Source organism: Mesorhizobium loti (assembly GCA_014189435.1).
GTDB classification, from domain to species: Bacteria; Pseudomonadota; Alphaproteobacteria; order Rhizobiales; family Rhizobiaceae; genus Mesorhizobium; species Mesorhizobium loti_G.
In genome coordinates this window covers 3,437,421-3,896,185 of record CP050293.1, presented here as the reverse complement: position 1 = coordinate 3,896,185, position 458,765 = coordinate 3,437,421, and the positions used below count along the sequence as shown (strand labels likewise).

At 62.2% G+C, this 458,765-nt stretch carries 428 protein-coding genes, 5 tRNA genes and 17 pseudogenes (2 of these 450 cut by a window edge); 256 read left to right on the top strand and 194 right to left on the bottom strand.

Going from position 1 to position 458,765, the window contains the following annotated elements:
- A protein-coding gene (locus HB777_19100) for a hypothetical protein (protein QND65807.1) crosses the window boundary here: on the bottom strand, positions 1–242 show its start. The gene continues 565 nt to the left of window position 1, outside the view; 242 of the gene's 807 nt are visible here — the first part of the coding sequence; its start codon is at positions 240–242; its stop codon lies off the left edge, out of view.
- Between the two features lie 171 nt (positions 243–413).
- Between HB777_19100 and HB777_19095 the strand changes: the two genes are divergently transcribed.
- Positions 414–1,022 carry a YqgE/AlgH family protein gene (locus HB777_19095; GenBank protein QND65806.1) on the top strand — a complete coding sequence of 203 codons (609 nt, stop codon included), beginning with the start codon at positions 414–416 and terminating at the stop codon, positions 1,020–1,022.
- Between the two features lie 4 nt (positions 1,023–1,026).
- Here the strand turns inward: HB777_19095 and HB777_19090 are convergent, their stop codons facing one another.
- The 4 genes from HB777_19090 to HB777_19075 are packed head-to-tail and all read right to left on the bottom strand — an operon-like array spanning position 1,027 to position 7,235.
- The gene (locus HB777_19090; GenBank protein QND65805.1) at positions 1,027–3,915 is read right to left on the bottom strand and encodes an EAL domain-containing protein; all 2,889 of its coding nucleotides are present in this window, start codon (positions 3,913–3,915) and stop codon (positions 1,027–1,029) included.
- A 3-nt stretch (positions 3,916–3,918) separates the two neighbouring features.
- Complete coding sequence (locus tag HB777_19085) at positions 3,919–4,515, bottom strand: GNAT family N-acetyltransferase (protein QND65804.1); 597 nt, start codon at positions 4,513–4,515, stop codon at positions 3,919–3,921.
- Positions 4,516–4,530: 15 nt separating this feature from the next.
- Positions 4,531–5,823, bottom strand: a complete 1,293-nt coding sequence (locus HB777_19080) for an insulinase family protein (protein QND65803.1) — start codon at positions 5,821–5,823, stop codon at positions 4,531–4,533.
- A 14-nt stretch (positions 5,824–5,837) separates the two neighbouring features.
- A complete protein-coding gene (locus tag HB777_19075; protein ID QND65802.1) occupies positions 5,838–7,235 on the bottom strand; it encodes a threonine synthase in 1,398 nt (465 codons plus the stop codon).
- A gap of 128 nt (positions 7,236–7,363) precedes the next feature.
- Between HB777_19075 and HB777_19070 the strand changes: the two are divergent.
- A pseudogene (locus tag HB777_19070) lies at positions 7,364–8,093 on the top strand (hypothetical protein).
- 42 nt (positions 8,094–8,135) lie between these two features.
- Here HB777_19070 and HB777_19065 read toward each other — a convergent pair.
- Complete coding sequence (locus tag HB777_19065; protein ID QND65801.1) at positions 8,136–8,822, bottom strand: HAD family hydrolase; 687 nt, start codon at positions 8,820–8,822, stop codon at positions 8,136–8,138.
- A 162-nt stretch (positions 8,823–8,984) separates the two neighbouring features.
- Between HB777_19065 and HB777_19060 the strand changes: the two genes are divergently transcribed.
- A complete protein-coding gene (locus tag HB777_19060) occupies positions 8,985–10,118 on the top strand; it encodes a site-specific DNA-methyltransferase (protein ID QND65800.1) in 1,134 nt (377 codons plus the stop codon).
- Between the two features lie 66 nt (positions 10,119–10,184).
- Here HB777_19060 and HB777_19055 read toward each other — a convergent pair whose 3' ends face one another.
- Positions 10,185–10,796, bottom strand: a complete 612-nt coding sequence (locus HB777_19055) for an HAD family phosphatase (GenBank protein QND65799.1) — start codon at positions 10,794–10,796, stop codon at positions 10,185–10,187.
- The gene (mutY, locus tag HB777_19050) at positions 10,789–12,018 is read right to left on the bottom strand and encodes an A/G-specific adenine glycosylase (protein ID QND65798.1); all 1,230 of its coding nucleotides are present in this window, start codon (positions 12,016–12,018) and stop codon (positions 10,789–10,791) included. The genes HB777_19055 and mutY overlap by 8 nt, the downstream gene beginning before the upstream one ends.
- Between mutY and HB777_19045 the strand changes: the two genes are divergently transcribed.
- The 3 genes from HB777_19045 to smc all read left to right on the top strand — a co-directional run bounded on the left by HB777_19045 (position 12,017) and on the right by smc (position 17,009).
- Positions 12,017–12,517, top strand: coding sequence for a DUF721 domain-containing protein (locus tag HB777_19045; protein ID QND65797.1), 501 nt, complete (start codon positions 12,017–12,019; stop codon positions 12,515–12,517). The genes mutY and HB777_19045 overlap by 2 nt on opposite strands.
- A 184-nt stretch (positions 12,518–12,701) precedes the next feature.
- A complete protein-coding gene (locus HB777_19040) occupies positions 12,702–13,445 on the top strand; it encodes a DsbA family protein (protein ID QND65796.1) in 744 nt (247 codons plus the stop codon).
- 105 nt (positions 13,446–13,550) lie between these two features.
- A complete protein-coding gene (gene smc, locus HB777_19035; GenBank protein ID QND65795.1) occupies positions 13,551–17,009 on the top strand; it encodes a chromosome segregation protein SMC in 3,459 nt (1,152 codons plus the stop codon).
- An 86-nt stretch (positions 17,010–17,095) separates the two neighbouring features.
- Here smc and HB777_19030 read toward each other — a convergent pair whose 3' ends face one another.
- Both HB777_19030 and HB777_19025 read right to left on the bottom strand, forming a co-directional pair.
- Positions 17,096–17,464 (bottom strand): hypothetical protein, encoded by a 369-nt coding sequence (locus HB777_19030; protein QND65794.1) that lies wholly within the window; start codon positions 17,462–17,464, stop codon positions 17,096–17,098.
- A 57-nt stretch (positions 17,465–17,521) separates the two neighbouring features.
- The gene (locus tag HB777_19025; protein QND65793.1) at positions 17,522–19,600 is read right to left on the bottom strand and encodes a glycosyl transferase family 2; all 2,079 of its coding nucleotides are present in this window, start codon (positions 19,598–19,600) and stop codon (positions 17,522–17,524) included.
- Between the two features lie 573 nt (positions 19,601–20,173).
- Between HB777_19025 and HB777_19020 the strand changes: the two genes are divergently transcribed.
- On the top strand, positions 20,174–20,662 hold the full coding sequence (locus HB777_19020; protein QND65792.1) for a hypothetical protein: 489 nt from the start codon (positions 20,174–20,176) through the stop codon (positions 20,660–20,662).
- A 27-nt stretch (positions 20,663–20,689) separates the two neighbouring features.
- Here the strand turns inward: HB777_19020 and HB777_19015 are convergent.
- Positions 20,690–20,764 (bottom strand) — tRNA-Gln (locus tag HB777_19015).
- A gap of 129 nt (positions 20,765–20,893) precedes the next feature.
- Complete coding sequence (locus tag HB777_19010) at positions 20,894–21,238, bottom strand: VOC family protein (GenBank protein QND65791.1); 345 nt, start codon at positions 21,236–21,238, stop codon at positions 20,894–20,896.
- 225 nt (positions 21,239–21,463) lie between these two features.
- On the opposite strand from HB777_19010, the gene HB777_19005 reads away from it, so the two are divergent.
- From HB777_19005 to HB777_18995, 3 genes and pseudogenes are all read left to right on the top strand, one after another.
- Positions 21,464–24,142 carry a pyruvate, phosphate dikinase gene (locus tag HB777_19005; protein QND65790.1) on the top strand — a complete coding sequence of 893 codons (2,679 nt, stop codon included), beginning with the start codon at positions 21,464–21,466 and terminating at the stop codon, positions 24,140–24,142.
- 119 nt (positions 24,143–24,261) lie between these two features.
- Positions 24,262–25,364: pseudogene (locus HB777_19000) on the top strand (glycosyltransferase family 9 protein).
- Between the two features lie 170 nt (positions 25,365–25,534).
- Complete coding sequence (locus HB777_18995) at positions 25,535–26,275, top strand: polysaccharide deacetylase family protein (protein QND65789.1); 741 nt, start codon at positions 25,535–25,537, stop codon at positions 26,273–26,275.
- A gap of 278 nt (positions 26,276–26,553) precedes the next feature.
- Here the strand turns inward: HB777_18995 and HB777_18990 are convergent, their stop codons facing one another.
- A complete protein-coding gene (locus tag HB777_18990) occupies positions 26,554–26,943 on the bottom strand; it encodes a DUF427 domain-containing protein (GenBank protein ID QND65788.1) in 390 nt (129 codons plus the stop codon).
- Between the two features lie 147 nt (positions 26,944–27,090).
- Positions 27,091–27,447 carry a hypothetical protein gene (locus HB777_18985; protein QND65787.1) on the bottom strand — a complete coding sequence of 119 codons (357 nt, stop codon included), beginning with the start codon at positions 27,445–27,447 and terminating at the stop codon, positions 27,091–27,093.
- Between the two features lie 195 nt (positions 27,448–27,642).
- Here HB777_18985 and HB777_18980 point away from each other — a divergent pair, with 195 nt between their 5' ends.
- Positions 27,643–29,271, top strand: coding sequence for a fatty-acid--CoA ligase (locus tag HB777_18980; GenBank protein QND65786.1), 1,629 nt, complete (start codon positions 27,643–27,645; stop codon positions 29,269–29,271).
- Between the two features lie 206 nt (positions 29,272–29,477).
- Positions 29,478–30,263 carry a DUF1499 domain-containing protein gene (locus HB777_18975; protein QND65785.1) on the top strand — a complete coding sequence of 262 codons (786 nt, stop codon included), beginning with the start codon at positions 29,478–29,480 and terminating at the stop codon, positions 30,261–30,263.
- A gap of 70 nt (positions 30,264–30,333) precedes the next feature.
- Here HB777_18975 and HB777_18970 read toward each other — a convergent pair whose 3' ends face one another.
- Positions 30,334–31,332 (bottom strand): substrate-binding domain-containing protein, encoded by a 999-nt coding sequence (locus HB777_18970; protein QND65784.1) that lies wholly within the window; start codon positions 31,330–31,332, stop codon positions 30,334–30,336.
- 212 nt (positions 31,333–31,544) lie between these two features.
- Between HB777_18970 and HB777_18965 the strand changes: the two genes are divergently transcribed.
- Genes HB777_18965 through HB777_18945 form a run of 5 tightly spaced genes read left to right on the top strand, consistent with a single transcriptional unit; the run spans position 31,545 to position 36,256 of the window.
- Positions 31,545–32,588, top strand: a complete 1,044-nt coding sequence (locus HB777_18965; GenBank protein ID QND65783.1) for an ABC transporter substrate-binding protein — start codon at positions 31,545–31,547, stop codon at positions 32,586–32,588.
- A 27-nt stretch (positions 32,589–32,615) separates the two neighbouring features.
- Positions 32,616–33,653 carry an ABC transporter ATP-binding protein gene (locus HB777_18960; protein QND68821.1) on the top strand — a complete coding sequence of 346 codons (1,038 nt, stop codon included), beginning with the start codon at positions 32,616–32,618 and terminating at the stop codon, positions 33,651–33,653.
- Positions 33,650–34,537: an ABC transporter permease gene (locus HB777_18955; protein ID QND65782.1), complete on the top strand. Its 888-nt coding sequence runs from the start codon at positions 33,650–33,652 to the stop codon at positions 34,535–34,537. The genes HB777_18960 and HB777_18955 overlap by 4 nt, the downstream gene beginning before the upstream one ends.
- Positions 34,530–35,321 (top strand): ABC transporter permease, encoded by a 792-nt coding sequence (locus HB777_18950; protein QND65781.1) that lies wholly within the window; start codon positions 34,530–34,532, stop codon positions 35,319–35,321. The genes HB777_18955 and HB777_18950 overlap by 8 nt, the downstream gene beginning before the upstream one ends.
- A 14-nt stretch (positions 35,322–35,335) precedes the next feature.
- Positions 35,336–36,256 (top strand): 5'-methylthioadenosine phosphorylase, encoded by a 921-nt coding sequence (locus HB777_18945; protein QND68820.1) that lies wholly within the window; start codon positions 35,336–35,338, stop codon positions 36,254–36,256.
- 23 nt (positions 36,257–36,279) lie between these two features.
- Here the strand turns inward: HB777_18945 and HB777_18940 are convergent, their stop codons facing one another.
- Positions 36,280–37,188, bottom strand: coding sequence for an MBL fold metallo-hydrolase (locus HB777_18940; GenBank protein ID QND65780.1), 909 nt, complete (start codon positions 37,186–37,188; stop codon positions 36,280–36,282).
- A 124-nt stretch (positions 37,189–37,312) separates the two neighbouring features.
- Here HB777_18940 and HB777_18935 point away from each other — a divergent pair, with 124 nt between their 5' ends.
- The 27 genes and pseudogenes from HB777_18935 to HB777_18805 all read left to right on the top strand — a co-directional run bounded on the left by HB777_18935 (position 37,313) and on the right by HB777_18805 (position 66,865).
- Positions 37,313–37,903 (top strand): biotin transporter BioY, encoded by a 591-nt coding sequence (locus HB777_18935; protein QND65779.1) that lies wholly within the window; start codon positions 37,313–37,315, stop codon positions 37,901–37,903.
- Positions 37,904–38,186: 283 nt separating this feature from the next.
- Positions 38,187–39,500, top strand: a complete 1,314-nt coding sequence (locus HB777_18930; protein ID QND68819.1) for a polyprenyl glycosylphosphotransferase — start codon at positions 38,187–38,189, stop codon at positions 39,498–39,500.
- A gap of 43 nt (positions 39,501–39,543) precedes the next feature.
- Positions 39,544–40,818, top strand: a complete 1,275-nt coding sequence (locus tag HB777_18925) for a nucleotide sugar dehydrogenase (protein ID QND65778.1) — start codon at positions 39,544–39,546, stop codon at positions 40,816–40,818.
- Positions 40,818–41,843 (top strand): NAD-dependent epimerase, encoded by a 1,026-nt coding sequence (locus HB777_18920; protein ID QND65777.1) that lies wholly within the window; start codon positions 40,818–40,820, stop codon positions 41,841–41,843. Before HB777_18925 ends, HB777_18920 begins: the two co-directional genes overlap by 1 nt.
- Before the next feature lie 99 nt (positions 41,844–41,942).
- The gene (locus tag HB777_18915) at positions 41,943–42,773 is read left to right on the top strand and encodes a glycosyltransferase (GenBank protein ID QND65776.1); all 831 of its coding nucleotides are present in this window, start codon (positions 41,943–41,945) and stop codon (positions 42,771–42,773) included.
- Positions 42,770–44,038 (top strand): hypothetical protein, encoded by a 1,269-nt coding sequence (locus tag HB777_18910; GenBank protein ID QND65775.1) that lies wholly within the window; start codon positions 42,770–42,772, stop codon positions 44,036–44,038. Before HB777_18915 ends, HB777_18910 begins: the two co-directional genes overlap by 4 nt.
- A 100-nt stretch (positions 44,039–44,138) precedes the next feature.
- Entirely contained in the window at positions 44,139–44,807 is a 669-nt protein-coding gene (locus HB777_18905; protein ID QND65774.1) for a class I SAM-dependent methyltransferase, read from the top strand.
- Positions 44,808–44,902: 95 nt separating this feature from the next.
- Complete coding sequence (locus HB777_18900) at positions 44,903–45,622, top strand: class I SAM-dependent methyltransferase (protein ID QND65773.1); 720 nt, start codon at positions 44,903–44,905, stop codon at positions 45,620–45,622.
- Positions 45,600–46,757, top strand: coding sequence for a glycosyltransferase (locus tag HB777_18895; GenBank protein QND65772.1), 1,158 nt, complete (start codon positions 45,600–45,602; stop codon positions 46,755–46,757). Before HB777_18900 ends, HB777_18895 begins: the two co-directional genes overlap by 23 nt.
- Positions 46,757–47,896: a glycosyltransferase family 4 protein gene (locus HB777_18890; GenBank protein ID QND68818.1), complete on the top strand. Its 1,140-nt coding sequence runs from the start codon at positions 46,757–46,759 to the stop codon at positions 47,894–47,896. The genes HB777_18895 and HB777_18890 overlap by 1 nt, the downstream gene beginning before the upstream one ends.
- Positions 47,897–47,931: 35 nt before the next feature.
- The gene (locus tag HB777_18885) at positions 47,932–48,102 is read left to right on the top strand and encodes a hypothetical protein (protein ID QND65771.1); all 171 of its coding nucleotides are present in this window, start codon (positions 47,932–47,934) and stop codon (positions 48,100–48,102) included.
- 393 nt (positions 48,103–48,495) lie between these two features.
- The gene (locus HB777_18880; protein ID QND65770.1) at positions 48,496–49,554 is read left to right on the top strand and encodes a Fic family protein; all 1,059 of its coding nucleotides are present in this window, start codon (positions 48,496–48,498) and stop codon (positions 49,552–49,554) included.
- Between the two features lie 541 nt (positions 49,555–50,095).
- On the top strand, positions 50,096–50,581 hold the full coding sequence (locus HB777_18875; protein QND65769.1) for a hypothetical protein: 486 nt from the start codon (positions 50,096–50,098) through the stop codon (positions 50,579–50,581).
- 341 nt (positions 50,582–50,922) lie between these two features.
- The gene (locus HB777_18870; protein ID QND65768.1) at positions 50,923–51,243 is read left to right on the top strand and encodes a hypothetical protein; all 321 of its coding nucleotides are present in this window, start codon (positions 50,923–50,925) and stop codon (positions 51,241–51,243) included.
- A 120-nt stretch (positions 51,244–51,363) separates the two neighbouring features.
- Complete coding sequence (locus tag HB777_18865; GenBank protein ID QND65767.1) at positions 51,364–52,173, top strand: capsular biosynthesis protein; 810 nt, start codon at positions 51,364–51,366, stop codon at positions 52,171–52,173.
- The gene (locus tag HB777_18860) at positions 52,173–52,955 is read left to right on the top strand and encodes a polysaccharide export protein (GenBank protein ID QND65766.1); all 783 of its coding nucleotides are present in this window, start codon (positions 52,173–52,175) and stop codon (positions 52,953–52,955) included. The genes HB777_18865 and HB777_18860 overlap by 1 nt, the downstream gene beginning before the upstream one ends.
- Before the next feature lie 28 nt (positions 52,956–52,983).
- Positions 52,984–55,362 carry a polysaccharide biosynthesis tyrosine autokinase gene (locus HB777_18855; GenBank protein QND65765.1) on the top strand — a complete coding sequence of 793 codons (2,379 nt, stop codon included), beginning with the start codon at positions 52,984–52,986 and terminating at the stop codon, positions 55,360–55,362.
- A complete protein-coding gene (locus HB777_18850) occupies positions 55,250–56,509 on the top strand; it encodes a hypothetical protein (GenBank protein QND65764.1) in 1,260 nt (419 codons plus the stop codon). The genes HB777_18855 and HB777_18850 overlap by 113 nt, the downstream gene beginning before the upstream one ends.
- On the top strand, positions 56,506–57,891 hold the full coding sequence (locus HB777_18845) for an O-antigen ligase family protein (GenBank protein ID QND65763.1): 1,386 nt from the start codon (positions 56,506–56,508) through the stop codon (positions 57,889–57,891). Before HB777_18850 ends, HB777_18845 begins: the two co-directional genes overlap by 4 nt.
- Before the next feature lie 99 nt (positions 57,892–57,990).
- Positions 57,991–58,872, top strand: coding sequence for a glucose-1-phosphate thymidylyltransferase RfbA (rfbA, locus tag HB777_18840; GenBank protein ID QND65762.1), 882 nt, complete (start codon positions 57,991–57,993; stop codon positions 58,870–58,872).
- Positions 58,873–59,427: a dTDP-4-dehydrorhamnose 3,5-epimerase gene (rfbC, locus tag HB777_18835; protein ID QND65761.1), complete on the top strand. Its 555-nt coding sequence runs from the start codon at positions 58,873–58,875 to the stop codon at positions 59,425–59,427.
- A 13-nt stretch (positions 59,428–59,440) separates the two neighbouring features.
- Positions 59,441–60,511, top strand: a complete 1,071-nt coding sequence (gene rfbB / locus HB777_18830; protein QND65760.1) for a dTDP-glucose 4,6-dehydratase — start codon at positions 59,441–59,443, stop codon at positions 60,509–60,511.
- On the top strand, positions 60,508–61,416 hold the full coding sequence (gene rfbD, locus HB777_18825) for a dTDP-4-dehydrorhamnose reductase (protein QND65759.1): 909 nt from the start codon (positions 60,508–60,510) through the stop codon (positions 61,414–61,416). Before rfbB ends, rfbD begins: the two co-directional genes overlap by 4 nt.
- Positions 61,413–61,943, top strand: a complete 531-nt coding sequence (locus tag HB777_18820; GenBank protein ID QND65758.1) for a class I SAM-dependent methyltransferase — start codon at positions 61,413–61,415, stop codon at positions 61,941–61,943. The genes rfbD and HB777_18820 overlap by 4 nt, the downstream gene beginning before the upstream one ends.
- A gap of 968 nt (positions 61,944–62,911) precedes the next feature.
- Positions 62,912–64,154: pseudogene (locus HB777_18815) on the top strand (glycosyl transferase family 1).
- Between the two features lie 984 nt (positions 64,155–65,138).
- On the top strand, positions 65,139–66,167 hold the full coding sequence (locus tag HB777_18810; protein ID QND68817.1) for a glycosyltransferase family 2 protein: 1,029 nt from the start codon (positions 65,139–65,141) through the stop codon (positions 66,165–66,167).
- A 188-nt stretch (positions 66,168–66,355) separates the two neighbouring features.
- On the top strand, positions 66,356–66,865 hold the full coding sequence (locus HB777_18805) for a class I SAM-dependent methyltransferase (GenBank protein QND65757.1): 510 nt from the start codon (positions 66,356–66,358) through the stop codon (positions 66,863–66,865).
- 323 nt (positions 66,866–67,188) lie between these two features.
- Here the strand turns inward: HB777_18805 and HB777_18800 are convergent, their stop codons facing one another.
- The 11 genes from HB777_18800 to HB777_18750 form a co-directional block, all read right to left on the bottom strand.
- Positions 67,189–67,941 (bottom strand): class I SAM-dependent methyltransferase, encoded by a 753-nt coding sequence (locus tag HB777_18800; GenBank protein QND65756.1) that lies wholly within the window; start codon positions 67,939–67,941, stop codon positions 67,189–67,191.
- A 397-nt stretch (positions 67,942–68,338) separates the two neighbouring features.
- The gene (locus HB777_18795) at positions 68,339–68,650 is read right to left on the bottom strand and encodes a class I SAM-dependent methyltransferase (GenBank protein QND65755.1); all 312 of its coding nucleotides are present in this window, start codon (positions 68,648–68,650) and stop codon (positions 68,339–68,341) included.
- 469 nt (positions 68,651–69,119) lie between these two features.
- Positions 69,120–69,791 carry a hypothetical protein gene (locus HB777_18790; protein ID QND65754.1) on the bottom strand — a complete coding sequence of 224 codons (672 nt, stop codon included), beginning with the start codon at positions 69,789–69,791 and terminating at the stop codon, positions 69,120–69,122.
- A gap of 251 nt (positions 69,792–70,042) precedes the next feature.
- Positions 70,043–70,522: a class I SAM-dependent methyltransferase gene (locus HB777_18785; GenBank protein QND68816.1), complete on the bottom strand. Its 480-nt coding sequence runs from the start codon at positions 70,520–70,522 to the stop codon at positions 70,043–70,045.
- Between the two features lie 591 nt (positions 70,523–71,113).
- Positions 71,114–72,643, bottom strand: a complete 1,530-nt coding sequence (locus HB777_18780; protein QND65753.1) for a hypothetical protein — start codon at positions 72,641–72,643, stop codon at positions 71,114–71,116.
- On the bottom strand, positions 72,619–72,999 hold the full coding sequence (locus HB777_18775; protein ID QND65752.1) for a hypothetical protein: 381 nt from the start codon (positions 72,997–72,999) through the stop codon (positions 72,619–72,621). Before HB777_18775 ends, HB777_18780 begins: the two co-directional genes overlap by 25 nt.
- The gene (locus HB777_18770) at positions 72,989–73,939 is read right to left on the bottom strand and encodes an isomerase (GenBank protein QND65751.1); all 951 of its coding nucleotides are present in this window, start codon (positions 73,937–73,939) and stop codon (positions 72,989–72,991) included. Before HB777_18770 ends, HB777_18775 begins: the two co-directional genes overlap by 11 nt.
- A complete protein-coding gene (locus HB777_18765; protein QND65750.1) occupies positions 73,936–74,886 on the bottom strand; it encodes a glycosyltransferase family 2 protein in 951 nt (316 codons plus the stop codon). The genes HB777_18770 and HB777_18765 overlap by 4 nt, the downstream gene beginning before the upstream one ends.
- On the bottom strand, positions 74,871–76,001 hold the full coding sequence (locus HB777_18760) for an erythromycin biosynthesis sensory transduction protein eryC1 (protein ID QND65749.1): 1,131 nt from the start codon (positions 75,999–76,001) through the stop codon (positions 74,871–74,873). The genes HB777_18765 and HB777_18760 overlap by 16 nt, the downstream gene beginning before the upstream one ends.
- A 34-nt stretch (positions 76,002–76,035) precedes the next feature.
- On the bottom strand, positions 76,036–76,776 hold the full coding sequence (locus HB777_18755) for an ABC transporter ATP-binding protein (GenBank protein ID QND65748.1): 741 nt from the start codon (positions 76,774–76,776) through the stop codon (positions 76,036–76,038).
- Between the two features lie 7 nt (positions 76,777–76,783).
- Positions 76,784–77,575: an ABC transporter permease gene (locus HB777_18750; protein ID QND65747.1), complete on the bottom strand. Its 792-nt coding sequence runs from the start codon at positions 77,573–77,575 to the stop codon at positions 76,784–76,786.
- Positions 77,576–78,051: 476 nt separating this feature from the next.
- Between HB777_18750 and HB777_18745 the strand changes: the two genes are divergently transcribed.
- From HB777_18745 to HB777_18720, 6 genes are all read left to right on the top strand, one after another.
- Entirely contained in the window at positions 78,052–79,476 is a 1,425-nt protein-coding gene (locus HB777_18745) for a hypothetical protein (GenBank protein ID QND65746.1), read from the top strand.
- An 18-nt stretch (positions 79,477–79,494) separates the two neighbouring features.
- On the top strand, positions 79,495–80,289 hold the full coding sequence (locus HB777_18740) for a sulfotransferase (protein QND65745.1): 795 nt from the start codon (positions 79,495–79,497) through the stop codon (positions 80,287–80,289).
- Positions 80,289–81,656: a sulfatase gene (locus HB777_18735; GenBank protein ID QND65744.1), complete on the top strand. Its 1,368-nt coding sequence runs from the start codon at positions 80,289–80,291 to the stop codon at positions 81,654–81,656. The genes HB777_18740 and HB777_18735 overlap by 1 nt, the downstream gene beginning before the upstream one ends.
- A 179-nt stretch (positions 81,657–81,835) precedes the next feature.
- Entirely contained in the window at positions 81,836–83,824 is a 1,989-nt protein-coding gene (locus tag HB777_18730) for a polysaccharide biosynthesis protein (GenBank protein QND65743.1), read from the top strand.
- A 27-nt stretch (positions 83,825–83,851) separates the two neighbouring features.
- Positions 83,852–84,784, top strand: coding sequence for a glycosyltransferase family 2 protein (locus tag HB777_18725; protein QND65742.1), 933 nt, complete (start codon positions 83,852–83,854; stop codon positions 84,782–84,784).
- Positions 84,785–84,905: 121 nt separating this feature from the next.
- Positions 84,906–85,445 carry a sugar transferase gene (locus tag HB777_18720; GenBank protein ID QND65741.1) on the top strand — a complete coding sequence of 180 codons (540 nt, stop codon included), beginning with the start codon at positions 84,906–84,908 and terminating at the stop codon, positions 85,443–85,445.
- Between the two features lie 25 nt (positions 85,446–85,470).
- Here HB777_18720 and HB777_18715 read toward each other — a convergent pair whose 3' ends face one another.
- Both HB777_18715 and HB777_18710 read right to left on the bottom strand, forming a co-directional pair.
- On the bottom strand, positions 85,471–86,406 hold the full coding sequence (locus HB777_18715; GenBank protein ID QND65740.1) for an NAD-dependent epimerase/dehydratase family protein: 936 nt from the start codon (positions 86,404–86,406) through the stop codon (positions 85,471–85,473).
- Positions 86,403–87,728, bottom strand: coding sequence for an O-antigen ligase family protein (locus tag HB777_18710; GenBank protein QND68815.1), 1,326 nt, complete (start codon positions 87,726–87,728; stop codon positions 86,403–86,405). The genes HB777_18715 and HB777_18710 overlap by 4 nt, the downstream gene beginning before the upstream one ends.
- Positions 87,729–88,216: 488 nt before the next feature.
- Between HB777_18710 and cysD the strand changes: the two genes are divergently transcribed.
- Genes cysD through cysQ form a run of 3 tightly spaced genes read left to right on the top strand, consistent with a single transcriptional unit; the run spans position 88,217 to position 91,864 of the window.
- Positions 88,217–89,122 (top strand): sulfate adenylyltransferase subunit CysD, encoded by a 906-nt coding sequence (cysD, locus tag HB777_18705; protein QND65739.1) that lies wholly within the window; start codon positions 88,217–88,219, stop codon positions 89,120–89,122.
- A gap of 2 nt (positions 89,123–89,124) precedes the next feature.
- The gene (gene cysN / locus HB777_18700; GenBank protein ID QND65738.1) at positions 89,125–91,062 is read left to right on the top strand and encodes a sulfate adenylyltransferase subunit CysN; all 1,938 of its coding nucleotides are present in this window, start codon (positions 89,125–89,127) and stop codon (positions 91,060–91,062) included.
- Between the two features lie 10 nt (positions 91,063–91,072).
- A complete protein-coding gene (cysQ, locus tag HB777_18695; GenBank protein QND68814.1) occupies positions 91,073–91,864 on the top strand; it encodes a 3'(2'),5'-bisphosphate nucleotidase CysQ in 792 nt (263 codons plus the stop codon).
- 14 nt (positions 91,865–91,878) lie between these two features.
- Here the strand turns inward: cysQ and HB777_18690 are convergent, their stop codons facing one another.
- From HB777_18690 to HB777_18675, 4 genes are all read right to left on the bottom strand, one after another.
- Positions 91,879–93,021: a DegT/DnrJ/EryC1/StrS aminotransferase family protein gene (locus tag HB777_18690; GenBank protein ID QND65737.1), complete on the bottom strand. Its 1,143-nt coding sequence runs from the start codon at positions 93,019–93,021 to the stop codon at positions 91,879–91,881.
- Positions 93,022–93,291: 270 nt separating this feature from the next.
- Positions 93,292–94,215: a carbohydrate kinase gene (locus HB777_18685; GenBank protein QND65736.1), complete on the bottom strand. Its 924-nt coding sequence runs from the start codon at positions 94,213–94,215 to the stop codon at positions 93,292–93,294.
- The gene (locus tag HB777_18680) at positions 94,212–94,658 is read right to left on the bottom strand and encodes a transporter (protein ID QND65735.1); all 447 of its coding nucleotides are present in this window, start codon (positions 94,656–94,658) and stop codon (positions 94,212–94,214) included. Before HB777_18680 ends, HB777_18685 begins: the two co-directional genes overlap by 4 nt.
- Positions 94,658–95,884, bottom strand: a complete 1,227-nt coding sequence (locus HB777_18675; GenBank protein ID QND65734.1) for an ROK family protein — start codon at positions 95,882–95,884, stop codon at positions 94,658–94,660. Before HB777_18675 ends, HB777_18680 begins: the two co-directional genes overlap by 1 nt.
- Before the next feature lie 212 nt (positions 95,885–96,096).
- On the opposite strand from HB777_18675, the gene HB777_18670 reads away from it, so the two are divergent.
- From HB777_18670 to HB777_18625, 10 genes and pseudogenes are all read left to right on the top strand, one after another.
- A complete protein-coding gene (locus HB777_18670) occupies positions 96,097–97,128 on the top strand; it encodes a sugar ABC transporter substrate-binding protein (protein ID QND65733.1) in 1,032 nt (343 codons plus the stop codon).
- 97 nt (positions 97,129–97,225) lie between these two features.
- Entirely contained in the window at positions 97,226–98,308 is a 1,083-nt protein-coding gene (locus HB777_18665; protein QND65732.1) for an ABC transporter permease, read from the top strand.
- Entirely contained in the window at positions 98,305–99,093 is a 789-nt protein-coding gene (locus HB777_18660; protein ID QND65731.1) for a sugar ABC transporter ATP-binding protein, read from the top strand. Before HB777_18665 ends, HB777_18660 begins: the two co-directional genes overlap by 4 nt.
- 233 nt (positions 99,094–99,326) lie before the next feature.
- A pseudogene (locus HB777_18655) lies at positions 99,327–101,794 on the top strand (glycogen/starch/alpha-glucan phosphorylase).
- Between the two features lie 108 nt (positions 101,795–101,902).
- Positions 101,903–104,128 carry a 1,4-alpha-glucan branching protein GlgB gene (gene glgB, locus HB777_18650; GenBank protein QND65730.1) on the top strand — a complete coding sequence of 742 codons (2,226 nt, stop codon included), beginning with the start codon at positions 101,903–101,905 and terminating at the stop codon, positions 104,126–104,128.
- Positions 104,129–104,161: 33 nt separating this feature from the next.
- Positions 104,162–105,427 carry a glucose-1-phosphate adenylyltransferase gene (gene glgC / locus HB777_18645; protein ID QND65729.1) on the top strand — a complete coding sequence of 422 codons (1,266 nt, stop codon included), beginning with the start codon at positions 104,162–104,164 and terminating at the stop codon, positions 105,425–105,427.
- 3 nt (positions 105,428–105,430) lie between these two features.
- Complete coding sequence (glgA, locus tag HB777_18640; GenBank protein QND65728.1) at positions 105,431–106,876, top strand: glycogen synthase GlgA; 1,446 nt, start codon at positions 105,431–105,433, stop codon at positions 106,874–106,876.
- Between the two features lie 3 nt (positions 106,877–106,879).
- Complete coding sequence (locus tag HB777_18635) at positions 106,880–108,508, top strand: alpha-D-glucose phosphate-specific phosphoglucomutase (protein QND65727.1); 1,629 nt, start codon at positions 106,880–106,882, stop codon at positions 108,506–108,508.
- A 159-nt stretch (positions 108,509–108,667) separates the two neighbouring features.
- Positions 108,668–110,677, top strand: a complete 2,010-nt coding sequence (glgX, locus tag HB777_18630) for a glycogen debranching protein GlgX (GenBank protein QND65726.1) — start codon at positions 108,668–108,670, stop codon at positions 110,675–110,677.
- The gene (locus HB777_18625; GenBank protein QND65725.1) at positions 110,664–112,289 is read left to right on the top strand and encodes an alpha-glucosidase; all 1,626 of its coding nucleotides are present in this window, start codon (positions 110,664–110,666) and stop codon (positions 112,287–112,289) included. The genes glgX and HB777_18625 overlap by 14 nt, the downstream gene beginning before the upstream one ends.
- Before the next feature lie 114 nt (positions 112,290–112,403).
- On the opposite strand, the gene HB777_18620 is transcribed toward HB777_18625, so the two are convergent.
- Together HB777_18620 and HB777_18615 are read right to left on the bottom strand one after the other, a co-directional pair.
- Positions 112,404–114,170, bottom strand: coding sequence for a hypothetical protein (locus HB777_18620; protein ID QND65724.1), 1,767 nt, complete (start codon positions 114,168–114,170; stop codon positions 112,404–112,406).
- Positions 114,171–114,605, bottom strand: coding sequence for a pilus assembly protein (locus tag HB777_18615; protein ID QND65723.1), 435 nt, complete (start codon positions 114,603–114,605; stop codon positions 114,171–114,173).
- A gap of 393 nt (positions 114,606–114,998) precedes the next feature.
- Here HB777_18615 and HB777_18610 point away from each other — a divergent pair, with 393 nt between their 5' ends.
- The 4 genes from HB777_18610 (at position 114,999) to HB777_18595 (ending at position 120,429) form a co-directional block, all read left to right on the top strand.
- Positions 114,999–116,591 (top strand): peptide ABC transporter substrate-binding protein, encoded by a 1,593-nt coding sequence (locus HB777_18610; GenBank protein QND68813.1) that lies wholly within the window; start codon positions 114,999–115,001, stop codon positions 116,589–116,591.
- A gap of 164 nt (positions 116,592–116,755) precedes the next feature.
- Complete coding sequence (locus HB777_18605) at positions 116,756–117,679, top strand: ABC transporter permease subunit (GenBank protein QND65722.1); 924 nt, start codon at positions 116,756–116,758, stop codon at positions 117,677–117,679.
- Positions 117,672–118,793, top strand: a complete 1,122-nt coding sequence (locus tag HB777_18600) for an ABC transporter permease subunit (protein QND65721.1) — start codon at positions 117,672–117,674, stop codon at positions 118,791–118,793. Before HB777_18605 ends, HB777_18600 begins: the two co-directional genes overlap by 8 nt.
- Positions 118,794–118,809: 16 nt before the next feature.
- The gene (locus HB777_18595) at positions 118,810–120,429 is read left to right on the top strand and encodes an ABC transporter ATP-binding protein (protein QND65720.1); all 1,620 of its coding nucleotides are present in this window, start codon (positions 118,810–118,812) and stop codon (positions 120,427–120,429) included.
- A gap of 28 nt (positions 120,430–120,457) precedes the next feature.
- Here the strand turns inward: HB777_18595 and HB777_18590 are convergent, their stop codons facing one another.
- The 4 genes from HB777_18590 to HB777_18575 all read right to left on the bottom strand — a co-directional run bounded on the left by HB777_18590 (position 120,458) and on the right by HB777_18575 (position 122,701).
- Positions 120,458–120,802, bottom strand: coding sequence for a hypothetical protein (locus tag HB777_18590; GenBank protein ID QND65719.1), 345 nt, complete (start codon positions 120,800–120,802; stop codon positions 120,458–120,460).
- Positions 120,803–121,146: 344 nt separating this feature from the next.
- Positions 121,147–121,593, bottom strand: coding sequence for a hypothetical protein (locus HB777_18585; protein ID QND65718.1), 447 nt, complete (start codon positions 121,591–121,593; stop codon positions 121,147–121,149).
- Between the two features lie 6 nt (positions 121,594–121,599).
- Entirely contained in the window at positions 121,600–121,815 is a 216-nt protein-coding gene (locus tag HB777_18580; protein QND65717.1) for a hypothetical protein, read from the bottom strand.
- Between the two features lie 604 nt (positions 121,816–122,419).
- Positions 122,420–122,701: a hypothetical protein gene (locus tag HB777_18575; protein QND65716.1), complete on the bottom strand. Its 282-nt coding sequence runs from the start codon at positions 122,699–122,701 to the stop codon at positions 122,420–122,422.
- Between the two features lie 454 nt (positions 122,702–123,155).
- Between HB777_18575 and HB777_18570 the strand changes: the two genes are divergently transcribed.
- Complete coding sequence (locus tag HB777_18570; GenBank protein ID QND65715.1) at positions 123,156–123,416, top strand: hypothetical protein; 261 nt, start codon at positions 123,156–123,158, stop codon at positions 123,414–123,416.
- A 182-nt stretch (positions 123,417–123,598) separates the two neighbouring features.
- Here HB777_18570 and HB777_18565 read toward each other — a convergent pair.
- A tRNA-Pro gene (locus tag HB777_18565) sits at positions 123,599–123,675 on the bottom strand.
- A gap of 201 nt (positions 123,676–123,876) precedes the next feature.
- Here HB777_18565 and HB777_18560 point away from each other — a divergent pair.
- Both HB777_18560 and HB777_18555 read left to right on the top strand, forming a co-directional pair.
- Entirely contained in the window at positions 123,877–125,397 is a 1,521-nt protein-coding gene (locus HB777_18560; protein ID QND65714.1) for a phosphomannomutase/phosphoglucomutase, read from the top strand.
- Positions 125,398–125,409: 12 nt separating this feature from the next.
- Positions 125,410–127,650, top strand: coding sequence for a mannose-1-phosphate guanylyltransferase/mannose-6-phosphate isomerase (locus HB777_18555; protein QND65713.1), 2,241 nt, complete (start codon positions 125,410–125,412; stop codon positions 127,648–127,650).
- A 7-nt stretch (positions 127,651–127,657) separates the two neighbouring features.
- Here the strand turns inward: HB777_18555 and betB are convergent, their stop codons facing one another.
- Genes betB through betI (HB777_18530) form a run of 5 tightly spaced genes read right to left on the bottom strand, consistent with a single transcriptional unit; the run spans position 127,658 to position 133,936 of the window.
- Positions 127,658–129,121 (bottom strand): betaine-aldehyde dehydrogenase, encoded by a 1,464-nt coding sequence (betB, locus tag HB777_18550; GenBank protein QND65712.1) that lies wholly within the window; start codon positions 129,119–129,121, stop codon positions 127,658–127,660.
- 52 nt (positions 129,122–129,173) lie between these two features.
- The gene (gene betA, locus HB777_18545) at positions 129,174–130,826 is read right to left on the bottom strand and encodes a choline dehydrogenase (GenBank protein ID QND65711.1); all 1,653 of its coding nucleotides are present in this window, start codon (positions 130,824–130,826) and stop codon (positions 129,174–129,176) included.
- The gene (locus tag HB777_18540) at positions 130,819–131,823 is read right to left on the bottom strand and encodes a threonine/serine dehydratase (protein ID QND65710.1); all 1,005 of its coding nucleotides are present in this window, start codon (positions 131,821–131,823) and stop codon (positions 130,819–130,821) included. Before HB777_18540 ends, betA begins: the two co-directional genes overlap by 8 nt.
- Positions 131,820–133,349: a choline-sulfatase gene (gene betC, locus HB777_18535; protein ID QND65709.1), complete on the bottom strand. Its 1,530-nt coding sequence runs from the start codon at positions 133,347–133,349 to the stop codon at positions 131,820–131,822. The genes HB777_18540 and betC overlap by 4 nt, the downstream gene beginning before the upstream one ends.
- Positions 133,346–133,936 carry a transcriptional regulator BetI gene (gene betI, locus HB777_18530; GenBank protein ID QND65708.1) on the bottom strand — a complete coding sequence of 197 codons (591 nt, stop codon included), beginning with the start codon at positions 133,934–133,936 and terminating at the stop codon, positions 133,346–133,348. Before betI (HB777_18530) ends, betC begins: the two co-directional genes overlap by 4 nt.
- 200 nt (positions 133,937–134,136) lie before the next feature.
- Between betI (HB777_18530) and HB777_18525 the strand changes: the two genes are divergently transcribed.
- Both HB777_18525 and HB777_18520 read left to right on the top strand, forming a co-directional pair.
- Positions 134,137–135,303 carry an acetyl-CoA acetyltransferase gene (locus HB777_18525; GenBank protein QND65707.1) on the top strand — a complete coding sequence of 389 codons (1,167 nt, stop codon included), beginning with the start codon at positions 134,137–134,139 and terminating at the stop codon, positions 135,301–135,303.
- Between the two features lie 25 nt (positions 135,304–135,328).
- Complete coding sequence (locus HB777_18520; GenBank protein QND65706.1) at positions 135,329–136,333, top strand: asparaginase; 1,005 nt, start codon at positions 135,329–135,331, stop codon at positions 136,331–136,333.
- On the opposite strand, the gene HB777_18515 is transcribed toward HB777_18520, so the two are convergent.
- Complete coding sequence (locus HB777_18515; GenBank protein ID QND65705.1) at positions 136,326–137,702, bottom strand: TIGR03808 family TAT-translocated repetitive protein; 1,377 nt, start codon at positions 137,700–137,702, stop codon at positions 136,326–136,328. The genes HB777_18520 and HB777_18515 overlap by 8 nt on opposite strands.
- A gap of 121 nt (positions 137,703–137,823) precedes the next feature.
- Between HB777_18515 and greA the strand changes: the two genes are divergently transcribed.
- Positions 137,824–138,297, top strand: coding sequence for a transcription elongation factor GreA (gene greA, locus HB777_18510; GenBank protein ID QND65704.1), 474 nt, complete (start codon positions 137,824–137,826; stop codon positions 138,295–138,297).
- A 32-nt stretch (positions 138,298–138,329) separates the two neighbouring features.
- On the opposite strand, the gene HB777_18505 is transcribed toward greA, so the two are convergent.
- The 3 genes from HB777_18505 to HB777_18495 form a co-directional block, all read right to left on the bottom strand.
- The gene (locus HB777_18505) at positions 138,330–138,554 is read right to left on the bottom strand and encodes an AbrB/MazE/SpoVT family DNA-binding domain-containing protein (protein ID QND65703.1); all 225 of its coding nucleotides are present in this window, start codon (positions 138,552–138,554) and stop codon (positions 138,330–138,332) included.
- A 61-nt stretch (positions 138,555–138,615) separates the two neighbouring features.
- Positions 138,616–140,739, bottom strand: a complete 2,124-nt coding sequence (gene scpA / locus HB777_18500; protein QND65702.1) for a methylmalonyl-CoA mutase — start codon at positions 140,737–140,739, stop codon at positions 138,616–138,618.
- Complete coding sequence (locus HB777_18495) at positions 140,736–142,178, bottom strand: methylmalonyl-CoA mutase (GenBank protein ID QND65701.1); 1,443 nt, start codon at positions 142,176–142,178, stop codon at positions 140,736–140,738. The genes scpA and HB777_18495 overlap by 4 nt, the downstream gene beginning before the upstream one ends.
- Positions 142,179–142,491: 313 nt before the next feature.
- On the opposite strand from HB777_18495, the gene HB777_18490 reads away from it, so the two are divergent.
- Positions 142,492–144,039: a DUF853 domain-containing protein gene (locus HB777_18490; protein ID QND65700.1), complete on the top strand. Its 1,548-nt coding sequence runs from the start codon at positions 142,492–142,494 to the stop codon at positions 144,037–144,039.
- Positions 144,040–144,075: 36 nt separating this feature from the next.
- Here the strand turns inward: HB777_18490 and HB777_18485 are convergent, their stop codons facing one another.
- Both HB777_18485 and HB777_18480 read right to left on the bottom strand, forming a co-directional pair.
- Positions 144,076–144,903 carry a L,D-transpeptidase gene (locus HB777_18485; GenBank protein ID QND65699.1) on the bottom strand — a complete coding sequence of 276 codons (828 nt, stop codon included), beginning with the start codon at positions 144,901–144,903 and terminating at the stop codon, positions 144,076–144,078.
- 230 nt (positions 144,904–145,133) lie between these two features.
- Positions 145,134–145,796 (bottom strand): haloacid dehalogenase type II, encoded by a 663-nt coding sequence (locus tag HB777_18480; protein ID QND65698.1) that lies wholly within the window; start codon positions 145,794–145,796, stop codon positions 145,134–145,136.
- A 157-nt stretch (positions 145,797–145,953) separates the two neighbouring features.
- Here HB777_18480 and HB777_18475 point away from each other — a divergent pair, with 157 nt between their 5' ends.
- The 4 genes from HB777_18475 (at position 145,954) to HB777_18460 (ending at position 149,100) form a co-directional block, all read left to right on the top strand.
- Entirely contained in the window at positions 145,954–146,832 is an 879-nt protein-coding gene (locus tag HB777_18475; protein QND65697.1) for a branched-chain amino acid aminotransferase, read from the top strand.
- Between the two features lie 107 nt (positions 146,833–146,939).
- The gene (locus HB777_18470) at positions 146,940–147,539 is read left to right on the top strand and encodes a superoxide dismutase (GenBank protein QND65696.1); all 600 of its coding nucleotides are present in this window, start codon (positions 146,940–146,942) and stop codon (positions 147,537–147,539) included.
- A 163-nt stretch (positions 147,540–147,702) separates the two neighbouring features.
- Positions 147,703–148,140: a cytochrome c gene (locus HB777_18465; GenBank protein ID QND65695.1), complete on the top strand. Its 438-nt coding sequence runs from the start codon at positions 147,703–147,705 to the stop codon at positions 148,138–148,140.
- 9 nt (positions 148,141–148,149) lie between these two features.
- Entirely contained in the window at positions 148,150–149,100 is a 951-nt protein-coding gene (locus tag HB777_18460; GenBank protein QND65694.1) for a c-type cytochrome, read from the top strand.
- Here HB777_18460 and HB777_18455 read toward each other — a convergent pair.
- The 3 genes from HB777_18455 to HB777_18445 form a co-directional block, all read right to left on the bottom strand.
- Positions 149,097–149,498 carry an SET domain-containing protein-lysine N-methyltransferase gene (locus tag HB777_18455; protein QND65693.1) on the bottom strand — a complete coding sequence of 134 codons (402 nt, stop codon included), beginning with the start codon at positions 149,496–149,498 and terminating at the stop codon, positions 149,097–149,099. The two genes, HB777_18460 and HB777_18455, sit on opposite strands and share 4 nt — an antisense overlap.
- A 245-nt stretch (positions 149,499–149,743) precedes the next feature.
- Positions 149,744–150,370 (bottom strand): LysE family translocator, encoded by a 627-nt coding sequence (locus tag HB777_18450; protein QND65692.1) that lies wholly within the window; start codon positions 150,368–150,370, stop codon positions 149,744–149,746.
- On the bottom strand, positions 150,367–152,490 hold the full coding sequence (locus HB777_18445) for a S9 family peptidase (GenBank protein ID QND65691.1): 2,124 nt from the start codon (positions 152,488–152,490) through the stop codon (positions 150,367–150,369). Before HB777_18445 ends, HB777_18450 begins: the two co-directional genes overlap by 4 nt.
- A 115-nt stretch (positions 152,491–152,605) precedes the next feature.
- Here HB777_18445 and HB777_18440 point away from each other — a divergent pair, with 115 nt between their 5' ends.
- Both HB777_18440 and HB777_18435 read left to right on the top strand, forming a co-directional pair.
- Positions 152,606–152,974, top strand: coding sequence for an SH3 domain-containing protein (locus HB777_18440; GenBank protein ID QND65690.1), 369 nt, complete (start codon positions 152,606–152,608; stop codon positions 152,972–152,974).
- 443 nt (positions 152,975–153,417) lie between these two features.
- Complete coding sequence (locus HB777_18435; protein QND65689.1) at positions 153,418–153,843, top strand: MucR family transcriptional regulator; 426 nt, start codon at positions 153,418–153,420, stop codon at positions 153,841–153,843.
- A gap of 111 nt (positions 153,844–153,954) precedes the next feature.
- Here HB777_18435 and HB777_18430 read toward each other — a convergent pair whose 3' ends face one another.
- Both HB777_18430 and HB777_18425 read right to left on the bottom strand, forming a co-directional pair.
- A complete protein-coding gene (locus tag HB777_18430; protein QND68812.1) occupies positions 153,955–154,383 on the bottom strand; it encodes a SufE family protein in 429 nt (142 codons plus the stop codon).
- Positions 154,384–154,484: 101 nt separating this feature from the next.
- Entirely contained in the window at positions 154,485–154,838 is a 354-nt protein-coding gene (locus HB777_18425) for a DUF5330 domain-containing protein (protein ID QND65688.1), read from the bottom strand.
- Positions 154,839–155,373: 535 nt separating this feature from the next.
- Here HB777_18425 and HB777_18420 point away from each other — a divergent pair.
- The 3 genes from HB777_18420 to HB777_18410 all read left to right on the top strand — a co-directional run bounded on the left by HB777_18420 (position 155,374) and on the right by HB777_18410 (position 158,359).
- Positions 155,374–157,122: a PAS domain-containing sensor histidine kinase gene (locus HB777_18420; GenBank protein QND65687.1), complete on the top strand. Its 1,749-nt coding sequence runs from the start codon at positions 155,374–155,376 to the stop codon at positions 157,120–157,122.
- Complete coding sequence (locus HB777_18415; GenBank protein QND65686.1) at positions 157,097–157,894, top strand: peptidoglycan-binding protein; 798 nt, start codon at positions 157,097–157,099, stop codon at positions 157,892–157,894. The genes HB777_18420 and HB777_18415 overlap by 26 nt, the downstream gene beginning before the upstream one ends.
- A 117-nt stretch (positions 157,895–158,011) precedes the next feature.
- Positions 158,012–158,359 carry a DUF1491 family protein gene (locus HB777_18410; protein QND65685.1) on the top strand — a complete coding sequence of 116 codons (348 nt, stop codon included), beginning with the start codon at positions 158,012–158,014 and terminating at the stop codon, positions 158,357–158,359.
- Here HB777_18410 and HB777_18405 read toward each other — a convergent pair.
- Positions 158,337–159,374, bottom strand: a complete 1,038-nt coding sequence (locus HB777_18405; GenBank protein QND65684.1) for a hypothetical protein — start codon at positions 159,372–159,374, stop codon at positions 158,337–158,339. The genes HB777_18410 and HB777_18405 overlap by 23 nt on opposite strands.
- Before the next feature lie 151 nt (positions 159,375–159,525).
- Here HB777_18405 and HB777_18400 point away from each other — a divergent pair, with 151 nt between their 5' ends.
- Positions 159,526–159,771, top strand: a complete 246-nt coding sequence (locus tag HB777_18400) for a hypothetical protein (protein ID QND65683.1) — start codon at positions 159,526–159,528, stop codon at positions 159,769–159,771.
- Between the two features lie 37 nt (positions 159,772–159,808).
- On the opposite strand, the gene HB777_18395 is transcribed toward HB777_18400, so the two are convergent.
- The 5 genes and pseudogenes from HB777_18395 to HB777_18375 form a co-directional block, all read right to left on the bottom strand.
- Positions 159,809–160,378 (bottom strand): DUF1254 domain-containing protein, encoded by a 570-nt coding sequence (locus HB777_18395; protein QND65682.1) that lies wholly within the window; start codon positions 160,376–160,378, stop codon positions 159,809–159,811.
- Positions 160,371–160,955, bottom strand: a complete 585-nt coding sequence (locus HB777_18390; protein QND65681.1) for a DUF1214 domain-containing protein — start codon at positions 160,953–160,955, stop codon at positions 160,371–160,373. Before HB777_18390 ends, HB777_18395 begins: the two co-directional genes overlap by 8 nt.
- 103 nt (positions 160,956–161,058) lie before the next feature.
- The gene (locus HB777_18385; GenBank protein QND65680.1) at positions 161,059–163,212 is read right to left on the bottom strand and encodes a penicillin-binding protein 1A; all 2,154 of its coding nucleotides are present in this window, start codon (positions 163,210–163,212) and stop codon (positions 161,059–161,061) included.
- Positions 163,213–163,573: 361 nt separating this feature from the next.
- Complete coding sequence (locus tag HB777_18380; GenBank protein ID QND65679.1) at positions 163,574–165,013, bottom strand: FAD-binding oxidoreductase; 1,440 nt, start codon at positions 165,011–165,013, stop codon at positions 163,574–163,576.
- Between the two features lie 274 nt (positions 165,014–165,287).
- A pseudogene (locus HB777_18375) lies at positions 165,288–165,445 on the bottom strand (amidinotransferase).
- Between the two features lie 128 nt (positions 165,446–165,573).
- Here HB777_18375 and HB777_18370 point away from each other — a divergent pair.
- Positions 165,574–167,076 (top strand): hypothetical protein, encoded by a 1,503-nt coding sequence (locus tag HB777_18370; GenBank protein QND65678.1) that lies wholly within the window; start codon positions 165,574–165,576, stop codon positions 167,074–167,076.
- Positions 167,077–167,118: 42 nt separating this feature from the next.
- On the opposite strand, the gene HB777_18365 is transcribed toward HB777_18370, so the two are convergent.
- From HB777_18365 to HB777_18340, 6 genes are all read right to left on the bottom strand, one after another.
- Positions 167,119–168,117, bottom strand: coding sequence for a S1 family peptidase (locus HB777_18365; GenBank protein QND65677.1), 999 nt, complete (start codon positions 168,115–168,117; stop codon positions 167,119–167,121).
- Between the two features lie 3 nt (positions 168,118–168,120).
- On the bottom strand, positions 168,121–169,449 hold the full coding sequence (locus HB777_18360; protein QND65676.1) for a hypothetical protein: 1,329 nt from the start codon (positions 169,447–169,449) through the stop codon (positions 168,121–168,123).
- Positions 169,449–170,918, bottom strand: coding sequence for a hypothetical protein (locus HB777_18355; protein QND65675.1), 1,470 nt, complete (start codon positions 170,916–170,918; stop codon positions 169,449–169,451). Before HB777_18355 ends, HB777_18360 begins: the two co-directional genes overlap by 1 nt.
- Positions 170,900–171,955 (bottom strand): hypothetical protein, encoded by a 1,056-nt coding sequence (locus HB777_18350; protein ID QND65674.1) that lies wholly within the window; start codon positions 171,953–171,955, stop codon positions 170,900–170,902. The genes HB777_18355 and HB777_18350 overlap by 19 nt, the downstream gene beginning before the upstream one ends.
- 394 nt (positions 171,956–172,349) lie before the next feature.
- Positions 172,350–173,282: an amidinotransferase gene (locus tag HB777_18345; GenBank protein ID QND65673.1), complete on the bottom strand. Its 933-nt coding sequence runs from the start codon at positions 173,280–173,282 to the stop codon at positions 172,350–172,352.
- Entirely contained in the window at positions 173,269–174,891 is a 1,623-nt protein-coding gene (locus HB777_18340) for an amidohydrolase (protein QND65672.1), read from the bottom strand. The genes HB777_18345 and HB777_18340 overlap by 14 nt, the downstream gene beginning before the upstream one ends.
- 84 nt (positions 174,892–174,975) lie before the next feature.
- Between HB777_18340 and HB777_18335 the strand changes: the two genes are divergently transcribed.
- The 6 genes from HB777_18335 (at position 174,976) to HB777_18310 (ending at position 180,985) form a co-directional block, all read left to right on the top strand.
- On the top strand, positions 174,976–175,872 hold the full coding sequence (locus HB777_18335; protein ID QND65671.1) for a LysR family transcriptional regulator: 897 nt from the start codon (positions 174,976–174,978) through the stop codon (positions 175,870–175,872).
- A gap of 120 nt (positions 175,873–175,992) precedes the next feature.
- A complete protein-coding gene (locus HB777_18330; protein ID QND65670.1) occupies positions 175,993–177,087 on the top strand; it encodes an ABC transporter ATP-binding protein in 1,095 nt (364 codons plus the stop codon).
- Between the two features lie 70 nt (positions 177,088–177,157).
- Complete coding sequence (locus tag HB777_18325) at positions 177,158–178,273, top strand: ABC transporter substrate-binding protein (GenBank protein ID QND65669.1); 1,116 nt, start codon at positions 177,158–177,160, stop codon at positions 178,271–178,273.
- Between the two features lie 24 nt (positions 178,274–178,297).
- A complete protein-coding gene (locus HB777_18320; GenBank protein ID QND65668.1) occupies positions 178,298–179,131 on the top strand; it encodes an ABC transporter permease in 834 nt (277 codons plus the stop codon).
- Positions 179,131–179,937 carry an ABC transporter permease gene (locus HB777_18315; protein ID QND65667.1) on the top strand — a complete coding sequence of 269 codons (807 nt, stop codon included), beginning with the start codon at positions 179,131–179,133 and terminating at the stop codon, positions 179,935–179,937. Before HB777_18320 ends, HB777_18315 begins: the two co-directional genes overlap by 1 nt.
- Before the next feature lie 325 nt (positions 179,938–180,262).
- The gene (locus HB777_18310) at positions 180,263–180,985 is read left to right on the top strand and encodes an SDR family oxidoreductase (protein QND68811.1); all 723 of its coding nucleotides are present in this window, start codon (positions 180,263–180,265) and stop codon (positions 180,983–180,985) included.
- 229 nt (positions 180,986–181,214) lie between these two features.
- On the opposite strand, the gene HB777_18305 is transcribed toward HB777_18310, so the two are convergent.
- Genes HB777_18305 through HB777_18285 form a run of 5 tightly spaced genes read right to left on the bottom strand, consistent with a single transcriptional unit; the run spans position 181,215 to position 187,148 of the window.
- Entirely contained in the window at positions 181,215–182,636 is a 1,422-nt protein-coding gene (locus HB777_18305; GenBank protein ID QND68810.1) for an aldehyde dehydrogenase family protein, read from the bottom strand.
- A gap of 41 nt (positions 182,637–182,677) precedes the next feature.
- Positions 182,678–183,667: an ABC transporter permease gene (locus tag HB777_18300; protein ID QND65666.1), complete on the bottom strand. Its 990-nt coding sequence runs from the start codon at positions 183,665–183,667 to the stop codon at positions 182,678–182,680.
- Entirely contained in the window at positions 183,664–185,196 is a 1,533-nt protein-coding gene (locus tag HB777_18295) for a sugar ABC transporter ATP-binding protein (GenBank protein QND65665.1), read from the bottom strand. Before HB777_18295 ends, HB777_18300 begins: the two co-directional genes overlap by 4 nt.
- A 58-nt stretch (positions 185,197–185,254) precedes the next feature.
- Positions 185,255–186,397, bottom strand: coding sequence for a substrate-binding domain-containing protein (locus HB777_18290; protein ID QND65664.1), 1,143 nt, complete (start codon positions 186,395–186,397; stop codon positions 185,255–185,257).
- Between the two features lie 49 nt (positions 186,398–186,446).
- A complete protein-coding gene (locus HB777_18285) occupies positions 186,447–187,148 on the bottom strand; it encodes a GntR family transcriptional regulator (protein QND65663.1) in 702 nt (233 codons plus the stop codon).
- 297 nt (positions 187,149–187,445) lie between these two features.
- Here HB777_18285 and HB777_18280 point away from each other — a divergent pair.
- The 10 genes and pseudogenes from HB777_18280 (at position 187,446) to HB777_18235 (ending at position 196,708) form a co-directional block, all read left to right on the top strand.
- Positions 187,446–188,641, top strand: a pseudogene (locus HB777_18280) (amidase).
- 198 nt (positions 188,642–188,839) lie between these two features.
- Positions 188,840–189,247: a DUF3168 domain-containing protein gene (locus HB777_18275; GenBank protein ID QND65662.1), complete on the top strand. Its 408-nt coding sequence runs from the start codon at positions 188,840–188,842 to the stop codon at positions 189,245–189,247.
- Positions 189,248–189,420: 173 nt separating this feature from the next.
- Positions 189,421–189,720 carry a hypothetical protein gene (locus tag HB777_18270; GenBank protein QND65661.1) on the top strand — a complete coding sequence of 100 codons (300 nt, stop codon included), beginning with the start codon at positions 189,421–189,423 and terminating at the stop codon, positions 189,718–189,720.
- Between the two features lie 107 nt (positions 189,721–189,827).
- Positions 189,828–190,493: a response regulator transcription factor gene (locus tag HB777_18265; GenBank protein QND65660.1), complete on the top strand. Its 666-nt coding sequence runs from the start codon at positions 189,828–189,830 to the stop codon at positions 190,491–190,493.
- Entirely contained in the window at positions 190,477–191,910 is a 1,434-nt protein-coding gene (locus tag HB777_18260; protein ID QND65659.1) for a histidine kinase, read from the top strand. Before HB777_18265 ends, HB777_18260 begins: the two co-directional genes overlap by 17 nt.
- A gap of 164 nt (positions 191,911–192,074) precedes the next feature.
- Positions 192,075–192,513: pseudogene (locus HB777_18255) on the top strand (hypothetical protein).
- Positions 192,514–192,640: 127 nt separating this feature from the next.
- On the top strand, positions 192,641–193,780 hold the full coding sequence (gene ccmI / locus HB777_18250) for a c-type cytochrome biogenesis protein CcmI (GenBank protein ID QND65658.1): 1,140 nt from the start codon (positions 192,641–192,643) through the stop codon (positions 193,778–193,780).
- Positions 193,781–193,788: 8 nt separating this feature from the next.
- The gene (gene ccmE / locus HB777_18245; protein ID QND65657.1) at positions 193,789–194,232 is read left to right on the top strand and encodes a cytochrome c maturation protein CcmE; all 444 of its coding nucleotides are present in this window, start codon (positions 193,789–193,791) and stop codon (positions 194,230–194,232) included.
- 23 nt (positions 194,233–194,255) lie between these two features.
- Positions 194,256–196,247, top strand: a complete 1,992-nt coding sequence (locus HB777_18240) for a heme lyase CcmF/NrfE family subunit (GenBank protein QND65656.1) — start codon at positions 194,256–194,258, stop codon at positions 196,245–196,247.
- Complete coding sequence (locus HB777_18235) at positions 196,244–196,708, top strand: cytochrome c-type biogenesis protein CcmH (protein ID QND65655.1); 465 nt, start codon at positions 196,244–196,246, stop codon at positions 196,706–196,708. Before HB777_18240 ends, HB777_18235 begins: the two co-directional genes overlap by 4 nt.
- Here the strand turns inward: HB777_18235 and HB777_18230 are convergent.
- Positions 196,705–197,013, bottom strand: a complete 309-nt coding sequence (locus HB777_18230; protein QND65654.1) for a type II toxin-antitoxin system RelE/ParE family toxin — start codon at positions 197,011–197,013, stop codon at positions 196,705–196,707. The two genes, HB777_18235 and HB777_18230, sit on opposite strands and share 4 nt — an antisense overlap.
- Complete coding sequence (locus HB777_18225) at positions 197,010–197,279, bottom strand: CopG family transcriptional regulator (protein ID QND65653.1); 270 nt, start codon at positions 197,277–197,279, stop codon at positions 197,010–197,012. Before HB777_18225 ends, HB777_18230 begins: the two co-directional genes overlap by 4 nt.
- A gap of 196 nt (positions 197,280–197,475) precedes the next feature.
- Here HB777_18225 and HB777_18220 point away from each other — a divergent pair, with 196 nt between their 5' ends.
- From HB777_18220 to HB777_18200, 5 genes and pseudogenes are all read left to right on the top strand, one after another.
- Positions 197,476–199,029, top strand: a complete 1,554-nt coding sequence (locus HB777_18220) for a Do family serine endopeptidase (protein ID QND65652.1) — start codon at positions 197,476–197,478, stop codon at positions 199,027–199,029.
- Between the two features lie 316 nt (positions 199,030–199,345).
- On the top strand, positions 199,346–200,017 hold the full coding sequence (locus HB777_18215; protein ID QND65651.1) for a response regulator transcription factor: 672 nt from the start codon (positions 199,346–199,348) through the stop codon (positions 200,015–200,017).
- 7 nt (positions 200,018–200,024) lie between these two features.
- Positions 200,025–201,503, top strand: a complete 1,479-nt coding sequence (locus HB777_18210; GenBank protein QND65650.1) for a HAMP domain-containing histidine kinase — start codon at positions 200,025–200,027, stop codon at positions 201,501–201,503.
- A pseudogene (locus HB777_18205) lies at positions 201,503–204,462 on the top strand (bifunctional [glutamine synthetase] adenylyltransferase/[glutamine synthetase]-adenylyl-L-tyrosine phosphorylase). Before HB777_18210 ends, HB777_18205 begins: the two are co-directional and overlap by 1 nt.
- Positions 204,463–204,514: 52 nt before the next feature.
- Entirely contained in the window at positions 204,515–204,994 is a 480-nt protein-coding gene (locus HB777_18200) for a hypothetical protein (GenBank protein QND65649.1), read from the top strand.
- A 45-nt stretch (positions 204,995–205,039) separates the two neighbouring features.
- Here HB777_18200 and HB777_18195 read toward each other — a convergent pair whose 3' ends face one another.
- Positions 205,040–207,361, bottom strand: a complete 2,322-nt coding sequence (locus tag HB777_18195) for a PAS domain-containing protein (protein ID QND65648.1) — start codon at positions 207,359–207,361, stop codon at positions 205,040–205,042.
- A gap of 266 nt (positions 207,362–207,627) precedes the next feature.
- On the opposite strand from HB777_18195, the gene HB777_18190 reads away from it, so the two are divergent.
- Entirely contained in the window at positions 207,628–207,933 is a 306-nt protein-coding gene (locus HB777_18190) for a putative addiction module antidote protein (GenBank protein ID QND65647.1), read from the top strand.
- 24 nt (positions 207,934–207,957) lie between these two features.
- Here the strand turns inward: HB777_18190 and pepN are convergent, their stop codons facing one another.
- Positions 207,958–210,603, bottom strand: coding sequence for an aminopeptidase N (gene pepN / locus HB777_18185; protein ID QND65646.1), 2,646 nt, complete (start codon positions 210,601–210,603; stop codon positions 207,958–207,960).
- Positions 210,604–210,759: 156 nt separating this feature from the next.
- Between pepN and HB777_18180 the strand changes: the two genes are divergently transcribed.
- Both HB777_18180 and HB777_18175 read left to right on the top strand, forming a co-directional pair.
- Positions 210,760–213,066 (top strand): xanthine dehydrogenase family protein molybdopterin-binding subunit, encoded by a 2,307-nt coding sequence (locus HB777_18180; protein QND65645.1) that lies wholly within the window; start codon positions 210,760–210,762, stop codon positions 213,064–213,066.
- Positions 213,063–214,034, top strand: coding sequence for a DMT family transporter (locus HB777_18175; GenBank protein ID QND65644.1), 972 nt, complete (start codon positions 213,063–213,065; stop codon positions 214,032–214,034). Before HB777_18180 ends, HB777_18175 begins: the two co-directional genes overlap by 4 nt.
- On the opposite strand, the gene HB777_18170 is transcribed toward HB777_18175, so the two are convergent.
- The 3 genes from HB777_18170 to HB777_18160 all read right to left on the bottom strand — a co-directional run bounded on the left by HB777_18170 (position 214,035) and on the right by HB777_18160 (position 216,446).
- Positions 214,035–214,847, bottom strand: a complete 813-nt coding sequence (locus tag HB777_18170; GenBank protein QND65643.1) for a helix-turn-helix transcriptional regulator — start codon at positions 214,845–214,847, stop codon at positions 214,035–214,037.
- A gap of 100 nt (positions 214,848–214,947) precedes the next feature.
- Positions 214,948–215,829: a uracil-DNA glycosylase gene (locus HB777_18165; GenBank protein ID QND65642.1), complete on the bottom strand. Its 882-nt coding sequence runs from the start codon at positions 215,827–215,829 to the stop codon at positions 214,948–214,950.
- Between the two features lie 50 nt (positions 215,830–215,879).
- Positions 215,880–216,446, bottom strand: coding sequence for a hypothetical protein (locus tag HB777_18160; GenBank protein QND65641.1), 567 nt, complete (start codon positions 216,444–216,446; stop codon positions 215,880–215,882).
- Positions 216,447–216,534: 88 nt separating this feature from the next.
- Here HB777_18160 and HB777_18155 point away from each other — a divergent pair, with 88 nt between their 5' ends.
- The 5 genes from HB777_18155 to HB777_18135 all read left to right on the top strand — a co-directional run bounded on the left by HB777_18155 (position 216,535) and on the right by HB777_18135 (position 220,463).
- Positions 216,535–216,681 (top strand): hypothetical protein, encoded by a 147-nt coding sequence (locus HB777_18155; GenBank protein ID QND65640.1) that lies wholly within the window; start codon positions 216,535–216,537, stop codon positions 216,679–216,681.
- A gap of 63 nt (positions 216,682–216,744) precedes the next feature.
- Positions 216,745–218,424: an electron transfer flavoprotein-ubiquinone oxidoreductase gene (locus HB777_18150; GenBank protein QND65639.1), complete on the top strand. Its 1,680-nt coding sequence runs from the start codon at positions 216,745–216,747 to the stop codon at positions 218,422–218,424.
- Between the two features lie 135 nt (positions 218,425–218,559).
- Positions 218,560–219,159, top strand: coding sequence for a DUF922 domain-containing protein (locus HB777_18145; GenBank protein QND65638.1), 600 nt, complete (start codon positions 218,560–218,562; stop codon positions 219,157–219,159).
- A 156-nt stretch (positions 219,160–219,315) separates the two neighbouring features.
- Positions 219,316–219,666 carry a transposase gene (locus HB777_18140; GenBank protein ID QND65637.1) on the top strand — a complete coding sequence of 117 codons (351 nt, stop codon included), beginning with the start codon at positions 219,316–219,318 and terminating at the stop codon, positions 219,664–219,666.
- A complete protein-coding gene (locus HB777_18135) occupies positions 219,615–220,463 on the top strand; it encodes an IS3 family transposase (protein QND68809.1) in 849 nt (282 codons plus the stop codon). Before HB777_18140 ends, HB777_18135 begins: the two co-directional genes overlap by 52 nt.
- Before the next feature lie 57 nt (positions 220,464–220,520).
- Here HB777_18135 and HB777_18130 read toward each other — a convergent pair whose 3' ends face one another.
- The 5 genes from HB777_18130 to HB777_18110 form a co-directional block, all read right to left on the bottom strand.
- Positions 220,521–221,561 carry an AP endonuclease gene (locus HB777_18130; GenBank protein ID QND65636.1) on the bottom strand — a complete coding sequence of 347 codons (1,041 nt, stop codon included), beginning with the start codon at positions 221,559–221,561 and terminating at the stop codon, positions 220,521–220,523.
- Between the two features lie 71 nt (positions 221,562–221,632).
- Complete coding sequence (locus tag HB777_18125; protein QND65635.1) at positions 221,633–223,138, bottom strand: AMP nucleosidase; 1,506 nt, start codon at positions 223,136–223,138, stop codon at positions 221,633–221,635.
- 116 nt (positions 223,139–223,254) lie between these two features.
- Positions 223,255–223,449, bottom strand: coding sequence for a hypothetical protein (locus HB777_18120; GenBank protein ID QND65634.1), 195 nt, complete (start codon positions 223,447–223,449; stop codon positions 223,255–223,257).
- A 40-nt stretch (positions 223,450–223,489) separates the two neighbouring features.
- Positions 223,490–223,648, bottom strand: coding sequence for a hypothetical protein (locus HB777_18115; protein QND65633.1), 159 nt, complete (start codon positions 223,646–223,648; stop codon positions 223,490–223,492).
- A 225-nt stretch (positions 223,649–223,873) separates the two neighbouring features.
- The gene (locus HB777_18110; GenBank protein ID QND65632.1) at positions 223,874–224,215 is read right to left on the bottom strand and encodes a DUF2147 domain-containing protein; all 342 of its coding nucleotides are present in this window, start codon (positions 224,213–224,215) and stop codon (positions 223,874–223,876) included.
- A gap of 449 nt (positions 224,216–224,664) precedes the next feature.
- Between HB777_18110 and HB777_18105 the strand changes: the two genes are divergently transcribed.
- Both HB777_18105 and HB777_18100 read left to right on the top strand, forming a co-directional pair.
- Positions 224,665–224,931, top strand: a complete 267-nt coding sequence (locus HB777_18105; protein ID QND65631.1) for a sel1 repeat family protein — start codon at positions 224,665–224,667, stop codon at positions 224,929–224,931.
- 392 nt (positions 224,932–225,323) lie between these two features.
- The gene (locus tag HB777_18100) at positions 225,324–226,445 is read left to right on the top strand and encodes a branched-chain amino acid ABC transporter substrate-binding protein (GenBank protein ID QND65630.1); all 1,122 of its coding nucleotides are present in this window, start codon (positions 225,324–225,326) and stop codon (positions 226,443–226,445) included.
- 90 nt (positions 226,446–226,535) lie between these two features.
- Here HB777_18100 and HB777_18095 read toward each other — a convergent pair whose 3' ends face one another.
- Positions 226,536–228,518 (bottom strand): acetyl/propionyl/methylcrotonyl-CoA carboxylase subunit alpha, encoded by a 1,983-nt coding sequence (locus tag HB777_18095; GenBank protein QND65629.1) that lies wholly within the window; start codon positions 228,516–228,518, stop codon positions 226,536–226,538.
- Between the two features lie 311 nt (positions 228,519–228,829).
- Positions 228,830–230,437 (bottom strand): methylcrotonoyl-CoA carboxylase, encoded by a 1,608-nt coding sequence (locus HB777_18090; protein ID QND65628.1) that lies wholly within the window; start codon positions 230,435–230,437, stop codon positions 228,830–228,832.
- Between the two features lie 118 nt (positions 230,438–230,555).
- Between HB777_18090 and HB777_18085 the strand changes: the two genes are divergently transcribed.
- Together HB777_18085 and HB777_18080 are read left to right on the top strand one after the other, a co-directional pair.
- Positions 230,556–230,810: a type II toxin-antitoxin system HicA family toxin gene (locus HB777_18085; protein QND68808.1), complete on the top strand. Its 255-nt coding sequence runs from the start codon at positions 230,556–230,558 to the stop codon at positions 230,808–230,810.
- Positions 230,807–231,175: a type II toxin-antitoxin system HicB family antitoxin gene (locus HB777_18080; GenBank protein ID QND65627.1), complete on the top strand. Its 369-nt coding sequence runs from the start codon at positions 230,807–230,809 to the stop codon at positions 231,173–231,175. Before HB777_18085 ends, HB777_18080 begins: the two co-directional genes overlap by 4 nt.
- On the opposite strand, the gene HB777_18075 is transcribed toward HB777_18080, so the two are convergent.
- The 3 genes from HB777_18075 to HB777_18065 form a co-directional block, all read right to left on the bottom strand.
- Positions 231,172–232,335 carry an isovaleryl-CoA dehydrogenase gene (locus tag HB777_18075; GenBank protein ID QND65626.1) on the bottom strand — a complete coding sequence of 388 codons (1,164 nt, stop codon included), beginning with the start codon at positions 232,333–232,335 and terminating at the stop codon, positions 231,172–231,174. The two genes, HB777_18080 and HB777_18075, sit on opposite strands and share 4 nt — an antisense overlap.
- A 65-nt stretch (positions 232,336–232,400) precedes the next feature.
- Positions 232,401–233,051, bottom strand: coding sequence for a TetR/AcrR family transcriptional regulator (locus HB777_18070; GenBank protein ID QND65625.1), 651 nt, complete (start codon positions 233,049–233,051; stop codon positions 232,401–232,403).
- Positions 233,052–233,120: 69 nt separating this feature from the next.
- Positions 233,121–233,405 carry an acylphosphatase gene (locus HB777_18065; GenBank protein ID QND65624.1) on the bottom strand — a complete coding sequence of 95 codons (285 nt, stop codon included), beginning with the start codon at positions 233,403–233,405 and terminating at the stop codon, positions 233,121–233,123.
- Positions 233,406–233,571: 166 nt separating this feature from the next.
- On the opposite strand from HB777_18065, the gene HB777_18060 reads away from it, so the two are divergent.
- A complete protein-coding gene (locus HB777_18060; protein ID QND65623.1) occupies positions 233,572–234,564 on the top strand; it encodes a GNAT family N-acetyltransferase in 993 nt (330 codons plus the stop codon).
- A gap of 36 nt (positions 234,565–234,600) precedes the next feature.
- On the opposite strand, the gene HB777_18055 is transcribed toward HB777_18060, so the two are convergent.
- The gene (locus HB777_18055; protein QND65622.1) at positions 234,601–235,713 is read right to left on the bottom strand and encodes a pyridoxal phosphate-dependent aminotransferase; all 1,113 of its coding nucleotides are present in this window, start codon (positions 235,711–235,713) and stop codon (positions 234,601–234,603) included.
- A gap of 116 nt (positions 235,714–235,829) precedes the next feature.
- Here HB777_18055 and HB777_18050 point away from each other — a divergent pair, with 116 nt between their 5' ends.
- Positions 235,830–237,497, top strand: coding sequence for a tetratricopeptide repeat protein (locus HB777_18050; protein QND65621.1), 1,668 nt, complete (start codon positions 235,830–235,832; stop codon positions 237,495–237,497).
- A gap of 41 nt (positions 237,498–237,538) precedes the next feature.
- Here HB777_18050 and HB777_18045 read toward each other — a convergent pair.
- The 3 genes and pseudogenes from HB777_18045 to HB777_18035 form a co-directional block, all read right to left on the bottom strand.
- A pseudogene (locus HB777_18045) lies at positions 237,539–237,752 on the bottom strand (IS5/IS1182 family transposase).
- A gap of 372 nt (positions 237,753–238,124) precedes the next feature.
- Positions 238,125–239,270, bottom strand: coding sequence for a porin (locus HB777_18040; GenBank protein ID QND65620.1), 1,146 nt, complete (start codon positions 239,268–239,270; stop codon positions 238,125–238,127).
- A 148-nt stretch (positions 239,271–239,418) separates the two neighbouring features.
- Positions 239,419–239,509 (bottom strand) — tRNA-Ser (locus tag HB777_18035).
- A gap of 451 nt (positions 239,510–239,960) precedes the next feature.
- Here HB777_18035 and HB777_18030 point away from each other — a divergent pair.
- A complete protein-coding gene (locus HB777_18030; GenBank protein QND65619.1) occupies positions 239,961–241,091 on the top strand; it encodes a porin in 1,131 nt (376 codons plus the stop codon).
- 238 nt (positions 241,092–241,329) lie between these two features.
- Positions 241,330–242,421, top strand: a complete 1,092-nt coding sequence (locus HB777_18025) for a site-specific integrase (protein ID QND68807.1) — start codon at positions 241,330–241,332, stop codon at positions 242,419–242,421.
- A 59-nt stretch (positions 242,422–242,480) separates the two neighbouring features.
- Here the strand turns inward: HB777_18025 and HB777_18020 are convergent, their stop codons facing one another.
- Positions 242,481–243,380, bottom strand: a complete 900-nt coding sequence (locus tag HB777_18020; GenBank protein QND65618.1) for an alpha/beta hydrolase — start codon at positions 243,378–243,380, stop codon at positions 242,481–242,483.
- 297 nt (positions 243,381–243,677) lie between these two features.
- On the bottom strand, positions 243,678–245,723 hold the full coding sequence (locus tag HB777_18015; GenBank protein ID QND65617.1) for a lytic transglycosylase domain-containing protein: 2,046 nt from the start codon (positions 245,721–245,723) through the stop codon (positions 243,678–243,680).
- Positions 245,724–245,970: 247 nt separating this feature from the next.
- Here HB777_18015 and HB777_18010 point away from each other — a divergent pair, with 247 nt between their 5' ends.
- From HB777_18010 to HB777_18000, 3 genes are all read left to right on the top strand, one after another.
- Entirely contained in the window at positions 245,971–246,852 is an 882-nt protein-coding gene (locus HB777_18010) for a 4-hydroxy-tetrahydrodipicolinate synthase (protein ID QND65616.1), read from the top strand.
- A 25-nt stretch (positions 246,853–246,877) separates the two neighbouring features.
- Positions 246,878–247,357: an SsrA-binding protein SmpB gene (gene smpB / locus HB777_18005; GenBank protein ID QND65615.1), complete on the top strand. Its 480-nt coding sequence runs from the start codon at positions 246,878–246,880 to the stop codon at positions 247,355–247,357.
- Positions 247,358–247,457: 100 nt separating this feature from the next.
- Positions 247,458–248,186, top strand: a complete 729-nt coding sequence (locus HB777_18000) for a glycoside hydrolase family 25 protein (GenBank protein ID QND65614.1) — start codon at positions 247,458–247,460, stop codon at positions 248,184–248,186.
- A gap of 37 nt (positions 248,187–248,223) precedes the next feature.
- On the opposite strand, the gene HB777_17995 is transcribed toward HB777_18000, so the two are convergent.
- Positions 248,224–248,586: a helix-turn-helix transcriptional regulator gene (locus tag HB777_17995; protein QND65613.1), complete on the bottom strand. Its 363-nt coding sequence runs from the start codon at positions 248,584–248,586 to the stop codon at positions 248,224–248,226.
- Between the two features lie 110 nt (positions 248,587–248,696).
- Between HB777_17995 and HB777_17990 the strand changes: the two genes are divergently transcribed.
- Entirely contained in the window at positions 248,697–249,710 is a 1,014-nt protein-coding gene (locus tag HB777_17990; protein QND65612.1) for a zinc-binding alcohol dehydrogenase family protein, read from the top strand.
- 9 nt (positions 249,711–249,719) lie between these two features.
- Here HB777_17990 and HB777_17985 read toward each other — a convergent pair whose 3' ends face one another.
- Positions 249,720–250,376 carry a uracil-DNA glycosylase gene (locus HB777_17985; protein ID QND65611.1) on the bottom strand — a complete coding sequence of 219 codons (657 nt, stop codon included), beginning with the start codon at positions 250,374–250,376 and terminating at the stop codon, positions 249,720–249,722.
- 11 nt (positions 250,377–250,387) lie between these two features.
- A complete protein-coding gene (locus HB777_17980) occupies positions 250,388–250,969 on the bottom strand; it encodes an NYN domain-containing protein (protein QND65610.1) in 582 nt (193 codons plus the stop codon).
- A 327-nt stretch (positions 250,970–251,296) separates the two neighbouring features.
- On the opposite strand from HB777_17980, the gene HB777_17975 reads away from it, so the two are divergent.
- The 15 genes from HB777_17975 to HB777_17905 all read left to right on the top strand — a co-directional run bounded on the left by HB777_17975 (position 251,297) and on the right by HB777_17905 (position 266,334).
- A complete protein-coding gene (locus HB777_17975) occupies positions 251,297–251,698 on the top strand; it encodes a DNA-directed RNA polymerase subunit omega (protein QND65609.1) in 402 nt (133 codons plus the stop codon).
- A 128-nt stretch (positions 251,699–251,826) separates the two neighbouring features.
- Positions 251,827–254,055 (top strand): bifunctional (p)ppGpp synthetase/guanosine-3',5'-bis(diphosphate) 3'-pyrophosphohydrolase, encoded by a 2,229-nt coding sequence (locus tag HB777_17970; protein ID QND65608.1) that lies wholly within the window; start codon positions 251,827–251,829, stop codon positions 254,053–254,055.
- Between the two features lie 65 nt (positions 254,056–254,120).
- Complete coding sequence (locus HB777_17965) at positions 254,121–254,699, top strand: orotate phosphoribosyltransferase (GenBank protein QND65607.1); 579 nt, start codon at positions 254,121–254,123, stop codon at positions 254,697–254,699.
- Positions 254,700–254,726: 27 nt separating this feature from the next.
- The gene (locus tag HB777_17960; GenBank protein ID QND65606.1) at positions 254,727–255,107 is read left to right on the top strand and encodes a VOC family protein; all 381 of its coding nucleotides are present in this window, start codon (positions 254,727–254,729) and stop codon (positions 255,105–255,107) included.
- A gap of 253 nt (positions 255,108–255,360) precedes the next feature.
- A complete protein-coding gene (locus tag HB777_17955; GenBank protein ID QND65605.1) occupies positions 255,361–255,960 on the top strand; it encodes a DUF2062 domain-containing protein in 600 nt (199 codons plus the stop codon).
- Entirely contained in the window at positions 255,957–256,370 is a 414-nt protein-coding gene (locus HB777_17950) for a holo-ACP synthase (GenBank protein ID QND65604.1), read from the top strand. Before HB777_17955 ends, HB777_17950 begins: the two co-directional genes overlap by 4 nt.
- Before the next feature lie 78 nt (positions 256,371–256,448).
- Positions 256,449–257,198, top strand: a complete 750-nt coding sequence (gene lepB, locus HB777_17945) for a signal peptidase I (GenBank protein QND65603.1) — start codon at positions 256,449–256,451, stop codon at positions 257,196–257,198.
- Positions 257,198–257,953, top strand: a complete 756-nt coding sequence (rnc, locus tag HB777_17940) for a ribonuclease III (protein ID QND65602.1) — start codon at positions 257,198–257,200, stop codon at positions 257,951–257,953. Before lepB ends, rnc begins: the two co-directional genes overlap by 1 nt.
- Entirely contained in the window at positions 257,950–258,876 is a 927-nt protein-coding gene (locus HB777_17935; protein QND65601.1) for a GTPase Era, read from the top strand. Before rnc ends, HB777_17935 begins: the two co-directional genes overlap by 4 nt.
- Before the next feature lie 86 nt (positions 258,877–258,962).
- Positions 258,963–259,856 carry an aminoglycoside phosphotransferase family protein gene (locus HB777_17930; GenBank protein ID QND65600.1) on the top strand — a complete coding sequence of 298 codons (894 nt, stop codon included), beginning with the start codon at positions 258,963–258,965 and terminating at the stop codon, positions 259,854–259,856.
- A gap of 46 nt (positions 259,857–259,902) precedes the next feature.
- Positions 259,903–260,277: an ABC transporter ATP-binding protein gene (locus tag HB777_17925; protein ID QND65599.1), complete on the top strand. Its 375-nt coding sequence runs from the start codon at positions 259,903–259,905 to the stop codon at positions 260,275–260,277.
- A gap of 609 nt (positions 260,278–260,886) precedes the next feature.
- Positions 260,887–262,059 carry a porin gene (locus HB777_17920; protein ID QND65598.1) on the top strand — a complete coding sequence of 391 codons (1,173 nt, stop codon included), beginning with the start codon at positions 260,887–260,889 and terminating at the stop codon, positions 262,057–262,059.
- Between the two features lie 137 nt (positions 262,060–262,196).
- The gene (gene recO, locus HB777_17915) at positions 262,197–262,973 is read left to right on the top strand and encodes a DNA repair protein RecO (GenBank protein QND65597.1); all 777 of its coding nucleotides are present in this window, start codon (positions 262,197–262,199) and stop codon (positions 262,971–262,973) included.
- Positions 262,970–263,488, top strand: a complete 519-nt coding sequence (locus tag HB777_17910; GenBank protein QND65596.1) for a PaaI family thioesterase — start codon at positions 262,970–262,972, stop codon at positions 263,486–263,488. The genes recO and HB777_17910 overlap by 4 nt, the downstream gene beginning before the upstream one ends.
- An 83-nt stretch (positions 263,489–263,571) precedes the next feature.
- On the top strand, positions 263,572–266,334 hold the full coding sequence (locus tag HB777_17905) for a DUF2339 domain-containing protein (protein QND65595.1): 2,763 nt from the start codon (positions 263,572–263,574) through the stop codon (positions 266,332–266,334).
- Between the two features lie 51 nt (positions 266,335–266,385).
- Here HB777_17905 and HB777_17900 read toward each other — a convergent pair whose 3' ends face one another.
- Together HB777_17900 and HB777_17895 are read right to left on the bottom strand one after the other, a co-directional pair.
- Positions 266,386–266,781: a hypothetical protein gene (locus HB777_17900; GenBank protein QND65594.1), complete on the bottom strand. Its 396-nt coding sequence runs from the start codon at positions 266,779–266,781 to the stop codon at positions 266,386–266,388.
- Positions 266,774–267,025: a prevent-host-death protein gene (locus HB777_17895; GenBank protein ID QND65593.1), complete on the bottom strand. Its 252-nt coding sequence runs from the start codon at positions 267,023–267,025 to the stop codon at positions 266,774–266,776. The genes HB777_17900 and HB777_17895 overlap by 8 nt, the downstream gene beginning before the upstream one ends.
- 220 nt (positions 267,026–267,245) lie before the next feature.
- Here HB777_17895 and HB777_17890 point away from each other — a divergent pair, with 220 nt between their 5' ends.
- From HB777_17890 to HB777_17870, 5 genes are all read left to right on the top strand, one after another.
- Positions 267,246–267,764, top strand: coding sequence for a sigma-70 family RNA polymerase sigma factor (locus HB777_17890; GenBank protein QND65592.1), 519 nt, complete (start codon positions 267,246–267,248; stop codon positions 267,762–267,764).
- Entirely contained in the window at positions 267,761–268,552 is a 792-nt protein-coding gene (locus tag HB777_17885; GenBank protein QND65591.1) for an anti-sigma factor, read from the top strand. Before HB777_17890 ends, HB777_17885 begins: the two co-directional genes overlap by 4 nt.
- 204 nt (positions 268,553–268,756) lie before the next feature.
- The gene (locus tag HB777_17880; GenBank protein ID QND65590.1) at positions 268,757–269,854 is read left to right on the top strand and encodes a GNAT family N-acetyltransferase; all 1,098 of its coding nucleotides are present in this window, start codon (positions 268,757–268,759) and stop codon (positions 269,852–269,854) included.
- 5 nt (positions 269,855–269,859) lie between these two features.
- Positions 269,860–271,323 (top strand): RimK family alpha-L-glutamate ligase, encoded by a 1,464-nt coding sequence (locus tag HB777_17875; protein ID QND65589.1) that lies wholly within the window; start codon positions 269,860–269,862, stop codon positions 271,321–271,323.
- A gap of 18 nt (positions 271,324–271,341) precedes the next feature.
- Positions 271,342–271,614: a DUF3303 family protein gene (locus HB777_17870; protein QND65588.1), complete on the top strand. Its 273-nt coding sequence runs from the start codon at positions 271,342–271,344 to the stop codon at positions 271,612–271,614.
- Positions 271,615–271,632: 18 nt separating this feature from the next.
- Here HB777_17870 and HB777_17865 read toward each other — a convergent pair whose 3' ends face one another.
- Positions 271,633–272,544: a LysR family transcriptional regulator gene (locus HB777_17865; GenBank protein QND65587.1), complete on the bottom strand. Its 912-nt coding sequence runs from the start codon at positions 272,542–272,544 to the stop codon at positions 271,633–271,635.
- 112 nt (positions 272,545–272,656) lie between these two features.
- Here HB777_17865 and HB777_17860 point away from each other — a divergent pair, with 112 nt between their 5' ends.
- Positions 272,657–273,547, top strand: a complete 891-nt coding sequence (locus HB777_17860; GenBank protein QND65586.1) for a fatty acid desaturase family protein — start codon at positions 272,657–272,659, stop codon at positions 273,545–273,547.
- A 12-nt stretch (positions 273,548–273,559) separates the two neighbouring features.
- Here the strand turns inward: HB777_17860 and HB777_17855 are convergent, their stop codons facing one another.
- The 3 genes from HB777_17855 to HB777_17845 form a co-directional block, all read right to left on the bottom strand.
- Positions 273,560–275,701: an EAL domain-containing protein gene (locus HB777_17855; protein QND65585.1), complete on the bottom strand. Its 2,142-nt coding sequence runs from the start codon at positions 275,699–275,701 to the stop codon at positions 273,560–273,562.
- 63 nt (positions 275,702–275,764) lie between these two features.
- On the bottom strand, positions 275,765–276,400 hold the full coding sequence (locus HB777_17850; GenBank protein ID QND65584.1) for an HD family hydrolase: 636 nt from the start codon (positions 276,398–276,400) through the stop codon (positions 275,765–275,767).
- Positions 276,400–277,260 (bottom strand): folate-binding protein YgfZ, encoded by an 861-nt coding sequence (locus HB777_17845; GenBank protein ID QND65583.1) that lies wholly within the window; start codon positions 277,258–277,260, stop codon positions 276,400–276,402. The genes HB777_17850 and HB777_17845 overlap by 1 nt, the downstream gene beginning before the upstream one ends.
- Before the next feature lie 21 nt (positions 277,261–277,281).
- Here HB777_17845 and HB777_17840 point away from each other — a divergent pair, with 21 nt between their 5' ends.
- Positions 277,282–278,667 carry a dihydroorotase gene (locus HB777_17840; protein ID QND65582.1) on the top strand — a complete coding sequence of 462 codons (1,386 nt, stop codon included), beginning with the start codon at positions 277,282–277,284 and terminating at the stop codon, positions 278,665–278,667.
- Positions 278,668–278,681: 14 nt separating this feature from the next.
- Here HB777_17840 and HB777_17835 read toward each other — a convergent pair whose 3' ends face one another.
- From HB777_17835 to HB777_17820, 4 genes are all read right to left on the bottom strand, one after another.
- Positions 278,682–279,467 carry a hypothetical protein gene (locus HB777_17835; GenBank protein QND65581.1) on the bottom strand — a complete coding sequence of 262 codons (786 nt, stop codon included), beginning with the start codon at positions 279,465–279,467 and terminating at the stop codon, positions 278,682–278,684.
- Positions 279,468–279,537: 70 nt separating this feature from the next.
- Entirely contained in the window at positions 279,538–279,795 is a 258-nt protein-coding gene (locus HB777_17830) for a hypothetical protein (protein ID QND65580.1), read from the bottom strand.
- A 356-nt stretch (positions 279,796–280,151) separates the two neighbouring features.
- Entirely contained in the window at positions 280,152–280,529 is a 378-nt protein-coding gene (locus tag HB777_17825; protein QND65579.1) for a TIGR02301 family protein, read from the bottom strand.
- A gap of 98 nt (positions 280,530–280,627) precedes the next feature.
- Positions 280,628–281,062 carry an NUDIX hydrolase gene (locus HB777_17820; GenBank protein ID QND65578.1) on the bottom strand — a complete coding sequence of 145 codons (435 nt, stop codon included), beginning with the start codon at positions 281,060–281,062 and terminating at the stop codon, positions 280,628–280,630.
- Positions 281,063–281,189: 127 nt separating this feature from the next.
- Here HB777_17820 and HB777_17815 point away from each other — a divergent pair, with 127 nt between their 5' ends.
- Positions 281,190–281,951: an SOS response-associated peptidase gene (locus tag HB777_17815; protein ID QND65577.1), complete on the top strand. Its 762-nt coding sequence runs from the start codon at positions 281,190–281,192 to the stop codon at positions 281,949–281,951.
- A gap of 76 nt (positions 281,952–282,027) precedes the next feature.
- Here the strand turns inward: HB777_17815 and HB777_17810 are convergent, their stop codons facing one another.
- The gene (locus HB777_17810; GenBank protein QND65576.1) at positions 282,028–282,183 is read right to left on the bottom strand and encodes a hypothetical protein; all 156 of its coding nucleotides are present in this window, start codon (positions 282,181–282,183) and stop codon (positions 282,028–282,030) included.
- A gap of 392 nt (positions 282,184–282,575) precedes the next feature.
- Between HB777_17810 and HB777_17805 the strand changes: the two genes are divergently transcribed.
- The 8 genes from HB777_17805 to HB777_17770 all read left to right on the top strand — a co-directional run bounded on the left by HB777_17805 (position 282,576) and on the right by HB777_17770 (position 290,099).
- A complete protein-coding gene (locus HB777_17805; protein ID QND65575.1) occupies positions 282,576–284,012 on the top strand; it encodes a cysteine--tRNA ligase in 1,437 nt (478 codons plus the stop codon).
- 274 nt (positions 284,013–284,286) lie between these two features.
- Entirely contained in the window at positions 284,287–284,673 is a 387-nt protein-coding gene (locus HB777_17800; protein ID QND65574.1) for a VOC family protein, read from the top strand.
- Positions 284,674–284,679: 6 nt separating this feature from the next.
- Positions 284,680–285,171 carry a GFA family protein gene (locus tag HB777_17795; GenBank protein QND65573.1) on the top strand — a complete coding sequence of 164 codons (492 nt, stop codon included), beginning with the start codon at positions 284,680–284,682 and terminating at the stop codon, positions 285,169–285,171.
- Entirely contained in the window at positions 285,147–285,644 is a 498-nt protein-coding gene (locus tag HB777_17790) for a GFA family protein (GenBank protein ID QND65572.1), read from the top strand. The genes HB777_17795 and HB777_17790 overlap by 25 nt, the downstream gene beginning before the upstream one ends.
- A complete protein-coding gene (gene pip, locus HB777_17785; GenBank protein ID QND65571.1) occupies positions 285,641–286,600 on the top strand; it encodes a prolyl aminopeptidase in 960 nt (319 codons plus the stop codon). Before HB777_17790 ends, pip begins: the two co-directional genes overlap by 4 nt.
- Positions 286,601–286,786: 186 nt before the next feature.
- Positions 286,787–288,403 carry a citramalate synthase gene (locus HB777_17780; protein ID QND65570.1) on the top strand — a complete coding sequence of 539 codons (1,617 nt, stop codon included), beginning with the start codon at positions 286,787–286,789 and terminating at the stop codon, positions 288,401–288,403.
- Between the two features lie 83 nt (positions 288,404–288,486).
- Positions 288,487–289,404, top strand: coding sequence for an EamA family transporter RarD (rarD, locus tag HB777_17775; GenBank protein ID QND65569.1), 918 nt, complete (start codon positions 288,487–288,489; stop codon positions 289,402–289,404).
- An 8-nt stretch (positions 289,405–289,412) separates the two neighbouring features.
- Positions 289,413–290,099 (top strand): glutathione S-transferase family protein, encoded by a 687-nt coding sequence (locus HB777_17770; protein QND65568.1) that lies wholly within the window; start codon positions 289,413–289,415, stop codon positions 290,097–290,099.
- 16 nt (positions 290,100–290,115) lie between these two features.
- On the opposite strand, the gene HB777_17765 is transcribed toward HB777_17770, so the two are convergent.
- Positions 290,116–291,114 (bottom strand): transporter, encoded by a 999-nt coding sequence (locus tag HB777_17765; protein QND65567.1) that lies wholly within the window; start codon positions 291,112–291,114, stop codon positions 290,116–290,118.
- A gap of 176 nt (positions 291,115–291,290) precedes the next feature.
- On the bottom strand, positions 291,291–291,581 hold the full coding sequence (locus tag HB777_17760) for a hypothetical protein (protein ID QND65566.1): 291 nt from the start codon (positions 291,579–291,581) through the stop codon (positions 291,291–291,293).
- Positions 291,582–291,690: 109 nt separating this feature from the next.
- On the opposite strand from HB777_17760, the gene HB777_17755 reads away from it, so the two are divergent.
- Complete coding sequence (locus HB777_17755) at positions 291,691–292,590, top strand: LysR family transcriptional regulator (GenBank protein QND65565.1); 900 nt, start codon at positions 291,691–291,693, stop codon at positions 292,588–292,590.
- A 152-nt stretch (positions 292,591–292,742) separates the two neighbouring features.
- Here HB777_17755 and HB777_17750 read toward each other — a convergent pair whose 3' ends face one another.
- Entirely contained in the window at positions 292,743–293,354 is a 612-nt protein-coding gene (locus HB777_17750) for a TIGR00730 family Rossman fold protein (GenBank protein QND65564.1), read from the bottom strand.
- A gap of 143 nt (positions 293,355–293,497) precedes the next feature.
- Between HB777_17750 and HB777_17745 the strand changes: the two genes are divergently transcribed.
- Positions 293,498–295,078: a LysM peptidoglycan-binding domain-containing protein gene (locus tag HB777_17745; protein QND65563.1), complete on the top strand. Its 1,581-nt coding sequence runs from the start codon at positions 293,498–293,500 to the stop codon at positions 295,076–295,078.
- An 89-nt stretch (positions 295,079–295,167) separates the two neighbouring features.
- Here the strand turns inward: HB777_17745 and HB777_17740 are convergent, their stop codons facing one another.
- On the bottom strand, positions 295,168–296,331 hold the full coding sequence (locus tag HB777_17740) for an NADH-dependent flavin oxidoreductase (protein ID QND65562.1): 1,164 nt from the start codon (positions 296,329–296,331) through the stop codon (positions 295,168–295,170).
- Positions 296,332–296,447: 116 nt separating this feature from the next.
- Here HB777_17740 and HB777_17735 point away from each other — a divergent pair, with 116 nt between their 5' ends.
- The 5 genes from HB777_17735 to HB777_17715 all read left to right on the top strand — a co-directional run bounded on the left by HB777_17735 (position 296,448) and on the right by HB777_17715 (position 301,343).
- Positions 296,448–297,341: a LysR family transcriptional regulator gene (locus HB777_17735; GenBank protein ID QND65561.1), complete on the top strand. Its 894-nt coding sequence runs from the start codon at positions 296,448–296,450 to the stop codon at positions 297,339–297,341.
- A 132-nt stretch (positions 297,342–297,473) separates the two neighbouring features.
- Positions 297,474–298,310, top strand: coding sequence for an SDR family NAD(P)-dependent oxidoreductase (locus tag HB777_17730; protein ID QND65560.1), 837 nt, complete (start codon positions 297,474–297,476; stop codon positions 298,308–298,310).
- Positions 298,311–298,395: 85 nt separating this feature from the next.
- A complete protein-coding gene (locus HB777_17725; GenBank protein ID QND65559.1) occupies positions 298,396–298,752 on the top strand; it encodes a helix-turn-helix transcriptional regulator in 357 nt (118 codons plus the stop codon).
- Positions 298,753–298,782: 30 nt separating this feature from the next.
- Positions 298,783–300,663, top strand: coding sequence for an ATP-binding cassette domain-containing protein (locus HB777_17720; protein QND65558.1), 1,881 nt, complete (start codon positions 298,783–298,785; stop codon positions 300,661–300,663).
- A gap of 332 nt (positions 300,664–300,995) precedes the next feature.
- The gene (locus HB777_17715; protein ID QND65557.1) at positions 300,996–301,343 is read left to right on the top strand and encodes an antibiotic biosynthesis monooxygenase; all 348 of its coding nucleotides are present in this window, start codon (positions 300,996–300,998) and stop codon (positions 301,341–301,343) included.
- Positions 301,344–301,351: 8 nt separating this feature from the next.
- Here the strand turns inward: HB777_17715 and HB777_17710 are convergent, their stop codons facing one another.
- Positions 301,352–302,221, bottom strand: coding sequence for an SMP-30/gluconolactonase/LRE family protein (locus tag HB777_17710; GenBank protein ID QND65556.1), 870 nt, complete (start codon positions 302,219–302,221; stop codon positions 301,352–301,354).
- A gap of 394 nt (positions 302,222–302,615) precedes the next feature.
- On the opposite strand from HB777_17710, the gene HB777_17705 reads away from it, so the two are divergent.
- The 3 genes from HB777_17705 to HB777_17695 all read left to right on the top strand — a co-directional run bounded on the left by HB777_17705 (position 302,616) and on the right by HB777_17695 (position 305,493).
- Positions 302,616–303,872, top strand: a complete 1,257-nt coding sequence (locus HB777_17705; protein ID QND65555.1) for a DMP19 family protein — start codon at positions 302,616–302,618, stop codon at positions 303,870–303,872.
- Positions 303,873–303,973: 101 nt separating this feature from the next.
- Positions 303,974–304,672, top strand: coding sequence for a phosphatidylserine decarboxylase (locus HB777_17700; protein QND65554.1), 699 nt, complete (start codon positions 303,974–303,976; stop codon positions 304,670–304,672).
- A gap of 2 nt (positions 304,673–304,674) precedes the next feature.
- Positions 304,675–305,493 carry a phosphatidylcholine/phosphatidylserine synthase gene (locus HB777_17695; GenBank protein ID QND65553.1) on the top strand — a complete coding sequence of 273 codons (819 nt, stop codon included), beginning with the start codon at positions 304,675–304,677 and terminating at the stop codon, positions 305,491–305,493.
- A 27-nt stretch (positions 305,494–305,520) separates the two neighbouring features.
- Here the strand turns inward: HB777_17695 and HB777_17690 are convergent, their stop codons facing one another.
- Both HB777_17690 and HB777_17685 read right to left on the bottom strand, forming a co-directional pair.
- Positions 305,521–307,743, bottom strand: a complete 2,223-nt coding sequence (locus HB777_17690; protein QND65552.1) for an AMP-binding protein — start codon at positions 307,741–307,743, stop codon at positions 305,521–305,523.
- A gap of 142 nt (positions 307,744–307,885) precedes the next feature.
- Positions 307,886–308,293, bottom strand: a complete 408-nt coding sequence (locus HB777_17685) for a 4-oxalocrotonate tautomerase family protein (protein QND65551.1) — start codon at positions 308,291–308,293, stop codon at positions 307,886–307,888.
- Positions 308,294–308,405: 112 nt separating this feature from the next.
- Between HB777_17685 and HB777_17680 the strand changes: the two are divergent.
- A pseudogene (locus HB777_17680) lies at positions 308,406–309,262 on the top strand (LysR family transcriptional regulator).
- Positions 309,263–309,395: 133 nt separating this feature from the next.
- On the opposite strand, the gene HB777_17675 reads toward HB777_17680, so the two are convergent.
- Both HB777_17675 and HB777_17670 read right to left on the bottom strand, forming a co-directional pair.
- Positions 309,396–310,304, bottom strand: a complete 909-nt coding sequence (locus tag HB777_17675) for a DMT family transporter (GenBank protein ID QND65550.1) — start codon at positions 310,302–310,304, stop codon at positions 309,396–309,398.
- Positions 310,305–310,364: 60 nt separating this feature from the next.
- Complete coding sequence (locus HB777_17670) at positions 310,365–311,252, bottom strand: DMT family transporter (protein ID QND65549.1); 888 nt, start codon at positions 311,250–311,252, stop codon at positions 310,365–310,367.
- A 237-nt stretch (positions 311,253–311,489) separates the two neighbouring features.
- Between HB777_17670 and HB777_17665 the strand changes: the two genes are divergently transcribed.
- Positions 311,490–312,245, top strand: a complete 756-nt coding sequence (locus HB777_17665; GenBank protein QND65548.1) for a LuxR family transcriptional regulator — start codon at positions 311,490–311,492, stop codon at positions 312,243–312,245.
- Between the two features lie 16 nt (positions 312,246–312,261).
- Here the strand turns inward: HB777_17665 and HB777_17660 are convergent, their stop codons facing one another.
- Together HB777_17660 and aguA are read right to left on the bottom strand one after the other, a co-directional pair.
- The gene (locus HB777_17660) at positions 312,262–313,365 is read right to left on the bottom strand and encodes a polyamine ABC transporter substrate-binding protein (protein QND65547.1); all 1,104 of its coding nucleotides are present in this window, start codon (positions 313,363–313,365) and stop codon (positions 312,262–312,264) included.
- A 44-nt stretch (positions 313,366–313,409) separates the two neighbouring features.
- A complete protein-coding gene (gene aguA, locus HB777_17655; GenBank protein ID QND65546.1) occupies positions 313,410–314,516 on the bottom strand; it encodes an agmatine deiminase in 1,107 nt (368 codons plus the stop codon).
- Positions 314,517–314,728: 212 nt separating this feature from the next.
- Between aguA and HB777_17650 the strand changes: the two genes are divergently transcribed.
- On the top strand, positions 314,729–315,235 hold the full coding sequence (locus tag HB777_17650) for an OsmC family protein (GenBank protein QND65545.1): 507 nt from the start codon (positions 314,729–314,731) through the stop codon (positions 315,233–315,235).
- A 3-nt stretch (positions 315,236–315,238) separates the two neighbouring features.
- On the opposite strand, the gene HB777_17645 is transcribed toward HB777_17650, so the two are convergent.
- The 17 genes from HB777_17645 to rpsF form a co-directional block, all read right to left on the bottom strand.
- A complete protein-coding gene (locus HB777_17645) occupies positions 315,239–315,460 on the bottom strand; it encodes a hypothetical protein (GenBank protein ID QND65544.1) in 222 nt (73 codons plus the stop codon).
- Positions 315,461–315,625: 165 nt separating this feature from the next.
- Entirely contained in the window at positions 315,626–316,267 is a 642-nt protein-coding gene (locus HB777_17640) for a hypothetical protein (GenBank protein QND65543.1), read from the bottom strand.
- 77 nt (positions 316,268–316,344) lie between these two features.
- On the bottom strand, positions 316,345–317,085 hold the full coding sequence (locus tag HB777_17635; GenBank protein ID QND65542.1) for an SDR family NAD(P)-dependent oxidoreductase: 741 nt from the start codon (positions 317,083–317,085) through the stop codon (positions 316,345–316,347).
- A gap of 48 nt (positions 317,086–317,133) precedes the next feature.
- Complete coding sequence (locus HB777_17630) at positions 317,134–318,603, bottom strand: amidophosphoribosyltransferase (protein QND65541.1); 1,470 nt, start codon at positions 318,601–318,603, stop codon at positions 317,134–317,136.
- A gap of 104 nt (positions 318,604–318,707) precedes the next feature.
- A complete protein-coding gene (locus HB777_17625) occupies positions 318,708–319,376 on the bottom strand; it encodes a CvpA family protein (GenBank protein QND65540.1) in 669 nt (222 codons plus the stop codon).
- A gap of 68 nt (positions 319,377–319,444) precedes the next feature.
- Positions 319,445–320,848, bottom strand: coding sequence for a DNA repair protein RadA (gene radA, locus HB777_17620; protein ID QND65539.1), 1,404 nt, complete (start codon positions 320,846–320,848; stop codon positions 319,445–319,447).
- A 253-nt stretch (positions 320,849–321,101) separates the two neighbouring features.
- Positions 321,102–322,592, bottom strand: coding sequence for a replicative DNA helicase (locus HB777_17615; protein QND65538.1), 1,491 nt, complete (start codon positions 322,590–322,592; stop codon positions 321,102–321,104).
- 298 nt (positions 322,593–322,890) lie between these two features.
- Positions 322,891–323,385, bottom strand: a complete 495-nt coding sequence (locus HB777_17610; GenBank protein QND68806.1) for an ATP-binding protein — start codon at positions 323,383–323,385, stop codon at positions 322,891–322,893.
- Between the two features lie 74 nt (positions 323,386–323,459).
- Positions 323,460–324,689, bottom strand: a complete 1,230-nt coding sequence (locus HB777_17605) for an RNA polymerase sigma factor (protein QND65537.1) — start codon at positions 324,687–324,689, stop codon at positions 323,460–323,462.
- Positions 324,686–325,051, bottom strand: a complete 366-nt coding sequence (locus tag HB777_17600; protein ID QND65536.1) for a YciI family protein — start codon at positions 325,049–325,051, stop codon at positions 324,686–324,688. Before HB777_17600 ends, HB777_17605 begins: the two co-directional genes overlap by 4 nt.
- 45 nt (positions 325,052–325,096) lie before the next feature.
- The gene (locus tag HB777_17595) at positions 325,097–325,810 is read right to left on the bottom strand and encodes a DUF1428 domain-containing protein (protein ID QND65535.1); all 714 of its coding nucleotides are present in this window, start codon (positions 325,808–325,810) and stop codon (positions 325,097–325,099) included.
- A gap of 138 nt (positions 325,811–325,948) precedes the next feature.
- Positions 325,949–326,920: a methyltransferase type 11 gene (locus HB777_17590; protein QND65534.1), complete on the bottom strand. Its 972-nt coding sequence runs from the start codon at positions 326,918–326,920 to the stop codon at positions 325,949–325,951.
- A 1-nt stretch (position 326,921) separates the two neighbouring features.
- On the bottom strand, positions 326,922–327,245 hold the full coding sequence (locus tag HB777_17585; protein ID QND65533.1) for a YnfA family protein: 324 nt from the start codon (positions 327,243–327,245) through the stop codon (positions 326,922–326,924).
- 67 nt (positions 327,246–327,312) lie between these two features.
- Positions 327,313–328,617, bottom strand: a complete 1,305-nt coding sequence (locus HB777_17580) for a class I SAM-dependent methyltransferase (protein QND65532.1) — start codon at positions 328,615–328,617, stop codon at positions 327,313–327,315.
- 323 nt (positions 328,618–328,940) lie between these two features.
- Positions 328,941–329,525, bottom strand: coding sequence for a 50S ribosomal protein L9 (rplI, locus tag HB777_17575; protein QND65531.1), 585 nt, complete (start codon positions 329,523–329,525; stop codon positions 328,941–328,943).
- A gap of 221 nt (positions 329,526–329,746) precedes the next feature.
- On the bottom strand, positions 329,747–329,995 hold the full coding sequence (locus HB777_17570) for a 30S ribosomal protein S18 (GenBank protein ID QND65530.1): 249 nt from the start codon (positions 329,993–329,995) through the stop codon (positions 329,747–329,749).
- Positions 329,995–330,495, bottom strand: a complete 501-nt coding sequence (gene rpsF / locus HB777_17565; GenBank protein ID QND65529.1) for a 30S ribosomal protein S6 — start codon at positions 330,493–330,495, stop codon at positions 329,995–329,997. Before rpsF ends, HB777_17570 begins: the two co-directional genes overlap by 1 nt.
- A 466-nt stretch (positions 330,496–330,961) precedes the next feature.
- Here rpsF and HB777_17560 point away from each other — a divergent pair, with 466 nt between their 5' ends.
- Positions 330,962–332,608 (top strand): hypothetical protein, encoded by a 1,647-nt coding sequence (locus HB777_17560; protein ID QND65528.1) that lies wholly within the window; start codon positions 330,962–330,964, stop codon positions 332,606–332,608.
- A gap of 48 nt (positions 332,609–332,656) precedes the next feature.
- On the opposite strand, the gene HB777_17555 is transcribed toward HB777_17560, so the two are convergent.
- Positions 332,657–334,588 carry an LTA synthase family protein gene (locus HB777_17555; GenBank protein ID QND65527.1) on the bottom strand — a complete coding sequence of 644 codons (1,932 nt, stop codon included), beginning with the start codon at positions 334,586–334,588 and terminating at the stop codon, positions 332,657–332,659.
- Between the two features lie 277 nt (positions 334,589–334,865).
- Between HB777_17555 and fabD the strand changes: the two genes are divergently transcribed.
- From fabD to gmk, 7 genes are all read left to right on the top strand, one after another.
- Entirely contained in the window at positions 334,866–335,807 is a 942-nt protein-coding gene (fabD, locus tag HB777_17550) for an ACP S-malonyltransferase (GenBank protein QND65526.1), read from the top strand.
- A gap of 58 nt (positions 335,808–335,865) precedes the next feature.
- On the top strand, positions 335,866–336,603 hold the full coding sequence (fabG, locus tag HB777_17545) for a 3-oxoacyl-[acyl-carrier-protein] reductase (GenBank protein QND65525.1): 738 nt from the start codon (positions 335,866–335,868) through the stop codon (positions 336,601–336,603).
- 334 nt (positions 336,604–336,937) lie between these two features.
- The gene (locus HB777_17540; protein QND65524.1) at positions 336,938–337,174 is read left to right on the top strand and encodes an acyl carrier protein; all 237 of its coding nucleotides are present in this window, start codon (positions 336,938–336,940) and stop codon (positions 337,172–337,174) included.
- A 34-nt stretch (positions 337,175–337,208) separates the two neighbouring features.
- Positions 337,209–338,471, top strand: coding sequence for a beta-ketoacyl-ACP synthase II (gene fabF, locus HB777_17535; protein ID QND65523.1), 1,263 nt, complete (start codon positions 337,209–337,211; stop codon positions 338,469–338,471).
- 102 nt (positions 338,472–338,573) lie between these two features.
- Positions 338,574–339,833 carry an endolytic transglycosylase MltG gene (gene mltG / locus HB777_17530; GenBank protein QND65522.1) on the top strand — a complete coding sequence of 420 codons (1,260 nt, stop codon included), beginning with the start codon at positions 338,574–338,576 and terminating at the stop codon, positions 339,831–339,833.
- Positions 339,834–339,991: 158 nt separating this feature from the next.
- A complete protein-coding gene (locus HB777_17525) occupies positions 339,992–340,882 on the top strand; it encodes a YicC family protein (GenBank protein ID QND68805.1) in 891 nt (296 codons plus the stop codon).
- Between the two features lie 3 nt (positions 340,883–340,885).
- The gene (gene gmk / locus HB777_17520) at positions 340,886–341,542 is read left to right on the top strand and encodes a guanylate kinase (protein QND65521.1); all 657 of its coding nucleotides are present in this window, start codon (positions 340,886–340,888) and stop codon (positions 341,540–341,542) included.
- 212 nt (positions 341,543–341,754) lie between these two features.
- Here the strand turns inward: gmk and rsmA are convergent, their stop codons facing one another.
- The 6 genes from rsmA to lptF all read right to left on the bottom strand — a co-directional run bounded on the left by rsmA (position 341,755) and on the right by lptF (position 349,391).
- Positions 341,755–342,594 carry a 16S rRNA (adenine(1518)-N(6)/adenine(1519)-N(6))-dimethyltransferase RsmA gene (gene rsmA / locus HB777_17515; GenBank protein ID QND65520.1) on the bottom strand — a complete coding sequence of 280 codons (840 nt, stop codon included), beginning with the start codon at positions 342,592–342,594 and terminating at the stop codon, positions 341,755–341,757.
- A 10-nt stretch (positions 342,595–342,604) separates the two neighbouring features.
- Positions 342,605–343,633 (bottom strand): 4-hydroxythreonine-4-phosphate dehydrogenase PdxA, encoded by a 1,029-nt coding sequence (pdxA, locus tag HB777_17510; GenBank protein ID QND65519.1) that lies wholly within the window; start codon positions 343,631–343,633, stop codon positions 342,605–342,607.
- Between the two features lies 1 nt (position 343,634).
- A complete protein-coding gene (locus HB777_17505) occupies positions 343,635–344,570 on the bottom strand; it encodes a peptidylprolyl isomerase (protein ID QND65518.1) in 936 nt (311 codons plus the stop codon).
- 92 nt (positions 344,571–344,662) lie between these two features.
- A complete protein-coding gene (locus HB777_17500; GenBank protein ID QND65517.1) occupies positions 344,663–347,107 on the bottom strand; it encodes an LPS-assembly protein LptD in 2,445 nt (814 codons plus the stop codon).
- Positions 347,107–348,189, bottom strand: coding sequence for an LPS export ABC transporter permease LptG (gene lptG / locus HB777_17495; GenBank protein QND65516.1), 1,083 nt, complete (start codon positions 348,187–348,189; stop codon positions 347,107–347,109). Before lptG ends, HB777_17500 begins: the two co-directional genes overlap by 1 nt.
- A complete protein-coding gene (gene lptF / locus HB777_17490) occupies positions 348,189–349,391 on the bottom strand; it encodes an LPS export ABC transporter permease LptF (GenBank protein QND65515.1) in 1,203 nt (400 codons plus the stop codon). The genes lptG and lptF overlap by 1 nt, the downstream gene beginning before the upstream one ends.
- Positions 349,392–349,744: 353 nt before the next feature.
- On the opposite strand from lptF, the gene HB777_17485 reads away from it, so the two are divergent.
- Entirely contained in the window at positions 349,745–351,256 is a 1,512-nt protein-coding gene (locus HB777_17485) for a leucyl aminopeptidase (protein ID QND65514.1), read from the top strand.
- A 28-nt stretch (positions 351,257–351,284) separates the two neighbouring features.
- Complete coding sequence (locus HB777_17480; GenBank protein QND65513.1) at positions 351,285–351,734, top strand: DNA polymerase III subunit chi; 450 nt, start codon at positions 351,285–351,287, stop codon at positions 351,732–351,734.
- A 128-nt stretch (positions 351,735–351,862) separates the two neighbouring features.
- Here the strand turns inward: HB777_17480 and HB777_17475 are convergent, their stop codons facing one another.
- Both HB777_17475 and HB777_17470 read right to left on the bottom strand, forming a co-directional pair.
- Positions 351,863–352,381 carry a DUF995 domain-containing protein gene (locus tag HB777_17475; GenBank protein QND65512.1) on the bottom strand — a complete coding sequence of 173 codons (519 nt, stop codon included), beginning with the start codon at positions 352,379–352,381 and terminating at the stop codon, positions 351,863–351,865.
- Positions 352,382–352,518: 137 nt separating this feature from the next.
- Positions 352,519–353,442, bottom strand: a complete 924-nt coding sequence (locus HB777_17470; GenBank protein QND65511.1) for a beta-mannosidase — start codon at positions 353,440–353,442, stop codon at positions 352,519–352,521.
- Positions 353,443–354,058: 616 nt separating this feature from the next.
- On the opposite strand from HB777_17470, the gene HB777_17465 reads away from it, so the two are divergent.
- Both HB777_17465 and HB777_17460 read left to right on the top strand, forming a co-directional pair.
- The gene (locus HB777_17465; GenBank protein QND65510.1) at positions 354,059–355,939 is read left to right on the top strand and encodes a glycosyltransferase; all 1,881 of its coding nucleotides are present in this window, start codon (positions 354,059–354,061) and stop codon (positions 355,937–355,939) included.
- A 305-nt stretch (positions 355,940–356,244) separates the two neighbouring features.
- Positions 356,245–356,652, top strand: a complete 408-nt coding sequence (locus tag HB777_17460; protein ID QND68804.1) for a hypothetical protein — start codon at positions 356,245–356,247, stop codon at positions 356,650–356,652.
- Positions 356,653–356,704: 52 nt separating this feature from the next.
- Here HB777_17460 and HB777_17455 read toward each other — a convergent pair.
- From HB777_17455 to HB777_17440, 4 genes and pseudogenes are all read right to left on the bottom strand, one after another.
- Positions 356,705–356,818: pseudogene (locus tag HB777_17455) on the bottom strand (protein CapI).
- A 60-nt stretch (positions 356,819–356,878) separates the two neighbouring features.
- Positions 356,879–357,928 carry a glycosyltransferase family 2 protein gene (locus HB777_17450; GenBank protein QND65509.1) on the bottom strand — a complete coding sequence of 350 codons (1,050 nt, stop codon included), beginning with the start codon at positions 357,926–357,928 and terminating at the stop codon, positions 356,879–356,881.
- Positions 357,925–358,851 (bottom strand): flippase-like domain-containing protein, encoded by a 927-nt coding sequence (locus tag HB777_17445; protein QND65508.1) that lies wholly within the window; start codon positions 358,849–358,851, stop codon positions 357,925–357,927. Before HB777_17445 ends, HB777_17450 begins: the two co-directional genes overlap by 4 nt.
- A gap of 191 nt (positions 358,852–359,042) precedes the next feature.
- Positions 359,043–360,671, bottom strand: a complete 1,629-nt coding sequence (locus HB777_17440; GenBank protein QND65507.1) for a glycosyl transferase — start codon at positions 360,669–360,671, stop codon at positions 359,043–359,045.
- A 330-nt stretch (positions 360,672–361,001) separates the two neighbouring features.
- On the opposite strand from HB777_17440, the gene HB777_17435 reads away from it, so the two are divergent.
- Positions 361,002–361,505, top strand: a complete 504-nt coding sequence (locus tag HB777_17435) for a DUF995 domain-containing protein (GenBank protein ID QND65506.1) — start codon at positions 361,002–361,004, stop codon at positions 361,503–361,505.
- Positions 361,506–361,810: 305 nt separating this feature from the next.
- Positions 361,811–362,236: a hypothetical protein gene (locus tag HB777_17430; GenBank protein ID QND68803.1), complete on the top strand. Its 426-nt coding sequence runs from the start codon at positions 361,811–361,813 to the stop codon at positions 362,234–362,236.
- Here HB777_17430 and galE read toward each other — a convergent pair.
- From galE to HB777_17415, 3 genes are all read right to left on the bottom strand, one after another.
- Positions 362,190–363,269, bottom strand: coding sequence for a UDP-glucose 4-epimerase GalE (gene galE, locus HB777_17425; GenBank protein QND65505.1), 1,080 nt, complete (start codon positions 363,267–363,269; stop codon positions 362,190–362,192). The genes HB777_17430 and galE overlap by 47 nt on opposite strands.
- Positions 363,266–364,303, bottom strand: coding sequence for an SDR family oxidoreductase (locus HB777_17420; protein QND65504.1), 1,038 nt, complete (start codon positions 364,301–364,303; stop codon positions 363,266–363,268). Before HB777_17420 ends, galE begins: the two co-directional genes overlap by 4 nt.
- A 1,112-nt stretch (positions 364,304–365,415) precedes the next feature.
- On the bottom strand, positions 365,416–365,886 hold the full coding sequence (locus tag HB777_17415) for a carboxymuconolactone decarboxylase family protein (protein QND65503.1): 471 nt from the start codon (positions 365,884–365,886) through the stop codon (positions 365,416–365,418).
- Between the two features lie 136 nt (positions 365,887–366,022).
- On the opposite strand from HB777_17415, the gene HB777_17410 reads away from it, so the two are divergent.
- The 7 genes from HB777_17410 (at position 366,023) to HB777_17380 (ending at position 371,125) form a co-directional block, all read left to right on the top strand.
- Positions 366,023–366,631, top strand: a complete 609-nt coding sequence (locus tag HB777_17410; GenBank protein QND65502.1) for a TetR/AcrR family transcriptional regulator — start codon at positions 366,023–366,025, stop codon at positions 366,629–366,631.
- 33 nt (positions 366,632–366,664) lie between these two features.
- Complete coding sequence (locus HB777_17405; protein QND65501.1) at positions 366,665–367,273, top strand: hypothetical protein; 609 nt, start codon at positions 366,665–366,667, stop codon at positions 367,271–367,273.
- A gap of 62 nt (positions 367,274–367,335) precedes the next feature.
- Positions 367,336–368,190 (top strand): 23S rRNA (adenine(2030)-N(6))-methyltransferase RlmJ, encoded by an 855-nt coding sequence (locus tag HB777_17400; protein QND65500.1) that lies wholly within the window; start codon positions 367,336–367,338, stop codon positions 368,188–368,190.
- 213 nt (positions 368,191–368,403) lie between these two features.
- A complete protein-coding gene (locus tag HB777_17395) occupies positions 368,404–368,856 on the top strand; it encodes a hypothetical protein (GenBank protein ID QND65499.1) in 453 nt (150 codons plus the stop codon).
- Between the two features lie 136 nt (positions 368,857–368,992).
- Entirely contained in the window at positions 368,993–369,574 is a 582-nt protein-coding gene (locus HB777_17390; protein QND65498.1) for a TetR/AcrR family transcriptional regulator, read from the top strand.
- Entirely contained in the window at positions 369,571–370,407 is an 837-nt protein-coding gene (locus tag HB777_17385; protein QND65497.1) for an EamA family transporter, read from the top strand. Before HB777_17390 ends, HB777_17385 begins: the two co-directional genes overlap by 4 nt.
- 103 nt (positions 370,408–370,510) lie before the next feature.
- On the top strand, positions 370,511–371,125 hold the full coding sequence (locus HB777_17380; protein ID QND65496.1) for a LysE family translocator: 615 nt from the start codon (positions 370,511–370,513) through the stop codon (positions 371,123–371,125).
- A gap of 22 nt (positions 371,126–371,147) precedes the next feature.
- Here HB777_17380 and HB777_17375 read toward each other — a convergent pair whose 3' ends face one another.
- Positions 371,148–371,459 carry a helix-turn-helix domain-containing protein gene (locus HB777_17375; GenBank protein ID QND65495.1) on the bottom strand — a complete coding sequence of 104 codons (312 nt, stop codon included), beginning with the start codon at positions 371,457–371,459 and terminating at the stop codon, positions 371,148–371,150.
- Between the two features lie 548 nt (positions 371,460–372,007).
- On the opposite strand from HB777_17375, the gene HB777_17370 reads away from it, so the two are divergent.
- The 3 genes from HB777_17370 (at position 372,008) to HB777_17360 (ending at position 373,932) form a co-directional block, all read left to right on the top strand.
- Positions 372,008–372,469 carry a histone gene (locus tag HB777_17370; GenBank protein QND65494.1) on the top strand — a complete coding sequence of 154 codons (462 nt, stop codon included), beginning with the start codon at positions 372,008–372,010 and terminating at the stop codon, positions 372,467–372,469.
- 296 nt (positions 372,470–372,765) lie between these two features.
- Positions 372,766–373,236, top strand: a complete 471-nt coding sequence (locus HB777_17365; GenBank protein QND68802.1) for a GNAT family N-acetyltransferase — start codon at positions 372,766–372,768, stop codon at positions 373,234–373,236.
- A gap of 99 nt (positions 373,237–373,335) precedes the next feature.
- The gene (locus HB777_17360; protein QND65493.1) at positions 373,336–373,932 is read left to right on the top strand and encodes a glutathione S-transferase family protein; all 597 of its coding nucleotides are present in this window, start codon (positions 373,336–373,338) and stop codon (positions 373,930–373,932) included.
- Positions 373,933–374,039: 107 nt separating this feature from the next.
- Here the strand turns inward: HB777_17360 and HB777_17355 are convergent, their stop codons facing one another.
- Positions 374,040–374,696, bottom strand: coding sequence for a porin family protein (locus HB777_17355; GenBank protein ID QND65492.1), 657 nt, complete (start codon positions 374,694–374,696; stop codon positions 374,040–374,042).
- 413 nt (positions 374,697–375,109) lie between these two features.
- On the opposite strand from HB777_17355, the gene HB777_17350 reads away from it, so the two are divergent.
- The 7 genes from HB777_17350 to HB777_17320 all read left to right on the top strand — a co-directional run bounded on the left by HB777_17350 (position 375,110) and on the right by HB777_17320 (position 380,775).
- On the top strand, positions 375,110–375,874 hold the full coding sequence (locus tag HB777_17350) for an SDR family oxidoreductase (GenBank protein ID QND65491.1): 765 nt from the start codon (positions 375,110–375,112) through the stop codon (positions 375,872–375,874).
- Entirely contained in the window at positions 375,871–377,955 is a 2,085-nt protein-coding gene (gene uvrC / locus HB777_17345) for an excinuclease ABC subunit UvrC (protein QND65490.1), read from the top strand. The genes HB777_17350 and uvrC overlap by 4 nt, the downstream gene beginning before the upstream one ends.
- 157 nt (positions 377,956–378,112) lie before the next feature.
- Positions 378,113–378,709, top strand: a complete 597-nt coding sequence (gene pgsA / locus HB777_17340; protein ID QND65489.1) for a CDP-diacylglycerol--glycerol-3-phosphate 3-phosphatidyltransferase — start codon at positions 378,113–378,115, stop codon at positions 378,707–378,709.
- A 1-nt stretch (position 378,710) separates the two neighbouring features.
- Complete coding sequence (gene moaD / locus HB777_17335; protein ID QND65488.1) at positions 378,711–378,968, top strand: molybdopterin converting factor subunit 1; 258 nt, start codon at positions 378,711–378,713, stop codon at positions 378,966–378,968.
- Between the two features lies 1 nt (position 378,969).
- Entirely contained in the window at positions 378,970–379,446 is a 477-nt protein-coding gene (locus tag HB777_17330) for a molybdenum cofactor biosynthesis protein MoaE (GenBank protein ID QND65487.1), read from the top strand.
- A gap of 127 nt (positions 379,447–379,573) precedes the next feature.
- A complete protein-coding gene (locus HB777_17325) occupies positions 379,574–380,338 on the top strand; it encodes an META domain-containing protein (GenBank protein QND65486.1) in 765 nt (254 codons plus the stop codon).
- Positions 380,339–380,505: 167 nt separating this feature from the next.
- Positions 380,506–380,775, top strand: a complete 270-nt coding sequence (locus tag HB777_17320) for a hypothetical protein (GenBank protein QND65485.1) — start codon at positions 380,506–380,508, stop codon at positions 380,773–380,775.
- Positions 380,776–380,806: 31 nt separating this feature from the next.
- On the opposite strand, the pseudogene HB777_17315 reads toward HB777_17320, so the two are convergent.
- A pseudogene (locus HB777_17315) lies at positions 380,807–380,944 on the bottom strand (methyltransferase).
- On the opposite strand from HB777_17315, the pseudogene HB777_17310 reads away from it, so the two are divergent.
- A pseudogene (locus HB777_17310) lies at positions 380,921–381,421 on the top strand (META domain-containing protein). The pseudogenes HB777_17315 and HB777_17310 sit on opposite strands and share 24 nt — an antisense overlap.
- Positions 381,422–381,588: 167 nt before the next feature.
- Complete coding sequence (locus tag HB777_17305; GenBank protein ID QND65484.1) at positions 381,589–381,858, top strand: hypothetical protein; 270 nt, start codon at positions 381,589–381,591, stop codon at positions 381,856–381,858.
- A 31-nt stretch (positions 381,859–381,889) separates the two neighbouring features.
- Here HB777_17305 and HB777_17300 read toward each other — a convergent pair whose 3' ends face one another.
- Entirely contained in the window at positions 381,890–382,498 is a 609-nt protein-coding gene (locus HB777_17300) for a class I SAM-dependent methyltransferase (protein ID QND65483.1), read from the bottom strand.
- Positions 382,499–382,645: 147 nt separating this feature from the next.
- The gene (gene ndk / locus HB777_17295) at positions 382,646–383,068 is read right to left on the bottom strand and encodes a nucleoside-diphosphate kinase (protein QND65482.1); all 423 of its coding nucleotides are present in this window, start codon (positions 383,066–383,068) and stop codon (positions 382,646–382,648) included.
- A 270-nt stretch (positions 383,069–383,338) separates the two neighbouring features.
- Between ndk and HB777_17290 the strand changes: the two genes are divergently transcribed.
- The gene (locus tag HB777_17290; GenBank protein QND65481.1) at positions 383,339–383,599 is read left to right on the top strand and encodes a DUF2934 domain-containing protein; all 261 of its coding nucleotides are present in this window, start codon (positions 383,339–383,341) and stop codon (positions 383,597–383,599) included.
- 78 nt (positions 383,600–383,677) lie between these two features.
- On the opposite strand, the gene HB777_17285 is transcribed toward HB777_17290, so the two are convergent.
- The gene (locus HB777_17285) at positions 383,678–384,370 is read right to left on the bottom strand and encodes a glutathione S-transferase family protein (GenBank protein ID QND65480.1); all 693 of its coding nucleotides are present in this window, start codon (positions 384,368–384,370) and stop codon (positions 383,678–383,680) included.
- Between the two features lie 60 nt (positions 384,371–384,430).
- On the opposite strand from HB777_17285, the gene HB777_17280 reads away from it, so the two are divergent.
- The gene (locus tag HB777_17280; GenBank protein QND65479.1) at positions 384,431–384,943 is read left to right on the top strand and encodes a damage-inducible protein DinB; all 513 of its coding nucleotides are present in this window, start codon (positions 384,431–384,433) and stop codon (positions 384,941–384,943) included.
- A 51-nt stretch (positions 384,944–384,994) separates the two neighbouring features.
- On the opposite strand, the gene HB777_17275 is transcribed toward HB777_17280, so the two are convergent.
- Together HB777_17275 and HB777_17270 are read right to left on the bottom strand one after the other, a co-directional pair.
- Positions 384,995–385,627 (bottom strand): GNAT family N-acetyltransferase, encoded by a 633-nt coding sequence (locus HB777_17275; protein ID QND65478.1) that lies wholly within the window; start codon positions 385,625–385,627, stop codon positions 384,995–384,997.
- 29 nt (positions 385,628–385,656) lie between these two features.
- Complete coding sequence (locus HB777_17270) at positions 385,657–386,616, bottom strand: LysR family transcriptional regulator (GenBank protein ID QND65477.1); 960 nt, start codon at positions 386,614–386,616, stop codon at positions 385,657–385,659.
- Positions 386,617–386,726: 110 nt separating this feature from the next.
- Between HB777_17270 and HB777_17265 the strand changes: the two genes are divergently transcribed.
- The 6 genes from HB777_17265 (at position 386,727) to HB777_17240 (ending at position 393,673) form a co-directional block, all read left to right on the top strand.
- Entirely contained in the window at positions 386,727–387,560 is an 834-nt protein-coding gene (locus HB777_17265) for a hypothetical protein (GenBank protein QND65476.1), read from the top strand.
- Positions 387,561–387,605: 45 nt separating this feature from the next.
- On the top strand, positions 387,606–388,532 hold the full coding sequence (locus HB777_17260; GenBank protein QND65475.1) for a DMT family transporter: 927 nt from the start codon (positions 387,606–387,608) through the stop codon (positions 388,530–388,532).
- On the top strand, positions 388,525–388,728 hold the full coding sequence (locus HB777_17255) for a hypothetical protein (GenBank protein QND65474.1): 204 nt from the start codon (positions 388,525–388,527) through the stop codon (positions 388,726–388,728). Before HB777_17260 ends, HB777_17255 begins: the two co-directional genes overlap by 8 nt.
- Positions 388,729–388,890: 162 nt before the next feature.
- Positions 388,891–389,340, top strand: a complete 450-nt coding sequence (locus HB777_17250) for a transcriptional regulator (protein ID QND68801.1) — start codon at positions 388,891–388,893, stop codon at positions 389,338–389,340.
- Positions 389,341–389,475: 135 nt separating this feature from the next.
- Complete coding sequence (locus HB777_17245) at positions 389,476–391,353, top strand: ABC-F family ATP-binding cassette domain-containing protein (GenBank protein ID QND65473.1); 1,878 nt, start codon at positions 389,476–389,478, stop codon at positions 391,351–391,353.
- A gap of 211 nt (positions 391,354–391,564) precedes the next feature.
- Positions 391,565–393,673, top strand: a complete 2,109-nt coding sequence (locus tag HB777_17240) for a molybdopterin oxidoreductase family protein (protein QND65472.1) — start codon at positions 391,565–391,567, stop codon at positions 393,671–393,673.
- Between the two features lie 24 nt (positions 393,674–393,697).
- Here the strand turns inward: HB777_17240 and HB777_17235 are convergent, their stop codons facing one another.
- Positions 393,698–394,888, bottom strand: coding sequence for an NAD(P)/FAD-dependent oxidoreductase (locus tag HB777_17235; protein ID QND65471.1), 1,191 nt, complete (start codon positions 394,886–394,888; stop codon positions 393,698–393,700).
- 30 nt (positions 394,889–394,918) lie between these two features.
- Positions 394,919–395,398, bottom strand: coding sequence for an Lrp/AsnC family transcriptional regulator (locus tag HB777_17230; protein QND65470.1), 480 nt, complete (start codon positions 395,396–395,398; stop codon positions 394,919–394,921).
- 243 nt (positions 395,399–395,641) lie between these two features.
- Here HB777_17230 and HB777_17225 point away from each other — a divergent pair, with 243 nt between their 5' ends.
- From HB777_17225 to HB777_17205, 5 genes are all read left to right on the top strand, one after another.
- Positions 395,642–396,850 carry a diaminopropionate ammonia-lyase gene (locus HB777_17225; protein ID QND65469.1) on the top strand — a complete coding sequence of 403 codons (1,209 nt, stop codon included), beginning with the start codon at positions 395,642–395,644 and terminating at the stop codon, positions 396,848–396,850.
- Positions 396,847–398,073 carry a Zn-dependent hydrolase gene (locus HB777_17220; GenBank protein QND65468.1) on the top strand — a complete coding sequence of 409 codons (1,227 nt, stop codon included), beginning with the start codon at positions 396,847–396,849 and terminating at the stop codon, positions 398,071–398,073. Before HB777_17225 ends, HB777_17220 begins: the two co-directional genes overlap by 4 nt.
- A 17-nt stretch (positions 398,074–398,090) precedes the next feature.
- Positions 398,091–399,257: an amidohydrolase gene (locus HB777_17215; GenBank protein ID QND65467.1), complete on the top strand. Its 1,167-nt coding sequence runs from the start codon at positions 398,091–398,093 to the stop codon at positions 399,255–399,257.
- Between the two features lie 106 nt (positions 399,258–399,363).
- A complete protein-coding gene (speB, locus tag HB777_17210; GenBank protein QND65466.1) occupies positions 399,364–400,161 on the top strand; it encodes an agmatinase in 798 nt (265 codons plus the stop codon).
- Between the two features lie 339 nt (positions 400,162–400,500).
- The gene (locus HB777_17205) at positions 400,501–400,674 is read left to right on the top strand and encodes a hypothetical protein (GenBank protein ID QND65465.1); all 174 of its coding nucleotides are present in this window, start codon (positions 400,501–400,503) and stop codon (positions 400,672–400,674) included.
- Positions 400,675–400,680: 6 nt separating this feature from the next.
- On the opposite strand, the pseudogene HB777_17200 reads toward HB777_17205, so the two are convergent.
- Positions 400,681–400,842 (bottom strand): annotated as a pseudogene (locus tag HB777_17200) (IS630 family transposase).
- Positions 400,843–401,089: 247 nt separating this feature from the next.
- Positions 401,090–402,115, bottom strand: coding sequence for an IS110 family transposase (locus HB777_17195; GenBank protein QND65464.1), 1,026 nt, complete (start codon positions 402,113–402,115; stop codon positions 401,090–401,092).
- 202 nt (positions 402,116–402,317) lie between these two features.
- Between HB777_17195 and HB777_17190 the strand changes: the two genes are divergently transcribed.
- Positions 402,318–403,328, top strand: a complete 1,011-nt coding sequence (locus HB777_17190; protein QND65463.1) for an IS110 family transposase — start codon at positions 402,318–402,320, stop codon at positions 403,326–403,328.
- A 246-nt stretch (positions 403,329–403,574) separates the two neighbouring features.
- On the opposite strand, the pseudogene HB777_17185 reads toward HB777_17190, so the two are convergent.
- Positions 403,575–404,360, bottom strand: a pseudogene (locus tag HB777_17185) (IS630 family transposase).
- Between the two features lie 181 nt (positions 404,361–404,541).
- Here HB777_17185 and HB777_17180 point away from each other — a divergent pair.
- From HB777_17180 to HB777_17160, 5 genes are all read left to right on the top strand, one after another.
- The gene (locus HB777_17180) at positions 404,542–406,635 is read left to right on the top strand and encodes an ATP-dependent helicase (GenBank protein QND65462.1); all 2,094 of its coding nucleotides are present in this window, start codon (positions 404,542–404,544) and stop codon (positions 406,633–406,635) included.
- A gap of 16 nt (positions 406,636–406,651) precedes the next feature.
- Complete coding sequence (locus HB777_17175) at positions 406,652–407,446, top strand: 4-hydroxy-tetrahydrodipicolinate reductase (GenBank protein ID QND65461.1); 795 nt, start codon at positions 406,652–406,654, stop codon at positions 407,444–407,446.
- Positions 407,447–407,920: 474 nt separating this feature from the next.
- A complete protein-coding gene (locus HB777_17170) occupies positions 407,921–408,127 on the top strand; it encodes a DUF680 domain-containing protein (GenBank protein QND65460.1) in 207 nt (68 codons plus the stop codon).
- 71 nt (positions 408,128–408,198) lie between these two features.
- Positions 408,199–408,429, top strand: coding sequence for a DUF680 domain-containing protein (locus HB777_17165; GenBank protein ID QND65459.1), 231 nt, complete (start codon positions 408,199–408,201; stop codon positions 408,427–408,429).
- 231 nt (positions 408,430–408,660) lie between these two features.
- On the top strand, positions 408,661–408,885 hold the full coding sequence (locus tag HB777_17160; protein QND65458.1) for a DUF680 domain-containing protein: 225 nt from the start codon (positions 408,661–408,663) through the stop codon (positions 408,883–408,885).
- A 36-nt stretch (positions 408,886–408,921) separates the two neighbouring features.
- Here HB777_17160 and HB777_17155 read toward each other — a convergent pair whose 3' ends face one another.
- The 3 genes and pseudogenes from HB777_17155 to HB777_17145 all read right to left on the bottom strand — a co-directional run bounded on the left by HB777_17155 (position 408,922) and on the right by HB777_17145 (position 411,422).
- Positions 408,922–409,431 (bottom strand): histidine phosphatase family protein, encoded by a 510-nt coding sequence (locus tag HB777_17155; GenBank protein QND65457.1) that lies wholly within the window; start codon positions 409,429–409,431, stop codon positions 408,922–408,924.
- 200 nt (positions 409,432–409,631) lie between these two features.
- Positions 409,632–410,345, bottom strand: coding sequence for a phosphoribosylglycinamide formyltransferase (locus HB777_17150; protein ID QND65456.1), 714 nt, complete (start codon positions 410,343–410,345; stop codon positions 409,632–409,634).
- Positions 410,342–411,422, bottom strand: a pseudogene (locus tag HB777_17145) (phosphoribosylformylglycinamidine cyclo-ligase). Before HB777_17145 ends, HB777_17150 begins: the two are co-directional and overlap by 4 nt.
- Before the next feature lie 242 nt (positions 411,423–411,664).
- Between HB777_17145 and HB777_17140 the strand changes: the two are divergent.
- From HB777_17140 to HB777_17120, 5 genes are all read left to right on the top strand, one after another.
- Positions 411,665–412,222 (top strand): CDP-alcohol phosphatidyltransferase family protein, encoded by a 558-nt coding sequence (locus HB777_17140; GenBank protein QND65455.1) that lies wholly within the window; start codon positions 411,665–411,667, stop codon positions 412,220–412,222.
- Positions 412,194–413,396 carry an AI-2E family transporter gene (locus HB777_17135; GenBank protein ID QND65454.1) on the top strand — a complete coding sequence of 401 codons (1,203 nt, stop codon included), beginning with the start codon at positions 412,194–412,196 and terminating at the stop codon, positions 413,394–413,396. Before HB777_17140 ends, HB777_17135 begins: the two co-directional genes overlap by 29 nt.
- A 1-nt stretch (position 413,397) precedes the next feature.
- Positions 413,398–414,102 carry a hypothetical protein gene (locus tag HB777_17130; GenBank protein ID QND65453.1) on the top strand — a complete coding sequence of 235 codons (705 nt, stop codon included), beginning with the start codon at positions 413,398–413,400 and terminating at the stop codon, positions 414,100–414,102.
- A gap of 150 nt (positions 414,103–414,252) precedes the next feature.
- Entirely contained in the window at positions 414,253–414,510 is a 258-nt protein-coding gene (locus tag HB777_17125; protein QND65452.1) for a type II toxin-antitoxin system prevent-host-death family antitoxin, read from the top strand.
- Complete coding sequence (locus HB777_17120; protein QND65451.1) at positions 414,507–414,890, top strand: type II toxin-antitoxin system VapC family toxin; 384 nt, start codon at positions 414,507–414,509, stop codon at positions 414,888–414,890. The genes HB777_17125 and HB777_17120 overlap by 4 nt, the downstream gene beginning before the upstream one ends.
- A 50-nt stretch (positions 414,891–414,940) precedes the next feature.
- Here the strand turns inward: HB777_17120 and HB777_17115 are convergent, their stop codons facing one another.
- Positions 414,941–415,222: a hypothetical protein gene (locus tag HB777_17115; GenBank protein QND65450.1), complete on the bottom strand. Its 282-nt coding sequence runs from the start codon at positions 415,220–415,222 to the stop codon at positions 414,941–414,943.
- A gap of 145 nt (positions 415,223–415,367) precedes the next feature.
- Positions 415,368–415,444, bottom strand: a tRNA-Pro gene (locus HB777_17110).
- 124 nt (positions 415,445–415,568) lie between these two features.
- On the opposite strand from HB777_17110, the gene HB777_17105 reads away from it, so the two are divergent.
- From HB777_17105 to HB777_17090, 4 genes are all read left to right on the top strand, one after another.
- A complete protein-coding gene (locus tag HB777_17105) occupies positions 415,569–415,874 on the top strand; it encodes an ETC complex I subunit (GenBank protein ID QND65449.1) in 306 nt (101 codons plus the stop codon).
- A gap of 47 nt (positions 415,875–415,921) precedes the next feature.
- A tRNA-Arg gene (locus HB777_17100) sits at positions 415,922–415,998 on the top strand.
- A gap of 267 nt (positions 415,999–416,265) precedes the next feature.
- Positions 416,266–416,487, top strand: a complete 222-nt coding sequence (locus HB777_17095; GenBank protein ID QND65448.1) for a hypothetical protein — start codon at positions 416,266–416,268, stop codon at positions 416,485–416,487.
- Positions 416,488–416,814: 327 nt separating this feature from the next.
- Positions 416,815–417,603 (top strand): GGDEF domain-containing protein, encoded by a 789-nt coding sequence (locus HB777_17090; protein ID QND65447.1) that lies wholly within the window; start codon positions 416,815–416,817, stop codon positions 417,601–417,603.
- A gap of 91 nt (positions 417,604–417,694) precedes the next feature.
- Here the strand turns inward: HB777_17090 and HB777_17085 are convergent, their stop codons facing one another.
- Entirely contained in the window at positions 417,695–418,279 is a 585-nt protein-coding gene (locus tag HB777_17085) for a glycosyltransferase family 25 protein (GenBank protein QND65446.1), read from the bottom strand.
- Between the two features lie 530 nt (positions 418,280–418,809).
- Here HB777_17085 and HB777_17080 point away from each other — a divergent pair.
- On the top strand, positions 418,810–419,772 hold the full coding sequence (locus tag HB777_17080; protein ID QND65445.1) for a glycosyltransferase: 963 nt from the start codon (positions 418,810–418,812) through the stop codon (positions 419,770–419,772).
- Between the two features lie 158 nt (positions 419,773–419,930).
- On the top strand, positions 419,931–421,157 hold the full coding sequence (locus HB777_17075; GenBank protein ID QND68800.1) for an anion transporter: 1,227 nt from the start codon (positions 419,931–419,933) through the stop codon (positions 421,155–421,157).
- Here the strand turns inward: HB777_17075 and HB777_17070 are convergent.
- A complete protein-coding gene (locus HB777_17070; protein ID QND65444.1) occupies positions 421,154–421,741 on the bottom strand; it encodes a TetR/AcrR family transcriptional regulator in 588 nt (195 codons plus the stop codon). The genes HB777_17075 and HB777_17070 overlap by 4 nt on opposite strands.
- 87 nt (positions 421,742–421,828) lie before the next feature.
- Between HB777_17070 and HB777_17065 the strand changes: the two genes are divergently transcribed.
- A complete protein-coding gene (locus HB777_17065; GenBank protein QND65443.1) occupies positions 421,829–422,710 on the top strand; it encodes a crotonase/enoyl-CoA hydratase family protein in 882 nt (293 codons plus the stop codon).
- Here the strand turns inward: HB777_17065 and HB777_17060 are convergent.
- The 4 genes from HB777_17060 to HB777_17045 all read right to left on the bottom strand — a co-directional run bounded on the left by HB777_17060 (position 422,671) and on the right by HB777_17045 (position 425,500).
- A complete protein-coding gene (locus tag HB777_17060; protein QND65442.1) occupies positions 422,671–422,979 on the bottom strand; it encodes a cupredoxin family copper-binding protein in 309 nt (102 codons plus the stop codon). The two genes, HB777_17065 and HB777_17060, sit on opposite strands and share 40 nt — an antisense overlap.
- Positions 422,980–422,990: 11 nt before the next feature.
- Entirely contained in the window at positions 422,991–423,515 is a 525-nt protein-coding gene (locus HB777_17055; GenBank protein ID QND65441.1) for a DUF4142 domain-containing protein, read from the bottom strand.
- 116 nt (positions 423,516–423,631) lie between these two features.
- On the bottom strand, positions 423,632–424,306 hold the full coding sequence (locus tag HB777_17050; protein QND65440.1) for an RNA polymerase sigma factor: 675 nt from the start codon (positions 424,304–424,306) through the stop codon (positions 423,632–423,634).
- Between the two features lie 132 nt (positions 424,307–424,438).
- Complete coding sequence (locus HB777_17045) at positions 424,439–425,500, bottom strand: HPP family protein (protein ID QND65439.1); 1,062 nt, start codon at positions 425,498–425,500, stop codon at positions 424,439–424,441.
- 575 nt (positions 425,501–426,075) lie between these two features.
- On the opposite strand from HB777_17045, the gene HB777_17040 reads away from it, so the two are divergent.
- From HB777_17040 to HB777_17030, 3 genes are all read left to right on the top strand, one after another.
- Positions 426,076–427,038: a tyrosinase family protein gene (locus HB777_17040; protein QND68799.1), complete on the top strand. Its 963-nt coding sequence runs from the start codon at positions 426,076–426,078 to the stop codon at positions 427,036–427,038.
- Positions 427,035–427,784 carry a hypothetical protein gene (locus tag HB777_17035; protein ID QND65438.1) on the top strand — a complete coding sequence of 250 codons (750 nt, stop codon included), beginning with the start codon at positions 427,035–427,037 and terminating at the stop codon, positions 427,782–427,784. The genes HB777_17040 and HB777_17035 overlap by 4 nt, the downstream gene beginning before the upstream one ends.
- Before the next feature lie 77 nt (positions 427,785–427,861).
- A complete protein-coding gene (locus HB777_17030; protein QND65437.1) occupies positions 427,862–428,977 on the top strand; it encodes a hypothetical protein in 1,116 nt (371 codons plus the stop codon).
- Positions 428,978–429,022: 45 nt separating this feature from the next.
- On the opposite strand, the gene HB777_17025 is transcribed toward HB777_17030, so the two are convergent.
- On the bottom strand, positions 429,023–430,207 hold the full coding sequence (locus HB777_17025) for a cystathionine beta-lyase (protein QND65436.1): 1,185 nt from the start codon (positions 430,205–430,207) through the stop codon (positions 429,023–429,025).
- 639 nt (positions 430,208–430,846) lie between these two features.
- Between HB777_17025 and HB777_17020 the strand changes: the two genes are divergently transcribed.
- The 5 genes from HB777_17020 to HB777_17000 all read left to right on the top strand — a co-directional run bounded on the left by HB777_17020 (position 430,847) and on the right by HB777_17000 (position 435,900).
- On the top strand, positions 430,847–431,875 hold the full coding sequence (locus HB777_17020; GenBank protein ID QND65435.1) for an amino acid ABC transporter substrate-binding protein: 1,029 nt from the start codon (positions 430,847–430,849) through the stop codon (positions 431,873–431,875).
- Positions 431,876–431,938: 63 nt separating this feature from the next.
- Positions 431,939–433,126 (top strand): amino acid ABC transporter permease, encoded by a 1,188-nt coding sequence (locus HB777_17015; protein QND65434.1) that lies wholly within the window; start codon positions 431,939–431,941, stop codon positions 433,124–433,126.
- Positions 433,127–433,130: 4 nt separating this feature from the next.
- The gene (locus HB777_17010) at positions 433,131–434,288 is read left to right on the top strand and encodes an amino acid ABC transporter permease (GenBank protein QND65433.1); all 1,158 of its coding nucleotides are present in this window, start codon (positions 433,131–433,133) and stop codon (positions 434,286–434,288) included.
- Between the two features lie 24 nt (positions 434,289–434,312).
- The gene (locus tag HB777_17005; protein QND65432.1) at positions 434,313–435,116 is read left to right on the top strand and encodes an amino acid ABC transporter ATP-binding protein; all 804 of its coding nucleotides are present in this window, start codon (positions 434,313–434,315) and stop codon (positions 435,114–435,116) included.
- Positions 435,117–435,231: 115 nt separating this feature from the next.
- Positions 435,232–435,900 (top strand): TIGR02117 family protein, encoded by a 669-nt coding sequence (locus HB777_17000; GenBank protein ID QND65431.1) that lies wholly within the window; start codon positions 435,232–435,234, stop codon positions 435,898–435,900.
- Positions 435,901–435,918: 18 nt separating this feature from the next.
- On the opposite strand, the gene HB777_16995 is transcribed toward HB777_17000, so the two are convergent.
- The 3 genes from HB777_16995 to HB777_16985 all read right to left on the bottom strand — a co-directional run bounded on the left by HB777_16995 (position 435,919) and on the right by HB777_16985 (position 437,832).
- Positions 435,919–436,098, bottom strand: a complete 180-nt coding sequence (locus tag HB777_16995) for a hypothetical protein (protein ID QND65430.1) — start codon at positions 436,096–436,098, stop codon at positions 435,919–435,921.
- 225 nt (positions 436,099–436,323) lie between these two features.
- On the bottom strand, positions 436,324–437,568 hold the full coding sequence (locus HB777_16990) for an FAD-binding protein (GenBank protein ID QND65429.1): 1,245 nt from the start codon (positions 437,566–437,568) through the stop codon (positions 436,324–436,326).
- 18 nt (positions 437,569–437,586) lie between these two features.
- Positions 437,587–437,832, bottom strand: a complete 246-nt coding sequence (locus HB777_16985; protein QND65428.1) for a zinc-finger domain-containing protein — start codon at positions 437,830–437,832, stop codon at positions 437,587–437,589.
- Positions 437,833–438,080: 248 nt separating this feature from the next.
- On the opposite strand from HB777_16985, the gene HB777_16980 reads away from it, so the two are divergent.
- Both HB777_16980 and ppx read left to right on the top strand, forming a co-directional pair.
- Positions 438,081–440,282, top strand: coding sequence for an RNA degradosome polyphosphate kinase (locus tag HB777_16980; GenBank protein ID QND65427.1), 2,202 nt, complete (start codon positions 438,081–438,083; stop codon positions 440,280–440,282).
- A complete protein-coding gene (gene ppx, locus HB777_16975) occupies positions 440,282–441,817 on the top strand; it encodes an exopolyphosphatase (protein QND65426.1) in 1,536 nt (511 codons plus the stop codon). The genes HB777_16980 and ppx overlap by 1 nt, the downstream gene beginning before the upstream one ends.
- Positions 441,818–442,097: 280 nt before the next feature.
- Here ppx and HB777_16970 read toward each other — a convergent pair whose 3' ends face one another.
- The 6 genes and pseudogenes from HB777_16970 to betI (HB777_16945) form a co-directional block, all read right to left on the bottom strand.
- Positions 442,098–442,502 (bottom strand): DoxX family protein, encoded by a 405-nt coding sequence (locus tag HB777_16970; protein QND65425.1) that lies wholly within the window; start codon positions 442,500–442,502, stop codon positions 442,098–442,100.
- Between the two features lie 161 nt (positions 442,503–442,663).
- Positions 442,664–443,083, bottom strand: a complete 420-nt coding sequence (locus HB777_16965; GenBank protein QND65424.1) for a DoxX family protein — start codon at positions 443,081–443,083, stop codon at positions 442,664–442,666.
- A gap of 177 nt (positions 443,084–443,260) precedes the next feature.
- A pseudogene (gene fumC / locus HB777_16960) lies at positions 443,261–444,657 on the bottom strand (class II fumarate hydratase).
- Between the two features lie 162 nt (positions 444,658–444,819).
- Entirely contained in the window at positions 444,820–445,368 is a 549-nt protein-coding gene (locus tag HB777_16955) for a DUF805 domain-containing protein (protein QND65423.1), read from the bottom strand.
- A gap of 179 nt (positions 445,369–445,547) precedes the next feature.
- Positions 445,548–446,306, bottom strand: a complete 759-nt coding sequence (locus HB777_16950) for a glucose 1-dehydrogenase (protein ID QND65422.1) — start codon at positions 446,304–446,306, stop codon at positions 445,548–445,550.
- 123 nt (positions 446,307–446,429) lie between these two features.
- Positions 446,430–447,068: a transcriptional regulator BetI gene (gene betI, locus HB777_16945; GenBank protein ID QND65421.1), complete on the bottom strand. Its 639-nt coding sequence runs from the start codon at positions 447,066–447,068 to the stop codon at positions 446,430–446,432.
- 83 nt (positions 447,069–447,151) lie between these two features.
- On the opposite strand from betI (HB777_16945), the gene choX reads away from it, so the two are divergent.
- Positions 447,152–448,090 carry a choline ABC transporter substrate-binding protein gene (choX, locus tag HB777_16940; GenBank protein QND65420.1) on the top strand — a complete coding sequence of 313 codons (939 nt, stop codon included), beginning with the start codon at positions 447,152–447,154 and terminating at the stop codon, positions 448,088–448,090.
- An 8-nt stretch (positions 448,091–448,098) separates the two neighbouring features.
- Positions 448,099–448,911, top strand: coding sequence for an alpha/beta hydrolase (locus HB777_16935; protein ID QND65419.1), 813 nt, complete (start codon positions 448,099–448,101; stop codon positions 448,909–448,911).
- Here HB777_16935 and HB777_16930 read toward each other — a convergent pair.
- On the bottom strand, positions 448,908–449,687 hold the full coding sequence (locus tag HB777_16930; protein QND65418.1) for an NIPSNAP family protein: 780 nt from the start codon (positions 449,685–449,687) through the stop codon (positions 448,908–448,910). The two genes, HB777_16935 and HB777_16930, sit on opposite strands and share 4 nt — an antisense overlap.
- 95 nt (positions 449,688–449,782) lie before the next feature.
- Here HB777_16930 and HB777_16925 point away from each other — a divergent pair, with 95 nt between their 5' ends.
- Both HB777_16925 and HB777_16920 read left to right on the top strand, forming a co-directional pair.
- Positions 449,783–450,463, top strand: a complete 681-nt coding sequence (locus tag HB777_16925) for a TetR/AcrR family transcriptional regulator (GenBank protein QND68798.1) — start codon at positions 449,783–449,785, stop codon at positions 450,461–450,463.
- 128 nt (positions 450,464–450,591) lie between these two features.
- Positions 450,592–451,725: a metallophosphoesterase gene (locus tag HB777_16920; protein QND65417.1), complete on the top strand. Its 1,134-nt coding sequence runs from the start codon at positions 450,592–450,594 to the stop codon at positions 451,723–451,725.
- A gap of 56 nt (positions 451,726–451,781) precedes the next feature.
- Here HB777_16920 and HB777_16915 read toward each other — a convergent pair whose 3' ends face one another.
- Complete coding sequence (locus HB777_16915) at positions 451,782–451,970, bottom strand: CsbD family protein (GenBank protein QND65416.1); 189 nt, start codon at positions 451,968–451,970, stop codon at positions 451,782–451,784.
- A 188-nt stretch (positions 451,971–452,158) separates the two neighbouring features.
- On the opposite strand from HB777_16915, the gene HB777_16910 reads away from it, so the two are divergent.
- The 7 genes from HB777_16910 to HB777_16880 all read left to right on the top strand — a co-directional run bounded on the left by HB777_16910 (position 452,159) and on the right by HB777_16880 (position 455,695).
- Complete coding sequence (locus tag HB777_16910; GenBank protein QND65415.1) at positions 452,159–452,920, top strand: glutathione S-transferase family protein; 762 nt, start codon at positions 452,159–452,161, stop codon at positions 452,918–452,920.
- Positions 452,921–453,240: 320 nt separating this feature from the next.
- Complete coding sequence (locus HB777_16905) at positions 453,241–453,450, top strand: cold-shock protein (GenBank protein ID QND65414.1); 210 nt, start codon at positions 453,241–453,243, stop codon at positions 453,448–453,450.
- Positions 453,451–453,796: 346 nt separating this feature from the next.
- Positions 453,797–454,021 carry a hypothetical protein gene (locus HB777_16900; protein QND65413.1) on the top strand — a complete coding sequence of 75 codons (225 nt, stop codon included), beginning with the start codon at positions 453,797–453,799 and terminating at the stop codon, positions 454,019–454,021.
- A complete protein-coding gene (locus HB777_16895; protein QND65412.1) occupies positions 454,021–454,428 on the top strand; it encodes a hypothetical protein in 408 nt (135 codons plus the stop codon). The genes HB777_16900 and HB777_16895 overlap by 1 nt, the downstream gene beginning before the upstream one ends.
- Position 454,429: 1 nt before the next feature.
- On the top strand, positions 454,430–454,597 hold the full coding sequence (locus HB777_16890; protein QND65411.1) for a hypothetical protein: 168 nt from the start codon (positions 454,430–454,432) through the stop codon (positions 454,595–454,597).
- 55 nt (positions 454,598–454,652) lie between these two features.
- Entirely contained in the window at positions 454,653–454,982 is a 330-nt protein-coding gene (locus tag HB777_16885; protein ID QND68797.1) for a YkgJ family cysteine cluster protein, read from the top strand.
- A gap of 101 nt (positions 454,983–455,083) precedes the next feature.
- Complete coding sequence (locus HB777_16880; GenBank protein QND65410.1) at positions 455,084–455,695, top strand: LysE family translocator; 612 nt, start codon at positions 455,084–455,086, stop codon at positions 455,693–455,695.
- Positions 455,696–455,808: 113 nt separating this feature from the next.
- Here the strand turns inward: HB777_16880 and HB777_16875 are convergent, their stop codons facing one another.
- The 4 genes from HB777_16875 to HB777_16860 all read right to left on the bottom strand — a co-directional run bounded on the left by HB777_16875 (position 455,809) and on the right by HB777_16860 (position 458,200).
- Positions 455,809–456,084 carry a hypothetical protein gene (locus tag HB777_16875; protein QND65409.1) on the bottom strand — a complete coding sequence of 92 codons (276 nt, stop codon included), beginning with the start codon at positions 456,082–456,084 and terminating at the stop codon, positions 455,809–455,811.
- 222 nt (positions 456,085–456,306) lie between these two features.
- The gene (locus HB777_16870; GenBank protein QND65408.1) at positions 456,307–456,693 is read right to left on the bottom strand and encodes a nuclear transport factor 2 family protein; all 387 of its coding nucleotides are present in this window, start codon (positions 456,691–456,693) and stop codon (positions 456,307–456,309) included.
- A 16-nt stretch (positions 456,694–456,709) separates the two neighbouring features.
- Complete coding sequence (locus HB777_16865) at positions 456,710–457,156, bottom strand: OsmC family protein (GenBank protein ID QND65407.1); 447 nt, start codon at positions 457,154–457,156, stop codon at positions 456,710–456,712.
- 33 nt (positions 457,157–457,189) lie between these two features.
- Positions 457,190–458,200, bottom strand: coding sequence for an NAD(P)-dependent alcohol dehydrogenase (locus HB777_16860; GenBank protein QND65406.1), 1,011 nt, complete (start codon positions 458,198–458,200; stop codon positions 457,190–457,192).
- Positions 458,201–458,302: 102 nt separating this feature from the next.
- Here HB777_16860 and HB777_16855 point away from each other — a divergent pair, with 102 nt between their 5' ends.
- Positions 458,303–458,765: the 5' portion of a TetR/AcrR family transcriptional regulator gene (locus tag HB777_16855; protein ID QND65405.1), read on the top strand. Its footprint extends 152 nt past the window's final position; only the first 463 of its 615 coding nucleotides appear in the window; the start codon lies at positions 458,303–458,305; the stop codon falls past the right edge of the window.

Sequence of the window (458,765 nt, the reverse complement as noted above, 5' to 3'; positions counted from 1 at the left end):
GAAATGTCGAGCTGCGGCGGCACACCGGCGTCGCCCGGATCGCGCCAGTAGGTCTTCCAGCCGGGCTTCAGCGCTATGTCGAGGACGCCCTGGATGCGGCCGGCATCATCGGCTTTGCCTGATGTCACCAGCCGGACCTTGCCGCCCTCGCTGTTGTACCATGCCGACGAGGAGGCGGCGGCGGGAAGAGCGGTTGCCGATCCGATGGCGGCGCCGAGCAGCAGGATTTTCAAGCTTTGCATGGCGGTGATTTGATCGTCCGTTCGTGGCCGCGCAATGATTTCATGGCCTTGCCGGTATCATATTTGCGTGACCTCGAGGGATAAGAATGGTCGAGCCGGCGGCATAGGCTTTGGTCGAATCCCGCACGGCGCATCTTTTCGGCGCTTTGGAAACGCGTTACGCTCCCTTTCATGGACTTGTTGCGCCACAAGAAGACGGTCGCCAGCCGCGGCTTTCTCGACGATCAGTTCCTGATTGCCATGCCCGGCATGAAGGACGACCGTTTCACGCGCTCCGTCATCTATGTCTGCGCGCACTCGGATGAGGGCGCCATGGGCCTGATCATCAACCAGACACAGCAGATGCTGTTTCCGGACCTGCTCGTGCAATTGGGCATCATGAACGAACAGGAGGCGATCCGCTTGCCGGCGCAGGCGCGCGATTTCGTCGTGCGCAATGGCGGGCCCGTGGATCGCAGCCGGGGCTTTGTCCTGCATTCGGGCGACTACCGGGTGGAATCGTCGCTGACCGTTTCGGACGACATCTGCCTGACCGCGACCGTCGACATCTTGCGCGCCATATCGTCCGGCCGCGGACCGCGTCACGCGCTGATGGCGCTCGGCTATTCCGGCTGGGGCGCCGGCCAGTTGGAGACCGAGATCGCCGAGAATGGCTGGCTGACCTGTCCGGCCAATGCCGAGCTTCTGTTCGACACCGACATCGAACGCAAATACGACCGGATCCTCGCCTCGATCGGCATCGACCTCGCACATCTCAGCCTCGCGGCCGGACACGCCTGAGCCGCTAAGCCTGCGTCAGCGGATACTGCTCTTTCAGCGTCTTCAGCACCTGGTCGCCCGGCATTGGTGCGCCGAACATGAAGCTCTGGACATATTCACAGCCCATCTGGCGCAATTCAAGCGCATCGCTTTCGTCCGAAATGCCCTCGGCGACGACCGACAGGCCGAGCTCATGCGCCATGTTGACCATCGATTTGAGCAGCACCGCGCGCTTGGGCGTGTTGTCGTCGACGAAGCTCTTGTCGATCTTGATGGTGTCGAAGGGGAAGCGCGTCAGATAGGCCAATGACGAATAGCCGGTGCCGAAATCGTCCAGCGACAGGCCGATGCCGAGCTGCTTCAGCTTGGTCAGCACATGGGCGGTCTGCTCGGGATTGTCCATGACAAGCGATTCAGTGAGCTCGAGCCGGAAGCAGCGCGGCTTGAGGTTAGCGCGCGCAATGACGGAGCGGACATCGCTGACCAGATCGCGGCGGATGAGCTGGCGGCTGGACAAATTGACCGAGACCGACAGCGGCGCATCGCCGATCTGCTTTTGCCAGCTGGCCAGGTCTTCCGCCGCCTGCTGCATGGCAAACAAGCCGAGCTGCACGATCAGCCCGCAGCTTTCGGCGACCGGGATGAAATCCGCCGGCGGGATCATGCCGCGGCGCGGATGGTCCCAGCGCAGCAACGCTTCGAAGCCGGCGACGCTGCCGTCCTCGAGCCGCACGATCGGCTGGTAGGCAAGCGTGAATTCGCGCCGTTCGATGGCGCGGCGCAGGTCGGATTCGAACTGCAGCCGATCTGTGCCGACGGTGCGGAAAGCCGGACGGAACGGCTCGATCCTGTCGCCGCCGAAGCGTTTGGCCTGATGCATGGCAAGCTCGGCATCCTTGACCATGTCCTCGGCCGACATCTGCGGCGAGTTCCAGGTGATCAAGCCGATCGACGCGGTCAGCACGATCTCGCGCTTGGCGAAGGTGATCGGGTTGTTGATGGCATGCTTGATGGCATCAGCGACCGCAGCGATGCGGGCCGGGTCCTGTTCGGACAGCAGCATCAGTGCGAACTGGTCGCCGGCAAAGCGTGACAGCGAATCCTTCGGCTTGAGCAGCCGGTGCAGGCGCCGTGCGATGGTCAAAAGGATGGTGTCGCCGGCCGAGATGCCGAGCCCGTCATTGACCTGCTTGAAACGGTCGATGTCGATGACGAAGACGGTTGGGCGCACCTTCTCTTCGGTGCGGGCGATCGAGATGATCGCTTCCAGCCGGTTCATCAACAGTTCGCGGTTCGGCAGGCCGGTCAGATTGTCGTGAACGGCGTCGTGCAGCAGCCTTTCCTCGGACTTCTTCTGCTCGGTGACGTCGACCATGGTGCCGACGCAGCGGATGACCTCGCCGTCCGATCCGATGACCGGTCGCGCGCGCAAGTTGAACCAGTGATAGTGCCCGTCGGCGCCGCGCAGGCGAAAATTCTGCGATACCCGGCCGCGCCGGTGTTCGAGCACGACGTCGAGTGTCGTGCGGAAGGTGTCGCGGTCGTCGGCATGCAGCACCGGGAGCCAGTTGCGCGCCGCACCGCCCAGGCTGTTCGGCGCAAGCCCGAGCTGGATGCTGACATCGGGCTTGGTGACGACGCGGTCGCGCAGCACGTCCCAGTCCCACACCGTGTCGCCCGATCCGGCCACCGCCAGCGCCTGCCGCTCGAGGTCGGAGAACAGGCCCTGGTGCAGCGCGCCGCCGGCAAAGGCATGCTGCATGACGGTGAAGCCGATCAGCAGGATGATCAGGATCAACCCGCCGCCCAGGGCCGGCTGGGCGATATCGTTGTCGAGCATGCCGGTGATCGCCATCCACGATCCGCACAGCCACAACAGCACCATGACCCAACTCGGCACCAGCATGATCGCACGGTCATAACCACGAATCCCGAGGAAGATGATCAGGCCGAGCCCGGTGAGCGCGGTGGCGGCAAACGAGATGCGGGCGATGCCGGCGGCGACCGCCGGATCGACGATGGCGACGCCGGCGATCAGCACCAGTCCGAGGATCCAGACCAGCGCACCGTAGCTGAAATGGCCGTGCCATCGGTTCAGGTTGAGATAGGCGAACAGGAACACCACGAAGGTTCCAGCCAGCGCCACCTCCGTTCCCGCTCGCCACATCTGCTCATTGCCGGGCGATATCTCGATGATTTTGTTGAGGAAGCCGAAATCGACGCAGATATAGGCCAGCACCGCCCAGGCAAGTGCCGCCGTCGCCGGGAACATCGAGGTTCCCTTGACCACGAAAAGGATGGTCAGGAACAGCGCCAGAAGGCCGGCAATGCCGATGACGATGCCGCGAAACAGCGTGTAGGAATTGACCGAGTCCTTGTAGGATTCCGGATCCCAGAGGTAGACCTGCGGCAGCTTCGGCGAGGCCAGTTCGGCGATGAAGGTGATCACCGTGCCGGGGTTCAGCGTCACCCGGAACACGTCGGCGTCCGGGCTGGTCTGGCGGTCGAGCGCGAAGCCCTCGCTGGGCGTGATGGCGGCGATGCGGGTCGAGCCGAGATCCGGCCAGAAGATGCCGGAATTCACCAGGCGGAAATGCGGTGCGACGATCAGCCTGTCGAGCTGCTGGTCCGTGGTGTTGGCGAGCGCGAACACTGCCCAGTCGCCGGTCGAGCGCGCATCGTTGGCCTCGACCTCGATGCGCCGCACGATGCCGTCCGGTCCGGGCGCGGTCGACACCTGGAAATTCTCGCCCTGGTTCCGGTAGATTTCGACGGCGCCTGAAAGGTCGAGAGCGACGTCGTCGCGGGCAATCTTGATCGGTTCGACGGCGAAAGCCGACGATGCCGCGCACAGCGTCAGGATTGTCGCGAGGACAAAGGCGAACAGCGGCCCGTTGCGCAGGAATTTCGTCAAAAATCAGTCCTTCGTTCCAACGCCCGGCGGATCGTCCGCGATCCGGGCGTAGAGGTAGTGGTCCTGCCAGATGCCGTTGATCCTGAGATAGGATCGCAGAAGTCCTTCGCGCCGGAATCCGGCTTTTTCAAGCACGCGGATCGACCTGATATTGTCGGGAATACAGGCCGCTTCGATCCGGTGCAACCGCAGCGTATCGAAGGCGAAGCGGGCCACCACCTTGACCGCGTCGGTCATCAGGCCGCGGCCGCCGAAGCGCTCGCCGATCCAGTAACCGACATGGCCGCTTTGCGAGACCCCATGACGTATGTTGCCGAGCGTGATGCCGCCGGCAAGCTTGCCGCTGCTCCTCTCGAAGATGAAGAAGGCGATCGCGGTCCCTTGCGCATAGTCTTCGCGGTAGCGGCTGATGCGCAGCCGCCATGCGGTGCGGTCGAGTTCATCCGGCGTCCAGCGCGGCTCCCATGGTTCGAGGAAGGCCCGGCTTTCGCCGCGCACCGCCGCCCACTCGCGGTAGTCGTTGGTGAACGGCACGCGTAGCGTGACGCGGTCGCCTTTCAGCGCCGGCAGGTCTCGGCGAAAGAAAGGGAGCGCGAACACGACGCTTTGAGAGGCTTAGACGGCGAGCTTGCGGGCCGTGGTCTGCGTGCCCGCGAGCGATTCGAGGATCGCTTCGTATGGCGCCAGCGTACCCACAGGCCCGACAGCGGTAAGCGTCGGCTTGGTCGAGAACAATCGCGACGACAGATCGGTCAGCCGCTCGATCGTCAGCGCCGACAGCCGTTCCATCAGTTCCTCCTTGGCGATCGGCCGGCCGAACAGAAGCAGTTGCCGTGCAATCTGCGAAGCCCGGCTGGCCGGGCTTTCGGCGGACATGATCAGCCCGGCGCGATATTGGGCGCGAGCGCGGTCGAGTTCCTCCTGCAGGATCTTCTCACCGGCTTTCTGCAGTTCGTCGATGATGACAGGCACCAGTTCGGCGATGTCGCTCTGGCCGGTGGCGGCATGGACGCCGAAGACGCCGGTGTCGGAAAAGCCCCAATGGAAGGCATAGACCGAATAACACAGGCCACGCTTCTCGCGGACCTCCTGGAACAGACGCGACGACATACCACCGCCGAGGATCATCGACAGCACCTGCGAGGCATAGAAATCGCGCACATGATAGGCGCGGCCTTCGAACCCCAGGACGATCTGCGCGTCCATCAGGTCGCGGTCTTCGCGGAAGTCGCCGCCGACATATTGCGCATATTGCGGGATGGTGCTGTCGGCCTTGCTGCGGAAGCCGCCGAGCTGCTTTTCGACCTCGCGCACGAAATTGTCGTGCTTGATGTCGCCGGCGGCGACGATCACCATGCGCTCGGCGCCATATTGCCGCTCGATGAAGTCGTGGAGTTGCTTGGAGGTGAAGGATTTGACCGTTTCGGGCGTGCCGAGAATGGAGCGGCCAATCGTCTGATGGCGATAGGCGGTTTCCGTGAAGCGGTCGAAGACGATGTCGTCGGGCGTGTCGTGCGCGGCGCCGATCTCCTGCAGGATCACATGCTGCTCGCGTTCAAGCTCCTGCGGGTCGAATTCGGATTCCTGCAGGATGTCGGCAAGGATGTCGACGGCCAGCGGCACGTCGTCGGAGAGCACCCTGGCATAGTAGGAGGTGGTCTCGACGCTGGTGGCGGCGTTGATCTCGCCGCCGACATCCTCGATCTCCGAGGCGATTTCGAAGGCGCTCCGCCGTTTCGTGCCCTTGAACGCCATGTGCTCGAGCAGATGGGCCATGCCATGCTCGTCATCGCGTTCATTGCGGGCACCTGATTTGACCCAGGCACCAAGGGCAACCGATTCGATGCTTTGAAGGGTTTCGGTGGCGACTGTCAGGCCGTTCGACAGACGGCTTACCTCAACACCCATATGGCTACTACTCCCTAACGCGCCGCCCGCGCGCGGCGGCCGACGTAATCTTCCACCATTTTCAGGTCGGATGGAAGTACCGTGTATTTTTCCTCCAATGTCATCAACCCACCTAGCCATGCGGGCAGTGCGGGCGAGACGCCGCTGGCGGCTTCGACGGCGGCCGGGAATTTTGCCGGGTGGGCGGTGCCCAACACCACCATCGGCACCGCGCCTGACGCCTTGCCCGCCGCGACATGTACGGCTGCGGCTGTGTGCGGATCGAGCAGATAGTTGCTGGCCGCGAGCGTCGAGCGGATGGTGGCGGCGACCTCGTCCATATCAGCCCGGCCGGCATCGAATTCGGACCGCATCCCTGCGATTTGCTGGGTTTCGATGGTGAAAGCGCCGGACTGCTTCAGGCTGTCCATGTAGCGTCGCACGGTCGCGGCGTCTCGGCCGGAGGCCTCGAACAGCAAGCGTTCGAAATTGGACGACACCTGGATGTCCATCGACGGCGACGTGGTCGCAAAGACGCCCTTGGTGCGGTATTCGCCGGTCGCGAAGGTCCGCGCCAGGATGTCGTTGTCGTTGGTGGCGATGACCAGCCGTTCGATCGGCAGGCCCATCTTCTTGGCCGCGTAGCCGGCGAAGATATCGCCGAAATTGCCGGTCGGCACGGTGAAGGAGACCGGCCTGTCCGGCGCGCCGAGCGACAGGGCCGAGGAGAAATAATAGACGATCTGAGCCATGATGCGGGCCCAATTGATCGAATTGACGCCCGAAAGCGCAACCCGGTCGCGAAAGCCGTGATCGTTGAACATGTCCTTGAGCAGGCCTTGGCAATCGTCGAAATTGCCTTCGATCGCCAGCGCATGGACGTTTTCAGCCGTCGATGTCGTCATCTGCCGCTGCTGCACCGGCGAGACACGGCCGTGCGGGAAAAGGATGAAGATGTCGGTGCGGTTGCGCCCTGCAAAGGCATCGATTGCCGCCCCGCCGGTGTCGCCCGAGGTGGCGCCGACGATGGTGGCGTGCTGATCACGTTCGGTAAGCACATGGTCCATCAACCGGGCGAGAAGCTGCATCGCCACGTCCTTGAAGGCGAGCGTCGGCCCGTGGAAGAGTTCCAGGATGAAGGTGTTGGGGCCGGTCTGCACCAGCGGGCAGACGGCCTCGTGGCGGAAGGTGGCATAGGCTTCTCGCACCAGCCGTTCAAAGACGGGCGCCGGGATTTCGCCGCCAAGGAACGGCGACAGCACGCGGATGGCAAGATCGGGATAGGCAAGGCCGCGCATGGCGCGGATCTCGGCCGGGGAAAACTGCGGCCACTCGCGCGGCACATAGAGCCCGCCGTCGCGCGCCAGCCCAGCCAGCACGGCGTCGGAAAATCCAAGAATGGGGGCTTCCCCGCGGGTACTCACATATTGCATGTCACAAATCCGTTACTGCTTGGCTTTTCCGTCCACCGCAAGGTGGTTAATTTCTGCGCTGGCTCAGTCGCATTTTTGCCGCGCGGTTGATATACGTCACCAGCTTTGCGAGAGGGAAGTGCAGTTTCATGGCGTTTCGTACATTCAGTGGTCGCTTTTTGGCGGGTCTTGCGCTCACCGGCTTTATGCTTGCCGCCGCCGGCTGCCAATCGGGCGACAATGGCATCCTGAACCTCGGCATCGGAAAGAAGGATCCGACCGCGCCACCGCCGCCTCAGGATCCCAAACTACTGGCCAGCCAGTTGCAGGCCTATTGTCCCCGGGTGACGGTGCGCGACGGCACGGCATTCTTCAACACCTATTCCAAGGACGCCCAGAAGCCCAAGCCCAAGCTCAAGAAGACCGGCGACGCCGCGCAGGATGCCGCGGCCCAGGCTGAGGCCGACGCCGCCGCTGCAACTGCGCCCGACGAGTCGGCGAACATCATCTACCAGGCATCGGTCAGCGACGTGACACGCGACTGCAGCCGTGCCAACGGCCAACTGACGATGACGATCGCGGTCGCCGGCAAGATCGTGCCGGGACCGAAGTTCTCGCCCGGCACCATCACCATGCCGATCCGCACGGCGGTGATGCACGGCACTGAGGTCCTCTACTCGCAGATCCACCAATATCAGGTCCAGGTCACCGATCCCTCGGTCGCCACGCAGTTCGTCTTCACCGATTCCAATGTCGTCGTGCCCGAGCCGGCGGCGAAGGGACTACCAGGCCTTTGCCGGCTACGATGAAAACGCGCCGAAGGCGACGACGGACAAGCCGAAGAAGAAGCAGAGGAAGAGAGCCGCCGCGACGAACTAAGTCTCGGCAGTTGCATGAGGCGTGCGTCGCGGCGCACGCTTCTCAGGCGTCCGACCACTCCGACAGCGCAGCGATCACGCTTTTCAGCTCCGCCCAGCGGCGGATCACCGTTTCGGCGCCGGCCTCGGTGAGCGCGTCGGCATGGCCGGGATAGCTGTGGGCAGCGCCGGTGAAACCGATCACGCGCATGCCCGCCGCCCTGGCGCCGTGGATACCGTGCACGGAATCCTCGATGACGAACGTGTTTGCCGGGTTGGCATTGAGTGTCTCCGCCGCGAACAGGAACACGTCGGGCGCCGGCTTGGTCTTCTTGCTTGGTATTTCCAGCGCCGAAAAGATCCGGCCGGCGAAAAACGGCAGCAGGTGCACCTTCTCCAGCATGAATTCGATCCGCTCGGAGCGTGAATTCGAGCAGACGCAGCGCGGCACCGTGACCGCGGCGACCGCCTCGCGCACACCGTCGATGGCGCGCACGTCGCTGCGCAGTTTGCGGTCGACCAGGTCCTCGGCGCGGTCGATCAGCGAGGCCTGGAACGGAATGCTGGATTTCTCCTCGACCCGCATCATGATGTCCTTGAAGGTCAGTCCGGCATAGGTCTCGGAAATCTCTTCAGCCGATATTTCGTACCCGGCCAGGGTCAGCAGTTCTGCCTCGACGCGGGCGGCGATGATTTCGGAATCGACGAGCACGCCGTCGCAATCGAAGATGACAAGGTCTGGCTGGGGCATGGTGATCCGGACAATGGGAGAGGGAAGGCCTCGGAAGGCTCAGGCGGCGCGGCATACACCAACAGGGCCGCCTTCGCAAATTCAGCGGCCTTCACGGAATATTTACGCTGATCGGTAACCATAACAGAGAGTAAAACAGTAACGCGTGCCTTGGGTGTCAGAATGTCTGCCGTGCGTCTTCTCGACGAGCTATCCCACGCTCCCCAGCAATCCGAATGGCTGGACACGATCCTCAAGGGCGACTGCGTCGCCGCGCTCGACCGGCTGCCCGAAAAGTCGATCGACGTCATCTTCGCCGATCCGCCATACAATCTGCAGCTCGACGGCGACCTGCACCGGCCCGATCAGTCCAAGGTCGACGCCGTCGACGACGACTGGGATCAGTTCGAGAGCTTCGAGGCCTATGACGCCTTCACCCGTGCCTGGCTTCTGGCGGCGCGCCGGGTGTTGAAGCCCAATGGCACCATCTGGGTCATCGGCTCCTATCACAACATCTTCCGGGTCGGCGCCAAGATGCAGGATCTCGGCTTCTGGATCCTCAACGACGTCGTCTGGCGCAAGACCAATCCGATGCCGAATTTCCGCGGCCGCCGCTTCCAGAACGCGCATGAGACGATGATCTGGGCTACGCGCGACCAGAAGGGCAAGGGCTATACCTTCAACTACGAAGCGATGAAGGCGTCCAACGACGACATCCAGATGCGCTCCGACTGGCTGTTTCCGATCTGCACCGGCGGCGAGCGGCTCAAGAACGACAATGGCGACAAGCTGCATCCGACGCAGAAGCCGGAAGCACTGCTTGCCCGCATCATGATGGCCTCGACCAAACCGGGCGACATCGTGCTCGATCCCTTCTTCGGCTCTGGCACCACCGGCGCGGTGGCCAAACGCCTCGGCCGCCATTTTGTCGGCATCGAGCGCGAGCAGGCCTATATCGACGCCGCCAACGAGCGCATCGACGCGGTGCAGCCGTTGGATGGTGCGGATCTCACCGTGCTGACCGGCAAGCGCGCCGAGCCGCGCGTTGCCTTCGTCAGCCTGATCGACACCGGCCTGGTGATGCCCGGCGCCACGCTCTACGACGCCAAGAAGCGCTGGGCGGCCAAGGTGCGCGCCGACGGGACCGTGGCGATCGGCGACAGCGCCGGCTCGATCCACAAGATCGGCGCCGAAGTGCAGGGGCTGGATGCCTGCAACGGCTGGACCTTCTGGCATTATGAGCGCAGCGGCGGCCTGACCCCGATCGACGAGCTTCGCCGCATTGCACGGCTTGGCATGGAGCGGGCAGGGGCCTGAGCCCCTGCCAATTGCTTCGGATTCCGCTGATTCAAAGGCTCAACGGATCGCGCGAAGCGATTCAAATCACGCCTTGATTCCGAGACGTTCAAGGTCTGCTTGAAGCGCCTTCGCGTCGGTGAACAGCACCGACTGCCAGCCCGCCGCCTTGGCGCCGTCGACATTCTTCTGGCTGTCATCGATGAACAGCGTCGCCGCCGGTTCGAGGCCGAAGGCGGCGACGTGATGGTCGTAAATGCCGCGATCCGGCTTGATCAGGCCGATCTCGCCGGAAATGGTGACGCCACGCGGCCGTTCGAGAAAATCGAAGCGCTCGCGCGCCTCGGCCAGCGTGTCGCTGGCAAAATTGGTCAGCATGGTCACGTCGTGGCCGCTCTCGATCAGGCCGACCATGATGGCGACGCTGTCGTCATAGGCATGCGGCACCATCTCGTGCCAGTGGCGGCGGAAACCGCGGATGTTTTCCGCGTGTTCGGGATGGTCCGCTATCAGCAGCGCCTCGGCCTCTTCCCAGGTCCGGCCGCGATCCTGCTCGATGTTCCAGTCATGCGTGCAGACATTGTCGAAGAACCACTTTCTCTCTTCGGCATCCGGAATGAGGCGGCTGAACGGAATGTTCGGATCGTAGTGGATCAGCACGCGGCCGATGTCGAAAACGATGTGGCGTATTTCAGTCATGGGGCCTCTTTGCGCTGTGTGGCGACGGTTTTTTCGTCGCGCCCGGTATCGCCGCTTCGATTGCCTTTTTCATGACAGTCGGCAGCGCTTCCCCTGAAATTTCATGGGCCAGCGACCAGAAATGCCCCGCCGGCGCGGCGCCGTTCACCTCGGCACGAAAAACGTCGAGCTCAAGTGCGAAATGGGTGAAGACATGGGCGATCTGGCCGGCACGCCGCCAGTCGGCGGGGAAAGGCGCTGCTGTCTCGGTGGTGGCGCCGTCGATCCGCGCAGTCCAGCCGGTCGTCGGCACCTCGGTCATGCCGCCGAGCAGGCCTTTGTCCGGCCGCTTGCGCAAAAGAATGGCGCCATCGGCTCTGACGGCGACGAAGGCAGCACCCCGCCGCAGGGGCTTGTCGGCCTTGGGCAGGCGCACTGGAAAATGTTCGGGATCGCCTGAAATGACGGCACTGCAATCTTCACGCAGCGGACACAGCATGCAGCGCGGCCGGCGCGGCGTGCAGATGGTGGCGCCGAGATCCATCATCGCCTGGGCGAAGTCGCCAGGCCTTGTCCCTGGCACCATGCGCTCGACATGGGCGCGGATCTCAGGCTTGGCCTCGGTCAACGGCGTTGTGATCGAAAACAGCCGGGAGATGACGCGTTCGACATTGCCGTCGACAACGGCGGCGGGGTGGTCGAAGGCAATCGCCGTGATCGCCGCCGACGTATAGGCGCCGATGCCGGGCAATTCTCTCAAACCCGTCTCCGTGTCGGGAAATTGGCCGCCACGCTCGGCGATCAGATCGGCGCAGGCCTTGAGATTGCGGGCACGGGAGTAATAACCGAGTCCGGCCCAGGCCTTCATCACGTCCTCGGTCGGCGCCGCGGCGAGCGCCTCGACATCGGGCCATTTCTCGACGAAAACCCGGAAATAGGCCTTCACCGCTTCGACGGTGGTCTGCTGCAGCATGACTTCGGACAGCCAGATGCGGTAGGGATCAGGCCTTGCGCCGCGCGCATGCTCGCGTGGCGTGATCCGCCATGGCAATTCACGGTGATGTACATCGTACCAGTCGAGCAGGCGGGATGCGATATCCCCGGATGCAGCTCTTCTGCTATCCCCGGATGTGGCTTTGCCACTATCCCCGGATGCGGTCTTGCGGGTCTGGTCTGCTGATGCCATTGATCTTGTATTGGCCTGGCCGGTATCTGCTGGGGGTCGTGGCTGGAGAACGTACATGGCAGGGAGAACGCCCTACGGCAATCCCGTCCCGGTCAGCGATCTCGCGACCAAGATCCTCGATCCGGTGCTGCGCAAGCGGGCCGGCATTTCGATCGGCCTCGTCCAGTCATGGGACGAGATCGCCGGCCCACGGCTGGCCAGCCATTCGCGCCCCGAAAAAATCCAGTGGCCGCGCCGCATGCATGAGGACGATCCGTTCGAGCCGGCGGTGCTGGTCATTGCTTGCGAAGGTATGGCGGCACTTCATCTGCAGCACGAGACGGGCGAGATCATCAACCGGGTCAATGCCTTCCTCGGCTTTACCGCCATCAACCGCATCCGGATCCTGCAGAAGCCGGTGACAGCCGACAAAAGACGGCGCAGACCGGCCCTCAGGCCGCTGACGGCGGCCGAGAAGACGAAATTGTCGGGAACCGTCGGCTTGGTCGACAATGATGAGTTGCGCGCCTCGCTGGAGAGACTTGGCGCGACCATTATCGGGGAGAGGAAGTCATAGACCCCTTTGAAAGAAATATGGGCTCCTTGAAGAAAGTCATGGATTTGTCGTCAATATCTCGCATTCGTGATCGCCCTAGTCAGGTTTCGCGATTGGATTGGGGATCGAGATGCCTTAATTCGCGCCAACTCTCGCCTTTTCGTGCCTTTGCATTGCAAAATCCAACCCTTGTCAGGTGATTCGTATGAACCGTCCCCCGTTCGGCCAAAGCTTGTCTCGCAGAAACGTCCTGTCTTCGCTGGCAGCCATTCCGGCGGTGGCCCTGCTCGCCGCCTGCAGCGACTCTGGCGAGGAGGCGAAGGCTGCGGATGTGAAGCCCGCTGAGCCGGCCGCTCCCGCAAAGCCGGTCACGCCGGCCGCCGCTACCGCGCCGGAGGCCCAGGGCACCGTGGATGTGGCGGAACTGATGAAGCCGGGTGCGCTGCCCGACAAGCAGCTTGGCAAGGACGACGCCAAGGTGACCATCGTCGAATACGCCTCGATGACCTGCCCGCACTGCGCGCATTTCGCCGAGACCACCTTCCCGGACCTGAAGACCAAGTACATCGACACCGGCAAGGTCCGCTACATCCTGCGCGAATTCCCGTTCGATCCGAGCGCCGAAGCCGGTTTCATGCTGGCGCGCTGCGCCAAGGACAACTACTACCCTATGGTTGACGTCCTGTTCCGGCAGCAGGCGAACTGGGTTGGCGTCCAGAATACCAAGGATGCGCTGCTGCAAATCTCGAAGCTCGCCGGTTTTACACAGGAGTCCTTCGAGGCCTGCTTGACGGACCAGAAACTTCTGGACGATGTGAGATCGGTCCAGAAGCGCGGCGCCAATGAATTCAAGGTCGACTCGACACCGACCTTCTTCATCAACGGTAAGACCTACAAAGGGGCGATGTCGATTGAGGAAATGTCGGCCATCATCGACCCTCTGCTCTGACGTCCGGTCAGCCCTGAGGCGGCGGCGCTTCGGCGTGCGCGGCTTCTTGTCGTGTGGCGAATTCCTTTCGCAGGACCACGGAAACCCGCTTAGTGGGCGGCGCGAATGAAGTTTTCGCGCCTTCGCCTCCTCGGTTTCAAGTCCTTCGTCGAGCCCGGCGAGTTCGTCATCGAACGCGGCCTGACGGGTATTGTCGGGCCGAACGGCTGCGGCAAATCGAACCTTGTCGAGGCGCTGCGCTGGGTGATGGGCGAAAGCTCTTACAAGAACATGCGCGCGTCCGGCATGGACGACGTGATCTTTTCCGGCTCGGGCACTCGGCCCGCCCGCAACACCGCCGAAGTCACGCTTTTCCTCGACAACAGTGATCGCTCGGCGCCGGCCGCCTTCAACGATGCCGACGAATTGCAGGTCTCGCGCCGCATCGAGCGTGAGGCCGGCTCGCTCTACCGCATCAACGGCAAGGAAGCACGCGCCAAGGACGTGCAGCTTCTGTTTGCCGACCAGTCGACCGGCGCCCGTTCGCCGTCCATGGTCGGCCAGGGCCGTATCGGCGAACTGATCCAGGCCAAGCCGCAGGCGCGCCGCGCCCTGCTTGAAGAAGCGGCCGGCATTTCCGGCCTGCACACCCGCCGCCACGAGGCGGAACTGCGGCTGAAGGCGGCCGAGCAGAACTTGGAACGGCTGGATGATGTCGTCGGCGAGCTGGAAAGCCAGATCGAAAGCCTGAAGCGCCAGGCGCGCCAGGCGTCCCGCTTCAAGAACCTGTCGGCCGATATCCGCAAGGCCGAAGCGACACTGCTGCATCTGCGCTGGACACTGGCCAAGACGCAGGAAGGCGAGGCGCGCTCGGCGCTGGCGGTTGCGACGGCACTGGTCGGCGACCGCGCCGCAGCCCAGATGGCGGCGGCAAGAGAGCAAGGCATCGGCGCTCATCGCTTGCCGGACCTGCGTGACGCGGAAGCCGCCGCTGCCGCTGCCTTCCAGCGCCTGTCGATCGCCAAGTCGCAGATCGAGGAGGAGGCCGGCCGCATCCGTGCCCGCCAGAGCGAACTCGAGCGCCGGCTGCAGCAGCTGGACGGCGATATCGCGCGTGAGGAGCGCATGGTCCGCGACAATGCGGACATTCTCGAGCGCCTGCGCACCGAAGAAGCCGCGCTCAATTCGGAAAATGCCGGCGCCGCCGAGCGCGAAGCCAGCACCCGCGCCGCGTTCGAGCAGGCGGCATCGACGCTTTCACAAAGCGAAGCCAAGCTCGCCGCGCTGACCGCCGAGCGGGCCGAGGCCGCCGCCTCGCGCAACCAGATCGAACGGACGCTGCGCGACACCGCCGAGCGCCGCGACCGCTTCGCCCGCCAGCTTGCCGATGTCGACCGGGAATTGTCGGAGATTCTCTCCAAGGTCGCCGGCCTGCCGGATCCGGCCGAGAAGCGCGTGCTGGTCGAACAGGCCATGGCGCAGCTGGAGGAATCCGAAGCTGCCGTATCGGATGCGGAGCAGTCGGTCATCGATGCCCGCGCCACGGAAAGCGCTGCCCGGCCGCCGCTTCAGGATGCCAGGGCCGAGCTGGCGCGGATCGAGACGGAAGCGCGCACGCTGGCAAAAATCCTGAACGCCGCCAGCGGCGATCTCTTCCCGGCCGTGCTGGAACAGATCAGCGTCGATCGCGGTTTCGAGACGGCGCTGGGTGCGGCCCTTGGCGAAGACCTCGACGTGCCGCTTGACCGCAGCGCCCCGGTGCATTGGGGCGAAGGCGCGATCCAGCCAGGCGACGCGGCTCTGCCCGAAGGCGTCAAAAGCCTTGCCAGCGTGGTCCATGCGCCGGCACAGCTCGCCCGCCGTCTGGCGCAGATCGGTATCGTAGACACTGGCGACGGCCGCCGGCTGCAGGCGCTGCTTGCCCCGGGCCAGCGGCTGGTCAGCCGCGAGGGCGCGCTCTGGCGCTGGGATGGCTTTACCGCCAGTGCCGACGCCCCGACCGCCGCCGCACAACGGCTGGCGCAGAAGAACCGGCTGGCCGAGCTCGATGCCGAGGCGATACAGGCGACGCTCGTCCTGCGTCAGGCCGAAGAGGCGCTGGGAGAGGCCGAACAGGCGCTTCGCCTCACAAGCGAGGCCGAGCGCAACGCACGCCAGGCCGGTCGTGACGCCCAGCATCGACTGGACGCTGCCCGCAATGCGCTGGCCGAGGCCGAAAGGGCCGGCGGCGAATTGCAGAGCCGGCGCGCCGCACTGGATGAGGCGCGCGCCCGCATCGTCGACAGCCATGAGGAGATTTCGGCCGCCTTCGCCGAGGCGGAAATGCTGCTGCAGGACGCGCCCGATCTCGGCGATCTGCAATTGCAGCTCGAACAGTCCTCAACCAATGTAGCCGGCGACCGCGCCACGCTTGCCGATGCGCGCGCCGTGCATGAGGGCCTGCGCCGCGAAGCCGAGGCGCGCGCGCGCCGGCTCGATGCCATTGGCGCCGAGCGCAGCAATTGGCTGGAGCGGGCCGAAAACGCCTCGACGCAGATCGCATCGCTCGGCGAACGCAAGGCCGAGGCCGAGGCCGAACGCGAGCGGCTGGCCGATGCTCCCGATGAAATCGACGCCAAGCGGCGCGCGCTGCTGTCGCAGCTCACCGAGGCCGAGACCTTGCGCAAGGCGGCGGCCGACCGTTTGCAGGAGGCCGAGAACCGGCAATCCGAAATGGACAAGGCCGCCACCGGCGCCATCCAGTTCCTGGCCGAGGCGCGCGAGACCCGCGTTCGCGCCGAAGAGCGGCTGACGGCGGCCGATGAACGCCGGCTGGAGGTCGAGGCGCGCATCCAGGAGACGCTGAACACACCGCCGCATCTGGTCATCCGTCATACCGGCCTGGAAGCCGACAGCCCGATGCCTGAAATGGCCGAGATCGAGCGTCAGCTCGACCGGCTGAAGATCGAGCGCGAACGGCTGGGCGCCGTCAATCTGCGCGCCGAGGAGGAGCAGAAGGAGCTTTCCGACCGGCTGGAGGCGATCGTCTCCGAGCGCGAGGACATCATCGAGGCCATCCGCAAGCTCAGGCAGGCGATCCAGAGCCTCAATCGCGAAGGCCGCGAGCGGTTGCTTGCCGCCTTCGACGTCGTCAACGGCCATTTCCAGCGGCTGTTCTCGCATCTGTTCGGCGGCGGCACGGCGGAGTTGCAGCTGATCGAATCCGACGATCCGCTCGAAGCCGGCCTCGAAATCCTGGCCCGCCCGCCGGGCAAGAAGCCGCAGACCATGACGCTGCTGTCCGGTGGCGAGCAGGCGCTGACGGCGATGTCGCTGATCTTCGCGGTGTTCCTGACCAATCCGGCGCCGATCTGCGTGCTCGACGAAGTCGACGCGCCGCTCGACGATCACAATGTCGAACGTTTCTGCAATCTCATGGATGAAATGGCTGCCACCACCGAGACGCGTTTCGTCATCATCACCCACAACCCGATCACCATGGCGCGCATGAACCGGCTGTTCGGCGTGACCATGGCCGAGCAGGGCGTCAGCCAGCTGGTGTCGGTCGACCTGCAGGCGGCCGAGGCGATGCGCGAGGCGAGCTGATCCAGTTCGCGCTGCCTGCGAATGGCCGCTCCGGAACAGGTCCAAGAAGCGCCTGTGGCTATCCACGCCGTGGACCGCGGGCTTGCTCAGCCTCTGCGTCGCAAGACCCAGTTCGCACAGATCACAGCCACGAGGCCGCAAGCCATGCCGACGCAATCGGCGACCCAGTCGAACACATCCAGATCGCGCGCTATCAGTGCCGTGCCCTGAAGGACCTCGATCGCCGCGCCAACCAGGGCGAGGAAGACGATCAGCCTTGCCTTGCGATCGGGCCAGCCGAGCCCTCCCAGGAAGGTCAGGACGGCAAAGGCGCTGGCGTGGTTCAGCTTGTCGTAGTGGAAGCCGACGTCGATGCCGAATTCCTTGAGGCGGGGTACCGGCAGCAGCGCAAGCACAAGAACAGCGATGAGCGTAACGAGAAAAGCGACCCGCCCGGCGACTGAATAAAATCTCATTCTGCTCCAACAACAATCTGCGCACGACCGCCGCCGAAACCGGCTCGGGGGCGGGTCCTAAAAATAGCTTCGCGGCGCGACGAGGTTCTTCTGCTGGCGAACATAAAAACAATAGAAGCCGAACGCTGCGGCGAACCACATGAAGGCCTCACCCATAGCCAGCCGGTTGTTTGAATTGGTAAGGATGGTTATGGCGAAGAAGACCAGTGTTGAGATGTAGCAGGACCATGCTGCCGGAGCGATAAGCTTGGCCCGCATGGCCAGCAGAACCTGCCTGGTCGACCAGGTGTAGAGAAAGGCAAAGAACGCCAGTCCGACCACACCGTAGCGCACGGCAATCTCCAGATAACCGTTGTGGAAGACGTTGAAGATCATGGGATGATAGGTCCTGTGCTCCCATTCGGTCAGCCAGCTGGAACTGGCTCCGAAGATCGGGTGGCGTTTCCAGACCTCGATCGCATCCGCCCACAGCATCAGCCGTTCCTTGGCTGCAAGCGGAACCGTATCGCTCGCGATGGCGCGGTCGAAGGCCGGCAGGACGCCATGCCTCAAGACATCCGGCACCAAGGCCTTGACGAAGATCATGGTGTCGCCGGCGGTGGACGAGAAGACGTTGTGCGTTGCGACGATGCCGGCCGCCACGATGGCCAGCACGCCAGTCGAAACCAGCAGCTCGCGGCGATGGCCTCTCGCCAGCGTTATGACAGCCAACAAGAGCAGGGCGAGCGCAAGCGCAAGCCAGACACCCTTTGACCGCATCTCGATGATGTTGACGAGGGCAAACAGCAGGACGGCTGCCGACAGCGCCCAATGCAGGTTCCTGGTTGCTTTTCTCAGATCCGTTCTTTGGGCCGTGTACGCCATGAATTGCAGCGCGCAAAGGAAGATGAAACCGGCCGCCACCGACGCGTGGATGGGATTGTTGAAAAACCGCGGGGTCGGTTGGATACCTTGAAACATGTCCGAATAGAAGGTGTCCGCCGCCAGGAAGACAAGACTGAGGATCATGAACCAGAGGACGAGCCGCGCGGGCTGCCTGACAAACAGCAGAAACGCGAAGCCGGTCGTCGCGTAGAACAGCGGAAACATGTAAATGCCTTCGGAGCCACCCAACTGGTGGGTACCGAAATAGACGATCGCCAGTCGGACGAAGACATAGAGCGACCAACCCACGCACAGACCGCCGACCCAACCGATCAGCGGTTTGCTGTAGGTCCACAAATCCACCCTGAACCAGCGGATGACTGCGACCAGGGCCAGCGCCAGGCCCGCATAGCGGTAGGTGTCGGCCTCGCGCCAGACCGCGGAGACCAAAGCGAGAATGGCGAATGACGCCAGCAGCAGAAGCAGGGTGTTGCGCGGCGCGTAGTCCGCGGTTTCTCGCGGCAAAGAGGGCCGCAGCAGGACGTGATGCAGGCGGCGCAGCTCGTCGCCGGCCCGCAACACCCCGGCACTTAGCCGGCTCGGCCCGCCAAGCCTTGCAAATTTGTAGCTTCCCGAGGGGCCGGCTATGCCGGAAATCTTGCTGCTGGCGGCGAAGCCAAGCACGTTTTGGCGAACCGAATAGACTTTCAGGCCGGTATCCCAAAAGCGTTCGAGTGCGACGTCCCATGGCATTTTCATTACGGCGAGCGCCGACAACAGCCCCTGCGCGCCCTCCCGCGTCACCAGATAGGCGGCCGCCGAGCCTTGCGGGCCATGCAGCGCGCGACCGATCTCGTCGCCTTCCGTCGTCTCGACGGCGCGCATGAAGAAGCTCATGCGATGGTTGGTCAGCTTGATGACGTCGAAATCCGGGACCGCCGCGATGATGGCCTCAATGCGCCGTATAGTGTTTTCGCTGAAGAGGACGTCGTCCTCGACAATCAGGCCATAGGCGCTGCCACCGGCCAGGAACGTTTCCAGCGCCTGGATATGGCTGCGGTAACAGGCATATTCGCCGGGCAGAATGTCGCGCCCGCTCAGCTTGCGTGCGGCCGGAAGATCGATCTCCGTCCAGTCCTCTTTGGCAAGCGCACGGCCGTCGATTGCGGCAATGCGCTGCAAGGTCAAGCCGGCCGCTTCGGCGCTGGCGACCAATTCGCTCCAGCGACCGGTTTCACGATCGAGGTTGATGGCGAAGATTGGAAGGTTCATTGAAGTTCCATGTTGAGCCGCCACCCATCTTGGTCGAATCTTCGATGACCTTGTATGGAAAAGAGGGAGATGTTCAAGGCGACACTGTTCAGATCATGTGCAAAATGGCGACCCCGATTTTGCCGCGATTGCGTTGGTTTTTCTGAACTATGACGCAGTGGAATTATTAGCCAATCGGACTCAAGGGAAGATCGCAAAGGGACTCTCGGGGTCCCGTGTGTCCGGACGGACCCATGATCGCTTGGCTGGGGCGCCAGGACATCAATCCAACCGCCCATAACTTGGGGGCAACGTCACGATGCCCCATTGTTCGAAGATTTCCCCGTGTTACGGTTGTCGACCAGTTCGACATTTGCCTAATCGTGCTTTCTTGTTGGCTAAGGTAGCTCGGGGCGATTGCCTTCATATGAGATGGCAAAAGAAAGTCACTTTTGTCCAATGTCGCCGATTAAGTTCAAGAAAATCGGGACCAGCCGCACGATTGTATCGGGACACTTACACCGTTTGATTTCAGGGCGAACTAGCGATCGCAGCCGCCTATGAGCGAATGCAAGGCAACCCCAGGGGGATAAGATGACTTACGTCGGCGTGCTCGTGTTCCTGCATACCCTAGTCAGCTTGGTTGCAATCGTTGCCGGGATCATCGCGATAATAGAAATGTTCGGAGGCAAAAGATCTAGTTTTGCCACTGATTTTTTCCTGCAAACGGCCGGGTTCACGAGTATCACTGGATTTCTTTTCCCATTTCACGGCGTGACACCTGCAGTGATAGTAGGGATCGTGGCGCTCGTCATATTAGCAGGAGTGCTTGTTGCACGTTCGCGATTTCATTTTGCCGGTGCGTGGCGCGGCATTTACGCCGCAGGAATGACTGCGAGTGTCTATCTCTTGGTATTCGTCGGAATAGTGCAAGCTTTCCAGAAGATTCCAATTCTGAATGTCTTTGCACCTACCGGAACTGAAATTCCTTTCGTCATGACACAGGGTGTCACCCTCTTGATCTTCCTCGTTGTAGGCGCCCTTGCAGTTCTCCGCTATAAACCGGCAGTCGCACTGTCTTAAACAGTTGATTTTATTTGGAAAAAAATCTGGCTGGGGCGCCAGGATTCGAACCTGGGAATGTCGGTACCAAAAACCGATGCCTTACCACTTGGCGACGCCCCAATTGCCGTCAGAGTCGCTTGTGCGGCGCGTTATTAGCAGAGCAGCCGAAAAGCACAATCCTTATGAGCGATGGTCAAAACGTCCAATCGGGCAGCTAACGCAGCTGCCACCAAAGGGCATGCGTGCGGGCTATTCGGACCACACCGCCATCTCGTTGCCGGCCGGATCGACGAAGTGGAAGCGCCGGCCGCCGGGGAACGGGAAGATCGGCTTGATGATCGTGCCGCCGGCGCTTTCGACAGCGCTGAGGGTTGCTTCCAGATCCCTGCTGTAGAGCACAGGCAGCGGCTTGGCGGGCGCTTCCTCGGCATCGGCCTGGAAGCCGCCGTCCAGCCCCTCGGCAAAAGCCGAATAGGTCGGCCCATAATCGGTGAACGACCATGCAAAGGCGGCGCTGTAGAAAGCCTTCAGCCGGTCCAGCGTTCCGCCGGTCGCCGGCATTTCCAGATAGTCGAGTTTTCCGGACAGTTTCATGCGACACCTATTTGTTCCTGTTATGTTCTATTCCAAAAGCCCCGGAAAGGCAAGTCTTTTTGACGCATCTTTGGACACAGCTTTTGCTTAATCGATTGTAGGGGCCGTACGGCTTGCCGACGCCTTGCCTTTCGCACTGCAGCATCATATCGCTCCAAAGTCGGGACACGGCGGAACTTTCCGTTTCGCCAATCTTTCCAATCTCCTGCAACCGGAGAGCAAAGCATGACCAAATGGGTTTTCACCTTTGGCGATGGCGCGGCAGAAGGCCGCGCCGGCGACAAGAATCTGCTGGGCGGCAAGGGCGCCAACCTGGCCGAGATGTGCAGCCTGGGCCTGCCGGTGCCCCCGGGCTTCACCATCACCACCGAGGTCTGCAACGCCTATTATGCCAATGGCCGTACCTATCCGGACGGGTTGGAAGCCGCTGTCGCGGTTGCGCTCGATCATATCGGGTACCTGACCGGCCGTCGGTTCGGCGATCCGTCGAAACTGCTGCTGGTGTCGGTGCGTTCGGGGGCTCGCGCCTCGATGCCCGGCATGATGGACACCGTGCTCAATCTCGGGCTGAACGACGAGACGGTCGAGGCGCTCGCCGCCGATTCCGGCGACGCGCGCTTTGCCTATGACAGCTATCGCCGCTTCATCCAGATGTATTCCGATGTCGTCATGGGCCTCGACCACGAGGTGTTCGAGGAAATCCTGGAGGACCAGAAGGGCGGGCTGGGGCATGAGCTCGACACCGAACTGACGGCGCTCGAATGGCAGGGCGTCATCGCGCTCTACAAGGCCAAGGTCGAGGAGGAACTTGGCAAGCCGTTTCCACAGGATCCGCACGAGCAGCTGTGGGGCGCGATATCAGCCGTGTTCTCGAGCTGGATGAACAACCGCGCCATCACCTACCGGCGTCTGCACGATATTCCCGAAAGCTGGGGCACGGCGGTCAATGTCCAGGCCATGGTGTTCGGCAATATGGGCGAAACCTCGGCCACCGGCGTCGCCTTCACCCGCAACCCGTCGACCGGCGAGAAGATGCTTTATGGCGAGTTCCTGGTGAACGCGCAGGGCGAAGACGTTGTCGCCGGCATCCGCACGCCGCAGAACATCACCGAGGCGGCGCGCATTGCCGCAGGCTCCGACAAGCCATCGCTGCAGAAGCTGATGCCGGACGCATTCCAGTCCTTCGTCACCATCTCCGACAGCCTGGAAAAGCACTACCGCGACATGCAGGATCTCGAATTCACCATCGAGCGCGGCAAATTGTGGATGCTGCAGACCCGCTCCGGCAAGCGCACAGCCAAGGCGGCGCTGAAAATTGCCGTCGAGATGGCGCGTGACAAGCTCATTACGAAAGAGGAGGCGGTCGCCCGCATCGATCCGGCCTCGCTCGACCAGCTGCTGCATCCGACCATCGATCCCAAGGCCGCGCGCGACGTCATCGGCATCGGACTGCCGGCGTCGCCCGGCGCTGCCACCGGCGAGATCGTCTTTTCCTCCGGCGACGCCGAGGAGCTGAAGACGCAAGGCCGCAAGGCGATCCTGGTGCGCATCGAAACCAGCCCCGAGGACATTCACGGCATGCATGCGGCGGAAGGCATCCTGACCACGCGCGGCGGCATGACCAGCCACGCCGCGGTGGTGGCGCGTGGCATGGGCAAGCCTTGCGTGTCGGGGGCAGGTTCACTGCGCGTCGACTACAAGGCCGGTACGCTGATGGCGATGGGCTCGACCTTCCGCAAGGGTGACATCATCACCATCGATGGCAGCAACGGCCAGGTGTTGAAGGGCGCCGTGTCGATGTTGCAGCCCGAACTTTCCGGCGATTTCGCCGCCATCATGGAATGGGCCGACGCGGTGCGTCGCATGAAGGTGCGCACCAATGCCGAAACGCCGCTCGACGCGCGCATGGCGCGTTCCTTCGGCGCCGAAGGCATCGGGCTTTGCCGCACCGAGCACATGTTCTTCGACGGCGAGCGCATCGTTGCCATGCGCGAGATGATCCTGGCCGACACCGAAAAGGACCGGCGCACGGCACTCGCCAAGCTCCTGCCCATGCAGCGTTCTGATTTCCTCGAACTGTTCGAGATCATGGCGGGCCTGCCGGTGACGATCCGCCTGCTCGATCCGCCGCTGCACGAATTCCTGCCAAAGACTGAAGCTGAGGTGGCCGAAGTCGCCGCCGCCATGAATGTCTCGCCGGACAAGCTCAGGCAGCGCACCGAGGCCCTGCACGAGTTCAACCCGATGCTCGGCCACCGCGGCTGCCGTCTGGCCGTCTCCTATCCCGAGATCGCCGAGATGCAGGCGCGCGCCATTTTCGAGGCGGCTGTCGAGGCCGGCAAGAAGGCCGGCGCGCTTGTGGTTCCCGAGATCATGGTGCCGCTGGTCGGCCTGGCGAAGGAGCTCGACTACGTCAAGGCGCGCATCGATGCCGTTGCCAAGAGCGTCATGGAGGAAACCGGCGTCAAGATCGACTATTTAACTGGCACGATGATCGAGCTGCCGCGCGCGGCCATCCGCGCCCATGTGATTGCCGAGTCAGCCGAGTTCTTCTCCTTCGGCACCAACGACCTGACCCAGACGACATTCGGCATTTCGCGCGACGATGCTGCCTCGTTCCTGGAGACCTATCGTCAGAAGGGCATTATCGATCAGGATCCGTTCGTCTCGCTCGATATCGACGGCGTCGGCGAACTGGTGCGCATGGCTGCCGAAAAGGGCAGGGCGACGCGGCCCGACATCAAGCTCGGCATTTGTGGCGAACATGGCGGCGACCCGGCCTCGATCCGCTTTTGCGAAGAGGTCGGTCTCGACTACGTGTCGTGCTCGCCCTATCGCGTGCCGATCGCCAGGCTGGCGGCCGCGCAGGCTGCGGTGCTGGTCGCGAAAGCAGGCCGCGGATAGGGTCCATCCAGCTTACCATTTTGTAAGACAATTCACGCGAACGTGCTGATGGCATTGCGTAGTCTCGACATTGTTGCCGCCCAATTTGCGGACGTCCCGCCAATTGCTCCCGGAAACAGATGTTGCAGAGTTCACCCGCACCGTTCCGCTCGATCCTGGTCATTCAAACAAAGTTCATAGGAGATCTCGTCCTCGCCTCGGCGCTTGCACAGAATTTGCGGCTCGAATTCCCCGGCGCCAGGCTGGTGTTTCTGTGCGAGGCTCGCTTCGAGAGCTTCGTGATCGCCCATGGCATCGCTTCCGAGGTGGTCACGTTCCGGCGCGCCCGCATGCGCGCCGCCCCCTGGAGCGTGGGAAAGAGCTTTACGCCATGGTGCGGGCGTTGCGCCGCTACCGCTTTGACCTGACGATCGACCTGACCGATTCAAAGACGTCGCGCATCATCTCCGGGTTCGTTAACGCACCGACCCGCGTCGGCTACAATCCGACCGAGAGACCCTTGCGTATGCTGGAGCGGCAGCCCGCCAATGTCTTTGCCAAGCCGTACGGCTTTGATGGCCAGCATTTTCTGTACCGCTACCTCTCGCCGCTCGAAGCGCTCGGCATCGAACTTCGCACGGTGATTCCGAACATTCAGCCGCTGCCGCTGGAGACGGCGAAAGCCTTGGCGCTGCTGGGCAAGCACCATCTGCGGCCAAACGCTTTCATCGCCGTGCATGCGGGCGCGAGCTTCGAGGGGCGACGTTGGCAGCCGGAGCGGTTTGCCGCGACGATCGACGAAATTGCAGGCGAAAGCGGATTGGACATCGTCCTGGTGGGTGGCCCGGACGAACACAAGATTGCTGAACATATAATCGCCAGCACAGTCGCGCCGGTCGTCAATCTCGTTGGAACGCTTTCGCTCGAAAGTCTGCTGGCGGTGCTAAAACAGGCCCGGTTGTTTCTCGGGAATGAGAGCGGCCCGATGCACATGGCCGCTGCCACTGGGACCCCGGTTGTCGGGCTGTTCGGTTTGACGCGTCCGTCGCGCTGGGGTCCCGTCGGCGTCCCCAGCATCTCGCTCCAGCCGCCGATGCCCTGCGCCTGCGTGGCCAGGGGCCTCTGCCGCGCGCCGGATCCCAGCAAGGCCTGCTGCGTCTGGGGCCTGGAGGTCAAGCCTGTCGTCGACGCAGTGCGCGAGGTTCTGTCGCGCACCGAAATGAGACTGGAGCGCGCCATCTGAGATCACGCGCCGCGCGCACCACCGCGATCGCAATCGTGGAATGGCCTGTTCACCACATGAACGGTCAAATTGTCGCGCCGGGCGCTTTTCTGCTATGCAGCATCCCGATTTCCGCCTTCATGCGGGTCTTGGGATACCTGCTTGAAATGACCGGTCAGGAATTCGGTTTGATGCGCCTGCTGCAAAAAAATCTCTGCATGATCGCCATGTCGTTGGCGATGGTATCCGCCGGCCATGCCGCGCCGCTCGTCGAGCCGACGCTGCACATCAGGCCGCAGGCGAGCGGCGCCGGCCGTGTTGCGCTCACGCTCGATGCCTGCGGCGGACAGACCGACAACCGGATCCTTTCGGCGCTGGTGGACAACAAGATCCCCGCCACCATTTTCGTGACCGGCATCTGGCTGAAGCGAAACGCCGCCGCCGTCGAGATCATGCGGGCGCATCCCGATCTGTTCGAACTGGAAAATCACGGCGGCCATCATATCCCGGCGGTCGATACGCCGCAGAAGATCTACGGCATCCGCAGCGCCGGCAGCCCGGATGCGGTGCTGGCCGAGGTTGAGTCGGGAGCGGCCGCTCTTGCCAGGACCGGCGAGCCGGCGCCGAAATGGTTTCGTGGCGCGACCGCCGAATACAGCCCGTCGGCAATCGCCATGATCCGCAAGCTCGGCTTCAAGATCGCGGGATTCTCGATAAACGGCGACGGTGGCTCATTGCTTGGCGCCAAGGAAACCGCGCGGCGCATCGCGGCGGCCAAGGACGGTGACGTGATTATCTCGCACATCAACCAGCCGACCCATGCGGCCGGCGAAGGCGTGGTGCAGGGGCTGCTGGCGCTCAAGGCCAGGGGTTTGACCTTTGTTCGGCTCGACGATGCCGACGGCGTCGGCAATCACGGCACCACCGACTGACCGCACCTTCGTCATCCCAGGGCGCAGCAGGAGCGAAGCTCCGTCGCGGAGACCCTGGGATCCATGCCGTTACCTCCATCGAGGAATGCAGCGGAGCAGAACCCTGCACCGCGGCAGCGCTCTGGAGTCACGGCATGGATCCTATGGTCTGCGCCGCGTCGCTTCGCTCCTTGCTTCGCCATAGGATGACGATGCAACGGGCGTTTTGGCTAACTTTCAGCGATGCGGCTGGCCAACACAACAGCGTTCGCACATGCCGGGAAGAGTTCGAAAATCGCTCAGGCCGGCGTGGCTTCGATCGTGACCTTGCTGGCGTAGAATGCGCCGTGGTTGCGGATTTCAGCCATTTCGTCGAAAGGCCGTTCATAGGCCCACATGGCGTTCTGGCCGGCCTCGCCGGCGGGCAGCACGCTCCAATAGCTTGCGTCGCCCTTGTAGGGGCAATGGGTCGAATGTTCGGTGCTGGTGAGCTTGCCGAAATCGATGTCGGCGAACGGAATGTAGAAGGCCGCGGGATAGGGGGTCTCGCTCAGCACCTTGGCGTTCGTCGATGAAGCGATGACCACGTCTCCGGCACGCACGGTGACGGTGCCGGCATAGGGCTCGATGGTGATGACCTTGTCGGGATTGCGTTGAAAACCGGGGGCGGGGTTGGCGATCTGATCCATGCGGGGTCTCCTTGCGTCGACTTTCAGATGTGTCGCGCAAGCGCGTTGTTCAAGGCCCGCTGTCGCCATGCAACACGCAAACACCTACCCAGGCCGGCACTGACGGATCGCGCCTCCGAAGATCCTTGAACTGCTTGCCGGAAACGGTCAGGCGGCAGCCTTGAACACGTCCATGAGACCGGCATAGGCGGCTGCGATGCCGGCCACCGGGTTGCTGCTTCTTGACACGGTTTCGACCTTCAACGGGCCGCCGCCGGTCGGCAAGGTGAGCAGCAGGAACTGGCGGTTGCCGCCATTGCCGACGGATGCGGCCGCGACGTGCTGGCCTTCGCCCTGGTTCTGGACGCACATCTTGAACAGCAGCGTGCCGCCGACCGCTTCGAGCGCGCCGCCGACAACTTCAACAAATTCATCTTCGGAAACAGTCTTTGTATCCGGCACCAGATCGGCCAGACTTTCGGCAAGCGTACTCTCGAGAGCCTTGTCGTCGAGCTGCGCGTCCATGCGAACCTCTTTCAGTCGCCAATCGCACCCCTTTGCCCGTTAACGAAACTTAACGCCGACGATGGCCGGATTGTGGCGGTTGTCCCTGTCATGTCGATCAATGCAGCGCTCGGCCGTGCGGGGTGACTGGACAATCCGCCCGTTCGCTCCACAATGGCCCGAAAAGCACGACGCAAAAGCGTGAGGGAGGACCGAATGCTGGGACTGATGCAGGAATGGCCGCTGCTTTGCCACAAGCTCATCGACAATGCCGAGCGGCAGCATGGCGTGCGCGAGATCGTATCCCGCTCGATCGAGGGGCCGATCGTGCGCACCACCTACGCCGACATCCATCGTCGCGCCCTGAAGGTCGCCCAGCGGCTGGAGCGTGACGGCTATCGCTTGGGCGACCGCATCGCGACGCTGGCCTGGAACACCGCGCGCCACATCGAGGCCTGGTACGGCATCATGGGCATCGGCGCCATCTACCATACGCTCAATCCGCGGCTGTTTCCCGAGCAGATCGTCTGGATCATGAACCATGCCGAGGACAAGGCAGTGTTCGTCGACCTGACCTTCCTGCCGCTGCTTGAGAAGATTGCCGGTGCCGTCAAGTCGCTGAAACAGGTGATCGTGCTGACCGACAAGGCACACATGCCGCAGACGACATTGCCCAATGTGGTCGCCTATGAAGACTGGCTTGATGAGGTGGATGGCGACTTCGCCTGGAAGACCTTCGACGAAGGCACGGCGGCCGGCATGTGCTACACGTCGGGGACCACGGGCGATCCGAAGGGCGTCGTCTACAGCCACCGTTCGAACGTGCTGCACGCCATGATCGCCGCCATGCCCGACGCCATGGGCCTGTCGTCGCGCGATACGATTTTGCCGGTCGTGCCGATGTTCCACGCCAATGCCTGGGGCCTTGGCCAGAGCGGGCCGATGATCGGCGCCAAGCTGGTCATGCCTGGCTGCAAGATGGACGGCGCCTCGATCTACGAACTGCTCGACACCGAGAAGGTGACTTTCAGCGCCGCCGTGCCGACCGTCTGGATGATGCTGCTGCAGCATCTGGAGGAGACCGGCAAGAAGCTTCCCTATCTCAACAAGGTCGTCATCGGCGGCTCGTCCTGCCCGCGCGCTATCATGACGAAGTTTCAGCAGAACTATGATGTCCAGGTCATCCATGCCTGGGGCATGACCGAAATGTCGCCGCTCGGCACGCTGTGCACCTTGAAGCCGGACTACGCCGGTCTTGAGGGGGAAGCCCGGCTCGATGTCCAGCAGAAACAGGGCTACCCGCCCTTCGGCGTCGAAATGAAGGTGACCGACGACGACAACAATCCGCAGCCCTGGGATGGCAAGACATTTGGCCGCCTGAAAGTGCGCGGGCCTGCGGTTGCCCGCGCCTACTATGGCGGCGCCGGCCTGGAGCAGTTCGACCAGGACGGCTGGTTCGACACCGGCGACGTCGCTCACATCGACGCCGGCGGCTATATGCAGATCACCGATCGCGCCAAGGACGTCATCAAGTCCGGCGGCGAATGGATTTCGACCATCGACCTCGAGAATCTGGCCGTCGGCCACCCCGATGTGGCGGAGGCCGCAGCCATCGGCGTCCATCATTCGAAATGGGGCGAACGGCCGTTGCTGGTGGTCGTTCGCAAACCGGGCAAGGAACCCAGCAAGGCTGATATTCTCGACTTCATGGATGGCAAGGTGGCCAAATGGTGGATGCCGGACGATGTCGCCTTCGTCGGCGAAATTCCGCACACCGCCACCGGCAAGATCCAGAAGATCACCTTGCGCCAGCAGTTCAAGGACTATCGCTTGCCGACGGATTGACGGGATGGTGCGTGTTTCGGCTTCATGCCATCGCAAAAAGGCACTAGAGCAATTCCAGGAAAAGTGTGAAACGGTTTTCCCGGGAAAAGCGCTTAGCGCTTTCCCTTGGGAATTGCGTCAAAACAAAGAGTTAGAACGGTTCGCCGTTTCCGTGAAACGGTGAACTGCTCTAAGTGTCCGTTCGGGTTGGGGCAGCACAGAAAACAATGGTTAGTATTCCCGAACGGCAAACGTCGAAGGCGGCCGGATGGTCGCGCCGCACGGCCGCTTTTTCGTTGGTGCTGCTGCTGACGGTCTTCGTCGGCCATCGCTTCGATCTCGTCGAAACGCCGGTCTTCCTGTGGGTGCTGGGCATCGTCGCGCTGCTGGCGGCTCTGGCGCTGTTGTTTGCCGGGTTCGCCTTTTCGCGGCTGTGGAACTTCGGCGACCGCGGCGGTCGCGACCTGACGGTCGGCGCGCTCTTGGCACTGCTGGTGCTCGCGCCCTATGGCGTTGCCGCCTACTGGGCGACGATCTATCCGCCGCTCAGGGATATCTCGACGGATTTCGACGAACCGCCGGCACTCGACGTGAGCGACCGGACCAAGGACATGAACGTGCTCTCCCCGTCGACGCCTGGCGAACAGAGGCTGCAGACCGACAGCTATCCGCTGGTCAGCGCACGCAGCTACGACCTGCCGTTCGAGACTGTCGTCAATGCCGTTGAAACCGTCCTCGACCGGCGCAACTGGGATCTCTCGGAACCCTATCCCGACCTCGCCGGGCAAAGCGACGTGACCATCACCGCGGTCGCCAAGGGCTTTGTGCTCGGCCTTCCCGCCGATGTGGCGATCCGCGTGACCGACGATGGCGATACGGTCATCGTCGATATGCGGTCAGCTTCGCGATACGGCCGCTCCGACCTCGGCGACAATGCCGCGCGCATCACCGATTTCCTGGCGGAACTCGACCAGGAGGTTGCCGGCCAGGTCGGCGCGGCCCCGACCGAGTGATGTGCAGACGGTCTGCGTCCAGGCGGATTTGCCCGCGCCGCGGAAATGCGGCTTGAGTCTGCCAAGGGACTTATTCGGCAGGCTCATATCTACCCTGCAGCAAGATCGTCGCCACCGGCCCCTGCGGATTGGCGATCCGGCTCTCCAGAACCTCGACAAGTTTGCGTCCGACACTCGCCATGTCCACAAAATGAACTCCAATCTTCGCCGGCAGGAAGCGTGCAAGCCGCGTGCTGTCACGAGTGACGATGTGGACGTCACGGCCAGGCTCAAGACCCCGCTTGCCGAGAGCGTGTAACGCTCCCAGAAGGCCCAGTTCGTTGGCGCACGCCAGACCCGTCGGCGGATCTGACGACGCCAGCAGGCGATCGAACCAGGCCGCGCTCGATTCCATGGTGAACATGCCATGACCGATCAGCGATTGGTCGATCGGAATACCGGCCTCGGCCATTGCCCTTCCATACCCAGAAAGACGCATGGCGCTCGCCTGATCCTTCGGAACGAGAAGTTGCAGCGCAATGCGTCGACAGCCCTTGTCCATGAGCCGTCGGGTCGCCTCGTAGGCAATCTGTTCATTGTCGATATCGACATAAGGATACGCGGTATCCAGATCGGTTCTTCCAAACGCGACGAATGGCATGCGTTCGTCCAGCAGCAGCTTGACGCGCGGATCAGCCGACACCAGGCGCGTGATGATCAGTCCGTCTGTGCTGCGCGCCTGAAGCTGCCGCTGCACGCTCTCGACTGGATCGTCGTCGGGCGTGGTGGAATAGATGGACAGACTATAACCCGCCTGCCGCGCCGCCAGCGTCATGCCTTCGATCAAAGGAAGCTTCAACAGATCGGAAAGGTAGTCGCGTGTCTCCATTGGGAGCACTGCCGTCAGCGTCAGGGTTCGTCCGGTTTTCAGCGCGCGACCATGATGATTTGGGACATAGCCGACCCGCTTCGCCGCCTCCTTGACGCGGGCTATGGTCGAGGGCAGCACTTCCGGCCCATCCTTCAGAGCACGGGACACCGTGGTCACCGAAAGGGAAAGTTCCGCCGCGATCTGTTTTAGATTGGCCATATCGCCCGACTCATTTGCGAGAGCGCCGGCTGATCTTGCTGGGCATCGCAACGTTACCGGATTCGATCCGAGGGTCAAACCCAGGCTCACCGAACCGAACGAACCTGCCTGGCACCAGCTTGACTCGCGGATTGTTTTCAGCAATCGTAACGTTACGATTAACAAAAAGCCGATCTTATTGGCGTTTTGATGAATCTGGAGGAGGAGAAACTATGTCCCGTTTACTACGCATTTCCCTGGCAGCGATCGCGGTCTCGGCTGCCTTGCCCGTCTATGCCCAGACAGTCACCATCACCACCGCGGGCGGCGACTATGGCAACGCCATTAAGGAGGCCATGTGGGCCCCCGCTGCAAAAGAGCTCGGCTTTGATGTCCGCGAGGAGACGCAAAGCGACGGCCTGGCCGCGCTGAAGATGCAGGTCACTTCGGGTGCGATCACCACCGACATCATCCATCTCGGCTCGCCGGAAGGCGCGCAGGCTGCCGCGCAGTCGCTGCTGGAGCCGCTCGACTACAAGATCATCGATCCCAACTCCGTGCCCGCTGGCGCGAAGTCCGACTACTGCTATCCGTTCGACTCCTATGGCACCGTCATGTCGTGGAACACCAAGACCTATGGCGAGAATCCGCCGAAGACCTGGGCCGAGTTCTGGGATGTTGCCAAATTTCCGGGCCGTCGCGCCCTGCGCGCCAATGCGCAGGACCTGATCGAAATCGCGCTGCTCTCCGATGGCGTGGCGCCGGCGGACGTCTATCCCACGCTCAGCACGGCGGACGGCTTGGAGCGTGCCATCAAGCGGCTTGAAGCGATCAAACCGAATGTCTCGGTCTGGTGGACCTCGGGAGCGCAGTCGGCTCAGTTGCTGAAAGACGGCGAGGCGGATCTGGTCGTTACCTGGAACGGCCGGGCGCAGACCGTGAAAGCCGATGGCGGCACGGTTGACTACACGTTCAAGGGTTCGGTCATCGGCACGGACTGCCTGGCGGTGCCGAAGGGAGCGCCGAACAAGGAAGCAGCCATGAAGCTCATCGCGGCGATGACACAGCCCGCGCGCGTGGCGAAGCTGACCGACTTCATCGCCTATGGCCCGGTCAATCCTGCCGGCTATGAGGGTGGCCTTATTCCCGGGGACCGTCTGAAGACCCTGGCGACCGCGCCTGAAAATGCCGGCACTTCGGTGTTCTCGAATGCGGACTGGTGGGTCAAGAACGGCGAGGCCGCCCAAAAGGCCTTCGATGAAATGATGAACCGCTGAGTCTCAGCTACGAAGCTGAAGCACATGATGAAGTCGCTCCCGATCACCATCGACAGCGTGCGCAAGACCTATGGGTCGTACGTCGCGCTGGACGATGTCTCGCTCGACATTCAGGCTGGCGAATTCCTCACGCTGCTCGGGCCATCCGGATCCGGCAAGACCACGCTGCTCATGACTCTGGCCGGGTTTGTCCGGCCCGATTCCGGTAGGCTCTTGTTGGACGATCGGGACATCACCCGCCTGGCCCCCAACAAGCGGGACATCGGCATAGTGTTCCAGAACTACGCCTTGTTCCCTCACATGAACGTCCTGGCAAATGTGGAGTATCCGTTGGCGCTGCGCAAGGTGCCGAAAGCGGAGGCCCGTCAGCGGGCGCTTGACGCCTTGGCCCGCGTGAAGCTGGACGGTCTGGCAGAGCGCGACATTGCCGCATTGTCCGGCGGACAGCGCCAGCGGGTAGCGTTGGCGCGGGCGATCGTCTTCGAGCCACGCGTGATGCTGATGGACGAGCCGCTATCGGCGCTCGACAAGAATCTGCGCGAAACCATGCAGTACGAGATCCGGCGTCTGCATGATGATCTTGGGATCACCACAATCTACGTGACCCATGACCAGCGTGAAGCACTGATTATGTCAGACCGGGTTGCAGTGATGAATTCCGGCCGCATTCAGCAGATCGACACGCCACAGCGGATCTATGATCGTCCATCCACCCGCTTCGTCGCCGAGTTCATGGGTGAGGCCAACATCGTGGCCCCAGGCGCGGTGCGCAGAATAGACGGCGCCGATGCGTCACCCGAAGCTCTGATGATCCGCGCGGAAAGCTTCCATCTTGATGCGAAGCTCGTCGGGCGAGACGGGGTGGCGCTTGAGGGAACGCTGCGCGCCAAGGCGTTTCGCGGCGAGAACTGGCTTTTGACGCTGGCGCTTGACGGCGGGCAAGATATCCTTGTCTGCATTCCGGCAGCACTGGCCAGCGGATGCGCGGAGCTTGCCACAGGTCAGCGGGTGACCGCATACGCACCAGCAGCGAAAGCTCACGCGATACCCGGAGCAGGAGCATGACCGTCATCGCAGATATTGCGCTCGCGGCAGACGCTCGACGCGAGCGGCACTTCTTCCTCTCGCTTTCACTGCCTGCACTGTTCATCGTTGGGTTGGCGGCGATACTGCCAATCTTATGGATCATCCGGCAATCCTTCCTGACCACGGGGGGCGAGTACACCGTCGGCAACTACGAGAAGGTGCTTTCGAGCGGACTGACATGGTCGGCACTCGTGACAACCGTTGAGCTGTCCTTTGGGACGCTGGCGTTCTGCATTCTTCTCGGCACCCCCCTGGCGCTCGCCCTGGCCAGCGCCAGACCAAGAGCGGCCAATTTGCTGATGGCCTTCGTCATGCTGCCGTTGTGGACTTCCATTCTGGTGCGCACCTATGGCTGGCTCGTGCTGTTGCGGCGCGATGGCTTGATCAACGCGGCTTTGACCGGCTCAGGCCTTACAACGGAGCCATTGCCGCTGGTCTACAACTTCACCGGAACGCTCATCGGCATGGTTCACTACATGCTGCCGCTCTTCCTGCTGCCCGTTTATGCCGCGATGCGCGATATCGACGCAAACCTCGTCCGCGCGTCAGCGAGCATGGGCGCCACTCTCGGGCAAACGATCCGCACGGTCATTCTACCTCTTTCTGCCGGCGGCATCTTCTCGGGTTCGATCATCGTCTTCATCTACACGATAGGTTTCTTCATCACGCCAGCGGTGCTTGGCGGCGGCAAGGTAAATCCTCTCTCCATCCGGATCGAGCGCACGCTGTCGACCTTTCAGGATTGGGGGTCGGCGAGCGTCCTTGGTATTCTGCTGCTCGTTCTCATGGCGCTGATCGGTGTGATGTTCCTGGCGGCGCGGCGGCTGATTGCAGGGCACAAAGTCGGTACAGCCCATGCTTGAAGCCTATCCAGACAACAGGCTGGCCCGCATCCTCCTGTGGAGCTTTTGCGCGCTCGTAATGGCGTTCCTGATGCTGCCGACGCTGGTCGTCGTCCCACTCTCCTTTTCGTCGTCCAATCTTCTCGAGTTCCCACCACGCGCATACTCGTTGCGCTGGTACGAGGCTTTCTTCGGCTCGGCGACATGGATGGCCGCACTCAGGACGAGCCTGATCCTCGGGACATTGACGGCGATGATCGCTGTGCCCCTGGGGCTGCTGGCCTGCATCTCGATGAACAGGCTCGGCGGAAAAGCCGCCGTAGCCATTCAGGGCGTTCTGCTCACCCCGTCCATCGTGCCGGGCATCCTGCTGGCGATCGGTCTGTTCTTTGTTCTGGCGGCGCAACGTCTGGTCGGAACGCTGTTCGGTGTACTGGTCGGGCATGTGGTGCTGGCCATTCCGGTCGCGTGCATTGTGCTGTTGCCCGCTCTGGCCCGCTTTGACTGGAACCAGGTTCAGGCGGCGCGCAGCCTCGGCGCAAACTGGGCGAGAGCCATTGGCGGAATAATTGTCCCGCAACTTCAGATCAGTCTGTTGTCGGCGACACTGATGGCGTTCCTGACTTCGCTCGACGAGTCCGTGATTTCGATCTTCGTCGCCAGCGGTCAAAACAGCACGTTGCCGAAGCTTATGTTCCTGTCGCTGCGCGATCAGATCGATCCGACCATTGCGGCGATCTCGACATTGTGGACCGTCATCGTCGTGGCCGTGGTCCTGATTGTGACCCTTCGCCAAAAATCCTGACCGAGACTGGAAACATGCCTACAAATCATCACGCAGCCGATGGTCCGGCGGATCAATCAACGGACATACCTCAGGTAGGGTTGGCCATCATCACCGGCTCGGCAAACTGGGGGCTTGCCTTCCCGGAAGATGTCGAATTCGAGGGCGTGCGCACCTTGCGGCGCGACATGAGTTTTGAAACGCCTTTCGGTCGTTCCGACAACTGGAAGCTTCTCGAGTTCGATGCATCGATTACAGCCGAAGGCAAAGCGAAACGTGCCTTGTGCATGTATTCGCACGGCAATCCGCGCGACCATATCGACCATTCCTGCCATCGCCGCGCGTTCTGGGTCTTGATGCAGGCGGGTGTAAGGCAAGTTCTGGCCTGCTCAACCATCGGCGCTGTCAACAAGGCGATCCAGCCCGGAGACATGGTGGTGAACGCCGATATCATCGAACTGTCGCAGACCCCGTTTTCACTGCTGCCTGGCCGCCAGAGCTTCGACTGCTCGGGCAAGCAGATCGTATGTCCCAGATGTGCGGCATTGTTGGCCGAGACCGCCCGGCGCCATTGGCCTGCCGAATGCCGCGTCCATGGCATCGAACAACAGTTGGTCGCTGCCCACTGTTACGGGCCGCGACTGACAACTCCCGCCGAAGCTCTGGCGTTTCGAAGCATGGGGGCGGATGTGCTCAACCATTCGATCGCCCCAGAGGCGACCTTGTCGCGCGAGATCGGTGCATGCTTCGTGCCCTTGGCATTCGTAACCGCCGGATTCAACGATTACATGGACCGCAATCGCCAGAAATTGCTGCAGGAGGACGTGTTGCCGAGCCTCTCCATGACGGCCTCACGGGTCGCGCTGGAGACTGCGGCACGGCTTCCGGTCAATCCGGAATGCTCCTGCCACGGTTTGAAGTCGCCTCAACCGGAAGAGCGCTCCAGCCGCTTTTGAGGCATCAGGCAGTGCTCGTGGGGTTAGCCAGAAGGTGTGAAAACTCCGTCGATGGCCGGGGCGGCCTCTGTCGATACCATGCCGCGCGCCACCAGATCCTCGAGATGGGCAAGCACCGACAATCCGGCGGCGCCATGCAGCCGCGGGTCGGTGTCCCTGTAGATCGCCTTGACCATGTCCACGATCGTCCGGTCGCCCTCTCTGACCCGCTCTAGGATGGCGCGCTCGCGCATTTTGCGATGCGTCTTCAGTCCGCGCATGAAAGCGCGCGGTGCCGTCACCGGCCCGCCATGTCCGGGCAGCAGCAGGCGATCCCCGCGTTCGATCAGCCGGTCCAGCGAGGCCATGTAGTCGGCCATCGCCCCATCCGGCGGGGCGACGACGGAGGTTGCCCAAGCCATGACATGATCGGCGGAAAACAGGATGCCGGTTCCTTCCAGCGCGAAGGCCGCATGATTGGCGGTGTGGCCCGGGGTCAGAACCGTCCTGATCGACCAGCCGTCGCCGTCGACCACCTCGTCGTCCGGCAGGACGATATCGGGGACGAAAGCCATGTCAGCGCTGGCGTCGAGCGCATTGGTCTCGCCGATATGCAAAGGCCTTGCCGGCCGGTGCGGCCCCTCTGCCAGCACGGCGGCGCCGGTGCGCTCCTTCAGCCGGGCCGCCAGCGGGGAGTGGTCACGGTGCGTGTGGCTGACGAAGATATGGCTGACCGGCCGGCCCGCGATCACGTCGAGCAGGGTCTGCAGATGCGCCTCGTCATTCGGCCCTGGATCGATCACCGCCAGCGTATCGCGGCCAACGATGTAGCTGTTGGTGCCGTGAAAGGTGAAGGGGCTCGGATTGCGAGCCGTGATGCGCTGGATATCGGGTGCGACGCTTACCCCCTGGCCATAAAGGGGGTCGAAGCCGGTATCGAATTTGAGTGCCATGGCGGATGCATCGGTGCCTTGTTTCAGGAAACGGCAAAACCGATTGCCGCATAACACGCAAGCCAATATAGGAGGATGTGAGGCCGCGAACATCAGATAGCGGTAATCGGAATGGGGAAATACCATGGCAATTGCAACTACGATGCGTCCGCTTGTTTCTCTGGCTTTGCCGCAAAATGCCGCGGCGCGGCTGGCAACGCAGCTTTTCCTGGCGATCGCCGGAACGCTGGTGCTGACCCTGTCGGCCAAGACCAAGGTGATGCTCGGGCCGGTCGACATTTCGATGCAGACGCTGGCCGTCATGCTGATCGCCGCCGCCTTCGGCATGCGTCTCGGCGTCGCCACCCTGCTGCTCTACATGGCGGAGGGCGCCATGGGCTTCCCGGTCTTCCAGAGCACCCCTGAAAAGGGCATCGGCATTGCCTACATGCTCGGCTCGACCGGCGGTTATCTCGCCGGCTTCGTGGTCATGGCGGCAATCGTCGGCTGGGCCGCCGATCGCGGCTGGGATCGCCATCCGATCAAGCTTTTCAACGCCATGCTGGTTGCCGAAGTCATCATGATGGCGATGGGCTTCGCCTGGCTGGCGCTGCTGATCGGCCCGGAAAAGTCGTGGCAGTTCGGCGTCGTGCCGTTCATCGTCGGTGACCTGATCAAGGTGGCGCTCGCGGCAAGCCTGGTGCCGGCTGTGTGGACGCTGCTGAAGCGCGGCTGAAGCGCGAGCAGGGCCAACCGCTCGGCGTCGATGTAGCCGAAGGCGTGCCGATATTTCAATGGTGATGTCCAGTAAGCCGGCCTATCAGGGCCGGCTTTTCTACAGAATCAAACAATGCTGTTGATCAAAACTTCCGCCAACCGTTGACGTGAAATAGGTGCTTGCTGGTGCAGCCGCACTGTCGTAGCCCTTGGTCTTCGACTGTGTCGAATCGCCGAAGGCGAGATGCCTGATTCGCCTTGCAAACGAATGGGCAAGCCAAGCGCATCATCGCAAATGGCCCATCGCCTGCACGGCACTTCGGGGGAAGGGCAAGGCGTTGAATGTCGCAGCGTCAACTATTGTCGGAAGCCGGCATTTCCTGTTCAGAATCCGATTTCAGCTGCTTGGCGGACTGACATTCGCGATTTTTGCGCCGGCGATTATCCGGATAGCCTTCAATCCTGAGTTTATCTATTCGGCCAACCTTCAGGTGACGGTAACCGCCGCGGCGATTGCGCATCTTGCGGGCTTCCTCTCCTATCGCCGCATCGGAAACTTCCCGGGCGTGGCCGCGGCCAGTTACATCTTGCCGACATTTGCCCTGTCCTACGGGGCCGTTTTCCTGACCATTTTCTTTTTCCGTTTCGAGTACAGCCGGTTTCAGGCCGCCGCCAGCTTCACGCAGTCCACGCTCTGGTATTTCGGCCTGAGCCTGTTGACGCGGCGCCTCGACCCACACCGGCTCGTCGTGATTCCCGGCGGGGATGTCGACCGCCTCAAGGCGCTGCCAGGGGTGCACTGGTTCTGGATCAAGTCGACCAACACCATCATCGAGAAAGCCAGCGGCGTGGTCGTTGATCTGCGTGCCGATCTTGGCGCGGAGTGGGAACGATATATCGCGGATCGGGCCCTTTCGGGAACGCCCGTATACCACGTCAAGCAAGTCAGAGAGTCGCTGACGGGTCGGGTCGAGATCGAGCATCTGTCGGAAAACACGCTTGGTTCGCTCAATCCGAACCAGGCCTATCTCAAGATCAAGCAGGCAGCCGACTGGGTTTCCGCGCTTGTCTTGATTGTCGTTTTTTCCCCTGTTCTGGCGCTGATAGCGCTGCTGATCCGATTGGACTCCGAGGGTCCGGTGCTGTTTCGGCAGCAACGCATGGGCTACCGGGGCGTGATCTGCACGGTCTACAAGTTTCGCTCGATGCGGCAGCAGGCGGGCGCCGGCAGTGACAAGGAGAGGGCGATAACCAAGCGCGACGACGATCGCATCACCCGCGTTGGTCGTTTCCTTCGAAAATTCAGGATCGACGAACTGCCGCAGGTCATCAACATCCTGCGTGGCGAAATGAGTTGGATCGGACCGCGACCGGAAGCTGTCGTGCTGTCACAGTGGTACGAGGCTGAGCTGCCATTCTATCGCTACAGGCACATCGTCAGGCCAGGCATAAGTGGTTGGGCGCAAGTAAATCAAGGGCATGTGGCTGCCGTCGATGACGTTATGGAAAAATTGCACTACGATTTTTATTACATAAAGAACTTTTCGCCTTGGCTGGATGTTTTGATAACTCTCAAGACGATGAAAACGATGCTTACCGGCTTTGGCGCCCGATAGCCAAAGCGAAGCGTGACTCTGGAATAGCAAGCGTAGGAAGCAGATGGATCTCGCCTCCAGGAAGATAGCAATCATCGGGCTTGGCTATGTCGGCCTGCCGCTGGCGGTTGCCTTCGGCGCCACCAGGGATGTCGTCGGGTTCGACATCAGCCAGTCGAGGGTGGATGCGCTGAGGCGTGGCGAGGACCATACGCTGGAAGCCAGCAGCGATGAGATCAATGCTGCTACGCGGCTGAGGCTCACCACCGACAAGGCCGATCTGCGCGATTGCGGGATTTTCATCGTCACGGTTCCGACGCCGATCGACAGGGCCAACCGGCCGGATCTGAAACCGCTGATCATGGCATCGACATTGGTCGGTGAGGCCATCTCTCCGGGCGCGGTGGTGATCTTCGAATCGACCGTCTATCCCGGCTGCACGGAAGAGGTGTGCGCGCCGCTGATCGAGAAACATTCGGGCCTGCGTTACAATGAGGGGTTCTTCCTCGGCTACAGTCCCGAGCGCATCAATCCGGGCGACCGCGAGCATCGGCTGCAAACCATCGTCAAGGTCACCAGCGGCTCCACGCCGGAAGCGGCCGAAGCCATCGATGCGCTCTATGCCTCGATCGTCCCGGCGGGTACGCACCGTACTTCGAGCATTGCGGTCGCCGAAGCGGCCAAGGTCATCGAGAACACCCAGCGGGACCTCAACATCGCGCTGATGAACGAGCTGTCGCTGATCTTCGGCAAGCTGGGCATCGACACGTCCGAAGTGCTGGAAGCCGCCGGCACCAAATGGAATTTCCTGCGCTTCACTCCGGGTCTTGTCGGCGGTCACTGCATTGGCGTCGATCCCTACTATCTCACCCACAAGGCCCAGGAACTCGGCTATCATCCTGAGGTGATTCTTGCCGGCCGCCGCATCAATGACGGCATGGGTCGGCACGCGGCGGATCAGACGGCTCGCCTGATGATGCGCAAGGGGATACCTGTCGTCGGCAGCCGGATTCTGGTGATGGGCGCAGCTTTCAAGGAAAACTGCCCGGACCTGAGAAATTCCAAGGTCGCCGATATCGTCGCCCAGCTTAAGGAATACAATGCCGGCATCGACATCTGGGACCCCTGGGTCGACGCGCAGGAATGCGCGCGCGCCTTCGGTATTGCCAGCATGAAGGACATTCCCGACCAGCGCTATGACGGCGTCATCGTGGCCGTCGGCCACAGGCAGTTCCGCGCGCTGGGCGTCGACGGCCTGCAGGCGCTTTGCAAGACCCCGGGCGTCATCTACGACATCAAGGGTCTGTTCCCCAAGCATGTCACGGATGGGCGCTTCTGATGAAGGTTCTGGTCACCGGCGCTGCCGGCTTCATAGGCTATCACGTATCGAAGCGGCTGCTGGAGCGCGGCGACGAGGTTGTCGGCATCGACAACGTCAACAGCTACTACGATCCGCAGATCAAGGAGGCGAGGCTGCGGCTGCTGGAGGAGGCGAGCCGCAGGACCAATGCGGGCTATCATTTCATCCGCGGCAATCTCGCGGAAAGAAGCGTTGTCGACGGCTGCTTTGGCGACCACGCATTCGACCGGGTTATCCATCTCGCCGCCCAGGCCGGGGTTCGCTACAGCCTGGAAAACCCGCGCGCCTATGTCGAAAGCAACATCATCGCCTACACCAACATGCTCGAGGCCTGCCGCAACAGCGCCGTTGCGCACCTGACCTATGCCAGTACGTCCAGTGTCTACGGCGCCAACACCGACATGCCGTTTTCCGAGCACCGGCCGGCCGACCATCCGCTGCAGTTCTACGCCGCGACCAAGCGCGCCAACGAACTGATGGCGCACAGCTACAGCCATTTGTTCGGGCTGCCGACGACTGGGCTGCGCTTTTTCACCGTGTATGGCCCTTGGGGGCGCCCGGACATGGCGCTGTTCCTGTTCACCAGGAACATCCTTGCCGGCGAGCCGATCAAGCTGTTCAACAACGGCAACCACACGCGCGACTTCACCTATGTCGAGGACATCGCCGAAGGCGTCGTGCGAGCCAGCGACAGCCCGGCCACGGGCAATGCCGCCTGGGACTCCAGCCGGCCGGATCCGGCCTCGAGCAGCGCCCCCTGGCGCATCTTCAACATCGGCAACAACAACCCGGTGAAGCTGACTGCCTATGTCGAGGCGCTGGAAAAAGCGCTGGGCCGGAAAGCCATCGTCGAACTGCTGCCGCTGCAGCCTGGTGACGTGCCCGATACCTTTGCCGACACGTCGGCGCTGGAGCGGGCGGTCGGCTACCGTCCGACGACGACGGTGACTGAGGGCGTCGCGCGATTTGTCGAGTGGTACCAGGCGTATTTTGGACGGGGATAAGCCTGTCTCCCGGCTGATCCGCGCTTAGCCCTGTTCCATGCCACGCAACCAGGAGGAGATGGAATCGATACGGCTCGCAAACAGGCAATCCGCAATCCATTGCAGTCCCAGGCGCTGTTGAGCGTTTGCATCCCTACGTTCAATCGGCGGGATCGCGTTACCGCGCTGGTTCAGGAACTTTTGCGCGCGAAATGCCCATTGCAGATATGTGTCCATGTCGACGGTTCGACCGACGGGACAAACGAAGCGCTTGCGGAAATCGCGTCTCACGATGCCAGATTGGTGGTCACCTCTGGTCCGAATGGCGGCAGAGGAGCCGCAATGTTTTCGGCGATCGCTTCCGCCACTGGCGACTATTGCATGATTTTCGATGATGACGACGATCTCTTCACCGATCGCTTGCCCGAGATTTGTGAGCGTCTCTGCGAGCAAAGCATCGACGAGAGGATTGCCGGTTTTGTGTTCTCGATGGTTCTGAGTGAAGCGGATGTGGTAGCAAACCAGTTTCCATCAGAGCGCACAAACCTGATCAAGATGCGAGCTGACGAAAATGTTGTCGGCGACAAGAAGGAGGTCATCAGAACTCCCTTGTTGAAACGGGTTGCCGTGCCACCCGCAGGGCGGTTCCGCCGTGTTCCAACATCTCTTCTCTGGTCCAGATTGGCGATCGAATATGACGTTATCTGTGTCAACGTCGATATCGGGAGGAAGAGGTATTTGCCGGAAGGGATGACGGCAAGAATTCGGCTTCTTCAGCGGCAAAATGCGTACCCGATGTTGTTGCTGAACTTGAATTACATCAGGGCATTCTGGCTTGGACGATATCGGTCGGTTCGGTTCCTGGGCAAGGCGGTTCTTGCCTGCTTGAGCTTTGGTGCCTTGAGTTTCCCGTTCTTGCTCAAGAGGTCATTCGCACGGGTGACTTCATGAAGAGAGCCAGCCTGTGGAAATTTGTGGAGTCCATCGTAATACGAATTGTCCCTGGTCTGCTCAATATCGTGACTCTGCTATACATTGGCAGGCATCTGGAAGTCGGCCAATATGGTATTTTCAGCACGACGATTGCGACGGTTTCATTTGTTTCGACGCTCGTCTTTGGAGTTGCCACCTATTCCATAATGCCAGTTTCAGCAAAAATGCATGCGGCAGGACTGGGTAGAGAGTACGTATCGTCCATTCTGGCCGCCCTGTCTGTCGTGGCCTTGTCTGTCGTCCTGGCCGGATTGATGTTGGCGTGGTTCGGATTTGGCAATGTCGTTGCCGCAACCATCATTGTTTCATTCGGGTTGCACACCGCACTTCAAGAGGTCCTGAGGTCACAACTGCGTTTGTGGGCATACGGTTGGTCGGCGATTGGCCAGGCGGTCGCATACCTAGCGGGAGCCATAGTCCTGCTTGTCGGAGATGCGAAAGTGGGCTCCGCGCTTAGTGCCTTTTCGCTCAGCTACTTCGCTGGAGCGCTGATTTCATTTGCTTTCCTGGGGCCGACGAATCTGAAGCGGCCTCGCCTTTCCTATCTTGGCGGGTCGCTCGCCACAGGCTGGGGATTTGTGTTGAGCAATTTGGCCGAGAGCGGTGTGTTTGTCGGCATTCGATACATTATTTTGATGTTTGGCTCTCAGACCCATCTCGGCGTCTTCTCGTTTTGTGTCGATCTTTCGCAACGCTCGGTCGGCTTCTTCATGAATGCGGCCAGCTTCGTGTTCGTGCCGCGGGCATTTCTCAGTGCCGCAAGTGGAAACATCAGGGAGTTTCGGCGCGGCTTGTTCGAGGGGGCGGCCATTGCGCTGATTTTTGCGGTCGCGTCTGCCGCTGCGATAATTGGTCTGTTTTTGTCCGGCTATGCGTCCGGATGGCTGGGAAAGTCATTTGACCCAGCGGTCTTTGCGGTCGTTTCTTGCGCCGTCCTGATAAACAGGACGAAGAAGGTGGTCATCGATCCGTTTGCGCTCCGCTCGAACAATGCAATGACGCTTACCTATTCCTACGCGATAGGAGCATTGGCCTGCTGCTGTTTGGCGGCATTGAGCCTGTGGTGGCGGCTGCCGCTTGGCAGCGAAATGGCATTTCTGTCCGCATATGTCATAGCCGCGGCCTGTTCGTTTTTCGCGTTGAGGAGCGTGATTGCGGACAACGGGCCGGATGCAACACAGCGAGCCTTTTTGATGGCCGGATCGGATGCCGGGAATGAATGAGAAGAAGGCATTCTATGACGAAAAGAACGGCCGCATCGTCCATGTCGGCGCGATAGCCGACGACGACTATTGGGATTCCCACTGGGCCGAAGGGAACGTCTTGAGGCCGGATCGCTTTGTCGTCGCAACGACCAAACGATATCTGACAGGGCCGGCGAAGGTCCTGGACGCCGGATGTGGCCTGGCCAATACGGTCTATGGCCTGCATCAGGCAGGCTTTTCCGCCCATGGAATCGACTTTGCGCAGAAGACCGTGGGGATGGTGAATCGCGCCGCGCCGCATTTGCAGGTGACGGTTGGAGACGTTCGGGCGACAGGCTTCGCGGATGAATTCTTCGATGGGGTGTGGTCGCTCGGAGTGATCGAGCACTTCTTCGACGGGTATGACGAGATCGTCTTGGAGATGCGGCGCATCATCCGATCGGGAGGGATTGCCTTCGTGACGGTGCCGAGCATTTCTCCTCTCCGAAGATTGAAGGCCAGAATGGGTCTCTATCCCAGGTTTTCGGGCGAACAGGCCGGATTTTACCAGTTCGTCCTTGAGCCATCTGCGATTGTTTCCAGGTTCGAACAGCACGGCTTCAAGCTTCTGGAGTCGCGGCCAAGGGGCGGCTTCAAGGGGCTGAAGGACGAGACATTTTTCACAAAGCCGATGCAGGCCTGGTACGACAGCAGCAACGGCGTCCTGAGGGGTTTGCGGGCTGCCGCCGATCGCTTGCTCGGCCCATTTTCGCATCATACGCGGCTCTATGTGTTCCATAGGGTATAGCGCGGATGTTGAGCGCGAATGGGCACAGATCGGCGAACGAAATAAACGGTGAAGCAGTGTCGATATTGCGAAAGTTTGTTCGCGCGAACGTGGCCATGTCCGAGTTCCTCGACAGGGCTCTGCCGTTGCACCTTCGCATCGACGGCAACCGGACCTTTGCGACGGAGATAGCACCTCCCTTACTTACCCCAGACGCGCGGGTTTACGATCTTGGCGGGGGTGCCAGACCATTCGTCAGCCTCTCGGAGAAGCGGCGCCTGAGGCTTTTTGTCGTCGGGCTCGACCTCGACGCGGAAGAGTTGTCGAAAGCGCCGCGCGGCATATACGACGAAGAGATTGAAGCGGACCTTACCTCGTTTGAGGGGAGGGGCGATGCTGACCTCGTCATTTGTCAGGCGACGCTCGAACACGTCCATGACGGTGAGGCGGCCTTGCATGGCATTGCCAGTTGCGTGAAGCCGGGAGGCGTGGTTGCCATTTTCTCGCCCTCGCGTAACGCTGCCTTCGCCAGGTTAAATCGGGCCCTGCCAGAGGGGCTGAAACGACGGTTGCTTTTTGCGATCTATCCCGAAAAGGGCATGGGTCATGACGGGTTTCCGGCGTTCTACGACAAGTGCTTGCCCAGTGAGGTCGAAACAATCGCAAAACGGAACGGCCTGGAGCTCATCGAGCGCCGCCTGTTCTGGAAGAGTTCCTATTTCTATTTTTTCGTGCCGGCCTTTCTGACCTGGCGCATTTGGCTAGGCGTTTCGGCCCTGGTTTTCGGCAAGGATGCTGCCGAGACCTACGCTTATGTCTTTCGGCGAAAACAGTGAATCCCGGGGGCTCATGACAGGGAAGCTCGCGCTGATCGCCATTCCGCTCGACAGCAGAGGTGGGGCCGAAACCATCCTGAAGCTGGTTGCACGTGCGCTCGCGAGCCGGCCCGACTGGGACGTCGAAATCGGCTTCCTGGGTGGCCAGGCGGCGGGGGAAGCCGGTGGCCCATACCAGGATGGAATCCGGCGCAGCTACGGCTTTGGCGGCGGCAAAGCCATGAGCGAGTTTTTGCTCGCCCCGAGGCTGATCCGGCATCGCTACGATTTGGTTTTCTCAAGCCACACGCGGGTGAATTCGTTCCTGGCCGCCGCCCGAAGTGTTGGCGTTCTTCGAAGCCGCAGGCTGGTCGCTCGCGAGTCCACGGTGCTTCTGGATCGCTTCAAAGGGCCTCGCGCACTGGCTTACAGGGCACTCTACGCTGCCTATGGCAGCCAGGACATGGTTGTCGCGCAAACGAGCTACATGAACGAACGCCTGCGTGACGTGTTGCCCCGGCGTGCCATTGCTAAATTGCATACCTTGCCCAATCCGGTCGATGAAGATCTCATCATCAAAATGTCCGCTGAGACATTGTCGGAGAGCGACGCGCAGATATTTTCCCGCCGTCCGCAAATCGTCTGGTGCGGCCGGCTGATTGAGGTCAAACGCCCGACGATCGCGGTTGATGTGCTCGCGGAGATCAGGCGAAGGACCGGCGAAGATTATGAGCTTACCATGGTTGGCTCCGGACCCATGGAATCGGAACTGAGGACTTACGCCGGCAAGCTTGATCTGGTCTCGCGCGTAAATCTGCTCGGCCAGAGAGACAATCCATTTCCGCTGTTTCGCGCGTCGCGTGGCAGCCTGCTCACGTCGGCGGCCGAGGGATTTCCGAACGTCCTTCTGGAAATGATGGCTTGCCGGGTTCCTGGCATCGTCACCACGCCCTGTGCGGGAGATCTGGACATGCTGTCCGGCCTGGAGATTTCAGCCGGCTTTGGCGCGTCCGAAATTGCGGATGCACTGTTGAGGGTCGTTCACGGCGGCGATCGGTCGGCCTTGTATGCGAAGACCTTGTCGGAAAGATCGCCCGGGCGATTTGCGAATATGCTGTTGGGAGAGCCTTCGTCATATCCGGACGGGCACAGATGATGCCCGTTGCTCGCAACAGGATAATCATCTCGATAAACACGTCCTGGAACGTCGTCAATTTCCGCAAGGGTCTGATCGAGGCGTTGCGGAGCCATGGCTATGACGTCGTCATCATGGCGCCGAGGGACGAGTACTCTTCGCGGATAGCGGCCATGGGCTGCCGCTATGTCGAACTCGAAATGGACAATTCCGGCACGTCGCCTTTGCGCGACGTGGTGCTTCTGTGGCGCTACTGGCGTCTCTTGCGGCGTGAGAGACCGTTGGCGTTCGTCGGCTTCACGATCAAACCCAATGTGTTCGGCTCCATCGCGGCCAATCTGAATGGCATTGCGGTCATCAACAACATTTCCGGGCTGGGGACGGCATTCGTTCGCGGTGGTCTGCTGCTCAGAATTGCCAAGGCCTTGTATCGGGTGGCGCTGGCCCGTTCCAGGATGGTTTTCTTTCAGAACGACGACGACCGGATGCTGTTCGTCGACGCGCATCTGGTCCGCAAGGATCAGACCGGGCTTTTGCCTGGCTCCGGCATCGACCTCGCGCATTTTGCCCCGCCGTCCGAAGCGCGCACCCGGTCTGGCGCGATCGTGTTTCTTCTCGTGGCCCGGCTTCTCTGGGACAAGGGTATCGGCGAGTTCATCGAGGCGGCCCGTCTGGTTCGCCAAGAACTGCCCGGCGTGCGCTTCCAACTGCTCGGCTTTCTTGACGTCGAGAACCGAACCGCCGTGAGCCGGCAGAAGGTCGAGCAATGGGTCGGTGAGGGATTGGTCGAATATCTCGGCTCCACCGACGATGTGCGGCCTTTTCTGCGTGCTGCCGATTGTGTCGTCTTGCCCTCCTACAGGGAGGGAACGCCGCGCTCGCTGCTCGAGGCGGCTGCCATGGGCAAGTCGCTGATCGCGACCGACGTGCCCGGATGCAGGGAGGTGGTGGACCACGCGGTCAACGGCTTCCTGTGCAAGGTGAGGGACCCTGGTGATCTGGCAAGCAAGATGATCGAGTTTGTGCGGATGGATGAAGCATCGATGGACCGGATGGGAGTTGAGAGCAGAAGGAAGGTCGAGCGGCAATTTTCGGAAACGATCGTCATCGAGAAATACATGGAGCAGATAGAAAGACTGAGCGCCCTTGCGGTGAAATGAGTGAGCGGGCCTCACGGGTCGGACGGAGGACGGTCTTGTCAATCAGGAGCATGGTGTTCCTTGCCATATCAGCTGTTCTGTTCGGTGCCGGCTTTCTGGGCGTCATCGTGATGCAGAGGGGCAACCCGCCACCCGCCAGGCCGGCAGCCGCGCCCAAGCCGTTTGATGGCAGCTCGCCATTCCCTCGATCGACGATCTCCGCGTAGGCGGTCGCAAGATCCTGCTGTGCGGCGCGGCGTTTTCCAGGCCCCAGGCGATACGCGCCCTGGTGACGGAAGCAGCGCGCCGGGACTACCAGGGGCTCATCCTGACTTGCAAACCTGTCGGTGCCGGTACGCCTTGCGACGGCAATATCGCTTCGAGGGTTGGCGATACCCTCGTTGTGCAGTGCTTGACGGCCGAGGGGAAAGACCTGGCCACCATGCTTACGCGGGGTGGACTCCTCTGCGGCCAGCCGGCTCAGGCCGGTGCAACGTACAAGCCTTGCTGAGCACGTCGTCAGACGGCCTAGGTGCGTTTGCAGTGAAATGAATGGGTCTTGTCCTCAAGCTGGCCAGACGTGTTTCTGCATTTGGGTATTTATGGGTATATTTGTGGGTATGACCTTAAAGATCGACTCCTTGCGAATTACCCCCGAAATCCTTGCTTTGGTCTCGGAGATCGACGAGTTCAAAGGGGCTTGGCGAGCGCTGGGAGCGCTCGCGCCGGAGCGCCTATCGGCTCTGCGCCGCGTTGCTACCATCGAGAGTATCGGCTCTTCTACCCGTATTGAAGGAAGCAGGCTCACTGACGGCGAAGTGGAGCGGCTGCTCGCCAACCTCGACATCAAATTCTTTGAATCCCGAGACGAGCAGGAAGTCGCCGGATATGCGCAGGTCATGGAAATGATCTTCGCGCATTTCGATGCGATTGATCTGACCGAAAACCACCTGACACAGCTACACCGTGACTTGCTGGCGTTCAGCAACGAGGATGAGCGCCATCGCGGCGCATATAAGACACTCGCCAATAATGTCAGCGCGTTCGATGCCGAGGGAAAAGAGATCGGCGTCATTTTCGAAACGGCGACGCCTTTCGATACGCCGAAGCGGATGAAAGAGCTTGTCGAGTGGACACGCGACACACTCAAGGAGCAAAGCCTCCACCCTCTGCTCGTCGTCGCAATCTTCACAGTGGTGTTTCTGGAGATACACCCATTCCAGGACGGCAATGGAAGGCTGTCGCGCGCTCTGACGACACTCCTGCTGATGCGCAGCGGGTATGCCTATGTGCCCTACTCTTCACTCGAAAGCGTGATTGAGAACAGCAAGGAAGGTTACTATCTGGCGCTACGCCAGACTCAGAAAACGATCCGTAGCCCGAAGCCCAATTGGCAGCCTTGGGCTGTGTATTTCCTGCGCGCTCTTCAGCAGCAAAAGCGACGGCTCGAGAAAAAAATCGAGCGGGAACGTCTTATGCTCGGCACGTTGCCTGCTCTCTCTCTTCAAATCGTTGAGGCCATCAATGAGCGCGGGCGCATAACCATCGGCGAGATCGTCAAGCTGACAGGCGCAAACCGAAACACCGTCAAAAAACACTTGGCCATTCTGGTCGAAGCAAACCATCTGGCCCAACATGGAACCGGCAAGGGAACGTGGTACGGCCAAACTAGGCGATAAAGGCCCCAAGTCTGAAGCATATCGTCTGAAGCATATCGATTTGGTGAGCTGGATTGAGCGGGCCTATGGAGCCAGATCTTGGTGGCCGGAGAGGAGGAATGGTGGCTCCGTTGGCATACCCGCTAGCCGCGATCAGTATCGAGGCGATCTCGAATTGCGCGCTGTCAGCACGACCAATGATCGAAATCGCGCGGCTGCCATCGAGGGAAGATATGGAGAAATAACATATTGATAAATCAACAAATTAGGTGGTTTTTCCGAAATGGTTTGGCGCGCCGGCTTTGATCAAATCATATCGAGTCAGTCACGGCGGAAGGGACATCCAAGTTTTCTATCCGACAATAAGAAACCTGTGACAGGTAGTCGAAAATTATTCATGCGGCCTAGCTAAAGTACTGTGCTCGAACGGGCGCGAATCAGGTTAAATTACCTCGATCGCGCGAAACAGGTTGGAATTGTGGCAAAAAACTGGTACGCGCTGATTTACTATCTTTGAATTGGTGCGTCCGAAGGTGATGCAGCAAGAGGGGATCAAAGACAGATGAACCTTGTGATTAAACCTGCGCTTGCCGTATTTGTCGCGTCAATCGGTTTTGATCCAGTTTCATCGTCGGCCCAGGACGCGTCGTGTAGTTGCGCGACCGCCTATCAAGGTCCGGCAGCCCCGATCGGATCAATCCATTCCGCAAACGGCGATTTGATGGTGTCGCGGACGGCTGGCTATGGCCCGGCCAAGGCCGGAAACGCGCTTGATTTCGGCAGCCGTGTGGTGGTTGGCGCCAAGGGGACCGCTTCTGCGCTGGTCGGCGGTTGCGGTCTGGATGTGCCGGTCAATTCAAGTCTCGATATTTCCCGCGCCGGAAATAGCATTTGCCTCAGGCTCATTGACTCCGAACAGACGGCCGCCATTCAGCCGTCTGGTGGTGGCCGTGGGTTTGGTCCGCCGGAGGCGATTTTCGCCGGGGCGCTTCTGACGAGTGACGTGCTCGCGGCGACGCAGGACGACAACAGCGGTGTCAGCCGCTGACGGGGAGGCAGCGGCGTTTGACGTTATGATGGTGGGTTTGCTCGGACTGGATTGACCGGCAGCGGGCCGAGTTTGATGAGTTCGTTAACCATATCGCTCTATTTCTTGGGGTGGAGCGGGTGTGATTCGTCCCAAGAGGGTGAGTTGCAGGTTTGGTGGGGTAACAAATGACGAATCGTCATCGGTTCGGGGCTGTTTTCTCTTTCGTTGTACTCGCTGCAGGGGGTGCCCTGTTTGCTACGCCTGAGGCTTTCGCTCAGCAAACCTGTTCCTGTCTAGCAACCATGCCCGCGTCCGCCGGTGCGGTTGGTCGTCTCACGCAAGTCCATGGTGATGTCCAGATGTCCCAGGCCGGCGGCTATGCGGGTGTGGGCACGGAAGCGCCGGTGTATTCAGGCGCGCGCATCATGACCGGGACGCAGGCGTCCGCTTCACTGGCTGTCGGCACCAATTGTGCGTTCGATATTCCCGCCAACGCCACGATCAAGGTCGATCCTGTCGAAGGCGGCATGTGTGTTTCACTCTATACGCCAGCTGCGACGGTCGAGCCTGCCACCTCGGAGCCTGGCATGCTGCCGGTTCTCCTGGGGGGCGCCGCGGTCGGTGGTGCTGCGGCGCTCATTCTCGGCCTGCAGAATGACGATGACGCCGTCAGCCGGTAGTCGAGAGCCGATGCCCGCTGTTTTGCGTAGATTGGTCAAATGCGTCATTCGCCTTCATGCGGGTGGCGCATCTGTGTTTTGTCGCGGCGAGGCCTTGCCTCCGCGCAGTCAGAAACGCCAATGATCGACCTGCATTCACATATCTTGCCTGGCCTCGACGACGGTTCCCCCAGCCTCGCCGAGTCGCTGGAGATGGCGCGGCTGGCAGTGGCCGACGGTACGACGCATATGGCATGCACGCCGCATGTTCTGCCTGGCGTCTATAAGAACGCCACGCAGAACATTGCCGAGGCAGTTCAGGCGCTGGAACTGGAGCTTCGGCGCGCTGCCATACCGCTTAGCCTGTACGTCGGCGCCGATATTCATATCGCACCTGATCTCCCCGATCGACTTATGCTTGGCACCGTGCCGACCTTGAACGGATCCCGCTATTTCCTGTTCGAGCCGCCGCATCATATCTTGCCGCCGCGTCTGGAAGACCTCGCCGCCCGTCTCATCAATGTCGGCTTCGTGCCGATCCTCACCCATCCGGAACGGTTGACCTGGATCAAGGCGAATTACGACGTCGTCGAGAGGCTAAATGCGCTGGGCTGCCTTATTCAGCTCACGGCTGATTCGGTGATAGGCGCGTTCGGGCGTACGGCGCTCTACTTCTCGGAAAAGCTGCTCGATGAGGGCAGGGTGGACATTATCGCCTCGGATACGCATGGCGCTGGCCGGCGCCGCCCCGGGCTTTCGCAAGCAGTTGTCGCCATCGCGAACCGGTGTGGGGAGGATGAGGCTTACAATATGGCGGTGAAACGCCCGGACGCGATACTACGGAATCAGCCGCTCGTGCCCCTTGGAAAGCACAGTACGAGAAAGTCGGGTGTCAGCAACGTGAGCCGTTTCGGCGGATTTGGCCGGCTGTTCAAGAGCGGGTCTCTGTGATGGGCATTTTCGATCTTGCAAGACGTCACGCGGGCACGGTGCCTGCGTTGCTTATTTCGCTTGCGATGTCTGCTTGCGCCAGCACCACGTCGACATCGACGTCGTCCACGAGTTCTGTCCACGCGCTGCAACCGGCGGCGTCCTCCACGGCTCTTTCCGGCGGCGGCACGCTGCAGGTGGTGAAGGATCTGCCGCCGCCGCAGAATACGCAAAATGGCAGCGAGCAGCCTTTGTCTGCCAACGATGTGCTCGAGGTCAGCGTGTTCCAGGTCGACAATTTGAACCGAACGGTTCAGATCGACGCAGGCGGGCAGATTTCGCTTCCGCTGATTGGGGCGATGACCGCGGCCGGGAAGACCGTTCGCCAGCTCGAGAAAGAAATCGAGACCGCCTATGGTGAAAAGTACCTGCAATCGCCTGACGTGACGATCTTCGTCAAGGAATCGATTGGCCAGCGCATCACGGTCGATGGTGAAGTCAACAAGGCCGGCATTTATCCTGTATCGAGCAGCGCTTCCTTGCTGGATGCGATCGCCCTTGCCGGGGGCTTCAATGCGGTCGGTGACGCCGGCAAGGTCTTCGTCTACCGCAATGTCGGTCAAAACAAGCTGGTCGCAAACTACAATGTCGAGGAAATCCGCTCCGGTAGGAATCGCAACCCACGCATCTATGGAGGCGACGTGGTCGTCGTCTTTGCTTCGAAGTCGAAAATCGCGATGAACAATTTGAAGGATGCCCTGGGCCTCGCCTCTAGCGCTGCCCGCATTGCGGTCATTCCGTAGACACGGACAACCCTGGATCACCTCGCGCATGCTCGATCGCAACACGCAGCCCCAACTTGCCGAACCCGGACATGGCCAGGCCCTGTCCGCGGACCTCTATTACGACGTGCCGCAACACTACGCTCCCTATGCGCGCGACTATGCTGGCCAGGATGAGGGGTTCAATCCGCTCAAGCTGCTTTTTTACATTGTCCAATACCGCTGGCTGATCGTCATGATGGCGGCTGCCGGGCTTGTTGCCGGCGTCACGGTGACGATGATGCAGACACCAAAATATCAGGCAACGACGCAGCTCGAAGTCCTGGTGCCTTCGGCAAAGGTCTTTCAGGACATTGAGGTTGTTTCCGAAGCCAGCGACGTCAGGGCCTTTTTGACCGCGCGTGAGAAGCTGAGGAGCCGGGCGCTGGCTCAGCGCGTGGTGTTCCAACTGGGGCTTGGCGAAAAGCCGGACTTCCTGTTTCCGACGCCGAGCTTTTCGCTGAGCAATATCGTCTACCGGGCGTTCGGAATCTCCAAGTCGCCTTCCATCAAGGAGAAGACGCCCGAAGAGCGTGAGGCAATTGCCATCAAGCGCATCCTGGAAGACCTGACGGTCAATCTGGTGACCAATACAAGCCTGCTGTCGATCACCTTTGTCGATCAAAAGCCGAAATATGCAAGCGACGTAGCCAATCAGGTCGCGCAGAGTTTTATCGATCAGCGCCTGGACCAGACCAGCGAGACCTCTGATCTGGCGAGGCAGTTCATCCAGGAACAGGTTTTGCAGGTGAAGCAAAAGCTGCAGACCTCCGAGGAGGAATTGGTCACCTATGCAAAAGATGCCGGCATCACGGTTACCGGCGACGACAAATCTCTGATCGGCTCGAACATCGAAGCCCTGAACACCGCACTGGCCACGGCAATCCAGGAGCGCCTTGATGCGGGGCGGGTGGTGGATCAGATAGAAAAGGGCCGCGGGTCGAGCCTCGGTCCAGTCCTGGAAAGCGAAGGTCTGCAGAAGCTCAGCGAAAAGCTGGCGGACCTGACCAGCCAGTATCAGCAGAAACTGGGTATTCTAAAGCCTGCTTTTCCGGAAATGCAGCAATTGCAAGCGCAGATCAAGGAACTGCAGAGGCTCTACAACAATGGCGTGCTTGCGATAACCGATTCGTTGCGACTGAAATACCAGGAAGCGCAGAACAAGGAGGCCGACCTCAAATCCAAGCTCGCGGAGATGGAGAGGCAGCAGGTCGTCTTCAACGACAAGAATATCAAATACACGATCCTGAAGCGCGAGGTCGATTCCAACCGGTCGCAGTACGACAGCCTTATCGCCAAGCTGAATGAAGTCGGGGTCAGCTCGGAACTCAAGACCCAAAGCGCAGCAATTGTCGATTTCGCTTCGCTGCCCGCAGCCCCTTATTCTCCGCGCCTGAGCATCAATCTTGCAATCGCTCTGGCGCTTTTCATGGCCTTGACTGCATCGATCATCTACATCATCGAGTTGCTGAATAACACCTTCACCAACCCTGAGCAGATCGAGAAAGAGCTGGGGCTGTCGATGCTCGGCATCTTGCCGCTTGTCGATGACCGCGAACTCATAGCCAGCATCGCCGATCAGAAATCCGGCCTCTCCGAGGCCTACCGTTCGCTGCGAACATCGCTGCAGTTCTCCGGTGCCGAGGGCGCGCCGCGATCGCTGCTGGTGACCAGCTCGGAGCCGTCGGAAGGCAAATCGACCACCTCGTTCAAGCTCGGCCAGGATTTCGCGGCGCTCGGCGCAAGGGTTCTGCTTGTCGATGGCGATCTTCGCAAACCCAATCTGCATCGGCTGTTCGGCCTCGACAACGCGATCGGGTTGAGCAACCTGCTGACAAACACCGTTCGCAAGGACGATCTGGCGGGCATTTTCAGGCCGACGAAATACCCCAATGTCACCGTGCTGACGTCCGGAACGATTCCGCCGAATCCGGCTGACCTGCTATCTTCGCAGAAAATGGCGCTGATCTTGACCAATCTCGGCAAACGCTTCGATCTGGTCATCATCGACGCCCCACCGGTCGTCGGTCTTTCCGATGCACCAATCCTCAGCCGGCTTGCCGAAGGCACGTTGATGGTCGTTTCCACCAGCCAGGTCACACGCAAATCAGCCAAGACGGCGGTCAAGCGTCTGCGCGCAGCCGGTGCGAATGTGATCGGAGCGGCGATGTCGAAATTTGCGGTCAACAAGTTCGATTACAACTACGCCTACAAATACATGAACTACCAGTACTACGACTACGGCGCGAGTACCCCGAAAATTGAGGGCAAAGTCGATGACGGAGCAGGCCAGCCCGCTCACGCGAAATCTCCGGCGTTCAGGCGTTTGGTTCGTCGCCTCCGTTCTGGTGTTGGTGGCTTCGTCGATCGGGCTAAGTCGGCTTCTTGAGACCGAGAAGCCGACCGTATCCCTTGCTCTGGATCCGTTGAACATAAATGCCTTGATAGGTGAAATTACCGGTGAACTGAACGAAACGGGCAACGGTGCTGATCTCGACGTTTTGGCTGAAAAGGCAAGGGGCGCGCTTCGCTTCAATATCGCGGACGCTCGGCTCTACAGCCTGATCGGTGAGATCGAGTATCGACAAGGCGAGAAAGACGAGGCTTTTGAACTCTTCGATCAGGCTCGAAGGCTGTCCAAGACCGAGATCCATGCGCTTCAGCGGTCGATCGATCGCTCGATCGAGGTGGGCGATCTGTCAAAGGCCGTCGGCGAGATCGACACCTTGCTGCGCCGGTGGCCGGACCGGTTTCCCGTCATCGCCGCGGGCATGCCGGCCATTCTTTCAAATCCGGACGGATATCAGGCTGTGCTGACAGCCACAAAAGCCGAAGCACCGTGGAGAACCAGTCTCTTCTCCGCTCTCGGCCAGGATCCTCGGGGGCTGCGCGCCGCAAATCAACTGCTGCTCGACCTTGCCGGATCAAGTTCACCACCGACACCGAAGGAATTGTCTGCCGTGATCAACGGCTATATCAGGCAAAAGGACTATGAGGCGGCCTACCGGCTGTTCCTTTTCAGCCTGTCCGATCAGGAGAGGACGCTCGGCGGATACATTTTCAACGGCGGCTTTGAGCCGGTCCGCGGCGGCAAGCCATTCGATTGGCAGGTTCACGATCGGTCCGGTCTGGAAATTACCTTTGCCGGATCGCGCGATGTCGGCGAAAGCGACAGCGGAGCGACCGTTCGATTTCTGAATACGCCGGTGAAGAACGCCGCGCTCCAGCAATATCTTGAACTACCTCCCGGCTCCTACAGGATTTCCCTGATCGCCTCCGCGAGGAACCTGAAGCTGCCAAAGCAGCTGTTTTGGTCCATCAGATGTGCAGACCCGGCAAGCGAAATAGCCCGATTCAACATTCCTGAAGGCACATTCAACCGGCAGGCTTTGAGCCTGGATTTCGCGATCGGACCAAGCGCGTGTCCCATGCAATTGCTGCGGCTGGAAACAGCCGCCATCGCTGAGAGCTGGCGATTTCGATACGTCGGCACGTTGGTCATGCACAAACTGGCCATCGAAAGAGTTTCATCTTGAGAGAGCGGTCAACCCCGCCCACGGAGTGGGAAAAGTATCTGCTTGGGTCAGTTCTTTTCCTGTCGGTGCTGATTGGCGGCGGCACGGCGAGTGGCCTCTACACCGAAACGCTGATCGAGATTGCGGCGATTGCTTCGTCCGCGGCCGTCTTCTCAAGGCCATCGGGGCAGAGCGTTCCCCGTTCGGCTCTGTGGCTGCTTGCCCTTGCCCTTGCGGTGTTCTGCTTTCAGATCGTGCCGCTGCCTGCAGCCCTGTTCAGCGGATTTCGGCCTGAAGTTTTGCTCGCGAGCCCATGGCTGGCCGGCGAAACCCGGCTGCGCTTCGTCAGTGTCGGCGTGGGGCGCACGATCGAGTGTCTGTTGTACTTTGCCGTGGCGGCGGCATTTTTCCTGGGCGTCACCCGCTTGCGCCCGGATCAGGTCTACGGCCTTCTGCCCTTCTTTTTCATGGGTGTCATCTGCAACGGATTGGCCGCGGCGATCCAGTATTCACTCTCCGATACGGTTGCCATAGAGGGGTTGTTGCCGTTCACGATCAATGCGGGACTGTTTGCCAACCAGAATCATTTTTCGGCTTTGCTCTTCGTCTCCATTCCCTTCGTCGTCTATTACGGTCTCTTCCGCGGGCACCTTCTGTCCGGCTCGCTCGGGTTGATATCGCTGTTGCTGCTGCTTCTGGCCGCCGGTTCGCGCGCCGGTATTCTGATAGGCTTGGCGATCACCGTAATATCGGTTGTCTTTCTGTCTGCTCGTTCCAGGCTGGGAGGTTATGGCATCCTTGCGGTCTTCATCGGACTTTCCCTCTACACGATAGGCGCGTGGACAAAGATCGATGCGGAGGTGGTTGATCCAGCCTTTGGGCGCGCCGAATTCGCGCGCACGACGATCGTGGGAATTGAAGAGAACTGGGCGACAGGAGTGGGTTTCGGCAGTTTCCCCAAGGTCTATCAGGTTTACGAAAAGGGAGAGATGATCTTCAAGCCCTATGTGAACCACGCTCATAACGATTATCTGGAATTGGCACTTGAGGGTGGCGTTCCTGTTGTCTTTCTGATCATAGCTTACTTGATATTACTTTTCGCCTCGTCTGTTAGGGCGCGGCGGGATCCGTTGCAGAAAGCGGCGTTTCTCTCAGTGTCGTTTCTTCTCGTTCATTCCCTGGTTGATTATCCCTTGCGAACGGCGGCGCTTGCCATGACCTTTGCGTTTATGAATGGCATCATCTTTCACAAAGGCTTTGCTGAGCGGTTGAGCCAAAAAAGCGGGTCGACCGAGGCCCATCACCATGGCGACAATTTGCTTGTTCCCGTCGGGCCGTCGGTCTTGGCAAGATGCGGGCAGTGGGGGCGCCTGGAATTGGCCATGGATTGGCGCCGGACGTGATCCAGTCGTTTGTCGAAACCCGAGATTGACAAGCCATTGCATGGAACCTAAGCACGGACAGTTCGAGCCGGGGGGCTTAGGCATGTCAAGGAGAGCTTCTTGAAAGGAATTATCCTTGCTGGAGGCAGTGGAACGCGTCTCTATCCGCTAACATTAGCAATCTCTAAGCAGATTCTGCCGATATACGACAAGCCGATGATCTATTATCCGCTGAGCGTTTTGATGCTCGCGGGTATTCGCGAGATTCTGGTCATTTCAACGCCGCGTGATCTGCCGGTTTTCCGCGATCTGCTTGGTGATGGATCGGAGTTCGGGCTCGACCTGTCCTATGCCGAGCAACCGCAACCCAACGGCCTTGCGGAAGCCTTTATCATCGGCCGGGATTTCATCGGCAAGGACAGCGTGTCGATGATCCTCGGCGACAACATCTATTTCGGCGATGGGCTGTCGCAGCTTTGCCGCGACGCGGCCTCGCGCGAAAAGGGCGCTTCGGTGTTCGCCTATCATGTCGAGGATCCCCAACGTTATGGTGTCGTATCCTTCGACAAGGTCACCGGAACGGCGCTGACAATCGAAGAAAAGCCGCAGAACCCGAAATCCAACTGGGCTGTCACCGGTCTCTATTTCTATGACAACGACGTCGTCGACATCGCCCCCTCCATCCGACCCTCGGCGCGCGGCGAGCTCGAGATTACGGCGGTCAACAATGTCTACCTCGAGCGTGGCCAGTTGCATGTGCACCGGTTGGGGCGCGGTTATGCCTGGCTCGACACCGGCACGCATGACAGCTTGCATGAAGCCTCCTCATTCGTGCGCACCATCGAACATCGCCAGGGCATCAAGGTCGCTTGTCCCGAAGAGATCGCCTTTGAACAGGGTTGGCTGACGGTGGACCAGGTTCTGCGTCGCGCCGACCGCCTGGGCAAGAATGAGTATGCCGCCTATCTGCGCCGGCGTGTCGTCGACCTGTCGGAGGGCTAGGTGCTGGAAGTCAGGTCCCTTGGCATCGATGGCGTGCTGGAGATCGTTCCGAAGCGACATGGCGACGCGCGCGGTTTTTTCGTGGAAACCTACAATGCCGAGCGCTTTGCGCAGGCAGGCATAGACTTGCTTTTCGTGCAGGACAATCATTCCTACTCCGCGGCGGCAGGTGTCTTGCGAGGGCTTCACTACCAACTTGCGCCGCGGGCCCAGGACAAGCTGTTGCGCGTCATTCGTGGCAGCATTCTCGACGTTGCGGTCGACATTCGCCGCAGTTCGAAGACCTTCGGAAAATGGGTCGCTCTCGAAGTGTCGGCCGAAAAGGGCAACCAGATTCTGGTGCCGAAAGGCTTCGCGCACGGCTTCGTGACGCTCGTGCCCGACACCGAGGTTCTTTATAAGGTCACGGACACCTATTCGCAGGCGCATGACCGGTCGATCCGCTTCGACGATCCCGCCATCGGCATCGAATGGCCGTCATTGACCGGCGGGTTCCAGCTTTCTGACAAGGACCTGAAGGCGCCGCTGCTGGCCGCCGCCGAGGTGTTTGCTTGATGAGGACAGCGGCATGAATTTTCTGGTGACGGGCGGTGCTGGCTTCATCGGTTCGGCGGTGTGCCGGCACCTGTGCGCCAATCCGGCCTATCGGGTGACCAATCTCGACAAGCTCACCTATGCGGGAAACCTGGCCTCGCTGCGGCCGATCGAGAATGCGCACAATTACCGTTTTGCTCATGTCGATATCTGCGACGAGAGGGCGGTGCTCGATATCCTCCATCGGGACGATATCGACATCGTCATGAACCTTGCCGCCGAGAGCCATGTCGACCGTTCGATCGACGGACCGGGCACGTTTATCGAGACCAACATCGTCGGCACCTACAAGATCCTCAATTCCGCGCTGGAATATTGGCGCGGCCTGCCCGAGGACAGGAAGAGCCGCTTCCGCTTCCATCATGTCTCGACCGATGAGGTGTTCGGCGATCTTCCTTTCGATGGCGGCATGTTCGTCGAGGAAACGCCCTACGCGCCGTCTTCGCCCTATTCCGCCTCGAAAGCGGCCTCGGACCATCTGGTGCGAGCCTGGCACGAAACCTATGGCCTGCCGGTTGTGCTTTCCAACTGCTCGAACAATTACGGACCCTATCACTTTCCCGAAAAGCTGATCCCGCTGGTCATCCTCAATGCGCTCGATGAAAAGCCGCTGCCGGTCTATGGCGCCGGCGCCAATGTGCGCGACTGGCTGTTCGTCGAGGATCATGCGCGCGCACTAGAACTTGTCGCCACCAGGGGACTGCCGGGCGAGAGCTACAATGTTGGCGGCAACTCGGAGCGGACGAACCTGGGCGTCGTCGAGACGATCTGCGATCTGCTCGACATCAGGCGTCCGCGGGCAGGCGGCAAGAGTTATCGCGACCTGATCTCTTTCGTCACCGACCGCCCCGGTCATGATCGCCGCTATGCCATCGACGCATCGAAGATCAGCCGGGACCTGGGCTGGGTGCCCAATGAGAATTTCGACAGCGGCCTTGCCAAGACCGTCGACTGGTTCCTGGACAACAAATGGTGGTGGGGGCCGATCCGGGAGCAGCGCTATGCCGGTGAACGGTTGGGCGAGGCACGCAAGGGGGTAGTGTGAGGCTCGTTGTCACCGGACGCGAGGGCCAGGTAGCGGCAAGCCTTCTTGAGGCCGGCCAGGGGCATGACGGCGTTGAGGTCATCGCCATTGGCCGTCCGGACCTCGACCTGGCAAAACCCGATACAGTGATCGACGCCATTGCGGCGGCGAAGCCTGATATCGTCGTGTCGGCTGCCGCCTACACGGCGGTGGATCAGGCCGAGGATGAGCCCGATCTGGCATTTGCGGTGAACGCCGTCGGCGCCGGCAAGGTGGCGGAAGCAGCAAGGCGGCTTGGCGTTCCGGTCATCCATCTTTCGACCGACTATGTCTTCGACGGCAGCGCTCCTGGCGCCTATGTCGAGACCGACGTAACCGCACCGCGCAGCGTCTACGGCGCCTCCAAACTTGCCGGCGAGCAGGCGGTTGCATCAGCCAATCCGCACCATCTGATCCTGCGCACAGCTTGGGTTTACAGCCCATTCGGCAAGAATTTCGTCAAGACCATGCTGCGGCTTGCCGCCGACCGCGACGAGATTTCGATCGTTGCCGATCAGTGGGGAAACCCCACCTCAGCACTTGATATCGCCGATGCAATCCTGCACGCGGCAGCGCTGCTGCATGGCGACAAAGGTTTTGATGCATTCGGCATTTACCATCTGGCCGGAACCGGCGAGGCCAACTGGAGCGGCTTTGCCTGTCATATCCTGGACACAAGCCGTGTGTTTGGTGGTCCTTGGGCGCGGGTACGGGATATTGCTACGATGGACTACCCGACCAAGGCGAGCCGCCCCGCCAATTCCCGGCTATCAAGCGCGAAATTCGCCTCCGTCTTCGGCTGGACTGCGCCAGACTGGAGACTTTCCGCGGAAGCGGTAGTGCACCGGCTTCTCATTGGTGGGACAAAACAGGTATTGACCGCATGAGCAAGCATCCTTCAGCGGAAACCACGCGCGATGCGAAACCTGGCTCGCAGGTTGTTGACGAGGCGGCGCCGAAAAAACGGGCACGGGCGAAAATCGCGCCGCCTGGAGAACACGACGTTTCACTGCGTGATCTTTACAATGCGCATGACGGCAAGGTGTCGGACAAATGGTCAGTTTATCTCAGCGCATATGACCGAATTTTTTCAGAATATCGGAACAAGCCGGTTCGAATTCTGGAAATTGGAGTTCAGAACGGCGGTTCGCTGGAAATCTGGCGACGATATTTTGCCAATGCGGAGCTTGTTCTTGGCTGTGATATCAATTTGGCCTGCGGTAATTTAATTTTCGACGATGAGAAGATCGCCGTTGTCATCGGTGATGCCAATACGGATGAGGTTGAGAGAAGTATTGCTGCGAGATCCGATAAATTCGATATCATAATTGACGATGGATCACATAATTCATCGGATATAATACGCTCGTTCACTCGTTATTTCCCTCATCTTTCCGAAGGGGGGTATACATAGCCGAGGATTTGCATTGCAGCTACTGGCGGGAATTTGACGGGGGGCTCTACGATCCTCTTTCCTCCATGTCATTCTTCAAGCGCCTGCTCGACGTGGTCAACCATGAGCACTGGGGGCTGGACCGTCCTCGATCCGACGCTTTAGTCACTTTTGCTAAAGAATATGAGATCGCATTCGAGGAAGCTTCTCTCGCGTCGGTCCATTCCATTGAGTTTTTGAATTCGCTCTGCGTTGTGACGAAGCGACCGACGCAGGAAAATGTCCTGGGACCTCGCAGCGTGCACGGCCAGGTTGCTCTCGCTGAGGAGAGCGTGGTTCCCCTCGACGGTACCGAGAGCAAAGCGGCCGATCAAACCGGAAACCCATGGTCGTTGAAGTCGATGACAATGGAAGAGGAGATTCCAACCAACAGAGAGCTGATAAAACTCCATGGAATGCGCATCGAGGCCTTCTCCAGCGAGATAGTCGAAATGCGCGAGCAAATCCGGGTCAACGAGGACGAGATCGTCCGGACAAGGGCACAGGTTATCGCGAAAGACGAAGAGGTTATCGCGAAAGACGAAGAGATCGTCCGGACAAGGGCACAGGTTATCGCGAAAGACGAAGAGATCGTGCGGATAAGGGCACAGATTGCCGCTGGAGCCGAAGAGGTCGCGCGGACAAATGCACAGGCCATCGCGATGGGCGAAGAGATCCAGGCCTTGCAAGAAGAACTTTCGATAGCGCACACGGCAAAGAGCGCGCTGCTTGCGGACCGCGAGAATGCGCGCTCTGAGGAAACCCGGTTGCATGGTGTTCTCGATGCCGTTTATGACAGCACGTCCTGGCGACTGACCGGACCTTTGCGCAGGATCAGGAACCGCGTCCGCGCCATCGGCAAAACGCCCATGTTGGCCCGCAGCCTGCTGGCTCGCGGCGCTTACACTTGCTGGCACAATCTGCCGCTGCCTGTCGACGTCAAGCGAAAGATGAAGAGAGCGGTGTTTTCGACTTTCCCTTCGCTGTTTGGCGTTACGAATGCCTACCGGGCCTGGCGAAACCTGGAGGCGCCCGACGCGCCCATTGGCGGCAATGGGATGGTTTTGCACGGAGCGCGGGTCAGTTCCGGTCCGATCTTTGCGCCCGAGCCCGTCTATGTGCCGCTTCTCGAGGCGCCGCCGCTCCTCCAAAAGCCGGTGCGCGTCATCGCGTTCTACCTGCCGCAATTCCACACGATCCCTGAAAATGATGAATGGTGGGGGCAGGACTTCACCGAATGGACCAATGTCAGGCCCACAGAGCCGCAATTTGTCGGCCACCAACAGCCGCATGTGCCGGATGCGCTCGGCTACTACGACTTGCGCGACACCGCCGTGCAGCACCGCCAGATCGAGCTGGCAAGGCTCTATGGCGTCGAAGGCTTCTGCTTCTATTTTTATTGGTTCGCTGGCAAGCGGCTTTTGGAAACGCCGCTCGAGAACTGGCTCGAGGACAAGAGCCTCGACATGCCGTTCTGCGTCTGCTGGGCCAACGAGAACTGGTCGCGCCGTTGGGACGGGATGGACCAGGAGATACTCATCGCCCAGGACCACTCCCCCCATGACGATCTCGCCTTCATCGCCGAGGTCGCGCCTTATCTTCGCGACCCTCGCTATATCCGCATCGACGGCAAGCCGCTGCTGCTCGTCTATCGACCAAGCCTGCTGCCTGCGGCAGCCGAGACGGCGCGGCGCTGGCGGACCTGGTGCCGGGAGAACGGCATCGGCGAGATTTTCCTGGCCTACACCCAATCGTTCGAATCTGTCCCCCCCCGACCGTTACGGGTTCGATGCCGCTGTGGAGTTTCCGCCAAACAATTCCGCGCCGCCAAATGTCACGCATACAGTGACGCCGCTGCACGAGGATTTTGCCACGACCGTCTATGACTGGTCGGTTTTTCCGCAGCGTAGCGAGACCTATCCACCCCGCAAATACAAGCTCTTCCGTTCGGTTTGTCCTGGCTGGGACAATACGGCACGCCGCAAGCGCGGCGGCACCGTGTTCATCAACAACACCCCTGCGCTCTACCGCAGATGGCTGGAGAACGCGATCGAAGACACTCTGGCCCACGTCAGCGAGCCGTCCGAGCGGCTGGTGTTCGTCAATGCCTGGAACGAGTGGGCGGAAGGCGCCCATCTGGAGCCCGATAGCGCAAACGGCCACGCCTACCTGCAAGCGACCCGCGACGCTCTGGAGGCCGCCAACAGGAAACGCAAATCCCGGATCGTAGTCGTTTCCCACGACGCCCATCCGCATGGGGCACAATTGCTGGCGCTGAATTTGGCCAAGGAGTTCAAGCAGCTTGGTTTTGAGCCCGATCTCATCGTGCTGGGTGACGGGCCGCTGCTCGGCCGTTTCGCCCACGCCGCGACCGTGCATAGGATCGACTTGGCTGAGCAAGGCGATGCCGATGTGTTGAAACGCTTGGCCGCCATCAGAAACAACGGCGCTGAAGTGGCCGTCGTGAACACCACCGTATCCGGCAAGCTCGTTCCGCTTTTGAAGCGGGCGGGGTTCCGCACCGTTTGCCTCGTCCACGAACTGCCCGGAATATTGGCGTCCTATGGTCTTGCTGACGCAGCCGCAGCTGTTGTCGGGAGCGCTGACACGGTCGTTTTCCCAGCCGAGATCGTCAAAGCCGGATTCGAAGAGTTTGTTGGCCAGCCGGTCAGCCAGTCGGTAGTCAGGCCGCAAGGACTCTATCTGCATACGCCCTACCACGCCGATGATCGCCAACGGGTCCGCGAGGCGGTTCGCGCGAAATTGCAGCTCTCGACCAACGCCAGCATCATCCTGTGCGCGGGCTATGCCGATCATCGCAAGGGCCTCGATCTTTTCGTTGATGCTTGCCTCAAGGTTATGGCATCCAGGCCTGATGCGGTTGCAGTCTGGGTCGGCCATGTCGATACTGCCTTTCACGCCAAGCAAATGCGACGGGTGAAGGAAGCGGGACTGGAGGGCCGCTTCGTCTTTGTCGGATTGGTGGAAAATCCGCAGGAATACTATTTCGCCGCGGATATCTACGCCTTGACCTCGCGTGAGGATCCGTTCCCCTCGGTGGTGCTCGAGGCGCTGGATGCCACAGTGCCGGTCGTTGCCTTCGAAGGCGCTGGCGGCTTCCAGGATCTGCTGAAGCGCGATTGCGGTATCCTTGTGTCAGCCTTCGACACCGATGAGATGGCCAAGGCTATCACCGATTTGCTCGGCAATCCGGGCGAAGCCCGGCGTCTCGCCGGTGTCGGCCGCGATATTGTCCGCCAGGAATTCAGCTTCAGCCATTATCTGCATGACTTGCTGATTTACGCCGAAAGGCCGTCGCCGCGGGTGTCGGTCATCGTGCCGAACTACAACTACGCCCGATATCTGGGTGCGCGCCTAAGCTCGATCGTCGATCAGACGACAAAGCCCTACGAGTTGATCGTGCTTGACGATGCTTCGATCGACGAAAGTGTCGAAGTCATTGAGCAGTTTCTGGCCAGTTGCGACATTCCGTGCAGGTTGGTCGTGAACGCCGAAAATTCGGGCTCGGTATTCCGCCAGTGGATGCGTGGGGTCGAAATGGCGCGCGGCGATTTTGTATGGATCGCGGAAGCAGACGACCTGGCTGATCCCGGATTTCTGGCCGAACTTCTGCCCGCCTTCGAGCGCAAGGAAGTGGTGATGAGCTATTGCCAGTCGCGCCAGATAGACGGCACCGGCCGCGTGCTGTCCGAGCACTATCTCGACTATGTGGCCGATATCGACCGGTCCCGTTGGACGAAGCCCTACATCGTGGACGGCCGCCAGGAAATCGCCGAGGCGCTCTACCTCAAGAACACCATTCCAAACGTCAGTGGCGTCTTGTTTCGAAGGGAGGCGCTGCGTGAGACACTCAGCCGGAGCCTCGACGAAATCGCATCCTACAGGAATGCGGGCGACTGGGTCGCGTATCTGCGATTGCTGGAGAAAGGTGACATCGCGTTTCATCCTGGCGCGTTCAATTCGCACCGCCGGCACCAATCAAGCGTCACGATAGGGAATTTTGACGCCAGGCATCTGCAGGAGATCGCGCGGGTGCAATCCGAAACGATCGCCCGCTTCGACCTGGGAGCGGCGGCCCGAGCTTCGGCAAGCGGATATTCCCAACGCCTCTACGAGCAGTTCGGCCTCGCGACGGGCGACAAGCCACGCTTTGAGGGTCCTTCAGATTTGGGGGGCAGAGACTAGGGGCAGGAGAACTAAGCGTCGCCATTGCCAACATCGCTAACTCCGATCTGACCAAAAGGCTGGACAGGTCAGTAGCGGTCGTCGGTGCCGCTTGGGTTGAAAGCCCATACTATGACGATGCCGAGCGCTGGACGCATCTGTTTTGGGACGAAGACAGGGACTTTCGCCGTTTCTTCAACAAACTGGACTTGACGTCAGTTCTCGAATTGTCATGTGGGCATGGCCGGCACGCCGAGCAGGTGGCCCAGATGACAGATCGCCTGACACTGATGGACATCCACGACGCCAACCTGGATTTCTGCCGAAATCGACTGCGGGCCTATGCATTTGTCAGGTATGTCAAAGGAAACGGCTACAACTTTGAGCCGGTGGAGCCGGAAAGCAAGACTGCCATCTATTGCTATGACTCCATGGTGCATTTCAGCCCGGATATAGTCGAGAGCTATCTCAAGGACACGGCCAGAATCCTGCGGCCCGGCGGGATGGGGCTGTTCCACCATTCCAACTACCCAGCGCCGATGGACCAGCATTACGGTCGCAATCCCCAGGCGCGAAATCACATGACCAAAAAACTGTTCGAGACCTACGCCAAACGCGCGGGCCTCACCGTTCGAGAAAGCCATATTTTTCAATGGGGCGGCGTGGACGACTTGGATTGCTTGACGCTCGTGCAGCGGCCTGTCGAGGTTGAAGATTGAACAAGGAATGAAGCCCCGTCAGCCAACAGATTCGAGTTCAAACGTGGTCCGGATACTGAAGTGACTCTAGTCGACCCTTCCGGCTTCAAGTCCGAGAAACTTCGGCAGCCGGTCGTGATCGCCGGCAGCGTGATACGCCTCGACATTCCGGCGGACTCTGGTGCCGCTGTCGCGACGCAGCAGCTTGTGCTTGCTAGGTTCTATAGTCGACAAAGTTGACGTCACGCGATCGACCGATCTAACGCCATGTCCGTTCGGTTCCAGACCGAGACTGGCGGCACACTCGACACCAGCGGCACGTTGAACGCAATCATATTCAAGCCCTAGAAGCTGGTCAGCCTGTCGTTCTTGTTGAGCACAAGAACATCATGGTTGTTGGCCCATCCACGTTCTATATAGCTGGCTCTAACGCCTGGAATACCATCTGCGATCTCGAAAATGGCAGACGGTTTCGATAAGGAGACGCCGTAGTCGTCGATGTCCGGATAGTCAGTATAGCCGGTATAGCCGAAACCTGTCTCGGCAAACTGATGCCTGAGTTTTTGCTCGTCTACGCCGCCCCCAAAAACAGTGTTCTTTTCTGTAAAGTATCCGTGAAAAGTTGCAATCACCACGCCATGGTCGCTTAGGTGGTCAACAAGATAGCGAAGCCAGTCATCGGTTCTGACCCTGTCAAGATGGGTGAACAGCGAGCCGATCCAAATAACATCAAGGTCGCGGGGCAGTGCTACCTCGCGCAAATCTGGTTTCGAGTGAATGGCATTGCCCTTAAAGGCCGCGGCACAAAAATCCGCACCTTCAGCGTCGATGTCACAGCAATAGAGTTCGGCAGTTGGAAAAAGTTGGCGGAGATGCCGCGTCACACGTCCGTGCCCACAAGGCAAATCGAGAATCTTGGACACGGTCTGACGCCACGACATCGACAACCCCGTCAGCACAGCTTGGGCGCCTGACTGACCAACGGTGTAATAGTGAGATGGTCCCGTGTTGTACATCACATCCTTGGGATGGATTTCTTTGCTGACGGGTCTGTTGGAGTAGGCGGAATAGAGTCCCGCGATCTGCTGAAAATTCATACTTCAATGTCCCAAGTGAATCAAAGGACAAAAGCATGAAGCAGCCCAATCTTCAACCGCGCCTGGCTCGAAATATCGTCGCACCAATCCGGTCACCCGCCGGAAATCCTCATCGCGGAACTAACGACTGCCATGAACGCTCCGGGCCTAGCGGCACGTTTACAGATCCCTAAGTCTCAGCGGCCTCAACATTGCTGCCGGCGTGTACCCGTCGGCGCGCTTCACGGCTTTGCACCTTGGGCTAGTTGGAGTCGTTTGTCGCTAGAATGTCCTTTTAGAGTTTGGCTGGCTTCTTCAAAATATAGACCTCGGTCATGGGGCCAAGGACTGCAATGTCTCTCGACTGCATTCTCCGGACTTCAACGTCGAAGCCGGTCCGTCGCTGTATCAGCAACGGCTAATCATAGCCGTGCCGCCATGTGACGAGCGACCCGGTCGAATCCTGAGGGTTGCCGTGATATTCGGGTTCACCCACGGTCCTGGTGCCATCGGCCTCGCGAAAGGCGACCTGTTCCGAGGTCGCCCGCTCGGCATATGTCGGCGTGGTGAAGATGCAAATCCCACCATGGTCGAGAGTGCGATATATCTCGGTTAATGCAGCAAATGGGTCGAAGAGATGCTCCATCACGTCGAGGTGGATGACGAGATCGAAGCTACGGTTGGGAAACGCCTGGTTTTCGAGGTCTTCGTTTCTGATGTGCTCGACCATCCTCCCAAATGGCTCACCAGGATAATAACCTGAAAAGACCTTTTGCGTCGAATTGTACCAAAGCCACAACGACAGGCCGCGACCTCCTGGGGCAGATTCGTGAATACGGGAGTGCCTCGAAGGCGTTCCTTGAAAAGAGCGAGAATGCGACATCAGCCGCAGCGCGCTCGCGCGTCACGCAATTGTTCAGCGGGCAGTTGATGGCGGCAAGAGAGTCCCTGCAGCTATCGTAGTCATCTGGTGATACGAATGTCTTCTGCTCGACGGGCAAATGGCCTGAAATTCGATGGGAATTCTAACTCGGCCCTCTCATTCGACGAACTGGAAATTCACTTGTCCGGGGCGGCGCACTTCACCCATTCACTTTTCCCTTGCGACAGCACGAAAGATGGCTTTTGATCTTGCATCTCTTTAGCTTAGCGGCAAAATTCGAGTATCGGAAACCGCTGAATCTCTATCAGCTAGGCTTTCAGGACTCGCCAAAGAATAAGTTCACCGCTTTCTTCCATTGGTTGCTCACATATGACGTTCGCTGTGGAATCGGTTTTCCGAGACGATCACCGTAAACCCGATCCTCTACCGACGCCCAGAGCGGATTGGACGCGTATAGGTTGGCAATTTCATCATCAGTGAACCAGAATTTAGGATCCTTGATGTATGGCGTTACCCGGGTAGTGTGTTTGGCGAGCGAGGTGGCTACTACGTCGGCGCGCAGATCAAAGATCGAAGCCACGTCTTCGACCAGGTTTTCAATCCTGATCCATCGGCTGACATCGCTATACAATGTCATATAGTCGTCGGCGCTGTTTACTTCCCCACCTGGCTCAAAGAACTTCCCAGAAACGATCATTTCTCGTGAGGCCACCAACTGATCGTGTCGCGTTGCTTCGAATTGCACCCGGCTGATTATCCATGATGGCAATCTTCGAACGCAAGCGATGATCAGCTTTCCCGACGGATCGAAACTAGGGTTAGATTCCTGACGCTGCGAAATACTGTTATGCCAGTGACTAGAGACGTCGTCTATATCATCGAAATGAATGTCGCTTCGGTTGGCAAGGAGGTCCCGCAACGCTAGTTCGAGCGACGATCCTGCACATTTCGGGAAATGAAGCCACACAAAGTCAGGCCCTATGATCATTTTTCAAACCTGTCAGTGGCGCCCGCTTTCCTGCCTCGTCCGACCACCTCGGATGTCTTCCGAGGTTTCTGTCTCGCCGGGGCCCGATTGTGGTTCGGCCAAAATAGTGCCTGTGAAAGCAGGATAGCGTCCTGATACAGAGACGGTTCCAGTGTGCTCGCGGCCGATCTCGTCCACTCACTTCCATACGAAGGAAGAATGACCGCTATGGCTTCATGAAGCGTGATTCAACATCGCCGACGGGTCCATTACTACCTGGAAGGCTGCATCAGAACCGATACTTGAAATGGATCGGTTATCGATCGATCGTATCCCACGATTGTCCAGCCATCTCCGCCCAAAAAGTCTATCTCGCAAGATATATCGCCGTAAGTTTCGCCTTCGGCGCCACCGTGGGGGAGATACGCAAATCCATTGCTGCGGTGATCCGCCTCCATTTTTGCCGCGATGGATGTCTTTCGAATCCCATCGATAAACGGCCAGAACTCGACCGGCCGAATGGTGGCCACGAACAAACCGCCAGGCTTGATGTGATTGCGAAGCGCGGCAAGGCAGGCTCGCGCGGTTGCAGGGGCAAGATGTGTGAATATCGAAAAGGCGAAAATCAGATCGAATTTCTGATCGCCTACAGGCATGGCTGAAGGTATCCGCTCCGATTGGGCGAACTTGCCGGGTAACCTTGCCTCTCGGCATAGGTCCAGGGATTTGGCCCAAGCATCGACGCCCCAGATTCGGGTGGGGTCGCTGTAGTAGGTACATCATGCGCAAGATGCGCCCGTAGCCACAGCCAAAGTCGAGGATGTCAGAGCCGGCCAGCGGTGCCTTGCCATATCTAGTGAAATTGTTCTCCAGTTGACGCGTGAACGCTGAAGTCTGCTGGTACAGGTCGAGGCCGGATGCCCCGGTCCAGGTCTTTTGCACATCGTCGCTGGCCATGGCGGGCAGAAGACGTGACAAACCGGGATAGTCCTTGTTCGGCAAGGAAATCATAAAGAGGCCGAAGTCGTCCAGGCCCATTCGGCGCAGGAAAACAAGGGCCTCCTCGACGGTGCATCCGCTAGCCGCTGCGTGCTCGGCAGCCTTCAAGTGTGGGACGGCCGTGGAAAACATGCGAGGCTCCAAACTCTTGGCAGTCACGCGGCCATGTAGTACGCGCCCGACTGAGGTCAACCAATCGATAGTCAAAGGAATCACCACAAATTACCGGTCCAACAACCATCAATCCACGGTCTAGACACCTAGGCCCGAAATCTCAATAGAGCCCGCCCCTCAAAAGGCGACGCCACTCTCACAACTGAGAACCCACCAAGCGTCCTGGCGCCTTAGCGATTGGCCAACCTTGCAAGAGCTTGCTGATATGCGTAGCTCGGTGTCTCGCCGAGTTTTATCAATGCGATGTCGTCCTGGATTTCCACACTGCCGGGGGCTGGCCACACCGGCATCGATGAAAGATGGACGACTGTTCGGTCGATTTGATCCGGGGTCGGAGACATCAAATTGGAATAGCCCAGAAGTCTCATATAGGGAGCAATACGCCCAGGATTGCCGCCGTCCCATTCGAAGAAGGAGTAACCGACTGTCGAGTCGGGCGGTTTCGGATAGTTGGTCACAAATGGCTGCGAGCCAAACACACTTATGGCGTAGTTCCGCTTTGCGTCGAAACCGGGCATGGCCGACAGCCTGTCATAGATGGCCCCCGCCAGAAGGGTGTCGTGCTTGTCGACCAGATAGCTGGACGCCTGACGATAGTTCTGGACGACCTGGATCTGGAACAGCGCCACCGCCAGCAAAATCGCCGAGGCGATACGGATCCTGGAATTTCTGCTCGTCACCGCGATATAGGCGAACAGCCACACTGCAATCGGCACCCCGACGAGGCTTCGGACAGGCATACTGCCTGCCGCGAGGAAATGAAGACCGAAGGGGACAAGCAATGAAACGAGGGCGGCTGCCGTCAAAAATACTCTTGTGCGCGGTGCTTCCTGGAAAAGTGCCCAGCCGCCCAGGATCAGCAAGAGAGGAATTGCCCACAAGGCAACGCCGTAGGTACTCTGGTCCAGGGCATAGATCCCGCCTATCGCCTCCGCCACGCGTCCAATGACTACAACCGGGTGTTGAAACAAAAACCCAGGTTGGGAAAGTGACTCGAAATACGCGTTGCTGCCGGGGACGAACGATCTGGAAATGGCGTTACCGAGAGCATAGAACACCGCCGCGCCAATCAACAGGAAAACTGTATGAAGCAGGCCTCTCCCCAATGATTTGCCGGCGCCAGCCCGCGCTTGCAAAATTACGATGGCGATGCCCAGCACCAGAATTGCCGGCGCGAAACTCTGATAAATCGAGATCGCGAAACCACCTGCGGCCACTGCGCCAAGAAAGCGTAGGCTGTGCGGCGAAGTGTCCTCCTTACTGATCAGCCAAAGCGCAAGAGCGGTGCCGAACAGACCGATCCCGACAGCGGCAATGTTCGAATAAAACTCGACGATGAAGAACCAACTCGGGAAACCGCAGAAGATCGCAAAGCATGCATACTCCGCGATGGAGAGTTCTTGCTTGTCGATGGCGTCCATGACGAGCAGGTAGGCGGCCACGCAACCGGCACCAAAGACGGCTGGTGTCAGCAAAGGCATCACCGGGTGTGGGATGAGAAATCTCTCGATCAGATAAGCCCCCCAGCGCCCCTGAATGATCCAGATCGACGCATCCGTTCTGAACGCGGCCAGTTCCTCGTCGACTGATAGCGAAAAGGAAGCCAGCTCGGAAAAATACATCGCGACGAAAATAGCAAAGAGATTGATGGCGGGTCGTATTGTGCTTTGGCGCGTCAGCATGATCTGCGGAGTATCCATCGAGAAATCACGAAGTTGAGGACGGTCGTGATGGCAAGGGTGACGAAGAAGGCCGCTGCAGTGTTTTGCAGCACGCTTTCGAGGGTTTTAAGGGTTGCCAGTCCGAGCACGAACACGATGGCAATCGAGGCGCCGATCGCCAGTCGATCAGCGATGCCTGTGCGACCGCCAGGAAAGACGCGATCGGGATAGAACACCATCACGAACACGAGGCCTGCCAGCCAGGCGAGCGCGTAAGACAAGCCCGAAGGCAGCACGGAAAGACCGACAAAATAGACAAGGCTGGTGAGGGCGGTGTTCAGGCCGCCGGCGACAAGGAACCGGACGGCGTCTCCGCCAATGCGGTCAGCGGCCATCCTGCCTGACCGTATCCAGGAAATCCGCATAGTCCCTGATGTAATCGCCGGCGTCATAATTGTGCGAAGCCATGACCAGCAATGCGGTATCGGGCTGGAATTTGTACTGAATTCCCCAAATGCCGGGCGGCATGTAGAGGCCGATCGACGGTTCGGTCAGCGAAACCTCTTTCCGGTTATGGCCGTCATCGACGACAACCGAAAGGCGGCCATGGGCCGCGATGAGGAATTGATGGCACTCGCGATGCGCATGCTCACCTCTGACCTTGTCAGACGGCACGCCATAAACCAGAAAGGACCGGGCCGGCTTGAACGGGAGATTCGAACCGAACTCAAGCGGGGCGAGTTCGCCCCGCAGGTCACCAAAATGCGGCAGCCGCCAGAGTTCGCTGCCGCCGACCCCAAGCGACATTCTCTCGCCTACCGTGCCTGGGAAGGTCTGGGTAACCGCGGGCACGATCTGCGGACCTGTCTGGTAGCCGATAATGACGGCGGGATTTCCGACCACAACGGCATTGGCAGGAACGTTCTTGGTCACCACGGCGCCGGCGCCGATCATCGCCTGACGGCCGATGGCAATGCCCGGCAGGATTGTCGCGTTGGCGCCGATGGACGCACCGTCTTCGACCGTCGTCAGCAGAAACGTCTCGGGATATTCCTTGGAGCGCGGGAAGCGATCGTTGGTGAAGGTCGCATTTGGACCGACAAATACACGATTGCCCAGGCGCACCCCGTCCCACAGCTGGACGCCGCTCTTAATGGTCACGTCATCGCCGACGATCACGTCGTTCTCGATGAAGACGTGATCGCAGATGTTGCAGTTCGAGCCGATCACAGCGCCAGGAAGGACGTGTGCGAAGGCCCAGATGCGTGTTCCGATACCGACATCGGTGCTTTCGCAAATACCACGCTCATGGACGAAAAAGGGCTTGTCGGTCATTTGGCAGTTCCGTCAACGACGCGGCTGATGATTCTGAGTGGGCGCGACTTGGTGTTTTCAACAGCCCGCCACAGATAGCAACCAAGAATCCCCTGAACCAGAAGACTGGCCGAACCGAAGCCCGTGATCAGCAGCACCAGTGTCGTATAGCCAGCGGGGTCGATATTGCCAAGCAGCCGCGCAATCACGGTAACGACTGCAAATAGAAGACTTAGCACACAGCCCGCAAAACCGACCCAGAGTGTGAGCATTATCGGGAAATCAGAGAACGAGAAAATGCTGTCCATCATATATCGGAATCGCCGTGCCATGCCCCAGGCGCTTGTTCCGTGCTCTCGTTCGCGCCGCCGATAGGGCACGAATTCCCGCCTGAACCCGACCCAGAACAGTTGCACGACAAGTGAGCTGTTCGGCTCCTCGATAGACAGGATCGCTGCCAGAACCTGGCGATTGCAGGCGAAGATATCCACCCCGCCACTCGGCATGCTGGGCAGGACCAGCCTGCGATAGGCCGCCCAGAAAGCCCTCGACAGAAATTTGGTCAAGGGTGGATCGCTCCGCCCAGTCCGCTGCCCAAACACCACGTCAGCCTCATCCTTTTCCAGCTTCGAAAAGAACTCGACGATCAGTTCAGGCGGCTCCTGCAGGTCGGCGGCCATGGCCGCTACCTGATCACCCGACGCATGTTCGAGCCCGGTTCGAATGGCGGTGAACGAGCCAAAGTTCCGGCTATGGAAGATAATCTTGTAATCGTAGCCCGAGCCCTTCAATTCTTTGACCAGGAGAGGGCCGGATTCGTCCGGCGATCCGTCCACAACGAAGATGAATTCGATGTCGCCTTGATATCGCGACTGGAAATCGGCGACTGCTCGCAGAAGGGAAGGGATGTTCGCCTGATTTCGATAGATCGGGAAAACGATCGAGCGGGTTGTCACATTGCCTCCCATTCGCGGAGGGCGAGGCACACCTGCTCTATTTCGTCGCTCGTCATGTCCGGATAGCATGGGACGGAACAAAGACGGCTGACGCTGGCCCTTGAAACGGCGAGATTTTCGCTTCCCTTCATCGGCAGATCCGCCCAGCCGACCTGGTCGCAGTCCAGCACAGGATAGTGAATGTCGGTGTCGACGCCGCGCTCTTTCATGAACGCTCTGAACGCATCCCTGTCGTCGCAAAGTGCGACCGCAAGGTGCGCGACAGCGCCGGCTCCTCCCTCCAGGAATTGCAATCGACGTCCGGTGACCAGCTTATACTGGCTTAGGATAGCACGTCGCTGTCCGTTGCGGCTATCCACATCGCCCAGCAGAACGTCCAGTATCGCGGCTTGAACTTCATCCATGCGAGAGTTGCGGCCGTTGGGCACGCCGACATGATATTTTGAACTCCAGCCATATTGCTGCAGCTGCCGCACATGCGTGGCGGCGGCCACGTCGGAGGTAAGAACAGCGCCGCCGTCCCCCATGGCCCCCAAATTCTTGGTTGGATAGAAGCTGAAAGTGGAGATGTCGCCCAGCGAACCCGCAACCTCGCTCCCGATCCTTGCCCCATGCGCCTGCGCGCAATCCTCCACAATTGGAATGTGCGACAGGCCAGCCTCGGCAAGTCCGGCCTTGATGGCGCGGACATCGACGACACCGCCATAAAGGTGGGTGACGACGATCGCAGCGGTGTCTGCGCTGGCTGCTTTCATCACCGATTGAAGATCTACGAGCTGACTGGCCGGTTCGATATCGACATAGTGCGGAACGAGATCATTGTGCCAGCAGGCGCAGCTAGCATAACCCCCCGCATTGGCGGCGATGATGACCTCGCGCCCTCCCATACCGTCGCGCTTGGTCACCGCGGCCAATGCAAGTTCGAGCGCATCCGTCCCATTGGCCACAAGGACGCATTCCGAAACACCTATGAACTTGGAAAAATTTGCCGCAAATCTTTTGCCGACCGCGCCGTTGAGCCACCATCCCGAACGCAACGTGTTCGCTACCTCACGCTCGATTTCGCCTTGATAGCGCTGATACAGGCGCTTCAGATCGTTCATCGGAACGGAGTCTTGTTTGGTCATGCGTCAGTCTCGCTACCCGATACCCGAAAAAGGATTAGAGCTTGGCTGGCTTTCCAGCGCGCGTTTTCGGCTCTGTCGTGAACGATTCGATCCGTCCGCTCCTGAGCGTCATTTTTTTCGTGCATACGCTTTGGATAAGGGCCTCACTGTGGCTCGCCAGAACGATGATGCCGGCCTTTTCAGCAAGTTCATCCATGCGCCTCTTGGCCTTATCTTGGAATGACGCGTCGCCGGCGCCGATCCACTCATCCATCAGCAGAATCTCCGGCTCCAGCGCAGTCGCCGCCGAAAAGGCCAATCGCGCGGCCATGCCCTGGCTATAGGCCTTGAACGGCAAATCGATGAAATCCCCGAGTTCGCTGAAGGCAATGATATCCTCCATCTTCTCTTCGATCTCGGCTTCCGTCCATCCGCTGATCAATCCACGCAGCACGATGTTCCGGCGCCCGGTGGCCTCGCGACGGAAACCTATGTTGATGTTGAATAGGGCGTCGACCTTGCCCTCGATCGCAACGCTTCCCACGGACGGCTCGTAGATCCCGTAGAGCACCTTGAGAAGGGTGGTCTTGCCGGCGCCGTTCGGGCCGACCAGGCCCAAGCGGTCGCCGGCCTTCAATTCGAAACTGACCCCGTCGAGCGCCTGCACGAATTGCTTTCTGCCCGAACCTTCGATTCTGCCGCCTGGGCCAGCCACACGCCGGTCCGGCGCGGAAAGCGTCAGCTTTTCGTGCAGCTTGTAAACAAGGCTAACATTGTCCAGCTTGATGGAAACCATTGAAAACTCAGATGAGGAAGACGACTTGCTTGCGATACCGGCCGAGCAGCAGCAATGCAATCGCCCACGTAACCAAAGACGCAACGATGGTTACAGTGAAGGCATGGGTTGGAAATTCTCCATTCATGATCGGCAGCCGGACCACCTCCAGAAAATAGGTGAACGGGTTCCATTCGTAGGCGTATTTTTGGATGGGGTCTCGCCCGTCGTATACCCAGAAAACAGGCGTGAAGAACATGCCGACCCGCAAAAGATTACCAACGATGAACTGACTGTCGGGGAAGAAAGCCCCAAGAAACGCGAAGACGGTGATGAGAGCAGGTGTGGCGAACAGGATCAGCAACAGTCCTGCCAGCGACCACAGCCATGGAATGGCGACCGGGGAGCCGCTGAAGACCAGAATGACAACGCAACCCGCGATCGCATAGCCGGCTCTAATGATGGACTGCAATGCCAGTCGCATCACATACACAAACAAGGGGAGCGTTGTGCCTTCGATGAAACTCTCTTCGCGTTGAAAAAGCGCCACGCTCAGGGACATGACTTCCATCAGGTAGAACCATACCAGAAGGCCGATCGCGACATGGGCGGCATAGCCCGCGGCATCCTTGCCGGCTGGCTGGAACACGAAAACGAACGTTCCCACGAAGGCGACGTAGTTGACCAGCAGCCAAAGCGGGCCGAGCGTCGTGCGTCTGTGCTGGTCGCCGATGTCCTCATGGGCAAGCGCGATCCAGACCCGATGCAGCTTCATGGCCCTGGAAATATCGTCAAAAGCGCCGTTTAGTGCCGCAATCATTGTTGATTGTATCGCATCTGCTGTTTCCGGGGCTTCATGGATTCTGGCCGCTATGAACCACCAAATACCTCTTCATAGTCATTGGGGCCGTCATATGACACGACGCTGCGTCGTAGTGAAGCTTCCAGCGATTCGCAAAGCAGGAGGCTGAGCGGCGATCGATTGGAGATCTAGGCGTTGCACTCAAAGGTTGTCCTTGTGGGAATTCATCGTGCCATTCTGGAGGGTCGCTCATAACAAGTGTGCAGCCGCTTAACCACAGGTGCTTCCAAAAAATCTCTGGCGATGACCGCAACTCCGGGATATTCGATACAGCCAGCGGAGGGCTGGGGATTGACATATCAAAAATGTGATCGGTGACGGATGATCGCTCTCGTGCCCATGTCCTTGCGCCCGGAGCTCAGTATAACTTGATGACATCATATCTGGCAGCCGGTCCGGCTTTCACCCGAAGATGCGGCACGGAATTGTCATGATTGGCGATCGGCATGATTGGGGTGGCGGTCGGGCTGGACGAACTTGACCGCATGATCAAGCATCCACCATCAGAAAGTTTGCGCGATGCGGTGACACCGACAACTGGCCAAATGAAGCCGGTCGCGGTCCAGCGCACCTGCATCATGGTGCTAGGCATGCACCGATCGGGCACCAGCGCCCTGACCAGGGCGATCAGCCTGCTCGGTGCTGAACTGCCGAAAAACATGCTTGGCGCCAATCCGACCAACGAAACAGGCCACTGGGAGCCCCTGCGGCTGATGCAACTTCATGATCGGATGCTCGCCGAGGCGGGCAGCCGATGGGATGACTGGCGACCTTTCGAGCCGGCAGATCTCGGTGCGTCGCGCTTGCGCTTCTACGAGGGCGAGATCGAGCGGTTGATCGACGAGGAGTACGGCAGCGCCCCACTTTTCGTTCTCAAAGATCCGCGCATCTCGCGTTTCGTGCCGCTGTACGCGGACATCATGGAACGAATGCGCATCGATGTTCGCTATGTGCTGATCGAGCGCAACCCGCTGGCTGTGATCGCTTCGCTTGCCAAGCGGGATAAGTTCACGGTGTGCTTCAGTGCGCTTCTTTGGCTGCGCCATGAACTGGGGGCGGAGCACGCGACTCGGGGGCGGCCACGCGTCTTCCTGTCCTATGAGGACATGCTCGATGACTGGCGCAATGGGATCGAGGCAATCACCGGTGCTCTAGGAATCAATTGGCCTCATTCCGAAATGGAATGGCAGGCGGCACTTTCCAATCATTTTTCGGAAAATCACCAGCACCATGCAGCCAGCGCATATCAGCTGGAAGCTGATCCAAACGTCAATAACTGGATCAAGCAGGCCTATCGGGCCCTGAGGGCGTTGGAAAAAGACCCGGCTGATGGCGCAGCCATGCTGCAACTTGATACGGTGCGCGGTTCTTTCGACAGCCTCAGCCCAGTTTTCGGAGATGCGTTCTTTTCCGAAATGTCGGCACGCGAAGGGGCTGCGGCGGAGCGATTCGAGCTGCAGCGGCAGGCGGCAGATCGGCGAGTGATAGAGTTAGAAGAGACCTGCATCGGAGCTGCCACGCGAGAAACTCAACTGACACACCAGCTGAGAAATCTCCAGCTTCTGGCCATCGAGACGACAGCTCGCGAAGCTGATCTGATGGCTCAGGCCAACCATGAAGCACGACGCGCCAATGGCGCAGAAAAGCGGGTTCAAGATCTGATCGAAGAGTCTGAGCGCCTGAAGGTTGAGTCTGAGCGCTTGAAGGTAGAGTCTGAACGCCTGAAGGTGGAATCTGAACGCTTGAACGTGGAGATCCACCAAATCAAAAGCAGTTTTTGGTGGAGGGTGATGTACCCGGCGAGGTGTCTAACGTCACTGCCGAGCGCTTTCACTCGCTGGCGGAAGAGACAATCGTGACAAAGAAGTAGCTTTGGCATGCGAACAGATGCGTCGGACCAGCCTCGGTTGGGTCTAATCGTTGGTGGCGTGCAGAAGGCTGGCACCACCAGCCTGTTCGGCTATCTCAGCGAACATCCGCAGATGGCAACGCCGTCCGTCAAGGAGGCGCATTTCTTCGACGACGAGGCTCAGAACTGGTTCAGGCCGGACTATCCGAGGTTGGAGAGCCTTTTCTCCGAAGATATTGGGACCCGCATTGGATTTGAGGTGACGCCAATCTATCTGTTCTGGCCACCATCGTTGGAGAGGATAAAACGATACAATCCCGGAATAAAACTGGTCTTCATCTTTCGCGATCCGATCGAGCGGGCTTGGTCGCAATGGCGTATGGAGATAGACAGGCAGTGGGAGCATTTGCCTTTTCACTTGGCTATTCGACAAGGCCGCTGGCGACTTAAGGGGTTGAATCAAACCGACCCAGCGTGGCGCGTGTATAGCTATGTCGAACGAGGCTTCTACGCGCGGCAGCTTCGGCGGCTGTTTGCTTTGTTCCCCAGGGAGAACGTCCTCCTCTTGCGCTCGCTGGATCTTCTGGGTGATCGTCAGGGCACACTGGATGCTATAGCTCGTTTCCTCTCCATCCACCCGTTTCCCCTACTGGCTCCGCGAATGGACCATTTTGGAAAAAAACGAGAGAATGAGCTCCGACCGGAAGATGTGGCCTACTTGCGCGAGATTTTTTACGACGACACCGTCGAATTCTCCAAGCTCTCCGGGCTATCGGTTTCCGACTGGCCGACTATTGACTTGAGCATAGCGGTGGAAGGCTGATGCAATTGCCAAACATTCTCTTCATCGTGGCAGACGATCTCAATTCGTGGATCGCACCACTTGGCCGCCATCCAAACGTCAAAACGCCTGCAATTGACCGGCTTGCGTCTCGCGGGACGACTTTCCTGCGCGCGTACTGCACGGCCCCCTACTGCAATGCCAGCAGGATGTCCGTCTTTACGGGATGCCTGCCGACGACAACGGGTGTCTACCAGAATGAGCCATTCTGGGAAGCGCCTCTTCGAAGGGTCACGCTACTCGAAAGACTACGCGAGGCAGGGTATTTTTGCTTCGGCGCCGGGAAAGTGTTCCATGGCAGTTTTGATTACGCGGATGCAGGGCGCAACAAGGCGTTGTCGGCGAAATGGAGCGACATCGAGAACCGGCCTGCTTTGTGGGACGAATTCCAAACGATTGCCGCTGAGCCTATGCCGTTAGGGCGGCCGCTCAACGGTATGTTTGATTTTGATGACTTCCAGAATGTGTTGTCAATGAATCACCACTTCGACTGGGGCGCTATCGAGCCCGCCCGCGAGCAGGAGATGCCTGATTTCAAGACCGCAGAGGCGGTTTGCGCATTCCTGGAAAAACCGCACAGCAAGCCATTCTTTTGCGCAACAGGTTTCTACAAGCCTCATCTGCCCTGGTACGTTCCGCAACGATTTCTCGATCTTTACCCTCTCGACGAGGTCAGCCTTCCGTTTGTCAAGAATGACGACCTCGACGACGTTCCCGCCATCGCAAAAGCCTGGGCGCTTTCGCCTCCCGATCATGAAACCATCTTGAAGCACGGGCAATGGCGCAATGCCGTGCAAGGCTATCTCGCAGCTATTTCCTATTGCGACAGCCAGATTGGGCGCGTGCTCGCCGCCTTGGATGCATCGCCCGCCGCCGACAATACGATCGTGGTCCTTTGGGGAGACAACGGATTCCACCTTGGCGAAAAGCTGCACTGGCGAAAATTCGTCTTGTGGGAGGAAGCAACGCGCGTACCTTTTATTATGTTGCCGCCAAGGGGCATGGCAATTTCAGGACGCGTCGAGCAGCCGGTAAGTCTGGTCGACCTGTTTCCGACCCTTCTTGATCTTTGCGGGCTCGAGCCACCGGCGGATATTGACGGGCGTTCGCTCATGCCTTTGGTGCGGGGCACGAAGACGGAAGATCACTCCGCCATCATGACATGGTTGCGCGGCAACCATTCTGTGCGGTCGGGCCGCTGGCGCTACACGCGCTATTCGGACCTGTCTGAAGAACTCTATGATTTAAGCGCCGACCCATATGAGTGGAACAATTTGATCGGCGACGCACGCTTCGAGCACGTGCGTCTAGATCTTGGCGCGCGCCTCCCATCTGATCGCGGAGATTGACGGCTAAACCAAATGCATTTCCCAAAAAAACATCTGGCTATGCCTTCAACCTCGCAGTATGCGATACAGGACGGCGGGGGCCGGGATGGCACTTTGGAAAGGTGATCGGCCACGAAGTATCTTCGTGTTCGCACTTTGTTGGTGTTTATATCCGTGAGCCTGGAGTCTAGTGCCGTCCAATGAATTCTTACCTCGAATCAGTATTCGGGCTCAGGCCACAGATGCGGCGCGCCTTCATCATGGTCCAGGACGTGGTCATGGTCCTGGTCGCCGTGGCGCTCAGCCTCGTGCTTTCGCGGTCGAATCTTTCGTTCGAAGCGCTCTCCAACGAGGGGTTGGCAACCTGGGCTAGCATTGTTCTCATCAGCCATTTGCTGTTCAGATTTTGTGGCCTCTACACGACCGTCTGGCGCTTTGCCTCGACGCCGGACTTTTTCAACATCCTGAAGAGCTGCGCGATTTTGACGTTCGTTCTTTATGCCGCTTCGATGCTGGTTCGTTCCTTCCAGCCGGTGCAGGGGCTCAACGAGCGCCAGTTCATCGTCTTCTTCCTCGTCTCCTTCACCATCATATCGGCGCCCCGACTGTTCTACCGTTTCCTGCGTGATGGCGAGAGTTGGGGCATTCTAAGCCGCAGGACCGACAAGGAGCAGGCCAAGCGAGCGTTGTTCGTCGGCCGGCTCGGCGAGGCAGACCTGATTATTCGCTTCACGCGCACGGCGCAGCCGACGGACTACTCCATAGCAGGCATCATGGCGACCGAACGCGGCGCGCCGTTGGGGACGCGGATTCAAGGTGTTCCCGTGGTGGCGACCCGGCCGCGTCTGATCGATGTCCTGGAAGACTACGCGACAGGCACCAAAAGCCTGGATCTGCTGATTTTCGGCAGCGGCGCCGAACATGAGATCGAGGAGTATTCGGAACTCGTCCGCGTTGCCCGGCACGGCGACATAAATGTGGTGCAATTCTCCGGTCTTTCGGAGCTGGAGCAGCACGGAAAACTGGTTCTCGACACCGTCGAGATGGAAACGATCCTGCGCCGCCCGACCGTCGCGTCCGATATAGAGCGCATCAGCGGCTTTGTAGGTGGCAAACGTGTTTTGGTGACGGGGGGCGCCGGCTCGATCGGCCAAACGCTGGTCAAACGGTCGCTGGAGCTGGGAGCGGAAGCGGTGCTGGTCGCCGACAACTCCGAGTTCGGCATTTTCCAACTGAGCCAGTATATTGACGAGAAGGACCACGACCGTCTCAAGGTCCGTATCGTCGATGTCGCGGACCGGCGCCAGATCACGCGTGTCGTCACGGAATTCCGGCCGGACATCATCTTTCATGCCGCGGCGCTCAAGCACGTTCCGCTGCTCGAGGAAAACTGGGATTCGGCCATCCAGACCAATATTTTCGGAACACTCGTCTGCGCCGAGGTCGCTGCCAAGTGCGGGGTTGCGCAATTTGTCCTGATATCGAGCGACAAGGCGGTGGATCCCTCATCGGTGCTTGGCATGACAAAGCGGGCTGCCGAACAGATCATCAGCGCCTTGCACGGGACGCCAGCAGGCGAGACGGGCGTGCGCCGCTCCGCCACCAAGTTCATAGCCGTGCGGTTCGGCAATGTCTTTGGCAGCAATGGCTCGGTAGCGACCATATTCCGGGCGCAGATCGAGACTGGGGGACCCGTCACCATCACCGACCGGCGCATGACACGCTATTTCATGACCGTGGCCGAAGCCGTCGATCTCGTCATCATGTCGGCGGCTGACGCCGCGTCGAGGCACAGCGGAGACGATTATGCCGTCTATATGCTCGACATGGGCAAGCCGGTGCCGATTCTTGAAGTGGCCGAAACGATGATTCGCATGGCAGGAAAGAGCCCATACAAGGACATCGCAATCCGGTTCACCGGCATAAGGCCGGGCGAAAAACTCCACGAAACGCTGCATGGCGAAGATGAGGAACTCGTCGAACTCGGCATTTCGAAGATTTTTGGTCTCAGCACGGACGTCGTGGAATGGTCGGATGTCCAGATCGCGCTCACGGAGCTGCAGCAATCGGCGAAAAACCAGGACAAGGCTGCCGCGCTCGCCGTGTTGGCAAGCCTTGACCGCGCCAAGAAGGCCAGAGCGAGTGCACGTCAAGACGCGATCCCGAAAACGGCCGGGCAGGCGACCTAGACCCCAAATCAGAAAGCGATCTTGTTCGTGAGCAAAGAAGATCCGCGCGTCGCGGTCCTGATGGGCACGAAAGACGGTGCCGCCTTCATCGATGAACAGTTGCAATCCCTGCTCGCGCAGTCGCACCCTCTGGTCGACCTGTGGATTTCAGACGATGGCTCCATCGATGGCACGACCGCCATCATCGAGACATGGAAATCGCGCTGGTCCAAGGGTCGAATGACCCTCGTGGAGGGGCCGCGGCAAGGCTTCGCAGCCAATTTCCGATCGATGATCCTCGATCGACGCATCGAGGCGGACTGCTATGCCTTCTGCGACCAGGACGATATCTGGGAGCCCGACAGGCTGGAGAGCGCTGTCAGCTGGATGCAGGCCCAAGACGCAAAAACCCCGCTGATGTGTTGCTCGCGAACCGCGACCATGACGGAAACGGGAAGCCTTGTCGGCCGTTCGCCGCTGTTTGCCCGTCCGCCATCCTTTCGCAACGCGCTTGTGCAAAGCATCGCCGGCGGCAACACCATGCTGCTCAACGCCGCGGCCCGCGACCTGCTGGCCAGGGCCTCCGCGCGAACCGGGTTCGTCAGCCACGACTGGTGGGCCTATCTCATCGTGACCGCCGCCGGCGGCATCGTTCGTTACGATCCGCGACCACTGGTGCGCTACCGGCAGCACGCGGCAAACCTGGTTGGAGCCAACGTGTCATGGAGAGCAAGGGTTTCCCGGCTTGGCCGCCTGTTCAAGGGCGAGTTCGCCGGCTGGACCGACCTCAACCTTGACGGCCTTGCCGTCAATCGCGACCTCCTGACCGAGGACGCGGCGGCATGCCTCGACCTGTTCACCCGCGGGCGGCAGGGCGGTCTTTTCCGCCGCTTGGCCGCCTTGCGCAAAAGCGGTGTCTATCGGCAGACTCTTTCCGGGACCCTGGGGCTCTATCTCGCTTTCATCCTGGGGCGCATTTGAGCATCGAACAGCTGCGTGGCGCACTTGGTCAACAGATGAGCTCATGCTACGTCGACCGGATTGACGGGCTTGGCCCGCGGCGTTGCCTCGGGGCTTTGGCAGGGAGCATTATCGGCCGTTCATGAAGGCAGCCAAGCACATCTTCGATCTTGCCGGTGCGGCTCTGCTGCTGGTGGCCACATCTCCTGTTTTGGTGCTGGCCGTCCTTGCCGTTCGGGCATCGTCGCCCGGTCCGGCCATTTTTTCGCAGATTCGGGTCGGCCGCGACGGCCTGCTTTTTCGCTGTCACAAGTTGCGCACCATGTATGTCGGCACGCCGTCATTGCCCTCGCATGAGGCGCCGGCGAATTCCGTGACATCGGTTGGAAAGGCCTTGCGGAAGTTCAAGCTCGATGAGCTGCCGCAGTTCTGGAACGTCCTGAAGGGCGAGATGAGCCTGGTCGGCCCGCGCCCCTGCCTGCCGACCCAAACGGAACTGATCGAGTGTCGCAGGCGGCTGGGCGTCTTGGCAGCACTTCCGGGCATAACCGGCCTGGCCCAGATCAGGGGCATCGATATGTCGAACCCGGAGCTTTTGGCCGAAACGGATGCCGCCTATCTCCGCACGGCGTCGTTCCAGCTCGACCTTCGGATCCTGCTTGGAACGCTTTATCGAAGCTGACAGGCCATCATGGTCGAACACGACGTCAGGATTTACTGAGCCGCGCCAGCTCGGCCAGCCGCTCCAGCGTGCCGGCTTCAGGCGCCCAGCCCTCCGACACCAGCAGGGCAGGGTCGCATATCTGTGTCGCGGTCAGGCTGGCCCAGAACGCCTGCCTGCCCAGCACGCTTGCTGCCGGCCGCATCAGGCCGGCCGGCACAGCCATCAGGCGCATAGGCCGCCCCAAACCCCTGCGAAAGGCGGCGATGATGGCCTCGACGGCGACCGGTGGCACATCGGCGCCGACATAGACTGGGCGAAGTGGCCGCGAGTGGCCCAGCAGGTGCGACACCGCTCGCACCGCCGCCTCGGATGACATCAGCGAGCGGATTCCCGTCAAGGCGCCCGTCGGCAGCGGCAGCGCCGTATCGGCCAGGCGCATCAGCGTCGCGAGGTTGCCCTTCATGCCGCTTCCATAGACTGGAGGCAGGCGCAGCACGGCGGCGTCGGAGCGGCCATGCGACGCATAGGCGTCCAAAACCCTGATCTCGCCCTCGCGCTTCGAGCGTCCATAGACGCATTGCGGGGCAGGGGGCGTGTTCTCGTCGATCGTTGCGCTGACGCGAGCGCCGATCACGGCCCGGATCGAGGAGAGATGGATGAAGCGTCCGCTTGCCTGGGCGGCCGCTGCCTGCGCCAGCCGCGCGCTCAGTTCCACATTGGCCGCTTGGTAATCGGCTTCGGTGGCATCGCCCTGATCATTGTTGAGGCCGGCACAATGGACGACGTGGCTCACATCCCTGGTGAGTGCCAGGAAAGCCGCGGCCGGCGCATCGAAATTGGGCATCAGCACCGCGCCATCCCCTAGCCCAAACCTCTCCGGATGGCGGGAGGCAAGGCGAAGCTCGGCACCGGCTTCGCGAAGGTGCTGCACGACAAGACGCCCGATGAAACCCGTCGCGCCCGTGACCAGAACCTTCATGGCCTTGCCCGGAACAGCTCTTGCGAGGCTGACGGAAGAGCTCGCTCTTCCCCGGCTGGCGCAAGTGCCTGCTCTTCCATCAACGGAGCCTGATTTCCGGAGGCAAGATATGTTCCGCTCACCAGGAAGACCATCAGCACCGAGTCCAGAATGTCATGGCCGACCAGGATGCCCGTCATTCCGGCCGTCAGATAGGTGATCACCACGACGACAATCATGGTGGCGCCGAACCGCTCGACCGGATCGCCGCTGTTTCGCAAGACCCGGGCGGCATTTCCAGCCGCAACGACAAAGATCGCCGCCAGCGTCACGGCGCCCAGAATTCCCGCCTGCACCAAGGCGGTCAGGAAACCGTTGTGGAAATGGTTGAAGCCGGCGTCCATCGCGAACTGGTCATGAAAGCCTTGCTCTATCAGAAGCTGAGTCGCACCCACACCATGCCCGAACACTGGCATGTCATCGAATGCCTTGAGGCCGATCTGCCAAAGCGCAACACGTATTCCCACCGAGGTGTCGTAGTTGCCGCTGGCTCCAAGCGCACTCCAATCGGAGCGCAAAAAGTCGACGCGCCCGGATATTGCCTGGAAGCTGGAAGCGGCGATCACGACGCCGACCGCCGCCAGCAACAGCAGCAGGCGAACGGCATTCCTGCCTCTGAGCCTGTGCCGGTTGATCAGCATGACGGCGATGCCGGCGATCAGCAGTGCCAGCCAGGCGATACGCGAGCCGGAATAGATGATGGCGATCGTCCCGGCCAATGTCGCATAGAAGAGGGGGTTCCGGGCTCGCTCGATGCCGGACAAGGCGCCGGCTACACAGATCACCACGGCAAGGCAGACGACGGTTGCGAAGACGATCGGATTTCCGGCCCCACCCTCGGCCCTGACCCCAATCCAATATTGCTGGATGACGGCCATGAGCAGCGCGACAAAACAGGCGGCCATGCTGGAGAGCACGACGATGCGGGCAAGCGTGGTTTTCTGCGTGATGCTCCAGGTCGAATAGGACACGGGAAAAAACAGGAAGGTCACGAGCGGGATAAGATGTGGCGCATCCCGGACGAACGAGTTGTTGATGATGGAAGCCAGGAGATTGGCGGCGCAGTACGCATAGATCGCGACCGTCAGCCAGATCATCGGCCGGTCGGCGTTGAAGCGCCTTTTCCGTAAAGCAATCAGCAGGACGGATGAAAGGCCGCCGCCGTTGAATACAAAGCTGACCACCGATCCCAGAACCGGTGGAAAAAAGAAGCAAAGAATGGAGAAGTAGATATTGATCCGAGAAGGCGTGAATTGCTGTCTCAGGGATGAAGGCCGGCTCAATTTTTGGGCTCGCTGTTTTCGGCAAGTTTCGTGCGGCGGATCTTGTTTAGCGACGTAGAATGCGCTCGCCTCGAAATTGCCCATGCCTCATGATGCACCTGCCCGCTTCCCGAGGCTGGTATAGCGGCTGGGCTCTCTTTTCGATAGTGCATCGGAGCCGATTGCCACTGAAAATCGGCAGCCGGCGCCGGTCGATCAGCTAAGATCCCTGGCGGGCCGCGGCCGGTCTACTCAAGCAATATTTTTCCCACGTTTTCTCAACTGTTGAGCTTGCGAGCAGGAATTTCCGGGTTTTTGGGTGTCCGTGGAAAATTCATTCCCGAACCGTGTGCCACGGGGCCAGTCCAGCATTGTTCTTGACAACAGCGATCTGCTAGAACGCCGGCACGACAGAGATTGTCCAGAAGCAAGGCTTGAACCGGGCGCGAAGGCTCGACGATTTGAGGCAAGGCCTTCTGTTAAAAGGCACGAGAGAACGCTCACAGTCCATGACAACAACGCTTACGCATCTTCAGCGGCTTGAAGCCGAATCCATCCATGTCTTCCGCGAGGTTGCGGCCGCTTTCACCAAGCCGGTCATGCTCTATTCGGTTGGCAAGGATTCATCCGTGCTGATGCATCTGGCGATGAAGGCCTTTTATCCCGCCAAGCCGCCATTCCCGTTTCTTCACGTCGACACGACGTGGAAATTCCGTGAGATGATCACCTTTCGCGATCAGATGGCGCAGAAACTCGGCTTCGATCTCCTGGTCCACGTCAACGAAGACGGCGTGCGCGACAACATCAATCCGTTCGACCACGGTTCGAACACGCACACCCATGTGATGAAGACCGTGGCGCTGCGCCAGGCGCTCGACAAATACGGTTTCGACGCAGCCTTTGGCGGTGCCCGCCGCGACGAGGAGAAATCGCGCGCCAAGGAGCGCATCTTTTCCTTCCGCAACGCCCAGCATGTGTGGGATCCGAAGAACCAGCGCCCCGAAATGTGGAAGATATTCAACACCCGCATCGCTTCGGGTGAATCGATCCGCGTCTTTCCGCTATCGAATTGGACCGAACTCGATATCTGGCAGTACATCCTGCAGGAAAGTATCCCGATCGTGCCGCTCTATTTCGCCAAGGAACGGCCGGTGGTGGAACGCGACGGCATGCTGATCCTGCGGGATGACGAGCGCATGAAGCTGCGCCCCGGCGAGACAGTGGAAAACCGGCTGGTGCGGTTCCGCACGCTTGGCTGCTATCCGCTGACCGGCGCCATCGAGTCGGATGCCGACACGCTGGAAGCCATCGTCGGCGAGATGCTGACCGCACGCACGTCCGAACGGCAGGGTCGCCTGATCGACCGCGATGAAGCCGGCTCGATGGAAAAGAAGAAGCGCGAGGGGTACTTTTGACCATGCGCCACATCATGGCAAAGAGCCTCGCGCCCACCGACGGCGTCCGCGAGTATCTGGCGGCGCAGGAGAAGAAGTCGCTGCTGCGCTTCCTGACCTGCGGTTCCGTCGATGACGGCAAGTCGACGCTGATCGGGCGCCTGCTGTCCGACACCAAGCAGATTTTCGAGGACCAGCTCGCCGCGCTCGAACGCGATTCGCGCAAGCATGGCACGACGGGCGACGACATCGATTTCGCGCTGCTGGTCGATGGTCTCGAGGCTGAGCGTGAGCAAGGCATCACCATCGATGTCGCCTACCGTTTCTTCGCCACGCCGAAGCGCAAGTTCATCGTTGCCGACACACCCGGCCACGAGCAATACACGCGCAACATGGCGACCGGCGCCTCGACCGCCGATCTGGCGATCGTGCTGATCGATGCCCGGCAAGGGGTGTTGCGCCAGACCAGACGCCATTCGATCATCGCCTCACTGCTCGGCATCCGCCATGTCGTGCTGGCCGTCAACAAGATCGATCTTGTCGATTTCGATCAGACGGTTTTCGACCGTATCGTCGAGGATTATGGGCAATTCTCGCGCGATCTCGGCTTCCAGACCATTGTGCCGATCCCGATGTCGGCCCGTTATGGCGACAATGTCAGCCGCCGGTCGGAAAGCATGGAATGGTATTCCGGCCCGACGCTGATCGAGCATCTCGAAACCGTGTCGGTCGACGAAGCGGTGGTCGAGCTGCCGTTCCGTTTCCCGGTCCAGTATGTCAATCGCCCCAATCTCGATTTTCGCGGTTTTGCCGGCACGATCGCGTCCGGCCAGGTCGCGCCGGGCGACGAGGTGGTCGTCGCCAAATCCGGCAAGGCCTCGCGCGTCAAGCGCATCGTCTCCTATGGCGGCGACCTCGCCCAGGCGGCCGCGGGCCAGGCTGTTACACTCGTTCTTGACGACGAGGTCGAGATCTCACGCGGCAACATGCTGGTTTCGCCGGCCGCACGGCCGCAGGTCGCAGACCAGTTCGCAGCCAACATCGTCTGGTTCGACGAACATGCGCTGCTGCCCGGCCGCTCCTACATCTTGCGCACCGAGACCGATCAGACCAGCGCCACCGTCACCGATCTGAAGTACCGGATCAATGTCAACGACTTTGCCCATGAAGCGGCCAAGTCGCTCGAAATGAACGAAGTCGGCATCTGCAACATCTCGACGCGGACGCCGATCGCTTTCGATCCCTTCGCCGAAAACCGCACCACCGGCGCCTTCATCCTGATCGACCGCATCTCAAACGCCACGGTCGGCGCCGGCATGATCCTGCATTCGCTGCGCCGCGCCGAAAACATCCATTGGCAGTCGCTCGATGTCGGCAAGCGCGTGCGCGCCGACATGAAGAACCAGCGGCCGGCTGTGTTCTGGTTCACCGGACTGTCGGGCTCCGGCAAGTCGACCATCGCCAACCTGTTCGAAAAGAAGCTGTTCGCCACCGGCCGCCATACCTATATCTTGGACGGCGACAACGTTCGTCACGGTCTCAACCGCGATCTTGGTTTCACCGACGCCGATCGCGTCGAGAACATCCGCCGCGTCGCCGAAGTGGCGCGTTTGATGGCCGATGCCGGGTTGATCGTCATTGTTTCGTTCATTTCGCCGTTTAGCGCCGAGCGGCGCATGGCGCGCGAATTGATGGCCGACGGAGAATTCATCGAGGTGTTCGTCGATACGCCCTTCGAGGAATGCGCCAGGCGCGATCCGAAGGGCCTCTATGCACGCGCGCTGAATGGCGAGATCAAGAATTTCACCGGCGTCGATTCTCCCTACGAAGCGCCGGAAAACCCGGAAATCCATCTGAGGACACTCGGCAAATCGGCCGAAGAGATGGTAGACGCCCTGGAACACTGGCTGAACGAGCGCGACATTGCCGAAGACCAATACGACAGCGGCGGCGGCATCTGACGACAGGCCAATGCTCGAAATCTTCGAGCGGCTGGCCCTGGCGGCAGGACGCGAGGTGATGCGTGTGTTCCACGCCGGCTGTGCTGTCGACCGCAAGTCCGACGCCTCGCCGGTGACCGAGGCGGACCGCGAGAGCGAGAAGATCATTCTCGCCGGACTGCGCGCCGCATTTCCCGACATTCCCTGCGTGGCCGAGGAGGAAGCATCCGCCGGCATCGTGCCGCCCGACCTGGACGGGGCTTTCTTCCTGATCGATCCGCTCGACGGCACCAAGGAATTCGTCAACCGCCGCACCGATTTCACCGTCAACATTGCGCTGGTTCGCGATGGTGTGCCGGAAGTCGGCGTCGTCTTTGCGCCTTGCACCGGCCGCTTCTTTTCCGGTCTGCCGGGCAGGGCGGAATCTCTCGAAATCGATGGCGACTACCAGATCGTCGGCCGCCGGCCGATCTCGGTGAGAACGGCCGTGGCGCCGCTGGCCGTCGTCGCCAGTCGGTCACACAACACGCCGGAAACCGAGGCCTATATCCGCGACCTCGGTGCCGCCGAAATCGTTTCGGTCGGTTCGTCCCTGAAATTCTGCCTTCTTGCCAGCGCCGAGGCGGATGTCTATCCGCGCTTCGGCCGCACCATGGAATGGGACACGGCGGCAGGTGACGCCGTACTGCGCGCGGCCGGTGGCATGACGCGCACGCTGGACGGCCAGCCCCTTGTCTACGGCAAGCGCAGGCAAAGCGACGATGAGGATTTTGCCAATCCGCATTTCATTGCCAGCGGTAGGGCAGGGGTCAGCCCCGCCTGAGAAGGCCCCGCAGCCTACTCGGCTGCGGCCTGCGCTGAATTCGAGCCGATATAGTTGCGGATCGTTTCGATGATCCGGTCCTGGTCGGCTTCGCTGAGATAAGGGTGCATCGGTAGGCAGAGGATCCGCTTCGGCAGGTCTTCCGAAACAGCAAGACCGGTCGGCGTGCGCGGATAGTCGCGATAAGCGACCTGGGCATGCAGCGGCTTCACATAATAGATGACAGACGGAATGCCCTTTTCGCCGAGATGCGCCTTCAGCCCGTCGCGCTTGGGCGTCTCTATGGCGTACTGCGCCCAGGCCGAACGGCTGCCATCCAGATTGCGGGCGGCGGTAACGATGTCGCCAAGCCCGTCGGCATAGCGCTTTGCCACCATTTGGCGGGCAACCATCTCGTCTTCGAGGATGGCCAGTTTCTCGATCAGGATCGCCGCCTGCAGGGTGTCGAGCCGTGAATTGATGCCGACGCGGACATTGTCGTACTGCGTCTCGCCCTTGCCGTGGAAGGCGAAGGATCTGAGCTGCTCGGCCAGCGCATCGTCATTGGTGAACATCGCGCCGCCGTCGCCGTAGCAGCCAAGCGGCTTTGCCGGATAGAAGCTGGTCGAGCCGACATGGCCGAAAGCACCGCACATCTTGCCGTCGAGCGAACCGCCCATCGACTGGGCGGCATCCTCGATCACCATCAGCCCTTCGCGGTCGGCGATCGCCATGATCGCCTCGTAGTCGGCGGCGAGGCCGAACAGATCGACGGGAATGATTGCCTTCGGCTTCAGCCGGCCTTCCTTCTTGATCATGGCGATGGCCGCTTCGAGGCTGGCAATGTCGATGTTGTAGCTATGCGGGTCGACATCGACGAATACCGGCTCGGCCTTGGCCAACGCCACCACTTCGGCGGTGGCGGCGAAAGTAAAGCTCGGCACGAACACCGCGTCACCCGGGCCGACGCCAGCCGCAAACAGCGGCAACAGCAGCGCATCGGTGCCGTTGGCACAGGCCACGACATGCTTGGTGCCGATATAGGCGGCGAGCTTGTTCTCGAATTCGGTGACTTGCGGGCCGAGGATATAGCGGCCTTCTTCGACGACACGGTCGATCGCGGCCTTCAGCCGGTCGCGGATTCGTTCGCGCTGCGCGCCAAGATCGATGAACTGCATGTCGGCCTCAAAACGGTTTTAGCCAGGCGGTTTAGCCAGATAACCGGCCGCTGGTACCAGAGTTGCGCCTGCCGAGAAAGCCGGGCAGGCTGAACCGCGAATTGCCTAGGTGTCGCAGTCTGTTACCTGTCTTTTCCGGCGTGTCTTCGCGAGATGCCGGAAATCCGGGCTTCGTCAGGCACGATCCTGCCCTTATAATCCCTGGCATCGGCTCTGCGAAACATAAAGTGATCGACACGCTCAACCAATTTTAGGCACGTTGCGGCCCGCTCAGGCGATCTCGTGCCGCCAGGGCGGATTGGCGCCGGCCCGTGACACGGTGACCGCTGCAGCCTTGGCGCCGAGCGCCAGCGCCTTGTGGATGGCGTCTTTCGACAGGCCGGAAATCGCCGCTTTCGTCAGCAAGCCCTGCTCATGCAAGGAGGCGAGGATGCCGGCATTAAACGTGTCGCCGGCGCCGACCGTGTCGACCACCTCGACCTTTTCCGGCATGACGGTGACGGCGTGTTCCCTGGTATAGCCGACGGCGCCTTCGCTGCCATGGGTGACGACGATCAGCTTCGGGCCGCGATCCAGCCAGTTGCGGATGACATCCTCGTGCGAGCCGGCTTCGCCGAACCAGTTCAGGTCTTCGTCCGACAGCTTCACGATGTCGGCCATCGCCATCATGGCGCGGATGCGCCTGAGGTGCTTGGCCTTGTCCGGAATGAAGTTCGGCCGGATGTTGGGATCGAGCATCATGACGCGGCTTGCCTGCTCGCGCCGCATGAACTCTTCATAGGCGCCGCCGGCGGGCTCCGAGATCAGGCTGATGGCACCGAACAGCATGGCCTCGATCTCGTTGCCGAGCTGCGGCAGGTCGTCGATGGTCAGCATGCGGCCGGCGGTGTTCTCGTCATAGAAGGTGTAGGTCGCCTGGCCATTGGTGAGCTTGACGAAGGCCAGCGTCGTTGGCCGAGGCGAGGTGTGTGCATAGGTGGAACTGACCTTGCTCGCCCCAAGCGCATCCCGGAACTGGCCGCCGAACAGATCCGAAGACAGGCCCGAAAAGAAGCCGGCCGGCGCGCCGAGCCGGCCAAGTGCGATCGCCGTGTTGAACACGGCGCCGCCGACATAAGGCGCAAAGGCCGGCTCGCCCGCCGTCGTCGTGCGCGGCAGCATGTCGATCAGGGCTTCGCCGCAGCAGAGGATCATGGCTTCCTGGTCTCCGGCGGATAGATCACGCCCTTGCGGATGATGATGTTGGCGTAGAGCCGCGGCTCGCTTGTCGCGACGATGGCATGCGCCGATTTGACCCGTGCATAGAAGTCGGCGCCGGCCAGCGCAACCACCTTGCGGCCCGGCGCGCGTTTGGCGCAGATCGCCTCGATCTCATGGTGGACGGGATCGGCAAGCGAGGGGTCGCCCTTGACCGAGGCGCGAAACAGCGCCTCCGGCACGGCGTCATCCACCGGCAGCACACTCAGGATCGCGTCGAGCACCGGGATGAGGTGGTGACCGTCGGCTCGCACCAGCCGGGTTGCCTGCTGCTCGGCCGGATAATTCCCGTCGACAAGGGCGATTTCGTCGCCATGGCCCATGCCGCGCAGGATCGCCAGAAGCTCCGGACCGAGCAGCGCCGGGATTCCGATCAACATCAGGCGCTCCTGGAAATCGTCGTCGATCCGGTCAGGAAGCGTTCGGATAGTGGCAGGCTGGCGCCGCCGAGCGCCCGGGCATGAATGCCGACGGTTCCCTCGCGGACGGCGGGCAGCTTCAAACCTTCGCCGTCGATCGTGGCGATGGCTGCGATGATGGCGTCCACCAGCCGGCGGCGCACCGCCTTCGGCATCCAGCCGTCGATCACCGCCGCTTCGAAATCGATGACCGAGGATGCGGCGACAATGGCGTAGGCGAGCGCTTGCGAGGCGCTGGCGATCCAGTTGTCGAGCTCGGGTCCGATCTCGCCCCAGTCTTCCGGCGAGGTCCACAGATGCGAGGCCTCGACGCCGCGCGCATTGAGCGCCTTTTCGAGCATGGCGATGGACGCCACGTCGATCAGCTGAGCCGGCTTGCCATCCGGCCCTGGCACGGGCATGGAGCCGAGTGCTCCGGCATTGCCGGTCGGGCCGCCGAAAAGCCGGCCATTCAGCACAATGCCGCCACCGGCAAAGGCGCCGATGTAGAAATAGACGAAGTCACGCGCTGCCCCCGCCTGGCCGAAGACGAGTTCGGCGCCGCAGGCCGAAGTCGCATCGTTCTGCAAATAGACCGGGAAATCGCATTGCGCCTGGATGTCGGCCCGGATGTCGCGGTGGCGCCATTCGTCCATGACGTCGCGCGGGGCGCCGGCGGTATCGGCCCAGTTCCACAATTCGAACGGCATGGCGATGCCGAGCCCGGCGATGCGCTTGTCCTGTGCGGGTGTCAGCGCGCCGCGCATCTGCCGCATGCCGTTGCTGACGAAGTCCACCGTCTCGCGCGGCGCCGGGTAGCGGTATGAATGCTGCAGCATCGAGCGCACATTGCCGAGGAAATCGATCAGCACCAGTTCCGCGCTGCGGCGGCCGATCTTCAGGCCGATGAAGAAAGCGCCTTCGGGATTGAGCGCCATCGGGATGGAGGGCTGGCCGATCTTGCCGCGCAACGGCGCCTGGCGCAGCAGAAGGCTTTCTTCCTCCAGCTCGCGCATGATGACCGAAACCGTCTGCGCCGAAAGCCCGGTCATGCGGGCGATGTCGGATTTCGCCAGGCTGCCGTGTTGGCGTACCAGCGAAAGCACCAACCGCTCGTTGTGGTCGCGCATGCCGCTCTGGTTGGTGCCGCGGTGAATGAGGCTGTCATTCACCTCGGGCGAACCGTGCCTCGCAATGGCGGTTTCCACCCTGTTCCTCCCGTCGTTTCCCCTCAATGCTTTTGGGCCAGAATGGGTGAACGAAGCAAGGCTGTCAATAATAAATAAGAGTGATTTAATTATTGACAGAGGCTTCGGCCTGGTGTCTGTTGAGGCAGCGTCCACGCTGGGAGAATTTCGTTGGACGCGCTGCAGGATGCCGGTTGGCCGGCATCCGGAATGGTTCCACTGGGAGGAAAATCGTGAGCAAGACAGTTCTGAAATCCACAGTTTTTGCCGCTGCGGCCCTGGGCCTGATGGCCTTTGCGTCGTCCGCGTCCGCTGCCGGCGTCAGTGCCTGCCTGATTACAAAGACGGACACAAATCCCTTCTTCGTCAAGATGAAGGAAGGCGCCACCGCGAAAGCCAAGGAGATTGGTGTCGATCTGAAAGCTTATGCCGGTAAGGCCGAAGGCGACAATGAAGGCCAGGTCGCGGCAATCGAATCCTGTATCGCCGATGGCGCCAAGGGCATTCTGATCACCGCAACCGACACGGCGGCAATCGTGCCGGCAGTCAAGAAGGCCCGTGACGCCGGTCTGCTGGTGATTGCGCTGGATACCCAACTCGAGCCGGCCGATGCAGCCGATGCCACCTTTGCCACAGACAACTTCAAGGCCGGCGAACTGATCGGCTCGTGGGCCAAGACCACCCTCGGCGACAAGGCCAAGGATGCCCACATCGCTTATATGGACTTGATCGCCAGTCAGCCTTCGGTCGATGTGCAGCGCGACCAGGGCTTCATGAAGGGCTTTGGCATCGACCTCGGCGATCCCAAGAAGATTGGCGATGAGACGGACGCCCGCAATGTCTGCCACGACCTGTCGAGCGGCAATGAAGATGGCGGCCACACCGCCATGGAGAACTGCCTGCAGAAAGATCCCGACATCAACGTCGTCTACACCATCAACGAACCCGCCGCTGCCGGTGCCTACCAGGCACTGAAAGCCGTCGGCAAGGAAAAGGACGTGCTGATCGTCTCGATCGATGGCGGTTGCCCGGGCGTCAAGAACGTCGCCGAAGGCATCATCGGCGCAACCTCGCAGCAATATCCGCTGCTCATGGCCTCGCTCGGCATCGAGGCGATCAAGACCTTTGCCGATACCGGCAAGAAGCCTGAGCCGTCGCCGGGCCTCAACTTCTACAATACCGGCGTGACGCTGATCACCGACAAGCCGGCAGCCGGCGTCGAATCGATCGATACCAAGGCTGGCCTTGCCAAGTGCTGGGGTTGATTTGATCTCCTGATCGGCTCAATCTTGAGACAACAACGATAAGAAGAATTGCGCGGGGCGGTCACGGCCGCCTCGCGCAAAAGGCGGGGAGGCCGTTTTGAGCGTTGAAACCACCAAGGCCAGCGGACCACAGGAGTTCGAGAAGACTTTGGCCGCAAGCGACACCAGTGTCGCTTCCTTCGACACCCATTCGCGCACGCTGCTGGAGAGCATCCAGCACCGGCTGCACAAAAGTCCGGCCATGGTGCCGCTGATCATCCTGCTCATTTCGGTGATCCTGTTTGCCATCGTCGTCGGCGGGCGTTTCTTTTCGCCGTTCACGCTGACGCTGATCCTCCAGCAGGTGGCGATCACCGGCATTGTCGGCATCGCCCAGACGCTCGTGGTGCTGACCGCCGGCATCGACCTCTCCGTCGGCGCCATCATGGTGCTGAGTTCGGTCGTCATGGGTCAGTTCGCCATGCATTACGGCGTTCCGGCCCCGGTTGCCGTCGCCGTCGGGCTTCTGGTCGGAGCGCTGTGCGGCTTTGTCAACGGCTTCCTCATCGCCAGGGTGAAGTTGCCGCCTTTCATTGTCACGCTCGGCACGTGGTCGATCTATGCGGCCATCAACTTCATCTATTCGGGCAACGAGACCATCCGCAGCCAGGATCTCGAAACAAATGCACCGTTGCTGCAGTTCTTCGGCAATTCGTTCAAGATCGGCGGCGCCGTGTTCACCTATGGCGTGCTGCTGATGCTGCTCATGGCGGCGATCGCCTGGTACGTGCTCAACCACACCGCCTGGGGACGGCATGTCTATGCCGTGGGTGACGACCCGGAGGCGGCCGAGTTGTCGGGTGTTCGCGTCGACCGGATGCTGCTCGCGGTCTATACGCTCACGGGCATCATCTGCGCCATTGCCGGCTGGGCCTTGATTGGGCGCATCGGATCGGTTTCGCCACAAGCAGGTCAGTTCGAGAACATCAACTCTATTACCGCCGTGGTGATCGGCGGCACCTCGCTGTTCGGTGGGCGCGGTTCCATTCTCGGGACCATATTCGGCGCACTCATCGTCGGCGTGTTTGCGCTCGGTCTGAGGCTCTGGGGCACGGATCCGCAATGGACGCAATTGTCCGTCGGCGCCCTTATCATCGTGGCGGTTGGCATCGACCAGTGGATCAGGAAGATCTCGGCATGACCCAGGCTCAGGACCCCATTCTCACCGCGCGCGGGCTCGTCAAACGCTATGGCCGCGTCACCGCCTTGGACAACGCCGACTTCGACCTCTATCCGGGCGAAATCCTTGCCGTCATCGGCGACAACGGCGCCGGCAAGTCGTCGCTGATCAAGGCGATTTCCGGCGCGGTCACGCCCGATGAGGGCGAGATCCGCCTCGATGGCAAACCCATTGCCTTCAAGTCGCCGATGGAAGCTCGTGAAGCAGGCATCGAGACCGTCTATCAGAATCTGGCGCTGTCGCCGGCGCTGTCGATCGCCGACAACATGTTCCTCGGCCGCGAGATCCGCAAACCGGGCTTCCTGGGGCAATGGCTGCGCATGCTCGACCGTCCGGCAATGGAAAAGCGCGCCCGCGACAAGCTCACCGAACTCGGCCTGATGACCATCCAGAACATCAGCCAGGCGGTGGAGACGCTCTCGGGCGGTCAGCGCCAGGGCGTGGCTGTGGCGCGCGCCGCTGCCTTCGGCTCGAAAATGGTGATCATGGATGAGCCGACGGCAGCCCTTGGCGTCAAGGAGAGCCGCCGCGTGCTCGAACTGATCCTCGACGTCAAGAAGCGCGGCCTGCCGATCGTTCTGATCTCGCACAACATGCCGCATGTCTTCGAAGTGGCCGACCGCATTCACATCCATCGCCTCGGCCGTCGCCTCTGCGTCATCGACCCCAAGCAATATACGATGTCCGACGCCGTCGCCTTCATGACCGGAGCAAAGGTCCCGCCGGAGGCGGCGCTGGCTGCCTGATGCATGTCGTCCAAAAGTGCGTAGCGGTTTTGGGACAACGGCATGCACGGAACAAAATTTGAAGCGCGTCGCGCGGAATGTATGAGCGCGCGGCGGTTCAAATTGCCAAATTGCCGCAGGGTAAGCTAGCATGAGCTAATCTAAATCGATTGAATATGTAGCGGTATCGGCTAGCATGGGCTGGGAGGAACCATGAAAGCCGGTATGATCATGGCAACCGCACGAGAGGCAGCATGACGAGCGCGATGACATCCGAACCCCTCCCGCCACTGCTCGAAAATCCTGATCCAAAGACACTCGCACGGGAAGTCTTGGTGGCCCTCAAATACAGGGTCGGCAAGGACACCACCGTCGCGACCCAGTACGACTGGCTGACCGCCTCGATCAAGGTCGTGCGCGACCGCATCGTCGACCGCTGGATGCAGGCGACCAAAGAGGCCTACGACCAGAAGGAAAAGCGCGTCTATTATCTCTCGCTGGAGTTCCTCATCGGCCGCCTGATGCGCGACGCCTTCTCCAATCTCGGCCTGATGGACAATATGCGCGAGGCGCTGTCCTCGCTGGGCGTCGACCTCGATCTCATCGCCGCACTCGAGCCGGATGCGGCACTCGGCAATGGCGGCCTCGGCCGGCTTGCCGCCTGCTTCATGGAAAGCATGGCGACCGTCGACATTCCCGCGCATGGCTACGGCATCCGCTATGCCAACGGCATGTTCCGCCAGGAGATTCACGACGGCTGGCAGGTCGAACTGCCCGAGACCTGGCTCGATCACGGCAACCCCTGGGAATTCGAACGGCGCGAACGCTCGTTCGAGGTCGGGTTCGGCGGTTCGGTGGAATCGATCACCTCGAAGGACGGCCGGCTCGAGCGCCATGTCTGGAAGCCGACCGAGCATGTGCTGGCCGTCGCCTATGACACGCCTGTCGTCGGTTGGCGAGCCAATCGGGTCAACACGCTGCGGCTGTGGTCGGGCATGCCGGTCGATCCGATCCTGCTCGACAAATTCAATGCCGGGGACCATATCGGCGCGCTTGCCGAAAGCAACAAGGCCGATGCCTTGTCGCGCGTGCTCTATCCCGCCGACTCCCACAAGGCCGGGCAGGAACTGCGGCTCAGGCAGGAGTACTTTTTTCCACCGCCTCGCTGCAGGACATCGTCCAGCGCCATCTCAGCCAGTATGGCGACCTGAAGTCGCTGCCCGACAAGGCTGCGATCCATCTCAACGACACCCATCCGGCCATCGCGGTGCCCGAGCTGATGCGCCTGTTGATGGATGTCCACGGTATGGATTTCGACCTTGCCTGGAGCATCACCAAGCGCACCTTCGGCTACACCAACCACACGCTGCTGCCCGAGGCGCTGGAAAGCTGGCCGGTGCCGCTGTTCGAACGGCTGCTGCCACGTCACATGCAGATCGTCTACGCCATCAATGCCGAGGTGCTCCTGGAGGCGCGTGCCTCCAACCAGTTCTCGGACGAGCAGATCGGCCGCATCTCGCTGATCCAGGAAAACGGCGACCGCCGGGTGCGCATGGGCAATCTGGCCTTTGTCGGCTCGCATTCGATCAACGGCGTTTCGGCGCTTCACACCGACCTGATGAAGGAGACGGTGTTCGCCGACCTGCACAAGCTCTATCCCGATCGCATCAACAACAAGACCAACGGCATCACGCCGCGGCGCTGGTTGATCCAGTGCAATCCCGGACTGACGTCGCTTGCCCGCGAGGCGATCGGCGACCGTTTCCTCGACGACATCGATGCCATCAAGGAGCTCGATGGCTTTGCCGGCGATGCCGCCTTTCGCGACAAGTTCGCCGCCGTCAAGCGCGCCAACAAGGCGCGGCTGGCCAACCTCGTCGCCGACCGGCTCGGCATCAAGGTCGATCCCTCGGCGCTGTTCGACATCCAGATCAAGCGCATCCACGAATACAAGCGCCAGCTTCTGAACATCCTGGAGGCGATCGCGCTCTACGACCAGATCCGCTCGCATCCCGAGCGCGACTGGATGCCGCGCGTGAAATTCTTCGGCGGCAAGGCGGCGCCCAGCTACCACAATGCCAAGCTAATCATCAAACTCGCCAACGACGTCGCCAAGGTCATCAACCGCGACCCGGCCGTGCGCGGTCTGCTGAAGGTGGTGTTCGTGCCGAACTACAATGTCAGCCTGGCCGAGATCATGATGCCGGCGGCCGATTTGTCGGAGCAGATCTCGACCGCCGGCATGGAAGCGTCGGGCACCGGCAACATGAAGTTCGCGCTGAACGGCGCGTTGACCATCGGCACGCTCGACGGTGCCAATGTCGAGATCAAGGAGTGCGTCGGCGACGACAACATCTTCATCTTCGGCCTGACCACCGCCGAGGTCGCCGAGCGGCGCAACAACGGCTACAACCCGCGCGCCGTCATCGAAGGATCGCCCGAGCTGGCGCAAGCGGTTGCCGCTGTTTCGTCGGGCGTCTTCTCGCCGGACGATCCGGAGCGGTATCGCGACCTCATCAACGGTCTCTACAACAGCGACTGGTTCATGGTTGCCGCCGATTTCGATGCCTATGCCGCCGCTCAGCGCGAGGTCGATGCGGTCTGGCGCAACAGTCCCGACTGGTACGCCCGGGCGATCCGCAACGTTGCGCGCGTCGGCTGGTTCTCCTCCGATCGCACGATCCGCCAATATGCGAAAGAAATCTGGAACGTGCCTGTCTGATGTGATTGCATGAGACCGCGAACAATGTGGTCCCGGTGACGTGAATTTGAATGTCGGATTCACGTCACTAGAAACAAACACTTGGTGCCCGGGGAGGGACACTGTCTGATGAAGAAGCCGCGCGCGACCGCTGCGACAAGCGGGCCGGACGGACTGGCGCCAGCCAGCGATGTTGCGGCGATTGTTGCCGGTACGCACGGCGACCCGTTCGCGGTTCTTGGCGTCCATGAGGTTGGCAAAAGCCTGTTTGCCCGCTGCTTTGTTCCGAATGCCGAATTCGTCACCGCCTACACGCTGACCGGCATCATCGCGGGTGAATTGTCCAGGCGCGACGATGGCGGCTTTTTCGAAGGCAAGCTCTCGATCAGGAAACGGCAGCCGCTGCGCTACCACGCGCGCAATGCCGGCGGCGACTGGTGGCTGACCGATCCCTATTCGTTCGGTCCGGTGCTTGGCCCGATGGACGACTACTATATCGCCCAAGGCTCGCATCTCAGGCTGTTCGACAAGCTCGGCGCCCATGTCATCGACCACGAAGGCGCTTCGGGAGTGCATTTCGCCGTCTGGGCTCCCAATGCGCGGCGCGTCTCGGTGGTCGGCGACTTCAACGAATGGGACGGCCGCCGGCACACGATGCGTGATCGCCGCGACACCGGCATCTGGGAACTGTTCGTACCCGACATCGGTGCCGGACGACCCTACAAATACGAGATCATCGGCCCCGATGGCGTGAGATTGCCGCTGAAGGCCGACCCGTTCGCCTTCAAATCCGAACTGCGTCCGGCCACGGCTTCGGTCGTGGCCGTGCCGCCGGCGCATGAGTGGGGCGACGAGGCGCATCGCAATTTCTGGCGCAATGCCGATCACCGGCGCGAAGCCATCTCGGTCTACGAGGTCCATGCCGGTTCCTGGCAGCTTCGCGACGACGGCACGTTCCTGTCATGGGATGAACTGGCCGACCGGCTGATCCCCTATGTGGTCGAGACCGGCTTCACCCATATCGAATTCATGCCGATCTCCGAACACCCCTATGACCCGTCCTGGGGCTACCAGACGACCGGCCTCTACGCGCCGTCAGCCCGCTTCGGCGACCCGGACGGCTTTGCCCGTTTCGTCGATGGCGCCCACCGAGCCGGTGTCGGCGTCATCCTCGACTGGGTGCCGGCGCATTTTCCGGTCGACGCGCACGGCCTGGCCAATTTCGATGGCACCGCGCTCTATGAACACGCCGATCCGCGCAAGGGTTTTCATCCCGACTGGAACACCGCGATCTACAATTTCGGCCGCCGCGAGGTGGTGTCGTTCCTCGTCAACAACGCGCTGTTCTGGGCCGAGAAATACCATGTCGACGGTTTACGCGTCGATGCGGTCGCCTCGATGCTCTACCTCGATTATTCGCGCAAAGCGGGCGAATGGATCCCCAACGAGAAGGGAGGCCGCGAGAACCTCGAGGCTGTCAGCTTCCTGCAGAAGATGAACAAGGAAGTCTACGGCCACCATCCGGGCGTGATGACCATCGCCGAGGAATCGACCTCATGGCCGAAGGTCTCGGCACCGGTGCATGAAGGCGGGCTCGGCTTCGGCTTCAAGTGGAACATGGGCTTCATGCACGACACGCTGGAGTATTTCTCCAAGGAGCCGATCTTCCGCAAGCATCACCACAACGACCTCACCTTCGGCCTGACCTACGCCTTCTCGGAAAATTTCGTGCTGCCGCTCTCGCATGACGAGGTCGTGCACGGCAAAGGCACGCTGCTTGGCAAGATGGCCGGCGACGACTGGCAGAAATTCGCGACATTGCGGGCTTACTACGCTTTCATGTGGGGCTATCCCGGCAAGAAGCTGCTGTTCATGGGGCAGGAGTTCGCGCAGCGCCGCGAATGGAGCGAAGCGCGCGCGCTCGACTGGAACCTGCTGGAGTTCCGGCCGCATCGCGGCGTCTGGCAGACGGTGCGCGATCTCAACTATCTCTATCGTTCGCGCCCGGCGCTGCACGGCCGCGATTGCGAACCGGAAGGGTTCTCCTGGCTGATCGTCGACGACAGCCAGAATTCGGTTTTTGCCTGGCTGCGCAGCGCACCGGGCGGCAGCCCGGTGGCCGTCATTTCCAATTTCACGCCGGTGCCGCGCGACAACTATCGCGTGCCGTTGCCGACATCCGGCAAATGGCGCGAAATCATCAACACCGATGCTTCTGAATATGGTGGTTCCGGCAAGGGCAATGGCGGCATGGTCGAGGCGCGAGCGGAGGGAGGCAGCATCTCCGCGACGATGCTTTTGCCGCCGCTGTCGACGATCATGCTCGAGCTCGTTGAGCCCGTCGAGACTGAGTAAAACGGCGAGATCGGGTAACTTGGGAGGGTAAAAATGGCAGACTTGAAACGGACCCAGCCGCTGGCGCGCGATGCCATGGCCTATGTATTGGCCGGCGGCCGTGGCAGCCGCCTCAAGGAACTGACCGACCGGCGTGCCAAGCCGGCCGTCTATTTCGGCGGCAAGACGCGCATCATCGACTTCGCGCTCTCCAATGCTCTGAATTCCGGCATTCGCCGCCTCGGCGTCGCCACCCAGTACAAGGCGCATTCGCTGATCCGCCACCTGCAGCGTGGCTGGAACTTCCTGCGGCCCGAGCGGAATGAGAGTTTCGACATCCTGCCAGCCAGCCAGCGCGTCTCGGAAACGCAATGGTATGAAGGCACGGCCGATGCCGTCTATCAGAACATCGACATCATCGAGGCCTACGGCCCCGAATACATGGTCATCCTGGCCGGCGACCACATCTACAAGATGGACTACGAGATGATGCTTCGCCAGCACGTCGACGCCAATGCCGATGTCACTGTCGGCTGCCTCGAAGTGCCGCGCATGGAAGCCACCGGCTTCGGCGTCATGCATGTCGATGCCAAGGACAACATCATCGCCTTCGTCGAAAAGCCCGCCGATCCGCCCGGCATTCCCGACAAGCCGGAATTCGCTTTGGCCTCGATGGGCATTTACGTCTTCAAGACCAAATTCCTGATGGAGCAGTTGCGCCGCGACGCGGCCGAGCCGGGCTCGAGCCGCGACTTCGGCAAGGATATCATCCCCTATATCGTCCAGCACGGTAAGGCGATCGCGCACCGTTTCGCCAAGTCCTGCGTCCGCTCGACCGCCGAGAACGAGGCCTATTGGCGCGACGTCGGAACGGTCGACGCCTATTGGGAGGCCAATATCGACCTGACCGATATCACGCCGGAGCTCGACCTCTACGACCGCGACTGGCCCATCTGGACCTATGCCGAATTGAAGCCGCCGGCAAAGTTCGTTCATGACGAGGATGGCCGCCGCGGTTCGGCCGTGTCCTCGCTTGTCTCGGGCGACTGCATCGTCTCTGGCGCCTCGCTGAAACGAAGCCTGATCTTCACCGGAGCGCGCATCAATTCCTATTCGACGCTGGAAGAAGTGGTGATGCTGCCCGACGTTCATGTCGGCCGGAACGCAAAGTTGAAGCGCGTCGTCATCGACCATGGTGTTAGGATACCGGAAGGGCTGGTGGTCGGCGAAGATCCCGTTCTCGACGCCAAGCGCTTCCGCGTTTCCGAAAAAGGCATCTGCCTGGTCACCCAGGACATGATCGACAAGCTGGGGCTCTAACGCATGCAGGTTCTGTCGGTCACGCCGGAAATTTTCCCGCTCATCAAGACCGGTGGGCTTGCCGACGTGACCGGCGCGCTGCCCATCGCACTGGCGGCCAAGGGCGTGACCATGCGCACGCTCATCCCTGGCTTTCCGACCGTCATGGCCGCCTTCAAGAAAAAGCGGGCGGTTCTGCAATATCCCGTGCTGCAGGGCGGCAAGGCCTCAGTCCATTCCGTCCAGCTTGCCGGGCTCGAGCTGTTCGTGCTCGACGCGCCGCATCTGTTCGACCGTCCGGGCGGTCCCTATGGCAATGCGACCGGCGTCGATTGGCCCGACAACTGGCGGCGCTTCGCAGCACTGAGCCAGGTCGGCGGCGACATCGCCGGCGGCGCCATCTCGGGCTACCAGCCTGACATCGTGCACGCCCATGACTGGCAGTCGGCGATGACGCTGGCCTATATGCGCTACGGCAAGGCGGTTGGCGTGCCATCGATGATGACCGTCCACAACCTTGCCTTCCAGGGGCAGTTCGGCGCCGGCATCTTCGGTGAACTCGGTCTGCCGGCAGTGGCGATGGCGCTCGACGGCGTCGAATATTATGGCGGCGTCGGCTTCCTCAAGGCCGGGCTGCAGGCCGCCTGGGCGATCACCACGGTCAGCCCGACCTACGCGCAGGAGATCCGCTCGGCTGAATTCGGCATGGGCCTCGACGGCCTCATCAACATGCGCTCCAGCGATCTCTACGGCATCGTCAACGGCATCGACACCGGCATCTGGGACCCGGAGACCGACAAGCATCTGGTCTCCCCCTACACGGCGAGCACGCTGAAGGCACGCGCGCCCAACAGGGCCGCCGTCGAGGAACGCTTCAGCCTCGATCGCGACGATAGCCCGATCGTCTGCGTCATCAGCCGCCTGACCTGGCAAAAGGGCATGGACATACTGGCGCTGGTTATCGACGGCATCGTTGCCACGGGCGCGCGCCTGGCCATCCTGGGCTCAGGCGATGCCGGTCTCGAAGGCGCGCTTCTTGCCGCCGCCGCCAGGCATCGCGGCCGCATCGGGGTCGTCGTCGGCTACGACGAGGGGCTGTCGCACATCATGCAGGGCGGCTGCGACGCCATCGTCATTCCCTCGCGCTTCGAGCCGTGCGGGCTGACCCAGCTTTACGGCCTGCGTTATGGCTGCGTGCCTGTGGTTGCCCGCACCGGCGGCCTAGCCGATACGGTGATCGACGCCAATGAAGCTGCCGTTTCGGCCGGCGTCGCCACCGGCTTCCAGTTCGCGCCCAACAATGGCGGCGCCTTGCTGCACGCCATCCGCCGCCTTGTCGACGCCCATGCCAGTCCGGCGGTCTGGGAATCGCTGCAGCGCCAGGGCATGAAAGCCGACGTGTCGTGGGACAAGAGCGCGGACAAATATGTTGAACTCTATCGCTCGCTGCTTTCGAAAAGGGTTGCCTGAAGCATGATACGAACCGTCCCCACCAAGCCCTATTCCGATCAGAAGCCCGGCACGTCGGGCCTGCGAAAGAAGGTGCCTGTCTTCCAGCAGGAGCACTATGCCGAGAACTTCATCCAGTCGATCTTCGACGCGCTCGACGGCTTCAAGGGCAAGACGCTGGTGATCGGCGGTGATGGCCGCTTCTACAACCGCGAAGTCATCCAGAAGGCCATCGCCATGGCAGCCGCTAACGGCTTCGGCAAGGTGATGGTCGGGCAGGGCGGCATCCTGTCGACGCCTGCCGCTTCGCATGTCATCCGCAAATACCAGACCTTTGGCGGCATTATCCTGTCGGCCAGCCACAATCCGGGCGGTCCGCATGAGGATTTCGGCATCAAGTACAATGCCGGCAATGGCGGCCCGGCGCCGGAAAAGCTGACCGACGCGATCTTTGAAAAGACCAAGACGATTTCGAGCTTCAAGATCGCCGATATCGATCCGATCGACATCGACACGGTTGGCGCGGTCAAGGCCGCCGGCATGACGGTCGAGATCATCGACCCGGTCGCCGACTATGCCGAACTGATGGAAAGCCTGTTCGATTTCGACGCCCTGCGCAAACTGTTCAAATCAGGCTTCCGCATGCGCTTCGACGCCATGCACGCGGTGACCGGGCCCTACGCAAAGGAGATCCTGGAAAACCGCCTTGGCGCGCCCAATGGCACCTGCCGCAATTTCAAGCCGCTGCCGGATTTCGGCGGCCATCACCCGGATCCCAACCTCGTCCATGCCAAGCACCTCTATGACGAGATGATGGGATCGGACGCGCCGGATTTCGGCGCCGCTTCCGATGGCGACGGCGACCGCAATCTGATCATCGGCAAGGGCATTTTCGTCACGCCGTCGGATTCGGTTGCCATGCTTGCCGCCAATGCGCGCCTGGCGCCCGGCTACAAGGCCGGGCTGAAGGGCATAGCCCGCTCGATGCCGACCAGTGGCGCGGCCGATCGTGTCGCCGAAAAACTCGGCATCGGCATCTATGAGACACCGACCGGCTGGAAGTTCTTCGGCAATCTGCTCGACGCCGACATGGCGACGATCTGCGGCGAGGAGAGTGCCGGCACCGGCTCCAACCATGTCCGCGAAAAGGACGGCCTGTGGGCGGTGCTTTTGTGGCTCAACATTCTTGCCGCGCGCGGCGAAAGCTGCAAGCAGATCGTCACCGAGCACTGGGCGACCTACGGGCGCAACTACTATTCGCGCCACGATTATGAGGAGGTCGAGAGCGACCGCGCCAACGCGCTGGTCGACGAACTCCGCGCCAAACTCAGCTCATTGCCGGGCACCGGCGTGCGCGGCATGACAATCGCCAGCGCAGACGATTTTGCTTATCACGATCCAGTCGATGGCTCGACCAGCGAGCACCAGGGCATCAGGGTTCTCTTCGAAGGCGGTTCGCGCGTCGTCTTCCGGCTGTCCGGCACCGGCACGTCGGGCGCGACGTTGCGCGTCTACATCGAGCGCTACGAGCCGGACAAGTCGCGGCACGATCTCGACACCCAAGCCGCCCTTGCCGACCTGATTGCAGCAGCCGATGATATTGCCGGGATTCACAGCCATACCGGCCGCCCCAAGCCAAGCGTGATTACTTGAGAGTGGCGGTGGCTTCACCCTCCCCCCTTGTGGGGAGGGTCGATCCGCGCAGCGGATCGGGGTGGGGGGTGCTCATAAAGCGCTTTCCCTGCGCCGCCCCCCCCCCCGCTCACATCGTTCGCGACCCTCCCCACAAGGGGGAGGGTGGAGGACGCACCCATGACTCCACTCGGCGCCACCGTCACCAGCAAAGGCATCCGCTTTGCCGCTTGGTCGCAGGCCGCCCGCCGGCTCTGGGTCTCGATCTTCGACGAGCAGGGCAATCGGGAAATCGGGCGGCTCGAGCTGCAGCCGGAAGGCGAGGGCGTCCATGCGCTGTTCGTTGCGGGCCTTGGCCCCGGTACCCGCTACGGCTTTCGCGCCGATGGCGACGATGCGCCGGAGCGCGGGCTGTGGTTCGACCCCGCCAAGCTCCTGACCGATCCTTACGCCGTCGAGATCGACAGGTCCTACGCCTACGACTGGCGGCTGGCTCAGCGCCGGGGCGAGGGGGCCGATACCGCGCCACTGATGCCGAAGGCGATTGCCGCTACGTTGCAGAAGCCGGTGCAGGCTGCGCCGCCGCTCTTTCAGCCCGGCGATTTGATTTACGAAGTGCCGGTTCGCGCCTTCACCATGCTGCATCCGGATGTTCCGGAAAAGTTGCGTGGTACCATTGCCGCTCTCGCTCATCCGGCGGTTGTCGAGCACCTGAAAAAACTTGGCGTTGGCGCAGTCGAGCTGATGCCGGTGACGGCGTCGATCGACGAGCGGCATTTGCCGCCGCTCGGGCTGCGCAATGCCTGGGGCTACAATCCCGTCACCTTCATGGCGCTCGATCCACGGCTGGCGCCGGGCGGCATCATGGAATTGCGCAACACGGTCGCCGTGCTGCGCAAAGCCGGCATCGGCGTCATCCTCGATCTGGTCTTCAACCACACCGGCGAGAGCGACAGGCTTGGCCCGACGCTGTCGCTGCGCGGCCTCGACAACCAGGCCTATTACCGGCACACATCAGACGGCAGGCTGGCCAATGACACCGGTACCGGCAACACGGTCGCTTGCGATCATCCTGTCGCTAGGGAAATGGTCCTCGACACGCTTCGCCATTTCGTCAGGGATGCCGGCGTCGACGGCTTCCGCTTCGACCTGGCGCCCATTCTGGGGCGGGTTGAAGGAACATTCGATGCCGAGGCGCCGCTGCTGAAAGCGATGCGCGACGACGCGCTGCTGGCCGACCGCGTGTTGATCGCAGAGCCGTGGGACATCGGTCCGGATGGCTACCAACTCGGCAATTTTTCGTCGCCCTTCCTCGAATGGAATGACAAGTATCGCGACGATGTCAGACGCTTCTGGCGCGGCGACGCCGGCATGGTTGGCGCCCTGGCTACCCGGCTTGCCGGTTCGTCCGATGTGTTCGCCATCAACGGGCAAAAGGCCAGCCGTACGGTCAATTTCATCGCCGCCCATGACGGCATGACGCTCGCCGACATCGTGCGCTACGAGCGCAAGCACAACCAGGCCAATGGCGAGCAGAACCGCGACGGCCACAATGAAAACCTGTCCTGGAACAATGGCGTGGAAGGCGATGCGGATGACCCGGCCGTAGCCGTGGCTCGGCTGAACGATCAGCGCGCGCTGCTCGCCACGCTGTTTGCCTCACGCGGCACCATCATGCTGACCGCAGGCGACGAATTCGGCCGCACCCAGCAAGGCAACAACAACGCCTATGCGCAGGACAACGAGATCACCTGGCTCGACTGGGCCGGCCGCGACCAGGTGCTGGAGCACTACACGGCGCTACTCTCGACGCTGCGCCGCGCGGTGCCCGCGCTTTGCGACACAAGCTTCCTCACCGGCCAGCCACCGGCCGGTTCAAAGATGCCGGACGTCGCATGGCTGACCGAGACAGGCGCGCCGCTCGACGAACAGAGCTGGCAGGACCCGCAGCGGCACCGCCTGGTCATGATCCTGGCCGCCGATGACGGGCACCGCCTTGCAGTGATCATCAACGGCGATCGCCGTGCCTGCATGGTCACGCTGCCTGAACGCGAAGGATTCTTCTGGGCTGCCGCCGTCGATGAGGCCGATGTGGTGGACATCTCGCGGCCAATATCCGGGCGGACGGTGATCTTCATGATCGAACGAGCGCAGGCCGGCACACGGGAGAAGCGCAATGGCAGCAGGTGAAAAGACCGGATGGTGGCGCGGCTGCGTCATCTACCAGATCTACCCGCGCTCCTTCCAGGACACCACCGGCGACGGCAGCGGCGACCTCAGCGGCATCACATCGAGGCTCGCTCATGTCGCCTCGCTTGGTGTCGACGCCGTCTGGCTGTCGCCTTTCTTCAAGTCGCCGATGGCCGATATGGGCTATGACGTGTCGGACTACTGCGATGTCGATCCGATGTTCGGCACGCTTGAGGATTTCGATGCGCTGGTCGCCGAGGCGCATCGTCTCGGCCTGAAGGTCATCATCGACCAGGTGCTGTCGCATTCATCCGACAGGCACGACTGGTTTATCGAAAGCCGCGCCAGCCGCGATAACCCCAAGGCCGACTGGTATGTCTGGGCCGATACCAGGCCCGATGGCGGCGCGCCCAACAACTGGCTCTCCGTCTTTGGTGGCCCGGCCTGGGAATGGGATTCGACCCGCCGCCAATATTACATGCACAATTTCCTCGCCTCGCAGCCCGACCTGAATTTCCACAATCCGGAGGTTCAGGACGCGCTGCTGGAAACGGTGCGCTTCTGGCTGGAGCGCGGCGTTGACGGTTTCCGGCTCGATACGGTCAACTACTATGTCCATGACCGCTGGCTGCGCAGCAATCCGCCCTTGGCGTCGAGCGTCGCCGGCACCAACAGCGAGACCAACACCTATCTCTACCAGGAGCATCTGTTCGACAAGACGCAGCCGGAAAACCTGGCGTTCCTGCGTCGCTTCAGGGCGCTGCTCGACGAATATGACGACCGCGCCGCCGTCGGCGAAATCGGCGACGAAGGCCGCTCGTTGCAGACGCTCGCCGCCTACACTTCAGGCGGCGACAAGCTCCATATGAGTTACACCTTCGATCTGCTTGGCCCGCAGTTCTCGGCCGCGCATGTGCGTGGCTGCGTCGAAGCCTTCGAGGCGGCCGTTTCCGATGGCTGGGTCTGCTGGGCATTTTCCAACCATGACGTGGTGCGCCATGTCAGCCGCTGGACAAGGCCGGACAGCGAACCTGACGCGGTCGCAAGATTTTCGATCATGCTGCTCTCATGCCTGCGCGGCTCGATCTGCCTCTATGAGGGCGAGGAGCTCGGCCTGGAAGAGGCGGAGCTTGCCTATGAGGATCTGCGCGATCCTGTCGGCATCCGCTTCTGGCCGGGCATCAAGGGCAGGGATGGCTGTCGCACGCCGATGGTCTGGGAGGCCGGTGCCGACAATGCAGGCTTCTCGACGGCCAGGCCGTGGCTGCCGATACCAGCCAGCCATCGCGCCCGCGCGGTCGACGTCCAGAATGCCGACATGGCGTCGGTACTCGCATCCTATCGGGCCGCGCTGGCGTTGCGCAGGCGACACGAGGCGCTGGTATCGGGCTCGATCAGTTTTCTTGACGCTGAGGGTGACGTTCTCGCATTCGTCCGTGAAGGCGGCGGCGAGAGACTGCTCTGTGTCTTCAATTTTTCTGGGGAGCCGGGGAGTTGGCTGTTGCCGCCTGATATCGGAGCAACCGCAAAGCTTGACGGTGATGCAGCGGTCGTCGAGGAGGCCGAGCTTTCGCTACCAGTGCTCGGATACTTCCTTGGTCGGCTCGACTGATGCCCAATGCATGTCGCCCAAAAGTGCGAAGCGGTTTTTGGGGCAGCGACATGCACAAAAAGCTTAAAGCGCGTCGACTGAATCCGTTTAGACGCGGCGCGCTTTAAGCCGTCTTTACTGGACGAGTACCGAGCGTCCGCAAGTCGCGCCGGTGACCCGCACATCGGCCTGGCCGACACCCACGCCAAGGGCTGAAAGCACATTGTAGAGCAGGTCGTCGACCGGTGCTGTTATGCCGTTGAGTACAGCCACCACTGCCGGTTTAACCGTTCCGAGCAGGGCGGTCAGATCGATCCCCAGCCCAAGCGCATTGACCGAAAGCGACAGGTTGCTGACCAGCGACGTGGTGAGCGACTGCGAGATGTTGCGCGTCGAAACGGTTTTGATCGTCTTGTTGGTGATATCGGTTGCATCGAAGGTCAGCGTCGTCGGGTTGTTGTTGGTGATCGCGGTAGCGGCGGAGCCCATTACCTGTATCAGCGGAAGGTTGATCAGCAGCAGCCTGAGGCTCACATCCGCGATCTCCGCGTCGGTGAACGTCTGTGGCTGGCTGAAGTCGCCAAAGCCTGAAGTGTTGCTGTTGGCCAGATGCAGCGAGGCAATGCCCGGTTGCGCGGCGATGGAAACCTTGATGCTGGAGGGCCCCGTCGGACACGTGATGTCGGTCAGTTTGGCTTCGGCATAGGCGACTTCCACGTTGAGCGGCAGGTTGACGGCCAGCAGGCTGATGCCGCCACCGAGACCGGGCGTGCCGACCCCGACGGTCGCCACAAGCTTGATACGCGTCTGGGCTGTGCGCACCACGGTACCGATGCCATCGAGCGCGAGCCATGGCGAAGATTGCATCGGCTCGCCGATCGCGATGGTAAGCGCGGTGGACAGCAGCCCCGGTACGGTGGCGCCGAGATTGACCTGAGCCTGGTTGGTGCCATTCGCCAGCACGGCGGCGGCAGTCAGCATTCCCATGGCGCTTGCATCGACCCCAAGACCTGTCGGGGTTTGTCCCAGTCCAAGGCTGCCTACGGTGCCGAGGTCGACAAGGCTGCTGAGCGGGATCTTGACTGTGCTGGTCGACTTGGACGCAATCGTCTGCAGGGCAACCTTGGCCGTGTTGCCAAGCCCGGGCACGTTGGCCATGGCGGTGGCGATCTGACCGACGGTCGCCTTGGAGGCCAACACATCCGAATAGGTGCCGCCGGTCACGTTCACTTGTGTGGCAAGGGCACTTATGAAGGAAAGGACACTGACGTCGGCCGAGATCAATCCGTTGTAGTCCATGACGCTGAGCGAAATGTTGCCGCCGACAAGACTGCCGAGAAGTGCGTTGAGGATGCCGCCATTGACGCTGGCGAGCCTCGACCCGACCGAGAACGTCGCCTGCGGCGTCATGCTGGCGGTGGCCTGCGTGCCGATGACGGGGGAGGGGATCAACGAACTCGCAAAATAGCGGGCAGGGATCTTCTTCAGGCCGACACGGACGGCGTTGTAGGGCGTTACGCCGGCCTGGAAGCGTTGGCTGACATTGGCGGTTGATGCTGCGTATCGCCCGGGCGTGACCGTCACGACGGTTTTGCCGACGGCAGGGGCGATCGTCTGTCCCGAGGCTTCAACGACAACATTTGGCATGCCGTTGTCGGTCAACGTGGTCACGACTGCGGTGTTGACGTTGGTGATATTCGAGGCAGCGGTGATCGCTGCCAGGTCCACCATTGCCTGCGCTTCGCGGCGCTCGGTGTAGATTGAGGCTTCGTCGATGGCCACCGCGGCCAGCGCCAGCGCCACCGGCGCGCTCAATGCCGCCATGACGGTGAAATTCGCTTTCCTGTCGCCCAGCATCAACCGGGCAAGCCGGCCGATCTTATTGCCCGCACGCAGCAGCATTCAGATGCCCCCGACCCTGATCGTTGACTGGCGCGTGATCGTCGTCCCCGGCATCGCTATGCCTGGGAAAAGATTCCAGATCGGCAGGTTGCGGGCATCGTATTGGATGGACACAACGAACTGACTTCCATCGGCCACGCTGTCATTGGCCTGGTAGGTCAGCTTGCTGACATCCACGAAAGGATATCCGCCGGCATTGTTGGTGACGAAGCTGGCTACGAGCGTCTGGCGTTCGGTCTGGTTCAAGCCGGCAATTGCCGTGCGGGCCGCATCCGCCGCGATCTGCTGGATCGAGTTGGCGGCGCCGAAATATATACCGTATGCAACCATTCCGAGCAGAAGAAGGATGAAGACCGGTGAGAGCAAGGCGAATTCAACCGCCGAAGTTCCAGACTCTTCTTGAAATCTACGCGTTATTTGACGGATTTTGACCAATTTACTTACTCTATTACTCATGGTCGCCGCGTGTCTGACCTCGAACCATATAGAAGCTAGTCGTAATGTAACCTGAGGTTGCTTAAGAACGCATTAACACATTCCGGCAAACTGGCATGGTCATGGATTCCCATGGAAAATGACGTCGAGATGAGGAAACCAAGTCAAGCTTCTGGTTTCGGCTGGTGTTTCGGCTGCCACGACATAGCTTTCGTGCCGCCTTACTTTGGGTGACCCAGAGAGTCTGTTGAAATAAAAATTCTCCGCGTTAGTGTTTGGCCACCAGCCGCAGGAAGGGAACCAGCGGCGCGCTCAAAGGGGTCAGATATCGGCTCCGGGGCGTCAACACTTAAAAGGCGCGCCGATGGCAGCGCCGACAGGGAGAACTTCATGCTGATGAGAAACATGCTGAAGGCGACGGTGTTCGCCACGACGATGGCTTTGGCGGCCGGCACGTTTTACACACCGGCTTTCGCCGAGACCGTCTATAACAGAGGCAGCGCCGCCGAAGCGGAGACGGTCGATCCGCACAAGACCTCGACCGTTTACGAAGCCGATATCATACGCGACCTGTTCCAGGGCCTGGTCATGCATGACCAGAAGACGAACCTCATTCCGGGCGCCGCCGAAAGCTGGACGGTGTCCGACGACGGCACTGTCTACACCTTCAAGCTGCGCAAGGATGGCCTCTGGTCGGATGGCACCCCGGTGACGGCGGACGACTTCGTCTATTCGTTCCGTCGGCTGGAAGATCCGGCCACCGCTGCCGAATACGCTTCCATGCTCTATCCCGTGAAGAACGCCGAGGAAGTCAACACCAAGAAGGGCAAGCCCGAGGATATGGGCGTCAAGGCGATCGACGCCAACACCCTGGAAGTGACGCTGAAGGCGCCGACGCCATACTTCCTTGAAATGCTGACCCACCAGGCCACCTATCCGGTCAACAAGGCCTCGATCGACAAGCTCGGCGCCGACTGGATCAAGGCGGGCAATCTCGTTTCGAACGGCGCCTATACGCTGGCCGAGTGGGTTCCCAACGACCACATGAAGCTGGTCAAGAATCCGAAATTCTGGGACGCCGCGACCGTCAAGATGGACGTCGTCAACTATATCCCGACCGAAGACCGTTCATCGGCGATGAAACGCTTCGAGGCCGGCGAACTCGACAGCTACGGCGACCTGCCGACCGAACAACTCGCTGACCTCAAGACCAAGTTCGGCGATCAGGTCCGCGTCGGACCATATCTCGGCACCTACTATTACGCGATCAAGACCGACAAGGCGCCGTGGGACAATGTCGAGCTGCGCAATGCCATCTCGATGGCGATCGACCGTGACTTCCTTGCGGAGAAAGTCTGGCAGAACTCGATGCTGCCTGGCTATTCGATGGTGCCTCCGGGCATCGCGGGCTACACGCCGGCAATGGCCAAATACGCCGACATGCCGCAGATCGACCGCGAGGACGCCGCCAAGAAGATCCTCGAGAAACTCGGCTATACGCCCGAGCATCCGCTGAAGATGGAGATCCGCTACAACACCTCGGAAAACCACAAGAACACCGCGGTTGCCATCCAGGAACAGCTGAAGCCGCTTGGCGTCGACATCACGCTGCTCAACACCGATACCAAGACCCACTATTCCTTCCTTGAGCAGAAGGGCAACTACGACGTGGCGCGTGCCGCCTGGATCGCCGACTACAAGGATCCCGAGACCTTCCTCGGCATCACACGCAAGGCCAGCGGCAACAACTATTCGAGCTATGTCAGCCCGGCCTATGAAGCGGCCATGGACAAGGCTGCGGCTGCCGGCGGCAAGCCAGAAGAGCGCATGAAGGACCTCACTGAAGCCGAGCGCATCCTTGTCGATGACGTCGGCAACATTCCGCTTCTCTACTACAGCTTCCACGATATCGTTTCCTCAAAGCTGCATGGCTTCGATGACAATGTGATGGACATCCATCCGTCCCGCTTCATCAGCAAGGACTGATCCTTAGCTGGGCCGCCGCGCAACTCAATGCGCGGCGGCGCTGGTTTGCCATCGCATCGGCCCGGGAACCGGAATCGATTTTCGGCATGTCGGTGCGAAGATTTGAAGGCTAGAGCGCAACCGTCCGGCTGGACGCGCGTTGCTCTGGATCAAGCGGGGCACCGATGCTGCGATATGTATTACGGCGGCTTCTGACCGCCATCCCAACGCTGTTCGTCATCGTGACCATGGCGTTTTTCCTGATGCGCGTCGCGCCAGGCGGCCCATTCAACCAGGAGCGGGGGCTGAGCCCCGAGATCAAGGCCAATCTCGAAGCCCAGTTCGGCCTTGACGACCCGCTCTGGCTGCAATTCGTCCACTATCTCGGCAATCTGTTGCGCGGCAATTTCGGCCCGAGCTACAACATGCCGGATTTCACCGTCACCGAACTGTTCGCCAAGGGCCTGCCCATTTCGGTCCAGCTCGGTGCCTCGGCGCTCGTCCTGGCGCTTCTGCTCGGTTCCGTACTTGGCACCATTGCCGCGCTCAACCAGAACAAGCTTGGCGACTATACGGTGATTGCGCTGGCGACCGCCGGCAGCACCATCCCCACCTTCGTCATCGCGCCGGTGATCCAGCTCTTGTTCGGGTTGACCTGGAAGCTGTTGCCGATCGGTGGATGGGGCGATGGCGCTTTCATCAACAAGGTCGGCCCGGCGCTGACGCTCGCTCTGCCGCAGATCGCCATCGTCGCCCGGCTGATGCGTGGCTCGATGATCGAATCCTTGCGATCCCATCATATCCGCACGGCACGCGCGCTCGGCCTCTCCGACTGGTCGGTGGTGGTCAAGCACGCGCTGCGCGGCGCCATCCTGCCGATCGTCTCCTTCACCGGCCCGGCAGCGGCGGCACTGCTGACCGGCTCTGTCATCGTCGAGACGATCTTCTCCATTCCGGGCGTCGGCCGCTATTTCGTCGATGCCGCGCTCAACCGCGACTACACGCTGGTGATGGGAACGGTGGTGGTGATCGCCATCTTCACCATCGTCTTCAACCTGATCGTCGACGTCATGTACGCGGTCGTCGACCCGAGGGTGCGCTATGACTGACATTGCAGCCACAGCTCCCGCCGTCATCGGTCGCTCGCTCTGGGGTGATGCCTGGGCGCGCCTCAAGGCCAATCGCGCCGCCATGTTCAGCCTGTATTACCTCGCTTTGATCGGTGTCGTCAGCGTGTTCGGGCCCTGGTTCGTGCCGCATCGATACACCACCATCTATGCCGACTATGTGCGCATGCCGCCAAGCCTGTCGGCCTATCCGAAGGCCGACATGATCGAGACGGCGCTCACCGAAGCGATCAAGCGCATGCGGGTCGACATCAAGGAGTGGCGGCAGGAAGGCAACCAGGTCTTCGTCACCGTCAAGTCGACCAAACCGATCGACGACCGCAACATCCGCTATCTCGACCGCTCCGATGCCTTCGACGACACCAAGATCGAGAGCAAGTCGCCCGACGGCCTCGAAGTGACGATGAGCGCTTCGGTCAAGCAGCAATATTTCCTGTTCGGCACCGACAACACCGGCCGGGACCTGTTGTCGCGCACGCTGATGGCCGGGCGCATCTCGCTGGCCATCGGCCTACTCGCCGGCGTCGTGGCGGTTGTCATTGGCGTGGTCTACGGCGCTGCGGCCGGTTTTGCCGGCGGCAAGGTCGACGAGGTGATGATGCGCATCGTCGATGTGCTCTATTCCTTGCCCTTCATCTTCTTCGTCATCATGCTGGTGGTGTTCTTCGGCCGCAACTTCGTGCTGATGTTCCTGGCGGTCGGCGCCGTGCTATGGCTCGACATGGCGCGCATCGTGCGCGGCCAGGCGCTGTCGATCCGCCGCCAGGAATATGTCCAGGCGGCGGAAGCCATGGGCGTTGGCCAGCGCGGTATCCTGCTGCGCCACGTCATTCCCAACCTGCTCGGCCCGGTGGTGATCTACATGACGCTGCTGGTGCCGCAGGTCATCATCCTGGAGAGTTTCCTGTCATTCCTCGGGCTCGGCGTGCAGGAGCCGATGACCAGTTGGGGCGTGCTGATCTCGGTCGGCGCCAAGAACATCGGCACCGCCAACTGGCTGCTCCTGTTTCCCGCTTTCTTCCTCGTCTCGACGCTGTTCGCCCTGAACTTCGTCGGCGACGGCCTGCGCGACGCGCTCGACCCAAGGGATCGCTAAGATGGGGATCGCTGAAATGGCTGCTTCCGAAACGATCCTCAGCGTCAAGGATTTGCGTGTCCGCTTCCGCACGCTCGACGGCGCGGTCGAGGCGGTGAAGGGTATCAACATCCACGTCAAATCAGGCGAAACCGTTGCCGTGGTTGGCGAATCCGGATCCGGCAAGAGCCAGACGATGATGGCCGCGATGAGCCTGCTGGCATCGAATGGCGAAGCGACAGGCAGTGTCGACTATCGCGGCCGCAACCTTCTGACACTCAGCAAATCCGAGCTCAACAAGGTCCGTGGCGCCAAGATCAGCATGATCTTCCAGGAGCCGATGACCTCGCTCGATCCACTCTATTCGATCGGCAACCAGCTGATCGAACCGATCCGACGGCATCAGGGCCTAAATGCCGCGGAGGCGCACGAAGAGGCGCTCAAGCTGCTGCGGCTGGTGCATATTCCAGATCCCGAGCGACGGATGAAATCCTATCCGCACGAGATGTCGGGCGGCCAGCGCCAGCGCGTCATGATCGCCATGGCGCTTGCCAACGACCCCGACATATTGATCGCCGACGAACCGACGACAGCGCTCGACGTGACGATCCAGGCGCAGATTCTGATGCTTTTGGCCGAGCTGCAACGCAAACTCGGCATGGCGATCGTCTTCATCACCCATGATCTCGGCATCGTCCGCCGTTTCGCCGACCGGGTCTATGTCATGCGCCAGGGCGAGGTTGTCGAGGAGGGGGAGGCGGAAGCCATCTTCGTCAACCCGCAGCATGCCTACACGAAAATGCTGTTGGCGGCCGAGCCGACCGGCACCAAGGCGCCGCCGCCCGCCAATGCCCCGGTGCTGCTCGAGGGCAGGAATGTCGAAGTGACGTTCAGGATCGGCGGCGGGTTTCTGGCCGGCGAGCCGCTGATGCTGCGTGCCGTCGATCACATCTCGATCCGGCTGCAGCGCAACCAGACCATCGGCATCGTCGGTGAATCCGGCTCCGGCAAATCGACCCTCGGCCGCGCCTTGCTGCGGCTGTTGCCCAGTGACGGCCTCATCCGTTTCGGCGATCGCGACATTTCCCAGGCCGACCGGCGGGCGATGCGGCCGTTGCGACGCCAGATGCAGCTCGTCTTCCAGGACCCGTTCGGCTCGCTGTCGCCGCGCATGACCGTCGGCCAGGTCATCACCGAAGGGCTTCTGGTGCACGAGCCGAACCTTTCGGGCAAGCAACGCGACCTGCGCGCGGTCGAGGCCTTGCGCGAGGTCGGCCTCGACCCCAACGCACGCAACCGCTACCCGCACGAATTCTCCGGCGGCCAGCGGCAGCGCATCGCCATCGCGCGCGCCATGATCCTGAAGCCCAAGCTGGTGGTGCTGGATGAGCCGACCTCGGCGCTCGACCGCTCGGTGCAGAAACAGATCGTCGAACTGCTGCGCAAGCTGCAGGCCGACCACGAACTGTCCTACCTCTTCATCAGCCACGATCTATCGGTGGTGCGCGCCATGGCCGACTACATCATCGTCATGAAACAGGGCAAGATCGTCGAGGAAGGGCCGACCGAGGCGATCTTCAGCAATCCGCAGCACGCTTACACACAGACGCTGATGGCCGCGGCGATCGATGTGACGCGGTTCCGGTTGAGCGCCTGAGTCACTGGAGGCAGTCGCCGCTGTAGGATCAGCCCGTTGATCGCGGGCATTTGTTTGCCCGTGCTGCGGTTATCGCATCTTGTTGCCGCTTCAGCCGGTCGATCCTGGCTGTTTCGCGGCCGGCGACCGCGGTCTTCACACGCGAGCCGCCCAGCAGCCAGCGTGGGACGCTGGCGTTCGCGACCTTGCCGCGGGTGATTGCTGTTTGCGAGATGTCACGGGCGACGTCTCCCAGCGCGCTGTTGAGTTCGGTGCACGTCATCGAATCGTATTTCGCCGGATCGACGGTCCTGCCGATCGATGAACAGCCGGTGACAAGAAACAGCGCCATCATCAAGGCCGGTGGCAAGGCGGTCGTCGAATTCAAATTCATGTCGCATCCGGCTCGCCATTTCATCGCCCCATCATATCCATCGAGCTACCTAGGGCAATTCCAGGAAAAGTGTGAGACGGTTTTCCGTCCGGAATTGCGTCAAAACAAAGAGTTAGAGCAGTTCGCCGTTTCCGTGAAACGGCGAACTGCTCTAGGGCCGAGGGCCATTTCGTCAAAGTTCGCGATTGCCAAGGACCCTTAGTACCCGTCGAGTCTTCTAGTTCAATCACTGGTGAACGGAGAGAGCCCGTCCCGGCTGATGCCGGGGCGGGCTTTTCGCGCATTTCGATGATCTCCGGCCACAACGGCTGTCGGCCCATCCATTCAATTTTCCCTGGAAATTCTCACGCTGCTTCAGCGACGAATGTCGTTGGGGCGCTATCGCCGAGCACTGCCTGGGCGATGTCGGTCTCATGTTCATCGACATGCGCCGTCACCAAAACGATCCCCTCGGCACCACTGCGATCATCCGTCGTTGCGGCAGTTGTGGTGAATGTTCCGAGCAGGCCGCCAGCAACGCCGCCGCAGACCGCGCCGGCCGCCGCTGTTGCCCATACGCTCGCAGCAAGAGGACTGCTGATGCCGTGGGCTGCAACAGCGCTCAGGCGCGCCAACCCGCCGGCGGCAGCGCCAAGGATGGCCCCCAAAGCGGAAGCCCACAGAGATCCCACTTCGTCATTGTAAGGTCCGATGACGGCAATCTGTACCCGAGGGATTCCGGCCGCCACCAGATCGCCGGCGACCCGGGCCGCTTGGGCATGGGAATCAAAAAGTCTGCTGATTGTTGGCATGGTCACTCAGGGCTTTTGGCTGCTCGGCAGCATATCGGTGACGAAAGATGCGGCGATCAGGTCGTCGCCCTGAATCCGGCCTTCGCGGTCCTCCATGATGGCCGCGACCTTCTGGAAGCTCTTCATTTCGCCCTCGGTGACCTGGGCGTCCTGCATCTTGGCCTTGAGGTCAGCCACGCGCATCCCCAGCGCTTGGGATTGTGCAGTGTCACGGTTCGACATTGTGATGCTTATCCATTTCATTTGATTGTCTGTGCGCCCCAACCAACCGAACTGGGGGCAAGCGCAAACGTTCCATGGCAGGACTTCAGTCTGGCGCGGCGCCGGACCTAAGTCTGATCGCAAAACGCAATGGTCTTGTCAGCTACGCCGCTTGGAACGGCCACTCTCAGAGGCCGTTGTCCGCTGCAAGTTTAACGGAGCAAGACCATGGAGAAGAGTGTTGGCCAAGCGCGCTGGTTGCTCGCACCGATCTTCGCGGTGGCCATCACCTTCATGGTGATGGGATTAGCCCTTGGCTGATTATCCCAAGGATTTGCTCACGAAAGTTTTGCACATCGGCGCAGTTATGTCCCTTCCTGCGCTGATAGGGTTCGCTCGCTGCATTTGTGTGGCGAGCGAACCCTCGACTTTCAGGAGCGACAGCCCGTAGCATTCAGGCGAGCAAGTCGGATTCTGTGAGTTTTCGGACGGCTTGGACCGCGTCGGCAAACGGTTTGTCGGTCACGCCAGCATTCAGTTTTGATCCAGAGGTCCAAAATTTGTCGGCTGGGCGCGTCAATGAAAAGCGACCCGACTCCCAAGAGCCGGGCCGTGGGTCGAGTGATCAGTAGCCGTCGTTTTCAATTACCACCGGGCGATGGTGGCGGTGAGTGGAGACGGAGCCTGTCACGACGACGGTGTCTCGACGATGATGCCGGCGCCCATGGTCATAGAACGCAACCGCACCGTGGCGGCGGTGGTGCAAGCGCTGGCCATCTTCGTTGATGATCTTGACGCTGTCGTGGTGTCGATGGTGGGTTCTGATAACCACATCGGCCTCGGCTGCCGAAGCCATAACGGGCAATCCCATGGAAAGCGCCAACGCGCACATGATCATTGTTTTCATTGCAGTTTCTCCGTTTCCTCAATTAGCCCTTCGTCGGATAACTGCCTCTGATCACTTTGGTTCCGGTCTTCCAACGACCAGCCCGAACACTTGCGGCAAGTCGAAGAACGGGCGATCGCACTTGCAGAGAGCGATGTGTCTGACCGCATCAGTCTCGCTCAGCGCATGACGGCTCCGGACCCGGCCGGCGATCTGCTGCTGCGGTCGATCTCGCCAAACAGCGGAACATTAGGCGTGCCGAATAGTTCTATTTCTCGCAGCCGGCACTGCGGCTTTGGTGTCTGCTGCAGATCAGCCGGCAAAGGCTGGTCGGCCTGCGTCTCCGCCAGAGGCGCGGGCTTCCCTCAGGCAACAGGAGAGAAATTATGAACAACATCATTTGGCTCGTCGGAGCGGTGGTCATCGTCCTAGCGATATTGAGCTTTTTCGGCCTTCGTTAGGCGCGACGTGAGCGATGTCCATCGACCCTCTATCTGAATGTGATCAGCCGAAGCGGACACTGCCAAAGCGCCGCAAGCAGCCGGCTGAAGATCGACACGGTGGCAGGGAGGCCATTGTCTCTGTGCCATCCGAGGAAAAGAGCTTTCGCATCTGGTTCCTGTCCAATGAAACAGGCATCACCGCGGATCAGGCTTGCGAACTTGTCGACAGGATCGAGACAGACGGCGCGGCATTGTTGTATGCCGCGCGGCTCATGAAAATTCACTCGCAATGACCGGCAAACCTGTAGCCACCAACGTCGTCGGCATCTTCAAGAGGCCCACCGGCGCGCCGTACTGACGACGAAGGACAAGACTCTCAGCCTGTCCCACCGAGGAGCCAGCCATCTCGCTCTCTTTTCAGGCGGGATATCAGTTTGAGCGCCAAAGTCGGGATGCGCTAACACTTTGTTTTTTCTGGTCGGAGTGGCAGGATTTGAACCTGCGACCCCCTCGTCCCGAACGAGGTGCGCTACCAGGCTGCGCTACACTCCGTGACCAGACCGCGGGCTTATAGCCGCCACACTTCGTTCCTGCAAGCGGCAATGGCAGCGCTTCTGTCGCATTTCGTCCGCTTTCGTCGGGCATTTCCGCCAAGCCCGGATTTCGGTCCGGGATAAACGTGGCTTAAAGCCTTGTGTGCTAAGCCGCAGCTCTCGATAGATCGTATTTTCCGCCGCCTGGAGTTCTGCTGTCTTGCCCCCAAAAATCGTTGGCGACGCCCGGCCCAACAGTTTCGAATTCGAAACCGAAGCACTGATCAAGGCGTCCGGCTTTCGCGAATATGACGCGCGCTGGTGGTTCGGCCATCCCGGCTCCGCGCAACTGCCGGAGCTCAACCTGATCGGCGTCCAGGCGCTCGGCATGGGGCTTGGCACGCTGATTCGCCGTCTCGGCGCCGGTCCGGATATCGTCACCGGACATGATTTCCGCTCCTATTCGCTGTCGATCAAGCTGGCGCTGGTGTCCGGCCTGATGGCGGCGGGCGCCCGTGTCAGGGACATCGGCCTGGCGTTGTCGCCGATGGCCTATTTCGCTCAGTTCGCCTTGGATACGCCCTCGGTCGCCATGGTCACCGCTTCGCACAACGAGAATGGCTGGACCGGCGTCAAGATGGGAGCGGCCCGGCCGCTGACTTTTGGTCCCGAAGAGATGAGCGCGCTGAAGGCGATCGTGCTGGGCGGCGATTTCGACCTTGTCGGCGGCGGCTCCTATGATTTCGTCCGCGATGTTCGCGCGACCTACCTCGACGATCTGACCCGCGACAAGCGCATCACGCGCAAGCTGAAAGTGGTCGCCGCTTGCGGCAACGGCACTGCCGGTGCTTTTGCCCCGCAAGCGCTGGAACGCATCGGCTGCGAGGTCATCCCGCTCGATGTCGAACTCGATCATACCTTCCCACGCTACAATCCCAATCCTGAGGACATGCAGATGCTGCATGCCATCAGGGACAAGGTGCTGGAGACTGGCGCCGATGTCGGTCTCGGCTTCGACGGCGACGGCGATCGCTGCGGCGTCGTCGACAATGAAGGCAACGAGATCTTTGCCGACAAGGTCGGGGTAATGCTGGCGCGGGACATTTCCAGCCAGCATCCGGGCTCGACTTTCGTCGTCGACGTCAAGTCGACCGGCCTGTTCAACACCGACGCAGTGCTGCGCGCCAACGGCGCCGTCACCGATTACTGGAAGACTGGCCACTCCTACATCAAGCGCCGCGTCGCCGAGCTTGGCGCCGCCGCCGGTTTCGAAAAGTCAGGCCATTTCTTCTTCAACCCGCCGATCGGCCGCGGCTATGATGATGGGCTGGTCACCGCCATCGCCATCTGCCAGATGCTGGACCGCAGCCCCGGCAGTTCGATGGCCGATCTCTATCGCGCGCTGCCGCTGACCTTCGGCACACCGACCATGTCGCCGCACTGCGCGGACGATGTGAAGTATGGTGTCGTCGAGCGGGTGGTTGCCGACTTTCAGGCCATGAAGCGGGATGGAATGGTTTTCGCCGGCCAGAAGATCGCAGACCTCATCACCGTCAACGGCGTGCGTGTCGTCGCCGAGGACGGCACCTGGGGGCTGGTGCGCGCCTCGTCGAACAAGCCGGAGCTTGTCGTCGTCGTCGAGAGCCCGGTATCGTCGCAGCGTCGCCGGCAGATGTTCGAGGCCGTCGATGCCGTGCTGCGCCGCAGCCCCGAGGTGGGCGCCTACAACCAGACCTTTTGAAATGGTAATCGCATGACCGAGCGGATTGTCAGTTTTGTCATGAGCGGCGGCGTCGGCTCGCGGTTGTGGCCGCTGTCGCGCGAGGACAATCCCAAGCAGTTTCACGATCTGTCGGGCGACGGCTCGATGCTGGCCAAGACCCTGCGCCGGCTGACCGCCCGGCCGGAAGGCGAAACGCCGATCTTCCTGATCGCCGCGGAGCGCCATGCCGATCGCGTTCACGCCGATCTTGCCGGCCTCGACCTCGCGGGCGGCGGTCCGCTGTTCGAGCCGACCGGTCGCAACACAGCCGCCGCCGTTGCGCTGGCGACGCTGCGCACACTGTCCGAGTTCGGCGACAGCCTGGTGCTGGTGGTGCCGTCGGACCATGAGATATCGACCCCGCGCCAATTCTGGCAGAGCGTCGAAGCCGGCACCGGGGCAGCGCGCGCCGGCCGGCTGGTGGTGTTCGGCATCAAGCCGACGCAACCAGAGACCGGCTACGGCTATATCGAGGTCGCGGCCGAAAGTGGCGGCACCTTCGACGTGTCGCGCTTCGTCGAAAAGCCGGACCTTGCGACTGCGCAGAGCTATCTCAAGGCCGGAAATTTTTACTGGAACACCGGTATCTTCCTGTTTCGCGCCAGCGCCATGCGTGACGCCTTCATGGCGTTCCAGGCGGACATCTGGCAGGCCACCGAAGCAGCCTACAAGGCTGCGACATCGGATCTGTCCGGCCTCTACATGCCGCTTGAGCTCTACGCCGCCATCCCGTCGAACTCGATCGACTACGCCATCATGGAGCGGGCAAAAGACATCGCCATGGTGCCGGCCGGCTTCCGCTGGAACGATCTCGGCTCGTGGCAGTCGCTGCTCGATGTCGGCCCCGCCGACGACCAGGGCAATGTCATCATCGGCGATGTCGTCGCCATCGATTGCGAGAATTCCTACATCCGCAGTGACGGCCGCCTGCTGTCGGCGATCGGCATGAAGGACGTCGCCATCGTCTCGACATCGGACGCCACCTTCGTCGCCCCGGTCAGCCACAGCCAGCACGTCAAGAAGATCGTCGAGCAGCTCGAAAAATCGGGCCGGCTGGAAACCAGATTCACGCCGGCGCAGGACCGCGTCATCGAAAGCGGCGCCTGGCGGCGGCGCGTGCACCACTGGCTGTTTCAGGAGACCTTGCCGCTGTGGTCGACATCAGGCGTCGACGAACGCCATGGCGGCTTTCATGAAGCGCTCGGCCTGGACGCCTCGCCGCTGATGAAGCCCAAGCGCATGCGCACCATGGCAAGGCAGGTCTATGCTTTTGCGGTCGCCAAGGAGCGCGGCTGGGACGGTCCCGCCGACCGGTTGATCAGCCACGGCATCGCATTCATGGAAGGGAAGGGCCGCACCGACAAGGGCGGCTGGGTTCGCACGCTGAACGTCGACGGTTCGGTCGCCGACGCCACCGAAGACGCCTACGATCATTCCTGCGTGCTCCTGGCGCTGGCGCATGCGCATATGTCGGGCAATGCCGACGCCTTGCGGCTCGGCGAGGAAACCTTCGCCTTTCTCGATGCGCATCTCGAAGACAGCCGCATGACCGGCTTCCTCGAGACATCGGACGGCGACGGCGAGCGCCGCTCCAATCCGCATATGCACCTGCTCGAGGCCTTCCTGGCCTGGTATCAGGCGACCGGCGAGCGCGCCCATCTGCGCCGCGCGGCGCGCATCATCGACCTCTTCCGCAGTCATTTCTTCGATCCGGAAAGCTGGACGCTTGGCGAGTTTTTCGATGCCGAATGGAAACCGTCGGCCGGCGAGAAAGGCTCATGGACCGAGCCCGGCCACCATTTCGAATGGGCCTCATTGTTGGTCGATTTCGCCGGGCGCAGCGGCCAGGCCGAGCTGAGCGGCTTTGCCAGGAAACTCTACGCCTCGGCCGTCGCTAATGGCCTCAACCGCGCCACCGGCCTTGCCTATGGCGCCGTCTCCAGGCAAGGCCTGCCGCTCGACCTGATATCCCGCAGCTGGCCGCAGGCCGAAGCCGTGAAGGCGGCGATCGCACTCGACGGTTCGGGCGGCCCCGACCTCAAGCCGGAGATCGAAGCGCGCGTCGGCCGGCTGTTCCGCTGGCACATCGATCCCGCACCGCTTGGCCTGTGGATCGACCGCATCGACGAGCGCGGCCGCTCGCTGGCATCGGACGTTCCGGCCAGCATCTTCTATCATCTGGTCTGCGCGCTGACCCAGTATCTGGATGGGACGGCGGACCCGAAGGCGTAGGGCTGGGTCAATACGGGCTCGCCACGTCCCCAGTCTCGACATAGATCGACTTCAGCTGCGAGTAGAGCGCCAGCGCTGCCAGTGAATTCTCGCGTCCGATGCCTGACTGCTTGAAGCCGCCGAACGGGATTTCCACCGGCGTCAGATTGTAGGCGTTGATCCAGCAGGTGCCGGCCTGCAGCTCGGCAATGACGCGGTGGGCGCGCGGCAGGTCGCGCGTGAAGACGCCTGCGGCAAGGCCGAATTCGGTGTCGTTGGCGCGGTCGATCACCTCGTCCTCGCCGTCGAATTTCAACACGCTCATCACTGGCCCGAAAATCTCTTCGCGGGCGATGCGCATGCCATCGGTGACGCCGGTGAACACCGTCGGCTCGACGAAGAAGCCGCCCTGGAAACCCTGCAGTGAAGGCACATTGCCGCCGCAAGCAAGCGTTGCTCCGTCCTGCTTGCCGATCTCGATATAGCCGACCACCTTGTCATGCTGCGCCTTGGAGATCAGCGGGCCCATCTGGGTTTCGGGATCGAGTGGGTCGCCGATGCGGATTTTCTTGGTCCGCTCTATCAGGCGATCGACAAAGCGGTCGTGGATGCCGCTCTGCACGAAGACGCGCGTGCCGTTGGAGCAGATCTGGCCGGTCGAATAGAAATTGCCGAGCATGGCGCCGCCGATGGCGTTCTCGATGTCGGCATCGTCGAACACGATCAGCGGCGACTTGCCGCCGAGTTCCATCGTCGCGTGCTTCATCTTCGAGCCGGCGAGCGACAGCACCTTGCGGCCGGTCGGCACCGAGCCGGTCACCGAGACCTTGGCGACGACATCGTGGCCGACAAGCCCCGCGCCGACATCGCCATAGCCCTGCACCACGTTGAACAGGCCGTCGGGCAGGCCGGCCTCGCTGTAGATCTCGGCCAGTGCGAGTGCGGAAAGCGGCGTGTTTTCCGACGGCTTGAACACCATGGCATTGCCCATGGCCAGCGCCGGTGCTGATTTCCAGCCGGCGATCTGGATCGGATAGTTCCAGGCACCGATGCCGACACAGACGCCGAGCGCTTCGCGTCTTGTGTAGGCGAAGGGCCCGCCGAGATCGACCGACTCGCCATTGTAGGCGGCTACCGCACCGCCGAAATATTCAAGGCAGTCCGCCGCCGAAGGGGCGTCCGCCACCAGCGTTTCCTGGATCGCCTTGCCGGTATCCAGCGTCTCGATGCGGGCGAGGTCGGCATTGCGGGCGCGCAATATGTCGGCGGCGCGGCGCAGGATGCGCCCGCGCTCGACTGGCTTCAGCCGCGCCCAGGCGGGTTGCGCAGCGCGTGCTGCCTCGACCGCCAGTTCCAGCACGTTCGGCGTCGCCGAACGCAGCATGGCAATGGTCTCACCGGTTGCCGGATAGATGACCGGCAGCGGCGCGCCGCCTTCGTCCTCGATGTAGCGTCCATTGACATAGTGCGATGCCGTGGGCTGGGCGCGCATGGTTTTCTCCAGATGTATTCGCTATGGCGGAGCACGTCCGTTCGACAATGCCCTATCGATCCGCGACCTGCCAGCGCGGATTGATCCATGGTTCCTGGTTGGACGGCGCCAGCGGCGTGCGGCCAAGGATGTGGTCGGATGCCTTCTCGCCGGTCATGATCGACGGCGCATTGAGGTTGCCGTTGGTGACACGCGGGAAGATCGAGGAATCGGCGACCCGCAAGCCATCGACGCCGATGACGCGGCATTCCGGATCGACGACGCTCATCATGTCGTCGGCGCGGCCCATCTTGCAGGTGCCGCAAGGATGGTAGGCGCTCTCGGCGTGGTCTCTGATGAAGACGTCGAGATCGTCGTCCGACTGCACGTGGCTGCCCGGCGAGATTTCCTTGCCGCGATAGGCATCGAACGCCGACTGGCCGAAGATTTCGCGCGTCAGCCTTATGCAGTGGCGGAACTCCGTCCAGTCGTCAGGATGCGACATGTAGTTGAAGCGGATCACGGGCTGCGATTTCGGGTCCGGCGAGCGCAGCGTCACCGAGCCGCGCGACTTCGAGCGCATCGGCCCGACATGGGCCTGGAAACCGTGCGACTTGGCCGCCGCCTTGCCGTCATAGCGGACCGCCGCGGGGATGAAATGGTACTGGATATCGGGGTAGTCGACGCCGGCACGTGAGCGCACGAAGGCCGCCGCTTCGAAATGGTTGGTGGCGCCAAGGCCGGTCTTGAAGAACAGCCATTGAGCGCCGATGAGCGCTTTCGAGAACGGGTTCAGCACCGAATTGAGCGTGATCGGCTGTGTCGACTCCTGCTGGATGTAGAGCTCCATATGGTCCTGCAGATTGCGGCCGACGCCGGGCCGGTCGGCCACCACGGCAATGCCGTTTTCGCGCAAATGCTCGGCCGGGCCGATGCCGGACAGCATCAGGATCTTGGGCGAGTTGATCGACGATGCGGCGACGATCACCTCACGTCGCGCCTTAACGACCTGAATCTGTTTGTGAGCTTCGATCTCGACGCCGGTGGCGCGTTGATTCTCGATGATCACCCGCCGCGCAAAGCCCTTGACCAGACTCACGTTTTTGCGCTTCAGCGCCGGCTTCAGATAGGCTGAAGCCGCCGACCAGCGGCGGCCGCCGCTGATGGTCTGCTCCATCGGCCCAAACCCTTCCTGCTTGGAACCATTGTAGTCGTCGGTCAGTTCGAACCCGGCCTGGCGGCCGGCCTCGACGAAGGCGCCGTAGAGCGGATTGCGCCGCGAGCCGCGCTGCACGTGCAGCGGACCACTTTTGCCCCGCCAGCCGTCCTCGCCGCCGTCCGAGTCTTCCATGCGCTTGAAATAGGGGAGCACGTCGGCGAAGCCCCAACCGGCCGCACCGTCTTCGGCCCAATGGTCGAAGTCGCGGGCGTGGCCGCGCACATAGACCATGCCATTGATCGAGGACGAGCCGCCGATGACCTTGCCGCGCGGTGTCGCCAGCACGCGGCCGCCCAGATGCGGCTCCGGCTCGCTGGCAAAGCCCCAGTCATAGAGGCTCATGTTGAGCGGGATCGACAGCGCCGACGGCATCTGGATCAGCGGCCCGATATCGGTGCCGCCAAATTCGATGACGATCACCGAATGCTTGCCGTCCTCGGACAGGCGATAGGCCATGGCCGAGCCGGCCGAGCCGGAGCCGATGATGACGAAATCTGCTTCAAGCATGGTTCATATGCGCCATAAAATCGGCGAGCGAGACATTGCCGCCGGTAGCCACAACCAGGACGGTTTTGCCCGCCACATTCACCTTGCCGCCGAGCAGTGCCGCCAGCGAGGCGGCGCCGGACGGTTCGAGCACCAGCTTCATGCGCTCGAAGGCGATCCGCATGGCGCTGCGTACCGATTGATCATCGACGGTGATGCCGCGAACACCTGCCGTCTTCACCGCGGCAAACGGAGCATCGCCCGGCCGTCGCGACATCAGCCCGTCGCAGATCGATTTCGGCCCGATCGGCATCGTCTCGATGCTGCCATGTGCCAGCGACGAGCCCATACCGTTGAAACCTTCCGGCTCGACACCGATGATCTCAGTGGCGGGCGACAGATAGTGGAAGGCGAGCGAAACGCCGCCGATCAGCCCGCCGCCGCCGACCGAGCAGAACAAGAGGTCGGCGCTTGCACCCTTGGCCTCAAGCTGGTCGAGCGCTTCGATGCCGGCGCCCGCCTGGCCGGCGACGATCTCCGGATCGTCGAACGGATGCAGCAGCGCCAGCCCCTCTGTCTCGGCGATTTCTCGCGCCTTGGCGGCGGCGACTTCTTCCCGCGCCCGCTCGCCATGGTCGGTCAGCACGACGCGCGCGCCATAGCCCGCCGTTGCGTCGCGCTTGGCGGCCGGTGCGTCGATCGGCATGACGATGGTGACGGGAATGCCGAGTGCCTGGCCGGCGGCCGCCAGCCCTTGCGCGAAATTGCCGGAGGAGTAGGCGACGACGCCCTTCTTCGCCTCATCGGGTGAAAGCTGCTTCAGCCGCCAATACGCGCCGCGCACCTTGAACGAGCCGGCCCATTGCAGCGATTCCGGCTTGATGAAGACGCGGGCCGCACCCGTCTCGCGGGCTAGCGCCGTCGATTCCAGCAGCGGCGTGATCTGCGTCGCCCTGGATGTTACGGCATAGGCCTGCTTGAGATGATCGAGGGAGGGGACGAGAAGGTCTGACATCATTCGCCTCGCGGATACCTTTTGCTCTCTTCGAGATTGTCGAGGTTCATGTGATTGCGCATGTAACGCTCGGACGCTTTTTGCAGGGGTTGGAAATCCCAGGGGTAGTAGGCGCCGTTGCGCAGCGCCGGATAGACGACCCAGCGGCGCGCCTGGCTTTCGCGCACGGCGGCGTCGAAGCCGGCCATGTCCCAGCGCGCCTGCACCTTGTCCATGTATGCCGCCACCAGGCCCGCATTGGCGGGATCGTCGGCCAGATTGTTTCGCTCGAGCGGATCGGCTTCGAGATCGAACAGTTGCGGCGGATCGAGTTCGCAATGGACGAATTTGTATCTGCCGTCACGGATCGCCACCAAGGGCGCGTTGGACCCTTCGGCGGCATACTCCATCAAGACAGGTGCGGCGCGCTTGATGCCTTCGGTGAGCGGCAGCAGCGACTGGCCGTCGGTCCACGGCGCGATCGCAGCGATATCGATGCCGGCGAGGTCGCAAAGCGTCGGCGCCACGTCGAGATTGGAGACCGGTGTCTCGATCCGTCCGGCGCGAACGCCCTTGCCGGCAATCATCAGCGGCACCCGCGCTGAACCCTCGAAGAAGCTCATCTTGAACCACAGGCCGCGTTCGCCGAGCATGTCGCCATGGTCCGAGCAGAACAGGATGATGGTGTCGTCGGCCATGCGGGTGCGCTCGAGAACGTCCAGAAGCTCGCCGAGCTTGTCGTCGACATAGGAGATGTTGGCGAAATAGCCGCGCCGCGAACGACGCACCTGCTCCGGCGTGATCTCGAAAGAGGGATAGTCGCTGGCGTGGTACAGCCGCCGGGAATGCGCATCCTGCTCGTCATGCGCGATGAACCCGGTTTCCGGATCCAGCGCCTGGCAATGCTCATAGAGATCCCAATACTGCTTGCGCGCAACATAGGGATCGTGCGGGTGCGACAGCGAAACGGTCAGGCACCAGGGCCGATGGTTTGCATCGTCCTGTTCGCGCGAAAGCTGATAGAGCTTCTGCGTGGCGAGGAACACGACCTCGTCGTCATACTCCATCTGGTTGGTGATCTCGGCAGCGCCGGCGCCGGTCACCGAGCCCAGATTGTGATACCACCAGTCGATACGCTCGCCGGGCTTGCGGTAATCCGGCGTCCAGCCGAAATCGGCCGGGTAGATGTCGGTGGTCAGCCGCTCCTCGAAACCGTGCAACTGATCCGGCCCGACGAAATGCATCTTGCCCGAGAGGCAGGTGTAGTAGCCGGCGGCGCGCAGATGATGGGCGAAAGTCGGGATCGATGAGGCGAATTCGGCCGCATTGTCATAGACGCCGGTGCGCGACGGCAATTGTCCGCTCATGAACGAGGCACGGCCCGGCGCGCAGAGCGGCGAGGCGGTGTAGTTGTTGGCAAAGCGCGCCGAACGTGCGGCCAATGCCTTCAGATGCGGTGTATGCAGAAACTCCGCCGGCCCATCCGGAAACAAGGTCCCGTTGAGCTGGTCAACCATGACGATCAGGAAATTGGGTCGCTGAATTGTCACTGTTTAAGCCGCTCCCCAAGTTTGGTTTCGAGATAGTCCTCGACCAGCGCGATCGCGGTCGCGGCATCAGGCACGCCGTCCTTCAATGCGCGCCTGATGTAGAGCCCGTCGATCATCGCCGCCGTCGCTTCGGCGACGCGGTCGGCTTCGGTTCTGGGCAAGATGCCGGTCAGCCCGCTCATCAGGTTTGAATGCAGCCGCCGTGCATAGACCCTGAGCAGCCGGCGCAAGGCCGGGGACTTCTGTGCCTCGACATAGAAGGCAAGCCAGGCAGCGATGGTTTCCGGTTGGAACTGGATGTCGGAGAAATTGACGGCCACCACCGCCGAAACGCGTTGACGCGGGGTGGCAGCCGAACCAAGGGCGCGCAACGTATCGGTGGTAAGCTCGGACAGGATGTGCCGCATCGTCGCCAGCAGCAATTCGTCCTTGGCGCCGAAATAATGATGGGCAAGAGCCGAGGAAACGCCGGCGCGTCCGGCGATCTCGGACATGGTCACGTCGAGCGAACCGCGCTCGCCGATCGCCGAGATCGTCGCGTCGATGAGCGCCTTGCGGCGCAATGGCTCCATTCCGACTTTCGGCATCTCACTATGATCCTTTGAAGCAGGATTATTTTTTATTGACGGGTCAATCAACAAAAAAATCGGCACTGGCTTTGCCTGTACCAAGCGATTGTCTGGTCCCGGCCCTTTCCGATGCGGTGATGATTGTTTATATTTGAACAATAAACGCAAAGTGCGCCGTGAGCCCACATGCTAGGCTGGCGCCAAGGATGGAGACCGCCATGACCGCATGCATCGTTGGCTGGGCGCATTCGCGCTTCGGCAAGCTTGAGGGTGAAACGCTCGAAAACCTCATCGTCAAGGTGGCAACGGACGCGCTCGACCATGCCGGCATCGGTCCCGACGAGGTCGACGAGATCGTGCTCGGCCACTTCAACGCCGGCTTTTCGGCGCAGGATTTCACCGCCAGCCTGGTGCTTCAGGCCGACGACCGGCTGCGCTTCAAGCCGGCGACGCGCGTCGAGAACGCTTGTGCCACCGGATCGGCGGCGGTCCGCCAAGGCATCCGCGCCATCGACGCCAATGCCGCCCGCATCGTGCTGGTGGTCGGCGCCGAGCAGATGACGACGACGCCCGGCCCAGAGATCGGCAAGAACCTGCTCAAGGCGTCCTATCTGCCCGAGGATGGTGACACGCCTGCGGGTTTCGCCGGCGTCTTCGGCAAGATCGCGCAGGCCTATTTCCAGCGTTATGGCGACCAGTCGGACGCGCTCGCCATGATTGCCGCCAAGAACCACAAGAACGGCGTCGACAACCCCTATGCGCAGATGCGCAAGGATTTCGGCTATGAGTTCTGCCGCCAGGAGAGCGAGAAGAACCCGTTCGTCGCCGGTCCCTTGAAGCGCACGGACTGTTCGCTGGTCTCCGATGGCGCCGCTGCCCTTATCCTCGCCGACACCGCGACGGCACTGAAGATGCGTCGTGCCGTTGCCTTCCGCGCCAACGAGCATGTGCAGGATTTCCTGCCGATGTCGAAGCGCGACATCCTGACCTTCGAGGGCTGCGAGCAGGCCTGGACCCGGGCGCTTAAGAACGCCGGCGTGACGCTCGACGATCTCTCCTTCGTTGAAACGCATGACTGCTTCACCATTGCCGAACTGATCGAATATGAGGCGATGGGCCTTGCCAAGCCGGGCGAGGGCGCCAGGCTGGCGCTGGACGGCACAACGGCGAAGGACGGCCGTCTGCCGGTCAATCCGTCCGGCGGGCTGAAGGCCAAGGGCCATCCGATCGGCGCCACGGGCGTGTCGATGCATGTGTTGACCGCCATGCAGCTTGTTGGCGAGGCCGGCGGCATCCAGGTGCCGGGCGCAAAGCTTGGCGGCATCTTCAACATGGGTGGCGCGGCGGTCGCCAACTACGTTTCCATTCTCGACCGGATCAGGTAAACCGCCCGCATTTACGGGAGGGTTCATGACAAATCCGGTTCTGATCGAAGTCTTGCGCGGCGCGATCGTCGAGAGCGCGCATCGTGGCTCAGTCGCGGTCTTCGATGGCGACGGCAAACCGGTCTGGGAGATTGGCGACACCTCGAAGCCGGTGTTCCCGCGCTCGGCGGTCAAGGCAATCCAGGCATTGCCGCTGGTCGAAAGCGGCGCGGCCGACGCCTATGGCTTCGGCAATCGCGAACTGGCGCTTGCCTGTGCGTCTCATTCGGGCGAGCCGGCACATGTCGAACTGGCGCGATCCATGCTGGCCAAGGCCGGGCTGGACGGATCAGCGCTCGAATGCGGCACGCATTGGCCGTCCAATCATGACGCCGAGATTGCGCTCGCCCGCGGCGGCGGTTCGCCGAACGCATTGCATAACAATTGCTCCGGCAAGCATTCCGGCTTCCTCTGCACCTGCGTCCACGCCGGCATTGCGCATCGCGGCTATGTCAAGCCGGGGCACGGCCTGCAGGAGATGGTGCGCGACGCCATGCAAGCGGTCACGGGCGCCGTCCACGGCGCGGATGAGCGGGCCATCGATGGATGCTCGATCCCGACCTATGCGGTGCCGCTCCGGAGCTTCGCGCTCGGCTTTGCCCGCATGGCCACGACATCAGGTTTTGGTCCCGAGCGAGCCAAGGCCGCGAGGCGGCTGCTGGCCGCCTGTATGGCCGAACCCTTCTTCGTTGCCGGCAGTGGCCGCGAAGACGTCGCGCTGATGGAGGCCGCACCAGGGCGGATTTTCACGAAAGGCGGCGCCGAAGGCGTCCATTGTGCCGCAATTCCGGAACTTGGCTTTGGCATCGCACTCAAATGTGATGACGGCGCCGGCCGCGCCGGCGGAGCCATGGTTGCCGCCGTTCTTGCCAAATTGTTGCGCGCCGACGAGGCCCTGGCGTCAAAGCTGAGCCAACTGGCAAACGCGCCCATCGAAAGCCGGAACGGTGCCAAAGTCGGGGGCCTGAGGCCGACAGCAGCCTTCAGCTGACGTGATTGCGCTCGACGGTCAGATGCGCATAGCCGCTATCGTTTGACGAGGCGAGGTCGCCCGTCGCCGGCTCGGCCCAGCGCTGGCCGACAATGGCGCCGTTCAGGGCGCCGTCGATGACATTGTCTGAAATGATGGCCGTACCGGCGCCCTCGACCACGGATACGACGATCCCGGTTCCGGCCTTGCGGATGATGTTGCCGGTGGCGACGACATTGCGCAGGTACGGGCCCCAGCCGATCTGCATGCCGTAGAGCGGCGCGTTTTCGATGACGTTGTTGGAAACGGTGGTGTCTGCTTCGACGCCGATGCCGACACCAAACCCTGGCGAGTCGGCGGGGTAGGGGCCGCTGGTCGACAGATTGCGCACGATGTTGCCCGAGCAGACGCCCATGCGGCCGCCTTCGTTGAAATTGACGATCGAGATGCCGTTGGCGGCGCCGTCGACGATGTTGTTGCTGATGATGGCGCCTTCGAACGAGAATTCGGAATAGACCGCCGTTTCGCCCGAGCGCGAGCAGGTGTTGCCCGATATCTGCAGGTTGCTGGCGCTGTTGGCCCGGATCGCCGAGAAGGCGCAGTCGGAGACGATGTTGCCCGAGATGACGACATTGCCGGCGCGAAAGGCGTTGATGCCGTTGCCGTTCTGCCCGGTTCCGCCACTGCGTGCCTGGATCCGTTGAACGCGGTTGCCGGTGACCATGGTGCCGTCTTCCGCCGCTTGCCAGCGGTGCACGAGGATGCCGCCATTGGCGCAGTCGGAGACGGTGTTGCCTGATATCGCCAGCCCGCCGGCCTCGACCGAATAGATACCGGCATCGGCAGCCCCCGATATGTCCGAGCGCTCGACCCGGCCCGTCGCGTGTTCCAGCGCCAGTCCGTTCTTGCCGCTGCCGGTGATCTGGCAATTGTCGACGACCAGATGCGCGATCCTCCGCAGATCGAGCAGCCCTTGCGCATAATCGCCCATCGTGCGGTTCGAGCCATCAAAGACCAGCCCGCTGAATTCGATATGGTCGGCCTGCTCAGTCAAGAACAGGTGGCCGTCGCCGCCATAGACGATCCGCGTTGCGCCCGGCACGCCGGAAAGACGCACGCGGCCAGGCAGCGAGAGGTTGGAGACGACATAGGTGCCCGGAGGCAGGAACACCGGCATGTCGCGGTCGTTGGCGTCGCGCAGCAGCTTGGCGAAGGCCTTGCTCTGATCGTCTGATGTGCCGGGCTGCACGCCGAGTTCGGTGGCATTGATCGAGCCACGCATCGAGGCTTTCTCGATGCCGGTCAGGCTTGCGGCCGCAGCCTTGCCAAGCGCAAGGCCCATGACGGCAAAGCCGGCGGTTCCAGTCAGCAGCGTTCGTCTGTTCAACATCGGCACAGAATCCCAGCGTTCAACTCAGACGTCGCAGGAATCGTGCCAGACGGTCTGCCTCTCCTCTCGAGGGCAGAGACAATGGCTTGTCGAGCAGGCTTTCCGCGCCTAAGTTCACGGAATGAGCAGAGCTTTTACCCGCGAGGAAGACAGCGAAAACGCTATTGCCGGTGTCGGTGAGCGGCCGGTCAGCCAGCACCGCAATCTGGTGACGGAGCACGGCCTGGCGCAGATCGAGGACAATCTCACCGACTTGCGCGACATATTGGCGAAGGCCGAACGGAAAGCGGATCGCGAGCGCATCGCGGTTGTGTCGCGTGACCTGCGCTATTGGACCGCCCGGCGTGAAAGCGCCGAGCTCTCCGTGCCGGAGCCGGGCAGCGACCTGGTGCGCTTCGGCATGGGCGTCACGCTTGAGGGCGATGACGGCAGGAAGGTACACTGGAAAATCGTCGGCGAAGACGAGGCTGATCCGGCCAAGGGGACGATTTCCCATGTGTCGCCGATGGCAGTTGCCTTGTTCGGCAAGAAGGTCGGCGACGTGGCAAGCGTCAACGGCAAGGAATGGGAAATCGTCAAGCTGTCGGAGAGCTAGGACGTTTCAAATCCACTGCATCGATTGGCGGATCACTTGGCGAGTTTCTGAAGCCCGACCTGATACTTGTCCATGACCTCGCGTGCGGCCTTCATCTGCCGTTCGAACCTGTCGGCCACCGGTCTTAAAATGATGCCGTCATCAGTTTCGATGATCTGGAGCTGATCGCCCGATTGCAGATTCAAGCTGTCCAGCATTTCCCGTGGCAAGATTAGGGCTTCTGATCCGTCGTCGAGCTTGTGGATGATCGTCTTCACGGTTACTGCGCCTTGGTTGTAGGCTTCAGTCTAGCACAACCTTTTTAGAGATGCAGCAACCCTACTCCGTGGCCAGCAGCCGGTCCAGCAAGCGATCCGCTGCTTCCGGTATGACCGTGCCCGGCGGGAAGATCTCAGCAGCACCCGCTTGCAGCACCGCGTCATAATCCTGCGGTGGAATGACGCCGCCGGCGACGATCAGCATGTCGCCTCGGCCGAGCTTTTTCAGCGCGTCGCGCAGTTCGGGGATCAACGTCAGATGTCCCGCCGCCAGCGACGAGGCGCCGACGATATGGACGTCCTGTGCGACCGCCAGCCTGGCGATCTCGTCCGGTGTCTGGAACATCGCGCCGACGGTGACGTCGAAACCGAGATCGGCGAAGGCCGTGGCGATGACCTTCTGGCCACGGTCGTGGCCGTCCTGTCCCATCTTGGCAACGAGAATGCGCGGCTTGCCGCCGGATTTCTTCTCGAAGGCTTCAAGCTTGTCCTGCAGGCTGTCGACGACGGAATTATCGCCAAGCGCCTTGCGATAGACGCCGGAAATGGTCTGCACCGTGGCGACGTGGCGGCCAAAGACTTTCTCCAGCGCAAACGAGATTTCACCGACCGTGGCATTGGCGCGCGCGGCGCGGATGGCGAACTCCAGCAGGTTTTCATTGCCTTGCGCGGCACGGGTAAGCGCATCGAGTGCGCTCTCGACCGCGCCGACGTCGCGTGTGCCCTTCAGCCGTTGCAGCTTCGACAATTGCCGGGCCCTGACTTCGGCATTGTCGATCTTCAGTACGTCGACCTCGATGTCGGTCTCGGGGCGATGGGCGTTGACGCCGACCAGCATCTGCTCACCGGAATCGATGCGCGCCTGCGTGCGCGCGGCGGCTTCCTCGATGCGCAGCTTGGGAATGCCCTGTTCGGTCGCGGCGGCGATGCCGCCGAGCGCCTCGACCTCCTCGATATGGGCAAGCGCTCGCGCTGCCAGGTCATGCGTCAGCCGTTCGAGATAGGCCGAACCGCCCCACGGGTCGATGACGCGCGTGGTGCCGGATTCCATTTGCAGGATGAGCTGGGTGTTGCGGGCGATGCGCGCCGAATGGTCGGTCGGCAGCGCCATCGCCTCGTCGAAGGAATTGGTGTGCAGCGACTGCGTGTGGCCCTGCGTTGCCGCCATCGCCTCGATCATGGTGCGGATGATGTTGTTGTAGGGGTCCTGCGCCGTCAGCGACCAGCCCGAGGTCTGGCAATGGGTGCGCAGCGACAGCGAACGCTCGTCCTTCGGCGAAAAATTCTTCTGCATCAGGGTCGCCCACAGCAGGCGCGCGGCCCGCAGCTTGGCGACTTCCATGAAGAAGTTCATGCCGATCGCCCAGAAGAAGGACAGGCGCGGCGCAAAGCGGTCGATGTCGAGGCCTGCCGCCACGCCGGCGCGGGCATATTCGATGCCGTCGGCGATCGTATAGGCGAGTTCGAGGTCGGCCGTCGCGCCGGCCTCCTGCATGTGATAGCCGGAGATCGATATCGAATTGAACTTCGGCATGTTCTTCGACGTGTAGGAGAAGATATCCGACACGATCCGCATCGAGGGTTTTGGCGGATAGATGTAGGTGTTGCGGACCATGAACTCCTTCAGAATGTCGTTCTGAATGGTGCCGGCAAGATCCTTCTGCGCAACGCCCTGTTCTTCCGCCGCGACGATGTAGAGCGCCATGATCGGCAGCACCGCGCCGTTCATCGTCATCGACACGGTCATCTCGCCGAGCGGAATGCCGTCGAAGAGCTGCCGCATGTCGAGGATGGAATCGATGGCGACGCCCGCCATGCCCACGTCACCCGCAACGCGCGGATGGTCGCTGTCATAGCCGCGATGCGTGGCAAGATCGAAGGCAACCGACAGTCCCTTCTGGCCGGCGGCGAGGTTGCGCCGGTAGAAAGCGTTGGATTCCTCGGCCGTCGAGAAGCCTGCATACTGCCGGATCGTCCAGGGCTGCTGGACATACATGGTCGGGTAGGGGCCGCGCACGAAGGGCGGCAGGCCGGGATAGGTGTCGAGATGCGGCAACCCCTTGAGGTCGCTTTGATTGTACAGATGCTTGGCGACGAGCCCTTCCGGTGTCGTCCGCTGCCCCTTGATCTCGACAGGTACGCGGCGTGGCGGCACCCAGCCGATCTGACCGAAATCCGGGATCAAGAGGCGGCTCCGATCGATTGGTCGATGCGGACTGGAAACAGGGGTTCGCAGACGGCAACGCCTTCGGTGAAGGCCGGCCGCCGTTCCGCCGCCAGCGTCTCGACTGGCCGTTCGTTTTTCAGGGGATAGAGCGTGGTGCCGATGATGGCCCGCTCGCCTGCCTGGTAGGCCGCGTTGCGCTGCGCCGCCGAGGCGTGAACGCGCTTCTGGATATGTCCGTCCTGAAGGCTGGACAACACGCCGCCCTCGGCCTCGATTGTCTGCAATTCCGCCCAGGCCTTCTCGCAGAGTTCCGCAGTCAGCGCTTCGACCGCGCCGGAGCCATAGGCAGGATCGGCGACGTGATCGATATGGCTTTCATTGGCCATGATCAGCTGCGCGTTGCGGGCAACGCGGCGGGCAAAACCCGCCGGCAGGCCATGCGCGATCGTGTGCGGCAGGATGGAGATCGAATCGGCGCCGCCGGACGCCGCGGCAAAGCAGGCGATGGTGGTGCGCAGGATGTTGGTCTCCGGGTCCATCGCCGTCATCATACGAAACGACGTCTCGGCATGGATATTGGCGGTGGATGTCGGGATCGAACAAGCCTCCTGCACCCGCGCCCAGAGCCTGCGCAGCGCCCTGACCTTGGCCATCGACAGCAACTGGTCCTGGTCGACGCTGAGCGCGAAGCCGATATGGGGTGCGGCATAGACAAGCGGCTGCCGCGCCGTCTCGAACATTCGGAGATAGGAAACCGCCGAAGCCAGCATGATGCCAAGCTCCTGCGCTTCGGTGGCGCCGGCGTTGTGGAATACGCGCCCGTCCGCCTCCAGCAGCACGCCCGGAACGCCCATCGAGAAGAAATGCGCCAGCGACTGCGGCATCGAGGCCTGCAAAGCCTCGATCGACATGCGCAGCCGGCCGGTTCCGGCGAAGATGGCCGCCGGATCGATGCCGAAGGAGAGGTTGAGCTTTGCCGGGTCCGAACGGCGCTTGCTCAGGAACGCCACCAGCCAGTCGGCCACGGCGCGGCTCCAGGGATGGGCGTCGATGCGAACCTGGACGCGGTTGAGCGGTATGCCGTCCAGCACCGTCTCCAGTGCCTTCGCCGTCCTTGGCAGGCCGTAACCGAACGCGTTCGGTGCGCCTTCGAAGACAAGCGACAATCCCGTGGCGCCTTGTGCCACGTCCTCCAGTGCCTGGGTTCTGGCACGGTCAATATCCGGATCGTCGATGCGCTGGCTGACGATCCAGGGCAATTTCGGGTTTGCGCGCACGATCGGTTCCGCGGCGGTGCTGCGGTCATAGAGCGGTTCGATGCGGATGTTGTCATCGCTATGCGAGACCAGCTTCTCCTCGAAGGACGCGCCGGCCAGCGCCTTTTCCGCCAGGGCCAGCCATCGTTGGCGCCCGGCGTTCTCGGGTTCAATGTCCTGGATCAAGGCTCCGGCGCCCATCCGTCTTCCTCGTTTTATGCGGCCGCACCAGCCGGGAGCGGTTCAGTCTACGGTCCCCGGTCCGATATCGCAATGCAATGCGCTTTCAGAGACTGAGCTCGATCCATCAGATATAGGTCAGTCTGCGTGGACGAACCATGAACGATTGCCAAACGCCGGCAAAATCCGCAAGCTCCAAAAAACCGATTTTGAGGGTTGGCCCCGATTTGAACGATTGGCTTTGAACGATTGGCATTGTCGCTCAGCAATGGCCTCACTATACCTGCGGCAAGGCCACTGGCTTTAAACACATCAGTTTGCGGAGACCGGACATATGGCTGACGACACCAGTATTTTCATCGGCGCCAGCCGCAAGCCTGACGACAGCTATCAGCGCGCCGAGCAGCTGTTGCTGCAATATGGGAATCGTCACGGCCTGGTGACCGGCGCCACGGGTACCGGCAAGACCGTCACCTTGCAGATCCTGGCCGAAGGTTTTTCCAATGCCGGCGTGCCGGTGTTCTGCGCCGACATCAAGGGTGATCTGTCCGGCATCGCCATGATGGGCACGGCGCAGGATTTCCTGGTCAAACGAGCCGAGCAGATCAAGCTCGACCCGTATGACTTCCAGGAATTTCCGGTCATCTTCTGGGACCTGTTCGGTGAACAGGGCCATCCGATCCGCGCCACGGTCTCGGAAATGGGGCCGTTGTTGCTGTCGCGCCTGATGAACCTGACCGAGGCGCAGGAAGGCATCATGAACATCGCCTTCCGCCTGGCGGACGAAGAAGGCCTGCTGCTGCTCGACATGAAGGATCTGCAGGCGCTGCTGGCCAACATCGCCGAGCGCGCCGACGAGATCGGCTCGCGCTACGGCAATGTGACGAAGCCGTCGGTCGGGGCCATCCAGCGCACGCTGCTCGTCCTGGAGCAGCAGGGCGCGGCAAACTTCTTCGGCGAGCCGGCACTGCGCATCGCCGACATCATGCGCACAACACGCGACGGACGCGGCGCCATCAGTGTGCTCGCCGCCGACAAGCTGATGATGAACCCGCGGCTCTACGCGACCTTCCTGTTGTGGCTGATGTCGGAACTGTTCGAAGTGCTGCCGGAAGTCGGCGATCCCGACAAGCCGAAACTGGTGTTCTTCTTCGACGAGGCGCATCTTCTGTTCGACGAAGCGCCCAAAGTGCTGATCGATCGCGTCGAACAAGTGGTCCGCCTGATCCGTTCGAAAGGCGTCGGCGTCTATTTCGTCACGCAGAACCCTTTGGATATCCCTGAAAAGGTCCTGGCCCAGCTCGGCAATCGCGTCCAGCACGCGCTGCGCGCCTATACGCCGCGTGAACAGCAGGCGGTGAGGACTGCGGCCGAGACGTTCCGGCCAAATCCCGATTTCGACTGCATGACCGCCATTACCCAGCTCGCCACCGGCGAGGCGTTGGTCTCGACGCTGGAGGCCAAGGGTGTTCCATCCATGGTGCAGCGGACACTGATCCGCCCGCCATCCTCGCGGCTTGGGCCCATAACAGCCGCCGAGCGGCAAAAGCTGATCCAGGAAAGCCCTGTCACCGGCCAGTACGACCAGGTCATCGATCGCGAATCGGCTTTCGAAATGCTGCAGAAAAAGGCCAAGGACGCGCAGGATGCCGAAGAGCAGGCCCAGCAGGCCGGCAGCGGCGGCTCGCGCTGGACCATTCCGGGTTTCGGCAATGACGATCCCGCGCCGCAATCCGGTGGCAGGCGCACGTCTTCACCGCGCCCGTCCAATCGCCAGACCGTGGCCGAGGCGGCGATCAAGTCGGTGGTGCGCTCGGTCGGCTCGTCGGTCGGCCGGGCGATCGTGCGCGGGATTTTGGGGAGTTTGTCGAGGGGCAGGTAGGACTTGAGGCAGCGGCGTCGCCACTGCCTCGCCAGCTCAGAAGATCGAGTTGGTGATCGCCTTGACCGGCCCAAGCAGCACCGATCCGTCCGGTACGCCGGCATCGATCGGGATAGCCTTGCCGCTGGCTGTCGCCACCATCGGCTGGCTGGCGTCGCTGGTCACGATGACCGGCGTCTTCGAGGGCACGCGGTCATAGAGGTCGATAATGTCCTGGTTCATCAGGCGTACGCAGCCTGACGAGACCGACTTGCCGATCGACCGCCACTCCGGCGAGCCGTGCAGGCGGTAGAGCGTGTCGACGTTGCCCTGGAAAAGATAGAGCGCACGCGCACCAAGCGGGTTCTTCAAGCCACCGGGCATGCCGCCATTGTCGGCGCTGTATGGCTTCAATTCCGGCTGCCTAGCGATCATTTCATCCGGCGGCGTCCACTTCGGCCACTTTTGCTTCCACTGGACCACAGCGTCGCCGGACCATTCGAACCCTGCGCGGCCGAGACCGACACCGTAACGGATCGCCTGGCCGCCCGGGCGCACCAGATAGAGATGGTGTCCGGTGGTGTCGACGATGATGGTGCCGGGCTTCTGTCCAGTCGGATCGGGCACGACCTGGCGCAGGAACTGCGGATCGATTTTGTCGAACGGTATGGCCGGAAGGTCGAAACCGCCATCGCTGACGGCCGCATACATCGTCGCATAGTCGGGCAGAGGCGGCTCGACATAGGTTGGCGGCGGCGGCGGCTCGACCGGCCCTGGTCCGGTGGTGGCGCACGCGGAAACCGCGATCGAAGCGGCGCCCAGGGCTGCGGCATTGAGAAAGCCGCGACGGCTCAGGCGAAAGGATTCGATTTCGGTTTTGGACATGGTTGCCTTCTTTAAGTCTCAAATCGCAACAAAGCGTCAATGCGCCGACAGTTGCGCGGGTGCCTGACAACACCTAGGGCGATAGGCGGTTCCGATTCTGGCCTGAAGGTGGACAAACAAAGGCGAAGCTGTGACTGCGCCGCCACTGTGGCGCCAGAGACACAGCTTTCCAACCTCCGTTTTGCGCATGTCGTTGTCCCAAAACCGGGGCCACTTTTGGGCGACATGCACTAGCTGCCGGGCACCAAGGCTTCGAGCGATGGCAGGATCAGGGCCGGCGGGAAGTCCCGGTATTCCTCGGGCTGGTTGGAACGGTTGATCCAGACGGTGCGGAAGCCGAATTTGGTGGCGCCTGCAATGTCCCAGCGATTGGAGGACTGGAAGGAAACCGCGCCGGGGTAGAGGCGCCAGCCCGTGGCGACCATGTCGTAGACTGCCGGATCGGTTTTGAAGCGCCGCACCGTATCGACGGAATAGATATCGTCCAGAACCTGGTCGAGCGCGGCGGATTTGACCGCTGCCTGCAGCATTTCGGGCGAGCCGTTGGACAGGATCGCCAACCTCGCCCCCGAAGCCTTGAGTGCCTTGAGCACGGCCGGCACTTCCGGATAGCAATCCAGCCGCCAATAGGCATCCAGCAATGTCGCCTTGAGGCCGGGATCGGCAGAGGGAACCTTGCGCAAGGCGAAATCGAGCGCCTGTTCGGTCAGCTGCCAGAAATCGGCATAGGCGCCCATCAGCGTGCGCACCCAGGAATATTCGAGCTGCTTGGCGCGCCAGATCTCGGACAACAATTGGCCGTCCGGCCCGATCCGGTCGGCATGACGGCGCACGGCGGCATGCACGTCGAACAGCGTGCCATAGGCGTCGAAAACATAGGCGGCGTATTGCATGACAACAGTTTTGAGGGCAGGCGCGACAAGGTGCAAGCTTTGATTGCATCGCGCCCCGGCGCTGGCCTCAACAAAACTCCTTGATGCCGGTTGACGGCGCCCGCCAAAGCATCTTCCAATGGCTGTCACACGAGACCGATTGAGACGGGACAACACGATGACACTGGCGGCTGCGGCGCAATCCACGACATGGACTTTCGTCGATGGTGATTGGCACGAGGGCAATGTCGCCATTCTGGGGCCGCGCAGCCACGCGATGTGGCTCGGCACCAGCGTGTTCGACGGCGGCCGCTGGTTCGAAGGCGTGGCGCCGGACCTCGAGCTTCATGCCGCCAGGGTGAATTCCTCGGCGATCGCGCTTGGCCTCAAGCCGAATATGACCGCCGACAAGATCGTCGGGCTGACATGGGATGGGTTGAAGAAGTTCGACGGCAAGACTGCGGTCTACATCAGGCCGATGTACTGGGCCGAGCATGGCGGCTATATGGGCGTGCCGGCTGATCCCGCCTCGACCCGCTTCTGCCTTTGCCTCTACGAATCGCCGATGATCCCGCCGACCGGCTTTTCGGTGACGGTGTCGCCGTTTCGGCGTCCGACCATCGAAACCATGCCGACCAACGCCAAGGCCGGCTGCCTCTACCCCAACAACGGCCGTGCCATTCTCGAAGCCAAGATGCGCGGCTTCGACAACGCGATGGTGCTCGACATGCTGGGCAATGTCGCCGAGACCGGAACCTCGAACATCTTCCTGGTCAAGGACGGCCATGTCTTTACACCGGCGCCGAACGGCACGTTCCTGTCCGGCATCACCCGCTCGCGCACGATAACGCTGCTTGGCGAGTATGGCTTCAAGACCACCGAAAAGACGCTGTCGGTGCGCGATTTCCTCGAAGCGGACGAGATCTTTTCGACCGGCAACCATTCCAAGGTGGTGCCGATCACCCGCATCGAGGATCGCAATTTGCAACCCGGGCCGGTGGCCAAGAAGGCGCGCGAACTCTATTGGGATTGGGCGCATTCGACTTCCGCCGCTTGAGCGGATAAAAAGGCGATCGACGCTTCATCCCGGAGTTGTCCCAACCCATTCCAGACCTATCTTAGTCCGGTATCGACACCGGATTTTTCCACGAGGGAGTACCATCCATGGCTTTTGAATTGCCCGCTCTGCCTTACGACTATGAGGCCTTGCAGCCTTACATGTCGAAAGAGACGCTGGAATATCACCACGACAAGCACCACAAGGCGTATGTCGACAACGGCAACAAGCTCGCCGCCGAGGCCGGCCTGGGCGACCTGTCGGTCGAAGAGGTGGTCAAGCAGTCGTTCGGCAAGAATGCCGGCCTCTTCAACAATGCCGCCCAGCACTACAACCACATCCATTTCTGGAAGTGGATGAAGAAGGGTGGCGGCGGCAACAAGCTGCCCGGCGCCCTGCAGAAGGCAGTCGATAGCGATCTCGGTGGCTACGACAAATTCAAGGCCGACTTCATTGCCGCCGGCACGACACAGTTCGGCTCCGGCTGGGCCTGGGTTTCAGTCAAGGACGGCAAGCTGGCGATCTCGAAAACGCCGAATGGCGAGAACCCGCTCGTCCATGGCGCGTCGCCGATCCTCGGCGTCGATGTCTGGGAGCACTCCTATTACATCGACTATCGCAACGCCCGGCCGAAATATCTCGAGGCGTTCGTCGACAGCCTGATCAATTGGGATCACGTGCTGGAATTGTACGAAAAGGCGAAGTGATCGATCGTAGAAAGCCCCGGCATTCCCGGGGCTTTTCTTTTTCTGCGTCGAGTTTCCCGTAACAGCAAAGTCTGGAAAAAAATCATCTGGGGGAAGGGAATTTTCCCCCTGTAGCATCCGTTAACGTCCTGTCCCGAAATGCCTTCATCACGGAGCCAATTGAATGAGAAAGCTTGTTATCGCCATCTCTATGCTTGCACTCGCCGCCTCGGCGGCCCTTGCCGACCCGATCCTCGATCGGCAGGCACTGATGAAGGAACGTGGAAAGATCGTCGGCGGCATTTCGAAAGTGGTCAAGGGTGAGGAGCCTTTTGATGCCGCTGCCGTGCTGACGCAGTTGCAGGCATTGCAGGCGAATGCCGAGAAATTCGATGCCGCTGCGCTGTTCCCGGCAGGCAGCGATACAGGCGACACGACAGCGGCGCCCAAGATTTGGGAAGACACGGCTGGCTTCAAGGCCGTTGAGGACAAATATCTCGCCGACGTCAAGGCAGCCACCGCCGCCGCTCCCGCCGATGTCGATACGTTGAAGACGCAGTTTGGCGCGATTGCTTCCAATTGCGGCACCTGCCACCAGACCTATCGAGTGAAAAAGGGCTGATAGCGGGCGATGCCCTGGCTGAAAAAACTCGTCGGCGCCCTCGTCATTCTGGGCGGCGTCGGCGCGGTTGCCGGTTGGGTGCTGTCGGCGCCGGTGAGGCTCGACAGTGAGACCCTGGCCAAGCTCGGCCCTGGCGACCCGGCCAAGGGCAAGCGCATCTTCTATGCCGGCGGCTGCACGTCCTGCCACGCAAAGCCGGGCTCACAGGGCGATGCGCGGCTTCAACTCGTGGGTGGGCTCGAGCTCAAGACGCCGTTCGGAACCTTCGTCCCGCCCAACATCTCGCAAGATCCCAAGGACGGCATCGGCGCCTGGTCGGCCGAGGACCTCGCCAACGCCATGCTGAAGGGCGTATCGCCCTCGGGCGAGCATTTCTATCCAGCGTTTCCCTATGCGTCCTACGCGCGCATGAAGCCGGCCGACATTGCCGATCTCTATGCCTTCCTGAAGACGTTGCCGGCGGTCGCCGGCAACGCACCGGGCAATTCGCTCGGTTTTCCCTTCAACATTCGTCGCGGCATCGGTCTATGGAAATTGCTCTACCTCAGTGACCAGCCGGTCATTGCATTCCCCGATGGCACGCCCGATCCGGTGATGGCCGGCCGCCATCTGGTCGAAGGGCCGGGCCATTGCGGCGAATGCCACACGCCGCGCGACTTTGCAGGTGGTACGAAAAAGAACGCGTGGCTGGCCGGTGCGGTGGCTGCCGAAGGCAGCGGCGTCGTGCCGAACATCACATCGGGCGAGGGCGGTATAGGCGATTGGTCGGAAGCCGACATCGCCAACTACCTCGAAACCGGCTTTACGCCTGAATTCGATTCCGTCGGCGGCGCCATGGTCGACGTGCAGCGGAACATGGCAGAACTGGCGCCGGAGGACCGTGCGGCCATCGCCGCCTATCTCAAGGCGATACCGCCGCATCCAAACGGCTATCCGCCGCGCAAAAAGCCGGCGAGCTAGTTTTCCGGCGACAGGTGGCGGTCGCCGAGGAAATCGAAGCCGGTTTCAAAGAAATGATTGTAGTCGCAGGTCAGTTCCTCGCCAGGTGCGATATCGCGCAAGGCGTATGTTTCCTCAGGTGAGGAGACGTCGCAATTCGGCTCGTCCGCATGGTTCATGAAGCGCGCGTCGTCGGCTTCGAAGACGATGTAGTTCGGGTCGCGCCGGTCGGGGTAAGAATAGCGGTCGAGATAGCTCTTCACCGATCCGCTTTCGCTCTCATAAGTTTCCACGTCGATGATCCGATCGAATCTCGGGTCCAGCTTCCAGATCAGCGTGCCCCGCGGAATCTGGGCCCTGGCAAACACACCGATGCCCTGGATGGACGATTTGTCGAGATAGACGTCAACGAGCAGCATGGCGGACCCTTGCAAGATAGTACTGGCAGTCGCGGCTTTGAAAGAGCCGGGCATTGGGTAGCGCGCGATGGTGGCAATTGCGAGCAGAAAATCGCGGCGCATGACCGCGAAATGAAGTCTCGGAAAAGATCATACGCAAATCAAAAATTCATGACCTTGGAAATCCGTCGAGGAACAGCGGCGGCGCGGTTCGCGACCCGTTCCGTTGACCGGCGGCGAGGTTGCTTTGAACAGGGATGAAAAGGTCAGCGCTGCTGCAGCGCGAGCCGAACACCCAGCGCGCAGTAGATGCCGCCGACGACTTTGCCTTGCCATCGCAACACCGCCGGATTTCGGCGCAGGAACGTGCCGAGCCGGCCAGCGCTCATGGCAAAGACGACCGTGCTGAAAAGGCCCAGTACCACGAAGATGACCCCTAACGCAGTCATCTGAAGCGTCACCGATCCGTTTTCAGGCCGCACGAACTGAGGCAGGAATGCAAGGAAGAAAAGCGCGGTCTTGGGATTGAGCACTTCGGTCAGGATAGCCTGTCGAAACGCCTTGCCGGCGGAGATCGCGAGCGCGCCGGCAGCCGGGTCGGCCGGTGTTTTCTCGATGATCGCACGAATGCCGAGATAAACGAGGTAGGCCGCACCGATGTACTTTACGATGCTGAACAGCGTCGCCGATGTGGCGATGATCGCCGAGATGCCGACCATCGCCATGACGGTGTGAAACACGTCGCCGGCAGCGATCCCGGCGCCGGTCGCGATGCCAACCTTGGTTCCGGAGCTCGTTGCCCGCGCTATGGTAAGGAGCGTGGCCGGACCCGGAATAAAGACGAAGCCGAGCACAACCGCGACATAGGCAGTCAATGTAGCGAGATCGATCATCTGTCGGTTCCTCCCGTAAGCTCCGCCTTGCCCATCGCCTTCAGTGCAAACGAATAGGTGTAGGCGATCTCCTCCAGCCTTGAAAACCGGCCGGAGGCGCCGGCATGGCCGGAATCCATGTTGATCTTGAACAGCACCGGATTGTCGCCGCTCTTGCGGTCGCGCAGCCGCGCCACCCATTTGGCCGGTTCCCAATAGGTGACGCGCGGATCGGTGAGGCCGGCCAGCGCCAGGATCGGCGGATAGTCGAGCGCTGCGACATTGTCATAGGGCGAGTAGGCAGCGATGGTTCGGTAGTCGTCGGCGGATGCGATCGGATTGCCCCATTCAGGCCATTCCGGCGGCGTCAGCGGCAGGGTTGCGTCGAGCATTGTGGTGAGCACGTCGACGAAAGGAACCTCGGCGACGATGCCGCCAAAGCAATCCGGCGCCATATTGGCGATGGCGCCCATCAGCATGCCGCCGGCCGAACCGCCTTGCGCGACGATGCGGTCATGCGCCGTGTAACGCTCGGTGACCAGATGGCGCGCGACGGCGATGAAATCGGTGAACGTATTCATCTTGTTCTCCCGCTTGCCGTCGTCGTACCAGCCATAGCCCTTGTCCTTGCCGCCGCGGACATGGGCGATGGCGAAGACAAAGCCGCGGTCGACCAGCGAGAACCAGTTGGTGTTGAAGGCGGCCGGCACGGTGATGCCATAGGAGCCGTAGCCGTAAAGCAGGCAAGGTGCGGATCCATCCAGCGGCGTGTCGCGATGGTGCAAAAGCGAGATCGGCACCAGTTCGCCATCGCTGGCCGGCGCCATCAGCCGCCGCGTCACATAGTGGTCCGCATCATGGCCGGACGGCACTTCCTGGGTCTTCAGCAGCACCCGCTCGCGGGTGCGCATATTGTAGTCGAACACCTGGGCCGGCGTCGTCATCGACGAATAGGAAAAGCGCATGATCTCGGTGTCGTACTCATAGGAACCCGACAGGCCGAGCGAGAAAGCCTCCTCGTCGAGCGACAGAAGATGCTCCTCGCCGCTCTCGCGGTCGCGCACGACAATGCGCGGCAGGCCTTCCTTGCGCTCCAGCCGGACCATGTGGTCCCTGAAGCCGATCACGGACAGGATCAGCCGGCCCGGCTCGTGCGGCACCAGTTCCTGCCAGTTGGCACGGACCGGATCGCTCGCCGGCGCCGTCATGATCTTGAAATCCTTGGCGCCATCGGCATTGGTCAGGATGAAGAAGATGTCGCCGCCTTCTTCAAGGTCATACTGGAGGCCGACCTCGCGCGGCGAGACCAGTTTCGGTTCGGCAAACGGATCGCTGGCGCTCAAGAGGCGATATTCCGAAGTCTCGTGATCGTTGATGCCGATCATGATCCATTCGTTGTTGCGGGTGCCGTCGACATTCATGAAGAAGCCAGGATCGGTTTCCTCATAGATCAGCCGATCGCTTTGCGGGCTGTCGCCCAGCGCATGGAACAGCACCTTGGACGGGCGGTGGTTGGGGTCGAGCCGCGTGTAGAAGAAGCCGTCATTGCCGGCGTTCCAGACACCTGAGCCGCCGGTGTCGGGTATCTGGTCGGCAAGCTCCTTGCCATCGGCAAGGTCGCGCACGCGAAGCGTGTAGAATTCGGAGCCCTTGTCGTCGAATGCCCACAGCAGTTTGGCGTGGTCGGCCGAATGGTCGACGCCGCCAAGACGGAAATAGGCCTTGCCCGCGGCCTCCGCATCGCCGTCGAGCAGGATATGCTCGGCGCCGCCGTCGCGCGGCATGCGGAAATAGCGCGGCTGCTCGCCGCCAAGCTTGAAGGACGAGCCATAGGCATAGGCTCCATCCTTCATCGGCACGGAAGAATCGTCCTCCTTGATACGGCCCTTCATCTCCTTGAAAAGCTGCTTTTGCAGCTCGACCGTGTCGGCCATCAGCTTTGACTGGTAGGCATTCTCTGCCTCAAGCTCAGCGCGGATCCCCGCATCGAGCAATGACGGGTCCCGGAACATCTCCTGCCAGTTGTCGGCTCGCAGCCAGGCATAGTCGTCGGTTCGCGTGATGCCGTGATGCGTGTCAAAAACCGGCCGCTTCTCGGGCGTTGGCGGGCTGACGATCGGAAATGCTGATGTCTTGGTCATTGCGTCTCGCTTTGAAGTATCTTGAATGGCGAATGAATACGCCGATCAGGGCGGGTTCAAGAGCCGCAGTCTAGGGGTTGTGTCGGCTCCAGGAGATGGGTCGGGAGGAGAGATGATGACTGTTTATTCTCGGACTGCTGCGGCTTTCGCCGTTGCTTCGCTCACTCTGGCCTTTGCCGGCCAGTCTCATGCGACCGTATTCGCGGCTTGGCAAGTGGCCAATGTACCGTTCGGCGACACGCTCAATGTGCGCAAATACCCTTCGGGCACGTCCCAGAAGCAGGCGGCATACCCGAACGGGACCGTTCTGCAGATGACCGGACGATGCACCGGCGGGATAAACCTGCTCGACATCGCCAACCAGCCGGCGTGGAAGCAGGAACAGAAGGTTCGCTATCGTTGGTGCGAAATCTGGCATGACCCGGCCCAGAACGGCAACTTTGTCACCGGGTGGGCCTACGGCAAATACATCACCCCGCGTTGATTGACGCGGGAGCGGTTAACCGACCTGATTGGGTGACAGGCATGTCGCCTGATTGCTTGTGCAATGGCGGCAACCTGTGGTTTTGTGGACAGGTGTGAACAACCAAGTTCGCGTGTGCAATAGCCAAGCAAAATCAAGCATTGAAACCTGCTTTGTGAGTTGCCCCGAATGTAACGGAGAGCTGACGTTGCGTCAGCCGTTGCTGGTTGGCGCGCGAAATATCGATAAATTACACAATGCACGAAAGATTGAAGCTGATCTGGGAATAATTGACCAACATCGCTCAATATAGCGCAAGGGGCGAATTGACTTACTTGGTGCGCGGGCTCATTGATGTGCCCGCGACACGAATCGCAGAAGCTCTACCTGCACAAAGTTCGTGCAATGCCCTGCCTGTAAAAAAGGGCTCGGATCGAAGTAACTCTTGTTGGGGCCTGAAGACCATGGATATTGTCGAAACACCTTCCCGAAACAGCGATGCGCTGATCGAGTTGACCGCCGATGTGGTGGCCGCCTATGTCAGCAACAATCCCGTGCCGGTCGGCGAATTGCCGAACCTGATATCCGATGTCCATGCCGCACTCGGGCGTGTGGGCGGAACCGCCGAACAACCGCCTGCCGACAAGCAAAAGCCGGCGGTCAACCCGAAGCGCTCGGTTCATGACGACTACATCGTCTGCCTCGAAGACGGCAAGAAGTTCAAGTCGCTGAAGCGCCATTTGATGACCCATTATGACCTGACGCCGGATCAGTATCGCGAAAAGTGGAACCTCGACCCGACCTATCCGATGGTTGCACCCAACTATGCCGCTGCCCGGTCCCAGCTCGCCAAGAAGATGGGTCTCGGCCGCAAGCGCAAGGCGCGGTAATCGCTGCCAGCCAGATCGAATCGAAAAACGGCGCCTTCGGGCGCCGTTTGATTTTACGGGGCGGCAACGCGCTGATCGAGCAGAGCAGTTCCAGGAAGAGTGTGAAACGCTTCAGGCGATCTGTTTGAGCGCCGTCTCGGCATCGCGCTTGATACGCTTGACCATCGAGCGAAGGCCGTTAGCGCGCTGCGGCGACAGATGTTCGTCGAGGCCGAGTTCTTTCAATGTCGCTTCCGCATCGGTCTTCTGGATTTCGCTGGCGGTCCTGCCGGAAAACAGCGCCAGCATGATCGCGACCAGCCCGCGCACGATATGAGCGTCCGAATCGCCGGTGAAGGTGATGACCGGGTCGGCCCCAGCTGCGCGTTCGGTGGTCAGCCAGACCTGGCTGACGCAGCCCGGCACCTTGTTGGCGGCGCTGCGCTGCTCGTCCGGAAACGGCGGCAGCGCCTCGCCGAGTTCGATGACGTAGCGATAGCGGTCTTCCCAGTCCTCAAGGAACGAAAAATCGTCGCGGATCGTCTGGATCGTGGTGGTCATAATGCCGGATATAGTCACGCGGCGGCTCCGCGTCACGGAAAAAACAAGGACACCGCGGGCGTCGAGAGGGCAGACAGCCCGCGGTGCGCCGTCGAAACGGCCTAATTCTGCGCCGGCAGGTTGACTGTCTCGGGCAACACGACTTCTGCCGGCACGCTGCCGGTCATCGTCGATGTATCGGGGCCGGCGGCGGACTTGTCGTCCAGCATCGCTGCCGCGATCTTGGCGGTCTCCTTGGCGCGGGCGGTGATGGTGTGCATCGCCGACTTGCCGGTTTCACAGACATCGGGCTTGCGTTCGCAAATGCCGGCGATGTCGCCAACTGCTTCGCGTGCCGCAAACAGGGCCTGGATCGGCCCGACGCTTTCATGCCCCGCTTCATCGGAGCCGACACTCAATGGCAGCGCCAGCAGCACCAGCGAAAACCAGAAAGCCATTCTCATCAAAAAGAACATGCCCTTGCCCTCTCGTCGTGACCGGATCATGCGTCCATATGGCATGACCTCTTTTGTGGCAGTATATTGGCACACAGGCGCAAAGGACGGCTTGCAGGCAAAGCGACAATTTTCCTCAAATTTTAGGCAAATTCGAAACGAGCCGTTGTGCAATCGGTTTGTCTCAAATCCGAGGGATTTTTCTTAACACGAGATAACCATCTATATAATTGTTTTTACTGTATTTTTTCTGAAATCCCGGAGTCCGGGTGTCGCGTGCACCCACCCGATGGGCACCGTCGCCGAATAACCCTCCGTTTACTATGGCTGCATTTGCCCGGGCTTTCGGCCGCCGGCATCCCGATATTTGCCGCAGGCCGGGGCCTTGGTCGGCCCTGCCTTATCCATTCCTTAAACGCTGGATGCGAGTTTCAGAGCCAACCAGAACGATCTGCAAAGCAGAGCTGTCCACGACGATTACGGGTGCGTTGAGTTGAGTTCAATCAAGGCCAGATACGTTGAATTGCCTGGCGCGATTGCCGCCGGTTGCGAACGTATGGTCCATCCGTCCATCCTTGGGCGGAGCGACCGCGAGCGCCAGCGCCGCTTCATCGGCGTCATGCTCGCCGCTCCTTTCTTTGCCGCAGGTGCCGCGGTCACGCTGGTCACGTCAGGCATGGGCGCCGCCGTCACCATGGCCGCCATCTTCGCAGCCTTTGGCCTGTGCTGGTTCGTCGCCTTGCTGGTGGCGGCGACCGGCAAGATGGCGATGGCAAGTCAGGTCGCCCTTGCAGTGGCGGGTATTTCTCTCGGCAGTCTCATTGCCGCCGCGGGCGGGCTGAGTTCGCCTGTCGCCATGCTTGTCGTGGCGCTGCCATTCGAAGCCTGGTGGATCGGCGCCTCTCGGCGCGCGGCACTTTGGGGAGCCGTGTCGGCCGCTGTCGCCGTCCTGGCTCTGCCCCTGGCCGGAACCGTGTTCCCGTTCGCAGGAGCGCAGATCGCGGCGTGGCACTGGCTGGTCCCGCTGGCCTGGGCGCTCACCTTGATCCCGCGCGCATCGGCGTTTCGAAACACGGCCGATGCGGCCGATGTGGTCGACACCGCCGACCGGCTCGAAGACATCATCGATGCGGTGGTCCTGCGCGTCGCCCGTCATGGCGAGGTTCTGGACGCTTCGCCAAAGGCGCGCACGCTTTTGAAATTGCCGCCCGAACTGCTGTCTGGAAACGGCCTCTTCGACCGCGTCCATCTGTCGGATCGCGTCTCCTATCTCAGCGCCCTGGCCGACATGCGCGACGGCGCGCTGTCGCGCCGGCTCGAATTGCGCATCAGGCTGCCGCAGAACGGCAATGGCCAGAATGACAGTCGCTTGACCGCCGACAATTACCGGCCGTTCTCGCTCGATCTGGTGCGAGCCGAGGAACAGGGCGACGTCTTCACGCTTGTCCTGCGCGAGAATGATGAGATTGCCCGGCTGCGCGAGGATCTGGCGGCGGCCAATGAGGCGGCCGCGTCCGCCGAGGTGGCGAAGGGGCGCTTCCTGGCGGTGGTCAGCCACGAACTGCGCACGCCGCTCAACGCCATTATCGGCTTCTCCGACATGCTGCTGCATGAAATGTTCGGCGCCTTCAAGGATCCGCGCCAGAAGGAATATGTCGGCCTGGTGAGGGATTCGGGCCAGCATCTGCTTGCCGTCGTGACCTCGATACTCGACGTGTCCAGGATTGAATCAGGCGTCTATGCGACCGAACCGGAGCCGTTCCGCTTCGCGGAAGCGGTCGACATGTGCCAGTCCATGATGCAGCTGCAGGCGAAGGCCAAGAGCATCGATCTGCAGGCGCAGATCGCACCCGACGCCGGCGACATCAATGCCGATCAGCGCGCGGTGCAGCAGATGCTCATCAACCTCGTCTCCAATGCGATCAAGTTCACCCCCGATGGCGGCAATGTCGTCGTCGGCGCCAAGCGGATCGGTTCGCGCCTGCACTTCTGGGTCAGGGACACCGGCATCGGCATCGCCGAGGAGGATTTCGCCAATCTCGGCAAGCCCTTCATGCAGATCCAGAACGACTATACCCGCCGTTTCGAGGGGACCGGTCTCGGCCTGTCGCTGGTCAAGGGCCTGGTGGCGCTGCACGAAGGCACGATGTCCATCGAAAGCATGCCGGGCGAGGGCACCACGGTGACCATCAGCCTGCCGGTGAACGGACCGAAGGGGCATAAGGCGGAGAAGGCCGGCGTGCTGACGATGCCTGTGGCCATGGCGAAAGGGGACAGAAATGGCTCGCTCCGCAAAACAGCCTAAGGCGGTCAAACGCCGCAGCAATGCCTTTCAGGACGGCGCCGTCGCCGTCGGCGGCATGATCTCGCGCAATCCTGTCCTGGTGGGTGGCTCGACGGCGTTCCTGGTGACGCTGTTCTACGTTTCCGCCAATGCCTTGTGGTATCAGCCTTTCCCGCATGCCGGCGCGTTTTTCGCGACCCGCAGCATCGAGGGCTTTCCGCGGGCAACGTCCGACGAACCGGAGACGACATTCAACATCGTGCGGCCATCCGGCACGCCGGCGCCGATCAAAGGCGATCCGGTGGTCGAGCAGGTGCAAGGCATACTGAAGGACCTCGATTTCTACTCCGGAACGGTCGACGGCATTTCCGGGCCCAACACGCGCAAGGCCATCCAGGCCTATCAGCAGAAGGTCGGGCTCAGTGCGTCCGGCGAGATCGACGCGCTTCTGCTGGATCAACTGGGCGCGACGCCGAAGACGGCGGCAGTCGTACCCAGGCCGCAGCCACGCCCGGATACGCCCGTCGCAGTTCCGGTATCTCTGCAGACGAATTCGGGGCAGGCAAATGCCGCCGATCCGAATGCCGCGACGCAGGCGCCCGATGCCCGCATCGTCAAGATCCAGGCCGGGCTCAAGGCGTTCGGCAATGACGACATGCAACTGGACGGCGTCGTCGGCGCGCGCACCAAGGCGGCGATCAAGGAATTCCAGTCGCTGTTCGGGCTGCCGCAGACGGGCGAGCCCGATGAGATCGTCTACGTCAAGATGCGCGAGATCGGCCTGACCAACTGACGGCTGAAACGACGGCTCGCCGAGCGGCGTAAATATCGGTAGAGAACCCGCTTGCTAGTTTGCGTGCATGTTGTTGTCCCAAGCCGGGGGCGACATGCATTGGCGGAGTTCTCTCTCATGCGCGTCACATCGGATCTGTGGGTCTCGGCCCTGTTGCGCCGGGTTTTCGGCGCCGGCGGATTTGCCGCCGTGGTCAAGCGCGGCGCGACCGAAGCCGGCGCTGTCTTCGTGCTGGCGCGGGGCAGGCTGGGCGAGGTTGCCCTGTTCGGTCCGGCGCCGCAGACAAGCTACGATTCGGCCAAGCCCGACGACCGATTTTTCAGTCTGCTCGGCGCCGGCGACGATGCCGCCGTGCTCGACGCCAGGCTGGAAAGGGAGAAGAAATTCGATCCCGACATCTGGGTGGTCGAGATCGAGGCCGGCACCGTGCCCGTCGAGGAGCTTATTTCCGTGAAGACGCCCTGAGGCCGGACGTCTCAGCCGCATCGTCGCTGTTCGATGCCATGCGGCTATCGCTGTTTGCCGGTGCGGCGTCGCGAACCACCCTCGAGAGGGTCTCGGCTTTCCAGTGCCGCACTTTGTCCTGGGCCGCCTCGTGATGCAGCAGGCGGTAGCGGTCGAGGAAGGTGCGGATAGCCTGCGGATGTGGGAATTGGCTGGGGTAGACGGCAACGGTGATCAGGAAGGCCTTGTCCTCGCCGAGGTCCAGCGAGCGCAGTGCCGCAAGCAGCGACGCGTAGTTCTGGTTGGCGGTGAGCGAGCGCGCGGTCGAGAAATCGATATCGAGCGCATCGGCGAGCGCGGTCTGGAAGAACGCGGCGTTTCCCGTCAGCGCTGTCTCGCGCAATTTCACATAGGTGTCGGCGCCCGTGAAAGGATCGGTGTTCGTCGCTGCCGCCTCGTCGCCCGTGCGCATCATCGAGCGCAGCCTGCGCCGTGCATTCTCGGCTGCGATGCCGAGCGCCTGTTCTCGGGCGGACTCGTCGGAGGCAGTTTCCGTGCTCACCGGCACGATCTCTTCTGCTGCGATGGCTTTCGCGTCCGGCTCCCGCACGCGCACCAGGCTTGGCCTTTCCAGCGCCCTGATCAGATCGGCGATGGTTGGGTTCAGGCCCTTGCGGCGCGCAATGGCGCGGGCATGCGGCAGGCCATGTCGCCCGATCAGCGCGATGAGATCGATGTCGCTGACGGCGCGTGAGCGGATGAGCAGCGGCGCGGCAATGTCGACCGGTTCCTCGCAGAGACGGCGCACCAACGCGCCGGGGGCATATTCGCATTCGGAAAGGGCGGCCGCCACATAGCGGCGGGATTCGACGGACACATTGTCGAACAGCGGCAGCGTCAGGTCTTCGAGCTGGCCGATCTCACGGCGTGAAGGGCGGGTGAGCGAGCAGAACGCCGACACCGCGGCGCGGAACAGCCTTTCGGCCTTTCCCGAGTCTTTTCGTACCGCGATTTGCCTGAAGTCCAAAGATGACACGAAGGATACGCCCGTACTCGACACAATCTCGACCACGCTCCACCGGACTGTCTCGGCTTCGCGTTTGCCTCAGGTCAGGACGCCCTGACTTGGAACAAAGATCAAGTTAGCGACGATCCGTTAGCGCTCCGTTAACCCTCTGCCGGCCTTAATGATATTTGGAGGCGTTGCGTTGTGCTCCGGGGAAACCGAGAGGAATGCGCGAACCATGGGCATGGTACTGTCTTTCGTGCCGCGTACGGCACCAAACACCAGAGCAAAGCAAACCGCCGAAATGCCGGCGGCGGTGATCATCTTTCCCGGCATCCGCTATGAGCGGTCGAGCGCCGGCGAAGTGCGGCCGGTCGACCCCGACAAGCCGGGATCACCGCACACGAAACCGGTTCCGCATCACTGAGTTTCGGCAGCCACGGACCATTGGTCCGGGATCATATCTAGAAGTCCTGCAGCTCGCAGGAACTCTGCTCGAAGAAGCGCGATACGATCGGCTTCCAGCTGTCATCGGGCACGAAGGCGCGGATGACGAAGATGCCTTCCTCGATCGGCGCTTCGACAAAGATCGCTCCCTGAAGGTCCTCGGGAAGGTCCTTGCGCACGTCGATCATCTGCGCCGGCGTCAGCACGACGGCATCCAGCACGCCGCCGTTCGCCGTGTGGTCGTTGAAGGAATAGATGTTGTGGCCGCTGCGGTCATAGACCGACACCGACCAGAACGGGACATGTCCGGGCGCCTTGATGCGGACCATGCCTTCGCCCAGGTCGAAACGGCACGCCGTTGCGTAAAACAGCGGGTCGACGGATTTCACCACGGGCGCGCCGCCGGCCTCGGCATCGAGCCGCGTCATCCTGTAGAGATCCGACGCCATGGACAGCCGCGACCAGGCATCGCGTTCGGAAAATTCAGGCACCAGAAGCAGCACGGCGATGTGCACGATGCCGGCGCCGAGCAGGCCGAGCAGGATGGCATGCAGAAGTCCGCGCATCGCCGCATAGAAACTACGCATCGCAGCCGACCTTGACGATATGCGGCAGCGAGACATCAGACAGGCCGGTGCTGCTGGCGATCGGCGTGTCGTAGAAGGTCAGCACGAAATACATCCTGCCGAAGCCGTCCGTCAGCAGCCAGTTGCCCGGCATAGGGTGATGGCCGGCGGAAATGATGACCGAATTGTCGGGCTGGCGCACCACCCCATAGGACTGCAGCGCCGCTAGCCGGGGTTTGCCGGTTTCGACCACGCCGAGCGACTGGTCGGCGGCATAGAGCGTCCAGAACCGCGCCGTCGGGAATCCGCCTTCGATGGTGTAGGTGCATTCGCGCTTGAGCTCGGCGCCGCCCGTGTCGCGCTCGGCGACAAAGGACAGCCCTTCGGCGCGGCCGAGCGCAAGCACGCCCTCGCGCGCCACGCGGGCCTTGGAATAGGGATCGGCGGACGGCGTGCCGATATCGGGAAAGGCCGTCCATTGGCCGATCCGGATGGCGCCGACGCCATCCTGGACTTTCAGCGCATACCAGACGCTGCCGCCACCGCCGACGATGGCTATGGCAAGCGAAAGCAGCGTCAGGAAGGCAGTTTTGAGCATGAAGGGCCGGGGACACGAAGAGTTGCCGCTCGGGGATATCGCGGCGTGGGGCCTTGTGGCAAGCGGGCCGATGGATTTGCCCGCCCAGACCAGTCGGAAAGGGTCAAAGCGCCGACAGCGTCTCCGGCGGTTGAGGCATACTGAGGGCAGGCGCCGACTGGAACAGCTTGGTCATGTCCCGCAGCGTCTGCGTGGTCCGGCTGGACAGCACCGGCGGCCGTTCGGCGGCTGCATCGGCCGCCGCCTGCGCGTCGGTCTTCTTCTGCGCTTCCTCGGCCTTGGCCGCGATCTCCTCGTCGACGAAGGGCTTGTCGATGCCCGGGATCGGCTTGAGGTCGATGTTCTGGTGCGCGTAGACCATCAGTCGCTGCCACACCATCGCCGGCAGCGAGCCACCGGTCATGTTCTTGGTCGGCGTGAAGTCGTCATTGCCCATCCACACCGCCGCCGTATAGTTCCCGGTGAAGCCGACAAACCAGGCGTCGCGGTAGGACTGGGTCGTGCCGGTCTTGCCGGCGACGACGATGTTGGGAAGTTGAGCCCGCCGCGCCGTGCCCATCACCGGCACCGCGGCCAGCATGGTGTTCATCGATTTGAGCGCCTGCTCCGACAGCACCCGGTGTGGCGGCGGCGCATCCTTGGCGAAATCATAAACGACCTCGCCGGTTCGGGTCACCAGCTGGGTGATGCCGTGCCGGGAGCCGACGAAGCCGTTGTCGGCGAACACGCTGTAGCCCGTCGCCTGGTCCATCACCGTCATGCCCGAGGTGCCGAGCACCATGGTCTTGTGCGCTTCAAGCGGCGATTCCACACCCATCGCCTCGGCCATGGCCTTGATCGGCGGAATACCGAGATAGTCCTTGGCCAGCCGCACCGGCACGGTGTTGATCGATTTGGCCATTGCCATGATCAGCGTGACGTTGCCCGCCGATCCGCCGCTGTAGTTGTGCGGTGACCAGCTGCCCCAGCTGATCGGGCCGCCGGAGATGATGGAGTTGGGGGTGAAGCCGTGTTCCATCGCGGTTGCATAGACATAGGGTTTGAACGACGAACCGGTCTGGCGCAGCGCCTTGGTGGCGCGGTTGAACTGGCTGGCGCCATAGTCGCGGCCACCGACGATGGCGCGCACGGCGCCGTTGGTCTCGATGACGACGACCGCGCCCTCGGTGACGTTATATTCTTTGCCGAACTGGCGCAGGTGGAACTCCACCGATTCTTCCGCCGCCTTCTGGATGTTGGCGTCGAAGGTCGTGTGGGCAACGAGCGAGTGCTGGCCCGGTTTGGCGATCTTCTTGACCTCGTCGAACGCCCAGTCGAGGTAATAATCGGGACTTTTCTGTTCGCCGCGATCAACGACATCGGCCGGATGCAGCCTTGCCTGCAGCACCTGACCCTCGGTCATGAAGCCGGCGTCGACAAGGTTGGACAGCACCACATTGGCGCGCGCACGCGCCGCCGGCAGGTTGATGTGCGGCGCATATTTGGTCGGCGCCTTGAACAGCCCGGCCAGCATCGCCGCCTCGGCGAGGTTCAGGTCCTTGACGCTCTTGCCGAAATAGAAGTCGGCGGCCGCCTCGATGCCGAACGTGCCGCCGCCCATATAGGCGCGGTCGAGATAGAGCTGCAGGATTTCCTTCTTCGACAGATTGGCCTCGAGCCACAGCGACAGGAAGGCTTCCTTGATCTTGCGCTCCAGCGTGCGCTCATTGGTGAGGAACAGGTTCTTGGCCAGCTGCTGGGTGATGCTCGAGCCGCCCTGGACGACGGAATTGGCCCGCACATTCTCGAAGATGGCGCGCGAAAGGCCGAGCACATCGATGCCGTAGTGATCGAAGAAGCGGCGATCCTCCGTGGCGAGCACCGCCTTGATGACGTGATCGGGCATCTCGTCGACCGGCACCGAATCGCGCTGGATGATGCCGCGCTGGCCGATCTCATTGCCGTAGCGGTCGAGGAAGGTGACGGCGAAGTCGCCCTGGGCGCGCCAGTCGCCGGCCGTGTCCTGGAAAGCCGGAACGGCCAGCGCCAGCATCACCACAATGCCGCCGGCGCCAAGCGTAAAGCCTTCGCTCAACAGTTCGATGACGCCGCGGCGCCAGCCGTTGACGCGGAAGCGCCGCGAGAAGATCGTCGCGGATTCCCAGAACTGGCGCGCCTTGAAACCGATCTCGTAGAGCGAGGAATCGATCCATGCGTCGAGCGCCAGCAGCCGGGCGGCGATCGGACCTCTTCTCTTGCGCGGTTCAGGACTGGCCATTCGGAAATCCGGCTAGGCGATTGCCCGACCTGAGAACCGCAAACCGGCAATTTCAGGGCGATGCATTCCGGGAGACTATTCCTCCATTTTTTCAGCAGTCACAAGGGCGCTGAAGACACAGCGGCGGGTTTGTTGCCGAAGGGCGGGTCGGGGAATGGAGCCCGAACCCGCCGCGTCTGGTTTGGCCGCCTCAGGCCGGTTAGCGCTTCAGCGCCTGCACCGTGCAGTGGATGCCACTGCGGGTCTTCGAAATCTCGCTCATGTCGACGATCGCCACCTCGAAACGGTGTGCCTCGAACTGGCAGGTTAGCATCTGGCTCCCAGCGTCTGGCTCGACGTCAGCGATCTGCGACTGAACGCTTCAAGCGGCTCGCAGGCCTTCTTTCGGGCGCAAATTCTGGTTCATGCGGAACAGGTTCAGTGGGTCGTAGCGCTGCTTGATTTCCAGAAGCCGCCGATGGTTGCCACCATAGGCCGCTTCGACCCGGTCGACCTCGTCCTCCGGCATGAAGTTCACATAGACGGTGCCGGCCGCATAAGGCTTGGCCGCCTCGTAGATAGCACGAGCCCAGTCGATGCAGGCCTTGTCCATCGCCGGTTCGCGCCAGCGGGCGTGAACGTTCATGACGAAATGCGAACTGCGCTGTGGAAACGCCGTTGCATCCGCCTTGACGCGACCTGCCGCGCCGCCGACATGGCCGACAAATATTTCGCATTCGGGTCCCGGCAGCTTGGCTATTGCCCCCGTGACGACCGCAGCCGCCTCCTCGGAAAACTCGGTGAAGTCATGGCTCTTCCAGTAGTTGCGGGCGCCGGGCGCAAGCAGCGGGTCGAATGCTTGCTGCCAGCCGGTGAACGGGCTGGGGCCGACGACATCGGCAATCGGCGTGCCGATGGCCCGAAGCTTCTGCGTCGCCTTTTCGCCTGCGTCGATGTCGCCGCAATAGCACATGGCCAGAACCAGCACCTCCTTGCCATGCCACTCGGCCGGCAGGAAGGGTAGCGGCGGCGCCTGCCGCATGACCACCCAGCAGGTCAACTCGTCAGGAGCGGTTTCGAGCGCTTTGCGATATTCCCGCAGCACCTTTTCGGCATCGGCGAAGGGATGGACGACAAGCCCCGCCAGCACTTGCGGTCCAAGCTCATGGAGCTGGAATTCGAATGCCGTGACGACGCCGAAATTGCCGCCGCCGCCGCGCAGCGCCCAGAACAAGTCCGGATTTTCGGTCTGGCTGGCCCGGAGCAGTTTGCCGTCGGCGGTGACCACATCGGCGGAGGCAAGATTGTCGATGGTCAGGCCGAATTTGCGGGTGATCCAGCCGAAGCCGCCACCCAGTGTCAGGCCGGATATGCCGGTGGTCGAGTTGATGCCGGTCGGCACCACCAGCCCGAAGGCTTGCGTTTCCTTGTCGACATCGGCGAGCGTCGCACCAGGCCCGACCCATGCGCGCCGCGCAGCAACGTCGACCCGCACCGACTTCATCAACGACAGATCAATCACCAGGCCACCATCGCAGACCGCACTTCCGGCAATGTTGTGGCCGCCGCCGCGCACGGAGACGAGAAGCCTGTTCTCCCTGGCGAAATTCACGGCACTGATGACGTCGGAAGCGCCGACGCAGCACACGATCAGCCCAGGCCGTCGGTCGACCGTGGCATTCCAGACAGTCCGTGCTTCGTCGTAGGCGGCATCGCCTTCGCTCAGCACTGTGCCGCGCAATCGTGCCGAAAATGCTTCCAAGGCTGCGGCGTCGATTGTCGTTTTGCCGCGTTCAAGCGTGGTGAGGCTCATGGTGCTCATGGTTTCCTCCCGATTTGCAGATGAGCTGTCCCCCTCCCAAAAACGCTCTTACTGTGCGCTTATATTAGATATCGCGCAAGTATCGCATCGGCCAGCGTTGTGGCGCCCAAATGGGCGCGTCCGCCTCCGATGTGTTGATTGGATTGGCTCGGGCACATGGTGCCGCCAGCCGGCGATCTCAGCCGGTTTGCACGCGCGACCTTGCACCTCGGCCGCCAGGATGCCGATCATGCTGGTGCGAATGTGAACGAAGCAGCGTAGCGCTATCCACCCCTCAGGCCGGTTCGCGCTTCAGCGCCTGCGCCATGCAGTGGATGCCGCCGCCGGTCTTCGAAATCTCGCTCATGTCGACGGCCGCACCTCGAAACCGCGCGCCTTGAGCTGGCCGATCAGCGTTTGGCTGGAGGTCGGCGCGATCACCCGGTCCTTGCCCTTCAACGAATGCCTGATCAGCGGCAAGTTCTTCGTGCTTGCATGTGCGTTGAGATGCTGCCATTCTTGAGAATATCCGAAATAAATGTACATTCTTTGCTTGGAAACTTCGCTAAGGGTTGCATTTTATGTCGATCCAAAATCTTTCTGTGAAGACTGTCTTGTTTCTCACTTGCGCTTGCTTTGCCATACCCGCTGCCAGGGCACAGCAAGCGCCGGCCGCGCCGCCGGACGGACGTCCGACGGCATACAACCTCAAAGATCCTGTTGTGCTCGACAAATTCGACGATTTCCGCGTCGATGCACAGGCGCTGGACATCGACCAATTGAATGTCGTCATCCCTGAAGCCATCAAGAAGCAATTCGTTGACGTGGTCGGGCAAGGCGGCATCAGCACCAAGGGGGAAGCCGATTTCTTCGCTACGCCCGATTCTGTCGGCATCCACGAAAACGTAGACGAGATCGCCAAGCTTGCCGAGACAGCCCGGACGCTCATTGCCGCTGGCGCCTGGGAGGGATCGCAGCAGCAGACGCTGTACGGACGCGTGCTGAACGACTACGATCCCACCATTCCGGCTGGCGTCCCAGGGAGCGAGGACAGGGCCTTTTACGAGAGAGCCCAGGACCTGCTGAAGGATCTGCCGGGTTTCCTGATGCATGTTGTGGTCACGGATTCCACCGAGGACTCCGGCTTTTTTACCTCCCCAACCTTCAATGGCAATCCGCTGTTCCAGGGCGGGCCGCCTGGAGAAGCCTTCCCTCGCGAATTGCCATTCTTCTCGGACAAGGCCGGGCTGCTGCCGGGGGTGGGCGTCATCGTCCAGGCGAGCAACCTGACCAGGGTGCAGGGCGGATGGACCCTCGCCACCTCCGACATGAATCTGCCCTTCGGCGGCGTCAAATATCCGCCTTGCGAGAACCAGGCGAGCTTCATTTACAAGTCCCGCAACAATCCACGGCTGGAAGGTCGCGTCTGCACCGGCTTCCTGCTCGGCTCAAGCACCCGCCTGATCACAGCCCGCCACTGCATGCAGGACGTCAACCAGGCGATTCCCCCAGATGTGTCGGATCACCCTTCGCAGATCAGCGTCCATGCGGAGCAGTACGCTGTCGTGTTTGGCTTCAAAACGCTCGCCAATGTCGCTGGCGGCTATCTGACCGTGTTTCCAGACGAGAACGTTTATTTCCTCAGGCAAGCCCCTACCACCAATCTGATTTCACGAGCCGATGTGATAGAACTTGATCTCGACCGGTCCGTCCCGGCGGACGTGGCGACGCCGTTTGAATTCGACGAAAGGCCACTCGACGACAGCCTGACCACGCTCACGCTGACAGTGGCGGGCTATGCGATTGGACTGCCGCTGAGCATCGACTCCGAGAAGCCAACGATTACCAAACTGGACGAGGGTTATGGGCGCTTCTTCGTCGGCGGCGACAACTATCATGGTGATTCAGGCGCCCCTATCTTCGATACGAAATCACACAAGGTGATTGGCCTGATGTTGGCAGGTCTCTCCGACTTCGCGTTGGACCCGAAAATGATGCCGCAATGCTACATCTCGAACAAGACCGTGACACTGGCGGACTCCCAGGAGGCGGCGCTTCATCTGAAATCCTTCCTCGACCCCTGAGGGATTCAGCCATGGGGCCTCGAATGATGCAGGCGATCCGGTCTACTGTGCCGGTGTCTCGCCGGCGAGTTGCAGGCGCGAGACAATCTGCAGGGAAACGCCCTGCCGCATTAGCCAGTTGAGCACGTCCGAGTTGCCGACTGCGGTGTAGATCCCGCCGCCGCCGCAATTGAGGCCCGGTATGTTGTTGACGCCTTGCATCGCGCGCGAGGTGATGCCGACGAGCACGTTCTCCTGTGCTCCCTTGGCGGTCGGCGCGGCACTGGGATCGTCGGACTTCAGTTTCCGGCGGAAGGCGAAGACCGGGCCGCCGCTGTCGCCTTCGCATGTGTCGACCTTGGTTGCGCCACTGTCGAGGCCGGCGACCGAGAGCGCGAATTCACGGAAAGGCTTGCAGGGCGAGCGGGCAGCCATGCCGCTCGAGCAAAAGAAGGAGAAGACCGGCACCTGGGCGATGTTCGGCAGGCTCGGGAGGCGGCCGTTCTCGTCCTTGCCGAAGCCGATCACTGCAAGTTTGCGGGTAACGGTACTCTGCTGCACGTCAAGCAGATGGGCGATGCGCGGCGCACGCCCATCGAACACCCAGTTGAAGTGCATCAGCGAAAGGTCGCGCGCCTGCTGCTTGTCCAGCTGCGCCTCACAGGAAAAGCCGGGGTAGAGCTGGGGATAGCCCTTGGCAGTCTTGGTCACGATGTCGCCTTGGCCCGTAGGGATGGCGAACGTGTAGTCGGTGCCGCAGGCGCAATGTCCGGCCGTCAGCACCGCATCGCTGTCGATCAGCACGCCGGTACATAGCGAAGCTCCGCGCGGCGTGGAGTAGGAAATCCGCACCACGGACCAGAATTCCGACAGCCAGTTTGCCTGGTCGCCGTTGGTTACCTTGCTCTCAACGCTGTTTGGATCGATCGGCGCGGCGTCCTCGGCTTCGCCACTTTGCACCGAGAGGTAGTCGTGCTGGATCTGATCTGCGGCGGCGGCATGGGGGCGGAGTGCGGCGAAGGCAAGCGCGAGCAGCAGCGACATGGCCCGGCAGGCGCGCATGGGCTACTGGTTCTCCGCCACGATCTTCTGGCATATGGCTGGCCCGTCGGGATCCGTGGCGAAGCGCTGATCGAGCATGCAGTTGGCGATCGCGGCCGAGCGTCCATTGACCGCAAGCGTCGGTTCGCTGCGGGTCGTCACCACCGTTGCGGCTGCCGCGGCTGGCGCTTCCGTGGAAGCGACAACCGCGGTACGCGGCGTGATGATGGTCTGCTGCGCCCGCTCGTAGCCGTCGATTGCCTTGATCAGCTGCGAATTGGCGGCAATGAGCTTCTGCTCGTTCTGCGCCTGGTTGAGCCGGATGGTCAGCGCGCGCATCGGCACCGACACGGCGATCTGGACCGCCCGCACGACGACGTCGGCGACCGCGTTGAGTTCGCTTTTCTTGGCGATTGTAATGTCGATCGGCACACCCTTGTCGAATGTCACGTCGGTGACGCGATCAACAAAGAGCGAGCGCTTGATCTCGAGCAGGAACAGCGGCGCGCCGTTGGGCAGTTGCAGGTCCACAGACCGCTGCTGGTACCAGGGGAAGCGCTGATAGTCGCGCGAGCTTGGATCCTCGCGCTTCATGATCACCAGCGTATAGGCGATGGTCGGCCGGTAGAGGATGCCGCGCTTGGCGAATTTGACCTGATCGGGCCTGCCCTGGGCGCCGAGCGGATCCTTGAGATCGAAATGCGGTTCCGAGCCGGGATAGCCGGTTTCGGTGCACATGTCGTTCGACCAGGATGGTGCAAAGACGTTGTCGCGCGCGTCGATGAACACGCAATAGCCGATCTTCTTCAGGCTGGCATTGATCATCTTCATCTGGGTGTAGTCGAACGGGTCGAGTTCGAAATTGGCGTAGACCGCTGTTTTCGCGTCCGGCGATATCTTCGAGTCCAGGTCGACCGACCGGCCACCGCCGGCGGCCGCGGCCGCCGCATCGCCGGCCGCCTCCAGCAGCGAGATCGCGATGTCCTTCGACTTGTCGACGGAGCGGTTGGCGATACGGGTCAGCGCCTCGCTCGCCGAATCCTTCTCGATGCCAAGCGCATCCTCGGCGAAAGCCGAGCCGAGATAGTCGAGGCAGAACGGCCCATAATCCGGGTCGGTGACATACTTGACCTTGACCGGGACGATGTCGAAGCTTTGCTGCTCGCCCTCCCGCTCGACCACCTTGAGTTCGATCACGCCTTTCGGCAAGGAATAGGCACTCGCGGAGCCGATGCAGCCTTGGCCGTTCGGCGTTTCTTCCTGGGTGTAGGCTTGTGTGTCGAGCATGGCGGTGCATCCGCCGGCGGCCAGAGCGGCGGCGAGACACAGGAAAGCAACGACAAGCCGTCGCATCACGGTGTTCCCGGCTTCTTGGTTTCACCCAGGCCAGTGAAGCTGCTGTCGAAATACTGGGTGAACGTGGTGTCGTCGGCAGCCGTCTCGGTGCCGCCGTCGGTGAGCTTTTTGCAGATGCCGTCGATTTCCGTGGTGGTGACCGACGTGGATGGTTCGTCAAAGGTGAGGCTGGGGGTCGCGTCGCCGATGCGTTTGCCGCTGTAGACAAGGCCGCCATCAGTGGCAGCGCCATTAAAAACATTGCTTTGTGCAAGCTTGGCGATCGCGTCGGCGTTGCGCTCGAGCTGCGCCTGCCTCAGTTCGATCAGCTTGTTCTGCATGGCGATGACCTTGGTCTCCGCTTCGTAGACGGCCTGGCTCTTCGTAAGTCTGGTGATCTCGGCGGTAATCGTCGCCGACGGCAGTTGCACCAGGCTGGTGGCGAGTTCGATCACCGGCCTGATCGCGCCCGCGACCTCGCTGCCCTTGACCAGGCAGACATTGCGCAGGCGGCCTTCCTCGAAGATGATGGCGGTCTTCTTGACCGCGAACATCGCGCGGTTGAGGCGCAGGCCGAGCACCGGCGAGATGTTCTCCATCTCGACATAGACGGTCTTGCCCGGCCGCCATTCGCCGCGGCCGAGCGGATCCGAATTGACGAAGATGGTGAGGGGATAGGCGATGCGCGGCCGGTAATAGATGCCGGTAACGGCCTTGATCGGCGCATTGCGGATCGCCGCGATCTCCGGCGCCCTGGGCGAGGGATGCGCCTTTTCGATGCCGACGGGATCGCTGCAATAGCTTTCGTAGCCGATGGCGTCGATGTCGTAGCTGAAATCGGCGAGCGCGATGCAGAAGCCGTAACGCCTTAGCGACTTGTTCCACTGCGCCATCGATTCGGCGTCGAACGGATCGAGCGTCGGCACCAGAACGGGCTGCCATTCGTTGTTCGCGAGGTCAGCGGCGCTGCGGCCCGAGATGAAACCCTGGTCACCTGAGAGATAGATGAAGATCGCTCGTATGATCTTGGTCAGCACCACGCCCGTCATGTCGACCGAGTGGGTGGCGACCAGATCGAGGAAGCCGCCCGACGTGCGTTTGGTGGCTCCGTCGAGTGTTTCCGTAGCCTTGGTGCGACGCACCTGGACTTTGTCGTCGGCGAACCAGTTCTCGAGGAAATCGAGGCAGAATGTGTAGCGCTGCGGATTGTCGGCGACGCGCAGCGTCGTGACATCCTTGAGCACGCTGATCTTGCTGGTGGTGTTCTGCATCACCGTGAACACCAGCTTGGTCTTCGGCAGCACGTAGCTTCCCAGCGAACTCTCGCAATTGCGGTCGGGCACGGGATAGTAGCCGGTCGGTTCGAAGACGGGCGAGGTGTCCACTATGCTGCAGGCTGAGATCAACGTCGCGACCATCATCGCGACCAGCGCCGCCCAGCCGCGATATTCGCGCCCTCCGGCCAGATTTAAGGGGCGCGACCGCATGCGATCCCCATCTTGACGCTTTGCAATACCACCGGTTTCGGCACTCTGTCTGACATCAGCTTTGAAGGCGGCGCCTTGATGTTGCGGCTCCACAAATCCTCGTCGCCAATCTGGCAATCGTAGGAGATGCTGGCGCCGCGGTCCCGATCCTCGATGAAGGGAGCCGGATTGTAGCCGCACAACTGGGTCGCGAAATTGTCCGGCAGTACGCAAGACAGATTACCTTCACACAGTTGGCGCATCGCTGACGTCGCATCACACATGCGGTTGCCATTGACCTCTTTTACGTCGCCAAAATAGGCATAGTACACGTGGATGCGCGGCTGCAGCGCTCCCGTCACTTTGTCGATCTCCTTGCGCAAAGCCCTGAGTTCGCCCACAGCGGTAGGTGCGCTGGGCAGGGCGCCCTTGATCAGCTGTGGTGCTCCGAGCGCAACCTTGGTCGCCAACGCGGTAGCATCACTTTTGACGCCTCCGACAAACGTCTCGTCTACCGGTAAGACTTTGATGAAGCTTACAATCAGCGCCTTTGTTGCGGCGGCGATGGTTGTATCGGCGAAAAGGTTGGGCGCGACGGACTCGCTGGCAATCTTCTGTGCGGCAGCAAGCGCACGTGTCGCCTCCGGCTTGTCGACTTGATACAGCTTGGTGTCGATCTGATCGTCAAGGCCACGGAGGGCGGTGCGCACCTTGTCGTCATTCAGCGTAGGTGCTTCAGCTGCGGCGACGATGGCAAGGAGCCTCGGTACCACATCGAGGAGCAAGCTCTTGGGGTTGCTGTCTTTGCCAAATTTGAAATAGGCCGTCTCAATAGCGCCCAGCCTCTCAAGCACCTCCGGCGGCAAGTCCTTGCCGGAGTTCTTTGCAGTATAATCAGTAATATAACCGGCGACGACCTTGGCTGCGGCACAGAAGTCGACCAGTTCCTGTGGCCGTTTCGGGTCGACATCCTCGCACGTTGCCGCCGCAGCGTGCGAAGAGGCAAAACCTATCCATGCCGCTGCAAGCACAGCGAGCTGAGCTCGAAATCGATCCAAGAAACCATCCCGCCCAAAGAAGTTCATGAGTGCACGGAATGAGTGTCGTTGGCAGTATCAAATCGCTCACGCGATAAAATATATCTGTGGATAACTGAATCCTGGCAATGCCGATCGCAATGGAGCCGTTTCTACTTTCCATTGGGTGCGGATGCCGGCTGGCCAAGGCGAAGCAGGTGCGTTCCACGCCAGGCCAAATCGGACGGCGATTTGCAGTCGAGGTCGCAAAAATCGAAACAGGATTGCTGGCAATCACCTTGTTGGCAGGGATTTCGCGTTGAGAGCGACCGGATTTCACAAACCAGACGGCAAGCGTCGCCTGCGCCGCGCCACGGCGGCGCGTTCGCCGTCTCAGTCGACGCGGCCAGGGCAACCAGTCGGGCTTTGATCGTCCTCAGGCCGGTTCGCGCTTCAGCGCCTGCGCCATGCAGTGGATGCCGCCGCCGGTCTTCGAAATCTCGCTCATGTCGACGGCCGCGACCTCGAAACCGCGCGCCTTGAGCTGGCCGATCAGCGCTTGGCTGGAGGTCGGCGCGATCACCCGGTCCTTGCCCAGCGACATGAAGTTGCAGCCGAGCGCCATCGTATCCTGGAACGGCACGTCGATGATCTCGTGACCCTTGCCTTTCAGCCAATCGACGATGCCGGGTTCGGTGCAGGCGAGGCAGACGGCGGTCAGCTTTTCGGCGATCGGCACCACCATCAGGTCGATATGGACATAGTATTCGTCGATGAAGGCGATGCGGGTTTCCCAGCCTTCCTTGTCGAACCAGGCCTGCACCTGGCGCGCACCTTCCTCCTGTGTGCGGGCGCCGCCGCAGCCTATCAGCACGACGCCATCCTCGATGACGTTGAAGTCGCCGCCCTCGAACGTACCCGCCGTGACCATGTCGTAGATCGGGATGCCGAGTTTTTCGTAGGTGCGGATCGCGGCATAGTTCTCGCCGCGCCGCCACCAGTTGGCCATGGCGGTGATGACGGCGCCATAAGGCGTCATGACGCTGGAATCACGGGAATAGACCTGCATCGGCAGTTCCGGCGTCGGCTCGTGCCAGTGGATGTTGACGCCGAAATGCTCGTAGGCGGCGACCAGGTCCTTGTGCTGCGCCTGCGCGATCTGGACGTTGCAGGGCGCTTCGCGCAGATGCTTTCGCGACAGCGAACTGGTCGACAGATGACGCAGGAAATTGGGCGAGCCGAGCAGCACGTCGGTCAGCACGTCGGTCTCGTTGGCGAAGCCCCAGACGGTCAGCGGCTTGGTGCCGCCGGCCGGGTTGCGGCGCTGCAACGAGAACGGCTCGGCGACAATGCGGTCATGAACGGTCATGGGGTGCTCCTCGTGAAGTGGGTGTCTGATTGCTCGGTATCCACCAATCGCGTCCGCGCGGGGTGGTGACATATTCAGGCCAGCGGAATCCAATCGGCGGTTCGTAGTCGCAGAGCGGCGCGATCCAGTTCGAACCGCCGATGCCGCCGCCGGTGCAGGTGACGAACTCGTCCATCGCCGCGTCGCGGGCGGCTTTGTCTTCCAGCAGGCGAAGGGCCGCCAGCGCGATGGTCTTCGCGGCGCAGATGACCATCGGGTCGATGGTGGCGGGAATGCCGCCCAGCGCGTTCATCACCCAGGCCGGATAGGGATAGCCGGTCTCCGATCGCAGCGCCGGGCGGGCGACATAGAAGCGCGCCGTCGGCGCATGCCAGCTCATGTCGGTGTAATCGTCGGAGGTCGAATTGACCTGGGAGGGCGGCAGGTCGCGGCGCAGGATCGCTTCCGCCGCCTGAGGCTCGATCAGGCGCTCCAGCTCTTCGATGAACGGCTCGTTGCTCGCCATGCGCCCGGCATTGACCTGTATTTCGCGCGCCACTGCCTTGGCATCCTCGTCCCAGCGTGGCGGCCCGACGCTCGACAGCGCGCCATAGGCGATCTCGGCCATGGCGTGGTTGGCGAGCCCCGGTCGTGACTTCGACACCCAATGCCTCTCATAGCGGCAACCGCTCATCGCTGCTGCTGCCTGCGCATTGCGGTCAAGCATAGTCGTCGCCTGCTCGGCCATCGCCAGCGTCGGCGCGCGGATCATGTACTGGATCTCGGCCAGCCCCGCCGGCAGGTTGTCGGCGGTCGCCTGACCGGCGGTCAGGATCGCTTCGCTGATCGACCAGCCGCCCTGATGCGGCAGCATGGAATCGCGCAGCGCCTTGGACGCCATGTACATCATCATCAGTGCGTCATTGGCGCCGGGCGCCCTGACCGCCGAATGCGCCTGCGGGATCGGTGCGCCGTCGCTTGCGCGAACCCAATTTTCGGGTTCGTCGCACACAAAACGGTAGATCATCGCATAGGCCGCACCGCAATGCGTGTCCCAGCGCGCCGTGTTGCAGAGTGGCAGCATGTAGAAGGGATGGAAGGAGATCATGCCGGCAAGGCCGTCATAATAGCCCTTGGCGGCATGGATGGGCTTTGACCCGCGCACTTTTTCCGCCGGCTCGCCGGTGAAGCGCAGCGTGCCCGGTATGCCGTGGCGCTGCATCGCCGCCTTGGTGGCCAGCAGCCCGCCAAGGCTTGAGATGCCCAGCCCGGAATGCGGATCGGTGTGACCACCGGCATGTTCGGAGAGGCCTGGGCGCGGACGCTCGACGGTCGCGGCATCCTGGCAATTGCCCGGCACCGCGTCGTATTCGGCGTACATGCCAATGGTCGGGCCGGGACCGTTGGTCCAATGCGCACAGAAGGCGGTCGGCATGCCGCCGGAACCTTCTTCGACGGAGAAACCTTCGCGCTTCAACCGCTCCACATACCAGGCGGCGGATTGATACTCGCGCCACGCTGTCTCGCCGAAATCGAAGATGGTGCGTGTCCACGCGGACAGCAACGGCTGGATGCCGTCGAGACAGGCAAGGGCGGTTGCTTGCGCCGAGGTGGCCACCGGGTTCTCCATGGCATGAGAAGAAAGCAGTGAAGCGGTTCGCTAAAAAGTGATATGTTTTCCCGGCTCATGCAAATTCGGTTCACCTGAGGCCCCTTGCGCATACCATCGACACAAGCGCTGCGCGCGCTCGACAGCTTCGCCCGCCACGGCAGCGTCTGGCGCGCCGCCGACGAGTTGCACCTGACCCGCAGCGCCGTCAGCCACCAGCTTCGCCTGCTGGAGCGCGACCTCGGCTTCGACCTGCTCGAACGCATCGGCAAGGGCGTGGCGCTGACGCCGCGCGGCCAGCGCTATGCCAGTGACGTGCGCAAGGCGCTCACCGTTCTCGGCGATGCGGTGACGCGCGATGCCGGCACCGGCGTCGGCGGTTCGTTCGCCGTCAGCTGCACGCCCGGCTTCGCCTCGTTGTTCCTGTGCACCCATATCGGCGAGTTCCGGCAGATGTACCCCGATGTCGCGCTGCGCATCCTGACGCCGCGACGGCTCGACGATGTCAGCAATGCCGATGCCGATGCCTTCATTGCGTTTGGTGTCGGCAATTGGCCGAACCGGGCGGTCGAACCGCTCTGCGAAATCTCGTTCACGCCGCTCTGCAGCCCAACCCTGCTGAACAAGGTCGGCGGTTTTTCCCGGCCATCGGACGTGTTGCGCGCCAATCTGCTGCATCTCGACGACACCGAGGATTGGGCGCGCTGGCTGGCCCTGTCCAAGGTGGAAAACCCCGACACCGAGGGTGGCATCTTCTTTTCCGACATGAACCTCGTCTTTTCGGCGGCGATTGCCGGCCAGGGCATCGCCATGGGCGACGAGTTGACTAGCCGCCGGGCGCTGAGCGAAGGCCGGCTGGTCAGGCCGTTCGACATCGCGATCAAGTCGCCGCGCTCCTATTTCCTGGTCTCCGAACACGCCAAGGCTTCGCATCCGGTGCTGGAAGCGTTCGCGGGCTGGCTGAGGTCGAAACTCCAGGAGAACCGCATTCTGCCGTATTGAGGGCAGGGCGGCGTCATCTCGGCATAGATGAATGAAATTTGCCGATCACGCGAAAACTATTCGGTTGCGGTGAGCCGGCACCCTGCCTACGATTTCGACAAGCGTTAGGGAAAGGGCAGTATGCAGCAACCCGGCCGTGCCGCAGAGATCAAGGCAATCGGGATCGGCAAGAGCTTCGGCTCGTTCCGAGCGCTGGACAATCTGTCGCTCGATATCGGCCGTGGCGAGTTCCTGACCCTGCTCGGGCCGTCCGGTTCGGGCAAGACCACTTTCCTGATGATCCTTGCCGGCTTCGTGCAACCGACCGAGGGCAAGCTGTTCAGCGACGGCGTCGACATCACCGACCGGCCGGCCGAGCAACGCGCCGCCGGCATGGTGTTCCAGGGCTACGCACTGTTCCCGCATATGAGCGTCGAAGCCAACATCGCCTTCCCGCTCAAGGTGCGCAAGAAATCGGCGGCAGACATCAAGCGCCGGGTCGGCGAGATGATCGAGCGTGTCGGCCTCAAGGGCCACGAGAAAAAACTGCCGGCGCAACTGTCCGGCGGTCAGCAGCAGCGCGTGGCGCTGGCGCGGGCGTTGGTGTTCGAGCCGGGCGTGCTGTTGCTCGATGAGCCGTTTTCCGCGCTCGACAAGGGCCTGCGCGGCCAGATGCAGGCCGAGATGAAGCGGCTGCACCAGGAGACCGGCACCACCTTCGTCTTCGTCACCCACGACCAGAGCGAGGCGTTGGCGCTTTCGTCGCGCGTTGCCATCTTCAACCACGGCAAACTGCTGCAGGTCGGAGCGCCCGACGAAGTCTACGACCGGCCGGACAACCGCTTCGTCGCCGAGTTCCTCGGCGAGATCAACATGCTGCCGCTGAAGGGCGTCAAGCCCGCCGACAATGGCTCGACCGGCCTCTGCGAAGACCGCGCGGTCTCCATGCGCTGCAAGGCCGAACTGGTGCGCGGCGATGCGATCCTGGCAATCCGGCCCGAATACATGTCGATATCAGGCGAGGCGACAGCCGGCGAGAACGGCATCGCCGCGACAGCCACCAACTCCACCTATCTGGGTGCTGCGACGCGGCTCGACCTGACGACACGGCAAGGTGCGAAGGTCACTGTCTCGGTGCCCAACGAGGTGGCGGCCGCCGCTCTCAGCAAGGGCAACTCCGTCTGGCTCACCTGGCCGGCGGAAAAGGGTTTCCTCCTTCCGCACGGAGGACAATGACGAACGGTGCGGCGAAACACGCGCACCACCGTTTTCCAGTATTTATCAACGACAAAAAAGGGGAACTGACATGACACATGATACCAAGAAACAAGCCATCGAGAGCCTGTCCGCCAGGGCAGGGCGCGGCGAGATTTCGCGCCGGCAATTCACGCAGCTGGCGGCACTCGTGCTGGCTGGCACGCCGATGCTGCTGCGCTCGACAGGTGCCTTTGCGCAGGCCAAGGAGCTGGTGCTGGTCAACTGGGGCGGTGACGCCATCACGGCCTATGACGCGGCCTACGGCCAGGCCTTCACCAAGGACACCGGCATCACCGTCAAGATGGACGGTTCGGGTCCGACCGAAGGCGCCATCGCCGCGCAGTTCAAGAGTGGTGCGCCGACCTGGGACCTCGTCGACGTCGACCCGTTTTCGGCCATCACGCTCGGCGCCCAAGGCGCTCTCGAGCCGATCGACTACGCGATCGTCGACAAGAAGAAGATGCGCGAGGGCTTTGGCTGGGAATACGCTGCCTCGACCTATTTCTTCTCCTATGTCATCGCCTATGATTCCGAGAAGTACGGCAAGGACGCACCGACCGGCATGGCCGATTTCTTCGACGTGAAGAAATTCCCCGGCAAGCGCTCGCTCTACAAATGGGGCGTGTCGAGCTGGGAAGCAGCCCTGCTGGCCGACGGCATCGCGCCGGCGTCGCTCTATCCGCTCGATCTCAAGCGCGCGCATGACAAGATCGCCGCCTTCAAGGAAAACGTCGTTGCCTATTGGGGTGGCGGCGCCGAAAGCCAGAGCGTGCTGCTCAATGGCGAGGCCTCGATGGCGATCGTCTGGTCGACCCGCGCTTCGCTGATCGAGCAGGACTCGGGCGGCAAGATCAAGTTCATCTGGGACCAGGGCCTGATCTCGCCCGGTGCGCTCGCCGTGCTCAAGGGCAATCCTGGTGGCAAGGATGCGGCGATGAAGTTCATCGCCAGCGCCCAGGATCCGCAAAAGCAGCTGGTCATGTTCGACAAGCTTGGCCAGGGTCCCGCCAACCCGGCCGCCGACGCGCTGATCCCCGCCGACAAGAAGCGCATCAACCCGGTCGATCCCGAGAATATGAAGAAGCAGATCGCGCTCGACATGGATTGGTACGCCAAGAATTACGGGCCGGCGCTCGACGAATACACCAAGATCATCTCGGCCTGACCAAGCCGGGATAGTCGGGTCGATATGAGATCCTATCTCTCCGACAGGATGGGCGCGGCGCTGTTGATGGCGCCGCTGCTCCTGTTTCTCGTCCTGGCCTATGCCTGGCCGTTCCTCGGCGTCGTCAAATGGAGCTTTACGCTGCCGACGCCCGGGCTCGGCCAGTATGAGGCGCTGCTCACCGACGATCTGGTGCAATCGGTGTTCATTCGCACGCTGCGCATCGCGGCGGTCGTCACCGTGGTTTCGGTGGCCGCTGCCTATGCCATCACCGTCGTCTGGGTGCGTGGAACCCCGGCACAGCGCCTGATCGCCGAGTTCTGCATTCTCGTTCCCTTCTGGATTTCCGTGCTGACCCGTGCCTTCGGCTGGGTGGCGCTGTTGTCCAATCGCGGCCTGATCAACACCTGGCTGCAGGCGATCGGCTTCGTCTCCGAACCGCTGGCGCTGGTGCGCAACGAGTTCGGCGTCATCGTCGGCATGACGCATTTCCTCATTCCTTTCGCCGTCTTCCCGCTGGCGTCGGCCATGCGCAGCCTCGACGACCGCGTGCTCTTGGCGGCGCGCGGGCTCGGCTCCAGCCGCATGCGCACCTTCTGGACGGTGTTCGTGCCGATGACGCGCTCCGGAATCATCGGCGCGGCGATGATCGTCTTCGTCTTCTCGCTCGGCTTCTTCGTCACGCCGGCGATCCTCGGCGGCGGCCGCAGCGTCATGATCGCCGAGCTGATTTATCTCAGGATATTCCAGAGCCCGGACTGGGGCCTGGGTGCTGCGATCAGCGTCGTGCTGGTGCTGTTCGTCGGTGCGCTGATGGCGCTTTTGTTCCGTTATGTCAGACCGAAGCAGTTGATCTGATGCCGACCTATCGCCCCGGTCCCGTCTCGCTGATCATCGCCGCCTTCGTGGCATTGTTCCTGCTGATGCCGCTGCTCGCCGTCATCCCGGTGTCGCTGACGCCGAGCCGCATGCTGGCGATGCCATCCGGCGAACTGTCGCTGCGCCACTACCGGGCGCTGATCGAGGATCCACGCTGGCTCCAATCGATCCTGCTCTCGATCCGCATCGGCATCGTCAGCAGCGCTTTTTCTACGGTACTGGCACTGTGCTTCAGCCTCGGCGTCTGGATGTTCCAGCCGCGCTTCACTGCGGCACTCGTCGGCTTCGTGCTGCTGCCCATGGTCGTGCCGCCAGTGGTCTCGGCGATCACGCTCTACTTCCTGCTGACCTCGATCTCGGGCTTCAGCTCGTTTTTCGGTTATGACACCTGGCTCGGTGTCGCCATGGCCCATTCGGTGATGACCGTGCCCTTCGCCACGGTGCTGATCCTTGTCTCGCTCAGCCAGCTCGACCGCCGCATCGACCTTGCCGCACGCGGGCTAGGTGCCACGGTCTGGGAGCGCGCCACCCGCATCATCATGCCCAACATCAAGTTCGGCATTGTTACCGCCGCACTGCTCTCCTTCGTGCTGTCCTGGGAAGAAATCGGCGTCACTTTGTTCATCACTTCGGTCAACGCCATCACGCTGCCCAGACTGATGTGGATGGGCCTGCGCGACAACATCGACCCGGCGATCGCTGCCCTTTCCGTGATCCTGATCATCATAACTGTGCTGGTGCTGGCGGTGCGCAGCCTGGTGGTCAGGCAGCGCGGCGGGCATTAAAAACGCACCCGGGACGCGCCCGAAACTGTCCAGATCGCCAGGCAGACTGGTTCAAGTCAATCAAGGACCCGGCCTGCCATTCGGTCAGTCACATGGTGGCTACAGGCATAGCGGCCAAGGCTGGGAGTTTCCCTGGAGTAAATGATGGGACAGCTTCATCCAGACGAAGTCGGTAACGGTGAATTTGGCTCATTAGCTTTTCTTGACCGCCTGACGATCGCGCGACGCGGAGTGCCGTCTTCTGACGCTAGGCTCCATCTGTTCTCCTCGACTTCATTCATGATACGGCGCTAAATATACAAAGCACTGGCGTTTCATGGAGGTGATGATGTCGGTGACGTATGACTTTGTGGGCCGAACAGCCATCGTCACAGGTGGCGCCCGTGGTATCGGTCGCGCGATAGCTGGTAAGCTCGCGTTGAGCGGAGCGGACGTTTGGATCTGGGATATTGAGCCTGTCGAGCTTGAAGGCACACGCTCTCTTTCAGTGGACGTGACGAAACGTGATAGCGTCATGCAAGCGCTAACCATCATGGGCGACGGCGGGATCGACATTCTCGTGAACAACGCGGGGTGGCTGGGTAGCTATAAGCCGTTCGAGGAATTCGAACCGGCAGAATGGCAGCGAATCTTGCAGGTCAACCTCCTTGGTACGTTCGAAGTAACTCATCGGGTGCTCCCACTTATGCGACGAGCCGGCAAGGGTCGTATTGTCAACATGGGATCTCTTGCCGGGAAAGAGGGACTGCCGAGCCTTGCGGCCTATTCCGCCGCCAGCGCCGGTGTCATCGCTTTTACCAAAGCGCTGTCGCGTGAGGTCAGCGATACCGATATTCGCGTCAACTGCATCGCTCCGGGTCCGATCGATACTCGCCTTATCCGGGATCTCGGCAATGAGACCGTCGACTCGATGATATCGGCAAGTCCGCTGAAGCGGCTCGGCGATCCGAACGAGGTAGCGGCGCTCGTGGTGTGGCTTTGCTCAGATGCCAGTGCGTTCAACACCGGCGCTGTTTTCGATATGTCGGGCGGCCGAGCCCGATACTAGTAGCAGAGATTGCGATAGTTTCTTGAGGGCCGGCTGAGCCGGACGGCTACCGTTGCGAATCCTGCTTCGCCTGTGTTTCCGGATCCATTTCAGGATGGCCGGGGCCGTGCGAAATGCTCGTTACGGAAGCCACAAGATAGCGAGCTGGCTGCCCACGTTCACGCTCCGCTTGCCCGCATCATAGCCGCTGACTGGCAAGGCCAGCACAACGCGGATATTCAACGGCCGCTCAAGCCGCGACGTAGGCGGTTTTCTTGCGCAGATAGGCATCGAAGCCGTATTTGCCGTCCTCGCCGCCCAGCCCCGAACTCTTCCAGCCGGAATGAAAGCCCTGGACCATCTCGCCGCAGGTGCGGTTGATGTAGAGCTCGCCAAAGGCGCTTTCGCTGTTAAAGCGCATGACACGGCTGAGGCTACCGGTGAACAGATAGGCGGAGAGGCCGAATTCGGACTCGTTGGCCAGCCGCAGCGCTTCGTCGAAATCGGCGACGCGCATGACTGGTACGACCGGTCCAAAAATCTCCTGCTGCATGATTGGCGCCGCATTCGAGGGTGCCATCAGCACGGTGGGCTCGAACCAATGCCCCTTGGCGAAGCCATCTCCCTCCGGTCGATGGCCGCCGGTCAGCAGCTTCGCGCCACCCCGCACGGCCTCGGCCACCATGGCTTCGACCTTTTCGAGTTCGGGGCGGCTGATCTTGGGGCCAAGATCGACCGCGTCCAGCGGGTTGCCGATCCGCAGTGCAGCGGCCCGCGCGACGAAACTGTCGAGGAACCGGTCGGCGATGGTCTCGTGCAGATACATGCGCTCGTTGCAGGTGCAGATCTGGCCGCAATTGGTGAAGCGCGCGATGATCGCGGCCTCCACCGCGGCATCGATATCGGCATCGTCCATGACGATGAACGGCGCCTTGCCGCCGAGTTCCAGGCGAATGACCTTGAGGCTTTCGGCGGCGGCGGCATAGATCTCGCGCCCGGCGCGCACGCTGCCGGTCATGGTGACGAGGTCGCAGACGGGGCTGCGCACCAGCGCTTCGCCAATCTCGCGGCCGCTGCCGCTGACGATGTTGACGACGCCGGCGGGAATGCCGGCCTCCTCGCAGAGTCGGCCGATCTCAAGCAGGGAAAGCGGCGTTAGTTCGTGCGACTTGAGCACGATGGTGTTGCCGGTCGCCAGCGCCGGGCCGAGCTTCCTGCCGGCCAGCGCCACCGGATAGTTCCAGGCAGTCAGGCCCACCACAACGCCGTAGGGCACGCGCCGGATCCAGATCTCCTCGCCCGCCGCATCGGACGGGATGATGTCGCCTTCGATGCGCCTGGCATTGTCGGCGGCAAATTCGATGAAGCCGATGGCGCCGCCGACTTCGCCACGCGCCTGGGCGATCGGCTTGCCCTGCTCCAGGGTGATCAGCCGGGCAATGATTTCGCGATCGCGCTCCAGCAAGGCGCAGAGCCGGCGCAGCATTCGGGCACGTTCGATCGGCGGCAATGCCGCCCAGGCTGGCTGGGCAGAGCGTGCCGCTCTCAGCGCGTCTTCGGCATCGCCGGCGATGCCTTCCGGGACGGTGCCGACCAGTTCCTCCGTCGCCGGGCTGTAGACGGCAATAGCGCGCGTCGACCGGCCAGACGTCCAGCGGCCGCCAATATACATCTTGCCGTCGATAGGCAGCCCGGTTTGCGGGGTCATGGCTGTTATCTCCGGTTCAACGAGACGGCAAGGATGATGATGACGCCCTTGACGATCTCCTGGATGGTCGTCGAAAGGCCGATCACCACCAGGCCGAAGGCAAGGATGCCGATGAAGATGGCGCCGATCACCGAACCGACCACCGAGCCGCGGCCGCCAAACAGGCTGGTGCCGCCGATGATCACCGCGGCAATGACGTTGAGCTCTAGTCCGACGCCGACACTAGGGTTGCCGGCCGAAGCGCGTGCCGCCAGCATGTAGCCGGCGAACGAGGCGCAGGCGCCACAGATGGCAAAGGCCACCACCTTGGCGCGGTCGACGTCGATGCCGGAAAACCGTGCCGCTGCTTCGTTGCCGCCGGTCGCCGCCATCTGCCGGCCGATCACCGACAGATGCAACACATAGATGCCGGCCAGCGCGAACACCACCGTCCACCACACCGCAGCCGGCAGGCCGATCAGCGTGCCGTTGGCCATGATCTTGCCAAGCGTGCGGTCGCCGATCGGCACCGGCAGCGAATCGGTGAGGGTAAGTGCCGTGCCGGACAGGATGCTGAGCATGCCCAGCGTCACCAGGAAGGAGGGGATGCGCAACCGGGTGACGATCAGGCCGTTGACCAGCCCGACCAGCGCCCCGAAGGCCGTCATCACCGGGATCGACAGCCACGGCGTGATGCCGGTCTGCATCAGCATGGCGCCGACCATGGCCGAAAGGCTGGCCAGCGCGCCGACCGACAGGTCGATCTCGCGGCACATGATCACCATCGTCATGCCGACCGCCATGATCGACACCACTGCGGTGATGCGGCCGATGGCGTTCGCTGTCGCCAGCGAGGCGAAGTTGGGTGCGTGCAGGATGAAAAACAGCGTGATCAGCCCGAAGACGATGAAGGTGATGTGATCGCGAGCCAGGCGTTTCGCCTTCTGCCAGCCGAATGCGCGTCTGGCGGCTGCCATCGCCGGGGTGAGGCCAGGGGTTATGGTTGAGTTGGTCATGCGGCCTCGTGTGTGATGGCGAGCTGTTGCAGCACGGTGCGGATTTCTTCCTCGCCGCGCGGTGTGGTCTCGCCAGGCACCAGCCGGCCATCGACCATGTAGATCAGCCGGTCGGCGAGGCCGGCCAGTTCATCGAGTTCAGAGGTGATCAGCAGCACCGCCATGCCCTTTTCGGCGGCCCGCAGCACCAGCGCCCGCATTTCCGCTTTGGCATTGACGTCGACGCCTGCCGTCGGCTCGTCGAGGATCAGCAGTTTTGGATTGCTGCCAAACCACTTTGCGAACACCACCTTTTGCTGGTTGCCGCCCGATAGCTCCGAAGCAGGTTGACCGGGCTCGCGGCAGGCGATGTGCAGCGCATCGCGAAAGCTGAGGAACATCTCGGTCTCGCGCCGCCACGACAGGACGCCCGGCCAGCGCGACGTCAGTTCGGCCAGATTGGGCAGAGCCACATTGGCGGCCAGGCTGTGTTGAGCGACCAGCCCTTCGGCCCTTCGGTCCTCCGGCACCAGCGCCATGCCGGCGCGGATGCGCGGCGGCGTCGCCAACGCGCCGATCTCGCGGCCGTTGAGCCGTATGTCGCCGCGCGCATCCGGGATCAGCCCGAACAGCGCCTTGGCGAGCGTCGAGCGGCCGCTGCCGACAAGGCCGGCGATGCCGACAATCTCGCCGGCGCGCACGGCAAGGCCGACATCGCGCAGTTTTCGCGATGTACCGAGGTCAACGACCTCGAGAACGATTTCGCCCGGTTCGCGTCGTGCCTTCGGCTTCATCACCACGACGGAGGCCGACCGCGCCATCAGCCGCGACACCTCGGGTATGGTGATCTGCTCGGTGGCAAACGGTCCCTGGATATGGCCGTCCTTGATGATGCTCAACCGATCGGCGACGCGAAAAATCTCCGACATGCGGTGGCTGATATAGACGACGCCGATGCCTGTGGCGCGCAACTGGGCGATGGTGGCATGCAGCACCTCTTCCTCGCGCACGGTAAGCGACGAGGTCGGTTCATCCATGACGATCACCGAAGCGCCGCGCGACAGCGCCTTGAGGATTTCGACCTGCTGGCGCGCCGCGAACGGCAGGTCTTCGACAAGCGCGTCCGGATCGAGCGCAAAGCCTTGCCCGGCGATCAGTTCCACTGCCTCGCGCCGGATGCGGCGGCGGTCGATGCGGCCGCCAAACAGCAGCGGCTCGCGGCCAAGAAATAGATTGTCGGCGACGCTCATCGCCGGCACCAGGCTCAATTCCTGGAAGATCATCGCCACGCCGGCTTCGAGGCGCGCGCGCGTCGAAATGGAGGCCAACGGTTCGCCGCGCACCAGGATCGTGCCTTCATCGGGCGCGTGAATGCCAAGCAGCACTTTCATCAATGTGGACTTGCCGGCGCCGTTCTCGCCGAGCAACGCGTGGACTTCGCCGGCCCGGACCTCAAAATCGACGTTGCGCAGCACGGTGTTGGCGCCGAACCGCTTGACGATGCCACGCATGGAAACCAGCGTGGGCAGGGGACTGTCGGCAGCGGACATGACGATTCCCAAAAGAGGCGATATGGGCGGCGGGTCGGCCCGCCGCCCGGGATCGAGATCAGTAGCAGGCGCCGGCGCAGGCCTTGACGACATCTTCCGGTACGTCCTGTTTGGTCACCTGCTTGAGGGCCGACAGAAGATTGGCCTTCTTCACCCGCAGCGAGGGCAGCGAGATGTAAGGCGGCACCGGCTTGCCGAGCAGGGCAGCAGCACCTGCCTGGGCTTCGGCTATGCCGAGATCGTAAGGCAGTTGCGCACCGATGGCGATGATCTGGTCACGGGCGATGTAGAGCGCGCTGTCGGGGCCGAGATCGTTGGTGGTGACGACGAGATCGTTGCGGCCGAGCGACTCGGCGCCGGCCAGCGTCTGCATGGCCGGGTCGCCCCACACCGCGAAGATGCCCTTGATGTCGGGATGCGCCGTCAGCATGGCGACCGCCTTGTCATAGGCCTCGCGCGGCTGGGTGAATTTCTCGCGCGCCGCCACGGTGACGCCGGGATGGGCGGCGACCGACTTCTCGAAGCCGGCAACGCGTGCCGCGATCGAATAGTAGGACTCCTGGATGTAGGTCATCAGGCCGACTTCGCCCTTGCCGCCGATCGCCTTGATCATCTCGTCGGTGGCAAACACGGCGTTCTGTTCGTTGTCGGATGCGACCACGGTGACGTAGTCCTTGCCCGGCGCCATGCCGTAGGCGACATTGTCCATGAACACGATCTTCACGCCGCTTTCGGAGACCCGCTTGTAGGTATCGGCCTGGCCCTTGGGGTCGATCGGCACCGAGAAGATCAGATTGACCTTCTGGGCGATCATGCCTTCGAGTTGGTCGGCCTGGGCGGTCGGCGCCTGCTTGGCGTCGGTGACCGCCACGACCTTGATGCCGTACTCGTCGAGCGTCTTCTTCAGCGCCTCGACCTGCAAAGTGTTCCAGGGCGAGTCCATGGCTTGCATGGCGATGCCGGCGGTGAAACTGCCGGCCTTGAGCTTCGCCAGCTCGTCTGCCGTGAAGGTCAATGAGGCAGCGGGGCTGGCCGGTGCGCCATCGGGGAAGCCGACCACCGGCTGGCCGGTCGGCGACAAGGGCAGCGGCACCATCAGTTCGGCGGCTTCCGGTGGCATGTCGGCAGCGACGACCGCCATGGGCGCGGCCGACAGCAACAAAGCGAGTGCGAGTGGACGAAGGCGAGACGGTCTGGTCACGAGTGTTCTCCGTATAGTTCCCCTGAGCGGTTGATTCCGCTGCAGTTTTTCAAAGAAAATATTGCGGCAGGTCCTTCTGAAGCCGTCGCAGTTCGCCTTCGTTGTAGCGAATGTGATGGGCGATGGTGTTTGCCGCCTTGCGAGGCCGTCCGGCCTCGATTTCGTCGACCACCATGGAGTGCTCGGCGTAGGAGATGGCGAGACGACCGGGGCGGGGCAGGCCGAGCCGGCGCACGCGCACCAGGTGCAGCCGTGCCGCCGCGATCTGGTCCCAGAGGCCCGGCAAGCCGGCGAGTTCCGCCAGCATGCGGTGGAAGGCGTCATCCGCGTCGTGGAAACCGTCGACGTCGCCGGCGGCCACAAGCTGGACCTGTTCCAGCAATTGGTTGCGCAGCGCTGCCACCACCGCGGTTTTCGGATGGGATGCGAGTTCATGCACGACCTGCGCCTCGACGGCGCTGCGCAGGAACGAACTTTCGATCACGTCGGCCGGCGAGATGCGCGAAACGTAGGAATTGACCTGCGGGATCACCGTGACGAGCCCCAGCCCAGCCAGGCGGTTGATCGCATCGGTCACCGGCTGTCGCGACACGCCGAGCTCCCTGGCGATGTCGTCCTTGAGCAACAGATCGCCCGGCCGGCGGTCGACCCGCACGATCGTCTTCAGCAGCGCTTCGAACACGAACTCGGCTCGGCTCCGGCGTGCCGAAGCATCGATCACAACGTCTTCGTCATCTTCGTTTGCAGCCATTTCCGTGCCCTTTGCCGTGGGATCGACGACCCTAGGCTAAGCACCAACTCCCGATGCGATCAAGCCGATTTTTGCCAATTTTCAGAGGTTGATGCGCGGATCTATATTTAATATGCTGTTTTCATTGAATATTATTTTTTTACATACGAACACTAAAATTTCAGTTTGCGAGCCTATCGGTTTCCAAATATGGATATCGGCGGTGGCGGTTGACCAAGAATCCCATAATTCTGGGGTTTCGTTGATGTGCTGTCGTCCGCGGGCCTGAAGCAAAAATTTTAGTAGGATGTATCGATGCTGTTGCGGAATGATCCTGTCGGGGCCTTCGTGGATTACCCGCCAATCCCGATTGTTTCGGCGGAAAGTGGACCGCTCGCCGGCCTGACCCTGGCGGTGAAGGATCTCTACGACGTCGCGGGTTATCCCACCGGCGGCGGCCATCCGCTGCGGCGCGACTGGAGCGGCGGCAAGCCCGACACGGCGCCAGTGGTCCAGACATTGCTGGATGCCGGCGCCCGATTTATCGGCAAGACCCACACCGACGAGTTCGCCTATTCGATGAATGGCGAGAACCCGCATTACGGCACGCCGGTGAACCCGCGCGCACCGGGCCGCATTCCGGGCGGGTCGTCGTCGGGTTCGGTCGCCGCGGTGGCGGCCGGCCTCGCCGATATAGCGCTTGGCACCGATACCGGAGGGTCGATCAGGCTGCCAGCCTCCTATTGCGGGCTGATCGGCCTGCGGCCGACGCATGGCCGCATCGACACGGTTGGGCTGCAGCCGCTGGCGCGCAGCTTCGATACTGTCGGCTGGTTCGCGCGCGACGTCGATGTCTACGAGGCCGTGGCCCGGCTGCTGCTGCCGGAGGACACCATTCCGCCGCCTATCACCCGCCTCGTCGTGGCAACGGACATCGCCAGTTACGTGCTGGGCTACGCGGAGCGCCGCGTCTTCGAAGACGTGCTCGAGCGGCTGTTCCGGATCATCGACATTGCCGGTGAGGTCCGGGTCGCACCGGATGGATTCGATGCCTGGCGGCCGATCTTTCGCGCTGTCCAGGCCTACGAAGCCTGGGCCGACCACGGCGCCTGGATCACCGAGCATCGCCCGGTCCTCGGCGAGGGGTGCGGCAGCGCTTCGACTGGGCCGAGGGGGTGCCGATCTCCGACTACGAAACCGCTCTTGCCGAGAAAGCGGTCGTACGGGAACACTTGTCGTCACTGGTTGGCTCAGGAACCGCACTGGTTTTCCCGACCGCCCCTTCGGTCGCTTTGCCGCTGGGTATGGCGGGAGAGGCTCTGGAGGCCTATCGCAGCCGGTCGATTTCGATGCTTTGTTCGGCTGGACTGAGTGGTCTGCCGCAGATTTCGATGCCGATCGCGGAGGTGGAGGGACTGCCGTTCGGAATTTCGCTCCTTGGTCCGAGGAATTCCGACATGGCCCTGCTGGCTCTTTGCCGGCGAGCGCTCCAGCAATATCCGGATCGGGGGTGATCAGATCGGTCTGCAAGGGTGGCGGGCTTGGCAATCTGTTCATAGCAGGGTGGTATTTTCGAAATCACTGGCGTTCATGATCCAGATGAGACGACCCGTGTGATCTGGTGCAGGATTGACGGTGCGGCTACGTTGCGCGCGAATTGCCGGTAGCGCAAAAGGCCTGCTCAAGGCCTGACAGACGAGGGGAAACGACCAATGACCGCGTCCGGCGATTTGCAGCAGGCATTGTTCCAGAGATTGAGAAGCGACGCATCGCTGTCGGCGCTGCTCGGTGGCGCCGGATTGCTCGAGCAGCCAGCCGACAATGCCGCCTTTCCCAACGTGACCTGCGGCCAGACCAGTGCGTTCGACTGGGACACTGGCGTCCAGAACGACGCCGATCAGCTGGTCACGCTGCATGTCTGGTCGAAGGCCCATGGCGACGCCGAGACGCATGCGATTATGGACAGCATAAAGGCGCGCCTCGCCGACGCGGTGCTGGTCATCGGTTCGCGCGGACAGACACGCCTCGTGCTGGAGTTCGCCGAGGCCCGCCATGACGAGGATCTGCTCGTCCATCATGGGCTGCTGCGCTTTCGCGCGATAACGCAGGAAAATGCCTGATGCGCTTTCAATATGGTCGAAACGGGGGCTAGACTGTCGTTTCCTGGATTTTGCCTGGTTGGGCGGCGAAATCCCCGATCGGTTGTCTTGCATTGCAGGGGTGTGGCGAGGATGTTTTCAACGGCGTTCACCGTTCATTTCACGTTCAGCACCGATGCGTTACAAAGCCGACCATGAAAACGCTTCGCTCCCACTTCCGAACCGCGACACTGGCGCTCTGTGCTGCCGGGCTGTTTGCGTCGCAGGCGATGGCAGTGCCGGTCATCGCGCCCGACCAGGCCAGCCCGATCGTTTTGGCGGCGTCCGATTGCTACGCGATCGGTCAGCAGGTGGCCGAACAGAATGGCGGAACGCTGGCCAAGGCCTCGCAATCGACGCGCGGCGGCCAGCCGGTCTGCGTCATCGTCGTGCTCGTCCCGGGCAAGGACGGACAACGTCCGCGCCGTTCTGAAATCGTCGTTCCGCTGAACTGACCCAATCTTCCGTCTTACAGACCTCCGTTTCCCAGGCCGCCGGAATCGGCCTATATCTGACCCAGTCTTCAATCTGACCAAGCTCTTCAACAGGTATCGAACTCCGCATGCGCGTACTCGTCGTCGAAGATGACAAGGATCTCAATCGGCAGATATCGGATGCGCTGGTCGATGCCGGCTATGTCGTCGACCGCGCCTTCGACGGCGAGGAAGGCCATTTCCTCGGCGACACCGAGCCCTACGACGCCGTCGTGCTCGACATTGGCCTGCCGCAGATGGACGGCATCAGCGTGGTCGAGCGCTGGCGGCGCGGCGGCCGCAAGATGCCGGTGCTGATCCTGACGGCGCGCGACCGCTGGAGCGACAAGGTTTCCGGCATCGACGCCGGCGCCGATGATTATGTCACCAAGCCGTTCCACATCGAGGAGGTGCTGGCGAGGCTACGGGCCTTGATCCGGCGCGCTGCCGGCCATGCGTCGTCCGAATTGACCTGCGGGCCGCTGCGCCTCGACACCAAGGCGTCGAAGGCCGATGTCGACGGCGTGCCGCTGAAACTGACGTCGCACGAATTCCGCCTGCTTGCCTATCTGATGCACCATATGGGCGAGGTCGTCTCGCGGACCGAACTGGTCGAGCATCTTTATGACCAGGATTTCGACCGTGATTCCAACACCATCGAGGTCTTTGTCGGACGGCTGCGCAAGAAGATGGGCATCGACATGATCGAAACCGTGCGCGGCATGGGCTACCGCATGCGTGAGCCGGAGGCGTAACTCGGAACCGCTCAAACCAACCGCAAGGACGCCGCTTTCGCTGCGTTTGTGGCCGCGTTCGCTGACGTTCCGCGTCATCGCCTTTTCCACGGTCTGGGCGATCGTGACGCTCGTTGTCATCTTCACCCTGATCACCACCCTCTACCGCCAGGCCAGCGAGCGCGGCTTTGACAGCCTGCTTTCGGCGCATCTGTTCAATCTGATCGGCTCCATCGGTATCTCCGACAGCGGTGCGCTCACCGGCGCGCCAGACCTCGGCGACCTCCGCTTCTCGGAGCCGAATTCGGGCTGGTACTGGTCGGTCGAGCCCGCCTCGGAAGGCGTCCATGGCGATCTCCACTCGTCATCGATGACCACGACGATCCCATCGCCGAGCGTTGCCGAGGTGCCGTTCAACGCCAGCTTCCAGCGCAGCTACGCGGCCGAAGGCATCGACGGCGAACGACTCGAAGTGTTCGAGAGCGAATTCGTTCTCGACGCCAAGAACCGCGCCGCGCGTTTCCGCGTCATGGGCAATCAGAGCGAACTCGAGCAGGAAATCGCCACCTTCCAGCGCCGCCTGCTGACCTATCTCAGCCTGTTCGGCGTCGGCATGATCGCCATCAACGCGATCGCCATCCTGCTCGGCCTGCAGCCGCTGCGCCGGGTCAGGAACGCGCTGGCCATGGTGCGTGAGGGCACCGCGCAGCGGCTCGACGGCCAGTTCCCGGCCGAGATCGAACCGTTGGCCAACGAAACCAACGCGTTGATCGAAAACAACAGGCGCATCGTCGAGCGGTCGCGAACCCAGGTCGGCAATCTCGCCCATTCGCTGAAGACGCCGCTGGCGGTGCTGCTTAACGAAGGCCGGGCGCTTGGCGGCGCCAAGGGACAGCTGATCGCTGAGCAGGCGGCCTCCATGCAGAAGCAGGTCGAGCACTATCTGCAGCGCGCCCGTGTCGCGGCACAACGCGACAGCGTCGTGTACCGCACGCCGGTGACGCCGCTGGTGCAGCGCATGGTGCGGGTTCTGCAGAAGCTCAATCCGCGGACAAACCTGTCGCTGTCGCTGCCGGCGGCCGAGATCGTCTTCGCCGGCGAGCGCGAGGACCTTGAGGAATTGCTGGGCAATCTTCTCGAAAACGCGATGAAATGGGCAAAGAGTTCGGTGTTGGTCTCGGTCGTGCCTTTGACCGGCAAGGACGATCCGGCCAGCCTGTTCGAGATCAGCATCGAGGATGACGGCCCGGGCATTCCCGAGGACAAGGCGCGCGAGGTGCTGAAGCGCGGACGGCGTCTGGACGAGACGAAGCCCGGAACAGGTCTGGGGCTGGCCATTGTCGCCGACCTCGTCAACGAGTATGGAGGCGTCCTGGCGCTCGAACGGTCCGGCATGGGCGGATTGAAGGCGGTGGTGCGATTGCGGAGCCTTCAGTGATGCTTACGGGGGATATTGTTGGCGGCATGTCGATTGGTCCCGTAGTGGCCGGCAGCGGCCAAATTTCCGACAAATATCAATACTATGGCCACGCTGACTTCTCCGATGACGCGGCCCCCGGCGCATCCATGGCAGGCTCCAACTCAAGAAAACCGGTTGTTGGCATGAAGATTCGCGTCGCTCTTGTTTCCGCATTGCTAGCCGTTTCCGGCTGCACCACCTTGAGCGGCAAGGCCCCCCACCGTAGCAGTGACACCGGCCTCGACGCCTCCTTCCAGCGGCAAGGTGACCACGACGATCATTTCGGCGATGGGCGGCGGCCTCATCAGTGGGTCGATCGGCGCCGGCCTCAGCGAGACCGAGAAGCGCAGTGCGCTCGAGGCTGAATACAAGGCGCTCGAATATACGACCAGCGGCCAGAAGGTGACGTGGAAGGGCGCCCAGGCGTCGCGCTATGGCGAGGTGGTTCCGGCACAGCCCTATCGCGTCGGTTCGCAGGACTGCCGCCAGTACACGCAGACGGTGTTCACCGGCGGGGCCGGGGTCACGGCGCGTGGAACCGCTTGCCGCAACGCCGACGGCAGCTGGACGCCGCTGACCTGACGATCGACCAGATCGGGTTGGTATCCGGCCGGTTGATGTCGATCAAGGACATGCGGCGCGCCTGCCGTCAAAGCGTCGCAGGATGCATCTGTTGGCAGGGCAGGGCTCTGCCTTTATTGGAAGAACCATGCTGTTCTGGGTCATAGCCGCAATTCTCACGCTGGGCGCAAGCCTGGCAGTGCTGCTGCCGCTGGCCGCCAGCTCGAAGGGCGCGTCGTCAAGCGGCGATCACGATCTCGAAGTCTATCGCGACCAGTTGTCCGAGCTTGACCGCGACGCCTCGCGTGGCTTGATCCAGCCGGCGGAAGCCGCCGAGGCTCGCGCCGAGATCGCTCGCCGCATCCTTCGCCTTGACAATGCGGGTACGGCCGGCGGCGGATCTGTTGGGCGAGCGTCGGTCGCGGCAAGGCTGGTGGCAACCGTAGCCGTGCTGGCTGTCCCGGTGGTCAGCTGGGGCCTCTATGTCAAGCTCGGTTCGCCTGACCTGCCGTCGCAACCGCTCAGCGAGCGGTTGGCCAAGAATCCGGCCGACAGTTCGGTCGACGAACTGGTGGCACGGGCCGAAGCCCATCTGGCCGCCAATCCTGCCGACGGCAGGGGCTGGGATGTGCTCGCACCGGTCTATCTGCGCATGCAGCGCTTTTCCGACGCGGCCGCCGCCTATCGCAACGCCATTCGCCTCGATGGCGACAACGCCGTTCGCCAGGCCGGTCTCGGCGAGGCGATCGCCGGCGCGGCAGGCGGCATTGTCTCGGCCGACGCCCAGGATGCCTTCGAGGCGGCCTTGAAGCTCGATCCGGCCAATGCGAAGGCCAGTTTCTATCTGGCCATGGCGCTGGCGCAGGAGGGCCGAACCAAGGAAGCGGCCGCGGCCTGGCAGGCGATGCTGGGCAAGCTGCCGCCGGAATCGCCATGGCGCGGCGCGGTCGAGCAGGCGCTGGCCAAGTCCGGCAGCCCCGAAGTCGCTTCCGGCGGCGCCACCAACGGGCCCGATGCCGGCGATATCGACGCCGCGTCCTCGATGTCGCCGCAGGATCGGGAAGCCATGATCAACACCATGGTCGCTGGCCTCGACGACAAACTGCGACAAAATCCGCGTGACGCGGAAGGATGGATGCGGCTTGTTCGTTCCTATGTCGTGCTGGGCAAGGCCGATCAGGCGCGTGGAGCGCTCGGTCGCGCCATTGCCGTCTTTGGAGCCGACAGTGACGAGGCGAAAAAATTCACCGCCTTTGCCGCCTCGCTTGGCCTGACGGCGACGGAGTAGAGGCAGACATGACGCGCAAACAGAAACGATTGTCGGTCATCGCCGGCGGGCTGGCTTTCCTGGGCGCGGCCACCGGGCTGACCTTCTATGCGCTTGGCCAGAAGGCGTCCTATTTCTACATGCCGGCCGACCTGACCACGGCAAGCGTCCAGCCTGGCCAGCGCATCAGGCTGGGCGGGCTGGTCGAAAAAGGCACCATCCAGCGCGGGCAGGGGGCGACGGTCGGCTTTTCGGTCACCGACACACACAAATCGGTCAAGGTGACCTATACAGGCATCCTGCCCGACCTTTTCCGCGAAGAGCAGGGCGTCATCACCGAAGGCACCTTCGGCCCGGACGGCGTGTTTGTTGCCGACAGCGTGCTGGCCAAGCATGATGAGCGCTACATGCCCAAGGAAGTGGCCGATGGCCTCAAGGCCAAGGGCGTCTGGCAGGAGAGCAAGAGTGAATAGCTCCGGCAGGAGAGCAATAGTCCATGGTTGAAACCGGACATTTCGCCCTGGTCCTGGCGTTTGCGCTTTCGCTGGTGCAGACGCTCGTGCCGCTGTTTGGCGCATGCCTGAACAACCAGCGTCTGATGGCCGTCGGCGGTCCGGTCGCGGTGACCGGCTTTGCCTTGACGGCGCTGTCCTTCGCGGCACTTGCGAGCGCCTATGCAAGCTCCGATTTCTCGGTGGCGAGCGTCTGGGAGAACTCGCATTCGCTGCAGCCGCTGATCTACAAGATCACCGGAACCTGGGGCAATCACGAAGGCTCGATGCTGCTCTGGGTGCTGATCCTGACCTTCTTCGGCGCGCTAGTCGCCGCTTTCGGCTCCAACCTGCCGGCGACGCTGCGCGCCAATGTACTTGCCGTGCAGGGCGCGATCGGCGCCGCGTTCTTCCTGTTCATTCTGGCGACGTCCAATCCGTTCGTCCGGCTCAATCCGGCGCCCATCGAAGGCCGCGATCTCAACCCGATCCTGCAGGATCTCGGCCTCGCCATCCACCCGCCGTTTCTCTATCTCGGTTATGTCGGCTTCTCGATCTGCTTTTCCTTCTCGGTTGCGGCCCTCATCGAAGGTCGCATCGACGCGTCCTGGGCGCGCTGGGTGCGGCCGTGGACGCTGGTCGCCTGGATGTTCCTGACCGGCGGCATCGCCATGGGATCGTACTGGGCTTACTACGAGCTCGGCTGGGGCGGCTTCTGGTTCTGGGATCCGGTCGAGAACGCCTCCTTCATGCCGTGGCTGGCGGGCACCGCGCTGCTCCATTCGGCCATCGTCATGGAAAAGCGCTCGGCGCTGAAGATCTGGACGCTGCTGCTCGCCATCCTCACCTTTTCGCTATCGTTGCTCGGCACTTTCCTGGTGCGCTCGGGCGTCTTGACCTCCGTGCATGCCTTCGCCACCGATCCGACGCGCGGCGTCTTCATCCTGTGCATCCTGACGCTGTTCATCGGCGGCTCGCTGGCGCTGTTTGCACTGCGCGCCTCCCGGCTGACGGCCGGCGGCCTGTTCCATCCGATTTCGCGCGAGGGCGCGCTCGTCCTCAACAATCTGTTCCTGACCACGGCGACCGCGACCGTGCTCGTCGGCACGCTCTATCCGCTGGCCGTCGAAGCCTTTTCAGCCGACAAGATCTCGGTCGGCGCGCCGTTCTTCAACCTCACCTTCGGACCGCTGATGGTGCCGTTGCTGCTGGTGGTTCCGTTCGGGCCGCTGCTGGCCTGGAAGCGCGGCGATGCCTTCGCTGTCGCGCAGCGCCTGATGGTGGCTTTCGCCGCAGCCCTGCTGGCGACGCTGGTCACCGTTTTGTTCATCGACGGCGCCTCGGTGTTCGCGGCCCTGGGCGTCGGCCTTGCCGTCTGGCTGATCCTCGGCGCGCTCACCGACCTCGCCGTCAAATCAGGGGTCGGCAATGTCGCAGCGGCGATCATGGTCAGGCGCTTGCTCGGTCTGCCGCGCTCGGTCTTCGGCACCGCCTTCGCCCACCTTGGCCTTGGCTTGACCACGCTCGGCATCGTCGGGACGCTTTGCTTCGGCACCGAAAAGATACTGTCGATGCATGCCGGCGAGACCGTCGAACTGTCCGGCCATACGCTGCGCTTCGTCGGGCTCTATCCGGCCCAGGGACCGAACTACGCCGAGGACCGCGGCCGCTTCGAATTGATCGGCGTCAGCGGCAGTCCTGTCGGCGAGATCAGCTCCGCCAAGCGGTTTTATCCGGTGCGGCAGATGACGACGACGGAATCCGGCATCAGGACGATCGGCTTCTCGCAGCTCTACATCTCGCTCGGCGATGAGGGCAAGGACGGTTCCGTCGTCGTGCGTCTGTGGTGGAAGCCGCTGGTGACGTTGATCTGGGGCGGCGGCCTGATGATGATGGCGGGCGCGGCGATGTCGCTGATGGACCGGCGGCTGCGCGTCGGCGCGCCGTCGCGGCGGCGCAAGCAGGCGAGCGCGGTGACGTCCGCGGGCCTGCCATGAATGCACGGCTTTCGCTGACCTCGATTGTCCTGCTGCTGGCGCTGTTCTTTGCCGGCACGGCCCTGGCGGTGAAGCCTGACGAGGTGCTGGCCGATCCGACGCTCGAGACGAGGGCGCGGGCGCTGTCGGAAGGCTTGCGCTGCATGGTCTGCCAGAACCAGTCGATCGACGAATCCGACGCCGACCTTGCCCGTGACCTGCGCATCCTTGTGCGCCAGCGCCTCGTCGCCGGCGATACCGACCAGCAGGTGATGGATTACGTCGTGTCGCGTTATGGCGAGTTCGTGTTGCTGAAGCCGCGTTTCGACCTGCGCAATGCGTTGCTGTGGGGCACACCTGTCCTGCTGTTGCTGGTGGGCGGCGTTTTCATCGTGCTGACCGCGCGGTCGCGCCGCTCGACGGCAACCAATGCGCTGACCACTGAGGAACAGGCGGCGCTGGACAAGATACTAGGCAATTAGCTCGGCCATTCCTCCGAGGGCCAGTCCCGCGACGTGTGAATGACGCGCAGGATAACGACGCTCTGACGGCCAGCGATCGGGCGCAACTCATAGGCAATGATGTAGGGCAGGCGGTCGATGAGCTTCTCATAGGTGCCTGTTACTCGGCCTGGCCGGCCCGTCGCCATATCACCAAGGCCTCGGCCCATTTCACGAATACGATCCGCGAGGCGTCGGGCGGCTGCAGGATTGTCCTGAGCGATAAAGGCAACTTGCTGCTTTAGATCGTCCAGCGCTTCTCGTGACCAGGCGACGAACCGCTTCACGCCTTGCCCAAGCGCCTGGCTTCCGCCGATTCGATGATCGCGTCGATTTCCGCCATGGCATCGTCGTGAGGCACGACACGGCCAGCCGCCGCGTCTTCCATGCCGCGTTTGATGCCTTCAATGATATCGAGTTCGCGATCGACGTAGGCCGAGACCGCCTCGGCGGCGAGGAACGATTTGCTACGCCGGGTGTCGGTGGCGATCCGCTCCAGCTTCAGCTTGGTTTCGGAAGAGACCCGGATGGTCATGGTGGTGCTTGCTGTCATTTATGAAAGCCTTGTGCTGAGTTGTGTACAAGATAGTACATCGGACCATCGCAACCAAGGGGTTTGTGCGTCCCTGACCCCAAACATTACCAAAGTTTCATGTGTCGGAAATGGCGCTGTAATGTGCGCCTCTCTAATTCTCTTTTCCCGAGGATGCCGATCAAGCAGCGTCCATTTGAAAGAGGATACGAGATCCATGAATATTGCCCCCCATTCATATTCCGTCACCCGCAAGCGTCTCATGGCTGCCGTCGCGTCCATTGCCGTGGCCGGTGCTATCGGCGTCGGCGCGCTGACCAGTGGAACCAGCCCTGTTCTGGCTGACGCCGTGCGCGTCGAGGCGCCGCAGGTGCCGGGCTTCGCCGATGTCGTCGAGCGCGTTTCTCCTGCCGTCGTCAGCGTCAAGGTCAAGGCCAAGATCCAGCCCGCGGCCGATGACGGTTCGGACCAGGGCGACGATCCGGACGGCATGAACAACATGCCCGACAATCCGCAGCTGCGCCGCTTCTTCAAGGAATTCCGTGGCTTTGGCGACCAGAACGGCCAGGGTGGCGGCAATCGCCGCTTCAACCACCGCGATCACAACAACGACCAGCCGCGGCCGGTTGCTCAAGGGTCGGGCTTCTTCATCTCCGATGACGGCTATCTCGTCACCAACAACCACGTCGTTTCGGAAGGCTCGGCCTTCACCGTGGTGATGAATGACGGCAAGGAACTCGACGCCAAGCTGATCGGCACCGACCCGCGCACCGATCTCGCCGTGCTCAAAGTCGACGGTGTCGGCAAGTTCACCTATGTCGACTTCGCCGACGATTCCAAGGTTCGCGTCGGCGACTGGGTGGTGGCCGTCGGCAATCCGTTCGGCCTCGGTGGCACCGTCACGGCCGGCATCGTCTCGGCCCGTGGCCGCGACATCGGCGCCGGCCCTTATGACGACTTCATCCAGATCGACGCTTCGGTCAACCGCGGCAATTCGGGTGGCCCGACTTTCAACCTCAACGGCCAGGTCGTCGGCATCAACACCGCGATCTTCTCGCCGTCCGGCGGCAGCGTCGGCATCGCCTTCGACATTCCCGCTTCGACCGCCAAGCAGGTCGTTCAGGACCTGATGAAGAGCGGTTCCGTGCAGCGTGGTTGGCTCGGCGTCGAAATCCAGCCGGTCACTTCCGACATCGCCGAATCGCTCGGGCTGAAGTCGCAGAATGGGGCGCTGGTTTCGAGCGCTCAGGACAATGGCCCAGGCAAGAAGGCCGGTATCACAGCCGGCGACGTGATCACCCAGGTCGAAGGCAAGGACGTCGCTTCGCCGAAGGAGCTGGCCCGGCTGATCGGCGCCTACTCGCCCGGCAAGCCGGTCGATGTCACCGTGTGGCGTGATGGCAAGAGCCAGACGATCAAGGTCGATCTCGGCACGCTGCCCTCAAGTGACAAGCAGGCGTCTGCCGACCAGCCGCAGCCGGCCGCTCCGGCGAAGCCAGATTCGCTCGCTGATCTCGGCCTGACCGTCACCAAGTCCGAAAACGGCAAGGGACTGGTGGTGACCGATGTCGATCCCGACAGCGATGCCGCCGATCGCGGCATCCAGCCGGGCGACGTCATTACGTCGGTCAATTCCAACGAAGTGAATGGCATCGAAGACGTCACCAAGGCGATGACCGAAGCAGTCAAGTCCGGCCGCAAGGCAGTGCTGATGCAGATCACCCGCGACGACACCAATCGTTTCGTCGCGCTGCCCGTCGCCAAGGGCTGACGCTGGCTCCGGAACCGGAGTTCGGTTTCGGAAGCCGTTCGACTTTTCCAGTGCGGCCGTTTCAAACACCCCCGAGCCGCCGCACGGGAAAGCATGGAGGAGTGCGCGTTAGTCAGTCATCGCGCTCTCCCCCGGCGGCAGCTGGCCTCCCATCGCCCGCTGCCGCACATTTTCAAAAGCGCTGATGCAACAACATCGGGAGCGAGGACTTATCGCGCACGGCTTCGGATGATCTTGATCGCGATGCGCTTTGGCAAAGGCCACAATGCAGATGTCTGCCACTCAACCTTCCGGCGAAATCGCGTATAACAGTCCTATGAAGATTCTCGTCATAGAAGACGATCGCGAGGCCGCGGATTACTTGCAGAAAGCCTTTGCCGAGGCCGGTCACACCGCGCATGTCGCCGGTGACGGCGAAACCGGCTTCGCGCTCGCCGATGCCGGCGACTATGACGTGATGGTCATCGACCGGATGATGCCGCGCCGCGACGGCCTGTCGGTCATTGCCGGCCTGAGATCCAGGGGCAACACGACACCGGTGCTGATCCTGTCGGCGCTAGGCGAGGTCGATGACCGGGTCACCGGCCTGCGCGCCGGCGGTGACGACTACCTGACCAAGCCCTACGCGTTTTCAGAGCTTCTGGCCCGCGTCGAGGTTCTGAACCGCCGCGCCAGTGCCAAGGAAGCGGAAACCGTCTACCGCGTCGGCGATCTCGAACTCGACAGGCTGTCGCATTCGGTCCGTCGCGCGGCGCGCGAGATCACGCTGCAGCCGCGTGAATTCCGCCTGCTGGAGTATTTGATGCGGCACGCCGGCCAGGTGGTGACGCGCACAATGTTGCTCGAAAATGTCTGGGACTATCATTTCGATCCGCAGACCAATGTCATCGACGTTCATGTCTCACGGCTGCGCGGCAAGATCGAAAAGGGCTTCGACAAGCCCATCCTGCACACGGTTCGCGGCGCCGGCTATATGCTGAAGAGCTAGCAGCAGCATGGCTCTTTCCGTGCCAGCCATCATGAAGACGACGGCAGCGCGGCTTTCGGCGCTCTACCTGCTGCTCTTCGCGCTCTGCGCGGTGGCGCTCGTCTTCTACATGACCTCGCTGTCGGCGCGCATGCTGACCGCGCAGACACAGGACACTATCAATGACGAGGTACTCGGTCTGGCTCGCGCCTATCAGCGCGGCGGCCTGCCGGTGCTGGTCCGCGTGGTCGAAGCGCGCTCGCGCCAGCCCGGCGCAAACCTCTATCTGATCGCCGACGCCAACGGCCAGATCCTGACCGGCAACGTACAGAGCCTGGAACCGGGCGTACTCGAAACCGAAGGCTGGACCTCGAGCCCGTTCTCCTATCAGCGTTTTGGCGAGGGAGAGCTCGAGCGTCTGCGCAATCTGCCCGCCGAGCAAGGTGCCACCACCCAACCCGAGCAGAGTGACGCGCAGGCGCAGGGCGAAAAGGGCCACAACGCCATTGCGCTGGTGCTCCGGCTGCCGAACCAGATGATCATGCTGGTCGGCCGCGACCTCGGCGAGCCGGAGCGGTTCCGCGCCGTCATCCGCCGCGCGCTGATGCTGGCGCTTGGCATGATGGGGCTTGGCGGATTGCTGATCTGGTTCTTTGTCGGCCGCGCCGCGCTGAAGCGCATCGACAGCGTGTCGGAAGCCAGCCGCCGCATCATGGGCGGCGACCTGTCGGGCCGGCTGCCGGTCACCGGCGCCGGTGACGAGTTCGACCGGCTCTCCGGAAACCTCAATTCCATGCTGGCCAGGATCGCCACGCTCAACGAAGGCCTGAAGCAGGTTTCCGACAACATCGCGCATGATCTGAAGACGCCGCTGACCCGGCTGCGCAACCGGGCCGAAGCGACGCTTTCGGGAAAGCACAAGACATCAGACTATCGGCAGGCGCTGGAAGGCACCATCGCCGAGTCCGACCAACTGATAAGAACCTTCAACGCCATCCTGATGATCTCCCGGCTGGAGGCTGGCTACTCCTCGGAGAACACCAATCGCGTCGATCTTGCGGAAGCCGTGCGCGATGTCGTCGAGCTCTATGAGCCGGTGGCGGAGGAGGCGGGCGTCTCGCTCGAGGCGGATGTCCGGGAGGCGACCTTCGTCAACGGCAACCGCGAACTGATCGGCCAGGCGCTGTCGAACATCGTCGACAACGCCATCAAGTATTCGACCGACGCCACCACCCAGCCGGCCGTACGGGTGGCACTTGAGCGAGCCGGTGCGGGCGTTCGGCTGTCGGTCGCCGACAATGGCCACGGCATTCCAGATGATGGCGACCGCGCCCGCGCCACGGAACGTTTCGTGCGGCTGGAGAAGAGCCGTTCGCAGCCGGGCTCGGGCCTTGGCCTCAGCCTCGCCAAGGCGGTCATGACGTTCCACAATGGCCGGCTTGATCTGTTGCCTGGCAATCCTGGACTATCCGTGGTCATGAGTTTCCCGGCACGGGAGGATCACTGATGAGCATGGCTGCAAAGCGGGTGGCGACGGATTGGCTGCTGAAGCCGGCGACCAGGCTTGCTCCGCTCGACGAGGGCCAGGCGCGGCAAGAACTGGCCGAGATCGCTTCCGTAGCACGCGAAGAAGGACTGACGCGGCTGGCCAAGTTCCTGGCCGGCAAAGGGGAGGGCCAGGATTTCCTCGCCGCCGTCTTCGATCTGTCGCCGTTCCTGCGCGATACGGCACGCCGCCGGCCGCAAATTCTGGACGGCCTCTTCGACCAGACGGTCGAGGCTCGGCTGCAAGCGATCGGCGCCGCCATCGACCGGGCCGATCTAGCCGAGGCGGTCTCCGAATCCGGCCTGATGATGGAGCTGCGCCAGTGGAAAGCCGAGGCGCATTTTCTGATCGCGCTGGCCGATCTTGCCGGCGAAGCCGAAACGGCGCTGACGGTGCGGCGGCTGAGCGACCTTGCCGATGCCTGCACCCGCGCCGCCGTCGACTTCCTGCTGCGCGACGCACATGGCCAGGGCAAGCTCAAACTGCCGGATCTGGACAATCCGTCGAAGCAATCGGGCTGGATCCTGCTCGGCATGGGAAAGCTCGGCGCGCATGAGCTGAATTTCTCGTCCGACATCGATCTTGTGGTTTTCTTCGACCCGGAAGCGCCCGCTGTCGTTGATCACCTTGATGCCACCGAGCTGTTCTCGCGCCTGACGCGCCGCCTGGTGCGCATCCTGCAGGACCGCACCGAGCACGGTTACGTCTTCCGCACCGATCTCAGGTTGCGTCCCGATCCCGGTTCGACCCCGCTGGCGATCCCGGTCGAAGCCGCACTGCGCTACTACGAGGCGCGCGGCCAGAACTGGGAGCGCGCCGCGATGATCAAAGCACGCCCGGTGGCCGGTGATCTGGCCGCGGGTGCCGCCTTCCTCAAGGAATTGCAGCCCTATATCTGGCGCAAATACATGGATTATGCGGCAATTGCCGACGTCCATTCGATCAAGCGCCAGATCCATGCCCACAAGGGCCACGGCGAGATCGCGGTGAAGGGCCACAACGTCAAGCTCGGGCGCGGCGGTATTCGCGAGATCGAGTTCTTCGTCCAGACACAACAGCTCATCGCCGGCGGACGCTTCCCGGAACTGCGTGGCCGTGAGACCGTGCCGATGCTCGGCCAGCTTGCGGCGCGCAGCTGGATCACCACTGAGGCGCGCGATGCGCTCGCCCGCCAGTACTGGTTCCTGCGCCGCGTCGAACATGCCGTGCAGATGGTTGCCGACGAGCAGACGCACACGCTGCCGGAAGATGATGAAGGGCTGGAGCGCATCGCCCGCATGCTGGGCTTCGTCGACGCTGCAGCCTTTTCCCAGGCGTTTCGCGCCTCGCTGCAGCAGGTCGAACGCCATTACGCTGCACTGTTCGAAACAGCCCCCGAACTGTCGACAGGCATCGGCAACCTGGTCTTTACCGGCGATGTCGACGATCCCGATACGTTGCAGACCCTGCATGGCCTCGGCTTTCAGCGGTCAAGCGACATCTGCCGGGTCATCCGCGGCTGGCATTTCGGCCGCTATCGCGTCACCCAGTCGGCGGAGGCGCGTGAGCGGCTGACCGAACTGACGCCGGCGCTGCTGCGCTCCTTCGGCCAGACGCGCCGGGCCGACGAAGCCCTGCTGCGCTTCGACGAGTTTCTCGCCGGCCTGCCGGCCGGCATCCAGCTGTTTTCCCTGCTGCAGTCCAATCCGGCCCTGCTGAAGCTTCTGGCGACGATCATGGGTGCCGCCCCCGGCTCGCGGCGATCATCACTCGCCGGCCGCATGTCTTCGACGGCTTGCTCGACCCGGCCTTGCTGACGGAACTGCCGGACCGCGCCTATCTGTCGGCGCGGCTGTCCGCCTTTGTCGAGGGCGACCGGCTCTATGAGGACGTGCTTGACCGGCTGCGCATTTTTGCCTCTGAGCAGAAGTTCCTGATCGGCGTCAGGCTGCTCGCCGGCTCGATCGATCCGGCGCGCGCCGGCCGTGCCTTTTCCGATCTGGCGGATCTCACCATCGAGGCGGCGTTGCAGGCGGTAACGGCCGAATTCGCGGCGCGTCACGGCACGATTGCCGGCGGCGTGGTTTCGCTGCTCGGCATGGGCAAGCTTGGCAGCCGCGAGCTGACCGCCGGATCGGATGTCGACCTGATCCTGCTCTACGACCACGCGCCGGATGCAGAGGAGTCCGATGGCGACAAGCCGTTGGCGCCTTCGCATTACTACACCCGCATGACGCAGCGGCTGATCGCGGCCGTGTCGGCGCCGACGGCGGAGGGTGTGCTCTACGAACTCGACCTGCGCCTGCGGCCATCCGGCAACAAGGGTCCGGTGGCCACCCATATCGATGCCTTCAAGAAGTATCAGCGCCAGGAGGCCTGGACGTGGGAGCACATGGCGCTGGCGCGAGCACGCGCCATTGCCGGCGACGCCAGCTTGTGCGGCGAGGTTGAAGCGGAAGTGGCGGCGGTGCTTGGACAGCCGCGCGACGCCGCCAAGGTGATGGCCGAGGCCTCGAACATGCGCGCCATGATCGAAAAGGAAAAGCCACCGCGCGATCTCTGGGACATCAAGCTGATCCCCGGCGGCCTGATCGATCTCGAATTCATCGCTCAGCTGGCCGTCATCACCGGGCAGGTCGGGGCCGAGCCGCGCGTTACGGGCACCGCCGGGATCCTGTCGCGCTTGGCACCGGGCTTCGCCGATGCCGGGACCAGACAGGAGCTTGGCGACGCCTATGCGCTCTATCTGGCGCTGACCCAGATGACACGGCTGTGCCTCACCGGAGCCTTTGAGCGTGATGATGTTCCGCCGGGGCTTTCGGATCTGCTTCTGGCGGTGACCGACCTGCCGGATTTCGGTGTGCTGGAAGCACACCTCAAAGAGACGTCGCAAAAGGTCAGGAAGGATTTTGATCTTTTGCTTCGTGCCGGACGGCCGTGATGAACGGCCTGCCGGACCGCATCGGGGGTGACGATGCAACAGGAGAAAGACCATGAGAAAGTCAACGAAACTTGCCCTTGCCTTCGTAGCCTTGGCCGGAGCCGTCGGCACCACGGCCTATGCCGAAAACAATATCAGTGAAAAAATGCGCGAGGGCACGATGATGCGCCTCAGCAAGGCGATGAGCGATTCCGGCGGCACCATCACCTTCGACCAGTTTTCCGACGCCATGAACGCGCGGCTGAAGAAGCTCGTCGCCGACAATGGCGGCAAGCTGACCGTCGCCCAGCTCGCCGATGCGCTTGAGAAGGCACGTTTCGAGCAGATGGCCAAACGTATCATCGCCCGCTACGACACCAAGGGCGACGGCACGCTGACCACAGACGATCTCACCAGTCGTGAGAAGAAGGTCTTCGCCATGCTCGACAGGAACAATGACGGCAAGATCGAAAAGAGCGAATTGCCGAAGGGCGGCCGCTTTGGCCGCCACCGTCAGTGGAGTGACGACGGCGACGACAGCGATATGCAGTGAGGCCGTCTGAAGCAGGCTCCGGCGGTGTCAGTCGAAGCCTGCTGCTCAGGCCGCGACCCTGATCGCCGGCGCGGCCTTCTTCACCGGGATGCGCACCGATACGATGGTGCCGACACCCTCGCTCGAACGTATCTTCAGCGCGCCGCCCTGGAGTTCAGCGAGCGAGCGCGAGATGGCGAGGCCGAGGCCGGACCCGGCGTGGCTCTTGGAGAACTGGTTCTGCACCTGTTCGAAGGGCCGTCCGAGCTTGCCGAGCGCATCCTTGGGGATGCCGCAGCCATTGTCCTCGATCGTCAGCACCAGCGCGCCGGATGTGTTGCGCGCCCTGACCGATATGTGACCGCCCTGGCCGGTGAATTTCACCGCATTCGACAAGAGGTTGATGACGATCTGCTTGATCGCACGGCGATCGGCCACCAGCGTCAGCGCGTCGGCGATGCGTGTTTCCACGGTGATGGCCTTTTGCGCCGCCTGCAGCGAGACGACGCGAACCGTCTCGCTGATCAGCGGGCCAAGGTCGATCTCTTCCCGGTCCAGCGAGAACTGGCCGGCCTCGATCTTGGACATGTCGAGAATGTCGTTGATGACGCCCAGCAGATATTTGCCGCTGCTGTTGATGTCGGTGGCATATTCCTCGTAGCGCTCCGATCCGAGCGGGCCGAACAGCCCCTGTTCCATCAGTTCGGAGAAGCCGATGATGGCGTTCAGCGGCGTGCGCAATTCATGTGACATGTTGGCCAGGAATTCGGATTTGGCCCGGTTCGCCGCTTCGGCCCGTTCGGTTTCCTTCATGTATTTGCGGTTGAGGTCGACCAGTTCGCGCGAACGCTCCTCTTCGGCCCGGCGGGCGAGGCTGAGATCATGGATCGTCGCCATCAGCCGGCGCTCGCTGTCGACCAGCTTCTCCTGGTGCAGCTTGATCTGGGTGATGTCGGAGCCGACCGAGACGATACCGCCGTCCCGGGTCTTCAATTCGTTGACCTGCAGCCAGCGGCCATCCGCCAACTGGCGCTCGAAAGTGGCGCCGCCTTGCAGTCCGCTGGTGTTGGCAAGCCGCCGCTCGGAAGCAAAGGCCAGCATGCGTTCTTCCAGTGCCGCACGGGTGACGCCCGGCATCACGTCGCGGTCCGAAAGCCCGTTATCCTGCTGGTATTTGGAATTGCACATGATCAGGCGCTGCGCCGAATCCCACAGCACGAAGGATTCGTTGATGTTCTCGATCGCCGTTCTGAGGCGAAGGTCGGCCGCCTCGGAACGCAGCGCCAGATGGCGCTGTTCGGTGACGTCGACAGCGATGCCGATCAGCTGGATCTCCGGGGCCTCCGGATCGATGACTTGTGCCCGGGCGCGCATCCAGACCCATTGGCCGTCGGAATGCCGCATCCGGAACACCTGGTCGATATGGTCGATCTCGCGTGCGACAATCCTGTTGGCGAGCTCGAACAGGTCGCCGTCTTCGGGATGGATGATCTGATCGACCTCGCCGAAGGACAGCATCGTGTCGCAGGGCTTGTAGCCGAGCATGTCGTACATCGAGCGCGACCAGTACATCTTGCCGCGCACCATGTCCCAGTCCCATAGGCCGCAGCGGCCGCGCACCAGCGCCATGTCGATGCGCTGATGCGCTTCGAGGTAGATGCGGTCAGCCGCCTGCGCACGCGCCGCCTGGCCGAAATAGGCATAGAGGATGACGATCAGCACGCCTGCCGTCAGCACGAACAGGGTGACGTTCAGCGAAACAGTTTTGCGCCAGCCATCGAAAACCGCGTCCTGCGGCACCAGCGCCGCCGACGCGCCCTTCCGGCCACTCGCCAGGCTGACCGCCGCATACCAGTCGCGTCCGTCGATGTTGACGTCCATGACGCCGGCGCGATCGCCGAACATGAACAAGGGCTGGCCGCCTTCGACAAGGCCGTCGAGCGAATGGCCCTGCCATGGCACCGAGCGCGGTGTCACCGCGACGATCTTGAAAGCACTGTCGGTGATGACGAGCACATGGCTGCGGCCCATCGCGCCCTGACGGCTGGTGGTCTCCAGCAGATCCTGGATGGCGCCAGGCAACGTATCCGAGGTGGTGGCAAGCGAACTGGCCAGCTGGCCCGCCGCCAGCGTCAGTATCGCCTTGGCGTTGCGCTCGATATCGTCACGCTCGTTCATCAGCGACAGGACGCGCAGCGCTGCGATGACGATCAGGAAAGTGATGATGAGGACGGGTATCGATCGGCGCAACAGCGGCTCGGCGGCCAGAAGCCGCCGGTAGGCCGGTTCGGCGATGAGCCGCGTATTCCCGGCAAGGCCGTCGCTGCGCGTCTCGCGATGCGCAAAAGCCGTCCCTCCGGGCGCGCCCCACGCGTCCGCCTTCGCCATAAATGGCACTCCCCGAATTTGCCTATGCTGCTTGTTGATCCGGCAAACGCCGCACATCCGAATCGTCAGTAAAGAATCAAAGGTGATTCGCCTTGTCCAGTGGTCCGGCGAAAAAAGATTAAAAATCGACTAAAATAGTGCCGAAACGGCTGATCGGCTCCTTCAGGAGCGTGAGGTTATCACGACAGGACCCGACAGGCTCCCCTTGCTCTTCGTTGACAGATTGTAGTTTATAAACGACGTCCATGTCGAATTGAGTGAATGACATGGTTGAAAAACTGACAACCTTTGATCCGGCGGAAGGCCTGACCTCCGATGAGGCCATTGCGGCCTTCATGGCGGAAGCATTTGCTTCCGAGGATTCCGGCTATATCGCGCATGCGCTGGGGGTCGTAGCCCGCGCCAAAGGCATGGCCCAGATAGCGAGCCAGACGGGGCTTTCGCGCGAACAGCTCTATCGCTCGTTCAGTGAGAACGGCAATCCGACCCTGAAAACGACGATTGCCGTGATGAAAGCGCTCGGGATCGAGTTGACCGCAAAGCCCCAGTCCCATCAGCCGGGACTGGGTTAACGGGTGCTTGAAGAGATTGCGTATTCACGCCAGCGTGCGTTCGACGATGTCCCTCAGATCCGCTGACAGGTTTTCGGCGCCGGCGATCGACAGCAGCGCTTCCCTGGCCTTGGCTTGGCGACCAGGTTCGAGCGAACGCCAGGATCTGAGCGCCGTCGCCAGCCTTGCCGCCACCTGCGGGTTGCGTTTTTCGACCTCGAGCACAGTCTGAGCAAAGAACCAGTAGCCTTCGCCGTCAGCACGATGGAAGCTGGTCTGGTTGGCGCTGGAGAAGGTGCCGATCAACGAGCGCACCCGGTTCGGATTGCCCATCGAGAAGGCCGGGTGGCTGGTCAGGGCCTTCACTGTGTCGACGGTTTGCGGCCCCGGAACGCTGGCCTGGATCTGGAACCATTTGTCCATGACAAGCGGGTCGGAGCCATAGGCCGTCTCGAAAGTCGCCAGCGCCTCGGTCGCCTCGGGCGAACCGTGGTGACGATGCGCGAGCACGGCAAGTGCTGCCGCGCGGTCGGTCATGTTGGTCGCGGATTGGAAATGCCCGGCGGCAAGTGCCGCTCCGCCCGGCTGCAGCGCCAGATAATCCAGCAGGGTGTTGCGCAAGGCGCGTCGTCCGGCGCTCGCCGCGTCAGGGCTGAACACTGCCTTGTCGGCAAGGCTGAGGTAGAGGCCCGAAAAAGCATCATGGTTCGCAGTGCCGATCGCCAGCGCCAGCGCCTCGCGAGCCGCATAGATGGCATTGGGGTCGATATTCCTGCCGATGTCGCGGGCAATGTCGGCTTCGCCCGGCAGGGCCAGCGCCAGTGCTCGATAGGCCGGCTCCAGCGTCTCGTCGCCGGCGATGCTGCCGGCGAGTTCGATCAGCCGCGGCGCAAAGGCCGGCTGCTTGCCGCCGAGGATCTCGCGGAAGGCTGATATCAGCGCATCGGTCAGCAATGTGTTGAAGGCCTGCCAGCGCGAGAAGGCGTCGCTGTCATGGCGGGCGAGGAAGAACTGGTCGTCGGCTTTCTGCTCGACCGACAATGTCACCGGCGCCGAAAAACCGCGGTTGAGCGAGACGGCCGGGCGCTCGGTGACGCCTGAAAACCGCACCATGTGGCGGCGCTTGCGGACATGGATGACGCCATCCTCGACACTGGCGCCCTCGACGCCGCTATACGCCACGGGCTTGCCGCCGGCGCCGATCAGGCCGAAGGCAAGCGGGATGTGCATCAGCCGCTTGCGGCTTTCGGAGGGTGTCGGCGGCACCGACTGCTCGATTTCGAGCGTGAACTCGCGCGCAGCCGGATTGTGCGTCGAACTGATCGTCAAATTGGGCGTTCCCGCCTGATGATACCAGAGCGCGAACTGCGACAGGTCGCGGCCGGACGCATCCTCGAACACCTTGATGAAATCCTCGATCGTCGCCGCGTCACCGTCGTGCCGTTCGAAATAGAGGTCCATGCCGGCGCGAAAGACGTCGGCCCCGAGAATTGTGCGGATCATGCGCACCACTTCGGAGCCCTTCTCGTAGACCGTCGCCGTGTAGAAATTGTTGATCTCGCGGTAGCGGCGCGGCCGCACCGGATGCGCCAGCGGGCCCTGGTCCTCGGGAAATTGGTGGGCGCGCAAGGTGCGCACTTCGGCGATGCGCTTGACCGAGCGCGAGCGCTGGTCGGCGGAGAATTCGTGGTCACGGAAGACCGTCAGGCCTTCCTTCAGGCAGAGCTGGAACCAGTCGCGGCAAGTGATTCTGTTGCCTGTCCAATTGTGGAAATACTCATGCGCGATGATCGCCTCGATATTGGCGAAATCGGCATCCGTCGCGGTCTCCTGATCGGCCAGCACATATTTGTCGTTGAAGATGTTGAGGCCCTTGTTCTCCATCGCGCCCATGTTGAAGTCGGACACGGCGACGATGTTGAAGACGTCGAGATCGTATTCCCGGCCAAACGCCTCCTCGTCCCATTTCATCGACCGCTTCAGGGCGTCCATCGCGTAGCCGGCCAGCTTCTCCTTGCCGGGCTCGACATAGATGCCGAGCTCGACCGTGCGGCCCGACAGGGTGACGAAACTGTCGGTGAGCTGGCCGAGATTGCCGGCCACCAATGCGAACAGATAGGACGGCTTGGGGAAGGGGTCGTGCCAACTAGCATAGTGCCAGCCGTCGCCAAGGTCGCCTCTGTCGACCAGGTTGCCGTTGGACAGGAGCAGCGGCGCCTCGTCGCGCATTGCCTCTATGCGCACCGTGTAGACAGACAGGATGTCGGGTCGATCGAGGAAATAGGTGATGCGGCGGAAGCCTTCGGCCTCGCATTGCGTGCAGTAGACATGGCTCGAGCGGTAGAGGCCCATCAGGGCTTCGTTGCCGGCCGGCGCCAGCTCGGTCTCGATGAGCAACTGGAAGCGGCGTGCGGCCGGCGGCTTGAGGATGGTCAACTGGTCTGGGCTCGCCAGCAGATCCGCCGGTTTTACCTTCTTACCGTCGATCTCGATGCGCTTGAGCGTCAGGCCGTCGCCGTCGAGCACCAACGGCGCCGACGCGGAGACGCCGTCACGACGCTCGACCGTGAGCAAGGCGGTGACGTGCGTTGCGTCTGGCGAAAGGCGGAAGGTGAGGTTGGTTTGCGGAATGAGGTAGTCGTTGGGGCGATAGTCTTCGAGCTTGAAGACCTGGCCGGTGTCCGTGCGCATTCCGTGGGTTTTCCTGTCGATGGCCTTGGCGGCGGATTGTGTCCGCTGGTCCAAGAAATTTGAAGTCCGCGCTCTTTACACGAAACCGCCCCTCGACAAAACTGAGGCAATGCCTATTTCAGGCGTTCCTTCTCCCGTTATCATCACGAGGCATCCATGACCGTCGTCACACCGAAATTCGGCATGGGCGCCTCGGTGCTGCGGCGCGAGGATGCCGCCTTCATCCAGGGGCAGGGCCGCTATACCGACGACATCCAGCCGGCTGGCGTCCTGCATGGCTATGTCCTGCGCTCGCCGGTCGCCAAGGCCAGCTTCACCCTCGGGTCGACCGAGGCGGCGAAGACGGCGCCCGGCGTGCATCTGGTGCTGACCGGCAAGGATCTTGCCCATCTCGGCGATCTCAAGTCCGGTGTGATGCAGGAACAGCCGGATGGCACCAAGGCGCCGACGCGCGACATACCGATCCTGTGCCGCGACCGGGTCAACTATGTCGGCGATGCCGTTGCCTTCGTTGTCGCCGACAGCCGTGCCTTGGCGCAGGATGCCGCTGAATTGATCGACGTCGACTATGACAGCGAAGATGCGGCCTCCGGGACGGCGACGGCACTTGCCGAAGGCACGCCGCTGGTCTGGCCGGAGCTCGGTTCCAACCGCGCCTTCACCTACCATATGGGCGACAAGAAGAAGACCAAGGCGGCTTTCGCCAGGGCCGCCCATGTCACCCGCATCGAATTCGTCAACAACCGGCTGGTCTGCAACTATATGGAGCCGCGCTCGGCGATCGGCGAGTGGAACGGTGAGGAAAACCGCTTCGTGCTGACCACGGGGTCGCAGGGCGTGCATTCCATGCAGTACATCCTGGCCGCCCTGTTCAAGATCAAGAAGGCCCAGCTGCGCGTCATCACGCCCGATGTCGGCGGCGGTTTCGGGCCCAAGAGCTTCGTCTACCGCGAGTATCCGCTGGTGCTGGAGGCGGCAAAGCGGCTTGGCCGCCCGGTCAAATGGGCCGGCGACCGCACCGAACATTTTTTGACCGACGCGCAAGGCCGCGACAATTTCGTGACGGCCGAGATGGCGCTGGACAAGGATGGCCGCTTCCTCGGCATGAAGGTGGACCTGCTCGCCAACATCGGCGCCTATATCTCGCAATATGGCCCGTTCATTCCCTATATCGGCGTCACCATGTCGACCGGCGTCTATGATATCCAGGCGCTCGACGTCTCGGTCACCGGCCTTTACACCAACACCTGCCCGGTCGATGCCTATCGCGGCGCCGGCCGGCCGGAAGCAGCGTTTCTGCTGGAAAAGCTTGTCGATGCCTGCGCCCATGATCTCGGCCTGCCGGTCGAAGAGATCCGCCGCCGCAACTTCATCCGGCCGGAGCAGTTTCCATACCGAACGCAGACCGGCCGCCTCTACGACAACGGTGAATTCGAAGGCCATATGGAGCGCGCCATCGAGCGGTCCGAATGGAAAGCGTTTCCGGCCCGGCTGGCGCAGTCGAAGGCCAACGGAAAGATCCGCGGCCTCGGCATGGCGACCTATATCGAGGCCTGCGCCTTTCCGGGCTCGGAACCCGCCTTTGTTGAACTGAATGGCGATGGCACGGTGACGCTGAAGATCGGCACCCAGACCAACGGGCAGGGGCATGCCACCGCCTATGCGCAGTTCCTGTCGGAAAAGCTCAATCTCGACATCGACAAGATCCATGTCCGCCAGGGCGACACCGACGAATTGAAGGCTGGCGGTGGCACCGGCGGCTCACGCTCCATTCCGCTGGGAGGTGTATCAGCCTCCCGCGCGGGCGAGGATCTGGCCAACAAGATCAGGCGCATCGCCGCCGATGAACTGGAGGCCTCTGCGGGCGACATCGAACTGTCTGATGGTGTTGCCCGCATCGTCGGCACCGATCGCACGATCGATTTTTCCGCCATCGCCAAGGCCGCCAAGACGCCGGATGATCTCAAGGGCTTCGGCGAATTCGTGCAGGACGAGTGCACCTATCCCAACGGCACCCATATCTGCGAAGTCGAGATCGACCCCGACACCGGCGCCACCGAGATCGTCCGCTACACCATCGTCGACGATTTCGGCGTCACCGTGAATCCGATCCTGCTCGCCGGCCAGGTGCATGGCGGCGTCGTGCAAGGCATCGGCCAGGCGCTGACCGAGGACACCATCTATGGCGAGGACGGACAACTTTTGACGGCAAGCTTCATGGACTACGCCATGCCGCGCGCCGACAATTTCCCGTTCTTCCATTTCGAAACCCGCAACGTGCCGTCGACGACCAATGCACTCGGCATCAAGGGAGCAGGCGAGGCCGGCACCATCGGTTCGACACCGGCTGCACTCAATGCGGTGACCGACGCGCTCTGGCGCGCCTATGGCGTCAGGCACATCGACATGCCGGCAACGCCGGCGCGCATTTGGGCAACCATCCAGGAAGCAGCGGGAGCGTGACAGCGGGCCCCGGCAGCCCCGTAGCCAGCGACCACGCCGGCGGGCATAACACGCTCACCGGCATTGTGCTCAAGATCGTGTCGGTGGCGGTCTTCGTCGGCATGCAGACCTGCATCAAGGCCGCGGGCACCGTTCCGGCGGGTCAGATCGTCTTCTTCCGCTCCTTCTTCGCCATCTTCCCGATCATCGCGTTTCTGGCTTTCAAGGGGAAACTCGGCACTGCGTTCACCACCAAGCGTCCGTTCAATCACATCGCCCGCGGCCTTGTCGGTGTCTGCGCCATGGGGCTTGGCTTTTTCGCGCTGACCCGGCTGCCGCTGCCGGAAGCGATCACGCTGAACTATGCGCAGCCTTTGCTGGTGGTGGTGTTCAGCTCGATCTTCCTTGGCGAGGCCATCCGCGTCTATCGCTGGAGCGCGGTCGCGGTCGGCCTGGTCGGCGTGCTGATCATTTCGTGGCCGGAGTTGACGCTGCTGAGTTCCGACGAGGCGCTCGACGACCAGGAAGTGCTTGGCGTCATGGCCGCTCTTGTCGCGGCGGCGATCTCGGCCGTCGCCATGCTCTTGGTGCGCAATCTCGTGCAAAGCGAGCGCACCGCGACCATTGTGCTGTGGTTTTCGGTGACGGCGAGCGTCATGTCGTTGCTGTCGCTGCCGTTCGGCTGGCAGATGCTGACACCGCTCCAGGCGGCTCTCCTGGTTGCCGCCGGCTTCTGCGGAGGCCTCGGCCAGATCCTGATGACGGCGGCCTATCGCCATGCCGAGGCCTCGGTCGTGGCGCCGTTCGAATACACCTCGATGATCCTCGGCGTCGTCGTCGGCTATCTCGTCTTCGGCGACGTAGCCACGCTGAACATGCTCGTCGGCGGCCTGATCGTCGTTGCCGCCGGGATTTTCATTATCTGGCGCGAACGCCAGCTTGGCCTGGAGCGCACCCGCACGCGCAAGGCGTCCCTGCCTGAAGGGTGATTACGACAGTCCGGCCCGCTCCTTCGCCAATCGCACCAGCACCGTCCTCGTCTGCTCATCGGCCGGGAAAAACGATTCGATCGCCAGCTCCGACAGCGTCACATCGAGCGGTGTGCCGAACACGGTGATGGTGCTGATGAACGACAGCACTTGGTCGCCATGCGCCAGCCGGAGTGGGTGCACGATGGCGTTCGGCTCGACGGACACCGGCCGGCTGCCCTTCAGGCCTGACGGATAGCTGCGCAGTTCGCGCTCAAGGTCAATCAGTACCGGGTCGCCGCTGGCGTCATTCTGGTGTTTCAGGCGCTCAAGGAGATGGGTGCGCCATTCCTGGAGATTGACGATGCGTGGCGCTATGCCGCCGGGATGCAGGCTGAGGCGAAGCACGTTGACCGGCGGCGTCAGCAGCGACGCCTCGCTGACATCGGCAAGGAAGGGAGCGATGGCGGCGTTGGCCGAAACCAGGTTCCAGTGGCGGTCGACAGCCAGTGCCGGGAACGGCTCATGCCCTTTGAGCACGATCTCGACCGCCGCCATCGCCGGTGCCAATGTCGCGTCGCCAAGCGAGCGCTCGCCAAAGCTGGGGGCAAAGCCGGCGGCGAGCAGCAATTGATTGCGCTGCCTGAGCGGGATCGACAGCTGCTCGGCCAGATGCAGCACCATGTCGCGCGAGGGCGCGGCGCGGCCGCTTTCGACGAAGCTCAGATGTCGCTGCGATATCTCGGCTTCCATCGCGAGGTCGAGCTGTGACATACGGCGGCGCGTGCGCCATTCGCGGATGAGACTGCCGGCGGAAGTTTGGGCTGTTGTCATGAGGGCATGGTTAGGCCGAGAGGAGACGTATTTCAATTACCTCGGAGGTTATCGGTACGGCATCCACATTGGAGATTAGCGAAAGAGGGAGATTGGCCAATCAACCAACTTCCCGCAGCTTCGCCTTCACTTCGAGGAAATCCCGCCACGCCAGCTTCTTGTGCGAGGGCGTCCGCAACAGATAGGCCGGGTGCAGCGTCGGCATGGCCGGGATGGCGATGCCGGACGCCGTCGTGTGGACGCGCCAGTTGCCGCGCAGCCGCAAGATGCCTTCCGAGGTGTTGAGCAAGGTTTTTGCCGACGGGCCGCCGAGGTTGATCAGCACCTTCGGATTGACCAGTTCGATCTGCCGCTCGATGAACGGCCGGCATATCTCGGTCTCGTGCGGCGTCGGCGTGCGATTGCCCGGCGGGCGCCACGGAATGACATTGGCGATATAGACAGATGTGCGGTCGAGCCCGATCGCGGCCAGCATGCGATCGAGCAGCCGGCCGGAACGGCCGACGAAGGGCAGCCCCTCGATGTCCTCGTCGCGGCCGGGCGCCTCGCCGATCAGCATGACGGCTGCTTCCGGGTTGCCGTCGGCGAACACCAGGCTCTTGGCGGTGGTCTTGAGATTGCAGCCGTCGAACGCCGCCATGTGCTGGCGAAGCTCGTCCAGCGTCGTTGCCGTCGTCGCCAACTGGCGGGCCAGTGCTGCCTGCGCTTCGTCGGGAACCGCAGTCGTCGCAGACGGCGACCGCGCAACGGGTGGTGCATTTGCTCTGTCCCCGGCTTCGCCGCGGGACACGGTCGTCGAACGCTGCGGTGCGGCGGTGTCGCCCGAAGGCGCCGCCGTCGGCACGCGCTCCACCGGCTTTGGCGCAACCTCGGCGAACCGATTCACCGGCTGGTCTTCGAGCGCCTCGTCAACGCCCACGCTGGCATAAAAGGCCAGCAGGTCGGCGATATCAGGTCTGTTGTTGGGGGAAGCGGCAGTCATGTCGGCACATTCGTCCGCATGACGGCAATTTGCAAGGCTGGCTGCTTGCTCTACCCCGTCGGTATGCGGGGATCTTGCACCAGATAGAAGGTCCATCTGGGCGTATAGTCGGTCATCAGGAATTCGAATCTGGCGGTTTTCAGCGGGTCGACCTTGCCATTCCTGAACAGCAGCCGGTCATAGGGTTCGAAATCGCGATCGAAATCGGCGAAATTGCTCGACCAGATGTTGTCAGGCGTCTTGTTGCGCTGGTCGAAGGAAAGCCCGTCGCCGAATACGCTCGGCTGGTTCAGGATCTCCTGCAGTTCGAACTGGAATTCGATCCAGGCCTGGCCGCTGTTGTTGAGCACGTCGATGCGCATATACATGATGCCGTTGGCGAATTCGCCGGCCGGACCGAAAGCCTGGATCGGCTTTGTCGTGCGGATGGTCAGCGTCACCGGCGTTGACGAATTGAACTCTTCGGTGATGACCAGCGGATCATCCTTCGTTCCGATACCTGAAGCGCCGGTGATGTGGAAGCCGCCAAGTTCGTCGGAGAAGGAGTAGGCTCCCGTCGCCCAGACTTTCACCTCGTCCGCGGCGGCGTGACCCGGCGCCAGCATCAGAAGGGCCAAAAGGAGCGCCCGGCGGGTCCGGCCGGGCGGGAAAAGAAAGCGCGTCGATGAAAAGCCGGCTGGCCCAGGAATGCGCATGGCGTGAAGTATGGCCGATAAGCAAGCCGTCGAACAATTAAAAACGCAAGCGCCCGGTGCAATGCCGGACGAAAAGCACGCGCCTGGCCTTGCGATGCGCGACTTTTTGGCCAAAACCGGATTGTCACGTATGCGCCGGTTTCCTGTCGCCAATTGATGCGCTATGCAGCGCAGGAGCCAGCAAGATACCCGAATGGGATAGGCCAGTGCGGAGGGGTTGATGAGCGACATCGAACGCGAAAGCATGGAATTCGACGTGGTTATCGTCGGCGCCGGCCCGGCCGGCCTCGCCGCCGCCATCCGCCTCAAGCAGGTCAATCCCGAGCTCTCGGTCGTCGTCCTGGAAAAGGGCGGCGAGGTTGGCGCTCATATCCTCTCCGGCGCCGTCGTCGATCCGATCGGCATCGACCGCCTCTTGCCGGGCTGGCGCGACGAGGAAGGCCATCCCTTCAAGACGCCGGTCACGGCAGACCATTTCCTCGTCCTTGGCCCTGCCGGCTCGTTCCGTCTGCCCAACATCCTGATGCCGCCGCTGATGAACAATCACGGCAATTACATCGTCTCGCTCGGCAATGTCTGCCGCTGGCTGGCTGCTAAGGCCGAGGCGCTCGGCGTCGAGATCTATCCGGGCTTTGCCGCCGCCGGCCTCATCTACAATGAGGAAGGCGCCGTCACCGGCGTCGTCACCGGCGATATGGGCATCGAGAAGGACGGCACACACGGCCCGGGCTTCGCACCGGGCATGGCGCTGATGGGCAAATATGTGCTGATCGGCGAGGGCGCGCGCGGTTCGCTCGCCAAGCAATTGATCGCCAAATACAAGCTTTCCGATGGCCGCGAGCCCGGCAAATACGGCATCGGCCTCAAGGAACTCTGGCAGGTCAAGCCGGAGAACCATCGGCCGGGCCTGGTCCAGCACTCTTTCGGCTGGCCGCTCGACATGAAGACTGGCGGCGGCTCCTTCCTCTACCATCTCGAGGACAATCAGGTGGCGGTCGGCTTCGTCCTCCACCTCAACTACAAGAACCCATATCTGTCGCCGTTCGAGGAATTCCAGCGCTTCAAGACCCATCCGGCGATCGCAGGCACTTTCGCGGGCGCCAAGCGGCTCGGCTATGGTGCGCGCGCCATCACCGAAGGCGGCTGGCAGTCGGTGCCGAAACTGTCCTTCCCCGGTGGCGCGCTGATGGGCTGTGCGGCGGGCTTCGTCAACGTGCCGCGCATCAAGGGTTCGCACAACGCCGTGCTGTCCGGAATGCTGGCGGCCGAGCATGTCGCCGAGGCGATCGGTGCCGGTCGTGCCAATGACGAGCTTTCCTCCTATGAGGCGGCCTGGCGGGCGACCGATATCGGCAAGGACCTGAAGAGGGTGCGCAACGTCAAGCCGCTATGGTCGCGCTTCGGCACCATCGTCGGTGTCAGTCTCGGCGGCCTCGACATGTGGCTGAACACGCTGTTCGGGATCTCGCCCTTCGGCACGCTGAAGCATGGCAAGGCCGACTATGCGACGCTCGAGCCGGCCGCCCAACACAAGAAGATCGCCTATCCGAAGCCCGATGGCGTGCTGACCTTCGACCGGCTGTCCTCGGTGTTCCTGTCCAACACCAACCATGAGGAAAACGAGCCGGTCCATCTGCTTGTCGGCGACATGGAGCTGCAGAAACGTTCCGAGCACGACGTCTTTGCGGGACCCTCGACACGCTATTGTCCGGCCGGTGTCTACGAGTGGGTCGACAAGGACGGCAACGCCGCCGCCGATCCCGGGGCCAAGGACGTGCGCTTCGTCATCAACGCGCAGAACTGCGTCCACTGCAAGACATGCGACATCAAGGATCCGAACCAGAACATCAACTGGGTGCCGCCACAAGGCGGCGAAGGCCCGGTCTACCAAGGCATGTAAGCCACGCGCCGACCGGGCCGCCTCGGCCGCCGCAAGCAAAAGGCCGGCGAAGGCTCGGGTCTGCCCCGAAATATTAGGACTGTTGAAACTGCCGCGCGCTTATGGTTCCATCTTCTGACGATACGGAGATGGCCAATGCGCTTGGCGGTTCTGGCATGTCTTTTGACGATCGGCGCGCTGTTCGGTTCCGCTCCGGCGGCCTCGGCCGGCACAAGGGTGGTCGTCAAGACGCGGACCTATGATATCACCGGGACCACGGGTCTGGCGCTGATGGAGGCGATGGACCGCAAGGGGCCGAAGCACGGCTTCATGACGCACGCCATCGCCCAGACCGGCTACACCGTGGATTGGGACCTTGACGCCGGCCAGGACAATGGCGTCTGCCGTCTGCGGCGCGCCAACGGCACGCTCAATCTCTTCTATACGTTTCCGCATGTCGCTTCGGCCACCCCGCCGGCGCTCCAGAAGCGCTGGACGCGGTTCTTCGCCGGCGTCCGCGCGCATGAAGAAACCCATGGCCGTATCGCCAGGGAGATGATGCGCGCCACCGAAAGGTCGATCTCCGGCCTCAGGATTGCCGATGACCGGTCCTGCTACAAGACACGCCGCGAGGCGCAGCGGCGTATCAGGGCCACCTATGCCGCATATGAGGCCAAGCAGATCGCTTTCGACGCCCGCGAGCATCGCAACGGTGGCCATGTCGAGCATCTCGTCGCCGCTCTGATCAAGCCTTGATCTTCTAAGCGCGTCGCGTTCGAACGGATTCAGGCGACGCGCTTTAGGTCTTTGGTTTTGTGCATGTCGTCCTCCCAAAACTGAAGTGCGCCCCTTGGGGTGGACAGATCGTCCTGAGGAATTGACCATGGCTGTCGGGTTTTCGAAGAGGGAACCATGGCAAGACATCGTAGTTACAGCATCACGTTTAAGCGTCAGGTCGTACAGGAATATCTGTCGGGCGAGACGCTACACAGTTTGGCGAAGCGGCACGACATCACGCGCACCCTGATCGGTGTCTGGATTGGCAAGTATGAGGCAGGCGGTTTTGATGAAGATACGGCGTCGGCCGCTCTGATCACGGAATATGAGGCGCGGATCGCCGCGCTTGAGCGGCTAGTGGGCAAGCAGGCTCTGGAACTGGAGTTTCTAAAGGGGGCTCTGAAAAGCGCACCGCGGCCGAAAAGCGGGATCACATCCGCCATCACCGGCCCCGCGGCCTCTCTGTCGCCGAAGGATGCCGACTGATGGGCATGGCGCGTTCGACCTTTTACGACCACCCGGCAAGGGCGGCCGACGACACCGCGATTGTCGAGGCGATGTTCGCGATCTGCGACGAATTCGAGTTTTATGGCTACCGCCGCGTGGGCGCGGCCTTGCATCAGCAAGGCTTTGTCGTGAACCACAAGAAGATCCGCCGCCTGATGCGCGGCCACGGCCTGCAGCCGACGTTCAGACGGCGCTACGTCGCCACCACCGATAGCAATCATGACAGCCCTATCTTCCCCAATCTGGCAAAGGACATCGTCCCGACGAGCCCGAACCAGCTCTGGGTCGGCGATATCACCTATGTCGCGCTGCCGGCCCGCTTCGTCTACGTCGCCATCATTCTCGATGCCTGGTCGCGCATGATCGTCGGCTACGCCATCGGCGGCGCGATCGATGCCTGCCTGACGGGCGCCGCTTTGCGCACCGCAATCGAGCGGAGAAAGCCACCGCCAGGCTGCGTTCATCATTCCGATCGCGGCTCCCAATATGCTGCCCAAGCCTACCGGCAGCTTCTCGCCGGCCACGGTCTGGCCGGCTCGATGGGCCGCAGAGGCAATCCTTATGACAATGCCAAAGCGGAGAGCTTCATGAAGACCCTGAAACTCGAGGCGGTCTATCCGATGGCGCTCGAAACCTTCCAGGACGTCGCCGCGCACCTTCCCCACTTCATCGACGAGGTCTACAACAAACGCAGGCTCCATTCGGCGCTGGGATATCTCAGTCCGCAACAGTTCGAGGATCAACACATCCCGCAGACGGCCAAAACCGCAGCCTGATCAGTGTCCACCCCAAGGGGCGCACTCCAAACCGGGGACACTTTTGGGCGACATGCACTAGCCTGGCGTTTTTCCGGCCGGTCTCAGCGACACGGTCGCGGTCTCATGCTCGTCCGCCGGCTTTGGCTGGTTCAGCCTGAGCGAGAATTCCACCATGACCGGCAGGTGGTCCGAGCCGGTGTCCTCCAGCCTTGTCGCGGAATGGATGGTCACGCCGCCCTTGCTGAACACCTGGTCGATCGGCAGGCCGGCGAAGCGCCGCAGGAAATCCGGCAGCTTGATGTGGATCCAGGTCGGTCCGGCGGACGGCATGACGGTCAGCCCGCCAAGCGAGGCGACGCGCCGCACGGCGGCGCTCCATGGCACGGCGTTGCAGTCGCCCGCCATGATGGCCGTCTCGCCGAGCGCGGAGAGCGATTCCGTCAGCTCACCGATCTGCCAATACTGTTCGCGCGGCCACGGCCAGCTGAGATGGATGGCGGCAACATCGACATCGATGCCGCCGAAGTCGACGGTTGCTGTCGCCATGGCGCCGCGCCGTTCGCAACGCGCCTCAGTGCCGGCGGCAAAGGGCCGCCGCGAGAGCAGCGCGACGCCGAATATGCCGTTCGGATAGGGGCAGAGGATCCGGTATGGGTATGCGCTGCTGATATAGCCAAGCTCGGTCGCCCACATCGCCGAGACCTCGTCGAGGGTGATCACATCGGGATTGGTCCGGCCGATCAGGGACAGCACCTTCTTGGGCGTTGGATTGTCGTAGCGCAGGTTCATCTGCAGCAGCTTGTAGGTCGCATGATCCTGGCTCTTGGCTTCATAGGCAGCCTGAACCGGCCATAGACCGGGCAAAGTGTTCAAGGTCGTGGCAAAGGCCGCCACGGCCAAAAGCAGCGCCACCGCCGCTTGCAGGCGAAATGTCGTGGCCAGCAGCGGCAGCGCGCAAAGCGCCATCAGCACGGCAAGGTGGATGCGGAAATGCGAGAAGGAATCGAAGGCCGGATGCAGCGTTCCGAAAAACCCGGCCACCAGCGCGATCGAACAGGCGAGCATTGCCAGGAATGCAACCGACATCAGCAATGTCCCGAAGCTCGCTCTCTCCATGCCGCCTGCTTATCGGCAGAAATGCGGCTCAATCAAGATGACGAAATGCCCATGCGATGCGTGGAACCGGCCTACTGGAACGCCGTCTCCGAAAAACTTCTGAGCTTGCGCGAATGCAGCCGCTCCATCGGCATTTCCGCAAGCTTCTCCATAGCCCTGATGCCGATCGTCAGGTGCTGCGCCACCTGGCGCTTGTAGAATTCGGTCGCCATGCCGGGCAGCTTCAACTCGCCATGCAGCGGTTTGTCCGAAACGCACAACAGCGTGCCGTAGGGCACGCGGAAGCGGAAGCCGTTGGCGGCGATCGTCGCCGATTCCATGTCGAGCGCGATCGCCCGCGACTGCGACAGCCGCTGCACCGGGCCGCGCTGGTCGCGCAGTTCCCAGTTGCGGTTGTCGATTGTGGCGACGGTACCGGTGCGCATGATGCGCTTCAAATCATAGCCGGACAGGCCGGTGACTTCGGCGACCGCTTCCTGCAACGCCACCTGGATCTCGGCCAGCGGCGGGATCGGCACCCAGACCGGAAGATCGTCGTCAAGCACGTGATCCTCGCGCACATAGGCATGCGCCAGCACATAGTCGCCCAGCGCCTGCGTGTTGCGCAGACCGGCGCAGTGACCAAGCATCACCCAGGCATGCGGCCTCAGCACCGCGATGTGGTCGGTGATCGTCTTGGCGTTGGAGGGGCCGACGCCGATATTGACCATGGTGATGCCGCCATGTCCGCGCTTCTTCAGATGATAGGCCGGCATCTGCGGCAGGCGCGGCGGTGCAAGCCCTTCGCTGGGCGCGCTTTGCCCGACCCTGGTGGTGACATTGCCGGGCTCGACGAACTCGGTGTATCCGCCGCCGCCATTGGCCATCAGGTCGCGGGCGCGGGCGACGAACTCGTCGATATAGAACTGGTAATTGGTGAACAGCACGAAGTTCTGGAAATGCTGCGGCGTGGTGGCCGTATAGTGCGACAGGCGGTGCAGCGAATAGTCGATGCGCTGCGCCGTGAAGGGCGCCAGCGGCCGAGGTTCGCCGAAGGCCACTTCGAAGGTGCCGTTGGCGATCTGGTCGTCGGTGCCGTCGAGATCCGGCACGTCGAACAGGTCGCGGATCGGCCGCTTGATGCGCTCGGCCGCCGCGCCGTCGACATGGGTGCCTTCGAGAAAGGCGAAATGCAGCGGGATCGGCGTGGTCGATTCCGACACCGTGACCGCAACCCCATGATTGCGCATGATCAGGCGCAACTGCTCGACAAGATAGCTTTCGAACAGACCCGGCTGGGTGATGGTGGTCGAAAAATGCCCAGGCGTCGGCATATGGCCATAGGCCTGGCGCGAGTCGATCTGGGTGAACGAGTTGGTGGTGACGCCGATCTCCGGATAAAAGGCCCGGTAGCGCTTGCCATTGTCGCCGCCCGCTGCCGCCAGTTCCGCAAAGGAGTCGCGCAGGAACTTGGTGTTGCGGTCGTAAAGCACCTGCAGTGCCTTGACGGCCTTTTCGGCGCTATCAAAGCTTTGCCGGCCAAAGGGCTCCGGCATGACGACAGATTCGATGGCTTGAGGGTAGATTCGCTTTTCCATGGCTCAATATAGAGACTTGGATCGGCACTTGGGAGGGGTGTCGCTGTCGAAGGCCGCCAAAGCGTCGCTTTTCTTTCCGACGCATGTCGCGGGACAGCGACATGCGCGAGACGTCCTCATCCGCGCTGCAGGCTGACCAGGAGCACGAAGCCGACGCCGGACTTCTTCAGAGCCGGTGCGTCGATCGTCGAGCCGGTGTCAGTGCGCATCATCGGCACGGCCAGAACCGGAGCGGCCAGAACCGTCAGGATAAGCGCCGCCCGCGGCAGAAGCCGAAGGGTCTTGAGAGCGTTGGCGGCGATGCGGTTCATGGTGTTTCAGCTTTTCTTTTCGAGGTCTTGGTTTCTGTGTTCAGTTGCGAAGGTGAGTGGGGCAGGCAAGGCGGCAGGTTCTCGAACTGGCTTCGTCCCAGGCGCGGGCCGGACGGCCCGCTTCAGCGACGAGGATGGCGAAGAACATTCCAAACAGGCTCATCAGCAGGCAGACGATGGTGAAGCGGCGAGCAAGCATTGGGTCGGGTCTCCTTCAACACGTCGGAGAATGCCCTGATGCAACTGAACCGGCTCTGATGCCGGCGTTCATCTGCGGTTCAAGATGATTGACGCGATTTTGCCGGCCCCAGCGTCGGTTTCGACGGCGGGGGGCGGGAGGCGACGGGAGTCCGGGCGTAGCGCCTCGCAAAACGAAAACGGGGCCCGTTCGGGCCCCGTCCTCATGTCAGAACGATGCGGTCGATCAGAGCTTGTGCCAGGTCTGGCTCTTGCAGATCAGTCCGCCGAGCACGCAGCCGCTCATCTTGAGAGAGGTGCCCGACAATGTCGCCTTGCCCGAATAGGTCTTGTCGTTTGCCGGATCGGTGATGTTGCCGGCATATTTGTTGTCGCCTGTCGCCTTGAGCGAGCCGATGGTCTTGCCGGCATATTTGCCGGACTTGAGCGTGATGGAAAACGAGCCGCCGCCAGCGATGGCTGCGGTGTCGCCGGCCTGTGTCTTCCAATTGCCTTCGATCGGATCGGCCCATGCCGCGCCCGCCATGATCAATGTGGCCACAAGGGCCAGGCTCACTTTTCGAAACATGTCTTCCTCCCTTTGGATGTCCGGCCGGATGCTCCGCCTCGCCGGTCTGCCGTTTACGCAAACGTAAGCTAATCCAGCTCCCAGCAAAACAAAAGCGGTGCCGGAACGGAAGACTTTCGGATTTTGAAAGCCCCGGAATGTGCCTCCTGGCCAAGGAAATGAAACGATCGGCGCATCGCCTTTGTCTCCCGTGGTTAGCGGAGTCTTGACTTGGTGCCGGGAAATTTTCGTCAAATTTGACGCAAGCAGGCTGAATTGCTGGCTTTGTATCCTTAACGAATTTCAGCGTTTACCTCTTGTTTTAGCTTTGTTTTCCTCAAATTAAGCACGCCATTTAACGACGGATTCAAGCCTGCACGGCATTCTCGAAAGCATCGGAAGAGCAGCCAGCAAGGACGAAAGAAGGCAGCTCTCGGGAGCCTGACAGGGGCCGGAAACAGGGGATTGAAATGGCACGTTTTGAAATGCTTGAAGCAGGTTTCGGCGCCATGGGGGCAACTGCCCAGGCCGACATTCTTTTCGAACTGGGCATGATGTATGCGACCGGCCGCGATTGCGAGACCGATGTCGTTGCCGCCCACAAATGGTTCAACATCGCTGCGATCAAGGGCTCGGCCCGCGCCGCGGAATTGCGCTCCGAACTGTCGGCGGCCATGTCGAAGATCGAGATCGCCAAGGCGCTTCGCGAAGCCCGCGAATGGATGACCATGCACTGATATCTGCCAGTCGCAGACAGGCTTATCGAAGACAGGGAAGCTCCGGGATCAAGACCGCACAGACGGCCAGACCCGGCGGAATTGAAGGCCGCGCAAGACGGCCACGATGCTAAGAAAGAGAACGCGGCGGGTCGCAGGCCCAGTCGTGCGCGACACAGGGAAGGTGAGCGGGATTTTTAGGCGCGGGGGCGCCTGGAGATTGCTCGACGGGCAAAAAAGCCACGACCAGCCGGAACAAGGCTGGCGTGGCTTTTTGCGTGGATGACGTCTTGCAGGCCCAATCGAGCGGCGCCAATGCGCCTAGACAGGCCCAATGAAGGATGAAATTGTCCCGCCTCTCTGGAAGAAGCGCGGCCGGGGCGGCCGCGCGTGAGTGGAGGAGTTCTACCATCATGAAAAAATTGAGTATTTTGAACGCGGCCATATTCGGCCTGATGATGAGCACGCCGGTCGCATTCGCCGACGATATCACCTTTGCGGTGATCGGCCCGATGACCGGACAGCTCGCCACCATCGGCGATCAGTTCAAGCAGGGCGCACAGGCCGCTGCAGACGCGATCAACGCCGCTGGCGGCGTCAACGGGTCGATGATCAAGCTCGATATCGAAGACGACCAGTGCGATCCCAAGCAGGCCGTGTCGGTCGCCAACCGCGTTGTCGCCGACGGCGTCAAGTTCATCGACGGCCATGCCTGCTCGGGTTCGAGCATTCCGGCCTCGGCCGTTTATGCCGAAGCCGGCGCTCTGATGATGAGCCCGGCTTCTTCCAACCCGGTGCTGACCGACGCGGCGGCCAAGGCCGGCTGGCCGACGATCATGCGCCTTTATACGCGTGACGATGCGCAAGGCGCCTTCATCGGCCCATGGATCGCCAAGAAGTTTGCCGGCAAGAATGTCGTCGTCTTGCATGACAAGAGCGCCTACGGACAGGGCGTGGCTGACGCCGTCAAGGCAACGATGAATGCCGGCGGCCTCAAGGAGGTCTATTATGACGGCATCAACGCTGGCGAGAAGGACTATTCGGCTCTCGTCACCAAGCTCAAGGACTTGAAAGCCGACGTCGTCTATTTCGGCGGCTACCATCCCGAAGCTGGCCTGATTCTGCGTCAGTCGGCGGAACAGAACCTGAAGTTCCAGCTGATCATGCCGGACTCCATCGCCTCGCCGGAATTCTGGCAGGTCGCTGGCCCGGCCGGCGAGGGCACCATGTTCGTCTTCCCGTCGGATCCGCAGGCAAAGCCGGAAGCCAAGGCAGCCGTCGAGAAGATCAAGGCCGGCGGTTTCGTGCCGGAGGGCTTCACGCTGTTCTCCTACGCCACCATCCAGGCTTTCGCTGAAGGCATCAAGCGCGCCGGCAGCGACGATCCGGCCAAGGTTGCCGAAGCACTGAAGAACGGCACGCCGATCAGCACCGTTGTCGGTGATGTCACCTTCGACGAGAAGGGCGACCTCAAGAATGCCAGCTACGACATCAACCAGTGGCATGACGGCAAATACGCGCCGATCGCGCAGTAATCGCCACCCTGGCGACTGGATAGCATAGAGAAATGGCCGGGCTCGTCCCGGCCATTTTCTTGTTTGCTCCGCCGGTTACCTTCCGAGCCGTCAGCTCGCTGCTGTGCTCGACGCGTTTTGGTCCTCGACGAACCGCACCAGCACCGTCCCGTCGGTGACCTGCGCGCCCTCTGTGGCGATCTCGGCGATCACGCCGTCATGTGGCGCGGCGATGGTGTGCTCCATCTTCATCGCCTCGAGGATCAGCAGCGGTTGGCCCTTGATCACGGCATCGCCTATTGCCGCACGCACCAGCTTGACCAGCCCCGGCATCGGCGCGCGCAGGCTGCCGGCGCCTGCCGCCGCATCATCGGCTCGTGCCAAGGGGTCCGGCACGACAAAAGTATAGCCGACGGCGCCTTCGAACACGGTGATGTGGCCTGGCCAGCAGGCGAGGCGTGGCGTTGAGCGAAAATCATGCGAATTGGTGTCGTCGTAAGGTTTGTCCAGAGCGACCTGGAATCGCCCGTCCGGCCGCACCGAGACCTTCGCCGCGATATCGTCTTCGCCGAACTTCAGCCATGTGCGCCGCGCCACGCTGTGGAAATGCGCGTAGCCGGCAAGCGACGACCACGGCTCGTCGGATGACGGCGCTGCTCCTGCGCCGGAGGCCGCAAGGGCTGCGGCAGCAAGGGTTTCGCCTCTCGGTGGCTCGACCTGGGTCAGCGCCGTCTGGTGCCTGGCGATCAGGCTGGTGTCGACATCGCCGGCGGCAAAGTCCGGATCGGCGGCAAGAGCGGCGAGAAAGGCGGTGTTGACGGTCGAGCCGGCGACCTCGGTTCGCGACAGCGCCGCGCCAAGCGCTTCCAGAGCCGCCGGCCTGTCCTTTGCGTGGACGACCAGCTTGGCGATCATCGGGTCGTAATAGGGCGAGATGGCGTCACCCGCCCGCACGCCGGTCTCGACGCGCATCGTGGCGCCTTCGGGGGCTGCATCCGGGAATTTCAGATGATGCAGCGTGCCGGTCGCCGGCAGGAACCCCTTGGCTGCATCCTCGGCATAGATTCGCGCCTCGAAGGCATGGCCTGCGAGCGCGATCTCGCTTTGCGTCTTCGGCAGCTTTTCGCCCGATGCGACCCGCAACTGCCATTCGACAAGGTCAGTGCCGGTGACCATTTCGGTGACCGGGTGCTCGACCTGCAGGCGGGTGTTCATTTCCATGAACCAGAAGCGGTCGGCCTTCAGGCCTTGCGAGGCATCGACGATGAACTCGATGGTGCCGGCGCCCGAATAATTGATCGCCTTGGCGGCCTTTACCGCCGCCTCCGTCATCGCCTTGCGCAAAGCCGCCGTCATGCCAGGGGCTGGCGCTTCCTCGATCACCTTCTGGTGGCGGCGCTGCGCCGAGCAGTCGCGCTCGTAGAGATGCACCGCATTGCCGAAATTGTCGCCGAACACCTGCACTTCGATATGGCGCGGCTTGTCGACATATTTTTCGACCAGCACGCGATCGTCGCCGAAAGCGGCCTTCGCCTCGCGCCGTGCGCTGGACAGCGCTTCGGAAAACTCATCGGGATGCTCGACCCGGCGCATGCCCTTGCCGCCGCCGCCGGCGCGCGCCTTGATCAGCACCGGGTAGCCGATCTCGCGTGCTTTGGACGCAAGCAGCACGATCTCCTGCGCTTCGCCATGGTAGCCCGGCACCACCGGCACGCCGGCCTTTTCCATCAGCCTTTTGGCGGCATCCTTCAGCCCCATGGCACGGATCGAGGCTGCCGACGGGCCGATGAAGATGAGCCCCGCCGCCACCACCTGGTCGACGAAATCAGGATTCTCCGACAGGAAGCCGTAGCCTGGATGAATGGCTTGCGCGCCCGTTGCCAGGGCCGCCGCGATGATCTTGTCGCCGCGCAGATAGCTTTCGCCGGCAGGCGAGGGGCCGATATGCACCGCCTCGTCGGCTATCTCGACATGCAGGGATTTCGCGTCGGCATCCGAATAGACGGCGACTGTGCGCACGCCCATCTTCCGCGCCGTGCGGATGACACGACAGGCGATCTCGCCGCGATTGGCGATCAGGATCTTGGCGAACATGGAGCCTCCATAGCCAGGGCTTGCGACCAGCAACGCAGGCGCTCTGTCGCGCCCCCCTCTGGCCTGCCGGCCATCTCCCCCACAGGTGGGGAGATTGGCAGTTTCAGCGCTGCCGCTCTCCTTTCAACGGTGGCGATTGGCGAAAGCCGAGGTTCCGGTCGATCTCCCCCAAGTGGGGGAGATGTCGGGCAGGACAGAGGGGGGCGCTGTCCCGTCGGCCTATCTGGCCAGGTATTTGCCCAACAATGTAGACCCCTCCCTTACCAAGGGAGTGCTCTACATGAACCTGAATACGCGGACTATCGTTCATCTCACATCCGGAACACGCCGAAGCGCGTCTCCTCGATTTCGGCGTTGAGCGCGGCAGACAGGCTGAGCGCCAGCACGTCGCGCGTCCTCGCTGGATCGATGATGCCGTCATCCCAAAGGCGTGCGGACGAGTAGAGCGGGTGCCCCTCATGCTCGTATTTCATCAGGATCGGCTTCTTGAATTTTGCCTCTTCCTCGGCGCTCCATTCCCCGCCCTTGCGCTCGATGCCTTCGCGCTTGACCATAGCGAGCACGGTTGCCGCCTGTTCGCCGCCCATCACCGAGATGCGGGCATTCGGCCACATCCACAGGAAGCGCGGTGAATAGGCGCGGCCGCACATGCCGTAATTGCCGGCGCCGAACGAACCGCCGATGATGACAGTCACCTTCGGCACGCGGGCGGTGGCGACCGCCATCACCAGCTTGGCGCCGTCCTTGGCGATGCCGCCCGCTTCGTATTTCCGCCCGACCATGAAGCCGGTGATGTTCTGCAGGAAGACCAGCGGGATCTTGCGCTGGCAGCAGAGTTCGATGAAGTGCGCGCCCTTCAGCGCGCTTTCGGAAAACAGCACGCCATTGTTGGCGATGATGCCGACCGGCATGCCATGCAGATGGGCAAAACCGGTGATCAGCGTGATGCCGTAGTTCTGCTTGAACTCATCGAATTCGGAACCGTCGACGATGCGCGCGATCACCTCGCGCACGTCATAGGGCTGGCGCAGATCGGTCGGCACGATGCCGTAGAGTTCATGCGCCGGATGAAGCGGCGGAATCGGCTTCTGTAAGTTCAGGCTTACAGTCTTGTTCCGATTCAGGTTTTTGACGATGCGCCGGCAAATGGCGAGCGCATGGTCGTCGTCCAGCGCGTAGTGGTCGGCAACACCGGAGAGCCGTGTGTGCACATCGGCGCCGCCGAGATCCTCGGCGCTGACGTCTTCGCCGGTGGCCGCCTTCACCAGCGGCGGTCCACCGAGGAAGATGGTCGCCTGGTTGCGCACCATGATCGTTTCGTCCGACATCGCCGGCACATAGGCGCCGCCCGCTGTGCAGGAACCCATGACGCAGGCGATCTGCGGAATGCCGGCTGCCGACATGTTGGCCTGGTTGTAGAAGATGCGGCCGAAATGCTCGCGGTCGGGAAACACCTCGTCCTGGTTGGGCAGATTGGCGCCGCCGCTATCGACCAGATAGATGCAGGGCAGATTGTTCTGCAGCGCAATCTCCTGCGCCCGCAGATGCTTCTTGACCGTCAGCGGATAATAGGTGCCGCCCTTCACGGTGGCGTCGTTGACGACCACCATCACCTCGGTGCCTTCGACGCGGCCGATGCCGGCGATCATGCCTGCCGACGAAATCTCCTCGCCATACATCGACCATGCCGCGAACTGGCCGATCTCGAGGAAGGGTGAACCGACATCCAGCAATTGCGCGAGGCGCTCGCGCGGCAGGAGCTTGCCACGCGAAACGTGGCGCTCACGCGCTTCCTCCGAGCCGCCGCGCTCGACCGTGGCAGCCTTCTCCGCAATGTCGGCGACCAGCGCCCGCATGCGCTCGGCATTGGCACGGAAGGTTTCGGAGGAGGGGGAGATCTGAGAGGTGAGGGCTGTCATTGACAAATCCACGATGATATCATATTTTGCTATCAAGATTAAATCTTGTCGCGCATGACGTGCGACCGCCAACGGCGATCACGGCTTCCCTGCCGGATCATATTCCATGGAGGTCATCATGCGCGGAAAGCACAAGCAGACACTGGACGTCATTTTTGCGAATCCGATAAGCGGCTCGATCAAATGGCGGGACGTCGAAGCGTTGCTGATAGCGCTTGGCGCACAAGTGTCCGAAGGGCGTGGATCGCGAGTGCGCTTCACATTGAACGGGATAACGCTTCGCGTGCATCGACCCCATCCATCGCCCGACACGAAAGCATATGTGATCCGAGAGATCAGGACTTTCCTTTTAGATTCAGGTGCCGAACTATGAAGCCTTACAAGGGATATCTGGGGACGATCGAGTTCGATGAAAGCGACGTCGTGTTTCATGGTCGCATCGTGGGCATTCGCGACATCTTCACATATGAAGCTGCTTCGGCGGAAGAGTTGCTGAAGGCTTTTCATGAATGCGTGGATGACTACCTTGAATTCTGCGCCGAACAGAACAAGGAGCCGGAAAAGCCTTTTTCGGGCAAACTCGCTCTGCGCACCACGCCGGAAGTCCATCGCCTTGTCAGTCGGGCAGCCGTCAGTGACGGCAAATCGATCAACCAATGGGTGTCGGATACGCTCGCTGAAGCGGCCCGCAAGCGCGTCGATGAAAACTCCACGAAAGTTACAAGCCGCGCGCACTAGACCCCCTCCGCCATGATTTCCCGTCCAATCAGCCAACGGCGGATTTCGCTGGTGCCAGCGCCGATCTCGTAGAGTTTTGCATCACGCAAAAGCCGACCTGTGGGATAGTCGTTGATATAGCCATTGCCGCCAAGCAGTTGGATGGCGTCCAGCGCCATCAGCGTCGCCTTCTCGGCTGCAAATAGCACACAGCCGGCGGCATCCTTGCGCGTCGTCTGGCCGCGATCGCAGGCAGCGGCGACGGCATAGACGTAGGCGCGGGCGGCGTTCAGCGTCGTGTACATGTCAGCCAGTTTGCCTTGCACCAGCTGGAACTCGCCGATCGGCTGGCCGAACTGCTTGCGCTCATGCACATAGGGGATCGCGACGTCGAGGCACGCCGCCATCAGGCCGATCGGGCCGCCGGCGAGCACGGTGCGCTCATAGTCGAGGCCCGACATCAGCACTTCGACGCCTCGCCCTTCCTCATGCAGCACATTGTCGAAGGGCACCTCGACATCCCTAAACACCAGTTCGCCGGTGTTGGAGCCACGCATGCCGAGTTTGTCGAGCTTTTGCGCCACGGAAAACCCGGCCATTGCCTTCTCGACGATGAAAGCGGTGATGCCGCGCGATTTCCGCTCCGGGTCGGTCTTGGCATAGACGACCAGCGTCTCGGCATCCGGCCCGTTGGTGATCCACATCTTGGTGCCGTTGAGCACATAGCGGTCGTTGCGCTTTTCGGCGCGCAGCTTGAGCGAGACGACGTCCGAGCCGGCGCCGGATTCCGACATCGCCAGTGCGCCGACACGCTCGCCCGAGCACAGTGGCGGCAGGAATTTTTCCTTCTGCGCCGTCGTCGCCCAGCGGTTGATCTGGTTGACGCAGAGGTTGGAATGGGCGCCGTAGGAGAGGCCGACCGACGCCGAGGCGCGCGAGATCTCTTCGACGGCGATCACATGGGCGAGATAGCCCATGCCGCTGCCGCCGAAATCGGGGTCGGCGGTGATGCCAAGCAAGCCGAGTGCCCCGAGTTCGCCCCACAGATGCGCCGGGAATTCGTTCGAGCGATCGATGTCGGCGGCGATCGGCGCGATGCGATCCTGGGCGAAGCGCCGCACCATGTCGCGCAGCGCCTCGATCTCCTCGTCATGCCCGAAGCTGAGCGTGTTCGTGTACATGCTTTTCCTCCTGCCGCATGACCCCGAAAATCGACTTCGATTTTCGGAAAGGATCATGCGCGAAATCAAAATGCTACAGCGTCCTTTGCGCGTCCGAAGGGACGCGCTGCGCTGTAGGCGTCGATCTTCGCGTCGACGAGCCGCATTGTCATTGAAAGATATGTCGCCGTTACTTCACCGATCGACAGCCGTTCGCCCGGCCGAAACCAGACGATGACGCCGGTCATCATCTGGATCAGCGCCATCGCCGTCAGTCCGGTGTCGTCGATGCTGAAGACGCCCGCCTCGGCGCCATCGCGCAGGATGGCGCGCAGCTCCTTTTCGTAGGCTGTGCGCATGCGCAGGATCTGTGTCAGCCTTTCCGGCGACAGGCTGCGCAATTCCATGTTCGACACGTGCGTGGCGTGCCGACGCTCGATATGAAAAGCGATGTGGTTTTCGACATAGGCTGAGAGCCGCTGCGCGGGATCTGCACTAACCGGGCGGGATGCTTCCCACGCATCGGTCAAACCTTCCATGTGCTCGCGCATCAGCGTGAACAGAAGCTCTTCCTTGGTTGGAAAATAGCGGTAGAGCGCTGCTGCCTGGACGCCGACTTCGGCGGCCAACTGACGCATCGACATCGCCTCGTAGCCAAAACGCGCGATGAGGTTGACCGCCGCCTCACGGATGGTCGCTTCGGTCTTTTCGCCATCGGATCCGGTGGTGCGTGCCATGTCAGCCCTCTTGCGAGGCAATAATAAAACGAACGTTCAATTAATTCAAGTGCCGAGCCAAACCTACCTTCATGCAACGATCCTGAACCCGACGAAAGCGCCCCCGGCGGCCAACTCCTCGACGTCGACCTTCGAAACCGAAGCCCCGGCCGGCCCTTTCCAGAGGCGCTCGATCATTGTCGAGACCGCTTCATCGAGGCCTGCAATCTGGGTCGTTACTGACCCATCCGCTTCATTGCAAACCCAGCCCGCAAGACCAAGGCCTGTGGCCTCGCTCCGAACCCAGAGTCTGAAGCCGACGCCTTGCACATTGCCGTAGACGCGCGCCTGCACTTTCCGGCGATGACCAGCCATGAATCTCTCCAAGCCTGTCTCGTTGGAATCTGGTGCATGGCTCAGGGAATGCAACCTGAGAATTGCGCGCACAACGCAATAGCTGGGCTCTCTGGCTTTGAAAATTAGTTGACTCAGTCCACTAATTTTTGGAAAATGGAGCTGCCTTGTCGGGAGTTGGATGCAAATGTTGGACGAACGCAACGCATTGGTGGCGCAAATCCGCCACTTCAACCGATTCTACACCCGTACCGTCGGCCTTCTCGACGAAACCCTGACGCAGAGCGCGTTCACCTTGACCGAGGCGCGCGTGCTGTTCGAACTGGGCCACCACAGCAGCCCGGCTTCCGCGGAGATTTCCGGCGAGCGAGGTTTCCTGGCCGGGGCTTTCCGGCTGGAGAACGGCCCGGCGGCCTCCGAAATATCAAGGCAACTGCGCGTCGATGCCGCTTATCTGACACGGATTCTGCGGAAGTTCGCCGGCGAGGGCCTGACCGAGACCCGGACCGATCCGGCCGACAGGCGCCGGCGGATTCTGTCGCTCACGGCAAGAGGCGAGGCAGCCCTTTCAGGGCTCCAGGCTGCGGCGGATCGCGATACGGCACGGCTCATCGAGAATTTGCCTGACCACAGGTTGCAGGAACTGGGCAGCGCCCTGCGCAAGGCGGGGGAATTGCTGGGCGATCCCGCCGCTGAGAACAGCGAGGTGACGCTGCGGCCGCATCGCGTCGGCGACGTTGGCTGGGTCGTGCAGCGGCAGGCCCAGCTCTATGCCGAGGAGTATGGCTGGACGATCGAATTCGAGGCGATGCTCGCCGAGATCGGCGCCGATTTCATCCGCAATTTCGTGCCCGGACGCGACTTCTGCTGGATCGCCGAACGCGGTGGTCAGCCGGCCGGTGCGGTGTTCCTGGTTCATCAGGACGACGAAGTGGCCAAGCTGAGGATGCTGCATGTCGAGGCGGCGGCGCGCGGGCTTGGCATCGGCAAACGCCTGGTCGCGGAATGCGTGAACCAGGCCCGCGCCAGCGGTTACATCAGGCTGGTGCTGTGGACCAACGACATTCTCGTCGCGGCGCGCGCGATCTACGAGCGCGCCGGCTTCAAGCTGGTCTCCGAAGAGCACCACCACAGTTTCGGCAAGGATTTGATCGGCCAGACCTGGGAGATGGATTTGTAGGCAGCTTTTGCTGCTGGTTTGCGCGCCAGCGGTATCCTAATTCCCCCGCGCTGCCGCCAAAGCACCGGGAAGTTCCTCGGCAAAAATATCGAGCTCGTGATCGAGGCCGACGCTGACGCGGATGCAGCGGTCGAGCACCGGCACCATCGGCTTGCGGATGAACACGTCGCGTGACAGCAGGCCCTGCAACACTTTCAGCGCGAAGGCGCCATCGCCACCACAGTCGATGGTGACGAAGTTGGTTGCCGACGCCAGTGGCTTCAGCCCGTTCACCTCGGCTATCCCTGAGATGCGCCGGCGACCGGCGGCGACCCGCGCCACCACGCTCCTGAGATAGTCCTGATCGGCAAGCGCCTCGATGCCGGCGATCTGCGCCATGCGGCTGACGCCGTAATGGTTGCGGATCTTCTCGAAGTCGCGGATCACCTGAGCCTCGGCCACCGCATAGCCACAGCGTATGCCGGCCAGCCCATAAGCCTTCGAGAAGGTGCGCATGCGGATGACGTTTGGCCGCGAGATATCGATCGGCGGCAGCGCCAAGGCCGGGCCCAGTTCGCCATAGGCCTCGTCGAGCACCAGCATGGTGGTTTCCGGCAGCGCTTCGATGAAGGCGATGAGTTCGCCCGCCTCCCACCAGCTGCCCATCGGATTGTCCGGATTGGAGAGATAGACCAGTGGTGCCTTGTCCTTGCGCACCGCCGCGAGCAGACCGTCCAGGCTTTCCCTGTCGTTCTCATAGGGAACGGTGACCAGCCGCCCGCCGACACCGGCAATGTGGAAGTTGAAGGTCGGATAGGCGCCGAGCGATGTGACCACGGCATCGCCAGGCGCCACATACATGCGCGCCACCAGGCTGAGCAGGCCATCGATGCCTTCGCCGACAACGACGTTCTCGGCCTTCACGCCATGATGCGCGGCGACCGCCACCTTCAGATCGAAATTGTCGGGGTCGCAATACATCCACATGTCGCGGGCGATCTCGGCCATGCGGGCGATGACGCGCGGCGAAGGCCCAAAACTGCTCTCATTGGCGCCGATGCGGGCACGGAAAGCGCGGCCACGTTCGCGCTCCTGCGCTTCGGGGCCGACGAAGGGCACGGTCGACGGAAGCGCATCGACGAGCGGCGTGAGGGGAGGGCGCTGGCGCATGGGAAACTCGCTTGAAAAGGGCCTTCTTGCTAGCGCGCCCGTCTGGCCGGTGCAAGTTGCCGTGAGGCAGATCCGCGACGCTGGATTCCTGCGGCTCTTTTTGCTAGCCAGATATCATGAACAACCGTCTCCCGCCTGCTTGGTCAAAGCACATCAAGCCCGGACCCGCGCCGAAAGCGAAGGGGCCGACACTGAAGCCGATAGTGAATCAAGGAAACGCTCGTGCGCAGGCCGACGAAGCGCTGCTGAAACAGGCCTATGCCCTTCAGCAGGCCGAGCGGCTCGACGAGGCTCAGGACCTGTGCCTTCGGGTTCTGGCGCGCACGCCAAACCATCCGCTCGCTCTGTACATCTTGGGGACCCTATACCAGCGTTACGATGACGAGATGGCCTTGCGATATTTCGCGCGGGCGGTCGGCGAGGAACCTGAAAACCCATACTACCACCTCAGCCTGGGCGAGGCCTATGTGAAGGTCAGCGAATATTCGCCAGCCATCAGGCATATGCTGTATGCCTTGGAACTGCAGCCCGGCCTTATCGAGGTGCTTTGTGCACTGGGGCGCGCCTACACCAAGTTTGACAAACCCGACATGGCTTTGCCGCTTTACGAGAAGGCGCTCAAGATCAACCGCGATCATCCCAAAGTGCGGGCGGGGCTGGCCAGCGCGCTCAGCGGCCTGGGGCGCATGGATGAGGCCGCCGCCTGTCTGAAACAAGCAATCGGACGTCGCATCGATGTGCCGGCTGCCTACAACGACCTTGTGCAGACGAAAAAATTCACCGAAGAGCCGGAGGAACTCCAATCCATCCTGCGTGAACTCGGCAATCCCAAGCTTGATCCGGACGGTGCTTACAAGCTCCATCACGCTGCCGGCAAGGTACTGAACGACCTCAAGCGCTACAGTGAGGCATTCGACCATTTCAACCGGGCGAAACGGGCCTCCGGCTACACCTTCGATATCGTTCTGTATCGCCGCTGGGTCGACTCCCTGATTGAAACCTTCACGCCGGACTTTCTGGCGGCCAGGGCCGGTTATGGAAATCCTTCCGAAGTGCCTGTGTTCGTGGTCGGCATGCCGCGGTCGGGCACAACGCTCACGGAACAGATCTGCGCCAGCCATCCCGATGTTCATGGGGCAGGCGAGCTTAACAAATTAAGGCGGGTCGCCAATGCAATCGGCCTTAAAACCTCATCGGCCGGAGATTTGAGACGGCCGGTCATGTCGATCACGCAAGACCTGTCCAGAACGCTGGCGGAAGAACATCTGTCGTATTTGCGGGAGCGGGCGCCTGCCGCGCTTCGCGTGGTGGACAAGATGCCGCACAATTTTGAAATGATCGGCCTTATCGGCCTTCTCTTTCCCAACGCGCGCATCATTCATTGCCGCCGTGACGCCATCGACAATTGCGTCTCTTGCTTTGTCCAGAGCTTCAACAAAGGACACAGCTACAATACCGACTTGCGGAAATTAGGCCTGTACTATCGCGAGTATGACCGACTGATGCGCCATTGGAACGAGGTTTTTCCAGGCCTTATCTTCGAAAATCGCTACGAAACGCTGGTCGAGGATCAGGAAGCGCAGTCGCGCCGCCTGATAGATTATCTCGGGCTGCCTTGGGATGATGCCTGTCTGCGCTTTTTCGACAGGGATGGTTCTGTCAACACGCCCAGCCGCTGGCAGGTTCGTCAACCGATCTATACATCGTCGGTCAAGCGCTGGAAGAATTATGAAAACGAAATTCAGCCGCTGATTGATGCGTTGGGCGACCTGGCGGACAAATAATCCGTCGACCGTGAACAATCCGGCCCCTAAGCGGCGACCGACTTCCGGCCGGCGGTGAAGACCCTGAACTTGTGGCTCTGCGGTGCGTTGTGGCCGCGGTAGCCGGCGTCGGCGAGGATACGGCCGATCTCGTTGCCGTTGGTCTTTTCCATGTCGGGGATGACGCTTGCCAGCGTGTGGCCGTCATAGGGATTGCCGGGCAGTGCTTTTGCATGCAGGGCGAACTGGCCACCCCTTGGAGCGCTTCAGCGTGGTGGGCACAGGGACATTCGCCGTCCCCTCGATTCGCCGCCGCTGAACCGAGTGAAACACGCTCCGCGGCACAAGGGAATCGCAAACCGATTTGCAAGAAAACGGCGCCAAAATACCGCCAATCCTGCAATTCCAAAGCCGCTATTCGCATCAATCAACATGCCAGATCAATGGCTTGCGGATAGTTCACGGTCGGCTAATCCAATTCCGAAATTTGCCAACGAACTTTGCGGCAATGCGTCCGCGACCTTCGCTGTTGATGCCGAACCAAAGGTAAGACAGCGAACTGCGGCACCACGTGTAATGGTCGCATAAGGTCCTAAAAAAACCCGGCGGTTGCCCGCCGGGTTTTCGATCTCGCCGAAGCGATGTCTGTTAGAAGGAGCGCTGGAAGCGGAGGATACCGCCGATGTTGCTCTTCTTGTCGGCGCCGAACCAACCCTTCGCAGGGTCGTCACTGCCGACGTTCTGGTAGTCGACTTCGGCCGTGACCGTGAAGCCGGGAACGACGTCATAGGCGATGTTCGCCGCAATGCCGAGGTTCTTCCAGTCATCATACGATACCTGGGTGTTGAACGAGGTCTTCTCGTTGAACTTGTAGGTGCCACCGCCCCACACCGCCCAGTTGCCGCCCCACTGCTTGTAGAAGCCGCGGCCGCCAGCCCCGACAAGGGGGCCATCGCCGAGGTTGTCGTCGGAGCCGTAGCCGCCCATGACGAACAGCGACAGTGCGTCGTTGACGTTCACGTCCAGGCGAACCTTGCCAGCGACTTCTTCGTAGTTGCTGTCATACGAGACAACGCCGGTGATCGCGCCCCAGCCCTGCGTCCACTTCACGCCACCGACGACATGCGGAACATAGCTGTCGATCGAGTAGTCGCCGTAACCTTCTTCGAGAGAGACCACTGCCGAGAAGCCGTTGCCGGCGTCGAAGTAGTACTGGATCACGTTGGTATCGAAGCCGCCGTAAGGGACAATCGTATCCTGGATGACGTTGCCGGCGTAGCCGATGAACGTATCGAAGGCCGATTCGTCCTTACCGACGCGCAGGCCACCGAGCTGGATCCAGGCGAAGTTCAGCGAGACGTCCTTGTTGTGTCCCTGCCAGTTGTCGCCGCCAAGAGCATAGTCGCCGGTGTTGTTGCCGAAGTTGAAACGGGTTTCGGTGTAGGTCTTCAAGGTGCCAAGTTCGGTTTCCTGGCCGGTCCAGGTCTTCAGCGTGAAGCGGGCCTGCTTGTAGTAGGTGTCGTTGGTGTCACCGGAATTCATGTGATCCGGGACGTTGTTGACGCCATCGTTGGTGCCGTGATCGCCGACGCCGATGTCGTAGCGGACATAGCCGCCGATGCGCAGGCAGGTCTCGGTGCCGGGGATGTAGAAGTAGCCAGCGCCGTAGACGTCGCAAATCTTGACGTATTCAGCGGGTTCCGGCTCGGCGACGACGACGGCGTCGGCGGCGCGCGCACCGGAAACTGCGATCAGGGCCGCAGCGGAGCCGAGGAGAAGGCTCTTAATGTTCATTTTCTGACCTCCAGTCAGAATCGAACGAAACAGCGTTGATTTCGGCGTATTTGGGCGCCGAAACGCGCGGCGCCGATAGCGAGATGTCCAGCTATCTGTCTGTTCTAATGGGATAATTTTTGAGATGCCGCCAACGGGCAGGCAAGAGTGGCGGAGAGGATGGGATTCGAACCCACGAGAAGCTTTTGACCTCTACTCCCTTAGCAGGGGAGCGCCTTCGACCACTCGGCCACCTCTCCGTTGCGCCGCTGGATAAAGAAAAGCGCCGGCACAATCAACAAGCCCGCGTCATTATGTGGAAAAATATGAGGGCGCCGAACCGCGGCTTTCCATGGATGCGGCGGTTCTGCGGCAATTCCCTGGCTGGCGACTCGGGGCCTGGCCATGATTCCGTCGGCCGATCGCCGGATTCGGCACGAAATAAGCGGTTGCGGTGGGCCTGATAGTTAACGAGAGCTTTCTGAGTGAGGCCAAATCGTGTCATTTGTGCAACAACGCCAGGGGATAGCAGCCGAACAGCCCTTTCGCCGGTACGATCGTGGTTGAACGCCGCCGGCTCATGGGTAATGTCGATTTCGAAGGAGCGGCGCGGTGCGCATCTTTTTCGGTAGTGGGGATGGGGCAGGGAACGCTGTCCTTCAGCAAAGAATACCCAGACCCGTTTTTTAACTTTTGACTGGAGGTCAGAAAATGAACATTAAGAGCCTTCTCCTCGGCTCCGCTGCGGCCCTGATCGCAGTTTCCGGTGCGCGCGCCGCCGACGCCGTCGTCGTCGCCGAGCCGGAACCCGCTGAATACGTCAAGATTTGCGACGTCTACGGCGCTGGCTACTTCTACATCCCCGGCACCGAAACCTGCCTGCGCATCGGCGGCTATGTCCGCTATACGATCGGCGTGGGTGACCGCGAAGGCGTGCAGAACGTTCCGGATCATTTGGATGCCGGTGACAGCAATGACACCTACTACAAGCAGGCACGCTTCACGCTGAGGACCTGGACCGGCCAGGAAACCGAGCTCGGCACCTTGAAGACCTACACCGAGACCCGCTTCAACTTCGCCAACAGCAGCGGCGACTACGCGCTTGGTGGCGATGGCTGGCAGGCCGGCAATAACAATGCAGACGGAACCAGCAAGACTTCGCTGAACTTCGCCTGGATCCAGCTCGGTGGCCTGCGCGTCGGTAAAGACGAATCGGCCTTCGATACGTTCATCGGCTACGCCGGCAACGTCATCGACGATACGCTCGTTCCCTACGGCTCGTTCGACACCAACGTCGTCCAGTACTACTTCGATGCTGGCAACGGCTTCTCGGCCGTCGTCTCGCTCGAAGAAGGCTACGGCGACAACACGATCGACAGCTATGTTCCGCATGTCACCGGCGGCGTGAAGTACACGCAGGGCTGGGGCGCGATCACCGGCGTGCTTGCTTATGACAGCAACTACGAAGAGTGGTCCGGCAAGGTCCGTTTGGACGTGAACGCCACCAACGAACTGTCGCTGTTCATCATCGGCGGTTACGGCTCGAACGACAACACCACTATCCTTGGTGCTCAGGCGGACCACGACTTCTACAAGCTGTGGGACGGCAACTGGGCGATCTGGGGCGGTGGCACCTACAAGTTCAACGAGAAGACCTCGTTCAACGTCCAGGCTTCGTATGACGAAGGCAAGACCTTCGGCCTGGCCGCGAACGTTGCCTACGACATCGTTCCCGGCCTCACGATCACGGGCGAAGTCGATTACTTCAACAAGGGCGACAGCGACTGGCATGCCAGCGATGACGGCGTCGGTGGTATCCTCCGCTTCCAGCGCACGTTCTAAGGGCTGGTTCCTTACAGGTGAAATCCAGCCCGGGCGCGCAAACGCCCGGGCTGTTTTTGTTTCGTGACTGGGTCAACGCAAACAGAAGGATGGGGGTAACGGTAGCTGAATAGGATCCGCAGGTGATTTCGTGGGATCCGCTGATGGGCGGATGAAATCACAATCGCGTGATTCAAATCTCTTGAAAGGACGCTCCCAAGCGGATAGGGCTGATCTATCCCACTCGGGGGTGTGGCAAATGATGACGAACGAAGCGATTCAAGAGGGCGAGCCCTCTGATCATTTTTCGATGTTTTCTTCTCAAAATTCGACGATACGATACAGTTACAACAAGATCAGAGAAGTAAAGTCGCACAGGGTCGGAGAGCTTTTTTTAGCATACCGGGACATATTGTGGGATGATGGGCGGCATAAATACAATGTCAGCTCTTTCATCGGCGAGATAGATGAGCTTCTCCTTGGGGAGCGATTCAGCGCCTTTGACCAGAGTACCCTGGACAACCTTATCGGCACCTTGCGCCAGCGCGGCAACAGCAACGCAACCATCAATCGAAAGATGGCTGCCCTTAGCAAACTGCTACGCAAGGCTCACAAGATGGGGGATATCCACAGCCTGCCTGAGTTCCGCCGCCAGAAGGAGCGGGCGGGACGGATTCGTTTCCTCGAGAGGGACGAAGAGGCCAGGCTGTTCGCTGCCATCAAGAGCCGCAGCGAGGACGCCTACAGGCTTTCCGTCTTCCTGGTCGACAGCGGATGCCGTCTCGGCGAGGCGCTTGGGCTGATCTGGAATGACATCCAGGAGCATCGCGTCAGTTTCTGGATCACCAAATCCGGCCGCAGCCGCACCATTCCGATGACCGAGCGGGTCAAGGAAGTCATCAAGCTGCCACCCGCCGAAGGCCGCCGGCCAAAGGGCCCGTTCACCAAGCTCAGCCAGGCACAGTTCCGTGCCATCTGGAACGACGCAAAGGCCGAAGTCGGCCTTGGCGCCGACGACCAGGTGGTGCCGCACATACTGCGCCACACCTGCGCCTCGCGACTTGTCCAGGGCGGCATCGACATCCGTCGCGTGCAGATGTGGCTCGGCCACCAGACACTGTCGATGACCATGCGCTACGCGCATCTGGCCACGAACGATCTCGACGGCTGTGTCATCGTGCTGGAAACGCCTCGATCGACTCAGCCGACTGGCAACTGCGCGGAAGGCTCCATGTTTTCTTCACCCGTGACGACGCCTTCGTCGCCGACGGCAGAGCGGAAACAGAGGGGCGAAACGACCACGGCAAAGGAATCGCCGAAAGCGCCTCGGAAAAGTTCAAAAGCCAAGTAGGCCGGCGAGCTCAGCCTATACTATTGTAACCATCCCAGGACCTTGTTTGGTCTTGGGGGTTACTTATGGCTATTCTGCCGCTCGGCCCGATCAAGAAAAGCTGCAATGTCGTTGGGCAGACTGCCGGTCTCGAGGAATGGCGCGTGGCCCTGACCCGCGACGGTGATCGCTTCCATCATGGAATGGTGCTCTCGCATCTGTTTCAGCGTGTCTACAGACAGCAATCTCGAATTGGCGCCGCGAATGGCGAGCAAGGGAATAGCCGCCAATGCCTCGAATTGGGGCCATAGATCAGGCAGCGGCTGCGTCAGATCCAGACTGGCGACGGTATCGACCAGCTTCGGGTCGAAATCCGGCACCAGGCCAGCGTCTGTTTCACGATTGAGAGCCCATACCATCCGGTCCCAATCCGCCCCGGCAAGTGCGGAGAAGTCCTTGCCATGCACGCCGCGCTGGGCGGCAGTTGCCTGTGCGTGGGTCTTTGGTGTCGGGTCGCGCTCGAGATAAGACTGGATATGGGCAAGCCCAGCCGCCTCGATCACCGGTCCGATGTCATTGAAAACAATGGCTTTCAGGACAGCCGGCCGCATCATGCCGAGCACATGGATGATCAGCCCGCCGCGCGAGGTGCCGATGAAGGCTGCTTCCTCGATGTTCAGCGCCGCCAGCCCGGCAAGGACGTCGCTAGCTTCCATGCCGACTTTGTAGTTTTTGACCTCGGGATCATACGCCGACTGCCCGCGCCCGCGATAGTCGAAGGCAATGACCTTTCGCGGACTTGCCGCATGCGTCGACAGATAGAGCGCCAGCTCGTGAAAATCCTTGGCATTGCGGGTCAAGCCTGGCAGGCAGACAACCGGCCAGGGTGCGGAATTTGCTTCGCCGTAGACGCGCGCATGGAGGTCAAGCCCATCCGGTGCGGTGTAGAAGAAGTCGGAAAAGCCCTGGTTGTTTGACATTTGAAAGGGCCCCCTGATCAGATCATCCCTGACTGCTACAGGCGAGGGTAAGGATGGTCAAATAGAAGGATACCGCCTTGGAGACGTTGGAGGGACAGCGCCCCCCCTCTGTCCTGCCGGACATCTCCCCCTCAAGGAGGGAGATTGGATGTCACCTCGGCTTTCGCCAATCGTCAGCGTCAAAGAAATCGCGCCGCCAATGAAGCCACTGATCTCCCCCCTTGAGGGGGAGATGTCCGGCAGGACAGAGGGGGGCGCCGTAGAGCGCCAGCCTTTGGTTTGCCTGTCCTTATCCCCTCAGCTCCGCCCGTTCACCAGATCTCCAACGATATCGTATTTGCCGGAAATACGCATCTTGTAGACCTCGTAATTCTCCATCACACGCTGAACGTAACTTCTTGTTTCCGTGTAGGGAATCCGCTCAATCCAGTCGACGACGGCATCGATGTCCTTGCCGCGCGGATCGCCATATCTGGCCACCCACTGGCTGGCCCGGTTGGGGCCGGCATTGTAGCCGGCAAAGGTCAGCACATAGGAGCCGTTGAAGCGATCGAGCTGTTCGCCGAGGAAGGCCGAACCAAGCGTCGCGTTGTAGCCGGCGTCGGTGGTCAACCGTGTCTGTGAAAACTGCAATCCGGCCTTCTTCGCCAACTGCTTGGCGGTTCCCGGCATCAGCTGCAGAAGGCCGCGCGCACCGGCGCTGGATATGGCGCCGATGTTGAATTCGCTCTCCTGGCGGGCGATGGCGTAGGCCAGCGCCTTGCCCGAGCCGGAAATGTTGGCCGAATCGGGAATGACGCCGAGCGGATGCGACAGTGCGCCGACATCGATGCCGCGCGCGCCGGCGATCTTGCCGACTTTCAGCGCCATGAAATGGTTGCCCTGCTTCTCCGCAAGGACAGCGAGCAGCGCGAGTTCCCCCGGGCTGGTCAACTGCCCGGCCAGGTCGCGATAGAGCGTTTCGGCATAGCGGTCGTAGCCCGCTTCCTGCAGCCGCTTGATGGCGCTGACAGCCTCGCGGTTGGCAAAATTCTGCCGGTCGGCTGCACTTGGAGAGGGATAGACGATGTTCAGCGCCTGCCGGCCGACGCGTTCGGCGGCAAGCTGGCCGTAAAATGTCGTGCCGTAGGCTGCGGCGCGTGCAAAATAGTCCTTGGCATTGCCTGGACCGCCGACTTCCGCCGCACGGCCGAGCCAGTAATAGGCACGCGACAGCGTCATCGGCCCTTGGGCCAGGTCCGCGATGCGTGCGAAATGCGTTGCGGCAAGCCTGGGATCGTTCAGGCCACGCAGCGCGTACCAACCGGCGTGGAATTCAGCATCCGCCGCATTGGTGGCACTTTCGGCGGCGTGCGTGGCGACGATCCGGTAGGCCGTCTTCATGTCGCCCTCGTCGACCAATTCGCGCGACAACACCCGGCGCTCGACCCACCAGGCATCCGGATCGACCAGAGCGTCGCGATCGGCCGGTGCCTGCATCACAATGGCCGCGGCGCCGGCAAAATCCTCTTGCTTGCGCAGATATTCGGCCTGCGCGAAGAAATAGCCGGCAGAACGCTGCGTCGCCGGCACGGCCTTCAGCAGTTTCGGTGCGTTCTTGTCGCCTTTGTCGGCCGCCGCCCAGGCATCGGCGAGCTGCTGGGCACCGGCAAGGCCAGCGACGCGCAGCGCGGAATTCGCGCGGTCGGCATAGAACATGCGCTCCATGCGAAAACGGTGGTCGGCAGCCGGGATCAGGCCGCCGAATTCCTTGATCAGCGCCGTCTCGTCCTTGGCCTCCAGGATAGCGGTGCGCCAGAATGGGGACAGCACCGAGCGAGCCGCCTTGACGTTGCCGGACGCCACATAGGCGCGGGCAAGAACCATCACGCCTTCGAATGTCTGCGGCTGGCTGCCGTCGAACGCCGCAATGACGATGTCGGGGGCAGGGTTCTCTCGATAGAGCGCGCGCTCGCTGTTCTTGCGCAGGGCGACGGTGCCCGGCCAGTTGGGCAGCATCTTCGCCGCGGCGGCGATATCGCCGCTCGGAACCTTGTCGCCGCCATAAAGCGCGATCGCCCAGGCAAGGATGTGCTGGTCGAGCGAGTGGCCGGGAAGGCCATCGCGCACGCTACGGGCGCCGGGACTATCGCCGGCCGCCAGCGCATCCAGCCCGCTCTTCAAGAGAGCGACGCTCTGCGAGGGCGCCTGTTGCGCCTTGTCCTGCAGGTTGGGCATGGCCGAGCCCGGCATCGGGATGGCCGAAGTGACCTGCACATCGACGCCGCCGCCCGTCGCCATGCCCGGCATCAGCGTGAGCGTGGCGCCAAGCAGCGCGAAAAGGTGAGGCCGACGGCGCGGCATGATCCTTACGTCTTTCCTTGTCCCGGCATTCTACCAGCAGGCGAAGATGCCTCGAAGCCTAAACTTAGGTCGTGAAGAGCCCGTAAACAAAGAGTTAGCGAGGCCGTTCGAATTGCGCTTGCTGGCACCATGGCAATGCTTGCCGCGCAACCATGTCGAGACTATGGTGCGCCGCTTCGCTTTCGGTTAGAAGGCGCGACCACAAACACCGACACAAAATACCAGAAGTGCCAAGGAGTTGGACGATATGCTGAGAGGCTCGCTTACTGCGCTCGTGACACCGTTCGAAAAGAGCGGGCGTTTCGACGAGAAAGCCTTTCGCGCCTTCGTCGAATGGCAACTCGCGGAGGGCACGACAGGCTTGGTTCCCGTGGGCACCACCGGCGAGTCGCCGACGCTGTCGCATGACGAGCACCGCCAGGTCGTCAAGGTGTGCATCGAGGTTGCCAAGGGACGTGTTCCGGTCGTTGCCGGCGCCGGTTCCAACAACACCGAGGAAGCCGTCGGGCTCGTGCAATATGCCGAGAAGGCCGGTGCCGATGCCGCCTTGGTCGTCACGCCCTACTACAACAGGCCGACACAACGCGGCCTCTACGAGCACTTTGCGGCTGTCGCCAGGGCGACCAAGCTGCCGATCATCATCTACAACATCCCGCCGCGCTCGGTGATCGACATGATGCCGGAGACGATGGGCCGGCTCGCGCACGACTTCAAGAACATCGTCGGCGTCAAGGATGCCACCGGCAAGGTCGAACGGGTTTCCGAGCAGCGCGCCACGTGCGGCAAGGATTTCATCCAGCTTTCGGGCGAGGATGCTTCGGCGCTTGGCTTCAACGCGCATGGCGGCGTCGGCTGCATTTCGGTGACGTCGAACGTCGCGCCGCGGCTGTGCGCCGAATTCCAGGAAGCAACACTTGCCGGCGACAGCGCCAAGGCGCTGGATCTGCAGGATCGCCTGCTGCCGCTGCACAAGGCGATCTTCCTGGAGCCTGGCGTTTCCGGCGCCAAATACGCACTGTCGAAGCTGGGCAAGGTCGAGAATGTGCTGCGTTCGCCGCTTGTCACGGTCGAGGACGTGACCGCGGCAAAGATTGATGCGGCGATGAAGCACGCCGGCTTGATAAACTAGGGATGAGGCGCCACCTCTCCGCATCATGAACCAGGTCAGAAAAGCCGATCCCAACAACAAGACCGTTTCGGAAAACCGCAAGGCGCGGTTTTCCTACGAGGTGCTCGACACGGTCGAGGCCGGTCTGGTGCTGACCGGCACCGAGGTCAAGTCGCTGCGCCAGGGCCAGGCCAACATCCAGGACAGCTATGCCTCGGTCGAAGGCGGCGAGATCTGGCTGATCAACTCCTATCTGCCGGAATATCTGCAGGCCAACCGCTTCAACCACGAGCCGCGCCGGCGTCGCAAGCTGCTGCTCAACAAGCGCGAGATGGCGAAACTGTCGCAGAGCGTCGACCGCGAAGGCATGACGCTGGTGCCGCTGAAGATTTATTTCAACGACCAGGGCCGCGCCAAACTGCTGCTTGCCGTCGGCCGCGGCAAGAAACTGCACGACAAGCGCGAATCCGAGAAGCAGCGCGACTGGTCGCGCGAGAAGGGTCGGCTCTTAAAAGAGCGTGGGTGAGGAGCGGTCCGCGAAGCGGACGAAAAGCCAACGATTTGGCTTTTCGAGCGACGAACGCCCGGAGCCATAGCGAAGGACCGGGAAACCGAAGAGGATAGTCTTGAAGAACAGGATCGTCCTCTGGGGCTCGGTTGGTCTGGTCCTTGCGGGCCTCATTGCCGCTGGCGGCTTCCTGTACTTCCGCACATTCTCGCCAGACCGCGATAAATATCCGGTCAGGGGCATCGACGTCTCCCATCATCAGGGCCAGATCGACTGGCGGCGCGTAGCCGCCGACGATGTCGCCTTTGCCGTCATCAAGGCGACCGAAGGCGGCGATCATGTCGACGATGCCTTCGTGCGGAATCTGCAAGAGGCCCGCGCCGCCGGTCTTGCCGTCGGCGCCTATCATTTCTTCACCTTCTGCCGGCCTGGCGCCGACCAGGCGAAGAATTTCATCTCGGTGGTGCCGCACGACCGGCCGCTGCTGCCGCCGGTCGTCGACATCGAATTCGGCGGCAACTGCCCGCAACGGCCGACGCCCGAGCAACTGAGCGCCGAACTGGCGGCGTTCCTCGCCCCTGTCGAGGCAGCGTTCGGCAAGCCTGCGATTGTCTATCTGACCGATGAGGCAGCGCAGACCTATGCCGGGCGCATCGCTGCCCGTCCGCTCTGGCTTCGCTCATTGCTTCTGGAGCCGGACCGCGACGACTGGGTCTACTGGCAATACCACAACAGGGGTCGCGTCGACGGCATCAATGGCGATGTCGATCTGAATGTGCTGCAGGGCGGATCGGCCGTTTTGGCCGCGCTGTCCGCTGCACCGTCGGTCGCTCCGGGAACTCAGTGATTCCCTGAACCACTGACAGATATCGTTCGCCGTCGTTTCATGCCGCGGCTTGGGAAACCTCCGGTGTGAGCGTGACATTGGCATCGCCCCAGATTTTCAGGGCGGTGATCACCGGCTCCAGGCTTCTGCCACGCGGTGTCAGGCTGTATTCCACCTTCGGCGGCACCTGCGCATAGACCTTGCGGGCAATCAGCCCATCCGTCTCCAACTCGCGCAGCTGGTTGGTCAGCATGCGCTGCGTGCAATTCGGAATGCGTCGGCGTATCTCGTTGAAGCGCATCGTGCCTTCCAACAAATGGTAGAGCACGACCCCTTTCCACTTGCCGTCAATATAGCGGAGCGTTCCCTCCACGGCACAGCCGGGGCTGCAATCGAATCGCTCATGGCGGATGCGCGGCATGACGGTATCCTTTTCGACACTATGTGCTTTATATGTGCATTCTTGCGCTTGGCGCACATAACCCGCATCTCTACTCCGCACAACGCTCAACAGCAATCGCGGAGACCAAAATGCGCGCCGTCGGCTATCAAATCCCAGCTCCCATCACCGATGAGTTGTCGCTGGTCGACATCGACCTGCCCAAGCCCGAGCCGACAGGCCGTCAATTGCTGGTCGAGGTGAAGGCGATCTCGGTCAATCCGGTCGACACCAAGGTGCGGCGAAGCGCCCGCCCTGAAGCAGGAGCGTGGCGGGTGCTTGGTTGGGACGCCGCGGGCCGGGTTGTCGCGACAGGTCCAGATGCCAGCCTGTTCAAGGCGGGTGACGATGTCTTCTATTCCGGTGCGCTGGCGCTGCAAGGCACTAATGCCGAGTTCCACCTTGTCGACGAGCGCCTTGTGGGCCGCAAACCGAGCTCGCTCGGCTATGCCGAGGCCGCCGCACTGCCGCTGACAGCGATCACCGCCTGGGAAACCCTGTTCGACCGCCTCGATGTGAAGAAACCTGTGACTGGCGTGACGAATTCCATCCTGATCATCGGCGGCGCCGGCGGCGTCGGCTCGATCGCGGTGCAGCTTGCGCGCCAACTGACCGATCTGACTGTGATCGCCACCGCGTCAAGGCCCGAGACGCGCGACTGGGTCCTTGGGCTTGGCGCCCATCACGTCGTCGACCACTCCAGGCCGCTCGCTGCTGAAGTGGCAGCCCTCGGCATCGGCGCTCCAGCCTTTGTGTTCTCGACCACCAACACTGACAAACATTTGGCCGAGATCGCCGAATTGATCGCGCCGCAGGGCCGTTTTGGGTTGATCGACGATCCCCAGACGCTCGACATCAATCCGTTCAAGCGCAAGAGCGTTTCGGTTCATTGGGAACTGATGTTCACCCGCTCACTGTTCGAGACGCAGGACATGGCCGTGCAGGGTGAGCATCTGAACGAACTGTCCCGGCTTGTCGACGCAGGCACCATCCGCACCACCCTGGGCGAGACGTTTGGTCCTATCAATGCCGCCAATCTGAAGCGCGCCCATGCGCTGATCGAGACCGGCAAGGCCAAGGGAAAGATCGTGCTGGAAGGGTTTTGAACGGCGGCGCTATGTCCGCAGGAACGCCGCTATCTGGCTGAAAACGCTGACGAACATCGCTTCGGTCAGCACGCCGGTATTGGTGTTGTAGCGTGAGCAGTGATAGCTGGAAAACAGCGTGAGGCCGCCGGCCGGCAGCTGCCCGCCATGCTTGAACGGGTAGGCGGCGACACGTTGGCCAAGAGCGCGCACGGTCGACTGGTGCGCGATCGATCCCAGCGCCAGCACAGCGCGCAAATTGGGGAACCGGTCGATCGTCGGCACCAGGAATGTCCGGCAGGTGGCAATCTCGGCGCCCACCGGTTTGTTCTCCGGTGGCACGCAGCGCACCGCATTGGTGATCGCTGTCCCGACCAGTTCCAATCCGTCGTCGGGTCTGGCCTTGAATTCGCCGCGCGCAAAACCGTGCGAAATCAGCGTCGAGTAGAGCAGGTCGCCGGCATAGTCGCCGGTGAAAGGGCGTCCGGTGCGGTTGGCGCCGCGCAGCCCGGGCGCCAGCCCGACGATCAGCAACTGAACCGCGGCTTCACCTTCCGGCGGCAGGAAAGTCGGCACCGGCGCATTGAACCAGGATGGTTCGCGCTGCCGCCAGTCGGCGATGAAATCGTGCAGCCGCGGGCAGAGCGGGCAGTCGCGGCCGGGTTCGGAGGCGGAAAGGGCGGTCAAGGCGACCGGCCTCAGTAGTCGTCCTCGTCGACCTCGGCCGGCTCGGGCCGCCGCACCGGCCGCTCGGACGGATCGCGGCCGACCTCGTTCTTCAGCGTCGTCAGGTCGATGAAATGGTCGGCCTGGCGGCGCAGATCGTCGGAGATCATCGGCGGCTGCGAAGCCATGGTCGAGACAACAGACACCTTGCGGCCGCGCCGCTGCAGCGCCTCGACCAGCGTGCGGAAATCGCCGTCGCCGGAAAAGATGACGTAGTGGTCGACGACATCGGCGAGTTCCAGCGCATCCACCGTGAGCTCGATGTCCATATTGCCCTTGATCTTGCGGCGGCCGGTCGAGTCCGTGAATTCCTTGGCCGGCTTGGTGACCACCTTGAAGCCGTTATAGTCGAGCCAGTCGATCAACGGACGGATCGAGGAGTATTCCTGATCCTCGACCAGTGCCGTGTAATAATAGGCGCGCAGCAGATAGCCACGCTTCTGGAAGCTCGACAGAAGCTTGCGGTAGTCGATGTCGAAGCCGAGCGCGCGCGACGTCGCATAAAGATTGGCGCCGTCGATGAATAGGGCGATTTTTTCACGAGGGTCGAACATGGAAAATATTCCTTCTCGAAATAAACGGCCGTCTAAACGAAATGCGGTAGCGACGTTCGGTCAGGCTCATAATAAACCGGCTGACCTCTACGCCATCCGAGATAGCGCCAGTTTCGCGGCAATCCAAGGGCGTGTTGGCGCACTGCAAGCAATTGTGATCGGGACACCCAACGCATAAGTACAGACAGGTTTTGCCGAATCGGGTGTTCGAACGAAGGATTGGGCGCCCTGCAGCCCGGCCATTGCCATGATGCTTGTATTTTGGCGGCGTTCGGGTTATGGACCGCGCCTGTTTTCCATCAAATCCATCGCATGAAAGGGGCATCCATGGCCCGCGTAACCGTTGAAGATTGCATCGACAAGGTCGACAACCGCTTCGAGCTGGTGCTCTTGGCCGGCCACCGCGCCCGGCAGATCAGCCAGGGCGCGCCGATCACCGTGCCGCGTGACAACGACAAGAACCCGGTCGTGGCGCTGCGCGAGATCGCCGATGAGACGCTGTCGCCCGACGATCTCAAGGAAGATCTGATCCATTCGCTGCAGAAGCATGTCGAGGTCGACGAGCCCGAGGCCGATGGCGAGGCGATTGCCGATCAGACCGGCGCCGCAGTTGCGGCCACCGACGCCGATGACACCGAAGAGAACATCACTTTCGACCGGATGACCGAGGAAGACCTCCTGGCCGGCATCGAGGGTCTGGTGCCGCCGGAAAAGAGCGACGACTACTAAGCGAGCGCTCTGGACCTGCCTGGAATACGTTTCCGGCACTTCCGTCCAGTCAGTTTCGTGGCTATCTATGAGGTGCGCCGTACGCTAGTGCGGCGCATCAATCATTTCAGCACCGCGAGATCCCGCCCATGATGCGTCAGTATGAGCTTGTCGAGCGCGTCCAGCGCTACAAGCCTGACGTCAACGAGGCGCTGCTCAACAAGGCCTATGTCTACGCCATGCAGAAGCATGGCCACCAGAAACGCGCTTCCGGCGACCCCTATTTCTCGCACCCGCTCGAAGTCGCCGCCATCCTCACCGAAATGCACATGGACGAGGCGACGATCGCGGTCGCCCTGCTGCATGACACCATCGAGGACACCACCGCGACGCGGGCCGAGATCGATGAGCTGTTCGGGCCCGAAATGGGCAAGCTGGTCGAGGGGTTGACCAAGCTGAAGAAGCTTGACCTCGTCTCCAAGAAGGCCGAGCAGGCGGAAAACCTGCGCAAGCTTCTGCTGGCGATTTCGGAAGACGTCCGCGTCCTTCTGGTCAAGCTCGCCGACCGTTTGCACAACATGCGCACCCTCGATCATATGCCGGAGGCCAAGCGCCTGCGCATCGCCGAGGAGACGATGGACATCTATGCGCCGCTGGCCGGGCGCATGGGCATGCAAGGCATGCGCGAAGAGTTGGAGGAGCTCGCCTTCCGCTACATCAATCCGGAAGCCTATCGCGCTGTCACCGCCCGGCTCGCCGAAATCTTCGAGCGCAACAAGGATGTGCTCTCCGATATCGAGAAGGCGCTGTCCACGCTGTTCGAAAAGCATGAGATCAAGGCAGGTGTGAAGAGCCGCCAGAAGAAGCCGTGGTCGGTGTTCCGCAAGATGGAGGCCAAGGCGCTGTCCTTCGAGCAGCTGTCCGATATTTTCGGCTTCCGCGTCGTCGTCGACACGGTCGAGGATTGCTACCGGGCGCTTGGCGCCATCCACACCACATGGTCGATGGTGCCTGGCCGTTTCAAGGATTACATCTCGACGCCGAAGCAGAACGACTACCGGTCGATTCACACCACCATCGTCGGCCCGTCGCGCCAGCGCGTCGAACTGCAGATACGCACCCGCGAGATGAACAAGATCGCCGAGTATGGCGTCGCCGCGCATTCGATCTACAAGGACACCGGCGGCAAGACGAATGGTGCTGCCCACGCGATCTCGAAGGAAACCAACGCCTATGCCTGGCTGCGGCGCACCATCGAGCAGCTTGCCGAGGGCGACAATCCCGAGGATTTCCTCGAGAACACCAAGCTGGAGCTGTTCCAGGACCAGGTGTTCTGCTTCACCCCGAAAGGCATGCTGATTGCGCTGCCGCGCGGCGCGACACCGATCGACTTTGCTTATGCGGTGCACACCGATGTCGGCGACACCTGCGTCGGCGCCAAGGTCAACGGCCGCATCATGCCGCTGATGACGGAACTGAAGAACGGCGACGAGGTCGAGATCATCCGCTCCAAGGCGCAGGTGCCGCCGGCGGCTTGGGAATCGGTCGTCGTCACCGGCAAGGCGCGCTCGGCGATCCGCCGCGCCACCAAGAACGCCATCCGCAAGCAATATTCGGGTCTCGGCATCCGCATCCTGGAACGCGCCTTCGAGCGCGCCGGCAAGACCTTCACCAAGGAGAGCCTCAAGCAGGTGCTGCACCGGCTGGCGCGCAAGGACATCGAGGATGTGCTGGCCTCGGTCGGGCGTGGCGAGCTTGCCTCCGCCGACGTCATGAAGGCGGTGTTTCCCGACTACAAGGACGAGCGCGTCACCACGGCCGCACCCAAGCCGCGCGAGGAGGGCTGGTCGAAGATCCGCAATGCCGCCGGTATGCTGTTCCAGATTCCGGGCCGCGCCGCGCGCAAGGACAAAGACCAGCCGCGCGATGGCGCCGTGCCGATCCGCGGCGTGCGCGGCGACCTTCCGGTGCGTTTCGCGCCGGAAGGAGCGGTGCCTGGCGACCGCATCGTCGGCATCGTCCAGCCGGGCACCGGCATCACCATCTATCCGATCCAGTCGCCGGCGCTGCAGGCTTTCGACGACCAGCCCGAGCGCTGGATCGACGTGCGCTGGGACATTGACGAGCGCACCAAGGAGCGCTTTCCGGCGCGCGTCTCGGTCACCGCCATCAACGCACCGGGTTCGCTCGCCGACATCGCCCAGGTGGTTGCGTCGAACGACGCCAACATCCATACGCTGTCGATGGTGCGTACCGCGCCCGACTTCACCGAAATGCTGATCGATCTCGAAGTCTGGGATCTGAAGCACCTGAACAGGCTGCTGTCGCAGCTCAAGGACAATTCGAGTGTCAGCGATGCAAGGCGCGTGAACGGCTAGACCATGATCCCGAAAAGTGGGAACCGGTTTTCGGACAAGATCATGGTCAATCAAAAGAGGCAGACATGAACACCGATGAAGTGCTTGGCATTTTCCGCGAGGCGGGTGCTGTTCTGGAAGGGCATTTCATTTTGACCTCGGGCCTGCGCAGTCCGGTCTTCTTGCAGAAGGCACGCGTGTTCATGCATGCCGACAAGACCGAGCTTCTGTGCAAGGCGCTGGCCGAGAAGATCCGCGCGGCAGTGCCTGGCAAGATCGACTATGTCGTCGGTCCGGCGATCGGCGGGCTGATCCCGGCCTACGAGACATCGCGCCATCTCGGCGTGCCGGCGATCTGGGTCGAGCGGGAAGGGGGCGAGTTCCGCCTGCGCCGCTTCGAGATCGCCAGGGGTTCGCGCGTCGTCATCGTCGAGGACATCGTCACCACCGGCCTGTCGATCCGCGAGACCATCGAGTGCCTGCGCGAGCTTGGCGCCGAAGTGGTTGCCGCGGCCTGTATCATCGACCGTTCGGCGGGCAAGACCGATGTCGGCGTGCCGCTGATCGCGCTCGCCGAATACGAGGTTCCGGCCTATCCGGCTGATCGGCTGCCGCCGGAGCTGGCCGCCATCCCGGCGATCAAGCCCGGAAGCCGCAACATCTGACGAGTGTTTGGACTGGGGGAGGCGAAAATGATCGCCGGCATCGATCATTTCGTGCTGACCGTCGCTTCGCTGGAAGTGACCTGCGCCTTTTATCAGCGCGTGCTGGGCTTTGAGCGCATCGATACGCCGGGCCGGCCGACGGCGCTGGCTTTCGGCAATCAGAAGATCAACGTGCATGAAGTCGGCCGCACCTTCGAACCGAAGGCGAAGGCACCTACGCCCGGCTCTGGCGACTTCTGCCTGGTCACCGACCGGCCGCTGGGTGAAGTCTGCGACCGTCTCGAGGCCAACGGTGTGGTGGTGGAACTCGGTCCGGTCGGACGTGTCGGAGCCCGAGGTCCTATGATGTCGGTCTATTTCCGCGACCCGGACGGCAATCTGGTCGAGGTCAGCGAATACCTGCCATAGCCGCCGGCGACGCAGCACTTTCGGCGATGCGACTGCCTGTTCCTTAAATTCGCCGCGATTGTCCAATGTTCGAAGCAATACCTGCCACCCCGAAGGGCGGCAACAGCGCGCCGCACATTCGGTGTTTGGTTGTTCTTGCGCCAGCGCGTCGTTATATAAGGTTGCGGTTGCCATAGGGTGATCGTCAAGCGCAAGATGTGGCTGTCACGTCCGGCTTAAGCTGCCGGCGCGGGAGCTGTGGAACGGGAACAGAGTGCTTTTTCGACGCCGCAAGCCTGATGGCCTTTTCGAACGTGTGCGTACCTACCTTTGGCCGCGCCGCTCGTTTTCGCGCTCTCTTCAGTATTTTTCCAAGCGCATCCTGAGGCTGAAGGCCACACCGCATGCGGTGGCGGCCGGTGTTGCGGCCGGCGTCTTCGCCTCTTTCTTTCCCGTCGGTTTCCATTTCATCATTGCCGCCATCCTGTGCTGGGTGATTGCCGGCAATCTGGTGGCGGCGGCCCTGGGCGCGGTTTTTTTCGGCAACCCGCTGACCTTCCCGTTGCTGTGGGGCGCATCCTGGGAGACAGGCAAGCTCATCTTGCATGACCGGTTGCCGGCGCACGGCCCGCCGGCGCATCTGGGCGAGATGCTGCATAACCTCTCCTTTGCGCAATTGTGGAAACCTATCCTTGAGCCGATGCTGATCGGCGCGGTGCCGCTCGGCCTGGTGTTCGGGCTCTTGTTCTACGCCATCACGCGCTGGGGCATGAACGCTTTCCGCGAACAGCGGCGCAAGCGCCTGGCCGAGCGCGCGGTCCGTCATGCGCAATCGTCGCATCCCAGCGCAAGCATCGGTTCCACCGCACGATGATCATCGGCATCGGCAGCGACCTGATCGATATCAGACGCATCGAAAAGTCGCTGGAGCGTCACGGCCAGCGCTTCATCCAGAGAATCTACACCGACCTCGAGCAGGCCCGCTCCGAAGGGCGCCGGGCGCGTGCGGCCTCCTATGCCAAGCGTTTCGCCGCCAAGGAGGCCTGCGCCAAGGCGTTGGGCACTGGTCTGGCGCAAGGCGTGTTCTGGCGCGACATGGGCGTCGTCAACCTGCCCAGTGGCGCGCCAACCATGGCGCTGACTGGAGGGGCGCAGGCCAGGCTGGACAAAATCCTGCCAAAGGGCCATCGGGCAGCGATCCACCTCACCATCACGGATGATTTCCCGCTCGCTCAAGCCTTTGTGATCATCGAGGCGTTGCCCGTCGAAGAAGCGCCACATTGATTGCATCTGACGACCGGCATTGACGTTGCCCAGCGCGCGCCGAGACTCTATACCATCCAACGCACAATCGAGGACGACATGAGCGTGGCTGAAAAATCCGAGAAGAAATCCGGCGGGCTTGGCGAGACCGTCAGCGTCATCGTCCAGGCGCTTTTGCTCGCCCTGGTCATCCGTACGCTGCTGTTCCAGCCTTTTTCGATCCCGTCGGGATCGATGCGGCCGACGCTTCTGGAAGGCGACTATCTGTTCGTCACCAAATGGTCCTACGGCTATTCGCGCTACTCGCTGCCTTTCGGCCCCGACATCTTTTCGGGCCGCATCTGGGGCTCCGAGCCCAAGCGCGGCGACGTGGCGGTGTTCAAATTCCCGCCTGATCCGTCTGTCGACTACATCAAGCGCGTCGTCGGCCTGCCGGGCGACAAGATCCAGGTCAAGGACGGCCAGCTGTTCATCAATGGCGTCGGCGTGCCGCGCGTGAAAACCGGCCAGATCGACAATCCCGACATCACCGAGGAATCGCGGCCTATCGATGTCTATCGCGAGACCCTGCCCAATGGCGTCAGCTACGACACGCTCGACCTGAATCCGAACTCGATCGGCGACAACACGCGCGAATTCGACGTGCCGCCTGGCCACTATTTCATGATGGGCGACAACAGGGACAATTCCGCCGACAGTCGTTTCACCGTCGGCTACGTTCCCGAGGAAAATCTGGTTGGCCGCGCCAACCTTGTCTTCTTCTCGATTGCCGGCAAGGCGAGCCCGCTCGAAATCTGGAAATGGCCGTCGCTGATGCGCGCTTCGCGCCTATTCCACTTCGTCAATTGATGGCTTTGAAGCGCCCGACAGGCGAAACACTGGCCGGTTTGGTCAAGGCCAAGACCGGCCATGTCTTCCAGGACATTCGACTGCTTGAGACCGCCTTGACGCATTCCAGTGCGGTCAAGGCGGCAAGCAACAATCAGCGTCTCGAATTCCTTGGCGACCGCGTGCTTGGGCTTGTGGTCGCCGACATGCTTTTCGAAAAGTTCCCTGACGCGCCGGAGGGTGAAATCGCGCCACGCTTCAATGCGCTGGTCGATGCTCGGACATGCTCCGAGATCGGCATCGAAATGCAGCTCGAGGATCTGGTCCGGGCCGACGCTGCCTTGAAGATGCGCTCGCGTGGCTCGGGCGGAAACTATCTGGCGGATGCGGTCGAAGCTCTGATCGCGGCGGTTTATGTCGACGGTGGCATCGACGCCGCGCGGCGGTTTGTCCTGCGTTACTGGGAGCCGCGCTCGCGCACCGTCGTGGCAAAGCCGCTCAATCCGAAATCCGATTTGCAGGAATGGATTGCCAAGACCAGCGATGCGCGCCCCGAATATGTGATCGAAAAACGCGAAGGGCCTGACCATCAGCCTGTCTTCACGGTGTCCTTGCAGGTCCGCGGTTTTGCGCCGATAAGCGGCACTGGCGGCTCCCGCAGGGCCGCCGAAGAAGCGGCGGCTTCGGCATTTCTTTTGCGCGAAGGCGTCTGGGTCGACACATCGACCCAAAAAACGGAGGGCGCGCGGCGCCCTAATGAAGGGAGCGCGGCATGACCGCCACCGAAGAGCCGGCAACGGAAGCTGCCCCCACGCATTCCGGCTTCGTCGCACTGATAGGCGCGCCCAATGCGGGCAAGTCGACGCTGGTCAACCAACTGGTCGGCGCCAAGGTGTCGATCGTCACCCACAAGGTGCAGACGACGCGCGCCATCGTGCGCGGCATTGCCACGCATGACAATGCGCAGATCGTTTTCGTCGACACGCCCGGCATCTTCAAGCCGAAGCGGCGGCTGGACACGGCGATGGTGACCACCGCCTGGGGCGGGGCCAAGGACGCCGATATCGTGCTGCTTTTGATCGACGCCGAGCGCGGCATCAGGGGCGATGCCGACGCCATCCTCGAACGGCTGAAGGATGTGCGCCAGCCGATGGTGCTGATCCTCAACAAGGTCGACCGCGTCAAGCACGAGGCGCTTTTGGCCTTGTCGGCGGCAGCCAACGAAAGGGTGCCGTTCAAGCGCACCTTCATGGTTTCCGCGCTGACCGGTTCCGGCTGCAAGGACGTGCTCGATTATCTGGCCGAGGCTCTGCCGGCTGGTCCCTGGTACTACCCGGAAGACCAGATCTCGGACCTGCCGATGCGCCAGCTCGCCGCCGAGATCACCCGCGAAAAGCTCTATCTCAGGCTGCATCAGGAACTGCCCTATTCCTCGCATATCGAGACAGAGAAATGGGAAGAGAAGCCCGATGGTTCGGTGCGCATCGACCAGACCATCTATGTCGAGCGCGACAGCCAGAAGAAGATCGTGCTCGGCCACAAGGGCGAGACCATCCGCGCCATTGGTCAGTCGGCGCGCATGGAGATAGCAGGCATCCTCGAACAGAAGGTGCACCTGTTCCTGTTCGTCAAGGTGCGCGAGAACTGGGGCGACGACCCCGAGCGCTACCGCGAAATGGGGCTCGAGTTTCCGCGCTAAGCAAATTCCAGGAAAAGTGTGAAACGGTTTTCCCGGAAGGGCGCATCGCGCTGCCGTTGGGAACTGAGTCGAAACACTAAGGGTTCATGGACAGCAAGCCGAACATCGACACAGCGCTTGTCAGCCGATTGATCGCCACGCAGTTTCCCCGCTGGAAGGATCTTGCGGTCAGGCCGGTTGAGTTTGGCGGCTGGGACAACAGGACCTTCCATCTGGGCAACGAGATGACCGTGAGGCTGCCGAGCGCCGCGGCCTATTCCTTACAAGTGGAAAAGGAACATCGCTGGCTGCCGAAGCTGGCACCGCTGCTGCCGCTGCCGATCCCCGTGCCATTGGCGATGGGGGTGCCGACCGAAAACTATCCTTGGCATTGGTCCGTCTACCGCTGGATAAAAGGCGAGACGGCAACGCGCGAACGTATCACCAACCTGCCGCAATTCGCGGCCGAACTGGCCGCGTTCCTGGTCGCGTTGCAGCGGATCGATGCCACCGGCGGACCGGCGCCGGGACAGCACAACTTCTTTCGTGGCGGACCGCTCAGCGTCTACGATGGAGAAACCCGGCAAGCGATTGCCGTCCTCGACGGCAGGACCGATACGGACGCCGCCAGTGCCGTGTGGGAGGCAGCACTTGCCGCGCCATGGCATGGCGCGCCGGTCTGGTTCCACGGTGACGTCAGTTGGGGAAATTTGCTGGTCAGGCAAGGCCGGTTGAGCGCGGTGATCGACTTCGGAACCTCAGGCGTCGGCGATCCCGCCTGCGATCTGGCGATTGCGTGGACATTGTTTGAAGGCAAAAGCCGGGAGGCATTTCGTGCGGGCCTCACCGCAGACGAGGCGATGTGGGCGCGTGGTCGCGGCTGGACGCTTTGGAAGGCGCTGATCACGGTCGCCGGCCACATCGGCGTCAATCCGGGCGAGGTTGAAAAATCCCATCATGTGATCGATGAAGTGCTTGCCGATCACGCACGCAGGGCGTGAGGCGCTGGACGATTGAGTTCGGACCTCTTTTGCAGGGATAACAGCCATGGCGACACCTTCTGATCCCTCTGCGATCCAGGTCTATGCGGCAGGCAGCTTGCGCCATGTGCTGGTCCAGGCGCCGAAGCTGATGATCCTCGACGAGCCGACCGCGCATCTCGATTTCGCCAATCAGGCCCGCTTCCTGTCGCTGACGCGTCGGCTGGCAAAGGCCGGCCTCGCCGTCATCTTCACCACCCACGCACCGGACCATGCCTTCAGCCTTGCCGACCAGACTTTGATTCTGTCGCCGAATCACTCGCCGTCGCTTGGCGCCACCAAGGATATCCTGACCGAGACGATGCTTTCCCGGACCTATGGCGTGCCGATTCGCCTGATCGGTGCGGGGGATCACGTCGCCTGTGTCGCCGAAGTCGACTGAAAGACCAGGGCCGCCTTTTGTCGTGACGATGCGTCTCAATTGGCACGCGACCAGCTAGCCCGCCGACGACGCAGCCATATGTGAAGAGGTGCCACTGTCACAATCAGCAAAGCGACAGCGTTTTGGCATGTTCAATCGCCGCCGCAAGCGCCGGCCGGCCTGGCGGGCGACGTCGATGCATTGTCGCAATGACAGAGCGCGATCAGGCGAGATAACGCCATCCGACAGTGAATGGACGCGGCATAAATCAGGTCGATTTCGGGTAAAATCAGGTAGATATTGCGAATTTTGCGATCATAGTAGAAATGTTTCCAACTGAAAGTATAGTTAGTCGCGAAAGTATCTGCATATATATTGAATATATGACGTTGTGCCATTTGTGCCATTCGCTGTTAGGGTTAGTGTTATTTGTGCAACACAGCATTAATCTGTTCACGGAATCGGCGTTATTTCGGAAATCGTCATTGAAGGCGGAAGATCGATGGGTATGTTCGCCCACGAAAAGGGGAAGCGGTGCGAGCCTTTTTCGTTGTGGGGGTGAGGCGGGAAAACATTGCCGCCAGCCACAAATCCGAAGCCATTTAAAACTTTGACTGGAGAGGTCAGAAAATGAACATCAAGAGCCTCCTTCTCGGCTCAGCCGCGGCACTGATCGCGGTCAGCGGCGCACGCGCCGCCGACGCTGTCGTCGTCGCCGAACCGGAACCGGCCGAATACGTCAAGATCTGCGACGTCTACGGCGCCGGCTACTTCTACATCCCGGGCACCGAGACCTGCCTGCGCATCGGCGGCTATGTCCGTTATGACATCGGCGTCGGCGATGCCGGCTCGCTCGACGGCGTCAACCACGTTCCGGACCACCAGAGCGCCGGCGACACGCACTCAACCTACTACAAGAACACCCGCTTCACGCTGAAGACCTGGACCGGTCAGGAGACCGAGCTCGGTACCCTCAAGACCTACACCGAGACGCGCTTCAACTACGGCAACAGCAGCGGCGACTATCTTAATCAAGCCGCCTCCAATGCGGACGACTGGCAAGGCCGTAACAAGTCTCTCTCGCTGCGTTTCGCTTGGATTCAGCTCGGCGGCCTGCGCGTCGGCAAGGACGACACGGCTTTCGATACGTTCATCGGCTATGCCGGCAACGTCATCCAGGATACGCTGGTTCCGTATGGCGGGCAGGAGAGCAACGTCGTTCAGTACTACTTCGACGCAGGCAACGGCCTCACGGGGTTGGTTTCTCTCGAAGAAGGCGCCGGCAAGGTCGGCACCATCGACAGCTATGTTCCGCATGTCGTCGGCGGCTTGAAGTACAAGGGCGACTGGGGTTCGATCACGGGCGTCGTCGCCTATGACAGCAACTACGAAGAGGTCGCCGGCAAGGTTCGCCTTGACGTCAAGGCAACCAACGAATTGTCGCTGTTCTTGATGGCCGGCTACGGCACAGACGACAACCTCAACGACAATGCGGGCAACGCCATCGATGCCAGCGGTCGCGGCTTCTACAAGCAGTGGGGCGGCAACTGGGCAGTCTGGGGCGGCGGCACCTACAAGTTCAACGACAAGACTTCGTTCAACGCCCAGGTTTCCTATGACGACTGGAAGAACCTCGGCATCGCCGCCAACGTTGCCTACACCGTTGTGCCCGGCTTTACGGTCACGGCTGAAGTCGACTACCTCAATGCGGGAAAGTTCGGCGACGCCGATTTCAGCAACTGGACCAAGGCTAGCAAGAAGAGCAACATCGGCGGCATTCTCCGCTTCCAGCGCTCGTTCTAACGGATAGACTGACCTTACCAGACCGCCCGCAGCATATCGCTGCGGGCGGCTTTTTGTATGCTGATGTGAGGTGTCGGCCCGTCGGGCACCAAACCCATACCTTGATTTCGCCATCCAACCGGTGAAAAGCTCCTGGCATGGAATGGCGCGACGAGGGAATCATTCTCGGCACCCGCAAGCATGGCGAAACCAGCGCCATTCTCGAGGTGATGACGCGCGCGCATGGCCGTCATCTCGGCCTTGTTCGTGGTGGCCGCTCGCGCAAGCAGCAGCCCGTTCTCCAACCTGGCAATCGCGTCGACCTGTTATGGCGAGCGCGCCTTGACGAGCATCTCGGCACGTTCCAGGCCGAGGCGATCGAGATGAACGCCGCCCGGCTGATGGACAGCGCCGTCGCCGTCTATGGGTTGCAGACCATGGCCGCGCATCTGCGCCTGTTGCCCGAGCGCGACGCTCATGAAGGTCTTTACGAAACGCTTGCCGTGATGATCGTCCATCTTGACGATGCCGATGCTGCCGGCGAACTGGTGGCGCGCTTCGAGCTTCTGGTGCTGGACGAACTCGGCTTCGGCCTCGATCTCAGCCAATGTGCCGCCACCGGCACGCGGCAGGACCTGGCCTATGTCTCGCCAAAGTCGGGTCGAGCGGTGTCGCGCGAAGCAGGTCTGCCATGGCGCGACAAGATGCTGGCTCTGCCGGCCTTTCTGCAGCGCGGCTCCGGCCTGCGCGCCGACCCGGCTGCGGTCGACGACGCCTTCCGGCTGACCGGTTTCTTCTTCACCCGCCATGTCTATGAGCCGCGCGGCATCGAGCCGCCGGACGCTCGCGCCGGCTTCCTTGCCGCCTTGCGCAAGCACCACGCGCGCGGCAAGACCATAGCTGGCGAGAACGCGGCCAGAGAAATCATCACATGAGCGAGGTCGAACTTTATCCCGGCCGGGTCTCGCCGCTCGGCCTCGGCACCATTCCGCACGCCGACATGCTGAAATACACCGGCCTGGAGCTGCTGCAGCGCATCGTCGACGGCAAGTGTCCGGCCCCGCCGATCTCCTTCCAGCTCAGCTTCGCACTGACCGAAGTATCGGAAGGCCGGGCCGTGTTCCGTGGCGTGCCCAACGAGCGCTACCTCAACCCGCTGGGCAGCGTGCATGGCGGCTGGGCGGCGACACTGCTCGATTCGGCACTGGCCTGCGCCGTGCAGACGCTGCTCGAAAAGGGCGAGGCCTATACGACGGCGGAGTTCAAGGTGAATTTGACGCGGCCCATCACGCCGAAAACCGGCGAGGTGGTCTGCGAGGGCAAAGTCGTCCACAAAGGCCGCACATTGGCCGTGTCGGAGGCGACGTTGAAGGATGCAGGCGGCAAGCTGCTGGCTTTCGGCACCGAAACATGCTCGATCTTTCCGGCCGCCAATCTGGCGGCGCGTTGAGTTTTCTGGCCGTTTGGCCGCCGCATTTGAATGTCAGTGAGACTGAACGTCAGTGAAAGCCGGCCTGGTTTGGGGGAACCGCCATGTTTGAAAGCCTGATCGGCCTCGTCGCCATCATCGCGCTGTTCGTCATCATTTCGCGCCAGCAGAGCCGCATCGGCCTTGTCGAGCGCGAGCTTGGCGCGCTGCGCAGCCTGGTCCTTTCCGGCGCCGTGACGCCTGTGGCCAAGCCGTTCGAACAGGCCACGCCAGACGTCGCGCCCGCCGATGTGGCGCCGGCCGTTGCGGCGGCGGCCGACATTTCCTCGCCAGCGATAAGCGAGCCGGTCGCCGCACCGGCGCCAGCTATGGAAGCGCAAGCCCCAATCGGCGAGGTCGTGTCCGGGCCATGGGCGCCAAGCGAGCCGAAGGCAGCGGAACCTGCAGCGCCGACCGCCACGGCGAAAGCCGCTCGCCAGTCCGATGTCGAAACCGCGCTCGGCACCCGCTGGGCGGTCTGGGTCGGCGGCATCGCACTGGCGCTGGGCGGCCTGTTCCTGATCCGCTACACCATCGAGGCCGGCATTTTCGGTCCCGGCGTGCGGCTGACCATGGCCGGCGTGCTCGGCCTTGTGCTGGTCGCCGGCGGCGAGTTCATCCGCCGCACCGGCTTCAAAGTGCCGGTGCAAGGCGTTGCCGGCGCCTATATTCCGGCGATCCTGACCGCGGCCGGTGCCTTCATCCTGTTCGGCACCGTCTATGCCGCGCATGGCATTTACGGCTTCATCGGCCCGGCACTCGCCTTCACGCTGCTCGGCGCCATCGGCGTGGCGACGATCGCGGCCGCCCTGGTCCATGGCCAGGCGCTGGCCGGCATCGGCCTTGTCGGCGCCGTGGTGACACCGATGCTGGTCGCCTCGCAGGCGCCCAATCCCTGGGCGCTGTTCGGCTACCTCGCGATCGTGCTCGCCGCCACCGGCGTCATCGCTCGCATGCGCGACTGGAAATTACTGATGGCGGCCGCCTTTTTCGGCACCGGTGTCTGGACCATCCTTTACATGACCGATGCGCCGGGGGCGAACCTCTCTGCCATCCTGTTCATCGATGCCGTCACGCTGGCCGTGCTCGCCCTTGTCTGGCTCGCTCGCCGTGGCGATGAAACCGGGCCAGCCAGGGCTTTCGACTGGCCGTCCATCGTGCCTGGCCTGTTTGTCGCATTCTCGGCGCTGGGCCTGTCGGTCGACCCGGCCTTCGCTGCCGCCGGCTATGCCTTGCCGGGCGCCGTGGTGATCGCCGCGATGGTGGCCGTCGCGCTCTATCGCCCGCTGGCGCTGCCGCTCCTCTATGCGGCCGGGCTGGTCTCGGTGCTGATCTATCTCGGCATCATCCCGCCAACCTCGATCGCCTCCGATTTTTCGGGCGGTGCCCTGGGCGTCGATGGACTGCCCGTGGCCACGTCCAATGCGCTGACATTGCGCATCGGCATCGCACTCGGCATGGTCTTCATCGGCGCCGGCTTCTGGGCCGCGCACAGGTTCGCCGCCGGGACGCAGATCCGTGCGGCCTCATGGGCAGCGTGGGGCGTCATCGTCCCGCTGGTCATCCTGCTGGCGCTCTGGTTCACCTTCGGCAATCTCGACCGCGATTTTGTCTACGCCGCCGCAGCGGCGCTGCTTGTCGTGGTTTTCGCCGCCGGCGGCGAGTGGATCGCGCGGGCTGAAGAGCCGCCGCTCAAGGGCGGTATCGCGGTGTCGTTTGCTTTGGGTGGCGCGGCGGTCGCCGGGCTCCTGTTGTTGCATATGGCTTTCGATTCCGGCTGGACCACCATCCTGCTCGGTGCGGCAGCCATCGTGCCGGCGCTGGTCACCCGCTGGCGCTCCTATCCGGTGCTCGGCTGGATTTCGGTTGGCGCGGTGATCGCGGTGCTTGGCCGCGTCGCCTTCGACCCGACCATTGTCGGCGCCGAGTTCCTGTCGACGACACCGGTCTTCAACTGGCTGCTGCCGGGCTACGGCCTGCCGGCGCTGGCCTTCGGCTTTGCCGCCTGGCAGCTCGCCCGCACCACCCCCGCACTACCAATAGCTGGCAATGGCCGGCCACGCCTCGCCATGGAAGCGGCTGCGGCGCTGTTTGCGCTGCTCACACTCGCCATGCTGGTGCGCCATGCCATGCATGGCGGCGTCATCGACACGGGTGCCATGACGCTCGCTGAGCAGGCGATCTACACGCTGATCGCCATCGGCGCCGGCGCCATCCTGGTCGCCATCGACATGCGCTCGCCAAGTTCGGTGCTGCGCTATGGTTCGATGGCCGCCGGCGTGGCCTCGGTCGCCCTCATCGTCATCCGGCACTTCGTGGTGCTGAATCCGTTGTTCACCGACGAATCGACCGGCCGGATCCCGGTGTTCAACCTCTTGTTCCTCGCCTATCTTCTGCCGGCGGCCGCCGCCGGCGCCCTAGCGCTCTATGCGAGGGACAAGCGGCCGAAATGGTATGCGCAGATGCTGGCGCTGGTGGCCGCCGTGCTTGCCTTCGCCTATGCCACGCTGTCGGTAAGGCGCCTGTTCAAGGGCGAGTTCATCGGCCTGTGGAGCGGCCTCGGCCAGTTGGAAACCTACACCTATTCGGCCCTCTGGCTGGTCATCGGCGTGGCACTGCTCACGGCCGGCGTCTGGCTGAAGTCACAGGTGCTGCGCATTGCCTCGGCCGCGCTGATAGCGATCGCCGTGCTGAAGGTCTTCATCTTCGACATGTCGGAGCTGGAAGGCGTGCTGAGGGCGTTGTCCTTCATCGGCCTCGGCGCCGTGCTGATCGGTATCGGTCTGTTTTATCAGCGGCTTTTGACGCGGGCGGCGAGGGAGGGATGAAGCGCTTGCTTCCGTGAAGAGCTCTTACCCGTTCATGTACCTGTTTGTCCGCTATTTTCGGACGACGCCGCGCACGCGGCGTTGTACGATTGCCTCTTTGATGAGGCCCGCGATCTTGCGAACAAACGCCGGGCTGAAGGAGCCGATTGGCTTCGTCGTGACGAGATCATAAGCTTCATCGATCTGTACGCGGTTGTACTCGTCTAGGATCAACCATGACGGGAAATCGAGCCCACCCCTGCGGCACTCGATTTCGCTCACGGCAACATGCGTGCGGGACCGGTCGGGCTTTTGCGAGGTGAGCGGGAACAAGAACAGTGCGGCAGGCGTTGCCGGCGTTCTGACCACAATGCAGACTGGCCGCGCCTTGCGGCCGGATTCCTCGCCGGCGTCAGCCTGTCGTGCCCATAGATAATAGTATCGAAGCAAATCGCCGGGCTTAAGCATCCGGCTTGTCACCGGTTGTGATGGCCTCCAATCCGGACATGAGTTCATCGTGAACCTCGTCCGGCGCGTCCTCAAGCGTGTAGGCTACGGCATGAGGCGAACTAACGAGCTGCCGATATTGGGCCGCCGATAGGATGATCAGCTTCTCTTTGCCGCGTTTCGTGAGAGCGACAGGCTCGATCATTGCCGTTTCGAGAATTTCGCCGGACGCCCGATTCATATCCGAGAAGGTGAATTGTTTCATCGAGTGATCCTAATACGTATTTTACATATTGTGCATATTTTACGTATTCAGGCAACCTATTTGCCGCTGCCTTCCAATTGGGGAATAAATCGGCACCCGCCATCGTTATCTCATTGCTTGGGTGACCGGGGCGGGAGACCGCTTCGCGCTGGCCGCTTGCGCCGCGCCCGGAAGGCGCGTTCAATCAGGATTAACAAGGGCGACCTCGAAACCAGCGGTCATGGACGAAAAGAAGGCAGCAATCCTTGGCGAAATACCGCGCCTGCGCCGCTACGCACGCTCGCTTTTGCGCGACCGCGACGCTGCCGATGATCTCGTCCAGGATTGCCTTGAGCGGGCGCTTGTGCGGCTCGACAACTGGCAGACAGGAGAAAGCCCCCGGAGGTGGCTGTTTACGATCATGCATCATTTGTTCATCGATCAGATGCGCAAGGTGAACCGTCGCGGCGAGGCGGCGATGCTGCCGCTGGAGGCGGGTGAGGCCGTTGCCCAGCCGGCCGAGCAGGTGGAGAGCATTGCCTCGCGCGAGATCATCGACGCATTGCAGGCGATCAGCCCCGACCGTCGTGCAGCCCTTGTCATAGTTGCCATCGAAGGTTTTTCCTATGCCGAAGCAGCCAACATTCTGGGCGTGCCTGCCGGCACGCTGATGTCGCGCATCGCGCGCGGGCGTGAGGAATTGCGCGGGTTGCTGGACGACACGGCGCGTCGCCGCGCGATAAGGATCGTCGAGAAATGATCCGCCGAGACTTTTCCGAACGTGACATCCACATGGCGCTCGATGGCGAGCTGCCCAGCGACGAGCGCGCCGCTTACGATGCCTGGCTCGACGCCAATCCCGAGATGAAAGCCAAGAGCGCCCGCTTCACAGCCGACCGGACGGCCTTGCGGGCGGCCTTCGCCGGCGTGCTGGATGAAGCGGTGCCGGCGCGGTTGCGCAAGGTCGTGCTCGGCGAGGCGCCGGTCAGGGCAGCCGTGCCACGCTCACGCTGGTGGCTTGCCGCAGCTGCCGCTGTGCTTCTGGTCGCCGGCGGGCTTGGTGGCTACCTTGCCGGCGTCGACGGCGTCGGGCAGGAGGACCCTGCGGAAGATCGGCTGGCCGAGCAGGCAATCGCGGCCCATGTCATCTATGCCGCCGAAAAGCGGCATGCGGTCGAAGTGCTGGCCAGCGACAAGGATCATCTGCAGACCTGGCTGTCCAACAGGGTAGGGCTGAAGCTGGTGGCGCCGGACCTGACCGCGAACGGTTTCCAGCTGGTCGGCGGCCGGTTGCTTCCGGCCGGCGACAGCAAGGCCGCGATGCTGCTCTACGAGGACGACAAGGGCGAGCGCATATCCCTCTTCGTCACGGCGGAAGCGGCGGAGAATGCCAAGGGCACCTATGCATCGGCGCAAGACGGTCCTGCGGCCGTCTACTGGCTGGACAAGGGCTATGGCTGTGCCGTCGTCGGCTCGCTGCCGCGCGAGCAATTGGCTGTCGTGGCAAAGAGCGCCTATGGCCAGCTTCTGGCTGGCCTGGCGAGTTGAAAGGCGCTATTTTTCGTGGTGACGCCAGCCTGTAATAGCGATCCTGTTCAAAGCGTTTGCGTCGCTGGACTGCTGCCGAATCTGTCACAATTCGGCCCTATTCGAGGTGCGATAGCGCTTTGTGGCCATCAGAATTTCGGCTGATGTCCTGAACGTTTTTCAGTAGGGCATTCCCCACCACCAATCGAGGTTTTCTGAAGCCGCATGCCTGCCGAGATCCGCACGGCCCGCGCGTCTGACGTCGATGATCTCGCCGCCATCGAGAAAGCTGTTTTCCAAAGCGACCGAATTTCCCGCCGCTCCTTCCGCCTGTTCATCGAGCGCGAAACCGCCGAGACGCTGGTCGCCGAAAACGATGGCCGCGTGGCCGGCTATGCGATCGTGCTGTTTCGCAAGGGCAGCGGCGTGGCGCGCCTCTACTCGATTGCGACCGGTCCCTTCTTCGGCGGCCTGGGTGTTGGCCGTAAGCTGCTCGAATCCGCCGAGGATGCCGCCTTCGAGCACGGCCGCATGATGCTGCGCCTCGAGGTGCGCGAGGACAACAGCCGCGCGATCCGCATCTACGAGCAGGCCGGCTATCGCAAGATCGGCCGCGAACCCGGCTACTATGAGGATGGCGGGACAGCACTTCGCTATGAGAAGACCTTGCGCGGCGACATTCCGATCGCCACCAAGGTGCCATTCTACCAGCAGACCTGTGAATTCACCTGCGGCCCGTGCTGCCTGATGATGGCGATGGCCAATTTCGACCGCGGCTTCGTGCCGGATCCGGTCATGGAAATCCGGCTGTGGCGTGAAGCGACGACCGTCTTCATGATGTCGGGTCCCGGTGGATGCGAACCGTTCGGCCTCGCTGTGTCGGGGTACGAGAGCGGGCTTGCGGCGGAGATCTACGTTTCCTTCTACGGTGCGCTGTTCCTGCAATCGGTGCGCAGCGAGGACAAGCGTCGGGTGATGGAACTCGCCCAGGTCGACTTTCGCCGGCGCGCGGAACTTTACGGCATCCCGGTGAATTACCGTCCGTTCACCATCGATGATATCAGGGCTGCGATCGCGGAGGGAAAACTGGTGCTGGTGCTGATCAGCGGCTTCCTGATGTTCGGCAAGAAGGTGCCGCACTGGGTGCTGGCGATCGGCGATGACGGCGACCATATCCTCATCCATGACCCTTGGGTCGAGGACGAAAGGCAAGAGACCATCCTTGATGCCGCCAACATTCCCGTGCCTTACGGCATCTTCATGAACATGGCGCAGTTCGGCCGCGACGGACTGCGTGCCGCCATCACTCTGGGAAAGCGCTGATAACAATGACCTGGGTTATTCTTACAGGCAGGCAGAGCGATCTCGACCAGGTGGCGACACCACACAAGATCATCACCAATCGCGACTATCTCGCGCACCCGTCGCTGTTTCGCGGCCAGCGGCCGAAGGTCATCAACCTGTCGAACAATTACGCCTACCAGAGCCGCGGCTACTATGCCTCGCTGCTGGCAAGCTCGCGCGGCCACAAGGTGATCCCGACCGTCGAGACGATGATCGACCTGTCGGAGCGCAAGCTCTATGAGCACGCGCTGCCGGAACTGGAACTGGCGCTCAACAAATGCCGCAAGGATCTTGGCGGCGCCTTTCCGCAAAAGGTCTGCATCTTCTTCGGCATCGGGCCGTCGAAAATCTGGGACCGTTTCGCCAAGCTGTTGTTTGACTGGTTCCGCGCACCGGCGCTTGAAGTCCACATCAAGGACAGCGCCGAATGGGCCTCGATCCGCAAGATCGGTTTCCATCCGCTGGCGCGCATGACCGAGGACGAGGAAAAAAGCTTCATCCAGTGCCTGGAGACCTACACCAACCGCGAGTGGCGCGACACCAAGGGCCGCACGCCGGCGCGCTACACCTTTGCCACGCTGGTCGACCCGCACGAGGAATTGCCGCCCTCGGAGATCTCGTCGCTGCGCTATTGGGCCAAGATCGCCGAGAAGATGGGCGTCGAAATCGAGCCGATCACCAAGCGAGACCTCGCCAAGCTCGCCAATTACGACGCGCTGTTCATCCGCGAGACGACCTCGATCTCCAACCACACCTATCGTTTCGCCCGCCGCGCCCAGCAGGAAGGCATGCCGGTCATCGACGATCCGCTGTCGATGATCCGCTGCACCAACAAGGTCTATCTCAACGAGCTGATGGCCTACAACAAGGTCCCGGTGCCGCCGACGGTGATGATCGCCGGCACCTCGGATCTCGAACTGGCGGCGCAGACATTGGGCTTTCCGCTGGTGCTGAAGATTCCGGATTCGTCGTTCTCGCGCGGCGTCAAGAAATGCGCCAATTTCGAGGAACTGAAGACGCTCGCCACAGAATGGCTGGAGGATTCCGACCTTCTGATCGCGCAGAAATTCATTCCGACCGAGTATGACTGGCGCGTCGGCGTGCTCGGCGGCCAGCCCTTGTTTGCCGTCCACTATCTGATGGCCAAGAAGCACTGGCAGATCGTCAATCACAAGGCCAACGGCAAGCCCGACCAGGGCGGCATCAAAACCTTCACACTGAAGGAAACGCCGGCGCATGTCGTGGAGACGGCAGTGAAGGCGGCGCGCTGCATCGGCGACGGGCTCTATGGCGTCGACCTCAAGGAGACCAAGGACGGCGTCTTTGTCATCGAGGTCAACGACAATCCGAATCTCGACCATGGCTGGGAGGATTCCGGCGAGAAGGACGAGGTCTGGGTGCGGCTGACGCAGTGGTTCCTGGAGCGGCTGGACCGGCCCGGGCGATAATTCAACCGAGGGGAAAAGATGCTGTTCATCGTGATCGAGGATTTCACCGGCTGCGATCGCAAGGAGATCTACCGCCGCTTTCGCGACCGGGGCCGCCTGAAGCCGGACGAGCTTCTCGTGCACCACAGCTGGATCGCGGCGGATATGAGCCGCTGCTTCCTGCTGGTGGAGGCCGACGACGTCACGCTGCTGCAGCGCTGGGTCATCGAATGGTCGGATCTGGTGGAATTCGAAATCGTTCCCGTGGCGACAAACAAGGACATGGCAGAGGCATTGAGCGGTCACCTCTGAGCATCACCGCCCATCAGGTCAAAGGAGTGCCGGCGAGCCGACCGCGCGCCGGCACTCATCGATCAGCCACTGGCGAAACGCCGCCACGACATCGCGCTTGGCGCTGCGCTCCGGGATCGTCAGGCAATAAGGCTGGCGCAGCTCCAGCATCTGGGCGAGGGGCCTGACAAGTCGGCCGTCCTCCAGCGCCTCGGCACAGTAGATCCCTTGCGCCAGCGCCACGCCCAATCCCGAAATGGCAAGGTCTAGTGCCGCGCGCGATGAGTTGGCCGAGAGGCCGCGCTGCGCTGCCCGGCCGGGCTCGATGCCGGCCATCTCGAACCAGTTGTGCCAGGACGGAAAGGACGCACCAGTTGGTCCCCAGCCAGTATGGATGAGCGGCAGGCTGGCGAGGCCCTCGGGTTTGATCGTGTCCGCCAGCCCGGGCGCACACACGGGATAGACCGCGTCCTGGACGATATCCTCGGTCGGGTGCTCGCGATAATGCGGGCCATAAGTGAGCCTGATGTCGATCAGCTCACGGTCGAACGGCACCGGGTCGTCGTCGCCTCTGAGCGATATGTCGACCGCGCCATGGCTTGCGACAAAACCGGCGAGACGCTGCGAAAGCCAACCCATGGCCATGGATGGCGGTACCGATACCACCAGGCGCGGGCGGAAGGCATCGCCGCCAAGGTCGCGCGAGACACTGCCGATCTCCTGGAAGGCCATGGTCAGCCTGGGCAGCATCTCGACGCCGGCCTCGGTGAGGACGACGCGTCGGTTGACGCGGTGGAACAGCTTGCGGCCCATCTGCTCCTCGACGGTGCGGATGAGCTGGCTGACTGCGGCGGCCGATACCGAAAGCTCTTCCGCCGCCGCGGCAAAGCTGCCTGCACGCGCCGCGGCCTCGAAGGCCTGAAGTCCTTTGAGAGATGGAAGTGTGACCATGATCACCAGATAGATAAGTTCAGCTTATCAAAGTTGCAGAAATCGTCGTTTTTGGAAAGTTTTTTCATTGGCTACAGTGGATTCCATCAAATCCCAGCCTGGATCGAAGCCCGTGGATCATCGCGACGTAATTTCATCGTTGACGCAGGAGGAGCGCAACCGCCTGACCGCCAAGTCGGACGTCGCGGGCCTCGTTCAGCTTGCCGCTCATTGGGGTGCGATCGTGATCATCGGATCGCTGATCGCCGCCAAGGTGCCGTTCTGGCCGCTGCTGATGCTGCCGCAAGGCATCCTCATCGTGTTCCTGTTCACGCTGCTGCACGAGACGGTTCATCGTACGGCTTTCGAAACGCAATGGTTGAACGATGCCGTGGCACGGGTGTGCAGCCTAGCGATCGCGTTGCCGGCGGACTGGTTTCGCTACTTCCATTTCGCCCACCATCGATACACGCAGGACCCGCAGAACGACCCGGAACTGGCCTTCCCCAAACCGGAGACATGGCGGCAATATCTCGTCCATGTCTCTGGTATCCCGTTGTGGTGGGGGCACCTCAAGACACTTTTTGGCAATGCGATGGATCGAGGCCGGGAAAGCTACGTTCCGCCAAAGGGTCACGACAAGGTGCGCGCCGAGGCGCGCGCCATGATTGCCTTTTATGCCGTGGTCATTGTGCTGGCCGTCTATTTCCGGCTCTCAGTGCTTCTTTATGTCTGGATCGTGCCGGCTTTGCTCGGTCAGCCGTTTCTGCGGCTTTATCTGCTGGCCGAGCACGGCCGTTGCCCGTTCGTCGCCAACATGCTGGAGAACACCAGGACCACGCTGACCAACTGGCTGGTGCGCAAGCTGGCGTGGAACATGCCGTTCCATGCCGAGCATCATGCCTATCCCGGCGTGCCGTTTCATCAACTGCCGCGGTTTCATGCGCTGATCGAGCGGCATTTGAAGGTGGTCGAGCCGGGCTATGTCAGCTTCCACGAAAAGTACATCGAGACGCTGCAATGACGATGGTCGACCTCAACCGGTCTGGCTGTGCAACGCGCCGGATTTCAACAGACGCTGAATATCGGCCGCCTTTGACGGCACACCGATCAGATAGCCCTGCGCCTCGGTACAGCCATTGCCGCGTAGGATGTCGAGCTGTGCCTCGGTCTCGACACCCTCGGCGGTGACAGTGATGCCAAGCTCGGCACCCAGCCCGATTACAGTGCGAACGATCGCCACGGTGTCGCGATTGCCGAGGTCGTGGATGAACGAACGGTCGATCTTGATCTTGTCGACGGGAAAACGCCTGAGATAACCGAGCGAGGAATAGCCGGTGCCGAAATCATCCAGTGCGATGCGGATGCCGAGTTCGCGCAACTGTCGCAATGTCCGCAGCACTGCCTCGCTCTCGTCCATCAGCACGGTTTCGGTGATTTCCAGTTCCAGCCGGCTGGCCGGCACGCCAGAAAAGGCGAGAGCCGAAATGACGCTGCGGGCAAAGCCGCCGCTTTTGAGCTGCACGGCAGAGACATTGACTGCGATGCGCAGGCCAGCAGGCCAGCTTGCCGCCGTCGCACAAGCCTTCCTCAGTGCCCACTCGCCAAGCGGCACGATCAGCCCGGTTTCTTCGGCGACCGGAATGAAGTCGTCCGGCGCCACGGTGCCGCGCACCGGAGAATGCCAGCGCATCAAGGCTTCGGCGCCGACGATCTCGCCGGAGGCGATGTCCATGATGGGCTGGAAATCGAGATCGAATTCCTGTCGTGGCAGCGCCGTCTCGAGGTCGATCTCGAGTGCGCGTCGTGCCTGCACCATCGCGTCCATTCCAGGCTCGAAGAAGCGGTACAGGCTGCGCCCTTCGCTCTTTGCCCGGTAGAGTGCCGTATCGGCGTTCTTCAGCAGCGTGTCGGCATCTTTGCCGTCGTCTGGAAAAACGGCGATGCCAAGACTGATGCCGACATGGATGTCCCGGCTCTTATCGCGGAACGGTTTTGCGATCGCCTCGACGATCCGCTTCGCCAGTTTTTCAGCATCGGCAATTCCCTTGAAATTGAACTGGACAATGACGAACTCGTCGCCGCCGAAGCGGGCGACGATGTCTGTTTCACCGCGCAGACAACGCTGCAGCCTCTCGGCCACGCTTTTCAGGAGCCAGTCGCCGGCGGGGTGTCCCAGGGTGTCGTTGACCGCCTTGAAGCGATCGAGATCGAGCGAGAAGATTGCCAGCGGCGTGACCGCCGTACCTTCCAGCGCAAGGTCGAGCCGTTCGCGGAACATCGAGCGGTTGGGCAGTCCGGTCAGCGTGTCGTGATGCGCAAGATGGGTCATGCGCTCTTCGGTGCGGCGGCGTTCGGTGACATCGTCGAAGGTCACCACCCAGCCGCCACCGCTCATCGGCCGGCGTGTGACCAGAACCGTCCTGCCGTCGGTAAGGTGCCGATAGGCTGAATGCGTTTTTGCCGCCGCTAGGCAGGCTTCGGTTTTGGCGACTTCGCTGTCGACGTCGATCTTCGCGTAGATACCGAGTTCCAGCAATCGTTCGAGCGCGTCGCGGTGCGTGGTTCCAAGCGGGAAGTCCGCCGCGGTGACATTGTAGAGTTCCAGAAAACGCCGGTTGCGCACGATCATCTTGCCGTCGGCGTCGTACATCAGCAGGCCTTGCGACATGTTGGCGAGCGCTGCGTCGAAACGGCGGTGCTGTTCCTTGAGATCCTGTTCGGCGCGCCGCTGTACAGTGATGTCTTCGTAGATCGAAACCCAACCACCCAAGGCCAGCGGACGATGCGAGATGTTGATGATGCGGCCGTCCGACAGCGTCTCCTCATAGGTCGAGGGTCTCGCCTGGTCGATGTAGGGCTTGCGAATGGCGTAGAGTTCGTCGGCGGTTTGCGAAGCGATGCCGATATCGACGCTGTGCCGCAGGATGTCGATGAAATGGATGCCCGGCCGCACCACCTTGGCGTCGAGACAGAAGATATTGATGTAGTTGCCGTTGCAGATGATCATCCGCTCTTCGGCATCGAACATGCACAGCCCATGCGACATGTTCTCGACCGCGGCCGAAAAGCGTTCATTCTGTTCGCGCAGTTCGTCTTCCATATGGCGCGAACGATCCATGCCTTCGGCCTCCCGTTCCGGGACGACCGAACCATCCTTGGCATCAGCGACGGGCATGAGGCGCCTGCGGATCGTGATCGAACACCGCACTGTTGCCCGTTCCGGTTAATTTAGCGTTTTCTAGCCAACGGCGGGTGCCGAAACCTGATGCCGCGACGTCTCGATCGCGGAAAACCGCTTCAGGAACGCATTCTGCGCCCAGGTCACCGAGCGTGGCGTGAAATCGAAGCGGTCGGCATTGAAGCCGCGCGGACGGCCGAAGAACTCGGTCGCCTCGGCGGTCGAAAAGCCGGCGAGCAGCGTTGCCTCGAAATAGGCGGCGATCTGGTCGGCGCGCTTGATCTCCTTGCGCAGCGCAGCGGATGGTTCCGGCGGCAACGAGAAGCGCAGATGGATGGCGCGCTGCAACCGCAATTCACAGTCCTTGTAGCTTCCGCCCATCACCGATTTGAACGGCGAGATCATGTCGCCGATGACATATTCGGGGGCGTCGTGCAGCAAGGCCGCCAGCCTGGCGTCGGCCGAAGCCTCTGGCACCAGGTCGCAGAATAGCGCCTCGACCAGCAGCGAGTGCTGGGCGACCGAAAAAGCATGCTCGCCGCTGGTCTGGCCGTTCCAGCGGGCAACGCGGGCGAGCCCATGCGCAATGTCCGAAATCTCGATATCGAGCGGCGAGGGATCGAGCAGGTCGAGCCGGCGGCCCGACAGCATGCGCTGCCAGGCGCGTGCCGGCGCGCCGACGCGGTCGGCAGCCATCAGGCCTCCTCCGCGCTGACGGCTTCCTGCGGGAAGGCGAATTTTGCCCAGACCGGGATGGCGAGTGAAACAGGGGCGTCCCCGGCTATGATCGGCTGGCCGGCGTCGAGCGCCGCCTTGACCCGGTCGATGCGGGCAATGGCCAGACCGATCGTGCCGACGGTCGAGCCGAGCGTACCAACCGGCCGACCTGCAACGGTTAGCTCGGTGCCCGGCGCGGGCAGGGGCCTGTCGGCCGATGCAATCAGCACGCGCCGCCTGGCCGTGCCGCGATGCTGCATGCGCGAGACGACCTCCTGGCCGACATAGCAGCCCTTCTTGAAGCCGACGCCGCCGGTTTCGTCCAGAAGCACATCATGGGGGAAGGCGTCTCCCAGTTGGTAGTCGCTGCCGCTTTCGGCAATGCCGCCGGCAATGCGGAAGGCTTGCCACGCGGCGAGGTCGCTGGGCGCAGTTGTTTCGCCATAGGAACGCATGACGGCGCCGCTGCGAAAGCGCGTGTCGGCGGCCGCCATTGAATCAGATTGTGAGGGTGTTGATTCATGTCCCCACGCGACGGTGACAAACACCTGATCTGCCTTGGCAATCTCGACCTTGGCGCGCAGTTTGTAGAGCGTCAGCCGGCGTACGAAATCGTCCGATATGTCGACCCGGCATTCCAGCCGGAATGCATTCTCACCGTCGCGCGAGATCAGGAAATCGAACAGGATCTTGCCTTGCGGCGTCAGCAGCGCACCGGGTTTGGCTTCGCCGGGAGCCAATATGTCGAGATCGGTGGTCAGGATGTTCTGCAGAAAATGCTCGGCATCCGGGCCTGACACGGAAATGAGGGCGCGGTCTTTGAGCTGGGCAAAGGGCATGGGCGGAAAAGCAACCTGATCTTGCAAAACGGTCGGCCTTTACGTAAGCCGCTGGCACTCCCCCCGCAAGAGAGCATGGCCATGATCTACGACCTCATCCTGACAGGCGGCACAGTGGTCAACCATGACGGCGAAGGGGCTCGCGACATCGGCGTGAAGGACGGGCGCATCGCTGCCATCGGCGATCTCCGCCAGGCCTCGGCCGGCGAGACGATCGACTGCCGCGGCCTGCATATCCTGCCAGGTGTCATCGATAGCCAGGTGCACTTTCGCGAGCCGGGACTGGAGTACAAGGAAGATTTGGAAACGGGTTCGCGCGCGGCCGTGCTTGGCGGCGTCACCGCCGTGTTCGAGATGCCCAACACCAATCCTTTGACCACCAGCGAGGCAGCGCTTGCCGACAAGATCCGGCGCGGCACTGGTCGCATGCATTGCGATTTTGCCTTCTGGGTTGGCGGTACGCGTGAGAACGCGAAAGATGTCGGCGAGCTTGAGCGGTTGCCGGGCGCGGCCGGGATCAAGGTTTTCATGGGCTCGTCGACCGGCGATCTGCTGGTCGAGGATGACGAGGGCGTGGCATCGATCCTCCGGAACACGCGCCGCCGCGCCGCCTTTCATTCGGAAGACGAATTCCGGCTGCGCGAGCGTCTTGGCGAACGCATCGAGGGCGATCCTTCATCGCACCCGGTCTGGCGCGACGAGATCGCCGCCTTGCGCTGCACCGAACGGCTTGTGCGCATCGCTCGGCAAGTTCGCGCCCGCATCCATGTCCTGCACATCTCGACCGCCGAGGAGATTGTGTTCCTCCAACAGCACAAGGATGTCGCGACCTGCGAGGCGACGCCGCATCATTTGACGCTGAGCGCCGACGACTATCTCAGGCTTGGCACGCTGATCCAGATGAACCCGCCGGTGCGCGCCGCGCGCCATCGCGACGGCGTCTGGCATGGCATTGCGCAAGGCATCGTCGACGTGCTCGGCTCCGACCACGCGCCGCACACGCTGGCCGAGAAGGCAAAATCCTATCCGGCCTCGCCGTCAGGGATGACCGGCGTGCAGACGCTGGTGCCGATCATGCTCGACCACGTCAATGCCGGCCGGCTGACCTTGCAGCGCTTCGTCGACCTGTCCAGCCATGGCCCGCAGCGCATCTTCGGCATGGCGAGAAAGGGCCGTATCGCCGCCGGCTACGACGCCGACTTCACCATCGTCGATATGAAGCGGCGCCAGACCATCACCAACGCGCAGGCCGGCTCGAAAGCCGGCTGGACGCCTTATGACGGGAGAGAAGTGACCGGCTGGCCGGTTGGCACCGTCATTCGCGGTAGCCGCGTGATGTGGGAAGGCGAGATCGTCACGCCCAGCCAGGGTAGGGCGGTGGAGTTTGCCGAGGCCCTTGTCGTCTAGACTCCCTAAGAGGCTCAGTCGCCGGCGACGAAGAATGTCCACTGCCCAGTGGGCGTGATGCCGACACGGTAGAAGATATAGGCGCCGAATTGCTTCATGTCGTCGAAATCGCCAGCGGTGACGATCTTGAACAATTCGACCCGCTGCTTGGCGTCCAGCTTGTCCAGCGGCAGGGCGAAGAAATACGGCCACACATAGAGTTCTTGTGGCGTGCCGGCATCGAGGTGGACGTAGCCGGCATCGAGCACCTCCTCGAGGATAGCCAGGATCTCCTGGCCGTCCGGGTCGCCGGAGAGCCCCTTGAGGAAGGCGATGGCGTCGCCGTCTATGTCGGTCAGCGATATCTGCGTGGCGCTGTCGCCCTTGCCGATCAAGGGACGCAGTTTCTCGATGTCGCCGCCCTTGCAGGCCTCGACGATCAGGTCGTGCATGCGCCGCACCGGTTCCGGCAGCTTGCCGAGATCGTAGACAACCTCGGGTACCGGCGTCTCCGGATCGACGCGCGGTCTGGTCACGCCGCCATCCGCCGGACTGTCCGGCTCGGCTTCAGGAGTAGCCGGCTGGCTGGCCGGAGGCGGCGTTCCGACCGGGTTGGGCATCGGCACGGTGCTTCCTGGGGGCGACATGTCGTCGTCAGCCGGCGGCGTGACTGTTGGCGGGAGCTCTTCGCGCTTGATCTCGCTCAGCGCATAGGCGGGGCTGCTCGCGAGACACACAACCAGGGGAATCGCGGCACAGCAAGCAGCGAAAGAGATGCAGAGGACCAAGCCACGCGGCTTGCCTGACATCGAAAAACTCACTGCCCGTTTCTCCCTGCTTCCGGGCATGACGCCCGAGCGGCATTTTGCCGTCAAAGAACCGGATTTCGGTTCAGTGCCGCAGCCGTTCAGGCTCGAAGGCGCCAGCAATCACCTTTTCACGCATACGGTCGAGCAGGGCAAGGGCCGAGGTCTCGCCATTGGCACGCAACATCTCGCCGAAGGCGGTTTCGAGCGCTGCTTCGGCAATGATCTCGGGCTCTATACCGGCGGAGAGACCTTCCGCCCAGGCCTCGCTGTGGCTTTCCACGGCGGTCAGGCGTTTTTCTTCCCTGACCAGCGCGTCGATGTCGTTGACACCATGTTCCATAAGCGAATGTCCACCCTTTCAAGCAGCGATCCGTCGATGTGGATCAGGCCTGATCTGTTCATTTCACACGCGGGGTCAATTAAGTATTTGTAAATACGACATTTTTTTGATCGTCTTTTACAAAGCCCGATTGCCTTGTGCGAAGCTGCGTTCAGCTCGAGTCAAACTTAGCCGATTGGGGCGGCCTGCGGGGCGAAAACCTTCAGTTTGAGTTAATTCCGCTTTCGCGCGGTAAGGTTTCGTTAATACTGTTGCAGAAGTGCAACATGAGGATTGCACCAAGATATCGCCTGGCACAAGCCGGATATCTCAGTCGTCGCCAGCAATGGCCCAGATAGTTGTTGATGAGCGAGTGCCTAGTTGCCGTAACGCGAGGCGATATCGCGCGACAGCGTCTCGCCTTCCTTCATGTAGCGGCTGATGGCTTCGGTCGCCGAGGGCGTGCACCGCGTATAGGTGCCGCCGAAGGAGCGGTAGCCGCGATTGAAGCTGGCGATGAAGCGGGCGCGCCGCTCGGCATCCGGATTTTCCGAATCGAGCAGTTTTGTCATCTCGGCACGCCACTGGTCGCCCTTCTCGCCGCAGAGATTGCGCAGGAAATGCAGCGACCCCAGAACCTCCGCCAGTCGCATCAGGCCGGGCTCGAACGGCGACTCGGCGCTGAGCGCAGGCCGCATCGAAATGGCCATGCTGGCGGCAAGACATAGGACGAGGAGCAGGGACGGACGGTTCATAAGCCTTCTCTACCTAAACCCAACGGCGTATGCCGTTGTGGTCTGCCGAACGGTGTAAGTCTTTGTGGCGAAACAATTTGTCGCCCGCAAGGCGATTTTCAGGACTGTGGCCCGGCGTCTCCGCCGGGATTCAACAAGTCTTCGGCCACCGCGAACACCGAGCCTGCGAGCGGCAGTGCCGCCATCTCACTGAGCGTATAGAATGCGGCCGTCTCGGCATCGTCGCTGGCCACTGCCTCGCCGCCGGCATAGGCGGCGCCGAAGACCGTGAGGCGATAATCGACCGGATGGCTGTCGTCCCTGCCGTCGATGTGGATTTCCCGAAGCGGGCGATAATTTGTGGCGCGTAAACCGGTTTCTTCCAGAAGTTCGCGCTCCGCCGCTGCCTCCAGCGTTTCGCCGGGTTCGACCTTGCCGCCCGGGAAGGCATAGAGCCCTTGCGAGGGTTGCCGTGCGCGCTTGACCAGAAGCACGGTGTCTGCCCGCACGACGGCGACGGAGACTGCCGGGAGTGTCTTGCGCGCTTCGTTCATAGGTTCCCGATCAGGCGTGTAGGCAGGTCTGTTGTGGACCGCCCAGCATGGGGAAGCTTTAGCGGTTGCGCAACGCCGGTTGCATCGCCACTTTCAAAGCGAACCATTCGAAGGGCGCCAATCGACCATGTGCGGACGTTTTGCCTTGACCGCGACGCCGGACCAGACTGCCGCCTTGCTAGGCTTGGCTGAACTGGAGGATTTCCCTGCGCGCTACAACATTGCGCCGACGCAGCCGATCCTGATGGCGGTCGCCGGCCCCCCGCGGGCGCCGGGCTCGAATCTGCCGGACCGGCAGCCGATGCTGGTGCGCTGGGGGCTGATCCCGACCTGGGTCAAGGACACACGCGAGTTTCCGCTGCTGTTCAACGCGCGCTCCGAGGGTGCCGCCGAAAAGGCCTCGTTCAAGGCGGCCATGCGCCATCGCCGTGCGCTGGTGCCGGCATCCGGCTTCTATGAGTGGCGGCAAACCGGAGGCAAGAAGGGGCAACCCTATTGGATCCGGCCCAGGCATGGCGGGTTGGTCGCCTTTGCCGGACTGATCGAGACCTATGCCGAGCCGGGCGGTTCGGAAATGGACACCGGCGCCATCCTGACCGTCAACGCCAATGCCGACATCGCCCATATCCACGACCGCATGCCGGTGGTGATCGATCCCAGGGATTTCGCCCGCTGGCTGGATTGCCGCACGCTCGAGCCGCGCGATGTCGCCGATCTGTTGCGGCCGGCGCAGCTGGATTTCTTCGAGGCAATTCCCGTCTCCGACCTCGTCAACAAGGTCGCCAACACCGGACCGGAGATTCAGGAGCGGGGCGAGATCGGGCCGGAGCCCGAGAAGGTCAAGCGCCAGAAGCCCGGCGCGGACGACAGTCAGATGACGTTGTTCTAGCTCAGCTGTTCTTCAGAGGCGCTGTGCATGTCGGCGCCCTCATGCCAGGCGCCTTTGGCGCCGGCCGCACACCGCTTCAGGCAGCGCGGGGCGATACGATCTTCTGCGCCGGCTTTTTCTTCTTCGCGGTGTGGAGAAGGGCGGCGACGATCGCGGCCGGGCCGATGTCGCGATAGTGGTTGGCCAGCGCCGGTTGCTTGGCGCGGTTGGATTCCTGCTTGGTTCGGGGCATGTCTCTCTTCCCAGGTAACATTTTCGTGTCTGCGTTTGATGGCCGATTCTGACCAAATCGTGACGCCTGCTGATCTAGCCGGCGAATGTTTCATGACTGTGCCGACATGTTTAATAAAATGTTTCAGTGGATCATTCCCTGTGATCCAGCGACGTTTTTGCCGAAACTAGCGACTTGACTGCAACACAAGCCAAGGCGATAAAGCCGGCCATGAAAACGTCTTTCGCCATTTGTGGCATTTGCATTATTGGCTAGCCTCGCGCTGGTCCGGACGTTTTCGCCTCATCTTTCCCCAGATTGGACAAACGCCCCGGCCAGCAGGCTGGAGCCTGATTTGCGTCTCGCGCAGGGCTGGCTCCATTCAAATTGAGTTCTGAACCGGGAAGGCACGAATGTCTGACGCATCGCAGGGCTTGCGCCTCTACAACACGCTGACGCGGACGAAAGAGGATTTCGTCCCGATCGATCCTGACAATGTGCGCATGTATGTCTGCGGCCCGACCGTCTACGACTTTGCCCATATCGGCAACGCCAGGCCGGTGATCGTCTTCGACGTGCTGTTCCGCTTGCTGCGTCACCTGTATGGCGAGACGCACGTCACCTATGTGCGCAACATCACGGACGTCGACGACAAGATCAACGCCCGCGCCCTGCGCGATTTCGGCGGCGAGATCGCTTCCGGCACGCTCTCGCTCAACGAGGCGATCCGGCGGGTTACCGAAAAGACCGCCGATCAGTTCCACAGCGACGTGGCGGTTCTCGGCTGCCTGGAGCCGACGGTCGAGCCGCGCGCCACCGAATTCGTCGAGCCCCGCGCCGACGGCAAGGTCGACATGATCACCTTGATTCAAAGCCTGATCGAACGCGGCCATGCCTATGTTGCCGCGGGCGAAGTCCTGTTCGACACCGCATCGATGCCGGACTACGGTCAGCTGTCGAAGCGCAATCTCGACGAGCAGCAGGCGGGCGCCCGTGTGGCCGTCGACGCGCACAAGAAGAACCCCGGCGACTTCGTGCTGTGGAAGCTGTCGTCGCCGGAGGAGCCGGGCTGGAATTCGCCATGGGGCAGGGGCCGGCCGGGCTGGCACATCGAATGCTCGGCAATGTCGGCCGCCTATCTCGGCGAGGTCTTCGACATCCATGGCGGCGGCCTCGACCTGATCTTCCCGCACCATGAAAACGAGATCGCCCAGTCCCGCTGCGCCCACGGCACCGACGTGATGGCCAACATCTGGATGCACAACGGCTTCCTGCAGGTCGAAGGGCAAAAGATGTCGAAGAGCCTCGGCAATTTCTATTCGATCAACGAGCTCTTGGAGACCGAGACCTTTGGCGGCCGCAAATGGCCGGGCGAGGTGCTGCGGCTGGCGATGCTGATGACGCATTATCGCGAACCGATCGACTTTTCCGTGCGCAAGCTGGAAGAAGCCGAGAACATGCTGCGCAAATGGAAGCGGGCGGCCGACCTCGCGCCGGCGGCGGCAGGGCAGGTGCCCGTGGAGATCATCGATGCCTTGTCCGACGATCTCGCCACCTATGCCGCCTTCCAGGTCCTGACGCAGTTGGCCGGCGAGGCGGCGGACGGCAACGATGCCGCTGCGTCGCTGAAAGCGTCGCTGCTGTTCCTCGGCTTCGATGTCGCGTCGGCCGATATCGATGAAGGTGGTGTTGCCAAAGCCATCGCGAATCGCCTCGCGCTCATCGCCGCCAAGAACTGGGCCGAGGCCGACCGCATCCGCGACGAACTGCTCGCACAAGGTGTACAGTTGAAGGACGGCAAGGACCCGGTCACCGGCGAGCGTGTGACGACGTGGGAGGTCAAGCGGTGAGGGTGGCGCGAAACACCTTTGCAAGTTTGGCGGGGGCGCGGGTGACAGCCGATCTCCCCCCTTGCGGGGAAGATGTCCGGCAGGACAGAGGGGGGCGCCGTAGAGCGCCAACCTCGGCTGTCGTAGATGGCAGGAGGCATTCGCCGGCCATCCTGCGCTTCTGGAACGACGACGTCATTCGCGATATCGACAATGTCTGCCAGCACATCGTTATCGAGGCTGGCCTGGCCGGTGCCGTAATGCCGGCGAGCGAACCAGCAAGGGAGGCAATTTCATGATCGACCATCTCGGCATCACCGTTGCCGATTTCGACGCTTCGAAGGCTTTCTACGACAAGGCGATGGCGCCGCTGGGTGCCGCGCTGCTCTACATGGTGCCGCTGGAATACACCGGCGGCGCCAAGGTCGGTGGCTATGGCCGTGACCGGCCGGTGTTCTGGCTGAGTTCGGCCAAGGACAAGCCGAAAGACCACCAGCACGTCGCCTTCACCGCGCGCAGCCGCGCCGAGGTCGAAGCCTTCTACGCCGCGGCGCTCGCCGCCGGCGGCAAGGACAATGGCGGGCCGGGCCTGCGCCCGCACTATCACCCGGACTACTACGCCGCCTTCGTCTTCGATCCCGACGGCAACAACGTCGAAGCCGTCTGCCATGCGCCGGAGTGATCAGCGATGAGCCTCGATAACCGGCCGATCTACACCGGCGGCTGCCAGTGCGGCGCGGTGCGCTTTCGTGTCGAGGGCACGCTTGGTGACGCCTCGATCTGTCATTGCCGCATGTGCCAGAAGGCGTTCGGCTCGTTCTACGCGCCGCTGGTGTCGGTGCGCGGCGCCAGGCTCGACTGGACGCGTGGCGAGCCGAAATACTTCCGCTCGTCCAACCATGTCGATCGTGGTTTTTGCGCCGATTGCGGCACGCCGCTGACCTTTACCGCGCCGGACGGCGTTGGCCTCGCCATTGGTGCGTTCGACAATCCGGCGGAGATCGTGCCGCTGATCCAGTGGGGGATCGAGGCAAAGCTGCCCTATGTCGATACGCTCCCGCAACTGCCGGGCGAGGACACGATGGCGGACATGTCGTCGGCCCCCTATCTGACCGATCTCGTCTCCTACCAGCACCCGGACCACGACACCGAACAATGGCCACCGAAGGAAAGATCATGACCGAGACAGTACGAACCGGCGGCTGCCAGTGCGGCGCCGTGCGCTTCCGCATTCATGGAGCGCTCGGCCGTCCGTCGATCTGCCATTGCCGCATGTGCCAGAAACAGTTCGGCTCGTTCTTCGGCGCGCTGGTCACGGTGCCCAGGGATGGCGTCGAGTGGACCCATGAAGAGCCGAGCTATTTCCAGTCGTCGGTCAACATCGATCGTGGTTTCTGCGCCCGCTGCGGCACGCCGCTGACCTACCGGCAGCCCGGAGGGCTTGAGATCGCCATCGGTGCCTTCGACGACCGCTCCGATCTCGCCCCGCAGATCCAGGTCAACTACGCCGCGCGGCTGCCCTGGGTGGAGACGATCTTCGATCAACCCGTCCACCAGGATCCCGACTACTATAACAGGCAGGAAGCGATCATCTCCTTCCAGCATCCCGACCACGAAACAGCGGACTGGCCGACCAAAGGTTTGCAACTATGAGCAGTCAATTGCGTACCCTCTACCCCGAGATCGAGGCCTTCGATTCCGGCATGCTCGATGTCGGCGACGGCCATCAGGTCTACTGGGAGCGTTCCGGCACCAAGGGCGCCAAGCCCGCGGTGTTCCTGCATGGCGGGCCGGGCGGCACCATTTCGCCAAAGCACCGGCGGCTGTTCGACCCGAAGCTTTACGATGTCATCCTGTTCGACCAGCGCGGCTGCGGAAAATCGACGCCCAACGCCTCGCTCGACGCCAATACGACATGGCATCTGGTCGCCGACATCGAACGGCTGCGCGAGATGGCCGGCTTCGACCAATGGCTGGTGTTCGGCGGCTCCTGGGGGTCGACGCTGGCGCTCGCCTATGCCGAAACGCACCCCGAACGCGTCAGCGAACTGGTGGTGCGCGGCATCTACACGCTGACGCGTGCGGAACTCGAATGGTACTATCAGTTCGGCGTCTCGGAAATGTTTCCGGACAAATGGGAGCGCTTCCTGGCGCCGATCCCGGAGGCCGAGCGCGGCGACATGATGGCCGCCTACCGCAAGCGGCTGGTCGGCACGGATCGCAAGGCGCAGATCGAGGCGGCCCGCGCCTGGAGCCTGTGGGAAGGCGAAACGATCACGCTGTTGCCCGAGCCGGAGACCAGCGGACCGTTTGGGCAGGACGACTATGCCGTCGCCTTCGCCCGCATCGAGAACCACTATTTCGTCCATGCCGGCTGGCTGGAGGAAGGGCAGTTGCTGCGCGACGCGCACAGACTGAGCGACATTCCCGGCACCATCGTCCATGGCCGCTACGACATGCCGTGCCCGGCGCGCTATGCCTGGGCGCTGCACAAGGCCTGGCCAAAGGCGGATTTCCACCTGATCGAGGGTGCTGGCCATGCCTATTCGGAGCCGGGGATTTTGGACCGGCTGATCAGGGCGACCGACCGGTTTGCGGGGAAGAAATGACAGTGCCATTCGCCCCCCTCTGTCCTGCCGGACATCTCCCCCTCAAGGGGGAGATTGGCCTGCATTTCGGCTTTCGCAAACATTTGGCGTAGCAAGAGATGGCGGGGCCTTCGAACTGCCGATCTCCCCCCTTGAGGGGGAGATGGCCGGCAGGCCAGAGGGGGGTGTTCACGCGCCCACGGGACTATGAAAAAGCAACGCCTCTACCTCTTCGACACCACATTGCGCGATGGCCAGCAGACGCCGGGCATCGACTTTTCCGTCGAGGACAAGATCGCCATCGCCAAACTGCTCGACGCTTTCGGCCTCGACTATGTCGAAGGCGGCTATCCCGGCGCCAACCCGACCGACACCGCCTTCTTCCAGGAGAAGCGCACGGAGCGCGCCCAATTCGTTGCCTTCGGCATGACCAAGCGGGCAGGGGTGTCGGCTTCCAACGATCCCGGCCTTGCATCGCTCGTGCAATCGAAATCGGACGCCATCTGCTTCGTCGCCAAGAGCTGGGACTACCATGTCCGCGTCGCGCTCGGCTGCACCAATGAGGAGAACCTCGACGCCATCAAGGCCTCCGTCGAGGCAGCGATCGCTGCCGGCAAGGAGGCATTGGTCGACTGCGAGCATTTCTTCGACGGTTTCAAGGCCAATCCCGATTATGCGCTGGCCTGCGCCAGGACCGCCTACGACGTCGGCGCGCGCTGGGTGGTGCTGTGCGACACCAATGGCGGCACCCAGCCGTCGGAAATCCGCGCCATCGTCGAGAAGGTTATTGCGTCCGGTATTTCAGGCAATCATCTCGGCATCCATGCCCATGACGACACCGGGCAGGCGGTCGCCAATTCGCTGGCCGCGGTCGAGGCCGGCGTGCGCCAGATCCAGGGCACGCTCAACGGCATCGGCGAGCGCTGCGGCAACGCCAACCTGATCTCGATCGTGCCGACCCTGGCGCTGAAGCCGGCCTTCGCGGATCGTTTCGAAACGGGCATTTCGACTGAAGCGCTGACCGGCATTTCGCGCCTGTCGCGCGCCTTCGACGAACTCCTGAACCGCGCGCCAGAGGCACAGGCGCCCTATGTCGGCGCTTCCGCCTTCGCCACCAAGGCCGGTATCCATGCCTCCGCACTGGCCAAGGAGCCGGCGACCTATGAGCATGTGCCTCCGGAGACGGTCGGCAACCGGCGCCGCGTCATGGTTTCGGACCAGGGCGGCAAGGCCAATTTCCTCGCCGAGCTGAAGCGGCGCGGCATCGACGTGCCGAAGGACGATCACCGGCTCGACGCGCTGATATCAGTGGTCAAGGAGCGTGAGGCCGAGGGCTACGCCTATGAAGGCGCCGATGCCAGCTTCGAACTCCTGGCGCGCAAGATGCTGCACGGACTGCCGGAGTTCTTCAACGTCACCTCGTTCCGCTGCATGGTCGAGCGCCGCTTCGACGCCAACGGCCAGCTGAAGACGGTCTCCGAAGCGATCGTTAAGGTGGTGGTCGACGGCGAGGAGAAGATGTCGGTTGCCGAGGGGCATGGCCCGGTCAACGCACTCGACATCGCGCTGCGCAAGGACCTCGGCAAGTTCCAGGGCGAGATTGCCGACATGGAACTGGCCGACTTCAAGGTGCGTATCCTCAATGGCGGCACAGAGGCGATTACCCGCGTCCTGATCGAATCGCATGACGGCACCGGTGCGCGCTGGTGGACGGTGGGCGTTTCCGAAAACATCATCGACGCCTCGTTCCAGGCGCTGATGGATTCCATCGTCTACAAGCTGATGAAGAACCGCGAGATGGCCGGGCTGGTGGCGGCCGAATAGGGTTGAACCATCAGCGAAAGTCCATTGATCCATCAGAACTTTGCGATGGTTTTGCCAAGGTGACTGGGCCATAGCGTTGGCCCATGGCCACTGAAGCAATTACACTGGACGCGGATTCCAAGGCCCGTCGCGGCTTCCTGCTGGCACTGGGCGCCTATCTGCTATGGGGGCTGCTGCCTTTCTACATGAAGGCGGTCGCCCATCTGCCGCTCGCCGAAGTCATTGCCCATCGCATCGTCTGGTCGGTGCCGATCGCCGCCGCCGTTCTGGTCTGGGCCGGCCGCACGGCGGATTTCAAGGCGGCACTGCGTTCGCCGCGCACCATCGCCATGGCGGCGCTGACGGCGGCGCTGATCTCGGTCAACTGGGGCATCTATGTCTGGGCGATCGCCGTCGACCGCACCGTCGAGACCGCGCTCGGCTACTACATCAATCCGCTGGTCAGCGTCGTCGTCGGCGCGCTGCTGCTTGGCGAGCGGCTCGACCGGCTGCAGATCGCGGCGGTGGTTCTGGCGGCCGTCGCCGTGGCCGTGCTGACCATCGAAGGCGGCAAGTTGCCCTGGGTGTCGCTGGCGTTGGCCTTTTCCTTCGCTGCCTACGGCTTCTTCCGCAAGACGCTGCCGATCGGACCGAGCCAGGGCTTTCTGCTCGAAGTCCTTCTGCTGTCGGTGCCGGCGCTTGGCTACATCGTCTACCTGATCGCGACCGGACAGGATCACATCGTATCCAGCAGCGGTGCCGATACGGCGCTGCTGATCGGCTGCGGTCCGGTCACATCGATACCGCTCTTGCTGTTCGCCTTCGGCGCCAAGCTGTTGCGCCTCTCCACCATCGGCATCATGCAGTATATCGCGCCGACCATGGTGTTCCTGATCGCCGTTCTGATCTTCAACGAGCCTTTCGGCACCACACAGGCTATCGCCTTTGCGCTGATCTGGGCGGCCTTGGCGGTCTATTCCTGGTCAATGTTGACGACAGCGCGCAGGGCTGCTGCCCGATAGGAGTTTCGATGTACCTGCTGCACATCGCCAACAAGAACTATTCCTCATGGTCGCTGCGGCCCTGGGTGCTTATGCGGACATTGGACATTCCATTCGAGGAGCGGCTGACGCCTTTCCCGACCGGATCGAGCTGGAGCCTTTACCGGCCGTTTTCGCCGAGCGGCCGGGTGCCGTGCCTGATCGACGAGGGCTGGGCGGTCTGGGATTCGCTGGCCATCGCCGAATATCTCGCCGAGCGCCATCATGGCGTGTGGCCTGTCGAGGCCAAGGCGCGCGCCTGGGCGCGCTCGGCCGCCGCCGAGATGCATTCGAGCTTCACCGCACTGCGCGGCGCCTGTCCGATGAGCTGCGGCCTGCGCCTAACGCCATTCCCGATGTCCGACGCGCTGAAGCAGGATCTTTTTCGCCTCGGCGACCTCTGGAACGATGGCCTTGCCCATTTCGGAGGGCCGTTTCTGGCCGGCGCTCATTTCTCCGCCGTCGACGCTTTCTTTGCCCCGGTGGCGTTTCGCGCGCAGTCCTACGGGCTCTCGTTTGAGGGGGCGGCTGCAGCCTATCCGGCGCAGTTGCTTGCCCTGCCGGCAATGCGCGAATGGTATGCGGCCGGTCTTGCCGAGACCTGGCGCGAGGCCGATCACGAAGCGGAAGTCGCCGCCGCCGGCACCGTCATCGAGGATCTTCGCGCCACGGCGTGAAAGCCGCCGGCAGGCGCTACAATCCGCGGCCCAGCCGCCTGACGAACAGATAGGTAGCCGCCGCGATAGCCACCGATACAGCGGTCACCACCCAGAAGCCAAATGGCGTATCGACCAGCGGCAGCCCGCCGACATTCATGCCGAACAGGCCCGAGATGATGGTCATCGGCAACAGCACCGCCGTCATGACAGAGAGAACATAGAGGAGCTGGTTCGACTGCATGGTCAGCTTGGCCATCAGCTCGTCCTGCAGCAGCCTTGTGCGCGCCTGCAACTGCTCGCCGTCATGATAGAGCGTATGCGCCCGTTGCGAGAGCCTGACCGCCATGTCGTTGATCGGGTCAGGCAGCTCGTTGCGATGCGAATGATCGAGATGCCGGAACAGATTGGTGATCGTCGCCATCTGCCGATGGATCACCACCAAGTGCCGGCGCGCCTCGACCAGCGCTTGTCGTTCATTGTGCCATGCATCGCGCACGACACGGTCCTCGATGCCGTCGAGCGTGTCGCCCAGCTTGCCGAGTTCGACCGCCATGCCGTCGAGCGACTGGCCCGTGACCGCCTCGATCAGTTCCGCCGGCGAGCGAAATTTCCGCGATCCATTCTCCACCGCCTTGCGAATGGCATCGACCGATTCCAGCGGCTGCTTGCGCGCGCCGATCAGCACCGTGTCGTTGAAGGCGAAGCGGAAATGGACAAGCCCGCGCGCCTCCGAAAAGTTGTGTCTGAGATCAGGCAGATCGCCATAGAGCCAGCCATCCTCGAAGTCGATGTGGCAGCCTTGGCTGGGGGCAAGGAAGGCGTCGCGCACCGGCCTCGGCAAAGCTTTTTCGGCGCCGATCTCCTGGCGCGCATGCAGGTCGGTGATCTGATAGCTGCGCCAGGTCCAGCACGCCTGTGCCGGATCCTTGGTGCGCAGGCCATCGGCCGTGAAATGGTAGATGAAGAACAGTCCGTGCTCGTCGGGCAGGTAAGGCGACAGGTCGGTGCCTTCCGGGGCGAGAGCGATATCCATGGGCGCGGTGCCAGATGCAGGTTTCGAACATGGCGCCGCATAGCGGCCGCCTGACCGTAATTCCTAGCACGAGCGAACCCGGTTTCGTGTGACGATTTCTTGACAGAAGATCACAGTCTGTCGATGACCACGTCAATCCGGTGGTGGCGCCTTCGCCACCACCGGATTGCGCCCCGTCAGTGCTTCGGGCCGAAGCCGGGGTAGGGCTTGAGCGGCACGATTGCGGCAATGTCCATCATGCCGGCCTTGACCAGCGGCAAGGTGGCGAGATGGCCGCGAACCTCTGCATCATCGGCTGCCTCGAACATCATGCCGCTGCCCGGGATGTCGCCGCGGTTCCAGACCTGGCGCACCGCGCCCTCGGCGTAAAGCGTGCGCCGCTGTTCGGCTTCGCCGGGCAGAAGCGGGGCGAAATCGGCATCGGTGAACGCAGCGGTGTTGCGGGTGAGAAGGGCTAAGAACTGCATGGCGGTCTCCTTGGTTGGGATGGCCGACTATCGCTTCCGCTGGTCAGACTGTCCAAGACTGGTTAGGCTAAAGTTGAGACCTGGCAGGACTTGAAGCTTCGGAGGAAAAATGTTCGACCTGCGCCAGCTCCGCTATTTCGTCACCGTCGCTGAGACCGGCAATGTCGGGCGCGCCGCCGAAATGCTGCATATTTCGCAATCGCCGCTCAGCCGGCAGATCATGCAGCTCGAGGAGCAGCTCGGCGTCGCTCTGTTCGAGCGGGCAAAACAGCGGGTCCATCTTAACGCCGAGGGGCGGGCCTTCCTCACCGAGGCCCGCGCGCTGCTGTCCAATGCGCGGCGTTTGGAGGAGTTTGGCCGCAACCTGGCCAGCGGCGCCGTCGGTCGTCTCACCATCGGCTATGTCGAAGGCGCCGTGCATGCCGGGCTTGTCGCCGGAATGCTGCGCCAGTTCCGCCGCGACCGGCCGGATTTCCACCTGCAATTGAGAAGCCTGCGTTCGGCGGCGCAGCTGGAGGGGTTGCGGCAGCGCTCTCTGGATCTGGGCTTTGTCTATTCGCCGCCAGCCGACGATGACCCGGAAGTCGCCGCCACGGCGCTGCGGCACGAACCGCTGGTGCTGGCGATCCCCGAAGATGATCCGCTCGTCCAAATATCAGAGATCGGACCGCATCACCTCGACGGCCACACCTGGATCACCGTCGTGCGCCAGCCTGACGACACCAACCGTGGTCAGTTCCTCGCCGCTTGCGCCAAGGCCGGCTTTCTGCCCGACATCGCCTATGAGACAGCGGACCCGTTGACATCGCTCGGCCTGGTCAGTGCCGGGCTCGGCCTGGCGACGGTGCAGGCCAGCCTGCGTGCCGCAGCACCGCCGCGGATCGTGTTTCGCGACCTGCCATGGTTCGACCGCACGGTTTCCATCTATCTCGCCTGGCGGCGTCATGACTGCCGCGCGGTGATCGCTGGCTTGCGGAAGGCAGCAGGGAATAGGGGAATAGGGGAATAGGGGAATAGGGGAATAGGGGAATAGGGGAATAGGGGAATAGGGGAATAGGGGAATAGGGGAATAGGGGAATAGGGGAATAGGGGAATAGGGGAATAGGGAGCGCCGTTCCCAGGCACTTCACATATTCCCCTACTGCCTTACTCCGTATTCCCCTACATCTTGTCTATCACCGACTGCATGCCCTCGGTCGGCGCATCGACGGACGACCCTGCCACCATGATGGCGGCGACGATCGCTTCGGGGTCGTCGACGACCAGCGGCTTGACCCGCTGTGCGGTGTGGATAAAGCCCTCGGCGGCCATGTGATCGAGCAACGCCAGCATCGGATCCCAGAATCCGCCGACATTGCCGAAGACGATCGGCTTGCGATGATGGCCGAGCTGCCCCCAGGTCATGACCTCGACGATCTCCTCGACCGTGCCGATGCCACCCGGCAGCGCCACAAAGGCGTCGGATTTCTCGAACATCTTGTGTTTGCGCTCGTGCATATTGTCGGTGATCAAGAGTTCATCGAGCCGGTCAAGCGCGGTTTCCGTCGCTTCCCTGTTGATCAGGAAGCGCGGAATGATGCCCGTCACCTTGCCGCCGGCCTTGAGCGCGCCTTCGGCGACGGCGCCCATGATCCCTTTGGTGCCGCCGCCATAGACCAGCCGCAGACCGGCTTTGGCAATCGAGCGCCCGAGCAGGTGTCCGGCCTTGATATAGGTTTCATCGCGGCCCGGAGACGAGCCGCAATAGACGCAGACGGATCGAATCGTGTTCATGTCGATGATTGGTGATTGGGTCTGAAAGCGTGGTCAAGCCCCAAGGGTCAACAAGCCCGGGCTTTTTCTTGCCGGCCCGTTTTTCTTGTCGGCTTTGGCAAAACAGGCTAGACCGGCGTTAGGTGGCTAAGGGGTAGGGAAATATGGCAATTAATCCATTGAAGGCGTTCCTGTTCGCGGCGGGTGGGACCGTCGCGGCCGCGGGAACCGCCTACGTATCGGGCGCACTCGACCCGTATCTCAATCACACGCCGCCGGCGAACGTGGCGGCGCTGACGCCGCCCGCGGCGCCGAAACCGGCCGATCCCGGCACGGAAGCGCGGCTGCCTCCTGCGGAGGTCCCGGCCGCTCCCGCTACGGTGCCCCAGGCAACGGCACCAGCCGCACCGGCAACGGATGCGGCGGCTCCGGCAGCGCCGGCTGCGGCCGGTCCGATCGCACCGTCCTTCGATGTCGTGCGCGTCGAGAGCAATGGCTCGATCGTCGTCGCCGGCAATGCGGCTCCGAATGCAAAGGTCGAGATCCTCAACGGCTCGACGGTGCTTGGATCGACCGTAGCTGGTCCCGATGGCGCCTTCGTTATCATTCTCGATGATCCGCTGAAGCCCGGCGATTATACAATCGCGCTGCGCGCGACCACGGGCGATGTCGTGACGCCCTCGGTGCAGACCGCCGTCGTCTCGGTTCCCAAGGACGCGGCCGGCCAGGTGCTGGCCATGGTCGAGGAGCCGGGCAAGCCGGCCGAACTGCTCACCGTTCCCGCGCCCGAGACAAAGCCAGCCGCGCCGGCTGCCGGCGACCAGGCTGCCGCGCCGGCTGCTCCCGCAGCCGAAGCGCCCGCGGCCACAGCTCCGGCACCAGCCGCCCCGGCGGCACCAGCGCCAGCCGTGGTTGAAGCGGCACCGGCTCCGGCAACGCCGGCGACGCCGCCCGCGGCAGTCGTGGCCGAACCCAAGATCGTCGTCGAGGCGGTCGAGATCGACGGCAACAAGATCTTTGTCGCCGGCCTCGCCGATGCAGGCCGCAAGGTGCGCGCCTATGCCAACGACATCCTGCTCGGTGACGCGCTGACGTCACCGGATGGCCACTTCCTGGTCGAGGCGACGCGCGACATTCCGGTCGGCAGCTACACCATCCATGTCGACGGCCTCGATGCCGACGGCGTGAAAGTGGTGGCCCGCGCCGCCGTGCCGTTCGAACGCGAGCCGGGCGAAGCGGTCGCCGCCGTGGCGCCTGCCGAGCCCAAGCCTGCCGAAGAGAAACCGGCCGCACCTGCCGCCGCCGAAGCGCCCCCTGCGCCCGCTGTTGTCGCGGCTGCCCCGGCGGAACCCGCACCGGCTCCTGCTGCACCGGCTGCAGAGGCGCCGGCCGTTGCCGCTGCACCGGCCACGACGCCCGCTCCCGCCACCGAGGCTCCGGCCGTTGTGGCAGCGGCAACGCCGCCGAGCGATGTGCCCGAGACCGTGGCGCCCAAGCTCGAACATGCCGACGGCGCCGTCATCATCCGCCGCAACGACACGCTCTGGCGGATTTCACGGCGCGTCTACGGCCATGGCGTGCGCTATTCGACCATCTACCTCGCCAACCAGGACCAGATCAGCAATCCCGACCGCATCTGGCCGGGGCAGGTGTTCAAGGTCCCGGAAAAGTCGAAGGAAGGCGAAGCCGCCGACCTCAAGGCGATGGGCGAGCAGGCAACGACGGCGCCGGCCAAGACCAACTAGAGTCCAGACCAACTGATTGCATTGAAGCAATAGCACCCCGCCTCGATCGCGAGGCGGGGTGCCGGTTGTCCCGGCTAGTCCCTGCGCGATCAGGCCGCCGCGTGCTGAGGCAGTGACGGGGCCTCAGGCTCGATATTGAACCAGCCTGTAGTAGCCTCAATAACCTCCCGCAGCTTGGCTGGAAGCGCGATCTCTGAAACCTTGGACATTCTCAACCCAATGTCGATCTGATCGGCGTCATCAAATTGTGCGAGTTTGACCCAGTCCGGGTTGATCACCAGTCCCTGACCGACGGCCACGAGGGACAATCCCAGTTCCAGGGCATTTTCGGCCTGCTCGGGTTTTCTGATCTGGCCTGCGGCGATGACAGGTATGCGACCAGCCACACGATCCAGGATCAATTCTATTGTCCGTCGCTCATCGGCGCCGTCAATCGGCTTGGCGCCCAGAATACTCGACAGCGACACATGGACGTAGTCCACGCCGCTCTGAATAAGACGGTCGAGAAGCTCATAGGAGTCGTTGATCCGAAGACCGCCTTGGTCCGGCTCTTCGGGCGAGATTCTGTAGCCCAGCAGGAACGACCGCCTCGCATGCAGGTCGATCATCCGCCTTACCTCATGGACAACCGCGAGTGGGAAGCGCAGGCGGTTCTCCAAAGAGCCACCCCATTCGTCGTCACGCCGGTTGAACAGCGGCGAGAAAAAGTTCTGGATCAGGAAGCCATGGGCTCCGTGCAGCTCAATGCCGTCGAAGCCCGCCTCGATGGCGCGGCGGGTGGCCTCGCCAAACGCAGCAACGACATCGATGATTTCACCGTGGCTGAGAGCCCGCGTTGTGACCTCACCGCTGTTGAAGGGTCCTGGAGCAACCTTCAGCGCGCTGGCGCTGACGATTTCACCGCCTGGAATCAGTTCGGGGTTGGCTTTGTTGCCGGCATGGAAGATCTGGAGGATTGCGGGCGCGCCGCCGCTTTTGGCCGCCTCAGCCAGGCGTCGCAGGCTCGGCGTGAAGTCGTCGTCATAAGCAGCAAACTCACCCGTGAAGCCGATGCCATTCGCCATCACGTGAGTACAGCCGGTGAGCACGAGGCCGACGCCCTTTGCTCTGCGGCGATAGTAGGTCAGCTCTTCGCTGGAGATCGTCCCGTCCTCGTTGCCGGACCACGTCGTCATGGGGGCCATGACCACGCGATTGCGAAGGGTGATCCCCTTGGCGAAGGCGAATGTTTCGAAGAGTTTGGTCTTGCTCATTGTCTCTCGCGTCCCGTTGCAGATGCCACGGCATGTGGCGCAAGGGAAAAATAGCTGAGGACGAGGATGCGGATTAGGCGCTATAATCCGCATGGAGTTAGAAATGGGGTTTATAAATGAGAAAGGGCGATTTCAGCGAGCTGGCCATGTTCATGGCGGTCGCCGAAGCGGGAAGTTTCACACGCGCCGCCGCAAAGCTCGGTCTTTCCCAATCTGCCCTCAGCTATGCAGTGCGCATGCTCGAGGAGCGGCTCAAAGTCAGACTGATCTCGCGAACGACGCGCAGCCTGTCGCTCACCGATGCAGGAGAAAAACTGCTTCACAGCTTGCGTCCGGCATTCGACCATATCGATAGCGAAATCGCCCAGCTCACCGCGCTTCGCGACAAGCCTGCCGGCACGATCCGCATCACCACCTTCCGCCACGCCGCAAGGACGGTGCTTTGGCCTGTCCTGTTGAAGCTGCTGCCGGAATATCCGGACATCGCTGTCGAGATCAATGTCGATGAAGGGCTTACCGACATTGTGGCCGGCCGTTTCGACGCCGGCATCCGCGTCGGCGAGCAGGTCCAGAAGGACATGATTGCGGTTCGGGTGAGCCCGGATATCCGCATGGCGGTGGTCGGCTCGCCTTCCTACTTTGCCAACCGGGGAATCCCGCTAACGCCGCGGGATTTAAGCGACCACAAATGCGTAAGCTACCGGCAGAGTGCCGGGGGCGGGCTCTATGCCTGGGAGTTCGAGCGCGATGGAGTCGAGCTCGACGTTCGGGTCAATGGCCCGCTCGTCATAAACGATAGTGAGATGCTGGCAAACGCCGCACTCGGCGGGCTGGGGCTGGTCTATACCTTCGAAACCCAGGTTGCCCAGCATGTTGCCGAAGGCCGTCTGATCCGCGTGCTGGAAGATTGGTGCCCGCCATTCTCCGGCTATCACCTCTACTATCCAAGCAGGCGGCAACAGACCCCGGCCTTCGCCCTGCTGCTCGAAGCGCTCCGCTACAAAGGGTAGTGCGACTGGCGAGGCGCTTCCCAAGGTAGCTCGCCATTTATCTACGTCATTTCTAAGTTCATGCGGATAATAGCGTCTAATCAGATCGAATGGCGCGATCTATCTCCTGTTCATCGAAAACAGGAGTTAAGCATGAGCAAGGTCTGGTTCATTACGGGTGCCGGCAGCGGCATCGGCGCCGCAACTGCCAGGGCGGCCCTGAAGGTAGGCGATCGGGTGATCGCGACGGGCCGCAATCTCGACAAGGTCCGTAATGCCCTGAGCGATGTCGCAGGCGACAGGCTTGCGTTCGTCCAACTGGACGTCGCCAGTGAGGCACAGGCGAAGGCTGCGGTCGACGAGGCGATGCAGGCGTTCGGCCGGGTCGACGTTCTGGTCAACAACGCCGGCTACAGCCTGCTCGGCAATTTCGAGGAGTTGAGCACCGCTGAGATAGAGGGGTTGATCTCGACCAATCTGTACGGCGTGGTCCACGTCATGCGCGCGGTCCTTCCGGTCATGCGCAAGCAGCGGTCGGGCCGGATCATCAACATCAGTTCGCTTGCCGGGGTAATGGGTTTCAAACATTGCGGCGCTTACAGCGCCGCGAAATTTGCAGTCGAAGGCCTTTCCCTTTCGGTGGCCCAGGAGGTTGAACAGTTCGGCATCAAAATCGTTGTGGTCGCGCCGGGCTTCTTCCGTACGGACCTTCTCAATGCGCAGAATGCCAAGTACAGCGCCAGCTCTATCGAGGACTACGCCGCTGAAGGCACAGCCAAGGATATGTGGTCGGGCTATGACGGCACACAGCAAGGCGATCCCGCCAAGCTCGGCGAGGTGCTTGCGAAGCTCGCCGGGATGGAAAATCCGCCGAGGCAGTTCCTCGCCGGCAGCGACGCCCTGGCGGCGGTCAAGCCGGCCCTCGAAGGACGCCTCGAAGAAGTGCGCGCCTGGGAAGATCTGTCCAGGTCGACAGACGGCTCGTTCTAGTCGCCCACATTTCATAGCGTAGCAGCTAATCTGCCCATAAGCGCAGCTTGCCCTGGATACGGTCATCGTTTATCGCCGATGGACGATGACCGAATATTCCCTTGAAACGAACGGCCGCACGGCAGAAAAATGCGGCCCGGCCAATTGCGCGCCCGACAGCCGCGCCGTCGCCGCCCGCATGGCAGCGCTTTCGCATCCGGCGCGCATCGAAATCCTGAAACATCTGTCGGCCAGCAACTCCTGCTGCTGCCGTGAGGTCGTGGATCGTTTCGATCTGGCGCAGTCCACCGTGTCACAACATTTGAAGATACTGGTCGAAGCCGGGCTGGTCCGGTTCGAGCCTGATCGCCAGCGCTCGCGCTATGCGGTCGACCATGCCGCGCTCGCCGATGTCTCGGCGTCGCTGGCCGCGCTCGTCAATTCCTGCTGCTCCGGCCGCTAGTCAAAAAGACATAAGAAGAAGGCACAAGAAATGGCCGATAAAACCGTCTCCGACTCCTCGACCTTCAAGACGCTGCTCAATTTGTGGCCCTACATGTGGCCGGCGGACCGCGCCGATCTGAGAGCCCGAGTCACTTGGGCGACGCTGCTGCTGGTCGTCGCCAAGCTGACGCTGGTTGCCGGTCCTTATTTTTTCAAATGGGCGACCGACGCGCTGGCCGGTGACGCCAAATCGGTGCCGCCGCTGCCGACCTTTCTGCTGGCGCCCGTCATGCTGGTCGTTGCCTACAATGTCGTGCGCCTGGTGCAGCTTGGCTTCAACCAGCTGCGCGACGCCTTGTTTGCGCGCGTCGGCCAATATGCGGTGCGCCAGCTCGCCTTCCGCACCTTCGTCCATATGCACCAACTGTCACTGCGCTTTCATCTGGAGCGTCGCACCGGCGGCCTGTCGCGCATCATCGAGCGCGGCACCAAGGGCATCGAGACGATCGTGCGCTTCATCATGCTCAACACCGCGCCGACCATTCTCGAATTCGCGCTGACCACCGGCATCTTCGCCTACACCTATGGCTGGAAATATGTGGTCGTCGTCGCGGTCACCGTCTGGGTCTATGTCTGGTTCACGGTCCGTGCCAGCGACTGGCGCATCTCGATCCGCCGCGACATGAACGACAGCGACACCGACGCCAACACCAAGGCGATCGACTCGCTGCTCAACTACGAGACGGTCAAATATTTCAACAACGAAGGCATGGAAGCCGAGCGCTTCGACCGCTCCATGGCACGCTATGAGGTCGCCGCGACGCGGATCTGGACCTCGCTCGGCTGGCTGAATTTCGGCCAGGGCATCATCTTCGGCCTCGGCACCGTCATCGTCATGTGCATGTCGGCGCTCGAAGTGCAGGCTGGCACGCAGACGGTCGGCGACTTCGTCTTCATCAACGCCATGCTGATGCAGCTGTCGGTGCCGCTCAATTTCATCGGCTTCATCTACCGCGAAATCCGCCAGGGTCTGACCGACATCGAGCAGATGTTCGACCTTTTGGATGTGCCGCAGGAGATCGTCGACAAACCGGATGCCGGGCCGCTCGCCGTCAGCGCCGGCAAGGTCGAGTTCCGCGACGTGCATTTTTCCTATGACCCGAACCGCAAGATCCTGAAGGGCATCAGCTTCGAGGTGCCGGCCGGCAAGACCGTCGCCATTGTCGGGCCATCGGGCGCCGGCAAGTCGACCATCTCGCGGCTTCTGTTCCGCTTCTACGACGTCCAGGCCGGCCAGGTGCTGATCGACGGCCAGGATATCAGGGACGTGACGCAGGAGAGCCTGCGCGGCGCGATCGGCATGGTGCCGCAGGACACCGTGCTGTTCAACGACACCATAGCCTACAATATCCGCTACGGCCGCATCGGCGCCAGCGAGGAGGATATGCAGAAGGCTGCCGAACTCGCCCAGATCGGGCCGTTCATCGAGCGATTGCCCGATGGCTACAAATCGATGGTCGGCGAGCGCGGGCTGAAGCTTTCGGGCGGCGAGAAGCAGCGCGTGGCGATCGCCCGCACCATCCTGAAAGCGCCGCCGATCCTGATGCTCGACGAAGCGACTTCGGCGCTCGACAGCCACACCGAGCAGGAGATCCAGGCGGCACTCGATCTGGTCAGCCGCGGCCGCACCACCATTGTCATCGCCCACCGCCTGTCGACGGTGATCACGGCCGACGAGATCATCGTTCTGCAGGACGGCCAGATCGCCGAGCGCGGCACCCACGCCGAACTGATGCGCAAGCATGGCCTCTACGCCTCGATGTGGGACCGCCAGCGCGAGGCGACGGAAGCCGAGGAACGGCTGCGCATCGCCCGCGAGGGCGACGAGCTTGGCGTCATCGTTCGCCGGCGCACGTCGGAGGTGTCGTAACGGTGGAGTGCCAATCTCCCCCCTCGTGGGGGAGATGCCCGGCAGGGCAGAGGGGGGCGCTGTCCTGCTGTCATCTCCGGGTTCTTTTCGTGCAGGCGCCGCTATTCTTTTGAAGACATCCAAAAGTTGGCTGAAGACATCCGAAAGTTGGCGATCCTTCACGCCCCCCTCTGTCCTGCCGGACATCTCCCCCACGAGGGGGAGATCGGCAGCGTCGCCATCCGAGCCTCTCCACAAATCAATCGAAAATTCCGCTTGACCTCAACTTAAGTTGAGATTGTAGGCCGTCCCTGGAGCCCAAAACACCATGATCCAGGAACGGAACAATCGAAATGAACGACATAAATCAGAACGTTGACGGCGGCAGCGTGTTCAGGGTGGACAAGTTCGTCGTCCCCGCCGCCGCCCGCGAGGAGATACTGGCCAAGGTCAAGACAACGCATGAATTGCTGCGCCTGCAACAAGGCTTCGTGCAGGATTTCCTACTCGAGCAATTCTCGGGTCCGGGCGAATTCAACCTTGTCACGATCGTCGAATGGGAAAGCCAGGCGGCCGTCGACAACGTCGTGCCGATCGTCAAGGCCGCGCACGAGCGCATCGCCTTCAACCCGCAGGAGACGATCACCCGGCTCGGCGTGCGGGCCGACATCGCCAACTATCAGCGGGTTCCCGGGCTGTAGCAAGGCTGTTACGGCCAGCCGATGCCAGGTGCCGGCGCTTCTACGCTGAACACCTGGCCGGTGCGGGCGTCGCTGACCATGTGCTCGAACCCGCGCCATTCGGCGGCGAGGATGAACAGCGTTTGCCTGTCGGTGCCGCCCAGCATGCAGGCAAAGCAGCCGCGATCGACAGTCACTGTCTGCAGCACCTCGCCGCCTTCGCGCACCCGCACGCAATGCTTGTTGGGAACATCCGCATACCAGGCCGCTCCTTCGGCATCGAGGCAGATGCCGTCGGGATAGCCGTCGAGGTCGGCCCAGACTCGCCGGTTGGAGAGCGTGCCGTCGGCGGCGATGTTGAAAGCGGTCAGCCGGTTGGCATGGGATTCGGCGACGATCAGCGTCTTGTTGTCCGGGGTCATCGCCATGCCATTGGCAAAGGCGATATTTTCCGCCACTTGCCGGACGGCGCCGTCCGGCGTGATCAACACGATGGTGCCGGGGCCGAAATACTCGCCCGGCGCCGGCGCCGGTCCGCCGCCATTGACATAGATGTTGCCGCGCCCGTCGACGACGATCTCGTTCCAAGGGCTTTTCGACAGGTTACGCAGATCGGCGTGTGTGACGAGACTTCCATCGGCTTCCTGCCTCAACAGCAAGCCTTCGCGACCTGACACGACGAGCAGGCGGCCATCCGGGAGCCAGTCGATGGAGTAGGGCAGGACAGCCGGCACGGTGAGCACGATCTCCTTGTTGCCGCCGGCATCGACGGCGATGATCTCGCCCGTGCCCCAGTTGCAGAGCCAGAGCCGTCCGTCATGCCAGCGCGGCGACTCGCCGAAGGCGAGGCCGCCTACGACGATCTGGGCTTTCCTGTCTGCTGATTTCTGCGATGGCATTACGGGCTCCATTGTTGGTTCGATGGGCGCTCTGCACTCCTTTTTGCAGGGTCGATGCAAAGCGCTGTCGCTCCAAGGACGGCCGAACATAGCTCGTCCCGACAATGGCAATAGCTTTCCGGAGCGATGCAGACAAAGTCTGACGCCGAGGAGTGGCCCACCTTGGCGTTAAAGACCGACATCGCCAACTATCAGCGCTTGCCGGAGCTGTAAGGGCATCCCCTCATAGCGGCGGCGTCCGGCGTCTGTCTGGCGCGGGGCGTCGTTCACGATATCCGAATATGCCTATTGTCACCGGGTAGATCTGCCCGGGGCTTTTATCTGCAAGAGCAGCTGATATTGTCTCGCCAGAAGTAACCACCCTTTTTCTTTTCGGGCTGAGGAAACATTCTCGATGTTTGGGTTTTTCTCGCGCAAGTCCAGAAGAGCGTCCGAGAAGACATCACCCACTTTCGAAAATCAGCCAGTCAACCTCCTCGTGCCACTGGTTGTGGTGTCTCGTTCGAAGGCCGAAGAAGTTGGTGAAGAGCCGTTTGATCTCGTCTTCGCCGTCATGCAATTCGCCACAACGATGGTTTCCAAGGGCCTCTATCGGTATCCTGAGATCAACCCTAAGGCGATGCAGGTCTATCACGCCCACTGGTACTCCTCGGAGATAAAGAACGGCGGCCACAGTCAGTTCATCCACAATGCGGGCCAGGAAATCGATGCGATGATTGCCAACGCTCGAGCTGGCCTCACCGCTAGTGGTGCGAAGGGGCAACTGGCAACTTTGGAAAAGATGTCCGCCTGGGTTGCCGAGCATCCTGACAAGGCCGCTGAACAGACGGGCTTCGAGGGTGGTCGCGACGACTTTCTGGATACGCTCGATGATGCGTTTTACGACGCTGATAAGGCTGTACCGATGGATAACTTGTTGGCACGCTGGATCGCTTCTTGGCCCGATTTGCAAATTGTCGATGATGACGATTACGACGATGCCATCAATCAACTGGCGACGGCGAACCCGCAGCGCGAAGGCAGGCTTCTTCACAAGTCGGTTGGCGACCTGGTAGGCCAGATGTTGGGCCGGCGCGACGTCGGCGCAGGCCTTGCTTGCGCAAAGATATCACCACCGGAAATCAAGCTGGCATTCGGTATGGCACGGGTGCTGACTGTCGACGGGCAGAAGCAGATGGTCTCCCAACTCCGCACCAGTTCAAAGGAGCTCCGGCTATGCGTCGCGACAGAGACACACGTGGCTGTTTATGAACAGATCGCGCCGGAAGACCCTCCAGTCGTACGCTCGGGGGAGAATCCATTCGGAGCTAACGCCCCGCGAGTCGGCATAAGGCTTGGTCGCGCCGAAGACTCGGAGATCAGCACGGTGATCGAACTGGTGGAAAGGTATCATGCTCCCGTCGCTGTCGACCTTCTGCTGCGCAAGGTCGGGTTCGACCCCGCTGAAGCCGCTGTTTCAGCGAACTCAGTAGTGCAAACCGCGGAAGGGCCAATCGTGAACTGGGTGGTGCTGGCGCCTGGCCAGGCCTTCCTCTTCGTATCTTCACCTAGTGGCAGTGTGCTCTTGCGTGGCATAGATGACAAAAAGCTCGCCGAGGCTACAATGTCTGAACTCGACGAGCACTTTGATCGCTCCGCTGCCGCGGGCTAGGTTCTCCAGCCGCCCACCCTGCCTCCCCCATTGTTGCGTTGCGGCGAGGGGGGCTTTCCGCTATTGAGGCCAAACCTGAAACAAGGGTTGCCCCCAATCCCATGAGCCTTGTCGACACGATCAAGAACGCGTTCGTACCGATCCATCGCGAAGGCTATCCCTTCATCGCGGCCTTTGGCGCCGCAACGCTTTTCCTCGGCTATTTCTCCTCGATCCTGTTCTGGATCGGTCTCATCCTGACGGCCTGGTGCGTCTATTTCTTCCGCGATCCCGAGCGCGTCACGCCGGTCGACGACCGCCTGGTGGTCAGCCCCGCCGACGGCATCATTTCAGCGGTTGGGCCGGCCGTGCCGCCGCGCGAACTTGGCCTCGGCAATGTCGAAATGACCCGCATCTCGGTGTTCATGAACGTCTTTTCCTGCCACGTGAACCGCGCTCCCGTGCGCGGCCGTATTGCCAGGATAGAACATCGGCCCGGCAAATTCCTCAATGCCGAACTCGACAAGGCCAGCACCGAGAACGAGCGCAACGGCCTGGTCATCGAGAGCCCCAACGGCACGATCGCGGCTGTGCAGATCGCCGGCCTGGTGGCACGGCGCATCGTCTGCTGGGCCGAGGCTGGCGGCTCGATCGCCATTGGCGAGCGTTTCGGCCTGATCCGCTTCGGCTCGCGTGTCGATGTGTTCCTGCCGCTGACCGCCACGCCGCGTGTTGCCGTTGGCCAGACGGCCGTCGGCGGCGAAACCGTGCTGGCCGAATTCGGCGGTGTCGCCGGCACCCCCCTCGTGCGGATTTCCTGACGGTGGGCACGCAATACAAAAAGTTCGAGGCCCATGCCAGCGGCGGTCCGCGCATCCGCGAGATCCCGATGCGCATGGTGCTGCCCAACCTCGTCACCGTGCTTGCCATCTGCGCCGGCCTGTCCGGCATCCGCTTCGGCTTCGAAGGCCGTTTCGAGCCGGCGGTGGTGATGGTGCTGCTTGCTGCCTTCCTTGACGGCATTGACGGCCGCCTGGCGCGGATGCTGAAGGCGACCTCCAAATTTGGCGCCCAGATGGATTCGCTGGCCGACATCGTCAATTTCGGCGTGGCGCCTGCTCTGGTGCTCTATGCCTTCCTGCTCGACCGCGCCGGCTCACCGGGTTGGATCGCCGCACTCCTGTTCGCGATCGCGTGTGGGCTGCGCCTCGCCCGTTTCAACGTGCTCGACGACGAGAAGGGAGATCGCCCCCTGTGGCAGTCCGAATATTTCGTCGGCGTGCCGGCGCCGGCGGGCGCGGTGCTGGTGATGCTGCCGCTTTATCTCTATTTCCTGCGCACCGGGCTGGAGCCCAGTCGTCCAGCGGCCTTCGTCGCCACCGGCTTCACCATCCTGGTCGCCTTCCTGCTGGTCAGCCGGCTGCCGGTCTATTCCGGCAAGAGCCTCAGAATCCCCGGCGACAGGGTGTTGCCGATCATCCTTGCTGTCGTGCTCTACGTGCTCCTGCTGATGACCTATCCCTGGTACACGCTGACCGCGTCGGTCGCCGGCTACCTGATCTTCCTGCCGTTCAGCGTGCGCGCCTATTCGAAGCGCGCCAAGCGCGAGGGCGAGAAGGTGCCGCCTTCGGATATAGGTTAGAAGGTCTGCCGAAGTGCTTGATTTGACTCAGGCCGCCACCCCGAGCCCCAGCCTGTCGATCGCCAGTTTTCTCGTCGACACATAGTCGGTCTTGCCGGACCCCAGCACCGGAATTTCCTCGACCTTGACGATGTCGTTCGGCACCATCAGTTCGGCGGCGCCCGCCTGTTTGCCGAATTTGCGCAACTCGTCGGGATTGGCGTCGTCGGCGGTGGTGACCAGCACAATGCGCTCGCCGCGCCGCTTGTCCGGCACCGCCACCGCCGCATGGCGTTCTTCCGGCCATAGCGACTGCACAAGCATCTCGACCGCACCCAGCGACACCATCTCGCCGGCGATCTTGGCGAAGCGCTTGGCGCGGCCGCGAATGGTGATGAAGCCCTCGCGGTCGACGGCAACGATGTCGCCGGTGTCGTGCCAGCCGGTCAGCGGCTGCAGCTCGCCGGGGCGGTCCGATGTCATGTAGCCCATCATCAGGTTCGGTCCGTCGAGCCACAATTGGCCGGCATCGCTGATTCCTTCGATCGGCTCGAGCTTCATGCGCATGGCCGGCAGCAGCCGCCCGACCGTGCCGTCGCGGCCATGGATAGCCGTGTTGACGGCAACCACCGGTGCCGCCTCGGTCAGCCCGAAACCTTCGATGATCTCGGCCTGGAAGCGTTCGCGATAGACGCGGCGGGTTTCCGGCTTCACCGCCTCGGCGCCGGCAACGACGAAGCGCAGGCTGGAAAAATCGCCGTCCTTGGCGGTGCGCGCGTAATTGGCGAGGAACGTGTCGGTGCCGAACATGATGGTCGGCTTCACCTTGCGCGCCACTTCGGGAATGATTTTGTAGTGCAGCGGCGAGGGGTAGAGGAACAGTTTTACCCCGGTGACCAGCGGCAGGATGGTGCCGCCCGTCAGTCCGAACGAATGGAACACCGGCAGCACGTTGAGCAGGATGTCGGCCGGCGAGATGGTGATGCGCGCCTCGGCCTGCATGGCGTTGGCGTAAAGGTTCCTGTGCGACAGCACGACCGCCTTCGGCGTGCCTTCCGAGCCGGAGGTGAACAGGATCACCGCCGGCTTGGCCGCTTCCTGCCGCTGCAGCGGCCAGCGCCAAAGCAAGGCGGCGGCAAGCTTGTCCAGCGCGGTGACGCTCGCCCGCACATCCTCCAGCCACAGCAGCCTGGCGCCACCCTTTTCGACCGCCTCGACGATATCGGCGAGGTCGGCTTTCTCGACGAACGCGCGGGACGAAATCACGGTCCTTATCACCGCCGTGCGCACGGCCGCGGTGACGCTCGCCGGCCCGGCCGTATAGTTGATCATCGCCGCCACCCGGCCAGCCGACAGAAGGCCGGTGAGCGACAGCACGACTCCATTGGCGTTGGGCAGCATCACACCGACCGCTTCGCCCGGCGCCGTCGCCGCCTCGAAGCGCCTGCCCAGGACGCGGGCGCCGATGAACATCTTGCGGTAGCTCAGCGCGCCGGAGATGACATCCTCGATGATCGGGTGCGATGCGCCGACGCGGTCGGCGGCATCGCGCATCGCCAGGAACAGCCCGCGATCGAGGTCGGTGCCTAAAAGCCGGGCCTCGGCGACACGGTCGAACAGCGAATTGGTGTTCGAGGCCTGGTCGGGGTTGCGCGCCACCAGTTCGGCGATGGTCATCGGCTCCAGCACGCTGATCGACAGTTGCGGAAACCAGTGCCGTGGTGCCTTGTCCGCCGGCGTCAGCGACACCGGCAGGCTGCGCGCGCCGCCGACGAAGATCGGCACGATGCTGGCGTCGGCCTGCATGGCGATGCGGGTGACGGCGCGAAACAGCCGGAACGTCTTGATGTCAGGCTCGACCGCATCCGGCAGATAGACGGCGAGCCGGCCCTTGCCCTTCAGCACGCGCACGAGCCGGCGGCTGACGAAGAGGTGCTCGGCGTTGAAGGCGATGGTGCGGCCAAGCTCGCGCCACGGTTCGAGCCACGGCGAGCGCGCCGAGACCTCGTCGAGAATATGCAGCGTGTCGTCCGGCAGCAGCGACAGCATTAGCGCCGGCTCGAAGCGCGATTGATGCGAGATGACGTAGATAACCGGGGCCTGAGCCTTGCGGGCGATGCCGATACGGTTGTCGGCGATCCGGTAGGCGAGCTTGAACGGCACATAGAGCAGCGCCTGGGTGAAGCGCAGGCCGAGGCGGAATTTTTCCACCACGCCGATCAGCAGCCAGGCCAGAACAAGACCCGCAAGCAGCGCCAGTGTCAGGATCATGCCGCGTCTCTCCCAACGTTCTTAGCATCTCGGCTCTTTCGCGGCCGCTTCGGCCAGAACCTAGACGATGTGGGAGCAAGGTCAATGCGGATGAGTGCGCCTCCTGCCTTTCCCTTTGTAGGGGAAGGTGAGTCAGCGCTTCTCACGCCGCCTGCAACCGTCCGCTGATGAAACGAAACTCCTGCGTCTTGCCTCCATAGCCATAAGCGGCCGCCGGCACTTCATGCACGAAGGCGTAGCTTTCCTCGTGGACGCCGCCCAGCAGGCGGCCGAAGGCTGCGAAGATCGCCTTGAGATAGGCCTCCAGCTCGAGCTTGGTGTTGGTGCCGTCGACCACCTTGATATCCAGCCAGAACGTGTTGGTGCCATGCTCGGCCAGCGACTTGCCGCCGGCGAACCAGTGCTGCGGATCGATGTAGGACACGGCAACAGCGGTGATCGTCGGATCCTTGCGCAACTGCGTCGCGGTGATTTCAGTGACCTCCTTTGCGATGCTGGCGGAAAGAGCCGCGTCGGGCTTGCCGGTGACGCTGACAGTGATGATGGGCATTTTTCTTCTCCTTGGGTTGAGCGGCTTCGACTGCCGTTGGAAGGACCATGTCATCATCCTTGAATCAAAAAAATCGAATTGTTTTTAACTGAAGGTTCGATATTATCGAATTATGGAAACGTTCGATCCCGATCTGCTGAAAACCTTCCTTGCTTTCGTCGACAGCGGCTCACTGGCGCACGCGGCTTCAAGCGTCGGCCGTTCGCCCTCGGCGGTGACCGCCCAGATGCAGCGGCTGGAGGAAATCGTCGGCGAGCCGCTGCTGGTACCGCAGGGGCGCGGGCGCGGCCTGACGCCGGCGGGTGAGGACCTCGTCGGCCATGCCAGGCGCATCCTTGCCGCCCATCGCGAGGCCTGGCTGGCGCTGAAGGGCGCGCGGGCTGCCGGACGCGTAGCCATCGGCACGACGCAGGATTTCGCCGACAGCGGCCTGCCGGACCTGCTGCGAGCCTTCGCCGTCAGTCATCCGCGCGTCAGGATCGAACTGCGGGTCGGCCGTTCCGCCGAACTGGCGCAGGCGCTGCAGTCTGGCGGCCTCGATCTGGCGATCGTCATGCGCCAGGCGGCAGTGCCGGACGAAGTCGGTGTGCTGCGCGAGCCGATGATATGGCTGTGTTCGCAAAGGGGCTGGCCTCGCGGCAGGAGGAACTGCCGCTGGCGCTGCTCGATCCGTATTGCGGTTTTCGCGAAGCAGCGCTTGCCGCACTCGATGCCGCCGGCCGCCGCTACCGCATCGCTGCCGGCAGCGCCAGTCTGGCTGGCCTGCGCACGGCGGTGAACGCCGGTGTCGCGCTGACGCTGCGAACAGCCCGCTTTGCCCATTCCGGCATTGTCGAGGCGCCGCGCGAGTTTGGCCTGCCGCAGGTGCCGATGGCTGAGTTCGCGATCCGGCAGCGTGCCGGCGCCGATGGCTCGGCAGCCGATCTGGCAACCCTGCTCAGCGGCAGCCTTGCCTTGTCGGCCGGCTGAATGCCCAAAGAAAAAGCCGACCTTGCGGTCGGCTTGGAAGTAGGACGGGCCGAGGGGTTTGGGGGACTTGGGGATGGCCCGTCGCACCAACAATGCCTGACCCCGATGATGGTTCCGTGACTGTGTCACTTTTTTAAGAAATATTTGACGCTAGGCGTTGCGAGCGGGCCGTCAGCCAATCCCGCCCCGCATGGGCAAACACCGCGCACAACACGATGACGCCGCCGATCATGCTGGCGGTCGGCGCAATCTCGCCCAGGAACAGGAAGGCAAACAGGATCGCGAATGGCACTTCGGCCGAGCCGAGCAGCCCGGATTCGGCAGCCGGGATGAGCCGCGCGCCTTCTGTCCACAGGATCGAGGACAGTGCGAAGGACGCGCCGAAGGTGACGAGCAGAACGGCATCCCTTGGCGAAACCGCCAGCGGATCGGTGACGAACCAGCCGAGCACGAACAGAAGGGAGGCCGAAACCGCCCCGGCCCACACCACGGGCGTGTCGCGGAAGGCGCGCACCATGATCATGTAGAGGCCGCTGCCGATGGTCATCAGCAGTGCCAATCCGTCGCCGAACAGATTGCCGGTGCCGAAGCCGGACCAGACCATGATCGCCACGCCGCACAGCGACACGGCGGCGGCGATCATTGTCTGCAGTCGGAACGGTTCGCGCGTCAGAACCCAGGCCAGCAGCGCGGTGACGAAGGGCGCGGTGGCGTAGATGACTGCGACATTGGCAACGAAGGTGAACTTGAACGCCGAGATGAAGGCGATGCTGGCCAGCGCGCCTTCCACCGCCAGCAGCCAGCCGCGCCAGCCAAGGCGCAGCGTTTCGTGGCCGCCGGAACGGCGGCGCCGCCATAGCACATACAGGCTGATCAGGATCGCGCCGACAAAGCCGCGCCAGCAGATGATGGTCAGCGGGTCTGCATGGATCGACTTGGTCAGAACGCCGGTCAGGCCAAACACAGCCGCCGAGGACGACACCAGGATGATGCCGAGCGTACGCTCCGCGGCGGTGTCTATGGTGGCTGCAATCTCAGTCATGCCACCAGCCTACGTCGTTGCGTGCTGACATCGTAGTGTCAGCAATGATGGCGATCCACATCATAGCCGTTTGCGGAAATGCTCGGTGCCGACGATCAGCAGGCCGGCGGCGACGATCAGGGCAGCGCCCAGGAACACTTCGCGGCGCGGTACGTCGCCCCAGATCGCAAAGCCGAGCGCGAATGCCCACAACAGCGAGGTGTATTCCAGCGGCGCGAGGACCGACGCCGGCGTGCGCTTCATGCCTTCGAAGAGGAGGTATTGCGCGAGGCCGCCGAGCGCGCCGACGCTGGCAAGCAGCAGCAATTGAGCCCCGTCCGGTGTCCGCCACCAAAGCAGCGCCGGCACCGCCGAAAACAGCAGAAAATAGAAATTGTTGAGCAGGAGCTGGATCATCGAGCGCTCGGCAAGCGCGGTCTTGCGCAAGAGCACGATGGCGATGCCCCACAAAAAGGCGGCCGCCAGCACCAGCAGCACCGGCACGGACAGGCCGAGATGGGTCGGATCGCAAGCGACGAACACGCCGGCAAAGCCGATCAGCACCGCCAGCCAGCGCAGCATCGGCACCTTTTCGCCGAGCATCACCACTGAAAGCACTGTGACGATGATTGGCGCCGCATAATAGACGGTGGTCAGTTCGGCGAGCTGCAGGCTGCGTGCGGCGTTGTAGTAACAGAGCCAGGCGGCAAGCGTGAAGGCGCTGCGCACCAGCATCGGCCGCACGATCGGCGAGCGCACCGTGTCGGCAAACAGCTGTCGGCCGCCGATCGCCGCGCAGGCGCCGAGAATGGTGATGCTGCGGAAGAACATGATCTGCCAGACGCTCATGCCAACGACCAGCAGCTTGATCGAAGCATCCTGCGTCGAAAACAGCAGATAGGCTGCACCGGTCAGCAGGATGCCGGCGAGAACCCTTTCGCGTGTTTCGAGAATGGCGATATCAGCCATGAGGCGCGTGACCAAAATTGCGGGAAGCGACAAAAATGCTTGAGGATGACGCGACGGGCCCGGAAAGTGAGGCCTTGGTTCCAAGCTATACGGGCGAAAGCCGGCGCAGCGCTACGCCAGCCCCATGCTTGCGTTGGGGCAGGGGATTGCCGAATCTTGGTCCGGGTGTCTTTCGAGCCTGGCGGTTCGGTTCCCGCCAGCTTGAACTTGCGGCGGCTTGCATTAGTGTGGACCGGAATGCAGTCGAACGTTTCTCTCGATCAGTTGGGGCGCTGGAGCGGCGGTGTGGCCGCTGCGGCCACGGCCGCGACGCCCGAGGAATTGTCGGCTCGCTTCACGGCGGCGGCGAGCGGGCTGCTTGGCTCAGACCGCGTCTATGTCGGCTTCTACCATCGCGATATCACGTCGCTGACCATAGACGATGCCGGCCCCGATCGCTGGAACCGCGACTACGACGCCCGCATCTATCGCCAGGATCCCTTCTTCCAGAGGTTCGCCAGCACAAGGCGGGATTTCCTGTTGCCGCTGTCGGCTCTGCGCAATGGCGACTTCCTGCACACACCCTATTATCGCGAATTCTACGGTCCCTCCGACAGCTTCGACGAGATAACCGGCGTGTTCAATCTCGACAGGTTGACCGCAGGCTACGTCACTTTTCTCAGGCGAAACGGGGCGGCACCCTTTGGCGAGCAGGATCTGGCGATGGCTTGCGCGGCAAGCAGCGCGACGAGGCTCATTCTGCAAAGATTGCTTCATCTGTGCCGCTCCCGGGACAAGGGCGTCGCGATCGGTGACGCCCGCTCGCGGCTGAGCAGGCGCGAGAGCGAGATTGCACGGCACCTGGTCGATGGCGGCAACGCCAAGACCATTTCGCGAAGCCTCGCCATCTCGCCCGGCACCGTCCGCAACCACATCAAGCAGATCTATCGCAAGCTCGGCGTGCACTCCCAGGTCGAATTGCTGGCGACCCTCCGCGAAGTCGCTCAGGGCTGACGGCTTCCGCGCGGCTCTATTGCCCCGTCACGATGCGCGTCCACATGCGGTTTTGCGACCGCAGCAGCTTCGGATCGTTGTTGTCCACCACGAACAGCTTGGCCTTGACGGCATCGGGCGGAAAGACGCCGGGATCGCTGGCTATCGCCTTGTCCATCAGCGGCAGGGACTCCGGTATCGCATTGGCGTAGGAGACATAGCTGGAATTGGCCGCGGCGATATCGGGCCGCAGATTGAAGTTGATCCAGGCCTGGGCGTTGTCGGGATGCGGCGCGTCCTTCGGCACCGCCATCGTATCGAAGTTGATGAGCGTGCCTTCTCTGGGGATGGAATAGGCGATCTCCAGTTTCTTGACGGATTCCGCCGCGCGGGTCCTTGCCTGGAGTATGTCGCCCGACCAGCCCAGCACCACGCAGATGTCGCCGTTCGCCAGGTCATTGATGTATTTCGACGAGTGGAAATAGCGGATGTAGGGTCGCACCTTGCCCATCAGGTCCTCGACCTTGGCGAGGTCGTCGGGACTGGTCGATTTGGGGTCGATGTGAAGATAGTTCATCGCCATCGGGATGACTTCGGCCGGCGCATCGATCATGGCCACGCCGCAATCCGAGAGCTTCTTGACCATTTCGACGTCGAAGACCATGGCGAAGGAATCCGTCGGCGTGTCCGACAGCCTCTGCTTGACCGCAGCGACGTTGTAGCCAATGCCGTCGGTGACGGCCATGTAGGGCACGGCATGCAGGTTCTGTGGGTCGGCGCCGGCGATCAGCGCCAAGGCTTGCGGATCGATCTTCGAATGGTTGGCAAGCTTCGATGTGTCGAGTTCCAGGAAAGCCCCCGCCTTCACCTGGTTCTTCAGGAACGGATAGGCTGAAGGATAGACCACGTCATATCCCGAACCGCCGGTGAGCAGCTTGGTTTCGAGCACCTCGTTGCCGTCATAGACATCGTAGCGAACCTTGATGCCCGTCTCCTTCTCGAATTTCTCGGCCGTGTCCGGCGCGATGTAGTCGGACCAGTTGTAGACGTTGACGATTTTTTCCTCATCCGCCGAGGCCGCGCCGGCGCAGATGCCGCAAGAAATCCCGGCAAGCAGGGTTGAGAAGATCAGAGCGCGCATGAGTGTTCTCCTTTTCGCTGCTGGTTTTCGGCGGGCGTCATCCGTCAACGTCGTTGCGGGGCATAGACCGGCAAGGTGATGCAGGCGACATTGCCGCCGCCCAACAAGATCTCGCGTGAGTTTTCGATGCCGACTATCCGGTGATCGGGAAACAGCGCGGCCAGTTTTTGCTTGGCCTTCACATCGAGATCGCAGCCGAACTGCGGTACCACCACGACGCTGTTGCCCGGATAGTAGTTGATGTAGCTCGCCGCGATCCGGTTTCCGGCGGGGCGCGCCCAGGTCGAATCGAGCCGGTCCACGCTGTCGCTCTCTTCTGGCGTCATCTCGATTGGCAAGGGATGGGGCAGCCGGTGGACCTCCAGCGCGCGGCCCCTCGCATCACGGGCCGAACGCAGCACCTCCTCGGCTTCGCGCACGATCTCATATTGCGGGTCTTCCCGGTTGTCGGTCCAACTCAGCACGACCACGCCGGGGCGCACGAAACAACAGACGTCGTCGATATGGCCGTCGGTCTCGTCGAAGGCAAAGCCGCGTGGCAGCCAGATGATAGTGTCGATGCCGAGATAGTCGCCAAGCTGGCGTTCCACCTCGACCTTGCCGAGATGGGCATTGCGATTTCGGTTGAGCAGGCATTGCTCCGTCGTGATGAGAGTGCCCTGACCGTCGCACTGCAGCCCGCCACCCTCGGCGATCAGCGGCGCGCGGTAGCGATCCATATTCTCGATTTCGAGCACTTTTTGCGCCGCCAGGTCATCCAGGTCCCATGGCGAATAGAGGCCGCCGTCAAAACCGCCATAGGCGTTGAAGATCCAATCGACGCCACGCACGTCGCCATGATCGTTGACGACGAAATTGGGACCGCTGTCGCGCAGCCAGGAATCGTTGGTGGACATTTCCACGACGCGCACATGGCCAGGCAATCGCGCCCTGGCATTCTGCCATTGGCGAGCGGATGCCGCCACGGTCACCGGCTCGCTTTGCGCGATCGCCGCGGCGACATCGACAAACAGTTTTTGCGCGGGCTTGGCGCCGAGGCGCCATGTGTCCGGTCGCTCCGGCCAGATCAGCCAGCAGCCTGATTTGGGTTCGAATTCGCCGGGCGCGCGAAACCCATCCTGTTTCGGCGTTGTCGAGAGGGTACGGGGCATCTGGGGACCACTGGAAAATGGAGTGACGACTTGCCCGGATCAGACGTTTTTGGGACCTTGTCCGTCAATGTCCCATTTGGGATGTCGGTCTTGTGCGCCGGCGGCGGCTACCTCGTATTGCGGATGGCATTGCCTTCCATGGCGATCGGCGCAAATCTCGACCGGACGGCGCTAGGCCGGCGGCGGAAACGGCCGACGAAAGGGGACAGCGGATGGATGCGACCGAATTGAAGGCCATGCAGGCGCCGCTGAAGCAGGCCTATCGCGATGACGCTTCGCAGGCCCTGATCACGCTTCGCGCCAAGGGCTCGATCGACGACCAGTCGGTTGCCTGCAAGGTGGAGACGGGCAGGGCGCTCGCCATCGCGGGTCTGCATCCGGCGACAGGCGGCTCAGGCCTCGAGCTCTGCTCGGGCGACATGCTGCTGGAGGCCTTGGTGGCCTGCGCCGGGGTGACGCTGAAGGCGGTGGCGACGGCGCTCGAGTTCAAGCTCGGCGCCGCCACGGTGGAGGCCGAAGGCGATCTCGATTTTCGCGGCACGCTCGGCGTCGCCAAGGATGCGCCGGTCGGCTTTCGCGCCATCCGGCTCAATTTCAAGCTCGACACCGATGAGCCGCAGGAGCGGATAGACTCGCTGCTGAAGCTGACCGAGCGCTACTGCGTGGTGTTCCAGACCATCAGCCAGAAGCCGGAGCTGACGGTTTCAGCACGGCGCTGACGCTTACTGCGCCGACGGCTCTTCGGCGTCGCCTTCGTCTGTGAAGGGCGAGGCGCTGGGCACGCATTGTACCGACCAGCCGGCCGGTGTCGGCTGCTTCTGATATTCGGTGATGGCGGCGGTGCACTGTTCGCGCTTGTCGAAGGTGCTGGGCAGCACGACCATGCCGCCCTGCGGGCCGGCGATTACCAGATACCAGACCAACGCTGCTGCGGTCGTAGCCATGGGGATTTCCTTGTTCTGCCAGTGGGCGCTTGTTGTGGGAGTCGCTGCGATCCTACCAACTCCACGGAAATGACGAAAGCATGACCGCAGCGCAGCCTTTTACCGCCACATCACAGCCGCGTGATGTGGCGGCGGGTTCCAGCCCGATCTTTGAAGCCAATCGACTCAGTTGGTGGCAAAACAATAGAACAGGCCGTCGCCTCCGGTGCCCTTCAGCGCCTCCTGGCTGCAGCCGCCGCGCGAGGCATGCGAGGAATTCCAGGATTTGGCGGCAGCCGATTCGTCGAGGCCGGTGCGGTCATGATGGCCCATCATCGCGGCTCCCTCGGCCCCGCTCATCGTCCAGTCGCCGCAGGTCTGGTCGGCGATCTTGGTGCCGTCGGGCTTGGAGCCGGTCAGCACGTCGTGGCGGTTCGGTTTGTCGCCGCGGCCGTTGACCACTTCGCCTTTCTCGTTCAGCGCCGTCTGCTTGGTGATGCCGTTGGCGTCGCTGTGCAGGGAGGCGACGCCGTCTGCGATCTTGACGCCCTTGGCGTTCATCCAAGGCCCCTTGCCGATGCGGTCGCGCGCATCGGTGTCGCTGGTCGACAGATAGGCTGCCCAATTCTTGCCGGTGACGCCGGCGGCTTCCGCCAGCGAGGCGCAATGCGCGTCGGCACCTTTGAGGCCGCCGAGATCGGCGCCCTTGCCGGAACCGACACCGGTGACGAAGAAGCTCATTGTTGCGTCTTGCGAGAGAGCTCCGCCGGCGGTGGCGGCGAAGGCGGCCGTGATGGCGGCGGCGGCAACGAGAAGAAGTCTACGCATGTCGGTCCTCCGGTTCGAATGGCTACGTCAGAAGAAACGTTGCCGGAGGCCTATTTAATCCGTCTCGCAGGCAAGTTTTATTCCGGCTGACGATAGGCGACGAAGCGATTGTGCTTGGCCTGGAAGATCAATCCGGTCTCTTTCAGCTCCGGGCTGGCCAGCGGCACGATGCGCTTGGCGATCTCCGAGGGGTGCGGCAGCGTCTCGGGATCTTCGCCCGGCACTGCCTGGGCCCGCATGGCGGTGCGGGTGGCGCCGGGGTCGGCGGCGTTGATCCTGAGCGGCAGGCTCTGCGTCTCATGCGCCCAGGAGCGCATCATCGTCTCCACCGCCGCCTTGGATGCCGCATAGGGCGCCCAGAACGCGCGCGCCGAGTGCGCTGCGTTGGAAGACAGGATGATCGCCCTGCCGGCGTCGGAGAGCCGCAGCAGCGGGTCGACCGAGCGGATCAGTCGCCATGTCGAGGTGACGTTGATGGTCATCACCTTCTCGAAGGTTTTTGCTTCGACATGGCCGATCGGCGAGATGACGCCAAGCACGCCGGCATTGGCGACGAGAATGTCGAGCTTGCCCCAGCGTTCGTGGATGGCGCCGCCCAGCCGGTCGATGCCGGCCATGTCGGCGAGGTCGAGCGGCACCAATGTCGCCTGGCCGCCGGCCGCCTTGATCTGATCGTCAAGCTCTTCCAGGCCGCCGACAGTGCGCGCCACCGCGATGACATGCGCGCCGGCGGCAGCCAACTCCTTGGCGATGAAATAGCCGATGCCGCGCGAAGCGCCGGTGACGACCGCAACGCGGCCGGTAAGGTCGAGGGTCATGCGTTGGATTCCGGAAATCTGGCTAAGAGAAGTGACGGACCGGCAATCCTACGTCCCGCTCGTCGCTAGCAGCGACAGCGTGCGCACATTGTCGTGGCCTTCGAAGTCGAGCAGGCGGGTCGGGTACTGGCCGGTGAAGCAGGCATCGCAGAATTGCGGCTGGTCGTTGTCGCGGCTGGCCTCGCCGACAGCGCGGTAAAGCCCGTCGATGGTGAGGAAGCCGAGCGAATCAACGCGGATGAACTCGGCCATTTCCTCCACCGACATGCGCGATGCCAGAAGCTTCGACTTTTCCGGCGTGTCGACGCCGTAGAAGCAGGAGGCGCGTGTCGGCGGCGAGGCGATGCGCATGTGCACTTCCTTGGCGCCGGCGTCGCGCACCATCTGCACGATCTTCTGGCTGGTGGTGCCGCGCACGATGCTGTCGTCGACCAGCACCACGCGCTTGCCCTCGATCATGCGGCGGTTGGCATTGTGCTTCAGCTTGACGCCCATATGGCGGATCGAATCGCCGGGCTGGATGAAGGTGCGGCCGACATAATGGTTGCGGATGATGCCGAGCTCGAAGGGAATGCCGGCCGCCTGGGAAAAGCCGATCGCTGCCGGTGTGCCCGAATCCGGCACCGGCACGACGATATCGGCCTCGACCGGGCTTTCGACCGCCAGTTCTGCGCCGATGCGCTTGCGCACCTCATAGACGTTGCGGCCTTCGACGGACGAATCCGGCCGCGCGAAATAGACATATTCGAAGATGCAGAAGCGGGTCTTCTGCGGCTCGAAGGGGAACAGGCTTTCAATGCCCTTGGACGTGACGACGACCATCTCGCCGGGCTTCAGGTCGCGCACGAAACGCGCACCGATGATGTCGAGCGCGCAGGTTTCCGAGGCCAGGATCCACGCACCGTCGAGATCGCCGAGCACCAGCGGTCGGATGCCGAGCGGGTCGCGGCAGCCGATCATCTTCTTAGCCGTCATCGCCACCAGCGAGAAGGCGCCCTCGACCTGCCGCACCGCATCGATGAAACGCGAGTTCAGATCGCGCTCCTTGCTGGTGGCGACCAGATGCAAAAGCGTCTCGGTGTCGGAGGTGGAGGAGAAGATCGCGCCTTGCTTCTGCAGCGCGCGCTGCACGGTCATGGCGTTGGTCAAATTGCCGTTGTGGGCGACGGCAAAGCCGCCATCGGCCAACTCGGCAAAGAAGGGCTGGATGTTGCGCATGCCGGCGCCGCCGGTCGTGGCGTAGCGTGTATGGCCGATGGCGCGGTTGCCTTGCAGGCTGTCGATGACGCGCTGCTTGGTGAAGGTGTCGCCGATCAGGCCGACATGGCGTTCGACATGGAACTGGCTGCCGTCATAGGAAACGATGCCGGCCGCTTCCTGGCCGCGATGCTGGAGCGCATGCAGGCCCAGTGTGACGATGGCCGCGGCATCCTGTCGGCCGAAAATGCCGAACACACCGCATTCGTCGTGGAAATGGTCGTCGGCCTCGGCGGAAAGCACGTCGTCTGCGTCTGCCATCTTAAGCTCCGCTAAAATCGCCATATAATGCGGGTTCGCGTCGAAAGCAACGCGCGCCGTGCAGCCGTTCACACCATCGTTAGGTACTGACGCCGTTTTCGGCGTCAGTTTGCCGGTGCAGCCGGCGCCGGATTGGCCGGCGCGTTGTCCGCTGGCGGCGTTGCGGCGTCATCGTCAGGCGCCGGCGTGTTGGCATCGTCGGCACCTGCTGGAGCGTCCGCCGCCGGTGCGTCCGGAGCCGCGGGCGTCTCTGCGGCCGGCTGATTCGGGTTGAGCTTCTTCAGAATCGCGTTTTCCGGATCTTCGGGCAGCAGGCTTTCGAGCTTGGCGCCGATCTGCTCGAGCAGCGGTCGCGACTTGGCGTCCGTGACCCAGGCGGGAGCCTTGGCGCCGGCCAGCCAGTTGAAGAACAGCAGGGCGACGGCGACGACCAGGATGCCGCGCGCGGCGCCGTAGAGGAAGCCCAGCGTGCGGTCGAGCGCGCCGATCCGGGAATCGATGATCCAGTCAGCGAGCTTCATGGTGATCACCGAGACGACGATCAGCGCGATGATGAAGACGACGCCGGCGGAAGCCGCCATGGCGATCTTTTCGTTCTCGATGTAGGGCTTCAGATAAGGCAGGACCGGCTTGTAGAAGAAGAAGGCCGCCGCCGCTGCTGCTGCCCAGGAGACGACGGACAGGACTTCGCGCGAGAAGCCGCGAACCATGGCGAGCATCGCCGAGACCAGAGTGAAGCCGACGAGAATTCCGTCAAGCAGCGTAATCGGCATGTCTTTCGCCCCACTCCATGAGCCGCATTATGAGCAGGCGAAACGTTGGCTTGCCAACGTCAGTCTGCTTAGTCTTCCTCGCCCACGCGGCTTCGGCGTGAGCCGGCTATGCGTGCCACGAGGTCGGCAAGCTCGGTCGGCTGGAAAGAACCGGCACCGATCCCCCCGGCCAGTTCCCCGCTGCCCGAGGGCAGAACCGCGCTTCCAAAACCCAGCTTTTCGGCTTCCTTGAGGCGCTGTTGCGCATGCGCAACCGGCCTCACGGCGCCCGAAAGGCTGATTTCGCCGAAATAGACGCAATCGGCGGGAAGGGCAAGACCGGTGAGCGAGGAAACCAGGGCCGCTGCTACCGCAAGATCGGCCGCGGGTTCCGAGATGCGGTAGCCGCCGGCGACGTTGAGGTAGACGTCGTGGCTGCCGAAGCGCACGCCGCAATGGGCTTCGAGAACCGCCAGGATCATCGACAGCCGGGCGCCATCCCAGCCGACGACGGCGCGGCGCGGCGTGCCGAGCGAGGACGGCGCGACCAGCGCCTGGATCTCGACCAGCACCGGCCTTGTCCCTTCCATACCGGCGAAAACCGCGGCGCCCGGCGATTTGGCATGGCGTTCGCCAAGGAAAAGCTCGGATGGGTTGGCCACCTCGCGCAGGCCCTTGTCCGACATTTCGAAGACGCCGATCTCGTCGGTCGGTCCAAAACGGTTCTTCACCGTGCGCAGGATGCGGTAATGATGCCCGCCTTCGCCTTCGAAGTAGAGCACGGCGTCGACCATGTGCTCGACGACGCGCGGTCCGGCGATCTGGCCTTCCTTGGTGACATGGCCGACCAGCACGATCGCCGCCCCTGTGGATTTCGCATAACGGATCATCGCCTGGGCGGCGGCACGCACCTGGGTGACGGTGCCGGGCGCCGAATCGGCAAGGTCGGTCCACAGCGTCTGGATCGAATCCAGGATGACGAGATCAGGCCGCTTGCCGTCGGCAATGGTGGCGAGGATGTCCTCGACGTTGGTCTCTGCGGCAAGTTCCACCGGAGAGGAGGCGACGCCAAGCCGCTGCGCCCGCAGCCTGATCTGCGCGACCGCCTCTTCGCCCGAGACGTAGACGATGCGGTGGCCTTTTGACGCCAGTGCCGCGGCCGCCTGGGTGAGCAGCGTCGACTTGCCGATACCGGGATCGCCGCCGACCAGCAGCGCTGATCCGCGCACGAAACCGCCGCCGGTGGCGCGGTCGAGCTCGCCGATGCCCGAAATGATGCGCGGCGCATCCTCGATGTCGCCGGAGAGTGTGGTGAGTACCACCGCGCGGCCCTTGCGGGCGTTGCGCGTGTTGGCCGGACCCGAGCCGATGCCGCCCGAAGTGCCTTCCTCGACCAGCGTGTTCCACTCGCCGCAGGCATCGCATTTGCCGGCCCAGCGCTGATGCACCGATCCGCAACTCTGGCAGATGAATTGAACGCGGGATTTGGCCATTAGAAGGAAGCTGCCTTGGCAGACGACAGATAAGTCGGCGGGACAGCGCCCCCCTCTGTCCTGCCGGCCATCTCCCCCACTAGGGGGAGATCGGACTGCGCGTTAGGCATCGCCAATTTTCAGCGTCGCAAAAAAGAGCGTCGGCATGGGCGACAGCCAATCTCCCCCCAAGTGGGGGAGATGTCCGGCAGGACAGAGGGGGGCGCCGTAAAGCGCCATGATCCCGCATCTTGGTTGCGACGCCGGCCAAAAGCTACTCGAACCTTTCCGGCAAATGATGCTCCTCGGCAAGGTCGGAGAAGCGGGTGAACTCGCCCTGGAAGGCAAGGCTGACGGTGCCGGTCGGGCCATGGCGCTGCTTGGCGATGATCACTTCGGCCTTGCCCTGAACCTCGACCATCTTTGTTTCCCAGGCGAGGTGCTCCGGCGTGCCTTTCTCCGGCTCCTTGTTCTTGATGTAATATTCCTCGCGATACACGAACAGCACTACGTCGGCGTCCTGCTCGATCGAACCCGATTCACGCAAATCGGACAGCTGCGGATGCTTGTCGTCGCGGCTTTCGACCTGACGCGAGAGCTGCGAGAGGGCGATGATCGGCACGCCGAGTTCCTTGCCGAGTGCCTTCAGTCCGGTGGTGATCTCGGTGATTTCCTGGACGCGATTCTGCGACGCCTTGGCGGACGAACCCTGCATGAGCTGGATATAGTCGATGACCATCAGATCCAGCCCGCGCTGGCGCTTGAGGCGGCGGGCGCGAGCCGCGAGTTGGGCAATCGAGATGCCGCCCGTCTGGTCGATGTAGAGCGGCCGCTTGTGGTTCTCCTGCGTGTACGCGACGAGCTTGCCGAAATCGGCTTCGGTCAGGTCGCCACGCCTGATTTTCGAGGATGGGATCTCGGTCTGCTCGGAAATGATGCGGGTGGCCAGCTGCTCCGACGACATTTCGAGCGAGAAGAAGCCGACGACGCCGCCATTGGCCGCCTTGACGGAGCCGTCGGCCTGCTGGGCAGGCTCATAGGCGGCCGCGATGTTGTAGGCGATGTTGGTGGCAAGCGAGGTCTTGCCCATGCCCGGGCGGCCGGCAATGATGATCAAATCCGATGGCTGCAGGCCGCCCATGCGGTGGTCGAGATCGCGCAGGCCGGTGGCAATGCCGGACAGGTGGCCATCGCGCATATAGGCCGCGCTGGCCATGTCGACGGCGTTCTTCAACGCATCGGAAAAACTTTCGAAACCGCCATCGTAGCGACCGTTTTCGGCCAGTTCGAACAGCCGCCGCTCGGCATCCTCGATCTGCTCGCCGGGCGCCATGTCGACCGGCGCGTCATAGGCGATGTTGACCATGTCCTCGCCGACGGTGATCAGCGCGCGGCGCGTCGCAAGATCGTAGATAGCGCGGCCATAATCGGTGGCGTTGACGACGGTAACGGCTTCCACGGCCAGCCGCACGACATATTGCGCCATCGTCATGTCGCCGACCTTCTCGTCGGCCGGCAGGAAGGTCTTTAGCGTGATCGGCGTCGCGACCTTGCCCATGCGGATGAACTCGGACGCCACCTCAAAGATCTTGCGGTGCAGCGGCTCGTAGAAATGACTGGCCTTGAGGAAGTCCGAGACGCGGTAGAAGGCATCGTTGTTGACGAGGATGGCGCCGAGCAGCGCCTGCTCCGCCTCGATGTTGTTTGGCGCTTCACGATAAAGCGGTGTTTCCGCGACGCCGAATTTTCGCGCTGCCTCTGCCATGATGTCCCCGATTCCGATCCGGCTTCTCGATATCAGAACGTGATAAGTCAGTGATGACTTATCTGCACCAGTGCCTGTCCAATCAGCTTTGATGCCCACGATTCACAGGAACAGAAAACCGTCCACAGAACAGTATTCCCGTGCCCCGATTCCGGTTGACTCGGCAAGGCACTAATTCTACGCGACTGCCTGGAACGAAGCAAGAACAATCGGCTGGTGTGGTAGATCTAGATTCCCTGCCATTCGGTCCCATCAACCTGATAGGCTTTTGAATCCATGGCCGCACTCGATTGTTCGGTCAGGATGTGTGGACAACGATGTTGAAGCCTTCGTCGGGTTCCGGAGGGACGAAATAGCTTGTGAACAGATCGTAGTCCGCTTCGCTTACTTGGAACGGGTGTTCGCCACCTGCATTTCGGTGACGAAGCCGTTGCCTGCAGACTGTGTCGGGTACATCGAGCAGATGTAGCTCGTGGGTCACATCGGCCCGGGCAATTAGCGAACGCATCCAGTTGCGATGGCTGACAGTGTTCGCCGGGAAATCCAGAACAACAGAAAGGCCCTGTTGTAAAATATCGACAATGTGCGGCCCCATGGCAGCGCGAAGCCGCGCCGAAAGACGGTCGTAATCGTCGATTGTCCTCAACTCATCTGAAAACAGATGTGACGTCCAGTGATCTTCGCTGATGAGCAAGGTCGCCGGCCGCGCTGCAATATGCCTTGCAAGCGTCGACTTCCCCGCAGCAATCTTTCCGCAAAGAAGATATAAAGTTGGTGGGGAACCCTGTTCCATATGGGAAGAATACTCGGCCCCGTGTCTATCTGCCAGCATGGATCGGCTGCTCCTGCTTCTGGTTCAACGCGAGCCTAGAGCTGATCGAGCCGCGCTTGCAGGAACCGGCGTTCCGCCGGTTGCCGGGTCAGCTCAAGCGCCCGCCGGTAGGAGGTCTTTGCCGCTTCGGTCAAGCCAAGCCTGCGCTGCATGTCCGCCCGTGCGGCATAAGCCAGATGGTAGCCGTCCAGCCCGCCCTGTCCCATGACCGTCTCGATTGCCGCCAGTCCGGCCTGCGGGCCGTCGCGCATGCCTATGGCCGCGGCGCGGTTGAGTGCCACGACTGGCGAGGGAGCGATGCGGTCGAGCACATCGTAGAGCGCGACGATCTGCGCCCAGTCGGTCTCAGTCGTGCCGGCCGCCTCGGCGTGAACGGAAGCAATGGCTGCCTGCAGGATATAAGGTCCGATGCGGCGCGAGGCGATCGCCTGGCCGATCAGGCCGTCGGCCTCGGCGATCAGCACACGGTCCCACAGCGTGCGGTCCTGGTCTTCCAGCAGCACGAGATCGCCGCTGGCATCGACCCGCGTCGCGCGCCGCGCCTCGTGCAGCAGCATCAGGGCAAGCAGCCCTTGCGCTTCCGACTGGTCGAGCAGCTCGATCATCAGCCGGCCGAGCCGGATCGCCTCGGCGCAGAGATCGGCCCGCGTCAGGTTCGGTCCCTCGGTTGCGGCGTAACCCTCGTTGAAGATCAGGTAGATCACCTGCAGCGCGCTATCGAGACGCGCCGGCAGGTCGCCGCGGTCGGGCACTTCGTAGGGAATGGCCTCGTCCCGGATCTTCGCCTTGGCCCGCACGATGCGCTGCGCAATGGTCGGTGCCGGTGTCAGATAGGCGCGGGCGATCTCTTCGGTGGTCAAACCACCCACTTCGCGCAGGGTCAGGGCTATGCGTGCGTCCGGCGCCAGCGCCGGGTGGCAGCAGACGAAAATGAGCCGCAATTCATCGTCCTGGATGTCTTCCGGCATGGCCGGCTCCGGTATCGGCTCGGCCAGGGCCGTGAGCTCGGGCAGGGCTCCGGTCAGCCGCGCTTCCCGGCGCCAGCGGTCGATGGTCCTGAAGCGGCCGGCCGAGACCAGCCAGGAATAGGGATTGGCCGGCACACCCTGGCGCGGCCATTGTTCGGCGGCAGCAGTGAAGGCCTCGTGCAAGGCCTCCTCCGCCGCGTCGAAACCGCCGAGCAGGCGGATCAAGGTCGCCAGCACGCGCCGCGCCTCGGTGCGGTAGACCGCCCCCAGGGCGTCGCGCGGGCTGGTGGTGCTCACAGGACCGGCGGCGGCTGGCTGAAGTCGACGACCGGGCGGACTTCGACGAAGCCGATCGTTGCCAGCGGATGGCCGCTCGCCACCCGCACCGCCTCGTTGAGGTCGCGGGCCTCGATGACGATGATGCCGCCCAGTATCTCCTTGGTCTCCATGAACGGGCCGTCGACCGACGACATCTTGCCGTCGCGGACCTGCACGGTCATCGCCTCTTCGGGCAACACCAGGGCCTCGGCGGTGACGAAGTGGCCGCTGGCCTTGAGCACCTCGTCATATCCGGCGCATTCGGCAAGCGCGGCATTGGCCTCCGGGCTGCCGCCGAACAACGTCTTGGGGTGGTAGTAGATGAGACAGGCATAACGCATGGTGGATTTCCTTTTCCAGGATTGTCGAAACTAGGGTTCTTGGGATCAGGCGTCGAGGATCGGCGCGAAGCCGCCATGGATCCGGCGCTGGTTGTCGTAGGGCATGGTGTCGGCATACATGCGCGGATCGGCAATCACCTTCTTCCAGGCGTCGTCGCGCGCCTGTTTCGACGGCCATTCGATCCAGGCATAGACGACAACCTCGTCGCCCGTCGCTTTCACGGCGCCACGGTAATCGGTGACCTCGCCGTCGGGAACATCATCGCCCCACGCTTCGACGACGCGGGTTGCGCCATGTTCCTTGATCACCGCGGCCTGCTTCGCCGCCACGGCAAGGTAGGCTTGCCTGTTGGCAGCCGGCACCGGCACCAGCGAGCCGTCGATATAGCCGGTCTTGCCGGTCGTGTTCAGGTCGATGAACGGCGTGAAGCCGCCGATGATCATGCGCTTGCCATCAAAGGGCATGGACGCGCCGATCTCCGCCATGCGCGGGTCGCTCATCATCGTCTGATAGGCCGCGTCCGCCGCCGCCTTGTCCGCGTATTCGTGCCACGAAAAGGTGATGACTTCATCCGGCTTTGCCTTCACGGCTCCCTTGAAGTCGGTGATCTTGCCGCCGGGCACGTCGTCGCCCCATCCTTCGACCATGCGGGTCGTGCCGAACTCCTTCAGCACCGATGCCGCCTTGGCGACATGCCTGCGATAGGCTTCCTTGTTGGCGGCGGGCACCGCGGCGACAAATCCTGCGATGTAGGTCATTGCGTTTCTCCTGTTGGCTGTCGTTTGACACTCTTGGCGTCTCGAAAGGTCCGAGAACGCCAATGGTCGAACGGCACGGCCTGGATTCGACATCGCTCCGAAATTTTTCTTCGGCGCGGTTCGAAACGCCACTGCCGCTTATTCGGAAGCCAGCCTGTCGCCCCAGTCCAGCCGTCGGGCCAGCTTGAAGTCGGCGCCGTCGCGTTTGGTGAACAAGCGCTCGGCGGCGGTGCCGTCTTCCCTGCAAAGCTTGAGCAGAACCTTGCCGGAGCCGGATTTCGGCGGCGCAAGAACCCGTGCCTGGTGTGATGTGGGTCCGTCGCGAGAAGCCGCGACATAGATGAACTTCTCGTCTTCCCACGGCACGTCGGCGTCCTTGGCCAGCCGGTGCAGGCGCGAGCGGGCGACGCGGCGGGAGAAATGGCACCAGTCGGGCTGGGCGAGCGGGCAGGGCGCTTGATGCGGGCAAGGCGCAAGCACATGCGCGCCCGCCTCGATCAGCTGCCGGCGCACGGCGAGGATACGCTGCCAGCCGGCGGGGGTGCCCGGCTCGACGATCAGCAGCGTGTCGGCTGTGAGTTGCCAGAGCCGATTGATGAGCTTCGGCAGGGATGCCGGGGCAATTTCGTCCAGCACATAGGCGCACGTAACTAGATCGGCAGGCTTGAGGTCGGCGAGGTCGATGGTGGCATCGCCCGCCAGCCATCTGATCTCGGCGGCAATCGCGCCGGCGGCAAGTGTCTCGCCGACCTTGCGCACCGCCGCGCTCGCTTCCAGCAGCACCGCCTGTTCGAGATCCGGCCACAGGTCGGTCGTGGCCCAAAGCACCGTACCAGGGCCGGCGCCGACATCGAGTAGGCTCCTGGGTTGAAAGCCTGGCTCTGCGCCGCTCAGCGCGTCGAGGCTGGCGCGGATCGCGGCATAGGTCGCCGGCAGCCGCGTCGCCAGATAGGCCTTCACCGCCAGATCCTCGGCCATGTGCAAACGGCCGTCGCGCAACTCAGCACGATAACGGTCGGACAGCGTTTTTGCCGCTTGTTTGAGTACCGCCAGCGGAACGTTTTCGAGCAGGCGCTCTACACCTTGACGAAGGGGTGCCGGCAGTTCCATCTCACGCGCCCCGCGGGACGAGAAGGATCACCGAAGCGCCGGCAATGCACAGCGCGGCGCCGGCAAAGTCCCAGCGGTCGGGGCGCACGCCCTCCACCAGCCACAGCCAGCCAAGCGATGCCGCAATGTAGATGCCGCCATAGGCGGCGTAGGCGCGGCCGGCAGCTGATGTGTCGACCAGCGCCAGCAGGAAGCCGAACAGGGCAAGCGAGGCGAGGCCGGGAAGCAGCCATAGCGGCGACTTTTCCAGCCGCCACCAGGCCCAAAACGAGAAGCAGCCGGCGATCTCGGCCAGGGCGGCAGCGGCATAAAGCATATAGGTCATGAAAAAGGTCCCGTGGCGATCACGGGACCTTTTTCAGTGCAGGGGCCGGCAATGGCAAGTGGCAATGCTATTCCTGGTCCGCAACCTTGCGGCGGCGAGCCGGCTTGGCGGCAGGGCTCTTTTTGACGGGGGCCGTTTCACGATGCCCCATATCGCGCATCTCGAGCGCCTTTTCGCACTTGGCCATGTAGTCGCGTGTCATCGGCAGCGTGTCGTTCTTCTTGGCGATCTGGATCTGGAAGATCACCAGGTCCTGCCAGCGAAAGGCGGCTTCCGAGGCAGCCAGGTAAAACTCCCACATGCGGCAGAAGCGCTCGTCATAGATCGCCTTGGCCTTGTCGCGGTTGGCGGCGAAGCGCTCGCCCCAGTGCTTCAGCGTATCGGCATAGTGGAGCCGCAGGATCTCGACGTCGGTGACGACCAGGCCCGATTTCTCGATCGCTGGCATGACTTCCGAGAGCGCGGGGATGTAGCCGCCCGGGAAGATGTATTTGCGGATGAAGGCGCTGGTTGCCCACGGCACGCCGGAACGGCCGATCGTGTGCAACAGCATGACGCCATCCGGCTTGAGCAGCGTCGCGCTCTTGTCGAAGAAGGTGCGGTAATGGTTGACGCCGACATGCTCGAACATGCCGACCGAGACGATACGGTCGAAACGCTCGTTGAGTTCGCGGTAGTCCTTGAGCTCGAAATGCACGCGGCTTTCCAGCCCTTGCGCGTGCGCCCGGTCGGTGGCGACGCCATGCTGCTCGGTCGACAGCGTGACGCCCTGCACGTCGACGTCGAACGCCTTGGCGAGGTAGAGGCCGAGCCCGCCCCAGCCGGAGCCGATGTCGAGCACCGTCTGGCCGGCCTTCAGTCGGAGCTTGGCGGCGATGTGGCGCTTCTTGGCCGCCTGTGCTTCGTCGAGCGTCATGTCCGGCTGCTCGAAATAGGCGCAGGAATACTGCATGTCCTCGTCGAGGAAGAGCCGGTAGAGATCACCCGACAGATCGTAGTGGCGCTGCACGTTGCGGCGCGAGCGCGAGGCGGTGTTGATCTGCTGCAGGCGGCGGAAGGCGTGGCGCAGGCCTTCGATGGCTTTCGACCAGGTCGCGTCGATGCCGCCGCTGCCCATGTTCTGGAAGGCGATGCGCATTACGCCCAGCACGCCGCCTTCGAGAATGTCGAGCTCGCCGTCCATGTAGGCTTCAGGCACAGCCAGCATCGGATCGAAGGTGATGGCGCGCTCGGCATGCGCGGTCTTGATGTGCATGTGCACCGGTTCGCCGCTGCCGTCGCCGAAAACCACTGTCATGCCCTTGGGGCCGGTTACCTTGAGATTGCCGGTGCGCACCAGGCGGTCGAGAACGCGCTTCAACAGAATATTCATGACCAAATGTCCCCTCTCGGCCAGACAGGCTGTCTTGGCGCGTGACCCGAAAATCGGAATCGATTTTCATCGGGGATCCTGCGCCGAACCAAAGTTGCACAGCGTCATTTGCGCGGCCAAAGGACGCGCGACGCTGTAGTCTGCAACAATATATGGGGGTTCGAAAAGTTCCATTTGGCATAAAAAAGCCCGGGCGCGAGGCCCGGGCGTTGGTCCAGTATGGCTGGATGCCGGCAAAGTGATCGAAGCAACGCTTCAATCGAGATCAGAGCACCGCTCCAACCGTGATCAGAGCACGGCTCCAATCGCCTTGCGACGTATGATCAGGCGTTGTCTTCGCCGCCCTCGAACTCGGTGTTCGGGTCGAAGAAGTTTTCCGGCCGGGCATTGTCGTTGATGTCGTCGCCATAGATGGCTTCGGCGGTGGTCAGCGTCTCGCCCTTGGCCTGGCGCTCGGCTTCGTCGGCCGTGCGGGCGATGTTGAGCGTGACGGTGACCTCGACTTCCGGATGCAGCGCGATCGCCACATTGGTGACGCCGATGGTCTTGATCGGCTGGTTGAGCAGGATCTGGTTGCGGTTGATCGAAAAACCTTCCGCCGTCAGCAGGTCCGCGATGTCGCGCGTCGACACCGAACCATAGAGCTGGCCGGTTTCACCAGCCGAACGCACGGCGATGAAGCTCTTGCCGTCGAGCTTTTCGGCGACTTGGGCCGCTTCCGACTTGCGCTCGAGGTTGCGGGCTTCGAGCTGGGCACGCTGGCCTTCGAACTTCTTCTTGTTGGCTTCGTTGGCGCGCAGCGCCTTGCCCTGCGGCAGCAGGAAGTTACGGGCAAAGCCGTCCTTGACCTTGACGGTGTCGCCCATCTGGCCGAGTCGGGAAACGCGTTCGAGAAGAATGACTTCCATGGTTTTATTCCTTCAGTTAGGCGCCAATCGACCGATGAGATCGACGCCGAATGTCTCTGGAACAGGTCAGGAAGCTTGAGCGCCTGGGGCGCTGGTGTCGCTGTCCTGCCTGTCGCGGCAGTTAGAGGTTTTTGACCTCAACCCGGGATTTGATGTCCGACCCCGCAGCGCCCGTCGCCGTGGGAGATGAGCGGGCGGTGAACCGCCCGCTCATAAAAGATTTAGCGAACCACGTAGGGCAGCAGGCCGAGGAAGCGGGCGCGCTTGATCGCCTTGGCGAGTTCACGCTGCTTCTTCTGGCTGACGGCGGTGATGCGCGACGGCACGATCTTGCCGCGCTCGGAAATGTAGCGCTGCAGCAGACGCACGTCCTTGTAGTCGATCTTGGGCGCGTTGGCGCCGGAGAACGGGCAGGTCTTGCGGCGGCGATGGAACGGGCGCCGGGTCGGGATCTGATTGATGTCGACCATTATTCTGCACCCCCTTCAGAGCCTTCGCGCGGACGGCGCGGACCACGATCAGCACCGGCGTCGCCGAACGAGCGCGGCGGACGATCGCCGCGGTCGCCGCGATCACGGTCGCCGAACGAGCGCGGGCCACGATCGCCACGGTCGCGGTCGCCGAAGCCGCCGCGTTCCGAGCGCTCTTCGCGCTTCTGCATCATGGCCGACGGGCCTTCCTCATGCGCCTCGACCTTGATGGTCAGGAAACGCAGCACGTCTTCGGACAGGCCCATCTGGCGCTCCATCTCGTTGAGCGCGGCCGCCGGGCAATTCAGATCCATCAGCGTGTAGTAAGCCTTCCGGTTCTTGTTGACCCGGTAGGTGAGGGACTTCAGTCCCCAGTTCTCGACCCGACCGACGGACCCGCCATTTGCGGAGATGACGCCCTTGTACTGTTCGACAAGCGCATCGACCTGCTGCTGCGAGAGGTCCTGCCGGGCAAGAAACACATGTTCGTATAGAGCCATAGTGGTTCAGTGCCTTTCTTCGTTTCTCTTCCGGTTCCCGGCGGCAAAAGCCTCTGCAACTTCTCTGACCCGCTGGTCCCGAAGGGGCGGGGAAGAAAGGAGCATTTCGAGACGGTCGAGAGCGGAGACACGGGAGGCGGAAGCACTTCTGGCATCACACGAAGGTTTTGGATAAAACCTCCGGCCCTCCGTTCAGCCCCCAGCAAGGACCGGCAGATTGCGGGCGTCTATATAGCAATCCAGCCGCAACGCAAGGGTGGGCGGCGTTCTCTGTGTCGCATGCGGTGGAATAATCAAGCAGCAACAACGGGCCAGGCTTTGGGGTTTTCCGGAAACCGGACCTTAACCACAATGTCAGGTTGTGTGGAGTTGAAACCTCGCCGTCAACGCTCGATTCATCATGGGAGGCGCAGAAGCCGTATAGCCCGCGCACAAAAAAGCGCGGCAAGCATTTGCGGGGGTAAGGATGCTTTTCGGCAAATTCTGGCGCTCAACGAGCGGTAATTTCACGCTTGTGCTGGGATTGGGCTTGCCGGTCATCCTGACGGCTGTCGGTTTCGCGACCGATGTCTCCACCCTGATGCGGGCCAAGAGCAATCTGCAGAATGCCCTCGATGGGGCAAACCTTGCCTCTTCGCATCTTGGCGATCTCGACATCACCCGCAATGATGCCTTCCACCGCTATTTCCAGGCCAATATCGTCGGGCACAGCGAACTCGGCAACGCGCAGGCGACGTTGACCGTCGACAAGGGCATCAATTTCGTCAAGACAAAGGCGGTTGCCACAGCGGACGTCAACCTGAACTTCGCCTTCCTGTTCGGCAACAGCAAGCGCATCGAGGTCGATGCCTCCGCCGTTGAATCGAACAACCAGCTCGAAGTCGTGCTGGTGCTCGACAACACCGGCTCCATGGCCGGCGCGCGCATGACGGCGCTGAGGACCGCGACCAAATCATTGCTAGACACGCTCGAATCGACAAAGTCGCCGACGCGCCAGATCCGCGCCTCGCTGGTTCCATTCGTTACGGCCGTCAATGTCGACGGTGACGAATTCGACCAGTCCTGGATCGACATGGACGGCAAGTCGTCCACCAACGGCATCAATTTCCCGATCATCGACGGCAAGCGCCCCAATCACATGGCGCTTTTCAAGCAGCTCAAAATGACCGGATGGACCGAGCCCGGATGGAACGGCACCGGATGGAAAGGTTGCGTCGAGGCGCGACCGGGCACCAACAACATTTCCGACGCCTCACCCGATCCCGCCAAGCCCGACACGCTGTTCGTTCCGTATTTTGCGCCGGACGATCCGCAAGTTGCCCAGGCCCCGTCTGCCTCCTATGGCAATTCGGATAAATACTACAACAATTCCTATCTCGACGACGGCTACGACAAGACCAAGCTCGATAAGCAGAAAGGCAACGCTCTCGGCATCGATGTCAGCGATCTCGTCAGCGATTTGGTGACGCCCGGCAAGCCTGCCAAGGAAAAGGTCGCCAAATATATCGCGCCCGTCAACGAGCTCATCACCGAGACGGGCACCCGCATCACCGTCGGCCCGAACCGCGCTTGCCCCACACCCGTCGTCCCGCTGACCGACGATTTCGACAAGCTGCGCAAGGCAGCAGGCGAGATGACCGAGTGGAACGGTTCAGGCACCAATGTCTCCGAGGGCCTATCGTGGGGCATGCGGGTGCTGTCGCCCGCCGCGCCCTACACCGATGGCGCGCCTTGGAAGACGCCTGGCATCAGCAAGATCGTGCTGTTGCTCACCGATGGCGAGAACGTCGTCTATGGCGCCAGCGAACAGCCGACGAAATCCGACTACACATCCTATGGCTATCTGGCTGGTGGCCGCTTCGGATCGGACAACCAGACGACCGCGGCGCGCAATGTCGACGGCTGGACCAAAAGCGTTTGTACGCAGTTGAAGGACGAGGGTGTGCAAATCTACACCATGGTGCTGCAGTCCGACACCGCCGCCAACCGCGCGCTTTACAGCGCCTGCGCTTCAGACCCGAGCAACTATTATGCCGTCAACGATCCGACCAAACTGCCGAACGTGTTCCTGCAGATAGCCAACAAGTTCACGAAGCTGCAATTGACGAATTGAACGCTCGACCCGACAGAGACCGGCCGGCTCCTCACGGGATCGATCGGCTCAACTCGTATGGGTGGCGACAACCTTGTCGACCGTTTCTGGGAAGAAGTCGGGCGCCGCGTGGCGTTTGCCGAACATCATGTCGTACTGCAACAGGCGGAAATCGCGGATCGCCGGGTCGATCTCCTTCTGCCGCGCCCAATCAGGCGTGGCCTCGCCGGCCGGCGTCAGCAACAAATTGCGGTCGACAACACGGTAGCGTTCGCTCATCTCGCCCAGGAAGCCGGTATAGTAGGGATGGCTGATGCCGGCCGTCTTCAGGATATGATAGGGCAGGAAGGCCGGGCTGACGGCGCCCATGTCCTCAGCCGGCCCGGTGCGGTTCGACCAGATGACCAGCGGCGTCGCGTGGTGTTCGAGGGCGGCCTCGGGCGACGCTTCCTTGCGCGGGGCGACATTGTCCTTCAGGAAACCGGTTTCGACATAGACCGGCCCGAGCGGCGGCAGATGGTCGCCAAAGAAGGCGATCACGGTGGGGCGGGAGCGTTTCTTGGCCCATTCGACGAGGCGTTCAAGACCGCGATCGGCATCGGCTGAGCCCTCGGCGTAGCTGAGCAGCGATTCGCGCGCCCACTGGCTGATCGGCGCCTGCACCGTATGCGTCGGGCTGTAATAGCGGTTCGGCTCGTAGGGACCGTGGTTTTGCAGGCTGACCGCAAAGAAGAACACCGGCTCGTCGCTGGCGTCGGCCTCGCTGATGATCTCGTCGGTCATCGCCGCATCCGATGCCAGCGGTCCGCGCTTTTGCATCGGCGGCAGCGTCTCTTCTGATTTGAAGTCGTTGAAGCCGAAATCGGCGTAGACGGCGCCACGGTTCCAGAACCAGTTGGTGCCGGGATGGATGGCGCGCGCCCGGTAACCCTGGCTCTTGAGGAAGGTGGCGAGCGAAGGCGTCGGCGTGCGCACATATTGCTGATAGGGGATGCTGCCGGCCGGCAGGAACGCGTTGGAGAAGCCGGTCAGCGCCTCGAACTCGATGTTGGCGGTCATGCCGCCGAATTCCGGCGAGAACATCGATCCCGAGCGCAACGCCCGTACATTGGGGATCGGATCGGGTGTGATGGTGACGCCGGGCAGCTTGGTCGGATCCCAGAAGGACTCGCTCATGACGATGATGATGTCGGGCTTCTCGGCCGGCACCGAGGCGGTCACGTCAGACCTGCCGATCGCCGCGATCGCCTTGTCGGAATAGCCTGGCGGCGCCGAGACATGTGCCATCGGCACATTGAGGGCAAAGGCCAGCGCAAAGCCGTTGGAGGCATAGTTTTCCTTCTGGTCCCACATGATCGGGATGATCTGCAGCCGGTCCCTGGTCCAGGAGAAGGTGGCGTAGTCCATGATCGAGACGAAGAAGGCGAGCAGCGGCACTGCCAGCGTCAGCCTGGCAAGGCGGCCTTTGTGGCTGAGTGCTGGAACCTTGCGGCGCCACAGCCGCCAGCCATAGACGAGCAGCGACAGGCCGGCGACGATGCCGACGACCATGGCGAGCGCGGTCATCGGCCGGTCGCGCACCAAAAGCGGCAGCAGCGCGAATATCTGGCGGGCATAGAGGAAATCGGTCGGATAGAGCGGATCGCCGAGATAGTGCGACTTCTGGTGGCCGACGAAGGCAAGCGACAGGGTCAGCGGTGCGACGATCATCAGGCTCTGGTGGCTGCGGCCGAGCACCGCATCGAGGCCGATGAGGATCAGCGCGAACACGACGATGGTGGTCCAGCCGGGCTTGAGCGGCTGCAGGAAGAAGGAGACAGTGCCGGCAAAATCGCCGCGCACGATCAGTTCGATGGCAAACACCAGGACGGCAGCGATCGCCAGGCTGATCAGCCCATAGCGCACGACCGGCCATCTCCTGCCCGGCAGATAGCCGGTGGAGGGGTCGTCTTCCAGGAACTGTGGCGCGGCCTTGCCGGCGCGTTTGTAACTCTTTGCCACTTTAACTTCCCCACCCAGCGACAAACACGTCACTCGATTGTCATAGAATTGTCACGCAAAGCTAGCGCCTGTAGCGAAAATAAGAAGAGCCAGCAAACGAATCGTGAGCGGTTTTCATCAGGAGTGATCGCCAAAAAGCCTTTCGGAACAGGCACTCGGCGGACGAAGCGGCCGCCGGGCAGGGTCGAACCGGGCTTGACTTGGCGGCCTGCCTTGCGTCACAGGCAAGAAAAACTCGTCTATCAGGCAAGCAAAACCAGCCCTTGGGAGTCCTAGCATGGCCGTTGCATTCACCTTTCCCGGACAAGGCAGCCAGGCAATCGGCATGGGCAAGGATCTCGCCGACGCCTTTCCCGAAGCGCGCAGGATCTTCCAGGAAGTCGACGACGCGCTGGGCGAAAACCTGTCGAAGCTGATCTGGGAAGGGCCGGAAGAGACGTTGACGCTGACCGCCAACGCGCAGCCGGCGCTGATGGCGGTGTCGCTGGCCGCGATCCGGGCGCTGGAAGCGCGCGGCTTCTCGCTGAAGGACAAGGTTGCCTATGTCGCCGGCCATTCGCTGGGCGAATATTCGGCACTCGCGGCCGCTGGCTTCGTTTCGGTTGCCGATGCCGCCAGGCTGCTGCGCATCCGCGGCAATGCCATGCAGGCGGCGGTGCCGGCCGGCGAGGGGGCGATGGCGGCGATCATCGGACTGGAGCAGGCCGATGTCGAAGCCGCCTGCGCGGAGGCAGGCAAAGGCTCTGTCTGCCAGATCGCCAACGACAATGGCGGCAGCCAACTGGTCATTTCCGGCGCCAAAGCCGCGGTCGAACTGGCCGCAAAACTGTGCACGGAAAAGGGCGCCAAGCGCGCACTGATGCTGCAGGTGTCCGCGCCCTTCCATTCGGCGCTGATGGCGCCGGCCGCGGACGTCATGCGCGAAGCCCTGGCCGGCGTGACAAAGAACCCGCCGGTCGTCCCGGTCGTCTCCAACGTGTCGGTGACGTCGTCGAGCGATCCGGACGAGATTGCGCGGCGTCTGGTCGAGCAGGTGACAGGCCGCGTGCGCTGGCGCGAGACGGTAGAATGGTTCGGCGCAAACGGCGTCACCACGCTTTACGAGATTGGCGCCGGCAAGGTGCTTTCGGGATTGGCGCGCCGCATCAACCGCGACATCGCCACCGCTTCGGTCGGCTCCGCGGCTGAGGTCGAAGCGGCGTTGGCGGCGCTTGCATAAAGCGTCATTTGATCCCATCCCTGTAAAGGGGTGTTCTCTTCTCAATCAGGAGACAAAAATGTTCGAATTGACTGGCCGCAAGGCGCTCGTCACCGGCGCATCGGGGGGCATCGGCGAGGCGATCGCCAGGGTGCTGCATGCGCAAGGCGCGATCGTCGGCCTGCATGGCACCCGCGTCGAGAAATTGGAGACCCTGGCAGCCGAGCTTGGCGACCGGGTCAAGCTGTTTCCGGCCAATCTGTCGAACCGCGACGAGGTCAAGGCGCTCGGCCAGAAGGCGGAGGCCGATCTCGAAGGCGTCGACATCCTGGTCAACAATGCCGGCATCACCAAGGACGGGCTGTTCGTGCGCATGTCGGATGCCGACTGGGACACCGTGCTCGAGGTCAACCTGACCGCCGTGTTCCGGCTGACCCGCGAACTCACCCATCCGATGATGCGCCGCCGCCACGGCCGCATCATCAACATCACCTCGGTGGTCGGCGTCACCGGCAATCCCGGTCAAACCAACTACTGCGCCTCCAAGGCCGGCATGATCGGCTTTTCCAAGTCGCTGGCGCAGGAGATCGCCACCCGCAACATCACCGTCAACTGCGTCGCCCCGGGCTTCATCGAATCGGCGATGACCGACAAGCTCAACGACAAGCAGAAAGAGGCGATCATGGCCGCGATCCCGACGCGCCGCATGGGCACCAGTGCTGAAGTCGCTTCCGCCGTCGCCTATCTCGCCTCCAACGAAGCCGCCTACGTCACCGGCCAGACCATCCATGTGAATGGCGGCATGGCGATGATCTGACGGACCTTGTTGATAATTCTACCCTGCCGGCCATCTGCCGCGGTTATCTGCGCTTCCGGTGCTCGCGTACTCCAAGTACGCTCCGCTCCGGGTCTCGAAAACCGCACCATATGACTCGGCAGGGCGAATTCTGAACAAGGTCCGGCGGGTTGTGAAAAGAGACCATTTCGGCTTGGACCTCAGCTATTTTTCGTGTAATGCGGCCCGCAACCCGGCGGTTCGGGCAAAAACCGGTCCGTAGCCGTTGCGTTTCCGGCAGGACCATCTTTCAGCTTGATTAGCGGCATTCTGCCCGCTAACGAAGACAGACAAACAAAAGACGAGGATGCCCCAAATGAGTGACACCGCAGAGCGCGTCAAGAAGATCGTCATCGAGCACCTTGGCGTCGATGCCGACAAAGTGACGGAGCAGGCGAGCTTCATCGATGATCTGGGCGCCGACAGCCTCGACACGGTCGAACTCGTCATGGCGTTCGAAGAAGAATTCGGCGTCGAGATTCCCGACGATGCGGCCGAGACCATCCTGACCGTTGGCGATGCCGTGAAGTACATCGACAAGGCTTCGGCCTGACGCTTTCCGCAGTCATCACCGGGGAGGACCTGCGATGAGGCGTGTCGTCGTCACGGGCCTTGGGTTGCTGTCGCCGTTCGGCATGGGCTTTGAGCACAGCTGGAAGGAACTTCTGACCGGCCGCAGCGCTGCCAAGCGCATCACCGAGTTCGAGGTGGAGGATCTTGCTTGCAAGATCGCCCACGTCATTCCGCGTGGCGATGGCAGCAATGCCACCTTCAATCCCGAGGCCGTGCTCGAGCCGAAGGAATTGCGCAAGATCGGCGACTTCATCCTGTACGGGATTGCCGCCGCCGACGAGGCGCTGAAGGATTCCGGCTGGGAACCCAAGACGCATGAAGAGCAGTGTGCCACCGGCGTCCTGATCGGCTCCGGCATTGGCGGCATCGAGGGCATCGCCGAGAACGCGATGATCCTCAAGGAGCGCGGTCCGCGCCGCATCAGCCCTTTCTTCATCCCAGGCCAGATCATCAATCTCGTTTCCGGGCAGGTTTCGATCCGGCATGGGCTGAAAGGCCCGAACCATGCCGTCGTCACGGCCTGTTCGACCGGCGCGCACGCCATTGGCGATGCTGCCCGGTTGATCATGTGGGGCGATGCCGACGTGATGGTCGCCGGTGGCGCCGAAGCGCCGGTGACACGGCTGTCGATCGCCGGCTTCGCCGCGTGCCGGGCGCTGTCGACGGAGCGCAATGATTCGCCGCAAACGGCGTCGCGCCCCTATGATCGCGACCGTGACGGCTTCGTCATGGGCGAGGGCGCCGGCGTTGTCGTGCTCGAGGAGCTCGAGCATGCCAAGGCGCGCGGCGCCAAGATCTATGCCGAGGTGACGGGTTATGGTCTCACCGGCGATGCGCATCACATCACGGCGCCCGCCGAGGATGGCGATGGTGCCTTCCGTTGCATGACGGCGGCGCTGAACCGGGCCAAGCTGACGCCCGCCGATGTTGACTACATCAACGCCCACGGCACCTCGACCATGGCCGACACGATTGAGCTCGGCGCTGTCGAGCGGCTTGTCGGCAATGCCGCGTCGAAGATTTCGATGTCGTCGACCAAGTCGTCGATCGGCCACCTGCTCGGGGCGGCCGGTGCCGCCGAAGCGATCTTTTCGATCCTTGCCATCAGGGACAATGTCGCGCCGCCGACCATCAACCTCGACAACCCGGAGCGCGAAACCGCGATCGACCTGGTGCCGAACAAGCCGCGTGCCCGCCAGATCGACGTGGCGCTGTCCAATTCCTTCGGCTTTGGCGGTACCAACGCGTCGCTGGTCTTCCAGCGCTACAATGGCTGATCGTCCGGTTATCGGGCGACGCTTTGGCGTGCCGTCAATTTTGCCATATTCGCCCCTACTCTGCCGCTGGGGATTCGTTGGGCGATCAAACGGTAGGGCGAAATGAACACAAATCCGGCAGGCAACGGAGAATTCGGGCAACGGCCGGCGACTTCAGGACCGATCGTGCCGAAAACGGCCAGCGAGGCGTTGCGGCCGGAGGCCGGCACGCCGCCGCCGAAGCGCTCGCGTGCATCACGCAGCCAGGTCGTCGTGTTCATGAACTTCGTCATCTCTTCGGTGATGTTGATGGTTCTGGCGGCTGGCGTCGCGGTCTATTTCGGCAAGCAGGAATTCACCGAACCCGGCCCCTCGGCCAATGGCGACACCTTCCTGGTCAAGCCGAGCACCGGCGTCCAGGATATCGCCGACCAGCTCGAGCGCCGCGGGCTGATCAGCGATGCCCGTGTATTCCGCCTTGGCGTGCGGGCCTTCGGCAATGATTCCGCGCTGAAGGCCGGCGAGTACGAGATCAAGCCCAGGGCTTCCATGCGCGACATCATGGAGCTTTTGAAGAGCGGCAAGTCGGTGATGTATTCGCTGACCGTTCCCGAAGGGCTGACGGTCGAGCAGGCGCTGCAGCGCATCGCCGACGAGCCTGCCTTGAGCGGCGATATGCCGGCAACCACGCCGCCGGAGGGCAGCCTCGCCACCGACACACTGCGCTTCACGCGCGGCGCGACGCGCCAGCAGATGGTCGACAAGCTGCTTGCGGATCAAAAGAAGCTGGTTGACGATGTCTGGCAGCGGCGCGCGCCGGACCTGCCGCTGGCCAACGTCGAAGAGTTCGTTACGCTGGCGTCGATCGTCGAGAAGGAGACGGGCAAGGGTGACGAGCGTTCACGGGTTGCCGCCGTCTTCCTGAACCGGCTTGCCAAGGGCATGCGCCTCCAATCCGACCCGACCATCATCTACGGGCTGTTCGGCGGCAAGGGCAAGCCGACGGACCGGCCGATCTACCAGTCGGACATCCAGAAGCAGACGCCCTACAACACCTATGTGATCAACGGCCTGCCGCCGACGCCGATCGCCAATCCGGGTCGTGCAGCGCTGGAGGCGGTGGCCAATCCGTCGAAGACCGACGACCTCTATTTCGTCGCCGATGGCACCGGCGGGCACGTCTTTGCCGCGACGCTGGACGAGCACAACGAGAATGTCGCCCGCTATCGCGCCTTGCAGAAGAAGCAGGCGGATGAGGCCGCCAAGGCTGCCAAGCCGGCCAACACCACTGGCGCCGGCGACAGCAATGCCGACAAGCCGGCTGACAGCGCGCCCGCTGACGGTGGCGACGACAGCGGCGGTGACGCGGGCGCTGCCCAGTAGAGTCAAGAAAGGCATTGCCCACCAGGCGATGCCCTGACATTTGGAAGAGCGCCGCGCGTCCGATTTCGACGCGCCTGCGGCGCAGTCATTTTCAAGCCGCACTTGCTCCTCTCCGGAAAACCGGTTTCGGGGTGATGCGCCAGACACGTGTGGGCGATATGAATTTGCAGAGCATGACCGGTTTTGCACGCGCCGTCGCCGAGCATGACGGCACCTCGATCGCCTGGGAGGTCAAGTCCGTCAACGGCAAGAGCGTCGAGGTAAGGCTGCGGCTGCCGCAAGGCTTCGAGCGGCTGGAGCCGGCCGTCCGGCAGCTACTTCAGAAGCGTTTTGCGCGCGGCAATTTCCAGGCGACGCTGACCATCGGCCGTGCCGCCGGCGCGCAGGCGCAGCCGGTCGTCAACGAAGCCTTCCTGAAAGACCTTGCCGGGCTCGCCAAGCGGCTGCAGGAGCAATTCGGCGTTGCTCCCGCGACATCAGACGGGTTGCTGTCGTTACGCGGTGTGCTCGACATTCCCGAAACTGTCGAAACCGAAGAAGTGAGGGCCGCGCTCGATGCAGCGATCATGGCCGCGCTCGAGGTCGCCTTGAAGGGGCTCGAACAGGCACGACAGAGCGAGGGTGCCGCGCTGGCTGTGCTGCTGTCGGGTCATATCGACACAATCGAGGCGCTGACGCTGCGGGCAGAAGTGGATCCGTCACGCGAGACGGTGGCGATCCGCGAGCGCATCGCCGAGCAGGTCAGGCTCCTGATGGACGCTTCCGCCAATCTGGACGCGACCCGGCTGCACATGGAGGCGGCGTTCCTGGCCACCAAAGCCGATATTCGCGAAGAGATCGACCGGCTGAAAACGCATGTCGCATCCGGTCGGGCATTGCTGGAGGGCGGCGGCGCGGTTGGCCGCAAGCTCGATTTTCTGGCACAGGAATTTAACCGCGAATCGAATACGCTGTGTTCGAAGTCGAATGCCGCCGCCGTCACCGCGATCGGGCTGGAGCTGAAGGCGGTGGTCGACCAGTTTCGTGAACAGATCCAGAATCTGGAGTAGCCGATGGTTGCCAAGGATTTGGGGTCCCGCATTCGCCGCCGGGGCCTGATGCTCGTCCTGTCGTCGCCGTCCGGCGCCGGCAAGTCGACGATCGCGCGCAATCTTCTGGAAAGCGATTCCAGTCTCGAACTGTCGGTCTCGGTCACCACCAGACCGCGCCGCGGCAGCGAGATCGAGGGCGTCCACTACCATTTTAGGACGATGCGCGAGTTCGAACGGCTGCGTGATTCCGACGCGCTGCTGGAATGGGCCGAGGTGCACGGCAATTGCTATGCGACCCCGCGCGAACCGGCCGAGCTGGCGCTGTCAGAAGGGCGCGATATGCTGTTCGACATCGACTGGCAAGGTGCCCAGCAGCTCAAGGAGAAGATGCGCGCTGACATCGTCTCGATCTTCATCCTGCCGCCATCGATGAAGGAATTGAAGGCGCGGCTGAAGCGCCGCGCCGAAGACCAGGAAGCGGTGATCGAAACGCGGCTGAAAAACGCCCGCAACGAGATCGAGCACTGGAAGGAATATGATTTCGTCATCGTCAATGACGACCTCGATCGCGCCTTCGCGGAAGTGCGCGGCATCGTCGTCGCCGAGCGGCTAAGACGCGACCGCCGGCCAGGCCTGTTCGATTTCGTCTCGGGACTGTTGGACGAGAAGACTGGCTGAGGCGGTGAGGCGCCAATCTCCCCCTTGTGGGGGAGATGCCCGGCAGGGCAGAGGCGGGCGCTGTCCCGCCGACGATCAAATAACTAGACTACCTTCACTTTTGCCGGTCGTGGGTTGGCAATGGTCCGGCAAGATTCCAAGGTTGGCGATCCTTCGCGCCCCCCTCTGTCCTGCCGGACATCTCCCCCACGAGGGGGGAGATCGGCAGCTTCCTACACCGCGTTCGTCAACCTTACAAACTCCTCGACGCTGAGCGTCTCGGCGCGGCGTGTCGGATCGATGCCGGCGCGTTCGAGCAGAGCCTCGCCGCCGAGGCTTTTCACACTCTGCCGCAGCATCTTGCGACGTTGGCCGAAGGCGGCTTCGGTGACGCGGCCGAGTTTTTTCACCTCGGCGGGCAGAGGGGTCAGGCGCGGCACCAGATGCACCACCGAGGAGGTGACCTTTGGCGGCGGCGTGAATGCCTGTGGCGGTACGTCGAAGGCGATCCTCGCCTCCGTCCGCCAACCGGCAAGAACCCCCAGCCGGCCATAGCTGTCGCTGCCGGCGGGCGCGACGATGCGCTCGGCCACCTCGCGCTGGAACATCAAAGTCATCGAGGTGTAGAAGGGGGGCCAATCGCTGACCGTCAACCAGCGCACCAGCAACTCCGTGCCGATGTTGTAGGGCAGGTTGGCCACGATCTTTACCGGGCCGCCGTTCCCGGCCGCTCCACTGGCAAGTGCCGCGAAATCCGTCTTCAGCGCGTCGCCGGACACAACCTCCAGCCTGCCGGGGTAATGATCGGACACTTCGGCAAGGGCAGCCAGGCAGCGTTCGTCACGCTCGATGGCAATGACGTGGCGCGCGCCGTTGGAGAGCAGGGCGCGGGTCAGCCCGCCGGGACCGGGACCGACCTCGATCACGGTTGCATTGGACAAGTCGCCGGCGGTGCGGGCGATCTTGCCGGTGAGGTTGAGGTCGAGCAGGAAATTCTGGCCGAGCGCCTTCTTTGCCTGCAGACCATGGCGCTCGATCACCTCGCGCAGCGGCGGCAGCCCGTCGATGCTCATGCCTGCGGTCTCATGCGGCAACTGCCTTCTTGTCTGTGTCGGCCAGCCGTCTGGCAAGCTTCAGCGCCGCCATCAGGCTGTCGGGTCGCGCCACGCCCTTGCCGGCGATGTCGAAGGCCGTGCCGTGGTCGGGTGAGGTGCGGATGAATGGCAGGCCGAGCGTGACATTGACCGCCTCGTCGAAGGCCAGCGCCTTGGCCGGGATCAGCGCCTGGTCGTGATACATGCAAAGGGCTACGTCGTAGCCGGCCCGTGCCCGGGCGTGGAACAACGTGTCGGCCGGCAGCGGGCCGAAAGCGTCGATCCCTTCGGCACGCAGGATGTCGACAGCCGGGCGCACGATCCGCTCGTCCTCGTGGCCCATTGCGCCGCCTTCGCCGGCATGCGGATTGAGCCCGGCAATGGCGAGCCTCGGCCGGGCGATGCCGAAGCGGCCGGTGAGGTCGGTGGCGGTGATGCGCGCAGTGGCGACAATCAGTTCGGTGGTCAGCGCCTTCGGCACCTCGGCCAGCGCGATGTGGATGGTGACGGGAACGGTGCGCAGGTCGGGGCCGGCCAGCATCATCACCGGCATGGCTTCGACGCCGCTGTGCCGGGCCGCCAGATGCGCCAGATATTCGGTGTGGCCGGGAAAGCGAAAGCCGGCATCGTAGAGCGGCTTCTTGGCGATGGGGCAGGTGACGACGGCCGAGGCGTCGCCGGCAAGGCAGTCGGCGACGGCGCGGTCGATGGCTTCGATGGTGGCGGTCGCATTGGCCGGGTCGGGTCGGCCGGGGCTGTCGATGCAGCGGGCAGTCAGTGGCACGATCGGCAAGGCGCGGGCAAAGACTTGCGCCGCCTGCGCCGATGTCGTTTCGACGATCGGCAGCGAAATGCCGAGAAGGCGCGCCCGCGAGGCGATCAACGCCGGATCGGCGAGCAGGTAGAAGGGGGGCAGGGCGGCAGCCTCGCGCGCCATAAAGGCGGCGATGGCAATCTCCGGCCCTATGCCGGACGGATCGCCGGCGCTCAACGCGAGCGCAATCACTGTGCCGCTCACGTCAGCGCTTGACGATGCGGGCTTTCGCCTTCAGCTCGTCGACATATTTCTTGCTGAGCTCGTCGGCGTTCTTGTCACCGGAGCTTTCACCCTGGAAGACCATCTGCGCGACCTTGTCGTCGGACACTTCGCGCGACGAGCAGATGCCGATGAATTCGACGCCGCGTTCGGTTTCGCGCGTGACGGTGGCGCCGCCGACCTTGGTAGCCTTGATCTGCTCGGCCCAGTCCGGCGGCAGTTGCGGTGCCAGCACCCGGCCCAGATCGCGAACGGTGACGTCGATCAGGCCCTTGGCGAATTCGCGCGTCGTGTTGCAGCCGTTGAAGCGGGCGCGCATGGCATCGGCCTCGCGCTTGCGCTTGCCCAACGTCGCGCTGCGTTCGGCGGCTGGCACCACGAAGATGACCTGCTGCAGCATGTACTCGGTGGCGCTCGGCTTGGAGCCGCCCTTTTCGAGCATCTTCCTGACAAGATCCTGTTCGCTGACGGCACCGGTGCCATCGCCGGACCGGTAGCGCGCGCTCAAGGCCTGGTTCCAGGCCATCTGGGCGCGGATGAATTCCTTGAAATGGCCCTTGGTGACGCCCGACTTCTCCATGACGCCATCGAGCTGGCTGAGCTGCATCTTGTTGCTGGACGCAAAGCGCTGATACGCCGCCTCGACCTGCGCGTCGCTGATGCGGATGCCAAGCCGCTTGGCCTCGGCCATGCGTAGCGTCTGGTCGATCATTTCCTGGCCGGCGTCACCCTTCTTGCGCTGCAGCTTCAGGAAGGCGGCGCGATGGGCGATGTCGCCGGTGGTGACCGGAATGTCGTTGACGACGTATTTGATCTCGCTGGCGAAAGCCGGTGGCGTCATCACGGTGATCGACACGCACGTCGCCGCCACAAGCAGCGCGAAACCTGCTGAAAAGAGGTATTTCCTCATCGTTGGCATCCCAATTCTATCCCGGCTCCGCCCAATTTTTTGTCTTTTCAGGTGCGCGAAATCCGTGCCAGCGCTATGCGGCGAAACGATGTCGCCGATTGTTACTGGATCGTGTCGACGCCACTGCTCGACGAGCCGAAATCGCCGAGGGTGCGGAACGACAAATTGAAGCCGATGGTCTGCGACACCTCTCTGGTGTTCAGGTCGCGCGACTGCGAGTAGGTCATCAAATACGTGAAGCAGGAATCGTTGTAGGCGAAGCCGACGCCGTCCTTGACCAGCAGGCTTTGCTGCAAATCGTAGGTTCCGGTGCCGAAGACGCGCCAGTTTTCGGCGAGATGCGTCGATGCACCAAGCGTGACCTCGTGGCGGTCGGTGGTGAAACCGTAGAGTGGTTGGGCTTGGATGAAGGCGTATTTGGCGCTCAGCGACACCGGCAGGCCGGAATAGGCGGCCTTCACCTCGGCGCGGCGGATCTCAAAGCTCTGTTCGTCGAAACGGCCGCTGACCGAGGCCGCGAAGCCGTTGGGGCTGTTGATGCCAAACAGGCCGACATAGTCGGACTTGGTCGTGTCGAGACCTGAATAGGCGCCGACATTGACCAGATCCGGAGCGGCGAACGAGTTCTCGCCGCCGATCTGATAGGATTGGCCGAAAATGGCATTGGTGCCCCAGCCATTGTTGTACGAGCCGGAATAGCGGAAGCCGACATTGGCGCGCGAGCCGCCTTCGACCCGGTCGTAACCGGAGAACTTGTCGCGCTCGAACAGGGTGGTCGCGTCGAACACCATGCTTTGGGCGTCTTCGTTGGGAACGGCAAGACCGCCGACATACTGCTCGTTCGGGCGCATGAAAACCTGCGCCATCGGCTCGATCACGTGGCTGGATCCGCTCGCCATGGAAAACAGCACCGGCCAACGCAACTCAAGGCCCGCGGTCGCCATGTACCGGGCAAATGACGAGCGCATATCGTCGTTGGCGTTTATCTCAGGATTCGTTGCCATCTCTTGGATGGCGGCAAGCGAAGCCGACGAAGCTCTGAGATAATCCACGTCGCCCTGCAGCGCGAGCAATGGCGTCAGCACCAGCCCGCCATCAGTGACGAAGCTCCGCTTCCACTCAGCCTCGGCAGTGAGACGGCCTGATTCGCCTTCGATACCTCTGACACGCTGAGTTGGTGTGCTTGAGTCGTAGGGGGTTGAGAAAGCCTGATCGAGATCCTCGCGGCGGATGACCCGCGCGTTGACGTTGAGCGACAGCTGGCCGCCGGCCACCGATACGTCGGGAATATAGGCGTAGTCGAGCGACGGCAGCACCCAGGGCTGTTGTCCGCTTCGCGCGGAGATGTTGTCGTCGGGTGTATCTTCCTGCACATCGAAGTGCATGGCGCGAACGTCGAAATAGTTGCGGCCGTTGAGGCCCGTCAGGTAGACCGACGACTGGCGGACGGAAGAATTGTACTTGTCGATGTTGTAGGTGTTCGAGAAGTTCTTGTCGGTCTGCAGCAGCACATCCCAGCCGAAATTCCAGCGTGAATTGATGGCGAACTGGCCTTGGGTTCCCATCATGCCGCGGAATTTGTTGGGATCGCCCGCCGCGCCCGAATTGATATTGTGACCAGCGGTGCCGGGGAAAGCAGTCGTGTCGAGGAAGGCATCGGGATCCTGCTGGTGAATCCCTGCGATCTTCAAACTGTACTGGCCATTGTTGAAGCGCTGGCGCCACTCGGCCTCGCCGAGAAAGCCCTGCTTGGTGTAGCCGGTGCCGGTGACGGTCAGGTCATAGGTCGGTGACAAGGCGAAGTAGTAGGGAACTTTCACGCCGACGCCGAGATCGTCGTTGAAGACGATACCGGGGATCAGGAAGCCGCTCTTGCGCTTCACCGTCGGGTCGGCAATCTCGAATGCAGGCAGATAGGCGAGCGGGAAACCGAAGAACTCGAAATTCGCATTCTCGAAGCGAACCGTCTTCTTCTCGCCGTTCCAGATGATCTTCTTGGCCTTGACGCGCCAGGTTGGCGCTTTGTCGGGCTTGTCCTCGCAGGGTTCGCAGGCGGTGTAGACGCCATTGTGGAACGTGGTCAGGACGCCGCCCATGCGCTCGGCGCTTTCGGCGGCGAAATAGGCCTTGTCGACGGTTTCGACGCGCAACGCATTGACGAAGCCGTCGGCGAAGTCATCGGTGATGTCGATATGTTGCGAATTGATCTTGGTGCCGTCGCTGTTGATGACTTCGACGTTGCCGCTCGCGACCATCCGCTTGGTATTGCGGTTGTATTCGACCCGCTGGGCGACAAGGCGATTGCCACCATAATCGATCTGCACGCCACCGACGGCGGTCACCGTCTGATTGTCGTTGTTGTAGACCAGCGTATCGGCCGCCAGCAGCATCTGCGAGCCGGACGGGACCGATGTCGCCATGTCGCCGACATCCTGCGCGAACGCCGGCATCGGGACGACGCATGCGAGCAGGCACGCCAAGGCGGTCGCCGCATAGAGGCGCGCCAAACGGGCCTGCCTGTTGCTGGGCAAAAACGCCTCCCTCACTAGCCGTCTTCCTTGTATAGCAGGAAAGTCACCCCGAAGAACATAGCCACCACGACCGGCACCCATGCGGCTACGACAGTTGGCACAAACCCCGCCACGCCGAATGCCTTCACCAGCACCGAAACGACATAAAGCAGAAAGCCGGCGATGATGCCACCCAGAATCATCGTTGCCGACTGCCCCATCCTAGCAAATCGCATTGAAACCGTTGCCGCAATCAGCGTCATGGCGACGAGAAGGAACGGCAACGCCACCAGCGAATCAAACTGCATGGCAAAGGCATTTGCCTTGAGGCCGAAGGAACGGGCAACCTCGATCTTTCCCGGCAGGTCATAGAAAGGGATGGTTTCGGGGCGCGCCAGCCGCTCTTGCACGAATTCAGGCTTCAGATTGGTCGGCACGCGATCGCTTGCCGATGCCTGGATCGTGCCGTTCTGGAGCGTCTTGACGTCCTGCAATTCCCAATAGCCGTCGCGCAGGAAGGCGCGCGCGGCGTCCTTGCGCTCGACGATGTTGCCTTGCGGGTCGAGAATGAAAAACACGACATCGGCCATCTCCAGGCCCTGGTTCAGGATGGCCCGCGCACCGATGATGGTGTCCCCCGAACTGGTTTTCTGCCGAATCCAGGGCGCGGCATCGGCCGAAACCGTGTTTGATTTGCCGGAACGCAGCTCGGTTTCGATCTGCTCGGACCAGGAGAATGCGTGCGCGGCGAGCGGATTGATGACGCCAACCGACAAGACGCCGAACAGCAAGGCTCCGATGCAGCAGGGCAGCAGGAACTGCCAGGCCGAAACGCCGGCGGAACGCGCGATGACCAGTTCGTAGCGCCGGTTGAGCGACACCAGCGTCGCCATCGCCGAGAACAGACCGACAAACGGCACCGTCTGCAGCATGATCATCGGCATTCGGAGCCCCGAAATGGCCACTGCCGTTCCGTAGGTGAAGCCGGGCAGGCCGGTGGTGCGGCCGGAGAGTTCGGTGAAATCGATCAGGAACACCAGCGCCAGAAGGCCGATGAAGAACCAGATGGTGATCGTCACATAGCGGAAGAAGAAATAGCGGCCCAGCGTCCAGCCCATCAACTGACCCCTTGCCCTGAAGTGCCGCGTCTGGACAAGCGCAGTTTGAGAGCGTTCCAGCTGTCACCGATGCGCGTGGCGAAATTTGTCATCCAGTCGGCCCAGGCCACCGGCAGTTCCATGGTCCGGTTGGAGACGATGAACCAGATCGCCACCGCGGAAGCCACAATCGGCACGCCATAGACCATATAGGCATATTGCGGGATCTCATCGGCCTTGCTGGCGGCAAAAAAGCCCAGCCAACGCACGAACAGCGATATCCCGATGGCCGTGATCAGCGGATTGACGCGCGCCTCACGGTGCGAGCGCGCATCTCCGGCGACCGCAAGCGCAATGAGCGCGAAGACCATGGAATACGTCCATTCCGAAAACCGCTGGTTGACCTCGGCCCGGTATTCATAGGGGCTCTGCTGATAATACTTGTCGTTGGCGCTCGGGTTGAGCAGGTACTGGGTCGTCTGGTCCTTCGGCAGCAGCGTCACCGCCGAAGCCGCCGCCATGAAGGCCGACATGTCGAAGGCATAGGAGGTGAAACGGATGACGGAGAGATCGCCGGTCAGCGTTTTGCGATGGATGACGCCGTCATTCATCATCAGCACCTTTTCGCCGCCGCGTTCGACGATGCTGCCGGTCTTGGCGTAGTAGACGAGGTTGACGCCTTCTTCGCGCGAATCGGCGACGAAGATGCCGCCAAGCCGATTGTCGGGGAGCCGCTCTCCGACCTGCAGGAACAGCCCGTCCTCGATCTTGCGGAAGGTGCCTTCCTGGATGATCAGCGATAACAGATCCGCGCGTGACGACGCCACCAGGGCCCGGTTCTTCTGCCGGGCATAGGGGTCGATGCCGTTGTCGACGGCAAAGGAAAAGACGGCGGCTGCCAGCGCCAAAAGCATGATCGGCCGCACGATCGTCCAGCGCGAGGCGCCCGCGGCGTTGACGACGGCGAGTTCGGAATCCGAATTCATGGCACTGAGCGTCTGTGCGACCGCCACCACCAGCGCAAAAGGCACCACGATCGGGATGATGGACGGAAGAATGAGGGCAGCGACTTCGAAGAAGGTCAGCGCCGACTGGCCGCTGTCGGTGACCAGGTCGATTTTTGCCAGCACCTGCGTCGTCCACACGATGGCCAGCGTCCAGACAAGCGCGGCCATGAAGACCACGAAAGCGCGGCGCATGATGTAGCGTTCAACGACCTTCATGAAGGCTTTTCTCGATTTTCTCGAACGGCATCATGCCACCGCACAAGGGTAGCTGTCCGGCAGCGCCTGCACAACTGGCTCCAACAGATGGTCGATCCGGTTCCCGTCCCAAGTCGCCCGCCCCGGCGGGCCGGAGTGTCGGCGGGAATGGATAAGAAAGGGAGAACATCGATGGTTAACAACAGGTTGCGGCGAAAAGCGGGGCCGTTCCGCGAAGAATCACCATCGATTCCATCGTTGATATGGGGTGCGAATTTGGCAAAGTCTTGCCAAATGGCCGAAAACGACCAAATGTCGCGCATCGTTTCGAACCGCTTCCCCAAAAGCTACGCATTCCCTGAAAGCAGGACATAATGAGCCAAAGACCGTCGATCGCCTTCGCCAAATTTTCCGCATCTCAGAGCGCGGCCAACAGGAAGGGTACAGCCTTCGTGCTGCTGGCGGATGAGGGCGGCCTGAGCGACGCCGCCAAGGCTTGCGATCCCGGCAAGACACTGGAGCGGGCCTTTCCGGTGGCCGAGTTCACGGGCAAGTTCGCCAGCGTGGTGGAGGTTCTGGCGCCGCAGGAAGCGTCGCTCGACAGGCTGGTGGCGATAGGCGCCGGCAAGGTGTCGGGGCTCGACGACTATGCATGGCTGAAGCTTGGCGGCACCATTGCCGCCTCGCTGCGCAAGGCGACTGATGTCGCGGTGGTGCTCGATCTCGCCGGCGCGTCGCCAAGTGGCAAGGATGCGGCGAGCCTTGCAGCGGGAATTCTCCTGCGCAGCTATTCCTTCGACAAGTACAAGACCAGGAAGGACAAGGACGACGGCAAGGCAGAGCCGAAAAAGCCGGTCAAGGTGACGATCCATACGGCAGATCCGGCCGCGGCGAAAAAAGCCTTCACCGACGCCGAGGCGGTGATCGACGGCGTCCTTCTGGCGCGCGACCTCGTCAACGAACCGGCAAACGTGCTCGGGCCGGTCGAATTCGCCGCCCGCGCCAAGGAACTCGAGGCGCTCGGCGTCAAGGTCGAGATCCTGGCCGAGAAGGAGATGAAGAAGCTAGGCATGGGCTCGCTGCTCGGTGTCGCACAAGGCTCGCCGCGCGGTGCCCGCATGGCGATCATGCAGTGGAACGGCGGCAAGCCAAAGGACAACCCGATCGCCTTCGTCGGCAAGGGCGTCACCTTTGACACAGGCGGCAATTCGATAAAGCCTGCGTCCGGCATGGAGGACATGAAGGGCGACATGGGGGGCGCCGCTGCGGTCACCGGCCTGATGCATGCGCTGGCTGCGCGCAAGGCGAAAGCCAATGTCGTCGGCATCATCGGCCTTGTCGAAAACGCAGTCGATGGCCATGCCCAGCGCCCCGGCGACATCGTCACCTCGATGTCGGGCCAGACCATCGAGGTGCTCAACACCGATGCGGAAGGTCGCCTCGTGCTGGCCGATGCGCTGTGGTACTGCAACGACCGCTTCCAGCCGAAATTCATGGTCAATCTGGCGACGCTGACCGGCGCCGTCATGGTCGCGCTCGGCCAGCACTATGCCGGGCTGTTCTCCAACAATGACGAACTGTCCGAAAAGCTGACGGCGGCGGGGCAGGCGACGCAGGAGCGGCTGTGGCGCATGCCGCTCGGCGCCGAATACGACAAGCTGATCGATTCCAAGAACGCTGACATGAAGAACATCGGCGGCCGCTATGGCGGCGCCATTATCGCCGCGCAATTCCTGCAGCGCTTCGTCAAGGACACGCCTTGGGCGCATCTCGACATTGCCGGCACCGCGATGGGCGCGCCTTCGAACGAGATCAACCAGTCCTGGGGTTCGGGTTTCGGTGTCAGGTTGCTCGACCGGCTGGTGCGCGACAATTATGAGCAGTGAGCGAATTCAACGACTATAGGCTGAAGCGATGGCCGACGTCCTGTTCTACCACCTGACCGAGTCGACGCTGGAGGATGCGCTGCCAGGCCTCCTGGAGCGCAGCGTCGACCGTGGTTGGCGCGCCGTGGTGCAGACCGGCACCGAGGAACGCCGCGATGCGCTCGACCAGCATCTTTGGACCTTCCGCGACGATTCGTTTCTCGCCCATGCAACCGATCGTGAGGCCTATCCCGGTGAACAGCCGATCCTGTTGACCACCGGCGACGGCAATCCCAACCAGGCCAAGATAAGGTTCCTCGTTGACGGTGCCCTGCCGCCAGACCTTGGCGGCTACGAGCGTGCCGTGTTCCTGTTCGACGGCCACGACGCCGCCCAGGTCGAGGCGGCTCGGGGGAACTGGAAGGTGATGAAGGACGCCGGCCATGCCGTCACCTACTGGCAGCAGACGCCAGACCGCCGCTGGGAGCGCAAGGCTTGATGCAGGTCGTCCAAATGTGACCTCGGTTTCGGGCGAACGGCATGCATAAAAACAAAAATCCAAAGCAGGTCGCCTGAACCGTTCAGTCGACCCGCTTTGGACCAGTGGCTTGTCGCAGAAGACAGTGTCTACTGCTTCGCCTTGATCCGGTTCATTTTCCTTGTGACGTAGTCGCCGTATTTCAATTTCATCGACTCGTCCGACCGGTTGCGATGCGAGCTCTTGAAAACGTACCATTCGCCATCAGGCGATTTACGCTTGTAGATGACCTTGCCCACCTGGCGATGCTCGAAGCAGGTCATCGAGCCCTTCACACCCCAGGAGCCGTGCCATTGCGCGCGCCAGCACAGCTTGCCGCCGCCGGGAATGAACCACATGCCGTCGCCATAGCCCGACTTGCCTTTGTCGTGGGTCCAGGCGTCGAACTGCCGCTGCTTGACGGCAAAGAACCCGGCGCCCTTCTTGCCCCACAGCCACGAATGGTTCTGATAGATCTGGTAGACGCCTTCGTCAGGAACCGCTGTGCCCTCTTGCGCCTGCTCTGCGATTTTCGTCGCCGTCTTTGCTGTCGCAGGAACCTGGAAGGCAAGAACAAGAACGGAGCAGGCGAATGCCGCTCCGAGACGATTTCCCACTACTCGTTTCACGAAACTCCTCCACAGACTGATTTACGCCACGCCTCAACCATCATCCCGAACCGCTGGTTCGGGATGGGTCATAATCAAACAAACAAGGGGATTGGATGTCCATCCCGATCGCGTCGGGATGGATCGGCACGATGCGTCTACGGCAGGACGTGCTGGGTCACCCTCCAGTCGGGCAGACCATAGCCACCCAGCCACGGCCACACTTCCTTCTGGTTGAAGTAGACGACCGAAGTCAGCGCCGGGAACTCCGCATAGGACTTGCGGCTGTCGTCCTGCCACTTCGATACATAGTCCTGCTTTCCGACATAGCCGAGCTCCGCCACCACGATCGGCTTGTTGAAACCCGCGACGCGGTCATAGCCGGGCTTCAGCATCTCGGCGAATGTACGGTCATGACCGGCCTCGTCATTATCCTTTTTCTGCAGACCGAATACAGACAGGCCGATGACATCGACATAGTCGTCGCCAGGGTAGTATTTTTCCAGACCCTCTTCGCCTTTGGGTGACCACATGTACTTGGCGGCGGGGGCAGCCTTGCGGCAGATATCGACTTCGCGCTTGTAGGCGGAAATCCAGTCCTTGGGAGCCCAGTTGGCCCAGGTGAAGCGGCCGTTATTGTCTTCCATTTCCTGCGCCCAGCGAATGGTCACCGGGCTCTTCATCTGTCCCACCAGGCCGCAGATTGCCTGCATGTTGGCGTCATATTTGCCGCTCAATATGCCATCGCGCAATTCGGGTGGGGTGATGCGCCAATCCTTCGACCAGGTCCACGGCTCAACCGTGATCAGCAGCGAACGGCCGCGTTGCAGCGCATAGGCGTCGGCCAGTGGCAGCGTCGCCAGATCGACGTCTTCCCAGGGCAGGAACAGCTCTTCGATGCTGGCAGTCTTGTCGGCGCTGAAGTCCCCGTAAGGATCATAGGATCCGAACGCCGAGGCGGCGCTGCTCGTCTGGAAGGGGTCCGTCGCTGCTGCGGAGCCGGCGCCTCCTGCAGTGGGGAATGCGGCGCTTCCGCCCAATGCCAGCGCGATTGCAAGTGCCTTTGCTGCGGAGTGTTTCATGTTGATCTCCCATGGCCTCAACTTCTTGCGGAAGTTAAGGCTTCGCCCGTGCGCATCGATGCTTGTTCGACACGACTACCCAAAAACCGATCGGCTCTATTGGCAGAATCTGCGGGATTTCGGAGCGACCATTGTCGGATGTGCGAACCTTCGCACAGAGCCCACCTAAGATTTTCTCTCAAGGCCCCGACACAGAGGGGCGGTGGAGAGAAAGTTCGCCGCGATACTCACAAATTCGCGTCAATATCCCGATATATCATCCCTAGCTAATTTAAGAGCCGGTCAGGGCCAAGAGTCAAGCACAATTAACGGTTGCTTAACCTTGACGGCCGCAACATGGTTAACGCCGCTCTCTGCCGGATCCCCTCCGACAGCCTCGACCCAGTCGGTGAATTTCCAGCGCCCAAGAATTTGCCGGCTCGCCGCTAGAGACTGCTCGGTGGCGGCTATTCCTCCCTCGATTCAATGCGTTAGGTTAACCAGATGTCAAGAATCATACTCAACAAATAATTAATTTAGTTGACGCTAAGAAAGCATGGGCTAATTCTAGTGCCGGGATTTTGAGAGCTTCCAGCCACCTTGTCGGCGGAGGCTCAAAGTGGCGGCGAGTAAGTGTATGAGTGCTTCCGTGCATGATGGCGTCGTCGGCCATAAGAGCAGACGGGCGCATCGATCTGAGGCGGCTCTGGCGGTCACTGCGCGGAAGGGCCCCTTTCTGGTGCCCGTGCTGTCGGCCATTCAGCAATGGATCCTGAGACTGGCGCTGGCTTTCTGGTTCTGCACACTCGGGTTTTTCTGGATCTGGTGGCTGAAGCCGGAGCATGTCGAACATCTCGGGCCATACACATTCGCGACACTCATTCTGGTGTGGCTCACGCTCATGCCGTTGTACTTTCTCTTGAACGTGCATGCGTCGAAAAAGCCGTCCAAGCTTCACACGATCCCGAAGCGTTCGCGGGTCGCGATGGTGGTCACCAAGGCCCCGTCCGAACCGTTTGCCGTCGTTGCGCGCACGCTCGAAGCGATGCTGGCGCAGGATTATCCACACGATACCTGGCTGGCCGACGAGGACCCGTCAAAGGAGACGATCGCCTGGTGCGATGCTCACAACGTCATGATTTCGACGCGACGCGGCAGGGAAGATTATCATCGCAAGGTGTGGCCACGCCGGACGCGCTGCAAAGAGGGGAACCTGGCGTTTTTCTACGATCACTATGGCTATGAACGCTATGATTTCGTCGCTCAGATGGATGCCGACCATGTACCGACGCCAACCTATCTGAGGGAGATCCTGGTTCCCTTCGCCGATCCCTCGGTTGGCTATGTCTCGGCGCCGAGCATTTGCGACAACAATGCCGCCGAGAGCTGGGCGGCGCGCGGCAGGCTGTTTCCGGAAGGGATGTTTCACGGGCCCCTGCAGTCCGGCCATACGGGTGGTGGAGCTCCGCTCTGCATCGGCTCGCACTATGCCGTGCGGACCAAGGCGCTGAAGCAGGCGGGCGGTCTCGGCCCGGAACTGGCGGAGGATCACTCCACCTCTATGCTGATCAACGCGGCCGGATGGCGCGGCGTGCACGCGCTCGACGCCATCGCCCACGGCGATGGCCCGCAGACCTTCGCCGACCTCATCACCCAGGAATTCCAGTGGTCGCGCAGCCTGATGACGATCCTGCTCGAATATTCGCCGAGCTACCTTCCCAAGCTGTCGCCGCGGCTGAGGTTCCAGTTCCTCTTTTGCCAGCTCTGGTATCCGCTCTTCGCCGTCTTTGCGTTGCTGATGTACGTCATGCCGATCTATGCGCTGTCTACCGGGCGCAACTTCGCCAATGTCATGTATCTCGACTTTCTGTTCTACTATCTGCCGAACGCGGTCGCGCTGGTTGGCCTGGTGATGATGCTGAAGGCGTTCGGCCTATCGCGCCCTATGACGGCCAAGACGATCAGCTGGGAAGGCACGCTGTTCCTCTTCTTCGCGCGTTGGCCTTGGGTGCTGGCCGGTACGCTGTCGTCGATCCGCGACTATCTGACCAAATCATTCGTCGATTTCCGCGTCACGCCCAAGGGCAGCGGCCCCAAGCACCTTCTGCCGGCCCGCGCCCTCACTCCCTATGTGGCGCTGGCGATCGGTGCGGCGCTGCCGGTGCTGCTGGTGGAGCACCCCTTCGATGCCACCGGCTTCTACTGGTTCGCCGCCTTCAACGCCTTCCTCTACGGGCTTCTGGTGCTGGTCATCGTCGTAAGGCACGTCATCGAAAACAGGATTCCGTTGCGCGCCAATGCCGCGAAAGTCGCCTTCCAGGCGTCGCTTGCCGTGCTGGCGCTGATTGTCCCGGCCGCGGGCTTCTACGATCGTGGCATGGAGGGCGTCTACGGGCTGCAGCAGGGCGCCGGCGGCTTCCGCATCGTGCGCATCGCTTATGTGGTTTCCGGCGCGGGCCAGGGCAACATCGGTGCCCGCAATTTCTACTTCGATCCAGGTTGGGAAACGCGGCGCTGACCCGAGAGGCGTCCGCGCGCAACCAGTTCTCCTGAACCGCATCTGTCTCGATAGCCGGCGTTCGTAACCGGCCCGGAACCTGGGAAAGGCTGCGGGCACGAGCCCAAAAGATCAAATTTTAATAATATCCGATCGAGTGCCGAAAGACCGTGCTCATCATGTCGTTTGCATGATCTTTAATAAGTCTCCCCTAATATACAACCCATGATGTGAGTGGCAATAGGCTGCTCGCGTGGCGCGGAAAGCCAACAAGAGCAAATAGATCTCCGCGCTCCAGAGACTTGTATTCGTGGCAGGGGATGGCGATGAACAAATTTATGGAAAAAGGGGCAAGGATGGGCACGAAATATGCCTGTGCATTTGCCGCCGTTGCATTGATCTCGATACTCTCAGGTTGCCAGAGCATGGACTCGACCAAGACCAGCTCGATCGGCACAAAGCCCGCTGTTCATACGCTGGGTAAGAAGGTGCACTACGTCAAGAAGAAGCGGCTGCATCTGTTCAACCGCAAACCGCTCACACAGACGACCAGCGTGACGCGCACGAGGGAGGAGGCCTATGCGGCCTTCGTGCGGCCGCAGCGTGTCGGCAGGCCAGCGCCGCTTAAAGTTTCCTACCGCCTGGGCAATGGCGGCCCGCTGCTGGGTCATTCGCCCTGGATTTGTGGCCCGAGCGGCTTCGGCCAACGCGCCAGCTGCCGTTCGCGCTACTAGCTTCGCCGGGGGGCGCGAGTCGAGGGCGAGAGGTTGGCGCAGACGTTGCGTCTTACCTCTTGCCCTCAGACCGCCACTCCTGGTGATACCAGTCGACGAACTCTGCCAGTCCTTCCTCGGTCGGCACCATCGACCTGAAACCGAGATCCCTCTCTAGCGCGCTTGTCATGAAGCCACTGCTCCGGTCAACGCTATGGGGCAGAACCTCCATGGCGTTCCAGCCAGGTCACGATGGCAGGCTGGAGCGGAGCCAGCCGTCATTTGCGCCGGATGCCGGCCTCGGCCGCGCGACATAGGCCGATGCTCCGTTCGCCTCGTGATAGACGCGTGCCAGCATTTCCGCCAGCACGCCCGACGTCACCATCTGCACCCCGGCGATGAGCAGGAAGAAGCCGGTGAACAGCATCGGGCGGGTTCCGATGTCTTCGGCGAAAAACAGCTTCAGGCAAAGCAGATAGGCAAGGATCAGCGAGCCCAGCGCGCCAAGCACGATGCCGATGCCGCCGAAGAAATGCCCGGGCCGTGTGCGATAGCGCATGAAGAAATACATGAACACCAGATCGAGCACGACCCTGAAGGTGCGTGAAATACCGTATTTGGACTGACCGTGGATGCGGGCATGATGCGTCACCACCTCCTGCGCGATGCGTCTGGGAGTCGTCACTGTGGCCAGCCATGCCGGGATGAAGCGGTGCATCTCGCCATAAAGCTTGACGCTGCGGATGACGTTGCCGCGATAGACCTTGAGGCTGCAGCCATAGTCCTTGAGGCGCACGCCGGTGACGCGCGCGATCAGCGCGTTGGCAATGCGCGAGGGCAGCCTGCGCATGAAAAAACCTTCCTGGCGGTCCTTGCGCCAGCCGACCACCAGGTCGAGATCCTCGCTCAGCAGGCGATAGACCATGCGCGGGATGTCGTAGGGATCGTTTTGCAGGTCGCCGTCGATCGTGGCGATGACATCGCCGCGCGCCGCGTCGATGCCGGCCTGCATCGCGGCGGTCTGCTTGTAGTTGCGCACGAGCTCGACCGCATGCACATGCGGGCCGTAATGCGCTGCAAGGCGCCTGATCTCGCTCACTGTCGCGTCGGTGCTGCCGTCATCGACCAGCACGACCTCCCACGGCTGGTCGTAGCGTTCCATCGCCTGGTGGATCCGTGCCAGCAGCGGCTCGACGTTTTCGGCCTCGTTGTACATGGGCACGACGATGGACAGCGTATGGTTCGGCATTACCGCGCCATCAGGCAGTCCCGAAGCGGGGATGGGCAATACGTTCATTGGGATGGCTTCCTTGCAGGTCCGACAGCCGGGTTCCCCGGCAGCGTCGATTTCGAGGGAAACAACCAGGCGATCGCACCGGTGACGACAGCCGAGCAGAAGATGAACAGGTGCAGCGCCAGTGCCGCCTGCAGGCCGTCCTTCATCGTGATTCCGGACGTGAGCAGCGCCGCCGCCGCTCCCGCTTCATAGGTGCCGAAGCCGGCGACGCCTTGCACCGGCAGTATGGCGGCGCCTTCGGCCCCGACGACGCCTGGAAAAGCGGTCGAAATGGATGTCCCCAGCAGCATTGCCAACAACCATCCCTGTACGGCGAGCTTCAACGACCAGTTGGCGATCGTCCACCACCAGCCGTAGCGCGAGCGCCCGGTTGCTTCGGTGAACACATCGCGCAGCTTGCCGAGCTTCGCAACGATCTTGCCGCGGCCGGCCCAATCATGCGGCGCGCGCGCCCAGCGCGGCAGGTACCAGGCGGCGGCGATCAAGACGGCCCCGCCCGCGATCCTTATCGCTGGATGCAGGCCCGGCCACACCGCCAGGGCCAGCACGCCGACGACGAAGGCGTCCTGCAGCCTGAACCACAACAGTGAGGCGCTGGCGCGCATGATCGGTATGCCGAAGACCTGGCGCAGGAGCAGGGGAAAGGCCGTCTCGCCGCCGCGGAAGGGTACGACGTTGATCATCGCATTGTGGATCAGAATGACGCGTAGGCAGGCGCCAAAGCGGCCATGCACCTCATCGCGGAACTCGTCGCAGACGCGCAGCGCACGCAAGACATAGGTGACGAAAAACGCGATCGTCGCCACGGCGAAGGTGCCGGGCGTGATGCGGGCGAAGGCGTCGCCGACCATCCGCCAGCGCGAATCGCTGGCGAGCCAAGCCAGCAGGGCCAGCGTCACGACTATCGAGATTGCTCTTTTCAACCAATTCTCCGCCGGTTTCCACCGTCGAGTTCAAGTGGCAGCATCGCGTGGTGCCCGAATATCCCTAGCGCCATCCGGGATCGGTTCGCCTGGCTCGCCGCCTTGCCGGCCTTCGGCAGGCGAATGCGGGGCCGCTGAACCGTCGGGACCATATCCTGTCCAAGGCCCACAGCCTCGGACTGTCGCGGTCCTCATGGACGGCTGATCCTATAGACCAGCAAATCGTCCGAATCCACAAGCTTGGTTCCGGTCTTGTCCAGATAGTCGATGACCCCGTCATGATGCTCGACGAACAGCCGGTCCTTCTTGTCGGCCGCGTTCTTGGCGACGCCGAACAGGTCCGCGCCTTGCGCGCGCAACGCCTCGAGCTGCGCGATCGCGGTGGCGTCGTCCGCGACGAAGTTCGACCATTCGACATCGCCGCCGCCGGGCGGGAACACCCAGCCGCGCGCCCTGCTGTAATAGATGGCGACGGGATCGCCGACCTCAGGCGCGATGGCGACAACGAGGTCGCCCGGCTGCACCAACCGCGCCAGTTCCTCGCCAAGCAACTTGCCGTTCATGGCGATCGGCGTCTTCATTGTCCTGACGAGGGGAAAGGTCGACCACACGAGTGTGACGGCAGCGATGCAGATCGCGCGCAACACGACCGCCGGGGACAGAACGGTTCCCGATGCAAGCGTTGCCAGGAGAAGCGCGCCACGGCCGCAGAACATCGCGAACGGCACGTGGAAGATGTGATAGTTCCAGGGATTGCTGGTGATCTCGCGCGCCGCCGCCAGATAGACGACCATGGCCGCGGCCAGCCAAACATAGGGGATGGCCGAAAGAGTGCGTTGCTTGGGGTCTTCGACGGGTCTGGGCGGCATCCAGAAGCCGACCGCGATCAGCACCATGAACGGATAGCCGTAGAACCACCAGACTGAGGTGTTCCACACGGATTTGAAGTAGAAGCTGTTTCTGAAGAATGTCCAGAAACCGGAATCCCAGATATAGCCGCTGCCCGCGACATGAAACGGCGGATAGCTCAGGCCGAGATAGATGGCCCAGCTGAAATAGGCGCCGATGATGGCCAGGCTCAAAAGCCCCGACAGGAAGACCTTGGCCGCCTGCTTTCGCTTCTTCTCCAGAACCCAGCAGACCATCAGGTAGAAGATGACGGCGCCGGCGGCGAGGCCTGGCGGCTTTGACAGTGCGCCGAGCGAGAAGCTGACCGTGGCGAGCGGCAAGAGCCAGCCGCTGCCGCCGGCCCAGTATTTCGCGAACAGCCAGACGCCGAGCGTCACCAGGGCCAGCATCGAGGGATCGGGAAGAAACGAGCTGTCGATCATGATCGCCGCCGGCATCAGCGCGTAGGCAAGTGCCGCGGCGTGGGCGTGCGTCTCGTCCCAGCATAGCGCCGTTAGTCTGTGCAGCGAAAACACCGTCACCAGGCCGAAGAAGGCCGCAACCATGCGGCCGAACCAGTCGTGCCAGCCGAAGAGTTGGTAGAGCAGGGCGGTCAGATAGCTGACGATCTGGAACTCACGGCCCTGATAACTTGGCCCGGGCCCGGTCCAGCTGACCTCCGGGAAGAAGATGTTCCAGCTGCGCTGCTGGAAATTGTCGGCCATCATCGCCGTGCTTGTTTCGCGCCAGCTGAAGGCGTCGACGAGCGGCAAGGTTATGTTGTGGAACCTGAACACGACCGCAATGAACAGGATCCCCAACAGGATTGCCGTGTTGGGGCTCAGGATGTTGCGAGCAGCCTTGTGCCGGTCGGTCGACTGCTGCAGGTATTGCATGCCTTCGGTCTGATTCAACTCCGGATCGTCCGTCATTTGAAACCGCGTCCTCCTGACGTCCGCGGATGTTGCTTTTGTGCGCGATTGTCAGAGGCGGAGGAATATACGACGCAATTCTTAATTTTGACGATTGCAGGCTGTGCGCGCGTCTCGAATAGTTGTTGCCCATCCGCTTCGCAAAGGTTGACATCACCGTTCTCGCGACTGTTAAATAGTTTCGTAGACTGTCAGAGCGCTGATAGTGCTACCTTGGGCCAAACAGGCATGCGAACGCCAATTGTACCGACAGCTCTGACCAGATTGCCGCCGCTTGGTGCCGACCGTCGGCGACGCAAACACCGTTGGTTCGCAAGTTGCACGCAACTTATGTTTCTCCTGGCGCTCTGCGGCCAGACGGCGCTTCCAGGAACGGCGCACGCGGCGGCCGCCAAAGACAGCGCGCCCGCGGAAGCGGTTGCCGCCACTGTTCCGACTGCCTACGAGCTGTCGCTTCTTTACGCCGACCGCACATGGGTGTGGAAAAATGGAGCGGCCTATTTCGCACAGGGCGATCGACGCCTCGAGGCCTGGACGTCCGGGCCTGACACGGCGTCTTTCGCGGCGGGCAGATGGCTGGTGACCAGTAACGGCAAGATGTGCATGGAACTCGCCTGGCGGTCGAAGGGCTACACTGGCAAGCAAAATCGCACCTGCTACAGCCACCGGATTCAGGGCGGGAACATCGAGAAACGCAAGGACCCGGATGGGGAATGGTACGGCTTCAAGCGATCTCCCGAGGATCTTTCCGACGAATACCTGAAATTCGAAGCAGGCAACACAAAGGGCGCGCAGTTCGAAGAGGCCCGCAAGCTGGTCGATTCCAAGAAGTAGGTCACGCCCTGTCAAGCAACCGGCGAATCGCTTATGGTGAAGCCTTGAGCGGTTCGGCTGGCGCGATCAGCGCGCCGACCGCCGATTGATCGCATTCAGTCGCATTCCATTCCATCTGCCAAAACGACGAGACGATGGGCCTACCATACGGTTTTGATGAAATTTAATAATTAGTGATGTCTAATATCCGCGTGTGATGTGCGAGTGGTCACTCATGCGGCGTGAAGGCGGCGAAGGCATAGTATGTCGCGACGCGCCCTTGGCTTATACTTGACAACAAGGGACACATGATGAACAATTCCGAGATGGGTGCATTTCGCCCAAGCAAAAATATAGTATCTATTAAAAATATCGTATCTATCGTTGCGGTTGTAGCGATGATCTCTACGGTTGCAGGTTGTCAGGGTATGGATGCGACCGAAACCAATTCGGTCCTCATCAAGCCTGTGGTCCACGCGGTCCGTAGCCAGCCCGTGGTCCAGCCGGTTCAAGCCGGATTCTTCGTGCGTTCGCCCAGGGCCGCGCCGACGATCGAGATGACCAGCACGGTGCGAACGACTGAAAGGGATTACGCCTTTGCGCCGCCGCAGCGGATCAACGTCCGCACCCCGGCGCCGGTGAAAGTCTCTTTCAATCCGGGCGATGGCGGCACGGTCCTGGGCGGTTCGCCCTTTATCTGCAGCCCTAGCGGGTTTGGCCAGCGCGCGAGCTGCCGGCCCCGTTATCTCTGATCTGTCGAGCGGCGATGGATGCTGCCGCCTCGGTTGGCGGCAGTTTCATCGGTTTCGTCCCCAACCCAAAAAACGGGGCAGCCGTCCTGACGATCGTGTCGATGTCGGAAAGCTCCGGCACGAAGCCAAGCTGTTCGCGTGCGCTTCCCGGATCGGCGTAGAGCTCTGCCGGATCTCCCGGGCGCCTGCTCCTGAAGACGGCCGGAACCGATCTTGACGTCATTCTGCTGACCGCCTGGACAATCTCCTTGATGGACACGCCCCGCCCGGTGCCGAGGTTGACCGCCAGACTTTGTCCGCCGCGCTCGAGATGCATGAGGGCTTTCAGATGGGCGCGGGCCAGATCGCTGACATGGATATAGTCGCGTACGCAGGTGCCGTCCGACGTGTCGTAGTCGGTGCCGAAAACCTCGATCTCGTCGATGATGCCCGATGCGGCCATGAGCACTCTGGGAACCAGGTGCGTCTCCGGCGAATGCCACTCCCCAAGCTCGCCGTCGGGATCGGCGCCGCAAGCGTTGAAATAGCGGAGGATCGTGAATTTCATTCCATATGCCGACGCATAGTCGCCGATGATCTGTTCGCCCATCAGCTTGGTGCGCCCGTAAGGGCTGATCGGATTTTGCGCGGAGGTCTCGCGAACGGGCAACGCTTCCGGCACGCCGTAGGTCGCGCAGCTGCTGGAGAAGATGATCTTCTCGATGGAACAAGCGCGCGCCGCATCGAGCACCGCGATGGTGCCTGTTACGTTGGTCGAATAGTATTCGGCCGGCTCGCGAACGGACTCGCCGACATAGGCCAGTGCCGCAAAGTGGATCACTGCTGTCGGCCGGTACGTTTCCATCGCCGCCTGCAGCGCATCCCGATCCCGGATATCGCCAACGACAAGCGGACCCCAGGCAACGGACTTCGCGTTGCCGCGGCTCAGATTGTCGAAAACCACCGGCATATAACCGGCCGTGGCCAGCAGCTTGCAGGTGTGGCTGCCGATGAAGCCGGCTCCTCCCGTCACCAGGATTGCCGGCTGGGTCATGAAGCCGCGGCTCCTTTGGCCATGTGACTTCCGTAGAGCAGGGTGTCAAAATACTCGACAGTGCGCGCGAGCCCCTGGCTCAGGCTGATTTTCGGCTCCCAGCCGAGATTGGCCCTGGCAAAGGAGATGTCGGGCTTGCGCTGTCTGGGGTCGTCGACCGGCAGCGGCCGATGCACGATCTTCGATCGGGCGTTGGTGTAATCGACGACCAGCGTCGCCAGTTCCATGATGGTGAATTCGGCGGGGTTGCCGAGGTTGACCGGGTGCGTCGGCGCGCTCGGCGCGTTCATCAGCCGGACAAAGCCCTCGATCAGGTCGTCGGCATAGCAGAAGGAGCGCGTCTGCAGGCCGCTGCCATAGACGGTCAGGTCTTTGCCGCGCAACGCCTGGACGATGAAGTTCGAAACCACGCGCCCGTCATCGGGCTGCATGCGGCGGCCGTAAGTGTTGAAAATGCGGGCAACGCGGATATCGAGGCCATAGGTTCTCGAATAGTCGAAGAACAGCGTTTCAGCCGAGCGCTTGCCCTCATCGTAGCAGGACCGCGGTCCGTGCGTATTGACGTTGCCGAAGTAGCTCTCGGGCTGTGGGTGCACGAAGGGATCGCCATAGACTTCGGACGTCGAGGCCTGGAATATCTTGGCCTTGTTCTGTCGCGCGAGCTCCAGAAGGTTCAGCGAACCAAGCACGCTTGTCTTGAAGGTATGGATCGGGTCTGCCTGGTAGTGCGGCGGCGAGGCTGGGCAGGCAAGATTGTAGATCTCATCGCATTGAAGGCCCGAAGGCAGTGCATTGACGATATCGTGCTCGATGCACGTGAATCTCGGATTACGCAGAAGGGTATTGAGATTGTATCTCTTGCCGGTGTGGAAATTGTCGAGCGCGACGACGTCGTATCCGTCCCGCAAAAGACGTTCGCACAGATGCGATCCTAAAAATCCCGCACCTCCGGCGACCAGGGCGCGACTTCGGCTTTGGTTGGCGCCCGTTTGACTGCCGGATTCCAGTTTCAGAACCTTGACAAGCTTACCCATGCTTCCCTCGCACGCACCGCACACGCTACCGCTGGGCCGGGGCAAAGCATTGCCCGGCCACGTCCTTGAGAACGTGGCAAACCTCCGCATCCGCGGAATCGCCATCACTGATGTGCGTTAATTGTTCTTTGGGTTCGCGGAGCTGGTGCTACGACACGACCTATATGTTGCCGTTCAGCATTTTCTGCGCCCCGAAACTGCGATCACACACCTAGTGCCATCATCGTCGATTGCTCGCCCAAATTGCACATCCCAACACATCGAAAATATACCTGTGGAGATCATAGTCAACTAAATTAGCAATTCCTTAATCATATCCGTTTGCGAATGGTTAATCATAAGGCCGGCATCGGCTTCCCGAGGCTGAATGATGGCCCCCAAGGGGCGATCCTCGTTGTGAATCAGCGTATTGGCTCCGCCGCTGGAAAAATGCAGCCGGAAGCGTCTCGCTGTTCTTAGGGCAGAATCAAGGCTTGGCAGCGAGGAGCGCCAAGAATGAGCCGCATGGCACAATTCAGGGTGCGGCCTGGGAAATATTCAGCTTAAAGATGAAATTTTCCGGTCTGAGTGGCGATCAAACTTTCAGAGCGCAGTGAGATTGTTGCCCAAAACCGCTCGGGCTACAAATATAAACGTTAGGATGTGAATATTTATCCGAAATGGCTTGGCCGATAGAGGCCGTATCGCGGCCGGATATAATAGGAAAAAGGCCAAGGGCCAAAGATTTGTAAAAAATTTGCTCGCAAGGACGAATTCGAATTTCGTCATCTTCTAATGATGCTGCTCATGATCTTAGCGCGTCAAGGTTCTCATTCGCAAGGCGAGCGTCAGTGGTGCCATTTTGTCGGAAAGCGCATGCGCGCGTTCATTTCATCGTGGAATGCCAGCCATTTTAGCAATGGCTTTTGAGCGCATAGGTAGAATCTTGTCTGCATCGTTGCGTGGCCACGCATGTGAGCGCAACGACGCATGGGCACGACTGGTCGTGAAATGCCCGTGACGATGATGGCCCGCATCTGCGGGCCATCATCGTCACGGGTCAACGACGAAACGAGGCGGTGGAGCTATCCCTGATTGGTCCGGAACCGCTACCTGCTTCGGACCGGGTTTCGCTATTGCCCGCCCATTTCCTTCTTGAATGTGTCGAAATCGACCTGCATTCCGTTGAAGATTGTGCTCCAGTGACGGGTCAGCGCTGCCATCGCCACGGCTTCCTGGATCTCCTCGCTGGTGGCGCCGGCGCGCTTGGCGTCCTGCGTGTCCGACCAAATGCAGTAGTTGCAAGGAATCTGCGCCGCCACCGCGAGCGAGATCAGCGATTTGACCTTTGGCGGCAGCGCGGTTTTGTCACTGAGTTCGATGGACTTGACCTCGGCCCAGGCTCCAGGCAGGCCAGCTTTGGGAAACTGCTTCACAAAGCTAGGCACGCCGCCCATGGTCGACTGGATGTCCTTGATGGTTACATCATATTCGTCGGCATGGGCTGGGGCTGCGCCCAGCGACAGGAAGCAGGCTGCGGCGGTGAGCAGGAACGCACGGCGGATGGAAGACTGTACAGGTTGGGCAATGCGACGGTTCGACATGGTTTTCTCCTCTGGTCTTTGTTAGCCTTACTGTGTAAGGTAGTGCGGAAAATGAACCTTACAGTGTAAGCTGTCGAGCGACGCCAATGGACTCACCGATCAAAAAAAGGGAACGCGCGGGCGGCTGTCTCGCGAGATGATTGAGGACGCGGCCTTTGAGGTCATCGAGAAGGAGGGACTTGCCGGCTTTTCGATGCGCAAGCTGGCGGCGGCGCTCGGCTGCGAGGCGATGAGCATCTACCACCACTTTCCCTCGGTGGCGCATCTGCATGAGGCGCTGGTCGATCGACTGGTTGGTGGGCTTGAGATACCCGATGCCAGCCTGCCGTGGCGGCAAAGGATGCGCATCGCCATCGAGGATTTTCGCCGCATCGGCCGTGACCATCCGGCGTATGCCACCTTCTTCGTCACCTACCGGATGAACTCGCCGACCTGCCTTGTCTGGTTGAACGGCATCATCGGCCTGTTCAGGGATGGCGGTTTCGACACCGAACAAAGCGCGCGGCTGTTCCGGGCCGTCGGTTATTATCTGATGGGTGCCGTGCTGGACGAGAACGCAGGCTATGCTAAGGGTCAATCGGCGGTCAGCACGGTCAGCGACGAGCAACTGGCGCGAGATTTTCCCAATGTCATGGCTGCCGGGCGCTTTTTCGGCGCCGCCGAATTCGACAAGACGTTCGAACTCGGCCTCGACATGCTGCTGGACGAAATGGAACGCCTTCGCAACGGCACCAATGCAAGCTAGTTGTCCGGCGGTGTACGATTACAAGGTGGCTGAATGCGCTTTCTGTTTGTCCTGATCCTGCTTGCCGGCACCGGCATCGGTGCCATCTATCCCTGGGCGATGAGCAATTTCTCCGGTCATGAGATCGGCACCTGGCGGGTCTATGAGCAGGGTCGCTTCAAGCCGATGACGGTGCCGCTCGCCGCCCGCGATGCGCCGGTGCGGGTGCTGGTCGACCTGACCGCAAGAGCCGAGCGCATCGTCTCGCAGCAGCGCACCGTGCTGACGCTGACCGCCGCCAGCAATGGCCGCACGGTGCTCGCCTCGACGCTGCAGTTCAACCATTCCGACAACCCGCGCCAGGCCAGCCCGCAGCTGCCCGACAAGATCTTTCGCGACGAGGCCGGCATGATCGCGACCGTCAGCCCAGGCCCCTATATCTTCACTGTCGGACCGGGTGATGCCGACGACATACCGATGCGGGCGGTCGATCTCATCTTGCGCTCCGGTGTCGGCGAGATCGACAGCCGTGCGCGGCCGGTCGGCTATGCGCTGATGGCGATCGGCCTGATCGGGTTTTTGCTGACCCTGCGTTCTGGCGGTGGCGGCCGGCCCGAAAATCCGAACTCACAGCCACCGCCGCCGCGCTGGGGCAGGGGCTGATGCATGTCGCCAAAAAGTGTGCAGCGGTTTTGGGACAACGACATGCATAACGGCACAGAACCATGAACTACCGCCACGCCTATCATGCCGGGAATTTCGCCGACGTCGTCAAGCACGTCGTGCTGACGCGACTGCTCGACTATCTGAAGCAGAAGGACAAGGCGTTTCGGGTCATCGACACCCATGCCGGCATTGGCCGCTACGATCTGTCGTCGGTCGAAGCGCAGAAGACCGGTGAGTGGCGAGGCGGCATCGGCAGGCTGATCGATGCCCCGTTTGCCGCGCCGGTTGCGGCGCTGCTTGCGCCTTATCTGGAGACGGTGCGGTCGCTCAACCCCGAGGGGGGTATCCAGAAATATCCGGGCTCGCCGCTGATCGCGCGTCACCTCATGCGCAAGCAGGACCGGCTGACGGCGATCGAGCTGCACCCCAAGGATGTCGCGAAGCTGAGGACGCTCTTTGCTGGCGATTTCCAGGCCCGGATCATCGAACTCGATGGCTGGCTGGCGCTCGGCGCGCATCTGCCGCCGAAGGAAAAGCGCGGCCTGGTTCTCATCGATCCGCCATTCGAGGAAGCGGGTGAGTTCGAGCGCCTCGTCGACGGGCTCATGAGGGCGCACAAGCGGTGGCCCGGCGGCATCTACGCGCTGTGGTATCCGATCAAGGACCGCAAGGCGATCATCGCCTTCCGCAAGGCGCTGAAACAATCCGGCATCCCGAAGCTGCTCGACATAGAATTCGAGATCAGGCCGGCCTCTTCGGAGCCCAGTCTCGACGGCAGTGGCCTGCTGGTGGTCAACCCGCCATTCACGCTGGAGGGCGAGCTGCGCGCGCTGATGCCGGTTCTGCACAGATTGCTTGCGGTGGGGAGGCCGGCGCACTGGTCGCTGGAATGGCTGGCAGGCGAGCAGGCTTGACGGGCGAGGGCTTCGGATCTCGCCGTTCGGTGCCAGGCGCGAAAAGCCAGCGTTCCGAAGGGTGAGGAGGGCAGGCTCTTTAACGACCCGGGGTACGCGCAAGACCGGCTTTGGCCAACGCAGTTCCCAACTGGGAAACCATTGTTTCCGCAACCGCTTGACCGCCGTCAAGCGAATCCGCACAGTGCGCGCAATCGACCTTGAGAGGCTGCCATGACTCGCTTCGCCAAATCCGCACTTGCCGCCCTGATTTCGCTCTGCACGCCGCTTGCCGCGCCTCTCGGCGTCACCCAGGCCGTGCAGGCGGCCGATCTTACGGTCTATTCCGATGGAGACAGCGGCGTCTGTGGCGAAGCCTGGGTGCTGAACAAGATCACCAGCCGCTTCTCCTACCAGGTGCATCACGTGCCGCATCTGCCTGATGTGCAGATCACCGATTTCCGGCGCATCCACCAGCATCGCTATCTCGCGGCCAACGATACCTGGCCGATCGGTCGCCGTTATTGCGGCGCCACGGTCAGCCTGTCCGACGGCCGCGATCGCACCATCTGGTACCTGATCGAGGAAGGCCAGGGTTTTGCCTCGATCGGCGACAACGTCGAATTCTGCGTCTCGGGCTTCGACCGCTGGATGGTCTACAACGGCCGCTGCCGCGTCCTGCGCTAAACCCGGCTTTCCGTTCCTATCTCTTGTCGCGCCTGCGGCTTGATCGGCTGCGGGCGCTTTTCTGTACCGTGTTGACAGAAGGCGTGGTCTGTTGCATAGCTATGAGACAGACCTGTCTCACCACTTTGTAAGCGCCATGACATCATCGCCTGCTTCCGACAAACGCCAGCACGTCGTTGAAACGGCCTACGCGCTGTTCAAGCGCGCCGGTTTCCATGCCACCGGCATCGACCGGATCATCGCCGAGGCCGAGGTGGCCAAGATGACGATGTATCGCCACTTCCCCAGCAAGGACGAACTGATCGTCGAGGTGCTCGACTATCGCGCCAGGCGTTTTGAAAGCCAGCTCGACCGCCTTGCCGAAGAGGTCGCCACCCCCGAGCAGAGAATTGAAAAGATCTTCGACTGGCATGAACGTTGGTTCCGCAGCCCGGATTTCCATGGCTGCCTGTTCGCGCATGCGCTGGCCGAGTTCGGCGATCCCCGGCATCCGGTGTTCAAGGCTGCCGCGAGGCAGAAGAACGGCCTCAAGCAGCGCATGCAGTCGATCCTCGAAGAGGTGATGCCGCGCGGCCGCGCCGGGAGTGTGGCGGCGGCACTGCTGATGCTGATCGAAGGTGCGACCTTGCTGGCGCAGATGGGGCAGGCGGACACCGCCATTCGCGACGCCCGCAAGGCGGCCCTTAGCATCATCGCTGCTTCGCGCAGGCCGCAATGAGCCCGTTGGTCATCGGGCTCGCGCTGTTTGCCGCTGTTCTGCACGCGACCTGGAACGCCTTTCTGCGAACCGGGGCCGATAGGTTGTGGACCGTCACCGTCATGAGCTTTTCCAGCACGGCGCTTGCCATTCCCTTCGCCGCCTTCCACGCCCTTCCGGCCGCACCGGCCTGGTTCTATATCGTGCTCTCGGCCTGCCTGCAGGTCGGCTACAGCTTCTTTCTGGTGGCCGCCTACCGATATGGCGAGCTGGGACAGGTCTATCCGATCGTTCGCGGCAGCGTGCCGCTGCTTGTCACGCTCGGCGGGTTCTTCCTCGCCAACCAGCAGCTCACCATGTCGCAGACCGTCGGCGTCGCGCTGGTCGCCGGCGGCATCATGGGTCTCTCGCTCGGAAGAGGCAGGGCCGCCACGACATCGATACTCTATGCGCTGGCAACGGGAGCGATCATCGCCGCCTATGCGACAGTCGATGCGATCGGCGTTCGTGCGGCGGGCAATGCCGGCGCCTACACCGCCTGGGTCCTGCTGATCTACGGCGCCTTGCTGCCGGCGACTTTCGTCGCCTGCCGTGGCCGGCTCATCGTCGACCTGCGGGCGCCGGAAACCTGGAAGGCGGTGGGCGGCGGCCTGTTCGCGCTTTTGGCCTACGGCGTCGTGGTCGCGGCCTTCGCGCTTGGACCAGCCGGCCCGATCACCGCGATCCGCGAAACCAGCGTCGTCTTCGCGGCCTTCATCGGGCGCCTGTTCCTCGGCGAGATGCTGACGCCGCGGCGGGTCGGCGCCTGCGCCATCGTCGCACTCGGCGCCATCTGCCTCGGCTATCAGCCGTGACGAAGATGCGCATCGCGAAGATCCTGAATTTTCCTGATGGCGCCGACAGGCAAACTGGCTAATCTGAACGCCCGAGAGCAACAGATCACTTTCGGGAGTCTTCATGGACCTTGCCACCATCCTTGCCTTCGCCGCTGCCTTCTTCGTGTTCGCTGCCAGCCCCGGACCGGACAACATGACGATTGTCGCGCGCACGATCTCCAGCGGCGCCGCCTCGGGTATCGCCTATGGCGCAGGCACGGTGGTCGGCATCCTCATCTTCCTGGTCCTCGCCGCCTTCGGCCTGTCGATCATCGCCGCCAAGATGGCGATCGTCATGACGGTGCTTCGCTACGGAGGAGCGGCCTATCTGATCTGGATGGGCATCAGGCTGTGGACCGCCGTGCCCGTCGTGCCGGAACTGCAGCCCGTTTCTGGCGGGCGCGGACTGCTGACGATTTTTGCCACCGGCATCGCGCTCAATCTCGGCAATCCGAAAATGCCGTTGTTCTACGTTGCGCTGCTGCCGAACGTCGTCGGCGCATCGCTCAACGCTGGTCATCTCGGTGTGCTGATGATGGTGATCCTGGCCGTCGAGGTCGTGGTGATCGGCGGCCATGTCATCCTCGCCGGTCGCGCCCGCGGCCTGTTGCGCACGCCGAAGATCGTGCGTCGCGTGAACCGCGCGGCGGGCGGTGTGATGATCGGAGCTGGTGTCGCCGTGGTCGCCACGCGCTGAGAAGTTTTGCGCAATCGCCGTGCTATTTTCTGCGCGGCGTCGCTTCGGCCTGATCGAGCATTTTGCGCAGGTACGCGGCGTGACCGCGAAACGCGCGCCGTCCGCTCGTTGTCGCCCTGACACGCGTCTGCGGCCGGCGCCCGACGAACAGCTTTTCGATATCGACATAGCCGGCCCTGGCCAGCGTATCGAGATGCGCGCCGAGATTGCCGTCGGTGACGTCCATGATGGCCTTCAACTGGCTGAAGTCCAGCGTTTGCCGCCTTTCCAGCATGTTCAGAGCGGCCATGATCCTGAGCCGTGTGCTCTGGTGGATGATTTCGTCGGCACTCATCGGTCAGCTCCGATGCGGTCGAGGCCGCCGCCGTGAGGCTCGGTAATCTCGAACGGCGACAGCGCCGCGTGATCCTGTGCGATCGACATTGAAGCACTCCGGTATCCCATGCAGAATACTCTGCGATGCAGAGTTGTCTGTCAATTCGCGCACAAGCGGGTGGTGCGATCGTGCTTGACAAGGTGAAGCCGCGATCGGCCGTCAGCTTGCAGTATAGATCGTCTGCATGGACGAGATGATCGCACCGATGAGGCAGCGGGTCATGATGTCAGCGACCGAAGATCGATGCGCAAGCTGCTGACTGATCTTCAGAGATTCACGAGGGGAACGGTCCTGCAGCGTTTAGAGAATGTCTGTGGCACACTCTAGGCAATGGTCGAAGATCAGCGGCGGATTTTTGCGATGATCAGCACGATCACGTGCGATCCGTAACCAAAATTTAAGCTGCAGAAATCAGTCTGTTGCTTCGCTGGCTAGCAAGCCGCGAGTCAGATATGCATGAGCGCGCCGGGTCATTACGGCCATCGGCACAACGGAAGGGGCATCGCATGGCTAAGCAGTCATCCAAAGCGCCGGCGTCCAAGGCACCGGCAAAGAAAGCACCCGTAAAAGCAGCGACGGCGAAGGTCGCAGCTGCAGTGAAGAAAGCAGCACCTGCTGCCAAGCCGAAGGCGGCCGCGCCCAAGGCAAAAGCAGCACCGGCCAAGAAGCCGGCGGCAAAGGCCGCTGCAAAACCTGCAGTGAAGAAGGCGGCACCTGCCAAGGCAGCGGCAAAGCCGGCTGCAAAGGCGGCACCAGCCAAGAAGCCGGCTGCAAAGGCCGCGGCAAAACCCGCGGTGAAGAAGGCGGCACCTGCCAAGAAACCGGCGGCGAAAGCTGCGCCTGCCAAGAAGCCGGCAGCGAAGGCTGCACCGGCAAAGAAGGCGGCGGCAGCGAAGTCTTCTGCACCGGTGAAGAAAGCGGCGCCTGCGGCCAAGAAGGCAGCACCCGCGAAAGCCGGCAAGAAGTAATCGCGTCTTCCCTCGCCGGGGGCGGTGCCGAGACACAAGGGGCGGGTGCCTGACAGGCGCCCCGCTCGTTGCTTCGGTAGTCGGAAGGCGAGACAGAGGCGGACGGAGGATATCTTTTCGCAGCTCCCAGGACTTCGCCATAGGGCGAAGTCCGGTGGGGTTTTTTTTGTGTCGTCCATGCGGATCGAATGTTCGGCGTAAGGCTTTTCAGTCTTGGTTGTTGACTGGCTGATCCGCGTGCCACCATTGTCTGCTCCGCGGAGAATTAGGGTCGGATGCCTGGTGGTGAAGTGACTTTGGAGCTCACGATTCGCAGAGCAGACAAGCACGATGCGGAAGCCGTGAGCCGCGTGATCCTGGCAGCTCTGCGACAGACCAATGCGAAAGACTATTCGCAAGACATCATCGCTCGCGTGGAGCAGAGCTTCAGCCCATCCGCTGTCTTGGAGTTTCTGAGGAAGCGAAGGGTTTCTGTCGCGGTTGTGTGTGGCAGGATCGTTGGAACAGCCAGCCTCGATGGAAGCATTGTTCGATCCGTCTTCGTGGATCCTGAACTGCAAGGCCGTGGCATCGGCAAGCGACTTATGGCGGAGGTCGAGGAAGCGGCGCATGCGGGCGGTGTCGCCGTGCTGACCGTGCCGTCCTCGGTGACGGCAGAACCATTTTACGCCGGGCTTGGATTCAACGCAGTTCGAGACAGTTACTACGGTGATGAACGCACCATCATCATGGAGCGCTCGCTAAACGGCCCCGGTCAACGACGCTGATGCATGTCGCTCGCTGGCGGCTGGGTTTTCCGCTTGTGGCCATTGCTCGAGCGCGCCTGATCGGTCAACACTGCCCGCCTGCAAAACAGGAACCCTATCATGCCCAGACTGCTCTATGCGTCGTCTTCTCCCTACAGTTCCAAGGTACGAATGGCAGCAACCTATGCCGGCGTCGCCGTCGATCTGGTGCCGATCAAGACCGAGGAGAAGCCGGCCGACTTGATGATCGCCAACCCGCTCGGCAAGATCCCGGTCCTGGTGCTCGACGACGGCCGCTCGATCCATGACAGCCGCGCCATCACCCAGCACCTCAACCGGGTTTCGAAGAGCGCGCTTTTCCCGCGCAATCCCGACAAGCGGCTCGAGGCGGAAGTGCTGGAGGCGTTGGCGGACGGCATTTGCGACTGTGCGCTGTCGATGGTCTATGAGCGGCGCACGCGGCCTGAGGAGATGGTCTACCAGCCCTGGCTCGATCGCCAATGGGCGAAGATCACGGCAGCACTCGATCTGCTCAACGCCAACCCGCCGAAGCTGCCGAAGAAGATCACCGCCGGCCAAATGGCGCTGCGCGCCTGCCTCGGCTATCTCTCGTTGCGCTTTGCCGGAAAATGGGAAAAGGGTCGCGCCCGACTGACGCGGTGGGCAGCGCGCTTCGACGAGAAGTTTCCAGAACTGAAGCCCTGCATTCCGGGATGATTGACTCAATCATCCCCGGTTAATCGACGCTAACACCCGGGTGATCCCTCGGGCACAAAAAAAGCCGGGCGCGAGGCCCGGCTTTTTCGTGTCGTGGCTTGAACGACTTAGAACTTCATACCGACGCCGAAGGTGACGCGGTTGTCGGTGGCCTTGACCTTGCCGATGCCATCGAAGCTCTTGCTGCCGAAGTCGGTGTAGCGGTACTCGACACGGCCGAACACATTGTCGGTCAGCTTGATGTCGGTGCCGAGACCGGCGGTCCAGCCAAGCATGGTAGCTTTGTCGCTGGCGCCCAGGACGGTATCCTCCACCTTCAGGCTCTTGCCGGCGAGACCGCCGGTGCCATAGAGCAGGATTTCCGGGGTCACGGCATAGCCGAGACGGGCACGCAGCGAACCCTCGAAGCCGGCTTTGGAGTTGATGCCATTATCGTCACCCTTGATGCCGCTATAGCCGAGTTCGGCTTCAGCACCGTAGACGAAATTCTCCTGCTGCCACTGATAGCCGCCGAAGGCACTGCCGACGAAACCCTTGGTATCGGTTGAATCGCCGAAGTCCTTTTCCTTGGTTTTGCCGCTGAAGCCGTAGCCGAGGTTGATACCGGCATAGGGGCCGGCCCACGAAGCGACCGGAAGTTCGGCGATCGGCGCGGGTGCCGGCGGCTCTTCGGAAACGACGTCAGCGGCATAGGCAGTTCCGCTGAGGGCGAAGAGCCCGAGCGCCACGGCCAGCGGCCGTGCGAATTTGAAATTGGCTTGCATTGTTCTTTACTCCTTAAGCCACAGGACACAGGCTTGTTTCTCACGATCGCCATCTACCCGTCCGGGGGGTGAAACGGATCTGGCGTTCGTCGGTTCCAAATGTCGTGTCAAAATGCGGCTGAAGCGAACCTGAACTTGGGTCATTCCCCGGCGCGAATGAGGCGGAACCTTGACGTTGCATCTTCGCAACAGCGAAATGGCAGGAGCCGTTCCATGCTGCGCTGCACACCGCTTGGTGCAAGGAGTCCAGCGTCCTATATTCCGCTCGGACGGTTTCGAGTCAAAGGCGAGTCGGGACGCCGAAAAGGCTGTTTCGCCACAATGCTGCCCAAGGTGCGAACGCCATTTAACGCCTGCCCGGCCATATTTCGCCGGCATCGTGTTTTCGGGCTGAAATTGAGGATTGACACCATATGAGCATAGCCACTGCCACGGCGCTGGTGACGGGCGGGGCCAAACGGATCGGTCGGGCAATCGTCGAGGATCTCGCCGCCCACGGTTTTGCCGTCGCCATCCATTGCAATCGCTCGCGTGTCGAGGCCGATGCGTTGGCTGCCGCAATCAACGCCGGCGGCGGCCGCGCCGCGGTGATCGCCGCCGACCTGACCGATATGGGTGCCGTCAGCGACCTCGTCGGCCAGGCGCAAGCAGCGCTCGGACCGCTCTCGCTGCTGGTCAACAATGCGTCGCTGTTCGAGGACGATTCGGTTCTGGATTTCGACTGGCGGGCCTGGGATCGGCACTTTGCCGTTCATGTGAAGGCGCCGGCGCTGCTGGCGCAGAATTTCGCCCGGGCGTTGCCGGAAGGGCAGGTGGGCCTGATCGTCAATATGATCGATCAGCGCGTCTGGCGGCCGACACCGCGCTATTTCTCCTACGCGCTTTCCAAGTCGACACTGTGGACGGCCACCCAGATGATGGCGCAATCGCTCGGTCCTCGCATCCGCGTCAATGCCATCGGCCCGGGACCGACCTTGAAGAACGCGCGCCAGGACGACAGCGATTTTGCTGCCCAAGTCGATGGCTTGATCCTCAAGCGCGGCCCGGAATTGCCGGAATTCGGCGCCACGATCCGCTATCTCTGGGAAGCGCGCTCGGTCACCGGCCAGATGATTGCGCTTGATGGCGGCCAGCATCTTGCGTGGCAGACGCCCGATGTGACAGGCATGGCGGAATGAGTCCTGTAGACCACAAAAACAAGCCGCGCGGCGGCGCCGACGATCTGCCCCCCGATATCGACCTCGAGGACGAGGCGGTCGAGGAGATCGTCGAGCCGGCCGGCCCCGATGTCGCCTTCACAGCCATCGACTGGACGCCGCATGCCGGCGACGCGGAAGGCATGATCGGCGCCGAGGTGATCCAGACGCTGGTCAAGCGGCTGCCCAACGCGCCCGGCGTCTACCGCATGATGAACGCCGCCGGCGACGTGCTCTATGTCGGCAAGGCGCGCAGCCTGAAGAAGCGCGTCACCAACTATGCGCAAGGCCGCTTCCACACCACCCGCATCGGCCGCATGGTGCGCGAGACGTCGACGATGGAGTTCGTCGTCACCCGCACCGAGATCGAAGCGCTGCTGCTCGAAGCCAATCTTATCAAGCGCTTGCGGCCGCGATTCAATGTGCTGATGCGCGACGACAAGTCGTTTCCCTATATTCTTTTGACCGGCGACCATGTCTCGCCCGGCATCTACAAGCATCGCGGCGCACGCTCGCGCAAAGGCGACTATTTCGGCCCCTTCGCGTCGGCTGGCGCCGTCGGCCGCACCATCAATTCGCTGCAGCGCGCCTTTCTGCTGCGCAGCTGCACCAACTCTTTTTACGAGAACCGCACGCGGCCGTGCCTGTTGTATCAGATCAAGCGCTGCGCCGGCCCCTGTACCGGCGAGGTCTCGCACCAGGACTATGCCGAGCTGGTCGGCGAGGCGAAGGACTTTTTGTCCGGTCGCAGCCAGAAGGTTAAGACGGAAATCTCGGCCGCCATGCAGCAGGCGTCGGAAGCTCTCGATTTCGAGCGCGCCGCCATCTATCGCGATCGACTTGCGGCCCTGTCGCATGTGCAGAGCCACCAGGGCATCAATCCGGCGACCGTCGACGAGGCCGATGTTTTCGCCATCCATCAGGAAGGCGGCCAGGTCTGTATCCAGGTGTTCTTCTTCCGCACCGGTCAGAACTGGGGCAACCGCGCTTATTTCCCCAAGGCCGATCCGGCGTTGGAAGCAGCCGAGGTGTTGGGTTCGTTCCTGGCGCAGTTCTATGACGACAAGCCGACACCGCGGACCATCCTTCTGTCGCATGGCGTCGAGGATCAGGAGCTGCTGGCCGAGGCGCTCTCCACCCGCGCCGGCCGCAAGGTCGCGATCTCCGTGCCGCAGCGTGGCGAAAAGAAGGATTTGACCGACAACGCCCTGCAGAATGCCCGCGAGGCGCTCGGACGCCGGTTGGCCGAAACGTCTACACAAGGACGCCTGCTTGCCGGTTTCGCCGAAACCTTCGGCCTGGCCAAGCCGCCGGTGCGCATCGAGGTCTATGATAACTCGCACATCATGGGCACCAACGCCGTCGGCGCGATGGTCGTCGCCGGGCCGGAAGGCTTTGTCAAAAACCAGTACAGAAAATTCAACATCCGTTCGACCGAGATCACGCCTGGCGACGATTTCGGCATGATGCGCGAGGTGATGGAGCGGCGGTTTTCGCGGCTGCTCAAGGAGCATGGCGATGTTGCCGTTGCCAGCGATGCGGCGGCAGGCGAGGTGACGGCAGCCGAAGCGGGCGATGATATCGAAGACGATATCTCCGGCAGCTTCCCGGCCTGGCCCGACGTCATCTTGATCGACGGTGGCCAGGGCCAGATGACGGCGGTGCGCAAGATCCTCTCGGATCTCGGCATCGAGGACCGGGTGGTGGCGATCGGCATCGCCAAGGGCCAGGACCGCGATGCCGGCCGCGAGCGCTTCTTCGTCAGGGGACGGGATTCGTTTTCGCTGCCGGTCCGCGATCCCGTGCTCTATTTCGTCCAGCGCCTGCGAGACGAGGTCCACCGTTTCGCCATCGGCTCGCACCGCGCGCGCCGCAAGAAGGAGATGGTCAAGAGCCCGCTCGACGAGATCAGCGGTATCGGTCCCGGCCGCAAGCGCGCGCTGCTGCTTGCATTCGGAACCGCCAAGGCGGTCAGCCGCGCCGCCATCGAGGATTTGAGGAAAGTCGACGGTATTTCCGAACAGGTCGCCAAACTGGTCTACAATCATTTCCACGAGAGCTGATGCATGTCGCCCAAAAGTGCGCAGCGGTTTTGGGACAACGACATGCATCACAGGTTAGACGGATTCGGGTATTTTCGGCTGGCCAATCGATTCTAGCCTGTTGACCCCCCACATTCGCTTCTGATTTGAGTAGGCAGGCAGAAAGAGTTCCCCGGATATGGCCAAGCGCGCGTTCAACCTGCCCAATATGCTCACCTACGCCCGCATCGTCGCGGTGCCGCTGGTGGTGCTGTGCTTTTTTCTCGAAGGACATCTGAAGTCGAGCGACTTCGCCCGCTGGTCGGCGCTGATCATCTTCCTGCTCGCCTCGATCACCGACTATCTGGACGGCTACCTGGCGCGCGCCTGGCAGCAGACCTCCAACATCGGCAAGATGCTCGACCCGATCGCCGACAAGCTGCTGGTCGCCACCTGCCTGCTGCTGCTGGCCGCGGACACCGACCGTCATGCCGGCATCGCCGGATGGTCGCTGTGGGCGGCGATCATCATACTGTGCCGCGAAATCCTCGTCTCGGGTCTGCGCGAATATCTGGCGGCGCTGAAAGTCTCGGTGCCGGTGACGCAGCTGGCAAAATGGAAGACAGCGATCCAGATGGTCGCCATCGCCTTCCTGTTGGCTGGGCCTGCCGGCGACAAGATCTTCCCGCTGACCACCCAGACCGGGCTGGTGCTGCTGTGGATAGCGGCCCTGGTCACGCTCTACACCGGCTACGATTATTTCCGCGCCGGCCTCAAGCACATCATGGACGAGTGAGATGACGACCCGGCTCATCTATTTTGCCTGGGTGCGCGAACGCATCGGCATGCCTGAGGAAGACGTCGACTTGCCTGCCGGCATCGAGACGGTCGCCGATCTTCTGCGCTGGCTGAAATCGCGCGGCGAGGGCTACGAGCATGCGCTGCAATATCCCGACGTGATCCGCGTCGCCATCAACCAGGAACATGTCGAGCACGGCGAGAAGATTGCAGGCGCGCGCGAGATTGCGCTGTTCCCGCCGATGACCGGGGGCTGACGTGACCGGCGCGGTCGTACCTGTCGTGCGCATTCAGCGCCAAGATTTTGACGTCGCCGTCGAGATCGCCAGGCTGACCCAAGGTCGCGCCGATATCGGCGCGGTGGTTTCTTTCTCCGGCCTTTGCCGGGACGAGCAGGGCACCTTGTCGGCGCTCGAGCTCGAGCATTATCCCGGCATGGCCGAAGCAGAAATCGCCCGCATTGCTGCTGAAGCGGTTCAGCGCTGGCCGTTGCAGGGCCTCACCGCGATCCACCGCCACGGCAAGATCGCGCCCGGCGAGAACATCGTGCTGGTGGTGACCGCCTCGGCGCATCGCCAGGCGGCGTTCGAGGCGGCGAACTTTCTCATGGACTATTTGAAATCGCGCGCGCCTTTCTGGAAGAAGGAGCATCGCGCTGACGGCTCCGAGGGCGGCTGGGTCGAGGCCAAGGAGGCCGACGACGAGGCGGCCGGCCGCTGGAAATCGTCGGACTAAAATACCGTCGCAGCCATGCATTGACCGCAATCCTTTGGCCAATTGAGCGCGGCTGGTCAGTTTGGGCTTTGGCAGTCCGGGGCACTGGCAGTCCGGGGACTGGCGGCCCGGGGCAAGGGAGATGGTCATGCTCGACAGGATCGCGGAGTTCTTCGTCTTCGGTTTCGTGCCTCTGGTCGTCGGCATATTGGCCGTGCCGGAACTATCTGTTGCCGCCGAAAATTCCGTGAGGGGCGAGGTGATCTATCGCGAGCGCATCGCCTTGCCGCCCAGCGCCGTGCTCTCCGTCCAGCTTGCCGATGTGTCGCTGGCCGATGCGCCGGCCACCATCATCGGCGAGCAGAAAGTGAAGCCGGCCGGCCAGGTGCCGATCAGCTTCGAGATCAAATTCGACCCTTCCGTCATCCGGTCGCAGATGACTTATGCGCTGCAAGCCCGCATCACCGTCGACGACAAGCTCCTGTTCATCTCCGATATGCGCCATCAGGTCGATCCGCTGAGCGACGTGCCGCAGACCATCATGCTGAAGATGGTGACGCCGGGCGCCGAGCCGACGGTTTCCGTCTTTGACCAGCTCTGGCTGGTCGACTTTGTCGACGGCATCGGCGCCATCACCGCCCCGCAAGCGACGTTCAGGGTCAGCGAGGCCGGCAAGGCAGGCGGCAGCGGCCCCTGCAACAGCTATTTCGCCACCGCCAAGGTCGATGGCCAGGCAATCGCGATCAGCGACATCGGCTCGACCTACAAGGCCTGCGCGCCGGAGGTGATGGCCGAGGAAAAGGCGCTGTTCGATGCATTGGCCAAGGCCGCGTCGTACAGGGTCGATGCCGGCAAGCTCGTCATATCAGACAAGGACGGCCGCGAGATCCTGCGCCTTAGCGCCGCGAGCTAGTCCAGCGCGTATTTGGATCGCCAACACTTTTCCGGAATAATTCGGACAAGAGAGGCGTTTCTCTCAGACATGGCGGGCAAGGCAAAAGGGATATTTTCGAATATCCCTTCGTTGAAGCCGCCAGACCTGCTGCGGCTCGTTCTGGCTTAACTCAAAGGAGTCCAGAGATGAAAACGCACGCGCCTATCCTTGCTGCCACAGGCGTATCGTTCCTTGCTCTTACCGGCCTTGCGACGGCGGACGACCATCTGTTCAACGCCCTTCAGCATGGCCTCAGCACCGATGGCCATCCCTTCACGACCAACAAGGCTGGCCACAGCGGCGATCTCGCGCCCGGGCAGGGTAGTCCATTTGCGGGTGCCGATACTCAGACACCGTCCACCGACACGGCGGCAGCGAACGCCCATGCGAACGTAAAAGATCGTCAGCCGAAGTGACCAGAACCCGCCGCGGGGGGCGGCGGGCCTCTCAAACCGTCGTTTGTTCGAACACCGCGCCGTAGTGATAGGGCGGCACCTCGACCAGTTCGGCAAGCCTGAGGCCTCCCGCCTCGGCGGCCGCTACGGTCTGTTCCGGCGACAGCCTCAATTCGGTCTTCGGTCCGCGATGACTTATGCGCTGCAAGCCCGCATCACCGTCGACGACAAGCTCCTGTTCATCTCCGATATGCGCCATCAGGTCGATCCGCTGAGCGACGTGCCGCAGACCATCATGCTGAAGATGGTGACGCCGGGCGCCGAGCCGACGGTTTCCGTCTTTGACCAGCTCTGGCTGGTCGACTTTGTCGACGGCATCGGCGCCATCACCGCCCCGCAAGCGACGTTCAGGGTCAGCGAGGCCGGCAAGGCAGGCGGCAGCGGCCCCTGCAACAGCTATTTCGCCACCGCCAAGGTCGATGGCCAGGCAATCGCGATCAGCGACATCGGCTCGACCTACAAGGCCTGCGCGCCGGAGGTGATGGCCGAGGAAAAGGCGCTGTTCGATGCATTGGCCAAGGCCGCGTCGTACAGGGTCGATGCCGGCAAGCTCGTCATATCAGACAAGGACGGCCGCGAGATCCTGCGCCTTAGCGCCGCGAGCTAGTCCAGCGCGTATTTGGATCGCCAACACTTTTCCGGAATAATTCGGACAAGAGAGGCGTTTCTCTCAGACATGGCGGGCAAGGCAAAAGGGATATTTTCGAATATCCCTTCGTTGAAGCCGCCAGACCTGCTGCGGCTCGTTCTGGCTTAACTCAAAGGAGTCCAGAGATGAAAACGCACGCGCCTATCCTTGCTGCCACAGGCGTATCGTTCCTTGCTCTTACCGGCCTTGCGACGGCGGACGACCATCTGTTCAACGCCCTTCAGCATGGCCTCAGCACCGATGGCCATCCCTTCACGACCAACAAGGCTGGCCACAGCGGCGATCTCGCGCCCGGGCAGGGTAGTCCATTTGCGGGTGCCGATACTCAGACACCGTCCACCGACACGGCGGCAGCGAACGCCCATGCGAACGTAAAAGATCGTCAGCCGAAGTGACCAGAACCCGCCGCGGGGGGCGGCGGGCCTCTCAAACCGTCGTTTGTTCGAACACCGCGCCGTAGTGATAGGGCGGCACCTCGACCAGTTCGGCAAGCCTGAGGCCTCCCGCCTCGGCGGCCGCTACGGTCTGTTCCGGCGACAGCCTCAATTCGGTCTTCGGTCCGCGAGGCTCGCCCTGGACGATGGTTGTTTCGCGCGGGTGCTGGTGCCAGTTGACGATGGCGAGACGTCCGCCTGGGCTGAGTGCCGCCCGCACCGCGCGCGCCAGACGCGGCCGGTCCGGAACGCCGTGAAAGGCGTTGGCCATGAAGATGAAGTCGGCGGGTCGAGGCGCCAGCCTTGCAAGCTCATAGGCGTCGCCCGCGACAAAGTCGCAATTCGTCGCACCGCTTTCGACCAACCTGCGTCTGGCGGCTTCGAGCTGATCGGCATCGATATCGATGGCCACGACATGGCGGGCTATTCTGGCGATCGGCAGCGTGAACCAGCCGTCGCCGCAGCAGAGATCGATTACCTCCATGCCGGGCTTGATCCCCGTTGCCGAAAGCACGGCGGCGGGGTCGGGCCACAGCGCCTCCCACCAGCCGCTGTTCGGCATCTCCGTGCCTTGGAAGAAACCCGGGATGGCACTGGTCATGCGGAGGTCTGCTCCATTTTCGGCAGTATACGCTCCATATCTCACCCTGGTACATGCGGTTCGCACGCGAGGCCCGATAGTTCGGCCAATAAAAAAGACCGGCGATACGCCGGCCTTTTTACGGAATCCAAGGTCTGGACTATCGGCTCAGCCGACGATCTCGGTGTCCGAAAACCAGTACTTGATCTCTTCTGCCGCGGTCTCCGGCGCATCGGAGCCGTGCACCGAGTTTTCGCCGATCGACAGCGCATGCACCTTGCGGATGGTGCCTTCGGCAGCGTTGGCCGGGTTGGTGGCGCCCATCACTTCGCGGTTGCGCGCAATGGCGTTCTCGCCTTCCAGCACCTGCACGATTGTCGGTGCCGACGACATGAATTCAACCAGCTCGCCGAAGAACGGGCGATCCTTGTGGACGGCATAAAAGCCTTCAGCTTCGCGGCGGCTCATCCAGACCCGGCGCGAGGCGATGACGCGCAGGCCGGCCTCTTCCAGCATCCTGATGATGGCGCCGGTGAGGTTACGCCGGGTTGCGTCCGGCTTGATCATGGAAAATGTGCGTTCGAGCGCCATGGGTCGTCCTTGTCTGTGAATGGAACTGAGAGTGGCGGGCTCTATACAAGCCGCCCGGCCCATTGCCAAGGGGTGAGGAGTGGTCCGCAGAGCGGACGGAAAGCCAATTGCTTGGCTTTCCGAGCGACGAACGCCCGGAGCGATAGCGAAGGGCAGGCCGCTGCGCTCTTCTGCGCTCCCGAAGCTGACATCGGATGGCTGCCATATGAGACTTTGCTTGCTATACTCGCGTGTCGGCGCCGCGCTGAAGTCGGCCCGCATGGAGACAACATGACCATGACAGACGATCGTCAGGAACGCATTCGCAACCGCGCGCATCAGATCTGGCTGCAAGAGGGACAGCCGGCCGGACACCATGAGCGTCATTGGCATCAGGCGGCGGCCGATGTCGACCAGGAGGATGCCGCGGGAAAGTCGGCAGCCAAGAAGCCAACCAAGAAGGCAGCTGGCGCCAGCAAGGCAAAAGCCGCTCCCAAGGAAGCAAAGGCTGCCACGAAGGCCAGCAAGCCAAAGAAGGCGGCGGCCAAGTAAGGCCCGGCTATCGCCTCGCGGCTGACCCTTTTTGCAGGATATTGACGACCCTCGTGCTGCCTTGCGGCAAGGGCAGGGTCACGCTGCCGCGGCCACTTTTCGTCCCAGCCCGCCATGCAGGTCGAGGCAGCGGGCGAACCACTGCGCCACCACGTCGCCGTCGTCGAGCAATTGGTAAGGCGAGGCTATGCGCGCCCATTGCAGCGCGCCGAAGACGACATAGTCGGCAAACAGTGGCGACGCGCCGCCGATGAATGGCTGATAGAAGAGCGTTGAACGCAAGGGTTCCAGCGAGGCCCTGAAGGTGCCGAGCCCGGCGTCTCGGGCTGCCATCACGTCTTCCAGCCGCTTGCCGAGACGCTGCTCCCGGTTCTGGCGGAAATAGGCGGCGTTTTCCGTGTCCTGCATGGCATGAAGGTCCATGATCGCCGCGGTGGTCACATAGGGATGGATGGTCAGTTGCGACCAGCGTTCGATGAAGCGCGCCATCGCCTTGCCGCCTTCACCGCCAAACAGCGTCGGCCGGTCCGGATAGGCTTCATCGAGATAGAGCGCGATGGCGAAGGAATCCGCGACGACCGTCTCGCCGTCCCGGATCACCGGAATGGTTTTCGAAACGCCGCCTTCAACGGCGGGCACCTCGAGAAAGCGCGTCGGCGCGGTTGATATGTCGAGCCCCTTGTGGGCAAGCGCCATCGCTACCTTCCAGCAATGCGGGCTGAACGGACGTGTGGTGTCGCGTCCGACGAGGTCATAGAGCAGAATGGTCATTGGCGGCGGCGCCCTCGCGGGTTAGGTAGGCCCCGCATCGACGCGAGCCGAGGGGAAGCCATGAGACAGCATTTCATGATGTTTGCGGCCTATAATCAATGGGCCAATGGCCGCATCTATGATGCCGCCGCCGAGCTCGACGACGAGGAATTCAACCGCGATGTCGGCGCCTTCTTCGGCTCGATGATGGGCACGCTCAACCACCTGCTGACGGCCGACCGCATCTGGATGAAGCGCTTCACCGGCGAGGGCGACGCGCCGACGACGCTGGACGCTATCCTGCATCGCGGGCTGACCGGTCTGCGGATGGCGCGTGAAGCCGAGGACCGGAGGATCATCGATTGGGTCGGCGGCCTCAACGACAAGGCTTTGACGGGCCGCTTCACCTACATGACCGTCTCGGACATGCGCACGGTCTCGCAAAGGCTGGCGCCGGCGCTGGACCATGTCTTCAACCATCAGACCCACCACCGCGGCCAGGCGCATACGATTCTGACCATCCTGGGACGACCAAGCCTGGGGTTGGACCTGATGCTCTTCCAGCGCACCGAAGAGGGCAGGGCTTTCGCCTGATCCCTGCGACGTTTGGTGGTTGTTAGGCCGAAGGTTGAGGCCCCGCGCGGACTATCGCTGCATTTTGTGCTGCAGCATCTTCTTTATATCAGTCCATTCGGAATCGATGATGCTGAACCGGACGGAATTGCGCTTCCGTCCGTCCGGCATGATCCGCTCGTTGCGAACGATCCCTTCCTGCCTGGCGCCAATTCGCAGAATGGCCGCCCTTGACGCGTCGTTCAGTTCGTCCGTGGTGAATTGCACACGAACGCACCCCATCACCTCGAATGCATGGGTCAGCAGAAGATACTTCGCCTCGGTATTGATCCCGGATCGCTGAGCCGATCTGCTGAGCCAGCTATGCCCGATCTCCAGCTTTCTATTCGCGCGATCGATCTTCCAAAACCGCGTACTTCCGCAAATCAGCCCCGTGCTGCGCATGACGATTATATAAGGCATGACAGTGCCGACCTGTCGTCCGGCCAGGGCGCTGGCTATATATGCGTCGATCGTGTCTGGCCCGGGGACCACTGTGGACTTCAGGTTCCAGAGCGCACCATCCGCCGCCGCGCTCAGAAGCCCCAGGGAATGGTCCTGCTGAAGCGGCGTGAGCTCAACGGTCTTGCCGACCAAGGCGGGCTGTACGGATTGGACGTCCACTAACCGGTGGCCCTCAACTTGCTCCTGCCGGTCTGGTCTCATCGGCAGACAACCAGATGCTTGCCTGAAATTCAGACAGCGGCCGAAGCCTCGCTCCTGATTTCGCTGTCCAGCTGGCACTGCGTCAGAGCCGCTTCCGCCATCACCCACTGCTTGAACAACAGTACCTTGCGTGTGGCAAGGCTTTTTGGGGGAGAGACAAAATACCAACCAGCCGTGTTCGGATGGTGGACGGCGAATGGAGCCACCAGCCTTTCGGCGCGGATGTCGCTGGCCATATAGGCACGATTGGCCACGGCAAACCCCATTCCGGAATTGGCTGCCTCGTAGGACATCATGCACGAGTCGAAATAGATGCTTTTGGTCTCGCTGAGCACGAAGCTGGCGCCGGCGAAACCAAGCCAGGATTGCCAGTTCTGCGTGCAGGTATCGGAATGCAGCAGCGTGAAGTGCTTGAGGTCGTCCGGTGTCACCTTCGACGGCGGCGTGTCGCCGAGAACTTCACGGAACAGCTTGCGGCTGCACACCGGCGTCAGGTCTTCGCGAAACAGCAGATCGGATTGCAGTCCGTGAAAGTGACCGTCGCCATAGCGGATTTCAAGATCGAACTCGGAGGTTGTGAACTCATGCGTCGCGTAGGAGGTCGAGACCCGCATCACGATATCGGGATATTGCTGCTGGAACAGCGGCAGGCGCGGAAACAGCCAGCGTGCCGCAAAGGTCGGCAGCACCGATATCTTCAACACATGTTCCTGCGATTGCCCGGTCGCTTCCATGCTGGCGGCGACGATTCGCTCCAGCGCTTCGCGAACGCGCGAGACATAGGTCTCGCCCTCCGGCGTCAGCGACACCGCATTGCCTCCGCGCTGGAAGATCTTGAAGCGCAGCTGATCCTCAAGGCTTTTCACGCGCTGGCTGACCGCTGAAGCGGTGATAAACTGTTCTTCGCCGGCACGCGTGAAATTGCCGTGGCGCGCAGCACTCTCCACGATTTTCAGCGAATTGAGGTTGACCTGACTGAGCAGACGCACGGTTTCGACCTTAAGCTTGGCTTACACTAGCACCAGCATTCCTAATTTTACAGGGGTGGGTGAATTAATCGACTGTTCACCAAGTGTTGCCCCCATCCTGGAGAAGTAGAATGAACGCCCATACAATTCCCGAACTGCGCTACGCGATGAGCCGTGAAGCCATCATCGGCCATGAAACCGCCTGGAAAGTGTCCAGTTTCGGCGTCGCGCAATTTCTGCACGGCTATGACCCGGCACTGCTTGCCGCGATCGAGGAGGCTGCTCTGAAGCTCAAGGCCAGCCATGCCGTGCACAAGCACCTCGATCTGACTTTCATCACCGGGGCCGACCGTTTCATCCCAGAGATCAAGGAGTTGCTGCATGACAAGCTGCGGCTGGAGCGGCTGTCCGACATGATGGGCACCAAGCTGGAGCCCTATCCGCTGTCGATCGTCGGCTCGACGGTCACCTTCATGAACCCCAAGGACGGCGCCGTGGAATGGCATTGCGATGGCGTTCCGGTCACCGAGCTCATTCCGCTGTCGATCAGCAATCCGCTGGTCGGCGGCCACCTCGAAATCTACTGCGACGACTCCGAAACCGGCCGCGCGATCCTCGAATCCGGCCGCGAGATCCCGCGCAACCGTGTCATGCGCATCGATCACAAGATGAACTACGCGACGCTCGGGCAGTTCCTGGGCGTCCTGCATCGCACCGCCCCGATCCGGTTCGGCGAGCGCGTCACGCTGGTGCTCAACCAGCGCTCGGTGGCCAAGCCCTATGTCGACGATAACAGAATGTTCTATCTCGCCGCCGACAACGACCACGACCGTGAGTGGGTCAACGAGCTGGCCGAAGATGTCTGGACCAACCAGCTGCCGGCCTATCGCCGGTTCGAGGCAGAGCATCCCGTGCCGGCCCCCGCCGATGCGCTGGTACCGGGCGGAGCCAGGGAATCATGGTAATGAGCCATGATCCCGAAAAGTGGGAACCGGTTTTCGGACAGGATCATGGTCGAACAGCCAAATAGAGTCCCAGGCCGGTTGTTTCGGCATGGATCAGGCTCGATATCCGCGCTGGTCTTCGCGGCCGGCGCGGTGGCTCTGTGGTCGACCAATGCGCTGGTCGGCAAATCCCTGCTGGCCAGCCACCCGGTGTCGCAGGTGCAGTTCCTGCAATTTGCAGGCGCTGCACTCGTCTTCGCCGTCATCCGGCTGACGAGCCGGGAAAGAGCCGCGCCGGTCACGGCCGGGGCGGCGCTCGTCTCGCTCGCGGTCGGCTTCATCGGTCTGGTCGGCACCATGGTGCTGCAGTACATCGCCTTCGCTTCGATGCCGGTGATCGAGGCCAATCTGATGGCCTACACCTGGCCGTTGATGGTCGCGGCGGCGGTCATCGCCTTGGAGAATCCGCAGCGCCCGGCAGTGCTGGGCCTTGCAGCGGTGGTGGGCTTCATTGGCGTTGCATTGGTGATTTCGGGAGGGCGTAACCAGTCCTGGCTCCAGGGCGATCTCGTCGGCTACCTCACCGCATTCGGATCCGCACTGTGCATGGCGTTCTATTCGATCATGGTGGGACGGGTTGCCACCTCGGCGGATCGTCTGTTGCTGCCATCGGCGCTGATCGGCGTCGCCTTGACGTTTCTGTGGTGCGTTCGCGATGGCTTCGCCTGGCCCGTCGGTACAGACCTGGCTCTCGGCCTTTATCTGGGCGCCGGTCCGATGGGGCTGGGCTACTATTTCTGGTCACGCGCCCTGAAGCTCGAAGGCAGCGGCAAGGTCGCGGTCGTCGCCTATCTCACCCCGATCGCTTCGACCCTGCTTTTGACCCTGTCCGGTGAGCGGCTGACGATGACGGCCATTGTCGGAGCCATCCTCGTCATCGGCAGTTGCGTCGCGGTCGGTGTGGAACGTTCGGAGGCCGAAAACCATGTTTGACGAAAATGAACGTCTGGCCATTCAGGAAGCGCATTGGCTGGTCAAGGAGTTTGGCGCCGAGGCGCCGCTCTACGCCGCGATGAAGGCCGAAAAGGCGATAGAGCAAAAGGATTTCGGGCGTTGCGCCCGCTGGAAGCGTATTTTGGAGATATTGGCCGATAGCCCCGCCGCGAAGTCTGCTAGTTCCAAGTATTAGATTTTCTAATTTGCATAGCGCCGATTTCGCATGAAAGCTACTTTTGCTGATTCTTGATTGCTTTTTGAGACTTGGCGGTCCGTTGGGGGACGCGGTTAAAGAGATACATCGACACAAGTCTTCGCTGGGGTGGATGATTTTGTCGCAAATAGGGTGAAAGAATTGTCAAATATCGATGATAAGACCGTTATCGAGCTGACGGCCGATATTGTCTCGGCCTATGTAGGCAACAATCCACTTCCTGCTTCCGGTCTGCCCGAGTTGATTGCCAGCGTCAGTGCTTCGGTCCGCAAGCTCGCTGGTGCAGTTGTCGCGGAAACCCCAAACCTGGTTCCGGCAGTCAATCCGAAGAAGTCGGTGTTTCCCGACTATATCATCTGCCTTGAGGACGGAAAGAAGTTCAAGTCGCTCAAGCGGCACCTGCGGACCGACTACGCCCTGAGCCCGGATGACTATCGAGCCAAATGGGGCTTGCCGCCGGACTATCCGATGGTTGCGCCAAACTACTCGGCGACACGGTCGGCGCTGGCAAAGTCGACAGGACTTGGCCGCAAGCCGGCAGCCGCGCCGGCCGCTGTCGCCAAGGCGACGAAGCGCAAGGCGACTGCCTGAGCGCTGCCTGGCCGGTAGGCGAGCCACTGACGACTGCTTTGACGGCGCCCTCGCGGGCGTCGTTTTGAGACCTTGTGCGGCCAACTGGCCCACAAGGTCTTGCGAAGCGTCGATGTCCAGTGCAAAAGCGCGGCCATGCTGATCATCAACGACCTATCGCTCCGCATGGCCGGACGCTTGCTTCTCGACCATGCCTCGCTGACCTTGCCGGCCGGCACCAAGGCCGGCCTTGTCGGTCGCAACGGCACCGGCAAGACGACGCTGTTCAAGGCCATCACCGGCGATTTCCCGTCCGAGACAGGCTCGATCAGCCTGCCGAAGAGCACGCGCATCGGCCAGGTGGCGCAGGAAGCGCCAGGCACCGAAGACCCGCTGATCGAGATCGTGCTCAAGGCCGATCTCGAACGCACGGCGCTGCTCGAAGAAGAAAAGACGGCGACCGATCCGCACCGCATCGCCGATATCCACATGCGGCTGGCCGACATCGACGCGCACTCCGCCGAGTCCCGCGCCGCCACTATTCTCGCCGGCCTCGGCTTCGATGACGCGGCACAGCGCCGTCCGGCCTCGTCCTTTTCCGGCGGTTGGCGCATGCGCGTGGCGCTCGCCGCGGTACTGTTTGCCGAGCCCGACCTCCTGCTGCTCGACGAGCCGACCAACTATCTCGACCTCGAAGGCACGCTGTGGCTGGAAAACTATGTGTCGAAATACCCGCACACAGTGCTTTTGATCTCGCACGATCGCGACCTGCTCAACCGCGCCGTCAACTCGATCGTTCATCTCGACCAGAAGAAGCTGACCTTCTGGCGCGGCGGCTACGACCAGTTCGAGCGCCAGTATACCGAGCAGAAGGAATTGCAGGAAAAGGGCCGGGTCAAGCAGGAAGCCGCCCGCAAGCACATGGAATCCTTCGTCGAACGCTTCCGCGCCAAGGCTTCCAAGGCGAGACAGGCACAGTCGCGCATCAAGGCGCTGGAAAAGATGAAGCCGATCGCGGCCATCGTCAACGATTCGGTGCGGCCGTTCTCGTTCCCCGAACCGGTGAAGACGGTGGCCTCGCCGATCGTGGCGCTGAACAATGTCAATGTCGGTTACACCGACGGGCAGCCGATCCTCAAGAAGATGACGCTGCGCATCGATGCCGACGACCGCATCGCGCTGCTTGGCGCCAACGGCAACGGCAAGTCGACCTTCGCCAAATTGCTGTCGGGCCGGCTGAAGCAGGAGAGCGGCACCATGACGGTGGCGCCCGGGCTCAAGGTGGCGATCTTCGCCCAGCATCAGCTCGATGATCTTCGGCCTGAGGAGAACGCCTATGAGCATGTCCGCCGGCTGATGCCGGAGGCGCCGGAATCCAAGGTGCGCGGCCGCGTCGCCCAGTTTGGCCTCACGACCGAGAAGATGAACACCGCCGCAAAGGATCTGTCGGGCGGCGAGAAGGCACGGCTGTTGATGGGCCTGTCGGCCTTCGAGGGTCCAAACCTGTTCATCCTCGACGAGCCGACCAACCATCTCGACATCGACAGCCGCGAATCGCTGATCCACGCGCTGAACGAGTTTCCCGGCGCCGTCATCCTGATCTCGCACGACCGCCATCTGCTCGAGGCGACCGCCGACCGCCTGTGGCTGGTCAAGGACGGCGCGGTCAACCCGTATGACGGCGACCTCGAGGACTACAAGACATTGGTCACCGGCGTGTCCGGCGACCGCCGCGGCAAGCGCGAGGCCGACAAGGCGTCAAAGGCCGACCGCCGCCGCGATGCAGCGGCACGCCGCGCCGCCTTCGAACCGCTGGCCAAGGAAATCCGCGCCACCGAAGCGCTGATGGACCGCATCCGCAAGCGCATCGACGGCATCGAGGACGAACTGTCCAATCCGGCGGTCTACGAAAAGGATCCCTCGACCGCGACCCGGCTGGCCAAGGAGCGCTCACAACTGGCCCAGACGCTGGCCGGCCACGAGGAAAAATGGCTGACCATGTCGGCCGAGTATGAGGAAGGCACGGCGGAGTGATTACCCTCCCCCTTGTGGGGAGGGTCGATCCGCGAAGCGGAGCGGGGTGGGGGTCTGCGCCACACCCCACCCCGGCGCTACGCGCCGACCCTCCCCATCAAGGGGAGGGTGGACTGCGCGCCCTGCCGGGTAGAAAACGCTTCTTCAAAGGGCGGCCTATCAAGCAAAACTGGCCCTACACGCCGCCATCACAAACGACTAGTTTGACCTCATGAACCAGCACGCCAAGCTCCGCATCGGTCATTCCGCCTGTCCGCATGATTGCCCGTCGACCTGCGCGCTCGAGGTCGAACTGCTCGACGGCAACCGCATCGGCCGCGTCCATGGCGCCAAGACCAACAGCTACACGGCCGGTGTCGTCTGTGCCAAGGTCGCGCGCTATGCCGACCGTGTCCACCATCCCGACCGTTTGCTGAAGCCGCTGATCCGTGCCGGCGCCAAGGGCGGCGGCGCCTGGAAGGAAGCAAGCTGGGAGGCCGCGCTCGACCTCGTTGCCGAAAACTTCATTGCAGCCGAGGAAAAATACGGCTCGGAGACGGTCTGGCCCTACTACTATGCCGGCACGATGGGGCTGGTGCAGCGCGACGGCATCGACCGGCTGCGCCACGCCAAGAAATATTCCGGCTTCTTCGGCTCGATCTGCACCAATCTCGCCTGGACCGGCTGGATGATGGGGGCCGGCGCCTTGCGCGGGCCGGACCCGCGCGAGATGGCGAAATCCGACTGCGTGGTGATCTGGGGCACCAATGCGGTGGTCACCCAAGTCAACGTCATGACCCACGCCATCAAGGCGCGCAAGGAGCGCGGCGCCAAGATCGTCGTCATCGACGTTTACGAGAACGCGACGATGAAGCAGGCCGATCTCGGCCTGGTGCTGAAGCCGGGGACCGACGGTGCGCTGGCCTGCGCGGTCATGCATGTGCTGTTCAGGGAAGGCATGGCCGACCGCGCCTATCTCGAAAAATACACCGACGACCCGAAAGGGCTTGAAGCGCATCTCGTGGCGCGCACGCCGGAGTGGGCGGCTGAGATCACCGGCTTGACGGTCGCCGAGATCGAGGCCTTCGCCCGCCTCGTCGGCACGACGAAAAAGACCTATTTCCGGCTCGGCTATGGCTTCGCGCGCCAGCGCAATGGCGCCGTCAACATGCATGCTGCGTCGTGCATCGCGGCTGTCACCGGCAGTTGGCAATATGAGGGCGGTGGAGCCTTCCATTCCAATTCCGGCATCTTCAAGCTCAACCAGGATGTGCTGGAAGGCACCAAGATGCGCGATCCCTCGATCCGCCATCTCGACCATTCGCGCATCGGCCCGGTGCTGACTGGAGCCAGCGACGCGCTCTATGGCGGCCCGCCGGTGACGGCGATGCTGATCCAGAACACCAATCCGGTGAATGTGGCGCCGGAACAGCGGCTGGTGACCCAGGGCTTCCTGCGTGACGACCTGTTTACCTGCGTGCACGAGCAGTTCATGACCGACACGGCCAAGCTCGCCGATGTCGTGCTGCCGGCGACGATGTTCCTGGAACACGACGACGTCTACAAGGGCGGTGGTAACCAGCACATCACGCTTGGCCCCAAGCTGATCGAGCCGCCTGAAGGGCCGCGCACCAACCATTTCGTCATCGAGGAATTGGCAAAACGCCTCGGTGTCGCCGACCGTCCGGGCTTCGGCCTGAGCGAGCAGCAGCATATCGACATCATCCTGGGCAAGCGCGGGCTGGGCAGCTTCGACAGCTTGAAGGAAGACAAGTGGGTCGACCTGCAGCCGGATTTCGAGACCGCACATTTCATCAAGGGGTTTGGCCATGCGGATGGAAAATTCCGCTTCCGCGCCGACTGGACCGGGCAGGCGGCGCCCAACCGGCCGCCGAAAAGCATGGGTCTGTTCGGCCCGGTGGCCCGGCTGCCGGAATTCCCTGATCACGTCGACCTGATCGAGGTCGCCGACGAGGCGCATCCGTTCCGACTGACGACGTCGCCGGCGCGCAACTTCCTCAATTCGACCTTTTCGGAGACTCCGGTGTCGAAGGCCAAGGAGGGCCGGCCGGAATTGCTGCTGCATCCCGACGATGCCGCGCAATATGGGCTAGCCGACGGCGACCGCGTCGAGGTCGGCAACCAGCGCGGCGAAGTGGTGCTGCATGCAAAGCTGTTTGACGGGCTCAAACGCGGCGTCGTCGTCGCCGAAGGCATCTGGCCAAACAGCGCGCATGAGCGCGGCGAAGGCATCAACGTGCTGACCGGCGCCGATGCGCCGGCGCCCTATGGCGGGGCTGCCTTCCACGACAACAAGGTCTGGCTGCGCGCGGCAGGCTAAGAACTCAGTCCCTCCCGAGCCAAATCATACCGGCAGGGTTTCGGTCGCCTTCTTTCGGTTTCGCCTAAGGCGGATGTCGTCGGCGATCTGCTCGGCCTCGATCGAGATTTCGCGCAGCAATCCGGTGACCGGATTGTGAAAGCCGATGAGATAAAGACCGAGCTCCGAAGCGCTCGCATTGACGCCGCTGCCGCCTGGCTGGACGCCGGGCTCCAGCAATTTGGCGTAGCCGGGCCTGAAGCCGGTGGCGAAGATGATCGCATCGAACGCGCCATGCTTGCCATCGGCAAAACGGGCGCCTTGTTCGGTGATCTCGGCAATGTCGGGCGCGACCTTGATCGCGCCTTCGCGGATCTTGCCGACCGTGCCGACATCGATCGTCGGAATGCGCGACGAGAGCGCGATCTGCTGCAGCATTCCTTGCTGCGGCCGCCTGAGCCCGTATGTCTCCAGCCTGCCCAGCGCCAGATCGAGGATGATCGGGAACAAGGCGTCGTTGATGCGTTGCGGCATCAGGCGCGCCGCCATGCCGATCATCTGGATGGGCACGCCAAGCAGCTCGCGCGGCACAATGTGAACGCCGCCGCGCACCGAAATCGTCGGTCGCGCACCGCCTTCCACCAGATCGAGCGCGATCTCGGCGCCGGTGTTGCCCATGCCGATGATCAGCACCGACTGGCCGGCAAAAGCCGTAGCGCTGCGATAGTCGGCGCTATGCAGGCTTTTGCCCTTGAAGGCATCGGCGCCTGCAAATCCGGGCATCAGCGGCTCCGCGTTGTTGCCAGACGCAATCACGACGTTTGAAGCGTGCAAGGGGCCTGTTGTGGTGTCCACGAGCCAGCTTCTGCCTCGCCGGGCGATCGCCCGCACCGCTTCCCCAAATCGGGGCCGCAGATCGAAACGTTGCGCATAGGCATCGAGATATGAAGCGAAGAGATCGCGCGGCACATAGCGCGGATAATCCCTGGGGAAGGGCACGAAGGGCAGCGAGGAATAGCGTTTGGTCGTGTGCAAATGGACGCGCTCATAGTGGCGTCGCCAGGCGGGTGCGGCCTGCTGCTCTTTTTCGAGCAGGACGAAATCCTGCCCGGCCTGTCGCAGGCATGCGGCAATGGCCAGACCCGCCGGCCCGGCACCGATGATCGCAACTGGTGTGGTGTCGTCCAAGCGCGCCTCCCCGCCGACAAACTCGCTTCCGGAGAATGGCAAAAACATGGCAGCCGGAACCTGCCATGCCGGCAAGGCTCAGCCGGGCAAGGGCACCGTCAGTCCGACCTTGACCCGGTCCATGGCAACAAAAGTGCGGAACTTGCGGACATTGTTGCTGTCGAAGAACAATTTTCGCGTCAGCGCCTCATAGGCGCCCATGTCGGCCACGGTGATGACGAGGATGAAATCGGCCTCGCCGGTGACATAGTAACATTGCTGGACTTCAGCGGTTGCCGAGAATTGCCGCTTGGCCGCGTCGATCAGATCAGTGCGTTCGCTCTCGAGTTCCACCTCGACGAAGATGGTGATCGGCTGGCCGACCGCCGACGGCTCGACAACCGCGACATTGCCGGCAATGACGCCGGTCTGCTCCATGCGCTTGATGCGGCGTTGCACCGCCGGCGCCGACAGGTTCACGGCCTCGCCGATCAGACGCTGCGGCGTCGTGTTGTCCCGCTGCAGGATGGCAAGGATGGCGAGATCGAAACTGTCGAGCGGGTGTGGCGATACAGGCAATGGGGAGACCCCTGGCGAAACAAACTTGCATTTGGGAGGCCATATTACAGCGCTCTTTGCATCAGTCCTGCAATATATTCTCGCTGAACGTCAGAGCATGATGCCGAAAAGTGTGAAGCGGTTTTCTCGGACAAACGGGCACCGTTTGTCCAGACATCATGCTCTCCATCTCTTTGATTTAGAGACGGATTCAGATTTCGGCTCGATTCGACCCGAAATCATCCGGCTCTAGGGAGGCCGCCAGTGTTCCTGCTCAACCACAATACTTTGCATCGCCTGCCACTCGATCCGGCCGATGCCGAAACCCTTGGCGTGGCCGGAGCCGACACGGTCGAGCGTTTTCTCAGCCACCGCGACAATCACCTGACAACGCCGCTGCGGGCGCTGCCGGCGCTTGCCGCCGAACTCGGACTTGGCGCCATCCATATCAAGGATGAAGGCTTTCGCCTCGGCCTCGGCAGCTTCAAGGCACTTGGCGGCGCCTATGCCGTCTTTCGCCTGGTGCTGGAGGAGGCCGGCAGCCGGCTTGGCCGGCCCGTCGATGTGGCCGATCTCGATCAGCCTGACGTGCGGGCCGTCGCCGCGTCGATGACATTTGCCTGTGCGACCGACGGCAATCATGGCCGCTCCGTCGCGCAAGGCGCGCAACTCGTCGGCGCGCGGGCGGCGATCTTCGTCCACGCGGGCGTCAGCGAGGAGCGCATCGCAGCGATCGCCCGCTATGGCGCCGAGATGATCCGCGTCGACGGCAATTATGACGATTCGGTCAGGCAGGCCGCCCAGGTTTCGGCCGAGAAGGGCTGGACTGTTGTGTCCGACACCTCGTGGCCGGGCTATGAACGGATTCCCGGCCTGGTCATGCAGGGCTATACGGCGATCGTGCGCGAAGCCTTGCGTCAGCTTCCCCGGACGCCAACCCACGTCTTCGTGCAGGCTGGTGTCGGCGGCATTGCCGCCGCGCTGGCCGGCCATCTGGCCATCGTGCTCGGTGATACCAGGCCGACCTTCATCGTGGTCGAGCCGGCGCGTGCCGCTTGTGTTTTTGCGGCCGCCCAGGTCGGGCGCCCGGTCAAGGTCGCGCACGGCCAGCCGACGGTGATGGCCATGCTCGAATGCTACGAGGCCTCTCCGGTCGCCTGGCGGGTACTGGCACGCGCCGCCGATGCCTTCATGACGGTGGATGAGGCCGACGCCGTCGCGGTGATGCGGCGGCTGGCGCGGCCGAGCGCCGGCGATCCGGTGATCGTCGCCGGCGAAAGCGGCGGCGTTGGCCTTGTAGGGCTGATCCGGGCGGTGGCCGACAACCAGGCCGAGCTCGGACTGGACGGCAGATCACGGGTGCTGGTGATCAACACCGAAGGCGCCACCGATCCGCATCGCTACGCCGAACTGGTTGGCATGAGCCCGGCCGATGTTCTGGCCGGCAAGATGACAGCCGAGGCAACGGCATGATCGCCATCGATGCGCAGCGCCTGCTCGGCCGCATCCGCGAACTCGGTGCTGTCGGCCGCGATGGCGGGGGCAGGCTGATCCGGCTGGCCGCCTCCGACACCGACAGGCAGGGCCGCGATCTCTTTGTCGGCTGGCTGCGGCAGGCGGGGCTCGATGTCGCCATCGACCGGGTAGGCAACATTTTCGGCATCTGGCAAAGCCCGGAAAATACCGGGCAGGCGCCGCTGCTCATCGGCTCGCATATCGACACCGTCATCGATGCCGGCATCTATGATGGCTGCTACGGCGTGCTTGCCGGGCTGGAGGTGATCGAGACGCTCAAGGCGTCAGGTTTTTCGCCGTCGCGCCCGATCGCGGTCGCCGCTTTCACCAATGAGGAGGGCGTGCGCTACACCCCAGACATGATGGGTTCGCTGGTCCATGCCGGCGGCATCGATGCCGAAACGGTGCTGGCGGCTGTCGGCACCGATGGCAGCGTGCTGGGGCAGGAACTCGCCCGCATCGGCTATGCCGGCGACCGGGAACCCGGCTTCCTCACGCCGCATGCCTATCTCGAACTGCATATCGAACAAGGGCCGGTGTTGGAGCGCGAAAGCGTGCCGATCGGTGCGGTGGAGAATCTGCAAGGCATCTCATGGCAACGGGTCACCATCGACGGCGTCGCCAACCATGCCGGCACCACGCCGATGTCGATGCGCAGCGATGCCGGCCACGCCGCCGCCCGGGTCATCACCTTCCTGCTCGACCGGACCAAAGCCTCGAACGCGCCGACCGTCGCCACCGTCGGCACGATCCGCTTCGAGCCGAATGCCATCAACGTCATTCCCTCGCGCGCCGTCTTCACCATCGATCTGCGCGATCCCGACGAACAGCGCCTGCAGGCGGAGGAGGCGGCACTTGCCGCCTATCTCGAGCAGCTTGCCGCCGCAGAGAACGTGACGATCTCGGTCGAGCAACTGGCCCGCTTCGAGCCGGTGATCTTCGACATTCGTATCGTCGAACGGATCGAGGCCGCCGCGAAAAACCGCGGCCTCGGCGTCAGGCGCATGACATCAGGCGCCGGCCATGATGCGCAGATGATCGCGCGGATCGCGCCGGCAGCGATGATCTTCGTGCCGAGCGCCGGTGGCATCAGCCACAATCCGCGTGAGCACACCGATGATGCCGAGCTTGTTGCCGGCGCCAACATCCTGCTTGATGTGGCCGCGCAACTGGCAAACTAGGTCAGAAGGGGCGGAAAATGTCTGAGCTCGATCGTGATGCGCTGAAGCAGGAGATGATCTTCTGGCGGCGCGATTTGCACGCCCATCCGGAATTCGGCTTCGAGGAGAAGCGTACAGCCGCCTTCGTCGCCGCCAAACTGCGTGCGTTCGGCCTCGATGATGTCACCGAGGGCGTCGGCGGCACCGGCGTCGTCGGCACGCTGAAGCGCGGCAGCGGCAACCGGGCGATTGCGCTCAGGGCCGATATGGATGCGCTGCGCATCACCGAGCAGTCGGACGCACCCTACCGTTCCGGCAATCCCGGCGTCATGCATGCCTGCGGCCATGACGGCCACACCACCATGCTGCTGGGCGCGGCAAAGCTGCTGGCGGAGCAGGGTGGTTTCGACGGCACAGTGCGCTTCATCTTCCAGCCTGCCGAGGAATGGGGCAGGGGCGCACTCGCCATGCTCGACGATGGGCTGATGCGGCGCTTTCCCTTCGACGAGATATTTGGCCTGCACAACATGCCCGGCCTGCCGATCGGGCATTTCGAGACCCGCGCCGGCCCGATCATGTCGGCCGAGGACAATTTCGAGATCGTGCTCAAAGGGCTCGGCGGCCATGCCGCGCGGCCGCATGCGGGAAATGAAACGCTGGTCGCCGCCTGCGCGCTGGTCACCAATCTTCAGACCATCGTCTCGCGCCGGCTGAGCCCGGCCGACATATCGGTGGTTTCGGTGACCGAGCTGATCACCGACGGCACCCGCAACGCTCTGCCCGGCCTTGCCCGCATTCTCGGCGACGCACGCAGCTTCCGCCCCGAGGTCAGTGCCGAGATCGAGCGGCAGATGCGCATCATCGCCGAGGGCACCGCCGCCGCCTACAATGTCACCGCCGAGGTCAAGTACAGCCGGGAGTTCGTGCCGCTGCGCAACGATGCCGAACTGGTCGATGCCGCGTTCGCGGCCGCGCGAGGTGTCTTCAAGCCCGGCAATATCGCTGTCGCCCGCGAGCCGATGACCGCCTCCGAGGATTTCGCCCGTTTCCTCGATCACGTGCCGGGCTGCTTCGTCTTCCTCGGCAACGGCGAGGGCTCGGCGCCGCTGCACAATTCCAGCTACGACTTCAACGATGACGGGCTGCTGTTCGGCACGAATTTCCATGTCGCGGTGGTCAGGCAAAGGCTCGAAGCCGGGAAATGATCGTGGTTTGATTGCCAGGCCGCGCTCGCCGCTGGCCCAAACACCATCGCTATCGACAGCCAGCTCCCGGGCCTATTGACCTGCTGTTGACGGAGATCGGATGCTGATGACCAGGATTTCACTTCTGGGAATTCCCCACGACGACAATTCGTCCTTCGCCAAGGGGTCGGCGCAAGCGCCCGCCCATATCCGTCCCGAATTGTTCTGCGATGCCTACAGCATGTGGAGCGAAACCGGTTTCGACCTGACGGACAGGCTGGTCGATCATGGCGATATCCGTTTCGACGCCGCCACCGATCCATGGGATCTGATCGAAGGCGAGGTTGGACGCGTGCTGGAAACCGGCGATCCGCTGATCTGCCTCGGCGGCGACCATGCCATCTCCTGGCCGGTGCTGCGCGCGGTGCGCCGCCGGCACTCCAGTCTGACCATTCTGCACATCGACGCGCACCCCGACATGTATGATGCCTATCAGGGCAATCCGCGCTCCCACACCTCGCCCTTTGCCCGCATCATGGAGGAGCGGCTTGCCGACCGCCTCATCCAGGTCGGATTGCGCACCGTCAACGACCACCATCGCGACCAGTTCAAGCGGTTTGGTGTCGAGGTGATCGAGGCCGCAAGGGTCAGCGATGATCTGCGGCTCAACCTCACGACGCCGGTCTATATCTCGATGGATCTCGACGGGCTCGACCCGGCTTTTGCGCCTGGGGTCTCGCATCGCGAACCCGGCGGCCTGACCACCCGTCAGGTCATCACCCTGATTCAGTCCGTCAACCAGCCGATCGTGGCGGCTGATATCGTTGAGTTAAATCCCGCTCGTGACATCGCCAACCTGACCGCCGGCGTGGCGGCAAAACTCCTCAAGGAGATTGCCGGGATGATGGTCAAGACACGCGGGTGACGGGCCGGCGAGGATACGCTTTTAACGAAGACAATCGCCCGATGACGCCAGGGAAAGACTCAGCTACCTTCCGCTGTGCGGCGGACCTAATTATCCGCTTGGCCGGCGCTTCATTCCTCCTCCCAAGCGGCGCCGGCCTTCTTCCCCACGCGTCCTCCCTGCAAGGCATGACCTTCGCAGTTCCGCCTGGAGCGTCTCGAGGAATGCATCGCCGAAATACCGGAAAGCTTGAACGCTGGCGGAAGCGATCGCGGCTCTCGATTACACAGGCTGGATAGTCGGCGAGGGAACCAAATGCCGTCTCCTGGGGTTGCTTCTGTTCCAATGGAGTATGCAACCATGTTCCGTCTGCTTGTCGCCGGCGCTTTGGCCTATGTCACGTATCGCATCACCCGGCAGATGATCGACGACGTGCCTGATTCAGTCGACCCGCTGCAACTGCCCCCGTCGCAATATGATCGTGAGGCCTTGCGCCGGCAGTCGGCGGCGATGGGTGTCGATCCGCAACACTAGAGCCTTTCACGTTTTGACGGAAGCGTAGCCTGCGTTTTCGAAGTAGTTCTTGCATTCGGCTGCCTCGATGGTTTCGACGAGGTGGCCGATGTGGCGCCACGTGTCCTCGACGGTGCGTTTCTGAGCCTGGCGCATCCAGTGTTTGATCTTGGCGAAGGCCTGCTCGATTGATGGTGTTGTCTAATCGCCGTGGGGACGTCAAGTATCTTCGTTCTTGGAGATGCGTTTGCCGGGTACACGGTTGTCTTCGCGGTCGACATCGGTCGCCGCATGATGGAGCTTCGCGGGAGGAGCCTTCAATGTGGACGACGCACTTTGCTGAGTCAGCGGTGCAACCCCATCAGCGGAATGGCTCGGCCCCACGTCCCGGCAGGGACGTCTCAGGCGCTCAGATCCTGAACGCTATCCGCAAATTTCATGTTGTTGCTCCTGCGTTCCGATCAAAGAGCTCGCCAGTCTTGAGCATCGCATGCATCGTGACCGCCAGTTTGCGCGCTACGGCAACGGCCGCGCGTTTGAAGCCGATCCTCTCGCGGAGCTTGAGGCCCCATGTCCGCAGGGTGCTCTCGGTCGTGCTACGCGTCAGAATGACCGACGCTGCTTCGTAGAGAAGCCCTCGCAAATGGCGGTCACCGCGTCGGGATATATGGCCGTCATAATCGACTTCTCCGGATTGGTAGCGGCGCGTCGTCAGGCCGATCCAGGCGCCAACAGATCGGGACTTCTTGAAGTTGCCCGGATCTTCAATGGCAGTGGCGAAGGAGGTTGCGGTGATGGCGCCGATGCCAGGGATCGACATGAGTATGCGGCATGCCTGGCTCTGACGTGCATCTGCGACGAGCTGGCGCCCAAGCTCGGCGGCACGAATCCGTATCCCGCGCCAGGCTTCCAACATCGGCAGCACGATAAGAGCAAGTTCCTTGTGATCGATAAGAAGGCCCCGAACGTTCTTCTCGAATGTGGTTCCCTTACCTGCAGGAACGAGCAACCCGAATGTCTTCATGAGCCCCCGGATCTGGTTTGAAAGCTCGGTGGTGATTCGGACCAGCCGGGTGCGAGCCGACACGAGCGTCCGGGTCAACATGCTGTCGAAACCTTTCACGCGCACCTCGCGAAAGAACCCGACTTCTGCAAGCTGCGCCAAACCATCGGCATCATTCGCATCCGTCTTATTCGCCGCCATATCGAGCGCAGCTTTGGCGTGACGGGCATCGATGCAGATTGCCGGTAATCCCTTGGCGCGTAGCGCATGATAGAACCATACGGAGAGAGGCCCCGTTTCGAACACCACTCGTTTTACAGCTGGCGCCCGCTTACGGACAAGCTCGGCAATGATGTTGGGATCAGATGCGCACTTCCCGCGCCAGATCCGTTCGCCTTCACGGCGGATCGAAACTGCCGTCTCTTTCATCGACACATCGAGACCGATATATTCTTCCATGGCTGTTCTCCATTCGATGTTTGGGCCCGGCGTCAGCCGTGAGCCCGTATTTCCATCCTATCGGGGAACAGCCACCCTCCAAGACTACGATTGATTTCTAGGGCAACTCGCTCCCGCGATTACCCCATGTGGATGGCTCCTGCTCTCGGCGTCGCATTGCGCCATAGTCGGGCTGTCATTGTCCCGTTTGGAGGAGCCATCCATGTCAGAGCTTGCCACAGTCGGTATCGACCTCGCAAAGAGCGTCTTCCAGATTCATGGTGTAGACGAGAACGGTCGGGTTCTCGTGCGCCGCCAGCTTCGCCGCAGCCAGTTGCTCGCGTTTTTCCAGAAGCGTCCGCGATGCCTGATCGGCATGGAGGCTTGCGCAGGCTCTCACGACTGGGGACGCAGACTTCAGCAGATGGGACATGACGTCCGTCTGATGCCGCCGTCTTATGTGAAGCCATACGTGAAGCGTGGGAAGACGGATGCCGCAGACGCGGCCGCCATCTGTGAAGCCGTGACGCGCCCTTCGATGCGGTTTGTCGCCATCAAGAGCGAAGCCTGCTCGTCGGTTCTGGTTCTTCACCGCACGCGGGACTTTCTGGTTCGCCAACGCACGCAGATAGGCAACGCTATCCGAGCCCACATGACGGAGTTCGGCATCATTGCGGCGAAGGGCGCACAGAACGTCGATCGATTGAAGGAACAACTGGATCTGCTGCCGGAAGTGGCCCGGATGCCCGTGAGTTTGCTCTTCGATCAGTTGGCTGAGACGAACAAGCGGATCGAGCGGTTGACCGATGAGATCGAAGAGACCTACGAGCAAAGCGAGACAAGCCAGCGTCTGGCTACGATCCCTGGTGTGGGGATGCTGACGGCGACGATCATCGCGGCGACGACGCCGGATGTCGACAATTTTGATTGCGCGAGAGACTATGCGGCGTGGCTCGGCCTCACGCCCAAACCGCACTCCACCGGCGGCAAGCAGAGGGTGGGCCGGATCTCGAAGATGGGCAACCGTTATATCCGACGTTTGCTGTATCTGGGCGCCATGGCGCAGATCATGCTTAGACGTAGGCTCAAGCGCGAGCCGGGATCGGATTGGCTATCAAGCATGTTGAACCGGAAGAAGGCGAAGGTCGTCGCCATCGCTTTAGCGCATCGCATGGCAAGAACAATCTTCGCCGTCCTCAGGGACGGATCGCGTTACGAGCCGCAGACAGCCTGACTGGCTCTCGGAATGGTCAGGGCAAAGTGAGGTGATGGCGAACAAACGGAGACGAAGAACCAGGACACCCCGATCAATCCGAAGCGCCTCGAGCGCGCTCGATTGAGTGGGACCTGTTCTCCAAGCGGATATTCATCAGGGCGCGCAGCGATCCCGTTGCACATTCAGACGCCGTATACATGGCCGCAACCGACCTGTTCACCAAACCTGATCCGACACCCTTGACCCGCAGGAGCCATCCATACACGGATTGAGATCCGGAGAGTAGGGCGGCAGGTACCAAAGCCTGGCGCCGGCAGCCTTGATCATCTGCCTGATCGCCGCCGACTTATGACTTCCCAGATTATCCATGATGACGATGTCGCCGGGCTTCAGAACGGTGACGAGCTGCTGCTCGACATAAGCGCGGAAGCATTGGCCGTTGATCGGTCCGTCGAAGACGCAAGGTGCCGCGAGCCGATCCCAGCGCAGTGCGCCGAGGAAGGTCAGCGTGCGCCAATGACCATGCGGAGCCAAGCCGCGCAGCCGCTTGCCCTTCGGTCCCCAACCGCGCAGCGGAGCCATGTTGGTCTTGATCCACGTCTCATCGATGAAGACCAGGCACTGCGGGTCGAGGCCGGTCTGCCAGGATCGCCATCGCTGACGCCTACGGGCAATATCAGCGCGTGCCTGTTCGAGGGCGAACAGCGTTTTTTTGAAGCTCAGGCCCTCGCGGCGCAAGAACAGCCACACTGCGTTGTGCGAGACTTTAACCCCGCGCGCGGCCAACTCATCCTTCAGACCGTGTAGCGTCAGATGCGGTGTCTCACGGACACGCGCCTCGATGAAGGCACGGTGCGGCTCCAGTACCCTCTTGCGATGTCCACCCATCTTGCCCGGCGCCACCGAGCCGGTCGTCCCATGGCGCTGCAACAGCTTCACCGCGGCCGAAATCGAAATGCCGAACCGTTTCGCAGCAGACCGCCGGCTCTCGCCGCTCAAAACCGCAGCCACAACCCGCTCGCGAAGATCATTGGAAAGAGGTCGGGTCATCAGATGCTGGCCTCCACTCCAGCCAGCATCTTGAATCACAAAACCGACAAATCGGGAATCCCCTTCGATTCCATCAAGCCGTGAACCGCTCTAGGCGCGATCTGTTCTGCCCCAGGTCCGCAGGGGTAAGTCTGCCTCGCATCGGCGTTGCGAACAAAGCAGAAACGATGCTTGATGGGCGATGAACCTCGCCACCGCTGATTCGACCTTTCGGGAACCGACCGTCCAGCCTGCCTATCTCGCCCGGCTGAACGATGCTCAGCGCCAGGCCGTCGAGCATGGCGACGGCAAGATCGCCGGACCGCTGCTGGTCATTGCCGGCGCGGGTTCGGGCAAGACCAACACGCTGGCGCATCGTGTCGCCCATCTGATCGTCAAGGGCGCCGACCCGCGCCGCATCCTGCTGATGACCTTTTCACGGCGTGCCGCGTCCGAAATGGCCAGGCGTGTCGAGCGCATCGCTGGCGAGGTGCTCGGCCGCGATGCCGCTGTCATCACCGATGCGCTGACCTGGGCCGGCACCTTTCACGGCATCGGCGCGCGGCTGCTGCGCGACTATGCGCTGGAGATCGGGCTTGACCCGGCCTTCACCATCCATGATCGCGAGGATTCCGCCGACCTGATGAATCTGGTTCGCCACGAGCTCGGCTTCTCGAAGACGGAAGCGCGTTTCCCCACCAAGGGAACCTGCCTTGCCATCTATTCGCGCGCCGTCAACGCGCAGGCGCCGCTTAACGAGGTGCTGGGGTCTGCCTTTCCCTGGTGCGCCGGCTGGGCGGAGCAGTTGAAGCAATTGTTCGCCGGTTACGTCGAGGCGAAGCAGGCGCAAAACGTGCTCGATTACGACGATTTGCTGCTCTACTGGGCGCAGATGGCGGCCGAGCCTGAAATAGCGATGCATCTCGGTGGACGTTTCGACCATGTGCTGGTCGATGAATACCAGGACACAAATCGCTTGCAGTCCTCCATCCTGCTGGCACTGAAACCCGACGGCGCCGGGCTGACTGTGGTCGGCGACGACGCGCAGTCGATCTATTCGTTCCGTGCCGCCGAGGTGCGCAACATCCTCGACTTTCCAAACCAGTTCGCGCAAGCCGCCGACGTGGTGATGCTGGAGCGCAACTACCGTTCGACCGAAACCATTCTTGCCGCCGCCAATGCGGTGATCGGCGAGGCCTCGGAGCGCTTCACCAAAAACCTGTGGTCGGAGCGCAAGTCGACCGACAGACCAAGACTGGTCACCGTGCGCGACGAGGTCGAGCAGGCCAATTTCGTCTGTGACACCATCCTCGCCGAGCGCGAAGCCGGCACGGCCCTGAAATCCCAGGCGGTGCTGTTTCGCGCCTCGCATCATAGCGGGCCGCTGGAGATCGAACTGACGCGGCGCAACATTCCCTTCGTCAAGTTCGGCGGCCTGAAGTTCCTCGATGCCGCCCATGTCAAGGATGTGCTGGCGGTGCTGCGCTTTGCCGAAAACCCGCGCGACCGGGTCGCCGGCTTCCGCGTTCTGCAACTGATGCCGGGCATCGGCCCTTCGGCCGCCGCGCAGATCGTCGAGACCATGACGACGGCGCTCGACGAAGCGATGGGGCTGGCAGGCTGGCGTCCGCCGCAACGCGCAGCGGACGACTGGCCGGGCTTCGTCTCACTCTATTCCGGCCTGCGGGCCGGCGCCAAATGGCCGGCCGATCTCGAACAGATCAGGCTGTGGTACGAGCCGCATCTGGAGCGCATCCACGAGGATGCGACGACGCGCCGGGCCGACCTGCTGCAGCTCGAGCAGATCGGCTCTGGCTATGCCTCGCGCGAACGGTTCCTCACCGAACTGACGCTCGACCCGCCGGACGCCACCAGCGACCAGGCCGGACCGCCGCATCGTGACGAGGACTATCTGATCCTGTCGACCATCCATTCGGCCAAGGGCCAGGAATGGAAGAATGTCTTCGTACTCAACACGGTCGACGGCTGCATTCCGGCCGATCTCGGCGTCGGCACAAAGGAGGATATCGAGGAGGAGCGCCGGCTGCTCTACGTGGCGATGACGCGGGCCAAGGACAATCTCAACCTGGTCATGCCGCAGCGCTTCTTTCCGCACGGCCAGGCGGCGCGCGGCGACCGCCATCTCTATGCCTCGCGCACCCGCTTCATCCCCGCTTCGATTCTCGCCGCGTTCCAGCAGGTATCGTGGCCGAGCGCGCAGACGGCACAGGGCAGGGCGGCCCGGCCGGAGGTGCGCGTCGACATCGGCGCGCGCATGCGCGGCATGTGGAAATAGCCGCGGGGATAGCGCCGTGCCCCAAACACCGATCAGGATTGCCCTCTCGGGTGCGCTGGGCCGCATGGGCCGCCAGATGGCGGACGCCGTGCAGGGCGATGCGCGGCTGGCGCTCGCTGCCCGCTTCCACCGGCCGGGCATCGTCGGCGAAGGGCTGGTGAGCCTCGACGAGGCGCTTGCCATGGCCGATGTGGTGATCGATTTCACCACGCCGGCCGCGTCGGCCGAGCTGGCCAGGGTTTGCGCCGAACGCGACGGGCCGGCCCTCATCATTGGCTCGACGGGCTTCGATACTTCTGAATTGGCTGCTATCGCCGACGCCGCGAAAACGGTTCCCATCGTGCGCTCCGGCAGCTTTTCGCTTGGGCTCAACATGCTGGTCGGATTGGTCGAGCGGGCGGCACGTGCGCTCGATCCCGACGACTGGGATGTCGAGATTGTCGAGGCGCATCACCGCCACAAGATCGACGCGCCATCGGGGACGGCGCTGATGCTGGGCCAAGCCGCGGCCGGCGGGCGCGGCATCGAACTGGAGACGGTCGCAAGGCGTGTACGTGACGGCGTCATCGGCCCGCGTCCGGCCGGCGAGATCGGCTTTGCGGTGATGCGTGGCGGCAGCATCATCGGCGAGCACAGCGTCAGCTTCTGCGCCGAGGGCGAGACGGTGACCTTGTCGCATGCGGCCGGCGACCGCGTCATGTTCGCCCGTGGCGCCATCGCCGCCGCACTCTGGGTGGCGGGGCGCCCGCCCGGCGAATACGACATGCGCGACGTGCTGGGGTTTGAACGCCCCGGCATAAATAGCGGATAATCCTTTTCGCCCGGCGGCTGAAAACCAGCTGAAAGCTTGGGCGCGCCATGACGGGCCCGCGGTGCCACCGCATGACCGGTCCTTAAGCGGCCGGTTTGTCGTCCCGGTTGGGTGTCGAGATCCTCGTGCGCTTCGGCATCGTAAAGAAAGCGCCAGAGCGTGCCGATTCTCCTAAATCGAACCGATCGGTTCGTTTTCTGTTGACGAACCGTGCAGCACGTGGTGAACACCGGCGGCCCGAATGCCTTGGCACGGAAAATCACTTTTTCATTAAGCGGCTGATATTGCTTACAAAAATTATGCCCGCCGAGCCCCTTTGCTGAATTTCAAGGGGCGGATTCACACGGCCTATGGAACATCTTCGTGATTGGAATCCGCGGCAAGGCAAACCCATCTCGGGGTGGTCCGAGCGACGCGAAATTCCTCCCAAGGGCACGCCACCAGACGGACAGACCAAACACTGGAGTAGATAAAGTGACCAAGATCGCTCTTACCGCCGCCGCCATCCTCGTTGCCACGGGCACTGTTTTTGCCGGCAGCGACCACTATGGCTCGGCCAACGCCAATCAGCCTGCTGCTACCGTCGACAACTCGTTCACCGGCTCGATCCAGAAGTCGAACTCCACCGTCGAGAAGCCGGTCACGCAGGGTTCCGACCGCAACCTGTTCGGCAACCGCTAATCGCGTTTCCCAGACCAGTCGCAGTCAATCCAATCTCAAAATATCCAATCTCAAAATCAGGAGTAAATAAAATGACCAAGATCGCACTCACCGCCGTCGCCATTCTCGTTGCCACGGGCAGCGCCTTTGCCAACGGCAGCGACCACTATGGCTCCAACAATGCCAACCAGCCGGTTGCCAGCCAGTCGCTTTCCAACATCGATACCTCGCACACCGGCTCGATCCTGAAGTCCGAAAAGGCACAGGGCGACGCCAACGCCAAGGTGCCGGCTCAGTCTGGCCAGGGCATCTGGGGTCACTGAACAACGCAGGCCTTGGATTACTTGATTACAAAGCGCGGTGGGCTTGGCCCGCCGCTCTTGTTTTTTGCGCATGACGATGCCGATGCCCAGTCGGCGACCGACCACCGAATTCCACCGATGATCCACAAAGTATCGCCGCTTCCGGGAATAAAATCGGACGGCATCTGGTCTTGTCGTTAGCGGAACCGTCCTCCCAAGACGCCGCCTAACGGAAAACCAGGAGACTTGAAAATGCACAAGATCGCTCTCACCACCGCCGCCATTCTCGTTGCCGCGGGCAGCGCCTTTGCCGGCAGCGACCACTACGGCTCCAACAATGCCAACCAGCCGGTTGTCAGCGTTGACCACGCCGTCACCGGCTCGGTGAAGACCGTGGCTGGGCACAAGGCTGCGGATACCAAGATGAAGGTCGCAACCAACCGGCCTGACTCCGGCCAGGGCATCTGGGGCAACTGATATCAAGCGGAAGGTTTGGCCTGCCGCGCCTGGATTCTAGCCCAGATCCTTTGGCCGCAGACAATGTGTCAGCCGGGCGGAGGACAGGCCGGACCAGTCGCTCTCAAAGATGAAGCGCGCAAGAGCTGACGTCGGGAACTTTTCCTCGAGCTTCTTGCGCGCCTTCGCCTCTGACCCTGGTCCGGCAAGCTGTTTGGCAAGATCTTCCAGGCCCGGATTGTGGCCGACCACCAGCAAGCTGTTGCTCGCCGGGTCGGCTTGATGAAGCTGGCTCAGAATATCCGTCGCTGAAGCATCGTAGAGCGCCTTGGCGAATACGACCTGGGGATGCGCAGGCAGTTCCGCAGCGACCAGCCGCCAGGTGTCGCGTGTGCGCAGTGCCGGCGACACCAGCGCCAGTTCCGGCAGCCAGTCGCGCGCCGCAAGCTCACGTCCCATCAAGCGGGCTGCCATCAATCCACGTTCGGCCAGGGGACGGTCGAAATCATCGAGAGCAGGGTCGTCCCAGCTCGATTTTGCGTGGCGCAGGAGGAGAAGCTGTTTCATCGGCGTTTGTGAGAATCAGAGAAACTAGTCAGCCGAGGGCGGGCCTTTTGTTTGATCGCCTCTATGTCGAAGGGTTCGAACGGGCCGCTTTCTAGTCCTTCCAGCCAAGCTCTGCTCAGCCGGTCTGTTTCGGCCTGGCGTGAAGTCTGATTTGGCGGATCCAAGCTAAGCACCATGCTGTCATCCCCAATCCAGGCCTCTCACGGCGTGATGCGCGCCAGGTGCTCGAGGTCGGCTTCCTCACGCAGCGGGTCGGGGGCCATCACCACCGAGGTGCCGTTGTCGGCATCGTCGGCAAAGTGGGCAAGCACGGTGCGGCCGGCCTCCATGCGCGCCTTGCCTTCGGCGACCAGCCCCAGCGCCAGAGGATAAAGCCGGTGTTCGGTCTTCAGCACGCGGGCAGCCAGCGTATCCGCAGTGTCGCCGACCATCACCGGCACGGCTGCCTGGGCAATGATCGGGCCGTCATCCATCTCGGAGGTGACGAAATGCACGGTGCAGCCATGGATGCGCATGCCGGCGGCCAGCGCGCGCGCATGGGTGTCGAGCCCCTTGAAAGCCGGCAGCAGGGCAGGGTGGATGTTGATCATGCGGCCCTGCCATTTCTGGACAAAGCCTGATGTGAGGATGCGCATATAGCCGGCCAGCGCCACGATCTCGGCATTGAAGGCCGCAAGCGCCGCGTCGATGGCGGCATCATGCGCCTGCTTGCTGCCATGGTCGGCGAGCGCGATGACCTGTGTGGCGATGCCGCGCGCCCTGGCGATGCCGAGACCGGCTGCGTCGGCCTTGTCGGAAATGACGCCGACGATCTCGGCCGGGAAGGCCGGGTCGCTGGCCGCCGCGATCAGCGCTGTCATGTTGGAGCCGCGCCCCGAGATCAAGACGACAGTACGTTTCCTCTGCGCGCTCATAGGCCGATCGAGCCCCGATAGATGACGCCGGCATCCCTGCGCGGCACGATGCGGCCGATCGGCGTCACCGTCTCGCCGGCCTCCTGCAGCACGGCGGCGACCTGCGCCGCCTGGCCGGACGCAACCGCCAAAATCATGCCGATGCCGCAATTGAAGGTGCGCATCATTTCTTCCGGCGCCACGCCGCCGGTCTTGGCCAGCCACGAGAACACGGGGGGGGACGTCGATCGCTTCGAGGTCGAGTTCGGCCGAAAAATCCTTGGGCAGCACGCGCGGAATGTTTTCCGGGAAGCCGCCGCCGGTGATGTGAGCCAGCGCCTTGATGCCATGCGTGTTGCGGATCGCCTTCAGGATCGACTTGACGTAGATGCGGGTCGGCTCGAGCAGCGCCTCGGCCAGAGTGACCTCGTCGTTGAACGGCGCCGGGTCGCTCCACGCCAGGCCGCTGACGGCGACGATGCGGCGCACCAGCGAATATCCGTTGGAGTGCAGGCCCGAGGAAGCCAGGCCCAGCAGCACGTCGCCCTCGACAATGTCGTCGGTGGGCAAGAGCTGGCCGCGTTCGGCAGCACCCACGGCAAAGCCGGCGAGGTCGTAGTCGTTGCCGTGATACATGCCGGGCATCTCGGCGGTCTCGCCGCCGATCAGCGCGCAGCCGGCCTGGCGGCAGCCCTCGGCAATGCCGCCGACGATCGCGGCACCCTGGTCGGGATCGAGCTTTCCGGTGGCGAAATAGTCGAGGAAGAACAGCGGTTCGGCGCCTTGAACGACGATGTCGTTGACGCACATGGCGACGAGATCGATGCCGATCGAGTCGTGCTTGCCGGCATCGATGGCGATCTTCAGCTTGGTGCCGACGCCGTCATTGGCCGCCACCAGCACCGGATCGGTGAAGCCGGCGGCCTTGAGGTCGAACAGGCCGCCAAAGCCGCCGATTTCGCCGTCGGCGCCCGGCCGGCGCGTCGCGCGCACCAGCGGCTTGATCTTCTCGACCATGAGATTGCCCGCATCGATATCGACGCCGGCCTCGGCATAGGTGAGCCCGTTCTTGCGCTTGTTCACGTCGCGCTTGCTCATTTCGGGTGCCCGTTCAACAATTTTCCTTGTCGCGGGCTCTTCGCATGAACGGTTTCGGTCCGCAAGGATAACGGCCATCTCGGCCTACAAAACCGTGGACAGGGCGCGCGCATAGGCGCTGGTGATTGGCGAAAGCCAAGCTGACAGCCAATCTCCCCCTTGCGGGGAGATCGGCAGCTTCTCCCTTGTTGCCACCCACCATCTTCATCATCTATCTCCGACCGAGAGGAGGTGCCAAGCATTTGACCGTCCCCAACCTGATCACCCTCCTGCGCCTTCTTCTGGTGCCGGCGGTGGTGCTGGCGATGCTGCAGGCGCGCTGGGACTGGGCCTTTGCCGGGTTCCTCATCGCCGGCATTTCCGACGGCGTCGACGGGTTCATCGCCCGCCGCTTCAACCAGCAGTCCAGGCTCGGCGCCTATCTCGACCCGATGGCCGACAAGCTGCTGCTGGTTTCGGTGTTCGTGGTCATGGGCTTCATCGGACAGTTGCCGCTGTGGCTGGTCGTCACCATGGTGTCGCGCGACGCGCTGATCGTCTGCGCCGTTGTGTTGTCCACCGTCATGGCCCATCCGGTCGAGATGAAACCGCTGTTCGTGTCGAAGGCCAACACCGCCATCCAGATCGTGCTGGCCGCGACTGTGCTGGGCGAACTCGCCCTTGTCGTTCACCTCGACCCGCTGAGGCCAGCTCTCATATTGCTGTCCGGGGTCTTGACCGTGGCTTCGGCCGCGGCCTATCTCGTGGCTTGGCTGAGGCACATGAGCGGCTATGGCGAAGGCTCCAATCCGGACACCTGACAAAGAGGCGGCGGTCATAGAGACTGCGGCCGCCGACATCGTTGCGTCCGAAACCTTTCGCCGACAGATCTTCTTCTGGCTGGCCGGCGCTGCCTTGCTGGCGCTTTTCCTCTATGTTTTCAGTGACATCCTGCTGCCCTTCGTTGCCGGCATGGTGCTTGCCTATTTCCTCGATCCGGTCGCCGACCGGCTGGAGCGGCTCGGCCTGTCGCGCATCATGGCGACGGTGGTCATTCTCATCACCTTTCTCGTCGTGCTGGTGCTGGCCTTCGTCATCCTCATTCCGGTGCTGGCCACGCAGATGGCCGATTTCGCGGCCAAGCTGCCGGAATATCTGACCAAGCTGCAAGGCCTGCTCACCTCCTTCGATCCGAAATGGCTGGAGCAGAAATTCGGCGTCAACGCCAATGGATTGCGCGACGGCTTGAGTTCGCTGCTGTCGTCCGGTTTCAGCCTCATCACCACCGTCTTCACCTCGCTGTGGAGCTCCGGCGTGGCGCTGGTCTCGGTGGTCAGTCTGTTCGTGGTGACGCCGGTGGTCGCCTTCTACATGCTGCTCGACTGGGACCGCATGGTGGCGGTGATCGACAGCTGGGTGCCGCGCGACAACGTCGCGACGGTGCGCGGTATCGCCAAGGACATCAACACCGCCACCGCCGGTTTCGTGCGCGGCCAGGGCACGCTGTGCCTGGTGCTGGGCGCAATTTATGCCACTGGGCTGACGCTGACCGGGCTGAATTTCGGCATCCTCATCGGCCTGTTCGCCGGGCTGATTTCCTTCATTCCCTATGTCGGCTCGCTGACCGGGCTGGTGCTGGCCGTTGGCGTCGCCTTCGTCCAGTTCTGGCCGGACTGGACCATGATCGTCGCCGTCGCGGTCGTGTTCTTCATTGGCCAGTTCATCGAGGGCAACATCCTGCAGCCGCGGCTGGTCGGCAAAAGCGTCGGCCTGCACCCGGTATGGCTGATGTTTTCGCTGTTTGCCTTCGGCGCGCTGTTCGGCTTCGTCGGCTTGTTGATCGCGGTGCCGGCTTCGGCTGCCGTTGCCGTGCTGGTGCGGTTTGCAATCGCCCGCTATCTCGAATCGCCGCTCTACAAGGGCCACGGCGCGGCACCCGCGCCGCCGCTGCCGGCCGATCGCGGCGGCGGCCACCGCACGCAATCGCGTCGCTGAAGTGACTGCCCAGCCAACCGACCCGCCACGCCAGTTGCCGCTCGATCTCGGCCATGGCACCGGCTATTCGCGCGACGACCTCGTCGTCTCCGGCACAAACAGCCAGGCGGTGGCCTTGGTCGACCGCTGGCCTGATTGGCCTTCGCCGGTGGTGGTGCTGGCAGGTCCCGCCGGCTCCGGCAAGACACATTTGGCCTCCATATGGCGCGCGCGCGCCAGCGCGGTGGCGGTCGACGCCGGACGCATTGGCGACAGCATCGCCAATCTCGGTGCCCGGCCGGCACTGATCGACGATATCGATACCGGGACGGTCGATGAACACGGCTTGTTCCATCTGATCAATGCGGTGCGGGGAGCAGGCTCCACACTGCTCCTGACGGCGCGCCGCTTCCCGTCGGCCTGGGGTGTCAGGCTGCCTGATCTCGCCTCGCGGCTGAAGGCGGCGGCAACGGTCGAGATCCATGAGCCCGACGATCTCCTGCTCGCCGGTGTCATCACCAAGCTGTTCGCCGACCGCCAGGTCGAGGTCGAGCCGCATGTCGTGCAATATCTGGTGCGCCGCATCGAGCGCTCGCTGGCGACGGCCATGCGCGTGGTGGAAAGGCTGGATCGTACCGCGCTCGAGCGCAAGACGCCGATCACGCGAGCGCTGGCCGCCGAAACCGTCAACGCCATGGATGAGGGACAGGGCGAGTTCGAGATTTAGGGAGAGGCTTTCAGGCTTAGCAAGAAACGAAACCCTGCTAAAGCGCGGAAAACCTCGCCAGGTGCATCAAGCAATAACCTTGGCTGTTGAAGCGGACCATTCGATGGTCTATTTTATGATATGTTCTGACAATGGTCTATGGAGCGACCGATGCAAATATCCGTCACCGATGCCAAGGGACAACTGACCGAACTGGTGCGCCGCGCGGAGACAGGCGACGAGGTCATACTGACCCGTCACGGCCATGCGGCAGTGCGGCTGGTTCCCATCAAGACGATGCCCGACAGGAAAGGTCGCCGGGCCCTCATGGAAGCGGCGCGTGCGGCGGGCGCCTCCAAGGCTAAGGTCGGGCCATCTGCCGCCCGCAGCCAGGATTTCCTTTATGGCGATGACGGCATGCCCGAATGATCGCTGTCGACACCTCGGCGCTAATGGCGATCATGCTCGATGAACCGCAGGCCGACGCCTGCATGGCCGTGCTCGAAGCCGAGAACGACCTCCTGATTTCCGCCGGCACTGTCGCCGAGGCGCTGATCGTGGCGGCCCATCGTGGCGTCGGTGCCGAGATGTCTGGCCTGATTGACGGGCTTGGTTTCGAAGTGGTGGCAGTGACGCCGGCGTCAGCCCGGCGCATCGCCGAGGCCTACGCGCAGTGGGGCAAGGGTATCCATCCCGCCGCGCTCAATTTCGGCGATTGTTTCTCCTATGAAGTGGCGAAGGAGCACGCTTGCCGCCTACTTTATGTCGGAGCCGATTTTTCCAAGACCGACATCGAAGGTGTTTATTGAACGTCGCGAGCCGGAAGATGTTGTTGTCTGGCCGGTGAACTCAGCCAGTCTCACAGCCACATTCTGGCAAAATGGCGGACCACCAGGTAGACGGCTGAGTGGGCGGCGATATAGCCGGCGGCGACCAGCACGAACATGCCGATACTGGCAGGCCAGGAGCGGGAGACGACGGCGCCTGGGCCCTGCCTGACCTGTCTGCGGCTTTCCCGGTTGTTCCACATCGCCAGCGCGGCGCAGGCAATCGCCCACGTCACCATGAATGGAACCGTTATGCCGGCATAGGCAAAGTAGGCCGGTCCGAACAGCGACACCCAAGCATCGATCCCAAGCATCTGAAACCCCCTGTTTGCCGAAGTCTAAGCCGGCAATGGCGACGGAAGCGAGCTTGAAATGGTGACGGCGGGCTGGAGTGGAAGCGACGCAAGGTGGCCACGCGACCGTGCCAATGGCTATCGATATTGCATATCCGGGAGAGGATGGTCGGAGTGGAGAGATTCGAACTCCCGACCCTCTGGTCCCAAACCAGATGCGCTACCAGGCTGCGCTACACTCCGAACGGTCTGTTGCCTATTCATTTCGGTGCTGCATGGCAAGTGCAAAAACCTTGCCGCCGTGCGCATTGCGCAGTAATGACGGGCGGAGGGTGGCGATGCTGCCTTGCACAATAACGAGGTGGTCATGTCCGCGCGCATTTTCAGCCCAGCCAAAACCGCGATGCAGTCCGGCAAGGCCAAGACCGGCCACTGGGTGCTGGAATTCGACCCCGAGATGCGCAAGAAGATCGACCCGCTGATGGGCTACACCACGTCGGGCGACATGAGAAGTCAGATCAGGCTCACCTTCGACACCAGGGAAGAGGCGGTGGCCTACGCCGAAAAGGAGGGGCTCGCCTTTCGCGTCGAAGAGCCGAAAGAGACCAAGCGCCGCCAGATTTCCTATGCGGAGAATTTCCGCTATGACCGCAGGACGCCCTGGACGCATTGAACGGCGGCCAGCGCCAAAATATCCAGCCGGCCCAACGGCCGGCCAGCGGTCCCGTAGCTCAGCTGGATAGAGCACCGGCCTTCTAAGCCGATGGTCACAGGTTCGAATCCTGTCGGGATCGCCAATAATTTCAGGTCCATTCTGGACATATAAGTTTGAGAAAAAATCAGCGCTTTGGCTTTGCCATTCGTTGAATGGGCGCGCGACCCATGGCGGCACCTCGGTGGTTGGCCGCGACCACGTTCCTCGTATTATTTCGTGACTCGGCCTTTTCGGAACCTTTCCCGCGCACGGCGCGTTTCGGCGCCTGTATTCGCAAAGCCTCATACAAAAAGCCTCATACAAAAAGCGAATCGGTGGGAGGCAAACACGGGTGGGGAGGAGTGTTGCAATGTCGAACCGAGAAATAGGAATATCTTCGGCCCTGGATCGGCGCATCGCCGATCTCAAGGCCAGGATGCTGGACGCCCGGATTACCGAATACGAATTGAAGACCTTTCAGAAAGTGGCTTCCCTCATGGGAGGCGGCGAGGGCTCGCTGCGCCTTGATGCCGACGACCTGATCGCGGCATCCTTTGTCGTCGACGCGCTGGGTGAACCAACACTCAACTGAGGGCGGGCGGTCTGGCTTCGAGCGCCGCTTGCTCTGCCAGCAGCCTGGTCCAAACCTTCAAGCCGGGAATCAGGATGGCCGCCTTTTCAGCGGCCGTCCTGCGGCGTCCGCGCGCGCAAGCATCTGTCGCGGCTGGCCAACAGCGGCTTGCCCGTGAAGCGATCCTGCCGCAAAGCCAGTGACCTGCGGTGCCTGCGCTCGGCGCTATGCCGCCCGATATCGACCCGATATTGAATTGGAGGGCCCGATATTGAATTGGAGGGAAAGTCTTATCAATTTGTTTGCGTTGGTTCGTCATAGTAGCGGCGGCTAACGGAGTTGAACGCGATGAAGCTCGATCTGTCGCCGACGAGCTGGGGCAGGGTGATCGCCGTCACGGTAGCCGGTACGGCATTCTTCATTGCCGTGGCATTCTTCGTCGATTCCTTCAACTTCCCCTATCTTTCGCCCGAGGCCGTGTGGCGGGCGCAGATGACCGATCTGATGCTGCCTTTGGGGCTGGGCGGCTCGTTTCTGTTTTTCCTCATGTGGAAGATTCGCCAGCTGGCCATCGCCCAGCGCGACCTCAGCGTCGTTGCCGCGACCGACAGCCTGACGGCGGTGCTGAACCGAGGCGCCTTCTCGATGCTGGTCGAAGCCTATCTCGAAGAGACCCGCAAGCAGGAGCAGCCCCGCTCGGGGGCGCTGCTGATCATCGACGCCGACCATTTCAAGTTGATCAACGACCGCCTGGGCCATGACTGCGGCGATCAGGCGCTCAAGCTGATCGCGCAGGCCATCAAAGGGCAATTGCGTGGCGGCGATATTGTCGGCCGCATCGGCGGCGAAGAATTCGGCGTGTTTCTTCCAGGCGTCGATCCCTCCCAATCCTGGGTGGTTGCCGAAAGCATCCGCCGGCGCATCCGGGAGATGGACTTTTCGCCCGGCGGCAGACCTTGCCCGCTTTCCGTCAGCATCGGCGGCACGAGCTTTACCGGCCCGATCACCTATGAGGAGATCTTCTCCGCCGCCGACAGAAGGCTTTACACGGCCAAGTCGAACGGACGCGATCAGGTCAGCTTCGATCCGGCGGGCGCCACTCCGGTGCCTCAGCCCAGCGTCGCCACGGTGCATTGACGGCAAAGACGGTCGTCGCAACCTCGAACCGTCGCGTCCCGGCACGGTTGGGACAGGTCGTCGCGCAGATGGCGCTTTCGCTTTCCCGACGTCACGCCAGAGAGATGGTCTGCTCGCGCCTGAAGCGGCAGATATCGAATATCTGCCGACCTATGCGCCTCGTTTCGACCACGAGCTTTTCGGTCGGGCTCCTCTTTGCAGCAGAATTTGCCCCAGATTTCACCAGCCGCTCCTCACCAAGTAGGCTGGTCAATCCGGGGGTCTTCTCGCGCACACGATCATGTTGCACGCATAGCGCGGGTAAGAGTTGGTAGATCGCTTTGCTCGACGACGTCGGAAGCGACGGATCGAAGATAAAATGATCGGCGGGCGCATCGAGGCTTCGGGTGATCAGATCGCGCGCTGCTCGCTTCGAAAGGATGTAACCGGCCGATCCGATGTGGAACCCATATAGTCTGGCCACTGAAAACGGACCGCCGACGGAAGTGCGCTTCATCGCGATGACCGTCTTCTTTAAGTACGTTTCCAGCTTGACGATATCGGCGTCGGCCGGAACCCATCCATCGTCGGAGAGGATAGGGCCGGCCACTTCGGACAGCAGGATGTCGTCCTCGAAGATCGCGCCAAAGGCATCGTCGCCATCCGCGATGATTTTCCAGCAAACCTTGTGGCTCATGAGGCAAGCCGTTTCCGTGGGGGGTCAAATTCGGTGAAGTTGCGGTAAATTCCGGTCGATGCAACGCGTCCACGGCAGGAATCCGCTCGAACGAAACACCAATCTTCGCGAATTCAGCCGTGACATGGGCAAGTCGATCGGGAGACCGATCGAGATTGATGACCATGCATTTCATTGATGCCCCCAAAGGCTATGTGCCGATTTTAGTACTGCTTTGGACTTGACCCGGAACGATCTTCCATGCCCCGGAGGCGCGGGCTTAACCTAACAGCTCGCGCCTGTCTCGTCCTTCGCCATCAAGAGAAGGTTCTGGAGACACTGTCATAGGTCTGGACCCGTCGACCTCGAACCCGGCGAGTTCCCCCTTGCGTGATCGACGAGCAAGCGAGGCGGACGGGAACGCGTGCGAGATGCGGGTTGATGTATTTGAGCAACAGATCGACTACTTAGCGGTTATTGATCGCCCCGTAATTGACTTAGCCTGTGCACCAGCAGCAAACAGCCGGCCAGGCGAATAAAGCGCAGCGACCATGCTCCATCTGTTCAATGGCTTTCAGAACCCCTTTGGCGGCAGTGACCTTGAAGCCCTGGAACTGTACCGGCTGTTGAGCGCCGACTCCGAGGTGCGTCTGTGGGCAACCACCTCCAGGGTGTCCGGCGAATTGATGCGGCAATTCCCGATTCGCCGCATCTCGCCGCTAACGCGGAACGTGCCGGACGGCGGCACCTACGTCTTTCTCGGCGCGCATTGGCGCAACAAGGTGTGGCCCTACCTGATCCCGCGACCGCGCCGGCTGATCTATGTCTTCAACACCTTTCATCCGAAAGTCATCGCGCTGACGACGCGCATGCCACCTATGCTGGGCTGGCCCGCCGCCGAGCTGGTGCTGATTTCCGACTTTCAACGGCGCATGCTGCAAATCGACGGTGTCGTGCATCCGTCGCCGATCGAGATCGGACGTTTTTCGCCACGGCTGGTCCGACCGGCTGGTCCGTTCACGGTGGGGCGGTTGAGCCGCGACGCACCTGACAAGCATCACGCCGACGATGTGCCGCTCTATGAAGCATTGCTGGCGGAGGGCGCCAAGGTGCGGATTCAGGGCGGGATGCTGCTCGCGGACAAACTCGCGCCGCATCGGCAACTCGAACTCCTGCCGCAGGGCCAATTTGCGGCTGAAGAGTTCCTGCAGACGCTTGACGTGTTCTATTATCGCACCGGCTCGCACGTCGAGACGTTCGGTCGCGTGGTGTTCGAGGCGATGGCCTGTGGTTTGCCTGTGGTCTGTCATTCGCATGGCGGCTACGCTGACCATATCAGGCATGGCGAAAACGGTTTTCTGTTCGAGACGACACAACAAGCGTCACGGATCCTGGCCGATCTCAAAGCCGATCCGGGGCTGCGGGCGACAGTGGGGCGCGAGGCGCGGCGGACCGTTGAGGAGCTGTTTTCCTCGCAGGCGTTTCGACAGCGGCTGGATTTCTATCTGCGCTAGCGGCACGTCATCCGCCGGGCTCCGCGGATACCCTCGGCGCAACAACATGCCCGGCGTGTTTGTCATCGATCTCCACATCACGCTAAAGCTGGCATGCAAACGAACCATCGAGGCCGACAGGCAGCGGCGCGCCACAGACTGAGCAGGACTTCTTGACGATGACATTGATGGGCGCGGCGGCACTGCTGATCCTGGTCCTGACTTACGCCGGCGTCGCGATCGGCCGCATCCCCGGCCTGCGCCTCGACCGGGCGGGGATCGCGCTGCTCGGCGGCGCCGCGATGATCGCCATCGGCGCGCTCAGCATGGAGGATGCCTACCGGGCGATCAATTTCGACACCATCACTCTTCTGCTGGGCATGATGATCGTGGTGGCGCATCTGAAAGTGTCGGGCGCCTTTCGCGGCCTTGGCGCCATTGCCATCGAGCACGCCCACGCGCCCTTCATGCTTTTGGTGATGGTGACGCTGCTGACCGGCGTGCTGTCGGCCTTCCTGGTCAACGACGCCATCTGCCTTGTCATGGCGCCGATCGTCGTCCACGTCACCCGTGTGATCAAGCGCAACCCGATCCCCTATCTGATCGCCACCGCCACCGCGTCGAATTGCGGCAGCGTCGCCACCATCACCGGCAATCCGCAAAACATGGTCATCGGCGCGCTGTCGGGCATTTCCTATCCGGCCTTTTCGGCGGCGCTCGCTCCGGTCGCCCTGTTCGGTCTCGTCGCGGTCGTCATCATCATCCGCATCGTCTACCGGGCCGAATTCGCCCGCACGGTCCAACTGACGCCCGAGGTTTCGCGTGGCCGCATGCATAGAGGGCAGGTGCTGAAGGCGGTGGTGGTCTGCGTCGGACTGGCAATCGCCTTCTTCGCCGGCGTGCCAGTCGCCAAGGCCGCGCTCATCGGCGGCGCCATCCTCCTGCTCACCCGTGCCATCAAGCCGGAACGCATCTACCGCGAGATCGACGGTCCGTTGCTGTTCATGTTCGCCGGTCTGTTCGTGGTTGTCGCCGGCGCCGAAAAGACACTTCTCACATCAGACATGATCGCCTCGGCAAGGAACCTCGGGCTGGATGATGTCTGGCGGCTGTCCGGCTTCACCGCGGTGCTCTCCAACATCATGAGCAATGTCCCGGCCGTGCTGGCGCTCCGGCCCTTCATACCCGGTCTCGAAAATCCCGAGCGCGCCTGGCTGGTCGTCGCCATGAGCTCGACGCTGGCCGGCAATTTCACGCTGCTGGGTTCGGTCGCCAACCTGATCGTCGCCGAACAGGCACGGGCCGCCGGTACGCCGCTGTCATTCGGCGCTTTCTTCAAGGTCGGCTTGCCGCTGACGCTGATAACGCTGGCGGCCGGCACCGCATGGTTGGCGTTTGGGTTCTAGACCTGGCTGCTTGAAATGCGCGCCCGCACAAGCGTCGCCGCGGCGCGGCCGGCCGCCTCGATGTAGTCGGGGTTGCGGTGGATCAGCATGATCGAAAAGGAGCCGTCGATCAGCACGACGATCTCGCGGGCCAAGGTTTGCGGCTCAGCGACGCCGTGGTCCGACAGCGCGCCAGCCAGCCATGTTTCGAAATTTGACTTGTGCCGCGACCCGGCCTTGATCGCCGGATGTCCAGGCATCGAGGCGAGTTCGGCGGCCGTGCGCAGGAAGCCGCATCCTTTCCATTTCGGATGGCGGGCGGCTCTCGCCAGATTGGTGAAGATCGCCTCGACCTTGCGATCCGCGCTGCCTTCGGCAGCATCGAACCAGCCGGCCATCCGCTTCAGGTTGGGTTGGTCGCGGCCATCGAGATAGGCGGCGATGAGGTCGTCCTTGCTCTTGAAATGGTAGTAGAGCGTCCGCTTGGTGAGACCCGCTTCCTCGGCAACGGCATCGACGCTGACGCGACCGATTCCCTCGGCATAGAAGAGCTTGGTCGCTGCATCGACAATGCGCTTGCGGGTAGGGCTTTGCGTGTCAGGCATGAACCTATGTATACCGACTAGTGAATATACACAAGCGACGAAGGGCATAGTCTTCCGGCCATGACCATGATGGAGAAGGAAGAGCCAATGACCGATCTTGTCCTCAACGAAACCAGGGATGGGATTGCCATCCTCACCCTCAACCGGCCGGAGAAACTCAACGCGCTGAACTATGCCCTGATCGATCGCCTGCTTGCGGCTCTCGACGACATTGAAGTCGACGACGGCGTTCGGGCGGTCATTCTCACCGGAGCAGGGGAGCGGGCGTTTTCGGCGGGCGGCGACATCCCCGAGTTCGCGGCCAGTGTGGCGCTTGGCGTCGATGTCGCGATGCGGGACTTCGTTATACGCGGGCAGCGGCTGACGGCGAGGCTGGAGGCCTTCCGCAAGCCCATCATCGCTGCCGTCAACGGCATTGCCTTTGGCGGCGGCTGCGAAATCACCGAGGCCGTGCCGCTCGCCATCGCCAGTGACCGTGCTTTGTTCGCCAAGCCGGAAATCAACCTGGCAATGCCGCCGACCTTTGGCGGAACGCAACGCCTGCCAAGGCTTGCCGGGCGCAAGCGGGCGCTCGAACTGCTGTTGACGGGCGACTGGTTTCCGCCGCCGCGGGCGCTTGAGCTGGGTCTCGTCAACGAGGTTGTGACGCATGCCGAGCTGATGCCGGCCGCGATCGGCCTGGCCAGGCGTATCCTGCGGCACTCCGATCTGGCGATCGCCAGCATCCTCACGGCGGTGGCGCGCGGCCTCAACCAGAGCATCGCCGAAGGCCTGCTGGTCGAGGCCGAGCAGTTCGCCCGCATGGCCCCGACCGCCGATCTGCGCGAAGGGCTGGATGCCTGGATCGCACGCCGCGAGCCGGGCTATGACGGCTCGTGGACGCACATCAGCCGGCCGGATGAGGCCAGGCGGGTCTCATTGGCGCTGGATCAGGGCGCCACCACCAAGCGGCCTTTCATGTTGGGGTGAAAGCGGCAGAAATAGTCGACCGGTCCCGCGGCCTTCAATGTCAGGCTTGCGGATTTCTTCGGCGGGATCATCACCTCCCAGCTACCTTTCACGGTGGCCGTGTGGGCGAACACATCCTTGTTCACCCACTCGATCGTGTCGCCGACCTTCGCCTCGACGGTGGCTGGCGAGAACACCAGCCTGTCGATGGTGACCTGGATGGTTTCAGCTTTCGCCGGAACGATACCGGCGGCCAGCATCAACGCAATCCACAGATGGCGTTTTGGCATGCCCCCGGTCCTTACTTCAGCATGCCGGCGACGTGTTCGGCATGCTGCTCATGGCCCTGGAATATCTTCAGGCCGGTTTCCAGAAGGCTCTTCAGTTCGGCATTGCTGGCCGACGGAATGAGCAGCGTTTCGAGCGCGCCGTTGACCTGCTTGTGGTAGGCGACCTCATTGTCGACATAGGCCTTGTCGAAGGCAGCGCCGTCGAGCTTGGCGAGCTTGGCCCTCTCCTCGGCGGCCGCCTTGCTCAGCCCCTGGCTGGTGGCGTTGTCTTGCGGCGTGACCTTGAGTTTCTTCACCAGGTCGAGCGCCTGCACATTCACGGCTTCATGGTCGCGCACCATGTCGTTGGCGAAATCCACGACCGCCTTGGTCTTTGACTTCTCGATCGCCAGCTTGGCCGCTTCAACATCGATGACCCCGGCCGTGTAGGCGATGTGGGCGATCTGCGGATCGGTTGGCTTGTCGGCGGCTTGTGCGAACGGGGCAGTGCCAAGCAGCAGCAGGGCGGCGAGCGCGGCAGTGTGTCGGATAGACATGGCATCTCCTTCGTCCGGACGCTGAAATCGCCCCGGACAGTGTTTCTCGGTTGACGGTCATTTGATGCTGGTCGGCGGCAAACGTTCCCGCCAAAATCAACTGAATCCGGTGAAGGTCAGCTTTCGAGCCCGAGTCGCTGCATGACGGCGCTGGTCAGCCTTTCGCAACGTCGGCCGGCGAAGGGGAAGGCATCGAGCAGCACCGGCCCGATCTGGTCGTCCAGCGCCTTGCGCACCAGGGTGCGGGCGCGGTGCAGCCTCGTCTTGACGGTTTGCGGCCGCACGCCGAGAAGATCGGCGGTCTCTTCGATGCTCAGCCCCTCGATCACCCGCGCCACGAACACCGTCCGGTAGACATCGGGAAGGCTGTCTGTGGCCCGTTCGACCAGTTGCAGGATCTGCCGTTGCGCCATCGTCCGCTCCGGATCGTCGCTGGGGTTGAGAGGGAACCGGATGATCTCGGCTTGCGGATTTTCCGGCAGTGCAACAGTTCTGCGCCTTTTGCGCAGGCGGCCGAGCGCCTCGTTGATGACGATCCGCGACAGCCATGTGGCAAGCGAGGAATCGCCGCGAAACGCATCGAGATGGGCGAAGGCCTTGACGTAGGCCTCCTGGACGATGTCCTCGGCCTCGCTGTCATTGCGCACGACGCCGCGCGCGATCCGGTAGAGCCGCTGATTGTGTGTCTTGATGATGCTGCGGAAGGCATCGCCGTCACGTGCCAGCGCCCGCCGGACGAGCTGCATGTCGTCTGACGCAGCAGAAGGCACGGCCGTCAACACAGCAGGCATGGCCAGTTTCCTCAACCCAATCTCCGGACCGGAACCCCGATCGAGAGATTGGACGCTGTTGCCGGCAAAAGGTTCCCGAAGATTTTTCGCCGGGTCCGGCGGCAGCTACCCTACCGCCCCAGTGAAGGCTTGTCAGGCAGCCTGCAGGCGCGCCGTGGCCGCCAGGAGATCGGTCTGGGTGATCAGCCCGAGAATCCGCTTGTCGTCGTCGACAATGATGACGGCATGGCTGCGGCCGTCGGTGAGCACGGGCAGCAGACCCATGGCGGTGAAACCGGCGGCTGCTGTCGCCGCGGGCGTTATCACGGATCCAACCGTGCCGGAGGCCAGGGTCAGTTCCCGCAACCCCACGGTGCCTGCCAGCCTTGCCTCGGCGTTGACGACCGGCAAGGTACGGATGTTATGGTCAAGCAGCAATTGGCGCGCCGCGTCGGCCGAGGTGTGCGCGTCGACCGAGATCACATCGCGCGACATGATATCCTCGCACAGAAGGGTCTTGTGCGCGCGCACCATCGCCTGCAATTCGACTTGCCGCAGCAGTCGGTCGAGATCGTTGCGATCGATATCGAACGTCTCGTCGAGTGCGCCAAGTGCTGCATCGATGTCTTCGGATCGAAAGCCGACGCGCGACTGTGCCGGTGGATCGACGGTGCCGTGGCTGTTGGCAGGTGCTGCAGCCGGCACATGCGGATAATTGCGCCGGGCCAGCCTGTGGAAGCCGTAGCCGAGCGCCACCAGCAGGATCGAGTTCAACGCCACCGGCACGAATGGAAACAGGAAGCCGGCGCTGATGACGGCGGGCCCACCCAGCACCGCGGTCAGCGCGGCCGCTCCGCCTGGCGGATGCAGGCAGCGCGTGAACGACATGGCGGCGATGGCCAATGCCACCGCGATGCCGCTGGCAAGGGCGGTTTCGTGGATGAAATGCGCCACGATCACGCCAACCAGTGCCGATATCGTGTTGCCGCCGATGATCGACCATGGCTGCGCCAGCGGACTGGCCGGCACCGCGAACAGCAGCACCGCCGACGCCCCCATCGGCGCCACCAGCAACGGCACGTGCGGACCGTTGCCGAGCACGAGGCTGGCGATCACCCCGGTGAGCGCAATGCCGATCGTCGCGCCGATACAGGCGACGAGACGCTCGCGCAGCGTCGCGCCGGCAAGAATGGGAACAAAAAGGCGGAAGGCCATGGTGGTCGGGAACTCTCTCGGGAGATCATTTGGCAAACGAGCCAATGACAACTCGCTGCCGAAATGGAAAGCCAAATCGATCCTCAAAACGGTCATCTGGGGAAATGAAATTCCCGCGACGCTGCCGCGGTAGACCTTGACCCTCGCTGCTTCGAGGTATGCAAGAAGGGGTTTGTAATTTTTAAGTTAGGGGATAGTGTAGTTCTATCGAAGTCTTGCGCACTCAACGGTGTCGGATGATTGTAGAAATAAAATTGAGCACGACTGAACCGAACGGTCGTACTTTCTTGACTTGGACTCCAGTTGCCGCAACGGCACAGATTACAAATGCCGAGGGGGCGGTCGGCGAAGTCGATGTGACCTTGCGCAATGGCGGGTCGGCAAACGGAGGCCGTGTCGTATTCGACAAGGCCCGCAGTGACGCTGGGCTGAGCGAGCTACAACTGCGACTGCCAACAAACGGCACAAAGGTCACCTTCTGGGTTGCCGGTGAGTTTCAAAAGCCGAGCCTCGGCTACGGCGACGCCGTTATTGAAGCCGTTGCCGCCGGAGCAAGCGTTGGCCGGCGTGAGCTGATGGTGCGGGTCCGCAAGAACGCTGTAAAGCTCACGGCCGCGGAGCGGGACCGTTTCCTGCTGGCTATCGGCAAGCTCAACGATGCCGGACTTGGCCCTTTTAAGGCCTTTCGTGACATGCATGTCGCATTGTCGGCGGATGAGGCACATGGCTTCCCGGCATTTCCGCCGTGGCATCGGGCCTATCTTCTCGACCTGGAGCGTGAACTCCAAGATGTTGATGATACGGTAGCGCTCCCATATTGGCGCTTCGACGAACCAGCCGCGGCCCTTTTTGCACCGGCCTTCCTGGGAATGCCGCCGCAAAATCCGATGGCAGGCGATGTCATCCAGTTCCCGAACGGGCATCCGCTGGAGTTTTGGAAAACGGATGGCTCCGATCCGATTGAACGCCGGCCGCGATACAACATCGTGAACGCTCCCCCGCAGAGTGTGCCGACGCCGACAGGGCCGCAGCCTTGGGTAATCTCTCAGGATGACACCATGAAGCTCGGCACCAGCTATGCCGACTTTCGAGATCTGGAAGGCGCCCCCCACGGCAACGCCCATACAAGCTTTCGCGGCCCAATAAGCTCTGTGCCGACAGCCGCCAAGGATCCTTTGTTTTTTCTGCTCCATGCCAATGTGGACCGGCTGTGGGCGTTCTGGCAGTGGTTGAATCGGCGTCACGATGTGAACAGCACCGATAGCTACTCGCTCGCCGGGCCGAAGCGGCCGCCAAACGATCTTGGGCACAAGCTCGGCGATACGATGTGGCCTTGGAATGGATCAAGAAAGCCACCTCGGCCAACGTTTCCACCGCCCCGAGGCTCGTTTCCTCCCGCGCGCACCGGGACGCTTCCAGGTCCTCACCCAAAAGTCGCCGACATGGTAGACTACCAGGGTGTTCACGGAACGGAATCGCTTGGCTTCGACTACGATGACGTTCCGTTCGAACTCAATGCGGGAGCGATCGTGGCATGAACGTCAAAGAGTATCGCCGTCAAGTCGAGGCCGAACTCAACGCCAAGGCTGCATCCAATGCCCGTGTTTCCGACTTCAGTGCGAAAGTCGTGGTCGGGGCGGATACTCCGGATATTCGCGCGGCTGTTTCCGGCGAGAACTGGGACGAGGCCATAAAGCAGCTTGCCGACCCCAAGCTGGATGAGGAAGCCCGGCTGGTTGCGCTTCAATTTCTGCAGGCTGGCACCTTCCTCGGCGCCCGGTTTGCTCCATACCGCGCAAAATATCTCGCTGCGTTGCGCACAGCCGCTACGAGCGCCGACGACGCGGAGTTGCGGCATTCGGCACTCGATATCCTGGCTAACCTGAAGGATGATTTCGCCCGGCAGAAGCTGATGGATGGCTTGCAGGGGGCAGGCACTGCCCTGGTATCTCCGGCGGTTGCGCTCGGCCTGCTGGCGCGCGACGATCATGGCTCGATCTCCACTCTGGCGCGCGATCTCCTCAAAAGCAGCACCGATGTTCATACGCGTGAGCAGGCTGCCCGGGTTCTTGGATCAGATCCAAGCGCCAAGAATCTGTTGTCGGAGCTGATGACAGACAAGACCGAATTTAGTGCTGTGCGGCGGGCCAGCGCCGTGGCCTTGCGGAATCTCGATCCAGGCGAATTCGAGACAAATGCGAGAAGTATCCTGGCGGATCACGGTGACTTCGGGGAAATAAAGGCGACCGTGAAAGGCGCGACGGATCGGCTGACCCGACCGTAGTCGCCTGGGGGTTCAAATGGACTGGGCGCACGCGGGACTACCTGTTTGTTTTCGGGTTCACATTGGGTGGCGGCAGCATGGGGCGTGACCTCAAACAATCATCTGGAGACCCTCTCAATGCGGCTCTGGCGCTGTTGGCGTCATCGGAGGTCCATTGCGGCTGTGACGGGTCGCTGCTTGCGCTCCTGCGGGAAGATGCCCCTCTTTACCGCGGCAGGGGCGCGGTCGAAGCTGAACGGCTTCGTGCCTTTGTCATGGCAGGACTTGCTGAACGCGGCTTGGCCGACACCCTCGTGCCGTTTGCTCTTCAAGAACTGGAAACGAGTATCGATCCCTATGGCATCGCCGCCGCTGCAAGGGTCGTGCGGCGCGCATCGGCCGTGCCCCAGGAGACGGCCTCGCTTTTGGGCAAGGCACTCGACAGAGTTCGTCAGATTGATGAGATAGTCGACCTCGAAAACTACCCAGCCACTCCTGAGTTCGGTGGCCGTACGGCGGTCGCGGAAACCATCGAGGCCCTGGCGGCATCCCCCGATGGCCGGTCGGAGTTACGGGTCTTGAGCCGCGATGCGCAGGCCGGGCCCCATCTGTCCAGCGATATGATGAATCTCGTCGATGAAGCACTGGGAAGGATTGGAGGAGGGGCATGTTGCGCAGGCCCCGCCGCTCTTCCCGTTTCTGGAGCGCGCCCGGTAGCGCGTACGCTGGCTGGAATCCGCGACGTGCTGCTTGAGAACCAGGACGGCGTCCGTATGACCGTCGGCGACTTGTTCGGTGCGCGCCCCGCATTGTTGGCATTTTTCTACACGCGGTGCATGAACCCGGACAAATGCTCCAGGACAATCAGCCAGCTCGGGCGTGTCTGTGATGAGTTGGGGCGAAGGCATCGCGCAAATGACGTCCTTGTCGCCGCAATCAGCTATGACCCCGCCTACGATGACCCGCCTCGTCTGCGCCGTTATGGTGATGACCGCGAATTCCCATTTGCTGGCTTCTGCCAACTGCTCCGTACGGTGGGAGCCTTCGAGCCGATCCAAACCGCTTTGCAGCTCGGAGTCGGCTACGGTCAAAACACCGTCAACCGACACCGCCTGGAATTGATGCTCGTCGACCGCCACGGCAAGGTCGACGAAATAGCCGCCGGCCGGCTGTGGGACGAAACCACGGTGGCAGACATGCTTTTGGCTGTTTGAAGGTGCGCTTGACCCGCAGATTCTTTTAGTAACGTCGGCAGCTCCTCACGCAGCCGCCGCGGCGGCCAGGCCGCGTGAAATATCGGCCTTCAGGTCGTCGACATCCTCGAGCCCGATCTGCAGGCGGATCAACGGACCCTCATAGGGCGCTTTCGCAACGACGCGGTCGCCGAGCCAGACCGGCACGGCAAGGCTCTCATAGCCGCCCCAGGAATAGCCGAGGCCGAAGATCCGCAGCGCGTCGAGGAAGGCGTGCTGCTGCTTCTGGCCGCCGCCGGCAAGCACGATGGAAAAGATGCCGCTCGAGCCGGAGAAGTCGCGCTTCCACAGATCGTGGTCCGGATGGCTGGGAAGGGCAGGGTGGAGCACGCGCGCCACGCCCTTCTGGCCCTCGAGCCAGGAGGCGATTGCAAGCGTGCTGCGCTGATGGTGTTCGAGACGCACGCCCATGGTGCGCAGGCCGCGCAGCACCTGGTAGACGTCGTCGGGCCCGGCGCAGCAGCCAAGCGTGCAGAAGCTTTCGTAAAGATGCTTCCAGCAGTCCTCATTGGCCGACACCGTGCCAAGCAGCACGTCGGAATGGCCGGCCGGGTACTTCGTCGCCGCATGGATCGAGATGTCGACACCGTGGTCGAGCGGACGGAAATACAGCGGCGTCGCCCAGGTGTTGTCCATCATGACGATGGCGCCCGCGGCGTGCGCCGCCTTGACGATGGCCGGGATGTCCTGCACCTCGAATGTGTTGGAGGCCGGCGATTCCGTGAACACCACCTTGGTGTTGGGCTTGATCAACGCAGCGATGCCGGCACCGAGATCGGGGGCGTAGTACTCGACCTCCACACCCAGCCGCTTCAGCATCGTGTCGGCGAAGTTGCGGGTCGGGTGATAGACGGTATCGACGATCAGCAGATGGTCGCCCGACGACACGAAGGCGAGCAGCGGCACGGTCACCGCCGCAAGACCCGACGGCACCACGATCGTGCCGGCCGAGCCTTCCAGCGCGTCTATGGCGTGGGCAAGCGCATCGGTCGTCGGTGTGCCGCGCGTGCCGTAAGTGTATTTCTGGCTGCGTGCCGCCATCGAAGCCGCGTCCCGATAAAGCACGGTCGAGGCATGCACCACCGGCGGATTGACGAAGCCGAAATAGTCATGCGGATTGTTGCCCGAATGGGCAAGCCGCGTGTTGATGCCCATCCCGCCGCTGGAGCGCTCGCTGCCGTCTTTCGCCATTCTGCATCGCCTTGTTTGACAAGCCGCTAGCCATAGTGCGGCGTCAGCGGCCGTGCAACAGCCGCCGTTCGCCAGGGGATGGACTTCGAATATGCCAATTCGTCGCGGCAAAAGGCGGCGATGCGGACACGGATTCTGCCAAGCGGTCACCGGCCGCCGATCTCTATCAATGGACGCCGATGAAGGGCGTCTACCTGCGCCAATGTCAGGCGTCCGGGTGGTATTGGCCTGCAACCGCCCGGTATCCGTCAGATGACAGTCTTCCGAGATGGCAATTCATGGCGCACTGAGGTCAATAACGCCGAGGTATTGCGTGGGATGGATTTCGCTGTCGCGGCCCGCATTGACCCCGCATTGGCATTGAATGAGCTTTGCCGACTTTGTTAGCGCTGCTGACCAAATCGCGAGCGCGTTTGTCTGCAAATCAGGCATTTGCTGCAATCGGTTTTCAAACTCTTTCGGTTTCGGTCATTTCCCTTGACCTCACGGGAATTATCGCCTTCGATGACATTTGTGAATGGGAGGCGGCGCGTCGGTTACGATGCGGGGTTCCGGGAATGGGCCGGAATGGGAGCTGCGTTCACGCGGGAAAAAGATCAGGGTTTGCCCCTGGAAAACAGAGAAAAGGGTATGTGGGTCATGAAACATATTGCTATCGGCATTCTTGGCGCCGCCACGCTTGGGATGATGGCGTCGGCCGCGTCGGCAACCACGCTCGACACCGTCAAGGCGAAGGGCTTCATCCAGTGCGGCGTCTCGACCGGCCTGGCCGGTTTCTCGGCGCCGGACGACAAGGGCGACTGGCAAGGCATCGACGCGGATTTCTGCCGCGCTGTCGCGGCCGCCGTCTTTGGTGATGGCACCAAGGTCAAGTTCACCCCGCTTAGCGCCAAGGAGCGGTTCACCGCACTGCAGTCCGGCGAGATCGACATCCTGTCGCGCAACACCACCTGGACCATCAACCGCGACACGGCACTTGGCCTGAATTTCATTGGCGTCACCTACTATGACGGCCAGGGTTTCATGATCAATGCCAAGAAGCTGCCGGGCGTCAATTCGGCGCTGCAGCTTTCCGGCGCCGCCGTCTGCGTGCAGAGCGGAACGACCACCGAGCTCAACCTCGCCGACTATTTCAAGGCGAACAAGATGGAGTACAATCCGGTCGTCTTCGAAAAGCTGGAAGAGGTCAACGCCGCCTATGACGCCGGCCGCTGCGACGTCTACACCACCGATCAGTCGGGCCTCTATGGCATCCGCCTGACGCTGGGATCGCCGGCCGATCACGTCGTGCTGCCCGAGATCATCTCGAAGGAGCCGCTCGGACCGGCCGTGCGCCAGGGCGACGACCAGTGGTACCACATCGTCAAGTGGACCTATTTCGCGCTGTTGCAGGCTGAAGAACTCGGCATCACCAAGGCCAATGTCGACGAGATGAAGAACTCTCCCAGCCCGGAGATCAAGCGCGTGCTCGGCCAGGAAGCCGACACCAAGATCGGCACCGATCTCGGCGTCTCCAATGACTGGGTCGTCAACATCGTCAAGTCCGTCGGCAATTATGGCGAAATGTTCGAACGCAATGTCGGTTCGGGCAGCCCGCTGAAGATTGCGCGCGGCATCAACGCGTTGTGGACCAAGGGCGGCCTGCAATACGCTCCGCCGATCCGCTGATCGAAATGTGATCCGGAAGGCAGGTCGTCTGCCTTCCGGTTTCTCTTTCCAGGGGACGGTCGAATGGCATCGCAGGAAGTTCTTCGCGAGGAGCCCAGCCGCGGTTCCTTCATCAACGATCCGAAAGTCCGGGGCATATTCTTCCAGGCGGTGGTCGTCGTCGTGCTGGTGGCTGGCGTCTGGTGGATTGCCCACAACGTCATCGCCAACCTGACGCGCCTGCACATCGCTTCAGGCTTCGGCTTCCTCAAGGGCCGCGCCGGCTTCGACATCAGCGAGAGCGCCATCGCTTATTCGTCGGATTCGACCTATGGCCGCGCCATCTTTGTCGGCTTCCTCAACACTGTCATCGTCGCCATCGTCGGCATCATCACCGCGACGATCATCGGCTTCATCGTCGGCATTGGTCGGCTTTCGCAGAACTGGCTGATCAGGAAGATCTGCACGGTCTATGTCGAGGTCTTCCGCAACATCCCGCCGCTGCTGGTCATCTTCTTCTGGTATTCCGGCGTGCTGGCCGTGCTGCCGGCCCCGCGCGACAGCATCAACCTGCCGTTCGGCTCCTTCCTCAACCAGCGCGGCTTCTATTTTCCACGCGCCGTGTGGGGCGACGGCTCCTGGCTGATCTTCGTCGCTCTGCTCGTCGGCATCGCCATGGCGTGGTTCGTCGCGCGCAAGGCGCGGCAACGGCAGATGGCGACCGGCCAGCAATTCCCGGTGTTGTGGACAGCCCTGGCGCTGATCGTCGGGCTGCCGCTGCTCGCCTATGCGCTGAGCGGCTTTCCCCTGACTTTCGATTACCCGAAGCAATCGACTTTCAACCTGACCGGCGGCTTCCAGGTTAGGCCGGAGTTCCTGTCGCTGTATCTGGCGCTGTCCTGCTATACCGCCGCCTTCATTGCCGAGATCGTGCGCGCCGGCATCAGGGGCGTCAGCAAGGGGCAAACGGAAGCTGCCGGTGCGTTGGGGTTGCGGCCCGGATCGATCCTGCGGCTGGTCGTCGTGCCGCAGGCCATGCGCATCGTCATTCCGCCGCTGACCAGCCAGTATCTCAACCTGACCAAGAACTCGTCGCTCGCCATCGCCATCGGCTATCCGGACCTGACGGCGACCGCCGGTACGGTGCTGAACCAGACCGGCCAGGCCGTCGAGGGCGTGGTGATCATGATGGTGATCTATCTGGCCATCAGCCTTCTGACCTCGCTTGTGATGAACTGGTTCAACGCCAAGATGGCGCTGGTGGAGAGGTAAGGACATGCAAGAACATGATATGTCCTGGGTGCGCACCGAAATGGTGCTGGCGCAGCCGGCGCCAGCCGGTGTCACGGGTCTTGGCGCGTGGGTGCGCAAGAACCTGATCGCTTCCGCCGGCGACACCATTCTGACCATCGCCGGCATCGCGCTGGTGGCGCTGATCCTGCCGCAAATCATCAACTGGGTGTTCATCAACGCTGTGTGGTCGGGACCGGACCGGACCGTATGCGCCACTGTGGCGCAAGGCGGCATCCAGCCCGATGGCTGGACCGGCGCCTGCTGGGCTTTCGTCAATGCCAAATTCGGCCAGTTCATGCTCGGCCGCTATCCGATCGAGGAGCGCTGGCGGCCGATCCTGGTCGCCATCCTGTTCGTGGCGCTGCTGGTGCCGATGCTTATCCCGAAGGTGCCGCGCAAAGGGCTGAATGCCGTTCTGCTGTTCTTTGTGCTGCCGATCGTCTCCTTCATCCTGCTGGTCGGCGGCACGTTCGGCCTGCCGCATGTCGAGACCTCGCTGTGGGGCGGGCTGCTGGTTACGCTCAGCCTGTCCTTCGTCGGTATTGCCGTGTCGCTGCCGCTTGGCATCGTGCTGGCGCTCGGCCGTCGTTCCAGGATGCCGATCATCAAGACGCTGTGCGTCGTCTTCATCGAGACGGTGCGCGGCATCCCGCTGATCACCGTGTTGTTCTTTGCCAGCGTCATGCTGCCACTGTTCCTGCCGGAGGGCGTCAGCTTCGACAAGTTCCTGCGCGCGCTGATCGGCGTGTCGCTGTTTTCCGCTGCCTACATGGCCGAAGTGGTGCGCGGCGGCCTGCAGGCGATCCCCAAGGGCCAGTATGAAGGTGCCGATTCGCTCGGTCTCGGCTATTGGCAGAAGATGTATTTCATCGTCATGCCGCAGGCACTGAAATTGGTCATACCGGGCATCGTCAACACCTTCATCGGCATGTTCAAGGACACCAGCCTGGTCATCATCATCTCGATGTTCGACCTGCTCGGCATCGTGAAGCAGAACTTCTCCGACCCGAACTGGGCAACGGCGCAGACGGCCAGGTCCGGCTTGATCTTCGCGGCCTTCGTCTTCTGGCTGTTCTGTTTCGGCATGTCGCGCTATTCAATGTTCACCGAACGCCGGCTCGACACCGGCCACAAACGCTAAACAAAAGAACAAGGGGATCCCGTCATGGCCACCGAAAATGCCGTCAGCGCGGAAGAGATCAAGGTCAACGCCGCCAAGATGCACATCTCCGACACCGATGTCGCCATCGACATCGTCGCCATGCACAAATGGTATGGTGAGTTCCATGTGCTCAAGGACATCAACCTGAGAGTGATGCGCGGCGAGCGCATCGTCATCTGCGGCCCGTCGGGCTCCGGCAAATCGACGATGATCCGCTGCATCAACCGTCTGGAAGAGCACCAGAAGGGCAAGATCATCGTCGACGGTAAGGAACTGACCAACGATCTCAAGAAGATCGACGAGGTGCGCCGCGAGGTCGGCATGGTGTTCCAGCACTTCAACCTGTTCCCGCATCTGACCATCCTGGAAAACTGCACGCTGGCGCCGATCTGGGTGCGCAAGACGCCGAAGAAGCAGGCCGAGGAAATCGCCATGCATTTCCTCAAGCGCGTCAAGATCCCGGAACAGGCCCACAAATATCCCGGCCAGCTGTCCGGCGGCCAGCAGCAGCGTGTGGCGATCGCCCGCTCGCTGTGCATGAACCCGCGCATCATGCTGTTCGACGAGCCGACCTCGGCGCTCGATCCGGAAATGATCAAGGAAGTGCTGGAGACGATGGTGGGGCTCGCCGAAGAAGGCATGACCATGCTGTGCGTCACCCACGAGATGGGCTTTGCCCGCAAGGTCGCCAATCGCGTCATCTTCATGGATCAGGGCCAGATCGTCGAGCAGAACACGCCGGCCGAGTTCTTCGACCACCCGCGCCACGAGCGCACGAAGCTGTTCCTGTCGCAGATCCTGCACTAGCCTTTGGACGATTACAAAGAGCCCGGCTGAAACAGCGCCGGGCTCTTTTGCGTATGGATGAGCAGGGAGCGGGCGGTTCGCGTCGCGCCGGGACGCGTTTGCAGGGCCGCCATTCATGAAAAAGCTGGGACGTTTTCTAGGCTTTCTGTTGATTGTGGTCGCGCTCGCAGTGGCGCTCGGTACGTTCGTGCCGCGACCGCTCTGGCAAGCAAGCGCCGACAGGCCCGCCGCAACGCGCCATATCCTGGTGCTGAAGAACCCGATCCATACCGACATCGCCATTCCGGTCGACGATGCCGTGCGCCAACGCTTTCATTTTCTGGTCGAAGCCGGCATCCCGGCCGACAGTCCGGAGGTCCGCTACATCGTCTTCGGCTGGGGTGGCCGCGCCTTCTATCTGGAAACGCCGACCTGGTCTGAGCTCAAGGCCGTTCCCGTGATGAAGGCGCTGACCATCGATGCTTCGGTCATGCATGTCGATGTCGCCGGTGACATCGTCGAATCGCGCCCTGATGTCGCGGGGTTCGACATCGGTGAGAATCGGTTCGCGGCACTGCTCGATTTTATCGATGCGAGTTTCCAGCGAGACCCGAAGGGCCCGATCCTTGTTCCGGATGCGGCCTATTCCAGGTTCGACGGCTTCTACGAGGCCACCGGCCATTTCAACGCGCTGGTCGGCTGCAACACCTGGACGGCGGCCGCCTTGCGCACCGCCGGCCTGCGCACCGGCTGGTGGAACCCGCTGCCTGTATCGCTCGGCCTGTCTATGCGGCTGTATAATTAGGCGGGGTGTGCGCCGACTTCAGTCTGCGGTGTGCCGACGGATCGCCCTCCGCCAGAATTCTTCGGTCAGCTCAGGAATATCGCTTGTATCGACATCGCTCTCGGGTCGCGCCTTCAAGGCTGCGATTTCCGCTTTCTGAGACTCTGTTAGTGGAGGCGGATTTGCCGGGTCGAACTTGTACCGGATGAGTTTGGCCATAGTGCTATTTCTACTCGGCGTAGGCGCTGCTGTCGAACGCCAACGCCGCGATCCTTCGCGCCCCCCTCTGTCCTGCCGGACATCTCCCCCACAAGGGGGGAGATTGGTAGCGTCGACGCCTTCTCCTCGACGTTGACAATTGGCGAAAGCGGTCGCGACACTCGATCTCCCCCAAGTGGGGGAGATGTCCGGCAGGACAGAGGGGGGCGCTGTCCCGCCAGCCTGTCAACGCCTGACAACAGCCTCCGGTGCCCGCCAGCCATAGAGCCAGTCCAAATCCGCCGCCAGTTTTTCCGACGAACGCATCTTCAGGAACAGGTTGCGCGCAATCGCCACTGGACCTGAGGCATGCCAGGCAAAGCGGTTGACGGCGCCGCGACGCGCGACCCTGGCGACGCGCGGCCGCCGCAGGTTCTCCCAGATTTGCAGACTTTGTGCCGGATCGGCGGGGAAGTCGGCGATGATATCGGCAAGCATAGCCGCATCCTCGATCGCCATCGCCGCACCTTGCGCCGCGAACGGCGTCATAGCATGCGCGGCGTCGCCGATCAGCGCGATGCCGTCCGGGATTGTCCAAGGCCGGTTCTGTTCGACAGTGTGGAGCGGCCAAGTCAGCCACGCACCAACCATTTCCACCAGTTCTGCAAGACCAGGCGCGGTGCCGCGCATTGCGCTGGCGAGGATGCCGGAATCGGCATGGCCGGACCAACCCTCGGCAATGCGCTCGCCTCTGGTGAAGGCGACGAGGTTGAAGGCGTCGCCCTTGCTGACGGGGTAGGCCACCATATGGAAGCCCGGGTGCAGGAAGGTGGAGACGCAGTCCGGAGCGCCGATCGCCGCGAAAGCTTGCCCTGCGGCACTTTGCGCGGCAATGGTCGCGCGCCAGGCCAGTTCGCCGGAAAACCGGCTTCTTGGCGAGGTCGCCCTTTTGGCCGAATCGACAAGCCCGCGCACCGACGACCAGACGCCGTCGGCTCCGACCAGCAGGAAGCCCTCGGCCTCAATGGTTTTGCCGTCGATCTCGGCCGTCGCCGTGATGCCATCGGGGCCGGCGGCAACGCTGCCGATACGGGCACCGGTGGTGAGGCTGATATCCGGCATCTCGGCAACGCGCGCGGTCAGTGCGCTCTGCAGATCGGCCCTGTGAGCCACGAGATAGGGCGCTTGCCAACGAGCTTCGGCGGCTTGTCCCAGCGGCACCCGTGCCAGTTCGCGCAACGTCGCGGCGTCCTTCAACACCACCGCCTCCGGCCGCACCGCTGCCGGCAGCAAACGGTCGAGTACACCAAGCTGGCGAAGAATGCGTGTCGCGTTGGGAGAAAGCTGGAGGCCGGCGCCGGCTGCCTCCAGGCGCTGCGCCTGTTCGAACACTTGTACCCGGTAGCCGCGCTCGGCGAATGCAAGGGCTGCGGTCAATCCGGCGACACCCGCCCCGGCGATGACGACCTGCCGGGATCGCGTGTCGTTCATCGGGCTGTCGCGAAAGGCTCAGGCGGCCTGGTCGATATAGATGCAGCCGGCCGGCAGCGTTTCGGTCGCCTTCAGCTTTGGCGAATAGCGGTAGAGCGTCGAGCAGTAGGGGCAGACTTTTTCATTGTCGCCGCCCATGTCGAGAAACACATGCGGGTGGTCGAAAGGCGGATTGGCGCCCGTGCACATGAATTCCTTGACGCCGATGTCGATTGCCGGGTGGCCCGCATCGTTCTGAAAATGGGGAATGGAACCGCCTGCCATCGTCGTCTCCTTAACGCAGTCTGTTCTGCATCTGGATCATAACAGGCCTCTTTGCAAGATCGATGAAATGAAACTGTCGCAAAAGCCTGTCAGAGGATAAGTTAAGCCGGTTAACGCATGACCCCGAAAACCGACTTCGATTTTCGGAAAGGATCATGCGTCGCTTTGGAGTGGGTAGAGCGTCCTTTGCGCGTCCTGAAGGACGCGCGGCGCTCTAGCCGGCTGACGGTGTGGGAAGAGCGGGAATCATGAACGAACTGAAGCCGGTGCAGAGCGAATTCGTGAACGTCGAGGTGGCCCGTCCGGAGGGCGGCAACCCCGACCGCTTTGTCAACCGGGAGTTTTCCTGGCTGCAGTTCAACCGCCGCGTTCTCGAGGAATCACTGAACCTCAATCATCCGCTGCTGGAGCGCGTCCGCTTCCTGTCGATCTCAGCCGCCAATCTCGACGAATTCTTCATGGTCCGCGTCGCCGGCCTCGCCGGCCAGGTGCGCGAGGGCATCACGCTGAAGAGCCCTGACGGGCGCACCCCCGAACAGCAGCTCGAACAGCTGCTGCGTGAGGTCGAGCGGCTGCAGGAAGACCAGCAGAAGAGCCTTTCGGCGCTCACCGTGCTGCTCAACAAGGAAGGCATCGAGAGCATCACCCGCGATGCGCTGACCAAGGACGAGAAAATCTGGCTGGAAGACCATTTCCAGGAGCAGGTGTTCCCGGTGCTCACCCCGCTGTCGATCGACCCGGCGCATCCGTTCCCGTTCATTCCCAATCTCGGCTTCTCGATGGCGCTGCAATTGCGCCATCGCAAGAACGGTGAAGAGATGAGCGCGCTGCTGCGCCTGCCGGTGGCGCTGAAGCGCTTCATCCGTCTGCCGGACCGCAAGCATCATGTCCGCTTCATCCCGCTGGAAGAGGCTGTCGGCCTGTACATCGGCAAGCTCTTCCCCGGCTACGAGGTCAAGGGCTCCGGCACGTTCCGCATCATTCGTGACAGCGATATCGAGGTCGAGGAGGAGTCCGAGGATCTGGTACGCCTGTTCGAAACGGCGCTGAAGCGGCGGCGGCGGGGTTCGGTGATCCGCATCGAATTCGACAGACTGATGCCTGGCGAATTGCGCGACTTCGTGGCCGGCGAGCTTGGCGTGTCGTCGAGCCGCATCAGTGTGCTGACCGGTCCGCTGGCGCTCAGCCAGATCTCCGAGATCGTCGCTGTCCCCCGCGACGATCTGAAATTCACGCCCTACAATCCGCGTTTTCCCGAGCGTATCCGCGAGCATGGCGGCGACTGTTTTGCCGCCATCCGCGAGAAGGACATCGTCGTCCATCACCCCTACGAATCCTTCGATGTGGTGGTGCAGTTCCTGCGCCAGGCGATGGCCGACCCTGAAGTGGTGGCGATCAAGCAGACGCTCTACCGCACCTCCAACGACAGCCCGATCGTGCGCGCGCTGGTCGACGCGGCCGAGGCCGGCAAGTCGGTCACGGCGCTGGTCGAGCTCAAGGCGCGCTTCGACGAGGAAGCCAACATCCGCTGGGCGCGCGATCTCGAGCGTGCCGGCGTGCAGGTCGTGTTCGGCTTCCTCGAGCTGAAAACCCACGCGAAAATGTCGCTGGTGGTGCGGCGCGAGGACGGCAAGCTGCGCAACTATGTGCATCTCGGCACCGGCAACTACCATCCGGTCACCGCGCGCATCTACACCGACCTGTCCTTCTTCACCACCGATCCGACGATTGCCCGCGACGTCGCCCAGCTCTTCAATTTCATCACCGGCTATGCCGAGCCGACGGATGAAATGCGCTTGGCGATCTCGCCGTTCACGCTGAGAAGCCGTATCCTGAAGCACATTGCCGACGAGATTGCCCATGCGGTGGAGGGGAAACCGGCGCGCATCTGGATGAAGATGAACGCGCTCGTCGATCCGATCATCATCGACGCGCTCTATGATGCCAGCCGCGCCGGCGTCGAGATCGACCTTGTCGTGCGCGGCATCTGCTGCCTGCGGCCGCAGGTTCCGGGCCTGTCGGAAAACATCCGTGTCAAATCGATCGTCGGCCGTTTTCTCGAGCACAGCCGCATCTATTGTTTCGGCAACGGCCACGGCCTGCCGTCGGACGAGGCCATCGTCTACATCTCTTCGGCCGATCTCATGCCGCGCAATCTCGACCGCCGCGTCGAGACCATGGTGCCGATCACCAATCCAACTGTGCATGAACAGATCCTTGGCCAGATCATGCTGGGCAACATCATGGACAATCAGCAAAGTTTCGACGTATTGGCTGACGGGACCTCCCGGCGCGTGGTGCTGGAGGAGGGCGAGGAACCGTTCAACGCGCAGGAATATTTCATGACCAATCCGAGCCTGTCGGGACGGGGTGACGCGCTGAAGTCGCATGCGCCCAAGCGCATTGCGCAGTTCAAGCGTCGCAAGAAGAACGCCGCAGCGTCCGACTGATGCTGTCTGATTCCCAGGGCCGGCTACAGGACCGCCGACCGCTATCCATCATCGACATCGGATCGAACTCGATCCGTCTCGTCGTCTATGAAGGGCTGGCGCGCTCGCCGACCATGCTGTTCAACGAAAAGATGCTGGCCGGTCTCGGCCGTGGCATCGTTTCGACCGGCAAGCTCGACCCCGAGGCGGTGACCCGCTCGATGGAAGAGTTCCGCCGCTTTCGCGCGCTTTCCGACCAGGCCGGCGCCGAACATATGTATGTGTTGGCGACCGCTGCCGCCCGCGAGGCGGTCAACGGTCCCGATTTCATCCACCGCGCCGAAGATGTGCTGAAGACCGAAATCCGCGTGATCAGCGGCCGTCAGGAAGCTTACTATTCGGCGCTCGGCGTCATTTCGGGCTTCCACCCGGCCAATGGCATTGCCGGCGATCTGGGCGGCGGCAGTCTCGAACTGGTCGATGTCAACGGCGAAGCGATCGGTGACGGCATAACGCTGCCGCTGGGTGGCTTGCGCCTGCAGGACATGGCGAAGAACTCGCTGACCCAGGCGGCGAAGATCGCGCGTGACGAACTGGCGAAGGCGAAGCTGTTGAAGGGCGGGCAGGGCAGGCCCTTCTACGCCGTCGGCGGCACCTGGCGAAATCTCGCCCGGCTGCACATGGAAATGACCAACTATCCGCTCGGCGTCATGCACCATTACGAGATATCGGCCGAAAGCGCGACGAATTTCCTCAAGCAGGTGGCCAAAGCCGAGATCGAGAAGGTCAAGGGGATCGAAGGCGTTTCCAAGAACCGCCGTTCGCTGCTGCCTTACGGCGCCGTCGTGTTGCAGGAGATCATGGCGGCGATGCAGCCGTCGAAGATCATCGTTTCGGCGCTCGGCGTGCGCGAAGGCTTTCTCTATTCGCTGCTCGATGCTGCCGAGCAGAAGGCCGATCCGCTGATTTCGGCCTCGGAAGAACTCGCCCGCCTGCGCTCACGCTCCGTCACCCATGCACATGAGCTCGTCGACTGGACCGCCAAAACCTTTGCCGCCTTCGGCATCGACGAGACCGAGGACGAGGCGCGCTACCGCCATGCGGCGGCATTGCTGGCCGACATCGGCTGGCGTGCGCACCCCGAATATCGCGGCAAGCAATCGCTCAACATCATTGCGCATGCCTCCTTCTTCGGCGTCGACCACCCCGGCCGCGCCTTCCTGGCGCTGGCCAACGCCTATCGCCACGACGGCATCTTCAATGAAGCCATCGCCCCCGAGATCAAGGCGCTGGCTTCGCCGCGTTATCTGGAGCGCGCCCGCGTGCTCGCCGCGATGATGCGCGTCGTCTATCTGCTGACGGCGTCGATGCCCGGCATCATGCCCAGGCTGAAATGGGAACAGCGCGCCAACGGCGTGCTGGCGCTGGTCTTGCCTGCATCGCTGGCCGATCTCTACGGCGAACGGCCGGCCGGGCGCCTGGCGCAACTGGCAAGGATCACCAACCGCCGGCTGGTGCTGGCCGTCGAGGGCGGCCCGAGTATGTCGGTGAAGTAGGCGCTGCCTGGTAGCAGACCATATCTTAACTGGCTAGACCTGCCCGGTCGTGCTCACTCGTCGGCGGCCTCGCGTTTGTGGACTGGCTTCCCCCAATCCGTCGCTGCTTCGCAGCGCCACCTTTCCCCCTTCGGAGGGAAAGGAAGGGAGCCTAGCGTGAGGAGCGTTGGCTAGAATAGGTTCGTGCCCTTCCTCTACCCCGTCGATCGGGGGAGAGGTGGCTCGGCGAAGCCGAGACGGAGTGGGGGTCGGCCAGCTCGGGCGCGTCTAAGCAAAGATACTAAACCGAACCACGCCCGTCGGCCGACCACGCACCGGCGCCGGCCATCGCCAGCGCCAGGAAGCCGCCCGATATGGCAACGTCCTTCATCAGCATCTGCTGGTGCAGGAAGGCGAGCATCGCGTCGCCGCCACCCTGGCCGTAATGGCCGATGAAACCGGCGAAAATGCAGAAGGCGGCAAGCAGCAGCGCCACGATCCGTGTTTGGAAACCGACCAGGATGAGCAGCCCGGCGATCAGTTCGAACAGTCCCGTGCCCCAGGCGGCAAGCGTTGGCAGCGGCAGGCCGAGGCCGGCGAAATAACTGGCTGTACCGGCGATGTTGGCGAGCGCCTGAAAGCCGGACTGTACGAACAGCACGGCAAACAGCAGTCGCGAAACCAGAAGCAGTGCGTTGCGGGCCATGGCCATCTCCCTTGCCTGCGCCCGGATTGGGCTTAAGCCGACTGCCGCGCAGTTTACGCCTGCGCAGCCGCGGCCGAAACCGGCGAGCCAGCTATTTCAGACAACGAAAAAGCGGCGCGGAAAATTCCGCGCCGCTTCTGCCGAGGCTTGGGAAGGGAAACTCAGCCGCGCTTGGCGTCGAGCGAATAGGCGCCGGCGCCCGAGGAAGCCAGCAGCAGGAAACCGCCCGCGATGGCGAGGTTCTTCAGAAACTGGATCATCTGCATCTGGTCGGCCCAACCGGTGTGGGCGACCAAGCCGGTGGCGACAGTGAAGATCGCGAGCACCCAGGCGACAAGCCGGGTCTGGAAGCCGACGAGGATGGCGAGGCCGCCGAGAAGCTCGATCAAGCCGACGACAATGGCCGTTACGGTCGGCAAGGGCAGGCCGAGGCTGCCGAAATAGCCGGCCGTGCCGGCGATGGCGGTGAGCTTGCCGAAACCTGAAAGCAGGAAGATGACGGCAAGCAGGACGCGGCCGAGGAGGATGGTGGTCGAAGCATTGGAAGCGCCGGAACCGGCGACTGAAGTATTGATGGACATGGTGGCTCTCCGAATGGGTTGAATGACCACTCAGATAGACCAAGCCGACTGTTCACCAAAGCCGTCGATCCGGCAACACATTGTTCACAGCGCTTACATTTCCGTGATCGGGCGACTGACGCAAAATTCGCGTCGGGTCAGGTCGCGAAGTAAGGAAATTCTCCCGCCAAAAAATATTTACCCCGGATGCGTCATGTCCTCCGGCCGCACCAGCCGGTCATAATCGGCTTCACTGACCAGCCCGGTGGCGAGCGCTTCCTCGCGCAGCGTGGTGCCCTTCTTGTGCGCGGTCTTGGCGATCTTGGCGGCATTGTCGTAGCCAATTGTCGGCGCCAGCGCCGTCACCAGCATCAGCGAGCGGTCGAGGGCGGCCTTGATGTTGTCTTCCCGCGCTTCGATGCCGACGACGCAATTGTCGGTGAAGGAGACCGAGGCGTCGGAGAGCAACTGCACCGACTGCAGGAAGTTGTAGGCCATTAGCGGGTTGTAGACGTTGAGCTCGAAATGGCCCTGGCTGCCGGCGAAGGTGAGGGCCGCATTGTTGCCGAACACCTGCACGCAGACCTGCGTCATCGCCTCGCACTGGGTCGGATTGACCTTGCCCGGCATGATCGACGAGCCCGGCTCGTTTTCCGGCAGCGACAGTTCGCCGAGGCCCGAACGCGGGCCGGAGCCGAGGAAGCGGATATCGTTGGCGATCTTGAACAGCGCGGCTGCCGCCGCATTGATGGCGCCGTGCGAAAACACCATGGAATCATGGGCCGCCAGCGCCTCGAACTTGTTCGGCGCGGTGACGAAGGCAATGCCGGTAATCGTGGCGATGCGATCCGCGACTCGTTCGGCGAAGCCGACCGGCGCGTTGAGGCCGGTGCCGACGGCGGTGCCGCCCTGCGCCAGTTCCTGCAGGCCGGGCAGCGTCAGCTCGATGCGCTTGATCGACGAGGCGACCTGGGCGGCATAGCCCGAGAATTCCTGGCCGAGGGTCAGGGGGTGGCATCCTGCGTGTGCGTGCGGCCGATCTTGATGATGTGTGCGAAGGCCTTGGTCTTGGCCTCGAGTGCCTTGTGCAGGTGTTTCAGCGCCGGCAAGAGGTCGTGCACGATGCGCTCGGCGCAGGCGATGTGCATGGCCGTCGGGTAGGTGTCGTTCGACGACTGGCTCATATTGACGTGGTCGTTGGGATGCACCGGCTTCTTGGAGCCCATGACGCCGCCCAGCATCTCAATCGCCCGGTTGGAGATCACCTCGTTGGCGTTCATGTTGGATTGCGTGCCCGAGCCGGTCTGCCAGACCACCAGCGGGAAATGGTCGTCGAGCTTGCCGTCGATGACCTCTTGTGCCGCCTCGACAATCGTCTTGCCGATCGCCGGGTCGAGCCGCTTGAGCTCCATGTTGGCTTCCGCCGCCGCCCGCTTGACGATGCCCAGCGCGCGCACGATCGACGCCGGCTGCTTTTCCCAGCCGATCTTGAAATTGCCAAGGGAACGCTGCGCCTGCGCGCCCCAATAGCGATCGGCGGCGACTTCGATGGGGCCGAACGTGTCGGTTTCGGTTCTGGTCTTTGCAGCGGTCACGGGTCTCTCCTTGTCGAAGTCGGCAACGGCGTATCGCGTTGCACAAACGGCTTCAAGCGGAGATTGCGGGCGGTGAGGATGCAAATCGGTTGAAGCAAGGCTGCTCAGGAATGCAGCCGGCAGGTTTCCTGCTTCGGTGCGGTCAGGGCTTCTTCCGTGGGCTTAGAGGCCGCGGCGGCCAAATCCGGTTGGATTTGGTTGGCTCCTCGTTTGCGGTGCCGGCGATGCTATATCCACACTGCCGGATAGCGGTCGCTGCTGGATTGAGCGCTCGGCCTTCATGCGTGAAATATGGGCATCGACATCGCTCACAAAAGCTGCACGACCGCTTGTGCCGGGTGGCGGGCCATAGTCGTTATCGCCAGATGAACCCGCGAAAAACCCGCATTCGATGGTCACCCAGATCGGGCCGATAATGGGGACGAAGGTCAACAGAAGCCAGACCCCCGGCTTATTCAGATCATGGTAGCGCTTGATAATCGCTGCGACCTTGATCCAGCAAGAAAGTATGATGCCAGCGAATAATGCGACGCCAACGCTCAGCCCGCCGTGGGATAGCTCTCCAGGCTCGTGCTCGCTGGACGGGTCAACCACCGCCATGATGATGACGAATCCCACCACGACCAACACCCACACCAGGACGATCGCGAACGAGGCTAACCACCATTGCTGGCGCCCGATACGACCAGAAAATCCAAACAAGAAATTCATTGATGCCCCGCCGTCAATGGGCGCAGTCTCCATCGGTAAAGTAAAAAGTCAGTAAAAATACTTTTATGAAGTCATAGAAAAGATGAGTAGTTTAGTTCGATGGTTAATTGCCTTGCAAAAGCCGAAAAAATTCCGTCGAGTAGTGGTTGAGCGCTAGGAAGCGAAGAAGCGCGCGCTTCTCACCCGGCCGTATAGCCGCCGTCCACGGAAAGAATGCCGCCGCTGGTCCAGGCGGCCTCGTCGCTGGCTAGATAGACCGCGATACCGGCCAGATCGTCGGGGCGGCCGATTCTGCCGAGCGGATAGCTGCGCTCGACATAGGCTTTCAGCTCGGCCTTTGCCTCGGCCGACAAATTGTCGACGGTCTTGCGCCGCATCGCGGTGTCGACCGTGCCGGGCGCGATGGCGTTGACGCGGATGCCGCGCGGGCCGAGTTCGAAGGCCAGCGATTTGGTCAGCGAGTTCAACGCGCCCTTCGACAGCGAGTAGAGGCTCGACGGTCGCTTCGGGATCATCTTGTTGGCGAAATAGGACGAGATGTTGATCACCGACGCGCCGGCAGCCAGATGCGGCAGCAGGCCCTGGGTGAGGAAGAACACCGCCGTCACATTGAGCGCGAAGGATTGCTGGAACTGCGCCTCGCTGACGGTTTCGAACGGCACCAGGAAAGCCACGCCTGCATTGTTGACGAGGATATCAAGCGGCCTGCCGGGTTTTTTGACGTGCTCGACGACGGCCGCGATGCCGGCCGATGTGGCAAGATCGGCCGACAGCGTCTCGATAGTGCCGCCGAGGCGCTCGCGTGCGTCGTCGAGCTTCTTGGTGTCGCGGCCGACGATCAGGACGTCCGCACCCTCGCGCAAAAAGGCCTCGGCGACCGCCAGGCCGATACCGTCCGACCCACCGGTAACCAGCGCGCGCTTGTCGTGAAGTCTCATGGGACGCTCCGAGGGATTTCTGCCTCGTCGAGAGCACCGTATAGTGGTGGCCGTGGTCAAGCCGTCGGCCTATCCCCCGGTATGAACTTCGACCGCTGCCTGCGCTGGCTAGCCGAGGCCGGTTTACGCGCCGGCGGTCGCAAGCTCCCGCAGGGCCAGCCGGCCCGCGACATAATTCTTGACCTGGCGGACCGCCTGTTCGCGCGAGACGCTGCCCGGCTGCAGGCCGAGCCGCAGCCAAAGCCCGTCGATCAGCGCGGTGACACCAAGGGCGATGTCGTCGGCATCGGCCGGCGAGGCGAGGCCGCGCAGGCCCGACAACAGGTTCGAGCGCATGCGTGCATGGATCACCCTCTGGATACGGGCCATCTTCTCGTCGCGCGGCACCTCGGCGCAGAGCGACAGCCAGGCATGGCACAGAGGCGGCTGGAACAGATGCTCCTCGAAATTGCCCTCGATCACCGCATCCATGCGCTCCATGGGGGTATGCGCCCGGCGGAGCCGCGCGATCACCGCCTGGCACAGGACGGCGTTGGCCTCGCGCATCGCGTGCTCGAACAATTCCTGCTTGTTGCGGAAATAATGCAGCACGATGCCCTTGGACGCGCCGGCCTGGGCCGCCACCTTTTCCAGTGTGGCGCCGGCAATGCCTTCGCGCTCCAGCACCGCGAAGGCCGCCTGCCGCAGTTCCTTGCGGCGTATCTCGCTGAGACGCTTGAGTTTCACGGGGTCGGTCCATGCATGGCGAATCCACGTTGACATTTTCGCCCGCTCAGATCAATCATTGACCCATGGGACAATAAAAAGACCAATTGGTCAATTTGATCACAATGAGGAGAACCGAAATGTTGCGCATCCTTGCAAATGGCGTCTGTCTTGCCGCGCTGATATTGGCCTCGAATGCGGCCCAGGCGGCCGATGCCGAGCAGTGCAGCACTGTCCGCATGGCTGAGCCCGGCTGGAATGATCTTGCCTTCACCACCGGGGTCGCCAACGTCCTGCTGCAGGCGCTCGGCTATCAGCCGCAAAGCCAGGTTCTTGGCATCAACGTCATCTACGAGGGCATGAAGAACAGGGATCTCGACCTGTTCCTGGGCTACTGGGACCCGGCCATGGTCACCTACTACGAGCCCTACAAGAAGGACGGCTCGGTCGAGAATGTGCGCGTCAATCTCGTAGGCGCCAAATACACCTTCGCCGTGCCGACCTATGTCTGGGAGGCCGGCGTCAAGGACATCGCTGACCTGCACAAATTCGCTGACAAGTTCGGCAAGAAAATGTACGGCATCGAGCCCGGTTCCAACCAGTTGATGATGGACGCCATCGCCGATCCCATCTTTGGCCTGGACGGCTGGCAAGTGGTCGAATCCAGCGAAGCCGGCATGCTTTCCGAGGTCGGCTACGAGATCAAGGAAAAGCAGTTTATCGTCTTCCAGGGCTGGGCGCCGCATCCGATGAACACGATGTACGACTTCAAGTATTTGACCGGTGGCGACAAGTTCTTCGGCCCGAACTTCGGCGCCGCGACGGTGACGACGCAGGTTCGCAAGGGTTATCTCGATCAGTGTCCCAATGTCGCGCAGTTCTTGAAGAACCTCGCCTTCGACATCGATTTCGAGAATGTCGGCATGGGCTATCTGATCAATGACGGCATGAAGCCGGAAGACGGGGCGCTGAAGGCAATCACGGCGAACAAAAGCCGCCTCGACGCCTGGCTCGCCGGCGTCACCACCTTCGACGGCCAACCCGGCCTTGCCGCGGTCAAGGAGAAGCTCGGCCTGTGAGAGCGGCGATGCTGGATGCTTTGTCTGACCAGGACGCCTGGGCCGGCCGCAAGCAGTTCGTCACTGTGGGCGATCTCGACATTGCCTATGTCGAGATATCAGGCGCCGAACCGGCGCTGTTGTTGGTGCACGGCTTCACCGACACCAGCCGCAGCTTTTCGCTTTTGGCGCCGCATCTGGCCGGCCGCCGGCTGATCATGCCGGATCTGCGCGGCCATGGCGCCTCGCAAGCGGGCAAGGGCTGCGGCATCGCCGATTTCGCCGACGATATTGCCGGGCTGATTCTGCGCTTGCGGCTCGACCGGCCGGTCGTCGTCGGCCATTCGCTGGGCGCCATGGTGGCGATCGCATTGGCCGGGCTACACAGGGAGCTGATCGGCGGCCTGGTGGTCCTGGCCGGCACGTTGAAGCCCGACTTCGCGCCGGACCACCCGCTGGTCACGGGCGTTCTGGCCTTGCGCGATCCGATATCGCCGGCCGATCCGTTCTATGCCTGGTGGCATGCCTGCCGGCCCGGCGTGCCCCCAGCCTTTCTCGCTGGCCTGGCAAAAGACGCCTCGGCAATGCCGTCATCGCGCTGGCGCGCGATTCTCGAGGAAATCCGCCGTGCCGATCTGACCGACGCGGCACGAGCCGCGCAGGCCCAGACGCTGATCATCGCCGGCGCGTGCGACCCGCTGTTCGGCGAGGCGCACCAGCAGGCGTTGCAGTCCGCTCTTCCCGAAGCCGTCTTCGTCCGCGCCGAGAGCTGTGGCCACAACCCGCATTGGGAAGATCCGGCCCTTGTTGCCAAGGCCATCATCAAGGCATTTGAGGCTTAACGCCCGGCCAGCGATTGCGACGTGGGCGACAGCCGCAAAGTCTCCGTTGGTTTGGTCAGGCCGCGCTGCGCGGCCTGCCAAAAGGCCTGCCATGCCGGTGAAGCGACGAGGGTGGCCTTGTGGCGGGCATGTGCCTCTGCGCTGGCAAAACCCGTGATGCTGATGAAGACGTTTTCATCAGCCCGTACCGGCAGGCGCGGAAAACTGTTTTCGGCATGTTCCGTAACGAAAGCGGCGAGCAGGCGTGCGTCGGCCGTCATCAGGCACGCCGTCTCAATCTCGAAGCGAGTGGCGAAATCTGCCTCCGTGCCGGGCTGCAAATGATGAATCTCGATGACAACGATGCCGGTCAGCGGTCTGTTTTGAATGGGCTTTTCGTCGGCGGCCAGGCTTGGCCGCTGCGCGCCCGCTAGGTCGAAGCCGGCATCCGGCCACGCCGGCTTGAGCAGCAGCACGTCGTCGGAATCGATCATTGTCGCGTTGGCCGCATCGCGGTTCGCCGCCCAGACCGGGCCGCCATAGAAATCGGCGAGAGCATTTTTCCGCGCATCCATGCCGTCGAAGCCGCGCATCCAGACGAACATGTCCGGCCGGTCGAGGTCCCGGAACTGGCCGATGATGGTCATGCCGGTGCCTTCCTGGCCCTCGATCAATCTGCTGTCGAAGATATCGATGAGCGTGTCGCGCCGGCCGGCCTTCAATGTGTATTGCCGAAGCTCGACCACAGGCGAGGCGAGCAGCGTGGGTTTCAGCGTGGCATTCAGGGGCATGTTCATCCGTCTCTCCGCAAAACAGGGCAGTCATCCTGTTTATAAAACAGACCGGTTGTCCTGTTTTGTCAATATGCTAAAGTTCGGCAATGTCAGCAGAGATGATCGTCCAGCCAAAACCGCGTCCAGGAAAACGCATCAACGACCCTGAGGGCATGCGCAAAAAAGTGCTCGATGTCGCCGAGGACGCGTTCCAGGCGCGCGGCTATCACGCCTCCAGCATCGGCGACCTGATGGCGGCGGCTTGCGTCAGCGGTGGCGCGCTGCACCACCATTTCCCGACCAAGAAGGCGCTGGCGCTGGCGGTGATCGACGAGCGTGTGGCGGCGGCGGTCGAAGAGACATGGATCGCGCCAGTGCTGGCGGCGAGCACTGCACGCGAAGGCGTGCGCGCGGTGTTCGAGGCCGTGGCGGCGGAACTGGAGCAGCAGGGTTTCGTGCGCGGCTGCCCGCTCAACAATCTGGCGCACGAACTGTCGCTTGCCGATCCGGATTTCCGGATTGCCCTTGCCGGTATTTTTGCCGGGTGGCGGCGAGCGATCTCCGACAAGCTGCGAGCCGACCAGCAGGCGGGCAGGGAGGAGGGCACGGATCCCGAGCGTTTCGCCGCGCTGACGGTCGCCACCTATTCCGGGGCGATGTCGATGGCCAAGACGGCGCAGGATGCGAGCGTGCTGCGGGATTGCCTGGCGGGACTGGAGCGGAGCGCGCTCTCGCCTTCGCAGGGCGGATTGGCAGCCAGGCGCCGCCGCAGGGTGCTGCCACGACCAAGAACCCTTTGATACCGCAGCGACGAGGGATTTCGACGCGGCCGCTTTGACGTTGCGGCGCTACCGAGCGAGCGGCGGCGGTGTCGATGCGTGGTGAAGGCAACTGGACGGCAGGGGGCCGCCTGTGCTGAATTTCGCGCATGATGACTCGCTTGCCGATCCCCTCGATTTCCCGGCGCAGCCTGCTGAAGCAGATGGCAGGATTTGCCGCGGCCGGCGCGTTGTCGCGTCCGGCATTCAGCCAGACCGGCCAGCGCGTCCAGTCCATCGACGCCACCTTCCTGTTCATCGCCGATGTCCATGCCTGCCGCATGGCGAACGGGTTGAGCCCCAACTGCCTGCAGGAAGGCAAGACCGACGCCGCGCTGCTGCGCAACGTTGCAGCGCTCAACGGTCTCGGCGACAAGGACTGGCCGGCCGAGATCGACGGCGTCGCCACCGGCCTGCGCTCGGCGGGCAGCCGCATCGCCGCGCCGCTCGGCCTCGTCGTCGGCGGTGACATGACCGACGATGGCGGCGGCCAGATCACCCAGCCGAGCGAGGGCACCCAGCTGCTCCAGTTCAGCCAGCGCTACAGCCAGGGCGTCGGCCCGGATCGCGTACACATGCCGGTCTATGTCGGGCTCGGCAACCATGATCTCGACCAGAACGGGCCACCGCACCATGCCGACTGGTATCGGCGCGAACTGCGCGACTATGTCGAGGTCAACCATCGCGCCGGCGTGTTCTTCAAGCCGCCAGTGCCGGCCACCGACTATGATGTCGACACCGACTGCTATTCCTGGGACTGGGGCGGCCTGCATCTGGTCCAGACGCATCGTTTCGCCGGCGACACCGGCCATGGCGCCGAGAGCAGCCTGCCATGGCTGAAGCAGGATCTGGCGACCTATGCGGCGGATGGTCGTCCGGTCATTCTGTTCCAGCACTATGGCTGGGACATTTTCTCGATAGAACGCTGGGATGCCACCAAAAGGCACTACGACGATGACGGCGCTGGCGCGCCGCATTGGTGGAGCGAGGCCGACCGGCAGGCGCTGCTGGCGGCGCTCAAGGGCTACAATGTCGTCGCCATTTTCCACGGCCACCAGCACGAAACGCCGCTGATCTATCGCCGTGACGGGCTCGATCTGTTCAAGCCGAAGGCTGCCTATATGGGAGGTTTCGCGCTTGCCAGGGTGACCAGCGACGGCATGGACGTGGTGCTGGGCGAGGCGACCGGCGATCATGGCGAGGTCGCCTTCACCAATGCTTTCAGCAAGGGCTGGGGCACATGAAAAAGGCGGCCCTCGCGACCGCCTTTCCCCAATAAAAGAGCGTTCTCGATGTTGGATCAGAGCGCCTTCTTGACCTTGTCCTTCACGTCGCCATAGGCCTTCTGCACCTTGCCGGCGATCCTGTCGGCCGTGCCTTCAGCCTGGGTCTGCCTGTTGCCGGTTGCCTTGCCGGCGGCTTCCTTGATCGAGCCCTTGACCTGCTTGGCCACGCCCGCGACCTGATCCTTGTTCACCATTTTTCGCATCTCCTGGAGTTTTGAATTCGGGGGAATTCATCCGCGGGAGGCTAACGAGCCGGCGTCGGTTAGGTTCCAGGCGTCGCCCGGGCAGCAGATCAGGTCGCGCAACCGCCTCCCGCGGCAAGGTTGGCGGGCTAGGCTGTGCACACGCGCCGACCAAGGAATTCCAGGTGATCGTGCATGCGGGGAGAAAAATGGCTGAATTCACACTCTTCATCGGCAACAAATGCTTCTCCTCATGGTCGCTCCGGCCATGGGTGGCGATGAGGCATCTGGAAATTCCGTTCGAGGAGGGCTTCGTGCGGCTGCGCACGCCCGAGACCTTTGCAAACCTGGCGAAAGTGTCGCCGACCGGCCAGGTGCCCGTCTTGAATCACAATGGCAAAATCATCTGGGAAACCCTTGCTATTCTTGAATATCTCGCTGACCTGTTCCCGGACAAAAAACTCTGGCCGGCCGATATCGACGCCCGTGCGCTGGCGCGCTCGGCGGCGACCGAGATGCATTCCGGCTTCCGCGAGGTCCGCTATGGCTGGCCGATGAATTTGCGCCGGCCGAAGGGCCACAAGCCGCTCGACGCCGAAGGCGAGGCGCAACGCGAGCGCATCGAGGCCTTGTGGCGCGAATGCCGGGAAAGATACGGCAAGGGCGGCCCCTTCCTGTTCGGCCATTTCACCGCGGCCGACGCCATGTATGCACCGGTCGTGACCCGCTTCGACACCTATGGCGGCACGCTTGCGCCGGATACGCGAGCCTATGTCGATGCCGTGTTATCGACCCCGGCGATGCGCCATTGGTATGCGGAAGCGGCCAGGGGAGACGTGGCCGGAACCCGGCCCGGACGAATAGGTGGATCCAAACGAAAACGCCCCTCGCACCTTTTATCGTGCGGGGGGCGTCTTTGCCATCAACCTTTCTTTCGATTGCTCTCACGAACTGCTGATGACACGAAATAAATGCGCGTTTGCGCGGATGGTTCCGGATGCCGCTAAATTTTTTTCGAGTTGGCGCAAGCGCGCTGTTTGGCGTCCGGTTTGCCGTTGTGCCAGGTGTTTTGGCCAGCGGTTTTGCGAGAATTCCGCGGGTGCGGGGGATGCAGATTTGACAGCGCGCCAAAAGAAGCCTAGAAGCATTTCGTCGATATTTGTTTGACTGACTTTTGTTATCCGCGCTTTCGAGCGCGCCTTTGACGAACTTCCCACATCAAAAATCGGGACAAACGACGTTGTGCATCCGCATGGCGTCGAACGAATATTTGCCATGGAAAGGGTTCGTCATGAGCACCGGCACAGTTAAATGGTTCAACGCCACCAAAGGTTTTGGTTTTATTCAGCCTGACGACGGCTCGGCCGACGTTTTTGTTCACATCTCGGCCGTAGAGCGCGCCGGTATGCGCGACATCGTCGAGGGCCAGAAGCTCGGCTACGAGATGGTCCGCGACAACAAGTCGGGCAAGATGTCCGCCGACCAGTTGAAGGCGGCCTGAAAACAGAATTCAGCTCTCCCGGTGACCACGGATGTACTGGCACCGGTGAGTGGCGAATTCGGGCGCATGGCCGCGGAGACCTGAGTTTCCACGGCATGTCATGCGCATGAGAGGAGCGTGCCTTGTGCATCCGTCTGGATGCACGGCGTTCTCTTACGGAAGGTCAGGCGGTGCCTGGCCTTTTTCATTTTGCGCGTCTTGTCGCCGAAAGTGCGCTGCGCGTCGGCCTGGACGTGCTAAGGGACGCTCCAGCAATTTGAATCCGCTGCCGTATTGCTTTGTGCGTGGTCCTGACCGAAGACCCGGTTTCGCTCCATCGGCACAGGCTCCTGACAGGAGAAAGATTTTGACCGCTCATTCGAAGACAGTCGAACAGGCCGTGTCCTTGTTCAGCAAGACGCAAACCCAGTCGATGTCCCTCAACCGCATCAATTCCGAGCGCGATGCCGTCAGCGAGGCGCGGGAAGCCAAGACCGCGCGCCTGCGCGAACAGCGCCTGGAGAAGGAGGCCGACGAGTTGGCCGCCGCCGCGGCGCTCGCCGCTTTGCCGAAGCGGGCCGGAAGACGCTGATGGCTACCAAGCGCGTGCCTCCGAAACTGATCGCCGCCGACTCGACGATCGCCGACGTGGTCGAAGGCCTCAACAAGCCGGTGGAATATGTGCGCCGGGTGCTGGAGAAGCTGGAGCGCTGCAAACGCGCCCATGGCGATGCCCAGGTGCGGCTTGGTGTGCGCGGTCGCGCCGAATGCCCGAACTACCTGATCGAATATGTCCGCGAAGATGCCAAGACGCATGAGCGCGTGACCCATCAGGATGCCGCCTACAGTGGCAGCACGCATCGTGAGCTGGCAGTCCACCACATCGCGGAAGTCAGAAACTGGTCGCCCGAGGAAATGAACATCACGGCGGTTTCGGCGCTGATCGGCCGCCTGCGCAATCCGCGCGCACCATCATCGCGCTTCGTCGACGAGGACTGACATGGCCATAAAATTCTCCGCCAAGGACCAGCCGGCAGCCCCGGCCGCCGCCGCAAAGCCGGCCAAGCCGGCTGCCGCGCCGAAAGGCGATGGGGCTGCCGAGACCGCGACCGATCTCTTCAAGTCGCCGACCGAAGCCTCGTCGCGCAAGACGGGCAAGAAGAAATAGCGCCTTGCCGAATGACGCCGATCGCAATCCTGCCGCGCCAGGGCTGTCTGCCTTGGTGACTGCCGCAAGCCTTTTGGCGTCGCAACGCAGCACCGCTGCTCCGTTCGACTGCCAGAGCTGCGGCGCCTGCTGTTCCTATTCGGCCGAGTGGCCGCGCTTTTCCACCGAGGATGATGCGCAGCTCGACCGCATCCCGGAAAAATATATAGCGGCCAATCTGTCCGGCATGCGTTGCGAGGGCGTGCGCTGCTCGGCGCTGTCCGGCGAGATCGGCAAGTCGACTGCTTGCGGCATCTATGACGTCCGCCCGGATGTCTGCCGCGCCTGCATGCCTGGTGACGACGATTGCCTGATGGCACGCCGGGCGCACGGATTGCCGGTGTAGCTGCCAATCTTCCCCGCAAGGGGGAGATTAAGCTCGCCGCCGCTTGTGCGCCATTGTCCGTCCCGATACCTTCCGCGGCGGGCAGGGCAGCGGAGGATTTCATGAGCATCGAATTTCTGTTGACGTCGCTGATCGTCGTGGCTTCGCCCGGCACCGGCGTTCTCTACACGCTGAGCGCCGGCCTCTCGCGCGGCGCGCGGGCCTCGATCATCGCCGCCTTCGGCTGCACGCTCGGCATCATCCCGCATATGGCCGCCGCCATCACCGGCCTGGCGGCGCTGCTGCACACCAGCGCGATCGCCTTCGAGACGCTGAAATATCTCGGCGTCGCCTATCTGCTCTACATGGCCTGGAACACGCTGAAGGAAAAGGGCGGCCTGAGCGTCGAGCAGGATGTGACGCCACGCTCGGCCGGCAAGGTGATCGCCACCGGCATACTCGTCAACGTGCTCAATCCGAAACTGTCGATCTTCTTCTTCGCCTTCCTGCCGCAATTCGTCAGCACCACCGAGCCCAATGCGCTGTCGAAGATGCTGGAGCTCAGCTCCGTCTTCATGCTTTTGACCTTCGTGGTTTTCGTCGGTTACGGCGTCTTCGCCGCATCGATCCGCAGCCATGTCGTGTCGCGGCCGATGGTGCTGACCTGGATGCGCCGAACCTTCGCCGGTGCCTTCGTCATGCTCGGCGCCAAACTGGCGCTGGCGGATCGGTAGAAACCGGTTCGCGGATCCTGTCGTCTCTGCGCAAAATCCCTGCCCAGATAGTCAGAAGGCGAGCCCAGGGCTCGCCTTCATCTGCATTCTTCAACTCCGGGCGAAGGCAATCATTAGTTTGCGCCGCCGAGAGCCTTCAATTTTTCGCAGAACGGCGCGTATGGTTTGCTCATCGCAGCGTCCTGGCATTCCTTCGTCATCATGGCCTGATCGTCCTTGGACATCGCTGCCCAAGCGGCCTTCATTTCATCGTCGGACTTCATCGTCTTCATGCCCGAATCGGTGAAGAACGGTTCCATCATCTTGGGCGAGTCGAGCGCCCCGGCAAGCGCCGTGCCGCTGAAGACAGCCAATGCGAGTGCTCCAAAGCAGGCGGTTCTGATGTTCATCACACGAGTCCTCCCTAATGGTCTTTCTCGATCGTCGAATGGCGGTCGTGCTCGATTTTAGCACAGATTGAAGTATTTTAGGAGTGGATTATATTTCTGCGGTCGGCCGTCCACGTGCGTCAATATGGATTGGCGGAAGGCCCGCCGACCCATGGCGCTGACTTGGTTCGCCGCACCTTCGGCGCCAGGCTGGCACTGGCGGATCGGTAGCGCCGGCCGGCGCTACCCCTTGACGTAGCCCATTGCTTCGACGATCCGCCCGTCGGCCACGCGCATGAGGTTGACGCCGCGCAGCGAATTGCCGTCGGCCATGAAATAGCGCCAGCGGATCGTCGCCCGCTCGCCGGCGATGAAGGTTTCCTCGATATCGAAGCGCGTGCCGGCCTGGGTTGCTATCGCCGTCCAAAGCCCGACGCACGCCGCCTTGCCGGCATGACGGGCGCCGTCCGGCGCTGGCACGGTGTTTTCGATCACGCAATCCTCAGCCACCAGCTCGGCGAGTGCAGAGGGATCATGGCGTTGGAATACGTCGTTGTAGCGCCGCATGATCTCGGCCGTTTGCCGTGACAGATCGTTCGCGGTTGCGTCCATGACAAGCTCCTGTGTCATCTTCTTTCTCCTGGCTTCATTGGTCTTTGATGGCTTCGACGAGCGTCGCCTTGAGGGTGATCTGAGACACGCCGGCAAGGGCCCGTGAGACGAGGCAGCCTGCCTTGGCGGACTGTGCAAGGCGCTCGAATTCATCTTCGGCGAGTCCCGCGACCTCTACCTCGGTTTCGAGCTCGATGCGGGTGATCGTCGGCCCGGCAGCGGTTGCGCCGAGATGCACCTTGGCGACGGTGCCGATGCTTGTCGGGACATGATTGGCGCGGCCCAATATGGCGCTCAGCGCCATCGAGAAGCAGCCCGCATGCGCTGCGGCGATCAGTTCTTCCGGATTGGTGCCCGGACCGTTTTCGAAACGCGACGGGAAGGAATAGGCGCCCTCGAAGACGCCGCTGCCGAGCCGCAGCCGCCCGGAACCTTCCTTCAGCGTCCCTTGCCACTTGGCCGATGCTTCACGAATTGTCATTGTCGTTCTCCCTTGGTTAGAGGACTTGATGGGTCAGGCGCCGTCGATGACCACCTTCCCGAAGACGTCGCCCCGCTGGAAATAGCGGTAGGCGTCGCCGGCCTCAGTGAAGGCGAAGACCTTGTCGATGACAGGCCGCAGGCGGTGCTGTGAGACGGCGCGCAGCATGGCTTCGAGATTGGTCCGGTTGCCGACGAACAGGCGGCTGATGGTGGCCAGGCTGCGCTGGTAGAGTGCCGCCGGCAGCTGGATCGATCCGCCTTGCGCATCCTGCAGCGTCAAGAGCACGATGTGCCCGTAAAGCGTGCTGGCGATCAGCGACTGGGCGAAGGTCGCCGGGCCACCGGTCTCGACGACGAGATCGATGCCGCCGGTCTGGTCGCGGACGGTCGCACCCCATTGCGGCATATCCGATGTCGAGATCACCAGGTCGGCGCCCAGCGCCCGCAGCCTGTCGGCTTTCTCGCCGCGCGAGGTGACGGCGACGACACGGCAGCCGAGCAGCTTGGCGAACTGCAGTGCAAAGAGCGAGACGCCGCCCGAGCCGATGACCAGAACCCATTGGCCGGGCTTCGGAATTCCGGCGCCCGTCACCGCATTCCAGGCGGTCAGGCCGGCACAGGTCAGCGTCGCCGCCTCATGCCAGTCGAGATGTTCGGGCAGCCGGACCGCCCATTGTTCGTCGAGAACGGCGTATTCCGTCAGCATGCCGTCCAGCGTGCAGCCGAGCTGGTCGATGAGCCCGGCATTGATGCGGCCGTCGATCCAGCGGGCGAAATAGCTGCCGGTCACGCGATCGCCGACGGCAAAGCGGGTGACGGCATTGCCGATGGCGACGATTTCGCCGGCCCCGTCGCTCAGTGGAACGACGCCTTGGCGCGGCGGCAGCGGATAGGTGCCGTTGAGGATCAGCGTATCGCGCCGGTTGAGCGAGGTGGCGCGAACGCGCACCACGATCTCATGCGGTTTCGGCTCCGGCTGCGCCTCGTCGCGCATCACCAGGGATTCGGTGCCACGGGACCCTTGGAGACGGTAGCTGCGCATGTCGATCTCCTCCAGAAATATATAGACTGATCTACATATTATGTAGACCGATTGTCATATTCTGTGCAAGGCCTATAATGAGTGCTGCTGACAGAGGTTGACATGGCCAACGACACCCGCACCCGCATACTCGAGACGACTGGGCTGCTGCTCAGGCAGCGCGGCTATCACGGCACTTCGCTCAACGACATATTGAGCGCCAGCGGCGCACCGCGGGGCTCGCTCTATTTCCATTTTCCCGGCGGCAAGGACCAATTGGTCATCGAGGTGACGCGCGCCAGCGTTGCCGACGTGACGGAGAGGCTGGGCGAGGCGCTGGCTGCCGAAAAGGATCCGGCGGTGGCCGTCCATCATATCTACCAGTCGGTTGGGCGCATGCTGGAGGACAACCAATTTTCGCTCGGCTGTCCGATCGCGCCTGTCGTGCTGGACGCGCCGACCGACGTGCCGGAACTGGCGGAGTTGTGCCGCTCGGCCTTCGAACAGTGGATAGGCCTGCTGCGGGACGCCTTCGTCAGGGCAGGGGTGCCCGAGCGCCGCGCGCATGCATTGGCGCTGCTGGTCG

What these genes read in the sequence shown, in the direction of transcription:
- betB (QND65712.1), bottom strand. Translation starts at nt 129,121, where the DNA reads ATGCGCGCCCAGCCCACGGCATCGCACTATGTCAATGGACGCTACATC.
- HB777_17280 (QND65479.1), top strand. Translation starts at nt 384,431, where the DNA reads ATGAGACAGCATTTCATGATGTTTGCGGCCTATAATCAATGGGCCAAT.
- ndk (QND65482.1), bottom strand. Translation starts at nt 383,068, where the DNA reads ATGGCGCTCGAACGCACATTTTCCATGATCAAGCCGGACGCAACCCGG.
- HB777_18070 (QND65625.1), bottom strand. Translation starts at nt 233,051, where the DNA reads ATGGCACGCACCACCGGATCCGATGGCGAAAAGACCGAAGCGACCATC.
- HB777_18320 (QND65668.1), top strand. Translation starts at nt 178,298, where the DNA reads ATGAGATCCTATCTCTCCGACAGGATGGGCGCGGCGCTGTTGATGGCG.
- HB777_18495 (QND65701.1), bottom strand. Translation starts at nt 142,178, where the DNA reads ATGGGCGCCGGAGCCTTGATCCAGGACATTGAACCCGAGAACGCCGGG.
- HB777_18050 (QND65621.1), top strand. Translation starts at nt 235,830, where the DNA reads ATGAACAACCGTCTCCCGCCTGCTTGGTCAAAGCACATCAAGCCCGGA.
- HB777_18680 (QND65735.1), bottom strand. Translation starts at nt 94,658, where the DNA reads ATGTTGATCGGAATCCCGGCGCTGCTCGGTCCGGAGCTTCTGGCGATC.
- HB777_16950 (QND65422.1), bottom strand. Translation starts at nt 446,306, where the DNA reads ATGAGACTTCACGACAAGCGCGCGCTGGTTACCGGTGGGTCGGACGGT.
- HB777_17795 (QND65573.1), top strand. Translation starts at nt 284,680, where the DNA reads ATGAGCCTCGATAACCGGCCGATCTACACCGGCGGCTGCCAGTGCGGC.
- HB777_17925 (QND65599.1), top strand. Translation starts at nt 259,903, where the DNA reads ATGGCGACACCTTCTGATCCCTCTGCGATCCAGGTCTATGCGGCAGGC.
- HB777_18200 (QND65649.1), top strand. Translation starts at nt 204,515, where the DNA reads ATGAGAAAGTCAACGAAACTTGCCCTTGCCTTCGTAGCCTTGGCCGGA.
- HB777_16990 (QND65429.1), bottom strand. Translation starts at nt 437,568, where the DNA reads ATGAACGACACGCGATCCCGGCAGGTCGTCATCGCCGGGGCGGGTGTC.
- HB777_18850 (QND65764.1), top strand. Translation starts at nt 55,250, where the DNA reads ATGACGGAGCAGGCCAGCCCGCTCACGCGAAATCTCCGGCGTTCAGGC.
- ccmE (QND65657.1), top strand. Translation starts at nt 193,789, where the DNA reads ATGACGCGCAAACAGAAACGATTGTCGGTCATCGCCGGCGGGCTGGCT.
- HB777_17010 (QND65433.1), top strand. Translation starts at nt 433,131, where the DNA reads ATGCAAGAACATGATATGTCCTGGGTGCGCACCGAAATGGTGCTGGCG.
- HB777_17905 (QND65595.1), top strand. Translation starts at nt 263,572, where the DNA reads ATGTTTGAAAGCCTGATCGGCCTCGTCGCCATCATCGCGCTGTTCGTC.
- HB777_16915 (QND65416.1), bottom strand. Translation starts at nt 451,970, where the DNA reads ATGCGAAAAATGGTGAACAAGGATCAGGTCGCGGGCGTGGCCAAGCAG.
- choX (QND65420.1), top strand. Translation starts at nt 447,152, where the DNA reads ATGTTGCGCATCCTTGCAAATGGCGTCTGTCTTGCCGCGCTGATATTG.
- HB777_18340 (QND65672.1), bottom strand. Translation starts at nt 174,891, where the DNA reads ATGGAGAACCCGGTGGCCACCTCGGCGCAAGCAACCGCCCTTGCCTGT.
- HB777_18235 (QND65655.1), top strand. Translation starts at nt 196,244, where the DNA reads ATGAATGCACGGCTTTCGCTGACCTCGATTGTCCTGCTGCTGGCGCTG.
- HB777_18955 (QND65782.1), top strand. Translation starts at nt 33,650, where the DNA reads ATGACCGTCATCGCAGATATTGCGCTCGCGGCAGACGCTCGACGCGAG.
- HB777_18390 (QND65681.1), bottom strand. Translation starts at nt 160,955, where the DNA reads ATGCTCAAAACTGCCTTCCTGACGCTGCTTTCGCTTGCCATAGCCATC.
- HB777_18330 (QND65670.1), top strand. Translation starts at nt 175,993, where the DNA reads ATGCAGCAACCCGGCCGTGCCGCAGAGATCAAGGCAATCGGGATCGGC.
- HB777_17120 (QND65451.1), top strand. Translation starts at nt 414,507, where the DNA reads ATGATCGCTGTCGACACCTCGGCGCTAATGGCGATCATGCTCGATGAA.
- gmk (QND65521.1), top strand. Translation starts at nt 340,886, where the DNA reads ATGGTTGCCAAGGATTTGGGGTCCCGCATTCGCCGCCGGGGCCTGATG.
- HB777_17630 (QND65541.1), bottom strand. Translation starts at nt 318,603, where the DNA reads ATGGCAGACGCAGACGACGTGCTTTCCGCCGAGGCCGACGACCATTTC.
- HB777_17190 (QND65463.1), top strand. Translation starts at nt 402,318, where the DNA reads ATGTCAGAGCTTGCCACAGTCGGTATCGACCTCGCAAAGAGCGTCTTC.
- HB777_17070 (QND65444.1), bottom strand. Translation starts at nt 421,741, where the DNA reads ATGCCTGACACGCAAAGCCCTACCCGCAAGCGCATTGTCGATGCAGCG.
- HB777_17435 (QND65506.1), top strand. Translation starts at nt 361,002, where the DNA reads ATGTTTCTCCTGGCGCTCTGCGGCCAGACGGCGCTTCCAGGAACGGCG.
- HB777_17040 (QND68799.1), top strand. Translation starts at nt 426,076, where the DNA reads ATGGTGCGGGTCCGCAAGAACGCTGTAAAGCTCACGGCCGCGGAGCGG.
- glgA (QND65728.1), top strand. Translation starts at nt 105,431, where the DNA reads ATGCAGGTTCTGTCGGTCACGCCGGAAATTTTCCCGCTCATCAAGACC.
- HB777_17305 (QND65484.1), top strand. Translation starts at nt 381,589, where the DNA reads ATGAAAACGCACGCGCCTATCCTTGCTGCCACAGGCGTATCGTTCCTT.
- HB777_18980 (QND65786.1), top strand. Translation starts at nt 27,643, where the DNA reads ATGCTGGGACTGATGCAGGAATGGCCGCTGCTTTGCCACAAGCTCATC.
- HB777_17970 (QND65608.1), top strand. Translation starts at nt 251,827, where the DNA reads ATGATGCGTCAGTATGAGCTTGTCGAGCGCGTCCAGCGCTACAAGCCT.
- HB777_18605 (QND65722.1), top strand. Translation starts at nt 116,756, where the DNA reads ATGCTGCGATATGTATTACGGCGGCTTCTGACCGCCATCCCAACGCTG.
- HB777_18580 (QND65717.1), bottom strand. Translation starts at nt 121,815, where the DNA reads ATGTCGAACCGTGACACTGCACAATCCCAAGCGCTGGGGATGCGCGTG.
- HB777_16985 (QND65428.1), bottom strand. Translation starts at nt 437,832, where the DNA reads ATGGCAGGCGGTTCCATTCCCCATTTTCAGAACGATGCGGGCCACCCG.
- lepB (QND65603.1), top strand. Translation starts at nt 256,449, where the DNA reads ATGAGCGTGGCTGAAAAATCCGAGAAGAAATCCGGCGGGCTTGGCGAG.
- HB777_18415 (QND65686.1), top strand. Translation starts at nt 157,097, where the DNA reads ATGGCTCGCTCCGCAAAACAGCCTAAGGCGGTCAAACGCCGCAGCAAT.
- HB777_17735 (QND65561.1), top strand. Translation starts at nt 296,448, where the DNA reads ATGAGAAAGGGCGATTTCAGCGAGCTGGCCATGTTCATGGCGGTCGCC.
- rarD (QND65569.1), top strand. Translation starts at nt 288,487, where the DNA reads ATGGCCACTGAAGCAATTACACTGGACGCGGATTCCAAGGCCCGTCGC.
- HB777_17035 (QND65438.1), top strand. Translation starts at nt 427,035, where the DNA reads ATGAACGTCAAAGAGTATCGCCGTCAAGTCGAGGCCGAACTCAACGCC.
- HB777_17205 (QND65465.1), top strand. Translation starts at nt 400,501, where the DNA reads ATGTTCCGTCTGCTTGTCGCCGGCGCTTTGGCCTATGTCACGTATCGC.
- HB777_17950 (QND65604.1), top strand. Translation starts at nt 255,957, where the DNA reads ATGATCATCGGCATCGGCAGCGACCTGATCGATATCAGACGCATCGAA.
- HB777_19075 (QND65802.1), bottom strand. Translation starts at nt 7,235, where the DNA reads ATGCAATATGTGAGTACCCGCGGGGAAGCCCCCATTCTTGGATTTTCC.
- HB777_18195 (QND65648.1), bottom strand. Translation starts at nt 207,361, where the DNA reads ATGGCGAAGGCGGACGCGTGGGGCGCGCCCGGAGGGACGGCTTTTGCG.
- HB777_18480 (QND65698.1), bottom strand. Translation starts at nt 145,796, where the DNA reads ATGCAATACGCCGCCTATGTTTTCGACGCCTATGGCACGCTGTTCGAC.
- rsmA (QND65520.1), bottom strand. Translation starts at nt 342,594, where the DNA reads ATGAGCATCGACGGGCTGCCGCCGCTGCGCGAGGTGATCGAGCGCCAT.
- HB777_17050 (QND65440.1), bottom strand. Translation starts at nt 424,306, where the DNA reads ATGCCTGCTGTGTTGACGGCCGTGCCTTCTGCTGCGTCAGACGACATG.
- HB777_17885 (QND65591.1), top strand. Translation starts at nt 267,761, where the DNA reads ATGATCCGCCGAGACTTTTCCGAACGTGACATCCACATGGCGCTCGAT.
- HB777_17405 (QND65501.1), top strand. Translation starts at nt 366,665, where the DNA reads ATGCGCTTTCTGTTTGTCCTGATCCTGCTTGCCGGCACCGGCATCGGT.
- HB777_17220 (QND65468.1), top strand. Translation starts at nt 396,847, where the DNA reads ATGATCGCCATCGATGCGCAGCGCCTGCTCGGCCGCATCCGCGAACTC.
- HB777_18920 (QND65777.1), top strand. Translation starts at nt 40,818, where the DNA reads ATGAAGGTTCTGGTCACCGGCGCTGCCGGCTTCATAGGCTATCACGTA.
- HB777_16895 (QND65412.1), top strand. Translation starts at nt 454,021, where the DNA reads ATGGCTACCAAGCGCGTGCCTCCGAAACTGATCGCCGCCGACTCGACG.
- HB777_17755 (QND65565.1), top strand. Translation starts at nt 291,691, where the DNA reads ATGTTCGACCTGCGCCAGCTCCGCTATTTCGTCACCGTCGCTGAGACC.
- HB777_18370 (QND65678.1), top strand. Translation starts at nt 165,574, where the DNA reads ATGTCGATCCAAAATCTTTCTGTGAAGACTGTCTTGTTTCTCACTTGC.
- HB777_18060 (QND65623.1), top strand. Translation starts at nt 233,572, where the DNA reads ATGTTGGACGAACGCAACGCATTGGTGGCGCAAATCCGCCACTTCAAC.
- HB777_18585 (QND65718.1), bottom strand. Translation starts at nt 121,593, where the DNA reads ATGCCAACAATCAGCAGACTTTTTGATTCCCATGCCCAAGCGGCCCGG.
- HB777_17765 (QND65567.1), bottom strand. Translation starts at nt 291,114, where the DNA reads ATGGATATCGCTCTCGCCCCGGAAGGCACCGACCTGTCGCCTTACCTG.
- HB777_18085 (QND68808.1), top strand. Translation starts at nt 230,556, where the DNA reads ATGCGCGGAAAGCACAAGCAGACACTGGACGTCATTTTTGCGAATCCG.
- HB777_19010 (QND65791.1), bottom strand. Translation starts at nt 21,238, where the DNA reads ATGAAACTGTCCGGAAAACTCGACTATCTGGAAATGCCGGCGACCGGC.
- HB777_17245 (QND65473.1), top strand. Translation starts at nt 389,476, where the DNA reads ATGCTGATCATCAACGACCTATCGCTCCGCATGGCCGGACGCTTGCTT.
- HB777_18130 (QND65636.1), bottom strand. Translation starts at nt 221,561, where the DNA reads ATGGAGAGAGCGAGCTTCGGGACATTGCTGATGTCGGTTGCATTCCTG.
- HB777_18380 (QND65679.1), bottom strand. Translation starts at nt 165,013, where the DNA reads ATGAGCACCATGAGCCTCACCACGCTTGAACGCGGCAAAACGACAATC.
- ppx (QND65426.1), top strand. Translation starts at nt 440,282, where the DNA reads ATGCTGTCTGATTCCCAGGGCCGGCTACAGGACCGCCGACCGCTATCC.
- lptF (QND65515.1), bottom strand. Translation starts at nt 349,391, where the DNA reads ATGAAGGTCGTTGAACGCTACATCATGCGCCGCGCTTTCGTGGTCTTC.
- HB777_18570 (QND65715.1), top strand. Translation starts at nt 123,156, where the DNA reads ATGTCCATCGACCCTCTATCTGAATGTGATCAGCCGAAGCGGACACTG.
- HB777_18400 (QND65683.1), top strand. Translation starts at nt 159,526, where the DNA reads ATGATATTTGGAGGCGTTGCGTTGTGCTCCGGGGAAACCGAGAGGAAT.
- HB777_17850 (QND65584.1), bottom strand. Translation starts at nt 276,400, where the DNA reads ATGGCTGCCGACCGCGTCGGCGCGCCGGCACGCGCCTGGCAGCGCATG.
- pip (QND65571.1), top strand. Translation starts at nt 285,641, where the DNA reads ATGAGCAGTCAATTGCGTACCCTCTACCCCGAGATCGAGGCCTTCGAT.
- HB777_19080 (QND65803.1), bottom strand. Translation starts at nt 5,823, where the DNA reads ATGGGTGTTGAGGTAAGCCGTCTGTCGAACGGCCTGACAGTCGCCACC.
- HB777_17705 (QND65555.1), top strand. Translation starts at nt 302,616, where the DNA reads ATGTTTGGGTTTTTCTCGCGCAAGTCCAGAAGAGCGTCCGAGAAGACA.
- HB777_16935 (QND65419.1), top strand. Translation starts at nt 448,099, where the DNA reads ATGCTGGATGCTTTGTCTGACCAGGACGCCTGGGCCGGCCGCAAGCAG.
- HB777_17505 (QND65518.1), bottom strand. Translation starts at nt 344,570, where the DNA reads ATGCCAACGATGAGGAAATACCTCTTTTCAGCAGGTTTCGCGCTGCTT.
- HB777_17825 (QND65579.1), bottom strand. Translation starts at nt 280,529, where the DNA reads ATGAACCGTCCGTCCCTGCTCCTCGTCCTATGTCTTGCCGCCAGCATG.
- HB777_17750 (QND65564.1), bottom strand. Translation starts at nt 293,354, where the DNA reads ATGAACACGATTCGATCCGTCTGCGTCTATTGCGGCTCGTCTCCGGGC.
- HB777_18770 (QND65751.1), bottom strand. Translation starts at nt 73,939, where the DNA reads ATGACCGACAAGCCCTTTTTCGTCCATGAGCGTGGTATTTGCGAAAGC.
- HB777_18790 (QND65754.1), bottom strand. Translation starts at nt 69,791, where the DNA reads ATGATCATAGGGCCTGACTTTGTGTGGCTTCATTTCCCGAAATGTGCA.
- HB777_17810 (QND65576.1), bottom strand. Translation starts at nt 282,183, where the DNA reads ATGCCCCGAACCAAGCAGGAATCCAACCGCGCCAAGCAACCGGCGCTG.
- HB777_16980 (QND65427.1), top strand. Translation starts at nt 438,081, where the DNA reads ATGAACGAACTGAAGCCGGTGCAGAGCGAATTCGTGAACGTCGAGGTG.
- HB777_18025 (QND68807.1), top strand. Translation starts at nt 241,330, where the DNA reads ATGATGACGAACGAAGCGATTCAAGAGGGCGAGCCCTCTGATCATTTT.
- HB777_18690 (QND65737.1), bottom strand. Translation starts at nt 93,021, where the DNA reads ATGCAGTTCATCGATCTTGGCGCGCAGCGCGAACGAATCCGCGACCGG.
- HB777_18475 (QND65697.1), top strand. Translation starts at nt 145,954, where the DNA reads ATGACACTGGCGGCTGCGGCGCAATCCACGACATGGACTTTCGTCGAT.
- HB777_18190 (QND65647.1), top strand. Translation starts at nt 207,628, where the DNA reads ATGGTTGAAAAACTGACAACCTTTGATCCGGCGGAAGGCCTGACCTCC.
- HB777_18985 (QND65787.1), bottom strand. Translation starts at nt 27,447, where the DNA reads ATGGACGCGCAGCTCGACGACAAGGCTCTCGAGAGTACGCTTGCCGAA.
- HB777_18030 (QND65619.1), top strand. Translation starts at nt 239,961, where the DNA reads ATGAACATTAAGAGCCTTCTCCTCGGCTCCGCTGCGGCCCTGATCGCA.
- HB777_17090 (QND65447.1), top strand. Translation starts at nt 416,815, where the DNA reads ATGAAGCTCGATCTGTCGCCGACGAGCTGGGGCAGGGTGATCGCCGTC.
- HB777_17085 (QND65446.1), bottom strand. Translation starts at nt 418,279, where the DNA reads ATGAGCCACAAGGTTTGCTGGAAAATCATCGCGGATGGCGACGATGCC.
- HB777_17540 (QND65524.1), top strand. Translation starts at nt 336,938, where the DNA reads ATGAGTGACACCGCAGAGCGCGTCAAGAAGATCGTCATCGAGCACCTT.
- HB777_18265 (QND65660.1), top strand. Translation starts at nt 189,828, where the DNA reads ATGCGCGTACTCGTCGTCGAAGATGACAAGGATCTCAATCGGCAGATA.
- HB777_17615 (QND65538.1), bottom strand. Translation starts at nt 322,592, where the DNA reads ATGGCAGAGGCAGCGCGAAAATTCGGCGTCGCGGAAACACCGCTTTAT.
- HB777_17525 (QND68805.1), top strand. Translation starts at nt 339,992, where the DNA reads ATGAATTTGCAGAGCATGACCGGTTTTGCACGCGCCGTCGCCGAGCAT.
- HB777_18440 (QND65690.1), top strand. Translation starts at nt 152,606, where the DNA reads ATGACTGTTTATTCTCGGACTGCTGCGGCTTTCGCCGTTGCTTCGCTC.
- HB777_17610 (QND68806.1), bottom strand. Translation starts at nt 323,385, where the DNA reads ATGGAACAGGGTTCCCCACCAACTTTATATCTTCTTTGCGGAAAGATT.
- HB777_17260 (QND65475.1), top strand. Translation starts at nt 387,606, where the DNA reads ATGGTCGAACAGCCAAATAGAGTCCCAGGCCGGTTGTTTCGGCATGGA.
- HB777_18105 (QND65631.1), top strand. Translation starts at nt 224,665, where the DNA reads ATGGCACGTTTTGAAATGCTTGAAGCAGGTTTCGGCGCCATGGGGGCA.
- HB777_18995 (QND65789.1), top strand. Translation starts at nt 25,535, where the DNA reads ATGCGCCTGCTGCAAAAAAATCTCTGCATGATCGCCATGTCGTTGGCG.
- HB777_17075 (QND68800.1), top strand. Translation starts at nt 419,931, where the DNA reads ATGACATTGATGGGCGCGGCGGCACTGCTGATCCTGGTCCTGACTTAC.
- HB777_17285 (QND65480.1), bottom strand. Translation starts at nt 384,370, where the DNA reads ATGACCATTCTGCTCTATGACCTCGTCGGACGCGACACCACACGTCCG.
- HB777_17790 (QND65572.1), top strand. Translation starts at nt 285,147, where the DNA reads ATGGCCACCGAAGGAAAGATCATGACCGAGACAGTACGAACCGGCGGC.
- HB777_18875 (QND65769.1), top strand. Translation starts at nt 50,096, where the DNA reads ATGAACCTTGTGATTAAACCTGCGCTTGCCGTATTTGTCGCGTCAATC.
- HB777_17935 (QND65601.1), top strand. Translation starts at nt 257,950, where the DNA reads ATGACCGCCACCGAAGAGCCGGCAACGGAAGCTGCCCCCACGCATTCC.
- HB777_18015 (QND65617.1), bottom strand. Translation starts at nt 245,723, where the DNA reads ATGCCGCGCCGTCGGCCTCACCTTTTCGCGCTGCTTGGCGCCACGCTC.
- HB777_17020 (QND65435.1), top strand. Translation starts at nt 430,847, where the DNA reads ATGAAACATATTGCTATCGGCATTCTTGGCGCCGCCACGCTTGGGATG.
- HB777_17350 (QND65491.1), top strand. Translation starts at nt 375,110, where the DNA reads ATGAGCATAGCCACTGCCACGGCGCTGGTGACGGGCGGGGCCAAACGG.
- HB777_18110 (QND65632.1), bottom strand. Translation starts at nt 224,215, where the DNA reads ATGTTTCGAAAAGTGAGCCTGGCCCTTGTGGCCACATTGATCATGGCG.
- HB777_17990 (QND65612.1), top strand. Translation starts at nt 248,697, where the DNA reads ATGCGCGCCGTCGGCTATCAAATCCCAGCTCCCATCACCGATGAGTTG.
- HB777_16865 (QND65407.1), bottom strand. Translation starts at nt 457,156, where the DNA reads ATGACAATTCGTGAAGCATCGGCCAAGTGGCAAGGGACGCTGAAGGAA.
- HB777_18855 (QND65765.1), top strand. Translation starts at nt 52,984, where the DNA reads ATGCTCGATCGCAACACGCAGCCCCAACTTGCCGAACCCGGACATGGC.
- HB777_18490 (QND65700.1), top strand. Translation starts at nt 142,492, where the DNA reads ATGGCTGACGACACCAGTATTTTCATCGGCGCCAGCCGCAAGCCTGAC.
- HB777_18145 (QND65638.1), top strand. Translation starts at nt 218,560, where the DNA reads ATGCGCTTGGCGGTTCTGGCATGTCTTTTGACGATCGGCGCGCTGTTC.
- HB777_17595 (QND65535.1), bottom strand. Translation starts at nt 325,810, where the DNA reads ATGACCTACATCGCAGGATTTGTCGCCGCGGTGCCCGCCGCCAACAAG.
- HB777_17830 (QND65580.1), bottom strand. Translation starts at nt 279,795, where the DNA reads ATGGAACATGGTGTCAACGACATCGACGCGCTGGTCAGGGAAGAAAAA.
- HB777_17240 (QND65472.1), top strand. Translation starts at nt 391,565, where the DNA reads ATGAACCAGCACGCCAAGCTCCGCATCGGTCATTCCGCCTGTCCGCAT.
- HB777_18300 (QND65666.1), bottom strand. Translation starts at nt 183,667, where the DNA reads ATGACCAACTCAACCATAACCCCTGGCCTCACCCCGGCGATGGCAGCC.
- HB777_18945 (QND68820.1), top strand. Translation starts at nt 35,336, where the DNA reads ATGCCTACAAATCATCACGCAGCCGATGGTCCGGCGGATCAATCAACG.
- HB777_17625 (QND65540.1), bottom strand. Translation starts at nt 319,376, where the DNA reads ATGCCGATTACGCTGCTTGACGGAATTCTCGTCGGCTTCACTCTGGTC.
- HB777_17265 (QND65476.1), top strand. Translation starts at nt 386,727, where the DNA reads ATGAACGCCCATACAATTCCCGAACTGCGCTACGCGATGAGCCGTGAA.
- HB777_17700 (QND65554.1), top strand. Translation starts at nt 303,974, where the DNA reads ATGAGCCTTGTCGACACGATCAAGAACGCGTTCGTACCGATCCATCGC.
- HB777_18270 (QND65661.1), top strand. Translation starts at nt 189,421, where the DNA reads ATGAAAACGCTTCGCTCCCACTTCCGAACCGCGACACTGGCGCTCTGT.
- HB777_18575 (QND65716.1), bottom strand. Translation starts at nt 122,701, where the DNA reads ATGAAAACAATGATCATGTGCGCGTTGGCGCTTTCCATGGGATTGCCC.
- HB777_17165 (QND65459.1), top strand. Translation starts at nt 408,199, where the DNA reads ATGACCAAGATCGCACTCACCGCCGTCGCCATTCTCGTTGCCACGGGC.
- HB777_17715 (QND65557.1), top strand. Translation starts at nt 300,996, where the DNA reads ATGAACGACATAAATCAGAACGTTGACGGCGGCAGCGTGTTCAGGGTG.
- HB777_17430 (QND68803.1), top strand. Translation starts at nt 361,811, where the DNA reads ATGGGTGCATTTCGCCCAAGCAAAAATATAGTATCTATTAAAAATATC.
- HB777_19045 (QND65797.1), top strand. Translation starts at nt 12,017, where the DNA reads ATGGCAGGGAGAACGCCCTACGGCAATCCCGTCCCGGTCAGCGATCTC.
- HB777_16905 (QND65414.1), top strand. Translation starts at nt 453,241, where the DNA reads ATGAGCACCGGCACAGTTAAATGGTTCAACGCCACCAAAGGTTTTGGT.
- HB777_18555 (QND65713.1), top strand. Translation starts at nt 125,410, where the DNA reads ATGACCGAGCGGATTGTCAGTTTTGTCATGAGCGGCGGCGTCGGCTCG.
- HB777_17400 (QND65500.1), top strand. Translation starts at nt 367,336, where the DNA reads ATGAACTACCGCCACGCCTATCATGCCGGGAATTTCGCCGACGTCGTC.
- HB777_18385 (QND65680.1), bottom strand. Translation starts at nt 163,212, where the DNA reads ATGGCCAGTCCTGAACCGCGCAAGAGAAGAGGTCCGATCGCCGCCCGG.
- uvrC (QND65490.1), top strand. Translation starts at nt 375,871, where the DNA reads ATGAGTCCTGTAGACCACAAAAACAAGCCGCGCGGCGGCGCCGACGAT.
- HB777_17710 (QND65556.1), bottom strand. Translation starts at nt 302,221, where the DNA reads ATGCCATCGCAGAAATCAGCAGACAGGAAAGCCCAGATCGTCGTAGGC.
- lptG (QND65516.1), bottom strand. Translation starts at nt 348,189, where the DNA reads ATGGGCTGGACGCTGGGCCGCTATTTCTTCTTCCGCTATGTGACGATC.
- HB777_18775 (QND65752.1), bottom strand. Translation starts at nt 72,999, where the DNA reads ATGGCCGCTGACCGCATTGGCGGAGACGCCGTCCGGTTCCTTGTCGCC.
- HB777_16870 (QND65408.1), bottom strand. Translation starts at nt 456,693, where the DNA reads ATGACACAGGAGCTTGTCATGGACGCAACCGCGAACGATCTGTCACGG.
- HB777_17115 (QND65450.1), bottom strand. Translation starts at nt 415,222, where the DNA reads ATGCTTGGGATCGATGCTTGGGTGTCGCTGTTCGGACCGGCCTACTTT.
- HB777_17650 (QND65545.1), top strand. Translation starts at nt 314,729, where the DNA reads ATGGATGCGACCGAATTGAAGGCCATGCAGGCGCCGCTGAAGCAGGCC.
- HB777_18660 (QND65731.1), top strand. Translation starts at nt 98,305, where the DNA reads ATGACCCAGGCTCAGGACCCCATTCTCACCGCGCGCGGGCTCGTCAAA.
- HB777_17030 (QND65437.1), top strand. Translation starts at nt 427,862, where the DNA reads ATGGGGCGTGACCTCAAACAATCATCTGGAGACCCTCTCAATGCGGCT.
- HB777_16930 (QND65418.1), bottom strand. Translation starts at nt 449,687, where the DNA reads ATGAACATGCCCCTGAATGCCACGCTGAAACCCACGCTGCTCGCCTCG.
- HB777_18460 (QND65694.1), top strand. Translation starts at nt 148,150, where the DNA reads ATGCCCTGGCTGAAAAAACTCGTCGGCGCCCTCGTCATTCTGGGCGGC.
- HB777_18020 (QND65618.1), bottom strand. Translation starts at nt 243,380, where the DNA reads ATGTCAAACAACCAGGGCTTTTCCGACTTCTTCTACACCGCACCGGAT.
- cysN (QND65738.1), top strand. Translation starts at nt 89,125, where the DNA reads ATGCGCCACATCATGGCAAAGAGCCTCGCGCCCACCGACGGCGTCCGC.
- HB777_18420 (QND65687.1), top strand. Translation starts at nt 155,374, where the DNA reads ATGGTCCATCCGTCCATCCTTGGGCGGAGCGACCGCGAGCGCCAGCGC.
- HB777_19095 (QND65806.1), top strand. Translation starts at nt 414, where the DNA reads ATGGACTTGTTGCGCCACAAGAAGACGGTCGCCAGCCGCGGCTTTCTC.
- HB777_18055 (QND65622.1), bottom strand. Translation starts at nt 235,713, where the DNA reads ATGCGCCAGCGCCCTCCCCTCACGCCGCTCGTCGATGCGCTTCCGTCG.
- HB777_18065 (QND65624.1), bottom strand. Translation starts at nt 233,405, where the DNA reads ATGGCTGGTCATCGCCGGAAAGTGCAGGCGCGCGTCTACGGCAATGTG.
- HB777_18470 (QND65696.1), top strand. Translation starts at nt 146,940, where the DNA reads ATGGCTTTTGAATTGCCCGCTCTGCCTTACGACTATGAGGCCTTGCAG.
- HB777_17770 (QND65568.1), top strand. Translation starts at nt 289,413, where the DNA reads ATGTACCTGCTGCACATCGCCAACAAGAACTATTCCTCATGGTCGCTG.
- HB777_18750 (QND65747.1), bottom strand. Translation starts at nt 77,575, where the DNA reads ATGATTGCGGCACTAAACGGCGCTTTTGACGATATTTCCAGGGCCATG.
- HB777_18215 (QND65651.1), top strand. Translation starts at nt 199,346, where the DNA reads ATGAAGATTCTCGTCATAGAAGACGATCGCGAGGCCGCGGATTACTTG.
- HB777_18310 (QND68811.1), top strand. Translation starts at nt 180,263, where the DNA reads ATGATGTCGGTGACGTATGACTTTGTGGGCCGAACAGCCATCGTCACA.
- fabG (QND65525.1), top strand. Translation starts at nt 335,866, where the DNA reads ATGTTCGAATTGACTGGCCGCAAGGCGCTCGTCACCGGCGCATCGGGG.
- HB777_17470 (QND65511.1), bottom strand. Translation starts at nt 353,442, where the DNA reads ATGAAACACTCCGCAGCAAAGGCACTTGCAATCGCGCTGGCATTGGGC.
- HB777_18285 (QND65663.1), bottom strand. Translation starts at nt 187,148, where the DNA reads ATGGCTGCAAACGAAGATGACGAAGACGTTGTGATCGATGCTTCGGCA.
- HB777_17725 (QND65559.1), top strand. Translation starts at nt 298,396, where the DNA reads ATGACCGAATATTCCCTTGAAACGAACGGCCGCACGGCAGAAAAATGC.
- HB777_17000 (QND65431.1), top strand. Translation starts at nt 435,232, where the DNA reads ATGAAAAAGCTGGGACGTTTTCTAGGCTTTCTGTTGATTGTGGTCGCG.
- ccmI (QND65658.1), top strand. Translation starts at nt 192,641, where the DNA reads ATGCTGTTCTGGGTCATAGCCGCAATTCTCACGCTGGGCGCAAGCCTG.
- HB777_17105 (QND65449.1), top strand. Translation starts at nt 415,569, where the DNA reads ATGTCCGCGCGCATTTTCAGCCCAGCCAAAACCGCGATGCAGTCCGGC.
- HB777_17865 (QND65587.1), bottom strand. Translation starts at nt 272,544, where the DNA reads ATGGTCACACTTCCATCTCTCAAAGGACTTCAGGCCTTCGAGGCCGCG.
- HB777_17720 (QND65558.1), top strand. Translation starts at nt 298,783, where the DNA reads ATGGCCGATAAAACCGTCTCCGACTCCTCGACCTTCAAGACGCTGCTC.
- HB777_17975 (QND65609.1), top strand. Translation starts at nt 251,297, where the DNA reads ATGGCCCGCGTAACCGTTGAAGATTGCATCGACAAGGTCGACAACCGC.
- HB777_17480 (QND65513.1), top strand. Translation starts at nt 351,285, where the DNA reads ATGGCCGACGTCCTGTTCTACCACCTGACCGAGTCGACGCTGGAGGAT.
- HB777_17015 (QND65434.1), top strand. Translation starts at nt 431,939, where the DNA reads ATGGCATCGCAGGAAGTTCTTCGCGAGGAGCCCAGCCGCGGTTCCTTC.
- HB777_17450 (QND65509.1), bottom strand. Translation starts at nt 357,928, where the DNA reads ATGAACGTATTGCCCATCCCCGCTTCGGGACTGCCTGATGGCGCGGTA.
- HB777_16860 (QND65406.1), bottom strand. Translation starts at nt 458,200, where the DNA reads ATGCGCAGCTACCGTCTCCAAGGGTCCCGTGGCACCGAATCCCTGGTG.
- HB777_18410 (QND65685.1), top strand. Translation starts at nt 158,012, where the DNA reads ATGCGCGTCACATCGGATCTGTGGGTCTCGGCCCTGTTGCGCCGGGTT.
- HB777_18240 (QND65656.1), top strand. Translation starts at nt 194,256, where the DNA reads ATGGTTGAAACCGGACATTTCGCCCTGGTCCTGGCGTTTGCGCTTTCG.
- HB777_18715 (QND65740.1), bottom strand. Translation starts at nt 86,406, where the DNA reads ATGAAGGTTCTGGTCACGGGCGCGACGGGTTTCATCGGGCGTCTTGTC.
- aguA (QND65546.1), bottom strand. Translation starts at nt 314,516, where the DNA reads ATGCCCCGTACCCTCTCGACAACGCCGAAACAGGATGGGTTTCGCGCG.
- HB777_18600 (QND65721.1), top strand. Translation starts at nt 117,672, where the DNA reads ATGACTGACATTGCAGCCACAGCTCCCGCCGTCATCGGTCGCTCGCTC.
- pepN (QND65646.1), bottom strand. Translation starts at nt 210,603, where the DNA reads ATGCGCACGGACACCGGCCAGGTCTTCAAGCTCGAAGACTATCGCCCC.
- HB777_18425 (QND65688.1), bottom strand. Translation starts at nt 154,838, where the DNA reads ATGTTCTTTTTGATGAGAATGGCTTTCTGGTTTTCGCTGGTGCTGCTG.
- radA (QND65539.1), bottom strand. Translation starts at nt 320,848, where the DNA reads ATGGCCAAATCCCGCGTTCAATTCATCTGCCAGAGTTGCGGATCGGTG.
- HB777_19025 (QND65793.1), bottom strand. Translation starts at nt 19,600, where the DNA reads ATGAACCTTCCAATCTTCGCCATCAACCTCGATCGTGAAACCGGTCGC.
- HB777_17880 (QND65590.1), top strand. Translation starts at nt 268,757, where the DNA reads ATGCCTGCCGAGATCCGCACGGCCCGCGCGTCTGACGTCGATGATCTC.
- mutY (QND65798.1), bottom strand. Translation starts at nt 12,018, where the DNA reads ATGTACGTTCTCCAGCCACGACCCCCAGCAGATACCGGCCAGGCCAAT.
- HB777_17800 (QND65574.1), top strand. Translation starts at nt 284,287, where the DNA reads ATGATCGACCATCTCGGCATCACCGTTGCCGATTTCGACGCTTCGAAG.
- HB777_18220 (QND65652.1), top strand. Translation starts at nt 197,476, where the DNA reads ATGAATATTGCCCCCCATTCATATTCCGTCACCCGCAAGCGTCTCATG.
- HB777_16970 (QND65425.1), bottom strand. Translation starts at nt 442,502, where the DNA reads ATGGCCCGCAACGCACTGCTTCTGGTTTCGCGACTGCTGTTTGCCGTG.
- HB777_18755 (QND65748.1), bottom strand. Translation starts at nt 76,776, where the DNA reads ATGGTTTCCATCAAGCTGGACAATGTTAGCCTTGTTTACAAGCTGCAC.
- HB777_17160 (QND65458.1), top strand. Translation starts at nt 408,661, where the DNA reads ATGCACAAGATCGCTCTCACCACCGCCGCCATTCTCGTTGCCGCGGGC.
- HB777_18170 (QND65643.1), bottom strand. Translation starts at nt 214,847, where the DNA reads ATGACAACAGCCCAAACTTCCGCCGGCAGTCTCATCCGCGAATGGCGC.
- HB777_18895 (QND65772.1), top strand. Translation starts at nt 45,600, where the DNA reads ATGTCTTTCGGCGAAAACAGTGAATCCCGGGGGCTCATGACAGGGAAG.
- HB777_17255 (QND65474.1), top strand. Translation starts at nt 388,525, where the DNA reads ATGTTTGACGAAAATGAACGTCTGGCCATTCAGGAAGCGCATTGGCTG.
- HB777_18820 (QND65758.1), top strand. Translation starts at nt 61,413, where the DNA reads ATGAGCAAGCATCCTTCAGCGGAAACCACGCGCGATGCGAAACCTGGC.
- HB777_16890 (QND65411.1), top strand. Translation starts at nt 454,430, where the DNA reads ATGGCCATAAAATTCTCCGCCAAGGACCAGCCGGCAGCCCCGGCCGCC.
- HB777_17465 (QND65510.1), top strand. Translation starts at nt 354,059, where the DNA reads ATGAGTGCTTCCGTGCATGATGGCGTCGTCGGCCATAAGAGCAGACGG.
- HB777_19030 (QND65794.1), bottom strand. Translation starts at nt 17,464, where the DNA reads ATGAGATTTTATTCAGTCGCCGGGCGGGTCGCTTTTCTCGTTACGCTC.
- HB777_17025 (QND65436.1), bottom strand. Translation starts at nt 430,207, where the DNA reads ATGGCGAAAGACGGCAGCGAGCGCTCCAGCGGCGGGATGGGCATCAAC.
- HB777_18965 (QND65783.1), top strand. Translation starts at nt 31,545, where the DNA reads ATGTCCCGTTTACTACGCATTTCCCTGGCAGCGATCGCGGTCTCGGCT.
- HB777_17375 (QND65495.1), bottom strand. Translation starts at nt 371,459, where the DNA reads ATGAGTGCCGACGAAATCATCCACCAGAGCACACGGCTCAGGATCATG.
- HB777_18210 (QND65650.1), top strand. Translation starts at nt 200,025, where the DNA reads ATGGCTCTTTCCGTGCCAGCCATCATGAAGACGACGGCAGCGCGGCTT.
- HB777_18940 (QND65780.1), bottom strand. Translation starts at nt 37,188, where the DNA reads ATGGCACTCAAATTCGATACCGGCTTCGACCCCCTTTATGGCCAGGGG.
- HB777_18345 (QND65673.1), bottom strand. Translation starts at nt 173,282, where the DNA reads ATGACCGTTCATGACCGCATTGTCGCCGAGCCGTTCTCGTTGCAGCGC.
- HB777_17805 (QND65575.1), top strand. Translation starts at nt 282,576, where the DNA reads ATGTCTGACGCATCGCAGGGCTTGCGCCTCTACAACACGCTGACGCGG.
- HB777_16880 (QND65410.1), top strand. Translation starts at nt 455,084, where the DNA reads ATGAGCATCGAATTTCTGTTGACGTCGCTGATCGTCGTGGCTTCGCCC.
- HB777_18365 (QND65677.1), bottom strand. Translation starts at nt 168,117, where the DNA reads ATGCGCGCCTGCCGGGCCATGTCGCTGCTGCTCGCGCTTGCCTTCGCC.
- HB777_17780 (QND65570.1), top strand. Translation starts at nt 286,787, where the DNA reads ATGAAAAAGCAACGCCTCTACCTCTTCGACACCACATTGCGCGATGGC.
- HB777_18765 (QND65750.1), bottom strand. Translation starts at nt 74,886, where the DNA reads ATGGGAGGCAATGTGACAACCCGCTCGATCGTTTTCCCGATCTATCGA.
- HB777_18970 (QND65784.1), bottom strand. Translation starts at nt 31,332, where the DNA reads ATGGCCAATCTAAAACAGATCGCGGCGGAACTTTCCCTTTCGGTGACC.
- HB777_17055 (QND65441.1), bottom strand. Translation starts at nt 423,515, where the DNA reads ATGTCTATCCGACACACTGCCGCGCTCGCCGCCCTGCTGCTGCTTGGC.
- HB777_18165 (QND65642.1), bottom strand. Translation starts at nt 215,829, where the DNA reads ATGACTGCCGCTTCCCCCAACAACAGACCTGATATCGCCGACCTGCTG.
- HB777_17845 (QND65583.1), bottom strand. Translation starts at nt 277,260, where the DNA reads ATGCCCTTTGCCCAGCTCAAAGACCGCGCCCTCATTTCCGTGTCAGGC.
- HB777_17125 (QND65452.1), top strand. Translation starts at nt 414,253, where the DNA reads ATGCAAATATCCGTCACCGATGCCAAGGGACAACTGACCGAACTGGTG.
- HB777_18295 (QND65665.1), bottom strand. Translation starts at nt 185,196, where the DNA reads ATGTCCGCTGCCGACAGTCCCCTGCCCACGCTGGTTTCCATGCGTGGC.
- HB777_17410 (QND65502.1), top strand. Translation starts at nt 366,023, where the DNA reads ATGATTGAGGACGCGGCCTTTGAGGTCATCGAGAAGGAGGGACTTGCC.
- HB777_18990 (QND65788.1), bottom strand. Translation starts at nt 26,943, where the DNA reads ATGGATCAGATCGCCAACCCCGCCCCCGGTTTTCAACGCAATCCCGAC.
- HB777_17585 (QND65533.1), bottom strand. Translation starts at nt 327,245, where the DNA reads ATGACCTATATGCTTTATGCCGCTGCCGCCCTGGCCGAGATCGCCGGC.
- HB777_18485 (QND65699.1), bottom strand. Translation starts at nt 144,903, where the DNA reads ATGTCCAAAACCGAAATCGAATCCTTTCGCCTGAGCCGTCGCGGCTTT.
- HB777_17640 (QND65543.1), bottom strand. Translation starts at nt 316,267, where the DNA reads ATGCGTAGACTTCTTCTCGTTGCCGCCGCCGCCATCACGGCCGCCTTC.
- HB777_16910 (QND65415.1), top strand. Translation starts at nt 452,159, where the DNA reads ATGGCTGAATTCACACTCTTCATCGGCAACAAATGCTTCTCCTCATGG.
- HB777_18520 (QND65706.1), top strand. Translation starts at nt 135,329, where the DNA reads ATGACAAATCCGGTTCTGATCGAAGTCTTGCGCGGCGCGATCGTCGAG.
- HB777_17900 (QND65594.1), bottom strand. Translation starts at nt 266,781, where the DNA reads ATGCTTAAGCCCGGCGATTTGCTTCGATACTATTATCTATGGGCACGA.
- HB777_17440 (QND65507.1), bottom strand. Translation starts at nt 360,671, where the DNA reads ATGACGGACGATCCGGAGTTGAATCAGACCGAAGGCATGCAATACCTG.
- HB777_18685 (QND65736.1), bottom strand. Translation starts at nt 94,215, where the DNA reads ATGATCCTCTGCTGCGGCGAAGCCCTGATCGACATGCTGCCGCGCACG.
- HB777_18395 (QND65682.1), bottom strand. Translation starts at nt 160,378, where the DNA reads ATGCGTAGTTTCTATGCGGCGATGCGCGGACTTCTGCATGCCATCCTG.
- HB777_17855 (QND65585.1), bottom strand. Translation starts at nt 275,701, where the DNA reads ATGCCCGTCGCTGATGCCAAGGATGGTTCGGTCGTCCCGGAACGGGAG.
- HB777_18445 (QND65691.1), bottom strand. Translation starts at nt 152,490, where the DNA reads ATGACCAAGACATCAGCATTTCCGATCGTCAGCCCGCCAACGCCCGAG.
- HB777_18860 (QND65766.1), top strand. Translation starts at nt 52,173, where the DNA reads ATGGGCATTTTCGATCTTGCAAGACGTCACGCGGGCACGGTGCCTGCG.
- HB777_18225 (QND65653.1), bottom strand. Translation starts at nt 197,279, where the DNA reads ATGACAGCAAGCACCACCATGACCATCCGGGTCTCTTCCGAAACCAAG.
- HB777_18870 (QND65768.1), top strand. Translation starts at nt 50,923, where the DNA reads ATGTCCCAGGCCGGCGGCTATGCGGGTGTGGGCACGGAAGCGCCGGTG.
- galE (QND65505.1), bottom strand. Translation starts at nt 363,269, where the DNA reads ATGACCCAGCCGGCAATCCTGGTGACGGGAGGAGCCGGCTTCATCGGC.
- HB777_17235 (QND65471.1), bottom strand. Translation starts at nt 394,888, where the DNA reads ATGTTTTTGCCATTCTCCGGAAGCGAGTTTGTCGGCGGGGAGGCGCGC.
- HB777_17685 (QND65551.1), bottom strand. Translation starts at nt 308,293, where the DNA reads ATGCCCATCATCACTGTCAGCGTCACCGGCAAGCCCGACGCGGCTCTT.
- HB777_17560 (QND65528.1), top strand. Translation starts at nt 330,962, where the DNA reads ATGCTTTTCGGCAAATTCTGGCGCTCAACGAGCGGTAATTTCACGCTT.
- HB777_17910 (QND65596.1), top strand. Translation starts at nt 262,970, where the DNA reads ATGAGCGAGGTCGAACTTTATCCCGGCCGGGTCTCGCCGCTCGGCCTC.
- HB777_17080 (QND65445.1), top strand. Translation starts at nt 418,810, where the DNA reads ATGCTCCATCTGTTCAATGGCTTTCAGAACCCCTTTGGCGGCAGTGAC.
- HB777_16925 (QND68798.1), top strand. Translation starts at nt 449,783, where the DNA reads ATGATCGTCCAGCCAAAACCGCGTCCAGGAAAACGCATCAACGACCCT.
- HB777_18125 (QND65635.1), bottom strand. Translation starts at nt 223,138, where the DNA reads ATGGAAAAGCGAATCTACCCTCAAGCCATCGAATCTGTCGTCATGCCG.
- HB777_17635 (QND65542.1), bottom strand. Translation starts at nt 317,085, where the DNA reads ATGACCCTCGACCTTACCGGCCGCGTTGCGGTCGTCACCGGCGCTTCG.
- HB777_18075 (QND65626.1), bottom strand. Translation starts at nt 232,335, where the DNA reads ATGTACACGAACACGCTCAGCTTCGGGCATGACGAGGAGATCGAGGCG.
- HB777_18890 (QND68818.1), top strand. Translation starts at nt 46,757, where the DNA reads ATGCCCGTTGCTCGCAACAGGATAATCATCTCGATAAACACGTCCTGG.
- HB777_16875 (QND65409.1), bottom strand. Translation starts at nt 456,084, where the DNA reads ATGAACATCAGAACCGCCTGCTTTGGAGCACTCGCATTGGCTGTCTTC.
- rfbB (QND65760.1), top strand. Translation starts at nt 59,441, where the DNA reads ATGAATTTTCTGGTGACGGGCGGTGCTGGCTTCATCGGTTCGGCGGTG.
- HB777_17420 (QND65504.1), bottom strand. Translation starts at nt 364,303, where the DNA reads ATGGGTAAGCTTGTCAAGGTTCTGAAACTGGAATCCGGCAGTCAAACG.
- HB777_17180 (QND65462.1), top strand. Translation starts at nt 404,542, where the DNA reads ATGAACCTCGCCACCGCTGATTCGACCTTTCGGGAACCGACCGTCCAG.
- HB777_17460 (QND68804.1), top strand. Translation starts at nt 356,245, where the DNA reads ATGAACAAATTTATGGAAAAAGGGGCAAGGATGGGCACGAAATATGCC.
- HB777_17380 (QND65496.1), top strand. Translation starts at nt 370,511, where the DNA reads ATGGACCTTGCCACCATCCTTGCCTTCGCCGCTGCCTTCTTCGTGTTC.
- HB777_18355 (QND65675.1), bottom strand. Translation starts at nt 170,918, where the DNA reads ATGCGGTCGCGCCCCTTAAATCTGGCCGGAGGGCGCGAATATCGCGGC.
- HB777_18430 (QND68812.1), bottom strand. Translation starts at nt 154,383, where the DNA reads ATGACCACCACGATCCAGACGATCCGCGACGATTTTTCGTTCCTTGAG.
- HB777_17370 (QND65494.1), top strand. Translation starts at nt 372,008, where the DNA reads ATGGCTAAGCAGTCATCCAAAGCGCCGGCGTCCAAGGCACCGGCAAAG.
- HB777_17870 (QND65588.1), top strand. Translation starts at nt 271,342, where the DNA reads ATGCTGTTCATCGTGATCGAGGATTTCACCGGCTGCGATCGCAAGGAG.
- betA (QND65711.1), bottom strand. Translation starts at nt 130,826, where the DNA reads ATGCTTGAAGCAGATTTCGTCATCATCGGCTCCGGCTCGGCCGGCTCG.
- HB777_18155 (QND65640.1), top strand. Translation starts at nt 216,535, where the DNA reads ATGGCCGATAAGCAAGCCGTCGAACAATTAAAAACGCAAGCGCCCGGT.
- HB777_17920 (QND65598.1), top strand. Translation starts at nt 260,887, where the DNA reads ATGAACATCAAGAGCCTCCTTCTCGGCTCAGCCGCGGCACTGATCGCG.
- HB777_18080 (QND65627.1), top strand. Translation starts at nt 230,807, where the DNA reads ATGAAGCCTTACAAGGGATATCTGGGGACGATCGAGTTCGATGAAAGC.
- HB777_17580 (QND65532.1), bottom strand. Translation starts at nt 328,617, where the DNA reads ATGAATATTCTGTTGAAGCGCGTTCTCGACCGCCTGGTGCGCACCGGC.
- HB777_18720 (QND65741.1), top strand. Translation starts at nt 84,906, where the DNA reads ATGAAGGCAGCCAAGCACATCTTCGATCTTGCCGGTGCGGCTCTGCTG.
- HB777_18880 (QND65770.1), top strand. Translation starts at nt 48,496, where the DNA reads ATGACCTTAAAGATCGACTCCTTGCGAATTACCCCCGAAATCCTTGCT.
- HB777_17485 (QND65514.1), top strand. Translation starts at nt 349,745, where the DNA reads ATGAGCCAAAGACCGTCGATCGCCTTCGCCAAATTTTCCGCATCTCAG.
- speB (QND65466.1), top strand. Translation starts at nt 399,364, where the DNA reads ATGACCAGGATTTCACTTCTGGGAATTCCCCACGACGACAATTCGTCC.
- HB777_18540 (QND65710.1), bottom strand. Translation starts at nt 131,823, where the DNA reads ATGATGTCAGACCTTCTCGTCCCCTCCCTCGATCATCTCAAGCAGGCC.
- glgB (QND65730.1), top strand. Translation starts at nt 101,903, where the DNA reads ATGAAGAAGCCGCGCGCGACCGCTGCGACAAGCGGGCCGGACGGACTG.
- HB777_19055 (QND65799.1), bottom strand. Translation starts at nt 10,796, where the DNA reads ATGACTGAAATACGCCACATCGTTTTCGACATCGGCCGCGTGCTGATC.
- HB777_18525 (QND65707.1), top strand. Translation starts at nt 134,137, where the DNA reads ATGACCGCATGCATCGTTGGCTGGGCGCATTCGCGCTTCGGCAAGCTT.
- HB777_17760 (QND65566.1), bottom strand. Translation starts at nt 291,581, where the DNA reads ATGCAGTTCTTAGCCCTTCTCACCCGCAACACCGCTGCGTTCACCGAT.
- HB777_17195 (QND65464.1), bottom strand. Translation starts at nt 402,115, where the DNA reads ATGGAAGAATATATCGGTCTCGATGTGTCGATGAAAGAGACGGCAGTT.
- HB777_18810 (QND68817.1), top strand. Translation starts at nt 65,139, where the DNA reads ATGGCCAAGGCTATCACCGATTTGCTCGGCAATCCGGGCGAAGCCCGG.
- HB777_18305 (QND68810.1), bottom strand. Translation starts at nt 182,636, where the DNA reads ATGTATATTGGCGGCCGCTGGACGTCTGGCCGGTCGACGCGCGCTATT.
- HB777_18760 (QND65749.1), bottom strand. Translation starts at nt 76,001, where the DNA reads ATGACCAAACAAGACTCCGTTCCGATGAACGATCTGAAGCGCCTGTAT.
- HB777_18010 (QND65616.1), top strand. Translation starts at nt 245,971, where the DNA reads ATGCTGAGAGGCTCGCTTACTGCGCTCGTGACACCGTTCGAAAAGAGC.
- HB777_17815 (QND65577.1), top strand. Translation starts at nt 281,190, where the DNA reads ATGTGCGGACGTTTTGCCTTGACCGCGACGCCGGACCAGACTGCCGCC.
- HB777_18315 (QND65667.1), top strand. Translation starts at nt 179,131, where the DNA reads ATGCCGACCTATCGCCCCGGTCCCGTCTCGCTGATCATCGCCGCCTTC.
- fabD (QND65526.1), top strand. Translation starts at nt 334,866, where the DNA reads ATGGCCGTTGCATTCACCTTTCCCGGACAAGGCAGCCAGGCAATCGGC.
- HB777_17670 (QND65549.1), bottom strand. Translation starts at nt 311,252, where the DNA reads ATGGCTGATATCGCCATTCTCGAAACACGCGAAAGGGTTCTCGCCGGC.
- HB777_18740 (QND65745.1), top strand. Translation starts at nt 79,495, where the DNA reads ATGCGAACAGATGCGTCGGACCAGCCTCGGTTGGGTCTAATCGTTGGT.
- HB777_18960 (QND68821.1), top strand. Translation starts at nt 32,616, where the DNA reads ATGAAGTCGCTCCCGATCACCATCGACAGCGTGCGCAAGACCTATGGG.
- betI (QND65708.1), bottom strand. Translation starts at nt 133,936, where the DNA reads ATGCCGAAAGTCGGAATGGAGCCATTGCGCCGCAAGGCGCTCATCGAC.
- HB777_17355 (QND65492.1), bottom strand. Translation starts at nt 374,696, where the DNA reads ATGCAAGCCAATTTCAAATTCGCACGGCCGCTGGCCGTGGCGCTCGGG.
- rpsF (QND65529.1), bottom strand. Translation starts at nt 330,495, where the DNA reads ATGGCTCTATACGAACATGTGTTTCTTGCCCGGCAGGACCTCTCGCAG.
- glgC (QND65729.1), top strand. Translation starts at nt 104,162, where the DNA reads ATGGCAGACTTGAAACGGACCCAGCCGCTGGCGCGCGATGCCATGGCC.
- HB777_18780 (QND65753.1), bottom strand. Translation starts at nt 72,643, where the DNA reads ATGGATACTCCGCAGATCATGCTGACGCGCCAAAGCACAATACGACCC.
- HB777_17665 (QND65548.1), top strand. Translation starts at nt 311,490, where the DNA reads ATGCAGTCGAACGTTTCTCTCGATCAGTTGGGGCGCTGGAGCGGCGGT.
- HB777_17745 (QND65563.1), top strand. Translation starts at nt 293,498, where the DNA reads ATGGCAATTAATCCATTGAAGGCGTTCCTGTTCGCGGCGGGTGGGACC.
- HB777_17980 (QND65610.1), bottom strand. Translation starts at nt 250,969, where the DNA reads ATGTTCGACCCTCGTGAAAAAATCGCCCTATTCATCGACGGCGCCAAT.
- HB777_17660 (QND65547.1), bottom strand. Translation starts at nt 313,365, where the DNA reads ATGCGCGCTCTGATCTTCTCAACCCTGCTTGCCGGGATTTCTTGCGGC.
- HB777_19065 (QND65801.1), bottom strand. Translation starts at nt 8,822, where the DNA reads ATGCCCCAGCCAGACCTTGTCATCTTCGATTGCGACGGCGTGCTCGTC.
- HB777_17820 (QND65578.1), bottom strand. Translation starts at nt 281,062, where the DNA reads ATGAACGAAGCGCGCAAGACACTCCCGGCAGTCTCCGTCGCCGTCGTG.
- HB777_17215 (QND65467.1), top strand. Translation starts at nt 398,091, where the DNA reads ATGTCTGAGCTCGATCGTGATGCGCTGAAGCAGGAGATGATCTTCTGG.
- HB777_17600 (QND65536.1), bottom strand. Translation starts at nt 325,051, where the DNA reads ATGCGTTATGCCTGTCTCATCTACTACCACCCCAAGACGTTGTTCGGC.
- HB777_18325 (QND65669.1), top strand. Translation starts at nt 177,158, where the DNA reads ATGACACATGATACCAAGAAACAAGCCATCGAGAGCCTGTCCGCCAGG.
- HB777_18115 (QND65633.1), bottom strand. Translation starts at nt 223,648, where the DNA reads ATGCTTGCTCGCCGCTTCACCATCGTCTGCCTGCTGATGAGCCTGTTT.
- recO (QND65597.1), top strand. Translation starts at nt 262,197, where the DNA reads ATGGAATGGCGCGACGAGGGAATCATTCTCGGCACCCGCAAGCATGGC.
- HB777_17895 (QND65593.1), bottom strand. Translation starts at nt 267,025, where the DNA reads ATGAAACAATTCACCTTCTCGGATATGAATCGGGCGTCCGGCGAAATT.
- HB777_18180 (QND65645.1), top strand. Translation starts at nt 210,760, where the DNA reads ATGACCGTCGTCACACCGAAATTCGGCATGGGCGCCTCGGTGCTGCGG.
- HB777_17965 (QND65607.1), top strand. Translation starts at nt 254,121, where the DNA reads ATGAACACCGATGAAGTGCTTGGCATTTTCCGCGAGGCGGGTGCTGTT.
- HB777_17275 (QND65478.1), bottom strand. Translation starts at nt 385,627, where the DNA reads ATGAGACCAGACCGGCAGGAGCAAGTTGAGGGCCACCGGTTAGTGGAC.
- HB777_18275 (QND65662.1), top strand. Translation starts at nt 188,840, where the DNA reads ATGACCGCGTCCGGCGATTTGCAGCAGGCATTGTTCCAGAGATTGAGA.
- HB777_18465 (QND65695.1), top strand. Translation starts at nt 147,703, where the DNA reads ATGAGAAAGCTTGTTATCGCCATCTCTATGCTTGCACTCGCCGCCTCG.
- HB777_17045 (QND65439.1), bottom strand. Translation starts at nt 425,500, where the DNA reads ATGGCCTTCCGCCTTTTTGTTCCCATTCTTGCCGGCGCGACGCTGCGC.
- HB777_18735 (QND65744.1), top strand. Translation starts at nt 80,289, where the DNA reads ATGCAATTGCCAAACATTCTCTTCATCGTGGCAGACGATCTCAATTCG.
- HB777_18435 (QND65689.1), top strand. Translation starts at nt 153,418, where the DNA reads ATGGATATTGTCGAAACACCTTCCCGAAACAGCGATGCGCTGATCGAG.
- HB777_17005 (QND65432.1), top strand. Translation starts at nt 434,313, where the DNA reads ATGGCCACCGAAAATGCCGTCAGCGCGGAAGAGATCAAGGTCAACGCC.
- HB777_18120 (QND65634.1), bottom strand. Translation starts at nt 223,449, where the DNA reads ATGAACCGCATCGCCGCCAACGCTCTCAAGACCCTTCGGCTTCTGCCG.
- HB777_17415 (QND65503.1), bottom strand. Translation starts at nt 365,886, where the DNA reads ATGTCGAACCGTCGCATTGCCCAACCTGTACAGTCTTCCATCCGCCGT.
- HB777_17590 (QND65534.1), bottom strand. Translation starts at nt 326,920, where the DNA reads ATGGAACTGCCGGCACCCCTTCGTCAAGGTGTAGAGCGCCTGCTCGAA.
- HB777_17290 (QND65481.1), top strand. Translation starts at nt 383,339, where the DNA reads ATGACCATGACAGACGATCGTCAGGAACGCATTCGCAACCGCGCGCAT.
- smc (QND65795.1), top strand. Translation starts at nt 13,551, where the DNA reads ATGAAGTTTTCGCGCCTTCGCCTCCTCGGTTTCAAGTCCTTCGTCGAG.
- HB777_18795 (QND65755.1), bottom strand. Translation starts at nt 68,650, where the DNA reads ATGGTCGAGCACATCAGAAACGAAGACCTCGAAAACCAGGCGTTTCCC.
- rnc (QND65602.1), top strand. Translation starts at nt 257,198, where the DNA reads ATGGCTTTGAAGCGCCCGACAGGCGAAACACTGGCCGGTTTGGTCAAG.
- glgX (QND65726.1), top strand. Translation starts at nt 108,668, where the DNA reads ATGACTCCACTCGGCGCCACCGTCACCAGCAAAGGCATCCGCTTTGCC.
- rplI (QND65531.1), bottom strand. Translation starts at nt 329,525, where the DNA reads ATGGAAGTCATTCTTCTCGAACGCGTTTCCCGACTCGGCCAGATGGGC.
- HB777_18595 (QND65720.1), top strand. Translation starts at nt 118,810, where the DNA reads ATGGCTGCTTCCGAAACGATCCTCAGCGTCAAGGATTTGCGTGTCCGC.
- HB777_19005 (QND65790.1), top strand. Translation starts at nt 21,464, where the DNA reads ATGACCAAATGGGTTTTCACCTTTGGCGATGGCGCGGCAGAAGGCCGC.
- HB777_17300 (QND65483.1), bottom strand. Translation starts at nt 382,498, where the DNA reads ATGACCAGTGCCATCCCGGGTTTCTTCCAAGGCACGGAGATGCCGAAC.
- cysQ (QND68814.1), top strand. Translation starts at nt 91,073, where the DNA reads ATGCTCGAAATCTTCGAGCGGCTGGCCCTGGCGGCAGGACGCGAGGTG.
- HB777_17385 (QND65497.1), top strand. Translation starts at nt 369,571, where the DNA reads ATGAGCCCGTTGGTCATCGGGCTCGCGCTGTTTGCCGCTGTTCTGCAC.
- HB777_16920 (QND65417.1), top strand. Translation starts at nt 450,592, where the DNA reads ATGATGACTCGCTTGCCGATCCCCTCGATTTCCCGGCGCAGCCTGCTG.
- HB777_17395 (QND65499.1), top strand. Translation starts at nt 368,404, where the DNA reads ATGACTCGCTTCGCCAAATCCGCACTTGCCGCCCTGATTTCGCTCTGC.
- HB777_18360 (QND65676.1), bottom strand. Translation starts at nt 169,449, where the DNA reads ATGCGACGGCTTGTCGTTGCTTTCCTGTGTCTCGCCGCCGCTCTGGCC.
- HB777_18450 (QND65692.1), bottom strand. Translation starts at nt 150,370, where the DNA reads ATGATCGATCTCGCTACATTGACTGCCTATGTCGCGGTTGTGCTCGGC.
- HB777_18620 (QND65724.1), bottom strand. Translation starts at nt 114,170, where the DNA reads ATGCTGCTGCGTGCGGGCAATAAGATCGGCCGGCTTGCCCGGTTGATG.
- HB777_17390 (QND65498.1), top strand. Translation starts at nt 368,993, where the DNA reads ATGACATCATCGCCTGCTTCCGACAAACGCCAGCACGTCGTTGAAACG.
- pgsA (QND65489.1), top strand. Translation starts at nt 378,113, where the DNA reads ATGGCCAAGCGCGCGTTCAACCTGCCCAATATGCTCACCTACGCCCGC.
- HB777_17930 (QND65600.1), top strand. Translation starts at nt 258,963, where the DNA reads ATGGACAGCAAGCCGAACATCGACACAGCGCTTGTCAGCCGATTGATC.
- HB777_18935 (QND65779.1), top strand. Translation starts at nt 37,313, where the DNA reads ATGGCAATTGCAACTACGATGCGTCCGCTTGTTTCTCTGGCTTTGCCG.
- HB777_18515 (QND65705.1), bottom strand. Translation starts at nt 137,702, where the DNA reads ATGTTGAACAGACGAACGCTGCTGACTGGAACCGCCGGCTTTGCCGTC.
- HB777_17325 (QND65486.1), top strand. Translation starts at nt 379,574, where the DNA reads ATGCTCGACAGGATCGCGGAGTTCTTCGTCTTCGGTTTCGTGCCTCTG.
- HB777_17150 (QND65456.1), bottom strand. Translation starts at nt 410,345, where the DNA reads ATGAGCGCGCAGAGGAAACGTACTGTCGTCTTGATCTCGGGGCGCGGC.
- mltG (QND65522.1), top strand. Translation starts at nt 338,574, where the DNA reads ATGAACACAAATCCGGCAGGCAACGGAGAATTCGGGCAACGGCCGGCG.
- HB777_17320 (QND65485.1), top strand. Translation starts at nt 380,506, where the DNA reads ATGAAAACGCACGCGCCTATCCTTGCTGCCACAGGCGTATCGTTCCTT.
- HB777_17570 (QND65530.1), bottom strand. Translation starts at nt 329,995, where the DNA reads ATGGTCGACATCAATCAGATCCCGACCCGGCGCCCGTTCCATCGCCGC.
- HB777_18910 (QND65775.1), top strand. Translation starts at nt 42,770, where the DNA reads ATGAAGAGAGCCAGCCTGTGGAAATTTGTGGAGTCCATCGTAATACGA.
- HB777_18090 (QND65628.1), bottom strand. Translation starts at nt 230,437, where the DNA reads ATGACAGCCCTCACCTCTCAGATCTCCCCCTCCTCCGAAACCTTCCGT.
- HB777_17135 (QND65454.1), top strand. Translation starts at nt 412,194, where the DNA reads ATGGCGAAGGCTCCAATCCGGACACCTGACAAAGAGGCGGCGGTCATA.
- HB777_17675 (QND65550.1), bottom strand. Translation starts at nt 310,304, where the DNA reads ATGACTGAGATTGCAGCCACCATAGACACCGCCGCGGAGCGTACGCTC.
- HB777_18865 (QND65767.1), top strand. Translation starts at nt 51,364, where the DNA reads ATGATCGACCTGCATTCACATATCTTGCCTGGCCTCGACGACGGTTCC.
- HB777_17065 (QND65443.1), top strand. Translation starts at nt 421,829, where the DNA reads ATGACCGATCTTGTCCTCAACGAAACCAGGGATGGGATTGCCATCCTC.
- HB777_17730 (QND65560.1), top strand. Translation starts at nt 297,474, where the DNA reads ATGAGCAAGGTCTGGTTCATTACGGGTGCCGGCAGCGGCATCGGCGCC.
- HB777_17875 (QND65589.1), top strand. Translation starts at nt 269,860, where the DNA reads ATGACCTGGGTTATTCTTACAGGCAGGCAGAGCGATCTCGACCAGGTG.
- HB777_17155 (QND65457.1), bottom strand. Translation starts at nt 409,431, where the DNA reads ATGAAACAGCTTCTCCTCCTGCGCCACGCAAAATCGAGCTGGGACGAC.
- HB777_17095 (QND65448.1), top strand. Translation starts at nt 416,266, where the DNA reads ATGTCGAACCGAGAAATAGGAATATCTTCGGCCCTGGATCGGCGCATC.
- HB777_18975 (QND65785.1), top strand. Translation starts at nt 29,478, where the DNA reads ATGGTTAGTATTCCCGAACGGCAAACGTCGAAGGCGGCCGGATGGTCG.
- HB777_19020 (QND65792.1), top strand. Translation starts at nt 20,174, where the DNA reads ATGACTTACGTCGGCGTGCTCGTGTTCCTGCATACCCTAGTCAGCTTG.
- HB777_18150 (QND65639.1), top strand. Translation starts at nt 216,745, where the DNA reads ATGAGCGACATCGAACGCGAAAGCATGGAATTCGACGTGGTTATCGTC.
- HB777_16995 (QND65430.1), bottom strand. Translation starts at nt 436,098, where the DNA reads ATGGCCAAACTCATCCGGTACAAGTTCGACCCGGCAAATCCGCCTCCA.
- HB777_19040 (QND65796.1), top strand. Translation starts at nt 12,702, where the DNA reads ATGAACCGTCCCCCGTTCGGCCAAAGCTTGTCTCGCAGAAACGTCCTG.
- HB777_19060 (QND65800.1), top strand. Translation starts at nt 8,985, where the DNA reads ATGTCTGCCGTGCGTCTTCTCGACGAGCTATCCCACGCTCCCCAGCAA.
- moaD (QND65488.1), top strand. Translation starts at nt 378,711, where the DNA reads ATGACGACCCGGCTCATCTATTTTGCCTGGGTGCGCGAACGCATCGGC.
- smpB (QND65615.1), top strand. Translation starts at nt 246,878, where the DNA reads ATGAACCAGGTCAGAAAAGCCGATCCCAACAACAAGACCGTTTCGGAA.
- HB777_17740 (QND65562.1), bottom strand. Translation starts at nt 296,331, where the DNA reads ATGAGCAAGACCAAACTCTTCGAAACATTCGCCTTCGCCAAGGGGATC.
- HB777_17645 (QND65544.1), bottom strand. Translation starts at nt 315,460, where the DNA reads ATGGCTACGACCGCAGCAGCGTTGGTCTGGTATCTGGTAATCGCCGGC.
- HB777_17690 (QND65552.1), bottom strand. Translation starts at nt 307,743, where the DNA reads ATGATCCTGACACTGGCGCTGCTTGCGGGTCTTGTTCTGGCCTGGCTG.
- greA (QND65704.1), top strand. Translation starts at nt 137,824, where the DNA reads ATGAGCAGAGCTTTTACCCGCGAGGAAGACAGCGAAAACGCTATTGCC.
- HB777_18900 (QND65773.1), top strand. Translation starts at nt 44,903, where the DNA reads ATGTCCGAGTTCCTCGACAGGGCTCTGCCGTTGCACCTTCGCATCGAC.
- cysD (QND65739.1), top strand. Translation starts at nt 88,217, where the DNA reads ATGACAACAACGCTTACGCATCTTCAGCGGCTTGAAGCCGAATCCATC.
- HB777_18140 (QND65637.1), top strand. Translation starts at nt 219,316, where the DNA reads ATGGCAAGACATCGTAGTTACAGCATCACGTTTAAGCGTCAGGTCGTA.
- HB777_18625 (QND65725.1), top strand. Translation starts at nt 110,664, where the DNA reads ATGGCAGCAGGTGAAAAGACCGGATGGTGGCGCGGCTGCGTCATCTAC.
- HB777_17995 (QND65613.1), bottom strand. Translation starts at nt 248,586, where the DNA reads ATGCCGCGCATCCGCCATGAGCGATTCGATTGCAGCCCCGGCTGTGCC.
- HB777_18590 (QND65719.1), bottom strand. Translation starts at nt 120,802, where the DNA reads ATGAATTTGAATTCGACGACCGCCTTGCCACCGGCCTTGATGATGGCG.
- HB777_18800 (QND65756.1), bottom strand. Translation starts at nt 67,941, where the DNA reads ATGAATTTTCAGCAGATCGCGGGACTCTATTCCGCCTACTCCAACAGA.
- HB777_18100 (QND65630.1), top strand. Translation starts at nt 225,324, where the DNA reads ATGAAAAAATTGAGTATTTTGAACGCGGCCATATTCGGCCTGATGATG.
- HB777_16965 (QND65424.1), bottom strand. Translation starts at nt 443,083, where the DNA reads ATGTCCATCAATACTTCAGTCGCCGGTTCCGGCGCTTCCAATGCTTCG.
- HB777_18040 (QND65620.1), bottom strand. Translation starts at nt 239,270, where the DNA reads ATGAACATTAAGAGCCTTCTCCTCGGCTCCGCTGCGGCCCTGATCGCA.
- HB777_16955 (QND65423.1), bottom strand. Translation starts at nt 445,368, where the DNA reads ATGAATTTCTTGTTTGGATTTTCTGGTCGTATCGGGCGCCAGCAATGG.
- HB777_18950 (QND65781.1), top strand. Translation starts at nt 34,530, where the DNA reads ATGCTTGAAGCCTATCCAGACAACAGGCTGGCCCGCATCCTCCTGTGG.
- HB777_17890 (QND65592.1), top strand. Translation starts at nt 267,246, where the DNA reads ATGGACGAAAAGAAGGCAGCAATCCTTGGCGAAATACCGCGCCTGCGC.
- HB777_18730 (QND65743.1), top strand. Translation starts at nt 81,836, where the DNA reads ATGAATTCTTACCTCGAATCAGTATTCGGGCTCAGGCCACAGATGCGG.
- HB777_18635 (QND65727.1), top strand. Translation starts at nt 106,880, where the DNA reads ATGATACGAACCGTCCCCACCAAGCCCTATTCCGATCAGAAGCCCGGC.
- HB777_18455 (QND65693.1), bottom strand. Translation starts at nt 149,498, where the DNA reads ATGCTGCTCGTTGACGTCTATCTCGACAAATCGTCCATCCAGGGCATC.
- HB777_18095 (QND65629.1), bottom strand. Translation starts at nt 228,518, where the DNA reads ATGTTCGCCAAGATCCTGATCGCCAATCGCGGCGAGATCGCCTGTCGT.
- HB777_17360 (QND65493.1), top strand. Translation starts at nt 373,336, where the DNA reads ATGCCCAGACTGCTCTATGCGTCGTCTTCTCCCTACAGTTCCAAGGTA.
- HB777_17060 (QND65442.1), bottom strand. Translation starts at nt 422,979, where the DNA reads ATGCCAAAACGCCATCTGTGGATTGCGTTGATGCTGGCCGCCGGTATC.
- HB777_17960 (QND65606.1), top strand. Translation starts at nt 254,727, where the DNA reads ATGATCGCCGGCATCGATCATTTCGTGCTGACCGTCGCTTCGCTGGAA.
- HB777_18925 (QND65778.1), top strand. Translation starts at nt 39,544, where the DNA reads ATGGATCTCGCCTCCAGGAAGATAGCAATCATCGGGCTTGGCTATGTC.
- betI (QND65421.1), bottom strand. Translation starts at nt 447,068, where the DNA reads ATGTCAACGTGGATTCGCCATGCATGGACCGACCCCGTGAAACTCAAG.
- fabF (QND65523.1), top strand. Translation starts at nt 337,209, where the DNA reads ATGAGGCGTGTCGTCGTCACGGGCCTTGGGTTGCTGTCGCCGTTCGGC.